403 protein-coding genes, 16 tRNA genes and 3 pseudogenes (1 of these 422 only partly in view) are annotated in these 425457 nt (G+C 59.2%); 255 read left to right on the forward strand and 167 right to left on the reverse strand.

The features are described 5' to 3' along the window. Window positions 1-125, forward strand: the 3' portion of a protein-coding gene (locus C9E91_RS07885) for a DUF2155 domain-containing protein (RefSeq protein ID WP_107107780.1). It extends 316 nt beyond the left edge of the window; the window shows 125 of its 441 coding nt (coding positions 317-441); its start codon lies beyond the left edge, outside the window; its stop codon occupies window positions 123-125. A gap of 82 nt (window positions 126-207) precedes the next feature. On the opposite strand, the gene C9E91_RS07890 is transcribed toward C9E91_RS07885, so the two are convergent. Then, window positions 208-846: a DUF1062 domain-containing protein gene (locus C9E91_RS07890; protein WP_181316034.1), complete on the reverse strand. Its 639-nt coding sequence runs from the start codon at window positions 844-846 to the stop codon at window positions 208-210. Between the two features lie 34 nt (window positions 847-880). Between C9E91_RS07890 and C9E91_RS19765 the strand changes: the two genes are divergently transcribed. Then, a complete protein-coding gene (locus tag C9E91_RS19765; protein WP_181316035.1) occupies window positions 881-1048 on the forward strand; it encodes a hypothetical protein in 168 nt (55 codons plus the stop codon). Between the two features lie 169 nt (window positions 1049-1217). On the opposite strand, the gene C9E91_RS07895 is transcribed toward C9E91_RS19765, so the two are convergent. The 6 genes from C9E91_RS07895 to C9E91_RS07920 all read right to left on the reverse strand — a co-directional run bounded on the left by C9E91_RS07895 (window position 1218) and on the right by C9E91_RS07920 (window position 6158). Then, complete coding sequence (locus C9E91_RS07895; RefSeq protein ID WP_107107781.1) at window positions 1218-2174, reverse strand: DUF2167 domain-containing protein; 957 nt, start codon at window positions 2172-2174, stop codon at window positions 1218-1220. 70 nt (window positions 2175-2244) lie between these two features. Next, window positions 2245-2868, reverse strand: coding sequence for a leucyl/phenylalanyl-tRNA--protein transferase (gene aat / locus C9E91_RS07900; protein ID WP_107107782.1), 624 nt, complete (start codon window positions 2866-2868; stop codon window positions 2245-2247). Window positions 2869-2871: 3 nt separating this feature from the next. Next, complete coding sequence (accC, locus tag C9E91_RS07905) at window positions 2872-4224, reverse strand: acetyl-CoA carboxylase biotin carboxylase subunit (protein WP_181316036.1); 1353 nt, start codon at window positions 4222-4224, stop codon at window positions 2872-2874. 5 nt (window positions 4225-4229) lie between these two features. After that, window positions 4230-4703, reverse strand: a complete 474-nt coding sequence (gene accB, locus C9E91_RS07910; RefSeq protein ID WP_107107783.1) for an acetyl-CoA carboxylase biotin carboxyl carrier protein — start codon at window positions 4701-4703, stop codon at window positions 4230-4232. A gap of 23 nt (window positions 4704-4726) precedes the next feature. Further along, window positions 4727-5164 carry a type II 3-dehydroquinate dehydratase gene (gene aroQ, locus C9E91_RS07915; protein WP_107107784.1) on the reverse strand — a complete coding sequence of 146 codons (438 nt, stop codon included), beginning with the start codon at window positions 5162-5164 and terminating at the stop codon, window positions 4727-4729. 226 nt (window positions 5165-5390) lie between these two features. Continuing rightward, window positions 5391-6158: a DsbA family protein gene (locus tag C9E91_RS07920; protein ID WP_107107785.1), complete on the reverse strand. Its 768-nt coding sequence runs from the start codon at window positions 6156-6158 to the stop codon at window positions 5391-5393. Window positions 6159-6369: 211 nt separating this feature from the next. Between C9E91_RS07920 and C9E91_RS07925 the strand changes: the two genes are divergently transcribed. After that, complete coding sequence (locus C9E91_RS07925; protein ID WP_107108124.1) at window positions 6370-7527, forward strand: pyridoxal phosphate-dependent aminotransferase; 1158 nt, start codon at window positions 6370-6372, stop codon at window positions 7525-7527. Between the two features lie 393 nt (window positions 7528-7920). On the opposite strand, the gene C9E91_RS07930 is transcribed toward C9E91_RS07925, so the two are convergent. Continuing rightward, window positions 7921-10806 (reverse strand): Rne/Rng family ribonuclease, encoded by a 2886-nt coding sequence (locus C9E91_RS07930; RefSeq protein ID WP_107107786.1) that lies wholly within the window; start codon window positions 10804-10806, stop codon window positions 7921-7923. Between the two features lie 731 nt (window positions 10807-11537). On the opposite strand from C9E91_RS07930, the gene C9E91_RS07935 reads away from it, so the two are divergent. The 4 genes from C9E91_RS07935 (at window position 11538) to C9E91_RS07950 (ending at window position 17238) form a co-directional block, all read left to right on the forward strand. Continuing rightward, entirely contained in the window at window positions 11538-12713 is a 1176-nt protein-coding gene (locus C9E91_RS07935) for an N-acetylmuramoyl-L-alanine amidase (protein WP_210318753.1), read from the forward strand. Window positions 12714-12973: 260 nt separating this feature from the next. Continuing rightward, window positions 12974-15439 carry a penicillin-binding protein 1A gene (locus C9E91_RS07940; protein ID WP_107107788.1) on the forward strand — a complete coding sequence of 822 codons (2466 nt, stop codon included), beginning with the start codon at window positions 12974-12976 and terminating at the stop codon, window positions 15437-15439. 126 nt (window positions 15440-15565) lie between these two features. Next, window positions 15566-16697, forward strand: a protein-coding gene (gene prfB, locus C9E91_RS07945; RefSeq protein WP_107107789.1) for a peptide chain release factor 2 whose coding sequence is annotated in 2 segments (ribosomal slippage) — window positions 15566-15634 and window positions 15636-16697 — 1131 coding nt in all. Because the reading frame shifts where the segments join, the coding sequence is not laid out codon by codon here. A gap of 118 nt (window positions 16698-16815) precedes the next feature. After that, window positions 16816-17238: an NUDIX domain-containing protein gene (locus C9E91_RS07950; RefSeq protein ID WP_107107790.1), complete on the forward strand. Its 423-nt coding sequence runs from the start codon at window positions 16816-16818 to the stop codon at window positions 17236-17238. A gap of 69 nt (window positions 17239-17307) precedes the next feature. On the opposite strand, the gene C9E91_RS07955 is transcribed toward C9E91_RS07950, so the two are convergent. Next, the gene (locus tag C9E91_RS07955; protein ID WP_181316037.1) at window positions 17308-17622 is read right to left on the reverse strand and encodes a type II toxin-antitoxin system VapB family antitoxin; all 315 of its coding nucleotides are present in this window, start codon (window positions 17620-17622) and stop codon (window positions 17308-17310) included. Window positions 17623-17672: 50 nt separating this feature from the next. Further along, window positions 17673-18446, reverse strand: coding sequence for an NAD kinase (locus C9E91_RS07960; protein WP_107107791.1), 774 nt, complete (start codon window positions 18444-18446; stop codon window positions 17673-17675). Window positions 18447-18612: 166 nt separating this feature from the next. Here C9E91_RS07960 and C9E91_RS07965 point away from each other — a divergent pair. The 4 genes from C9E91_RS07965 (at window position 18613) to C9E91_RS07980 (ending at window position 20297) form a co-directional block, all read left to right on the forward strand. Further along, a tRNA-Thr gene (locus tag C9E91_RS07965) sits at window positions 18613-18688 on the forward strand. 292 nt (window positions 18689-18980) lie between these two features. Further along, a complete protein-coding gene (locus C9E91_RS07970) occupies window positions 18981-19298 on the forward strand; it encodes a DUF3307 domain-containing protein (protein ID WP_107107792.1) in 318 nt (105 codons plus the stop codon). Window positions 19299-19569: 271 nt separating this feature from the next. After that, a complete protein-coding gene (locus tag C9E91_RS07975) occupies window positions 19570-19839 on the forward strand; it encodes a hypothetical protein (protein ID WP_107107793.1) in 270 nt (89 codons plus the stop codon). Window positions 19840-20012: 173 nt separating this feature from the next. Then, window positions 20013-20297 carry a hypothetical protein gene (locus C9E91_RS07980; protein ID WP_107107794.1) on the forward strand — a complete coding sequence of 95 codons (285 nt, stop codon included), beginning with the start codon at window positions 20013-20015 and terminating at the stop codon, window positions 20295-20297. A 3-nt stretch (window positions 20298-20300) separates the two neighbouring features. Here C9E91_RS07980 and C9E91_RS07985 read toward each other — a convergent pair whose 3' ends face one another. From C9E91_RS07985 to rlmB, 3 genes are all read right to left on the reverse strand, one after another. Continuing rightward, window positions 20301-21095 (reverse strand): class I SAM-dependent methyltransferase, encoded by a 795-nt coding sequence (locus tag C9E91_RS07985; RefSeq protein ID WP_107107795.1) that lies wholly within the window; start codon window positions 21093-21095, stop codon window positions 20301-20303. 123 nt (window positions 21096-21218) lie between these two features. Then, complete coding sequence (locus tag C9E91_RS07990) at window positions 21219-21908, reverse strand: AprI/Inh family metalloprotease inhibitor (RefSeq protein WP_107107796.1); 690 nt, start codon at window positions 21906-21908, stop codon at window positions 21219-21221. A gap of 40 nt (window positions 21909-21948) precedes the next feature. Further along, window positions 21949-22857 (reverse strand): 23S rRNA (guanosine(2251)-2'-O)-methyltransferase RlmB, encoded by a 909-nt coding sequence (gene rlmB / locus C9E91_RS07995; protein WP_107107797.1) that lies wholly within the window; start codon window positions 22855-22857, stop codon window positions 21949-21951. 198 nt (window positions 22858-23055) lie between these two features. Between rlmB and C9E91_RS08000 the strand changes: the two genes are divergently transcribed. From C9E91_RS08000 to C9E91_RS08020, 5 genes are all read left to right on the forward strand, one after another. Next, window positions 23056-23140: transfer RNA gene (locus tag C9E91_RS08000), tRNA-Tyr, on the forward strand. Window positions 23141-23164: 24 nt separating this feature from the next. Further along, window positions 23165-23238, forward strand: a tRNA-Gly gene (locus C9E91_RS08005). Window positions 23239-23694: 456 nt separating this feature from the next. Continuing rightward, window positions 23695-24870, forward strand: a complete 1176-nt coding sequence (gene tuf / locus C9E91_RS08010) for an elongation factor Tu (RefSeq protein WP_107107798.1) — start codon at window positions 23695-23697, stop codon at window positions 24868-24870. A 71-nt stretch (window positions 24871-24941) separates the two neighbouring features. Continuing rightward, entirely contained in the window at window positions 24942-25460 is a 519-nt protein-coding gene (locus C9E91_RS08015; RefSeq protein WP_107107799.1) for a P-loop nucleotide/nucleoside kinase family protein, read from the forward strand. 146 nt (window positions 25461-25606) lie between these two features. Beyond that, complete coding sequence (locus C9E91_RS08020) at window positions 25607-26500, forward strand: NAD-dependent epimerase/dehydratase family protein (RefSeq protein ID WP_107107800.1); 894 nt, start codon at window positions 25607-25609, stop codon at window positions 26498-26500. Here the strand turns inward: C9E91_RS08020 and C9E91_RS19645 are convergent. Then, window positions 26485-26730: a hypothetical protein gene (locus tag C9E91_RS19645; protein WP_146143987.1), complete on the reverse strand. Its 246-nt coding sequence runs from the start codon at window positions 26728-26730 to the stop codon at window positions 26485-26487. The genes C9E91_RS08020 and C9E91_RS19645 overlap by 16 nt on opposite strands. A 106-nt stretch (window positions 26731-26836) precedes the next feature. On the opposite strand from C9E91_RS19645, the gene C9E91_RS08025 reads away from it, so the two are divergent. The 11 genes from C9E91_RS08025 to rpoC all read left to right on the forward strand — a co-directional run bounded on the left by C9E91_RS08025 (window position 26837) and on the right by rpoC (window position 41074). Further along, the gene (locus C9E91_RS08025; protein ID WP_107107801.1) at window positions 26837-27523 is read left to right on the forward strand and encodes a glycosyltransferase family protein; all 687 of its coding nucleotides are present in this window, start codon (window positions 26837-26839) and stop codon (window positions 27521-27523) included. A 44-nt stretch (window positions 27524-27567) separates the two neighbouring features. Continuing rightward, complete coding sequence (locus C9E91_RS08030; protein ID WP_181316055.1) at window positions 27568-28425, forward strand: 3-deoxy-manno-octulosonate cytidylyltransferase; 858 nt, start codon at window positions 27568-27570, stop codon at window positions 28423-28425. 214 nt (window positions 28426-28639) lie between these two features. Beyond that, a tRNA-Trp gene (locus tag C9E91_RS08035) sits at window positions 28640-28715 on the forward strand. Between the two features lie 196 nt (window positions 28716-28911). Then, window positions 28912-29112, forward strand: a complete 201-nt coding sequence (gene secE / locus C9E91_RS08040; protein WP_107107803.1) for a preprotein translocase subunit SecE — start codon at window positions 28912-28914, stop codon at window positions 29110-29112. A gap of 18 nt (window positions 29113-29130) precedes the next feature. Further along, complete coding sequence (nusG, locus tag C9E91_RS08045) at window positions 29131-29661, forward strand: transcription termination/antitermination protein NusG (protein WP_075857230.1); 531 nt, start codon at window positions 29131-29133, stop codon at window positions 29659-29661. 179 nt (window positions 29662-29840) lie between these two features. After that, on the forward strand, window positions 29841-30272 hold the full coding sequence (gene rplK, locus C9E91_RS08050) for a 50S ribosomal protein L11 (RefSeq protein WP_004123453.1): 432 nt from the start codon (window positions 29841-29843) through the stop codon (window positions 30270-30272). 4 nt (window positions 30273-30276) lie between these two features. Beyond that, the gene (gene rplA, locus C9E91_RS08055) at window positions 30277-30975 is read left to right on the forward strand and encodes a 50S ribosomal protein L1 (RefSeq protein WP_028755227.1); all 699 of its coding nucleotides are present in this window, start codon (window positions 30277-30279) and stop codon (window positions 30973-30975) included. A 333-nt stretch (window positions 30976-31308) separates the two neighbouring features. Further along, on the forward strand, window positions 31309-31827 hold the full coding sequence (gene rplJ / locus C9E91_RS08060) for a 50S ribosomal protein L10 (protein WP_104822778.1): 519 nt from the start codon (window positions 31309-31311) through the stop codon (window positions 31825-31827). 58 nt (window positions 31828-31885) lie between these two features. Further along, window positions 31886-32266 carry a 50S ribosomal protein L7/L12 gene (rplL, locus tag C9E91_RS08065; RefSeq protein ID WP_028755229.1) on the forward strand — a complete coding sequence of 127 codons (381 nt, stop codon included), beginning with the start codon at window positions 31886-31888 and terminating at the stop codon, window positions 32264-32266. Window positions 32267-32529: 263 nt separating this feature from the next. Then, window positions 32530-36672, forward strand: coding sequence for a DNA-directed RNA polymerase subunit beta (gene rpoB, locus C9E91_RS08070; RefSeq protein ID WP_107107804.1), 4143 nt, complete (start codon window positions 32530-32532; stop codon window positions 36670-36672). Between the two features lie 190 nt (window positions 36673-36862). Next, window positions 36863-41074 (forward strand): DNA-directed RNA polymerase subunit beta', encoded by a 4212-nt coding sequence (rpoC, locus tag C9E91_RS08075; RefSeq protein ID WP_107107805.1) that lies wholly within the window; start codon window positions 36863-36865, stop codon window positions 41072-41074. Between the two features lie 102 nt (window positions 41075-41176). Here the strand turns inward: rpoC and C9E91_RS08080 are convergent, their stop codons facing one another. Beyond that, window positions 41177-41470 carry a transcriptional regulator gene (locus C9E91_RS08080; protein ID WP_107107806.1) on the reverse strand — a complete coding sequence of 98 codons (294 nt, stop codon included), beginning with the start codon at window positions 41468-41470 and terminating at the stop codon, window positions 41177-41179. Between the two features lie 505 nt (window positions 41471-41975). Here C9E91_RS08080 and rpsL point away from each other — a divergent pair. From rpsL to C9E91_RS08240, 32 genes are all read left to right on the forward strand, one after another. Further along, entirely contained in the window at window positions 41976-42347 is a 372-nt protein-coding gene (rpsL, locus tag C9E91_RS08085) for a 30S ribosomal protein S12 (protein ID WP_003507760.1), read from the forward strand. Window positions 42348-42424: 77 nt separating this feature from the next. After that, window positions 42425-42895 (forward strand): 30S ribosomal protein S7, encoded by a 471-nt coding sequence (rpsG, locus tag C9E91_RS08090; RefSeq protein WP_107107807.1) that lies wholly within the window; start codon window positions 42425-42427, stop codon window positions 42893-42895. A gap of 30 nt (window positions 42896-42925) precedes the next feature. Next, a complete protein-coding gene (fusA, locus tag C9E91_RS08095) occupies window positions 42926-45025 on the forward strand; it encodes an elongation factor G (protein ID WP_107107808.1) in 2100 nt (699 codons plus the stop codon). A 67-nt stretch (window positions 45026-45092) separates the two neighbouring features. Next, complete coding sequence (gene tuf / locus C9E91_RS08100; RefSeq protein WP_107107798.1) at window positions 45093-46268, forward strand: elongation factor Tu; 1176 nt, start codon at window positions 45093-45095, stop codon at window positions 46266-46268. Window positions 46269-46579: 311 nt separating this feature from the next. Beyond that, on the forward strand, window positions 46580-46888 hold the full coding sequence (gene rpsJ / locus C9E91_RS08105; protein WP_003547547.1) for a 30S ribosomal protein S10: 309 nt from the start codon (window positions 46580-46582) through the stop codon (window positions 46886-46888). 39 nt (window positions 46889-46927) lie between these two features. Further along, window positions 46928-47569 (forward strand): 50S ribosomal protein L3, encoded by a 642-nt coding sequence (rplC, locus tag C9E91_RS08110; protein WP_107107809.1) that lies wholly within the window; start codon window positions 46928-46930, stop codon window positions 47567-47569. Between the two features lie 13 nt (window positions 47570-47582). After that, a complete protein-coding gene (gene rplD / locus C9E91_RS08115) occupies window positions 47583-48203 on the forward strand; it encodes a 50S ribosomal protein L4 (RefSeq protein WP_107107810.1) in 621 nt (206 codons plus the stop codon). Next, window positions 48200-48493 carry a 50S ribosomal protein L23 gene (locus C9E91_RS08120; protein ID WP_028753972.1) on the forward strand — a complete coding sequence of 98 codons (294 nt, stop codon included), beginning with the start codon at window positions 48200-48202 and terminating at the stop codon, window positions 48491-48493. The genes rplD and C9E91_RS08120 overlap by 4 nt, the downstream gene beginning before the upstream one ends. 11 nt (window positions 48494-48504) lie before the next feature. Further along, entirely contained in the window at window positions 48505-49341 is an 837-nt protein-coding gene (rplB, locus tag C9E91_RS08125; RefSeq protein ID WP_104822785.1) for a 50S ribosomal protein L2, read from the forward strand. A 15-nt stretch (window positions 49342-49356) separates the two neighbouring features. Then, a complete protein-coding gene (gene rpsS / locus C9E91_RS08130; RefSeq protein ID WP_004118389.1) occupies window positions 49357-49635 on the forward strand; it encodes a 30S ribosomal protein S19 in 279 nt (92 codons plus the stop codon). A 2-nt stretch (window positions 49636-49637) separates the two neighbouring features. Continuing rightward, window positions 49638-50027, forward strand: coding sequence for a 50S ribosomal protein L22 (gene rplV, locus C9E91_RS08135; RefSeq protein WP_004118391.1), 390 nt, complete (start codon window positions 49638-49640; stop codon window positions 50025-50027). Next, window positions 50027-50752 carry a 30S ribosomal protein S3 gene (gene rpsC / locus C9E91_RS08140; protein ID WP_104822786.1) on the forward strand — a complete coding sequence of 242 codons (726 nt, stop codon included), beginning with the start codon at window positions 50027-50029 and terminating at the stop codon, window positions 50750-50752. The genes rplV and rpsC overlap by 1 nt, the downstream gene beginning before the upstream one ends. 36 nt (window positions 50753-50788) lie before the next feature. Then, window positions 50789-51202, forward strand: coding sequence for a 50S ribosomal protein L16 (gene rplP, locus C9E91_RS08145; RefSeq protein ID WP_004118395.1), 414 nt, complete (start codon window positions 50789-50791; stop codon window positions 51200-51202). An 11-nt stretch (window positions 51203-51213) separates the two neighbouring features. After that, window positions 51214-51414, forward strand: coding sequence for a 50S ribosomal protein L29 (rpmC, locus tag C9E91_RS08150; protein WP_007690763.1), 201 nt, complete (start codon window positions 51214-51216; stop codon window positions 51412-51414). A gap of 12 nt (window positions 51415-51426) precedes the next feature. Further along, a complete protein-coding gene (rpsQ, locus tag C9E91_RS08155; RefSeq protein ID WP_028753969.1) occupies window positions 51427-51666 on the forward strand; it encodes a 30S ribosomal protein S17 in 240 nt (79 codons plus the stop codon). A gap of 225 nt (window positions 51667-51891) precedes the next feature. Beyond that, on the forward strand, window positions 51892-52260 hold the full coding sequence (gene rplN / locus C9E91_RS08160; protein WP_003573790.1) for a 50S ribosomal protein L14: 369 nt from the start codon (window positions 51892-51894) through the stop codon (window positions 52258-52260). Window positions 52261-52271: 11 nt separating this feature from the next. Then, the gene (gene rplX / locus C9E91_RS08165; RefSeq protein WP_107107811.1) at window positions 52272-52580 is read left to right on the forward strand and encodes a 50S ribosomal protein L24; all 309 of its coding nucleotides are present in this window, start codon (window positions 52272-52274) and stop codon (window positions 52578-52580) included. Beyond that, a complete protein-coding gene (gene rplE / locus C9E91_RS08170) occupies window positions 52573-53130 on the forward strand; it encodes a 50S ribosomal protein L5 (RefSeq protein WP_004118404.1) in 558 nt (185 codons plus the stop codon). Before rplX ends, rplE begins: the two co-directional genes overlap by 8 nt. 33 nt (window positions 53131-53163) lie before the next feature. Continuing rightward, window positions 53164-53469 carry a 30S ribosomal protein S14 gene (gene rpsN / locus C9E91_RS08175; protein ID WP_028753966.1) on the forward strand — a complete coding sequence of 102 codons (306 nt, stop codon included), beginning with the start codon at window positions 53164-53166 and terminating at the stop codon, window positions 53467-53469. A 12-nt stretch (window positions 53470-53481) separates the two neighbouring features. Next, entirely contained in the window at window positions 53482-53880 is a 399-nt protein-coding gene (rpsH, locus tag C9E91_RS08180) for a 30S ribosomal protein S8 (RefSeq protein WP_028753965.1), read from the forward strand. Window positions 53881-53921: 41 nt separating this feature from the next. Further along, complete coding sequence (gene rplF / locus C9E91_RS08185; RefSeq protein ID WP_028753964.1) at window positions 53922-54455, forward strand: 50S ribosomal protein L6; 534 nt, start codon at window positions 53922-53924, stop codon at window positions 54453-54455. Between the two features lie 12 nt (window positions 54456-54467). Continuing rightward, entirely contained in the window at window positions 54468-54830 is a 363-nt protein-coding gene (gene rplR, locus C9E91_RS08190) for a 50S ribosomal protein L18 (protein WP_028753963.1), read from the forward strand. Window positions 54831-54958: 128 nt separating this feature from the next. Next, window positions 54959-55528 (forward strand): 30S ribosomal protein S5, encoded by a 570-nt coding sequence (gene rpsE, locus C9E91_RS08195; RefSeq protein WP_028753962.1) that lies wholly within the window; start codon window positions 54959-54961, stop codon window positions 55526-55528. A 13-nt stretch (window positions 55529-55541) separates the two neighbouring features. Then, window positions 55542-55754: a 50S ribosomal protein L30 gene (rpmD, locus tag C9E91_RS08200; protein ID WP_007690786.1), complete on the forward strand. Its 213-nt coding sequence runs from the start codon at window positions 55542-55544 to the stop codon at window positions 55752-55754. 16 nt (window positions 55755-55770) lie between these two features. Next, complete coding sequence (gene rplO / locus C9E91_RS08205; RefSeq protein WP_107107812.1) at window positions 55771-56241, forward strand: 50S ribosomal protein L15; 471 nt, start codon at window positions 55771-55773, stop codon at window positions 56239-56241. A gap of 224 nt (window positions 56242-56465) precedes the next feature. Continuing rightward, window positions 56466-57806, forward strand: coding sequence for a preprotein translocase subunit SecY (gene secY / locus C9E91_RS08210; RefSeq protein ID WP_107107813.1), 1341 nt, complete (start codon window positions 56466-56468; stop codon window positions 57804-57806). After that, window positions 57803-58453 carry an adenylate kinase gene (locus tag C9E91_RS08215; RefSeq protein ID WP_107107814.1) on the forward strand — a complete coding sequence of 217 codons (651 nt, stop codon included), beginning with the start codon at window positions 57803-57805 and terminating at the stop codon, window positions 58451-58453. Before secY ends, C9E91_RS08215 begins: the two co-directional genes overlap by 4 nt. Before the next feature lie 218 nt (window positions 58454-58671). Beyond that, window positions 58672-59040: a 30S ribosomal protein S13 gene (rpsM, locus tag C9E91_RS08220; protein WP_004118424.1), complete on the forward strand. Its 369-nt coding sequence runs from the start codon at window positions 58672-58674 to the stop codon at window positions 59038-59040. A 133-nt stretch (window positions 59041-59173) separates the two neighbouring features. Beyond that, window positions 59174-59563 carry a 30S ribosomal protein S11 gene (gene rpsK / locus C9E91_RS08225; RefSeq protein ID WP_004118426.1) on the forward strand — a complete coding sequence of 130 codons (390 nt, stop codon included), beginning with the start codon at window positions 59174-59176 and terminating at the stop codon, window positions 59561-59563. 103 nt (window positions 59564-59666) lie between these two features. Further along, window positions 59667-60677, forward strand: coding sequence for a DNA-directed RNA polymerase subunit alpha (locus tag C9E91_RS08230; protein WP_028753958.1), 1011 nt, complete (start codon window positions 59667-59669; stop codon window positions 60675-60677). A gap of 45 nt (window positions 60678-60722) precedes the next feature. Then, complete coding sequence (rplQ, locus tag C9E91_RS08235) at window positions 60723-61145, forward strand: 50S ribosomal protein L17 (RefSeq protein WP_107107815.1); 423 nt, start codon at window positions 60723-60725, stop codon at window positions 61143-61145. Window positions 61146-61320: 175 nt separating this feature from the next. After that, window positions 61321-61731 carry a ribosomal maturation YjgA family protein gene (locus C9E91_RS08240; protein ID WP_181316038.1) on the forward strand — a complete coding sequence of 137 codons (411 nt, stop codon included), beginning with the start codon at window positions 61321-61323 and terminating at the stop codon, window positions 61729-61731. A 13-nt stretch (window positions 61732-61744) separates the two neighbouring features. Here C9E91_RS08240 and C9E91_RS08245 read toward each other — a convergent pair whose 3' ends face one another. Next, window positions 61745-62263: a DinB family protein gene (locus tag C9E91_RS08245; RefSeq protein WP_107107817.1), complete on the reverse strand. Its 519-nt coding sequence runs from the start codon at window positions 62261-62263 to the stop codon at window positions 61745-61747. Window positions 62264-62334: 71 nt separating this feature from the next. Here C9E91_RS08245 and C9E91_RS08250 point away from each other — a divergent pair, with 71 nt between their 5' ends. From C9E91_RS08250 to C9E91_RS08270, 5 genes are all read left to right on the forward strand, one after another. Next, window positions 62335-62907 carry a TetR/AcrR family transcriptional regulator gene (locus C9E91_RS08250; protein ID WP_245407448.1) on the forward strand — a complete coding sequence of 191 codons (573 nt, stop codon included), beginning with the start codon at window positions 62335-62337 and terminating at the stop codon, window positions 62905-62907. Window positions 62908-63110: 203 nt separating this feature from the next. Further along, a complete protein-coding gene (locus C9E91_RS08255; RefSeq protein ID WP_107107818.1) occupies window positions 63111-63587 on the forward strand; it encodes a MarR family winged helix-turn-helix transcriptional regulator in 477 nt (158 codons plus the stop codon). Continuing rightward, window positions 63584-65653, forward strand: a complete 2070-nt coding sequence (locus C9E91_RS08260) for an FUSC family protein (RefSeq protein ID WP_107107819.1) — start codon at window positions 63584-63586, stop codon at window positions 65651-65653. Before C9E91_RS08255 ends, C9E91_RS08260 begins: the two co-directional genes overlap by 4 nt. Before the next feature lie 4 nt (window positions 65654-65657). Further along, complete coding sequence (locus tag C9E91_RS08265) at window positions 65658-65867, forward strand: DUF1656 domain-containing protein (protein WP_107107820.1); 210 nt, start codon at window positions 65658-65660, stop codon at window positions 65865-65867. Beyond that, window positions 65864-66745, forward strand: coding sequence for an efflux RND transporter periplasmic adaptor subunit (locus C9E91_RS08270; protein WP_107107821.1), 882 nt, complete (start codon window positions 65864-65866; stop codon window positions 66743-66745). Before C9E91_RS08265 ends, C9E91_RS08270 begins: the two co-directional genes overlap by 4 nt. Window positions 66746-66784: 39 nt before the next feature. Here C9E91_RS08270 and msrQ read toward each other — a convergent pair whose 3' ends face one another. Together msrQ and msrP are read right to left on the reverse strand one after the other, a co-directional pair. Further along, window positions 66785-67438 (reverse strand): protein-methionine-sulfoxide reductase heme-binding subunit MsrQ, encoded by a 654-nt coding sequence (gene msrQ, locus C9E91_RS08275; protein WP_414124010.1) that lies wholly within the window; start codon window positions 67436-67438, stop codon window positions 66785-66787. Continuing rightward, window positions 67438-68385, reverse strand: coding sequence for a protein-methionine-sulfoxide reductase catalytic subunit MsrP (gene msrP, locus C9E91_RS08280; protein ID WP_107107822.1), 948 nt, complete (start codon window positions 68383-68385; stop codon window positions 67438-67440). The genes msrQ and msrP overlap by 1 nt, the downstream gene beginning before the upstream one ends. A 344-nt stretch (window positions 68386-68729) precedes the next feature. On the opposite strand from msrP, the gene ilvD reads away from it, so the two are divergent. Further along, the gene (gene ilvD / locus C9E91_RS08285; protein WP_107107823.1) at window positions 68730-70568 is read left to right on the forward strand and encodes a dihydroxy-acid dehydratase; all 1839 of its coding nucleotides are present in this window, start codon (window positions 68730-68732) and stop codon (window positions 70566-70568) included. A 210-nt stretch (window positions 70569-70778) separates the two neighbouring features. On the opposite strand, the gene C9E91_RS08290 is transcribed toward ilvD, so the two are convergent. Beyond that, window positions 70779-71126 carry a lysozyme inhibitor LprI family protein gene (locus tag C9E91_RS08290; protein WP_107108126.1) on the reverse strand — a complete coding sequence of 116 codons (348 nt, stop codon included), beginning with the start codon at window positions 71124-71126 and terminating at the stop codon, window positions 70779-70781. Between the two features lie 175 nt (window positions 71127-71301). Between C9E91_RS08290 and C9E91_RS08295 the strand changes: the two genes are divergently transcribed. Then, complete coding sequence (locus C9E91_RS08295) at window positions 71302-72705, forward strand: DegQ family serine endoprotease (RefSeq protein ID WP_107107824.1); 1404 nt, start codon at window positions 71302-71304, stop codon at window positions 72703-72705. Then, window positions 72702-74018: a replication-associated recombination protein A gene (locus C9E91_RS08300; RefSeq protein WP_107107825.1), complete on the forward strand. Its 1317-nt coding sequence runs from the start codon at window positions 72702-72704 to the stop codon at window positions 74016-74018. Before C9E91_RS08295 ends, C9E91_RS08300 begins: the two co-directional genes overlap by 4 nt. Window positions 74019-74026: 8 nt before the next feature. Here C9E91_RS08300 and C9E91_RS08305 read toward each other — a convergent pair whose 3' ends face one another. From C9E91_RS08305 to C9E91_RS08330, 6 genes are all read right to left on the reverse strand, one after another. Continuing rightward, window positions 74027-74356: a DUF1883 domain-containing protein gene (locus C9E91_RS08305; protein WP_107107826.1), complete on the reverse strand. Its 330-nt coding sequence runs from the start codon at window positions 74354-74356 to the stop codon at window positions 74027-74029. 108 nt (window positions 74357-74464) lie between these two features. Next, window positions 74465-74734: a hypothetical protein gene (locus C9E91_RS08310; RefSeq protein WP_107107827.1), complete on the reverse strand. Its 270-nt coding sequence runs from the start codon at window positions 74732-74734 to the stop codon at window positions 74465-74467. Window positions 74735-74765: 31 nt separating this feature from the next. Continuing rightward, on the reverse strand, window positions 74766-74960 hold the full coding sequence (locus C9E91_RS08315; protein ID WP_107108127.1) for a hypothetical protein: 195 nt from the start codon (window positions 74958-74960) through the stop codon (window positions 74766-74768). A gap of 142 nt (window positions 74961-75102) precedes the next feature. Next, window positions 75103-76038, reverse strand: coding sequence for a 4-hydroxy-tetrahydrodipicolinate synthase (gene dapA, locus C9E91_RS08320; RefSeq protein ID WP_107107828.1), 936 nt, complete (start codon window positions 76036-76038; stop codon window positions 75103-75105). Window positions 76039-76052: 14 nt separating this feature from the next. After that, window positions 76053-76280, reverse strand: coding sequence for a hypothetical protein (locus C9E91_RS19650; RefSeq protein ID WP_146143988.1), 228 nt, complete (start codon window positions 76278-76280; stop codon window positions 76053-76055). 150 nt (window positions 76281-76430) lie between these two features. Further along, a complete protein-coding gene (locus C9E91_RS08330; protein WP_107107830.1) occupies window positions 76431-77447 on the reverse strand; it encodes a ketopantoate reductase family protein in 1017 nt (338 codons plus the stop codon). A 261-nt stretch (window positions 77448-77708) separates the two neighbouring features. Here C9E91_RS08330 and C9E91_RS08335 point away from each other — a divergent pair, with 261 nt between their 5' ends. From C9E91_RS08335 to C9E91_RS08350, 4 genes are read left to right on the forward strand one after another with little or no spacing between them, the layout of a single operon-like run. Beyond that, on the forward strand, window positions 77709-79157 hold the full coding sequence (locus C9E91_RS08335) for a hypothetical protein (RefSeq protein ID WP_107107831.1): 1449 nt from the start codon (window positions 77709-77711) through the stop codon (window positions 79155-79157). Further along, window positions 79135-79953: a hypothetical protein gene (locus tag C9E91_RS08340; RefSeq protein ID WP_107107832.1), complete on the forward strand. Its 819-nt coding sequence runs from the start codon at window positions 79135-79137 to the stop codon at window positions 79951-79953. The genes C9E91_RS08335 and C9E91_RS08340 overlap by 23 nt, the downstream gene beginning before the upstream one ends. Then, window positions 79953-80942, forward strand: a complete 990-nt coding sequence (locus C9E91_RS08345) for a hypothetical protein (RefSeq protein ID WP_245407450.1) — start codon at window positions 79953-79955, stop codon at window positions 80940-80942. Before C9E91_RS08340 ends, C9E91_RS08345 begins: the two co-directional genes overlap by 1 nt. Next, on the forward strand, window positions 80936-81949 hold the full coding sequence (locus tag C9E91_RS08350; protein ID WP_107107833.1) for an OmpA family protein: 1014 nt from the start codon (window positions 80936-80938) through the stop codon (window positions 81947-81949). Before C9E91_RS08345 ends, C9E91_RS08350 begins: the two co-directional genes overlap by 7 nt. Window positions 81950-81952: 3 nt before the next feature. On the opposite strand, the gene C9E91_RS08355 is transcribed toward C9E91_RS08350, so the two are convergent. Then, window positions 81953-83575 (reverse strand): ABC-F family ATP-binding cassette domain-containing protein, encoded by a 1623-nt coding sequence (locus tag C9E91_RS08355; protein WP_107107834.1) that lies wholly within the window; start codon window positions 83573-83575, stop codon window positions 81953-81955. A gap of 198 nt (window positions 83576-83773) precedes the next feature. On the opposite strand from C9E91_RS08355, the gene C9E91_RS08360 reads away from it, so the two are divergent. Continuing rightward, window positions 83774-84370, forward strand: coding sequence for a cation efflux transmembrane domain-containing protein (locus C9E91_RS08360; RefSeq protein WP_245407451.1), 597 nt, complete (start codon window positions 83774-83776; stop codon window positions 84368-84370). 63 nt (window positions 84371-84433) lie between these two features. Here the strand turns inward: C9E91_RS08360 and C9E91_RS08365 are convergent, their stop codons facing one another. Then, window positions 84434-85432: an acyltransferase family protein gene (locus C9E91_RS08365; protein WP_245407452.1), complete on the reverse strand. Its 999-nt coding sequence runs from the start codon at window positions 85430-85432 to the stop codon at window positions 84434-84436. Window positions 85433-85871: 439 nt separating this feature from the next. Here C9E91_RS08365 and C9E91_RS08370 point away from each other — a divergent pair, with 439 nt between their 5' ends. From C9E91_RS08370 to C9E91_RS08400, 6 genes are all read left to right on the forward strand, one after another. Beyond that, on the forward strand, window positions 85872-87635 hold the full coding sequence (locus C9E91_RS08370; protein ID WP_107107835.1) for an adenylate/guanylate cyclase domain-containing protein: 1764 nt from the start codon (window positions 85872-85874) through the stop codon (window positions 87633-87635). 27 nt (window positions 87636-87662) lie between these two features. Next, window positions 87663-88805, forward strand: coding sequence for a phosphatase PAP2 family protein (locus C9E91_RS08375; protein WP_107107836.1), 1143 nt, complete (start codon window positions 87663-87665; stop codon window positions 88803-88805). A gap of 39 nt (window positions 88806-88844) precedes the next feature. Continuing rightward, entirely contained in the window at window positions 88845-91037 is a 2193-nt protein-coding gene (locus C9E91_RS08380) for a S8/S53 family peptidase (RefSeq protein ID WP_146143989.1), read from the forward strand. 109 nt (window positions 91038-91146) lie between these two features. Then, complete coding sequence (locus C9E91_RS19965) at window positions 91147-92652, forward strand: bifunctional AfsR/SARP family transcriptional regulator/alpha/beta hydrolase (protein ID WP_245407453.1); 1506 nt, start codon at window positions 91147-91149, stop codon at window positions 92650-92652. Between the two features lie 121 nt (window positions 92653-92773). Continuing rightward, window positions 92774-93655 (forward strand): alpha/beta fold hydrolase, encoded by an 882-nt coding sequence (locus tag C9E91_RS08395; RefSeq protein ID WP_107107839.1) that lies wholly within the window; start codon window positions 92774-92776, stop codon window positions 93653-93655. A gap of 12 nt (window positions 93656-93667) precedes the next feature. Then, on the forward strand, window positions 93668-93946 hold the full coding sequence (locus tag C9E91_RS08400) for a hypothetical protein (protein WP_107107840.1): 279 nt from the start codon (window positions 93668-93670) through the stop codon (window positions 93944-93946). Window positions 93947-94935: 989 nt separating this feature from the next. Here C9E91_RS08400 and C9E91_RS08405 read toward each other — a convergent pair. The 6 genes from C9E91_RS08405 to C9E91_RS08425 form a co-directional block, all read right to left on the reverse strand. After that, window positions 94936-95193 carry a caspase family protein gene (locus tag C9E91_RS08405; RefSeq protein ID WP_245407465.1) on the reverse strand — a complete coding sequence of 86 codons (258 nt, stop codon included), beginning with the start codon at window positions 95191-95193 and terminating at the stop codon, window positions 94936-94938. 163 nt (window positions 95194-95356) lie between these two features. Continuing rightward, complete coding sequence (locus tag C9E91_RS08410) at window positions 95357-99166, reverse strand: vitamin B12-dependent ribonucleotide reductase (protein WP_107107842.1); 3810 nt, start codon at window positions 99164-99166, stop codon at window positions 95357-95359. A gap of 114 nt (window positions 99167-99280) precedes the next feature. Continuing rightward, on the reverse strand, window positions 99281-99430 hold the full coding sequence (locus C9E91_RS19770; protein ID WP_181316039.1) for a hypothetical protein: 150 nt from the start codon (window positions 99428-99430) through the stop codon (window positions 99281-99283). Window positions 99431-99935: 505 nt separating this feature from the next. Then, entirely contained in the window at window positions 99936-100433 is a 498-nt protein-coding gene (gpt, locus tag C9E91_RS08415; RefSeq protein ID WP_107107843.1) for a xanthine phosphoribosyltransferase, read from the reverse strand. Window positions 100434-100712: 279 nt separating this feature from the next. Continuing rightward, window positions 100713-101555: a universal stress protein gene (locus C9E91_RS08420; protein ID WP_107107844.1), complete on the reverse strand. Its 843-nt coding sequence runs from the start codon at window positions 101553-101555 to the stop codon at window positions 100713-100715. Window positions 101556-101671: 116 nt separating this feature from the next. Further along, window positions 101672-102445: a competence/damage-inducible protein A gene (locus C9E91_RS08425; RefSeq protein WP_107107845.1), complete on the reverse strand. Its 774-nt coding sequence runs from the start codon at window positions 102443-102445 to the stop codon at window positions 101672-101674. A gap of 241 nt (window positions 102446-102686) precedes the next feature. Here C9E91_RS08425 and wrbA point away from each other — a divergent pair, with 241 nt between their 5' ends. Then, entirely contained in the window at window positions 102687-103286 is a 600-nt protein-coding gene (gene wrbA, locus C9E91_RS08430; protein WP_107107846.1) for an NAD(P)H:quinone oxidoreductase type IV, read from the forward strand. Window positions 103287-103366: 80 nt separating this feature from the next. Here the strand turns inward: wrbA and C9E91_RS08435 are convergent. Next, window positions 103367-103452, reverse strand: a tRNA-Leu gene (locus C9E91_RS08435). Window positions 103453-103747: 295 nt separating this feature from the next. On the opposite strand from C9E91_RS08435, the gene C9E91_RS08440 reads away from it, so the two are divergent. The 3 genes from C9E91_RS08440 to C9E91_RS08450 all read left to right on the forward strand — a co-directional run bounded on the left by C9E91_RS08440 (window position 103748) and on the right by C9E91_RS08450 (window position 106317). Further along, entirely contained in the window at window positions 103748-104254 is a 507-nt protein-coding gene (locus tag C9E91_RS08440; RefSeq protein WP_107107847.1) for a hypothetical protein, read from the forward strand. 433 nt (window positions 104255-104687) lie between these two features. After that, window positions 104688-105938 (forward strand): threonine ammonia-lyase, encoded by a 1251-nt coding sequence (gene ilvA, locus C9E91_RS08445; RefSeq protein ID WP_107107848.1) that lies wholly within the window; start codon window positions 104688-104690, stop codon window positions 105936-105938. A gap of 37 nt (window positions 105939-105975) precedes the next feature. Further along, window positions 105976-106317, forward strand: a complete 342-nt coding sequence (locus tag C9E91_RS08450) for an HlyU family transcriptional regulator (protein WP_107107849.1) — start codon at window positions 105976-105978, stop codon at window positions 106315-106317. Window positions 106318-106392: 75 nt separating this feature from the next. Here the strand turns inward: C9E91_RS08450 and C9E91_RS08455 are convergent, their stop codons facing one another. After that, window positions 106393-107169, reverse strand: a complete 777-nt coding sequence (locus tag C9E91_RS08455; protein WP_107107850.1) for an SDR family NAD(P)-dependent oxidoreductase — start codon at window positions 107167-107169, stop codon at window positions 106393-106395. Window positions 107170-107275: 106 nt separating this feature from the next. On the opposite strand from C9E91_RS08455, the gene C9E91_RS08460 reads away from it, so the two are divergent. Next, window positions 107276-107863, forward strand: a complete 588-nt coding sequence (locus C9E91_RS08460) for a TetR/AcrR family transcriptional regulator (RefSeq protein ID WP_107107851.1) — start codon at window positions 107276-107278, stop codon at window positions 107861-107863. Window positions 107864-107916: 53 nt separating this feature from the next. Here C9E91_RS08460 and C9E91_RS08465 read toward each other — a convergent pair whose 3' ends face one another. Continuing rightward, a complete protein-coding gene (locus tag C9E91_RS08465) occupies window positions 107917-108531 on the reverse strand; it encodes an FMN-dependent NADH-azoreductase (protein WP_107107852.1) in 615 nt (204 codons plus the stop codon). A gap of 140 nt (window positions 108532-108671) precedes the next feature. Here C9E91_RS08465 and C9E91_RS08470 point away from each other — a divergent pair, with 140 nt between their 5' ends. Continuing rightward, window positions 108672-109640 carry a LysR family transcriptional regulator gene (locus tag C9E91_RS08470; protein ID WP_107107853.1) on the forward strand — a complete coding sequence of 323 codons (969 nt, stop codon included), beginning with the start codon at window positions 108672-108674 and terminating at the stop codon, window positions 109638-109640. Between the two features lie 57 nt (window positions 109641-109697). On the opposite strand, the gene C9E91_RS08475 is transcribed toward C9E91_RS08470, so the two are convergent. Next, window positions 109698-111686, reverse strand: a complete 1989-nt coding sequence (locus C9E91_RS08475; protein ID WP_107107854.1) for a bifunctional 2',3'-cyclic-nucleotide 2'-phosphodiesterase/3'-nucleotidase — start codon at window positions 111684-111686, stop codon at window positions 109698-109700. 137 nt (window positions 111687-111823) lie between these two features. Further along, window positions 111824-112183, reverse strand: a complete 360-nt coding sequence (locus tag C9E91_RS08480) for a PilZ domain-containing protein (RefSeq protein ID WP_107107855.1) — start codon at window positions 112181-112183, stop codon at window positions 111824-111826. A gap of 172 nt (window positions 112184-112355) precedes the next feature. Between C9E91_RS08480 and C9E91_RS08485 the strand changes: the two genes are divergently transcribed. Continuing rightward, window positions 112356-113165, forward strand: a complete 810-nt coding sequence (locus tag C9E91_RS08485) for an endonuclease/exonuclease/phosphatase family protein (RefSeq protein ID WP_181316040.1) — start codon at window positions 112356-112358, stop codon at window positions 113163-113165. Window positions 113166-113183: 18 nt separating this feature from the next. Here C9E91_RS08485 and C9E91_RS08490 read toward each other — a convergent pair whose 3' ends face one another. Continuing rightward, on the reverse strand, window positions 113184-113645 hold the full coding sequence (locus C9E91_RS08490; RefSeq protein WP_107107856.1) for an Lrp/AsnC family transcriptional regulator: 462 nt from the start codon (window positions 113643-113645) through the stop codon (window positions 113184-113186). Between the two features lie 152 nt (window positions 113646-113797). Here C9E91_RS08490 and ald point away from each other — a divergent pair, with 152 nt between their 5' ends. Next, window positions 113798-114916: an alanine dehydrogenase gene (gene ald / locus C9E91_RS08495; RefSeq protein WP_107107857.1), complete on the forward strand. Its 1119-nt coding sequence runs from the start codon at window positions 113798-113800 to the stop codon at window positions 114914-114916. A 68-nt stretch (window positions 114917-114984) separates the two neighbouring features. Here the strand turns inward: ald and C9E91_RS08500 are convergent, their stop codons facing one another. The 5 genes from C9E91_RS08500 to C9E91_RS08520 form a co-directional block, all read right to left on the reverse strand. Next, window positions 114985-115458, reverse strand: coding sequence for a DUF1203 domain-containing protein (locus tag C9E91_RS08500; RefSeq protein ID WP_107107858.1), 474 nt, complete (start codon window positions 115456-115458; stop codon window positions 114985-114987). Between the two features lie 71 nt (window positions 115459-115529). Beyond that, window positions 115530-116042, reverse strand: coding sequence for a GNAT family N-acetyltransferase (locus C9E91_RS08505; RefSeq protein ID WP_107108132.1), 513 nt, complete (start codon window positions 116040-116042; stop codon window positions 115530-115532). A 59-nt stretch (window positions 116043-116101) separates the two neighbouring features. Further along, entirely contained in the window at window positions 116102-116959 is an 858-nt protein-coding gene (sseA, locus tag C9E91_RS08510) for a 3-mercaptopyruvate sulfurtransferase (RefSeq protein ID WP_107107859.1), read from the reverse strand. Window positions 116960-117011: 52 nt separating this feature from the next. Continuing rightward, window positions 117012-117749: an alanyl-tRNA editing protein gene (locus C9E91_RS08515; protein ID WP_107107860.1), complete on the reverse strand. Its 738-nt coding sequence runs from the start codon at window positions 117747-117749 to the stop codon at window positions 117012-117014. Window positions 117750-117753: 4 nt separating this feature from the next. Further along, entirely contained in the window at window positions 117754-118794 is a 1041-nt protein-coding gene (locus C9E91_RS08520) for a cysteine synthase A (RefSeq protein WP_107107861.1), read from the reverse strand. 295 nt (window positions 118795-119089) lie between these two features. Here C9E91_RS08520 and C9E91_RS08525 point away from each other — a divergent pair, with 295 nt between their 5' ends. Next, window positions 119090-119920: an SDR family NAD(P)-dependent oxidoreductase gene (locus C9E91_RS08525; protein ID WP_107107862.1), complete on the forward strand. Its 831-nt coding sequence runs from the start codon at window positions 119090-119092 to the stop codon at window positions 119918-119920. A 3-nt stretch (window positions 119921-119923) separates the two neighbouring features. Here the strand turns inward: C9E91_RS08525 and C9E91_RS08530 are convergent. Beyond that, window positions 119924-120367 (reverse strand): annotated as a pseudogene (locus C9E91_RS08530) (FAD-binding domain-containing protein); the annotation flags it as partial. A gap of 268 nt (window positions 120368-120635) precedes the next feature. Here C9E91_RS08530 and C9E91_RS08535 point away from each other — a divergent pair. Then, on the forward strand, window positions 120636-121748 hold the full coding sequence (locus C9E91_RS08535) for a sn-glycerol-3-phosphate import ATP-binding protein UgpC (protein WP_107107863.1): 1113 nt from the start codon (window positions 120636-120638) through the stop codon (window positions 121746-121748). Window positions 121749-121974: 226 nt separating this feature from the next. Here C9E91_RS08535 and C9E91_RS08540 read toward each other — a convergent pair whose 3' ends face one another. The 3 genes from C9E91_RS08540 to C9E91_RS08550 all read right to left on the reverse strand — a co-directional run bounded on the left by C9E91_RS08540 (window position 121975) and on the right by C9E91_RS08550 (window position 125330). Next, window positions 121975-122889, reverse strand: coding sequence for an ABC transporter permease subunit (locus C9E91_RS08540; RefSeq protein ID WP_107107864.1), 915 nt, complete (start codon window positions 122887-122889; stop codon window positions 121975-121977). 7 nt (window positions 122890-122896) lie between these two features. Beyond that, on the reverse strand, window positions 122897-123781 hold the full coding sequence (locus C9E91_RS08545) for an ABC transporter permease subunit (protein ID WP_107107865.1): 885 nt from the start codon (window positions 123779-123781) through the stop codon (window positions 122897-122899). A 196-nt stretch (window positions 123782-123977) separates the two neighbouring features. Next, window positions 123978-125330 carry an extracellular solute-binding protein gene (locus C9E91_RS08550; protein WP_107107866.1) on the reverse strand — a complete coding sequence of 451 codons (1353 nt, stop codon included), beginning with the start codon at window positions 125328-125330 and terminating at the stop codon, window positions 123978-123980. A 460-nt stretch (window positions 125331-125790) separates the two neighbouring features. On the opposite strand from C9E91_RS08550, the gene C9E91_RS08555 reads away from it, so the two are divergent. Then, window positions 125791-126348, forward strand: coding sequence for a sugar O-acetyltransferase (locus tag C9E91_RS08555; RefSeq protein WP_107107867.1), 558 nt, complete (start codon window positions 125791-125793; stop codon window positions 126346-126348). Between the two features lie 6 nt (window positions 126349-126354). On the opposite strand, the gene C9E91_RS19970 is transcribed toward C9E91_RS08555, so the two are convergent. Beyond that, on the reverse strand, window positions 126355-126669 hold the full coding sequence (locus tag C9E91_RS19970) for a hypothetical protein (RefSeq protein WP_107107868.1): 315 nt from the start codon (window positions 126667-126669) through the stop codon (window positions 126355-126357). A 117-nt stretch (window positions 126670-126786) separates the two neighbouring features. Between C9E91_RS19970 and C9E91_RS08565 the strand changes: the two genes are divergently transcribed. After that, a tRNA-Asn gene (locus C9E91_RS08565) sits at window positions 126787-126861 on the forward strand. Window positions 126862-127255: 394 nt separating this feature from the next. Continuing rightward, on the forward strand, window positions 127256-127441 hold the full coding sequence (locus tag C9E91_RS08570) for a hypothetical protein (RefSeq protein WP_107107869.1): 186 nt from the start codon (window positions 127256-127258) through the stop codon (window positions 127439-127441). A 125-nt stretch (window positions 127442-127566) separates the two neighbouring features. On the opposite strand, the gene C9E91_RS08575 is transcribed toward C9E91_RS08570, so the two are convergent. Then, a complete protein-coding gene (locus tag C9E91_RS08575; protein WP_245407454.1) occupies window positions 127567-127809 on the reverse strand; it encodes a hypothetical protein in 243 nt (80 codons plus the stop codon). A 373-nt stretch (window positions 127810-128182) separates the two neighbouring features. After that, window positions 128183-129286 (reverse strand): porin, encoded by a 1104-nt coding sequence (locus tag C9E91_RS08580; RefSeq protein ID WP_107107871.1) that lies wholly within the window; start codon window positions 129284-129286, stop codon window positions 128183-128185. A 395-nt stretch (window positions 129287-129681) separates the two neighbouring features. Here C9E91_RS08580 and C9E91_RS08585 point away from each other — a divergent pair. From C9E91_RS08585 to exoR, 6 genes are all read left to right on the forward strand, one after another. Next, window positions 129682-129755: transfer RNA gene (locus tag C9E91_RS08585), tRNA-Cys, on the forward strand. A 228-nt stretch (window positions 129756-129983) separates the two neighbouring features. Continuing rightward, window positions 129984-130655, forward strand: coding sequence for a protein-L-isoaspartate O-methyltransferase family protein (locus C9E91_RS08590; RefSeq protein ID WP_181316042.1), 672 nt, complete (start codon window positions 129984-129986; stop codon window positions 130653-130655). A gap of 243 nt (window positions 130656-130898) precedes the next feature. Next, on the forward strand, window positions 130899-131810 hold the full coding sequence (locus C9E91_RS08595; protein WP_107108133.1) for a DUF2497 domain-containing protein: 912 nt from the start codon (window positions 130899-130901) through the stop codon (window positions 131808-131810). Between the two features lie 121 nt (window positions 131811-131931). Then, window positions 131932-134775: a valine--tRNA ligase gene (locus C9E91_RS08600; RefSeq protein WP_107107873.1), complete on the forward strand. Its 2844-nt coding sequence runs from the start codon at window positions 131932-131934 to the stop codon at window positions 134773-134775. A gap of 412 nt (window positions 134776-135187) precedes the next feature. Continuing rightward, on the forward strand, window positions 135188-136441 hold the full coding sequence (locus tag C9E91_RS08605) for an OmpP1/FadL family transporter (RefSeq protein ID WP_107107874.1): 1254 nt from the start codon (window positions 135188-135190) through the stop codon (window positions 136439-136441). A 706-nt stretch (window positions 136442-137147) separates the two neighbouring features. Continuing rightward, entirely contained in the window at window positions 137148-137951 is an 804-nt protein-coding gene (gene exoR, locus C9E91_RS08610) for an exopolysaccharide production regulator ExoR (RefSeq protein ID WP_107107875.1), read from the forward strand. Between the two features lie 116 nt (window positions 137952-138067). Here exoR and xth read toward each other — a convergent pair whose 3' ends face one another. Both xth and erpA read right to left on the reverse strand, forming a co-directional pair. After that, window positions 138068-138853 (reverse strand): exodeoxyribonuclease III, encoded by a 786-nt coding sequence (gene xth / locus C9E91_RS08615; protein WP_107107876.1) that lies wholly within the window; start codon window positions 138851-138853, stop codon window positions 138068-138070. Window positions 138854-138982: 129 nt separating this feature from the next. Beyond that, window positions 138983-139315: an iron-sulfur cluster insertion protein ErpA gene (erpA, locus tag C9E91_RS08620; RefSeq protein ID WP_107107877.1), complete on the reverse strand. Its 333-nt coding sequence runs from the start codon at window positions 139313-139315 to the stop codon at window positions 138983-138985. A 312-nt stretch (window positions 139316-139627) separates the two neighbouring features. Between erpA and C9E91_RS08625 the strand changes: the two genes are divergently transcribed. The 13 genes from C9E91_RS08625 to C9E91_RS08685 all read left to right on the forward strand — a co-directional run bounded on the left by C9E91_RS08625 (window position 139628) and on the right by C9E91_RS08685 (window position 155173). Then, complete coding sequence (locus C9E91_RS08625) at window positions 139628-140845, forward strand: deoxyguanosinetriphosphate triphosphohydrolase (RefSeq protein WP_107107878.1); 1218 nt, start codon at window positions 139628-139630, stop codon at window positions 140843-140845. A gap of 54 nt (window positions 140846-140899) precedes the next feature. Next, window positions 140900-142660, forward strand: a complete 1761-nt coding sequence (argS, locus tag C9E91_RS08630; RefSeq protein WP_107107879.1) for an arginine--tRNA ligase — start codon at window positions 140900-140902, stop codon at window positions 142658-142660. Window positions 142661-142722: 62 nt separating this feature from the next. Continuing rightward, window positions 142723-145593 carry an SPOR domain-containing protein gene (locus tag C9E91_RS08635; RefSeq protein ID WP_107107880.1) on the forward strand — a complete coding sequence of 957 codons (2871 nt, stop codon included), beginning with the start codon at window positions 142723-142725 and terminating at the stop codon, window positions 145591-145593. Between the two features lie 113 nt (window positions 145594-145706). After that, on the forward strand, window positions 145707-146720 hold the full coding sequence (gene nagZ, locus C9E91_RS08640) for a beta-N-acetylhexosaminidase (protein WP_107107881.1): 1014 nt from the start codon (window positions 145707-145709) through the stop codon (window positions 146718-146720). A 24-nt stretch (window positions 146721-146744) separates the two neighbouring features. Further along, the gene (locus C9E91_RS08645; RefSeq protein WP_107107882.1) at window positions 146745-147590 is read left to right on the forward strand and encodes a segregation and condensation protein A; all 846 of its coding nucleotides are present in this window, start codon (window positions 146745-146747) and stop codon (window positions 147588-147590) included. A 40-nt stretch (window positions 147591-147630) separates the two neighbouring features. Further along, a complete protein-coding gene (scpB, locus tag C9E91_RS08650; RefSeq protein ID WP_107108134.1) occupies window positions 147631-148329 on the forward strand; it encodes an SMC-Scp complex subunit ScpB in 699 nt (232 codons plus the stop codon). A gap of 248 nt (window positions 148330-148577) precedes the next feature. Then, complete coding sequence (locus tag C9E91_RS08655; RefSeq protein ID WP_107107883.1) at window positions 148578-148778, forward strand: twin-arginine translocase TatA/TatE family subunit; 201 nt, start codon at window positions 148578-148580, stop codon at window positions 148776-148778. Window positions 148779-148833: 55 nt separating this feature from the next. Further along, window positions 148834-149520, forward strand: coding sequence for a Sec-independent protein translocase protein TatB (gene tatB, locus C9E91_RS08660; protein WP_107107884.1), 687 nt, complete (start codon window positions 148834-148836; stop codon window positions 149518-149520). Continuing rightward, window positions 149517-150344 carry a twin-arginine translocase subunit TatC gene (tatC, locus tag C9E91_RS08665; protein ID WP_107107885.1) on the forward strand — a complete coding sequence of 276 codons (828 nt, stop codon included), beginning with the start codon at window positions 149517-149519 and terminating at the stop codon, window positions 150342-150344. The genes tatB and tatC overlap by 4 nt, the downstream gene beginning before the upstream one ends. A 100-nt stretch (window positions 150345-150444) precedes the next feature. Continuing rightward, window positions 150445-151728, forward strand: a complete 1284-nt coding sequence (gene serS / locus C9E91_RS08670; RefSeq protein WP_107107886.1) for a serine--tRNA ligase — start codon at window positions 150445-150447, stop codon at window positions 151726-151728. 71 nt (window positions 151729-151799) lie between these two features. Further along, window positions 151800-152573 carry a 5'/3'-nucleotidase SurE gene (gene surE, locus C9E91_RS08675; protein WP_107107887.1) on the forward strand — a complete coding sequence of 258 codons (774 nt, stop codon included), beginning with the start codon at window positions 151800-151802 and terminating at the stop codon, window positions 152571-152573. Then, window positions 152570-153223, forward strand: coding sequence for a protein-L-isoaspartate(D-aspartate) O-methyltransferase (locus tag C9E91_RS08680; protein WP_107107888.1), 654 nt, complete (start codon window positions 152570-152572; stop codon window positions 153221-153223). The genes surE and C9E91_RS08680 overlap by 4 nt, the downstream gene beginning before the upstream one ends. A gap of 171 nt (window positions 153224-153394) precedes the next feature. Next, window positions 153395-155173 carry a LysM peptidoglycan-binding domain-containing M23 family metallopeptidase gene (locus C9E91_RS08685; RefSeq protein WP_107107889.1) on the forward strand — a complete coding sequence of 593 codons (1779 nt, stop codon included), beginning with the start codon at window positions 153395-153397 and terminating at the stop codon, window positions 155171-155173. A gap of 78 nt (window positions 155174-155251) precedes the next feature. Here C9E91_RS08685 and C9E91_RS08690 read toward each other — a convergent pair whose 3' ends face one another. Continuing rightward, the gene (locus C9E91_RS08690; RefSeq protein WP_107107890.1) at window positions 155252-156124 is read right to left on the reverse strand and encodes an ATP-binding protein; all 873 of its coding nucleotides are present in this window, start codon (window positions 156122-156124) and stop codon (window positions 155252-155254) included. A gap of 206 nt (window positions 156125-156330) precedes the next feature. Between C9E91_RS08690 and yajC the strand changes: the two genes are divergently transcribed. The 5 genes from yajC (at window position 156331) to C9E91_RS08715 (ending at window position 161186) form a co-directional block, all read left to right on the forward strand. Continuing rightward, the gene (gene yajC, locus C9E91_RS08695; RefSeq protein ID WP_107107891.1) at window positions 156331-156678 is read left to right on the forward strand and encodes a preprotein translocase subunit YajC; all 348 of its coding nucleotides are present in this window, start codon (window positions 156331-156333) and stop codon (window positions 156676-156678) included. A 164-nt stretch (window positions 156679-156842) separates the two neighbouring features. After that, window positions 156843-159380 carry a protein translocase subunit SecDF gene (gene secDF / locus C9E91_RS08700; protein WP_107107892.1) on the forward strand — a complete coding sequence of 846 codons (2538 nt, stop codon included), beginning with the start codon at window positions 156843-156845 and terminating at the stop codon, window positions 159378-159380. 4 nt (window positions 159381-159384) lie between these two features. After that, window positions 159385-159771, forward strand: a complete 387-nt coding sequence (locus C9E91_RS08705; RefSeq protein WP_107107893.1) for an Mth938-like domain-containing protein — start codon at window positions 159385-159387, stop codon at window positions 159769-159771. Window positions 159772-159788: 17 nt separating this feature from the next. Then, complete coding sequence (locus C9E91_RS08710; RefSeq protein WP_107107894.1) at window positions 159789-160649, forward strand: phytoene/squalene synthase family protein; 861 nt, start codon at window positions 159789-159791, stop codon at window positions 160647-160649. 75 nt (window positions 160650-160724) lie between these two features. Continuing rightward, window positions 160725-161186, forward strand: coding sequence for a hypothetical protein (locus C9E91_RS08715; protein WP_107107895.1), 462 nt, complete (start codon window positions 160725-160727; stop codon window positions 161184-161186). Window positions 161187-161193: 7 nt separating this feature from the next. Here C9E91_RS08715 and trmFO read toward each other — a convergent pair whose 3' ends face one another. The 3 genes from trmFO to C9E91_RS08730 all read right to left on the reverse strand — a co-directional run bounded on the left by trmFO (window position 161194) and on the right by C9E91_RS08730 (window position 163451). After that, the gene (gene trmFO, locus C9E91_RS08720) at window positions 161194-162630 is read right to left on the reverse strand and encodes a methylenetetrahydrofolate--tRNA-(uracil(54)-C(5))-methyltransferase (FADH(2)-oxidizing) TrmFO (RefSeq protein WP_107107896.1); all 1437 of its coding nucleotides are present in this window, start codon (window positions 162628-162630) and stop codon (window positions 161194-161196) included. Window positions 162631-162844: 214 nt separating this feature from the next. After that, a complete protein-coding gene (locus tag C9E91_RS08725) occupies window positions 162845-162988 on the reverse strand; it encodes a DUF1127 domain-containing protein (protein ID WP_065091553.1) in 144 nt (47 codons plus the stop codon). A gap of 316 nt (window positions 162989-163304) precedes the next feature. Further along, entirely contained in the window at window positions 163305-163451 is a 147-nt protein-coding gene (locus C9E91_RS08730) for a DUF1127 domain-containing protein (RefSeq protein ID WP_107107897.1), read from the reverse strand. A 908-nt stretch (window positions 163452-164359) separates the two neighbouring features. Between C9E91_RS08730 and C9E91_RS08735 the strand changes: the two genes are divergently transcribed. The 4 genes from C9E91_RS08735 to tig all read left to right on the forward strand — a co-directional run bounded on the left by C9E91_RS08735 (window position 164360) and on the right by tig (window position 168134). Beyond that, window positions 164360-165514: a DUF2157 domain-containing protein gene (locus tag C9E91_RS08735; protein WP_107107898.1), complete on the forward strand. Its 1155-nt coding sequence runs from the start codon at window positions 164360-164362 to the stop codon at window positions 165512-165514. Then, window positions 165511-166128 carry a GDYXXLXY domain-containing protein gene (locus C9E91_RS08740; protein ID WP_107107899.1) on the forward strand — a complete coding sequence of 206 codons (618 nt, stop codon included), beginning with the start codon at window positions 165511-165513 and terminating at the stop codon, window positions 166126-166128. Before C9E91_RS08735 ends, C9E91_RS08740 begins: the two co-directional genes overlap by 4 nt. 144 nt (window positions 166129-166272) lie before the next feature. Continuing rightward, a tRNA-Leu gene (locus C9E91_RS08745) sits at window positions 166273-166357 on the forward strand. A gap of 277 nt (window positions 166358-166634) precedes the next feature. Then, a complete protein-coding gene (gene tig, locus C9E91_RS08750) occupies window positions 166635-168134 on the forward strand; it encodes a trigger factor (protein ID WP_107108135.1) in 1500 nt (499 codons plus the stop codon). Between the two features lie 142 nt (window positions 168135-168276). Here the strand turns inward: tig and C9E91_RS20150 are convergent, their stop codons facing one another. From C9E91_RS20150 to phaC, 7 genes are all read right to left on the reverse strand, one after another. Continuing rightward, the gene (locus C9E91_RS20150; protein WP_414123940.1) at window positions 168277-168411 is read right to left on the reverse strand and encodes a putative endonuclease domain-containing protein; all 135 of its coding nucleotides are present in this window, start codon (window positions 168409-168411) and stop codon (window positions 168277-168279) included. A 230-nt stretch (window positions 168412-168641) separates the two neighbouring features. Further along, complete coding sequence (sthA, locus tag C9E91_RS08760; RefSeq protein WP_107107900.1) at window positions 168642-170045, reverse strand: Si-specific NAD(P)(+) transhydrogenase; 1404 nt, start codon at window positions 170043-170045, stop codon at window positions 168642-168644. 104 nt (window positions 170046-170149) lie between these two features. Further along, entirely contained in the window at window positions 170150-170746 is a 597-nt protein-coding gene (locus tag C9E91_RS08765; RefSeq protein ID WP_107107901.1) for a dual specificity protein phosphatase family protein, read from the reverse strand. A 258-nt stretch (window positions 170747-171004) separates the two neighbouring features. Continuing rightward, window positions 171005-171817 carry a RadC family protein gene (radC, locus tag C9E91_RS08770; RefSeq protein WP_414124013.1) on the reverse strand — a complete coding sequence of 271 codons (813 nt, stop codon included), beginning with the start codon at window positions 171815-171817 and terminating at the stop codon, window positions 171005-171007. A gap of 42 nt (window positions 171818-171859) precedes the next feature. Further along, window positions 171860-172696 carry a type I methionyl aminopeptidase gene (map, locus tag C9E91_RS08775; RefSeq protein ID WP_107107903.1) on the reverse strand — a complete coding sequence of 279 codons (837 nt, stop codon included), beginning with the start codon at window positions 172694-172696 and terminating at the stop codon, window positions 171860-171862. A gap of 2 nt (window positions 172697-172698) precedes the next feature. Next, window positions 172699-173448, reverse strand: coding sequence for a DNA/RNA nuclease SfsA (gene sfsA, locus C9E91_RS08780; RefSeq protein WP_107107904.1), 750 nt, complete (start codon window positions 173446-173448; stop codon window positions 172699-172701). 13 nt (window positions 173449-173461) lie between these two features. Further along, window positions 173462-175303, reverse strand: coding sequence for a class I poly(R)-hydroxyalkanoic acid synthase (gene phaC, locus C9E91_RS08785; RefSeq protein WP_107107905.1), 1842 nt, complete (start codon window positions 175301-175303; stop codon window positions 173462-173464). A 158-nt stretch (window positions 175304-175461) separates the two neighbouring features. Here phaC and C9E91_RS08790 point away from each other — a divergent pair, with 158 nt between their 5' ends. The 4 genes from C9E91_RS08790 to recJ all read left to right on the forward strand — a co-directional run bounded on the left by C9E91_RS08790 (window position 175462) and on the right by recJ (window position 180611). After that, window positions 175462-175923 (forward strand): hypothetical protein, encoded by a 462-nt coding sequence (locus tag C9E91_RS08790; RefSeq protein ID WP_107107906.1) that lies wholly within the window; start codon window positions 175462-175464, stop codon window positions 175921-175923. A gap of 223 nt (window positions 175924-176146) precedes the next feature. Next, window positions 176147-177367 carry an LL-diaminopimelate aminotransferase gene (locus tag C9E91_RS08795; protein ID WP_107107907.1) on the forward strand — a complete coding sequence of 407 codons (1221 nt, stop codon included), beginning with the start codon at window positions 176147-176149 and terminating at the stop codon, window positions 177365-177367. Between the two features lie 60 nt (window positions 177368-177427). Then, on the forward strand, window positions 177428-178747 hold the full coding sequence (locus C9E91_RS08800; protein WP_107107908.1) for a homoserine dehydrogenase: 1320 nt from the start codon (window positions 177428-177430) through the stop codon (window positions 178745-178747). Window positions 178748-178805: 58 nt separating this feature from the next. After that, entirely contained in the window at window positions 178806-180611 is a 1806-nt protein-coding gene (recJ, locus tag C9E91_RS08805; protein WP_107107909.1) for a single-stranded-DNA-specific exonuclease RecJ, read from the forward strand. 62 nt (window positions 180612-180673) lie between these two features. Here the strand turns inward: recJ and C9E91_RS08810 are convergent. Continuing rightward, a tRNA-Glu gene (locus C9E91_RS08810) sits at window positions 180674-180748 on the reverse strand. A gap of 119 nt (window positions 180749-180867) precedes the next feature. Then, a tRNA-Glu gene (locus tag C9E91_RS08815) sits at window positions 180868-180942 on the reverse strand. A 216-nt stretch (window positions 180943-181158) separates the two neighbouring features. On the opposite strand from C9E91_RS08815, the gene C9E91_RS08820 reads away from it, so the two are divergent. Beyond that, the gene (locus C9E91_RS08820) at window positions 181159-182358 is read left to right on the forward strand and encodes a M14 family metallopeptidase (RefSeq protein WP_107108136.1); all 1200 of its coding nucleotides are present in this window, start codon (window positions 181159-181161) and stop codon (window positions 182356-182358) included. A 137-nt stretch (window positions 182359-182495) separates the two neighbouring features. Here the strand turns inward: C9E91_RS08820 and C9E91_RS08825 are convergent. The 3 genes from C9E91_RS08825 to C9E91_RS08835 all read right to left on the reverse strand — a co-directional run bounded on the left by C9E91_RS08825 (window position 182496) and on the right by C9E91_RS08835 (window position 184179). Beyond that, window positions 182496-182570 (reverse strand) — tRNA-Glu (locus tag C9E91_RS08825). Window positions 182571-182727: 157 nt separating this feature from the next. After that, window positions 182728-183471, reverse strand: coding sequence for a hypothetical protein (locus tag C9E91_RS08830; RefSeq protein WP_245407455.1), 744 nt, complete (start codon window positions 183469-183471; stop codon window positions 182728-182730). A gap of 267 nt (window positions 183472-183738) precedes the next feature. Beyond that, window positions 183739-184179, reverse strand: a complete 441-nt coding sequence (locus C9E91_RS08835; protein ID WP_107107911.1) for a VOC family protein — start codon at window positions 184177-184179, stop codon at window positions 183739-183741. 197 nt (window positions 184180-184376) lie between these two features. Here C9E91_RS08835 and C9E91_RS08840 point away from each other — a divergent pair, with 197 nt between their 5' ends. From C9E91_RS08840 to C9E91_RS08860, 5 genes are all read left to right on the forward strand, one after another. Beyond that, entirely contained in the window at window positions 184377-184955 is a 579-nt protein-coding gene (locus tag C9E91_RS08840; RefSeq protein WP_028753855.1) for a cold-shock protein, read from the forward strand. 1 nt (window position 184956) lies between these two features. Then, window positions 184957-185466, forward strand: a complete 510-nt coding sequence (locus C9E91_RS08845; RefSeq protein WP_107107912.1) for a DUF192 domain-containing protein — start codon at window positions 184957-184959, stop codon at window positions 185464-185466. A 127-nt stretch (window positions 185467-185593) separates the two neighbouring features. Further along, window positions 185594-185670 (forward strand) — tRNA-Pro (locus tag C9E91_RS08850). A 172-nt stretch (window positions 185671-185842) separates the two neighbouring features. Beyond that, window positions 185843-186148: an ETC complex I subunit gene (locus C9E91_RS08855; protein WP_107107913.1), complete on the forward strand. Its 306-nt coding sequence runs from the start codon at window positions 185843-185845 to the stop codon at window positions 186146-186148. Window positions 186149-186242: 94 nt separating this feature from the next. Then, window positions 186243-186319: transfer RNA gene (locus C9E91_RS08860), tRNA-Arg, on the forward strand. A 639-nt stretch (window positions 186320-186958) separates the two neighbouring features. On the opposite strand, the gene C9E91_RS19780 is transcribed toward C9E91_RS08860, so the two are convergent. The 6 genes from C9E91_RS19780 to C9E91_RS08890 form a co-directional block, all read right to left on the reverse strand. Continuing rightward, on the reverse strand, window positions 186959-187120 hold the full coding sequence (locus C9E91_RS19780; RefSeq protein ID WP_181316043.1) for a hypothetical protein: 162 nt from the start codon (window positions 187118-187120) through the stop codon (window positions 186959-186961). Window positions 187121-187275: 155 nt separating this feature from the next. Further along, window positions 187276-187515: a hypothetical protein gene (locus C9E91_RS08870; RefSeq protein ID WP_107107915.1), complete on the reverse strand. Its 240-nt coding sequence runs from the start codon at window positions 187513-187515 to the stop codon at window positions 187276-187278. A gap of 149 nt (window positions 187516-187664) precedes the next feature. Continuing rightward, a complete protein-coding gene (locus C9E91_RS08875; RefSeq protein WP_028754999.1) occupies window positions 187665-188438 on the reverse strand; it encodes an amino acid ABC transporter ATP-binding protein in 774 nt (257 codons plus the stop codon). Between the two features lie 17 nt (window positions 188439-188455). Further along, window positions 188456-189610 carry an amino acid ABC transporter permease gene (locus C9E91_RS08880; RefSeq protein WP_107107916.1) on the reverse strand — a complete coding sequence of 385 codons (1155 nt, stop codon included), beginning with the start codon at window positions 189608-189610 and terminating at the stop codon, window positions 188456-188458. A gap of 1 nt (window position 189611) precedes the next feature. Then, on the reverse strand, window positions 189612-190802 hold the full coding sequence (locus C9E91_RS08885) for an amino acid ABC transporter permease (RefSeq protein ID WP_107107917.1): 1191 nt from the start codon (window positions 190800-190802) through the stop codon (window positions 189612-189614). A gap of 93 nt (window positions 190803-190895) precedes the next feature. Next, window positions 190896-191921, reverse strand: a complete 1026-nt coding sequence (locus C9E91_RS08890) for an amino acid ABC transporter substrate-binding protein (RefSeq protein WP_107107918.1) — start codon at window positions 191919-191921, stop codon at window positions 190896-190898. Between the two features lie 376 nt (window positions 191922-192297). On the opposite strand from C9E91_RS08890, the gene C9E91_RS08895 reads away from it, so the two are divergent. Next, window positions 192298-193488, forward strand: a complete 1191-nt coding sequence (locus tag C9E91_RS08895; RefSeq protein WP_107107919.1) for a cystathionine beta-lyase — start codon at window positions 192298-192300, stop codon at window positions 193486-193488. Here C9E91_RS08895 and C9E91_RS08900 read toward each other — a convergent pair whose 3' ends face one another. Beyond that, entirely contained in the window at window positions 193489-194652 is a 1164-nt protein-coding gene (locus C9E91_RS08900; protein ID WP_107107920.1) for an FAD-dependent monooxygenase, read from the reverse strand. It abuts the gene before it with no gap. 28 nt (window positions 194653-194680) lie between these two features. After that, a complete protein-coding gene (locus C9E91_RS08905) occupies window positions 194681-194926 on the reverse strand; it encodes a zinc-finger domain-containing protein (RefSeq protein WP_028755005.1) in 246 nt (81 codons plus the stop codon). A gap of 189 nt (window positions 194927-195115) precedes the next feature. Here C9E91_RS08905 and C9E91_RS08910 point away from each other — a divergent pair, with 189 nt between their 5' ends. Continuing rightward, window positions 195116-195901 carry an alpha/beta fold hydrolase gene (locus C9E91_RS08910; RefSeq protein WP_107107921.1) on the forward strand — a complete coding sequence of 262 codons (786 nt, stop codon included), beginning with the start codon at window positions 195116-195118 and terminating at the stop codon, window positions 195899-195901. Window positions 195902-195907: 6 nt separating this feature from the next. Here C9E91_RS08910 and C9E91_RS08915 read toward each other — a convergent pair whose 3' ends face one another. Next, entirely contained in the window at window positions 195908-196708 is an 801-nt protein-coding gene (locus C9E91_RS08915; RefSeq protein WP_107108137.1) for an enoyl-CoA hydratase-related protein, read from the reverse strand. 75 nt (window positions 196709-196783) lie between these two features. Between C9E91_RS08915 and cysE the strand changes: the two genes are divergently transcribed. From cysE to clpA, 5 genes are all read left to right on the forward strand, one after another. Next, the gene (cysE, locus tag C9E91_RS08920; protein WP_107107922.1) at window positions 196784-197647 is read left to right on the forward strand and encodes a serine O-acetyltransferase; all 864 of its coding nucleotides are present in this window, start codon (window positions 196784-196786) and stop codon (window positions 197645-197647) included. A gap of 128 nt (window positions 197648-197775) precedes the next feature. After that, the gene (locus tag C9E91_RS08925; RefSeq protein WP_107107923.1) at window positions 197776-197979 is read left to right on the forward strand and encodes a DUF3126 family protein; all 204 of its coding nucleotides are present in this window, start codon (window positions 197776-197778) and stop codon (window positions 197977-197979) included. A gap of 418 nt (window positions 197980-198397) precedes the next feature. Then, window positions 198398-198766: a phasin family protein gene (locus tag C9E91_RS08930; RefSeq protein ID WP_107107924.1), complete on the forward strand. Its 369-nt coding sequence runs from the start codon at window positions 198398-198400 to the stop codon at window positions 198764-198766. A gap of 290 nt (window positions 198767-199056) precedes the next feature. Continuing rightward, a complete protein-coding gene (clpS, locus tag C9E91_RS08935; protein ID WP_028755011.1) occupies window positions 199057-199410 on the forward strand; it encodes an ATP-dependent Clp protease adapter ClpS in 354 nt (117 codons plus the stop codon). Between the two features lie 10 nt (window positions 199411-199420). Then, entirely contained in the window at window positions 199421-201949 is a 2529-nt protein-coding gene (clpA, locus tag C9E91_RS08940) for an ATP-dependent Clp protease ATP-binding subunit ClpA (RefSeq protein ID WP_107107925.1), read from the forward strand. Between the two features lie 123 nt (window positions 201950-202072). Here clpA and C9E91_RS08945 read toward each other — a convergent pair whose 3' ends face one another. The 4 genes from C9E91_RS08945 to C9E91_RS08960 are packed head-to-tail and all read right to left on the reverse strand — an operon-like array spanning window position 202073 to window position 204941. Continuing rightward, a complete protein-coding gene (locus tag C9E91_RS08945) occupies window positions 202073-202501 on the reverse strand; it encodes an HIT family protein (RefSeq protein WP_107107926.1) in 429 nt (142 codons plus the stop codon). Window positions 202502-202542: 41 nt separating this feature from the next. Then, entirely contained in the window at window positions 202543-203730 is a 1188-nt protein-coding gene (locus tag C9E91_RS08950) for a GNAT family N-acetyltransferase (RefSeq protein WP_107107927.1), read from the reverse strand. Between the two features lie 12 nt (window positions 203731-203742). Further along, entirely contained in the window at window positions 203743-204474 is a 732-nt protein-coding gene (locus C9E91_RS08955; RefSeq protein WP_107107928.1) for a glycerophosphodiester phosphodiesterase, read from the reverse strand. Then, window positions 204474-204941 carry a RidA family protein gene (locus tag C9E91_RS08960; RefSeq protein WP_107107929.1) on the reverse strand — a complete coding sequence of 156 codons (468 nt, stop codon included), beginning with the start codon at window positions 204939-204941 and terminating at the stop codon, window positions 204474-204476. Before C9E91_RS08960 ends, C9E91_RS08955 begins: the two co-directional genes overlap by 1 nt. 232 nt (window positions 204942-205173) lie before the next feature. On the opposite strand from C9E91_RS08960, the gene C9E91_RS08965 reads away from it, so the two are divergent. The 18 genes from C9E91_RS08965 to lpxB all read left to right on the forward strand — a co-directional run bounded on the left by C9E91_RS08965 (window position 205174) and on the right by lpxB (window position 224728). After that, complete coding sequence (locus C9E91_RS08965) at window positions 205174-205998, forward strand: cell envelope integrity EipB family protein (RefSeq protein WP_107107930.1); 825 nt, start codon at window positions 205174-205176, stop codon at window positions 205996-205998. 223 nt (window positions 205999-206221) lie between these two features. Continuing rightward, window positions 206222-207301 (forward strand): toxic anion resistance protein, encoded by a 1080-nt coding sequence (locus tag C9E91_RS08970; protein ID WP_107107931.1) that lies wholly within the window; start codon window positions 206222-206224, stop codon window positions 207299-207301. 5 nt (window positions 207302-207306) lie between these two features. After that, complete coding sequence (locus C9E91_RS08975) at window positions 207307-208881, forward strand: substrate-binding domain-containing protein (protein WP_107108138.1); 1575 nt, start codon at window positions 207307-207309, stop codon at window positions 208879-208881. Between the two features lie 7 nt (window positions 208882-208888). Then, window positions 208889-209506, forward strand: a complete 618-nt coding sequence (locus tag C9E91_RS08980) for a 5-bromo-4-chloroindolyl phosphate hydrolysis family protein (RefSeq protein WP_107107932.1) — start codon at window positions 208889-208891, stop codon at window positions 209504-209506. Beyond that, window positions 209506-210612: a substrate-binding domain-containing protein gene (locus C9E91_RS08985; RefSeq protein WP_107107933.1), complete on the forward strand. Its 1107-nt coding sequence runs from the start codon at window positions 209506-209508 to the stop codon at window positions 210610-210612. The genes C9E91_RS08980 and C9E91_RS08985 overlap by 1 nt, the downstream gene beginning before the upstream one ends. Window positions 210613-210802: 190 nt before the next feature. Next, window positions 210803-211570: a 30S ribosomal protein S2 gene (gene rpsB / locus C9E91_RS08990; protein ID WP_028755022.1), complete on the forward strand. Its 768-nt coding sequence runs from the start codon at window positions 210803-210805 to the stop codon at window positions 211568-211570. A gap of 374 nt (window positions 211571-211944) precedes the next feature. Then, complete coding sequence (gene tsf / locus C9E91_RS08995) at window positions 211945-212871, forward strand: translation elongation factor Ts (protein ID WP_107107934.1); 927 nt, start codon at window positions 211945-211947, stop codon at window positions 212869-212871. A 153-nt stretch (window positions 212872-213024) separates the two neighbouring features. Next, window positions 213025-213744, forward strand: coding sequence for a UMP kinase (gene pyrH / locus C9E91_RS09000; protein WP_107107935.1), 720 nt, complete (start codon window positions 213025-213027; stop codon window positions 213742-213744). A 56-nt stretch (window positions 213745-213800) separates the two neighbouring features. Further along, on the forward strand, window positions 213801-214361 hold the full coding sequence (frr, locus tag C9E91_RS09005; protein ID WP_028755025.1) for a ribosome recycling factor: 561 nt from the start codon (window positions 213801-213803) through the stop codon (window positions 214359-214361). A 105-nt stretch (window positions 214362-214466) separates the two neighbouring features. Continuing rightward, a complete protein-coding gene (locus C9E91_RS09010) occupies window positions 214467-215213 on the forward strand; it encodes an isoprenyl transferase (RefSeq protein WP_107107936.1) in 747 nt (248 codons plus the stop codon). Then, window positions 215213-216046 (forward strand): phosphatidate cytidylyltransferase, encoded by an 834-nt coding sequence (locus C9E91_RS09015; protein WP_107107937.1) that lies wholly within the window; start codon window positions 215213-215215, stop codon window positions 216044-216046. The genes C9E91_RS09010 and C9E91_RS09015 overlap by 1 nt, the downstream gene beginning before the upstream one ends. A gap of 23 nt (window positions 216047-216069) precedes the next feature. Next, a complete protein-coding gene (gene rseP / locus C9E91_RS09020; protein WP_107107938.1) occupies window positions 216070-217743 on the forward strand; it encodes an RIP metalloprotease RseP in 1674 nt (557 codons plus the stop codon). A gap of 197 nt (window positions 217744-217940) precedes the next feature. After that, window positions 217941-220274: an outer membrane protein assembly factor BamA gene (gene bamA, locus C9E91_RS09025; RefSeq protein ID WP_107107939.1), complete on the forward strand. Its 2334-nt coding sequence runs from the start codon at window positions 217941-217943 to the stop codon at window positions 220272-220274. A 50-nt stretch (window positions 220275-220324) separates the two neighbouring features. After that, window positions 220325-221389, forward strand: a complete 1065-nt coding sequence (gene lpxD, locus C9E91_RS09030) for a UDP-3-O-(3-hydroxymyristoyl)glucosamine N-acyltransferase (RefSeq protein WP_107107940.1) — start codon at window positions 220325-220327, stop codon at window positions 221387-221389. Continuing rightward, window positions 221382-221855 carry a 3-hydroxyacyl-ACP dehydratase FabZ gene (gene fabZ, locus C9E91_RS09035; protein ID WP_107107941.1) on the forward strand — a complete coding sequence of 158 codons (474 nt, stop codon included), beginning with the start codon at window positions 221382-221384 and terminating at the stop codon, window positions 221853-221855. The genes lpxD and fabZ overlap by 8 nt, the downstream gene beginning before the upstream one ends. Next, window positions 221852-222667, forward strand: a complete 816-nt coding sequence (gene lpxA / locus C9E91_RS09040) for an acyl-ACP--UDP-N-acetylglucosamine O-acyltransferase (protein ID WP_107107942.1) — start codon at window positions 221852-221854, stop codon at window positions 222665-222667. The genes fabZ and lpxA overlap by 4 nt, the downstream gene beginning before the upstream one ends. A gap of 1 nt (window position 222668) precedes the next feature. Continuing rightward, on the forward strand, window positions 222669-223550 hold the full coding sequence (locus C9E91_RS09045; RefSeq protein WP_107107943.1) for an LpxI family protein: 882 nt from the start codon (window positions 222669-222671) through the stop codon (window positions 223548-223550). Continuing rightward, window positions 223547-224728, forward strand: a complete 1182-nt coding sequence (gene lpxB, locus C9E91_RS09050) for a lipid-A-disaccharide synthase (protein WP_107107944.1) — start codon at window positions 223547-223549, stop codon at window positions 224726-224728. Before C9E91_RS09045 ends, lpxB begins: the two co-directional genes overlap by 4 nt. 29 nt (window positions 224729-224757) lie before the next feature. On the opposite strand, the gene gltA is transcribed toward lpxB, so the two are convergent. Then, window positions 224758-226047 carry a citrate synthase gene (gene gltA, locus C9E91_RS09055; protein WP_107107945.1) on the reverse strand — a complete coding sequence of 430 codons (1290 nt, stop codon included), beginning with the start codon at window positions 226045-226047 and terminating at the stop codon, window positions 224758-224760. Window positions 226048-226326: 279 nt separating this feature from the next. Between gltA and C9E91_RS09060 the strand changes: the two genes are divergently transcribed. Next, window positions 226327-228786, forward strand: a complete 2460-nt coding sequence (locus tag C9E91_RS09060) for a ComEC/Rec2 family competence protein (protein WP_107107946.1) — start codon at window positions 226327-226329, stop codon at window positions 228784-228786. On the opposite strand, the gene lexA is transcribed toward C9E91_RS09060, so the two are convergent. The 4 genes from lexA to C9E91_RS09080 all read right to left on the reverse strand — a co-directional run bounded on the left by lexA (window position 228767) and on the right by C9E91_RS09080 (window position 233820). Beyond that, window positions 228767-229489: a transcriptional repressor LexA gene (gene lexA / locus C9E91_RS09065; RefSeq protein ID WP_107108139.1), complete on the reverse strand. Its 723-nt coding sequence runs from the start codon at window positions 229487-229489 to the stop codon at window positions 228767-228769. The two genes, C9E91_RS09060 and lexA, sit on opposite strands and share 20 nt — an antisense overlap. Window positions 229490-229879: 390 nt before the next feature. Next, window positions 229880-230431 carry a DUF2721 domain-containing protein gene (locus C9E91_RS09070; protein ID WP_245407457.1) on the reverse strand — a complete coding sequence of 184 codons (552 nt, stop codon included), beginning with the start codon at window positions 230429-230431 and terminating at the stop codon, window positions 229880-229882. 45 nt (window positions 230432-230476) lie between these two features. Further along, window positions 230477-232396 (reverse strand): mechanosensitive ion channel family protein, encoded by a 1920-nt coding sequence (locus C9E91_RS09075; protein WP_245407458.1) that lies wholly within the window; start codon window positions 232394-232396, stop codon window positions 230477-230479. Window positions 232397-232575: 179 nt separating this feature from the next. Continuing rightward, on the reverse strand, window positions 232576-233820 hold the full coding sequence (locus C9E91_RS09080) for an alpha/beta hydrolase (RefSeq protein ID WP_107107947.1): 1245 nt from the start codon (window positions 233818-233820) through the stop codon (window positions 232576-232578). Between the two features lie 529 nt (window positions 233821-234349). Here C9E91_RS09080 and C9E91_RS09085 point away from each other — a divergent pair. The 14 genes from C9E91_RS09085 (at window position 234350) to C9E91_RS09150 (ending at window position 247022) form a co-directional block, all read left to right on the forward strand. After that, window positions 234350-235237 (forward strand): VOC family protein, encoded by an 888-nt coding sequence (locus C9E91_RS09085; protein ID WP_107107948.1) that lies wholly within the window; start codon window positions 234350-234352, stop codon window positions 235235-235237. Continuing rightward, the gene (gene kdsA / locus C9E91_RS09090) at window positions 235234-236073 is read left to right on the forward strand and encodes a 3-deoxy-8-phosphooctulonate synthase (RefSeq protein ID WP_107107949.1); all 840 of its coding nucleotides are present in this window, start codon (window positions 235234-235236) and stop codon (window positions 236071-236073) included. Before C9E91_RS09085 ends, kdsA begins: the two co-directional genes overlap by 4 nt. A gap of 149 nt (window positions 236074-236222) precedes the next feature. Further along, on the forward strand, window positions 236223-237497 hold the full coding sequence (eno, locus tag C9E91_RS09095) for a phosphopyruvate hydratase (RefSeq protein WP_107107950.1): 1275 nt from the start codon (window positions 236223-236225) through the stop codon (window positions 237495-237497). Window positions 237498-237781: 284 nt separating this feature from the next. After that, the gene (locus C9E91_RS09100; protein ID WP_107107951.1) at window positions 237782-238093 is read left to right on the forward strand and encodes an FtsB family cell division protein; all 312 of its coding nucleotides are present in this window, start codon (window positions 237782-237784) and stop codon (window positions 238091-238093) included. Window positions 238094-238250: 157 nt separating this feature from the next. After that, window positions 238251-239294: a pyruvate dehydrogenase (acetyl-transferring) E1 component subunit alpha gene (pdhA, locus tag C9E91_RS09105; protein WP_107107952.1), complete on the forward strand. Its 1044-nt coding sequence runs from the start codon at window positions 238251-238253 to the stop codon at window positions 239292-239294. A 17-nt stretch (window positions 239295-239311) separates the two neighbouring features. Next, window positions 239312-240685: a pyruvate dehydrogenase complex E1 component subunit beta gene (locus C9E91_RS09110; protein WP_107107953.1), complete on the forward strand. Its 1374-nt coding sequence runs from the start codon at window positions 239312-239314 to the stop codon at window positions 240683-240685. Window positions 240686-240700: 15 nt separating this feature from the next. Next, window positions 240701-242053 carry a pyruvate dehydrogenase complex dihydrolipoamide acetyltransferase gene (locus tag C9E91_RS09115; RefSeq protein ID WP_107107954.1) on the forward strand — a complete coding sequence of 451 codons (1353 nt, stop codon included), beginning with the start codon at window positions 240701-240703 and terminating at the stop codon, window positions 242051-242053. 25 nt (window positions 242054-242078) lie between these two features. Further along, window positions 242079-242720, forward strand: a complete 642-nt coding sequence (locus C9E91_RS09120) for an SGNH/GDSL hydrolase family protein (RefSeq protein ID WP_107107955.1) — start codon at window positions 242079-242081, stop codon at window positions 242718-242720. A 128-nt stretch (window positions 242721-242848) separates the two neighbouring features. After that, the gene (gene lpdA / locus C9E91_RS09125; RefSeq protein WP_107107956.1) at window positions 242849-244294 is read left to right on the forward strand and encodes a dihydrolipoyl dehydrogenase; all 1446 of its coding nucleotides are present in this window, start codon (window positions 242849-242851) and stop codon (window positions 244292-244294) included. Between the two features lie 55 nt (window positions 244295-244349). Beyond that, a complete protein-coding gene (locus C9E91_RS09130) occupies window positions 244350-244604 on the forward strand; it encodes a GlsB/YeaQ/YmgE family stress response membrane protein (protein WP_107107957.1) in 255 nt (84 codons plus the stop codon). A 13-nt stretch (window positions 244605-244617) separates the two neighbouring features. Then, window positions 244618-244866, forward strand: coding sequence for a GlsB/YeaQ/YmgE family stress response membrane protein (locus C9E91_RS09135; protein ID WP_107107958.1), 249 nt, complete (start codon window positions 244618-244620; stop codon window positions 244864-244866). A gap of 35 nt (window positions 244867-244901) precedes the next feature. Then, window positions 244902-245873 carry a lipoyl synthase gene (lipA, locus tag C9E91_RS09140; protein WP_107107959.1) on the forward strand — a complete coding sequence of 324 codons (972 nt, stop codon included), beginning with the start codon at window positions 244902-244904 and terminating at the stop codon, window positions 245871-245873. A gap of 126 nt (window positions 245874-245999) precedes the next feature. Then, window positions 246000-246566 carry a P-loop NTPase family protein gene (locus C9E91_RS09145; RefSeq protein ID WP_107107960.1) on the forward strand — a complete coding sequence of 189 codons (567 nt, stop codon included), beginning with the start codon at window positions 246000-246002 and terminating at the stop codon, window positions 246564-246566. Between the two features lie 9 nt (window positions 246567-246575). Next, the gene (locus C9E91_RS09150) at window positions 246576-247022 is read left to right on the forward strand and encodes a type II toxin-antitoxin system RatA family toxin (RefSeq protein ID WP_028753141.1); all 447 of its coding nucleotides are present in this window, start codon (window positions 246576-246578) and stop codon (window positions 247020-247022) included. A 15-nt stretch (window positions 247023-247037) separates the two neighbouring features. Here the strand turns inward: C9E91_RS09150 and C9E91_RS09155 are convergent, their stop codons facing one another. Both C9E91_RS09155 and C9E91_RS09160 read right to left on the reverse strand, forming a co-directional pair. After that, window positions 247038-247535 (reverse strand): CinA family protein, encoded by a 498-nt coding sequence (locus C9E91_RS09155; RefSeq protein WP_028753142.1) that lies wholly within the window; start codon window positions 247533-247535, stop codon window positions 247038-247040. Continuing rightward, the gene (locus tag C9E91_RS09160; protein WP_107107961.1) at window positions 247532-248752 is read right to left on the reverse strand and encodes a bifunctional 2-C-methyl-D-erythritol 4-phosphate cytidylyltransferase/2-C-methyl-D-erythritol 2,4-cyclodiphosphate synthase; all 1221 of its coding nucleotides are present in this window, start codon (window positions 248750-248752) and stop codon (window positions 247532-247534) included. Before C9E91_RS09160 ends, C9E91_RS09155 begins: the two co-directional genes overlap by 4 nt. A 220-nt stretch (window positions 248753-248972) precedes the next feature. Here C9E91_RS09160 and dusB point away from each other — a divergent pair, with 220 nt between their 5' ends. The 8 genes from dusB (at window position 248973) to hflX (ending at window position 259216) form a co-directional block, all read left to right on the forward strand. Next, window positions 248973-250001 carry a tRNA dihydrouridine synthase DusB gene (gene dusB / locus C9E91_RS09165; RefSeq protein WP_107107962.1) on the forward strand — a complete coding sequence of 343 codons (1029 nt, stop codon included), beginning with the start codon at window positions 248973-248975 and terminating at the stop codon, window positions 249999-250001. After that, complete coding sequence (locus C9E91_RS09170) at window positions 249998-251155, forward strand: two-component system sensor histidine kinase NtrB (RefSeq protein WP_107107963.1); 1158 nt, start codon at window positions 249998-250000, stop codon at window positions 251153-251155. Before dusB ends, C9E91_RS09170 begins: the two co-directional genes overlap by 4 nt. Beyond that, window positions 251152-252603, forward strand: a complete 1452-nt coding sequence (gene ntrC / locus C9E91_RS09175) for a nitrogen regulation protein NR(I) (RefSeq protein ID WP_107107964.1) — start codon at window positions 251152-251154, stop codon at window positions 252601-252603. Before C9E91_RS09170 ends, ntrC begins: the two co-directional genes overlap by 4 nt. Window positions 252604-252889: 286 nt before the next feature. Then, on the forward strand, window positions 252890-255163 hold the full coding sequence (locus tag C9E91_RS09180) for a sensor histidine kinase NtrY-like (protein ID WP_107107965.1): 2274 nt from the start codon (window positions 252890-252892) through the stop codon (window positions 255161-255163). Then, window positions 255153-256517, forward strand: a complete 1365-nt coding sequence (ntrX, locus tag C9E91_RS09185; protein ID WP_107107966.1) for a nitrogen assimilation response regulator NtrX — start codon at window positions 255153-255155, stop codon at window positions 256515-256517. Before C9E91_RS09180 ends, ntrX begins: the two co-directional genes overlap by 11 nt. A 74-nt stretch (window positions 256518-256591) precedes the next feature. Beyond that, a complete protein-coding gene (locus tag C9E91_RS09190) occupies window positions 256592-257455 on the forward strand; it encodes a D-amino-acid transaminase (RefSeq protein WP_107107967.1) in 864 nt (287 codons plus the stop codon). Between the two features lie 108 nt (window positions 257456-257563). Continuing rightward, the gene (gene hfq, locus C9E91_RS09195; RefSeq protein ID WP_007693481.1) at window positions 257564-257806 is read left to right on the forward strand and encodes an RNA chaperone Hfq; all 243 of its coding nucleotides are present in this window, start codon (window positions 257564-257566) and stop codon (window positions 257804-257806) included. Between the two features lie 48 nt (window positions 257807-257854). Then, window positions 257855-259216, forward strand: coding sequence for a GTPase HflX (gene hflX / locus C9E91_RS09200; protein WP_181316057.1), 1362 nt, complete (start codon window positions 257855-257857; stop codon window positions 259214-259216). A 97-nt stretch (window positions 259217-259313) separates the two neighbouring features. On the opposite strand, the gene mazG is transcribed toward hflX, so the two are convergent. Beyond that, window positions 259314-260150, reverse strand: coding sequence for a nucleoside triphosphate pyrophosphohydrolase (mazG, locus tag C9E91_RS09205; RefSeq protein ID WP_107107969.1), 837 nt, complete (start codon window positions 260148-260150; stop codon window positions 259314-259316). 25 nt (window positions 260151-260175) lie between these two features. Next, window positions 260176-260763, reverse strand: a complete 588-nt coding sequence (locus tag C9E91_RS09210; RefSeq protein ID WP_107107970.1) for a deaminase — start codon at window positions 260761-260763, stop codon at window positions 260176-260178. A 294-nt stretch (window positions 260764-261057) separates the two neighbouring features. Between C9E91_RS09210 and cysG the strand changes: the two genes are divergently transcribed. The 5 genes from cysG (at window position 261058) to C9E91_RS09235 (ending at window position 266064) form a co-directional block, all read left to right on the forward strand. Continuing rightward, window positions 261058-262494, forward strand: coding sequence for a siroheme synthase CysG (gene cysG, locus C9E91_RS09215; protein WP_107107971.1), 1437 nt, complete (start codon window positions 261058-261060; stop codon window positions 262492-262494). A gap of 3 nt (window positions 262495-262497) precedes the next feature. Beyond that, complete coding sequence (locus C9E91_RS09220; RefSeq protein ID WP_107107972.1) at window positions 262498-262812, forward strand: DUF2849 domain-containing protein; 315 nt, start codon at window positions 262498-262500, stop codon at window positions 262810-262812. Between the two features lie 7 nt (window positions 262813-262819). After that, window positions 262820-264493 (forward strand): nitrite/sulfite reductase, encoded by a 1674-nt coding sequence (locus C9E91_RS09225; protein WP_107107973.1) that lies wholly within the window; start codon window positions 262820-262822, stop codon window positions 264491-264493. A gap of 10 nt (window positions 264494-264503) precedes the next feature. Further along, window positions 264504-265016, forward strand: coding sequence for a DUF934 domain-containing protein (locus tag C9E91_RS09230; RefSeq protein ID WP_107107974.1), 513 nt, complete (start codon window positions 264504-264506; stop codon window positions 265014-265016). A gap of 235 nt (window positions 265017-265251) precedes the next feature. After that, window positions 265252-266064, forward strand: a complete 813-nt coding sequence (locus C9E91_RS09235) for a ferredoxin--NADP reductase (RefSeq protein WP_107107975.1) — start codon at window positions 265252-265254, stop codon at window positions 266062-266064. Between the two features lie 127 nt (window positions 266065-266191). Here the strand turns inward: C9E91_RS09235 and C9E91_RS09240 are convergent, their stop codons facing one another. The 4 genes from C9E91_RS09240 to C9E91_RS09255 form a co-directional block, all read right to left on the reverse strand. Beyond that, a complete protein-coding gene (locus C9E91_RS09240) occupies window positions 266192-266806 on the reverse strand; it encodes a GntR family transcriptional regulator (protein ID WP_107107976.1) in 615 nt (204 codons plus the stop codon). Window positions 266807-266989: 183 nt separating this feature from the next. Further along, window positions 266990-267196 carry a hypothetical protein gene (locus C9E91_RS09245; RefSeq protein ID WP_028753159.1) on the reverse strand — a complete coding sequence of 69 codons (207 nt, stop codon included), beginning with the start codon at window positions 267194-267196 and terminating at the stop codon, window positions 266990-266992. 174 nt (window positions 267197-267370) lie between these two features. Further along, a complete protein-coding gene (locus tag C9E91_RS09250) occupies window positions 267371-267628 on the reverse strand; it encodes a GlsB/YeaQ/YmgE family stress response membrane protein (protein ID WP_107107977.1) in 258 nt (85 codons plus the stop codon). Window positions 267629-267764: 136 nt separating this feature from the next. Further along, entirely contained in the window at window positions 267765-267971 is a 207-nt protein-coding gene (locus tag C9E91_RS09255) for a hypothetical protein (protein WP_107107978.1), read from the reverse strand. 481 nt (window positions 267972-268452) lie between these two features. Here C9E91_RS09255 and C9E91_RS09260 point away from each other — a divergent pair. Further along, window positions 268453-268528 (forward strand) — tRNA-Lys (locus C9E91_RS09260). A gap of 154 nt (window positions 268529-268682) precedes the next feature. On the opposite strand, the gene C9E91_RS09265 is transcribed toward C9E91_RS09260, so the two are convergent. After that, window positions 268683-268895 carry a helix-turn-helix domain-containing protein gene (locus tag C9E91_RS09265; protein WP_107107979.1) on the reverse strand — a complete coding sequence of 71 codons (213 nt, stop codon included), beginning with the start codon at window positions 268893-268895 and terminating at the stop codon, window positions 268683-268685. A 203-nt stretch (window positions 268896-269098) separates the two neighbouring features. Between C9E91_RS09265 and C9E91_RS09270 the strand changes: the two genes are divergently transcribed. Together C9E91_RS09270 and C9E91_RS09275 are read left to right on the forward strand one after the other, a co-directional pair. Continuing rightward, window positions 269099-269851 (forward strand): cytochrome c biogenesis CcdA family protein, encoded by a 753-nt coding sequence (locus tag C9E91_RS09270; protein WP_107107980.1) that lies wholly within the window; start codon window positions 269099-269101, stop codon window positions 269849-269851. 43 nt (window positions 269852-269894) lie between these two features. Next, entirely contained in the window at window positions 269895-270857 is a 963-nt protein-coding gene (locus C9E91_RS09275; RefSeq protein WP_107107981.1) for an AEC family transporter, read from the forward strand. Here C9E91_RS09275 and C9E91_RS09280 read toward each other — a convergent pair. After that, entirely contained in the window at window positions 270834-272036 is a 1203-nt protein-coding gene (locus tag C9E91_RS09280; protein WP_107107982.1) for a UbiH/UbiF family hydroxylase, read from the reverse strand. The genes C9E91_RS09275 and C9E91_RS09280 overlap by 24 nt on opposite strands. 213 nt (window positions 272037-272249) lie before the next feature. Between C9E91_RS09280 and pcsA the strand changes: the two genes are divergently transcribed. The 15 genes from pcsA (at window position 272250) to C9E91_RS09355 (ending at window position 290407) form a co-directional block, all read left to right on the forward strand. Further along, window positions 272250-272975: a phosphatidylcholine synthase gene (pcsA, locus tag C9E91_RS09285; RefSeq protein ID WP_107107983.1), complete on the forward strand. Its 726-nt coding sequence runs from the start codon at window positions 272250-272252 to the stop codon at window positions 272973-272975. Window positions 272976-272993: 18 nt separating this feature from the next. After that, window positions 272994-273974 carry a quinone oxidoreductase family protein gene (locus tag C9E91_RS09290; RefSeq protein ID WP_107108141.1) on the forward strand — a complete coding sequence of 327 codons (981 nt, stop codon included), beginning with the start codon at window positions 272994-272996 and terminating at the stop codon, window positions 273972-273974. Window positions 273975-274014: 40 nt separating this feature from the next. After that, complete coding sequence (locus C9E91_RS09295) at window positions 274015-275589, forward strand: ABC transporter ATP-binding protein (RefSeq protein WP_107107984.1); 1575 nt, start codon at window positions 274015-274017, stop codon at window positions 275587-275589. Further along, window positions 275579-276664: an ABC transporter permease gene (locus C9E91_RS09300; protein WP_107107985.1), complete on the forward strand. Its 1086-nt coding sequence runs from the start codon at window positions 275579-275581 to the stop codon at window positions 276662-276664. The genes C9E91_RS09295 and C9E91_RS09300 overlap by 11 nt, the downstream gene beginning before the upstream one ends. A 2-nt stretch (window positions 276665-276666) precedes the next feature. Continuing rightward, window positions 276667-277587 carry an ABC transporter permease gene (locus C9E91_RS09305; protein WP_107107986.1) on the forward strand — a complete coding sequence of 307 codons (921 nt, stop codon included), beginning with the start codon at window positions 276667-276669 and terminating at the stop codon, window positions 277585-277587. A gap of 52 nt (window positions 277588-277639) precedes the next feature. Next, window positions 277640-278716, forward strand: coding sequence for a BMP family ABC transporter substrate-binding protein (locus C9E91_RS09310; protein WP_107107987.1), 1077 nt, complete (start codon window positions 277640-277642; stop codon window positions 278714-278716). 142 nt (window positions 278717-278858) lie between these two features. Next, on the forward strand, window positions 278859-279821 hold the full coding sequence (gene ytfQ, locus C9E91_RS09315; protein ID WP_107107988.1) for a galactofuranose ABC transporter, galactofuranose-binding protein YtfQ: 963 nt from the start codon (window positions 278859-278861) through the stop codon (window positions 279819-279821). A 192-nt stretch (window positions 279822-280013) separates the two neighbouring features. Beyond that, window positions 280014-281537: a galactofuranose ABC transporter, ATP-binding protein YtfR gene (gene ytfR / locus C9E91_RS09320; RefSeq protein ID WP_107107989.1), complete on the forward strand. Its 1524-nt coding sequence runs from the start codon at window positions 280014-280016 to the stop codon at window positions 281535-281537. Then, a complete protein-coding gene (locus tag C9E91_RS09325; protein ID WP_107107990.1) occupies window positions 281534-282562 on the forward strand; it encodes an ABC transporter permease in 1029 nt (342 codons plus the stop codon). Before ytfR ends, C9E91_RS09325 begins: the two co-directional genes overlap by 4 nt. Next, on the forward strand, window positions 282559-283527 hold the full coding sequence (gene yjfF, locus C9E91_RS09330; RefSeq protein WP_107107991.1) for a galactofuranose ABC transporter, permease protein YjfF: 969 nt from the start codon (window positions 282559-282561) through the stop codon (window positions 283525-283527). The genes C9E91_RS09325 and yjfF overlap by 4 nt, the downstream gene beginning before the upstream one ends. A 16-nt stretch (window positions 283528-283543) precedes the next feature. After that, window positions 283544-284290, forward strand: coding sequence for a FadR/GntR family transcriptional regulator (locus C9E91_RS09335; protein ID WP_107107992.1), 747 nt, complete (start codon window positions 283544-283546; stop codon window positions 284288-284290). Window positions 284291-284392: 102 nt separating this feature from the next. Beyond that, entirely contained in the window at window positions 284393-285754 is a 1362-nt protein-coding gene (glmU, locus tag C9E91_RS09340) for a bifunctional UDP-N-acetylglucosamine diphosphorylase/glucosamine-1-phosphate N-acetyltransferase GlmU (RefSeq protein WP_107108142.1), read from the forward strand. A 219-nt stretch (window positions 285755-285973) separates the two neighbouring features. After that, the gene (glmS, locus tag C9E91_RS09345) at window positions 285974-287800 is read left to right on the forward strand and encodes a glutamine--fructose-6-phosphate transaminase (isomerizing) (RefSeq protein ID WP_107107993.1); all 1827 of its coding nucleotides are present in this window, start codon (window positions 285974-285976) and stop codon (window positions 287798-287800) included. 175 nt (window positions 287801-287975) lie between these two features. Then, entirely contained in the window at window positions 287976-288680 is a 705-nt protein-coding gene (locus C9E91_RS09350) for a DUF502 domain-containing protein (RefSeq protein WP_107107994.1), read from the forward strand. Between the two features lie 230 nt (window positions 288681-288910). Beyond that, complete coding sequence (locus tag C9E91_RS09355; protein WP_107108143.1) at window positions 288911-290407, forward strand: esterase-like activity of phytase family protein; 1497 nt, start codon at window positions 288911-288913, stop codon at window positions 290405-290407. Between the two features lie 42 nt (window positions 290408-290449). On the opposite strand, the gene recG is transcribed toward C9E91_RS09355, so the two are convergent. Further along, window positions 290450-292555, reverse strand: coding sequence for an ATP-dependent DNA helicase RecG (gene recG / locus C9E91_RS09360; protein WP_107107995.1), 2106 nt, complete (start codon window positions 292553-292555; stop codon window positions 290450-290452). 172 nt (window positions 292556-292727) lie between these two features. Here recG and C9E91_RS09365 point away from each other — a divergent pair, with 172 nt between their 5' ends. Both C9E91_RS09365 and mfd read left to right on the forward strand, forming a co-directional pair. After that, a complete protein-coding gene (locus tag C9E91_RS09365; RefSeq protein WP_107107996.1) occupies window positions 292728-293042 on the forward strand; it encodes an FAD assembly factor SdhE in 315 nt (104 codons plus the stop codon). Further along, on the forward strand, window positions 293039-296539 hold the full coding sequence (gene mfd, locus C9E91_RS09370; RefSeq protein ID WP_107107997.1) for a transcription-repair coupling factor: 3501 nt from the start codon (window positions 293039-293041) through the stop codon (window positions 296537-296539). Before C9E91_RS09365 ends, mfd begins: the two co-directional genes overlap by 4 nt. A 202-nt stretch (window positions 296540-296741) precedes the next feature. Here mfd and C9E91_RS09375 read toward each other — a convergent pair whose 3' ends face one another. From C9E91_RS09375 to C9E91_RS09385, 3 genes are all read right to left on the reverse strand, one after another. Beyond that, window positions 296742-298109: an FRG domain-containing protein gene (locus C9E91_RS09375; protein ID WP_245407459.1), complete on the reverse strand. Its 1368-nt coding sequence runs from the start codon at window positions 298107-298109 to the stop codon at window positions 296742-296744. A gap of 361 nt (window positions 298110-298470) precedes the next feature. Next, window positions 298471-299142: a DsbA family oxidoreductase gene (locus tag C9E91_RS09380; RefSeq protein ID WP_028753186.1), complete on the reverse strand. Its 672-nt coding sequence runs from the start codon at window positions 299140-299142 to the stop codon at window positions 298471-298473. Between the two features lie 110 nt (window positions 299143-299252). Then, window positions 299253-301064 (reverse strand): extracellular solute-binding protein, encoded by a 1812-nt coding sequence (locus C9E91_RS09385; RefSeq protein ID WP_107107998.1) that lies wholly within the window; start codon window positions 301062-301064, stop codon window positions 299253-299255. Window positions 301065-301330: 266 nt separating this feature from the next. Between C9E91_RS09385 and C9E91_RS09390 the strand changes: the two genes are divergently transcribed. Then, window positions 301331-301990 (forward strand): invasion associated locus B family protein, encoded by a 660-nt coding sequence (locus C9E91_RS09390; protein WP_107107999.1) that lies wholly within the window; start codon window positions 301331-301333, stop codon window positions 301988-301990. Window positions 301991-302317: 327 nt separating this feature from the next. Here C9E91_RS09390 and hspQ read toward each other — a convergent pair whose 3' ends face one another. The 3 genes from hspQ to C9E91_RS09405 form a co-directional block, all read right to left on the reverse strand. After that, window positions 302318-302647 (reverse strand): heat shock protein HspQ, encoded by a 330-nt coding sequence (gene hspQ, locus C9E91_RS09395; RefSeq protein WP_107108000.1) that lies wholly within the window; start codon window positions 302645-302647, stop codon window positions 302318-302320. Window positions 302648-302881: 234 nt separating this feature from the next. Beyond that, window positions 302882-304291, reverse strand: a complete 1410-nt coding sequence (gene glnA / locus C9E91_RS09400; RefSeq protein WP_107108001.1) for a type I glutamate--ammonia ligase — start codon at window positions 304289-304291, stop codon at window positions 302882-302884. A gap of 61 nt (window positions 304292-304352) precedes the next feature. Further along, window positions 304353-304691, reverse strand: a complete 339-nt coding sequence (locus C9E91_RS09405; RefSeq protein ID WP_003539626.1) for a P-II family nitrogen regulator — start codon at window positions 304689-304691, stop codon at window positions 304353-304355. Between the two features lie 349 nt (window positions 304692-305040). Between C9E91_RS09405 and C9E91_RS09410 the strand changes: the two genes are divergently transcribed. Next, window positions 305041-306516 carry an NAD(P)H-hydrate dehydratase gene (locus C9E91_RS09410; protein WP_107108145.1) on the forward strand — a complete coding sequence of 492 codons (1476 nt, stop codon included), beginning with the start codon at window positions 305041-305043 and terminating at the stop codon, window positions 306514-306516. 68 nt (window positions 306517-306584) lie between these two features. Here C9E91_RS09410 and C9E91_RS09415 read toward each other — a convergent pair whose 3' ends face one another. Then, window positions 306585-307391 carry a DUF72 domain-containing protein gene (locus tag C9E91_RS09415; RefSeq protein ID WP_107108002.1) on the reverse strand — a complete coding sequence of 269 codons (807 nt, stop codon included), beginning with the start codon at window positions 307389-307391 and terminating at the stop codon, window positions 306585-306587. A gap of 29 nt (window positions 307392-307420) precedes the next feature. Beyond that, entirely contained in the window at window positions 307421-310342 is a 2922-nt protein-coding gene (uvrA, locus tag C9E91_RS09420) for an excinuclease ABC subunit UvrA (RefSeq protein WP_107108003.1), read from the reverse strand. A 303-nt stretch (window positions 310343-310645) separates the two neighbouring features. On the opposite strand from uvrA, the gene C9E91_RS09425 reads away from it, so the two are divergent. Beyond that, window positions 310646-311206, forward strand: a complete 561-nt coding sequence (locus C9E91_RS09425; RefSeq protein ID WP_107108004.1) for a single-stranded DNA-binding protein — start codon at window positions 310646-310648, stop codon at window positions 311204-311206. Between the two features lie 80 nt (window positions 311207-311286). Here the strand turns inward: C9E91_RS09425 and C9E91_RS09430 are convergent, their stop codons facing one another. After that, window positions 311287-311919, reverse strand: coding sequence for a MarC family protein (locus C9E91_RS09430; RefSeq protein ID WP_107108005.1), 633 nt, complete (start codon window positions 311917-311919; stop codon window positions 311287-311289). Window positions 311920-312146: 227 nt separating this feature from the next. Between C9E91_RS09430 and gyrA the strand changes: the two genes are divergently transcribed. Further along, a complete protein-coding gene (gene gyrA, locus C9E91_RS09435; RefSeq protein ID WP_107108006.1) occupies window positions 312147-314951 on the forward strand; it encodes a DNA gyrase subunit A in 2805 nt (934 codons plus the stop codon). A gap of 156 nt (window positions 314952-315107) precedes the next feature. On the opposite strand, the gene C9E91_RS09440 is transcribed toward gyrA, so the two are convergent. The 4 genes from C9E91_RS09440 to C9E91_RS09445 form a co-directional block, all read right to left on the reverse strand. Beyond that, window positions 315108-315998 carry an NAD-dependent epimerase/dehydratase family protein gene (locus tag C9E91_RS09440; RefSeq protein ID WP_107108007.1) on the reverse strand — a complete coding sequence of 297 codons (891 nt, stop codon included), beginning with the start codon at window positions 315996-315998 and terminating at the stop codon, window positions 315108-315110. Between the two features lie 209 nt (window positions 315999-316207). Then, on the reverse strand, window positions 316208-316342 hold the full coding sequence (locus tag C9E91_RS20060) for a hypothetical protein (RefSeq protein WP_280951160.1): 135 nt from the start codon (window positions 316340-316342) through the stop codon (window positions 316208-316210). 40 nt (window positions 316343-316382) lie between these two features. Further along, window positions 316383-316541: a hypothetical protein gene (locus tag C9E91_RS19785; protein WP_181316044.1), complete on the reverse strand. Its 159-nt coding sequence runs from the start codon at window positions 316539-316541 to the stop codon at window positions 316383-316385. A 131-nt stretch (window positions 316542-316672) separates the two neighbouring features. Further along, window positions 316673-316858 (reverse strand): hypothetical protein, encoded by a 186-nt coding sequence (locus tag C9E91_RS09445; RefSeq protein ID WP_245407460.1) that lies wholly within the window; start codon window positions 316856-316858, stop codon window positions 316673-316675. Between the two features lie 201 nt (window positions 316859-317059). Here C9E91_RS09445 and coaD point away from each other — a divergent pair, with 201 nt between their 5' ends. The 6 genes from coaD to C9E91_RS09475 all read left to right on the forward strand — a co-directional run bounded on the left by coaD (window position 317060) and on the right by C9E91_RS09475 (window position 322114). Next, the gene (gene coaD, locus C9E91_RS09450; protein ID WP_107108146.1) at window positions 317060-317563 is read left to right on the forward strand and encodes a pantetheine-phosphate adenylyltransferase; all 504 of its coding nucleotides are present in this window, start codon (window positions 317060-317062) and stop codon (window positions 317561-317563) included. 37 nt (window positions 317564-317600) lie between these two features. Next, window positions 317601-318173, forward strand: a complete 573-nt coding sequence (locus C9E91_RS09455) for a peptidylprolyl isomerase (protein ID WP_107108008.1) — start codon at window positions 317601-317603, stop codon at window positions 318171-318173. 27 nt (window positions 318174-318200) lie between these two features. Further along, window positions 318201-318710 carry a peptidylprolyl isomerase gene (locus tag C9E91_RS09460; protein ID WP_107108009.1) on the forward strand — a complete coding sequence of 170 codons (510 nt, stop codon included), beginning with the start codon at window positions 318201-318203 and terminating at the stop codon, window positions 318708-318710. A 74-nt stretch (window positions 318711-318784) separates the two neighbouring features. Continuing rightward, window positions 318785-319870, forward strand: a complete 1086-nt coding sequence (queA, locus tag C9E91_RS09465) for a tRNA preQ1(34) S-adenosylmethionine ribosyltransferase-isomerase QueA (RefSeq protein ID WP_107108010.1) — start codon at window positions 318785-318787, stop codon at window positions 319868-319870. A 6-nt stretch (window positions 319871-319876) separates the two neighbouring features. Continuing rightward, entirely contained in the window at window positions 319877-321007 is a 1131-nt protein-coding gene (gene tgt / locus C9E91_RS09470) for a tRNA guanosine(34) transglycosylase Tgt (RefSeq protein ID WP_107108011.1), read from the forward strand. Between the two features lie 333 nt (window positions 321008-321340). Next, the gene (locus C9E91_RS09475; protein ID WP_107108012.1) at window positions 321341-322114 is read left to right on the forward strand and encodes a cell wall hydrolase; all 774 of its coding nucleotides are present in this window, start codon (window positions 321341-321343) and stop codon (window positions 322112-322114) included. A gap of 53 nt (window positions 322115-322167) precedes the next feature. On the opposite strand, the gene C9E91_RS09480 is transcribed toward C9E91_RS09475, so the two are convergent. The 6 genes from C9E91_RS09480 to C9E91_RS09505 all read right to left on the reverse strand — a co-directional run bounded on the left by C9E91_RS09480 (window position 322168) and on the right by C9E91_RS09505 (window position 329145). Continuing rightward, window positions 322168-322593: a DUF4864 domain-containing protein gene (locus tag C9E91_RS09480; RefSeq protein WP_107108013.1), complete on the reverse strand. Its 426-nt coding sequence runs from the start codon at window positions 322591-322593 to the stop codon at window positions 322168-322170. A gap of 118 nt (window positions 322594-322711) precedes the next feature. Further along, on the reverse strand, window positions 322712-323977 hold the full coding sequence (gene fabF, locus C9E91_RS09485; RefSeq protein WP_107108014.1) for a beta-ketoacyl-ACP synthase II: 1266 nt from the start codon (window positions 323975-323977) through the stop codon (window positions 322712-322714). Between the two features lie 20 nt (window positions 323978-323997). After that, a complete protein-coding gene (locus tag C9E91_RS09490; protein WP_107108147.1) occupies window positions 323998-324504 on the reverse strand; it encodes a winged helix-turn-helix transcriptional regulator in 507 nt (168 codons plus the stop codon). Between the two features lie 236 nt (window positions 324505-324740). Beyond that, a complete protein-coding gene (locus C9E91_RS09495; protein WP_107108015.1) occupies window positions 324741-325313 on the reverse strand; it encodes a hypothetical protein in 573 nt (190 codons plus the stop codon). A 38-nt stretch (window positions 325314-325351) separates the two neighbouring features. Next, complete coding sequence (locus C9E91_RS09500) at window positions 325352-327253, reverse strand: ABC transporter ATP-binding protein (RefSeq protein ID WP_107108016.1); 1902 nt, start codon at window positions 327251-327253, stop codon at window positions 325352-325354. A 2-nt stretch (window positions 327254-327255) separates the two neighbouring features. Beyond that, window positions 327256-329145, reverse strand: coding sequence for an ABC transporter ATP-binding protein (locus tag C9E91_RS09505; RefSeq protein ID WP_107108017.1), 1890 nt, complete (start codon window positions 329143-329145; stop codon window positions 327256-327258). Window positions 329146-329466: 321 nt separating this feature from the next. Here C9E91_RS09505 and C9E91_RS09510 point away from each other — a divergent pair, with 321 nt between their 5' ends. From C9E91_RS09510 to C9E91_RS09520, 3 genes are all read left to right on the forward strand, one after another. Then, window positions 329467-330126 carry a dihydrofolate reductase family protein gene (locus tag C9E91_RS09510; RefSeq protein WP_107108018.1) on the forward strand — a complete coding sequence of 220 codons (660 nt, stop codon included), beginning with the start codon at window positions 329467-329469 and terminating at the stop codon, window positions 330124-330126. Window positions 330127-330376: 250 nt separating this feature from the next. Further along, complete coding sequence (locus C9E91_RS09515; protein ID WP_107108019.1) at window positions 330377-331453, forward strand: D-alanine--D-alanine ligase family protein; 1077 nt, start codon at window positions 330377-330379, stop codon at window positions 331451-331453. 347 nt (window positions 331454-331800) lie between these two features. Then, complete coding sequence (locus C9E91_RS09520) at window positions 331801-332541, forward strand: class I SAM-dependent methyltransferase (protein WP_107108020.1); 741 nt, start codon at window positions 331801-331803, stop codon at window positions 332539-332541. A gap of 248 nt (window positions 332542-332789) precedes the next feature. Here C9E91_RS09520 and C9E91_RS09525 read toward each other — a convergent pair whose 3' ends face one another. From C9E91_RS09525 to metG, 4 genes are read right to left on the reverse strand one after another with little or no spacing between them, the layout of a single operon-like run. Beyond that, window positions 332790-333281 (reverse strand): YbaK/EbsC family protein, encoded by a 492-nt coding sequence (locus C9E91_RS09525; RefSeq protein WP_107108021.1) that lies wholly within the window; start codon window positions 333279-333281, stop codon window positions 332790-332792. Then, a complete protein-coding gene (locus C9E91_RS09530) occupies window positions 333278-334105 on the reverse strand; it encodes an MBL fold metallo-hydrolase (RefSeq protein ID WP_107108022.1) in 828 nt (275 codons plus the stop codon). Before C9E91_RS09530 ends, C9E91_RS09525 begins: the two co-directional genes overlap by 4 nt. A gap of 4 nt (window positions 334106-334109) precedes the next feature. After that, a complete protein-coding gene (locus tag C9E91_RS09535; protein ID WP_107108023.1) occupies window positions 334110-334892 on the reverse strand; it encodes a TatD family hydrolase in 783 nt (260 codons plus the stop codon). Window positions 334893-334900: 8 nt separating this feature from the next. Next, window positions 334901-336454 carry a methionine--tRNA ligase gene (metG, locus tag C9E91_RS09540; RefSeq protein ID WP_107108024.1) on the reverse strand — a complete coding sequence of 518 codons (1554 nt, stop codon included), beginning with the start codon at window positions 336452-336454 and terminating at the stop codon, window positions 334901-334903. Window positions 336455-336760: 306 nt separating this feature from the next. Between metG and C9E91_RS09545 the strand changes: the two genes are divergently transcribed. Continuing rightward, window positions 336761-337504, forward strand: a complete 744-nt coding sequence (locus tag C9E91_RS09545; protein WP_414124012.1) for a sulfite exporter TauE/SafE family protein — start codon at window positions 336761-336763, stop codon at window positions 337502-337504. Here the strand turns inward: C9E91_RS09545 and C9E91_RS09550 are convergent. From C9E91_RS09550 to C9E91_RS09575, 6 genes and pseudogenes are all read right to left on the reverse strand, one after another. Next, the gene (locus C9E91_RS09550; protein ID WP_107108025.1) at window positions 337501-338538 is read right to left on the reverse strand and encodes a DNA polymerase III subunit delta'; all 1038 of its coding nucleotides are present in this window, start codon (window positions 338536-338538) and stop codon (window positions 337501-337503) included. The genes C9E91_RS09545 and C9E91_RS09550 overlap by 4 nt on opposite strands. Next, window positions 338535-339218, reverse strand: coding sequence for a dTMP kinase (gene tmk, locus C9E91_RS09555; RefSeq protein ID WP_107108026.1), 684 nt, complete (start codon window positions 339216-339218; stop codon window positions 338535-338537). Before tmk ends, C9E91_RS09550 begins: the two co-directional genes overlap by 4 nt. Window positions 339219-339371: 153 nt before the next feature. After that, window positions 339372-340586: a D-alanyl-D-alanine carboxypeptidase family protein gene (locus C9E91_RS09560; RefSeq protein ID WP_107108027.1), complete on the reverse strand. Its 1215-nt coding sequence runs from the start codon at window positions 340584-340586 to the stop codon at window positions 339372-339374. Window positions 340587-340656: 70 nt separating this feature from the next. Then, window positions 340657-341814: a septal ring lytic transglycosylase RlpA family protein gene (locus tag C9E91_RS09565; protein WP_107108028.1), complete on the reverse strand. Its 1158-nt coding sequence runs from the start codon at window positions 341812-341814 to the stop codon at window positions 340657-340659. A 355-nt stretch (window positions 341815-342169) separates the two neighbouring features. Continuing rightward, window positions 342170-343042 (reverse strand): sigma-70 family RNA polymerase sigma factor, encoded by an 873-nt coding sequence (locus C9E91_RS09570; protein ID WP_107108149.1) that lies wholly within the window; start codon window positions 343040-343042, stop codon window positions 342170-342172. Further along, a pseudogene (locus C9E91_RS09575) lies at window positions 343035-343660 on the reverse strand (flavodoxin family protein). Before C9E91_RS09575 ends, C9E91_RS09570 begins: the two are co-directional and overlap by 8 nt. Before the next feature lie 289 nt (window positions 343661-343949). On the opposite strand from C9E91_RS09575, the gene C9E91_RS09580 reads away from it, so the two are divergent. Then, a tRNA-Ser gene (locus tag C9E91_RS09580) sits at window positions 343950-344039 on the forward strand. 104 nt (window positions 344040-344143) lie between these two features. Here C9E91_RS09580 and C9E91_RS09585 read toward each other — a convergent pair. Together C9E91_RS09585 and C9E91_RS09590 are read right to left on the reverse strand one after the other, a co-directional pair. Continuing rightward, window positions 344144-344662, reverse strand: a complete 519-nt coding sequence (locus C9E91_RS09585) for a hypothetical protein (protein WP_107108030.1) — start codon at window positions 344660-344662, stop codon at window positions 344144-344146. 265 nt (window positions 344663-344927) lie between these two features. Beyond that, window positions 344928-345182, reverse strand: a complete 255-nt coding sequence (locus tag C9E91_RS09590) for a hypothetical protein (protein WP_107108031.1) — start codon at window positions 345180-345182, stop codon at window positions 344928-344930. A gap of 193 nt (window positions 345183-345375) precedes the next feature. On the opposite strand from C9E91_RS09590, the gene C9E91_RS09595 reads away from it, so the two are divergent. Continuing rightward, complete coding sequence (locus tag C9E91_RS09595; RefSeq protein WP_107108032.1) at window positions 345376-345972, forward strand: DNA-3-methyladenine glycosylase; 597 nt, start codon at window positions 345376-345378, stop codon at window positions 345970-345972. 74 nt (window positions 345973-346046) lie between these two features. On the opposite strand, the gene C9E91_RS09600 is transcribed toward C9E91_RS09595, so the two are convergent. The 5 genes from C9E91_RS09600 to C9E91_RS09620 all read right to left on the reverse strand — a co-directional run bounded on the left by C9E91_RS09600 (window position 346047) and on the right by C9E91_RS09620 (window position 352455). Beyond that, window positions 346047-347588, reverse strand: a complete 1542-nt coding sequence (locus C9E91_RS09600) for a DHA2 family efflux MFS transporter permease subunit (protein ID WP_107108033.1) — start codon at window positions 347586-347588, stop codon at window positions 346047-346049. Then, the gene (locus tag C9E91_RS09605) at window positions 347581-348819 is read right to left on the reverse strand and encodes an HlyD family secretion protein (RefSeq protein ID WP_107108034.1); all 1239 of its coding nucleotides are present in this window, start codon (window positions 348817-348819) and stop codon (window positions 347581-347583) included. Before C9E91_RS09605 ends, C9E91_RS09600 begins: the two co-directional genes overlap by 8 nt. Next, on the reverse strand, window positions 348812-349276 hold the full coding sequence (locus C9E91_RS09610) for a MarR family winged helix-turn-helix transcriptional regulator (RefSeq protein WP_107108035.1): 465 nt from the start codon (window positions 349274-349276) through the stop codon (window positions 348812-348814). Before C9E91_RS09610 ends, C9E91_RS09605 begins: the two co-directional genes overlap by 8 nt. A gap of 161 nt (window positions 349277-349437) precedes the next feature. Continuing rightward, a complete protein-coding gene (locus C9E91_RS09615; protein WP_245407461.1) occupies window positions 349438-351063 on the reverse strand; it encodes a glycosyltransferase in 1626 nt (541 codons plus the stop codon). A 597-nt stretch (window positions 351064-351660) separates the two neighbouring features. Further along, window positions 351661-352455, reverse strand: coding sequence for a helix-turn-helix transcriptional regulator (locus C9E91_RS09620; protein WP_107108036.1), 795 nt, complete (start codon window positions 352453-352455; stop codon window positions 351661-351663). Window positions 352456-353500: 1045 nt separating this feature from the next. Here C9E91_RS09620 and C9E91_RS09625 point away from each other — a divergent pair. The 5 genes from C9E91_RS09625 to C9E91_RS09645 all read left to right on the forward strand — a co-directional run bounded on the left by C9E91_RS09625 (window position 353501) and on the right by C9E91_RS09645 (window position 360858). Then, the gene (locus tag C9E91_RS09625; RefSeq protein ID WP_107108037.1) at window positions 353501-354433 is read left to right on the forward strand and encodes a fibrinogen-binding protein; all 933 of its coding nucleotides are present in this window, start codon (window positions 353501-353503) and stop codon (window positions 354431-354433) included. Window positions 354434-354589: 156 nt separating this feature from the next. Continuing rightward, entirely contained in the window at window positions 354590-356608 is a 2019-nt protein-coding gene (locus C9E91_RS09630) for a hypothetical protein (RefSeq protein WP_107108038.1), read from the forward strand. A gap of 25 nt (window positions 356609-356633) precedes the next feature. Further along, the gene (locus tag C9E91_RS09635; RefSeq protein WP_107108039.1) at window positions 356634-358958 is read left to right on the forward strand and encodes a type I secretion system permease/ATPase; all 2325 of its coding nucleotides are present in this window, start codon (window positions 356634-356636) and stop codon (window positions 358956-358958) included. A gap of 5 nt (window positions 358959-358963) precedes the next feature. After that, window positions 358964-360325, forward strand: coding sequence for an HlyD family type I secretion periplasmic adaptor subunit (locus C9E91_RS09640; protein WP_107108151.1), 1362 nt, complete (start codon window positions 358964-358966; stop codon window positions 360323-360325). A 41-nt stretch (window positions 360326-360366) separates the two neighbouring features. After that, window positions 360367-360858, forward strand: coding sequence for a hypothetical protein (locus C9E91_RS09645; protein WP_107108040.1), 492 nt, complete (start codon window positions 360367-360369; stop codon window positions 360856-360858). 16 nt (window positions 360859-360874) lie between these two features. Here the strand turns inward: C9E91_RS09645 and C9E91_RS09650 are convergent, their stop codons facing one another. Beyond that, on the reverse strand, window positions 360875-361156 hold the full coding sequence (locus C9E91_RS09650) for a hypothetical protein (RefSeq protein ID WP_107108041.1): 282 nt from the start codon (window positions 361154-361156) through the stop codon (window positions 360875-360877). Between the two features lie 180 nt (window positions 361157-361336). Here C9E91_RS09650 and C9E91_RS09655 point away from each other — a divergent pair, with 180 nt between their 5' ends. Genes C9E91_RS09655 through C9E91_RS09675 form a run of 5 tightly spaced genes read left to right on the forward strand, consistent with a single transcriptional unit; the run spans window position 361337 to window position 366825 of the window. Continuing rightward, window positions 361337-363229: a peptidylprolyl isomerase gene (locus C9E91_RS09655; RefSeq protein ID WP_107108042.1), complete on the forward strand. Its 1893-nt coding sequence runs from the start codon at window positions 361337-361339 to the stop codon at window positions 363227-363229. A 25-nt stretch (window positions 363230-363254) separates the two neighbouring features. Then, window positions 363255-364271, forward strand: coding sequence for an anthranilate phosphoribosyltransferase (trpD, locus tag C9E91_RS09660; protein WP_107108043.1), 1017 nt, complete (start codon window positions 363255-363257; stop codon window positions 364269-364271). Window positions 364272-364283: 12 nt separating this feature from the next. After that, window positions 364284-365099, forward strand: a complete 816-nt coding sequence (gene trpC, locus C9E91_RS09665; protein WP_107108044.1) for an indole-3-glycerol phosphate synthase TrpC — start codon at window positions 364284-364286, stop codon at window positions 365097-365099. 1 nt (window position 365100) lies between these two features. Then, window positions 365101-365595, forward strand: a complete 495-nt coding sequence (moaC, locus tag C9E91_RS09670) for a cyclic pyranopterin monophosphate synthase MoaC (RefSeq protein WP_107108045.1) — start codon at window positions 365101-365103, stop codon at window positions 365593-365595. A 3-nt stretch (window positions 365596-365598) separates the two neighbouring features. Continuing rightward, on the forward strand, window positions 365599-366825 hold the full coding sequence (locus C9E91_RS09675) for a molybdopterin molybdotransferase MoeA (protein ID WP_107108046.1): 1227 nt from the start codon (window positions 365599-365601) through the stop codon (window positions 366823-366825). Window positions 366826-366892: 67 nt separating this feature from the next. On the opposite strand, the gene gnd is transcribed toward C9E91_RS09675, so the two are convergent. Continuing rightward, complete coding sequence (gene gnd / locus C9E91_RS09680) at window positions 366893-367918, reverse strand: phosphogluconate dehydrogenase (NAD(+)-dependent, decarboxylating) (protein WP_107108047.1); 1026 nt, start codon at window positions 367916-367918, stop codon at window positions 366893-366895. Between the two features lie 358 nt (window positions 367919-368276). On the opposite strand from gnd, the gene tehA reads away from it, so the two are divergent. Together tehA and C9E91_RS09690 are read left to right on the forward strand one after the other, a co-directional pair. After that, window positions 368277-369278: a dicarboxylate transporter/tellurite-resistance protein TehA gene (gene tehA / locus C9E91_RS09685; RefSeq protein ID WP_107108048.1), complete on the forward strand. Its 1002-nt coding sequence runs from the start codon at window positions 368277-368279 to the stop codon at window positions 369276-369278. A 35-nt stretch (window positions 369279-369313) separates the two neighbouring features. Then, the gene (locus tag C9E91_RS09690; RefSeq protein WP_107108049.1) at window positions 369314-369685 is read left to right on the forward strand and encodes a VOC family protein; all 372 of its coding nucleotides are present in this window, start codon (window positions 369314-369316) and stop codon (window positions 369683-369685) included. A gap of 55 nt (window positions 369686-369740) precedes the next feature. Here the strand turns inward: C9E91_RS09690 and C9E91_RS09695 are convergent, their stop codons facing one another. Beyond that, window positions 369741-370874: a citrate synthase gene (locus C9E91_RS09695; protein WP_107108050.1), complete on the reverse strand. Its 1134-nt coding sequence runs from the start codon at window positions 370872-370874 to the stop codon at window positions 369741-369743. 84 nt (window positions 370875-370958) lie between these two features. On the opposite strand from C9E91_RS09695, the gene C9E91_RS09700 reads away from it, so the two are divergent. Next, a complete protein-coding gene (locus tag C9E91_RS09700; protein WP_107108051.1) occupies window positions 370959-372047 on the forward strand; it encodes a citrate synthase/methylcitrate synthase in 1089 nt (362 codons plus the stop codon). A gap of 31 nt (window positions 372048-372078) precedes the next feature. On the opposite strand, the gene C9E91_RS09705 is transcribed toward C9E91_RS09700, so the two are convergent. Then, window positions 372079-372954 (reverse strand): LysR family transcriptional regulator, encoded by an 876-nt coding sequence (locus tag C9E91_RS09705; protein WP_181316045.1) that lies wholly within the window; start codon window positions 372952-372954, stop codon window positions 372079-372081. Between the two features lie 446 nt (window positions 372955-373400). On the opposite strand from C9E91_RS09705, the gene C9E91_RS09710 reads away from it, so the two are divergent. Next, window positions 373401-375299 (forward strand): TPR end-of-group domain-containing protein, encoded by a 1899-nt coding sequence (locus tag C9E91_RS09710; protein ID WP_181316046.1) that lies wholly within the window; start codon window positions 373401-373403, stop codon window positions 375297-375299. Between the two features lie 19 nt (window positions 375300-375318). Here C9E91_RS09710 and C9E91_RS09715 read toward each other — a convergent pair whose 3' ends face one another. The 9 genes from C9E91_RS09715 to C9E91_RS09760 all read right to left on the reverse strand — a co-directional run bounded on the left by C9E91_RS09715 (window position 375319) and on the right by C9E91_RS09760 (window position 383940). Continuing rightward, a complete protein-coding gene (locus tag C9E91_RS09715) occupies window positions 375319-377178 on the reverse strand; it encodes a CHASE2 domain-containing protein (RefSeq protein ID WP_107108054.1) in 1860 nt (619 codons plus the stop codon). A gap of 13 nt (window positions 377179-377191) precedes the next feature. Beyond that, window positions 377192-377719, reverse strand: a complete 528-nt coding sequence (locus tag C9E91_RS09720; RefSeq protein ID WP_107108152.1) for a FecR domain-containing protein — start codon at window positions 377717-377719, stop codon at window positions 377192-377194. Window positions 377720-377806: 87 nt separating this feature from the next. Continuing rightward, a complete protein-coding gene (locus C9E91_RS09725; protein WP_107108055.1) occupies window positions 377807-378856 on the reverse strand; it encodes a HoxN/HupN/NixA family nickel/cobalt transporter in 1050 nt (349 codons plus the stop codon). Window positions 378857-378963: 107 nt separating this feature from the next. After that, on the reverse strand, window positions 378964-379314 hold the full coding sequence (locus C9E91_RS09730; RefSeq protein ID WP_107108056.1) for a type II toxin-antitoxin system RelE/ParE family toxin: 351 nt from the start codon (window positions 379312-379314) through the stop codon (window positions 378964-378966). 1 nt (window position 379315) lies between these two features. Further along, window positions 379316-379570: a ribbon-helix-helix domain-containing protein gene (locus C9E91_RS09735; protein ID WP_107108057.1), complete on the reverse strand. Its 255-nt coding sequence runs from the start codon at window positions 379568-379570 to the stop codon at window positions 379316-379318. A 118-nt stretch (window positions 379571-379688) separates the two neighbouring features. Further along, complete coding sequence (pyrG, locus tag C9E91_RS09740; protein ID WP_107108058.1) at window positions 379689-381317, reverse strand: CTP synthase; 1629 nt, start codon at window positions 381315-381317, stop codon at window positions 379689-379691. 144 nt (window positions 381318-381461) lie between these two features. Continuing rightward, window positions 381462-382019: a preprotein translocase subunit SecG gene (secG, locus tag C9E91_RS09750; RefSeq protein ID WP_107108060.1), complete on the reverse strand. Its 558-nt coding sequence runs from the start codon at window positions 382017-382019 to the stop codon at window positions 381462-381464. A 115-nt stretch (window positions 382020-382134) separates the two neighbouring features. Beyond that, window positions 382135-382905: a triose-phosphate isomerase gene (gene tpiA, locus C9E91_RS09755; protein ID WP_107108061.1), complete on the reverse strand. Its 771-nt coding sequence runs from the start codon at window positions 382903-382905 to the stop codon at window positions 382135-382137. A gap of 138 nt (window positions 382906-383043) precedes the next feature. Further along, window positions 383044-383940 (reverse strand): alpha/beta hydrolase family protein, encoded by an 897-nt coding sequence (locus C9E91_RS09760; protein ID WP_107108062.1) that lies wholly within the window; start codon window positions 383938-383940, stop codon window positions 383044-383046. Between the two features lie 200 nt (window positions 383941-384140). On the opposite strand from C9E91_RS09760, the gene parE reads away from it, so the two are divergent. The 3 genes from parE (at window position 384141) to C9E91_RS09775 (ending at window position 388806) form a co-directional block, all read left to right on the forward strand. Further along, window positions 384141-386204, forward strand: coding sequence for a DNA topoisomerase IV subunit B (gene parE / locus C9E91_RS09765; protein WP_107108063.1), 2064 nt, complete (start codon window positions 384141-384143; stop codon window positions 386202-386204). A 147-nt stretch (window positions 386205-386351) separates the two neighbouring features. Continuing rightward, window positions 386352-387488, forward strand: a complete 1137-nt coding sequence (locus C9E91_RS09770) for an esterase-like activity of phytase family protein (protein WP_107108064.1) — start codon at window positions 386352-386354, stop codon at window positions 387486-387488. A 139-nt stretch (window positions 387489-387627) separates the two neighbouring features. Next, window positions 387628-388806 carry an AI-2E family transporter gene (locus tag C9E91_RS09775; RefSeq protein ID WP_107108065.1) on the forward strand — a complete coding sequence of 393 codons (1179 nt, stop codon included), beginning with the start codon at window positions 387628-387630 and terminating at the stop codon, window positions 388804-388806. An 8-nt stretch (window positions 388807-388814) separates the two neighbouring features. Here the strand turns inward: C9E91_RS09775 and C9E91_RS09780 are convergent, their stop codons facing one another. The 4 genes from C9E91_RS09780 to C9E91_RS09795 form a co-directional block, all read right to left on the reverse strand. Continuing rightward, window positions 388815-389279, reverse strand: a complete 465-nt coding sequence (locus tag C9E91_RS09780) for a GNAT family N-acetyltransferase (protein ID WP_181316047.1) — start codon at window positions 389277-389279, stop codon at window positions 388815-388817. Window positions 389280-389313: 34 nt separating this feature from the next. Continuing rightward, on the reverse strand, window positions 389314-390468 hold the full coding sequence (locus C9E91_RS09785) for a DUF2336 domain-containing protein (RefSeq protein ID WP_107108066.1): 1155 nt from the start codon (window positions 390466-390468) through the stop codon (window positions 389314-389316). A 113-nt stretch (window positions 390469-390581) separates the two neighbouring features. Further along, window positions 390582-391187, reverse strand: a complete 606-nt coding sequence (locus C9E91_RS09790) for a flavin reductase family protein (protein WP_107108067.1) — start codon at window positions 391185-391187, stop codon at window positions 390582-390584. Then, window positions 391187-391774, reverse strand: a complete 588-nt coding sequence (locus tag C9E91_RS09795; RefSeq protein WP_107108068.1) for a nitroreductase family protein — start codon at window positions 391772-391774, stop codon at window positions 391187-391189. The genes C9E91_RS09790 and C9E91_RS09795 overlap by 1 nt, the downstream gene beginning before the upstream one ends. 110 nt (window positions 391775-391884) lie before the next feature. On the opposite strand from C9E91_RS09795, the gene C9E91_RS09800 reads away from it, so the two are divergent. Beyond that, complete coding sequence (locus C9E91_RS09800; protein ID WP_107108069.1) at window positions 391885-393012, forward strand: RgsD C-terminal domain-containing protein; 1128 nt, start codon at window positions 391885-391887, stop codon at window positions 393010-393012. Between the two features lie 38 nt (window positions 393013-393050). Here the strand turns inward: C9E91_RS09800 and C9E91_RS09805 are convergent, their stop codons facing one another. From C9E91_RS09805 to C9E91_RS09825, 5 genes are all read right to left on the reverse strand, one after another. Then, window positions 393051-393890 carry a lysophospholipid acyltransferase family protein gene (locus C9E91_RS09805; protein WP_107108070.1) on the reverse strand — a complete coding sequence of 280 codons (840 nt, stop codon included), beginning with the start codon at window positions 393888-393890 and terminating at the stop codon, window positions 393051-393053. Window positions 393891-394035: 145 nt separating this feature from the next. Then, complete coding sequence (gene thrS, locus C9E91_RS09810; protein WP_107108071.1) at window positions 394036-396024, reverse strand: threonine--tRNA ligase; 1989 nt, start codon at window positions 396022-396024, stop codon at window positions 394036-394038. Window positions 396025-396149: 125 nt separating this feature from the next. Further along, window positions 396150-396680 carry a DUF1697 domain-containing protein gene (locus tag C9E91_RS09815; RefSeq protein WP_107108072.1) on the reverse strand — a complete coding sequence of 177 codons (531 nt, stop codon included), beginning with the start codon at window positions 396678-396680 and terminating at the stop codon, window positions 396150-396152. A gap of 4 nt (window positions 396681-396684) precedes the next feature. After that, window positions 396685-397113, reverse strand: coding sequence for a membrane protein insertion efficiency factor YidD (yidD, locus tag C9E91_RS09820; protein ID WP_107108073.1), 429 nt, complete (start codon window positions 397111-397113; stop codon window positions 396685-396687). A 15-nt stretch (window positions 397114-397128) separates the two neighbouring features. After that, complete coding sequence (locus tag C9E91_RS09825; RefSeq protein ID WP_181316048.1) at window positions 397129-397590, reverse strand: iron-sulfur cluster assembly scaffold protein; 462 nt, start codon at window positions 397588-397590, stop codon at window positions 397129-397131. A gap of 292 nt (window positions 397591-397882) precedes the next feature. Here C9E91_RS09825 and folE point away from each other — a divergent pair, with 292 nt between their 5' ends. The 3 genes from folE (at window position 397883) to C9E91_RS09840 (ending at window position 400048) form a co-directional block, all read left to right on the forward strand. Further along, on the forward strand, window positions 397883-398506 hold the full coding sequence (gene folE / locus C9E91_RS09830; protein WP_107108075.1) for a GTP cyclohydrolase I FolE: 624 nt from the start codon (window positions 397883-397885) through the stop codon (window positions 398504-398506). Window positions 398507-398531: 25 nt separating this feature from the next. Beyond that, window positions 398532-398981: a phosphoribosyl-AMP cyclohydrolase gene (hisI, locus tag C9E91_RS09835; RefSeq protein WP_107108076.1), complete on the forward strand. Its 450-nt coding sequence runs from the start codon at window positions 398532-398534 to the stop codon at window positions 398979-398981. A 101-nt stretch (window positions 398982-399082) separates the two neighbouring features. Next, complete coding sequence (locus tag C9E91_RS09840) at window positions 399083-400048, forward strand: patatin-like phospholipase family protein (RefSeq protein WP_107108077.1); 966 nt, start codon at window positions 399083-399085, stop codon at window positions 400046-400048. Between the two features lie 135 nt (window positions 400049-400183). Here the strand turns inward: C9E91_RS09840 and C9E91_RS09845 are convergent, their stop codons facing one another. Both C9E91_RS09845 and C9E91_RS09850 read right to left on the reverse strand, forming a co-directional pair. Further along, a complete protein-coding gene (locus tag C9E91_RS09845; protein ID WP_107108078.1) occupies window positions 400184-400618 on the reverse strand; it encodes a CBS domain-containing protein in 435 nt (144 codons plus the stop codon). A gap of 173 nt (window positions 400619-400791) precedes the next feature. Next, on the reverse strand, window positions 400792-401568 hold the full coding sequence (locus C9E91_RS09850; protein WP_181316049.1) for a rhomboid family intramembrane serine protease: 777 nt from the start codon (window positions 401566-401568) through the stop codon (window positions 400792-400794). A 305-nt stretch (window positions 401569-401873) separates the two neighbouring features. Here C9E91_RS09850 and C9E91_RS09855 point away from each other — a divergent pair, with 305 nt between their 5' ends. The 7 genes from C9E91_RS09855 to C9E91_RS09885 all read left to right on the forward strand — a co-directional run bounded on the left by C9E91_RS09855 (window position 401874) and on the right by C9E91_RS09885 (window position 408938). Next, window positions 401874-402539, forward strand: a complete 666-nt coding sequence (locus C9E91_RS09855; protein ID WP_245407462.1) for a PAS domain-containing protein — start codon at window positions 401874-401876, stop codon at window positions 402537-402539. Window positions 402540-402623: 84 nt separating this feature from the next. Beyond that, complete coding sequence (locus C9E91_RS09860) at window positions 402624-403253, forward strand: PilZ domain-containing protein (RefSeq protein WP_107108081.1); 630 nt, start codon at window positions 402624-402626, stop codon at window positions 403251-403253. Window positions 403254-403771: 518 nt separating this feature from the next. Beyond that, on the forward strand, window positions 403772-404734 hold the full coding sequence (gene pip / locus C9E91_RS09865; protein ID WP_107108082.1) for a prolyl aminopeptidase: 963 nt from the start codon (window positions 403772-403774) through the stop codon (window positions 404732-404734). A gap of 399 nt (window positions 404735-405133) precedes the next feature. Next, entirely contained in the window at window positions 405134-405739 is a 606-nt protein-coding gene (locus tag C9E91_RS09870) for a transglutaminase-like cysteine peptidase (protein WP_107108083.1), read from the forward strand. Between the two features lie 373 nt (window positions 405740-406112). Next, window positions 406113-406871 carry a hypothetical protein gene (locus tag C9E91_RS09875; RefSeq protein ID WP_107108084.1) on the forward strand — a complete coding sequence of 253 codons (759 nt, stop codon included), beginning with the start codon at window positions 406113-406115 and terminating at the stop codon, window positions 406869-406871. A 129-nt stretch (window positions 406872-407000) separates the two neighbouring features. Next, the gene (locus tag C9E91_RS09880) at window positions 407001-408530 is read left to right on the forward strand and encodes a serine hydrolase (protein WP_107108085.1); all 1530 of its coding nucleotides are present in this window, start codon (window positions 407001-407003) and stop codon (window positions 408528-408530) included. Between the two features lie 132 nt (window positions 408531-408662). Next, the gene (locus C9E91_RS09885) at window positions 408663-408938 is read left to right on the forward strand and encodes a hypothetical protein (RefSeq protein ID WP_107108086.1); all 276 of its coding nucleotides are present in this window, start codon (window positions 408663-408665) and stop codon (window positions 408936-408938) included. A 99-nt stretch (window positions 408939-409037) separates the two neighbouring features. Here C9E91_RS09885 and C9E91_RS09890 read toward each other — a convergent pair. Both C9E91_RS09890 and C9E91_RS09895 read right to left on the reverse strand, forming a co-directional pair. Further along, window positions 409038-409509: pseudogene (locus C9E91_RS09890) on the reverse strand (DUF1489 family protein); the annotation flags it as partial. Window positions 409510-409532: 23 nt separating this feature from the next. Further along, window positions 409533-410939, reverse strand: coding sequence for an L-serine ammonia-lyase (locus C9E91_RS09895; RefSeq protein ID WP_107108088.1), 1407 nt, complete (start codon window positions 410937-410939; stop codon window positions 409533-409535). Between the two features lie 199 nt (window positions 410940-411138). Here C9E91_RS09895 and C9E91_RS09900 point away from each other — a divergent pair, with 199 nt between their 5' ends. The 3 genes from C9E91_RS09900 to C9E91_RS09910 all read left to right on the forward strand — a co-directional run bounded on the left by C9E91_RS09900 (window position 411139) and on the right by C9E91_RS09910 (window position 413373). After that, window positions 411139-411831, forward strand: a complete 693-nt coding sequence (locus C9E91_RS09900) for a DUF599 domain-containing protein (protein ID WP_107108089.1) — start codon at window positions 411139-411141, stop codon at window positions 411829-411831. 66 nt (window positions 411832-411897) lie between these two features. Next, window positions 411898-412887 (forward strand): acetyltransferase domain-containing protein, encoded by a 990-nt coding sequence (locus tag C9E91_RS09905; RefSeq protein WP_107108090.1) that lies wholly within the window; start codon window positions 411898-411900, stop codon window positions 412885-412887. Window positions 412888-412899: 12 nt separating this feature from the next. Then, complete coding sequence (locus C9E91_RS09910; RefSeq protein WP_107108091.1) at window positions 412900-413373, forward strand: methyltransferase family protein; 474 nt, start codon at window positions 412900-412902, stop codon at window positions 413371-413373. A gap of 26 nt (window positions 413374-413399) precedes the next feature. Here C9E91_RS09910 and C9E91_RS09915 read toward each other — a convergent pair whose 3' ends face one another. From C9E91_RS09915 to mgtE, 3 genes are all read right to left on the reverse strand, one after another. Then, window positions 413400-413849, reverse strand: a complete 450-nt coding sequence (locus tag C9E91_RS09915) for a hypothetical protein (protein ID WP_146143991.1) — start codon at window positions 413847-413849, stop codon at window positions 413400-413402. A 94-nt stretch (window positions 413850-413943) separates the two neighbouring features. Beyond that, window positions 413944-414330, reverse strand: a complete 387-nt coding sequence (locus C9E91_RS09920) for a MerR family transcriptional regulator (protein WP_104823169.1) — start codon at window positions 414328-414330, stop codon at window positions 413944-413946. A gap of 113 nt (window positions 414331-414443) precedes the next feature. After that, complete coding sequence (mgtE, locus tag C9E91_RS09925) at window positions 414444-415871, reverse strand: magnesium transporter (protein ID WP_107108093.1); 1428 nt, start codon at window positions 415869-415871, stop codon at window positions 414444-414446. 176 nt (window positions 415872-416047) lie between these two features. On the opposite strand from mgtE, the gene C9E91_RS09930 reads away from it, so the two are divergent. After that, a complete protein-coding gene (locus C9E91_RS09930; RefSeq protein ID WP_107108094.1) occupies window positions 416048-416542 on the forward strand; it encodes a peptide deformylase in 495 nt (164 codons plus the stop codon). 100 nt (window positions 416543-416642) lie between these two features. Here C9E91_RS09930 and C9E91_RS09935 read toward each other — a convergent pair whose 3' ends face one another. Both C9E91_RS09935 and C9E91_RS09940 read right to left on the reverse strand, forming a co-directional pair. After that, complete coding sequence (locus C9E91_RS09935; RefSeq protein ID WP_107108095.1) at window positions 416643-417170, reverse strand: hypothetical protein; 528 nt, start codon at window positions 417168-417170, stop codon at window positions 416643-416645. A 1301-nt stretch (window positions 417171-418471) separates the two neighbouring features. Continuing rightward, window positions 418472-418556: transfer RNA gene (locus tag C9E91_RS09940), tRNA-Leu, on the reverse strand. Between the two features lie 243 nt (window positions 418557-418799). Here C9E91_RS09940 and lipB point away from each other — a divergent pair. Then, a complete protein-coding gene (gene lipB, locus C9E91_RS09945; protein WP_107108096.1) occupies window positions 418800-419528 on the forward strand; it encodes a lipoyl(octanoyl) transferase LipB in 729 nt (242 codons plus the stop codon). On the opposite strand, the gene C9E91_RS09950 is transcribed toward lipB, so the two are convergent. Then, window positions 419525-419947: a helix-turn-helix domain-containing protein gene (locus tag C9E91_RS09950; protein ID WP_107108097.1), complete on the reverse strand. Its 423-nt coding sequence runs from the start codon at window positions 419945-419947 to the stop codon at window positions 419525-419527. The genes lipB and C9E91_RS09950 overlap by 4 nt on opposite strands. Window positions 419948-420170: 223 nt before the next feature. Between C9E91_RS09950 and C9E91_RS09955 the strand changes: the two genes are divergently transcribed. The 3 genes from C9E91_RS09955 (at window position 420171) to C9E91_RS09965 (ending at window position 424425) form a co-directional block, all read left to right on the forward strand. Further along, window positions 420171-421106, forward strand: a complete 936-nt coding sequence (locus tag C9E91_RS09955) for a DMT family transporter (protein ID WP_107108098.1) — start codon at window positions 420171-420173, stop codon at window positions 421104-421106. Window positions 421107-421186: 80 nt separating this feature from the next. Then, on the forward strand, window positions 421187-423196 hold the full coding sequence (locus C9E91_RS09960) for an acetyl-CoA carboxylase biotin carboxylase subunit (protein ID WP_107108099.1): 2010 nt from the start codon (window positions 421187-421189) through the stop codon (window positions 423194-423196). Window positions 423197-423297: 101 nt separating this feature from the next. After that, complete coding sequence (locus C9E91_RS09965; RefSeq protein ID WP_107108100.1) at window positions 423298-424425, forward strand: S-(hydroxymethyl)glutathione dehydrogenase/class III alcohol dehydrogenase; 1128 nt, start codon at window positions 423298-423300, stop codon at window positions 424423-424425. 141 nt (window positions 424426-424566) lie between these two features. On the opposite strand, the gene C9E91_RS09970 is transcribed toward C9E91_RS09965, so the two are convergent. Then, a complete protein-coding gene (locus tag C9E91_RS09970) occupies window positions 424567-425061 on the reverse strand; it encodes an Lrp/AsnC family transcriptional regulator (RefSeq protein ID WP_107108101.1) in 495 nt (164 codons plus the stop codon). Between the two features lie 183 nt (window positions 425062-425244). On the opposite strand from C9E91_RS09970, the gene C9E91_RS19790 reads away from it, so the two are divergent. Further along, window positions 425245-425421, forward strand: coding sequence for a hypothetical protein (locus tag C9E91_RS19790; protein ID WP_181316050.1), 177 nt, complete (start codon window positions 425245-425247; stop codon window positions 425419-425421). Window positions 425422-425457 lie beyond the last annotated feature (36 nt).

The raw sequence follows: 425457 nt of genomic DNA on the forward strand, positions 1-425457 counted from the left end.
CCGGCTGGATGTTTGCCGACAGCCCAGGCCTCAACGCCGTCGAACATCCGATCTATGACGTCTGGCTGAAAGAGTGCAAGCAGAAGTCGGATATCCCGCCGCCGGACAGCGCCGGCGCCAAGTAAAACGCTTCTCTCCAAATATCGCAAAGCGGCAAGATTGGCTCACGAAGGCAACACCGTCGCGAGCAATCCTGTGGCAATCCGCTCAGCCGTCCTTCCTGCCCAAAGCAGCTACTTTCCAAATCGAATGCCGGTCGGTGTCGTCGGAGAGATCGATGACGATGCGCGAGCCGTCTTTGATCCTTCGCCGCATGGCATCGGCGCGATCCGGATGGATCAGAAGTTTTGCGCCGTGGTTCAGCGCCTGTAGCCGGGAGCGTGAGATGCTGAGTTCGGACGCAAGCAAGCGGTCGAGGCGGGAGTTGAAAGGAAGCGCAACCGCCAGACCAATTTCCAGCATCGTCCAGCCATCCGGTTCGTTCAACGCCTCTTTCTCGATATCTGCATCGGCAAATTCGTCGACGCGTTGAGCCTTGCGCCGCAGCCCGTTGAGATCGAATTCCCAGGCCCGTATCCAGTCGGGATCGTTGCCCTGCAGTGCTTCCAGAACAAGAGGATTGAGATCACGAATCGCCTGACGCTCAAAGAGCGTTCGGTTCCATGTCTTATCGCAATCCACGCATTTATAGACGAGCCAGGCATCGAGCTTCTTGCCGTTGGCGTTGAGCCGGACCCTGCCGCTCGACTTAAAAGGCTTGAGGCATCCGCATCCGCTGCAGGCGATCCATGGCTGAGGGGCAGTTCGAGGATTGATGGTCCATCGGACCTGGAGAATATTGCACATACCGTCTTGGTCTTCCGTTCGGAAGTTCACCAAGTTGGCGGTAAGACAAGCCCACTACGGGCGCGGCGTGGCGATGTTTCGGACGGCTGAAGAACTGAGACAGCAATGGCTGCGCATGGCGCATTTCAACAATGCCAAACCGGTCTCAGGCCACCACCCGATGAACATGATCATACGTCCGGCAGCGATGACGCTGGCCTGACATACAGGGTGAAACTGGATGAGACCGGTATTTACGACGGCAAAGTGGAACCTCGATGCACCAACGCTCTTCAGGCGAGCATTAGCAGATAAAAACGCGGATTTGAAGCCGTTGGCGCCCCGGAAAGCCTATGGCGCTTTCAGCGCGCGCCAGACGGCCGGAGCCGTTCTCAGGCGTCGGTACTTTTATCCCGGCGAAACGCACCAAGGATCTTTCGCCCTATGGCAGCAATCCCGGCGACAACGACGATCAGCCCTTTTTTCAACGCCAGCAGCGCTACGCCGAAGCTCTTGAAGAAGCCGAGGACGACCGCCAGGAAGCCGAGCTTTGCGGCGATCTTCACGCCGGCGCCGGCGGCGATCATACCCGCCATGCTGTAGGCAGCGATCTTGTCGCCGTTGACAAAGTCGGCATAGCGCTTGCCGCTGTCATATTGCACGGCGTTGATGACATTCGGGATGGCATTGTTGATGTCTTGCAACTGGTTGAGGCCGGCCACGAAATCGAGTTCCATGACGCCTTCGCGACCGAGCACGCGCACCGAATAGTTCAGCGTATGCAGACCATTGGTGTCCTTGCCGAAGACAAGGTCGCGGGCCCAGTGAAGCGCATGGGTCGCCTTGTCGTAGTGCGGCGGCTCGGCCCAGCCGACCAGAGTGATCGGAGCGTAGCCTTGCTGCTCGCGTTCGGGATTTTGTTCCTTGATCCCATCCTGGATTTGCTTCAGCAGGGCGTTATAGTCTGTCGACGCGGCGTCATCGTCGGAGACATGGCCGCTGCCATCATATTCGACGACCGCACCCCAGGTGCGCGGATCAATCGGCGCATATTTCGCTGGGAAGATCATGCCGAGCGTACCTTCGGCCGCGCTGGCCGGATTACCCCAGAGCTGAACCAGCACTTTGCGCGTATCTTCCGGATTGAGATAGTAGAGCTGGTCAGAGACATTCAGCATCGCGTCGGCGCCGGGCAATTTGATCGGTCCCTGCTGAAAATCGATGGTCTTCAGCACGGCTCCTCTGCCGCTCTCCGGAGCGTCGGTGCCGAACATGTCGTGAAAGGATTTGGCGTTGGCCTGCGTTGCGGCCAATGCGGCGAGAAATACGATTGCAAGATATTTTTTCAAGATACTACCCCCGGCTGTTGTGCCGAACGTAGCGGATTCTTGATTTAAATCAATGTATGTATGGGGGTTCTCAACTGCCGGTGAAGCTCAGATTGGGCGATTCCATCGCTTTCTCAAGCATCCTGGCATATTGATCCTTCGGCACGTCGATTGCGCCGAATGTCCTCAAATGCTCGGTGGTGAATTGAGTATCGAGGAGAGTGAAGCCACGCTGCTTGAGGCGCTCGACGAGATAGACGAGACAGATCTTCGAGGCGTCCGTGCGGCGTGAGAACATGCTCTCCCCGAAGAAGGCCGAACCCAGCGATACGCCGTAGAGCCCGCCAACCAGTTTGCTACCCTCCCAGGCCTCGACGGAGTGGGCGTGGCCGATATGGTTCAGGGTCGAATAGAGCGACTTGATGGTCTTGTTGATCCAGGTGCTTGGCCGACCGCTGGTCTGCTCGGCACAGGCGGCAATGACCGCGTCGAAATCCGTGTTGAACCTGATATCGAAGGGCTTGTGGCGGATGGTCTTCGCCAGGCTTTTCGAAACGTGGAAGGTGTTGAGCGGCAGCACGCCGCGCAGTTCCGGTTCGACCCAGAAGATTTCCGGATCGTCAGCCGATTCCGCCATCGGGAAGAGACCGATGGAATAGGCGCGCAGCAGAATCTCAGGAGTAATGCCCGGATTTCTGCCGCGCGGTCCTGCCATAGGTCAAGCCGAGCCTTTCGCCAGATAGTCTTCCAGCCAATGGATATCATAGTCGCCATTGGCGATATCCTGATTGGAAACCAGATCCTGGAACAGAGGCAGAGTGGTTTTGATGCCATCGACCACGAACTCATCGAGCGCGCGGCGCAGGCGCATCATGCATTCGACGCGGGTGCGGCCATGCACGATCAGCTTGCCGATCAGGCTGTCGTAGTAGGGCGGAATTCTGTAGCCCTGATAGGCGCCAGAATCGATGCGCACGCCAAGGCCACCCGGCGCATGGAAATGCGTGATCGTACCGGGGGAGGGCACGAAAGTGCGTGCGTCCTCGGCATTGATGCGGCATTCGATGGCGTGGCCGTGGAAATGCACGTCCTCTTGTGTCACGGAAAGACCGCCGCCCGAGGCGACGCGAATCTGCTCATGCACGAGATCGATGCCGGTGATCGCTTCCGTGACCGGATGCTCGACCTGCAGGCGGGTGTTCATTTCGATGAAATAGAACTCGCCGTTTTCATAGAGGAACTCGATCGTGCCGGCGCCGCGATACTTGAGCTTCCTCATGGCGTCGGCGCAGATCTGGCCGATCTTCATGCGTTGCTCGACGTTGAGCGCCGGTGAATTGGCTTCTTCCCAGACCTTCTGGTGGCGGCGCTGCAGCGAGCAGTCGCGCTCTCCGAGATGCACGGCATTGCCTTCGCCATCGCCGAACACCTGGATTTCGATGTGGCGCGGCTTGCCGAGATATTTTTCCATATAGACGGATTCATTGCCGAAGGCGGCTGCGGCTTCGGTGCGTGCCGTCGACCAGGCTTCGAGGACATCCGCTTCCGTACGTGCCACTTTCATGCCGCGTCCGCCGCCGCCAGCGGTTGCCTTGATCAGCACGGGATAGCCGATTTCCTTGGCGGTCCTCAGCGCGTCCGCCTCGGTCTTCACTTCGCCGTCCGAGCCGGGAACGACGGGAATACCGAGCTGCTGCGCAGTCGTCTTGGCGGTGATCTTGTCGCCCATGATGCGGATATGATCCGCCGTCGGGCCGATGAAGGTGATGCCATGTGCTTCGAGAATGTCGGCGAACTTGGCGTTCTCCGACAGGAACCCATAGCCCGGATGAACGGCGTCGGCACCGGTGATCTCGCAGGCCGCGACGATCTGGTGGATGTTGAGATAGCTTTCGCGCGACGGCGGCGGGCCGATGCACACGCTTTCATCCGCCAGGCGCACATGCATAGCGTCGGCGTCGGCGGTCGAATGCACCGCAACACTCGCAATGCCGAGCTCCTTGCAGGCGCGCAGCACACGAAGGGCGATCTCTCCGCGATTGGCTATGAGAATCTTCGAAATCATGGGCATAGGGTTTACTCGATGACGACCAGGGCTTCGCCGTATTCGACCGGGCGTCCGTCCTGAATGAGGATTTCGGTCACAATACCGGACTTTGGCGCGGGAATCTGGTTCATCGTCTTCATCGCTTCGATGATGAGCAGCGTCTGGCCTTCCTTGACGGAGGCGCCGATCTCGATGAAAGCGGCAGCGCCTGGAGCGGGTGCCATGTAGACCGTACCCACCATCGGTGCGCTGACGACGTTATCCGGATTGCGCGACTTGCCGGCAGGCGCGGCGGCTGCAGCGGGAGCGGCGGCGACAGGAGCTGCTGCGGCATAGGCAGGTGCTGCGATCGGTGCCTGAACATATTGAGTCGTGCCGGCGCGCGATACGCGGATGCGCAGATCTTCCTGCTCGACTTCGATCTCGGTCAGATCGGTCTCATTGAGAATATTGGCGAGGTCGCGGATCAGCGCCTGGTCGATACCCATTTTCTTATCAGCCATGGATGTTTTGCCCTGTATTCTTGTTATTGGGTGATGGATTTCAGCGCGTGCAGCGCCAGGATGTAACTGTAGGGTCCAAAACCGCAGATCATGCCCTTGGCGGCGGGCGCGATCATCGATTTGTGCCGGAATTCTTCGCGTGCGTGGATATTGGAGATGTGAACCTCCACCACCGGAATGGAAATGGCGCGGATCGCGTCATGAAGCGCGATCGACGTATGGCCATAGGCGCCGGGGTTTATCGCGATGCCGGCAGCGACGTCTGCCGCTTCGTGCATCCAATCGACAAGCACGCCTTCATGGTTGCTCTGCCGAAAGTCGATCACAAAGCCAAGGCTTTCGCCCACGGTTTTGCAGTCGGCTTCGATATCCTTGAGCGTCTTGCCGCCATAGATGCCCGGCTCGCGCTTGCCGAGGGCATTCAAATTGGGTCCATTCAGGACAAAAATGGTTTGCGCCATCAGAGGTTCCGTCAAAGTGCAGCGCAACCTATAGACTCCCGAGGGCCTATAGGAAAGCCCCCAGGACGTAGGTTGCGCGTGTCTAGGTGTGGAAACGCCCGGATTTTGGCGATTTTACGCATAACCCCAAAATCGGTTCGGCTTCGAAAAGGCTTGTGCAGCTTCCGAAGCGCCACTGTGTCCCTTACGCGTCCGGAAAGATGCGCGCCTCAGTGATCGCCACTATTTAGCAGGTGGTCTTGCCGCAACTGCGGACATTGGAGATCTTCTGCTGAATGGCCTCGAGGCCGATCGCGCCGGAGATTGTCTCGTTGCCGATGACATAGGCCGGCGTGCCGGTGACGTTGAGATCGGAGGCGAGTTGGTACGTGGCCTTGACCGAATCATTGTTCGGGCTCTTGGCCATTTCGGCGCGGATTGCCGCTTCGGTGACGCCAAGCGAGGTCGCAACTTCCATGGCGCTGTCTTCCGAGGCGCGGCCGTCGCTGCCAAGCAGCGTATGATGGAATTCGGCATATTTTTCCGGCGCCAGCTTGCGGAAAGCGTCGGAGACCCTAGCCGCGGCAACCGAATCCGGTCCGAGGATCGGGAATTCCTTCAGCACGAAACGCACGTTTGAGTCTTGCTTCAGCAGCGCGTCCATGTCGGGGAGTGCATGGCGGCAATAGGTGCAATTATAATCGAAGAACTCGACGACGGTGACATCGCCCTTCGGATTGCCGATCGTGACGTCATCCTTGGAATTGAAGATGGCATCCTTGTTTTGGGCGACAGCCTGGGCGGACTGAGCGATGCGCTGCTCATCCTGCTTCTTCTCAAGTGCCGCCTGTGCGTCCAAGAGAACTTCCGGATGCGCGACGAGATATTCCTTGATGAACTCTCCGAATTCCTTTTTCTGCTGGTCATCCAGCGCGGCGGCGGGCTGGACCATGGCGAGCGACGCGGCAATGGCGATCGCTGAAGCCGCCAGCAGGGTTTTGGAAAAAAGGGTCATCGGGTCCTCGTTTAAGTAGGTGCTGAGACTCATCGTCCGGTTCGGGATATCACCGCGAGGTTAAAATCCACAAATGTGTTTCGGCAATTTACGGTGCATGTGTATTTCCAGAAACAGGAATTTTCACGACAAAGCCGCAATCGCGGGATTGTGAACACGCTAATATTACGGCAATTGTCTGGCTCCAATCCGATCCGAGAAAGAATTGACCTTGTTTTCCTTATCCAAACGCAGTGATGTCGAACCCTTCCACGCCATGGATGTGCTGGCGGAGGCAACGCGTCGGCGTCAGGCGGGACATGCCGTCATCTCGATGGCGGTCGGTCAGCCGTCGCATCCCGCGCCGCAGGCAGCCCTTGAGGCAGCGCGCACGGCACTAGGTCACGGTCGCATCGGTTACACGGAGGCACTTGGCACGCTGGCGCTGAAGCAAGCGCTTGCCGGTCATTACCTTGCTCGTCATGGGCTGACCATCGATCCCATGCGGATCGCGATCACCACCGGTTCGTCCGCCGGCTTCAATCTTGCCTTTCTGACGCTATTCGACCCCGGCGACAGCGTCGCCATCGCAAGGCCCGGCTATCCTGCCTATCGCAATATTCTTGCCGCTCTCGGGCTTGATGTCGTCGAAGTGCCTGTGACCGCCGAGACGCAATTCACGCTGACGCCCGAAAGCCTGGAGGCGGCGCAAGCAGCGAGCGGCAAGCGGCTGAAGGGCGTGTTGCTTGCAAGCCCTGCCAACCCGACCGGCACGGTGACCGGTAGGGCGGCGCTGAAGGCGCTCGCCGACTATTGCGCCGACCGTTCGATCGCCTTCATCTCCGACGAGATCTATCACGGACTGACTTTCGTCGGCGAGGAGACGAGCGCGCTGGAGCTAACCGACGAGGCGATCGTCATCAATTCCTTCTCGAAATATTATTGCATGACTGGCTGGCGCATCGGCTGGATGGTGCTGCCGGGGCGCCTGGTGCGTCCGATCGAGCGCGTCGCCCAGAGCCTTTATATTTCAGCGCCGGAACTCTCGCAGATCGCCGCCACCGCAGCGCTTGGGGCAGGGGCAGAACTGGACGTCTACCGCGAAAGCTATCGCCGCAACCGCGATTTCCTGATGCGCCGTCTGCCCGAAATCGGCTTCTCCATCGCTTCGCCGATGGACGGCGCTTTCTACGCCTATGTCGATGTCAGCCGTTTTACCAACGACAGCATGGCTTTCGCCCGTAAGATGCTGGCCGAAATCAACGTTGCCGCCACACCGGGCCTCGATTTCGATCCGATCGAGGGGCACCGCGTGATGCGTATCTCCTATGCCGGCTCGAACGCAGAGATCGAGGAAGCAGTGGAGCGCATGGCGGCGTGGTTGAAATAGACTCTTAGATCAGAGGTTTGCGGCGGGTTTTGAAAGTATTTTGGAGAGTTGTGGACAAGGTTCGAGGGCGACCGAACCGGGCCGCCCCGTCCTTCGAGGGTCGCTTCGCTCCCGCCTCAGGATGAGGCGGAGCCGGCTTCACGACTTGCTGTAAAGCACCGTAAAGCAAAGGATAACTCGCGGTCGGATGCGAAGGGTTAGCCCTCATCCTGAGGCGGGAGCAAAGCGACCCTCGAAGGACGAGGGCGGGTGTGAGCACCGAAACTCGCGAGAAGGATAAACGACGGAAGAGAAATACCGGTCGTCGACCATACCAGCCTGCGGTCTTCCCAAACAAAAATCCGGCCGCGTTACCACGGCCGGATTTTGTTATTTCGTTCCGAACAGCAGCGTTCAGAAGAAGCCGCGGCGCTGCCACCAACCGGCCTTCTTCGGCTTGGTCGGCTCGCCATCACCATCGCCGCCCTCGCTGGTGCGGGTGGACTTGACCACCGGCTCGGAGGAGGAGACGTTCGACTCGCGGTTGGCGCGAGCCGGCTTGGCTGCTGCCTCGACCGCTTCGGGTTCGGCAGCCGCTACCGGTTCGGCGGCCTTGTCGAGATCGCCGACGACTTCGGCAACTGTTTCGGCTTCGGCTACGGGCGCCTCTTCGGCGATCGGCGCTTCGACAGGCGATGCTTCAGCCTTCGGTTTGCGGCGGCTACGGCTCTTGGCGGGCTTCACGTCTTCGGCGACGACGGCTGCGGTTTCGACAGCCGCCATAGCCGGCTGGCTTTCGACGGCCGCTTCACCTTCGGCGACTGCGATGTCAGCGACGGTCACTGCGACATCGTTTTCGCCGTCATCCTCATCGTCAGCGCCTTCGTCGGAACCGGCTTCACTGCCGGCTGCCAATTCATTGCCTTCGCCGTCGCGATTGCGACGCCCGCCACGCTTGCCGCGGCGACGGCGCTTGCGCTTCTGCTGGCCATCATCGCTGGACGCGGCCGCAGCTTCACTGCTGCCGCTTGCCTCATCCTCTTCGCCCTCATCCGCCTCTTCGTCACCATCTTCGCTGGACGCATCGCCTGACTCGGAAGCAGCCTGGGCGTCACCGCCACGGCCACGACGGCGACGGCGACGCTTGCGCTTGCGGCCACCTTCATTGTTCTCGGAGCGGGCGGTGGGCTGCTGTTCGACAGCAGCGGCCTTTTCCTCGAGCTCTTCATCTTCGTCCTCATCGGCCTCGATGACGATATCATCGTCCTCGTCTTCCGGAATGGCGGCGAAGTTGAACAGGGATTCGATCTTGACCGGATTTTCCACCGGCTCGCCGCGGTCGATCGCGAAATGCTGCGTACCGACGGCGTTGTCCGCACCGATGACGATGGCGACGCCGAAACGGTTTTCGTAGTCGACGATCGTCTGGCGCTTGTGGTTGAGCAGGTAAAGCGCAATGTCCGGCGTCGTCCGCACGGTGATGTCGTGCGTCGTGTTCTTCAGCAGATATTCCTCGATGCCGCGCAGAACATGCAGCGCAACGGAAGACTGCGAGCGCACATGGCCGGTGCCGCCGCAATGCGAGCAGATCTGCGTCGTGCTTTCGAGAACCGAGGCGCGGATGCGCTGGCGCGACATCTCCAGCAGGCCGAAATGCGAGATGCGGCCAACCTGGATGCGAGCCCGGTCGTTCTTCAGGCATTCCTTCAGCTTCTTCTCGACAGCGCGGTTGTTGCGCTTTTCTTCCATGTCGATGAAGTCGATGACGATCAGGCCGGCAAGGTCGCGCAGGCGAAGCTGGCGGGCGATTTCTTCCGCCGCTTCCAGATTGGTCTGCAGCGCGGTGTCTTCGATCGAATGCTCGCGCGTCGAGCGGCCGGAGTTGACATCGATCGAAACCAGAGCTTCCGTCTGGTTCATGATCAGGTAGCCGCCGGAACGCAGCGTCACCTGCGGCTGCAGCATGCGGTCAAGCTGCGCTTCGATGCCGGAGCGCGAGAAGATCGGATGGATGTCGCGATAGGGCTGAACCACCTTGGCATGACTCGGCATCAGCATCTTCATGAAGTCTTTCGCTTCACGATAGCCTTCTTCGCCGGCAACGATGATCTCGCCGATATCCTTATTGTAGAGGTCGCGGATCGAGCGCTTGATCAGGCTGCCTTCTTCGTAGACGAGGCAAGGCGCGGTCGAAGCGAGCGTCAGCGTGCGGACGTTTTCCCACAGGCGCATCAGATATTCGAAGTCGCGCTTGACTTCGACCTTGGTGCGGTTGGCGCCGGCGGTGCGAAGGATGACGCCCATGCCCTGCGGCACTTCGAGCATCTTGGCGATTTCCTTCAGGCGCTTGCGGTCCTGCGGATTGGTGATCTTGCGGGAAATGCCGCCGCCGCGCGCCGTGTTCGGCATCAGAACCGAGTAGCGGCCTGCGAGCGAAAGATAGGTGGTCAGCGCTGCGCCCTTGTTGCCGCGCTCTTCCTTGGCGACCTGCACCAGCAGAATCTGCCGACGCTTGATGACTTCCTGGATGCGATATTGCTTGCGCGGCTTACGCTGCGTGCGGTCCGGAACCTCTTCCATCGCGTCTTCGGCGCCGACGGATTCGATCACTTCTTCTTCCTGGTCGTGATCATCGTCGTCGTCATCGTCATGACGGCGCTTGGAAACATCGACATCCTCGGAGATCGAATCGCTTTCGACCATCGCGGCCATTTCGCCGGACGGTCCTTCTTCATCTTCGCTGGGCGCATCGACCGTTGCGATCGCTTCGGGCGCAGATGCCTCGTCGGCCGGCGCTTCCGCGACAACCTTCTTGCGGCTGCGGCGCGGCTTGGCCTTCTTTGCCGGAGCTTCTTCGGCAGCGGGAGCGGCTACCTCGGAGGCAGCAGCTTCTTCCGCTACAGCGGGTTCTGCTTCAGCCTCGTCCTTGTGGACGATGCCGATGTCGGGCTGTTCCTGCTGGGAAAGATCGAGCGCCGTTTCGACATGTTCGACATCATCGTCGCGGCGATGCTCTTCGGCTTCCGCCTTCAAGAGCGCCTGCCGGTCGGCGAGCGGGATCTGGTAGTAGTCGGGATGGATTTCGGCAAAGGCCAGGAAGCCGTGGCGGTTGCCGCCGTAATCCACAAAAGCCGCCTGCAGCGAGGGCTCAACCCTCGTCACCTTGGCGAGATAGATGTTGCCGCGGATTTGCTTCTTGTGCTGCGACTCGAAGTCAAATTCTTCTATGCGGTTCCCACGAACCACAACGACACGCGTCTCTTCCTCGTGAGACGCATCGATAAGCATTTTGTCTGCCATGTAAGCTGTGCTCCTCGGCGCCGGCATGCGGAAAGGCGCCGACCTGTCGCTAGAACAGGCTGGTTGCACTCCGCCATTGCTGCACCGGATAATGAAAGTCGCGATTGGTTGTTTTGCGATGACAGTGACAGCAGCCAGACAGCAGCCGGGACGTTAGTTCCCCGGGGTCTGTTCACTTCCTGAAAAAGCTGCTGCGGTACCATCCGTAACCAAGCGAGATCGACAATGCCTTAGACCCAACGAACGGGTCCGATGAATGTGCTCTCTAAAGAGCGTTTGGTGGCTCTCCACCGATGAATTTCCCGCGCAAAACCGGAAATTCAGATATCCAGTATAGGGAGCAGAAGTACTGGAGACGGCGGATGACGGCCGCTTATGGCGCCTAGTACTCGAGGCGGCTGCCTTTGCGGCGACTCTATCCCGTCAACACTTCTACCCTAATATGCGTTGTATGTTTTATCTGTCACAATAGCAAGGGGAAAGCCAAGTGTGCCATAATATTGATGGATTCGTCGTATGATGAAGGTGCGGGGACGGCGTTTCCGATTCTTCTCCCGGCACGCCATCACATCAGCACTATCGCGTCATTCGTGGTTTTCCCGTTATTTTTGGACTTCAAAAACAACGTTCAAACCAATATGGGGCGCGATGGACAGTTGTTAAAGGGATTGCGGCATGCGACGGAGAATGGCGTGAGGGCTTTGCGAATTGCAGCGGTGGCCCTCGCAGTGATGGCGCTTCCGATTCTTTCGCCGCTTGCTGCGACTTTGGCCGCAGCCGACCCGTTGCTCGCCTATGGCGCACGCATCGCCGGCGACGATGCCCGCACCCGCATCGTCATCGATATGGATCGTGAGCCGACGTTCTCGGTTCACTATCTCGATAACCCCGTACGTATCATCGTCGATCTTCCGGCAACCGCTTTCGGCTTCCCGGCTGCCGATCTGAAGCCGATCGGCCTCTTCAAGGATATCCGCTACGGCACCATGGAAGAGGATAGCGCCCGCATCGTGCTGACGGCGACCAAGCCGGTGAAGCTGGTCATGGCCAAGGTGCAGCCCGACGAGAACGGCAAGGGGCATCGCCTCGTCCTCGATGCCGAGATGCTGCCTGCCGGGCAATTCGCCGATCTTATCAAGCAGCAAAGCTGGACCAACGATGACACCGCAAAGGATGTCGGTCCGGTGGCGCCGATCGAAAAACCTGATCCAAGCACCTTCCTGGTGGCTGTCGACGCGGGTCACGGCGGTATCGACGCCGGCGCGACCGCCAGCGATGGCGTCACGCAGGAAAAGGATATCACGCTCGCCTTCGCCAAGCTTCTGGCTGACAAGCTGAACGCCCAGCCGGGCATCAAAGCCTTTCTGACGCGCGACAATGATGAATATCTGTCGCTGTCGCAGCGGGTGACCATCGCCCGGCAGAATCATGCGTCATTATTCATCTCGCTGCATGCTGACACGCTGAAGCAGAAGGATATCCGAGGCGCCACGGTCTATACGATCTCGGACAAGGCCTCCGACAAGCTTGCCAGTGAAGTCGCCGACCGAGAAAACAATTCCGACCAGCTCGCCGGCGCCGAGACGCAGGTGCAGCCCGCCGCCGTCGCCGATATTCTGATGGACCTGACACGGCGCGAGACGCAGGCGTTTTCCATCTCGCTGGCGCAGGATGTGCTGAGCTCGTTCAACGGCCAGATCTCCATGATCAACAATCCGCATCGCCATGCCGGCTTCCGCGTGCTGCAGGCGCCGGATGTTCCCTCTATTCTCCTCGAGCTCGGCTTCCTCTCGAACAAGGATGATGAGAAGCTTCTGCTCGATCTCGATTGGCGGCAGAAATTGGCGGATCGGCTGACCGACGCCGTCAAGCAATACCGCGTTTCAACCATTGCGAATGGCGGCTGAAACCATGGATGGCGGGCGCCGTTCGTGTCTTCCATGTAACAGACGCTGCTAATGGGCGGGGATGAAGTGAGGAATACAGGCGGTGGGCCCTATTTTGCTCACATTCCCGTCTTTACACCAAAGTATAGTTTACCGCGGTCGGCATGCACGGCTTTGTGCTGTTGCCGTCTTGCATTAACGCCGTGAGCGTGCAAAACGCCCGTGAATGTGCGATGGTCTCGCACATGCGCCGCAGGAAAAAGAAGCACCGGTAGCATCATATGGTCAGACTGATTGGATATTTCTTTGGGCTGGGCTGCATCCTGTTCCTGGGTGCGGCGGCTGCGGCAGCTATTTATCTGAGCGTCGTTTCCAAGGATCTGCCGGACTACGAGGTCCTTGCCAAATATGCGCCGCCGGTGACGACCCGCATTCATGCGGGCAACGGTGCACTGATGAAGGAATATTCGCGGGAGAACCGGCTGTTCCTGCCGATCCAGGCTATTCCCGATCGCGTCAAGGCCGCTTTCCTCTCGGCTGAAGACAAGAATTTCTACAATCATCCGGGCGTCGATGTCGGCGGCCTGATGCGCGCCGTCGCCGTCAACCTTCAGAATATCGGTTCCGGCCGCCGTTTTGTCGGCGCATCGACCATCACCCAGCAGGTCGCCAAGAATTTCCTGCTTTCGGCTGACCAGACGTTCGATCGCAAGATCAAGGAAGCGATCCTCTCCTTCCGCATCGAACAGGCCTATAGCAAGGACAAGATCCTCGAGCTCTATCTGAACGAGATCTATTTCGGCCTGAATTCCTATGGCATCGCCGGAGCGGCGCTCACCTATTTCGACAAGTCGGTCAACGAACTGACCATTGCCGAATCGGCCTATCTCGCTTCACTGCCCAAGGGCCCGTCCAATTACAATCCGTTCCGTCACCCCGAAGCTGCGATGACCCGCCGCAACTGGGTCATCGACCGTATGGTCGAGAATGGCTATGTCAGCCAGAGCGACGGCGAAGAGGCCAAGAAGCAGCCGCTCGGCGTCGCGCCGCCGAAGAGCGGTCCGTCGCTCTTCGCCTCTGACTATTTTTCCGAAGAAGTCCGCCGCCAGTTGATCGACCAATATGGCGAGAAGACTCTCCTCGAAGGCGGACTTTCGGTCCGCACCTCACTGGATCCGCAGTTGCAGATAGAAGCGCGCAAGGCGCTGCAGGATGGTCTCGTCGACTACGACGAACGCCGCGGCTTCCATGGCCCGATCAAGCAGATCACGACATCGCAGGACTGGGGTTCTGAACTCGCCAAGGTTCCCACCTTGAGTGACGTGCCGGAATGGCAGTTGGCCGTCGTGCTCTCGGTATCCGACCAGACGGTCGATATCGGCCTGCAGCCGAGTGTCGACGCCGCCGGCAAGGTCGCGAATGATCGCAAGCGCGGTACGATCGCTGCCGCCGACATGCGTTGGGCTTACCGCTCGGCCAGCGGCAGCAAGACGGCGAAATCGCCGAGTGGCGTGCTGAGCCCCGGTGACGTGATTTTCGTTCAGAAGACCGGCGATGCCGATTCGAGCGCCTATCGGCTGCGCCAGCCTCCGAAGGTGCAGGGCGGCCTCGTTGTGATGGATCCGCATACTGGCCGTGTGCTGGCCATGGTCGGCGGCTTCTCCTATGCGCAATCGGAATTCAACCGCGCCACTCAGGCTAAACGCCAGCCCGGCTCTTCCTTCAAGCCCTTCGTCTACGCCGCGGCCATGGATAATGGCTATACGCCGGCTTCGGTCATTCTCGACGATCCCCTCGAGATCACGCTCAGCAACGGGCAGGTTTGGAAGCCGGAAAACTACGAAGGCGAGGGCGGTGGCGCCCATACGCTGCGCTTTGCCATCGAACATTCGCGTAACCTGATGACGGTGCGTCTCGCCGCCGATATGGGCATGCCGCTGGTCGCTGAATATGCCGACCGTTTCGGCATCTATGACCGTATGAACCCGGTTCTTGCCATGGCGCTCGGCGCCGGCGAGACGACGGTGCTGCGCATGGTTTCCGCCTATTCGGTCATCGCCAATGGCGGCAAGCAGATCAAGCCGACGTTGATCGACCGCATTCAGGACCGTTACGGAGCGACCATCTTCAAGCATGAGGAACGCGTCTGCGATTCCTGCAATGTGAGCGATTGGCAGAACCAAGATGAGCCTGTCATCGCTGACAATCGCGAACAGGTGCTCGATCCGATGACTGCCTATCAGGTCACGTCGATGATGCAGGGCGTCGTCATCCGCGGTACGGCCGCCGGCAAGATAAAGCTGAATACCGATGTCGCCGGCAAGACCGGCACGACCAATGACGAGAAGGATGCCTGGTTCGTCGGCTTTACGCCGAGCCTCGTCGCCGGTCTTTATGTCGGTTACGACACGCCGAGCACACTCGGCCGCGGCGCGACCGGCGGCTCGATCGCCGCTCCGGTCTTCAACGAGTTCATGCAGGCCGCTACCAAGGATGAGCAGCCGGAGAAATTCCAGGTTCCGGCTGGCATGAATATGATGGCCGTCAACCGTGCAACCGGCATGGCCGCGCAGCCCGGCGATCCCGATGCCATCATGGAAGCCTTCAAGCCCGGTACCGGCCCGGCGACCACCTATACGGTCATTGGCGGCGGCGATGCGTCGGCGCAGGTCGCGCCGGAGGAAATTCTGAAGACCTCGCCGCAGGCCAACCAGGCGGTCACATCAGGCGCGGGCGGTCTCTTCTGATCTGAGCGGATTTGTCCAATGATCATGCCGCGGGGCTTTACAGTCGCGGCATGTATATCTATGTCACCAGCACTCTTTGAATGGAACCGCAGTTCACATCGAACGGCCGAATAAAGAAGCAGGAATATGCGAGCGGAAATCGAGAATGTAGTCGACGAAACCAAGCAGGCCATAAGCCTGCTGAGGAGGCATCTTTGACTGGGATCAGGCGGTAAGACGACTGGACTGGTTGAATAACAAGGCAGAGGACCCGACCCTCTGGAACGATGCCACCGAGGCGCAGAAGCTGATGCGCGAGCGCCAGCAGCTCGATGACGGCATCAACGGCGTGCGCGCGCTTGAGCAGCAGCTTGCCGACAATGTCGAATTGATCGAGCTTGGCGAGGAAGAGGGCGATGCCGATGTCGTGCGCGACGCGGAAGACGCCCTGAAGGCTCTGAAGGCCGAAGCTGCCCGTCGGCAGGTGGAAGCCATGCTTTCCGGCGAGGCCGATTCCAACGATACCTATCTCGAAGTTCATTCGGGCGCCGGCGGCACCGAGAGCCAGGATTGGGCGAACATGCTGCTGCGCATGTATACCCGCTGGGCCGAGCGTCAGCGCTTCAAGGTGGAACTGCTTGAAGTCCATGACGGCGAAGAAGCCGGCATCAAATCGGCGACCCTTTTGATCAAGGGCCACAATGCCTATGGCTGGCTGAAGACCGAATCGGGCGTTCACCGCCTCGTTCGCATCTCGCCCTATGACAGCAACGCCCGCCGTCATACGTCCTTCTCGTCGATCTGGGTCTATCCTGTCGTCGACGACTCGATCCAGATCGAGATCAACGAGAGCGACTGCCGCATCGATACCTATCGTTCGTCCGGTGCTGGCGGCCAGCACGTCAATACGACCGACTCGGCGGTGCGCATCACGCACATCCCGACCGGCATCGTCGTGCAGTGCCAGCAGGAACGCTCGCAGCACAAGAACCGTGCCAAGGCCTGGGACATGCTGCGCGCCCGCATGTACGAAGCGGAATTGATGAAGCGGGAAGAAGCTGCGAACGCCGAAGCCGCCTCGAAGACCGATATCGGCTGGGGCCATCAGATCCGCTCTTACGTGCTGCAGCCTTATCAGCTCGTAAAAGACCTGCGCACCGGCGTTGCCAGCACCGCCCCTGGCGATGTTCTCGACGGCGATCTCAACGAGTTCATGGAAGCCGCCCTCGCGCACCGCATCAGCGGCGCGGCCGATGCGGTGGTGGACGACGTCGATTAAGAAGAGAATCTGATAGAGTGTTGAAAAGCCCCGGAAACGGGGCTTTTTGCTGCGTATAACACGGCAGTCACGAGATGGTTTTAGAGAGCGGGACGGCCAATGCGTCCGGGAGTTCTCGATGTCTGATCCGCATATCCGCGCCATCGCGCTCGCCATTATTCGGCATCCAACCACCGGGTGCCTTTTAGTATTTGAGGGGAGGGATTCCACTCGCGATCTCGTCTATCATCGCCCTCTCGGCGGCGGCATCTTGTTCAACGAGACCGCCGCAGATGCGGCCGGGCGCGAGATTCGCGAAGAGATCGGCATAGTCGTAGAGCCTCTGGCCACGCTGGGAGTTACTGAGTCATTCTTCGTCGTTGGTGGGGTGCTCAGACACGAAATCGCGTTGCTCGTCGAGTGCCGATTCGTCGACGAAACGCTGTACGACCGCACATTCTTTCCGGACCTCGAAGGCAACGATGAACATGGACTTTGGAGAGGCCTCGAAGAAGACACGCTCCTATTTCCGGAGGCATTGAAGGACGTTCTTCGGAATTGATCGGAAGGTCGCGTTCCAGAACCTCTCTACAATAGTGCTCGCGAGTCCGCAGATGCCCAGGTAGGACGGCTATGCTCGAGGTATAGTGTCGGTATCCGTCTCAAGCAAAAATTGGTTAAATGTCAGAAGCGGTGTGTTACCGTTGAGATTGTGATCAAGCTGGTGATAAGCCTCAGGCGGCGCTGGTTTCCGATTTGGCGCAAAAGACAAACCACGTTTAGTGAGAATTTTGCGGGCAGTCTCGCTTGGTGCTTCCCGACGCAGGCGCATATTGATCGCCTCTCTCAACGCAACGATGACAGCATCCGTCACGGTCGTTTGGTCGATCCTTGCCAGTTCTCTGGCAAGCGTATCCGCTTCTTCATTTCGGATGCTGAGCACCATCTGTATAGCTCCCTGCGTCTGGCTTACTAGACAGGCCTGTGTGGCAGTTCTCAATCCGAAAACTGCTCCGCCAATATCCTCTCCGACCATGATCGGTCCGGATCGGAGAGAATGCGTGCCGTCGTGTCCTCGGTCTGGGCGATCTTGACGCTCATGACCGATTTGACTTCGGTATTGTCGGCTACCGCATTGACGGGGCGTTTTTCCGACTCCAGCACAGTGATGTCGATCGTCACCTTGTTGGGCAGCAGTGCTCCGCGCCAGCGGCGGGGGCGGAAAGCGCTGACGGGGGTAATGGCGAGAAGCGGCGCCTCCAGCGGCAGGATAGGGCCGTGAGCGGAGAGATTATAGGCGGTGGAACCAGCCGGTGTCGTCACCATCAACCCATCGCAGATCAGTTCCGGCAGACGGACATGGCCGTCGATCTCGACCTTCAGCTTGGCAGCCTGATAGGACTGGCGAAACAGCGACACCTCATTGATGGCAAGCGCGACGGATGTGCTGCCGTCTGCGTTGCGCGTACTCATCTGCAGCGGGTGAAAAGCATTCTCAACAGCCGCTTCGATGCGTTCGGCCAGGCATTCCGTACGATAATCGTTCATCAGGAAGCCGATCGAGCCGCGGTTCATGCCATAGACGCGCTTACCGGAGTTCATCGTATTGTGCAGCGTCTGCAGCATGAAGCCATCGCCGCCGAGCGCAACGACGATATCCGCATCTTCCTGCGGCGTCTGACCATAAAGGCGAATCAATTCCTCTCGCGCCGATTGGGCCTCCGGCGCGGTCGATGCAAGAAAACAAACGGATTGAAAAGCGCGTGACATGCAATGTCCTTTGAATAATCATACTAGGTAATGATATTCCCCCTATGCGACAAGCCGTTTTGCAAAGACTGGTGAATCCTCAGGGGCTTCGATCTGCGGTATCCAAGCCAAACAGCCGATTTTCCCTTTACAGGAAATCAAAATCTGCTACTTGGCATGCCGATGTGCCCTTGTAGCTCAGTTGGTAGAGCACCTGATTTGTAATCAGGGGGTCGCGGGTTCGAACCCTGCCGGGGGCACCATCACTTTCATCAATATTTTCAATTGCTTGGTGCTGGGTTCTTTGGTTGCTCGGCTCGACATGCTGCATTTCGTGTTGCAACGCGCTTCCCTTGATTGCTCGCGCGTAGCCGTGCCGTCTTAAATATCCTTGCCGCATGCAGAATGGAGAGCCAGCGCGCAAATGGCTGGCAAGATGCGGATATATTTCATTATAATCCCCGATTGAACCAAGTGCAGGCTCTACACCGAAGAGTTTCGCGAACGGTTAGCGCGAGGTAGAGAAATTTAACGATCATTGCGGGTGTCGAGAGAATGGAACAGATTCTGACGATGGCGCTGATGTTGCTGGGCGCGCACTGGGTGTGTGATTATCCGCTACAGGGTGATTTCCTCGCCAAGGCAAAGCAGAATGGACCGCTGCGGATCTATCATCTCTTGGCCCACGCCGGCATCCATGGCGCCGCCGTCGCGTTGGTGACGGGAAATGTGTGGTTGGGCCTGGCAGAATGGTTGGCCCATGCGGTCATCGACGAGCTGAAGGTGAGGGGGAAAACGACGTTCGCTCAAGATCAGGTGCTGCACATTATTTGCAAAGCTATCTGGCTGCTGATTACCGTTGGAAAGCTCTGATCCAACAGGGAGGAAGCCATCCAATTTCTCGCCGAGCGGCGTTGGATTGCCTACGGTCTGAATAGAATTCTGTCGTTCAGACGGGAGACTAGGATCCCATTCACGCTCACGATGACTTCCGCTTGTACAGCGTTGTCATTCGGCGACAGTATCTTTCGGGTTTGGCCGCCAAATCGGCGCCAGCTTCATGCGATTGTAACGCCGCTGCCCTTTGCAATGGTCAGGATGATCACTAACTTACGATTCTCGTCATCGCCGCACGTGGGAAAATATGACCGTTAAGCCCAAGAAGCCCAAACTCGAACATTCCGAGCTCTCCGGTGAATTTACGGAAGATGATGTGACTGTGCTCGTCGATATCTTCCGTCCCGCGGGCACGCAGGGAGATTGGCGGATGGAAGTCATCACGCCGGAGGAAGATCTCATCGAATGGGAAGAACCGTTCGCGACGGACCGCGAAGCCTTCGATGAGTTCCTGGCGACGATCGCGCGCGATGGGATCAGAACATTCTTTGATGATTCGGATCCGGTAATTCACTAAGCCACGCCGACCCGCTTGCTATGGTTATGAAATGCATTGGCGGCGGCGGGCGCGTACCTGACCTATTGGATTCTCAACCAAATTTCGGCTGGGAATCCGTCGGATACGGGCGCATTTACAACGTCTAAAATAGGCATAGACTCTCCCCATCAACGGCGGGCGAGGGCACGTCTATGCGCAGGACATTCAGGCATATTGTCTTGGGATTGTCGCTTGTGGTGATTGCGACCACGCCAGCTTTGGCCGGGCAGGATTGCTACTGCAAAAACACGGACGGAAAGCTGCATGCGGTCGGCGACGTCGCCTGCATGACCGTGGACGGTAAAAGCTATCTCGCGCAGTGCGAGATGAACCTCAACGTCACCTCCTGGTCGAAGCTACAGGATGGATGCCCGGTCACAGAGCGATCTCCGTGGCAGCAATCCGCTTGGCATCCGCAGCCTATTGCAGTTCGCTAGGCGCTAGTGACAGCGGTATGCGCGCTCTGAAATGGCGCTCATACCCGAGCGGGTCATGAGTTCATAGAGTATGCGCCGGCCGAAGGGATTGTGCAGGCGGACGGCATCGGACCCCAGAAAATGCGTTTCCGCCAGCTCGAAGGCTCTGAGATGCGGCGCTCGCAGGATAGCCGCACGGTAGAAATCGTGGAACTCGCGCCGGCAGACATAGGTTTTGTATTTCGTCATGCAGAAGGCCGAGAAGGCCTCGTCGTTGTTGCGCAGGAAATCCGCGACGCCGACGGTGACTTCCGGCCAAGCGGGATTGAAAGTATCGTCGAAGACGATGACGCCATGGTCGGCGATCGTCTCCTTTGCCAGGCGGCTGTCGGCCTCCAGATTCGACAATGTATGTCCGCCATCGACGCTGAAGAAGCGCACCTTGCCGACCTTGCTCGATATGTCTTGCGGCGATAGCTCCGAACTATCGCCGACGACCAGCAAATCCTCGTCGACAGGCAATCCGAGCCGATGGCCATTCTCGAGAAATGCTCGGTATTGCTCGGAAACGCCATTCGACATCTCCCCGATGTCGAAGAGATCGATGCCAAGCACCCGATCTTCCGGCGATGTGATCTTTTTCAGGAGAAAATAAGAACGGCCGAAATAGACGCCGATTTCGGCAATTCCGCCGCCCAATCCATGTGCTCTTTGGCGTTCCAAAATGGAGAGATAAACAAGGGCGTCCGGTGGGTCAATATATCCTTCTACACTTCGCAATTCGTGGAAGATGAATTTGCGGATATTCGATAAAATCATGCGCCCTGGACCTGTTTTTCCAATATGTGACAATAATTGGCCGGGTTCGGACCGGCTCAAGCTAACATAGTCACATTTCTCGGACGTCAGCCCACGAGCGGGATATCGGGGTTCTTGGCTGCCTTACTTGCGGATCAGCACCATCGGTTCTCCCTCTTCTTCCTCGGATTTCTGAAAGCCGCCATCGGGCCGCATGTCGAAGGAGAGCGAAGAGCCGTCAATGCCCATCATCACCAGGCCAAAACCCTCCATGACCCAGAGGGAAAGCTTGAGATCGCGAACGTCGGCAGGGCAGTCACCGCCCGATGACATTTTTGGCGTCCCGTCCGCGTCGGTATCGCTGGACAGCGTGATGTTGCAGATGAGTTTGCCGTCGGGTTGCTGGATCTGCCAGGTGCCTGCTAGAGTCGCGACGGTTGGGACATGGTCGACGTCCCCTAGCGCCGGCAGCAGCCAGGTCGGGTCTCCGTCTTCGCTCTCCCAGGGCGAACCCTCTTCTTCCTGGAAGCGAGCCACCACCTTCTGCGTCGCATCGAAAAGCGTGAGCGTGCCGTCATCGCTGAAATTCCAGGCGGCCGCCTTGGCGTAGGTGGGCAGGGCTGTTGCGCAGGCATCCGCGCCGCTGATGGCGTAGCCGCCGGTCGCCGGGGTGGTTTCGAAGGTGAGGCGGCAGCCCTTGGCGCCGCTTTCGGGCGCCAGCAGCCATGGGCCAGCTTGGGACTTGATAAGTTCGTCGTCGGCGGCAGCAGCCGGTTGCCCGACGGCGAGCATGAAGGCGGCAGAAGCCGCCGCGAGACAAAAACTGCGGATCAAGACAAATTCCCCCAAATCTGCTGCGGCAACCCCAGTGCCGCTAGATTTTCAGATAGGACCGCGCTGCATAGAGGGCGATCGCGGCCGCGTTCGAGACGTTGAGTGATTTGATCGCGCCCGGCATGTCGAGGCGCGCCAGCGCGTTTACCGTTTCCCGCGTCTTCTGGCGCAGGCCCTTGCCCTCGGAGCCGAGGACCAAGGCAACTTTCTCACCTGAAAACGTGCCTTCGAGCGGCGCCGGTCCTTCCGAATCAAGTCCGATGGTGACGAAGCCGAGGCGGTGCAGCTCGCCGAGCGCGTCGGCAAGATTGGTGATCTGTATGTAAGGGATAAGCTCAAGCGCGCCGGAGGCGGATTTCGCCATCACGCCCGATTCGGTCGGGCTATGGCGCTGTGTCGTGATAACGGCGCCCGCGTCGAAGGCGACGGCCGAGCGCATGATCGCGCCGACATTATGCGGATCGGTCACCTGATCGAGAACCAGCAGCAGCGGGCTGTCCTTCAGCGCCTCCAGTCGGCGCACGGGCAGGGGACGCGTCTCCAGCATCACACCCTGGTGGATTGCTTCGGGACCAAGCACCTTGTCGATATCCTGCGGCGAGACGATTTCGACGGGAATGCCGAGTTCGTCGGCAGGTCCGATTTCCAGCCGCACCAGCGCATTCTGCGTCGTCGACAGCTTGATATTCTTGCGTTCGGGATTGGCAAGGGCCGCGCGGACCGTATGCAGACCGTAGAGATAGACCTGGTCGGGAGCCAACGCCGGCGGCTTCCAATCGTCGGCGCCCGCCCGCTTGCGCTTCTGTGGCGTCGGCGTCGGGATTTCGCCGCGCTCGCGTTTGGCGTCGCGATGCGCGCGCCGCAGGGTTGCGTAGTGCGTGTCCTTGGCCGACTTGTCGCCGGCGGTGTTCTCAGGGCCGGAACGGCCGGATGTTTTGTCTTTGCTCATGCGGCTTTATAGCGGGAGCGCCCTTGAGCGCATAGTCCTCTTTCGTCTGTGGGCTTTTGCAGCAAGTTGAAATTTTTTCGTCATTTTTGCCCGAACCTCATGTTGACAGACGGAAACGGTCCGGTCATATACGCGGCGCAGATCGCGGCGGCGACGTCCGGTCTAGCAAGCTTGGTCGCAAGATCCAGTCGGAAAACTGGAGGGATGCCCGAGTGGTTAAAGGGGACGGACTGTAAATCCGTTGGCTCAGCCTACGTTGGTTCAAATCCAACTCCCTCCACCATTCCGCGCAGGATCTTGGCCACCCGCGGGTATAGCTCAATGGTAGAGCAGCAGCCTTCCAAGCTGAATACGCGGGTTCGATTCCCGCTACCCGCTCCAAGATTTCCAATTGCTGAATCACTGCCGCATAGATCTATTGCCGGACATTCTGCAATGGCCGACCTCCCTGATTGACTGCTGCATATCGTTCGGAAAGAAGTCTCCTTCCGAAAGCCTATCCCTTGAAGCCTTTTCTTGATCGGGGAGGGCGTTTTTGTTGTTTCGCGATCCACAGGCGCGTTCAATTCCGCGGAGAAGCGTGGGACACCTGGAACTATTTCCTCAGCGACCCTATCTAAGCATCTGAACCGGCAAATGCTTTTGCGTCTTTCCGGATCGGCCGGCGAAACCTTCGCGGCGAATCAATGTCGACGGCGCGCATTGTCCGCCATCGGCTACACTTCGCCAAGAATAGGGCCTGCAATTAAGTCTTGCGCAAACGCGATGAAAGCCTTAAACGGCGGCACTAAACCGGTTCGCCGGGGTCACCCATTTACGTTCACAGGAAGCATTCAAATGGCAAAGAGTAAGTTTGAGCGCAATAAGCCGCACGTTAACATCGGCACGATCGGCCACGTTGACCACGGCAAGACGTCTCTGACGGCAGCGATCACGAAGTTCTTCGGTGAGTTCAAGGCGTATGACCAGATCGACGCGGCACCGGAAGAAAAGGCACGCGGCATCACGATTTCGACGGCGCACGTTGAATATGAGACGCCTGCTCGTCACTACGCGCACGTCGACTGCCCCGGCCACGCTGACTATGTGAAGAACATGATCACGGGTGCTGCGCAGATGGACGGCGCGATCCTGGTTTGCTCGGCTGCTGACGGCCCGATGCCGCAGACGCGCGAACACATCCTGCTCGCCCGCCAGGTTGGCGTTCCGGCGATCGTTGTGTTCCTGAACAAGGTCGACCAGGTTGACGACGCCGAGCTTCTGGAGCTCGTCGAGCTTGAAGTTCGCGAACTTCTGTCATCCTACGACTTCCCGGGCGACGACATTCCGGTTGTCAAGGGTTCGGCCCTTGCTGCTCTGGAAGACAGCGACAAGAAGATCGGCGAAGACGCGATCCGCGAGCTGATGGCAGCGGTTGACGCCTACATCCCGACGCCTGAGCGTCCGATCGACCAGCCGTTCCTGATGCCGATCGAAGACGTGTTCTCGATCTCCGGCCGTGGTACGGTTGTGACGGGCCGCGTCGAGCGTGGCATTGTCAAGGTTGGTGAAGAAGTCGAAATCGTCGGCATTCGTCCGACGTCGAAGACGACGGTTACCGGCGTTGAAATGTTCCGTAAGCTGCTCGATCAGGGCCAGGCTGGCGACAACATCGGCGCGCTGATCCGCGGTGTGAACCGTGACGGCGTCGAGCGTGGCCAGATCCTTTGCAAGCCGGGCACTGTAAAGCCGCACAAGAAGTTCAAGGCCGAAGCCTACATCCTGACGAAGGAAGAAGGCGGCCGTCATACGCCGTTCTTCACGAACTACCGTCCGCAGTTCTACTTCCGCACGACGGACGTGACGGGTATCGTGACGCTTCCGGAAGGCACGGAAATGGTTATGCCTGGCGACAACATCACGGTTGACGTCGAGCTGATCGTTCCGATCGCGATGGAAGAAAAGCTGCGCTTCGCGATCCGCGAAGGCGGCCGTACCGTCGGCGCCGGCATCGTCGCTAGCATCGTCGAGTAATCTCCGGATTATTCGTGGTTACGAAGGCCCCGCTGGAAACAGCGGGGCCTTTCGCATTTCGGAGGAAACCAATGGGATTGATCGTTCTGACAGGCGCATCCGGCTCCGGAAAGACGGCAATTGCCGATGCGATCGCCGAGAGGTATCCGGATGATTTTGCGATCTATCGGTTCGACAGCATCGGCGTGCCGGCAGTGGATGCGATGATCAGGGATCACGGCTCGCCGGAAGCCTGGCAGCGCGACAAGACCGTGGAATGGATGGTGCGCTTGGCGAGGGTTGCGCGGAGTGGAAAGCCGGTCTTGTTTGAAGGGCAGATGCGGATCGCTTTCGTCCTCGAAGCAGCCGCGGCGGCCAATATCGCCGACTACAAGCTGCTCCTGGTTGATTGCGACGATGCTACAAGAACGGAGCGGCTTGCGGTCGGAAGAGGCCAGCCGGAGCTCGCGAACAAGGACATGATGAACTGGGCTGCCTATCTGTGCGGGGAGGCCGTCCAGCATGGCTGCGAGGTATTCGATACGAGCCGGCTTTCGCTTGATCAATGTGTTGAGCACATGTTGGAACATCTGCACAAGCAGTCGTCGTAAACCAATCCATCGATAGTCTCCGGTTGGTGACTTTGGTGGGTTACTGCTGCTCGGCAAGGAATCGCAGCAGAATGTCCCACGGCCGATGTCTTGCGAAATGCCCGAAAGGGCCTATCTATCGCTCGATTTTACCTGGAGGAGATTTCATGAAGAAACGTATTCTGTTCACCGGCGGTAGCGGCAAGGCCGGGCGTCATACCGTTCCCTGGCTAATTAATGCCGGTTACGAGGTCCACAATGTGGATCTCGTGCCGCTGGACAGCCCCGGCGTTACCAATCTGAATGCCGATATCACCGATGCAGGACAAGTCTACAACGTGCTCACCATGCATCGGGATTTCCCCGATCTCGATCATGGAAAGGGTGTGCAGCCCTACGACGCCGTCGTGCATTTCGCCGCCGTGCCGCGTATTCTGATCAAGCCTGACAACGAGACCTTCCGCATCAATACGATGGGCACTTACAATGTCATCGAAGCGGCGGCAAAGCTCGGCGTCAAGAAGATCATCGTCGCCTCCAGCGAAACGACCTATGGCGTCTGCTTTGCCGAAGGCCATCGCGATTTCCATCAGTTCCCGCTGGAAGAGGACTATGATGTCAATCCGATGGATTCCTATGGCCTCTCGAAGGTCCTGAACGAGAAGACGGCACGCGCCTTCGCTGAGCGTTTCGGCATCGACATCTATGCGCTGCGCATCGGCAACGTCATTGAGCCTCATGAATATGAGCGTTTCCCGGAATATTTTGCCGACACCGACATCCGCAAGCGCATAGCCTGGAGCTATATCGACGCACGCGATCTCGGCCAGATCGTCCATCTCTGTATTGAAAAAAGCGGTCTCGGCTTTCAGGTGTTCAACGCCGCCAACGACACGGTATCGGCCAACACGCCGTCCCGGGATCTTGCCGCCAAATACTTCCCGAACGTGCCGTTTACCCGCGAGATCGGCGAGTATGAAGGCCTGCTCTCCAACCGCAAGATCCGTGAAGTCCTGGGCTTCAAGGAAGAGCATAACTGGCGCCGCTACGTGAAGGTTTGAGGCTGCATTGCCGAATGAAATGAAAGCCGGGCGCCGTTGCGACGCCCGGTCGAAACCCCGTCGAGAGCAATGATGGCTCTCCATTTGTTACGGAAGAAAACCAAAAATGCTTCCGCAAACACTCGACAAATATCCGAGTTGAAGTAAGTAGGTTTGCGTTCGCGGGGCGTATCGTGGAAATTGCAGTTGTTTTCCATGATGCGGTTGGGACTCGTGTTTTGAATAGACATCATGTGGCTTGCGAGCCGGCAGGATGCTTCGCAACGCGATTTGCGCTGCGACTTGAAAGCTATTAACCGGTTGATCCCTTTGGTGGTCAGCCGCTTCGGAGGGACTATGAACGACGGTGTTGCACGTATTTTTGTCGGCTTTGATTCTAAGGAAGTCGTCGCCTATCACGTCCTCGCGCAAAGCATAATCGAGCACTCTTCGATCCCGGTGGCGTTTTCGCCGATCGTTCTCAGCAATCTCGACGGCATTTTCACGCGCGAGCGCAACCCGCTGCAGTCGACCGAATTTTCCTTCTCCCGCTTTCTGGTTCCTTACCTCAGCAATTACGAGGGCTGGAGCATCTTCATGGATTGCGACATGCTGGCTCGCGCCGACATTGCCGAACTCTGGAAGCTGCGCGACGACCGCTATGCCGCAATGTGCGTCAAGCACGACTACCAGCCGAAAATCGAGACCAAGTTCCTCGGCCAGACGCAGACCAAATATGAAAAGAAGAACTGGTCGAGCATGATCCTTTTCAACAATGCCAAATGCCGGGCATTGACGAAGGATTACGTCAACACCGCCACGGGCCTGCAGCTTCACCAGTTCAAATGGTTGGAAAGCGAAGATCAGATCGGTGAGGTTCCCGTGACCTGGAATTACCTCGTCAACGAATATGACTACCGGTCGGATGCCCAACTGGTGCACTTCACCGATGGCGGTCCGTATTTCGACGAGTATCGCAACGACGACTACGCCGAAGAATGGTTCGCCATGCGTGATCGCATGCTGCACGTCCAGCAGAAGTAACCGGGCTGGATCCGGGCGTGGGTGTCGAAGCAGGAAACAACGAAATCGGCTTCCCGGCTGCAGGGGCCGCCACAGGCTTGACGACCGCCGATGAATGGCGGTCCGTGCTGGCGGCCTTCTCCCACATCGTTCTTGTCGCAAACAGCGATGCGGTCGATATCGGCAGCCTCCAGCAGCAGTTTCCGTCGAGCGCGCTCTTCATCTTCTTCAATAAGGTCTACAAGGTCCTGGACCGCCCGTTCCACGGGCATTCGCTGCTGATTTCGCGCGGACAACCGCGCGGCGCGAATATCGTCTATCGGGGCGAGGTGGGTGACGTCGTCAAATTCTTCCCGAAGGAATATTTCCTCGGGATCATGAACATCCGCCTCGGGCGCGAGGAAAAACTGAATCCTGCCGCCGATTTCCAGGGCGCGCCCACAGGCCACCTCGATCTCGTCGGCTTCTGCAGCGATTTCTACACGGAGGGCAAGACGCCGACCAGCGGCTTTGCCATGGCGCTTTGGCTGAGCGATCTGAAACTGCCCGGCGCCATCGTGCTTGCCGGCTTCTCGGCCAAGCGTAGCGAAAAATGGAGGGTCGTGTCTGTTCACGACTGGACCTTCGAGCAGACCTTCCTGCGCCTCTTTGCCCGTCTTGGAAAGATCGTCATCCACGGCGGCGTTTCGCTCAATCCCTACATCCGGCTTGCCGAGCGCTTCTGTGAGGTTCCGCCGGCCGAAATTGCGCTGGCTGCGGCAGAGGTGCTGACCGAGCGGCTCGGCAATACCGACGCGGAAGTCGACAAGCTGATCTCGTTGACCAATGTGATTCGCTCCACAGACAATTTTCTGCGTCACCTCAGGCCGAAATTCCTGAAGCGGAAGCCCAAGGGAACGCCGGGAGAGCCGAAGGAAGGTTGAGAATTGCCCGCGCGACACATTCGGGAGATGCGGCAAAGCCCGCAATTCCTGTGGTCGGCGCCTTCGGGAATTGTCCGCATTGAACGAAGCTGCGCACCCTCTTGGGAAAAAACGAAAAACGCACTTGCCAATCGTTTCGTCCCGTCTTAAAGGAGCGCCATGCCTTCGAAAGGCGCTGGCGGGTCACCGCTCGGTGCCAGTGATCGAAGCATGAAGGGGTATAGCTCAGTTGGTAGAGCGGCGGTCTCCAAAACCGCAGGTCGTAGGTTCGAGCCCTGCTGCCCCTGCCATCTTCCTTGATTTGAATAGCGCGTCGGTTTCGCTGCTTCTTGGGTTGGGGATTATGCCGGTTTGGCGGCAAATTTTCGAAAGCACCGAATTCCCTCTTGTTAAATTGGGAATCGATGTTTATGTAGGGTTCAACAGACACGCGGTGCGTGGGGCTGATATGTTCAGCTTTACGCGCCGTAATTGCGTGGGCAGTCAATGGCATCCAAATCGAATCCACTTGCGTTTCTGCAGCAGGTCCGCTCCGAGACGTCGAAAATCACTTGGCCGTCCCGCCGTGAGACGATGATCTCGACGGTGATGGTACTCGTTATGGTCCTTTTCGCCTCGTTGTTTTTCTTTGCTGCTGACCAGCTCATTGGCTGGATTCTCGGCTACGTGCTGAATACCGGCAATTGATATCGGGTGGAGATGAACATGGCGGCACGTTGGTACATCGTCCACGCATATTCTAACTTCGAAAAGAAGGTGGCTGAATCCATCGAGGAGAAGGCCAAGCAGAAGGGTCTCGAGCATCTGTTCGAGAAGATCCTTGTGCCGACCGAAAAGGTGGTTGAAGTGCGCCGCGGCCGCAAGGTCGACAGCGAGCGCAAGTTCTTCCCGGGTTATGTGCTGGTGCGCGCCAACCTGACGGATGAAGCCTACCACCTGATCAAGAATACGCCGAAGGTCACAGGCTTTCTCGGCTCCGACAATAAGCCCGTTCCGATTCCGGATTATGAAGCCGAGCGTATTCTCGGTCAGGTCCAGGAAGGCGTCGAGCGGCCGAAGGCTTCGGTGTCCTTCGAGATCGGCGAGCAGGTCCGCGTTTCCGACGGTCCGTTCGCGTCGTTCAACGGCACGGTTCAGGATGTGGACGAAGAGCGTTCGCGCCTGAAGGTGGAAGTGTCGATTTTCGGCCGCGCTACGCCGGTCGAGCTGGAATACAGTCAGGTCGAGAAGGTCTGATCGTTTGTTTGAGTTTGGGTGTAAGTGAGTATTTGCTTACACCTCGCGGCGAAGCCGCAATCCGCGTGGAAGGGCAGGGGTCTTAGCCGGACCTTTTGATCCGCACCACGCAACCGCAGCCGCCGGAGCAATCCGGCATAATGGGCCGGGCAACCGGTCAATCAGAAAGGCAGAGAGATATGGCTAAGAAAGTTGCAGGCCAGCTCAAGCTGCAGGTTAAGGCCGGCTCGGCGAATCCGTCGCCGCCGATCGGTCCTGCGCTTGGTCAGCGTGGCATTAACATCATGGAATTCTGTAAGGCGTTCAATGCCGCCACGCAGGAAATGGAAAAGGGTATGCCGATCCCGGTCGTCATCACCTACTACCAGGACAAGTCCTTCACCTTCGTCATGAAGCAGCCGCCGGTCAGCTACTTCCTGAAGAAGGAAGCGAAGATCCAGTCCGGCTCGAAGACGCCGGGCAAGGGTGCCAAGGCTGGCACGCTCACCAAGGCTCAGGTCAAGTCGATTGCCGAAGCCAAGATGAAGGATCTGAACGCCGCCGATATCGAAGGCGCAATGGCCATGATCGAGGGCTCTGCCCGCGCCATGGGCCTGGAAGTGGTAGGTTAAGACCATGGTTGCAAAGCGTATTCAGAAGATCCGCGAAGGCGTCGATCCCACTAAGCTCTATGCTCTGACCCAGGCTATCGGCATGGTCAAGGAACGGGCTGTCGCCAAGTTCGACGAAACCGTCGAAATCGCAATGAACCTCGGCGTTGACCCGCGTCACGCTGACCAGATGGTTCGCGGCGTCGTCAACCTGCCGAACGGCACCGGCCGTACGGTTCGCGTTGCCGTCTTCGCTCGTGGCGCCAAGGCTGATGAAGCCAAGGCTGCCGGCGCTGACATCGTTGGCGCAGAAGACCTCGTTGAAATCGTCCAGGGCGGCAAGATCGACTTCGATCGCTGCATTGCGACCCCGGACATGATGCCGCTCGTCGGCCGTCTCGGTAAGGTTCTCGGCCCGCGCGGCATGATGCCGAACCCGAAGGTCGGCACCGTCACCATGGACGTCAAGGGTGCTGTCGAAGCCTCCAAGGGCGGCGCAGTCGAGTTCCGCGTCGAGAAGGCTGGTATCGTCCATGCCGGTATCGGCAAGGCCTCCTTCGATGCCAAGGCTCTGGAAGAAAACATCCGCGCCTTCGCTGACGCCGTTATCAAGGCGAAGCCGGCCGGTGCAAAGGGCAACTACGTCAAGCGCGTAGCGATCTCTTCGACCATGGGCCCGGGCGTCAAGATCGAGCCGTCGACGGTTACGGCACCGAGCGCCTAATGGTTTTGTCGGGCCTGTTGCCCGGCATTTAAGAATTCCTGGCCCTTCGGGGCCAGGATATCCGGAGAAATCCGGAATTCCTGTCCGAGATTGCAGGTGGTTGAGACCTTAATCACTTTGCCTGCATGAGACGGGTAAGACCCGAATTTTGAAGAAGTTCTGCTTCGATAAACTCGGTTCGAGCCTTGGATGCCTTGTGCCTTGGAGCCTTACGGCTCGAGCGCGAGGGGACAGGATCCTCAAGCGTCGCTTGGGATCTCTTAGCTGATCCCAGGAGGCAAAAGGCAACCCGGCAGGTCCGTTTATCGCGGTCCTGTCAACTGGAGAAAAGCAGTGGAAAGAGCGGAAAAACGCGAATTCGTCACGGAACTGAACGAAGTCTTCAAGGCTTCGGGCTCGGTTGTCGTGGCCCACTATGCTGGTGCTACAGTCGCTCAGATGAACGATTTCCGTTCCAAGATGCGCGCTGCTGGCGGCACCGTCAAAGTCGCGAAGAACCGCCTGGCCAAAATTGCTCTTCAGGGCACGGATGCAGAAGGGATTTCCAATCTCTTCACGGGTCAGACGCTGATCGCATACAGCACCGATCCGATTACCGCTCCGAAGGTCGTCGTGGATTTCGCCAAGACCAACGATAAGATCGTTGTTCTGGGCGGCGCCATGGGAACAACCACGCTCAACCCGGAAGGCGTCAAGTCGCTCGCGACCCTGCCTTCGCTGGACGAGCTGCGTGCAAAGCTGCTGGGCATGATCCAGACCCCGGCTACCCGCATCGCAGGTGTGGTTGCAGCACCGGCAAGCCAGCTTGCTCGTGTGTTCTCGGCCTACGCCAAGAAGGACGAAGCCGCTTAAGGCGGTTTTTCGCTGTTCATAATCAACCAGTTCGAACCGAACAAAAGGAACTACAAAAATGGCTGATCTCGCAAAGATCGTTGAAGACCTTTCCTCGCTGACCGTTCTCGAAGCCGCAGAACTGTCCAAGCTCCTCGAAGAAAAGTGGGGCGTTTCCGCCGCTGCTCCGGTAGCTGTTGCTGCCGTTGCTGGTGGTGCTGGCGCTGCTGCTGTCGTTGAAGAAGAAAAGACCGAGTTCGACGTCATCCTCGCTGATGCCGGCGCGAACAAGATCAACGTCATCAAGGAAGTCCGCGCCATCACCGGTCTCGGCCTCAAGGAAGCCAAGGACCTCGTTGAAGCCGCTCCGAAGGCTGTCAAGGAAGGCGTTTCCAAGGCTGAAGCCGCTGACATCAAGAAGAAGCTCGAAGACGCTGGCGCAAAGGCCGACGTCAAGTAAGCTTGAAACTGCTTTGGGAGGTGGCATTTTGCCGCCTCCCATTTGCCGTTTTTCCGAACAAATTACCCAAAAGCCGCGGCTAAAACGGCTTTTGGGTAATGGGTTCTTCAAGAGGATGGTCTCAGACCGAACCGCGACGCAATCCGTGCCGAGCGGTTTTCGGTTAGTTAGACGAGATTGAACTACTCATTGATTGATGGGATCGCCTGGCCAGCGGTTCCCATCCGTTGCAGGCCCGGGTGCAGGATTTTAAAGGAGCGACGATGGCTCAGACCCTTTCGTTCAACGGTCGCAGGCGCGTACGCAAGTTTTTTGGTAAGATTCCCGAAGTCGCAGAGATGCCGAACCTCATCGAGGTTCAGAAGGCGTCCTACGATCAGTTCCTCATGGTCGAAGAGCCCAAGGGCGGCCGCCCTGACGAGGGTCTCCAGGCCGTATTCAAGTCGGTTTTCCCGATCACCGATTTCTCCGGCGCTTCCATGCTGGAGTTTGTATCCTATGAGTTCGAACCGCCGAAGTTCGACGTCGACGAATGCCGCCAGCGCGACCTGACCTACGCCGCGCCGCTGAAGGTCACTCTCCGTCTGATCGTGTTCGATATCGACGAAGATACCGGCGCGAAGTCTATCAAGGACATCAAGGAACAGAGCGTTTACATGGGCGACATGCCGCTCATGACGAACAACGGTACCTTCATCGTGAACGGCACCGAGCGCGTTATCGTGTCCCAGATGCACCGTTCGCCGGGCGTCTTCTTCGACCACGACAAGGGCAAGAGCCACTCTTCCGGCAAGCTGCTCTTCGCTGCTCGCGTCATTCCGTACCGCGGCTCCTGGCTCGATATCGAATTCGACGCCAAGGACATCGTCTACGCCCGTATCGACCGCCGCCGCAAGATTCCGGTGACGTCGCTGCTGATGGCGCTCGGCATGGACGGCGAAGAAATCCTGTCGACCTTCTACACGAAGTCGCTCTATGAGCGCTCCGGCGAGGGCTGGCGCATTCCCTTCAAGGCGGAAACGCTGAAGGGCGCCAAGACCGTTACCGACATGATCGACGCCGATACCGGCGAAGTCGTAGTCGAAGGCGGCAAGAAGCTGACCCCGCGCCTGCTGCGTCAGTTGCAGGAAAAGGGCCTCAAGGCCTTGAAGGCCACCGACGAGGAGCTTTACGGCCTGTTCCTGGCGGAAGACATCGTCAACTTCCAGACCGGTGAGATCTATCTCGAAGCCGGCGATGAAATCGACGAGAAGACCCTTCCGGTGATCCTCAAGGCTGGTTTCGACGAAATCCCGGTTCTCGGCATCGACCATATCAACGTCGGCGCCTACATCCGTAACACGCTGTCTGCGGACAAGAACGAGAACCGTCAAGACGCTCTGTTCGACATCTACCGCGTCATGCGTCCGGGTGAACCGCCGACCATGGAATCGGCCGAAGCCATGTTCAACTCGCTGTTCTTCGATGCGGAGCGTTACGACCTCTCCGCCGTCGGCCGCGTGAAGATGAACATGCGCCTCGATCTCGACGTCGAAGACACCGTCCGCATCCTGCGCAAGGACGACATCCTGGCCGTGGTCAAGATGCTGGTCGAACTGCGCGACGGCAAGGGCGAAATCGACGACATCGACAACCTCGGCAACCGCCGCGTCCGCTCGGTCGGCGAGCTGATGGAAAACCAGTACCGTCTCGGCCTGCTCCGCATGGAGCGCGCGATCAAGGAACGTATGTCCTCGATCGAAATCGACACGGTTATGCCGCAGGATCTGATCAACGCGAAGCCGGCCGCTGCCGCCGTTCGCGAATTCTTCGGCTCCTCGCAGCTCTCGCAGTTCATGGACCAGGTGAACCCGCTCTCGGAAATCACCCACAAGCGCCGTCTTTCGGCTCTTGGCCCGGGCGGTTTGACCCGCGAACGCGCCGGCTTCGAAGTCCGCGACGTGCATCCGACCCACTATGGTCGCATTTGCCCGATCGAAACGCCGGAAGGCCCGAACATCGGTCTCATCAACTCGCTGGCGACCTTTGCCCGCGTCAACAAGTACGGCTTCATCGAAAGCCCTTATCGCCGCATCATCGACGGTAAGGTGACCAACGACGTGCTCTACCTCTCCGCCATGGAAGAGGCGAAGTACTACGTTGCTCAGGCCAACGCCGAGCTCGACGCCGACGGTTCCTTCATCGAGGAATTCGTCGTTTGCCGTCATGCTGGCGAAGTCATGCTCGCTCCGCGCGACAACATCAACCTGATGGACGTCTCGCCGAAGCAGCTTGTTTCGGTCGCTGCTGCTCTGATCCCATTCCTGGAAAACGACGACGCCAACCGCGCTCTCATGGGCTCGAACATGCAGCGTCAGGCCGTGCCGCTTCTGCGCGCCGAAGCTCCGTTCGTCGGCACCGGCATGGAGCCGGTTGTCGCCCGTGACTCTGGTGCTGCTATCGGCGCCCGCCGCGGCGGGGTGGTCGACCAGGTCGACGCAACGCGTATCGTTATCCGCGCCACCGAAGACCTCGATCCGTCGAAGTCCGGCGTCGATATCTACCGCCTGATGAAGTTCCAGCGTTCGAACCAGAACACCTGCGTCAACCAGCGTCCGCTGGTCACCGTCGGTGACGTGGTCAACAAGGGCGACATCTTGGCCGACGGTCCGTCGACCGATCTTGGCGATCTGGCGCTCGGCCGCAACGTGCTCGTCGCGTTCATGCCGTGGAACGGCTACAACTACGAAGACTCGATCCTGCTCTCCGAGCGTATCGTTGCCGACGACGTGTTCACCTCCATCCACATCGAAGAATTCGAAGTGATGGCGCGCGACACCAAGCTCGGTCCGGAAGAAATCACCCGCGACATTCCGAACGTTTCGGAAGAAGCGCTGAAGAACCTGGACGAAGCCGGCATCGTTTACATCGGCGCTGAAGTTCAGCCGGGCGACATCCTCGTCGGCAAGATCACGCCGAAGGGCGAAAGCCCGATGACGCCGGAAGAAAAGCTCCTGCGTGCCATCTTCGGTGAAAAGGCGTCCGACGTTCGCGACACCTCCATGCGCATGCCGCCCGGCACCTACGGTACGGTCGTCGAAGTTCGCGTCTTCAACCGCCACGGCGTCGAGAAGGACGAACGCGCCATGGCGATCGAGCGCGAAGAGATCGAACGTCTGGCCAAGGACCGCGACGACGAACAGGCGATCCTCGACCGTAACGTCTACGGCCGCCTGATCGAAATGCTCCGCGGCCAGGTTGCACTTGCCGGTCCGAAGAGCTTCAAGAAGGGCACGGAACTGTCCAACGCCGTCGTCTCCGAATATCCGCGCTCGCAGTGGTGGATGTTCGCTGTCGAGGACGAAAAGGTCCAGGGCGAGCTCGAAGCTCTGCGCGGCCAGTACGACGAGTCCAAGTCGCGCCTTGAACAGCGCTTCATGGACAAGGTCGAGAAGGTCCAGCGCGGCGATGAAATGCCTCCGGGCGTCATGAAGATGGTCAAGGTCTTCGTCGCTGTGAAGCGTAAGATCCAGCCGGGCGACAAGATGGCCGGCCGTCACGGCAACAAGGGTGTTGTATCGCGCATCGTGCCGGTCGAAGACATGCCGTTCCTCGAAGACGGTACGCATGTCGACATCGTGCTGAACCCGCTCGGCGTGCCGTCGCGCATGAACGTCGGTCAGATTCTCGAGACGCACCTTGGCTGGGCTTGCGCCGGCATGGGTCGTCAGATCGGCGAGCTGATCGAAGCCTATAAGGCAAGCGGCAACATCGAGCCTTTGCGCCAGACGATCGACATGGTCGTCGGCGACGGTCCGAAGAGCGACGACGTTCACGAGTATGACGACGCGTCGGTTCTGCGTCTGGCCGATCAGTGGAAGCGTGGCGTGTCCATCGCGACCCCGGTCTTCGACGGCGCCGGCGAAGTCGACGTCAACGAGATGCTCGCAATGGCAGGTCTTAAGCAGACCGGTCAGTCGACGCTCTATGACGGTCGTACCGGCGAGCAGTTCGACCGCCAGGTCACGGTTGGCTACATCTACATGCTGAAGCTGAACCACCTGGTCGACGACAAGATCCACGCCCGCTCAATCGGCCCGTACTCGCTCGTCACCCAGCAGCCGCTGGGCGGTAAGGCGCAGTTCGGCGGTCAGCGCTTCGGCGAAATGGAAGTCTGGGCGCTCGAAGCTTACGGCGCAGCCTACACGCTGCAGGAAATGCTCACGGTCAAGTCGGACGACGTGGCCGGCCGCACCAAGGTCTACGAAGCCATCGTTCGTGGCGACGACACCTTCGAAGCGGGCATTCCGGAGAGCTTCAACGTTCTCGTCAAGGAAATGCGGTCGCTGGGTCTCAGCGTCGAATTGGAAAACTCCAAGGTCGACGAGCTGCAGGCAGCGGGCCAGCTTCCGGACGCAGCCGAGTAATAGCCGATAGGGTGCGCGCTGTTCGTCAGCGCGCACCGTTCCCGCCGGCGCCCGAATTCGTGTAGCGCTAGGCAGGGACGATTTCGCCGCATTCTGCGGTTATTGTCGTTTTAAGGCGTCAGTCCGGTTCCCGGGAATTTGCCGGCACTGATTGCAATTCGAGGGCGTTTCGCCCCTAAAGGAGACAGGCATGAACCAAGAGGTCATGAATCTTTTCAATCCGCAGGTGCCTGCACAGAATTTCGATTCCATCCGGATTTCGATCGCATCGCCGGAGAAGATTCTTTCCTGGTCTTATGGTGAGATCAAGAAGCCGGAGACGATCAACTATCGTACGTTCAAGCCGGAACGCGATGGTCTGTTCTGCGCGCGAATCTTCGGGCCGATCAAGGATTACGAATGCCTGTGCGGCAAGTACAAGCGCATGAAGTACAAGGGCATCATCTGCGAAAAGTGCGGCGTCGAAGTCACGCTGTCGCGCGTTCGCCGTGAGCGTATGGGCCATATCGAGCTCGCCGCTCCCGTTGCCCACATCTGGTTCCTGAAGTCGCTGCCGAGCCGCATTTCCACGCTGCTCGACATGACGCTGAAGGATGTCGAGCGCGTTCTCTACTTCGAAAACTACATCGTCACCGAGCCGGGCCTGACCGCGCTCAAGGAGCATCAGCTCCTGACGGAAGAAGAGTACATGCTCGCCGTTGACGAATATGGCGAAGACCAGTTCACCGCCATGATCGGCGCTGAAGCGATCTACGAGATGCTGGCCAGCATGAACCTCGAGAAGATCGCCGGCGACCTGCGCTCCGAGCTTGCCGACACCACGTCGGATCTCAAGCAGAAGAAGCTGATGAAGCGCCTGAAGATCGTCGAGAACTTCATGGAATCCGGCAACCGTCCGGAATGGATGATCATGAAGGTCGTCCCGGTCATCCCGCCGGACCTGCGTCCGCTGGTGCCGCTCGATGGTGGCCGTTTCGCAACGTCGGATCTGAATGATCTGTACCGCCGCGTCATCAACCGTAACAACCGTCTGAAGCGCCTCATCGAACTGCGCGCTCCGGGCATCATCATCCGCAACGAAAAGCGCATGCTGCAGGAATCTGTTGATGCGCTGTTCGACAACGGCCGCCGCGGCCGCGTCATCACCGGCGCCAACAAGCGTCCGCTGAAGTCGCTGTCCGATATGCTCAAGGGCAAGCAGGGCCGCTTCCGTCAGAACCTGCTCGGCAAGCGCGTCGACTATTCCGGCCGTTCGGTCATCGTGACCGGTCCGGAGCTCAAGCTGCATCAGTGCGGCCTGCCGAAGAAGATGGCGCTCGAACTCTTCAAGCCGTTCATCTACGCCCGCCTCGACGCGAAGGGTTATTCCTCGACCGTCAAGCAGGCCAAGAAGCTGGTTGAAAAGGAAAAGCCGGAAGTTTGGGATATCCTCGACGAGGTCATCCGCGAGCATCCGGTTCTGCTGAACCGCGCGCCGACGCTGCACCGCCTGGGCATCCAGGCCTTCGAACCCATGCTGGTCGAAGGCAAGGCCATCCAGTTGCACCCGCTCGTCTGCACGGCTTTCAACGCCGACTTCGACGGTGACCAGATGGCTGTTCACGTGCCGCTGTCGCTCGAAGCCCAGCTCGAAGCCCGCGTGCTGATGATGTCGACCAACAACATCCTGCATCCGGCAAACGGAGCACCGATCATCGTTCCGTCGCAGGACATGGTTCTCGGTCTCTATTACCTCTCGATCCTGAACCAGAACGAGCCGGGCGAAGGCATGGCCTTCTCCGACCTCGGTGAGCTTCATCACGCTCTGGAAAACAAGGTCGTGACGCTGCATTCGAAGATCCGCGGCCGCTTCAAGTCGATCGACGAAGAGGGCAAGCCCTATTCGAAGATCTATGAAACGACCCCTGGCCGCCTGCTGATTGGCGAACTGCTGCCGAAGCATGGCAAGGTGACCTTCGACATCTGCAACCAGGAAATGACCAAGAAGAACATCTCCAAGATGATCGACACGGTCTACCGTCACTGCGGCCAGAAGGACACGGTCATTTTCTGCGACCGCATCATGCAGCTCGGCTTCGCTCATGCCTGCCGCGCCGGCATTTCGTTCGGCAAGGACGACATGGTCATTCCGGATACCAAGGTTAAGATCGTCGGTGACACCGAAGCCCTGGTGAAGGAATACGAGCAGCAGTACAACGACGGTCTGATCACCCAGGGCGAAAAGTACAACAAGGTTGTCGACGCCTGGGGCAAGGCCACGGAAAAGGTCGCCGAAGAAATGATGGCCCGCATTAAGGCCGTCGAATTCGACGAGAAGACCGGTCGTCAGAAGCCGATGAACTCGATCTACATGATGAGCCATTCGGGCGCCCGCGGTTCTCCGAACCAGATGCGTCAGTTGGGCGGCATGCGCGGCCTCATGGCCAAGCCGTCGGGCGAAATCATCGAGACGCCGATCATCTCGAACTTCAAGGAAGGCCTGACCGTTAACGAGTACTTCAACTCGACGCACGGCGCCCGTAAGGGTCTGGCAGACACCGCCTTGAAGACCGCGAACTCCGGTTACCTGACCCGCCGTCTCGTCGACGTCGCGCAGGATTGCATCGTGACGCACATCGATTGCGGCACCGAAAGCGGCCTCACCATGACTGCCATCGTCGATGCCGGTCAGGTTGTCGCCTCGCTCGGCGCCCGCATCCTCGGCCGTACGGCGCTGGACGATATCGACCATCCGATCACGGGTGAGCGCATCGTCGATGCTGGCAAGATGATCCTCGAGCCGGATGTCATCGAGATCGAAAAGGCTGGTATCCAGTCGATCCGCATCCGTTCGGCGCTGACCTGCGAAATCCAGACGGGCGTCTGCTCGGTCTGCTACGGCCGCGACCTTGCTCGCGGTACGCCGGTCAACATCGGTGAAGCTGTCGGCGTCATTGCCGCTCAGTCGATCGGTGAGCCGGGCACGCAGCTCACCATGCGCACCTTCCACTTGGGCGGCACGGCGACCGTGGTCGACCAGTCGTTCCTGGAAGCCTCGTATGAGGGCACGGTTCAGATCAAGAACCGCAACATGCTGCGCAACTCCGAAGGCAGCCTGGTTGCCATGGGCCGTAACATGACGGTGCAGATTTTGGACGAACGTGGCGTCGAACGCTCTTCGCAGCGCGTCGCCTACGGCTCCAAGCTCCATGTCGACGAAGGCGACAAGGTCAAGCGCGGTCAGCGTCTCGCAGAATGGGATCCGTATACCCGTCCGATGATGACGGAAGTCGCCGGTACGGTGCACTTCGAAGACGTTATCGACGGTCTCTCGGTTCTCGAAGCGACCGACGAGTCGACCGGCATCACCAAGCGTCAGGTTATCGACTGGCGTTCGACGCCGCGCGGCTCGGATCTGAAGCCGGCGATCGTCATCAAGGATGCCAGCGGCAATGTCGCCAAGCTGTCGCGCGGCGGTGAAGCCCGCTTCCTGCTCTCGGTTGACGCGATCCTGTCCGTCGAGCCGGGCCAGAAAGTGTCGCAGGGTGACGTTCTTGCCCGTTCGCCACTGGAAAGCGCCAAGACCAAGGACATCACCGGCGGTCTGCCGCGCGTTGCCGAACTGTTCGAAGCCCGTCGTCCGAAGGACCACGCCATCATCGCAGAGATCGATGGTACGATCCGCCTCGGCCGCGACTACAAGAACAAGCGCCGTGTCATCATCGAGCCGGCGGAAGACGGTGTCGAGCCGGTCGAATACCTGATCCCGAAGGGCAAGCCCTTCCACCTTCAGGAAGGCGACTATATCGAAAAGGGTGACTACATCCTCGACGGTAACCCGGCTCCGCACGACATCCTGGCGATCAAGGGCGTGGAGGCTCTGGCTTCCTACCTCGTCAACGAAATCCAGGAAGTCTACCGTCTCCAGGGCGTTGTCATCAACGACAAGCACATCGAAGTGATTGTCCGTCAGATGCTGCAGAAGGTGGAAATCACCGATGCAGGCGACAGCCAGTATATCGTTGGTGACAATGTCGACCGTATCGAGCTGGACGATAACAACGACCGCCTGATCGAAGAGGGCAAGAAGCCCGCTTACGGCGATCCGGTTCTGCTCGGCATCACCAAGGCGTCGCTGCAAACCCCGTCCTTCATCTCCGCCGCGTCCTTCCAGGAAACGACGAAGGTGCTGACGGAAGCTGCGATCGCCGGCAAGACCGACGGCCTGCAGGGTCTGAAGGAAAACGTCATCGTCGGCCGTCTCATCCCGGCCGGTACCGGTGGTACCATGACGCAGATCCGTCGCATCGCGACGGCTCGCGACGAGCTGATCCTGGAAGAGCGTCGCAAGGGCACGGGCGCCGCCGTCGCCACGCCGATGCTGCAGGACATGGCCAACGAAAACGCCCCGGCCGCTGAATAAGCGGCTGGAGTTAAGCTGGAATCAAAAACCGCCCGGAGCGATCCGGGCGGTTTCTTTTTTCATCCATAGTGTGAAGAGCAGGCGAGGGGAGTGCGATCCCGTCTAGCGAAACCGAATGATCGCCACTTCGCCTTCCAGCGCGCCCTGATAGGCCGAGGCATGCGGTTCTTCGTCGGGCACGTCGGTCAGCATGCCGATCTGATCGAGATCGGCCTCGATGAAGCCTTCCTCAGCAAGGGCATTCAGCGCTTCGCGAACAGCGGTGTCGTCATCTGGTGCCTTCAGCATAACATGCAGGTCGACGCCTTCGCCGCCGTCCGTTTCATATCCCTTGCCGATGATGATGAAGACCATGGGGCCGTCGAAATTGTTGTCGTTGTCTGGCTCTGTGATCATAAGTCTTCCTTCGGTGGTATCGATTCGGCCGAGCGATTCTCTGAACTGCCCTTGCCGATCGGTGAAATTGTCTTTCTGTGATTCCTTATAGGGATTTTAACGAAATACCCAAGTCTATCTTGCCGGAGCGACGCCATTTCCTCGTCTGAGGCGCCAAACGGCTGGTTTGGCCCGTCTTTTCGGGGTTTGTGACAAAGATAATTCTTAACCGGCCTTGACGAACCTGCGGGAAACCAGTAGTACCGCCGCCATCAGGACCCATGTGAGGCATGGCTGTTCGGAGCGACGCGCTCTGGAGTTCACCTCAAACAAGGTTCTAAACGCACGTTGAAGACACGAATGCTGCACGCAAGACGCAATTTGCTGCGTCCTCTGCTTTTTTGTGGTCCATCTGCGAAAGCGGATCGGGCCACGTTTTGCGCATTGAGGCGAACGTGTGTCGTGCCGGAGACGGCGAGAGTTAAGCCCGCAAGGGTGTCGAGACAGATTTACAAGGGATGGTTGAATGCCTACCGTAAACCAGCTAATCCGCAAGCCTCGCCAGGCGCAGGTAAAGCGTAATAAGGTTCCCGCTCTTCAGGAGAACCCGCAGAAGCGTGGTGTTTGCACCCGCGTCTACACGACGACGCCGAAGAAGCCGAACTCGGCTCTGCGTAAGGTCGCAAAGATCCGCCTCACCAACGGCTTTGAAGTCATTGGTTACATCCCGGGCGAAGGTCACAACCTTCAGGAGCACTCTGTCGTCATGATCCGTGGCGGCCGCGTCAAGGACCTTCCGGGTGTTCGCTACCACATCATCCGCGGCGTTCTCGATACCCAGGGTGTCAAGAACCGCAAGCAGCGCCGTTCCAAGTACGGTGCAAAGCGTCCGAAGTAATTCGGTTTCAGGTAATCCGGCGCTGCGCGAGGTTCTCCGCGTTGTAAAGCGCCGCTAACAGTTGAGAGACGAGAAGTATGTCCCGACGTCACAGAGCAGAAAAGCGCGAGATCAATCCGGACCCGAAGTTCGGCGATCTGGTTGTCACGAAGTTCATGAATGCCATCATGCTGGACGGCAAGAAGTCCGTAGCTGAAAACATCGTATACGGCGCATTCGACGCCGTGCAGGGCAAGGCAAAGCAGGAGCCGCTCGGCGTGTTCCATCAGGCTTTGGATAACATCGCTCCGCACGTTGAAGTCCGTTCGCGCCGCGTTGGTGGTGCTACATATCAGGTTCCGGTCGACGTTCGTCCCGAGCGCCGTCAGGCTCTTGCTATTCGCTGGCTGATCTCTGCTGCCCGCAAGCGCAACGAAACCACCATGGTCGACCGTCTCTGCGGCGAACTTCTTGATGCCTCCAACAACCGCGGCTCTGCCGTCAAGAAGCGCGAAGACACGCACAAGATGGCTGATGCCAACCGTGCGTTCTCGCATTATCGCTGGTAATCCCGAACGGTTTCCGAAAGGCAGTCCACTATGGCTCGCGAATATAAAATCGAAGACTACCGCAATTTCGGTATCATGGCGCACATCGACGCCGGCAAGACCACGACGACCGAGCGTATCCTTTACTACACCGGCAAGTCGCACAAGATCGGCGAAGTCCACGACGGCGCAGCCACCATGGACTGGATGGAGCAGGAGCAGGAGCGTGGCATCACGATCACCTCTGCTGCTACCACGACCTTCTGGAAGGGCCGTGACGGCAAGATGCGCCGCTTCAACATCATCGACACCCCCGGCCACGTCGACTTCACCATCGAAGTCGAGCGTTCGCTGCGCGTTCTCGACGGCGCTATCGCTCTGCTCGATGCCAACGCTGGTGTTGAGCCGCAGACGGAAACCGTCTGGCGTCAGGCTGAGAAGTATCATGTTCCGCGCATGATCTTCTGCAACAAGATGGACAAGACCGGCGCCGACTTCTATCGCTCGGTCGAGATGATCAAGAGCCGCCTCGGTGCGACCGCCGTCGTCATGCAGCTCCCGATCGGCGCTGAAAGCGATTTCAAGGGCGTTATCGACCTGATCGAGATGAACGCTCTCATCTGGCGCGACGAGTCGCTCGGCGCCCAGTGGGACGTCGTCGAAATCCCGGAAGACATGAAGGCCAAGGCTGAAGAATATCGCGAAAAGCTGATCGAGACGGTTGTCGAGATCGACGAAGCTGCGACCGAAGCCTATCTGGAAGGCAACCTGCCGGACAACGATCAGATCCGTGCGCTCGTCCGTCGCGGCACGATCGACGTCAAGTTTCACCCGATGTTCTGCGGCACCGCTTTCAAGAACAAGGGCGTTCAGCCGCTGCTCGACGCTGTTGTCGATTACCTGCCGTCTCCGATCGACATCCCGGCGATCAAGGGCATTGACGTCAAGACGGAAGCTGAAATCCACCGTCACGCTGACGATGCTGAGCCGCTCTCCATGCTGGCGTTCAAGATCATGAACGACCCCTTCGTCGGTTCGCTGACCTTCGCCCGTATCTACTCCGGCAAGCTCGAAAAGGGCGCGTCGGTCATGAACACGGTCAAGGACAAGCGCGAGCGCGTCGGCCGCATGCTGCAGATGCACTCCAACTCGCGTGAAGACATCGAAGAAGCCTTCGCTGGCGACATCGTTGCTCTGGCCGGTCTCAAGGAAACCACCACTGGCGATACGCTCTGCGATCCACTGAAGCCGGTTATCCTCGAGCGCATGGAATTCCCCGAGCCGGTCATCCAGATCGCGATCGAGCCCAAGACCAAGGGCGACCAGGAAAAGATGGGCCTCGCGCTCAACCGCCTGGCTGCCGAAGATCCGTCCTTCCGCGTCAAGACGGACCAGGAATCGGGTCAGACGATCATTGCCGGCATGGGTGAACTTCACCTCGACATCATCGTCGACCGCATGCGTCGTGAATTCAAGGTCGAAGCAACCGTCGGCGCGCCGCAGGTTGCTTACCGCGAAACCATCACGCGTCAGACCGAGAAGGACTACACCCACAAGAAGCAGTCGGGTGGTACCGGTCAGTTCGCTCGCGTCAAGATCGTGTTCGAACCGAACCCGGAAGGCGACGATTTCAAGTTCGAGTCCAAGATCGTCGGCGGTGCTGTTCCGAAGGAATACGTTCCGGGCGTTCAGAAGGGCATCGAAAGCGTTCTGTCTTCGGGCCCACTGGCTGGCTTCCCGATGCTCGGCGTCAAGGCGACACTGATCGACGGTGCCTTCCACGACGTCGACTCGTCGGTTCTGGCCTTCGAAATCGCTTCGCGCGCTTGCTTCCGTGAAGCAGCCCGTGAAGCTGGTGCCCAGCTCCTCGAGCCGATGATGAAGGTCGAAGTCGTGACGCCGGAAGATTACGTCGGCGACGTCATCGGCGACCTGAACTCGCGTCGTGGCCAGATCCAGGGCCAGGAAAGCCGCGGTATCGCTGTTGTCATCAACGCGAACGTCCCGCTGGCAAACATGTTTAAGTACGTCGACAACCTGCGCTCCATGTCTCAGGGCCGCGCGCAGTACACGATGACCTTCGATCATTATTCGCCGGTCCCGTCGAACGTCGCACAGGAAATCCAGGCAAAGTATTCCGGTCAGAAGTGACCGGAATACCAATTGACCGATAACAAGAATTGATCCCTTCGGGGACAAGAAAAACGGAGAGCCGAAAATGGCAAAGAGTAAGTTTGAGCGCAATAAGCCGCACGTTAACATCGGCACGATCGGCCACGTTGACCACGGCAAGACGTCTCTGACGGCAGCGATCACGAAGTTCTTCGGTGAGTTCAAGGCGTATGACCAGATCGACGCGGCACCGGAAGAAAAGGCACGCGGCATCACGATTTCGACGGCGCACGTTGAATATGAGACGCCTGCTCGTCACTACGCGCACGTCGACTGCCCCGGCCACGCTGACTATGTGAAGAACATGATCACGGGTGCTGCGCAGATGGACGGCGCGATCCTGGTTTGCTCGGCTGCTGACGGCCCGATGCCGCAGACGCGCGAACACATCCTGCTCGCCCGCCAGGTTGGCGTTCCGGCGATCGTTGTGTTCCTGAACAAGGTCGACCAGGTTGACGACGCCGAGCTTCTGGAGCTCGTCGAGCTTGAAGTTCGCGAACTTCTGTCATCCTACGACTTCCCGGGCGACGACATTCCGGTTGTCAAGGGTTCGGCCCTTGCTGCTCTGGAAGACAGCGACAAGAAGATCGGCGAAGACGCGATCCGCGAGCTGATGGCAGCGGTTGACGCCTACATCCCGACGCCTGAGCGTCCGATCGACCAGCCGTTCCTGATGCCGATCGAAGACGTGTTCTCGATCTCCGGCCGTGGTACGGTTGTGACGGGCCGCGTCGAGCGTGGCATTGTCAAGGTTGGTGAAGAAGTCGAAATCGTCGGCATTCGTCCGACGTCGAAGACGACGGTTACCGGCGTTGAAATGTTCCGTAAGCTGCTCGATCAGGGCCAGGCTGGCGACAACATCGGCGCGCTGATCCGCGGTGTGAACCGTGACGGCGTCGAGCGTGGCCAGATCCTTTGCAAGCCGGGCACTGTAAAGCCGCACAAGAAGTTCAAGGCCGAAGCCTACATCCTGACGAAGGAAGAAGGCGGCCGTCATACGCCGTTCTTCACGAACTACCGTCCGCAGTTCTACTTCCGCACGACGGACGTGACGGGTATCGTGACGCTTCCGGAAGGCACGGAAATGGTTATGCCTGGCGACAACATCACGGTTGACGTCGAGCTGATCGTTCCGATCGCGATGGAAGAAAAGCTGCGCTTCGCGATCCGCGAAGGCGGCCGTACCGTCGGCGCCGGCATCGTCGCTAGCATCGTCGAGTAATTCGAAGCCGGCCACTCCATCCGAGTGGCCGATTCGATGACAATAATATGATGCAAGCGGCAGTAGCCGCTTGCTTATGACATCGAAATGTTGCAAATGGCGCGCGAGCGCGATTTGCGCGCTGCTTCGGATAACGAAGCAGCCAATGAGATTAACAATAAGGTGGGCCGAAAGGTCTGAAGAAGTGGATGGGGATGCCGCAGCCGGCGTCCCCCTCGATCTTTGAAACCGGTGGTCCGCCTTAGGAAAAAGAACAATCCGTGCCCTTTTTTAGCGGCACGCGAGATAACAAAACACAAGGATAACGTCGAATGAACGGCCAAAATATCCGCATTCGCCTGAAGGCGTTCGATCACCGAATTCTCGATGCTTCCACGCGCGAGATCGTGTCGACGGCGAAGCGCACCGGTGCTAGCGTCCGGGGCCCCGTTCCGCTTCCGACTCGTATCGAGAAGTTCACGGTAAACCGGTCCCCGCACATCGACAAGAAGAGCCGCGAGCAGTTCGAGATGCGCACGCATAAGCGCCTTCTCGACATCGTTGACCCGACCCCGCAGACGGTAGACGCGCTGATGAAGCTCGATCTCGCCGCCGGTGTCGATGTTGAGATCAAGCTCTGAGACCTCTGGTCCTCGAGCTGAGTGAGAAGGATTGAACCGATGCGTTCAGGTGTGATTGCACAGAAGGTGGGAATGACCCGCGTCTATAACGACGCCGGCGAGCACGTCCCGGTAACCGTATTGCGTTTGGATGGCTGCCAGGTCGTGGCCCAGCGCACAGTAGAAAAGAATGGCTACACCGCAGTTCAGCTCGGTGCCGGCCAGGCAAAAGTTAAGAACACGACGAAGGCCCTGCGCGGTCATTTCGCCGTTGCCAGCGTTGAGCCGAAGGCCAAGCTCGTTGAATTTCGTGTTACGGATGAAAACCTGCTCGAAGTCGGCACCGAGCTCAAGGCCGCTCACTTCACGGCGGGCCAGCTCGTCGACGTGACCGGCACGACGATCGGTAAGGGCTTTGCAGGCGCTATCAAGCGTCACGGCTTCGGCGGTCTGCGCGCCACGCACGGTGTGTCGGTTTCGCACCGCTCGCACGGTTCGACCGGCTCGCGCCAGGATCCGGGCAAGGTGTTCAAGAACAAGAAGATGGCTGGTCACATGGGCCAGACTCGCGTCACGACGCAGAACCTCGAAGTGGTATCGACCGATGAAGATCGCGGTCTGATCCTCGTCAAGGGTGCAGTTCCCGGCTCCAAGGGTGCCTGGATCATCGTGCGCGACGCCGTCAAGTCGGCCGCGAAGTAAGGGAGCCAAACCAATGGAATTGAACGTCAAGACCCTCGAGGGAAAAGACGCTGGGAAGGTTTCCCTTTCTGATGCGATTTTCGGCCTCGAGCCGCGTGAGGACATCCTCGCTCGCGTCGTCCGCTGGCAGCTTGCAAAGAAGCAGCAGGGCACGCATCAGGCAAAGGGCCGCGCAGATGTAGCGCGCACCGGTGCCAAGATGTACAAGCAGAAGGGTACGGGCCGCGCTCGTCACCATTCGGCTCGCGCTCCGCAGTTCCGCGGCGGTGGTAAGGCTCACGGCCCGGTCGCTCGCAGCCACGAGCACGATCTGCCGAAGAAGGTTCGCGCCCTCGGCCTGCGTCACGCTCTGTCGGCCAAGCTGAAGTCCGAAGACGTCATCGTCATCGACAGCCTGGTTGCAGCCGATGCCAAGACCAAGGCTCTGGCCAGCACTTTCGAGACGCTCGGCCTGACCAATGCGCTCTTCATCGGTGGAGCTGAGCTCGATAGCAACTTCAAGCTCGCGGCTCAGAACATCCCGAACATCGATGTTCTGCCGATCCAGGGCATCAACGTTTATGACATCCTGCGCCGCGGCAAGCTTGTGCTGTCCAAGGCTGCAGTTGAAGCTCTAGAGGAGCGATTCAAGTGACGGATCTTCGCCATTACGATGTGATCGTTTCTCCTGCGATCACCGAAAAGTCCACGCTGGTTTCGGATAACAACCAGGTTGTTTTCAACGTTGCCAAGACCGCGACGAAGCCTGAAATCAAGGCTGCCGTCGAAGCGCTGTTCGGCGTCAAGGTTACGGCCGTCAACACTCTGCTCCGCAAGGGCAAGACCAAGCGATTTAAAGGTCTCGTCGGCAAGCAGAAGGACGTGAAGAAGGCTGTTGTGACGCTCGCCGAAGGCCAGTCGATCGACGTCTCCACCGGTCTCTGAGGAATAAGAAAATGGCATTGAAAACATTCAATCCGACGACCCCGAGCCAGCGACAGCTCGTCATTGTCGACCGCTCCTCGCTCTACAAGGGCAAGCCGGTCAAGACGCTGACGGAAGGCCTGACCTCCAAGGGTGGCCGCAACAACACCGGCCGCATCACCGTGCGTTTCCAGGGTGGCGGTCACAAGCGCAGCTATCGTCTGGTCGACTTCAAGCGTCGCAAGTTCGACGTTGAGGCATCGGTCGAGCGCATCGAATACGACCCGAACCGTACCGCTTACATCGCTCTGGTGAAGTACACGGACGGCGAACTGGCCTACATCCTCGCTCCGCAGCGTCTTGCTGCCGGCGACAAGGTCGTCGCTTCGGAAAAGGCAGTGGACGTGAAGCCGGGCAACACCATGCCGCTTCAGTTCATCCCGGTCGGCTCCATCATCCACAACGTGGAGATGAAGCCGGGCAAGGGCGGTCAGATCGCTCGTTCGGCTGGCTCCTACGCTCAGCTCGTTGGTCGTGACCAGGGCATGGCGATCCTTCGCCTGAACTCCGGCGAACAGCGCCTCGTGCATGGCAATTGCCTTGCAACGATCGGTGCGGTTTCGAATCCGGATCATGCCAACATCAACGACGGTAAGGCCGGTCGTTCGCGTTGGCGTGGCAAGAAGCCGCATAACCGCGGCGTTGTCATGAACCCGGTTGACCATCCGCACGGCGGTGGTGAAGGCCGTACCTCTGGTGGTCGCCATCCGGTGACCCCATGGGGCAAGCCGACCAAGGGCAAGCGTACGCGGTCGAACAAGTCGACCGACAAGATGATCATGCGCTCGCGCCATCAGCGCAAGAAGTAAGAGAGGAAGTCTCAAGTGGCTCGTTCAGTATGGAAAGGTCCGTTTGTTGACGGCTATCTTCTCAAGAAGGCTGAGAAGGTGCGCGAAGGCGGACGTAGCGAAGTAATCAAGATGTGGAGCCGTCGCTCCACCATCATGCCGCAGTTCGTTGGTCTCACCTTTGGTGTCTACAACGGCAGCAAGCACATTCCGGTCAGCGTCAATGAAGACATGGTCGGACACAAGTTCGGCGAGTTCGCCCCGACCCGTACCTATTATGGTCACGGTGCGGACAAGAAGGCGAAGAGGAAGTAACAATGGGCAAGGCAAAAACCGAACGCCGGCTGAAGGACAATGAAGCGCAGGCAGTTGCGCGCACGCTCCGCGTCAGCCCGCAGAAGCTCAACCTGGTCGCGGCTTCGATCCGCGGCAAGAAGGTTGATCGCGCGCTCGCAGAGCTGGAATTCTCGCGCAAGCGCATCGCTGGTGCCGTGAAGAAGACGCTCGAATCCGCGATCGCCAACGCAGAAAACAACCACGATCTCGACGTTGACTCGCTGGTCGTCGCCGAAGCTTACGTCGGCAAGTCGATCGTCATGAAGCGTTTCCACGCTCGTGGCCGTGGCCGTGCGTCTCGCATCGAGCGTCCGTTCGCGCACCTGACGATCGTCGTTCGTGAAGTGGAAGCTCAAGGGGAGGCCGCATAATGGGTCAGAAAATCAATCCGATCGGTTTTCGTCTTGGCATCAACCGTACCTGGGATAGCCGCTGGTTTGCGGACAATGCCGAGTATGGTCAGCTTCTTCACGAAGACCTGAAGATGCGTAAGTTCGTCATGAACGAACTGAAGCAGGCCGGTATCTCCAAGGTGGTCATCGAGCGTCCGCACAAGAAGTGCCGCGTCACGATCCACTCGGCTCGTCCGGGCCTGATCATCGGCAAGAAAGGCGCTGACATCGACAAGCTCCGCAAGAAGCTGTCGGACATGACGAATTCCGAAACGCACCTCAACATCGTTGAAGTTCGCAAGCCGGAAATCGACGCGACGCTGGTTGCCCAGTCGATCGCTCAGCAGCTCGAGCGTCGTGTTGCTTTCCGTCGCGCCATGAAGCGCGCCGTTCAGTCCGCGATGCGTCTTGGCGCTGAAGGCATCAAGATCACCTGCGCCGGCCGTCTCGGCGGTGCGGAAATCGCTCGTACGGAATGGTACCGTGAAGGTCGCGTGCCGCTGCATACGCTGCGCGCCGACATCGACTACGGTACGGCTGAAGCAGAAACCGCTTTCGGCATCTGCGGCATCAAGGTCTGGATCTTCAAGGGCGAAATCCTTGAGCACGATCCGATGGCCTCCGAACGCCGCGCGCTCGAGGGCGACGCCCAGGGTCCGGCTAGCCGCGATCGCGATAGAGACCGCCGCCGCGAAAACGCTTGATAGCGTTCGTGGCAGATAAGTTCGGAGAATAAGAAAATGTTGCAGCCAAAGCGTACTAAGTACCGCAAGCAATTTAAGGGCCGCATCAAGGGCGTTGCCAAGGGTGGTTCTGACCTCGCATTCGGCGAATTCGGTCTGAAGTCGCAGGAGCCTAACCGCGTCAACGCTCGTGAGATCGAAGCGGCTCGCCGCGCGATCACGCGCTACATGAAGCGCGCCGGCCGTGTATGGATCCGCGTGTTCCCGGATGTTCCGGTAACCGCAAAGCCAACCGAAGTCCGTATGGGTAAAGGTAAAGGCTCTGTCGAATACTGGGCATGCAAGGTCAAGCCCGGCCGTATGATGTTCGAGATCGATGGTGTGAGCGAAGAAATCGCTCGTGAGGCTCTGCGCCTCGGCGCCGCCAAGCTCTCGGTCAAGACGCGCTTCGTGCAGCGCATTGCAGAGTAAGGAAGAAGCTCATGAAAGCCGCAGATGTTCGCGCCCTGAGCGCCGACCAACTCAAGGATGAGCTTGCCAAGCTGAAGAAGGAGCAGTTCAATCTGCGCTTTCAGAAGGCGACCGGCCAGCTTGAAAAGTCCTCGCGCATCAACGAAGTTCGCAAGGACATCGCTCGCGTGAAAACCATTGCCCGCCAGAAGGCGGCAGAAGCAAAGGCCTAAAGGAAGAATAACATGCCGAAGCGCATTCTGCAGGGCGTCGTGGTCAGCGACAAGAACGAGAAGACGGTAGTTGTCCGCGTTGAGCGTCGTTTCGCTCACCCGCTGCTCCAGAAGACCGTTCGTCGTTCCAAGAAGTACAAGGCTCACGACGAAAACAATCAGTACAAGGTCGGCGACGTCGTTTCCATCGAGGAATGCGCGCCGATCTCCAAGGACAAGACCTGGACGGTCGTTTCCGCCCAGGCCAAGTAATAGAATTTCGCTCAGGCCCTTGCGCTTGGGCGAAATATCTGTATGAAGCACGAGCTTGGAAGCAGGACGCTCGAGAACGGGCGTTCTTTTGCTTTATTGATGACCGGTGAAGGTGACCCAGGTGGTCCCGAATGCCGGAGAAATCAGACAAGACACTAGTCCATAAGCCGGGGTAGGGGGCCGTTTGGCCCAACCATTCCGGTAACAACAAGAAGGCGACCTGACATGATTCAGATGCAAACAAACCTCGACGTGGCGGATAATTCCGGCGCACGTCGTGTCATGTGCATCAAGGTGCTGGGCGGCTCGAAGCGCAAGTATGCCTCGATCGGCGACGTTATCGTCGTTTCGATCAAGGAAGCCATTCCGCGCGGCCGTGTGAAGAAGGGTGACGTGATGAAGGCGGTTGTTGTTCGTACCGCCAAGGACATCCGTCGTCCGGATGGCAGCGTCATCCGCTTCGATACCAACGCAGCAGTCCTCATCGACAACAAGAAAGAGCCGATCGGCACCCGTATCTTCGGACCGGTTCCGCGCGAACTTCGCGCCAAGAACCACATGAAGATCATCTCGCTGGCTCCAGAAGTACTGTAAGGAGCGGAGCGATGCAAAAGATCCGTAAAGGCGACAAGGTCGTCGTATTGACCGGCAAGGACAAGGGCCGTACCGGCGAAGTTATTCAAGTGCTGCCGAAGGAAGACCGCGCGGTCGTCCGTGGCGTCAACGTCGTCAAGCGCCATCAGCGCCAGACGCAGACCCAGGAAGCCGGCATCATCAGCAAGGAAGCCCCGCTTCACCTGTCCAACATTGCGATCGTCGACAAGGACGGCAAGCCGACCCGCGTCGGTTTCAAGGTTGTAGACGGCAAGAAGGTCCGTGTGGCCAAGACCTCGGGAGAAGTGATCGATGGCTGAGGCAAAGTACGAGCCGCGGCTCAAGAAGGAATACGTTGCTCGCATCCGTGCAGCCATGCAGGAGAAGTTCTCCTACGCTAACGAGATGCAGATCCCGAAGCTGGACAAGATCGTGATCAACATGGGCGTTGGCGAAGCGACGGCTGATTCGAAGAAGCCGACCGTTGCTGCTGCCGACCTGGCGGCCATCGCTGGCCAAAAGCCGGTCATCACCCGTGCACGCAACTCCATCGCTGGCTTCAAGGTCCGCGAAAACATGCCGATCGGCGCCAAAGTGACGCTGCGCGGCGCCCGCATGTATGAGTTCCTGGATCGTCTGGTCAACATCGCGCTCCCGCGCGTTCGCGACTTCCGCGGCCTGAACCCGAAAAGCTTTGACGGTCGTGGCAACTTCGCCATGGGCATCAAGGAGCACATTGTGTTCCCTGAGATCAACTACGACAAGGTTGATCAGATGTGGGGCATGGACATCATCGTTTGCACGACGGCGACGACCGACGACGAAGCTCGGGCTCTTCTGAAAGAGTTCAACTTCCCGTTCCGTCAATAACCGTAACGACGAGCGTAGAAAAGGAACCCTGATATGGCGAAGACAAGCGCAGTCGAAAAGAACAAGCGCCGCCGCAATACGGTTGCCAACCAGTCCGCGAAGCGGGCTGCCCTGAAGGCAATCATCATGAACCAGTCTCTTCCGATCGAAGACCGGTTCAAGGCCACTCTGAAGCTGGCATCGCTCCCACGCGATGGATCGAAGACCCGTATTCGCAACCGTTGCGAAGTGTCGGGCCGCCCGCGTGCCTATTACCGCAAACTGCGCATGTCGCGTATCGCGCTGCGTGAACTCGGCAATCTCGGCAAGGTGCCGGGCATCGTCAAGTCGAGCTGGTAAGGAGCAGATTAGATGACTATGACTGATCCTTTGGGCGATATGCTCACCCGTATCCGCAACGGTGCTTCGCGCCGCAAGTCGTCGGTTTCGACGCCTTCGTCCAAGCTCCGTGCGCGTGTTCTCGATGTTCTGCAGGCTGAAGGCTACATCCGTGGCTACTCCGTCGTCGATTTCGGCAACGGCAAGTCTGAGATCAACATCGAACTCAAGTACTACGAAGGCGCATCGGTGATCCGTGAGATCGGCCGTGTGTCCAAGCCGGGCCGCCGAGTTTATGTCTCGGTCAAGTCCATTCCGCAGGTCGCGAACGGTCTCGGCATCATCATCCTTTCGACTCCGAAGGGTGTGATGGCCGATCACCAGGCTCGTGAACAGAATGTTGGTGGCGAGGTTCTCTGCTCGGTCTTCTAAGATCGAACAGAGATCTCCTTCGAAACAGACAGGTTTGAAAAATGTCTCGTATCGGTAAAAAGCCCGTTCAGGTGCCTGCAGGAATCACGGCCTCGATTGATGGCCAGAAGGTGACTGCTAAGGGCCCCAAGGGCGAGCTGGTTTTCGTCGCTAACGACGAAATCGGTCTCAAGCTGGAAGATAATGCAATCGTCGTAACGCCGCTCAGCGACTCCAAGGACGCTCGTGCAAAGTGGGGCATGTCCCGCACGATGATCGAGAACATCCTGAAGGGTGTCAAGGACGGCTACGAGCGCAAGCTCGAAATCAACGGCGTCGGCTACCGTGCCGCCATGCAGGGCAAGAACCTGCAGCTCGCGCTCGGCTTCAGCCACGACGTGATCTATGAGCCGCCGCAGGGCATCACGATCGCTGTGCCGAAGCCGACGGAAATCGTCGTCACCGGCATCAACAAGCAGCAGGTCGGCCAGGTTGCCGCTGAAATCCGCGAATACCGCGGTCCTGAGCCCTACAAGGGCAAGGGCGTTAAGTATGCCGGCGAGCGGATCGTCCGCAAAGAAGGCAAGAAGAAGTAAGGATCACGCGAAATGGCTAGCAGGAAAGAAGCACTTGCACGTCGTGCCAACCGCGTGCGTCGTCAACTCAAGTCGGTGGCCAATGGCCGTCCGCGCCTGTCGGTTCATCGCTCGTCGAAGAACATCTACGCCCAGGTCATCGATGATGTGGCCGGCAAGACGCTCGCGTCTGCCTCCACCCTCGACAAGGATCTGCGCGGTTCTCTGAAGACCGGTGCCGACACCGCAGCCGCTGCCCTCGTTGGCAAGCTCGTTGCTGAGCGCGCCTCCAAGGCCGGCGTCAAGGAAGTCGTGTTCGACCGCGGCGCCTTCATCTACCACGGCCGCATCAAGGCTCTGGCCGATGCAGCCCGCGAAGGCGGCCTGACCTTCTGATCAAGTTTCCGGCCGGTGGCTTTAGAGCGCCGGCCGGATATCACCGGACCGCTGATCTCCTTTGGGAGGTCGATGCGGTCTTCGTTTTGTTTGCCGATTGCACCCGGAAAAGAAAAAGGAAGAGGACAATGGCACAGGAAAAGAGGGCTCCGCGGGAAGACCGCCAGAGCCGTGAAGAGCGCGATAGCGAATTCGTCGACAAGCTGGTCGCGATCAATCGCGTCGCCAAGGTTGTTAAGGGTGGCCGCCGTTTCGGTTTCGCCGCTCTCGTCGTCGTCGGTGACCAGAAGGGCCGCGTAGGCTTCGGTCACGGCAAGGCACGCGAAGTGCCGGAAGCGATCCGTAAGGCCACTGAAAGCGCCAAGCGCGACATGATCTTCGTACCGCTGCGTGACGGCCGTACCCTGCATCACGACGTCCATGGCCGCCATGGCGCCGGTAAGGTTCTGCTGCGCTCGGCCAAGGTCGGTACCGGTATCATCGCCGGCGGCCCGATGCGCGCCGTTTTCGAAACGCTCGGCGTTCATGACGTCGTTGCCAAGTCGACCGGTTCGTCGAACCCGTACAACATGGTTCGCGCCACGTTCGACGCCCTGAAGCACCAGGTTCACCCGAAGGACATCGCAGCTCAGCGCGGCATCAAGTATGCCACCCTGCAGGCTCGCCGTACCTCCTCGGGCAACGCCTCCGAAGAATAAGGGAGTTTGACCTATGGCCAAGACGACCAAGAAGGCTGAAGCCAAGGCGACCGTTACGGTCGAGCAGATTGGCAGCCCGATCCGCCGTCCGGATGTTCAGCAGAAGACGCTGATCGGTCTCGGACTGAACAAGATGCACCGTCGCCGCACGCTGGAAGATACTCCGGCCGTTCGTGGCATGATCCGTGCTGTCCAGCATCTCGTTCGCGTTGTCGACGAGAAGTGAGCCGGAGGTATTCGCTATGAAACTGAATGAGATCAAGGATAACGAAGGCTCGACCCATAGCCGCAAGCGCCTCGGCCGCGGCATCGGCTCCGGCTCCGGCAAGACCGGCGGCCGTGGTGTGAAGGGTCAGAAGTCCCGTTCGGGCGTTGCCATCAACGGCTTCGAAGGCGGTCAGATGCCCATCTACCGTCGTCTGCCGAAGCGCGGCTTCACCAACATCTTCGCTGCCGATTATGTTGTCGTGTCGCTCGCTCGCATCCAGGCTGCCGTCGATGCCGGCAAGCTCGATGCCAAGGCAACCGTCGATGCTGCAGCTCTGAAGGCTGCAGGCGTGATTCGCCGCGTCAAGGACGGCGTTCGCGTTCTCTCGGACGGCGAACTGAAGGCGAAGCTTTCGCTGGAAGTTGCTGGTGCCTCCAAGTCGGCGGTCGAAAAGATCGAAAAGGCTGGCGGTTCCGTCAAGCTGCTCGCTTCTGTCGCAGAATAATCTTATCAATAAATCGCCCGGGGTGCTTCACACCGGGCGATTTTGCTCCCATATGTGAGCCTCACGAACCTGGACGATGCAGCAGTGTCTTTTCAGGAAATAACGGGAACCAAGGGTGAGGCATCCGATTGCAGTGCAATCCGTCCAAAGCCCGGCTTTTGAACAATTAAAGACTGATTCCGGACCCGGCCGATTATGCCGGAATTGGTAATGCGGAGATTTGCATGGCTTCTGCAGCGGAACAATTGGCATCCAATCTCAATTTTTCGACCTTTGCCAAAGCCGAGGATCTCAAGAAGCGACTGTGGTTCACGCTCGGCGCTCTCCTCGTCTACCGTCTGGGTACCCACATCCCGATTCCGGGCCTCAATCCGGGTGCCTATGCCCAAGCCTTTCACAATCAGTCCGGCGGCATCCTCGGCCTTTTCAACATGTTTTCCGGCGGCGCCGTGCAGCGCATGGCGATCTTCGCCCTCGGAATCATGCCCTATATTTCCGCTTCGATCATCGTGCAGCTCATGACCTCGGTCGTGCCGGCGCTCGAAAACCTGAAGAAGGAAGGCGAGCAGGGCCGCAAGATCATCAACCAGTACACCCGCTACGGCACGGTGCTGCTCGGCGCCTTGCAGGCCTACGGCATTGCGATCGGCCTAGAGCACGGGAATGGCGTGGTCCTCGACCCAGGCTGGTTCTTCCGCCTTTCGACGGTCGTTACGCTGCTCGGCGGCACGATGTTCCTGATGTGGCTTGGTGAACAGGTTACGTCGCGCGGCATCGGCAACGGTATTTCGCTGATCATCTTCGCAGGTATTGCAGCCGGTCTCCCGACCGCAGTTGGCGGTACGCTGGAACTTGGCCGCACGGGCGCTTTGTCGACCGGCCTCATTCTGGCCGTACTGGTCGTGGCTGTCCTGGTCATCGGGCTTATCGTCTTCGTGGAGCGCGCTCAGCGCCGCCTGTTGATCCAGTATCCGAAGCGCCAGGTTGGCACGCGGATGTTCCAGGGCGACACCTCGCACCTGCCGCTGAAGCTCAACACCTCTGGTGTTATTCCGGCCATCTTCGCATCGTCGCTGCTGCTGCTGCCGGCGACAGTCGCCGGCCTTGGCAACAACACCGCCCTGCCGACATGGGTCACCTCGATCATCGCGGCCCTTGGTCATGGCCAGCCGATCTACATGGTGCTCTACGCCGCCTTGATCGCCTTCTTCGCCTTCTTCTACACCGCGCTGGTCTTCAATCCGAAGGATACGGCCGACAATCTGAAGAAGCATGGCGGCTTCATTCCGGGCATCCGTCCGGGTGAGCGCACTGCCGAATATATCGATTATGTGCTGACCCGAATCACGGTGATTGGCGCGATCTATCTCGTCTTCGTCTGCATTCTCCCCGAAATTCTTGTGTCCCAGACCGGTATTCCGTTGTCCCTGGGTGGCACTTCGCTTCTGATCGTGGTTAGCGTAACGCTGGATACGGTGGCGCAGATTCAGGGTCACCTGATTGCACAGCAATATGAAGGCCTGATCAAGAAATCGAAGTTGCGTGGAGGAAAGAGGGGGCGATGAGATTGATACTTTTGGGGCCGCCGGGAGCAGGTAAGGGGACCCAGGCCCAGCGTATCGTGGAAAAGTACGGTATTCCCCAGCTTTCCACGGGCGATATGCTGAGAGCTGCGGTGGCGGCCGGGACTGAAGTAGGCAAGCGCGCAAAGGCAGTCATGGACTCCGGCAAGCTTGTTTCAGACGAAATCGTCAACGCCATCGTATCGGAGCGAATCGATCAACCGGATTGCGCCAGGGGTTTCATTCTTGACGGCTATCCGCGCACGCTCGTTCAGGCCGATGCGACCGAGGAGATGTTGAAGGCGAAGGGTATCAACCTTTCCGTCGTCATCGAGATCAAGGTCGATGATGCCGTGCTCGCCGATCGTATTTCGGGCCGTTATACCTGCGCCAACTGCGGCGCCGGCTATCACGACGAAAACCTGAAGCCGAAGGTGGAGGGGGTGTGTGACCGTTGCGGTTCCACGCATTTCAAGCGCCGCGCCGACGATAACAGAGAGACGGTCGTCGAGCGCCTGCAGGTCTACTACAAGGAAACGTCACCGCTCATCGGCTACTACTACGCCAAGGGCAAGCTGCAGTCGGTAGACGGCATGGCCGATATCGAGCATGTGACGGCCAATATCGAGGCCATCCTGTCCAAGCTCTAGGTGGTCTAAAATAAACTTGCCGGAGCGGTTGCTTTTTTGCGCTGATTCCGCTAAACACCGCGCCAACTCGCGACATGCCATGCGATCGGCGCGGATTTCCGTAGGGAAGTCCGGGTACGGTCGTTTTGACGTGTTGCGGACCCAAGTTTGAACAAGCAGCTCCAGGGCTGCATAACAAAGACCTTCGCTCAGGCGGGGGGAATGCAAGGAGAACAGGCGTGGCTCGTATCGCTGGCGTCAACATCCCGACTGCAAAGCGCGTAGTAATTGCGCTTCGTTACATTCACGGGATCGGACCGAAGTTTGCACAGGAAATCTGCGAGAAGGTCGGTATTCCGGCCGAGCGTCGCGTCAATCAGTTGACGGATGCTGAAGTTCTGCAGATCCGCGAAACCATCGACCGTGACTATCAGGTCGAAGGTGACCTTCGTCGCGAAACCGCGATGAACATCAAGCGTCTGATGGACCTCGGCAGCTACCGCGGCCTGCGTCATCGTCGCGGCCTACCGGTTCGCGGTCAGCGCACCCATACCAATGCTCGCACCCGCAAGGGTCCGGCAAAGGCTATTGCTGGTAAGAAGAAGTAATTTCCGGGAAGCCGGATGTGGGAGGCTGGCGGTCTGCGCCGGCCTCTTTTGAGTTTGGAGCGAGGCCGCATAGGCGTCGCTCCGGTGTAGCCGCTGGCATTACGGCGGTGAAGAGATCCAAGAAAGGACTACCATGGCCAAGGAAGCCGTCCGCGTTCGCCGTCGCGAGCGCAAGAATATCACTTCGGGCGTTGCGCACGTCAATTCGACCTTCAACAACACGATGATCACCATCACCGACGCACAGGGCAACGCTATTGCCTGGTCGTCCGCTGGTGCCAAGGGCTTCAAGGGTTCGCGCAAGTCGACCCCGTTCGCTGCTCAGATCGCTGCTGAAGACTGCGCCAAGAAGGCCCAGGAACATGGCATGAAGTCGCTGGAAGTTGAAGTTTGCGGTCCGGGCTCCGGCCGTGAATCTGCTCTGCGCGCGCTCCAGGCTGCCGGTTTCATGATCACGTCCATCCGCGACGTGACCCCGATCCCGCACAATGGTTGCCGCCCGCGCAAGAAGCGCCGCGTCTGATCATCGCCACTCACGACACCAGCCGGCGCGTTTGTGTCCGGCTCGGTGCTTCTCAAGCTCGGTTGCCACGATTGGATGGTGGCAACGAACGGAAGGCAAGAACATGATTCAGAAAAACTGGCAGGAACTGATCAAGCCGAACAAGGTCGAGTTCTCCTCGAGCGGCCGCACCAAGGCAACGCTCGTGGCCGAACCGCTGGAGCGTGGCTTCGGTCTCACCCTCGGCAACGCGCTGCGTCGCGTTCTGCTGTCCTCTCTGCGCGGCGCCGCTGTGACGGCCGTGCAGATCGACGGCGTGCTGCATGAGTTCTCCTCTATCCCGGGTGTGCGGGAAGACGTGACGGACATCGTGCTGAACATCAAGGAAATCGCCATCAAGATGGACGGCGATGACAGCAAGCGCATGGTCGTGCGTAAGCAGGGCCCAGGCGTAGTAACGGCTGGCGACATCCAGACGGTCGGCGATATCGAAATCCTCAACCCCGAGCATGTCATCTGCACGCTCGACGAGGGCGCCGAAATCCGCATGGAATTCACCGTCAACAACGGCAAGGGCTATGTCCCGGCCGAGCGCAATCGTGCGGAAGATGCTCCGATCGGCCTTATCCCGGTCGACAGCCTCTATTCGCCGGTCAAGAAGGTGTCCTACAAGGTTGAAAACACCCGCGAAGGACAGGTTCTCGACTACGACAAGCTGAGCATGTCGATCGAAACCGATGGCTCGATCACCGGCGAAGATGCCGTCGCTTTCGCGGCTCGCATCCTCCAGGATCAGCTTGGCGTCTTCGTCAACTTCGACGAGCCGCAGAAGGAAGCCGAAGAAGAAGCAGTTACCGAACTTGCTTTCAACCCGGCGCTCCTCAAGAAGGTGGACGAACTGGAACTGTCTGTTCGCTCGGCAAACTGCCTGAAGAACGACAACATCGTCTATATCGGCGACCTCATTCAGAAGACCGAAGCAGAAATGCTCCGCACGCCGAATTTTGGTCGCAAGTCGCTGAACGAAATCAAGGAAGTTCTCGCTTCCATGGGCCTGCACCTCGGCATGGAAGTGCCGGCATGGCCGCCCGAGAACATCGAAGATCTCGCCAAGCGTTACGAAGACCAATACTAACCAATCAAACTGCGGGCGAATGTCTGCAAGTGAAGGAGAATAGCCATGCGCCACGGTAAAGCCGGCCGCAAGCTGAATAGAACCGCTAGCCACCGCAAGGCGATGTTCGCCAACATGGCGGCTTCGCTCATCACCCATGAGCAGATCGTCACCACGCTCCCGAAGGCGAAGGAAATTCGTCCGATCGTCGAGAAGCTGGTCACCCTCGGCAAGCGCGGCGACCTGCACGCTCGTCGTCAGGCCATCTCGCAGATCCGCGACGCAGCCGTCGTTTCGAAGCTGTTCGACACGATCGCTTCGCGCTACGCCACCCGCAACGGCGGCTACCTGCGCATCATGAAGGCCGGCTTCCGCCAGGGCGACAATGCCGCTCTCGCTGTTGTTGAGTTCGTCGATCGCGACACCCTCGCCAAGGGCGCAGCCGACAAGGCTCGCGTTGCTGCCGAAGAAGAAGCCGCAGCCGCTTAATCGGCTCGCTTCGAATACAAGATTAAGAGGCCGGATGATCGATCATCCGGCCTCTTTGCGTTTACGATCCGCCGGGGCGGACTTTCATCCGACTGATCGCTATGGAATAGCGACGCTGCATTGCTGAGTCGCACACTGGCCTACGCGCATTTACCTGTGAGGAGCGCCGCTGGACATGCAGCGAAAAATGACACGCAGAAGAGTGTTCCTATTCTCGGCGCTGCTGCTGACCATAGTCGGCGGTCTGGCGCTGCGCCGATATGGCTATGCGATGCATCTGCCCTTTGTGGCCGTCAAATATGGCGGCTCACTATTGTGGGGAGCGATGGTCTATTGGCTCCTCGCGACGATCTTCGTTTCGACAAGGCGTTTCAGGGTCGCTTCGGCGGCGGCGATTGTCGCTGTGTTCGTCGAACTTTTCAGGCTTTGGCATACGCCGGCGCTGGATGCATTTCGATTGACCACCGCCGGGGCTCTGTTGCTGGGCCGGGTGTTTTCCCCTTGGAATATCTTGGCCTACGCCACCGGTATCGCGATGGCGCTGGTCCTTGATCGTGCGCTGTCGGGGCCCAAACCTTCTGTCTGAATGCCGGCACGCCTCATTCGGCGGCGGCAGTCAGCCGGCGCGAGGGTTCGCTGCGGTGAAGATGAACCGCAAGCGTGTCCCAGGGCGGCGTGATGGAGAGTTGTGTCAGGAGGCGGCCAATCTCGCCCCTGTGATAGCCTCCATGCGTGACGACGTGGAGGAGCATTTCCTGGCGCGTCATGCAGCCTCTGTCTCCGTCCGTGAAGACAAATGGCAAAGCTTCGGATAGAAGCTCGGGGCTGATGGTTTCGAGGTATTTCAGGTACCATTGATCCGAGGCGGTCAGCGCCGCATGAAGATCCAGAAGGGAAGGCGTCTCGGGTGTGTTGTCGTCTGCGTAGCCATGCTCCTGCCCGGTCAGATGCGCCGCAAATATCCGGGCGACGACCAGCGAATGATTCATCAGGCGTATCGAGAGATGGCGCTCCTTGCCATGCTGTGTCGGATCGAGGTGGCCGATGCTGTCGAGCAGTTCCTTATTCGCCCAGGCCTGATAGTTGAAAAGAGTCTGCAGCAATGACAATTCGCTCATGATGATATTGCCCTTTCGGCGGCCGGAAAAATGCGAGTAGAGTGTTCACATTTTTACGAAGCGGGGAGCGCATGTCTACTCGCATTAAAAAGCCGCGGTCGCCGATGCGGAAAGAGCCGAGCCAGGCGCGTTCGCGGGCAACGGTGGACGCGATCATCGAGGCCGGTGCTCGCATTTTGGGCGACCACGGATGGGCCTGCTTCACGACGAATACCGTCGCGGCCGTAGCTGGCATAAGTATCGGTTCGCTCTATCAGTATTTTCCAGACAAGCTCTCTCTGGTCGAAGCCATAAGACGCCGCCATTTCGACGAAGTCCTAACCGTCCTGCGTCAGGCGACTGCATCCGACTTGCCGCTGCAACGGAGTGTCGAGGCCCTTGTACAAGGGATGATCGATGCTCACAGTGTGAACCCGGAGCTTCACAGGGTGCTTCTGGACGAGGTGCCTGGGCTTGAAGGTTCGAGATCTGCCATGATGCGTTTTTGGCAGACTATCAAAATCATTACAGGCGTTTTGTGGCTGCGAATCGGAGCGGCAACGCTGGTCCTTCGAACGACATTCTCGCTCAACTCATCTCCGGCGTGGTGGAAGGCGTCATCCATAACGGGGCTCGAAAGGGCACCCTGGATTCGCCAGAGCTGAAGCAGGAACTGGTGAGAATGATCTGCTCCTATCTTGGCAGCGTCGATAGACAAGAGATGATGTGAGCAGCGAGCTCGGCTTTGCGGCCTCAGTCGGCTTGTCGCGCCTCCCACCCCCGAGCGCATAGCTGCATTTCACATTTTCGATAGAGCTTAGGGCTAAAATAATTTGAATACTAACTAATTTAATGCTAATAGATTGCTATGAAATCTTTTGGCGCCCTGCAACGCATATTCACTGCCAATCTCCTTTCGACCGGCCGCCAATGGCGCCGGGCCGTCGATCTTGCGCTTAGCTCCCATGGCATCTTGGAGGCTGCCGCCGCGCCGCTCATATGGATCGGCCGTCTTGGCGGCGGTGTGCGGCAGGTGGCCCTTGCCAATTATGTCGGCATCGAAGGGCCGTCGCTGGTGAGGTTGCTCGACCAGCTTGAAGCTCTGGGGCTTGTCCTGCGCAAGGACGATCCGACGGATCGCCGGGCAAAGGGCCTATGGCTGACGGCCAAGGGCGAGATGCTCGCCGCCCGCATGGAAGAGACGCTTGACGAATTGCGCGGCAGGATCCTTGCCAATGTCGACAAGGCCGATCTCGAAGCCGCGATCCGTGTGTTGCAGGCCTTCGATGATTTCGAGGAGCCGAAGCCTTCCGAATCCAATCCGCAGCGCGAAGCCGTGTCATGAACCTTCCGTCCTGGCGCGACTGGCTGTTTTCGGCCAAGGCCTTTCTCGCATCCATGCTTGCGCTGTTCATCGCGCTGTCGCTGGATCTCCCGCGGCCCTATTGGGCCATGGCGGCCGTTTATGTCGTAGCCAATCCGCTCGCAGGGGCAACGAGTTCGAAAGCGCTTTATCGCGCGCTCGGAACTCTCCTGGGAGCCTCCGCCGCGGTCTTCTTCGTTCCGCTCTTCGTCGATGCTCCCGAACTTCTTTCCATTGTCGTCGCGCTATGGACTGGGACGCTGCTGTTCATTTCGATGCTCGACCGGACGTCGCGCAGCTACGTTTTCATGCTCGCTGGCTATTCGCTGCCATTGATCGCCTTGCCGACCGTCGGCTCGCCTCAAACGATCTTCGACGTCGCACTCGCCCGCTCGGAAGAGATCATCATCGGCATCGTTTGCGCCAGCATTGTCAGCGCCACCGTTTTTCCGACCAGCGTCAGCACCGTTCTCGGTCAACGCATCACGACATGGCTCGATGACGCCGGCAGTTGGGCGGATGAAATTCTGCGCGGGGAGGGCGCGTCACCCGCGACACCGCTGAAACGGCAGAAACTCGCGGCCGATGTCACGGGGCTTGATCTCATCATCAGCCAGCTCGGCTATGATGCCGGCAGCCGGGACATCGTCCGTCATTCGCGTGAACTGCGCGGCCGCCTGTTGATGCTGCTGCCGCTCTTCTCTTCCCTTGCCGATCGTCTACACGCCTTGAAGGCAGGGGAGAACCCCTTGCCTCAGAGCCTCGTCGCGGTCTTGAACGACGTGGCGGATTGGTTGGGGCAAGGCGGCGGCAGCAAGGCCGGCGATACCGTCGACATTCTGTCGCGAAAGATTGAGGACTTGCAGCAAAGCGATCCCGATTTCGGCTGGAATGATCTCGTTCTGTCGAGTGCTCTCGCGCGGCTGAAGGAAATCGTCGATCTCTGGCAGGATTGCCTGACGCTGCGCGATCAGATCATCGCCGGCGGTAAGGGCGGCGTGTGGCGGCCGACTTTCCGGCACCGCAACGTCGTCGGACCTAACCGGCATTATGACTATGCGCTGCTCGCCTTTTCCGCCGGCTCCGTAGTCGTCGGAACGGCGATCGCTTGCTTCTTCTGGATTTTCACCGGTTGGCAGAATGGCGCCGGCTTCGTCACCATGGCGGCGGTCGCCTGTTCCTTCTTTGCCGCGCTCGATCGCCCCGCACCCTTCATCACATCCATGTTCATCTGGTGCGCCGTCAGCCTGGTCATTGCCTTCACCTACATCTTCGCCATCCTGCCCGCCATCAACAGCTATGAGATGCTGGTCGTCGCCTTCGCGCCTCCGTTCCTGTTGCTCGGCCTGCTCATTCCGAGGCCGCAGTCCAATATGCTGGCCATGCTGCTGACGGTGAACAGCGCCTCTTTCATCGCATTGCAGGACCGCTATACGTCGGATTTCACCACCTTCACCAACGAAGCCATCGCCGCCTTGGCGGGCATCGGTTTCGCGCTCCTCTGGACGCTGATTGCTCGCCCCTTCGGTGCCGAAATTGCAGCCCGGCGACTGGTGCATGCCGGCTGGGCGGATCTGGCGGAGACGGCCGCCGGCGCCCGCAGTGCCGACTACGAGCGACTGTCTGGCCGTATTCTCGATCGTTTGGGCCAGCTCGTGCCGCGTCTTGCCGCGGTCGAGGATCGCGAGCTCAAGAAGGTTGACGGGTTTGCAGAGGTTCGCCTCGGCTTCAATGTGCTGATGCTGCAGAAGGAGCGGGCGCGTCTCGGCGCGTCGAGCGCATCCTCTATCGGGGCCGTTCTATCCGGCATTTCGCATTTCTACCGTACAAGGCTGAAGGCCGGCCAGGCGCTCGACGCTCCCGACGATCTTCGTCAGTCGATCGACGAAAGCCTGCGAGTGATCGCCGAGGAGAATGCCGGCAGCGGCCGCGACAGCCTCGATGCTTTGGTTGGCCTGCGCCGCGCACTTTATCCCCAGGCGCCGCCTCCAGAAAGCTGGCGATCAAAGCAATCCGTCTTCTTACCTCTTTCCCTTGCCGCAGAATAAAGCCATGCCCGCAGAATTCGATCTTTACGGCGTCTATGTGCCGCGCCTCCTCGTTCTGATGCTTCTGAGCCTCGGGCTGAGCATCGTCTTCCGCCGTGTCCTGGCCCGGCTCGGTGCCTACTCCCTCGTCTGGCACCGCGGGCTCTTCGACCTTGCCCTCTATGTGCTGTTTCTTGGGGCCGTTTCCTCTTTCACCCGTTGGTACTTCATATGAACGCGTTCAAACTTATCGGCCGGATCGCCGTCACCCTCGTCTTCGTCGCCGCAGCCGTTTTTGTCGGCCGTCAGCTTTGGGGCCACTATATGGACGAGCCGTGGACGCGAGACGCGCGGCTGCGCGCCGATGTCGTCGGCATTGCGCCCGATGTTTCCGGCCTGGTGAGTGAAGTCCTGGTAAAGGACAATCAGATCGTCAAGAAAGGCGATGTCCTCTTCCGTGTCGATCGCGACCGCTTCAGCATTGCGCTGGCTCAAGCCGACGCCGCGCTCGAAGGGGCCAAAGCGACACTCGATCAGGCGCAGCGCGAAAGCGCGCGACAGCAGCGCCTCGGCGATGCCGCCTCGGTCCAGCAGAAGGAGCAGGCGCAAACCGCGGAAGAACAGGCTCAGGCCGCTCTTGGCCAGGCCACGGCCAATCGCGCTCTCGCCCAGCTCAACCTCGACCGCTCCGAGGTCAAGGCGACGGTGAACGGCAGCGTTTCCAATCTTAGTCTCCGTCCGGGCGATTACGTCACCGCGGGCAAGGCGAAGGTTGCGCTGATCGACGCCGACTCCCTACGCGTGGAAGGCTATTTCGAGGAAACCAAGCTGCCGCGTATCCAGATCGGCGATGAGGTATCGATCCATCTGATGGGCCAGACGGAGAAGCTGACGGGCCATGTGGAGAGCATCGCCACCGGCATAGAGGACCGCGAGCGCACCTCGGGCAGCTTGCTCGCCAATATCACGCCAACCTTCAGTTGGGTTCGTCTGGCGCAGCGTGTTCCCGTGCGTATTGCTCTCGACAAGGTGCCTGACGACACCAAGCTGATCGCCGGCCTGACCGCGACCGTGGAGGTTTCGCAGCAGCAAAGCAAAGTCGCTCTCCAATGACGAACTGAAGCCCGAGAACGACGGGCTTCAGTTCCGATCCTAAGCGGCTTTGGAGCGGGAAACCGCAGCCGGTTTCCGCACCGCCCTGCGTTTCTCCATCATGATCGGACGGTACGATCGATAAAGGATCATGGCCATCAGCAGGCCGATATAGATGAATTGCTCCAGCGACAGCACCTTGGTCGACAGCGCGAAATGCAGCGCGCCGCAGGCGGCGATGATGTAGACCAGCCGATGCAGCCAGATCCATTTCTTGCCGAGACGTTTGATCGAAAAATTGTTGGAGGTCACGGCCAGCGCGAGCAGCATCACAAGCCCCGCCATGCCGAACATGATGAAGGGCCGCTTCAGCACATCGCCGATGAGGGCCTGCACGTCCAGCGCCTGGTCGAGGATCATATAGACTGCCAGATGCATCAGCGCGTAGTAGAAGCAGAGCAGGCCAAGCGCCCGGCGGTAGCGCAGGTAGTTCCAGCCAAAGAGATCGCGCGCCGGGGTGACGGCGAGCGTCAAGAGCAGGAAGCGGATCGCCCAGAGCCCGAGGAATAGCTCGAAGGTCTTCACCGCATCGGCGCCGAGCTGGTCCGTGGTGCCGAGATAGAATTCCCATGCGGCCGGTATCAGGCCGACGACGTAAAGCGTCCAGACGGAAGCAGGCTGCCAGCGTTTGGGCAGGGCGAGGGAAAGAGTCATCAGAAATTCGCCCGCAGGTCCATGCCGGCATAAAGACTTGCGACCTGATCGGCATAGCCGTTGAAGGGTAGGGTGGGGTGACGATTGGCGCCGAAGAAGCCGCCTTCGCCGATGCGGCGCTCGGTCGCCTGGCTCCAGCGCGGGTGATCGACCGCGGGATTGACGTTGGCATAGAAGCCGTATTCCTGGCTGTTGGTCGCTTGCCAGGTGTTCACTGGCTGCTTGTCGGTGAGCGTGATGCGGACAATCGACTTGATGCCCTTGAAGCCATATTTCCAAGGCACGACAAGGCGGATCGGCGCGCCGTTCGCATTCGGCAACATCTCGCCATAGAGACCGACGGCCAAAAGTGTCAGCGGATTGCGCGCTTCATCGAGCCGCAGGCCTTCGACATAGGGCCAGTTCAGCGACTGGAAAACGCCTGACTGCCCGGGCATCTCCTCCGGCCGTACGACCGTTTCGAAGGCGACGAATTTGGCGCTGCCAAGCGGCTCGACCTTGTCGAGCAGGGCAGAGAGCGGAAAGCCGTCCCAGGGAATGACCATCGACCATGCCTCGACGCAGCGCATGCGATAGACGCGCTCTTCCGGCGGAAAGTCCTTGATCAGCGCATCGATGTCGAATGTGCCGGGTTTGCCGACCATGCCATCGACCTTGACGGTCCAGGGCCGCGGCTTGAAATTGCCCGAAAGCTTCGCCGGATCGGCCTTGTCGAGACCGAATTCATAGAAATTGTTGTAAGTGGTGACGTCCTTGAGCGGCGTCAGTTTCTCGTCGACCGTATAGTTGCTCTTCGTCGCGTTCAACGTATCGGCAAAAGCGCTTTTCCCGCTAGCAATCGCGAGGCCGGCGCCGGCCGCAGCCGTCAGGAATTCCCGGCGCCTCAGATAGACCGAGCGCGGCGTGATCTCGGAAGAAGCGATCTTCGGCGGGCGATAGGAAGGCATTACAATATTCCTTTCTACGATCGTAGAGATGATACGGCCTCTACGGAGGAGAAGCACGATTTGTTACCGTCTTACGACGTTATTTCTTTTCAACGGAAACCAACTTTTTGTGTGCTTCCGTGAGGGAATAAATCGTCTTCTGCGGTGTCCATGTCATTTGGCCGATGACTGAGCCCGAGACTTGCTTTGCCCTTGCGGCGTACCGGATTCGGTCTAGTTGACAGTGACAGTCCGGTGCGATTGGATTAGGACAATTCCAAAAAGCAGGATTGTCGGCGCTCCCTTCGGCGCAAAGCCTTGGCCGGCCGGCGCCTCACAATTTCCAAGACGACGAGGAAGACACCATGCCAGCTTATCGTTCCAGAACCACGACCCATGGCCGCAACATGGCGGGCGCGCGCGGCCTTTGGCGCGCGACGGGTATGAAGGATAGCGATTTCGGCAAGCCCATCATCGCAGTGGTCAACTCCTTCACCCAGTTCGTGCCGGGCCACGTTCACCTCAAGGATCTCGGCCAGCTCGTAGCGCGCGAAATCGAAGCCGCCGGCGGCGTCGCCAAGGAATTCAACACCATCGCCGTCGATGACGGTATCGCCATGGGCCATGACGGCATGCTCTATTCGCTGCCCTCGCGCGAGCTGATCGCCGACAGCGTTGAATACATGGTCAATGCCCATTGCGCAGACGCCATGGTCTGCATCTCCAACTGCGACAAGATCACCCCCGGCATGCTGATGGCCTCGCTGCGCCTGAACATCCCGACGGTCTTCGTATCCGGCGGCCCGATGGAGGCCGGTAAGGTTGTCCTGCACGGCAAGAAGCATGCACTCGATCTGGTCGACGCCATGGTTGCCGCTGCCGACGACAAGATCAGCGACGAGGACGTTCAGGTCATCGAACGCTCGGCCTGTCCGACCTGCGGCTCCTGCTCGGGCATGTTCACGGCCAATTCGATGAACTGCTTGACCGAAGCTCTCGGCCTGTCGCTGCCGGGCAATGGCTCTACGCTCGCCACCCATGCGGACCGCAAGCGCCTCTTCGTCGAAGCCGGCCATCTGATCGTCGATCTCGCCCGCCGCTATTACGAGCAGGAGGATGGCTCCGTCCTGCCGCGCACCGTTGCTTCAAAGCAGGCTTTCGAGAACGCCATGGCGCTCGATATTGCCATGGGCGGCTCCACCAACACGGTTCTGCATATTCTCGCTGCCGCCCATGAAGGCGAAGTCGATTTCACCATGGCTGATATCGACGCCCTTTCGCGCCGCGTGCCGTGCCTGTCGAAGGTCGCGCCGGCCAAGAGCGATGTGCATATGGAAGACGTGCATCGCGCCGGCGGCATCATGTCGATCCTCGGCGAGCTCGACAAGGGCGGCCTGATCAACCGCGATTGCCCGACCGTTCATGCCGAAACCCTTGGCGATGCCATCGACCGCTGGGACATTACCCGCACCAACAGCGAGACGGTGCGCGAATTCTTCCGTGCGGCTCCCGGCGGCATTCCGACCCAGGTCGCTTTCAGCCAGAACGCCCGTTGGGAAGAACTCGACACCGACCGCCAGAACGGCGTCATCCGCTCCGTCGAGCATCCCTTCTCCAAGGATGGCGGTCTCGCTGTTCTCAAGGGCAATCTGGCGTTGGACGGCTGCATCGTGAAGACGGCCGGCGTCGATGAATCGATCCTGAAATTCTCCGGCCCAGCCAGGGTCTTCGAAAGCCAGGACGCATCCGTCAAGGCTATCCTCAGCAACGAGATCAAGGCCGGCGACGTCGTCGTCATCCGCTATGAAGGCCCGAAGGGCGGCCCGGGCATGCAGGAAATGCTCTATCCGACGAGCTATCTGAAGTCGAAGGGCCTCGGCAAGGCCTGCGCGCTGATCACCGACGGCCGTTTCTCCGGCGGCACCTCGGGCCTCTCGATCGGCCACGTTTCGCCCGAAGCGGCCAATGGCGGCACGATCGGCCTGGTGCGTGAAGGCGACATGATCGACATCGACATCCCGAATCGCACCATCAGCCTGCGCGTTGACGAAAAAGAACTCGCCGTCCGCCGCGAAGCTCAGAACGCCAGCGGTTGGCATCCGGCAGAACAGCGCAAGCGCAACGTCACGACGGCGCTGAAGGCTTATGCGGCCTTTGCGACGAGTGCTGACCGGGGTGCGGTCCGCGATTTGGGTGGTAAATGACTAAATTCCTTCGCCCCGTCCTGAGCTTGTCGAAGGGGCGGGGAGAACGTGGGCTGGCACAATTGAGCACAGCGAAATTGTACCAGGTCGGATGAGGGGCCTTCTGGAAATCAACCGCGACGGCAGAGTTTGCCGGACCCGCGGTAGCCCCTCACCCTAGCCCTCTCCCCGTTTACACGGGGCGAGGGGACGATCGTGCAAGAGGCCTGCTCACAACGGCCGATTGATCCGCTTATACGTCTCATCCAACGCTTTCAGCCGTTCGTCATAAGCCTCTTTGATGCAAGCGGCATCGGCGCCACAGGCCTGTCGCTTCTTCAGCCAGGCCGTCTGTTCGTCTTGCAGCGTCCCGCGTGAGCCCATGGCGAGCAGGCCGGAGAGCAGGTCGAAGGTCGTCACCATTTTCACGTCGGCATCGTTGAGCGCTCTGTTGTCGCAGATCATCTTCTCGTCCGGCTGAAGGGTCTGCGAATCGCAATTGAAGCTCGCAGCCTCCGATGTGTTGGCCGTCGTCAGGAGGGTAACGAGAAAGACTGCTGCAAGGCTGGTTGATCGCATGATTTTGCTCCATCTGCCGGTTTCCGAAACGAAATGCGCGATCACGCGTTTTTGTTCATCACACCTGTTCTTCCCGTGTGTGAACGACCAATTATACTTCATGCTTCCGCCCTCTTTCCTTTCTAGCGTCGGACGCTACAACGTTGTTTCAAGAGCATTAAAGAAGGAAAATTCCATGCAGGTCCTGCTGAAGCGCACCGCCGTTTCGATGATCGCCCTCATCATGACGATGCCGCTTTCCGCCGAGGCACAGACAGCAAAGTCCGTGCCGCAGAGCCAGATGCAAATGCAGCTTTCGTTTGCGCCGCTGGTCAAACAGACGGCCGGCGCCGTGGTCAATGTCTATGCCGAGCGGATGGTACAACGGCAGTCGCCCTTTGCCGGCGATCCCTTCTTCGAACAGTTCTTCGGCCAGCGCATGCCGAATCGCACCGAGAAGCAGTCTTCGCTCGGCTCCGGCGTCATTGTCGAAGCCAACGGCACGGTCATCACCAACAACCATGTCATCGACGGTGCCGACGATATCAAGATCGCACTCTCCGACGGCCGCGAATTTCCCTGCGATGTCGTGCTGAAGGATGATCGGGTCGATCTCGCCGTTCTGAAGATCAAATCCAAGAACCAGAGCTTCCCCATCCTGCCGCTTGGCAATTCTGATGCCGTCGAAGTTGGCGATCTCGTGCTGGCGATCGGCAATCCCTTCGGCGTTGGCCAGACGGTGACGAGCGGCATCGTATCGGCGCTGGCCCGCAACCAGGTGAAGAACCAGGTCGGCTTCTTCATCCAGACCGATGCCTCGATCAATCCCGGCAATTCCGGCGGTGCTTTGGCGAATATGTCGGGCGAACTGATCGGCCTCAACACGGCCATCTTTTCCCAGGGCGGCGGCTCGAACGGCATTGGCTTCGCCATCCCCGCCAATCTGGTCAAGGTGTTTCTCGCGGCGGCCGATCGCGGCGACAAGACCTTCGATCGCCCCTATATCGGCGCTTCCTTTGAACCGGTGACATCTGATGTTGCCGAGGCGCTGGGCCTTGACAAGGTGCGCGGTGCGCTGGTGACCAAGGTGATCGATGGCGGGCCGGCGGCGAAGGCTGGTCTGAAGGCTGGCGAGGTCGTCACGGCCATCAACAATATCCCGGTCGAGCATCCGGACGCGCTTGGTTATCGTCTGACGACGGCTGGCCTCGGTGCTACCGTTGATTTGACCGTTCTGGACAACGGCAAAGAAATGCACGACAGCATGACGCTCGCCGCCGCGCCGGAATCCACGCCGCGGGATGAGAAACTGATCCAGGGCAACAATCCCTTCTCAGGTGCGACCGTTGCCAACCTCTCGCCGCGCGTCGCCGATGAACTGCATCTGCCTCCAGATGCGAACGGCGTCGTCGTCGAGAACCTGAAGGCGGATTCGCAGGCAGAGCGCCTTGGCTTTGCGCCGAAGGATATCGTCGTTTCCGTCAACGGCGTCGCGATCACCTCGACGGACGTGCTGCAGCAGGCCGTTACGGGCAATCCAAGCTTCTGGCGCGTCGAAATCGAGCGCGACGGTCAACGCATCCGGCAGTTCTTCCGATGAGTGACGATCTGTTTGCACCGCGGATACCGGAGGAGGTCGCCAAGAGGCGGCCTCTCGCCGATCGTCTGCGGCCGCAAACCTTGAGCGATGTCACCGGCCAGCCACATCTGGCCGGTGAGGATGGCGCGCTGCGGCGAATGATCGACTCCGGCTCGCTCGGCTCCATGATCTTCTGGGGGCCGCCAGGCACCGGCAAGACGACGGTGGCACGGTTGCTGTCGGGCGAGGCGGGCTTGGCCTTCGAGCAGATCTCGGCAATCTTCTCCGGCGTCGCAGATCTGAAGAAGGTGTTCGAAGCCGCGCGTCTGCGCCGCATGGATGGCCGCCAGACGCTGCTTTTCGTCGACGAGATCCATCGCTTCAACCGCGCCCAGCAGGATAGCTTCCTGCCGGTCATGGAGGATGGCACCGTCATTCTGGTCGGCGCCACCACTGAAAACCCGTCTTTCGAGCTCAACGCCGCTCTCCTATCCCGTGCGCGTGTCCTGACGTTTCGCTCGCATGACGAGGAAAGCCTGGAGGAATTGCTGCGCCGCGCCGAGGCGGCTGAAGGCCGGCCGTTGCCGTTGACCGAGGATGCCCGCGCCAGCCTGATCCGCATGGCCGATGGCGATGGCCGCTCAGTGCTGACTCTGGCCGAAGAAGCCTGGCGCGCCGCGCGCAAGGACGAGCTTTTCGATCCTGATGCGCTGGTCAAGATCGTGCAGCGCCGGGCGCCGGTCTACGACAAGGCTCAGGACGGCCATTACAATCTGATTTCGGCTCTGCATAAGTCGGTGCGCGGCTCCGACCCTGACGCGGCGCTCTACTATCTCGCCCGCATGTTCGATGCCGGCGAAGACCCGCTTTATCTCGGAAGGCGGCTGGTGCGCATGGCGGTGGAGGATATCGGCCTTGCCGATCCGCAGGCGCTGGTCATCTGTAACGCCGCCAAGGATGCTTATGATTATCTGGGGTCACCGGAAGGTGAATTGGCCTTGGCCGAGGCCTGTGTCTATCTCGCTACCGCTCCAAAGTCGAACGCCGTCTATACTGCCTTCAAGGCTGCCACGCAGGCCGCCAAACAGAACGGCTCGCTGCTGCCGCCCAAGCATATCCTCAATGCGCCGACGAAGCTGATGCGCACGGAAGGATATGGCGACGGTTACCGTTATGATCACGACGAGCCCGACGCGTTTTCGGGCCAGAATTATTTTCCGGAAAAGATGGGCCGCCAGACCTTCTACGATCCGCCGGAGCGTGGTTTCGAGCGCGAAATCCGCAAACGGCTGGACTGGTGGGCGAAGCTGCGCAAGGAGCGCGGCGAACCATAGGTTGGACGTCACCTAGCGGTGACGACTTCCGCTGCCTTTTGCATGCGCGGTGCGGGAGCCTTGTCGATCATCTTGACGCTCGATTCCGCCATGCCGTTGTGGCCTTCCATATCCACGACCAGATGCCAATGGCCGGTCTCCGGAATGGACAGCCGGATCGGCGATTTCTTGGCGACGCCGCCGAGGAACTGGTGCTTCAGAGTTTCCGTAAAGCGCTCGAAATTCGAGCTGTTCATCAACCGGACATTGGCGATGGCCGACAGTGTGATCTCGATCACGGTGCCGGCGCGCTGCTCGTTGAGATCATAGTGGCTGTAACGGAAGGCAGGCTTCGACATTGCTCTTTTACTCTGGTGACACCCGGCCGCTATTTTACGCAAGTGCCGGTTAAGGAAGAGTTGGGTCGGGTGCCGTGAGGCGATCGAAGCTGTTTCGAATTGCTACATCTAATGCAGATTTGGAGACGGCATCGCGAAGCCGTCGAGTTCGAGCACCGAGCCCTCTGGGGCGCGGCATATATCGGCCGGATTATAGTTGCACTCTTCCGCTGCAAAATGCAGCGCCGCCTTCTCGGTGGCGAACAGGCCGCCGACAAGACCCTGCCGATCCCAGACGATCCAGGCGCCACGGCGGTCGCGGCCGACCGTGAAGCGGGCGGGTGCCGGCGAGACGGCAATGTGAGCCGAGCGGCGCTGAATATGCTGTGCATCTGCCATGTGTTTTCCCTCGTAAATCGCTTCGCTACACTCAGTTGCCAGCCCAGTGCATCAGCGCCTGGATGATGCCGGCGCCGAGGAAGACGAGCGCCAGGCGTGGCGCTATGGCGCGAAGTCCGTTTAGCAGTGTATGAAACGGGGTCGGCCGCTTGGTCCCCACGAGAGCGGTGGGGCGAGGGCGTTGGAGCGGATCAGCAGCGCCATATTGCATGTAACGTGACATCATAGTTCCTTTCCAAGTGTCACCGGCGCTGCGGTCGATTTTGGGCGACGCAAGCGCCATGCAAATAAATCTATGAGTGATCCGATATGTTTTCCATTTGGCAGAAAACGCTAAAATATAAAAATCTCATAGGGATAGGTTGCTTTCATAATCCTGTTCGGAAAGTCCTCGGCGAGGATGCGTCGCTTTGGTAGGCGAGTTGAAGCGAAGCCATCGCCGTCCTGATCGCCGCATCCGTCTCGGCTTCGACGCCGGTTAGCGGCAGGCGTACATCCGGGCTGATGTCCCTTATCGGAGACAAGGCATGCTTCACCGTTGCCGGTTCGGGTTCACGCGCAAGCGCCTTGAGCAGCGGCCGCAGCCGATCGTCGATCAGCAGCGCCGTCGCCATATGGTCGCACGCCGCCGATAGCTGCATGGAGCGGAAAAGCCGCGGTGCGATGTTGGCCGCACTTGAAAACGAACCCCGTCCGCCAGCCATGGTGAAGGCGAGCGCGGTTGCATCATGGGTCGAATAGAGCCCGATCCTTTCCGGCAGCAGAGGACGCCAGGTGCTGATGCGGCCGATATCGCCGCTGCCATCGGCGATGCCGATGATGGTCGGGATTTCCGCCAGCCGCGCGACCGTCGCGGGCGTCAGGTCGATGGCGGTATGGGCGGGCAGGTTATGGATGATCAGCGGCAGATCGGTGCTGGCGGCCAGCCGCTCGAAATGATGGACAAGACCTTTCTGGCTCGGCTTGGAATAATAGGGAAGCGTAACGAAGGCCGCATCGGCGCCGAGTGCCTGGGCCTGCCGTGTCTCCTCGATCGTCGTTGCCGTGTTATTGGTGCCGGTAGCGACGATAACGGGGACCCGGCCCTCCGCCAATTCGGCGCAGATCTCGATGATCCGCACTCGCTCAGCCGCAGTGAGCACAGGTCCTTCGCCGGTCAAGGAGCAGGCGAGCAAGCCGTCGATGCCGCTCAGCAATTGCCATTCCACATGCGCCATCAGACCGACGGTATCGATCGTATCGTCCCGAAACGGCGTGACGAGCGAGGTGATCGCACCGCCCACACGCAAGGCCGGTTTCATCATGATCTTCTGGCCGCTCAGAGAGCATGCAGCACTATGAAAAGCTCAAGGCCGCCGAGCAGCAGCCCGAAGGCGAACATGGCGTAGAAGGTACGTCTTTCGCGGACACGCCGGTCGCGAAGCCGTCGCTTCGGTGGGGCTTTGGCCGTGGGGGTAGAAGCGACAATGCGTTGGCGTCTTTCGTCGCTGCCCCGCACAAGAAAACGGATGGACTCTGCAAGGTTGGTGGAGTGTGTCTCAAGCATGGCGTCTACCTCTGCATCTGATCCCCACGGTAGCGCCGACCCGCATAGGAAATCCATTCGAGGCAGAGGGCAAAGAAATAGGGGAGATATAAAGATGCAGAGGTTCACCGAACCGGGCGGGGCAGGTGGGGAAGTCGGCGGATGACAGGCTTATCCCGCCACCCGCAAGTTCTCCCGGTCCAACTGCGTCACCAGCGCCAGGATTGTCGCCGAAGTCGGCGTCGCGACACCGGCGAGCTTGCCGAGCGAGACGACCATGCCGACCAGCGGCGTGATTTCCAGCGCCTTGCCGGCTAGCAGATCCTGCAGCATCGAGGTGCGTACCGGACCGATCTGGAGGGAGCGTTCGAGGCGTTCTTCGACGGAAATCGCCAGGCGTGCACCCAAGGCTTCCGCAACGGTCTTCACCTCGTTCATCACCTGGCCGACCATGGCCGACAGGGCCGGGTTGTCCATGATGTCGGACATCAGTGCTCGCGTCAGGGCGCTGATCGGATTGAAGGCGGCATTGCCCATCAGCTTGCTCCAGATTTCGTCGCGAATGCGCGGTGAGATCGAGACGTTGACCCCGCCGCGCTTCAAGAGAGCTGCGATCGCTTCGATGTCGGCGGTCGTTTCGCCGGAGGGTTCTCCGAGGACGAAATGACCGTTGTTGCTGAGCTTGATCTCGCCGGGATTGATGACCTCGGCGCCCTGATAGGCGACGCAGCCGACAACGCGCTGAGGCCCGATCAGCCGCCACAGATTGCCGTTCGGATCGAGCTCCTCCATCTGGCGCTCGGCATGGCCGCTTTGCTCATCCCGATGAAAATACCACCAGGGTATGCCGTTCAGGACCATCATGACACGCGTCCGATCATGCAGGAGCCTGGCGATGCCGGGGGCTGCCGCATCGAGCTGGTGGCCCTTAAGTCCCGTGATTACCAAGTCCTGTGGCGGAAGCTCCGCGGTGTTGTCCGTTGCAGTCACCTGCGCCACGAGCGGGCTGTCCGCTTGAGCCTCCCAGACCCGCAAGCCATCCGCGCGAATGCCTTCCAGATGCCCGCCACGCGCCACGACGGAAACGGTCGCTTGCTCCCTCAGTCCCAAAGCCAGTTTCGCCGCGATGGCGCCGCCGAGCGCGCCCGCGCCGTAGACGCAGATGGTTTTGAGCGAGGGGGATGCCATAGCCTTGATCTCCAGGTCCGTAGCGATCGGAAGAAGTTAGGTCGTCTCCATGATTTGGCGAGACCCGGCGGGCAGAGTTGGCGCGCAATTCCGCCGTTTCATCGAAACTATGGTCGAACTCGAACCGGCATCGTCCGCTCGGGCTATTCTTTACCACAATCACATTTTAACGTCGGCGGCGGTGCTGGACCAGAAACAACCAGTGCGGTATCGGTTTGTCGCTGGTCCTTTTAAAGTTGATCGTGTCGCCGAGGAAGATCTTTGCGTTTCGAAGCCTTAAACCGCCTCTGGGAGACCGTTCGGGAGACTAGCCATGATTTTCAGGCCTCTACCGACGTGTTTCCTGTTGTCGATATTGAGAAGCTGAGTACGACGCTCAGCCTGAAGGAGAAGGGCGCCGCCAACGGCGGGCTCAACCGGCCAGGGCAAAGCGCTCAGTCTTTCGATGAGACCGAGCAGCGTGTCATCGCTTGGGTCGAGGCGGAAAAGAAAAGCTCCTATCAGGTGCTGGAAGACCAGTTCCAGACTTTCGACAGCCGCTTGCGCAATCTCGATTTCGAAGGTCAGTTCGGGCTGATACGGCAGGCGAATGCGTCCAGCGTTTCGGATTTCAAGGCAGAGGTTGCAAGCGGCGTCGACGAGCTGCACGGCCTGCGTCGCAATCTGAAGACTGCCGAGGACGAGATGGTCGACTTCAAGTCCCGGCACAGGCTGCAGCGCGCGGCGAAGGTCTCCAGCAAGGCCGCCTGGGCCTTCAAGGTTGCGCTGATCATCTTTCTCATCCTCATCGAGATGGTGATGAACGGCAGCTTCCTTGCCAAGGGGAGCGCGCAGGGCATGGTCGGCGGTGTTACGGAGGCGGCGGCCTTCGCCTTCCTGAACATCGGCGCGGCGCTGATGTTTTCCTTCTTCTGCGTGCGCTTCCTTGTGCACAGGTCGTTCTTCCTGAAGCTGCTTGGTCTGCTCGGCCTGGTCGCCTATGTCGCCGTGGCGCTCGCGATCAACATCGCGCTGGCGCACTACCGCGAAGTGTCGGCAACCATTCTCTCCGGCGCCGGCACGGAGGTCATGCAGCGGCTGAAGACTGCGCCGCTGGGTCTGCAGGAGCTGAATTCCTGGATGCTTTTTGCCGTCGGCCTGATGTTCTCGCTCATCGCCTTCATCGACGGCTGTTATCTGACCGATCCCTATCCGGGGTTTGCCGGCGTGCAGAAACGCCTCGATGCGGCGCGAAGCAACTACATCGACCGCAAGCTCGATCTGATCGACGATCTCCGGGATATCCGCGACGAACACAATGGCAAGATCGAAGAGATCATCCGCGATCTCAGCATGCGCCGGCAGGAGACCGCCGCCATCATCGCCCATCGCGCCAGAACGGCGGGCCTCTTCCTCGAACATCAAAATCATCTCGAGCGCACGGCCAATACGCTTCTCACCATCTATCGCGAGGCCAACAGAGGTGCGCGGACGGAGCCGGAGCCAGCTTATTTCACATCCCGCTATCAGTTGGAGCGTCTGACGCCGGTTCTGCACACCGATGAGGAATGGGACGACAAGGTGCTCGGCGAGCGCATTCAGAGCGCGCAGGCCGAGTTGACCCAGCAGATCAAGCGGATCGGCGACGAGTTCGAAAGCGCCATCGAGAAATATCACAAGCTCGATAATCTTTTCCCGGAGGGCATCATTGGCACGACGCAAGCGGCGTAGCCGAGCCGGCAGTTCGGCCGGCCTTATCATCGCGACGGTTTGCCTCGCCGTTCTGTCCCTCGGTATTGTCGGCGCCTATGGCTGGCTTCGCTACAAGGCGAGCGGCAATGTCGCGGTCGACCAGGCCTCGCTCTGCCCGGTGGATGGCCCGAAGGCAGAAACGGCGATCCTGCTCGATGTCACCGATCCGATCTCGGACACGACGGCGCTCGACCTGCGCAATCAGTTCCAGAAAATCGTCGCCGATGTGCCCGTCGGCGGCGCGATCGACATCTATGCTTTGACGGAGAAAGAGGGCGAACTGATCCAGACCTTCCATGGCTGCAATCCGGGAAGCGGTGCCAGTGTCGACGAATGGACCAGCAATCCCCGCCTGGCGCAGGCGCGCTGGGAAAAAGGCTTCGCAAAGCCGCTTGCCGATATCGCCGGTAAGCTGAGCGTCGGGGAGGCGGGCAAGCAATCGCCGATCATGGCTGCCATCCAGAAGATCAATCTGGAAGTCTTTGCGAGCACTGCCGGTGGCATACCGAAACATCTCTACATCGCGTCCGACATGATTGAACATACCGACGCCTTCTCGAACTATCGCGACGGTGCCTCCTATCAGAAATTCCAGCAGAGCCCCGCGCGTGATAAATTCCGGACGTCACTGGATGGTGTCATGATCAGGATACTCGCCTTTCAAAGGCCGAACATGAAGTTCACTATGGAGGAGCTCGCAAATTTCTGGGCGCAGTGGATCAAGAGCAATAATGGCTATTTCGACGGCTTCGTCCGATTGGAGGGGATACGCTGATGGCCGATGTTGAGGCGAGGCTGGCCATACGCGACTATGGGCCGATGGTCCTCTTCGGGCTGGTCACCGTCGGCGGCATGATTTTCATCTGGACGTCGAAGCTGCTCGGTTGGCCGCTGCCGATCGTGACCGGCGTGCCGCTGCTGCTGATGGCAGTCTATTTCGTGATCTCGGTGGCTTTCGCCGGATTTCGCCTGCACAACGAGCAGGCGGGCGACAATCTCTACTACATGGGATTTCTGTTCACCCTGTCGAGCCTCGGCGTCTCCCTCTACCTCTTTGCCGGCGAGACCTCGATCGAGACGATCGTCCGCAATTTCGGCATTGCCGTCACCTCCACCATCGCCGGCGTGACGCTCCGCATTCTCTTCAACCAGATGCGCCGTGATCCGATCGATATCGAGCGCAGCGTCCGCCACGAGCTGGCGGAGATGACACGCCGCGTGCGCTCGGAACTCGACTCTTCGTCGCGCGAATTCTCCCACTACCGGCGCGTCAGCAACCAGATGCTGTCGGAGGGTTTCGAGGAGATCGGGCGCCAGGCGGAACGCAGCGGCGAGGAAATTCAGAAGATCCTGGAAGTCCTGGCGAAGCAGGCGGTCACGCCGATCAACGAGGCGGCTGCGCAACTGACGGAAACGACATCGCAGCTTTCCGACATCATCGGCAAATTCGGCACGGCCGTTGAAACTGTCGGCAAGAAGCTCGAGGAAATCCGCTCGCCCGAAGACGTCGTCCGCGCCGAGCTGGCGCCGGCCATTGCCGCCATCAAGGAAATGGCCGAGGCGCAGTTGCAGCCATTGAAGAATATCGAGCAGACATTGAGCCGCATGGCGGATTTGCCGGGACGATCGTTTCCGCCGGAACTCAAGCCGATCGATCCCCATGTTGCACCCATGGGCGATGAGACGCTCTCCGGAGCGATAACGGCGGTCACGGCCAATGAAAACGAACCGCCAAGGCGTAAGCGACGGTGGCATCTATGGTGATGCGCGTCTCGGACACTGCGCCAAAGCTAGAACACAAGGGCTATAATCGCGGGCTCATTCTCGGCCTGACCATGGCCGAATCCATGCTGCTGCTGGTCTTCTGCCTGCTTCTGGTCGCTGCCGCCATGATTTCCGCGGAGAGGAACCATCGTTATGAGGCCGAGCGGAAATTGAAAGATGCCGAGCAACGGCTTGTGCTCCTGGAAAAGAAACAATCCGAGCAGGCGGCGCGCATCGTGCAACTGCAATTGAAGCTGATTTCCGGCGACCTATCGGCGGACGACCGCGCGACGCTAGAAAAGGAATGGCGTGAACTGGTCCAGGCGCGCGAGACGCTGGACAGCATGAGCGCCGATGGTACGAAGCCGGAGGATCTGCAGGAGCTCGCCAAAATCGCTGACGTGCTGAAGCAGCATGGCGTCGATCTCGCCAAGGCGCCCGACGAGGTGAGCAAGCTGCTGGCGGGAGAGGGCGGCGGAAAAGGCGCTCATGATTGGCCGCCGATCATCAATCTTGACGACGCCAAGAAGAATTATTTCCAGTCGGGCAGCGCCGAATTGACCAAGACTTTTGAACGCATGCTCGACACCACAATCTCGAATGAGATTGCCAGCAATCTCAGCCTCTACGATGCCGATATTGTCGAGGTGATCGGCCACACGGACGAGCAGCGCGTATCGCGGCCAAGCTCGAACCTCGACGATACGCTGATCGGGGCAATGGATGGCAAACTGCCGATATCGGCTGTCGAGCCTGCTGATAATGCCGGGCTGGGGTTGGCGCGCGCCGTCGCGGTCGCCAATGTCCTCAAGGCCAATCCGAAGCTGAAGAACGTCACCATCTTGCCGATGTCGGCCGCCCAACTGATCCTGCCGGGCGATACGATCACGGCAGGGCAGGCGGGTGCCGTAGAATCCCGCCGGCGCATCGAAATCCGGGTCCGCGGCAGGACCACGCCCGTTGCCGTGATCAACGATGCAACGGCGTCCCCCGTCAGCGTACGCTGAGGCTCAGCTCCGAAGACCCGGAGCCTCATGGCCGGTGCGTGCCACATATTCGGTGTAGCCGCCGCCATATTGGTGAATACCCTCGGGCGTCAATTCCAGCACGCGGTTGGACAAAGCGGCCAGGAAATGCCGGTCGTGCGAAACGAACAGCATGGTGCCCTCATATTGCGACAGGGCCTTGATCAACATTTCCTTGGTGTCGAGGTCCAAATGGTTCGTCGGCTCGTCCAGCACGAGGAGATTTGGCGGATCGAAAAGCATCATCGCCATGACGAGCCGCGCCTTCTCGCCGCCTGACAGTACCCGGCACTTCTTCTCGACATCATCGCCGGAGAAACCGAAACATCCCGCCAGTGCGCGCAATGAGCCCTGTCCCGCCTGGGGAAACTCGTGTTCCAGCGACTGGAAGACGGTGCGCTCGCCGTCAAGGAGGTCCATGGCGTGCTGAGCGAAATATCCCATCTGCACGCTGGCGCCCAGAGCGACGCTGCCGCCATCCGGCTGCGTCGAGCCCGCCACCAGCTTCAGCAAGGTGGACTTGCCGGCGCCGTTGATGCCCATGATGCACCAGCGCTCCCTTCGCCGCACCATGAAGTCCAGTCCTTCATAAATGATGCGGCTGCCATACTTCTTGTGAACGCTCTTCAGGTTGACCACGTCTTCGCCAGAGCGCGGCGCCGGCTGGAATTCGAAGGCGACGGTCTGGCGCCGTTTCGGCGGCTCCACCCGATCGATCTTCTCCAGCTTCTTCACGCGGCTCTGCACCTGCGAGGCATGCGAGGCACGCGCCTTGAAGCGTTCGATGAATTTGATTTCCTTGGCAAGCATTGCCTGCTGGCGTTCGAACTGGGCCTGCTGTTGCTTTTCGTTCTGCGCCCGCTGCTGTTCGTAGAATGCATAGTCGCCGGAATAACTGCTCAACGAGCCGCCATCGATCTCGATGATCTTGGTGACGATGCGGTTCATGAACTCGCGGTCGTGCGAGGTCATCAGCAAGGCGCCTTCATAACCTTTCAGGAATTCTTCCAGCCAGATGAGGCTTTCCAGATCCAGATGGTTGCTCGGCTCGTCGAGGAGCATGACATCGGGGCGCATGAGGAGAATGCGGGCAAGCGCCACGCGCATTTTCCAGCCGCCCGACAGTGCGCCGACGTCGCCGTCCATCATCTCCTGGCTGAAGCTCAGGCCCGCCAGCACTTCGCGCGCACGCCCTTCGAGGGCGTAACCGTCCAGTTCCTCATAACGAGCCTGCACTTCGCCATAGCGCTCGATAATCTCGTCCATCTTATCGGCCTGATCTGGATCGATCATCGCGGCTTCCAGCTCGCGCAGCTCGGCGGCAACCGCACTGACGGGGCCGGCGCCTTCCATCACTTCGGAGACGGCGCTGCGGCCAGCCATTTCGCCGACATCCTGATTGAAGTAGCCGATGGTCACGCCCTTATCGACGGAAACCTGCCCTTCATCGGGCTGCTCCTGTCCCGTGATCATCCGGAACAGCGTCGTCTTGCCCGCGCCGTTCGGGCCGACGAGCCCGACGCTGTCGCCCCTGTTGAGCGCAGCGGATGCCTCGATGAAGAGGATGCGATGGCTGTTCTGCTTGCTGATATTCTCGATACGAATCATGTCTACGCGAGGCCCGAAGAAAGTTTTGGCGCCTTATGCCACGGGTCGTGCGCTCTGTCGCAGCTTTTCGGGTGGGAGAATGAGCGATTTCTGAGAAGCCTATGTAACATAGAGTGGCTATTCTAGTTGCGCGCTGTTCGAGGTGCATGAGGAGATGCGGAGCAACGCTTCCAGGTCAACAGAGCAGAAGGAGTGACGATGACCGTGTTGATGGGCGAAGGTGTGAAGCGCGTGGTAAGGCAGGTGGCCCTCCTGAACCTCGGTTATTTCGGGATTGAGTTTCTGGTCGCGCTGTCGATCGGTTCGGTGTCCCTGTTTGCCGACAGCGTCGACTTCCTTGAGGACGCTTCCATCAACCTGCTGATCGCCGTTGCGCTCGGCTGGAGTGCACGCAACCGTGCTCGCGTAGGCATGGCGCTGGCCGGCATATTGCTCGTGCCCGGTCTCGCCACGGTGTGGACTGCCTGGCAGAAGTTCATGACCCCTGTCGCACCCGATCCGCTGCCGCTGACGTTGACGGGCCTGGGTGCGCTTGTCGTCAACCTTTCCTGCGCGTTGATGCTCACCCGCTACCGTCACCATAGCGGCAGCCTTACACGCGCGGCGTTTCTGTCCGCCCGCAATGATGCTCTCGCAAACATCGCCATCATCGCAGCCGGTCTTATGACCGCCTTCGTCTGGCATTCGGCTTGGCCCGACCTCATCGTGGGGTTGGCGATCGCCGCGATGAATGCGGACGCTGCACGCGAGGTGTGGAGTGCCGCGCGCAACGAGCACCGCACGGCCCAACCATAAGCGTTCACTCCTATGTTTCGCGCGCTTGATACGCCTCAGACAGCCCCGATCCGGCCCTATGCGTCAGCCGCGATATGCCGGCTGCGGGCGTGACGGTCGCATCTTTCGGAGTATCGGACGCTCTATGAACAGGTAGCAAACGATCGCAAAGGCCAGCGAACCCAATGCAAGGAATACAGGCTGTGCGGCGTGTCGCACCCCGATGCGCAACAGCAGCGCCGTGACCAGGACGCCGGTAAGTACGTGCCAAATGTAGATGGAATAAGAGGCGTCCCCCAGGAAATGCAGGAACGAAAGTTTGGGAACACCGCGCTCCCGTTCGGCGAAAACAGCGCCCGACAACAGCAGCACCGCCGGTATGCCCCAGCGAACCGCGCGGTCGACATGGGGCATCAGGTCACTTGCCAGCAGCAATACGAATCCGACGACCATCAAGCCGATAGAGGCGTGAAAAGACAGGCGAAAGCCCTGCTTCCACAGGCGCCCAATGACGATGCCGGCCGCAAATTCGAGGATGACCGGCTCTGTGAAAACACTGAGATAGCCGAGCGGCAGCAGGTAATGCGCCATGACGACGGTCACCAGAGCCGCCATGAGGAACCATGGCCGCCTGAACTCCGGCAGAAGTAGCGAAATGGAAAAGATGAGATAGAAGAACATCTCGTAGGATAGGGTCCATCCTTGCTCGACGATCGGATGCATTGCTTCGCCCTTCATGACGGGCAGGAAAAGCAGCGAGCCGATCAAATTCCCGACCGTCGTGTCCATGTTGAAGAAGAACTGCGGTTTCAACACGGCCATGACGAATGTCGCCACCGTCGCAATCCAGTAAAGCGGCACTATTCTGAATAGCCGGCGCACCATGAACTCTTGCGGACCGACCGGTTTTCCCTCGGTCGTGACCCACATGATAAAGCCGCTGATGACGAAGAATATATCGACCCCCGCCGCTCCGACCCTGAATTCCAGTCCATATGCGTCGCTGACATGGAAGCAGAGAACGGAGATCGCTGCGATGGCGCGCAGATATTGAATGCTTTTGATGTCGCTGCTGATTTTCAAGACGGTGCCCCCGCGCGACTGGATTGCTATCGCCAAGGCCTGCCGGCCGGTTTGGCGAGAGAATGAGTCGAAAGGCCGGACACTCACGCAGAACAACTTGGAGGGCACGGCGGACCTGATGTCACCGTGGCAACAATTTCAGTGAAAACGGATGATTTCCCGCCGGTTTCGTGACGGAAATCGGGCATTTCGGCGCAGAACGCCTGCCTGTCGCTTCCGCCGCCCCTCGGTAAGTACATACCTCTTCGAAGGTAACGCCGCATCTCAGGTATTACCTAGCCCAAAGATGGTACGTCTTGGGTGATATCAATGCCACGGCATGTTGGGTACACTTTTTTAGGGTACTCAGCGTCCGGCGCTCTTAATCTCATCCGTATCTGGATTCTCGGAAAAGCAAGTATGTGCATTTTGCATATACCCTTCTGAAAAGGCCAGCGACATGAACATAGGCGAGTTGGGGCACGCGTCCCGAGCGATTCTATTCATTGATGTCGTCGATTCCGTTCGTCTCATTGAACATGATGAAGAAGGGACCATCGTGCGTTGGCTCGGCATGGTGGACAGCATCGAGAACTCCATTCTGCCTGGATCGGGGGGGCGCGTCGTCAAGCATCTCGGCGACGGAATGCTTCTTGAATTCGAAAATATGCAGGCGGCAGCGTCGGCAGCATTCGAGATCCAGAACGCAAGTGCTCGCGACAACGCCGAACAGCCGCCCGATTCCCAGATACTGCTGCGCGCCGGCATCGACGTCGGCGATGTGATCATATCGCACCAAGATCTCTACGGGCGCGGCGTGAACCTCGCCGCCAGGCTCATGGGCCTCGCCGGTCCGGGCGAAATCGTCATCTCTGAGCGTGCGCGGGGACAATTGACGCCTCTCCTCGATGCCGACATTGAGGACCTGGGCGAGTGCTATCTCAAGAACATCGAAGCCCCCGTACGCGCCTTTAGAATTGGACAGCCGGGAGCCCATCCCGTGGTCCAGTCCCATTGGTCGTTGGGCGAATTGCGCCCAACCCTCGCTGTCATCCCTTTCGCCGTCCGGGGCGAAGCCGAGGAACACGGGATTCTGGGGGAGGTCTTGGCCGACGAGATCATCCGGGCGTTGTGTCGTATGCAAGAGCTCAACGTTATTTCACGGCTCTCAACGACCGCTTTCGCCGGACGCAAACTGGATCTCGATGAGGTGAGACTGCACCTGCACGCCAACTATGCCGTCTCCGGCGTCTGCCGGGTGACCGGCGACAGCGTATGCCTGGATGCAGAGCTGGCAGACACAAAGACAGGGCAAATCGTTTGGGAGAACCGCCTGACGGAGCGGATCATAGGAATTCTCGAGGGCGATCAGGAAATCGTTGGTCACACGGTTGCCGAGATCAGCAATGCGATCATGGCACGCGAACTGCGGCGTACACGCTCGCAGCCGCTTCCGACGCTTGAGAGCTACGCCCTTCTTATGGGCGCCATTGTGTCAATGCATCGCCTGAGGTTTGGCGACTTCAACGATGCCCGCAAAATGCTGGAAGCGATCTTGGAACGTGGATCGTATCAACCACTCGCGCAAGCATGGTTGGCGAAGTGGCATGTGCTGCGCGTGCAGCAAGGCTGGTCCGACAACGTCATGGATGATGCGCACCGAGCGCTCGAGCTGACAAAACGGGCTCTCGATTCCGATCCCGATTTTTCGCTCGCCCTCGCGGTCGATGGCTTTGTGCACACGAATCTCCTTAGGCGTTTCGATATTGCGCGGGAACGTTACAACCTTGCGATCCAGGCCAATCCGAGTGACTCGCTGGCCCTCTTGCTAAGAGGAATGATGCACGCCTTTTGCGACGAGGGAGACCAAGCCGTGAGGGATACCGAGCTCGCGCTGCTGCTGTCCCCTCTCGATCTGCACCGGTTTTTCTACGATTCGCTGGTCGCGTCAGCGAATCTCACGGCGGGCAATTACGCTCGCGCCTTGAATCTTGCGCAGCGGTCTCTGCGCGCGAACCGGATGCACACCTCGACTTGGCGGGTTCTCATCGTCGCACAGTGGCAGCTCGGCATGCACGAGGACGCGCGCGAATCCGCGCGACAGCTCCTAACTCTGGAGCCCGGTTTTACGGTTGGCGGATACCTGAGGCGTACGCCAAGCGCAGCTTTCTCAATCGGCAAGTTGATCGCCGATGTGCTGCTGAAAGCTGGAGTGCCGCAATAGGGGATGCATCAATAGGGGGATAGGCAAATGAGCAACATATCACCGCAGGCATCGCAGGGGGGGCATGGTGGGCACGGCGGTCATGGTGGCCATGGCGGGCACGGCACAGAGGACGATGTCTTCTTTGGAACGGACGCGCCGCTGGTCGCTGACGCGCTGATAAACAATCGCGACGGAATTGTCGGCAATTTTCGCCGGCCTGAAGCGGTGCCCCAGGAACTGGATCTTGATGACGTTGCCAACATGACCAGATGGGCTCAGGAACGGCGAGAACAGGTCGTCGACTTCGAGCTTCATTCCCGCATTGGCTTCTCTCAAGGGATGGGTGATCCTGCGGGAAGCATGAATGTCTGGCATTTGGAGGTTGCACATGACCCGGACGACGCCGTGCCAAACGTTCGCTATCGCCCGCTCGTCAGAATGGTCCGACCTACTGAGAAAGTTTTCCTTGGCCAACTTCAGCTTGTTGCGAACTATGCCGATTTACGGGCAGATCGGGTTACTGAAATTCTGGCGCAGCGCGATGGGCCGACCGCCTTCCTGGCTTCCGTCGCATATATGGCCCCAAACCGTGCGCGTTGGACGCTTGAACTTCTAGGCGCCGTCTTCCGGCTCGCTCAGTTTGTCGAATTTCGCATGAAGCACGCACTCGCTTGCCGACGGCCAATGGAATACTCGCCACAGATACAGCCAATGATTCTTACGCCGGAACACGGCAGTCTGCCCAGCGGCCACTCAACTGAGTCCTTTGCAATGGCCATTGTACTGGTGCAGCTTCTCCGGGCTTCGCCCAATCCCGTCTACGAGCAGGACATTTATGCCGTTCAACTGCTTCGGCAGGCGGCACGGGTCGCTGTTAATCGGCAGGTAGCCGGCGTGCACTTTCCAGTCGACAGTGCGGCGGGTGCGCTCCTGGGTTTGACCTTAGGCGAATATTTCTGCCGCCGGTTTAGCGGGGAGGCCGACTTCTATGCCTGGTCCTTCGACGGCGAAGCCTATCCGGAAGATGCCGATTTCAATTGGGCGGGATGGTACGACGTTCAGCGGCAGCGGCAAATTGCTCCGGATGCGAGGTCTCCATGCGCCGCGGAGCTGGGCCGTCACAAACTTGGTGCCGTCTCTCCTATCCTCACTTGGCTGTGGGAAAAGGCGCTGGCCGAGTGGTCTTGATTGCCCTTGACCCAACCCAGCAGTGAGGGAGAAGCGATCATGGAATGGCGAAAAACTGACCTTGAACACAGCTATTGCCGAATCGAAGGGATAGATCCCAGCGCCGATTGGGTTCTCGGGCCTGGCTTCCGTGATTTTTCGCGGGGCGACGATAACGTCTTGATCCCCTGTACGATCGGTCCGCTCGACACATCCATGGTCGAAATGATGAAGTCCTTTCATAGGGTCGATGCTCAGCAAGGCGGGTGGGAAAGTGGAGTCTTCGTACCGTCTCTCTATCATGATGCGAAAGAGGACCAACACATGGTCGCGTTCGTGAGAAAAGCTGTGTTCGAAGACCTAGCACGGGGGGAGGGGCCATTCGGCCAAATTCGCAAGACTGCGAAACAGATCGACTTTAGCCTGCCTCTCAATCGGAAATCGCTGCCCAATCATTGGAAGCGCCGCGTTCCGGCATCGAAACCTGTTCGTCTACCGGTCGTCTCCCCTGGCCACTGGCCGGAGGGCACAGTTGTTATTGGTATCATCGATGATGGGATCGCTTTTGCCCATGAGCGGTTTCGCCTCGCTGACGGCAGCTCGCGTGTTCAATATGTCTGGCGTCAGGACGGCATTTTTGACAATGACGGTTCAACCGTCGATTTCGGAAGCGAGATATGTAAACTCGATCGGCCGCCGCACAGGGGTATCGACAAACTCTTGGAGGCTTACGACCAAGCTGGGCTGGTTGACGAGGAGGGGCTCTATCGAGAGGCAGGTCTAATCGACTTTCGCGATCCCGACCACAAGGCTGCCGCCTGGCAATTGTCGCACGGCACCCATGTACTCGATCAGGCGGCCGGCTACGACCCAGTCGACGCGCCCATGAACCGCCCGATCATCGCCGTTCAGCTTCCGGTTTCGGTGACAGCGGATACCTCCGGTTCCAACCTCAAAACATTTGCGACGGCCGCGATCAGATACATCCTCGATCGAGCGGATCGCCTGGCAGGAAAGGGGCTGTTGCCCGACGGCTCATGGCGGCCGTTGCCGGTTGTCATCAATTTCAGCTATGGCATGCTCGCGGGACCGCACGACGGTACTCTCGATCTCGAGCAAGCTCTCGACGACTTTGTTACTAAGCGGGACGCACCGCTGCGCATTGTTTTGCCCGCTGGCAATGCAAATCTTTCGCGATGCCACGTCGCGGTTAAATTCAATGGAACCCGCGAACCGGTGACTCTCAAGTGGCACGTTCAGCCCGATGATAGTACGCCAACGCAGATGGAAATCTGGTTGCCGCATGATCCACGAAAGCAGCGGGACCCGAGCCGGGTGACGATATCCGTCGAAACACCGTCTGGGCTGCGGAGTCCGCCCCTCAAGGAAGAGGTGGGCTCGGGAGTCCAGCTAGTCTCGAACGGCGAGGTCGTCGGGTGCGCGCACTACGCCTTTCGTTCGTCTCCCACGGAACGGGGTGTTTTTATTATCTCGCTGCAACCCACGGCGCGCTTGCGACCCCTCGACAACCCCGCGACAAGCGGCGCAACGGCGCCGGCAGGGGCTTGGAAGGTCATCATCACGAACTCCAGCCTGCGCCCGGGACAGGAGCTGGAAGCATGGATTCAATGGGACGACGTGATCTACGGATATTCGCGCCGTGGTCGGCAATCCTACTTCGAGGCAGACTGCTATCGTCGGTTCAATCCTGTCACTGGCGACGTGGTAGACGTGGATGACGAGCGCAATCCCTGTATCGTCAGGCGAGGCGGCCTCATAAACGCCATCGCTACCGGACAGGAAACAATCGTGGTCGGCGGGGTCCAGCAGAAGGACCTCAGACCGCCAAAATATGCAGCCGGCGGTCCAGTCGCACCAACCCGCCATAAGCACACTCATCGGGTCGGGCCTGATGCGGCGTGCGTCAGCGACGATTCACGGGTTCACAACGGCATTCTCGGGGCCGGCTCGAGAAGCGGGTCTGCGGTCGCCATGAGCGGAACGAGCGTTGCCGTCCCGCAAATCGTCAGATTGGTAGCGGACATGCTGGCAGACGGCGGGCCTGGCAATCGCGAGGCGATTTCCCAATTTGCGGCGGCCGAAGAATACGCCCGAAGGCAATCGTCAGAAGACACTGGCGAGTCGCGGGAGCATGACAACCAGCAAGGCCATTTTAGCAGAGAACGATGCGGCGCCGGCCGGATCGTAAGGCCGCGACCAGGTCGGCCAAAGCGCTACGATGTCGATACCTGACGAAAGACCAGTTTCAGAGCTCTCGAGGCTCACCTAACGGTAAGCCGATTTCATCTTGAGCTGCATTGCTCTAAGCTCTCGGCTGAACACTCCGTCGGGTCAGTGCATCATGGTTGGCCAGCTCACCATCAAGGTATTGGGCGAACTCAATGTCACGCGGCAGGGACAGCTTCTGCCTCTGCCGCAGTCGAAGAAAACCCGCGCTCTTCTTGCCTATTTGGCCGTTGTCGGAAGACCTCAGCGCCGCGAGCATCTTTGCAAGATGTTCTGGGAAGTTCCAGACGACCCTCGTGCTTCGCTGAGGTGGAGCCTCCACAAACTCAGGCCAATCGTGAATACGGAAGGTCATGTGCGTCTGCATGCGGACCACAATTCCGTTCTCCTCAGCCCCCAGACGGTCGAGGTGGACTTCAATGGCCTAGCTTGCCTTCGACCCGCTGACCTCGACGTCTTGGATACGGAGACATTGGAATCGCTTGCCACGACATTTCGCGGTGAATTCCTCGAAGGCCTCTGCCTGCAGCATTGCCCAAACTTTGAAGCGTGGCGGCTGTACCACCGAGATAGGGCGCTTCGGGCACACATGGCAATTCTGCGCGCCCTCATTCGACGCCTTCAAGACAGCCCCGAGCGAGCAAATGCTTATTCCCTGGTGCTCGATCGCCTTACCGAAGAGATTGCCGCCGTCGGTCTTCCTGGGCGGTGGTCAGAGCCTTCGGTCTCTGCGACTTTTGAAACGGCTGTCCCGTCGCCACCGGTGACCCCCAGCAAGAGATCGCAGGAAATTCGCTTCTGCAAAACCACCGACGGGGTAACAATTGCCTACGCGGTGTGTGGGCAGGGATCGCCGATCGTGCGAGCCGCACACTGGATGTCACATCTGCAATATGATTGGGAAAGTCCGGTGTGGAGGCATTGGATCGACGCCCTTTCGGAGAAAACGAAGCTCATACGCTATGACGAACGCGGTAACGGTCTTTCGGACTGGGTTGCCGAGGAAATTTCGTTCAAGGCGATGATTGCGGACTTGGAGAGCGTGGTCGATGCGGCGGGCCTCGACCGGTTCACGCTTCTCGGTGTATCGCAAAGCTGCGCTGTCTCCGTTGCCTACGCCGTCCGCCATCCTGAACGAGTTTCGGGGCTCATCCTATACGGAGGATTTGTAAAAGGCTGGCGCAAACGAAGTGACAGCCATGAGGTCGCCACCCATGAGGCAATGACAGCATTGATCCGGGAAGGATGGGGGCAGAATAATCCGGTTTTCCGGCATCTGTTCACCGCAATGTTCATTCCAGGGGCGGATCAGGTGCAAATGGATTGGTTTGACGAACTGCAGCGCATTTCGGTGTCGCCCATCAACGCAGGTCGCCTGCACGAGGCATTCGGAGAGATCGACGTTTCGGATGTCCTGTCGCAGGTGACGATTCCGACGCTCGTCTTGCACGCAAGAAAAGACGCCGTCGTTCCCTTTCAGTCCGGAAGGGAGTTCGCAACCGGCATCCCTGGAGCTCGATTTGTCGATCTCGACAGCGCCAATCACATTCTCCTCGCCAACGAACCCGCCTTTGAGCAGTTTATTCGTGAGGTAACGCGCTTCGTCGCCGAAACAGCGTAGCTGCTGCTGCGCGCTTTCAACGATTGGCCCCGCATTTTCAACGGTTCCTTCCACATTCTTTCTCACGCGCGCAGAATAGAATGCTTCCGACAGTTTGCGATGCTGACAAGGAGGGACGACGATGAAGGTTCACAATGTAACGGGCGGCGCCGGATTGCGACTGCATGTTCGCGAGTGGGGAAAAGAAGATGCGCCGTCGATCCTCTTCATCCACGGGTGGTCACAAAACCATCTCTGCTGGAAAAACCAGTATGAAAGTACGCTTGCGGAGGATTTTCGCCTGGTAGCCTTGGACCTCCGCGGTCACGGCATGTCGGACGCTCCCCTTGAGGCCGAGCATTATACTGAACCGCAGCTTTGGGCAGACGATATCGCCGCCGTCATAGATCAACTCGACCTTGGCAGTCCGGTTCTTGTGGGCTGGTCCTACGCCGGCTTCATTATTTGCGACTATCTCCGCGCCCACGGTATTGCCCATGTTGCGGGCATCAACTTCGTCGGCGCGGCAACGACGATGAATAAGGCGGCGCTCGGCACCTTGATCGGCCCGGGCTTCCTCGACCACGTCATCGGTGCCACCGGCGAAGACCTGCCCGGCAATATCGAAGCAATCCGCAATTTCGTGCGCGGGTGCACTTATTCGCAACTGCCTTCCGAGGTCTTCGAAACGGCAATTTGCTGGAACATGGCCGTGCCAGCGAAGATTCGGGCTGCCCTGCTGGCCCGGGAGGTCGATTCCGATGATGTACTGACAGCACTTGCCGTGCCTGTCCTTGTAACCCATGGCCAAGAAGACACCGTGATCCTGCCGGCGATGGGGCGGCACCTTCTGGCATTGTACCCTCAAGCGACAGCATCGTGGTATGCCGCGACGGGACATGCACCTTTTCTGGAGTATCCTGGTAGGTTCAACAGCGAGCTATATCGTTTTGCATGTGACGCGGTAGAACTATCAATTAGACGTATGTCTATTGGTCAGGTTACGCACAAATCATTGTTCTGAATGGAAGGTAAAATGGGGACACAAATCGTTCGAGTTCCACCCGGATTTAGGCACCCAGTCGATGAGGATGGCGAGTTGATGGTCGGTGGCCACCTGGAGCCGCTCTATTATGCCGATCCTGCCTCTCTCACCTCGTATCAAGTCTATGAAAACGTTAGTGAGGGCAGCCCCATCAGTCCTGTTTTTGATACCGTAGACGAACTGAATGAGTGGCTGAAGCAAGAAGGCTGGGATCAGGAAACCATAGATTGCCTGTTAAACCTTGGGCATGCTCCGTCCCTAATTGTATAGGTCGATTTGGTGGCGATTTACGGTCGCCGACCCGCCGAGCATCTCGGAGTGGCGGCGCTATTGTTCGTAGCCATAATATCCTCTTATTATTGGCTGCCTATCGCGCGCGTAAATACAGGTGAAATTTTTTCACCGCTTCCCAAAATACAAATATGGATATCGTCAGAAATACAGTGGGAGCGAAGTATCCTATGTACAGTGAGGAAAATATCTTATCATTTCTTCCAAATAAGTACTCAAACGCATAGCATCTTTGGCCGTTACACTTATTACCAGACAGCAAAAAATAAACTATGTTAAACAGAAAAAAAGTAATAGCGCCAACAAGTATAACCTTTATGGACGTCATCCATGATAAATCCTTTCGCGGAAAATCCGCGTCATTGTTGCTGAAATAATTTACAGTATTTGTAATAATACAGCAGAATACTGACGAGAAAAGCTGGCTAAGTATGAATACTATAAACCCACCTTCAGGATATAACCTCTGGAAAATGATTGAAGACAATCCCAAAGATAGTACGAATGAAGAGGCGATATTTCCGCTCCCGATCTTGAGCGCACGCCTAGAGCTTACAGTTCTTCCGAAAACAATGGCGGACCATGCCGTCAGCATAATCGGCACCGGCCCGACGATCCAAGGAAGACTGAGCGAATTCATCCGCAATCCTTGGTGGCGGTGCAAAATTGAAATGCACCCCGATTTTGGGCCATCGGGAGCTGGGACTTTCCGGGGTTTGACGCGAAGGACAACCATCCTTAGCTGCATTTGACCAAATAGCTCCCACCAATACATATCCCACCGCCTGCGCGGATCAGCCGATCTGTTTGCTTGAGAGCGTAGCCAGTACTCACATGAACGAGGATTTGGCGAGCGCCACGCGCCTTCGACCATGCCGCTACTCCACGCAGCAATTTCACAGAAACTTTCGCCGAGCGGAAAGGCCCGCAAAATTCGGTATCGACGCCTATGAGATGCGTGGTCGTCATCACACCGCCTTCTCCGAACCATGACCGGAGAAGGCGATCACCACCGTGTCGTCCGCGTCGCATTGGGAGAGCGTTTCGAGTTCTGTCTCGATCCTGGAGAGGGTGGCCTCCTGATCAGTCACGAGAACGGTCGGGCCGCCGAGGGTATCGGCGAACATCGCTTCGAGCGCGGTCGCGTCGCGGGCCGCGCATGACAAGTCACGGATCTTGGGCGACTGATAACGGTTGACACCAACAAACAAACCCCTGAAAGCCATCGCATTCACTTTTTGTTCCTTAAAGCCTTTCCGGGCACTTTTCAGCGCCCGGAAATAGTCGAATGTGGTGTTGGCCAGTTTTAGGTTCCAAAATGGCCAGTTCTAACGCCTTTTGGCCAATACTTGGTTCGGTTTCTCACGTCACTACAGCTTAGGCGAATGCTTAGCTGCACCCGCTCGTCGCGCCGCAAGTGTCGCACTTCTCGCAAGTTCCATTCCGAACCATCGTGAAGTTCTGGCACTCCGTGCACATGTTGCCGGTGTAGCCCTGCATGATGGAGCGGGCGCGGCGTTCGGATTCCAGTTTCTTGGCTTCCGTCTTTGCCGTTGCCGCTTCATCTGCCGCCTTGTCGGTGAAGAGGGCGGTGGAGGCTTCGGCGGTTTCGTTTGCCAGTTCCTCGGCGATCTCTTCGGCCAGCTCCTTGGCGCGTTCCTCATAGTCGCGCTTGAAGGCAACGACTTCCGAGGTGGAGATGGCGCCGGCGGGTTCGAGCTTGCGCGCGGTATTGCCGGCGATGGAGGTGATCGTCGCACCCGAAGAGGCGCGGGCAGGAGCGGCCGTGGCCGAACCCTTGACTTCGCCTGCCTGGCGCTCGCCCGATGTCGGCACCAGCGTCGGCTTGTAGCCGCGGGTCAGGCCCTTGGAGACGACATCCGCCTTGCCTTCCGATACGCCGCGTCCAAGGGCGGTGTTGCTGAAGTCCGAGGTGTCGACATGAGCAAGATCGTGGCGGCCGAGATAGGAGATGGCAAGCTCACGGAACACGTAGTCGAGGATCGACGTGGCGTTCTTGATCGCGTCGTTGCCAGTGACGATGCCGGCCGGCTCGAACTTGGTGAAGGTGAAGGCATCGACATACTCTTCGAGCGGCACGCCGTATTGCAGGCCGAGCGAGACCGAGATGGCGAAGTTGTTGATGAAGGCGCGCAGCGCCGAACCTTCCTTGTTCATGTCGAGGAAGATTTCGCCGAGACGGCCATCATCATATTCGCCGGTGCGCAGGAAGATGGTGTGTCCGCCGATCTTGGCCTTCTGGGTGTAGCCCTTGCGGCGACCCGGAAGCTTTTCCTGGCTGCGGACAACCTTTTCGATGACGCGTTCGATGATCTTTTCGGTGACGGTGACGGCCTGAGCAGCAGCCGGGGCCTGCAGCAGTTCTTCGATTGCATCCTCGTTATCGTCGTCGTCGATCAGCGAGGCGTTCAGCGGCTGGCTGAGCTTGGAGCCGTCACGATAAAGCGCATTCGCCTTCAGGCCGAGCTTCCAGGAGAGCATGTAGGCGTTCTTGCAATCCTCAACGGTTGCTTCGTTGGCCATGTTGATCGTCTTGGAAATGGCGCCCGAGATGAAGGGCTGGGCGGCGGCCATCATGCGGATGTGGCTTTCGACCGAGAGGTAGCGCTTGCCGATCTTGCCGCAGGGATTGGCGCAATCGAAGACGGCGAGATGCTCGTTCTTGAGGAACGGCGCGCCTTCCAGCGTCATCGCACCGCAGACATGGATGTTGGCTGCTTCGATATCCTTCTTGGAGAAGCCGAGATGGTCGAGCAGGTTGAAGCTGATGTCAGCCAGTTGCTCGTCGGAAACCTTCAGCGTGCCCTTCAGGAAGTCGGCACCGAGCGTCCACTGGTTGAAGACGAACTTGATGTCGAAGGCGCTTTTCAGCGCGGCGTTGACAGCCTCCACCTTCTCATTGGTGAAGCCCTTGGCCTTCAGCGTCGAAGGATTGATGGCCGGCGCCTGGTTCAGGTTACCGTGACCGACGGCATAGGCCTCGATCTCGGCAATCTGGCTTTCGGAGTAGCCGAGTGCACGCAGTGCTTCCGGAACGGCGCGGTTGATGATCTTGAAGTAGCCGCCGCCGGCGAGCTTCTTGAACTTCACCAGGGCGAAGTCCGGTTCGATGCCGGTGGTGTCGCAATCCATGACGAGGCCGATCGTGCCGGTCGGCGCGATAACGGTTGCCTGGGCATTGCGGTAGCCGTGCTGTTCGCCGAGGCTCAGAGCCTGGTCCCAGGCAGCCTTGGCGTGGGCGACGAGGTCCTGGTCCGGATTGTGGCTATGGATCAGCGCCACCGGATTGACCGACAGGCTCTCATAGCCCGAGGTCTCGCCGTAAGCAGCGCGACGATGGTTGCGGATGACGCGCAGCATGTTTTCGCGGTTCGGCTTGAACATCGGGAAGGTCCCGAGTTCGGATGCCATTTCGGCCGAGGTCGCATAGGCGATGCCGGTCATGATCGCGGTCAGCGAGCCGGCGATGGCGCGGGCTTCGTCGCTGTCATAGGGGATGCCGGAGGACATCAGCAGGCCGCCGATATTGGCATAGCCGAGGCCGAGCGTACGGTATTCGTAAGAGAGTTCTGCGATGCGGCGCGACGGGAACTGCGCCATCATGACCGAGATTTCGAGAACGACGGTCCAAAGGCGGACGGCATGCTCGTAGTCGCCGATGTTGATGCGCTTCGTCGCCGCATCCTTGAAGGTCATCAGGTTCAGCGAAGCGAGGTTGCAGGCCGTATCGTCGAGGAACATATATTCCGAGCACGGATTGGACGCGCGGATCGGGCCGGCGGCCGGGCTGGTGTGCCAGTCGTTCATCGTCGTGTTGAAGTGCAGGCCCGGATCGGCCGATGCCCAAGCGGCATAGGAGATGGATTCCCACAGCTCGCGCGCCTTCACGGTCTTGACGACCTTGCCGTCCTTGCGGGCGGTCAGGTTCCAGTCGCCATCGTTTTCGACAGCGCGCAGGAAGTCGTCCTTGATGGAGACGGAATTGTTGGAGTTCTGGCCGGAAACGGTGAGGTAGGCTTCCGAGTCCCAGTCCGTGTCATAGGTCTTGAACTCGAGATCCTTGTAGCCCTGGCGAGCGAACTGGATGACGCGCTGGACGTAGTTTTCCGGAACCTGATCCTTCTTGGCAGCGCGGATTTCGCGCTTCAGGGCAGGGTTCTTAGCCGGGTCAAAGCAATCGTCATTGTCGCCGTCGCAATTGACGGCGGCCTTCATGATTGCCTTCAGATGCTTGGCAACGATCTTCGAACCGGTGACGAGGGCAGCAACCTTCTGCTCTTCCTTGACCTTCCAGTTGATATATTCCTCGATATCCGGATGGTCGATGTCGACGACAACCATCTTGGCGGCGCGGCGCGTCGTGCCGCCCGACTTGATGGCGCCGGCAGCGCGGTCGCCGATCTTCAGGAAGCTCATCAGGCCGGAAGAACGGCCGCCGCCGGACAGCTTTTCGCCTTCGCCGCGCAGCAGCGAGAAGTTGGAGCCCGTACCGGAGCCATATTTGAAGAGACGCGCTTCACGTACCCAGAGGTCCATGATGCCGCCTTCGTTGACGAGATCGTCTTCGACGGACTGGATGAAGCAGGCATGCGGCTGCGGATGTTCGTAGGCCGACTTGGACTTGGTGATCTTGCCCGTGAAGGGATCGACATAGAAATGGCCCTGGCCGGGGCCGTCGATGCCATAGGCCCAATGCATGCCGGTGTTGAACCACTGCGGCGAATTCGGAGCAACGCGCTGGGTGGCGAGCATGTAGGCAAGCTCATCGCGGAAGGCGGAAGCGTCTTCTTCGGAGGAGAAATAGCCACCCTTCCAGCCCCAATAGGTCCAGGTACCGGCGAGACGATCGAAGACCTGGCGCGCATCGGTTTCGGAGCCGGTCTGGCTTTCCTTCGGCAGATCCTTCAGGGCCGCATCATCGGGCACGGAGCGCCACAGGAAGGAAGGAACGTCGTTTTCCTCGACCTTCTTCAGCTTGGCAGGCACGCCGGCCTTGCGGAAATACTTCTGCGCCAGAATGTCGGCGGCAACCTGCGAGAACTGCGCCGGCACGTCGATGTTTTCGAGGCGGAAAACGATCGAACCGTCAGGGTTCTTGATCTCGCTCGTCGCCTTGCGGAATTCGATCTCCGCATAGGGTGACTGGCCGGCCTTCGTAAATCGACGTTCGATGCGCATGATCCCATACCTCAATTCGTTGGCGCCCGTCCTCGTAACGAGGCGCAAAAATCCTGATCTGGCTTCGCGGTTTCAGCGCGCAGCCAGTGTTCAATCCGCTTCTGACAGGAGGTGTCATCCGGAGATGTCTTGCCTGTATCTTGTGGTGATGGTGGCTGCAAACACTAAATATAGTATTAACAGCTTATTGCCGCCAGTCCCCGCATGTCTTTTTTTGGCAGCATCGACATCGGCACAAAAAGCCTCCATGGCGCCATCGATCATGATGCATCGCCCTGAATCCAAATCCGATTTCGAGTTAAGGACCAGCCCCCGTAATTCTGCCCGGTCCAGTTGCCGCCGCAACGTCAGTCATTAACTTTGAAAGACCCGATTCCGTCAAGGGGTGGTTTGCGACGGATTTTTAACCACAATATCTTGTGGGCTTGCCTGTGGAAATTGGGGAAACGCCAGGAGTCTCTAAGATTCAAGCGCTTGGCCGAAATTGTTCGCTCTTCGCGCGACCGCTTATGAGGCGAACGCTACCCGCAACGGAAATAAACACGACAATATTGTGACCGTGACTTCCAAGCCATTGGCAGAGGGGCAAAAGCATGCAGCAACCCCTCATGATTCGCGCGGAAGGCCTTGAATCCCACGAAATCTTGGTATCTCGCCAACTACTAAATATAGTGGGCGCCGGAGCGCCCACCTCTATTGCTGATGCCTGTGTCCAGTTTTGGCACACCCAGCAGAATCACAACTGATTCGCGTGAAGCCCTATGACGGGTCAGCCGCGATGACCCTTGGCGATCGGCTCCTGATAGGTGAAGCCCATGTCCCAGGGGAAATAGATCCAGGTGTCCTGGCTAACCTCAGTGATGAAGGTGTCGATGGTCGGCACGCCCTTCGGCTTGGCGTAGAGACAGGCGAAATGCGCCTTCGGCAGCAAGGTGCGCACTTCAGCGGCAGTCTTGCCGGTATCCGTCAGGTCGTCGACGACAAGCACACCTTCGCCGCCATCGACCGTCAATTCCGGCGTGATGCCTTTGAGCAGGTTCATTTCGCCCTGGTTGGCATAGTCGTGGTAGGAGGCGACGCAGACGGTATCGATCAGGCGAATATTGAGTTCGCGCGAGATAATGGCAGCGGGGACGAGGCCGCCGCGCGTGATGCAGACGATTGCCTTGAACTCGCTGTCGAGTCCGGCAAGTCGCCAGGCAAGGGCGCGGGCATCGCGATGGAACTGATCCCAGGATACGGGAAAGGCTTTATCGGGGAGGGACATGGCTCAAAGGCTCCGGGACGCAGAAGATAACAACGCACCGGCGCAGCCGGCGACCCTGAGCAGACCCCGCGACGGGCGCGGACCATGGACCAAATCCTGAAACGCGATTCGCCGGCTCTCCGATCGAACATGCCCCGCCAAAAAAAGCTTTGGACTTTAGGGACAATGCTTCACGAACCACGCGAATGGGTTCCCTGGCGGGAATTCTCTCATCGGTCGCTGCTTTCTGCTGGATTTGCGGCCAAAAGGCAAGAGCCGCCTATCCCGCAAGGCTGCGTGTCAGCGCGCCAGCAGCGTCAGCGCCGTCATCGATTGCAACAGCGTCCGCGTCGTGCCGCCGAAGATCAACTGCCAGAGCCAGGAATGTGTATAGGCACCCATGACGAGCAAATCGATGCTGTCGTCGGCGAGGCGGTTTTCGATGACCTGCGATGGCGTCTTGCCGCCGCACATCGCCGTTTCCAGTCTGGCGCGAATGCCATGCCGGACGAGCGTGGCCGTGATCTCGACGCCGGTCTCCTTGGGCGAATGCGTGGAACTGTCAGACGTGTCGACTGAAAAAACCTCGACGGAATCGGCAGTCCTCAGAAACGGCAGAGCATCGAAGGTTGCGCGGGCCGCTTCTTTCGATCCATTCCACGCAATCAACACGCGATGGATCGGTTTCGGCTCGGTAAAGATGTAGGGAATGAGCAGCACGGGACGACCGCTTTCGAACAGGAAGCTTTCGACATCGACATGCGAGTCCGAAGATCTGGCTGGATCGGGTTGCACGGCAACCAGCAGATCCGCGCTGCGCGCAGTTTCCATCAGCGGCTCCGAACCATAGCCGACAGTGCTTGCGAAGTTGCGCCATTCATAGGCGAGGCCTTCGCGCTCCATTTTGGCACGGAACAGCCGCTCGACTTCGACGGCCTGGCTGTGCGCCATGTCCTGCAGAGCCTGCACGGCGACCGGATCGGGGATTTCCATCGGCGCAACCAGCGGCACGGCCGAGACGATTTCCGCATGCAGACCCACAATATGAGCGCCATGTTCTTGAGCGAACGCGGCGGCGAAATCGACCGCCACACGCGTATTGTCGGGGGTATCGAGTATGACCAGAATAGTCTTATAGGGCATGACGTGATCTCCCATGAGGAAAGGTCCTTATCGCTCCATTATATCAGTGTTCCGCCTGATAATAATGCGCCGATATGACCACGGTTCCCTCACGGGCTAAAAGCACTTGCTGAACGTCATGCCTCAGCGGACTGATTTTCCTTTGCTTTCGCCTGCCTTATCGTTTCGATCATGGCGCGCACCTCCGCCGCGACACTTTCAACCAGTTCGACGGTGCGAGCCCGCACGACGATTTCGGTCGAGAAGAATTGGCCGACATAGCGGGGGTAGGATCCGATGCTGGTATCCGGATGAGCTTTCTGGATGGCGCCGAGCGGCGTGCCGATCTCGCCTTCGCCGTAAGGGCAGGAAATCGCCGCCGAAAGCATGCGGGTGCCGGTGCGCAGGGTCGGGACGACATTGTCAAGCATCGCCTGAAAAACCTGCGGCACACCGGCCATGACATAGACGTTGCCGATGTTGAAGCCCGGCGCGGTCGAAACAGGATTGGCAATATGCTTGGAGCCGACCGGCATGCGCGCCATCCGCTGGCGGGCCTCGGTGAACTCCATCTCGCGCCGCGCATACATCTCCGCCATCAGCCGCATCGCTTCTGCATCGTGTTCGCAGGGCACGCCGAAGGCCTTGGCGATCGCATCGGCGGTGATGTCGTCATGCGTCGGGCCGATGCCGCCGGAGGTGAAGACGTAATCATATTGGCCGCGCAGGGCGTTCAGCGCGGTGACGATGGCGTCTTCGTCGTCGGCGACGATACGGACTTCCTTCAGATCGATGCCGGCCAGCAGCATGACATCGGCGAGATGGCCGATATTCTTGTCTTTCGTCCGGCCGGAGAGCAGTTCGTCGCCGATGGCCAGCATGGCGGCGGTGACAATGGTTTCATTGGTCATCGAAATTATCCGTGGAATTGCGCAGTGGCGCGTTCGAAAAAGCGTTTCAAATAGGTAGCGCCGTTTGCGGCGAATGCAAACTGACGTTTTCGTTGCTTGGCCGCCATGGAAAAAGCAACCGCAAGTGAATTTTCGTCTTCATCGCGTGAACAGTGCGTTCCAGTTGCAGGGGCTGCGCCTTCGTGTGCCTGCTGGTACAAATCACCCCGAAAATCAACGCGTCCAACAATTGGAGATATTCATGACTAAGGTTCTGGTTCTCTATTATTCATCCTATGGTCACATTGAGAAGATGGCCTATGCAGTCGCTGAAGGCGCGAAATCCACCGGCGCCGAGGTGACCGTCAAGCGCGTAGCGGAACTGGTACCGGAAGAAGTGGCCAAGGCTTCTTACTTCAAGCTCAATCAGGAAGCGCCGATCGCATCGCCGGAAGAACTGGCAGAATATGACGCCATCATCGTCGGCTCGGGCACGCGGTTCGGCACGGTTACGTCGCAGATGCGCAATTTCTGGGATCAGACCGGCGGCCTGTGGTTTGCCGGCAAACTGGTTGGCAAAGTCGGCTCGGTATTCACCTCTTCGGCGACCCAGCACGGCGGCCAGGAATCAACCATCCTCGGCTTCATCCCGACCCTTCTGCACCACGGCATGGCCGTCGTCGGCCTTCCCTATGCTTTCCAGGGCCAGATGGGCACGGAAGAAGTCAAGGGCGGCTCGCCCTACGGCGCATCCACGATCACCAACGGCGACGGCTCCCGCCAGCCCTCGGAAATCGAACTGGAAGCCGCAAAGTACCAGGGCGCCCACGTCGCCAAGATCGCGGCCAAGCTAGTCGCCTAATTCGATCTTCGTCTATCGTTGGGGAGAGGCGCGGTGAAAGCTGCGCCTTTTTTCGTCGGAGCGTATTGGAATTTTGTCTTTGGTGCGGACGACGGGGGTCGAACCCGTATAGCCTAAGGCCGAGGGATTTTAAGTCCCTTGCGTCTACCAGTTTCGCCACGTCCGCGTGCCTTTCCCCTTCAAGCACTTGAACGATTCAGTCAAGGGAATGTTTTAAAACGAACTGGCACAACCGGCTTGGCAAAGGGCGGCGAAGGCTGATGGGGAATGGCGTGAGGCCATAAGGAAAGAAGCTCTGCGCAAGCTCCCGGAGCAATCCAGCAGTCGTCTGGCTGGATTAACATTTGATAAATCTAAGGCTGGAGCAGAAGGGCAAATCTTCTTCTCCGGCCGCAACGGATTTTGACCGTACGCCGGCATGTTGGTAAGAATATGCGAAAACTACCTCAATGGGGAAAGTGATGGCCGTTGTACACATTAGTATGGACACCAAGAAATCAGCGGCAGGGGCGTTACTCCCTCAAGATATTGAGCTGAATATATTGGCTTTGGAGCTTTTTTATTATGCCTGCGAGGCAACCCATAATCTTCAAATACCATATATGAAAGATATCGGCACGTCAGTCGTCGTTGATCAGATAACGTTCTCCAATCCATTCGACATTTGGGCTGTCTTGAAGAGCATTCCCGTAGGGATCGGAAGGGCAGTACTTGACCGTACTTTGTATTTTCGGCCAGAATTTGCGAAACGCACAGCAGAGGCTGGTAAAGCTAGGCAAAGTGAGATTTCAGCGAAGCTCGACAACATCCGGAAGGCAAACAAGCTTCGGGATGAGCTTCTTAACTCTGGCGGCGATGCCGACGAAATCACGAAGCTGCTTGCAAAAATACTCTTCGATCAAGACGCGAAGCTTGAAGTGCATGACGCGAACCAAAGAAAAGAGCCGTCTAGCCTTCCATATCTCTAGGTGGTGTGCCAAGTCCGGCTTTGCCCATGACGACCGGCTGGACGCTCTTGCGATGGCCGCTGCCTACTGGGTCGAGAGCATGGCTATCCTGCAACGTTCGGATGGTTCTGGCTCGATCGACTCGTCGCCCTCTGAGAAGGTTCACAAGTGCATGTGGATTATACGGGGTCCGTATAATCAGGCGAAGCCCGCTGGCACCGGGTGAACGGGGCTAGAGCGGGCCTCTAACCATCATCATGATGGCTGTCTCCATTGGAGGCAGGCAAGGCGGCGCTGTCAATTCGCAGAATTGGGGGATGTGCGATCAGGTGCCGCAATCCCGCGATTGCTGGAATATCGTTCAGACAGGTCAGAAACCGCGCTAAACAGGCTTTCTTTACTCATCTTTCCTGTGTCATAGCGAAGACGGATTGAACAAGAACGGACCAAGACCGTGGACAAGCAGGATGTTCTCGATGCCACCGAGGCCATGCGTGGCCTTTTTTTCGCAACGCCTCTGCAACTGAACGAGCATCTTTCCGCTCGCTACGGTGCGGATATTTGGCTGAAGCGCGAGGACCTGACGCCGGTGCGCTCCTACAAGATCCGCGGCGCCTTCAATTTCTTCCGCAAGGTGATTGCCGCGGGCGGTACCGGCAAGACATTCGTCTGCGCTTCGGCCGGCAATCATGCGCAGGGCTTCGCTTTCGTCTGCCGTCATTTCGGGGTGCCGGGCGTGGTCTACATGCCGGTCACGACGCCACAGCAGAAGATCGACAAAACCCGCATGTTCGGCGGGGAGTTCATCACCATTAAGCTGTTCGGCGATTTCTTCGACCAGTGCTACCAGGCGGCGCGCGAACATGTGCAGCATATTGACGGCGTCATGGTGCCGCCTTTCGATCACGCCGATATCATCGAGGGGCAGGCGACGGTCGCGGCCGAAATCGCCGAGCAACTGCCGGATGGAGTCATGCCCGATCGTATCATCCTGCCCGTCGGCGGCGGTGGATTGGCGGCCGGCATCACCGGTTATTTTGCCGATCGCCTCGCCAAGGAGGCATTCCTCTTTGCCGAGCCGGCGGGAGCGCCCAGCCTCAGGCGCAGCATGGAAGCGGGGCAGGTGGTGACACTGGCGAAGGTCGACAATTTCGTCGACGGCGCAGCGGTCGGCCGCATCGGTGACCTGAATTTCGCCGCCCTGAAAGATTTTGCGGCCGAGCAGGTCATGCTGATCGCGGAAAATGCGATCTGCGTGACGATCACCGATATGCTGAATGTCGAAGGCGTCGTGCTCGAACCCGCCGGCGCGCTCGCGATCACCGCGCTGGAGGCGATGGATCGTGAGAGCATTCGCGGCAAGACGATCGTTGCCGTCGTCTCCGGCGGCAATTTTGATTTCGAGCGTCTGCCCGACGTTAAGGAGCGTGCCATGCGCTATGCCGGCCTGAAGAAATACTTCATCCTGCGGCTGGCTCAGCGCCCCGGCGCGCTGCGCGATTTCCTCAACTTGCTGGGTCCGGATGACGATATCGCCCGCTTCGAATATCTGAAGAAGAGCGCCCGCAATTTCGGCTCCATCCTGATCGGCATCGAGACCAAGAATCCCGACAACTTCAAGAAACTGGTTGAGAATTTCGAACGTGCTGGAATGGGCTACGAGGACATCACCGAGAACGACATTCTGGCTAGCCTGATCATTTAACTTTGCCACCTCACGCCCTTCATGCTAAAGGCGATTCATGGCTTCGATCTTGTCAAATATTCTCTCGATCTTCACCGGCGGCAGCGCATCGACAGCGAGCGCCGAAAAGACCGGCGGCCCCTCTGTCACCGCTGAGCCGCAGGTGCATAACGGCTGCACGATCTACGCGACGCCGCAGCGCGAAGGCAATCAGTTCCGCCTGATGGGCCGGATCGAGAAGGAAGTGAACGGCGAGGTGCTGGTGCGCAATTTCATCCGCGCCGATGTCTTTACCTCATCGGACGATGCTGTGGAATCGGCCTTCCGCAAGGCGCAGCAGATCATCGATCAGAACGGCCCGTCTCTGTTCGGAGATGGCGAAAAGGTGCGCCAGGTCTGAGCTGAACGGCCAGTAACCCGGAACGATAACGGCCGCCGAATGGCGGCCTTCTCTTTTTCTGTTCACCAAGAGCGGTTACGCCGCACGGAAAAGCTTGGCACCTGACGGAGCGCTGGTCGCGCCGCCGTCGACGGTGATTTCGATCGCCGTGACGTTCCGGGAGTCGTCCGATGCGAAGTAGAGGGCGGCCCTGGCGATCTCTTCGGCTTCGCTCATGCGGCCAAGGGGGCTCAGGCTGCCGAAGCGTGCTTCCAGGGCGTCCTTAGCCTCTTCCGTCATTGCTCTCGTATTCCAGATCGGCGTCTTGGTGGCGCCGGGCGTGACCTGGTTGACGCGGATGCCGCGCGGAGCGAGTTCGGATGCCAGGTTGCGGGTCATGGCACGGACGGCGCCCTTGGTGCCGGCATAGGCGGAATAGCCGGGGATACCGAGAACAGCGTGCACGGAGCCGTTCAGGATCACCGATCCACCGTCGTTCAGATACGGCAACGCAGCCTGCACCGTGAAGAAGACGGCGGTGAAGTTTGTGCGCACCACCGTCTCGAACTGCTCCAGCGTGGTCTTTCCGACGGCGGTTTCGCCGGCAATCCCGGCATTGGCGAAGACGATGTCGAAATTACCAAGCTTTTCAGCCGCTTCGGCGAAAGCTTTCTCAGTTGCTGCAACGTCGGTGACGTCGACCTGCAATGCCAGGACATCGCCGCCAAGCTCTTCAACGGCAGCGGCAAGGGTCTTTGGATTGCGGCCGGTGATGGCGACCTTGGCGCCCTCGGCGAGGAAGAGGCGGGCGGTGGCGAGGCCAATGCCGCTGTTTCCGCCGGTGATGATGGCAACCTTGTTCTTGAGACGCATGTTCGTAGCTCCTATTGGCTTTGATGGCGATCTGGATTACGATCGTTCGCTATAAGGATTATGATCATAATCCAAATTCGTCAAGACGGATTGAGGAGATTTTTCGATGGGCCATTCTCAGTTGGAGAAGCAGAAGACGCATGAGCGGATCGTGACGCTTGCCGCCAAGCGCCTGCGGGAGGAGGGGCTGGAGGGTATCGGCGTTGCCGATCTGATGAAGGAAGCGGGCCTGACGGTCGGCGGCTTCTATAAACATTTTGCCTCCCGAGACGAGCTCGTGGCCGAAGCCGTTCAGGTGGCGGTGGAGTCATGGCGGCGGCAATTGGAAGAGAAGGGGATCGATCCGGCGGATATTTCTCTGGAGAGCTATGCCGACGATTATCTCAGCACGCGGCATCGCGACCAACGCGGTGAAGGCTGTGCCTATGCCGCGCTGACGGCCGATATCGCGCGCAGCGGCGAAGCCGTTCGCACAATCGCGACGGAAGGAATACGGAGAAACATCGCATCGATGACGGCGCGCATGCCGCAGCCGGATACAGCGGAAGCGCGGCGCAACGCCATCATCGCCTCATGCCTGATGACCGGCGCTGTCGGCCTCGCGCGTATTGCAAACGACGACGAATTTTCCCGCGAAATTCTGGAGGCTGCGCGGAGCTTCGTGAAAGAGCTGGCAGCAGGCAACGAGACATAAAAAAGCGGCCGGTGGGGACCGGCCGCTCACAAAGAATTGATCGTGCTGGAGGCTTAGGCGGCCAGCGCCAGCTCGGTTGCGCGGGCCTGGGCAGCGCCGATTGCCTTTTCAGCGGCTTCCGGACCGAAGGCGACGCCTTCGATATAGACGGTTTCCACGTCGGTGATGCCGATGAAGCCGAGAACCGACTTCAGGTAGGGAACGGCGTGGTTGAGCGGAGCGGCCGGGCCTTCGGAATAGACGCCGCCGGAAGCGAGCACGATATAAGCCTTCTTGCCGGTCACCAGACCCTTCGGGCCGGTTTCCGTGTAGGTGAAGGTGCGGCCGGCGCGGGCGATATTGTCGATCCAGGTCTTCAGCGAGGAATAGATGTTGAAGTTGATGAGGCCGGTGCCGATGACCAGCGTGTCGGCTGCGAGCAGCTCGTCGACGAGCGCGTCGGAAACCTTGATCAGTTCCTGCTGCTCGGGCGTGCGGGCGTCGGCCGGCGTGCGGATGGCGGCAGTGAAGGGCTCGTCGATATGCGGCAGGGCAGTGGCGGCGAGGTCGCGATGGACGATCGTCTTGCCCGGGTTCTGGGCCTTGATCTTGTCGGCAAGCTCGCTGGCGATCTTGGTGGAAAGCGAGTCGGAGCGCGGGCTGGACGTCAGAAGCAGAATGGAGGACATGATTCTATTCCTTTTCAAAGGGTTGTGAGAGCCAGGCTGGGAGACTGACCATCGTTCGAGAAGAGAAATAAGACTGCAGTGCCATCGAAAAAACTGTGATAATATGGATTGGAATTATCGATAGAATGGATGGCCACCCAATGCTTCCCAATCCGACCCTCGACCAGTTGCAGGTCTTTTTGACCGTTGCCGAATCCGGCAGCTTTTCCGCTGCATCGCGCACGCTCAATCGCGCGCAATCGGTCATCAGCTACACGATCGCCAATCTTGAGGCCCAGCTTGAGATGCCGCTGTTCGAGCGCTCCGGCTCCCGCCAGCCGACGCTGACGGATGCGGGCAGAGCCATGCTGGAGGATGCGCGCCGTATTCTCTCCGATCTCGGAGTGATGCGTGCTCGTGTCAAAGGTTTGAAGGCGGGACTTGAAGCGGAAGTGGCGGTGGCCATCAGCGTGATGGTGCCGACGAATGCGACGGTCGACGTGCTGAGCGAGTTTCGCGATCGCTTCCCGCTCGTCTCGCTACGGCTCGACACCGGCGAACTCGGCACGATGATGGAACTCGTCGCCAGCGGTAAGTCGACGATCGGCATTGGTGGTGCGGTGCCGAATCAGGACGATTCGCTGGTGATCGAGCGTATCGGTCACTCCTTCATGCTTCCGGTAGCATCGCCCAATCATCCGCTCGCCCAGATCGAAAGGCCGTTGACGCTTGCCGATGTGCGAGACGAGGTGCAATTGGTCGTGACCGATGCCTCAGGTCTCACGAATGGGAAGGATTTCAACGTCCTGTCGTACAAGATCTGGCATGTCAGCGACATCGCGACCAAGCATCAATTGATGCGTGGTGGCCTCGGCTGGGGTGGGCTGCCGGCTTCGCTCATCGTGGAAGACCTGCAGAAGGGACGATTGGTGCGTCTGGCCCTCGATGCCTACGATCAGAGCGAATATCCGATCTACGCGGTCCACAAGCTCGACAATCCTCCCGGTCCCGCCGCTGCCTGGATGATCGAAGCCTTCAGCGAGCGCCTTTCAAAATGCCCGAACCAGGCGGATTTCAAGGCTGCCGTCGACATGTTTCATCTGGACGAAAAGCAGTTGGCGGCGGAGTGAAAACCCTCTCCCCGCTCCTGAGCTTGCCGAAGGGGCGGGGAGAGGGAACGACCGGGACTAAAGAACCAGCCGGAAGTTATGGAAGCCGTCGGTACCTTCGCCAGCGTCTTCGATCTTCACGCTCTTCACCTGGGCCAGGAAATCCTTGGCCTTGGGTGAGCTTTGGAACAGGACCGTCGTGCCCGGCAGCGGCTTGAACGTCCAGTTGCCGTCGGCGGTCGGATTGATTGTGCCCTGATCGTGGACATAGCGGACGATGACGTCGCGGTTAGTATCCGGAGCCTGGTAGACGACCTTATCCGAGGCGATTTCCGGGAAGTTGCCGCCGCCGCCGGCGCGGTAGTTGTTGCTGACGACCACGAACTTCTGAGTCGCATCGATCGGCTTGCCGTTGAACTGCAGGTTCTGGATGCGGTTGGCATCGGCATTCAGAACCTTGCCGTCATCGCCGAAGCGGCGCGGCTGCGAGAGGTCGATCTGATAGGTGACGCCGTCGATAACGTCGAAGTTATAGGACGGGAAGCTGTTGTTAATCAGATCCGCATCCTTCGCGCCCGGCTGGACCTGATTGAACATCGCCGCCGACATTTCCAGCCAGTTCTTGACCTGCGCGCCGTTGATGACGACCGCCTGCACCGTGTTCGGATAGAGATAGAGGTCGGCAACATTCTTGATGGCGATGTCGCCCGCAGGAACGTCGGTATAATAGTCGGCGCCGTTGCGGCCACCGCATTTGAAGGGAGCTGCTGCCGAAAGCACCGACAGATCCTTATACTGCGTCTCCTTCAGCATATTCTTGATGTACCAGAGCTGCGCCTGGCTCACGACCTGCACCGACGGATCGTCGGCGACCAGTGCGAAATAGGAGTAGAGCGGCGCGGAGGTCTTGCCGACGGGCGTGCGGACATAGGTCAGCGTCGCCTCATGCTCGGCCTTGGCCGCTTCCACGACTTCCTTCTTGTCGGCAACATCCGCGATGACCTTCTTCTTGTCGTCGCGGTGATAGATCGGCCGAGCCTCGGAGGTGAAGTCTACGATCTTCCAGCTCTTGCCGTCTTTTTCCAGTAGCAGGTCGATCAGGCCGAGATGCGAACCCCAGAAGCCGGCCATGACGGCGGGCTTGCCATGCAGTGTGCCCTTGACCGGATCGGCATCCTTGATGCCGTCCCAGGTCTTCGGACCAGGGAAGACGAGATGCTGGTGACCGGTGAAGATCGCGTCGATGCCGGGAACGGCGGCGACGTAGAGCGAGGCGTTTTCCATCTTGTCGGACGGGCCGCTGCCGTCGATGCCGGAGTGGGAAAGCGCAATCACGATGTCGGCGCCTTCTTCCTTCATCACCGGAACCCAGGCCTTGGCAGCCTCGACGATGTCGCGGGTCTGTGCCTTGCCTTCGAGATTCTTGATGTCCCAGAGCATGATCTGCGGCGGCACGAAGCCGATGAAGCCGATCTTGATCGTATTCTCATTGCCGGCGCCGTCCTTGATCTTCTTTTCGAGGATCAGATACGGCTTGAAGAACAGATCGTCCTTCTTCGGGTCGGAAGCGAGCTGACCCTTGGTCAGGTTGGCGCAGACGAAGGGGAAGTTCGCCCCGCCGAGCACCTTGAACATGAAGTCGAGGCCATAGTTGAACTCATGATTTCCGAGCGTGCCGACCTCATAGCCGAGCGTATTCATCGCCTTGATCACCGGATGGACGTCGCCGTCCTTCATGCCGTGCTGATAGGCCATGTAGTCGCCCATCGGATTGCCCTGCAGCACGTCGCCGTTGTCGATCAGCAGCGAGTTGGTGGCCTCGGCACGGATGTTGTCTATGATCGTTGCCGTGCGCGACAGGCCCATCGTGTCGTTCGGCTTGTCGGCATAGTAGTCGTAAGGGAAGACGTTGACGTGAATGTCTGTCGTTTCCATGAGGCGCAGGTGCGCCTGATTGCTGGCGGCGCGGGCCGCAAAAGGATGCAGCACAATGAGCGCGGCCGTGGCGCTAAGGCCCTGCAGCAACGAACGGCGCGACATGCTGGGCAATTCCAGAATGGAAGACATGAAACACTCCTTCAACAATGAATCTATCAGCCCTCGATCACCTCTCGGGGTGAGGGAGATTAAGACGAATTTTGAAGGTGTGCACCACGAATATGACAGGCTTATTGTGGTGCCGGCGCCAAAGAGCGAAGAAGCCCTCAGCGTTTGAGAACCGGCTGTATCTCCTTGTGGAAAAAGCGGAAATAGGAAGCAACCTGAGCCGACGCGTTGGAGGAGGGATCGAACTCGATGCCGATCCGGCCTCCATGGATCCAGCGCACGATGCCGTCCAGGATGCCGATCTCATCGCATTCGACACGGACCTTGCTGCCGGCGGCGGCATGGATCGGTGATTGCAGGTCGAGCGCAATGCCGCCGGTGGAAATATTGACGACGCGGCCGGTCACCGCCTTGGCGAAATATCGGACCCGACCCATCAGGCGGGCATGCTTGCGCGGCGAACGCCTCGCTTTGATTTTCAGATTGTTCTCCGTGAGCGGTTTTGAAATCGGCTGCATAACTGACCTCGATGCCTGTATCTGATGACACCGATAGCAGGCAGGCGTTGAAAGGTGTTTAGAACGATCGCTAAAATTGACGCGATCCGTTCCGAATCGGGACCGGCAGCTTTTAATGTTGCAATTCCGGGCATTCTCATGCTGGACGAGCGGGAGTTTGGGGAAAGAGGAAATGACGTTGCGCATCGTTTCGCTGAATGTTTGGGGCGGACTGCTGCATGAGCCGCTGATGCGATATCTCGTCGATATCGACGCGGATGTCCTGTGCCTGCAGGAAGTCGGGCGCACTGCAGATGCACAATCCGAATGGCTGGTTTACCGTGATCATGGCGTCGAGCTTCCGCAGCGGGCTAATCTCTTCGATGAGATCAGCGCAGCCCTTCCAGCATATGATGCCTTCTTCAGCCCGACGGCGCGGGGCGATCTCTTCGATGGCGATCGGCTGATCCCGTCCGAATTCGGCCTCGCAACCTTCGTGCGCAAATCCTATCCGGTCATCGGCCAAGCCTCGGGTTTCGTACATGGGGAATTCTCGGCCGACGGCTGGGGTTCGCATCCGCGGTCGCGCAATGCCCATTGCATTCGCATCTTCGATTACGAAGGTGGTTTCCCCGTCACCATCGCGCAGATGCATGGTCTGCGCGATATAGAAGGCAAAGGCGACACACCGGCCCGTCACACCCAGGCGAAGGCATTGGTGGAACTTATCCGGCAGGTTCACCAGGGCGATGAGAGGCTCGTCGTCTGTGGCGACTTCAATGTCCTGCCGGGGAGCGTCACCTTCGATGCCCTAAGCACATTCGGGCTTTTCGACCTCGTCACCTCGCGCGGTCACCGCGACACACGGACCTCCTACTATCGCAAGGAGCCGCGTTATGCCGACTATATGCTGGTGACATCGGCGGTGGAGGTGATTGCATTCGACGCCGTCGCCGAGCCGGAAGTCTCCGATCACCGCGCCTTGCTGCTGGACCTGCGATAGCTCTGCCGGCCGTGAGGCTCAGAGCCCGACATTCGGCCGGTCGATGATTTCGCGCAGCGCGAAGCTGGAATTGATCTTCACCACATGCGGCAGTGCGGAGAGCCAGTCACGGTGGATGCGTTCGTAATCTTCAAGATCGCGCGCGGCGACGCGCAGGATATAGTCGTATTCGCCGGACATGAGATAGCAGACGAGCACGTTCGGACAACGTTTCACCGCCGTTTCGAATTCCGACAGCGTCTTGGCAAACTGGCCGGACAGCGAGATGTGCACGATGGCGATCATCTTGTAGTCCAGCGCCTTGTGCGACAGCCTTGCATGATAGCCGCCGATCACGCCGTCCTTCTCCAGAATGTCGAGCCGGCGTGAGCAGGCGGAAGGCGACAGGCCGACCTTTTCGGCAAGTTCGGCATTGGTGATCCTGGCGTTCTGTTGCAGCACGCGCAAAATCGAACGATCGATGGTGTCTATGTCAGGCATTCGAAGATCCTTCGAAAAATCTCGCTTTGGCGCAATAATCCACGAAAAAAGCTGGTTCGGCAAATTGTCTTTGCAAGGACATTTCAGCGCGAAGGTGGTCTCATTCTCAGCGGAACAGTTGCAAACCGAATAAGCATTCAGGGAGAAGCAAAATGCGTGTTGGTTGTCCGAAAGAAATCAAGAATCATGAATATCGCGTCGGTTTGACGCCCGCATCCGTTCGCGAATATGTCGCCCATGGTCATGAGGTCTGGGTCGAGACCAAAGCGGGTGCAGGGATCGGGGCCGATGATCATGCCTATATCGCCGCCGGCGCCAAGATCGCCGCCACCGCGAAGGACATTTTCGAAAAGTGCGACATGATCGTGAAGGTCAAGGAGCCGCAGCCTTCCGAATGGGTGCAACTGCGCGACGGCCAGCTTCTCTATACCTATCTGCACCTCGCGCCCGATCCGGAGCAGACCAAGGGCCTGATCGCCTCCGGCGTCACCGCCATCGCCTATGAAACCGTCACCGATGAGCGCGGCGGCCTGCCGCTGCTTGCGCCGATGTCGGAAGTTGCCGGCCGTTTGTCGATCCAGGCGGGTGCCACCGCGCTGCAGAAGGCCAATGGCGGCCTCGGTATCCTGCTTGGTGGCGTGCCCGGCGTCTTGCCGGCCAAGGTCGCCATCATCGGCGGCGGTGTCGTCGGCCTTCACGCCGCCAAGATGGCGGCAGGGCTCGGCGCCGATGTCAGCATTCTCGATCGTTCGCTGCCGCGCCTCCGCCAGCTCGACGATATCTTCAACGGCCGTGTCCACACGCGCTATTCCAGCATTCAGGCGCTGGAAGAAGAGGTCTTTGCCGCCGATCTCGTCATCGGTGCCGTGTTGATCCCGGGTGCTGCAGCGCCGAAGCTCGTGACGCGCGAAATGCTCTCCGGCATGAAGAAGGGTGCCGTCATTGTCGACGTCGCCATCGACCAGGGCGGCTGCTTCGAAACCTCACATGCCACGACCCATTCCGAACCGACCTATGAGGTCGAAGGCATCGTCCACTACTGCGTCGCCAACATGCCGGGTGCGGTTCCGGTCACCTCGGCGCATGCGCTGAACAATTCCACCATCTATTACGGCCTCGCCCTCGCAGACCGCGGCCTGCGCGCCATTGCCGAGGACAAGCACTTGCGCAATGGCCTCAATATCCACAAGGGCCGTGTCACCAACAGGCCCGTCGCCGAAGCGCTCGGCTACGAAGCCTACGCTCCGGAAAGCGTCTTGAACGTAGCGTAAATCCCATCGCGCTGCGTTGAATGGAAGCGCCGGCATTTTACATGCCGGCGCTTCTTTCCATTGAGCTACTACGCCCGATCGATCCGGCACTGATAGCAATTGTTGCGCGCCGAGCGGACATGCACATAAGCGATGCCTTCGCGGCTCAGGAGGTCGGCAGCATAGGCTTTGATGTCATCGGTCGGTGTCACGGCGCCGGTGCCGTAGACGATGCGGTTGTTTTCGCCATAGCCCCGCACAATGAAATCCGGGCTGGTGGTCAGTACGGGCGGCAGGATTTCCTCGGCCTCATAACGCCGGCAAGGCGCTTTATGCAGGAAAACCGGCCCGGTCTCGGCATAGGGCTGCAACTCTGGAAACGGCCGATAGGCGAAAACAAAAAGCTCTTCGCCGGCATCGATATTCCGCAGGCAATGGCGGCAGGGATGGCCCGGGCCGTCCGAGATCGTTGTCTCTGGTAGGTGACCATAGGAATCCGTGCCACCATTCCAGAGGGTTTCGGCATCCGACGTGGGCATGGCGGCAAAGGCAATGGAGGGCATGACAAATCTCCTTTTTACGATTTGTCATGTGATGCGCCGCGACGGCAGGAGAAGCCACCCGATTCCTGCGGCTAGCTTTTCCTTGCCAGCTCCAGCAATTCCTTGTCGCTCAGCGGCCTTACGATGCCTTCGCCGGTCGAGACGGGGGAAAAGCCGAACATCTGATAGAGCTGAAGCGCCCGCGGATGGTCGAGATTGTTGGTGGTCGCGGTGATGCGTTGCGGGCTCAGCGTCCACATGGCGTAGAGCGCCTGCAACAGGAACCATTTGCCGATGCCGAGACCGAGAGCGTGCTCGATCAGGCCGAAATGGCTGAGCTCGATCGTCTCCTCATCCTCACGGAAATATTCGAAGAAGCCGGCCGGAGCGCCGTTAACATAGAGTACGCTGATGTCGTTGCGCTGGTCGTGCAAAACTGCCGTCAGCTCCTCGTCGTGCATGCGAAGCCGGTCGACCCAATGCCAGCGCGCGCCGACCTGGCGATAGAGATAGCGGTAGAAGGGCAGGGGAATGCCGGGCGAGCGCATGATTGCCGTCTGGATGTTGACGGGCACAGGCAGGCTCGCCTTGGGCGGCGCGGTCATTTCCAGCCGGGTGATATGGACTTTGAGCGACGATGGGGTTTTCACGGGGACGGTGCCGCTCAGTCTTTGCCAGTGACGATACGCGTGTCCGGCCGGCTGCCCCATTCCGACCAGGAGCCGTCATAGAGCCGGTTGGCGCCATGGCCGAGCGATTCCAGCGCCAGCGTTATGATGGCGGCGGTGATTCCGGAGCCGCAGGTGGTCACGACAGGCTTTTCAAGATCGATACCGGCCTTCTCGATCGTTTCGCGCAGTTCCGGCAGGGATTTGAACTTGCCGTTCACCGCGAAGCTGCCGGACGGCAGGCTTTTTGCGCCCGGCATGTGACCGGAGCGCATGCCTTCGCGCGGTTCCGGCTCGGTGGCCGCGAAACGGCCGGCGCTGCGGGCATCGGCGATCTGCAGCGAGCCGCTGTCGACGACCTCGCGCATCTCATCGAAGGGGACAATGCGGGCCGCATTGAAATTCGGCTTGAAGGTGGCCGGTGCATATGCGGGCAGGGCGATTTCCAGCGGTCGCCCTTCGGCCTTCCAGCCATCCAGGCCGCCGTCGAGCACGAAGACATTCGCAGCGCCCATGACGACATGAAATAGCCACCAGACACGCGGTGATGCGAAGATGCCGGGGCCATCATAGACCACGATGCGATCGGTCTCGCTGATGCCGAGCTTGCCGACCTCGGCTGCGAAGACTTCCGGCGAAGGCACCATATGCGGCAGGCCGGTAGAGTGATCGGCGATCTTGTCCTGATCGAAGCGGATGGTGCCGGGAATATGACCGCTGGCATATTCGGCATTGGCATCGCGCTTCTGCGCCGGCAGATAGAAGGATGCGTCGAGGATACGCAGATCCTTGGCGCCCAGTTCGCTCTGCAGCCAATCGGCGGATACGACGAAACGGCTCTTCTCCGCTGTCATGATGATCTCTCCCTGATTTATATCGGGCCTTATTGTTCCAGAAACCGCCGGCTTAGGCGTCGTCGGTGGGCGTGCCGAAACGGATGCGGAAGCGGCGGTTCTCCCTGCCCTTCTTCTCGATCTTGGCGATATAGATTGCCCCGACTTCCTGCGTCTCCGACACATGTGTGCCGCCGCAGGGCTGGCTGTCAATGGCGGAGTTCTCGCCGATGCAGACAAGGCTGACGCGGCCGAGTCCGATCGGCGGGCGCACATTCTTCGACTTGACGATACCCGGATTGGCTGCAAGCTCCTCATCCGTGATCCACTGGACGAAAACGGGATGGTTCTCGCTGACGAGCGCCATCATCTTCGCCGTCACCTCGTCCTTGTCGATCGTCTCGCTCATGTCGAAATCGACGCGGCTTTCATCCTCGCCGACCGCCGCACCCGTGATCGGATATTGGCAGACAACCGAGAGCAGATGGCAAGCGGTGTGCATACGCATCAGCCGGTAGCGGCGCGGCCAGTCGACATGCAGCACCAGCTTCTCGCCGAGGGCAGGCGGCGCTGCGCCCTCCTGCGGCACATGGATGATGATATCCTTCGTCGCCCCGTGCTTGGTCTGGCCAAGCACGATTTTGGAACCGTCGGCGCGCTCGAAGAAACCGGTGTCCCCCGGCTGTCCGCCGGAGGTCGCGTAGAAGCAGGTTTGATCGAGCTCTATGCCCCCATCCTCGTGAATTGCGGTTACGACAGCCTCAGCAGTCGAGAGATAGAAATCGTCACGATAAAGGGCATTCACCGACATAAAATCACGCCAGGTTTTCGTAAGGAATAGGAATATTGGAAGTCGTCGTCAGATATGCCGGCAGCGGCAGACCCTTCGATCTCAGGAAGTCCGGATTGAAAAGCTTGGACTGATAGCGATTGCCATAGTCGCAGAGGATAGTCACGATCGTATGGCCGGGGCCGAGATCCCTGGCAAGGCGCACGGCGCCGGCAATGTTGATGGCCGTCGAGCCGCCGAGGCAGAGACCTTCGTGTTCGACCAGATCGAAGACATAGGGCAGGGCTTCGGCATCGGTGATCTGATAGGCGAAATCAGGCGTAAAACCTTCCAGGTTTGCAGTTACGCGGCCCTGGCCGATACCCTCGGTGATCGAAGAGCCGGAGGATTTCAGCTCGCCGTTCTTGTAGAATTCGTAAAGTGCCGCCCCTTCCGGATCGGCGATGCCGATCTTGATGTCCTTGTTGAAACCATGCAGACCCATGGCGACGCCCGCCAACGTGCCGCCGGAGCCGACCGAGCAGATGAAGCCGTCGACCTTGCCGTTGGTGTCAGCCCAGATTTCCTTGGCGGTCGTTTCAATATGCGCCTGGCGATTGGCGACGTTGTCGAACTGGTTCGCCCAGATCGCGCCGTTCGGCTCAGTCTTCGCCAATTCCGCCGCAAGCCGGCCGGAAACCTTCACGTAGTTGTTGGGGTTTTTGTAGGGAACGGCCGGCACTTCCACCAGCTCGGCGCCGAGCAGCTTCAGCGCGTCCTTCTTTTCCTGGCTCTGTGTTTCCGGAATGACGATGACGGTGCGGTAGCCCAACGCCTTGGCGACCACCGTCAAGCCGATGCCGGTATTGCCCGCAGTCCCCTCGACGATGACGCCGCCGGGCTTCAGCAGGCCTTTCTTTTCGGCATCGCGGATGATGTAGAGCGCGGCGCGATCCTTGACCGACTGGCCGGGGTTCAGGAACTCCGCCTTGCCGAGGATGGTCGAGCCCGTCGCCTCGGAGGCACCCTTGAGTTTGATCAGTGGCGTGTTGCCGATCGCTTCTAGGACGGAGGGATGGACGGTCATGGAATCTCTGCCTTCTGTTCGGGACTACTGTAAGAACGGTCTTTTCCCTTCACAAGGCGGCATAGGCAAGAAATTCTGTTCCTCGCTATTTGTTCGTGCCGCAAAATTCGACTTGGCGACCTCATTGGCCGCAATCTTCGATCCGGTCCGCGTGTCTCCAATTGGTGACATTGTTTTCCATATCGGGCCCTTAATCCGGCCGAAAGCGGCCACAATGATGCGCTATCTCTAAAATGCCACGGACGGCCGCGAATAAGTGTCTGATGTAAGCGACCGCCAGCCAAGGAGAAGAGCCATGAGCCCGTTCATCGCACGCCCCGAACACGGAGTCGTCTGGATTACCGGCGCCAGTTCCGGTATGGGCCGCGCGCTCGCGCTGAAACTGGCCGAAGAAGGATATAAAGTCGCCGTTACGGCTCGCAGTCATGAAAAGCTTCTTGAGTTGCAGGCCGAGGCAAGCGCGCTTGCCGGCAGCATCGTCGTGCTCGACGGCGATGTTACCAGCGCTGAAGATATGGAGCACACCGTTGCCGCCATCGAATATCAGCACGGCCCCGTCGCCCTGGCGGTTCTGAATGCTGGCATCTATCTGCCGGCGCGGGGCGAGGACCTCAATCACGAGGTGTTCGAACGAAGCTTTGCCGTCAATCTCCACGGTGTCGTCAACTGCCTCGTTCCTGCGGTCCGGCATATGCGCTCCAGGGGATACGGGCAGGTTGCCCTTGTGTCTTCGGTGGCTGGTTATGGCGGCCTGCCCGGTGGCGCTGCTTACGGCGCCAGCAAGGCTGCGCTGATCAACATGGCCGAAAGCCTGAAGTTCGAGCTGGAACGGATGGGCATTCACATCCAGCTCGTCACCCCCGGTTATGTCGATACGCCATTGACCGCACAGAACAAGTTCGAGATGCCGGACGTGGTATCGGCGCAGCAGGCTGCGGACACGATCGCAGCCGGATTGAAATCGCCGGCCTTCGACATCAGCTTCCCGAAGGGCTTGGTCTATCGGGCAAAGCTTTTGAAGTTTCTGCCCTACAGCCTCTATTTCCGGGTGCTGCGATATTTTCTCGGCAGCGGCCATAAGCACCAGTCGGTCGGGCCGCGCGTAACGCCGCATCCGGCCGAATAGCGCTTAATCATCCTTCTTCAGTGATGCGTGTGCATCGAGCGCACGCTGCCGCGCCGCGGTGTGATCGACGATCGGCCGGGGAAAGTCCCTGCCGAGTTCTATGCCCGCACGCTTCAGCACCGTATCCGGCGCCTCGAATGGCCGATGGATGTATTTGCTGTCGAGAGCTGCCAGCTCCGGCACGAAGGTCCTGATATAGCCACCATCCGGATCGAATTTCTCGCCCTGCAGCACCGGATTGAAGATGCGGAAGAAGGGCGAGGCATCGGCGCCTGAGCCCGCCACCCATTGCCAGTTTGCAGTATTGGCCGCCGGATCGGCATCGACGAGCGTATCGCGAAACCAGGACTCCCCCTCGCGCCAGTCGATCAGCAGATCCTTGATCAGGAACGAGGCCGTGATCATGCGGACGCGATTATGCATCCAGCCGTGCCGCCAAAGCTGCCGGCTCTTTCTTCGATGTCGTCATGGCCTGGCCAGCCGACCGCCCGTTGTTTCTTCGCAGGATTTGTCGCTGCCGGAACCAGTATATGATGTCGGTCGCAAAATAGTTCCACCCATGCGCGTTTCATCGGGAAATAGTACCCGCAACTCTCGTGAGGAAATCTGGATGCGGCTTGTGATATAGAGGATGCTTGTCACTGTTCTGTAATGCAAATTCGCTAGCAGTCCACGCGATTGACGACCCAGAATTAAATAGGCGGGGAAGAATAACATGGCGGAAATCCGGATCGAGCAAGTTCGCAAGGCCTATGGACGCAATCAGGTCGTGCACGGCGTCGATCTGACCTTCCGCTCCGGGGAGTTCGTCGTCATTCTCGGCCCTTCCGGCTGCGGCAAGTCCACCCTGATGCGCATGATCGCCGGCCTTGAGGATATTACCTCGGGCGAAATTATTATTGACGGCAAGGTCGTCAATCAACTCGAGCCGCGCGAGCGCGGTTGCGCCATGGTCTTCCAGAACTACGCGCTTTATCCGCACATGGATGTCGCCGCCAACATGGGCTACGCGCTCAAGGTGGCCGGCGTGCCGCGCGCCGAACGTGAGCGTCGCATCAAGGAAACGGCCCGCATTGTCGGCCTGGAAGATTTCCTGGCCCGCAAGCCATCCGAGCTTTCGGGCGGTCAGCGCCAGCGCGTCGCCATGGGCCGCGCCATCATCCGCGAACCGAAGGTTTTCCTCTTCGACGAACCGCTCTCCAACCTCGACGCCAAGCTGCGCGTGCAGATGCGTGTCGAAATCCGCCGCCTGCACAAGCGCCTGTCGGCCACCTCGGTTTTCGTCACCCACGATCAGGTCGAGGCGATGACGCTCGCTGACAAGCTGGTGGTCATGTACAAGGGCAATGTCGAGCAGGTCGGCACGCCGCTTGAGGTCTACAACACGCCGCGCACCCGTTTCGTCGGTTCCTTCATCGGTTCGCCGGCAATGAATTTCCTCGAAGGCTCCTTCTCGGCGAACGGCGAGCAATTTATCTTTGATGGCCTGCCGATCGCCATCGACGCCAACATCGGCAAGCGCCACGCCGGCCTGCCGGTCACGCTCGGCATCCGCCCGGAACATGCGCGTCTCGTGCCGGCCGGCACGCCGGGCGCCGTTCCCGCCACGGTGGATTTCGTCGAAGAACTCGGCGCTGGCCGCGTCATTCACTGCGATATCAACGGCTCCAGCTTCGCCGTTGCCGTCGCCGATCATACCACCGGGCAAACGGGTGACGCCGTCGGCCTGGAGCTTGCCCAGCAGCATACGCATCTCTTCGCCCAGGACACCGGCCTGCGGCTCGACACCATTGCCTCGGTCACACCTCTCAAGGTTGCCGCAAACTAATTTTCAGACATCAATTTTCAGCAAGAGCGCCCGGAAATCCCTACCGATTTCCGGGCTTTTTGCTGCCCGGAACATCCCGCTTTCAGATTAAATCATCCAATCGGACAATATCTCTGGATTCTAAAACGAAAGCACCGTGCGTTCAAATGAACACACGGTGCTCTCAGCAATAGGCGGGGTACTGGAAGCCGCCGCATTCCCTCAGGAAACGCGGCAGGCAATCCGATCACTTTTCGGTGGCGATGAGACCGCGAACGAACCAGCGCTGCATCAGAACGACGACGAGGAGCGGCGGGATCATGACGATCAGCGTGCCAGCCATGGCGATGTGCCATTCGGGAAGGCCGCCGACGTTCGGGATGAGCTGCTTGAGCTCGGTCACCGCGGTCCCATGCGCCGGATCGGTGGTGATGAGCAGCGGCCACAGATATTGATTCCAGGCCCAGAGGAACATGATGGTGCCGAGCGCAGCCATATTGGTGCGCGACAGCGGCAACAGGATATCGAAGAAGAAGCGCAGCGATCCGGCGCCGTCCATGCGCGCGGCTTCCGTCAGTTCGTCCGGTATCGTCAGGAAGAATTGACGATAGAGGAAAGTACCGGTCGCCGTGGCGACCAGCGGCAGGATCAAGCCGAGAGAGGAGTTAAGCAGCCCCAGATCCAGAGAGACCTGAATGTCTGTAACCTTCTCGATGAGCCAGGTAAGGCCAGTGATGTCGAGAAGCCCCTGGTAGGGCGACAGAACGTTCGCTATGACCGCATAGGTCGGCACGATACGCACTTCGAGCGGCAGCATCAGCGTTATGAAGACCAGCCAGAAGATGAAATGGCGGCCGGGATACCGGAAATAGACAAGCGAAAATGCGGTGAGCGCCGAAACGATCACTTTGCCTGCGGCCACGCCGGTGGCGAAGATCAAGCTGTTCAGCAGCTTGGGGCCGAGATTGGCCGTGGTCCATGCCGTCGTTATGTTAGCCCAGAATTCTGTGCCAGGAATCAGCGACATTGGTACCTGATTGACGTCGGTCATATTGTGGGATGCGGCGATCGCCACGATGGCTATCGGTCCCGCAGCCGCCACGAAACCGATGAACAGGATCAGATGGGTGAAGAAATTGAGAATAGGTGTGCGCTCGACCATGTCAGCCTCAACGGTAATGCACGCGCCGCTCGATGAAGCGGAACTGGAAGACGGTGAGCACGATGATCAGCAGCATCAGAATGATACTTTGTGCCGCCGCGCCGGAAAAATCGAGGCCTTTGAAGCCGTCGGAATAGATCTTGTAGACCATGAGATTGGTTGAGTTGTGCGGGCCGCCTGCGGTCATGATGTCGACGATGCCGAAGGAATCCTGGAAGCTCTCGGTGATGTTGATCACCAGCAGGAAGAAGATCGTCGGCGTGATCAGCGGGAACTGAATGTCCCAGAAGCGCCGGAGCACGCCGGAGCCATCCATCGCCGCTGCTTCGATCAACGAGCGCGGAATGGCCTGGAAGGCGGCGAGGAAGAAGATGAAGCTGTAGCCGATATATTTCCACGAGAAGGCGATAATGATGGTGGCCATGGCGTCCGCACCGTTGAGGCCCGGGTCCCAGAGGCCCGGCCAATAGTGGTTGACGATGGACATGAAACCGGCTTCCGGTGCCAGGATGAAACGGAAGGCCATTGCCGAAGCAGGCGCCGCGATGCCGTAAGGCCAGATGAGCACGACGCTGTAGAACTTCGAGCCACGGAGCTGCCGATCTGTGAGAGCGGCCAGTATCAGCGCGACGCCCATGGAAATGCTGGTGCTGATTGCCGCGAAGATGATGCTGATCGTCACCGAGTTCCAGTAATCGGCACTGGCGAGAATCGATTTGAAGTTGTCGAGCCCGACCCAGATATTGCCGCCGCCCCAAGGTTGCTGCAGCGTCAGCGACCAGAAGATCGCCTGGCCAGCCGGCCAATAGAAGAAGGTGAAGATGAGGAGGAGCTGCGGCACTGCGAACAGGATGCCAACGCTCCACTTGCTGAAAGTCGTACGCTTTTCCATTGCTTCTTCCGGCTTGGACCCCTGAGCGCCGCGCGGTCATCTGAACGCATAAAGGACGCTCTACCGTTTGAATCGAGAACATCTCGTCCGTTTCAGATGAAACCAACCGAAAGCGGATACTCTAGTGCCAATTGCGGTCATAACGAACGTCCGCCGGGATTTCCCGACGGACGTCGTCTATTTCTGCGCTAACTGCTTACGGCAGTTGCTTGCCCTTGTAGGTAGCTTCGAAGCGATCGAGAACAGCATTGCCGTTCTTGACGAGGTTGTCGATACCTTCCTGGACGCTGACCTTGTTGGCAAAGATGGCCTGCATCTGGTTGCCGAATTCGGCGCGGATCTGCGTGAAGTTGCCGAGGCGGACGCCACGGGTGATCGGGGTCGGCTCAGAAGCGGTCAGGCTGGCGATCGCGACTTCGCGGCCCTTATACGGAGCCTTGTCGTAGAAGCCGTTGGACTTCATGAAATCGAAGCCCGACTTTCTGACCGGGATGTAGCCGGTGTTGGTCGACCAGAAGAGTGCGGTTTCAGGCTTGCCGATGAAGTCGAGGAACGCTGCTGCGCCCTTGTATTCGTCAGCCGACTTGCCGGAGAGAACCCAAAGCGAAGCGCCACCGACGAGCGAATTCTTGCGCTCGGTGCCAGCGTAGACCGGAAGTTCGGCAACATCCCAGTTCATGCCGGCCTTCTGCGTCTTGCCGACGGTGCCATGGTCGCCGACCGAGGTCATGATCATCTGGCAATCGCCCGCTGCAAAGGCCTGAACCATATCCTGGCCGAGATCCTTGGACTTGATCTTGATGAGGCCGGCATCGTACCAGCTCTTGAGGTCGGTGACGTACTTGACGAACTTGGTCTTGTTGACGGTCAGGCGGGCATCGAGGCCATCATAGCCGTTGTTCTGGGTAGCGACCGGCTCGCTGTGGATGGCCGAGAACTGTTCCATCAACTGCCAGCTTTCGTTGCCGGAGATGTTGATAGCCATCGGGCAATCATAGCCAGCGCCCTTCAGCGCCTTCATATCGTCGGCGGCTTCTTCCCAGGTCTTCGGAGCGGCGGTCTTGCCGATCTTGGCGAAGGCGTCCTTGTTCCAGTAGAGCAGGGCGGTCGAGGAGTTGAACGGGAAGGAAAGCAGTTCGCCCTTCGAGGTGGCGTAGTAGCGGGCGATGCCCGGGAAATAGTCGTCCCAGTTAACCTTGTAGCCGTTTTCCGACATCAGCTTGCCGACCGGATAATAGGCGCCGGAGAGCATCATGGTTGCCGTGCCGACGTCATAAACCTGCACGATTGCCGGCTGCTTGCCAGCGCGGAAGGCGGCAATGGTGTTCTGCAGAGCGGCGTCGTAATTGCCCTGGCCGACGCAGGAAACTTCATAGTCCTTCTGCGAATTGTTGAAGTTCGTGCACAGGGTCTGAACGACACGCTCCAGATCGCCGGACAGGCCGAACCAGAAATCGAACTTGATCGGAGCAGCAGCAGCCGGCAGGGCCAGCGCTAAGCTCATGACACCGGCGGCAGCCGCCGAAATGCAGTTATAAAATTTGGACATATCCCTATTTCCTTTTGAAAGCCCGGATCCGGTGGCCTTGCGCAAGTCCGCGGCAGCGGCGTTATAGACAAGCTGTGTGACAGTTTGTTGTGGGTGAAAATCTCGCAGCCACAGGCAGTTTTGCGCCTTTGCTAACGCTTTTAAAGGGCTATCGCGGATTAATTCTTTTGGAGTAGGAGACGGCGCTTTAAGCATAGAATAAGGTGCGCCTAATATTTTGGCATGGGGAGGAGTCGTGCATGGGTCGTCGATCCCCGCGCCTCATCAGGATGGAACGATATATAATGAGGGAACTGCTGCTGATCATGGCGGCGCTTACCTTGATGGCGCTTGGCCCCTTGGCGCTCCTGATTGCAGGATATTGAAGGGCTTGAACTGGCCCATGAGCTCTTCTTGTCGCCCGCACGGATCGTGTGCATGATCTCCCCACATCGTGACGAAGGCGTCGGGGAGGGAATCAATGGGCCTAAGCGAGCGGCAAAAAATGGCGGCGGGGGAATGGTATTGCTGCTTCGATGCGGAACTCGATGCCCTGCGCGTGCTTGCTCGGGAGGCTGTGCATCAGCATAACACCATGCCGCCCGGCCAGCGCGGCGGTATCGGCCCGGCGCTGTCCATGCTTTTTGCCGGTGTGGCCGACCGCGTGTTCATCGAAGCGCCCTTTCATTGCGCCTATGGCATGAACATCTCGCTCGGCCCGCGCGTCTATTTGAATGCCGGCTGCACCATTCTCGATACCGCTCCGGTGCGCATCGGCGAGGGCAGTATGCTGGGGCCGGGCGTTCATATATATTGTGCCGAACACCACAAGGATCCGACGCAGCGACGCACAGGACTGGAAATCGCGCGGCCGGTTGAGATCGGCAGGGATGTCTGGATCGGTGGCGGCGCCATCATCCTAGGCGGCGTGACGATCGGCGATGGCGCGATCGTCGGGGCAGGCGCGGTCGTCACCAGGAATGTCGATGCGGGCACGACCGTGATCGGCAATCCCGCAAGGGCTTTGGCCGCCAGATAGGTGACATCAATCCGCGGGGCGCCGCCGTCTTGTCCACCATACCGCAAGGCGCCGTCGCCAGCGCCGCACGAGCGGCAGATCATGGGACAACACCACGAAGCCCAGCGGCAACATCCAGAAGCCGAGGACCGGCAGGAAGCCAAGACATCCGCCGAAGATCAACGCCAGGCCGACGCCAAGACGGGCAAGTCTCGATCGCGGAAGCGGAATACGAAGGGAGCCAATGACAAGCTCATATGTGGTATGATCTATCCCGAAACGCCGCGTCTTTCCGTTGCCGTTGCGATCGGTCTTTTCTCTGGTTCTGCCTTGATCGGTCATCCACAGGAAATGGTAAGGCGACGAAATAATACAAGGGAAATGGATTTTTTTGAAAAAACCGCTTGGCAAATCGGGAAAGCATTTGTATTACCCCGCTCACACCGCGCCAAGCGGTATTCCCTGGTAGCTCAGCGGTAGAGCATTCGACTGTTAATCGACAGGTCGCCGGTTCGAATCCGGCCCGGGGAGCCAGTTTCTAAGAGCCACATTCACCTAGCGGGGAATGTGGCTTTTTCATTTCCGGCCATTTCACTCACACCGACTGGCATTCGCGCGGCGAGGAGCGCGCTTCGCAAGATCCTCCAACGCCGCCATGGGTCGATCCATCTGGCTGGATTCGGCTCTCACAGGATTTGGATGACTGCGACCTCTAGCCTTGTTGGCGACGCGTCGGAAAACCGCTCGATCGCGAGCGTATCGAAGGCATGACGCGGGCGCTATACACGGCGTTCTGACACACTCACCCGTCACATCCGGCTGCTCTCGAAAATGTGAGGATGCATTCATGTATCGTTAATCTGGGTGGGCGCATGAACGTTGTGCGCTATCGCGCAGCATATTCCCCCAAATGCTTTAGAGGTTCGAAATGAAAAACCTGATTCTTGCTTCCGCCGTTGCCCTGGCTTCCTTCGTTGGCATCAGCACGCAGTCTGAAGCGGCCACAGTTGTGCATGTCGATGACCATCATCATCACCATCATTGCGTCGTGAAGACCGTACGGCATCACGTTCATGGCCATTGGGTTGTCCGCAAGGAACGCGTCTGCCATTGATCCGGTAGCAGCTTCGAGCCGCTGACCTTTGTCGCGGCCAAAATAGGCCCGGCCGTTGCCGAATATTTCGTCGGCAACGGCCGGAATGTTTTTAGGGTATGAGCAGAAGAATCCGCCGCTAGGGATTAGCGGATTTCGAAATAGATGCCTCCGTGGCGATGGTGGTAACGACGGTAGCGCCAGTCATCATCATCATCCCAATAGTGGCGGCGATCCCAGCGGCTGTCGCGCCAGTAGCGGTGATCATAATGATGATCACGCCAATAATATCGACGTCCCCCATACCAATCCTGGTTTCGTCGGGATCCGTGCTCCTGAACCAGAATGACGCCGGAAACGCTGGGCGAGGGCGAATTTGTCAACGGCATTGCCGTTGCTGGAAGCGCGGCCGCCAATACTGTTCCCATGGCAAGTGAGGCGGCCAAGGCCATCGAAGCAAAATGTATCAAATCACCGACTCCTGTGTTGGACCAATTGTCCCTTTGACGGCTTAACGCCGCGATGAGGGCAAATGTTCCCCTTTAAGGTTGATGTGAGTGGCGATTGCAACGTGTGATACGAGGACAACTGCGAGATTTGAGGCAATTGCCGTCTGCCGATAGCGGCATGGTCCGCTGTGCCGGTGAGGGGCAGGGTGAGACCGAGGCGATATAAAGTCGGGAGGCGGTCGACATAGAAAAGGGGCCCAGCAGGGAAAGCTGGGCCCCTCTCTTCTCTGATCGGAGGTCAATTCAGATCAGGTCAGAAGTTGCGCTCGAAGCGGAGAATGCCGGAGACGGTATCGTCCTTGGCATAATCATAGTGAACGTAGGTCACTTCCGGCTCGATCAGCAGATCCTTGACCGGATTGAACTTGAGGTTCGAGGTTGCTTCGAAGATCTTCGAGTCGGTGTAGGCGAGCTGTACGTTCCACTTCAGCTTTTCGTTGATCGGAACGCCTACGCCACCCCAAACAGCCCAGTCACCCCAACCGCACTTGGATTCGTTCACGGTGCCGTTCGGCGCCGTGCAAGCAGAGATATCCTGGTTGGTGCCGGCATACTTGTTGAGCTTGTCGCCATCGGTGTTCCAGCCGCCCATCAAGAAGGCCGAGAAGGCACCGAAGTCTGCATCGACACGAGCCTTGATAGCGCCTTCTTCGACGATCGAATCATAACCGCCGACAACCTTGAAGGACCATGCACCAGCCTTGTAGCCAGCGCCGGCCACAACGTCCGGAGCGTAGTGGTTGGCCTTGTCATCCGTCCACCAGCTTGCGCCGTAGGAAGCGCCCGAGCCGCTGGAGTTGGAGTCTTCGACCGAGACGACAGCCGTGAAGCCGTTGCCGGCATCGTAGTTGTAGGTAATCTGGTTGAGTTCGTACGGACCATCATAGATCACGTCGTCGTTGATGACGTCGCCGGCGTAACCGATGTAGAGGTTGTAGGCCGAGTCTTTCTTACCAACGGTGAAGCCACCGAGGCTGATGTAGGACCACAGCAGGTTGGTGCTGGTGGAGTTGCCGTCGTTCCAGTCCCAACGAACGATGGTTTCGGTCTTCAACGGGCCGTATTCGGTGTCCGTCGCGGTGTCGACGTTCAGCTCTGCACGGGTGTGCCACAGCGTGCCCTGCTTGCTGTCACGGTTGTAAGCATTGTACCACTCACCTTCGGTACGAACCTTGCCGCCGATCTTGAGGCAGGTTTCGGTACCAGGGATGAAGAAGTAGCCTGCACCATAGGCGTCGCAGATGCGAACGTATTCGAGCGGCTCCGGCTCAGCGGCGACGATGGCGTCGGCTGCGTGAGCGCCGGATGCTGCTGCAAGCGCGGCAGCGGAGCCGAGAAGAAGGCTCTTGATGTTCATAATAACTCCAATCTGTTCGTGATTGGGCATGAGATATCGCGCCGAAAAGTCGACGTGCCCAACCCCATCCCGTTCATGTTCCCTATCAGTAGGTGCGAAGTAATAAGCCTCGCGAACTATTTCCTGAACCCGTCTCGCTGATTTGACAAGATACTAAGAGAGGCGAACTATTCGTGCCCTACTCGAAAAAAAATCTTGTTGCAAAAATGACGCAATCCGCCAAATGGTCGCCCTCAAAGGCTTAGTTGGCGCTAATAAATCGTTAAGGTTTGGCGGCGCCTTGCCGGCCGGCGAGGGCTGGAAATCAAGTTATTTGATCATCAGCCTCGATAGGTCTTGCGCTCCAATAAGATTCGTTCTAAACGCCCGCCATCACTCGCCTTTATAAATCGGATGGCCTCGTGGCGGAGTGGTTACGCAGAGGACTGCAAATCCTTGAATCCCGGTTCGATTCCGGGCGAGGCCTCCAAATTCCCTTCTATTGAGCTTGATGCACCGGCGACAATCGATCGATTGGCGCCGTCCAAAGAAAGCGGTTTGACCTTACGCGATAAGGGGAGCGGCTGTTGTCGCGCCGCGACGTATTATCATGAATCTCTGCGCCCGTTGCTACGATGCCTTGAAAGCGCAGCCGCACGCGATTAAGACACGCTGAGCATAGCAGCAACCCCGGCTTTGCCTTTGGGCGCGAGAGGATATGATGGATTTCGAAGCAGCACGCGTGAAAATGGTCGAGAACCAGATCCGCACGACGGATGTCACCTCCCATTCCGTGTTGAATGCGTTTCTGACGGTAGCGCGCGAGAATTTCGTGCCGGAGAAGTCGAAGCTTCTCGCCTATATCGATAATGACATTGAGGTGAGCCCCGCAGCTTCGGGCAAGCCGGCGCGCTTCCTGATGGAAGCCTCGCCGCTGGCAAAGCTTCTGCAGCTCGGTGAAATCACCAAGGAAGATAAGGTTCTCGACGTCGGCTGCGGCACGGGTTACGTCGCGGCACTCCTGTCGATCCTCGCCGGTACGGTCGTCGCGCTCGAATCCGATGAGGCGCTGGCCGCTGAGGCCAAGGCCAATCTCGCCGCGCTCGGCCAGGCAAATGTGACGGTTGTCACCGGCGAGCTGGAAAAGGGCTATGCGGGCAGCGGTTCGTATGACGTGATTTTCGTCAATGGCTCGGTCCAAGAGGTGCGGCAGGTGCTTCTTGATCAGCTTGGCGAAGGCGGCCGGTTGATTGTCGTCCTCGGTTATGGCCATGCTGCGCGCGCCACGGTCTTCAGGCGCGAGCGTGGCGCTCTTTCCGAAAACGTCTTCTTCAACGCCTCGGTCAAGCCGCTGCCGGGCTTTGCCAAGGCCAAGGAATTCGTGTTCTGACCGGTTACGCCGCTGAACTGTTCCATTGAGACGGGCGCTTCGGGCGCCCGTTTTTCGTTGGGCATTGTCGGTGGATAAGTCCACAATATCAGGTGATTCGCAGCCACCGTAACAAAACTGTGCATCAGATGGCTTAGTGCTGTCGCGGTGATTTTTTTCCCAAGGCTAGTATTCTACGCTGGCCCTGATTCGGGCGCTGCTTTGGCAGGATTCGGGTCGTTGTTTGGGAAAACGGGGATGAATATGGCTCAGCCAAGTGTAGTGCGTGAACCGTCCATGGAAGAGATTCTGGCGTCGATCCGCCGGATCATCGAAAGCAACGAGCCCGGCGCCGGTAAGTCCATTTCGCCGTCCCTGCCTGCTGTTTACACCGTTGCCGACGATGAGCAGGATGACGATATCCACCTCACGGTCGACGACCAATTTGCTGCTGTTGATATAGATGATGTACCACCGGCCGCCGCTGCTGCCCCCGATCCGCGTTTCGTCGCCGCCAACTCACAGGCTCCGGCGCGCGAGCCGGAATCATCTGCCCGCACCCTGTCACTCGCCGATGTCGCCGCCCGCGTTCGCGCCGCTTCCGAGCGCAATGCCGCACAACTGAATTCGGCACGCGAAGCGCCGCAACTGCGCGAATTGCCGCCGGCCATGGCCGCGCGTCTTGCTGAGGCGCGTGTCGAACCGGTCGCCGAGGTTCCTTTGCGCAGCGCGATCGCCGAAGCGCCGGTGCCGGTCGTAACCCCGCCTGCAGCCGCTCTTCTCGCCGAAGTGATGGTATCCCCAGCCAAGGTTGAACCACAGCCTGAACCGATGGAAGAGCCGAAGGCTGCGGTCGCTCCCGCTCCCGTCGAGATGCCGGTTTTCACTCAGCCGCAGCAGGCGCCGTCTACCGCAGCCGCTGATCGGTACCTCCCGCAAGTGCAGGCTGAGCTTACATCCTCGCTGATGTCGGAAGCAGCCGGTGCGCAGGTTGCCCGTTCCTTTGGCGAGCTGACAGCCGCCATCGATGGCAGCGAGCGCCGTTCGCTTGACGAGATCGCCCAGGAAATGCTGCGGCCGATGCTGCAGGAATGGCTCGACGACAATCTGCCGACTCTCGTCGAGCGTCTCGTGCGCGAAGAAATCGAACGAGTGGCCCGCGGCCCGCGCCGTTGACAGTCTGAGCTCGGGTTAGACGATCCGCCGCTCCGGCTTCCGGGGCGGCTTTTTTATTGACTTGCCCGCGACCATCCTATTTACAACCCGCATCACCGAACCCTCCAGATCCGGTCCCCAAATGCTCGACAAAACTTATGATTCCGCCGCCGTCGAACCGAAAATCGCCCAGAAATGGGATGATGCCGACGCCTTTCGCGCCGGTGCGAACGCGAAGCCAGGTGCGGAAACCTTCGCGATTGTCATTCCGCCTCCGAACGTCACCGGTTCGCTGCATATGGGCCATGCGCTGAACAACACGCTGCAGGACATCATGGTGCGGTTCGAGCGCATGCGGGGCAAGGATGTGCTCTGGCAGCCGGGCATGGACCATGCCGGCATCGCTACGCAGATGGTCGTCGAGCGCCAGTTGATGGAGAGGCAGCAGCCGGGCCGCCGCGACATGGGTCGTGACGCCTTCATCGAAAAGGTCTGGGAATGGAAGGCGGAATCGGGCGGTTTGATCTTCAACCAGTTGAAGCGCCTCGGGGCCTCCTGTGACTGGTCGCGCGAACGCTTCACCATGGACGAGGGCCTGTCAAAGGCAGTTCTTGAAGTCTTCGTCACGCTTTACAAGGAAGGCCTGATCTATCGCGACAAGCGGCTGGTCAACTGGGATCCGAAAATGCTGACGGCGATTTCGGATATCGAAGTCGAGCAGCATGAGGTCAACGGCTATCTCTGGCATCTGCGCTATCCGCTCGAAGAAGGCGTTACCTATCAGCATCCCATCGCTTTCAATGAAGAAGGCAAGCCGACGGAATGGGAGACGCGCGACTATCTCGTCGTCGCCACCACCCGCCCGGAGACCATGCTCGGCGATACCGGCATAGCCGTTCATCCGAGTGACGAGCGTTACAAGGCAATCGTCGGCAAGCACGTTATCCTGCCGATCGTCGGCCGGAGCATCCCGATCGTTGCCGACGAATATCCGGATCCGACCGCAGGCACGGGCGCCGTCAAGATGACGCCCGCGCATGATTTCAACGACTTCGACGTCGGCAAGCGTCGCGGCCTTCGCGTCGTCAACATCTTGACGCCGGATGCCCGCGTCACCATCAAGGACAACGAGGATTTCCTCGAAGGTCTCGACAATCCGGCAGCACTACATGGTGCCTGGGATGAGCTTGAAGGCAAGGATCGTTTCGAAGCCCGCAAGATCATTGTCCGCATCTTCGAAGAGGCCGGCCTGCTCGACAAGATCGAGCCGCACAAGCACACCATTCCGCATGGCGACCGTGGTGGCGTTCCGATCGAACCGCGCTTGACCGAACAATGGTATGTCGATGCCAAGACGCTTGCCGAACCGGCGATCGCCTCCGTTCGCGAAGGGCGTACCAAGCTCGTCCCGAAGAGCTGGGACAAGACCTATTACGATTGGATGGAGAACATTCAGCCCTGGTGCATTTCCCGCCAGCTCTGGTGGGGGCATCAGATCCCGGCATGGTATGGCCCGGATGGTCAGGTGTTCGTCGAAAAGACAGAGGAAGAGGCGCTGCAGGCTGCTATCCAGCACTATCTGTCGCATGAAGGGCCGATGAAGGCCTATGTCGAGGACCTGCTGGAGAACTTCAAGCCGGGCGAAATCCTGACGCGCGACGAAGACGTGCTCGATACATGGTTCTCCTCGGCACTCTGGCCGTTCTCGACGCTCGGCTGGCCGGACAAGACGCCGGAGCTTGCGCGCTACTATCCGACGAATGTTCTCGTCACCGGCTTCGATATCATCTTCTTCTGGGTCGCCCGCATGATGATGATGGGCCTGCATTTCATGGAAGACGAAAACGGCGACCCCGTCGAGCCGTTCAGCACGGTCTATGTTCACGCCCTGGTGCGCGACAAGAACGGGCAGAAGATGTCGAAATCCAAGGGCAACGTCATCGATCCGCTCGAACTCATCGACCAGTATGGCGCCGATTCGCTGCGCTTTACGCTGGCGATCATGGCGGCGCAGGGCCGCGACGTGAAGCTCGATCCGGCCCGTATCGCCGGTTACCGCAATTTCGGCACCAAGCTGTGGAACGCCACGCGCTTCGCCGAGATGAACGGTGCCAAGAGCGATCCGCATTTCGTGCCGGAAGCCGCCGAGCTCACCATCAATCGCTGGATCCTGACGGAACTGGCCCGCACCGAGCGGGACGTTACCGAAGCGTTGGAAGCCTATCGCTTCAACGATGCCGCCGGTTCGCTTTATCGCTTCATCTGGAATCAGTTCTGCGACTGGTATCTTGAACTGCTGAAACCTGTGTTCAATGGTGACGATGAGAACGCCAAGTCGGAAGCACAATCCTGCGCCGCCTACGTTCTCGAAGAAACCTACAAGCTGCTGCATCCCTTCATGCCCTTCATGACGGAAGAGCTGTGGGCGCATACGGCAGGCGAAGGCAGGGAACGCGATGGCCTGATCTGCCATGCCGATTGGCCGGCACCGTCCTATGCCGACGATGTCGCCGCCGATGAGATCAACTGGCTGATCGATCTCGTTTCAGGTTTGCGCTCCGTACGCTCGGAAATGAACGTGCCGCCCGCCGCCACCGCGCCGCTGGTGCTCGTTGGCGCCAATAGCCTGACGCGGGAGCGGCTGTTCCGCCACGACGCGGCGATCAAGCGGCTGGCGCGTGTCGAGGCGATTTCGCTTTCCGACACAGCACCGAAGGGCGCAGCCCAGATCGTCGTCGGCGAAGCCACCGCCTGCCTGCCGCTCGGCAGTCTCATCGACCTCGCTGCCGAAAAGGCACGTCTCGAAAAGGGGATCGCCAAGAACGAACAGGAGATTGCCCGCATCGTCGGCAAGCTCTCGAACGAGAAGTTCGTCGCCAATGCCAATCCGGATATCGTCTCCGCCGAACGCGAGCGCCTGAGCGAACTCGAAGGCCAGCTTTCGAGCCTCAAAGTGGCGCTTGAAAGGGTCAGCGAAGCCGGCTGAAGAACCTGTAACAATCTTGATTTAAGGGTACGCTGCCAAGGGCAGCGTGCCCTTTTTTGTTGCGCTGCTGATTCGGCGGCAAGCGTCAAAAAAATTGCGTCGCTTTTTGGGGCGCTCCAGCTTCGCACAGGTAAGAATGGTTACCCCTAAATTGGTAGGGTTTCTTGAAAAGCAAGACTGTTGTCAGATTGTAACAGAACTGTTGCTATGAGGAATAATAATCTACTTGGGGCCCCTAATAAACATTAGAGAAGCAAAAATGCCTAAACTTGGCTGTGATTGGGCGTGCAGATCACTTTCTTACGTAAGTCAGTCAATATGTCGCAACATTGTGGATAGCCGGCGCCGCATTGCCAATTCGGGTGATCGTCGCAACAATCGGATCAACGAATACGCAAGTGGGGGAGACACAATGGCATTTCGTATTGCGCTGAGGGGCGCATTTGCATTCATTATCAGCTCGTCATTCGCCAGCGCCGCTTTTGCGGGCGGGCTCGATCGTGCTGGCTACGATATCGACTTGCTCTTCGATAAGGGGCGTTACGTTTTCGAGTCCGGCGTGACCTATGTAATGCCCGATCGCAAGCTGAAGAATGCAAAGGACATCAATGCGGCGGACGGCAACCTCAATGGCCGCCCGAATTCGGCCGATGCCACCGAAAATTACGCCGTGCCCTATATCGGCTTCAAGATCGGCATCACCGACGACATCGATTGCATGGCCGATTATTCCGAGCCGTTCGGCGCCCATACAAATCCGGGCTTGAACTGGGCCGGCGCCAACAATGAAATCGAAACCAAGGTGCGTACGCACAATTACGCGGCGACGTGCTCCTACAAGTTCGATGCCGGTCCGGGTCAATTGCGCCTGATCGGCGGCGGCTTCTATCAGGAAGTCAGCGGCTTCAAGTCCCGTCTGGTTTCCGTCGTTCCTGCTCCGTTTTCCGCTGTCTATGATGGTGTCGGCTCGCTGGATGTCGATGGCCATGGCTGGGGCTGGCGCGCCGGTCTCGCTTATGAGATCCCGGAATACGCCCTCCGTACCAGCCTCGTTTATAACAGCCGGGTCAAATACGATAACCTCAAGGGCACCGTCGATCTGACGGAACTGCCGCCCGTCCGTGCGTTCTTCGGCAAATCCACCTCTGTCTTCGGTTCAGCCGATGCGCCGGACTCGCTGGAATGGAAGGTGCAGACCGGCATCGCGCCGGACTGGCTGGCATTCGGTTCGGTCAAATGGACCAACTGGAGCGTTCTGCAGAGCATCGCGCTTTGCCCGACCTCGACGCGGGGCATATCCTGCCATACGGGTGGTGCGACTGAGCTCACCTCACTCGATCTGCTCTATCAGGACGGCTGGACGATCACCGGCGGTATCGGCCACAAGTTCAATGACCAATGGAGCGGCGCGCTCAGCTTGAGCTGGGATCGTGGCACCAGCCAGGGTTACGGCCTGAGCTCGGACACCTGGACGCTCGGCGCCGGCGTTTCCTACAAACCCACCGAGCATGTCGAGTTCACCTTCGCCGGCGCGCTGGGCCTGCTGACCAGCGGCAAATCCGGCGAAATCACCTCCAACGGCATCACCTATGGCGATGATGCGACCTATAGCTTCGGCAACGATTTGGTCGCTGCGCTGTCGACGTCGATGAAGGTCAGATTCTGAGCCTAAACCATTGAGCTGAAGCAAGTTCCGAGGGTTGATCCTCGCCGCTTCCAGCGATTCCCGCGCCGCGAGCCCTTTTCGGTCTCGCGGCGTTTTAATACCAGCTTCAGCGCTCAGCCATTCTCAAAGACGACCCGCAAAATCGTCCCGCCTACCGTTTCGTGGTTAACGAAACCTCAAGATCGGCAAACTCTTTGTGACGAATCGGCAACACTTTATTTCAACAGATTACGGGCGTGTATCCGGCGCCCAATTTGTCCATTTCCCGCCACAAATGGGGAGCACCGATTATGCGGGCAAAGGGGCAAGCCTTAGTGGAAAGTGCGTAAACGGTTGATGGGTCAGTTTACACCTCAGGAAAAAGAGCAATCCGGGATCGGAACGACGGCGTTCACGATGCCGCCGGAAACGCATTATTTCCCGAAGGAATCAAGAACTCGTTCGATCGCAAGTCTCTCTTTTTCGACAGTAAAGCGGCGGGCTGCTTCAAGAGCGAAATGTGATCGTGCCAGCGTGGATGCTCGTTTGGACATAATTTCAGACTACGCTCGGAAATGTGGCGAACGGTGTTGGGCTGGTACCCTGCAGACTTCCTTAAATGGGGATCTCGCTGGTTTACGTGCCGGTAGGGAATACATTCGCAGGCCTTACGGTGCAGGTGGGATCACCGTTGCGGATGCGAATGGAGCGAAAGAAATCGACTGTTATGTTTAAGTCCGAGTTCATATCAGCGAGAATGATGATGCTCAGCCTGTCGCTTGCCACTTCGGTGGCGCTCGCAGGCCAGGCCCTGGCATTCGACATCAATGCGGGTGTCACCAAGGAATCGGGGCCTTTCGATCTCTTCAAGTTCGGCTTCCGGGCCTACAAGAACGGCCAGAAGGAAGAGGCGGTCGAAGCCTATCGTTACGCCGCCGAGAAGGGCCACACTGGCTCGCGTTGGGCGCTCGCCAATATGTATGCCGACGGGGATGGCGTGACCCAGGACAATTTCGAGGCCTTCAAGATCTATAGCGAGATCGCCCAGCAGGGTGTGGAGCCCGGCTCCGAAGATACCGGCTTCTTCATCAACGCGCTGCTCGCACTCGCCAACTATTACAAGACCGGCATTGCCAACAGCCCGGTCAAGATCGATCTCAATCAGGCACGCCAGCTCTATTTCCAGGTCGCATCGACCTTTGGCGTTCCGGAGGCGCAGTTCCAGCTTGCGCAGATGATGCTGGCGGGTGAGGGCGGCGCAGCCAATGTGCAGCAGGCCAAGAAGTGGCTGAACCAGGCCCGTAAGAGCGGCCATCCCGGCGCAATGGCCGTCTTCGGCAATATTCTCTTCCAGGAGGGCCAGTCCGTGCGTGGCCTCGCCTTCATGACGGCGGCGCTCGACAAGTGCAAGCCGAAGGATTGTACGTGGATGCAGGACCTGCAGGAGCAGGCCTTCTCGATCGCCAACGAGGATGACCGTCGCGTCGCCGTGTCCATGGCGCATCAACTGGATGTCGCCGGCGCCGAATAATCTCCGATTTCAGGCCTAGAGCGGTTCAGCGTTTAACGGAATCGCTTTCCCGCTCTATCTCTTTGTTTTTACGCATTCCAGGCGGAAAACCGCTTCGCACTTTTCCTGGAATTGCTCTAGAAATCGAAGTGCGCGATGACGGGAACGTGGTCCGACGGCTTTTCCCAGGCGCGCACATGCTTTTCGATTGCAGCCGAGGTCAGGCGATCGGCCGCTTCCGGCGATAGCATCAGGTGATCGATGCGAATGCCGTTGTTCTTCGGCCAGGCGCCGGCCTGGTAATCCCAAAAGGAATAGAGCTTGATCTCATCCGTTGTGGCGCGCACCGCATCGGTGAAGCCGAGATGTTCGAGCTGTCGAAAAGCCTGCCGGGTTTGCGGCAGGAACAGCGCATCGTTTTCCCAGACCTTGGGATCGAAACAATCATGCGGTTCCGGAATGACGTTATAGTCGCCGGCGAGGATTGTTGGCTCCTCCAGTGCCAGGCGGCTGACTGCGAATTTCCGCAGGCGCTCCATCCAGGCGAGCTTATAGGGATATTTTTCCGTATCGATGGGATTGCCGTTCGGCAGATACAGGCAGCAGACGCGAAACGCGCCATGTTCCGGCACGGAAAACACCGCTTCGATGAAGCGGGACTGTTCGTCGGCCTCGTCGCCGGGCAAGCCACGGGTCACTTCGTCGGGCTTCATCTTGGACAGGATCGCGACGCCGTTGAAGCCCTTCTGGCCATGCGTTTCGACGTGATAGCCGAGCGCCTCGATCTCGAAGCGCGGAAATCCTTCGTCGACTGTCTTGATCTCCTGCAGGCAAACGATGTCCGGATCGGAGTCCTTCAGCCACTGGCATAGGTTCTCGATACGCGCCTTGACGCCGTTGATGTTCCAGGTGGCGATCTTCATGAAGGGAAGGCTCCTCTGCTTTGATTTTTCTTTTATCCGCAGCAGACGGCCTTGGCCACCCGTTCAAACGAAAACCGGCCGTAAGCAACAGCTTCCGGCCGGTGATTCATCGTTGGAAAAACAGGAGCCTTAGATCGAAAAACTCGTGCCGCAGCCGCAGCTTGCGACCGCATTCGGATTCTTGATCTGAAAGGACTGGCCAAGCAGATTGTCGACGAAGTCGATCTCGGAGCCCGCCATGTAAACCAGCGACAATTGGTCGATCAGGACCGTAGCGTTGTCTTTTTTGACAACGATATCATCGTCTTGTGGTCCGTCGACAAGATCGAATTTATAGGAGAATCCGGAGCAGCCGCCACCTTCGACGGCGACGCGGAGCGCTCGCTTGCCGGCCTCGGCGCTGACGATCGCGGCGATTCGCTTTGCCGCTGCGTCCGATAGAGTTACACTTGTCTCAGTCATGCCTTCCTCCTGCCGGGGTCAAGATCCGGAGAGAACCAATGGGCCGTCCGACTTTCAAACGGCTGATATCCATAGCCTTTATCATGAAAGTGCGCTCGGTGACAGCTATGGTTATAGGGTTGAGCCATGCGCCATTTTGCTGTTTCTCTCCGGTATAGGTATGAAGGCCGTAAAGCGGCGTCAATGGGCCAGAGCATCCCGTATTGGAATGGCATCATCAAAATGCGGAGACGATGCTTTGGATTAGAGGGAATGGAGCGGCCTTTGCGCGTTCAATCGAATGCGGCGTTCTGAAGCCGGAATGGATGGATAATGACGATCGACAGGCATGCATTGGGTTTCGGTTATGGTGAGCGGGCTATCTATGCGACCGATCCCAGGGAATCGCGTGGACGGCTTTACGAAGAGGGGTCGAGCCCGACGCGTTCCGATTTCCAACGCGACCGCGACCGCATCGTCCATACGACCGCTTTCCGGCGGCTGAAGCACAAGACGCAGGTCTTCATCGCGCAGGATGGCGATCACTACCGTACGCGTCTGACGCATACTATCGAGGTGGCGCAGATTGCCCGCGCCTTGGCGCGCGCACTGAAGCTCGATGAGGATCTCGCCGAAGGCGTGGCGCTCGTCCACGATTTTGGCCACACCCCCTTCGGCCATACCGGCGAAGACGCGCTGCACGAGGTGCTGCTGCCCTATGGCGGCTTCGACCACAATGCGCAATCGCTGCGGATCGTGACTAAGCTCGAGCGGCGTTACGCCGAATTCGATGGCTTGAACCTCACCTGGGAGACATTGGAAGGACTGGTCAAGCACAACGGTCCGCTGCTGACATCAGATGGCCAGGGAACGCGCGGCCCGGTGCCGCAACCGATTCTCGATTATTGCGAAATCCACGATCTGGAAATCGCGACTTTTGCCAGCCTCGAGGCCCAGGTCGCGGCGATCGCCGACGACATCGCTTACAATACGCATGACATCGATGACGGCCTGCGCTCCGGCTATCTGAACTTCGATATGCTGGAGGAAATTCCATTTCTTTCGGCGCTGATGGCCGAGGTGAGGGCGCTCTATCCGCATCTGGAGCCGAGCCGCTTCACCCATGAGATCATGCGCCGGCAAATCACCCGCATGGTGGAGGACGTGATCTCCGTTTCGCAACAAGCGCTCAGCGAGATCAGACCGGGCAGCGTTGCCGATATCCGCGCCGCCGGCCGCATCATCGCCACCTTCTCTGCGGAAATGGCCGAGACGGACAAGCAGATCAAGCAGATGCTCTTCAAGCGCATCTACCGCCATCCGGATATCATGCGCATCCGCGCCGGTGCCGCGCAGATCGTCACTGATCTGTTCCAAGCCTATATGGGCAATCCGCAGGAGATGCAGAGCCACTATTGGGTAGACCATATTGCCGGCCTCGCCGTTGCCGCCAAGGCCCGTCATGTCGGCGACTACCTGGCCGGCATGACCGATACCTATGCCATCAGTGCCCACAGGCGTTTGTTTGACCAGACTCCCGATTTGCGGTAGGCAGCGGCGGCGTCGGGCCGACAGGGCCCGCCCAAGCTATGCGTGGACAATATGATGAACCTTTTCACCGATTTCGAAGTCAGAATTAAGAACGCTCTGGAACAAATTGATATTGTGAAAGAAAAGCGATCCGAACTCGACTTCGGACGTGTCGGCGTGGAGCCGCCGCGAGACGCTAGCCATGGCGATGTCGCCACCAATGCGGCCATGGTGCTGTCGAAGCCGCTCGGCACGAATCCGCGCGCGCTCGCTGAGATCATCATCACCAAGCTGAAAGAAGATGCCGATGTTGCCGAGGTTTCGGTAGCCGGCCCAGGCTTCATCAATATTCGCCTTTCGGTCGGTTATTGGCAGCGCCTGCTGGCGACGATGATCTCCGAAGGCCAGAATTTCGGGCGCTCGACCCTTGGTGCCGGCCAGAAGGTCAATGTCGAATATGTCTCCGCCAATCCGACGGGGCCGATGCATGTCGGCCATTGCCGCGGCGCCGTCGTCGGCGATGCGCTGGCGAATCTGCTCGGTTTTGCCGGCTATGATGTCACCAAGGAATATTACATCAACGACGCCGGTTCGCAGATCGACGTGCTGGCGCGCTCGGTCTTCCTCCGTTACCGCGAGGCACTCGGCGAGCAGGTCGGCGACATCCCGGCGGGCCTTTATCCCGGCGACTATCTTGTTCCGGTCGGTGAAGCGCTGGCGAAGGAATTCGGCACCAAGCTTCGGGGCATGCCGGAAGACCAGTGGCTGCCGATCATCAAGGAGCGTGCCATCGATGCGATGATGGCGATGATCCGTTCTGACCTGGAAGCGTTGAACGTCCATCATGACGTCTTCTTCTCCGAGAGGACGTTGCACGCCAATGGCGCGGCCCTGATCCGCACTGCGATCAACGACCTGACCTTTAAGGGATATGTCTACAAGGGTGCGCTGCCGCCGCCGAAGGGACAGTTGCCGGAAGATTGGGAAGACCGCGAGCAGACCCTGTTCCGTTCGACGGAAGTGGGTGACGATATCGACCGGCCGCTGATCAAGTCGGATGGTTCCTATACCTATTTCGCCGCCGATGTCGCTTACTTCAAGAATAAGTTCGACCGCGGCTTCAACGAGATGATCTATATTCTCGGCGCCGACCATGGCGGCTACGTCAAGCGGCTGGAAGCCGTGGCGCGCGGGGTCTCGGATGGTCAGGCGAAGCTGACGGTGCTGCTGTGCCAGCTCGTCAAGCTGTTCCGCAACGGCGAGCCAGTGAAGATGTCGAAGCGCTCCGGCGATTTCGTCACGCTGCGTGATGTCGTCGAAGAGGTCGGCCGTGATTCCGTGCGGTTCATGATGCTGTACCGGAAAAATTCAGAGCCCTTGGACTTCGACTTCGCCAAGGTGACGGAACAGTCCAGGGACAATCCGGTCTTCTACGTGCAATATGCCCATGCGCGCTGCATGTCGGTCTTCCGGCAGGCTAAGGAAGCCTTCCCGGATCTCGATATTGCCTCGCTCGATCTGGCAAAAGCGGTCAGCGGCACGATCTCCGATCCGGCCGAATTACAGTTGATTGCGAAGATTGCGGAATTCCCGCGAATCGTCGAGGCTGCAGCTCAGTCGCAGGAGCCTCACCGCATCGCTTTTTATCTTTACGATCTGGCAAGTTCCTTCCACGGACATTGGAATAAAGGTAAAGATTTACCTGAATTACGATTTGTTAACGATAAGAACCGAGAATTAAGCATTGCCAGACTTGGGCTGGTGCACGCTGTCGCGTCGGTTTTGAAGTCAGGTCTTGGTATAACCGGGACCGCAGCACCGGATGAAATGCGATAAACGTCACCATTTACCCACATTGCGCTGGCATTTATCTGTAGCGTTTGCGAGTGGATTGGGTGATGGCAGAAAAACAGTTGGCGTATCGCGCAAGCGGAAACGACGAGTTCTTTGCGGATGATGATCCGCTTGCCGAACTCGCCCGCATCGTCGGTTTCGAGCCGCGGCCTGCCGCGCAGGCGGCGCCCGCAACTCAGCGACAAGAGCCGGCCTTCGATCTCGAAGATGAACTCTTGCGAGAATTCGAACGCTATGATGCGCCTCGTTTGAGTCCTGCTGATGACATTCCGGTTTCGCCGGAAGATCAGCCTTTTGCCGGCGAAGCTCAGCTCTCGCATCCGGTAGAGCCGGCGCGCACGGAACCCCAGTTTGTCGAGTTGCCACAGGCCGTGGCTCCAGCCAAGCCAGTGGTCGGTGCACGCGATCTGATCGACGAACTCGAAATGTCGATCGCGCCGGCCTTGCAGCCCGCACCGGCTCCGCAGCCTGTTCCGGCCCCGCAGGCGGTAGCTCCGGCTCCAAAGCCTGCGCCGACGCCGCAGTCCGCTGCCGCCACCGTGCGGCTGCCGATTGCCAATTTCACCGTCGCGGCTCCGGCGCAAGCAAAGCCTGTGGCGCAAGCTCCGGTCGCGCCGCCTCTTGTCCAGGCGCAATCACCCATCGAAACGGCGCTCGATTTCGATCTGCCGATGATGCTGGACGCCCCTCAGTCCCAGCCAGTCGCGGCTCAACCGGACGTACCGTTCGCCAAGGCGCCGGAGCCCGTCGCGCCGGTCCCGATGGATGCTGCGGCTCTTTCTGCTGAAATCGACGATCTGCTGGCCGATGTCGACCGCTATCCGGTTCCTGCCAGAGGCGTCGCACCGGAAGCGAAGGTTGAACCGAGCTTCGATATTTTCGACCTGCAGCCCAAGGCGCCGGCAGCACCTGTGCACGTCCCCGCTGCAGTAGTGACTGCTCCCGTTGTTTCGGCTCCGCAGCGCGAAGAGCCGAAACCGATCGCTCTGGAAGCCGACGATCCCTTCGCCGGCCAGGACTTCGAGTTCGACCTCGCGGATATCGAGATGGAGCTCGCCGAGCTCGATTTCGCCGAAACGAGCAAGTCTGCTCCGATCCCGCAGCCGGCGCCTGCTCCCATGGCCGCGCCGCAGCCTGCTCCAGTTGTCTCTCGGGCGACGCCGATGGCTGCGCCTCTAGCGGCTCCCGTCGCCACGGCCGCCGCAATGACTGCCGCAGCGGCTGCGCCCAGCCTCATGCAATCCCCGCGCCCAGAGCCGGCTCCGCAGCATACGGCTCCGCCGGCTGCCGTTGCCGCAGCGCCGGTGACGCGCAAGGCCGTGCCTGTTCTCGATGCCGATCAGGCCCTGCCGTTCGATCCGTCCGAAATCTCCGATACCGAAGAGCGCGTCGAGAATTTCGAAGGCTCCCATGTTCCGAACCTGCCGCCGGTCGAGCCGGAAGAGCCGATCGTGGTGCCGCCGGAATATGATTTCGACATCGATTCGGAGATGGCAAGCCTATTTGGCTCGCCCGCCAAGGAAGTTGCTCCCGAGCCGATCAAGCCGGCTGTAGCCGCGGCCCTGGGCAGCACGACGACTCCATCCTGGTCCAAGAATGCGGCTGCAAAACCCGCTCCGACGGCCAAACAGCCTGCCGAAGAGTTCGACGAGTTCGAACGGGCGTTGGAAGAGGACTTCCGCCGCAGCTACCGTGAAGCCTCCAATCCGGTCGACAACGTCGCCCGCATGACGCTGAACCCGGCGGCTGTAGCCGGCCGTCGTCCGGCGCGTTCGTTCCGTGGCATGGCGACCGCCGCTGCGGTCATCGCTGTTCTGGGTCTCGGCGCCTACGGCGTCTACGGCTGGGTTCGTCACGGTTCGCCGATTTCGAGCTTCTCCGGCGAGCCGCGCGTCATCACGGCCGATGCCGATCCGGTCAAGGTCGCTCCGGAAAATCCAGGCGGCACGGTTGTTCCCAATCAGGACAAGGCTGTTTACGACCGCGTAGCCGGCGACAGCACTGCTGCGCCGAAGCAGAAGGAACTGGTTTCCTCCAACGAACAGCCGGTAGATGTCGTCCAGAAGACCTTGATCCCCGAATCCGTGTCGCCTGACGATGGCAGCGAAGATCAGGTCACTCCGACGCCGGTCGGCGAAACCGAGGATCCGAGGCTGCTGCCGAACCAGAACGGCAACAATGCCAACACTGCCGCCAACGACGACGCCCAGGTCCCCTCGGTGTCGCCGCGCAAGGTGCGCACGATGATCGTCAAGCCGGATGGCTCGCTGGTTGCTCGTGAGGAGCCGGCTGTCGACAATACGACGACGGCAGCGTCTCCGGCTTCGACACCGAAGACGCCCGCCGTAAAACCGCCGGTCGGTAGTCAGGTCGCTTCCGCCGATCTTCGCCCGTCGACGGCAGACACGCAGGCCTCGCAACCGGCCGCTGCTCAGTCGGACGATGGCGATGCGGCCAGTGCCGAAAGCACGCCGATCCGTGTTGTGAAGACCACTCCGGTTCCCACATCGCGTCCGGCACAGCAGCCCGCCAAGGCTCCCGCGGCTGCCCCTGCCGTTGCCACGAATAATGCCGCCGCTCGCCCGGCTCCGGCTCAACCGAAGCCTCAGCAGGTCGCATCGGCGACCCCGGCTGCGGCCCAGCCGGCTCCGGCTGCATCGGCAAGTGCCGGTGGTGCTTACGGCGTGCAGATCGCTTCGCTGCCTTCCGAGGCGGAAGCGCAGAAGTCGCAGGCCAACCTGAAGACCAAGTTCGCCAGCGTTATCGGTGGCCACCCGCTCGAAATTCGTAAAGCCGATATCGCCGGGAAAGGCACCTACTATCGCGTCCGCGTCGTCGCCGGCTCCAAGGATGAAGCTGCCGACATCTGCCAGCGTTACCGCGCCGCAGGCGGCACCTGCCTGATCTCGAAGTAAGAGATCAAGGCCGAACGATTGTGGAAAACGGCGGGCTAAGGCTCGCCGTTTTCTTTTGTGTATCTCGGTTTGAGGTTATTCGCATTTCGCGGGGCGGCCTTTATGATTCGAACATGACCGAATCAAAATCCATGATCCTCGGCTGTAGCGGCCATTCCATCACGCCCGAAGAGCGTTCCTTCTATCAGTCGGAACAGCCATGGGGCTTTATTCTCTTTGGACGCAACATTTCCGAGCCTGCGCAGATCGCCGATCTCGTCGCTTCGTTGCGCGACAGCGTCGGCCGCGATGCGCCGGTGTTGATCGACCAGGAAGGGGGCAGGGTGCAGCGCATCCGCCCGCCGATCCTACCGCACTATCCGTCCGGTCAGGCGCTGGGCGATATCTATAGCCAGAACCGCGAACAGGGCCTGCGCGCCGCCTGGCTGATGTCGCGGCTGCATGCTTTCGATCTCCTGAAGTTCGGCATCAACGTTGATTGCCTGCCGGTGCTTGATGTCCCGGTCGAAGGATCGAGCAACGTCATCGGCAATCGCGCCTATGGCGGCGATCCCGTGACGGTGACGGAGATGGGACGCGCTGCCGCCGAAGGGCTCAAGGCCGGCGGCGTGCTGCCGGTGATGAAGCACATGCCGGGCCATGGCCGTGGTTTTGCCGATTCGCATCATGAATTGCCGGTCGTCACGGTCTCGCGCGCGGAGCTGGAGGCGCATGATTTTCCGCCTTTTGTGGCGCTTAAGGACGAACTGATGGCAATGACCTGCCATGTCGTCTTTACCGATATCGACCCCACTAATCCGGCGACCACGTCGCGCAAGGTCATCGACGAGATCATCCGCGGCCATATCGGCTTCCAGGGGCTGCTGCTCTCCGACGATACCTCGATGAACGCTCTTGCCGGCACAATCGGCGAGCGTGCGGCGAATATTGTTGCGGGCGGATGCGATATCGTGCTGCATTGCAACGGCGTCATGGATGAGATGCGGCAGGTGGTGCGCAATGTTCCGGCATTGACCGGCACCTCGCTTTCGCGCGCGAAAGCGGTCGAGGCGGCTTTTGGCCGCAATGACGGCGCCGACGAGGCTTCGATCCGCGCCGAATTCGACGCGATGTTTGCAGTGGCATAGGACCGAACTCCAGGGATCTGACGGGTGAACAAGGTGGACGGCACGGAAAAGAGCCTGCATGCGCAAGCGCCGATGGACAAGCTGTGGCAGGACAATGGCACCGAGCGCGGCATGCATGAGCCGGCGCTGGTGGTCGATATTGCCGGCTTCGAAGGCCCGCTCGACCTTCTGCTGCATCTTGCCCGCAATCAAAAGGTCGATCTGTCGCGCATCTCCGTGCTGGCGCTTGCCGAGCAATATCTGTTGTTCATTGAACGTGCCCGCCGGATCCGGATTGAGCTTGCGGCCGATTATCTCGTCATGGCTGCCTGGCTCGCCTATCTCAAGTCGAAGCTGCTCATTCCGCAGCAGAGCAAGGAAGACGGTCCGACCGGCGAAGAAATGGCCGCGACGCTCGCTTTCCGGCTGAAGCGTCTCGAAGCCATGCGGGATGCGGCGACTGGCCTCGTCAACCGCAATCGTCTCGGCCGCGACGTCTTCGCCCGCGGAGCGCCCGAACATATCCCCGACCGTCGCCAATCGGCCTATGACGCCAGCCTCTACGATCTGCTGACCGCCTATGCTGGCCTGCGCCAGCGTCAGGCGATCACGCAGGTGACGATCGAGCGCCGCCGCGTCTGGTCGCTGGTCGATGCCCGCACGATTCTCAGCCGCATGATCGGTGAGATCACCGATTGGACGGCCTTGGAACACTATCTGCTGCGCTATATGACCAGCGCGAGCGAGCGGGTTACCGCCATCGCGAGCGCCTTTGCGGCCTCTCTGGAGCTCGTGCGCGAGGGTAAGCTGGAAATTCGCCAGGACGGCGCGTTTCAGCCGCTTTATATGCGGCGCGGACCGAACCATGCTGAACTCGAGGCGGCGGAATAAAACAGGAGCGAATGTGAGCGGCCCGGACGACGATCACCGCATGGACGATGAACCGGCTGCACCGGCAGTGCGGGACGATGACACCGGCCTTTTCCGTGAGGCCGAACGCATCGCAGAGGCCCTTGTCTTCGCGTCCGCCCAGCCGGTGTCCGAAGGCTTCATCGCTGATCGCGTCCCGCGCGGCGTCGATGTCCACTCCATCATGCAGCGTCTGAAGGCTGATTACGCGAGCCGTGGCGTCAATCTGATACAGATCGACGGCGCCTGGGCGTTTCGCACCGCCGCCGATCTTTCCTTCGTCATCCGCCGCGATGACAATGAGGTGCGGAAGCTCTCGCGTGCCGCGCTCGAAGTCCTGGCCATCATTGCCTATCACCAGCCGGTGACGCGCGCCGAGATCGAAGATATCAGAGGCGTCCAGACGTCAAAGGGGACGCTGGACGTGCTGATGGAATCCGGCTGGGTGCGCTTTCGCGGCCGGCGGCGCACGCCGGGCCGGCCGGTGACGCTGGGTACGACACGAGATTTTCTCGATCATTTCGGTCTGGAAGAGCTGCGCGACCTGCCGGGTCTCGAGGAATTGAAGGGGGCAGGGCTGCTTTCGGGCCGTATTCCCGCCAATTTCAATATTCCGTCGCCATTGATGAGCGACGAATTGACCGAGGACGAAGATCCGATCACGCAACTGGATCTGGAGGAACTCGGTCTCCTGGCGCCAGGCGGCGCTTCGGACGACTGAAGCGGGCATTGCCAGCACATCCACGGGCCGATCGGCTGCGGTAAAGCTTTTTTCCAGGCAGTAATGTCAAGTCTCGGTTTTGCCATTAGAAGAGACTAATATGAAAGTCGTTCTCTTCAGTTGGGGATGCTCGGCCGTGGCTTTGGCGTTCGCTATCCCCATATGCGCCGATGCAGTACATTTTGGTGTTTGAAAAACATCTGTAAACGTCTTACATCGGGAAGACGTTGAAATTGGGAGTTATCGCAATGGGTTCTCTAAGCATATGGCACTGGCTGATTGTCCTGGCCATCGCGCTGTTGTTGTTCGGCCGTGGAAAGATCCCGGAGCTGATGGGTGACGTAGCCAAGGGCATCAAGAGCTTCAAAAAAGGCATGAGCGACGAGGATGAGACGCCAACTCAGACGACGTCCCGCACGGTTGAACACAAGGCCGACGAATCGAAATAATCATGTCGGGCACGCAGGGAGCTGAAATGCTCGCTGTCGGCCCAGGAGCCTTTTCATGTTCGACGTAGGCTGGTCTGAGCTGCTGGTTATCGCTGTCGTGGCGCTTGTGGTCATTGGCCCTAAGGAACTGCCGACAACGCTGCGGACAATCGGCAAGATGACGTCGCGGGCGCGAAAAGTGGCGGGCGAGTTCCGTGCACAATTCGATGAGGCCATGCGCGAGGCGGAGCTGGACGATGTGCGCCAGACGATCTCCGATGCTCAAAAGCTCAATCCGGTCAATTCATTGCGGGAAGCAATGAACCCGCTGCGGCAGATGGGCAACGAGATCAAGGCCGACCTGCAGCGTTCGACGCCTGCTGCGGCAACATCGACGCCGGGGGAGCCCGTTTCCGAGCCATCAATGGGGCTGCCGGAAATGCCTCCGATCATTCCCGCAGCCAGTGAGGCAGCGCCGGTTGCTTCGCCAGCTTCGGTGACGCCGCCGCAACCGGTCGTCGTTGCTGAACAAGCACCTGCCAAGCCGAAAACCGTTCGCAAGCCTCGGGCAAAAGCGCCGGGCAAGACCGACGAGGTCGCCGCTGCGGTGGTGGACACCTCGGTTGTCGCGGAAAAGCCGAAGCGTGCGCCCCGCAAGGTGGTCGCGGCGGCCACTGTCGATGCTCCTGCTGCCGCCGCTGTAGCTCCCAGGAAGCGCCCGACGGCGAGCAAAACAACGCCTAAGAAGAAGGACCAGGCATGACGGGTGATATCGACGATAAGCCGCAGCCGCTTATCGAACACCTCATGGAATTGCGCACGCGGCTGATCTGGTCGCTGGTGGCGTTTTTCATTGCCTTCATCGGATGTTTTGCCTTTGCCAAGCATCTCTTCAACTATCTGGTCTACCCCTATAAATGGGCTGTCGTCTGGGCGCATCTCGATGTCACCAAGGCCGAGCTGATCTATACCGCGCCGCAGGAGTTTTTCTTCACGCAGGTGAAGGTCGCCATGTTCGGTGCGCTAGTGATCTCTTTCCCGATCATCGCCGCACAGATCTATAAGTTCGTTGCGCCCGGGCTCTACAAGAATGAGCGTTCTGCCTTCCTGCCGTTCCTGATCGCATCGCCGATTCTGTTTCTGATGGGCGCAGCGCTCGTCTACTTCTTCTTCACCCCGATGGTGATGTGGTTCTTCCTGAAGATGCAGCAGGCGCCGGCCGAGGGTCAGGTGGGCATTGCGCTGTTGCCGAAGGTCTCGGAATACCTCAGCCTCATTATGACGCTGGTTTTCTCCTTCGGTCTCGTCTTCCAGCTTCCGGTCATCACCACGCTGCTGGCGCGCGTTGGCCTGCTGACCTCGCAGTGGCTGGCGCAAAAGCGCAAGTTCGCGATCGTCTTCGCCTTCATCGTTGCCGCGGTGCTGACGCCGCCGGATCCGATGTCCCAGATCGGCCTTGCACTGCCGACAATCCTTCTCTACGAGATTTCCATCTACGCGGCGCGACTCGTGGAACGCCAGCGTGCCCGGCAAGCTCTCGAGGAGAGTGGCGAAAGGTCCGATGTCGCCAAGACGGATAGTGTCTGAGCGGCAGGTCTGCATCGTCTTTTCATAGGGTTTTGCCGGTTCGATCTCCGACCGAAATCTCGGTCGGAGCTATGCTCATGTGCAACGACCTGGAACGACGATGCTTGATATCAAATGGATTCGTGAGAATGCCGAGGCTTTGGATGCAGCGCTTGCCAAGCGCGGGGCCGAGCCTTTGTCGCAAAGCCTCATTGCGCTCGACGAGAAGCGCCGCTCCGTCATTCAATCCGTCCAGGATATGCAGTCTCGCCGCAACGCCGCTTCGAAGGAAATCGGCGCGGCCATGGCGCAGAAGAACACCGAGCTTGCCGAAAAGCTGAAGGCCGAAGTCGCCGAGATCAAGACGTTGCTGCCGGCAGCGGAAGAAGAAGAGCGCGTTCTGACGGCCGAACTCAACGACGCCCTGTCGCGCATTCCCAATATTCCGCTCGATGACGTGCCGGTCGGCAAGGACGAACATGACAATGTCGTCAAGCATGCCTGGGGCGCCAAGCCGACCTGGAATCACAAGCCGAAGGAACACTTCGAGATCGGCGAAGAGCTCGGCTACATGGATTTCGAGCGCGCTGCCAAGCTCTCCGGCTCACGTTTCACTGTGCTGACCTCGCAGCTTGCGCGCCTGGAACGGGCGCTCGGCCAATTCATGCTGGATCTTCATACGGGTGAACACGGCTACACCGAAGTCAGCTCTCCACTGATGGTGCGCGACGAGGCCATGTTCGGCACCGGCCAATTGCCGAAATTCGCCGAAGACCTGTTCAAGACCACGGATGGCCGCTGGTTGATTCCGACCGCCGAAGTGACGCTGACCAATCTCGTCTCCGGCGAAATCCTCGATCAGGAGAAGCTGCCATTGCGCTTCACCGCGCTGACCCCGTCCTTCCGGTCAGAAGCGGGTTCGGCCGGCCGCGATACACGCGGCATGCTGCGTCAGCACCAGTTCTGGAAATGCGAACTCGTCTCCATCACCGATGCCGAAAGCTCGATTGCCGAACACGAGCGCATGACCGCCTGCGCCGAGGAAGTGCTGAAGCGCCTTGGCCTGCATTACCGTGTCATGACGCTCTCGACCGGCGATATGGGTTTCGGCGCCCGCAAGACCTACGACCTGGAAGTCTGGCTGCCGGGGCAGGACACCTATCGCGAGATTTCCTCCTGCTCGGTCTGCGGCGATTTCCAGGCGCGACGTATGAACGCCCGCTATCGCGGTAAGGACGACAAGGGCACGAAATTCGTGCACACGCTGAACGGTTCCGGCACCGCCGTCGGCCGCTGCCTGATCGCAGTCGTCGAGAATTATCTCAACGAGGATGGTTCGGTCACTGTTCCGGACGCACTGCTGCCATATATGGGTGGTCTGAAGAGAATCGAGCGCGCAGCCTGATTTGACGTGACATGATCTTGTCCGAAAACCGCTTCGCACTTTTCGAGGTCATGTTTTGAGCGGTGGGGGCAATGCGGATACTTCTGACCAATGACGACGGCATTCATGCCGAAGGATTGGCCGTGTTGGAGCGCATCGCCCGCACCATGTCCGATGACGTCTGGATCGTTGCGCCGGAGACGGATCAAAGCGGCCTTGCCCATTCGCTGAGCCTTTCCGAACCGTTGCGCTTGCGCAAAGTCTCCGACAAGCAATATGCTTTGCGCGGTACGCCGACGGATTGCGTCATCATGGGCATCCGTCAGGTTATGGATATCAAGCCGGACCTGGTGCTCTCGGGCGTCAATTCCGGCTCCAATGTTGCCGACGACGTCACCTATTCGGGCACTATTGCCGGCGCCATCGAAGGCACGTTGCAGGGCGTGCGCTCCTTCGCGCTAAGCCAGGCCTATGTGTACGAGAATGGGACACGCGTCGTTCCCTGGGAAGTGGTCGAGGCGTATGCGCCGGCGCTTCTCGGCAAGCTCATCGATATTGATTTGCCCGATAGTACCTTTCTCAATCTGAACTTCCCGAACTGCCGGCCGGACGAAGTTTCGGGCACCGAGGTCACTGCGCAGGGCAATCTTGCCTTCAACCTCCAGGTCGAGGAACGGGCAGACGGCCGTGGTTTCCCCTATTACTGGTTGCGCTTCGGCGAACGCAGCGGCATCTTTCGGCCGGGCACCGATATCCATGCCTTGAAACAAAATCGTATTTCGGTAACTCCTTTGAAACTCGATTTGACGGATTATTCAGCGCAAGACCGCGTGGCGCGGGCGCTCGGGTACGGAGTAGCGGATTGACAGCTCGTTTGCTCGAGAAGGAAGGCTTTGCAGCCGTTGTGCTGCGGCTGCGAGCCGAAGGCATTTTGGACATCGATCTGATGACGGCCGTCGAACAGACGCCGCGCCTTCCTTTTGTGCCGCCGCAATTTTCCGATGATGCCTATTCCAGCCGAACGATTCCGATCGAATGCGGTGCCTTCATGGAAGGCATCGATCTCGTCGTCCGCATTCTGCATAGTCTGAAGGTCAAGCCCGGCCATCGCGTTCTCGAGGTCGGCACCGGCAGCGGCTTCACTGCCGCCGTCATGGGCCGCATCGTCGAGCGGGTACTGACGGTCGATCGCTACAAGACCCTGACGACGGCAGCGCAGCAGCGCATGGATACGCTCGGCCTGCGCAACGTCATCATCCGCCAGGCTGACGGCAGCGTCGGCATGCCGGGTGAGGGTACCTTCGATCGTATCCTGGTGACCTCGGCCTTCACCACCATGCCACGCTTCTTTGCGGAGCAACTGGTTTCCGGCGGGTCGATGATTGCGCCGTTGATACTTTCAGACAATGTTTGCCGTATGGTGCGTCTCACCAAGACCGGCAGCCGCTTTGAGCGCGAGGAACTGTTCGACGTTCCCTATCAGCCGATCGTGCCGATGCTCGCCTCTTATCTTTGAGGCCTAATTTAGATTGAAATCCTTCGAAGGATCCCTGCGAATGCGGGATTCATCTTCTATGGTTAGCAATTCCTCAAAAAAACACATGCGGCACCAGTGCTTTAACCGCATGGTAAGATTAACGCGCTTTAATTGACCCACAAATCGGTTGCGTCTCAAGTGGGTCGAGTCATGGGTTTCAGTCTTTCGTCAAACTTCGGTAAATCGGCAGGGAAAGTCCTGGTGGCCATTCTCCTGGCGAGCACCGCGACAGCTTGTAGTTCGGACACGACGCGCTTCAGCGGGCTCTTTGCGGGCTCTCCTGATCAGGTGACGACCGGTTCGATCAACCGTCGCGGCTTGAATGGGCCGGACGGCGATCCCGTGCCGCGTGTCGATCTCGCTCAGGGCAGCGGCTATCAGCAGCAGGATTACTCGCAGCAGAACGCACCGGTTACGCGGCCTTATCCGAATTCTCCGGCCCGGTACAATCCATCCTATTCGAGTGCTCGCGTATCGACCGCTCCCGTTGCGATCCAGCGTACCGAGCTTGCAGCCCCGACTGCCTCCGCAGCGCCGGTGCGCACGCATGTCGCCTCCAAGGGGGAAGCCGAAGCGCTGGCGCAGCCGTTCCCCGCATCGCGTGGCAAGGCAGCAGTTTCCCGCGCTGAGCCGGCTCTGCCTCCTGATGCGATGCCGACCGGCACGATCAAGGCTGCGCCCGCCGCGGCATCTTCATCCGGCTGGACAGCGGTCAATGCGCCGAGCGTCACGCTGCGTCCGGGCGAAAACATAAACCTGCTGTCGCGCCGCTATGGCGTTCCGGAAAAGGAAATCCTGCGCGCCAATGGCCTGAAGAACAGCGCCAGCGCCCAGCCGGGTCAGCAGATCATCATCCCGACCATGAACGGCGCAGGCGCCCCGAGCCCGGCCAAAATGGCCTCGGAAGCGACCGACCTTTCTAAGGGCGGCAAGATGCCGGCGCCGGTCAAGACTCCGGAGCAGGACGCCGTCGTGCTACCTTCCAACGGCCAGATGCGCGGCAAGTCACAGGCTGGCCTCGCCGATCCCAGCAAGCTCGCTGCCGGCAACGGCAAGGGTCCGCTGCCGAAGGGCGACGGTACCTATATCGTCAAGCCGGGTGACTCGCTCGCCAGGATCGCCAAGAGCGCTGGCGTCAGCGTCGATGAGCTCAAGCAAGCAAATCACATGCAGCAGGGCGGCGGCATTCGTATCGGCCAGACGCTGAAGCTGCCGCATGGTGGCGCGATCGCCGAAGCCGCGCCGGTCAAGCCCGATCCGGTGAAAACCGCCTCGATCGAGCCGCAGAAGTCCGCTGTCAAGTCGGTTGCCGTTCCGGCTATGGAGCCGAAGCAGGCCGCTGCTGAGCCGACCGCAAAGCCGGGTGCGAAAACCGCCGCTGCGAAGACCGCAGCCGCAGAACCGGCAGCAAAGGCAGCGCCCAAGGCCATGGCCGCAGCGCCGGCATCCGATGCCGCCAAGCCGCAGGCGATTGCATCCGCAGCGCCGACCCAGTCCGTCGGCGACGCCGCCGCCAAGGCCGACGTGCAGGCTGATGCACCGGAAGCGACCGGCATCGGCAAATATCGCTGGCCGGTCCGTGGCGCGGTCATCGCCGGCTATGGCTCCAACGTCAACGGCAGCCGCAACGATGGTATCGACATCTCGGTTCCGGAAGGTACGCCGATCAAGGCCGCCGAAAACGGCGTCGTCATCTATGCCGGCAACGGCCTGAAGGAACTTGGAAACACCGTCCTCGTCCGTCACGACGACGGTACGGTCACGGTCTACGGCCATGCCGATGCGCTCAGCGTCGCCCGTGGCCAGAAGGTTCAGCGTGGCCAGACGCTCGCCACCTCCGGCATGAGCGGTGATGTCAAGCAGCCGCAGCTTCACTTCGAAGTCCGCAAGAATTCGGCCCCGGTCAACCCAATGACGTTCCTTGAATAGGTAGTGCGTCTCAAGGAGTCTGCAAAAAGCCCGGCTACCACCGGGCTTTTTGTCGTTCTGAGCCTTGGAAGGCGGAGGTCAATCCCGCTCCAGCATGATCCGCTGCCGGCCGGCGAGATCCTGGATATACTGCCACGCCACGCGCCCGGAGCGGGCGCCGCGTGTCGTTGCCCATTCCAGCGCCTCGTGGTGCATCTGGGCGCGGTCGAGGGTGAGCTTGAAGTAGTCGGCATAGCCGTCGATCATCTGTAGATAATCTTCCTGGCTGCATTTGTGGAAACCGAGCCAGAGGCCAAAGCGATCGGAGAGCGATACCTTTTCCTCGACGGCCTCCGAAGGGTTGATAGCCGTCGATTGCTCGTTTTCCATCATATGCCGAGGCAGCAGGTGACGGCGGTTCGATGTGGCGTAGAACAGCACATTGTCCGGCCGGCCTTCGACACCGCCGTCCAGCGCCGCCTTCAGCGACTTGTAGGCGGTATCATCGTGATCGAAGGAAAGGTCGTCGCAGAAGACGATGACGCGATGTGGCGCGGCTTTTAGGATATCGAGCAGCACCGGCAATGAGGAGATGTCCTCGCGATGCACTTCGACCAGCTTCAGCGAGACGCCGGTGGCGCGGCGTACATCCTCATGCACGGCCTTGACGAGCGACGACTTGCCCATTCCGCGCGCGCCCCAAAGCAACACGTTGTTGGCGGCGAAGCCTTCGGTGAAGCGCAGCGTGTTCTCGTGTAGAATATCGCGCACATGGTCGACGCCTCGGATAAGGGTCAGTGCCACGCGGTTCGGCCGGGCAACGGGCTGCAGATAGAGCCGGGCAGGTACCCAGACGAAGCAATCGGCGGCGTTCCAATCGTTGACAGCCGGCGCCGGGCCGGCGAGGCGTTCAAGCGCGTCGGCGAGACGGCGGACTTCTGCAAGGATCAGCGTGTTTTGATCTTCGGTCACCGTTTTTCCTCCAGAACGTTAGTCGGGAAAAGAGTAAAATGCTCCCTGTGCTGCCGGGTACCATGCTCCTTCTGGCCCCGAAAGGCTAAGAGGCCTGGAAAACAGTACGGTTCGCGGCTGTTTTTGTTGCATTCGCAATGATCACAACTATATTCCGGCCACCTGACGCGGGGCCTGTTCCCGCAAGGAGTTCAAGGGAGTTCTCGATGTTTATCACCAACGCATATGCGCAGAGCGCGACAGATTCAGCCGCAGGCGTCTTCGGCGGTTCCGGCTTTGAAATGATCATCCTGTTTGTGCCGCTGATGGTGGTTTGGTATTTCCTTCTTATCCGCCCGCAACGCGCGCAGCAGAAGAAGCGTGAGGAAGTCCTGAAGAATATCCGCCGCGGCGACCAGATCGTCACGAGCGGCATCGTCGGCAAGGTCACCAAGGTCGTCGACGACAAGGAACTGGAAGTCGAAATCGCCGAAGGCGTCCGCATCCGCGTTGTCCGCAGCGCTATCTCGGAAGTCCGCGTCAAGGGCGAGCCTGTCAAGGCTGACGCTGCGTAAGCTTGGCGGGTAGGCGGGCCGAAGCGGCTTGCCACGTTAGCGCGCAGTTTCGAAAATCGGATTCGACTTTCGTAGAGAACTGTGCGCAAATTCAAAGTGTTACTGCGCCTTTATGTGCCCCGGTGGTTGTGGGGCGCAGTAAGAAGCCAAAACTCGAGAGAGCGATGCTGCACGTCTCCTGGTGGAAGACCGTCCTGATCTGGTTCGCCGTTCTCTTGAGCGTTCTCCTTGCCGTGCCCAATCTGCTCGGTGATCAGCAGCTTTCTTCTTTTCCGGCATGGTTCGCGCAACGGAAAGTCGGGCTCGGACTCGATCTTCAGGGCGGCTCGCATATCATGCTGAAGATCGAGCGTGGCGATGTCGTCCGGAATCGACTGGAGACTGTGGTCGGCGATATCAGCGCCAGGCTGCGCACGGTCAATATCAGCTATTCCGGTCTGACCGGTACCGGCCAGAAGATCCAGCTCCGCATCAATGATCCCGCTCAGGTTCAGGCGGCGGTTAACGCCCTGAAGCCAATCACCAGCGGCAAGGCGGAAGCGACCTTGTCGCAAGGCGACAATGGTGCCCTTACCATCGATATCACCGATGCCGGCATCAATGAGCGTGTCTCCGCATCCATGACGCGCTCGCTCAACGTCATCCGCAATCGCATCGCTCAGTTGGGCGTCGGCGAGCCGATGATCCGCCGGCAGGGCGCGGATCGCGTCATCATTCAGGTGCCTGGCCTTGCCGATCCGCAGCGCCTGAAGAACCTTCTAAACCAGCCTGCCCAGCTCAGTTTCCGTCTGGTCGATCAATCCATGCAGGTGCAGGATGCCATCAATGGCCGACCGCCTGCCGGTTCGGAAGTGCTGTTTTCCGATGATGATCCGCCGGTCGGCTATCTCGTCCAGAAGCAGCCCCTCCTTTCGAATATCGACTTTGCCGATGCCGTTGCGGTATCCAATACCCAGAACAATGACGGCAATATCTCCGTCAAATTGACGGCGGAAGCGACCAGCCGTTTTGCGCAGGCGACGGCTGCCAATCTCGGCAAGAATGTCGTTGTCGTGCTTGACGATCAAGTCATTTCGGCGGCCGCATTGAAGACGGCAATCACCACGGGCGATATCGATATACCCGGCGATTTCACGGCGCAGGGCGCTCAGGATCTCGCCGTCATGCTGAAGTCCGGGCCTTTGCCCGCGACGCTCACCACGGTCGAAGAGCGGACCATCAAGCCCGGCCTCGGCAATGAAACGATGCGCTCTGGCATCACCGCCTGCATTGCCGCCGGTATTTTCGTTGCCGCGCTGATGATCGGCTTCTATGGCTTGCTCGGTGTTGCCGCGACGATTGCGCTTGTCATCAACATCATCATGGTTCTGGCGATCATGGGGCTTTTCGGCATCACGCTGACCCTGCCTGGAATTGCCGCCATCGTTCTCGTCATCGGCATTGCGCTTGACGCCAATGTGTTGATCTACGAGCGCGTCCGGGAAGAAGAAAAGAAGACCCATCTTCTCGTCGATGCGTTGCGCCATGGCTTCAACCGGGCGGCCGCCACCGTAGCCGACGCCAATCTCACGGTGCTCATCGTCGCCGCCATCCTCTTTTATGTCAGCAGCGGCGCGGTTCGCGGCTTTGCCGCAACGTTGATAACCGGCGTTTTCACCACCTTCTTCACCGCCTGTTTCGTCACGCGCTCCCTCGTCGACGCCTGGATTTCGCATCGCAAGCCGCGCGTGTTGCTGGCGGGTGTGCGAAGCGGCATCTTCGATGGCGCGAACATTCGCTTCATGGGTATCCGCCGCTATTCATTCACGGTGTCGGCGGCGCTGTCGGTCGCAACCCTGCTTGCCTTCGCAACGATCGGCATGCATCTCGGCATCGATTTTACCGGCGGGTCGATCATCGAAGTTCGCGCCAAGCAGGGTGTTGTCGATCCGGCCAATATTCAATCGCGCCTGCAGAACGTGGTTCCGGGCGATGTGCAGGTCGAACGGCTGGACGATCGGCTGAGTGCAGTGATCCGGGTGCATGCGCAGCAGGGCGGCGAGAATGCCGAACAATCGGCCGTAACCCTCGTGCGCGACGAACTGGGCAAGGATTACGATTTCTCCCGTGTCGAGGTCGTCGGCCCCGCCGTCTCCGGCGAAATCAGCACGAAGGCTTCGCTTGCGGTTTTAGCGGCACTGGCTGCGATCCTCGTCTATATATGGCTGCGTTTCGAATGGCAGTTTGCGGTTGGCGCGATCGTCGCCACACTGCATGACGTCATCCTGACGCTCGGCCTTTTCGTGCTGACCGGCATGGAATTCAACATGACGGGCATTGCCGCGCTTTTGACCATCGTCGGCTATTCGTTGAACGATACGGTCGTGGTCTATGACCGGATGCGTGAGAATCTGAGGCGCTATTCGCAGATGCCATTACCGATTCTCATCGACGCCTCGATCAATCAGACGCTGTCACGCACGGTTCTGACCTCGGCGACGACTTTGCTGGCGCTGCTTGCACTCTCTATGTTCGGCGGCGAGGTGATCCGCTCCTTCACCTTCGTCTTACTCTTCGGCGTCGCGGTCGGCACCTTCTCGTCGATCTATATTGCGGCCCCGGTCCTGATCGTCTTCAAGCTGCGCCCGGACAAATTCCAGGCTGGCGGTGAAAACAAGGGACAGGCAGGAAACGACGTGCAATCAGGCAAACCAGCGGTGTGACAGAGTGGCAAAAGGCATAGAAATACGGAACGCGCATTTTCCCGGCCGCGCACCGATCGACGCTTATGGCAATGGCGGCTTCCGGTTTGCCGATATGTCACATCGCGGATCGCTGCTCTGCCTGCCCTCGGGCATCTATGGCTGGGACATGACGTCGGAGGATGCACTGACGCCGGCGCATTTCCAGAAAGTGCTCGATGAAGCTGCCGAGATCGAAGTGCTGCTGGTCGGCACCGGCATGGAATTGCGGCCCTTGCCTTCAGAACTGAGGGCGGTGTTGCGCGCCAAGCAGATTTCTTCCGACTCGATGAATACGGGAGCGGCGGTGCGCACATTCAACATCATGCTGTCCGAGTCGCGCGCCGTGGCCGCGGCGCTGATCGCCGTTTGACGAGGATCAGACTGGGCATGACGACATTAGCTGCGCCCCGTAGCAACCAGGATCTTTGCCTGGCGACGCTTCGCGACACCGATCGTGATCGTTATCTCGCTTGCCTGCTGGCACCGGAGGATAAGCGTGGCGCACTCGCCGCACTCTACGCCTTCAATGCCGAGCTGGCGCGCATCCGCGATCTCGTGCACGAGCCATTGCCGGGCGAAGTGCGCATGCAATATTGGCGCGATTTGCTCGAGGGGCAGGCGCATGGGTCGAGCGCGGCCAATCCCGTGGCAGCCGAGCTGCTTGCCGCGATCGAACTGCATCGCCTGCCGCGTCAAACGTTGATCGATATGATCGATGCGCGCATCTTCGATCTCTACGACGACCCGATGGAAACGCGCGGCATATTGGAAGGCTATGCCGGCGAGACGGCGTCGGCGCTGATTCAGCTCGCGAGCCTGGTGCTGTCGCCGGAGGATGCCCGTCGCTCGGCGGAAGCCGCCGGTCATGCCGGCGTGGCACAGGCGATTGCCGGGCTGCTGTTGCTGATGCCGCTGCACCGCCGCCGCGGGCAGCTCTATCTGCCGTTGGAAATCTTGACGGCAACGGGCCTTGATCGTAATGCCTTCCTCGCTGGCGAGGACAAGGCACGCATTTCCGCCGCCATTGAGGCTTTCGCCGGCCTCGGCCGCGAACATCTGGCGAAGGTGAGAGCTGCCGGTGGTATTTCGCCGGCGGTGTTTCCGGCTTTCCTGCCGGTCGTTTTGGCGGAGCCGGTGCTGAAGCGCGCGCAGGCGCTGGGCGCCAAGGTGTTCGAGCAATCTTTCCTACAGCCGCAATGGCGCCGGCAGATGCGCATGGCGCTCGCCTCCATGACCCGGAAAATCTGAAATCGACCACGCTCGCGCAAGTCTCGGGGTCTATAGAGACCGCTGAACATCTGCCCGCATCCCAGGAGAGCCGCTATGGGCATCATCGTCTGGTGTATACTCTTTGCGATCGTCGTTTTCTTTGCCTTCTTCGCAACGCGCATGGCGTCGCAGAACAAGGAGGACGGTTTGCACGATACCGGTCTTGCCATTCTTGAATTCGGCCGCGCTTTTCCGACGGAGGCGATCCGGCAATTGCAGACCACGGCCAACGGCCAGGCGGTTTTCGTGCGTCTGCATGATGACAAGGCCGGCTTCATGCGGAGCCTGCGCAATCATTTTGCCGTTCATCTGATCGAGCCGGGCAGGGCGCGTGCCAAGGATTCGGGGACTGGCCGCGGCTTGACCGTCGATTTCCTAGACGCTCCACACCATAACGGCACATTCGAATTCGCCACGCCCGCGGACGCCGCCGAGGTCTCGCTCTGGCTGCTCGGCAATTATGTTGCGAGCGATGATCCCAAGTCCTCGGCAACCAAGCCGGCTGCAAAGGCCTGAGAAAGGCTCAGGCGCTTTTGGTGATCGCCGGCGCCTGAACGCCCAGCCACCCGGCGCAATCCGCCAGCGCCCGCTTGGCGATCAGTTGCCGTTTCATGATCGTCTTGTCCTTGCCACGAAAGCGTTTGACGCCCTCCGGCTTGACGATCGAACCCGGCTCCAATTCCGGAAACAGCCCGAAATTGATATTCATCGGCTGGAAGGAGCGCTTGCCCGGCTCTTCATCGGAAACGATATGGCCGCCGGTAATGTGATTGAGCAGCGAACCCAGCGCCGTCGTGTGCGGCGGCAGGGACGGTGACTCGCCCTTGCGCTCGGCAGCGGCGAAGCGACCGGCGAGCAGGCCGATGCTAGCGCTTTCGACATAACCCTCACAGCCGGTGATCTGGCCGGCAAAGCGCAGGCCCGGCCGCGATTTCAGCGTCAGCGAGCGGTCGAGCAGGGTCGGCGAATTGATGTAGGTGTTGCGGTGCAGACCGCCAAGCCGCGCGAATTCGGCATTCTCCAGGCCTGGGATCAGCCGGAAAATCTCGGCCTGCGCACCATATTTCAGCTTCGTCTGGAAACCGACTATGTTGTAGAGCGTGCCGAGCGCATTGTCCTGGCGTAGCTGGACGACTGCATAGGCTTTGACGCCGGGGTTGTGAGCATTGGTCAGGCCCATCGGCTTCATCGGTCCGTGGCGCAGCGTCTCGCGCCCGCGCTCGGCCATGACTTCGATCGGCAGGCAGCCGTCGAAATAGGGCGTGCCTTCCCATTCCTTGAAGCCAACGGCATCGCCGGCGATCAGGGCGTCGACGAAGGCGTTATATTGGGCTTCGTCCATGGGGCAGTTGATATAGTCCTTGCCCGTGCCGCCCGGCCCGACTTTGTCGTAGCGAGACTGATACCAGCAAATATCCATATTGATGCTGTCGCGATAGACGATCGGCGCGATGGCGTCGAAAAAGGCAAGCGCGTCCGCGCCGGTCTCGGCCTGAATGGCGCCGGCAAGCGACGGTGCGGTCAACGGCCCGGTGGCGATGATCGCCTGATCCCACTCTTTCGGCGGCAGGCCTTGAATTTCTTCGCGCACGATCGTGATGAGCGGGTGGCTTTCGATCGCCTGTGTGACTGCCGCCGAAAATCCATCACGATCCACCGCCAGCGCGCCGCCGGCAGGAACCTGATGCTTATCCGCCGAAGCCATGATCAGCGAGCCGGCCAAGCGCATTTCCGCATGGATGACGCCGACCGCATTGCTGGTCGCATCATCGGAGCGGAAGGAGTTGGAACAGACGAGTTCCGCCAGTTCGTCGGTCTTGTGTGCCTCGGTGCCGCGCACGCCGCGCATTTCGTGCAGGATGACGGGCACGCCGGCGCTGGCGATCTGCCATGCGGCTTCCGAGCCGGCAAGACCGCCGCCGATGACATGGATGGGAGAAAAAGAGCTGCTATTTGTCATGCGCGCGTCATTACCACGGGCACGCCGGTGATCCAATTGCTTTGCTAGAGCATCTCGCGCAAAAGTGTGCTGCGGTTTTGCGATACGACATGCGCAAGATCAAAAACTTAAAGCGCAAAGAGCGAATCTGAAAGATCGCAGTGCGCTTTAGTCGCCGGAATCAAAAACGGCGCCGAAGGGCGCCGTCTTGAGGCAGTCCACTTGGTCCGTTGTATTAACGGAAAGAGCGGGAAGCGATATTGCGGATTTCGTAGCGGCTAACGCCGATATCCGACAGGGTCTGGCTGGAAAGGTTGCCGAGCTCGTTCAGGGTGCGGCGGTAGCTGATCCAGTTCTTGGCGATACGAAGCGGGTTCATTGTTTTGTCCTTAGTCATTCTAGTTGCGAGCGGCACGATTGCCGCCTCAGCGCTTGGCACTTATATAGGCGCGCGCACGAATATTTTGCAGTGCAAATAAAATGCGTCTGCTATGCATTTGTGCAATATGACGCCCAAAAAGCCATCAGTGCCCAAAATTTATGTGACCTGTGCGAGGCGCATGGCTTGAAGCAGCTTGAGGGTTACTGCAGGCGCGAATGACGGCAAAAAAACAACGCAAAAAAGAACGCCCGCCGCGGTTGTCCGCAACGGGCGTTGTGTAGGCTGTCGCTATTTAGCGAAGCCAATCCGGTAGTTAGAGGCCGGTGGCTTCGCGAGCTACGCGACGGATGTCCGAACGATCGATACCGAGGTCGTGCAGTTCGCGGGTGCTCATGCGGCCGAGTTCGTTAACGGTCTGACGATACTTGCGCCAGTTATTGAAAGAGCGGGTCAGGTTCATTTTAAATCCCTTTCGAGGGTCTGGAGATCTCGCCGGTTCCGCGATTGGTTCCGTCCTTGATCTGATGATTGTGAATATATGCTGCGCTGCAAGAACTAAAAGAGCGAATGCATCATGCCACCTATGCGTATGATGCAATTCACTATGGTGATTTGGTTAAATGGGTGACTGCTTTATGTGCACATCGCAATAGTATGAAAGCAAGCATTCGACGGGATATCGGTCGAGATTGTGATCTTGTGCGTAGATCGTGAGCAATTGCTCAATATTGTCAGCCGTCGGGGGCAATTCGTGCCATCCCGTAAGCCTTGCTGGTTTGGAGCATTTGCCGGGGCATTCAGTGAGCGAAAAAATCCCGTCGCCGCACTCTCTACGCTCTTCCAATGTCCTAGACGGCAGAAAAGGAGCGTGCCGACTGTGTCGGGCGATTCTCCGGGAGTTAAGCGATTTAACTGGATAAAAAAATAACGCCCACCGCGGGAGGAGGATGCGGTGGGCGTCATTTGTGGTGATTGACGACTGGGAGGAGGAGTGTCGTCAATCCATCGGAGCGCACTGGGAGGAGGAGTGTGCGGCTCCGAATTCTGTATGAGGAATACATCCTCAGGCTCTTTCCGGCTTTCGCCGAAGCGGCGCGGCACCGCCGTCCTTCAATGCTTATAAAATAGTATGACTTTTGATTTTTGTGCAGCGCAATAATTTCATGGGAGATATGTCAATTGCGCATAGCTTGAGACGGTATCTTTGGGCAATCCGTGAGTCTAGGGCATGAAGCCTTAATCCCGCATTAACGGGGTGCGGCTTTGCTGAAAACTCGCCCTGATCTGAGACACGAAAGAGCGACCTCGAAGGTCCTCAATATGTGATAAGACACTCTGGGATGAGGGAATCGCTGTCAGGGGCGCGCGATGTACCGGGCTAGGCTGGAACGCGATATAAAGATCTGGGTGGACAAGGGGCTGGTTGACGCACCGACAGCGGCAGCGATTCTCAGCGAATATGACAGCCGTCCTGCAAGCTTCAGCCTCGGCCGCGTGCTGGCCGTCATGGCGGCGCTGCTGGTCGGCGTCGCGATCCTGCTTTTCGTCGCGTCGAATTGGGAGGCGATTCCAAGGATCATCAGGCTCTTCGGGCTTATAGCAATGATCTGGGCCTTTTATCTCGGCGGCGCCTATTCATTCGTGCGCGGGCACTCGATTCTGGCCTCGGCGGTGCTGATTCTCGGTACGATGAGTTTCGGCGGCGCCATGTCGCTGGTCGGCCAGATGTATAATATGTCCGGCGATGAACTGATGATGATGATCGTCTGGTTCGCCATCGCCAGCATCGCCGCCGCGTTGTTCCGCTCAAGCGCGCAGGTCGCTCTTGCCGGGTTCCTGGCTTGGGGCTTTTGCGGCTTCTATCTTTGGGATCATTATGACCAGTGGTACGGCCTCATGCCCTGGGCGCCGCCGGTTATGGCGGCCGTGCTGATCGCTCTCGTCAGATACGTCGATGCGCCGAGGTCCCGGCATCTTGCCTATCTGATGCTTGTCGGCTGGCTGACATGGATTTTCGCGCAGTATGAGAGCCTGCACGCGGCTATCGTGCTCGCCGCCGCCGGCATGATTGCCTTCCTGGCTGTCAGCCTGCCGGTTTCGCCCCTGATGCGGATCGCCCGGACCGCCGGTGCTGCGCCGGCCTTTTATTCCTTCCTCATCGCCGCCATCGGCCTCTTCGCAATCCACGGGGAGATCGGTAGTGGTATTTTTGAGAATAATATATGGGTTGAAAACAAGCTGCCTCTCATCGCGATCGCCTTCGCGACGCTGGCAAGTGCCGTCGTTGCGATCATTCTGAGCGGCCGCGACAACGGTGCGGTACGCTATCTCGCCTACGCTGTTTTTGCCTGGGAGATCCTCTATCTCGCGAGCGAAACTGTCGGTTCGATCATCGGCACGTCTGGCTTCTTCCTGATCTGCGGCGTGTTGGTCGCCATCGCCGCCTGGCTGGTCATTCGCCTTGAGCGGCGATTTTCCCATCATGATGGCCCGCGGAGTGAGAGTCAGGAGGTGCAGGCATGACGATGACAGCCGAGACGGGCACCGTTGCACGCGATCTCAGCCGACGCATGTGGATCGCCGCCATTATTGTCGCAGCGCTGCAGACGGCCATCCTCGGCTATATGGTTGGCGAACGGGCTTGGGGCCTGAGGAGCGGCGTCGAAGTCCTGTTGAAAACCGCACCGATCGATCCCCGCGATTTGCTGCGCGGCGACTATGTGACGCTGAATTACGATATTTCACGGGTGCCGGTATCGACCCTGATCGGCGGGGCGCCGCCGGAGAGCCGACAAAACCAGGTTCTGTCCGTCCGCCTGAAAAAGCAGGATGACGGCTATTGGGGCATTGTCGAATCGTCCTTTGGACCATTGGAACCGAAACCGGACACCGTCGTTCTCAAAACCCTGCCTTTCGACTATTTTTCCTATGGCGATAGCGCGCCCCCGCCGGCGACGATCCCAGTCACATACGGCATCGAGCGCTATTATGTGCCGGAAGGCGAGGGCCGCACCATCGAGGATGCGCGCAATCAGGACCGCGTCGCCATTGCCGCCCGCGTCTCGGCGGATGGCGAAGCGCATATCAGAAGCCTGCTCCTGGACGGTAAATCCGTCTACGAAGAGCCGCTTTACTGACCGGGTTTCCGCAGAAAACCAAACAAGGTCCATGGACGGTCGTGGAACCGTCATTTTTCCTTTGCGTGGTTTAAAACGGGTGATATAGAGACGCCGCGCTCCGGAAGGCCTCATGGGCAGGCATTGCCGTATGCTTTTGGGAACGCGGGTATGGTGAAATTGGTAGACACGCCAGATTTAGGTTCTGGTGCCGCAAGGCGTGGGAGTTCAAGTCTCTCTACCCGCACCAAGGCTGCCTTGTGGACGGGAGAGGCTTAACGGCCTGTCTCCTGACCCGCTGTTGGAGGCGCCATTTTGCCTAGAGCATCCCGCTTTCTAGTGGAAAGTGGACAAGATGCCCTAGATTCCGAGAGGGGAGAGCGACCTTTTGCGCGTTCGTTCGAACGCGCGGCGCTCTAGCAGAATGATGAGGAATTGCATGCAAGCCACGCTCGGGATTTTCCGGCGTCGTGCTCATCGAAACGAACGGCTGTCTGGGCACGGCCGCCATGAATGAAGGTAGGACAATGCAGGTTATCGAAACGCTCGCTGAAGGGCTGAAGCGCGAAATCAAGGTGGTCATCCCGGCCAAGGACATGGAAGTTCGCATGAACGAGCGCCTGGCCGAGGTCAAGGACAAGGTCCGTATCAACGGTTTCCGTCCGGGCAAGGTGCCGGTTGCGCATCTGAAGAAGGTCTATGGCAAGTCGATCATGGCCGACCTCGTCAACGAGATCGTTCGTGACCAGCCGCCGGCAATCCTGACTGAGCGCGGCGAAAAGTCGGCAACCCAGCCGGAAATCGCAATGACCGAGGACAAGGACGAGGCTGAAAAGATCCTCGCCGCTCAGGCCGATTTCGAATTCACGCTCTCCTATGAAGTCATCCCGGCGATCGAACTGAAGTCCGTCAAGGGCATCAAGGTTACCCGCGAAGTCGCTGAAATCGCTGAGGACGAAGTCACCGAACAGATCCTCAAGATCGCCGAAAGCGCGCGTAGCTACGAGACGAAGAAGGGCAAGGCCGCCAATGGCGACCGCGTTACCATCGACTATCTCGGCAAGGTTGACGGCGTTGCCTTCGACGGCGGCAAGGACGAAGACGCTCAGCTCGTCCTCGGCTCCAACCGCTTCATCCCGGGCTTCGAAGAGCAGCTCGTTGGCTTCAAGGCTGGCGACGAGAAGACCATCACCGTAACGTTCCCGGCCGAATACCCGGCCAAGAACCTTGCCGGCAAGGAAGCCACCTTCGACATCAAGGTGAAGGAAGTTGCTGCTCCCGGCGATATCGAAATCAACGACGAACTCGCCTCCAAGCTCGGCCTCGAATCCGCCGACCGCCTGAAGGAAATCGTCCGCGGCCAGATCGAAAGCCAGTACGGCTCTGTTACCCGCCAGAAGGTCAAGCGCCAGATCCTCGACCAGCTCGACGAGATGTACCAGTTCGACACCCCGCAGAAGCTGGTTGACGCCGAATTCGCCAGCATCTGGCGCCAGATCCAGACCGATCTGGATGAATCGGGCAAGACCTTCGAAGACGAAGACACGACGGAAGAAAAGGCACGCGAAGAATATCGCAAGCTCGCTGAACGCCGCGTTCGCCTGGGCCTCGTTCTTTCCGAAATCGGCGAAAAGGCCGGCGTTGAAGTGAGCGAAGACGAAATGCAGCGCGCGCTCTATTCGCAGCTTCAGCAGTTCCCGGGCCAGGAAAAGGAAATCCTGGAATTCTTCCGCAACACGCCCGGCGCTTCCGCCAACCTGCGCGCGCCGATCTTCGAAGAAAAGGTCATCGACCACCTGCTGACCGAAGTCGACGTCACCGACAAGACCGTTTCCAAGGAAGCGCTGCTGGCTGACGACGAAGCCGAAACCGAAGACAAGCCGGCAGCAAAGAAAGCTGCTCCGAAGAAGAAGGCTGCTGCCAAGGCTGAAGCAACCGAAGCTGCCGCCGAAGGCGAAGAAGTTGCCGCTGCTCCAAAGAAGAAGGCCGCTCCGAAGAAGAAGGCTGCTGAAGACAGCGCCGAATAACTCGGTTCTCTTCCGTAACGAAATCAGGCCCTGCCGTTCGCGGCGGGGCCTTTTTTGTTGGTTGGAGAAAAGAAAAGCTCCCTCTCCCCGCCTGCGGGGAGAGGGCTGGGGTGAGGGGCAGAGCTATAGGCTTGCTGGAGACCTATGGTCTGTTTCGATATCGCGATAAGGACATCGACATTCCAAAAGCTAACGACGACCAGTCTTCCTCATTCATAAAGGCATCGCGCCGTAGATCCCGAGAACTATCGAGATGCTGGCTTCCATCGAGTTCCACAGCGAGACGTTTCTCCCTGGGGCGAAATCGGCAAAGTATGGTCCAGTGGGATATTGCCGAACGAACATAAAGCCGTTGACGGTCGCGCGGTTCGGACCAAAGCTTTGGGCTATCTGTGTCGTTTCCGATTTAGGGCCACGCAAACTGAGTGTCCCCGAGAAATGCCCCTCACCCTAACCCTCTCCCCGCAGGCGGGGAGAGGGGACTGTCTCGACAACTGCGGAGACCCCTCAAAGCTCCGACTTGATATCGCCCATCCGGTTCCACGCATCGAGGCCTGCGATTTTGTAGGCTTCGGCGAGCGTCGGGTAGTTGAAGGTGTTTTCGACGAAATATTCGACCGTGCCTTTGAGGTTCAACACCGCCTGGCCGATGTGGACGAGTTCGGTCGCGCCTTCGCCGACGATGTGAACGCCGAGCAGGCGGCGGGTCTTTAGCGAGAAGATCATCTTCAAGAGGCCGGTATCGAGGCCCATGATATGGCCGCGGGACGTTTCGCGAAAACGGGCGATGCCGCATTCATAGGGAATATGGCGTTCCTTGACCTCTTCCTCGGTAAGGCCGCAGGTGGAGATTTCCGGCACGGCGTAGATGCCGTAGGGAAAGTATTTCGGCGGCTCCTTGGCGATGGCGCCGACGGCGACGCGCGCAGCGATACGGCCCTGTTCCATCGACGTCGAGGCAAGGCTCGGAAAACCGACGACATCGCCGGCCGCGAAGATGTGGGGGACGTTGGTGGCAAAGGTCTCGGGATTGACGCTGAGGCGGCCGCGATTGTCCGCCTCCAGACCGGCCGCCGCCAGATTGAGCGTATCGGTAGCACCCATGCGGCCGGCCGCAAACAACACCATGTCGGTGACGATGTGGCGGCCATTGTCCAGCAACAGCTCCACTTTGCCGTCCTGCCGGGTGACCTTTTCGGCCTTTTGCCCCAGCAGCAGTTTCATGTTGCGGTCGCGTAGCTGATAGATGAAGTCCTCGACGATTTCCTTGTCGATGAAGTCGAGCATCGTCGATTTCGGATCGATCAGCGTCACCTGCGTGTCGAGCGCACTGAAGATCGTCGCATATTCGATGCCGATGACGCCGGCGCCGATGACGACCATCGAACGTGGCAGCTCCTCGATCTCCAGCAGCTCGTCGCTGTCGAGAACGGTCCTGCCGTCGAAGGGCATGTAATCCGGACGGAAGGGCTTGGTGCCGACCGCGAGCAGGATGCTGGCGCCGGTGACATGGATCACTTCGCCGTCGTCCTTGACGACCTGCATGGTCTGCGGATCGACGAAGCTTGCCTTGCCGCGAATGTGATGCACGCGATTGCGGGCGAATTGATGCTCCAGCACTTCGACTTCATGGTCGAGAGTGATCAACAGGCGGCGCCGCAAGTCCGAGGCGCTGATTTCCTGCTTTACGCGATAGGCGCGGCCGTAGAAGCCGCGCTCGCGCCAGCCGGAGAGATTGAGCGCGGTTTCACGCAGCGTCTTCGATGGAATAGTGCCGGTATGGACGGAAACACCACCGACCCGCTTCCCTTGTTCGATGACCAGCACCCTCTTGCCGAGCTTGGCGGCCTGAATGGCGCCTCTGCGGCCTGCGGGGCCACTGCCCACGACTATGAGATCGAATCGGTCCATCGGAAGCCTCGGGTGCTGAAATTTATAGAATCAATGTCGCAACGCAACATGCTGCCCGTCAACCGGTAGCCGCTCAATGTTACAGATTATCTAACAGGAAATGATCAGGAGCTGGAAAGGCCAAGCCAAGGCTCGAGCTTTTCGAAAGTCCGGTCCATGGCATAGGCATCGGTAAAGGAAAGTGGCAGATGTCCGTAGATGATCGACATCTGACGTTCCGAAACCGCTTCGCCGGCTTTGGCGATAGCAGCGAGATAGAGGGCCGAGGCAAGCCCCGTGCGGTCTGCGCCGGCTTGGCAATGAATTAACAACGGCTTCGGTGCATCGCGCATGATCTGGACGAGTTGAGCTGCTTGCTCCCGGGTCAGTTCGCGACTGGCAGACATCTTGAAGTCGATGTGGTTGATATTGAGTTCCTTCGCCTGGGCGATTTCGTTGTCATACCAGGTGCGACCGTTGTTTTCGCCGCGCAAGTTTATGATGGTCTTGATGCCATACTGCTTCTGAAATTCGGCGATCGTCGCCGGCGACGGCTGAGACGAGCGGTAGACCTCTCCTGCGATGACGGGATGAAAATTCGTCGTCCAGAGCATATGGGCGTAGAAACCGCAGGCGATCAGCGCGAAGGGAGACAATGCAAAAAGAACACCGCGGCCGATACGGCGCAGACGTTGAGAAAGCGTCGAGGACGTCTTTTGCATGCAGTCTCCGGATACGCCGAACCTCGGGCGGATAAGGCGCAAATAAAACAACCGCTTCCCCCGACAAACGCGCCGATCTGGAGGCATTATCGTTTTGTCAGAACATCCTGACAATTACCTTAAAAGTGGAGGAGATATCGGGAGGCTGGAAACGATCGACGCTTCAGCGCCTCCAGAGCGCTACTCGCATCTTAAGGTAGAATAAAAACAATATAGTGCAATAATATTCTAATGTCTGAATGTATCTGGGAGGCCGATTCAGACCAATCGCAGCGCTCTGAAGCTGACATGGCCGTTCTTGCCGATGATAATATGATCGTGAACGGTGATACCCAAAGGACCGGCCGTGTCGATGATCGTCTTCGTCATCTCGATATCGGCGCGCGAAGGGGTGGAGTCCCCGGAGGGATGGTTGTGGACGAGAATCACGGCGGTGGCCGAGAGTTCGAGCGCCCGCCTGACCACCTCGCGCGGATAGACCGGCGTATGGTCGACCGTACCCAAACCCTGCACCTCGTCGGCGATCAGGGCATTGCGCTTGTCGAGAAACAGGATGCGAAACTGTTCGCGCGCCTCGTGCGCCATTGCTGCGTGGCAATAGTCGATCAGAGCCTTCCAGGAGGAGAGCACCGGCTTGCCCGTCAGCTCGCTTTTCAGCATGCGCTGCGCAACGCTCGCCACCAGCTTCAGGTCAAGGGCCACGGCTTCGCCGACGCCGCTGATTTCCTGCAGCAGATTGGTCGGCGCGCCGAAGACACCGCCAAGCGTGCCGAAACGGGCAAGCAGCGCCTTGGCAATTGGCTTGGTGTCGCGGCGCGGAATCAGCCGAAACAGCAGGAGTTCTAGGATTTCGTAATCGGCAAGCGCCGCATCGCCGCCATCGCGATAGCGATTGCGCAGCCTTTCGCGATGGCCGTGATAGTGAGCCTCGGCATTGGCCGGCGTGCTCGGCGGTTTTGCCGGTTTATCGCGCAGCGCGGCTTTGGCGGGTTGATGGGCGAAAAACAGCCGCTCGTCGAAAAGCGATGCGTCTTCAAGATCATCCGCCGCCCCGCCGCTATCGACGGTCATGTCGCCATGTCCGGAAGAGGAAGCGGGGCGCTTCGCCATCTATTACCCCTGCAGCGGCGGCAGGCCGGGACGGTCGAGGCCGCCGGGCGACAGGGTGAAGATCTCGCAGCCCGTGGCGGTGACGCCGACAGTGTGCTCATACTGCGCCGACAGCGAGCGGTCGCGCGTGACCGCCGTCCAGCCGTCGCCAAGCACTTTCACATGCGGTCGTCCGAGATTGATCATCGGCTCTATGGTGAAGATCATGCCTTCGCGCAGTTCCGGGCCTTCGCTGGCGCGGCCGTAATGCAGGATGTTCGGTGAATCATGGAAGAGGCTGCCGACGCCATGGCCGCAGAAGTCCCGGACGACGGAGCAGCGCTCCGCTTCGGCATAGGTCTGGATCGCCTCGCCAATGGCTCCGGTCCGGGCACCGGGGCGAACGGCGGCAATGCCGCGCATCAGCGATTCATAGGTCACTTCCAGCAGCCGTTCCGCCGAGCGCTTGATCTCGCCGACAGGATACATGCGGCTGGAATCTCCATGCCAGCCGTCGAGCACATAGGTCACATCGATATTGACGACATCGCCGTCGCGCAGCGGCTTGTCATTGGGTATGCCGTGGCAGACGACGTGATTGATCGACGTGCAGGAGGATTTCATATAGCCGCGATAGTTCAGCGTCGCCGGATAGGCGCCGTGATCCATGCCGAACTCGAAGACGAAGCGGTCGATGACGTCGGTCGGTACGCCGGGCCCGACAACGGCAGCCAGTTCGTCTAGGCAGCGTGCAGTCAACTGGCATGCCTTGCGCATTCCTGCGAAAGCATCCGGGCCGTAGAGGCGGATGGCACCTGTATTCTTCGACGGCGCCGTTGCCGCTTCGATGTAATTCACCATGATCAGCCTTCAGCAGAAATCTTTATACTGGTATTTAATGCAGCTATGCCGGGTTCGTCTATCGGGATCAACCCAGCCGGCGTTATTTCCGTCGACGAAACCCTGCATTTCAACGCGTAGACTTCGACGCCGCGTTTCAAAGCTCGCTCGAAGGCTGCCGCGTAAACCGTGTCGAGATCGCAGCAAACACGAAAGCGCTGGCAGTCGTGCCGTTGGATCACGAACAGCATGACGGCGCGGTATCCCGCTTCCGCCATATCGCCGAGTTCTTCGAGATGCTTGGCGCCGCGGGCTGTCACCGTATCGGGAAATTCGGCAAGGCCCGGCTGGCGCATGAAATGTACATTCTTGACTTCGACATAGGTGGTCGTCCGCAAAGGGTCGGTCAAGAGCAGGTCGATGCGGGAATTGCGACCATAATTTTGCTCGCGCCGCAGGGTCGTGTAATCGCCGAGGTCGGAAATCTGGCGGAGAGCGATCGCTTCCGCAGCCAGCCGGTTCGGCATGGCGGTATTGACCCCGACCGTGGTGCCATCGGCCTCGATCAGTTCGAAGACGTGACGATATTTGCGCTTCGGACTTTCGTGTTCTGAAAGCCAGATGCGCGAACCCGGTGTCGTCAGGCCTTGCATCGAGCCTGTGTTCGGGCAAGAGCCGGTGATGATCTCGCCGCTCTCCAGTTCGGCATCGAAAAGGAAGCGTTTATAGCGGGCGATCAGCCGCGCGGGGACGAGGGGCGGGTTGAACAGCATGGATAACAGCCGCTTAGGCGCGCTCCATGACGAAGCTGCCGGGTGCTTCTTCGATGGCGTTCAATGCTGCGCCACCGGGCTTGCGAGCGGGCACCATACGGCTGTCGTTGCTCTTGATCCATTCGAGCCAATGCGGCCACCAGGAGCCTGGCGTCTCCTTGGCTTCGCCCAGCCATTGATCATAGTCACCCTTGACCGCGCCGCCCGTCCAGAACTGGTATTTGTGCTTGTCCGGCGGGTTAACGACGCCGGCGATATGACCGGAGCCAGTCACCACGAATTCCACCGGCCCACCGAAGAACTGGCTGCCGATGAAGACGGATTTGGCCGGCGCGATGTGGTCCTCGCGTGTCGCCAGATTGTAGACGGGTATCTTGACGTCCTTCAGAGACAGCTTTTTGCCGTCGAGCACCATCTTGCCTTGGCTCAGAGCGTTGTCGAGATAGCAATTGCGCAGATAAAACGAATGGTTGGCTGTGGCCATTCGTGTGGAATCGGCGTTCCAGAAGAGGAGATCGAAGGGCAGGGGTTCCTGGCCCTTCAAATAGCTGTTGACGAAATAAGGCCAGATCAGCTCGGAGGCGCGCAGCATGTTGAAGGCCGTCGCCATTTTCGAACCTTCGAGATAGCCGACCGCCTTCATCTGCTCTTCCAGCGACGAGATTTGCTCCTCATCGACGAAGACCTTGAGATCGCCGGCAAAGGTGAAGTCGACCTGCGTGGTCAGAAAGGTCACGGTGCGGATACGCTTGTTCTTTTCCTTGGCATGCAGGGCGAGCGTTGCCGCCAGCAGCGTACCGCCGACGCAATAGCCGACGGCGTTGACCTCTTTCTCTCCAGTTGCCTTCTCGATCGTATCCAGCGCGAAATCGATGCCTTCGCGCGCATAGGACGTCCAATCCTTGGCCGCGTGGCGCTCATCCGGGTTCACCCAGGAGATGACGAAGACGGTGTGCCCCTGTTCGACACACCATTTGATGAAGGATTTCTGCGGATTGAGATCGAGAATGTAGAATTTGTTAATCCAGGGCGGGCAGATCAGCAGCGGCCGCTTCAACACCTTGTCCGTTGCCGCCTCATATTGAATGACCTGGCAGACGTCGCTCTGCGCGATCACCTTGCCCGGCGTCAGTGCCATGTCCCGTCCGACAGCGAATTTCGTCATATCGGTCTGGCGCAACCGCAATTCGCCGCGGCCGGCGCTGATATCCTCGGCAAACATCTTCATGCCGCGCACCAGGTTTTCCGCATTGGACGCGACGGTCTCGCGGTAGAGCTGCGGATTGGTGGCGACGAAATTGGTCGGCGACAGCGCCGCGGTGATCTGCTTGGTGTAGAAGGAGGCCTTGTGGCGCGTGTGCTCGTCCAGCCCTTCGGCATCGGTGACCAGCTTGTCCGCCCAGCCGGCGGTCAGGAGATAGGTCTGACGCAGGAAATCGAAGAAAGGATTTTTCTGCCAATCCTCGTCGGCGAAGCGTCTGTCCTTCACCGGTTCAGCCTCGGCAGCCGAATCGCCGCTGAGCCGCTGCATGGTTTTCGTCCACAGGCCGAAATAGCCGGATAGCAGATAGGTCTGCGCCTCCAATGTCCGGCGTGGATCGGAAAGCCAGTATTCGCTGACCTTGGAGAGCGTCTTGACGATATCGGTCATCGGATCGGCGACGGTGTCGATCTTCTCGCCGCGCTCGCGTGGCGCAAGCCATGCGGAAGCGGCCTTGCCGAGATTTTCCAACGCACGGGCAAAGTTGACGGCCATCGCCTCGGGGTCTTTGACAATGTAAGGCTCGACCGACTTCGGGTCGAAGCCGGGAAAGGTGCCGTGGCTATCACTGTTGTCCCGCTTGCTGTCGGTCACGCATCATCCTCCCGGCGGCAGCTCACTTTTGTTTTCCATTTGTACATCTTGCTGGAAAAGGAATACAAGTCGAATGAAACGCAACCCTGCTCTTGCTTTGCCGCTGCGACAAATTTAACAGTCGCAACCCACGGCAAGGAATAGAGCAGGACGACAATATGGGCGGCGGCATGGTGGCAAGACTCAACCGGTATTCCGTACTCTGCGGTGCTTTGTGCGGCATTCTCGCGCTGGCGCTTGCCGGCTGCACGACGCCTGAGGAAAAGGCGGCCTTTGCCAAGAGCAAGCAGGCCCCACAGGCTGTGGTCGTCAAGTCCGCCGAGGGCAAGCCGGTCGACGAGGGCAACACGCAGCAGCACTACAAGGACGGTTACCCCTCCTTCAACGCTCCCCCGACGGCGGCGAATGTCCAGATCAACGACCAGCAGGCGGCCGATATCGGCAAGCAATTGACGGCGCTCGGTGCACAGCACAAGGCCGGCACGATTACCGACGCCGAATATCAGAAACGCGTGGCCGAGATGCGCAAGCTCGCCGCCGAACACGGCCAGGATACGTTGTCGGAAATTCAGCAGCAGAGCGCCGAGCCCAGCCAGACGCCCGCGCCGACGCAGAATTAGCCTTGCGTTTGAGGCGATTTGGACGCAAAGCGTTCAGCTAGGCTGAATTTCGATGTTTCTTCCTGGGTTGATAGTAGATTGCGTCTATAACCGCCAAAGATTCACCGTATCCTTCGCGTCAGTATAGTTGCGGCGCCGCGATTCCGGAGTTCGTATCGCGGCTCACCGAGAGATTGACGAACTTCATTGCGGTTGTAAGGGCCGCTGTCCCATGGGGAAAGAAATGGAAGAGTTTCATAAAGTCCGGCGCTTGCCGCCCTACGTCTTCGAACAGGTCAACCGTTTGAAGGCCAGCGCGCGAGCGGGCGGGGCCGACATCATCGACCTCGGCATGGGCAATCCGGACCTTCCGACCCCCAAGGCCATCGTCGACAAGCTCTGCGAAGTGGTCCAGGACCCGCGCACGCATCGCTATTCCTCATCCAAGGGCATTCCCGGTCTGCGCCGCGCGCAGGCCGCCTATTATGCCCGCCGCTTCGGCGTCAAGCTCAATCCGGATACGCAGGTGGTCGCCACCCTCGGCTCCAAGGAAGGCTTCGCCAACATGGCGCAGGCGATCACGGCGCCGGGCGACGTTATCCTGTGCCCGAACCCGACCTATCCGATCCATGCCTTCGGCTTCCTGATGGCTGGTGGCGTTATCCGCTCGATGCAGGTCGAACCGGACGACAGCTTCTTCCCGCCGCTGGAACGGGCCGTGCGCCATTCGATCCCGAAGCCGCTGGCACTGATTCTCAACTATCCGTCCAACCCGACGGCCTATGTTGCGACGCTGGATTTCTACAAGGAAGTCGTCGCCTTCGCCAAGAAGCACGACATCATCGTGCTGTCGGATCTTGCCTATTCGGAAATCTACTTCAACGACGATCCGCCGCCGTCCGTCCTGGAAGTTCCGGGCGCGATGGACGTCACGGTCGAGTTCACCTCGATGTCGAAGACCTTCTCCATGCCCGGTTGGCGCATGGGCTTCGCCGTCGGCAACGAGCGTCTGATCGCGGCTTTGACGCGCGTCAAATCCTACCTCGATTACGGTGCCTTCACGCCGATCCAGGTGGCGGCGACGCATGCGCTGAACGGTGACGGCTCCGATATCGCGGAAGTTCGCAACATCTATAAGCGCCGCCGCGACGTGCTGGTCGACAGCTTCGGCAAGGCCGGCTTCGATGTGCCGCCGCCGGCAGCGACGATGTTTGCCTGGGCGAAGATCCCGGAAAAATTCCGTCATCTCGGTTCGTTGGAATTCTCGAAGCTTCTGGTCGAGAAGGCCGATATCGCAGTGGCGCCCGGCATCGGCTTCGGCGAGCAGGGCGACGATTACGTCCGCATCGCGTTGGTCGAGAACGAGCATCGCATCCGTCAGGCGGCGCGCAATTTGAAGCGCTTCCTCTCCACCGCGGATGAGACCATGCATAATGTGATTTCACTGAACGCCCATCGCTCCTAATTTTTCACGGCAGCCGTTTTCGCGGCTGCCGTGCCCCAAGACATTGATCAGGAATTCCTCATGGCAGATGCCCTCAAAATCGGCATTGCGGGCTTGGGCACCGTTGGTGCCTCGCTTGTCCGTATCATTCAGAGCCGCGCCAACGAGCTTGCCGTTACCTGCGGCCGTCCCGTCAAGATCGTCGCCGTCACGGCCCGCGATCGCAGCAAGGATCGTGGTATCGACCTTACCGGCATCGAATGGTTCGGTGGTCCGGTCGATCTGGCGCAGAAGGCCGACATCGACGTCTTCGTCGAATTGATCGGCGGTGCCGAAGGGGCGGCCAATGCCGCCGTGCGCGCAGCCCTTGCCCGCGGCCTGCATGTCGTCACCGCCAACAAGGCGCTCCTTGCCTATCATGGCGTCGAACTGGCCGAGATTGCCGAAGAGAAGGGCGCGCTGCTTAACTTCGAAGCGGCGGTCGCCGGCGGCATTCCCATCATCAAGGCGCTGCGTGAATCCCTGACCGGCAACACGATCTCGCGCGTCTACGGCATCATGAACGGCACCTGCAACTACATCCTGACCCGGATGGAGAAAGAGGGCCTGTCCTTCGCCGATTGCCTGAAGGAAGCCCAGCGTCTCGGTTATGCCGAAGCTGATCCGGCCTTCGACATCGAGGGCAACGACACGGCGCATAAGCTCGCCATCCTGACGACGCTTGCCTTCGGCAACCGCATCGCGGCCGACGATATCTATCTCGAGGGGATCACCAATATCTCCATCGAGGATATCCGCGCCGCTGCCGACCTCGGTTATCGCATCAAGTTGCTCGGCGTCGCCCAGCGCACTGAGACCGGCATTGAACAGCGCGTTCACCCGACCATGGTGCCGCTCGAATCGGTCATCGCCCAGGTCGACGGCGTCACCAATGCCGTCGCGGTCGAATCGGATATTCTCGGCGAACTGCTGATGGTCGGCCCTGGCGCCGGCGGCAATGCGACGGCTTCCTCCGTGCTCGGCGATATCGCCGACATCGCCAAGAGCCAGCCGGGTGCGCAGCGCGTGCCGGTGCTCGGTCATCCGGCGAAGGCGTTGGAACCCTATCGCAAGGCGCAGATGCAGAGCCACGAAGGCGGCTACTTCATCCGCCTGACCGTTCTCGACCGCACCGGCGTTTTCGCCAGCGTCGCGACCCGCATGGCGGAAAACCACATCTCGCTGGAATCGATCGTGCAGCGTGCAACGCAGCACCTGGCCCCGGCTCATCATCAGACGATCATCCTCGTTACCCATGCGACGACGGAGGATTCGGTGCGCAAGGCCGTCGCCGCAATCAAGACCGAGGGCTACCTCGTCGGCGAGCCGCAGGTCATCCGCATCGAGCGGCCGAAGGAATAATTCTGACGACCAAGGCCCGTTCCGACAAATCGGAATGGGCCTTCCAATTCTGGGAGAGATGGTGGAACAGCCGGCAGATCCTGTGCAGCGGGCATTTCTGGGCGTCGAACGCTCCGTCTCCGGCAACCGCTGGATTTCCCGGCTCGACCAGGCCGGCCAGAACCGGGCGCTGGCCATCGCTCAAACTCATGGACTGCCGGATCTGATCGCCCGCGTTCTAGCCGGCCGCGGCGTCGGCCTCGAAGAGGCCATGGCCTTCCTCGATCCCACGATCCGCAGCCTGATGCCCGACCCCCATCTGCTGACAGACTGCGAGAAGGCGGCGCAACGCCTGCTGCGCGCCATCAAAACGGGCGAGACGGTCGCGATCTTCGGTGATTACGATGTCGACGGCGCAGCATCCTCGGCGCTGCTCTATCGTTTTCTCACTCATTTCGGCGTGACGGCCAGCATCTATATTCCAGACCGCATCTTTGAAGGCTATGGCCCGAATCCGGTTGCCATCAACCAACTCATCGATAACGGCGCAACGTTGATCGTTACCGTCGATTGTGGTTCCACCAGCTTCGAATCGCTGGAAGCGGCGAAGGCTCGCAATATCGACGTCGTCGTCATCGATCATCATCAGGTTGCGCATGAGCTGCCGCATTGCCACGCGCTGGTCAATCCGAATCGGGAGGATGATCTGTCGGGGCAGGGACATCTCTGCGCCGCCGGCGTTGTCTTCCTGGTTTTGGTTGCGGCCCTGCGGCAGTTGCGCGAGGCAGGCGATGCCCGGGTCCGCTCCATGGACCTGCTTGCCTGGCTCGATATCGTCGCCCTGGCGACGGTTTGCGATGTCGTACCCCTGAAGGGGCTGAACCGCGCCTACGTCGTCAAAGGCCTGATCGCAGCGCGCCATCAGGGCAATCCCGGCCTTGCCGCTCTGTTTCGAAAAGCTGGGCTCGGCGGCCCCGTAAGCCCTTATCACTTTGGTTTCATGATCGGCCCGCGCATCAATGCCGGCGGGCGTATCGGCGATGCGGCGCTTGGCGCCCGGCTGCTGACGCTCGACGTTGCCTCCGAGGCCGAGACGATCGCCGAGAAGCTGGACGAGCTCAATCGCGAGCGCCAGGCGATGGAAGCCGCCATGCTGCAGGAGGCGGAAGCCGAAGCGCTGGCCGAATATGGCAATGGCGACGGAGCCTCCGTCATCGTCACGGCGCGGGAAAGCTGGCATCCCGGCATCGTCGGTCTGATTGCCTCGCGGCTAAAGGACAAGTTCCGTCGCCCGGCTTTTGCCATTGCTTTTGATAGGATGGGGCGGGGCACGGGCTCCGGGCGCTCGATCAACGGTTTCGACATGGGCCGCATGGTGCGCGCCGCCGTCGACGCCGGCCTGCTCGTCAAGGGCGGCGGTCATGCCATGGCGGCGGGCCTGACGGTCGAGCGCGCCAATCTCGGCAAACTCCGCGCCTTCTTCACCGAGAAGGCAGAAAGACAAGTCGCCGGCCTCGTCGCCAATGAAACACTGAAGATCGATGGCGCGCTCGGTGCCGGCGGTGCGACGGTGGAGCTGGTCGACCAGCTCGAAACCGCCGGCCCCTACGGCTCCGGTCACCCACAGCCGATTTTCGCCCTTCCAAGCCACCGCCTGCGTGATTCACGCCTCGTCGGCCAATCTCACATCAAGATCACCCTGGAAGCCCAGGATGGCGGCCGCCTCGACGGCATCGCTTTCCGCGCCGTTGAAACGCCCCTCGGGGAGCTTCTGCTCTCCTCCCGCGGATCACAGATCCACATCGCCGGCACGCTCGGTGCCGATCATTGGCAGGGCGCAAGGCGCGTGCAGTTGCGCGTAATGGATGCCGCCAAGGCGCCGTGAACTGCGAACGGAAAATCGCCGCTTTAGCACAGAGAAATCAGAGTTTTAGGGAAGGGAAGCAGTGGCACGCCCTAGGGGAGTCGAACCCCTCTTTACAGAATGAAAATCTGTCGTCCTAACCGATAGACGAAGGGCGCGTGCTGTGGCGCCCTTATAGTCAGCACCTTTTGTTCTCGCAAGCGGAAAATCGAGAAAAATCTACGGGTAGAGGCGGATTTTTCGAGGCAATTGTGGAAAAGCTCGGAATGGGTCCTGTTGGTACGCCCTAGGGGAGTCGAACCCCTCTTTACAGAATGAGAATCTGTCGTCCTAACCGATAGACGAAGGGCGCAGGCTGCGCTTGCGATCATATAGGAATAGCGCAAAGCCGCCGCAAGCGGAAGCTGGATCATTGATCGCAACCCTCGACATAGGTCTTGCAGCAATCATGCAACCTTGCGAATTCGCCGGCATACCGGTATTTTAAGTTGAGCGGGATTTTGCGACCGATATGCATGCCGTGCTGCCGCACGAACGTTGCCTTTCACAATCACAAAAGGATCCCATCATGCCGGACAAGTCTGCAAGCGGTATCGATCGCCGCGATCTGATAATGGCATCCATCGCGACGGTCGGCGCCGTTGCCACAGCCGCCATCACCGTCAACGCTGGTCCAGCGAATGCTGAGGACGCAGCGATACCTCCTGCCAATCCGTCATCGGGAACGGTCTATACCGGCGATGTTATCGAAGGCAAAAAGGTCGTCAGCGCGCTCGATGTCAACGACCTGGAGCCCGGCAAGAAGCACCTCTTGTATTTCCGGGGTGTTGAGATGCCGACCGGACAGCACTGGCATGTGTCTGTGATGGTCGCCAAGGGAGTAAAGCCGGGCAAGCGCGGTGTCCTGACCAGTGGCGTACATGGCGACGAGATGAGTTCCATGCATACGGTCCAGCTCGTGATGAACCAGCTCGACCCGGCGCAGATGTCGGGCACGGTGATGGCGGTCACAGACGTATCCCCCGCGGCCCTGGGAAGCATGCAGCGCAGATGGCCCAACCAGGGCAGGGGCATCGATCTGATCGATATGAATCGGGAGTGGCCCGGGAACGAGAACGGCGCCACCGCGCCCAGCCGACACGCCGGGCTTCTGTTCAATCGGCTGCTGCGACCGAACGCCGACTTCGCGATCGACTTCCACACCGGGACAACCGGATTTGAAGTCACGGCATTCAATATTGGCGGTATGGATGTGCCCGAGGTCAAGGCGATGGTGGAGTTGTACCCCGTCGGCCAGATCTTCGACAATCACGTCTATCCCGGTGTCCTGCACAACGCGTTCATGGATGTGGGCATCCCGGCATTCACGCCGGAAATCGGCGCTCCGCGCGTCTTAGACCTAGAAATGATCTCGCTCTTCGTGGAAGGCACAATGAACGTCCTCAAGCATCACGGCATCGTTGCCGGGCCGATGGGGCGTACAGGCAAGGACGTGACGGTTTTTGTCGGTAACAGCGCGTTCCCGATCCTGGCCACCGCGGGCGGGCTCGTTGAGCATCTGGTCAAACTCAATGATAAGGTCGGAGCCGGACAGAAGGTTGCCATCCAGCGCAATAGCTTCGGCGAGGTGGTTGCGGAATATACAAGCGGCGTGGCCGGAGAGATAACGGGCCAGCGCAGCGATGCAATGTCCGAGCCGGGCAATCCCTTGGTGTTCATCCTTTTCAACAAGCCGGCGCCGGAGGATGTTCAGGTCTATCCCGAGTAGTCACATCGAGCACCACACATCAGACTTTTTCAACATTCTCGGTCATTGCCGTAAGTTCGGCTGATGACGAACGCGTTTCCGCTTGGGGTCGATCGCGGACCCAAGTACTCGGTTTTGTTCTGAAGTGATGGAAACAGTGGCACGCCCTAGGGGAGTCGAACCCCTCTTTACAGAATGAAAATCTGTCGTCCTAACCGATAGACGAAGGGCGCGTGCTGTTGTGTGGCGCGCTTATAGCGGGGTGATTTCATTCCCGCAAGCGCCTATTTCGCTTTTTCTTGGAAAAAATGACAGAAGCATAACGCTTCGGCGAAGTTTGAATAAGCATGCCTTAACAGCATGTTGCGCCAATTTGCAGAAGGGGCGGGCTTAGAGCCCCCCGCCACTCTGCGGCTGCGTTATCAGCGGCTTGCCATCCTGGCCCTGGCCCTTCGAGGCAACGATATGCGCCAGCATCAGGGCCTCCTTGCTGTCTATCCTACGAGCGTTGGAACCGCGAGCGGGCAGGATTTTCGAGGGCGTTGCGTCCGCAGTCGGCTTCATCGGGCTCCCCGATGCATAGGCGGCGTTGCGGACGACGGGTGGCGGAATCACCGCCTGCGACGTTTGGTCGACGGGCATTCCGCCGTTACCCTGTTGTGGCGTGACATTCTGCGTCGCGCTTGGCGGCATGCTATAGACGCTGCGCATGATCGGCGTGATTCCCTGCGATTGTCCCGGCTGGGTATTGGCCAGCGTTCCGTCCGGATTGACGGCAATCGGCGGGGGTGCCGAATAGATGCTGCTTCTGTTGGCGTTGACACCCGTCGGCTGCGTCACCAGGCCGGCAATGCCGGCCGGCGCATCGGTGGCCACAGGCGTTGCCCCGGCTGGTGCCGGCGGGAAGAAGGATTGGCTGTTCGTCTCTTCGGCGACCATCTGTTGCCGGGTGCCATGCACGCTGTGCACCATTGGATCGCGATAGGCGAGATCGCCCTTTTGCCGTTTCGCGTCGGCTTTGGTGTTGAGGGCATCGGCAAGCTGTTCGGCAGCACTGGGCTGCGGTTCGGCCGCGGCCGCCTGTTTCTGTTTGTCACCTGCCGTCGCGCAGCCAGCGAGCATCAGAAATGACATGGCGACGGCAATAGAGCTTGCGAGCTTTTTATTGCCGGATAAAATCTGCTGATCGCACAAAGGACGTTCCCCGCTTAAAAGTTGGCACCGGAACGGCCTCTTGCGAGGGACGATGATCTCGCGCGGTTCTAAACTGGGAACGATGACCGCGCGAAATCCGATGCATGATGCTTCGAGTCGTTCCAAGCATGCCGGAGAGCGGGTATGGCCGGCAAGCGCGAAACCGATGGCTCCGCGCGCGCCGCAAGCCTCACGAAAGCTAGCGCTTTACCAAGCGCCAGTATTGGGCATCGAAGCCCAGGGCTCGGCGGAAGCCAGGTTGGCGCCCTTCTGCAGGATCTCGATGGAAATGCCGTCCGGAGAACGCACGAAAGCCATGTGACCATCGCGGGGCGGCCGGTTGATTGTAATGCCATTGTCCATAAGCTTCTGGCAGATTGCGTAGATGTCATCGACCTCATAGGCGAGGTGACCGAAGTTGCGTCCTCCGGTATACTCCTCAGGGTCCCAGTTGTAGGTGAGCTCCAGACTGGGGGCACCGCTGCTTCGGGAAGCCTCTGCATCTTCGCTGGCAGCAAGGAAAACGAGTGTGAAACGGCCTTTCTCGTTTTCATAGCGACGGGTTTCGGTGAGGCCGAAGAGAGTGCTATAAAAGTGCAGTGAAGCGTCGAGATCGGTAACGCGGACCATGGTGTGGAGATAACGCATACTGTTTCCTCTCTAATGTTTGTGCTGAGACGATCATGAAACGAGACACCAGCTTCAGGCAAGACTCGGCGCGCTAATCTACGGATGGGAATAAACGAAAACTAGGACTTGCGCTTTTCCGTTACCAAGATGTTAATCTTGATTTCAAGGAATCAGTTAACTGTAACAGTGTGACGCGTAATCGAGGGCTGGCTAAGATGGGTGACAGAATTTCATCGAAGGGAATCGTCGACTTCGGAGAGATGTCGGGCGAGGCCGTCGAGCTCATCGAAATCTCCGGCGTCGTCAAATGGTTCGACGTCGCCAAGGGTTTTGGCTTCATCGTTCCGGATAACGGCATGCAGGACGTTTTGTTGCATGTGACGTGCCTGCGCCGCGACGGTTATCAGACCATTCTCGAGGGAACGCGCATCGTTGCGCTGATCCAGCGTCGCGAACGTGGGTATCAGGCTTTCAAGATCCTCTCCATGGATCAGTCGACCGCCGTGCATCCGTCGCAGATGCCGCCGGTGCGCACCCATGTGCAGGTCACGGCGACAAGCGGCCTAGAGCGCGCCTTGGTCAAGTGGTTCAACCGCACCAAGGGCTTCGGTTTCCTGACGCGCGGTGAGGGCACGGAAGACATCTTCGTGCATATGGAAACGCTGCGTCGTTTCGGTCTGGCGGAGTTGCGGCCGGGGCAGGTGGTTCTCGTCCGCTTCGGGCCGGGTGAGAAGGGACTGATGGCGGCGGAAATCCATCCGGATGCGCCAAGCCCGGTGACGCGGCCGCATTGACATGATCAGAGCTACGTTTTCTGCTGTTTTGAAGAGCGCCGTCGTGGCGCTTTTTCTTGTCGGGGCATCCGTTCCAGCCTTCGCGGCGCAAGCGGCCAGCGAGAAAGCGGTAACGTTCGATTCGGAACCTCTGTCGATCAAAACGGCAAAGGGCGTGACACACAAATTCACCGTGGAATTGGCTTTGACCGAGCCGCAGCTCGAGTACGGCCTGATGTATCGCAAGAGCATGCCGGCTGATCACGGCATGCTTTTCGATTTCGGTGCGCCGCGCCCCGTCATGATGTGGATGAAGAATACCGTATTGCCGCTCGATATGCTCTTCCTGGACAAGAGCGGCGTCGTAACGCACATTCAGGAAAACGCCTCACCCTATTCGGAAGCGATCATCAATTCCGGCGGGCCGGTGCTTTACGTTATTGAGCTAAACGGCGGTACCGCCAGAAAACTCGGCCTTGCCGTCGGCGACAAGGCGACCAGCGCCACGATTTCCGCCAAGCTCGGCAAATAGATTTTCCCCGGGGATCAGCGCTTCAACGCCATTTTAGCTGTTGCAGCACGGAGATGAACCGTGTATCTCCCCACTCGTTCCGCTGAGCGGAACAACGCGATCTCCTGAAGGGATTACGCGACAGGTACGGAGTGTAGCGCAGTCTGGTAGCGCATCTGGTTTGGGACCAGAGGGTCGGGAGTTCGAATCTCTCCACTCCGACCATTTAAATCCCCCTAATATCTATGAATCAGAATGCCGCCTGGCAGCCTTTTTGCTTGAAAACAAAGGGATTCGCGGCTAAGCAAATCCCACAATGCTCTGCCATTATAGGCTGGGCGAAGACGAGAGAAGCAAAAAGGCGGGACTGTCCCGCTTATCCGGAGGCGCTGCAGCGATGCCTGCCAAGATTTACCGTCCCGCAAAAACCGCCATGCAATCCGGCAAGGCCAAGACCCATTTGTGGGTTCTGGAATTCGACCAGGAAATTCCGCGCAGGATCGATCCGATCATGGGCTATACCTCCTCGGCCGATACGCGCCAGCAGCTCAAGCTGACTTTCGAGACGCAGGAACAGGCCGAAGCCTATGCACAGCGCAACGGCATCGAATACCGCGTCCTTGCCCCTAAGGACGCCAACCGCCAGGTTGTCTCCTATACCGATAACTTCCGTTTCAATCGCATTCAGCCCTGGACCCATTGATCCAGCATTCGTTGAATTCGATGGCCATTGAGTTTGACGGAAGTTTCAGGCATGTGTTGTCAGCCGCGAACGGTTCGCGGCGGCTTGGTTTTCAGGCCCCTTAGCTCAGCTGGATAGAGCACCTGCCTTCTAAGCAGGTGGTCGCAGGTTCGAATCCTGCAGGGGTCGCCATCTCCTTTTTAACTAATTGATTTTGAATGATTATTTTCCTGCTCCTCCTCGCTGGATCGGAGTGAGGGGTTAGGATGTTCTCGTTTCACTGAGTTTGTCCGCATTCAGCCCGAGGCTGCGATATAGCTTGTGACACGCGGCGAACGATAGGGCGGCGAGGAAAAGGTGGGGCTGGAGTACCGGTTACTGTCCATCGCACGGGAATCCCAATAGCCTCTAGTTTCCACTCGTTGCAAAATCGAATAACATCTCTCTTTATGACAGGTGGTCAAAGAGAGCATTAGGGGTGTCTATGCAGCCGATCTACTACAGGCTCGCGAGAGCAGTCGCCTTCGGCATTCTGATTATTTTTCCCGCTGTTTTCGTGGCTTCCTGCTCGACGGTCGGCGGACAATCTGGTTCCGCAACCGCAAGAAAATCGACAGATCCCGCCACCGCCAAAGACAAAGCGGCTGACCGTCGGCGATGGTCAGAGAGAGTCCAACGAGATAATCAGTTAGCTCCAAGCGGGTCGCAACCGGGTTCCTATGGCTCTGTCCGTCCTCTCTTGACTTGGTGAGCGATAGACTTGTGGACTGCCCTGTTGCATCCATTATTTGTCAGTCTGTTGCAGCACACAACGCCACAACAGAGCCAGACTCAATGCGTCTCCATTGGCCAACCGCCAGCATCTGCCGGTCTGGTTGCATTCACTGCCATGTCGATGAGGTCATAACCGGCCACTGCACCGATCACTCTTACAACGATGATTGCTGCGCTGAGAAGCGCCAGCGCAGCGATTATCCTGTCGCTTTTCTTCACGTGCCGTCTCGTCCCCCCGATGCCTATAAACTGCATCCCCAAGCAGCGGTCGGCAATATATCGAGTTTAGGGCGGGGCGCTACGACTATGTTCTTGCCGCCGGCCTTTACGTTACGGCGCCTCAGAAAGGGACGCCTTTGAGCGGCGACAATCGGTCAGGCGACGTTGAGGTCGGCGATCTCCCCGTGCCGGGCTAGGAGGCGAGGGGAGGTCATGTCGCCGGTCTCTTCGTCGACCATGACCGCATAGGCGGCGACGCCGACGAAACGCGCGGACATGGAAGAGGCGATCTTTTCGGCGCTGGCGGCGCTCGACGCCTGCCGCATCTCTCCTGGGACCAGATTTCCACGGTTCTTCTTATAGGGAAGGATAATAAATTTTTCGCCGGATGCCATTGTGCTCGCCCTGATTTGTTCACACAATGTTCTGGTTTGCACCAAGTGTCAATATGGTTAACTGCAGTAGCCGTCGCAAATCCGAATGCATATAGAAAAACCCGCCGGCTGGGTCGCAGCCGACGGGTTTTGATTGTCGTGTCGTCCGTTCAGTGCAAGATCTGGCTCAAGAACAGCTTGGTGCGTTCGTGCTGCGGATGTTCGAAGAATTCCTTCGGCGAGTTTTGCTCGACGATCTGGCCCTGGTCCATGAAGATCACGCGGTTGGCGACCTGGCGGGCGAAGCCCATTTCGTGGGTGACGCAGAGCATGGTCATGCCTTCTTCGGCGAGACCCACCATCGTATCCAGCACTTCCTTGATCATTTCCGGGTCGAGTGCCGAGGTCGGCTCATCGAACAGCATGATCTTCGGGTTCATGCAGAGCGAACGGGCGATCGCCACACGCTGCTGTTGACCGCCGGAAAGCTGGCCAGGATATTTCTTCGCCTGCTCCGGAATCTTGACGCGGGTGAGGAAGTGCATCGCAATTTCCTCCGCCTGCTTCTTCGGCATCTTGCGCACCCAGATCGGCGCCAGCGTGCAGTTTTCCAGGATCGTCAGATGGGGGAAGAGGTTGAAGTGCTGGAACACCATGCCGACTTCGCGGCGGACTTCGTCGATCTTCTTCAGGTCGTTCGTCAGTTCCGTGCCATCGACGATGATCTGGCCCTTCTGATGCTCTTCAAGGCGGTTGATACAGCGGATCATCGTCGATTTGCCCGAGCCGGAAGGCCCGGCAATAACGATTCGCTCGCCGCGCATGACCTTAAGGTTGATGTCGCGCAGCACGTGGAAATCGCCGTACCACTTGTTCATGTTGATCATTTCGACTGCAACTTCCGTGTCGGAAATGGTCAGTTTTTTGGGTTGGGCGTCAGCCATATTTTTTCCCTCAGTTTTTATCGTTTGTGGCCAGTGTCGAGATGGCGTTCCATGAAGCCTGAATAGCGCGACATGCCGAAGCAGAACAGCCAGAATATGAAGCCCGCGAAGACCAGACCCGTAAGCGGTGTCACGGCGCTTGCCCAATTTGCGTCGGAAAAGTTTTGTCGAACGATGCCGAGCAGGTCGAACATGCTGATGATCGACACCAGCGACGTGTCCTTGAACATGCCGATGAAGGTGTTGACGATGCCGGGTATGACGAGCTTGATCGCCTGCGGCAGAACAATCAGGCGCATCTTTTGCCAGTAGCCGAGGCCGAGCGAATCGGCACCTTCGAACTGCCCCTTCGGAACCGCCTGCAGACCGCCGCGGATGACTTCGGCCATGTAGGCCGAGGTGAAGATCGAAACGCCGACGACGGCGCGCAGCAGCTTGTCCACCGTCCAGCCCTGCGGCAGGAAGAGCGGCAGCATGACGCTGGCCATGAACAGTACCGTAATCAGCGGAATGCCGCGGATGACCTCGATGAAGAGGACGCACAGCATGCGGATGACGGGCATTTTCGAGCGTCGTCCGAGCGCAAGCAGGATGCCCAAAGGAAATGATACGATGATTGCGACGAAGGAAAGGACCAGCGTTACCATCAGGCCGCCCCACTTCTGCGTTTCCACGACCGGGAGGCCGAAGCCGCCGTAAAGCAGGAAAAACGAGACGATAGGGAGGACGATAAACGCCAAAATGGCATTCAACCCCTTTTTAGGCACCGACGGTATCATCATCGGCGCAAACAGGATGATGGTGAGAATGGCGACCAGTGCCGGACGCCAGCGCTCATCCGGCGTGTAAAGGCCGACCATGAAGATGGTGAACTTCGCCCGGACGAAGGCCCAGCAAGCGCCGCTCCAGCCGTCAGGTTGCGTCCCGCCTTGCACGGTCGTGGCGCAGAATGTGCGATCGGTACCGTTCCACACCGCCTGGACGAACAGCCAGTTGACGACATGCGGAATGGCCCAGGCGAGAAAGGCTATGGCAAGGATGGTTAGAACGACATCCTGCGGCGTCGCCAGTAGATTTTTCCTGACCCAGTGAATGACGCCTTTTTCGCTTGAGGGCGGCGGCAATTGGGGGAGGATGGTTTTGCTCACAAAGCTTTGGCTTCCGTTGGACATCTTATCTCTCCACCAAAGCCATCTTGGCGTTGAACCAGTTCATGAACAGCGACGTCGCGATGCTGAGCGTAAGATAGACAAGCATCCAGATGACGAAGACTTCGATGGCTCGACCAGACTGATTGAGAATAACGCCGCCGACGGCGACCAGATCGGCATAGCCGATGGCGATCGCGAGCGAGGAGTTCTTCGTTAGATTGAGATACTGGCTCGTCAACGGCGGAATGATGATGCGCATTGCCTGTGGAATGACGATGAGCCGCGTGATGGCGCCGGAGCGAAGCCCGAGCGCGCCGGCAGCTTCCGACTGCCCCTTGGCAACGGCGCGAATGCCGCCGCGAACGATTTCGGCGATATAGGAAGCCGTATAGAAGGAAAGCGCCAGGAATAGCGAGATGAATTCCGGTCCAATGACAGAGCCGCCTGTCAGATTGAACTTGCCTGCGACAGGATAGTCAAAGGAAAGCGGCATGCCAGCTGCGAAGAAGGTCAGGAGCGGTAAACCGATGAATATCGCCACGGCCACCCAAATCGTGTGAAATTGCTTGCCGGTCGCCGCCTGGCGCTTGTGCGCCCAACGGGCCACGAAGAATATGGCGATGATGGCGACCACGACGGCGATGCCGACAGCCCACATCCCGGCACCGAAAATCGGGCTTGGAAAGGCAAGGCCGCGATTGCTCAGATAGCTGGAGAACGGCAGGTGCAGGGCCTCACGAGCCTGCGGCAGCAGCACCAGCACGCCGCTATACCAGAAGAAGATAACGAGCAGCGGCGGGATATTTCGGAACAACTCGACATAGGCCTGGCAGAGCTTAGCGATCAGCCAGTTATGTGAAAGCCGGCCGATACCGACGATGAAGCCGATGATCGTCGCTGCGATGATGCCGGATATTGCGATGAGAATGGTATTGAGCAGGCCGACGACGAGCGCGTTGATGTTTGTGGAATCGCTCGAAAATGGAATCAGCGCTTGGCCGAGATTGAAGCCGGCGCGTCCGCCCAGAAACGAAAATCCAAAAGGCTGGTTTGACGCACGCAGATTCTCGGCGGTGTTGTGGATAACGAAGCCGATGAGCGCCAGCAGAATTGCGATGGTAAAGACTTGGTAAACCAAGCCTCGGACTTTGGGATTATTGATCGCTGATCCGGACGATCGTTCGCCCTCGGGCGAATTTATTGTAATTGCCATGCAGACTTTTTCCCCTCTGTGCCCGTTTCGGGCTTGTTTTCTTAAGGGAGGAAAGGCGGAAAACCGCCTTTCCCAATGTCATGCGGTCGCGGCTTAGCGGACCGGGGGTGCGTACTGAATGCCACCCTTGTTCCACAGAGCGTTCAGGCCACGCTGGATCTTCAGCGGGCTGCCGGCGCCGATGTTGCGGTCGAAGACTTCGCCGTAATTGCCGACGCCCTTGATGATATTATACGCCCAATCGTTGGTCAGGCCGAGGTCCGTGCCGATGGTCGAGCCCTGCTCGGCGCCGAGGAAGCGCTTGATGTCCGGGTTGGCCGAATTCTTCATCTCGTCGACGTTCTTCTGCGTAATGCCGAATTCTTCGGCATTGATCAGAGCATAAGCCGTCCAGCTCACGATATCGAACCACTGGTCGTCGCCCTGGCGAACGGCCGGTCCGAGCGGCTCCTTGGAGATGATTTCCGGCAGAACGACGTTGTCGTCAGGGTTCTTCAGCGTCAGGCGCAGCGCATAGAGGCCGGACTGGTCGGTAGTATAAACGTCGCAACGGCCGGAGTCGTAAGCGGCGTTGACTTCTTCGAGCTTGTCGAAGACCACCGGATTGTACTGAAGGTTGTTGGTCTTGAAGTAGTCGGCGAGGTTGAGCTCGGTCGTCGTACCGGATTGAACGCAAACGGCGGCGCCGGAGAGTTCCAGAGCCGACTTTACGTTCAGCTCCTTACGAACCATGAAGCCCTGGCCGTCATAATAGGTGACCGGGCGGAAGTTGAGGCCGAGCGCGGTATCGCGGTTGATCGTCCAGGTGGTGTTGCGCGAAAGCAGGTCAATTTCACCGGACTGCAGCGCAGTGAAGCGGTCTTTCGCGCTGAGAGGGGTGTACTTCACCTTGGTTACGTCGCCGAAGACAGCAGCAGCGACAGCCTTGCACAGGTCAACGTCGAAGCCGGCATAGTTCCCGGAGGCGTCGGGCTGTGAAAAGCCAAGAAGGGCACTATTTACGCCGCATTGAACAAAGCCCTTGGCCTTCACATCGCTCAACGTCGAAGCCGACGCGCCAGAAGCGGTGTATGCCAAAGCTGCCGCTCCGAGGAATACGGACAGAGCAATCTTTTTCATCTTTCCCAACCTTTGTCTATTGTTTTATAGTTAAAGCTTATCGCTCCCGAAGCAGGCTCTCGGAGAACCGTGTTCCTCACTCTCCCGGTGCGAGTGATCCTATCACAGTCGTAAATGCATTTGCGGTCAAGACACAGCCCAACTTATTGAGGAATAATTCGGCGTTTTCGCTGGTTTAGGTTCGAAATCGGGCGTTTGGCTTCTATTTGAGCAGCATTTTGCCAAAAAACTGCGCGAAAATGACGGATTATTCCGTCATTCCCGTATTTTAGCTTGTGCATAAATATTAGAATTTTCTGGATCGTTCGGGGGTTGACCCCGCCGCGCTTGGCAGCCACTAATCGAAGTCTCCACAGCGCCAAAGGCATACCCAGACATGAAAGACAAAGACACATTGCTGCAGAACGCCGGCATCAACACGCGTTTGTCCCACATCGGTAATTCGCCCTCCGATTTCCACGGCTTCGTCAATCCGCCGGTCGTGCATGCCTCGACGGTGCTGTTCCCGAATGCGCGAACCATGGAGCTGCGTGACCAGAAATATACCTATGGCACGCGCGGCACACCGACGACCGATGCGCTTTGCGAGGCTATCGACGCACTGGAAGGATCGGCCGGAACAATCCTGGTGCCGTCCGGCCTTGCAGCGATCACCGTGCCGTTCCTTGCCTTTCTGTCGTCAGGCGACCACGCACTGATCGTCGATTCAGTCTACGGGCCGACGCGCATCTTCTGCGATACCATGCTGAAGCGTCTGGGTGTCGAGGTCGAATATTACGATCCTTTGGTCGGCGCCGGCATCGAGCTGCTGATCAAGCCGAACACCAGGCTGGTGCACACAGAAGCGCCGGGCTCCAATACCTTTGAAATGCAGGATATTTCCGCGATTTCGACCGTCGCTCATCGTCATGGCTGCGTCGTCACCATGGACAATACCTGGGCGACGCCTGTCTATTTCAAACCATTGGATCATGGCGTCGACATCTCCATTCACGCGTCGACGAAATATCCGGCCGGTCACTCCGATATTCTGATGGGGACGGTATCCGCCAATGCCGCTCATTGGGAGCAGTTGAAGGAAGCCAATATCCAGCTCGGCATCTGCGGCGCGCCGGATGATGCCTATCAGGTGCTGCGGGGCCTGCGCACCATGGGCGTGCGCCTCGAGCGCCATCAGGAAAGCGCGCTCGCCATCGCGCAATGGCTGGAGAGCCGCGACGACGTCGCACGCGTGCTGCATCCGGCCTTGCCGAGTTTCCCGAGCCATGAACTTTGGAAACGCGACTTCAAGGGATCGAGCGGCATTTTCTCCTTTGTGTTGGCCACCGACCGTCCAGAGAAATTCAAGGCCAAGGCGCACGCCTTCCTCGATGCGCTGCGGATTTTCGGTCTGGGCTATTCCTGGGGCGGTTTCGAAAGCCTCGCGTTGCACGTCAATCTCAACGACCGACGCATCAGCAAAGCGCCGTCGGAAGGGCCAGTGCTGCGCCTGCAGATCGGTCTTGAGGACGTCGCCGATATCAAGGCCGATATCGAAAAAGGCCTTGCTGCCGCGAAAGAGGCCTGATCAGCCCATGGCGCGATAGCCGTAGACCCAATCCAGATCCGCCGCGAGCTTTTGCGGCGGACGCATGGAAAGAACGAAATTGCGGGCCAGCCGCACGGGTCCGCGGGCATGATAGGCGAATTGGTTGAGGGCAGCGCGTTGGCGCAGGCGCGCGATGCGCGGCGTGCGATGCTTTTCGAAAAGATCGAGTGCTTCGGTGAGGGGATGAGACGCCACCATACCGGCGAGTTCGAAGGCATCCTCGATCGCCATGGCAGCCCCTTGCGCCGCAAAGGGCATCATCGCATGCGCTGCGTCGCCAATTAATACGACATCCTTGCCATTGTGCCAGCGACCGACGCTTGCTTCGTAGAGCGGCCAGAAGGTGGCTTGTTCCTGGCGCTCGAGCATTGTCGTGATGGCATCGTTCCAGCCTGAGAAGTGCCGCAGAAGATGCTCGCGTTGCGCCTTGGTGCCGGTGGCGCTCCAATCATGGCTCGCACTGCTTCCGGACATAATCGCAACGATGTTGAAGGCGGCATGTTCCTTGATCGGATAGCTGACGAGATGTGCCGAAGAACCAAGAAACGCCGTGACGCTCGTTCTGTCCAGGACGCTCGAGGCGGATACCTCGGGGATGGTGAAACGCCAGGCAATATTGCCGGAGAAATGCGGCGAGGGGGCGCCAGGCACCAATGCGCGCGTCCTCGACCAGACGCCATCGGCGCCGACGATCAGATCCACGTCCATGCCGCCGATCTCGTTCAATCCGTTCGCGTCTGTCCTATTGATATCGTGGCCGAGATGCAGCGTGCACAACGGGTTGGCCGTCACCGCGGCGAGAAGCGCCTTTTGCAGCGTCGCACGATGAACAGCGCCATAGGGGGCGCCCCAGCGCTCCCTGGCGAAACTGCCGCAGGGCACGGATGCGAGCAGCCGCAAGGACGAACCGGAGACCAGCCGCACCTCTTTCGGTTCCAGCCAGACAGGCCGAAGGGTGTCGAGCACGCCGAGCGTGTCGAGAATGCGGGATGCGTTGGGAGAGATTTGCAGGCCGGCGCCGACTTCGGTCAGCGCTTCGGCCCGTTCGAAAATGTCCGAGCGAATGCCATGCCTGGCAAGCGCTAGCGCCGCGGTGAGGCCGGCTATTCCGGCACCGATGATCGCGGCAGTCTTGATCGGCATTTGAGCTATGTCCGATCCGCTCTCAGGATCAGGCGGCCTTGAAATGGAAGACGCAGCCTGCCGGATTGGTCTCGTCGGCCTTCAACGACGGATTGTAGCGATAGAGTGTCGAGCAGTAGGAGCAGACCTTCTCGCTTTCATCGCCCATGTCGATGAAGATATGCGGATGGTCGTAGGGGACCGAGGCGCCGGTGCACATGAATTCCTTCACGCCGATCTCGATAACGCGGTGTCCGCCGTCGTTCTGGAAATGGGGAATGTTGTGGCCGGCCATGGTGATCTCCGAATGCGTCTTGCCTTAGATGGCGCCAGACTTGATTGCCCTTCTTTATAATTCTTCTCGCCGATTGTGTAGTGCGAAAGTCCGGCTCGGCGCACAGATTTTCGCAAGCGCGGGGTTCACCTGATATTGCTGATAAAATAAGGTCCGCAACAAAGAGACGATGTTCACGAAGATCTTGCCATGAATTTGAATAGCCCTGCCTTTTCCTATTTCGTCCATGACGGTCTCAAGCTGGCCTATTTCGACGAAGGCGATCCGAATGGCGCGCCGGTCCTGTTGATTCATGGTTTTGCCTCGACCGCGATTGCCAATTGGGTCAATCCGGGCTGGCTGAAGTCGCTGGGCGAGGCGGGTTATCGCGTCGTCGCCATCGACAATAGAGGCCACGGCTTGAGCGACAAAGCCTATGATGCCGATGCCTATCGTCCCTGGGTCATGGCAGAGGATGCGATCGCGCTGCTCGATCATCTCGGCATCCCCCAAGCCCATGTCATGGGATATTCCATGGGTGCGCGCATCTCGGCGTTCCTCGCGATGGCCCATCCCGATCGTGTCCGCTCGCTCGTCTTCGGCGGGCTCGGTATCGGCATGGTCGATGGTGTCGGTGATTGGGATCCGATCGCCGATGCGCTATTGGCGCCGTCGGTTGACGATGTCGCGCATCTGCGCGGCCGCATGTTCCGCGCCTTCGCCGATCAGAACAAGAGCGACCGTGAGGCGCTCGCCGCCTGCATCAGGGGCTCGCGCGATCTGGTCGCCAAGGAAGACGTGGCAAAGATCCAGGCGCCGACCTTGATCGGCGTCGGTACCAAGGATGATATCGCCGGTTCGCCGCAACAGCTCGCGGCGCTGATGCCGCATGCTGAAGCGCTGGATATTCCGAACAGGGACCATATGCTCGCCGTCGGCGACAAGGTGTTCAAACAGGCCGTCCTGGAGTTCTACGAACGCCTCGCCAACCAATAGATCAAGTCACTTGCCGGTGAAATGCGGTTTGCGCCGCGCGGCAAAGGCTGCACGGCCTTCGGCATAGTCGGCGCTGTCGAAGGTCTCGGCGCCGATCACCTCGGCCTCGCGCAGGAGGTCGCTATCCTGTTCGATCACGGCACGAACCGCGAGCTTGGAGGCATGCAGTGCGATCGGCGCATTGGCGGCAATAGCGCGGGCGAGGGCCGAAACCTCGTCGTCGAATGCGTCTGTTGTAATCTCTTCCAGCAGAAAGCCGGCCGCGACCATCTTGTCGGTCGACATCTGCGCGCCGGTGAAAAGCGTGACCCTGGCCATCTGAGGCCCGAGCGCGTTGACGATGTCTTGCACCGCATCGGCTGGATAGGCGATGCCGAGGCGGACGGCGGGCACCGAGAAACGAGCTCCCTCTGCGGCGACACGCAGGTCGCAGGCGGCGGCAATGCCGAAACCGCCGCCGTAACAAATGCCCCGGATTGCTGCGATCGTCGGCACACGGCAATGGCGGATCGCTGTAAAGGCGGCGCTGTTCAACGCCTCATAGGCGACAGCGGTTTCGGCATCCTTGCGCAGGCTGTCAAATTCGCTGATATCGGCGCCGGTCGAAAAATCCTGGCCAGCACCGCGGATGATGATCACATGCGCCTGTGCCTTGTCGGTCAAAAGGCGAATGGCCTGCGGTATGGCGCGCCACATTGCCGCGGTGATGGCGTTCTTGCGGCCGGGATTGTCGATGGTGAGTGTACCGATGGCGTCGCTACAGGTAGCGCGCAGGAGACCACTAGCAAAATCATGCTCAAAACTCATGCGCGCCCGCCCCATTTATGTTGTCGCAGTTTTACTCTATATAATGTTTCACCGACAGGAAATCAGGAGACCGCAATGGTCGCAGCAACGGACATTCGCCAGGTCGAAGGCGTAGGCTCTGTAAAGGTCGTCGATCCCATCTGGGGCAGCGTGCGGGAAGAAGCGCGTGCAGCCGCCGAACGGGATCCGCTTCTGGCCGCCTTCCTCTATTCCACGATCATCAATCACAAGTCGCTGGAAGAATGCGTCATCTATCGCATCTGCGAACGTCTCGACCATCCGGATATGCAGGGCATCCTGCTGCGCCAGACTTTTGAGGAAATGCTGGCCGATTGGCCGGAATGGGGCTCGATCCTGCGCGTCGACATTCAGGCCGTCTATGACCGCGATCCGGCTTGCCTGCGCTTCATGGAACCGGTCCTCTATTTTAAGGGATTCCACGCCCTGCAGACGCATCGCCTGGCTCATTGGCTGTACAATCGCGGCCGCCGGGATTTTGCGCTCTATCTGCAGAGCCGTTCCTCCAGCGTTTTCCAGACGGATATCAACCCGGCCGCGCGCATCGGCAAGGGCATTTTCCTCGATCACGCGACCGGCCTGGTGGTCGGCGAAACGGCCGTCATCGGCGACAACGTCTCGATCCTGCACGGCGTCACGCTCGGCGGTACGGGCAAGGAAGGCAGCGACCGTCATCCGAAGATCGCCCATGGCGTGCTCATCGGTGCCGGCGCAAAGATTCTTGGCAATATCCAGATCGGCCATTGCTCGCGCATCGCCGCCGGCTCGGTGGTGCTGAAGGAAGTTCCCCCGAAGACGACAGTGGCCGGCGTGCCGGCCAAGGTGGTCGGGGAAGCCGGCTGTTCGGAACCGTCCCGCTCCATGGATCAGCTCCTTGCAGAGCAGATCGTCGCCGACCAAATCATGGGTGCCGGTATCTAACGGAAATCCCACCTGATTGTCAGGATTTTGCTCCGGCGGCACAAGCAGAAGGCGCGCTTCTGGTCTTTACACCGCCGCTTTTCCTATGCAAGAAGCGGCCAACCCGAGAATCCCGACGGAGATGAATTGTGAAGCCTGACGAAATCAAGAAGCTCGACGCCTACTTCAAACGCACGTTCAACCCGCAGATCGTGGTCAAGGCCCGCCCGCGCAAGAACGATTCCGCGGAAGTCTATCTTGGCGAAGAGTTCCTGGGCGTTGTCTATATCGACGACGAAGACGGCGACCGTTCCTACAACTTTTCCATGGCGATCCTGGACGTCGATCTCTGATCGACAGCTCCTGCTGTCAGGTCGACGCTCGACCCCTGGTCGATCTCTCGATTTCCATAGAGATGATATCAAGAGCCGCATTCCACTGAAATGCGGCTCTTTTTTTAGATGATTACCAGGAAATAAGCCGGATACGCGTTATTTGCGATCGAGTTTGGCCGATTTGGTGCCGAAATTCGGATTTTTCCATCGAAATCGAATATTTTTCTCAAAGCCGGAAGTTGCATACCGGTTGATATATATTAGCAAAAACAGGAACATGCCCGGGGCCCTCTCCGGCAGTCGCTTGCCTGTCATTAAGAATGCAATCCTGGGGTGATACTGCGTTGCACAAGACTACTTGACTATTTGTGCGCCGCATTTAGTTTTCGTCCAGGTAACCCGGCCGTCGGCCAAACCAACAAAGGGACGGAGAAGCATGTTCAATTTCGATGAAGCGAACAAGAAGGGCAAGGAAGCCATGGACACGGCTCTGAAGAGCTATTCCGATGTGACCAAGGGTTTCCAGGCGATTGCTGCTGAAGCCGCCGAATATTCCAAGAAGTCGTTCCAGGACGGCGTTACGCATTTCGAAACGCTGGCCGGCGTGAAGAGCTTCGAAGCTGCTTTCGAGCTGCAGACCGGCTTCGTAAAGTCCTCCTATGAAAACTTCGTAGCCGAGGCGACCAAGCTGGGCGAAATGTACGCCGATCTCGCCAAGACCGTCTACAAGCCCTACGAAGCTCCGGTTGCCGCCGCCACCAAGGCTGCCAGCAAGACCGCCGCTTCGATTGCACCTGCTGCATAAGCGTTTCGCTTAAGAACAGCGATATTCACGAGAGACCGGCTGCGCGACCCGCGGCCGGTCTTTTGCGTTCTTTATTGTCGATCTCGGCTCGATCGTGGCCGCGACTTTTTTGATCATGGCCCGCTTTGGCAACGAATTCTGATTGCAGTGTCCGGTAGGGGGCTTAAAATCGCACCAATATGAACTAAGTTAGGGGTTCGGATATCCGGCCCGACGGAGTCAGTTACCCAATCCAGTTTGCCAAGTCGGAATGCGATAGCTTCTGCCGGATGATTTGAGGAATGAATGAAATGATCGCTGAGCCGATCCGGATGCAAAACGACAGCGAAAGGAACGGGGACAACGGAAATCGCGGGACCTCGGTGATCACGCGCACCAAGCCCAAAACCAAGAAACCCAACCTATACCGCGTGCTGCTTCTAAACGACGACTACACGCCCATGGAATTTGTGATCCACATCCTGGAGCGTTTCTTCCAAAAGGATCGAGAGAGTGCCACCCGCATCATGCTTCATGTCCACAACCACGGCGTCGGCGAATGCGGGATATATACATATGAGGTAGCTGAAACGAAGGTGAGTCAGGTGATGGATTTTGCCCGGCAACACCAGCATCCGCTGCAATGTGTTATGGAAAAGAAGTGAGGATCTGAACGTGCCAACATTTTCGCCTAGTCTTGAGAAGGCGCTGCATCAGGCACTGACCTACGCGAACGAGCGGCATCACGAATATGCCACGCTGGAACATCTGCTATTGGCTTTGGTGGACGACGCCGACGCCGCGGCTGTCATGGGCGCGTGCAATGTTGATCTCGACGCGCTCCGTAAGACGCTGACTGAATACGTCGATAATGAACTGTCAAATTTGATCACTGGTTATGACGAGGACTCGAAGCCCACTTCCGGCTTCCAGCGCGTCATCCAGCGCGCCGTCATCCATGTCCAATCCTCGGGCCGCGAGGAAGTGACGGGCGCCAACGTTCTCGTCGCAATCTTTGCGGAACGGGAAAGCCATGCGGCCTTCTTCCTGCAGGAGCAGGAAATGACCCGCTACGATGCGGTCAACTACATCTCTCACGGCATCGGCAAGCGGCCGGGTTCCTCCCAGACCCGCACGCCGCGCGGCGCCGAGGATACCGAATCGGAAAGCAAGCCGACCTCGCGCGGCGAGCAGGAGGAAGGTAACAACAAGAAGCAGCAGGATGCGCTGAAGGCCTATTGCGTCAATCTCAACGAGAAGGCGAAGAACGGCAAGATCGATCCGCTGATCGGTCGCAACTCCGAAGTCAGCCGCACCATCCAGGTGCTGTGCCGCCGTTCGAAGAACAACCCGCTCTATGTCGGTGACCCCGGCGTCGGCAAGACCGCGATCGCCGAAGGCCTCGCCAAGCGCATCGTTGAAGGCAAGGTGCCGGAAGCCTTGGCTGATGCGACCATCTTCTCGCTCGACATGGGCACGCTGCTGGCCGGTACCCGCTATCGCGGCGATTTCGAAGAGCGTCTGAAGCAGGTCGTCAAGGAGCTGGAAGAATATCCGGGCGCCGTGCTGTTCATCGATGAGATCCATACCGTCATCGGCGCCGGTGCCACCTCCGGCGGTGCGATGGATGCGTCTAACCTGTTGAAGCCGGCTCTTTCCTCGGGTGCGATCCGTTGCATCGGTTCGACCACCTACAAGGAATACCGTCAGTTCTTCGAGAAGGACCGGGCTCTTGTCCGCCGCTTCCAGAAGATCGACGTCAACGAGCCGACCATCGAGGATGCCATCGAAATCATGAAGGGCCTGAAGCCCTATTTCGAAGAGTATCATCACCTGCGCTATTCGAACGACGCCATCAAGTCGGCGGTCGAATTGTCGGCTCGTTACATCTCCGACCGCAAGCTGCCGGATAAGGCGATCGACGTGATCGACGAAACCGGTGCTGCGCAAATGCTGCTGCCGCCGTCCAAGCGCCGCAAGCTGATCACGGAGCGGGAGATCGAGGTAACGATCGCCACGATGGCTCGCATCCCGCCGAAGACGGTGTCCAAGGATGACGAGATGGTTCTTGCCAATCTCGAACAGGAACTGCGTTCGGTTGTCTACGGCCAGGATACGGCGATCGAAGCTCTGTCGACCTCGATCAAGCTCGCTCGTGCCGGTCTGCGCGAACCGAACAAGCCTATTGGCTGCTACGTCTTCTCCGGCCCGACCGGCGTCGGTAAGACGGAAGTCGCCAAGCAGCTTGCCTCCTCGCTTGGCGTCGAGTTGCTGCGCTTCGACATGTCGGAATATATGGAGCGTCACACGGTTTCCCGTCTGCTTGGCGCACCTCCCGGCTATGTCGGCTTCGACCAGGGTGGCCTGCTGACCGACGGCGTCGACCAGCATCCGCACAGCGTCGTTCTGCTCGACGAAATCGAGAAGGCGCATCCGGATATTTTCAATATCCTGCTGCAGGTCATGGACCATGGCGCACTGACCGACCACAACGGCAAGAAGATCGACTTCCGCAACGTCATCCTGATCATGACGACCAATGCGGGCGCATCGGAAATGGCCAAGTCCGCTATCGGCTTCGGTTCGTCCAAGCGGACGGGCGAGGATGAAGAGGCTCTCAACCGGCTCTTCACCCCGGAATTCCGCAACCGTCTGGATGCGACCATTCCGTTCGCAGCGCTGCCGACCACGGTCATTCACAAGGTCGTGCAGAAGTTCATCATGCAGCTTGAGGCTCAGCTTTCCGAACGGAACGTGACCTTCGATCTGCACGAGGACGCGATCGCCTGGCTGTCCGAGAAGGGTTACGATGACAAGATGGGTGCCCGCCCGTTGGCACGCGTCATCCAGGAACACATCAAGAAGCCGCTGGCGAACGAAATCCTCTTCGGCAAGCTGAAGAAGGGTGGCGTCGTCAAGGTCACCGTCGGCAAGAAGGAAGACGGTACGACCGGCATCTTACTCGACTCCATCGCGGATACCGCACCGATCCGGCCGAAGCCGGAAGCCGAAGTGGTCGACTCCGTGGTCGATGTGGAAGAGGATGATGGCGACACCGTCAAGACCAGAAGCCGCGTCGGCAAGGCGGATGCTGCTTCCGATACCCGCCGCTCGCCGAAGACGCCGTCCTCTGCCAGCGATGGTGAACCGGACGGCAAGTCGCCGCGCAAGGGCAGCACGGTGCCGAAGGTACCGCGCAAGTAATCGGCGATTGATCGTCTGAGAAAGCGAAAACGGCTGCATTGGAGACAATGCAGCCGTTTCCATATGTTTACGCGCTATATCTCACAAAGAGATTTAGAGGGATCGATGCTTGCTCGGCTTTGATCAGCTCAGCGCCTCGATGATCTTCTTGGCATTCTCCGCCAAAACGGCGCCATCTTCCATTTTGCCCGAATGCGGCTTCAGGGCGATACCCTCATGGCGCGGGATGATGTGGAAGTGCAGGTGAAACACGGTCTGGCCGGCGGCCGGCTCGTTGAATTGGGCGATGTAGACGCCATCCGCCTCGAAAGCCTCCTGAATCGCGACGGCGACTTTCTGGACCGTGGTAATCAGATGCGGCAGGACGGTCGGATCGGCATCGAGAAGGTTGCGCGAAGCGGACTTCGGTAGCACCAGCGTATGGCCGGGCGCCTGTGGCATGACATCCATGAAAGCGACCGTGTGTTCATCCTCGTAGATACGATAGGACGGGATCTCGCCTTTCAGGATCTTTGCGAAAATATTGTTGGGGTCATAGGCGGGGCTGGTCATCCAGGGTCTCCTCGTCTTCCGATTATAATTGTCCAGAGCAGCTAGATATCTTGCCGCTCGCCTTTGCGGAAGGGGCTGTGCTCGGCCAGGATCTCACTCATCTCCTCAACTTGCTCGCGCTCGTGTCTGAGATAGTCGGCAACGGCGCGGCGCAAGCCTTGATGGCCGATATAATGCGCCGAATGCGTGATGACCGGCAGATAGCCGCGGGCGAGCTTGTGTTCGCCCTGCGCGCCGGCTTCGACGCGCTTCAGCCCCTTGGCCAGCGCGAAATCGATCGCCTGATGATAGCAGACTTCGAAGTGCAGGTAGGGATGATCTTCGACGCATCCCCAGTGCCGCCCATAGAGCGTTTCGCCGCCGATGAAGTTGATGGCGCCGGCGATATAGCGGCCCTCGCGCTTGGCCATCACCAGCAGGATATCGTCGGCCATCCGCTCGCCGATCAGCGAGTAGAACTTGCGGGTGAGATAGGGCCGGCCCCATTTGCGGCTGCCGGTATCCATATAGAAAGCGAAGAACTGGTCCCAGATACGCTCGGTGAGATCGCTACCCGTTAGCCAGTCGATGCTGATGCCGCCTTCAAGGGCGGCGCGACGCTCCTTTTTCAGCGCCTTGCGCTTGCGCGACGCCAGTGTTTCAAGGAAGGCGTCATGGTTGGGATAACCATCATTGATGAAATGGAACTGCTGGTCGGTACGATGCAGGTAGCCATCGCCTTCGAAGACGGAAATCTCGTCTTCCGGAAGGAAGGTGATGTGGGCGGAGGAGACGCCGAGCTGCCGGGTCACCTCCTTCAGGCTTTCGGCCAGCGCCGGCTGAATCACATCGCGATCCTGTCCCTCGGCTACAAGCAGGCGCGGGCCGGTTGCCGGCGTGAAGGGAATGGAGCACTGCAGCTTCGGATAATAACGGCCGCCCGCGCGCTCGAAGGCATCGGCCCAGCCGTGATCGAAGACATATTCACCCTGGCTATGATTCTTGAGATAACCGGGGACGGCGCCGATCAATTCGCCGCTGTCGGTTTCGAGCAACAGGTGATTGCCGAGCCAGCCGGTCTTGTCGGTGGCGGAGCCCGACTCCTCCAGGGATGACAAAAAGGCATGCGAGACAAACGGATTATACGGCCGCACCGTACCCGTCCTCGACGCCCCGGCGAGCTTGGACCAGCCCTCCGGAGCAATGTTTTTGAAAGAACGCTCGACTCGAATGGATAATTCGTCTGTCATCAAATTCGTCTGTTAGGAAGGAAAGGCAGGGCTCTCCCTTGGGTCGAACCCTTCGAAGGTCATTTGATCTGCGTTGGCAAATGTGTGTTTGCGGGCCGCTTCGTCGCGCACGGTCCAGGTGATGACCGGGATGCCGCGCTGGCGCTGCGCCGTGATGAAGGGGTTCGGCAGGTGGCCATAGAAATACGAGATGAAGTCTAGCCCAAGCTGCATGGCTTCGTCATGCTTAAAAAATGTCTCGGGCTCATTTCCATCCGCCGTCAGGCCGACAGGGTAGGGCGCGTTGAGCGCCTTCAGGTCCTTGAGCAGCCAATGGTCGAAGCTCATCAGCGCGACATGACCGTTATAGCCCTCCAGGACTTCCAGCACGGATTCCGCAAAGCCCTCATCGTCACCTTCGCGGCCCTTCAGCTCCAGCACCAACGGCACCTTGCCGTCGCAGAGCTTGAGGAGCTGTTTCAGCGTCGGGACCTTGTCGTTGGTGCCGCCGACCGAGAGCAGGCCGAGTTCGGCCGAGGTCCGGTCACGAAGCTGGCCGGGAAGATTGCAGACGCGCTGCAGATCGTCATCGTGAAAGACGACCGGAACGCCGTCGGCGGCGTAATGGAGATCGCATTCGATGGAAAAACCCGCCTCGATCGCGCGGCCAAAAGCCGACAAGGTGTTTTCCCAAACCTGCTTGTTCATGTCGTGAAAGCCGCGATGGGCGACAGGACGTTCGGTAAGCCAGGCAATCTTGCTCATTATGCAATTTCCATGATGGCATCGATTTCGACGGCGGCATTCAGCGGCAGTGCTGCCATGCCGACCGCAGCGCGCGCATGCTTGCCAGCGTCGCCAAGTACATTTGCCAGAAGATTGGAGGCACCGTTGATCACAAGATGTTGTTCGACGAATTCGGGTGCCGAGGCGACGAAGCCGTTCAGCTTGATGATGCGCTTGATGCGGCCGAGATCGCCGTCCAGGGCTGCCTTTGCCTGGGCGAGAATATTGATGGCGCAAAGCTCGGCAGCGCGTTGGCCGCCGGCAACGTCGACATCCCTACCGAGGAGGCCGGTGACACCAAGCTTGCCGTTTTCCATCGGCAACTGCCCGGACAGATAAAGAAGATTGCCGCTGATGACATAGGGCACATAGTTGGCGGCTGGCGCGGCAGCCTGCGGCAGGACGATGCCAAGCTCCTTCAGACGGCTCTCGATGGCGTCGGACATTTTCATCTCCCGTTTTGTTGTAAAATCTTCAAAAATCCGGCATCAAGCTTAGATTCCCTTTGCCGGGAAAGGCAGCCTCGATTTAAGCACGATCCCGAAATACCAGAAGCGATCTTGGACGAGATCACGCCAAATCAAAAGGCAGAGTGAGATGACGAATTGATGACGGTCCGCCTCACTCTAGCCGAAGCGTTCTTATAGCATCGCGTGCGAGTCCAACAGGAGATAATGAATGTTCCGCTCGAGTCTTGCCGCCGTTGTTGTTTCGAGTTTAGGCGTCGCGTCTCTGGGCGCATCCGCCATGGCGGCAGGTCCAAGCGGGTTGATCGCGCATCGCGCCGTCTATGATCTCGAACTGAAGGACGCTTCCGACCGGTCTGGTATCGCCGGCATGTTCGGCCGTATGGTCTATGAGTTCGACGGCTCCGATTGCACCGGTTTCACCACCAATTTCCGCTTCGTCACGCAGATCGACACGGGTGACACGACACGCGTCAGCGATCAGCAGACGACCACATTCGAGGATCTCACCAAGCGCGTTTTCCGCTTCGAGACCAAATCCTATACGGACGACCAGCTCGATAAGGACGTGCGTGGTGCGGCGGCGGACGACCAGAAGGGCATCAAGGTCGATTTGACCCAGCCGCAGGCCAAGCAGGTCGAGCTCATTCAGAGCCGCTTTCCGACAGAACATATGCTCGACATCATTCATAATGCGAAGCTCGGCAGGAATTTCTTCGAAGCCGAGGTTTTCGACGGCTCCGACGATGGCGACAAGTCGTTGATCGCAACAACCGTCGTCGGCAAGCAGTCGACGCCCGCCACCGACGATCCCGATGCCGACAAGGCCGGTATGTTCGCGAAAACACCGTTCTGGCCGGTGACCGTTGCCTATTTCAACGACAAATCCAAGGGCGACGCCATCCCGGTCTATCGCATGTCGTTCAAGCTCTATGAAAACGGCATCACCCGCGACCTCACCATGGACTATGGTGACTTCGTGCTGACCGGCAAGCTTTCCAAGCTTGAAGTGCTCGACACCAAGGCCTGCCAATAGGCTTGGCCACGGCGCCAAGCCACAGGGCAAAATCTTCGTCATAAAATTGTATTCGAAGCTTCACTATTCTGGGGTGCATCCGGCACGCCCGTGAGTGAGTCTCATGTCCCGCTGTGCCGATCTGGAATTGTAGCGGGCCATGCGGGCCGCGTCGCTTATTGTGGGAATAATCGGCAGGCTTCCGCAGACAGGTCCCGTGTTGATAGACGAGAAAGCACGACCTATGGCCAATACCGATCTCGCCCCTGCCTCTAACGCTGCTTTGCCGGTTGTCACGGCCGATCCGGCGGAAATTGCCCGCATCGGCGATACCATCGATTTGAACGACCGCGCCGGTATTTCGGTCTATGGGGACCGTGCCCAGCAGTCCGTCTCCGACTATTCCGACCGGATTCTCCGCGAGGTCCGCAATCGCGATCTTGGTGAGGTCGGCAAGCTGCTGACCGATATCATCATCAAGTCGAAGAAGCTCGACCCGGCATCGCTGAAGGATGAGGGCTTTCTTTCCAAGATTTTCTCGTCCTTCAAGGCGAGGTTGGAACGCTTCAAGGAGGAGTTCGAGGATGTGGCCGGCCAGATCGATCGCATCGGTCTCGAGCTCGACCGGCACAAGGATACGCTGCGCCGCGACATCGCACTTCTCGATGATCTCCATGAGGAGACAAAGCGGTCGATCCTGCAGCTCGACGCCTACGTGCAGGCGGGCAAGACGTTTGCAGAGCATTTCCGCAGTGTCGAACTGCCGAAGCTGAAAAGCGCTGCTGATGCCGCGGCTGCCAATCCCGGCGGCGGCATGCTGGAGGCGCAGACCTATCAGGACAGCCTGCAGGCCCTCGACAGGCTGGAGAAGCGGGTATTCTACCTGCAGCAGGCCCGCCAGCTCGGCATTCAGCAATTGCCGCAGATCCGCATCGTGCAGGCCGGCGACGAAACGCTGATCGAGAATCTGCAGGCGACATCGGCGCTGACGGTGCCGGCCTGGAAGCAGAAGATGGTGATCCTGCTCGGGCTGTCGCGGCAGAAATCGGCGCTCGAATTGCAGAAGACGGTGACTGACGCCACCAACGAGATGATCCGCCAGGCATCCGAGATGATGAAGGACCAGGCGATTGCCATCGAACAGCAATCGCAGCGCGGTATCGTCGATATCGATACGCTCGCCGCCGCCAACCGCGACCTGATCGATACGATCGGCGGTGTCCTGAAGGTGCAGGAAGAAGGCCGCAGGAAGCGGGCCGAGGCCGAGCAGCAAATGGAGAGAATGACCGTCGAACTCAAAAAGGCGATGATCGAGGCACGATGAGCGGCATGATGATCCGCACACTTCTCACCGGCCTGGCGCTGACGGCGGCGCTCGCCTTGGCGGGCTGCGATGCCGGCGGCAAAGGTCCGAAGTTCTCGATCGTCTCCGGCTCGGAAAACACGGTTATCCAGCCGATCGTCGAAGAATTCTGCAAACAGAAGAACGCCACCTGCAGCTTCACCTACGAAGGCACGCTGGATATCGGGCTGGCGCTGCAGAGCGAAACTGGCGTCGAGCAGGACGCCGTCTGGCCGGCATCGAGCGTCTGGGTCGATATGTTCGACACCAAACGCCGCGTGAAGACGCTGACCTCGGTGGCGCAGACGCCCGTTATCCTCGGCGTGCGCAAATCGAAGGCGCAGGCGCTCGGCTGGATCGGCAAGCCTGTGTTCATGAAGGACATCTTGGCGGCGGTGAAAAACGGCTCGCTGAAATTTCTCATGACCTCGGCAACCCAGTCCAATTCGGGCGCCAGCGCCTATCTCGCCATGCTCTCCAGCGCGCTCGGCAACAAGCCTGTCATCGAGCCGGGCGATCTCGACAAGCCGGAGGTTCAGGGTACCGTCAGGGCGCTGCTTGCCGGGGTCGAACGCTCGTCGGGTTCCTCCGGCTGGCTCGCGGACCTCTATACGGATTCTGCTGGCCAGGGCACGCTCTACGATGCCATGTGGAACTACGAGGCGGTGCTGAAGGAGACCAACGACAAGCTTATCGGCATGGGCAAGGAGCCGCTTTATGCGATCTATCCGGCCGATGGCGTGGCGATCGCGGACTCACCGATCGGCTTCATCGATCACGGACGAGGACCCGAGGTCGAAACTTTCTTCAACGAACTGGTCGCCTATTTGCGGTCCGCACCCGTGCAGAAGCGCATTGCCGACACCGGCCGACGCATTCCATTGGGAGATGCTGTGACGAAAGGGGACCCGAGTTGGAATTTCGACCCGAGCCGGTTGGTGACCGCGATCCGCATGCCGGAGCCGACCGTGATTCGCCAGGCGCTCGATCTCTACCAGGGCGCATTGCGTAAGCCGTCGCTCACGGCCCTTTGCCTGGATTTCTCCGGCTCCATGGGAGGCACGGGCGAAAATCAATTGCAGGCTGCCATGCGGTTCCTGTTCAATCCGGATGAAACCGGAAAGGTGCTGGCGCAATGGACGCCGGCGGACCGCATCATGGTCATTCCGTTCGACAGCCGCGTACGGACGACGCTTTTGGCCACGGGCGACCCCGCACAACAGAAGAACCTTGTCGATAAAGTGTCGCTGCAGCATGCCGATGGCGGCACCGATATGTATGCTTGCGCAAGCAGGGCGCTTGAGCGCATGAAGGATACCCAAAATCTTTCGTCCTATCTGCCGGCGATCGTCATCATGACCGACGGAAAGTCCGATGATGCGAGCCGCGATTTTCTGAGTGAGTGGATGGCAACCAACCCGCATGTGCCGGTCTTCGGCATCACCTTTGGCGACGCCGACAAGTCGCAGCTCGATGCCTTGACCAAGGCGACATCGGGGCGTGTGTTCGATGGTCGTGGCGATCTCGTCAGCGCCTTCCGCGCGGTGCGTGGCTACAACTAGGACACCGATGCGCAATTGGTTCGGCAATGACTGGAATTGGATCGTGGCGGGGCTTACCGCCGCGATCGTCGTTCCCGTCTTGAGCTTCTTTGCGAAGATGCCGTTGTGGATCGCGGCCGTCATCGGTCTGCTCGTCTTTACAGGCCTCATCTTTACATTGTCGCCGCGTCGGCTTTTCGAAGGTCTGGATGCGAAAGCCATCGGCAAGGGACGTCTCGATTTCGCGCGCGATCTTTTGAGTGCGGCCGCACCGGCAGCGCAAAGGCTGGAAGTCTCGGCGGATCACATCGCCAACAAAGAGACGGCAAAGCGCGTGCGGCATCTGGCCGAAATCGCCGCCGATGTCTTTGCCAAGGTGGAGGCGAGCCCGGAAAGCGCCGGCACCGTGCGGCGCTTCCTCAGCTATTACCTGCCGCGAGCGGCCGAAGTCGCCGAGGGTTTCGCCACGCTCGAGGCCAAGCGCGTGCCGGACCAGAAACGATTGCAGGACGTTGAGCTGGTGCTCACCAAACTCGAGGATGCCTTCGTGCACTATTCGGACAGTCTCGTCGACGACAGGCTCGATACGCTGGACACCGAGCTGCGCCTCATACAGGCCTCGCTCAAAGAGGATATCGGACGCTGATGGCTATCTCTCGCCGCGCCTTTGGAGTGGGACTTCTTGCTACCGGCGTTGCCGGCACCGGTGGCTATTTCGCCGTGAAGGACCGGCCGGAGTTCCAGGGACTGCTCGGCAACCGCACGAAGCTCTTCGGCTTCATCGGCGGTGAGAAGGTGGCGTTTCTGGCGGACGAGGATGTTGTCGGCGCTCTGCATGGATACGGACTGGATATAGACAGCCGTGTGGCCGGCTCCGTCGAGATGGTGCGCGAGCAGGCACTTCTGTCGCAGAATCCTGCTTTCCTTTGGCCGTCGTCCTCGATCATGGTCGATATCGCCCGGCAGCGCGGCGTCAAGATCCGCGACGACCGCGTCGTGCTGAACACGCCGGTCGTCGTCTACACCTGGCAGCCGGTGGTCGACGGGTTGATGAAAGCCGGGCTGGTCACCGTGACGCCCACCGGACAGCATCAGCTTGATCTGAAGGCATTGCTCGATGCCGTCCTTGCTGGAACGAATTGGTCCAAGCTCGGGGTCGACGCGCTCTACGGGCAGGCGCGCATCGTCTCGACCGATCCGAATCGCTCCAATTCCGGCTTCATGTTTGCCGGATTGGTACTGAGCCTGTTTGCCGGCAACGTCGCGACGGTCGCCGATCTCGCGCGGTCGGGCGACAAGGCGCAGATGATCTTCCGCAATATGGGCTTCAAGTCGCCGTCATCAGGCAAGCTTTTCGATCAATATCTCGCCGGCGGGCTCGGCGGCGAACCGATGATCGTCGGCTACGAGAATCAGTTGGTCGAATGGATCATCGCCGATCCCGGACGGTGGAAGCGCGTTCAATCGAGCTCCACGGCAAAGCCGGTTGTGCTTTATCCGCATCCGACCGTCTATTCGTCGCATCCTCTGATCGTCGTGGATGAAACCGCCAACCGGATGATGGATGCGCTGACAAGGCCGAAGCTGCAGGAACTCGCCTGGACCAAGCACGGCTTCCGCGGGCCATTGGGCACGGCGACCGGTAATGCACATGATGCGATTGCAGGCCTGCTGCCGGCCGAGATCGACGCGGTCTTGCCAATGCCGGACGCCAACGTCATGCTGGCGTTGCTCGACAAGGTGGCGAGCTAAAGGGCAGGGGTCTGCCGTATTTTTTCCACCTAAGCCTTGCATTCCCGGCAAATCGAATGTATGGGCAGCCGCATTCCACACGTAAGGCATGGGATTGTCCGGGAGAAATCCGGATCGTTCCGCCCGGTGGCATCTTCGAAGAGGATGCTGTTCGCCTTGCGGAGGTTCAACCGGAAAAGGAGTCAAAGGCATGGCATTGCCTGATTTTTCTATGCGTCAGCTTCTGGAAGCTGGTGTTCACTTCGGCCACCAGACGCATCGCTGGAACCCGAAGATGAAGCCGTACATCTTCGGCGATCGTAACAACATCCACATCATCGACCTCGCCCAGACGGTTCCGCTGCTGAGCCGCGCCCTGCAGGTTGTCAGCGACACCGTTGCCCGTGGCGGCCGCGTTCTGTTCGTCGGCACCAAGCGTCAGGCGTCCGAACTGATCGCCGACAGCGCCAAGCGCTCGGCCCAGTACTACGTCAACGCCCGCTGGCTCGGCGGCATGATGACCAACTGGAAGACGATTTCGAATTCCATTCAGCGTCTGCGCAAGCTCGACGAAATCCTCAACGGCGAAGCCCAGGGCTTCACCAAGAAGGAACGTCTGAACCTTGAGCGCGAGCGCGAAAAGCTGGACAAGGCTCTCGGCGGTATCCGCGATATGGGCGGCACCCCGGACCTGATGTTCATCATCGACACCAACAAGGAAAAGATCGCGATCGACGAAGCCAAGCGCCTCGGCATTCCGGTCGTCGCCATCATCGACTCGAACTGCGATCCGGACCTGATCGACTATCCGATCCCGGGTAACGACGACGCTTCGCGCGCCATCGCTCTCTACTGCGACCTGATCTCGCGCGCTGCCATCGACGGCATCGCCCGCCAGCAGAGCGCATCCGGCCGCGACCTCGGCGCTTCCGTTGAAGCTCCGGTCGAGCCGACACTGGCGGACGGCACCGAAGCCTGATCGCGTCTTGTGGCGGGCAGAAGCTTGTCCGCCCGAGCGTATTGATATCCGGGATAAGGCCGTTTGCGACTTCAAGGAGTTCGAGCGGCCTTATCGCGTTTTTGGTAACTGCTGGCCTACTGCATAATTCCTTAAATCGGAATCGATTTAAGGGTAAATTATGCAGCAGATTTAAAGTGCTACAGCGACCTTTACGCGTCACCATGACGCGTGGCGCTGTAGGCGGAAAATCCAGGCATGTTCCAAACAGAATTCCACAGTATGACGCTGCTTCATAACGCTGTCATACTTACGGGTACATTTCGTCCCTCAAATCGGTGCCGCTTCGGCTTAACGCCGTTTGCCGCACCGTATGAACCGACAAGAGGAAGCTTATGACCGAGATTACGGCTGCACTGGTGAAAGAACTGCGCGAAAAGTCTGGCGCAGGCATGATGGACTGCAAGAAGGCGCTGACCGAGACGAACGGGGATATCGAAGCCGCGATCGACTGGCTGCGCGCCAAGGGCATCTCCAAGGCCGACAAGAAGTCCGGCCGCACCGCCGCTGAAGGCCTGGTCGCCATTGCCGGCGCCGGTCACAAGGCCGTCGTCGTCGAGCTCAACTCTGAAACCGACTTCGTTGCCCGTAACGATGCCTTCCAGGATCTTGCTCGCGGCATCGCCGAAGTTGCGCTGTCCACCAACGGCACTGTCGAAGCCATTTCGGCTGCGACCTATCCCGCATCCGGCAAGCCGGTTGTCGACACCATCAAGGACGCGATTGCAACCATCGGCGAAAACATGGCGCTTCGTCGCGCGGTCAAGCTGGAAGTTGAGCACGGCGTCGTGGCGACCTACATCCACAACGCTGCTGGCGACGGTATCGGCAAGCTCGGCGTTCTGGTTGCCCTGAAGTCCGTCGGTGACAAGGCCGTTCTGACGTCGATCGGCCGCCAGGTTGCCATGCACATTGCTGCTACGAACCCGCTCGCCATCCGTCCGGAAGAAGTTGACGCTGCCGTCGCCGAGCGCGAACGCAACGTCTTCATCGAGCAGTCCCGCGCCTCCGGCAAGCCGGACAACATCATCGAAAAGATGGTCGAAGGCCGCATGCGCAAGTTCTTCGAAGAAGTCGCTCTTCTGTCGCAAGCTTTCGTCATCAACCCGGACCTGACCGTCGCCGCTGCCATCAAGGAAGCTGAAAAGACCGCCGGTGCGCCGATCGAAATCACCGGCATGGCCCGTCTTCTTCTCGGCGAAGGCGTCGAGAAGGAAGAGACCGACTTCGCTGCCGAAGTCGCCGCTGCCGCCAAGGGCTGATCAACGAATTCATTTCGTCTGTTGACGAAACGAAACCATATCCCAGATAGGTGAAACCATATCAGGGGAAACCCGTGGGCATCGCGTGACAACGCGGTGCCCTTCGTGTATCCGGCTTTCACTATTACCCCGCGATCACTTCAAGGAGCGACAATGTCCCAGCCGATCTACAAGCGCGTATTGCTCAAGGCCTCCGGCGAAGCTCTGATGGGCAGCCAGGGGTTCGGTATCGACGTTACCGTCGCTGACCGCATTGCATCCGATATTGCCGCAGCGCGCGAAATGGGTGTCGAGGTCGGCGTCGTCGTCGGCGGCGGCAATATCTTCCGCGGCGTTGCCGTGGCCTCCAAGGGCGGAGACCGCGTAACCGGCGACCACATGGGCATGCTCGGCACCATCATCAACGCGCTGGCGCTGGCCACCTCGCTGCGCAAGCTGGATATCGACACGGTGGTGCTGTCAGCCATTTCCATGCCGGAGATCTGCGAAAGCTTCTCGCAGCGTGCGACGCTCTATCATCTCTCGCTGGGCCGCGTGGTGATCTTTGCCGGCGGCACCGGCAATCCCTTTTTCACCACCGATTCCGCCGCTGCGCTGCGCGCCGCCGAAATGGGCGCCGAAGCAATCTTCAAGGGCACGCAGGTCGATGGCATCTATTCCGCCGATCCGAAGAAGTTCCCGGATGCCGAGCGTTTCGAACATCTGACCCACAGCCAGGTGCTGGAAAAGGGGCTCGCCGTCATGGATGTGGCCGCCGTGGCGCTTGCACGGGAAAATTCAATTCCGATCGTCGTCTTTTCCATTCACGAAAAGGGCGGTTTCGCAGAAATCTTGACCGGCGGCGGTCGTAAGACCATCGTATCCGACAATTGACGTTCCTGTGGCACCGGGCCTTCCCGGCGCCGCCTATTACACGGGAGTATAAAAACATGAGTGAAGGCACCGACCTCAAGGAACTGAAGCGCCGCATGGACGGCGCCATCGCGGCATTCAAGAGCGATATCGCCTCGCTGCGCACCGGCCGCGCGTCCGCCAACATTCTCGATCCGGTCACGGTTGAAGCCTATGGTTCGCGCATGCCGCTGAACCAAGTTGCCAACATCACCGTACCCGAGCCGCGCATGCTGACCGTTTCCGTTTGGGATAAGTCGATGGTCGGCGCCGTCGAGCGGTCGATCCGCGAATCCAATCTCGGCCTCAACCCGATCGTCGATGGCCAAAATCTGCGTATTCCGCTGCCGGAACTCAACGAGGAGCGCCGTCGCTCGCTGGTCAAGGTTGCCCATGAATATGCCGAGAAGGCGAAGGTGGCGATTCGCCATGTCCGCCGGGATGGCATGGACGGTCTCAAAAAGGCCGAAAAGGACGGTGTAATCGGTCAGGATGAAAGCCGCGCTCAGTCTGAGCGTGTGCAGAAGATGACGGACGATACGATTTCGGATATCGACCGCTTGCTAGCCGACAAAGAAAAGGAAATCATGCAGGTCTGATTGCCACTAGAGCATCCCGCTTTCGATCAAGAAACATTGAAAGCGGTGAGGGTGCGCTAGATTTGAAGTCCTGGAGCATTTCCTGCCGAACGAAACCGGATCCATATGTCAGTTCCCACGTTCTCTGCCATACCCGATCACCTCGCCATCATCATGGATGGCAACGGGCGTTGGGCCAACGCGCGCGGCCTGCCGCGCACCATGGGCCACCGTAAGGGCGTGGAGGCGGTGCGCGAAACGGTACGGGCGGCAGGGGATGTCGGTATAAAATATCTGACGCTCTTTGCCTTTTCCTCGGAGAATTGGCGCCGCCCGGAGACTGAAGTGAGCGACCTTCTCGGCCTGCTCAAGGCGTTCATTCGGCGGGACCTTGCGGAACTGCATCGCCAGAATGTCCGCATCCGCGTGATCGGCGACCGCTACAATCTGCGCAGCGATATCTTGCCGCTGTTGATCGAAGCGGAAGAGACCACCAAGGACAATACCGCGCTGACGCTGATCATCGCCTTCAACTATGGCTCGCGCGACGAGATCACCCGCGCTTTCGTCAGCCTGGCCAAGGACGTCGAAGCCGGGCGCCTGCGCCCGCAGGATATTCGTCCCGAATTGATCGATGCACGACTGGATACGGCCGGAATCCCTGATCCTGATCTCATCATCCGCACCAGCGGCGAAGAGCGGCTGTCGAACTTCCTTCTTTGGCAGGCGGCCTATTCGGAATTCATGTTCATGCCGGAGTACTGGCCGGATTTCAGCCGGGACCTCTTCTTCTCCGCGCTGGAAAAATACGCCGCGCGTGATCGGCGCTTTGGCGGGCTTTCCGCCAAACAGGCGGCGGCCGTGGGGTCCTGATGAGCCGTGAACTCAGGCTGCGCATCATTTCCGGCATCGTTCTTGCCGCGGTCGTTCTGGCTGCGACTTGGTATGGCGGTCTGAGCTTTCGTATCCTGGCGGCGGCGATCGGCTTGCTCGTCTACTATGAATGGTCTACGATAACGGACCTGCATGGTCGCGATCCGCAGGGCAATGCGCTTGGCTGGCTCGGCCTCCTGCTGATAGCCAGCGCGACACTAGCGGCGGAATCCGTCTATTCCCTCGAATTGCTGATCATCTTTGTTGCGGTCACGGCGATCATGGTCGCCATGCGTAGCAAAAGCTGGTGGCTGCCCGGCGGAATATTCTATGCGGGATTGACGGCAATCGCCCTTGCCGAGATCCGGGATGACGATCTGCGCGGCTTCGTGCTGATGCTGTTCATCTTCGCCACCGTTTGGGCGACGGATATTTTTGCCTATTTCGTTGGCCGCGCCATCGGCGGGCCGAAGCTTGCGCCGCGCATATCGCCGGGCAAGACCTGGTCGGGCGCGATCGGCGGGGCCATTGCCGCGGTGATTGCCGGAACAGCGGTCGTCTGGAGCTTTTTCTCGGCAGATGGTTTATGGATTCCTGCGCTCACTCTGGTGCTGTCAATCTGCAGCCAGATCGGCGATCTTTTCGAGTCTTTCATCAAGCGCCGCTTCGGAGTCAAAGACTCCAGCCACCTGATTCCCGGCCATGGCGGCGTCATGGACCGGGTCGACGGACTAATTTTTGCTTGTTTTGCAGCGTTTTTCTTGGCTATCGTAATATCGCTGACAATAAGCGGCGAGACTATGTCATTGGGCGGCGTTCTGCTCGGTGTCTGAAATCAACGCGAACAGGATCGTGCATGGGTAGCGTGGCAGGCATTATCGGCTTCTTGACGAACAACGTCATAACGTTTGTTTTCGTACTGTCTTTGCTCGTTTTCGTGCACGAAATGGGTCACTATCTGGTTGGCCGTTGGTCCGGTATCCGCATCATGGCCTTTTCGATCGGCTTCGGTCCGGAAGTCGCTGGTTTTACCGACCGCCATGGTACGCGCTGGAAGCTGTCAATCATTCCGCTCGGCGGCTATGTCCGCTTCTTCGGCGACGAGGATGCCTCGAGCAAGACCGATGTCGATCAGCTCGCGGCCATGACCGAGGAGGAGCGCGCCCGGTCCTTCGCCGGCGCCAAGCTCTGGAAGCGGGCGGCCACCGTTGCGGCCGGCCCGATCGCCAATTTCATTCTCGCCATCGCAATCTTCGCCGTACTCTTTGGCGTCTATGGCCGCACCGTCGCTGATCCGGTCGTCGCCGTGGTCATGCGCGGCGGTGCCGCCGCTGAAGCGGGAATCGAGCCAGGCGACCGTCTTGTTGCCATCGATGGCAACAAGGTGACGACGTTCGATGAGGTGCAGCGCTATGTCGGCCTGCGTCCCGGTCGCAATATCGTGCTGTCCGTCGAGCGCGACGGCCAGAAGCGCGATTTCAGCATCCTGCCGAAGCTCGTGGAAGACACAGATCAGTTCGGCAACAAGATGGAAATGGGACGCATCGGCATCGCGCTCGTCGATCCGCTGGTGACGGCGGTTGAGCCGGGTGGACCGGCAGCGCAGGCGGGCGTGCAGGCGGGTGACCGCCTGGTCGCCGTCGACGGCAACAATGTCGCGACCTACTATGATATCGCCCGCTACGTCGGCGATCGCCCCGGCAAGAGCCTCGTCTTGACGGTCGAACGCAACGGTCAGATCCGTGATTTTCCGATGGTGCCGGAAACGTTGAGCGCGACCGACGCCTCTGGAAAGAAGAAGGACGTCGGTAGCATCGGTATTTCGCCGATCGACCCGCTCGTCGCTTCGATCGCACCGGACAGCCCGGCGCAACAGGCCGGTCTCGCGCTTGGCGACCGTATCCTCTCCGTGGATGGGCATGTGGTCGATTCCATCGGCGACGTGCAGCGTTATTTGGCATCCGGTGCGGACAAGCCGGTGGTGTTGTCCGTCGAGCGCAGCGGTGGCACACGCGACGTTCAAATACTTCCGAAGAAAACCGAAGAGCCCGATGCCTTCGGCAACCAGACGCAGATCAGCAGCATCGGGATTACTGACGGCCAGAAGCCCATCAAGCTCCGTTATGAGGCATATGGTCCGTTCCAGGCGCTGGGCGAAGGCGTCAGACAGACCGGCAATATCGTGTCCGGCACCTTCGAATATCTCGGCAATGTCATCGGCGGCTACATGAAGGCGGATCAGCTCGGCGGCCCCATTCGGGTGGCTCAGCTTTCCGGGCAGATGGCAACCCTGGGCTTTTCGGCGGTGCTCCAATTCGCCGCCATACTTTCTGTTTCCATTGGGTTATTAAATTTGATGCCGGTGCCGGTACTTGATGGCGGGCACTTGATGTTCTATGCGATTGAAGCCGTAAGGGGAAAACCGCTGGGTGCTCGGGCACAAGACATCGCTTTTCGAATTGGTTTTGCGATGGTCCTGTCACTCATGGTGTTTGCGACATGGAACGACATCAGCTCCAGGATAGGCTGATGGGGCAGTAGAGGAAATTACGATTTATTTACGATGTTTCAAAGCTGTAGTGGCGAATGAGCCACGGTTTGAAATGAAGTAAACAGAAATTAACTTGCTCCCTTGCTTGTATGTCAAAAGCGGGTAAAACGACACACGTGGCCGGAATCGGGTTCGCTCGGGGCTGGGGACGACTGATAAAAAGGTAAGAAGTGAAAATGAAGGCTGGTTCAAGATTTTTGAACGCAGTGTCGGCGGTAGCGCTGTCTGCTGGTGTTGTTGCGTCGGGCGCTGGTGTTATCACCCTTGCTTCTGCCTCAGTCGCAGAAGCCGCTGTTATTCAGCGGGTTGATGTCAGGGGAGCTGAACGCGTTGGTCCCGAGGCTGTTCGCGACAATATCACGATCAAGCCTGGCAAGAGCTTCTCGCCAGCCGACATCGACAATTCGGTAAAGCAGCTTTATGCGACCGGATACTTCTCCGATGTACACGTAACCGTCTCTGGCAGCACGCTGGTCATTTCCGTCAAGGAAAACCTGCTGATCAATGCCGTGGTCTTCAACGGCAACCACAAGATCAAGGACGACAAGCTTCAGGGCATCGTTCAGACCCACGCGGCCGGCCCTTACAACGAGAGCCAGGTTCAGGCTGACATCAAGACCATCAAGGACGCTTACGCCGCAATCGGCCGTAATGAAGTCCAGGTGACGACGCAGACCGTGCCGGTCGCGCAGGGCCGCATCAATGTGGCCTTCGTCATCAACGAAGGTGACCGCACCAAGATCGACAAGGTCAATTTCTCGGGCAACCAGGCTTACAGCAGTGGCCGTCTTGCTTCGGTGATCAGCACCAAGAAGAGCAACTTCCTGTCGTTCCTGACCCGCAAGGACGTCTACAGCCCGGAACGCCAGCAGGCCGACCAGGATGCGCTGCGTCAGTTCTACTACAATCACGGTTATGCCGATTTCCGCGTCGTTAGTGCCGATGCGACGCTGAACGAGCAGACCAACGAATACACGCTGAACTTCAACGTCGATGAAGGTCCGCGCTACACCTATGGCGACATCAACGTCGTCTCGACGGTCGAAGGCGTCAACGCCGATGACCTGAAGAGCCTGGTCATTACGCATAAGGGTGATGTCTACAGCGCCAAGGACATCCAGACCTCGATCGAAAATATTTCCAAGCGCGTCGCTGCTGCCGGCTATCCCTTTGCCCGCATCACGCCACGCGGCAATCGTGACCTGACTGGCCACACGATCGGTATCGAATATCTCGTCGACCAGGGCGAGCGCGCCTATGTCGAGCGCATCGAAATCCGCGGCAACACCCGCACGCGCGATTACGTCATTCGCCGCGAGTTCGACCTCAATGAAGGCGACGCTTTCAACCAGGAAATGATCACCCGCGCCAAGCGCCGTCTCGACGCGCTCGGCTATTTCACCAAGGTTGATATCACCACCGCCCAGGGCAGCGCTCCGGACCGTGTCGTCGTGATCGTCAACGTCGAAGACCAGCCGACCGGTTCGTTCGGTATCGGTGCTGGTTACGCTGTCGGCAACAATGGCGGCCTGCTGCTGGAGGCTTCGGTCGAAGAAAAGAACTTCCTGGGTCGTGGCCAGTACATCCGTATTGCTGCTGGTGCCGGCACGGAAGGCAACCGTACCTATAACATCTCGTTCACCGAGCCCTATTTCCTCGGCTATCGTCTGGCTGCCGGCTTCGACATCTTCCGGAACCAGACCTCGAGCGATGATTTCTACGATTATTCGGAAGAAGGCTTCTCGCTGCGCGTCACCGCGCCGATCACCGAGAACTTCGCGACGACGCTGCGCTACAACTACAAGCGCCTGCAGTACGACGGTACCAACGACTGGGAAAACAATCTGTCTGCTCCCTACCTGAACCTCGTGAACAACAGCCCGTGGGTTCAGTCGACGATTTCGCAGACCTTCACCTACAACACGCTGGACGACCAGAACCTGCCGCGCGAAGGTATCATCGCCAAGTTCACGCATGAATATGCGGGTCTGGGTGGCGACTCCGACTTCTACAAGCTGAGCGGCAAGGCGCGTTACTATAAGATGATCAGCGACGAAGCCGACATCATCGGCTCGCTGACGGTCGGCGCCGGTTATGTCATGCCGACGGGCGATCACCTGAACGTCTTCGATCAGTTCACGCTTGGTGGTCGTGAAATCCGCGGCTTCGAAAATGCTGGTATTGGTCCGCGTTCGTCGCATGGCGATGCGCTGGGCGGCACGACCTACTTCACGGCTTCGGCTGAAGCAAGCATGCCGATGCCGGGCGTTCCGCAGGATATCGGTCTGCGCGTCGCAGCCTTTGCCGATGCGGGCACGCTCTATGGCAACAAGGCTGATCTCTTCGGTGACGTCCTGCACAACGACAGCTCGATCCGTGCTTCGCTGGGTGCAGGTCTGATCTGGTCGTCGCCCTTCGGTGTCATCCGTGTTGACTATGCTGTGCCGGTTCTCAAGGAAGATTACGACAAGACCGAGAATTTCCGGTTTGGCATCGCCAACCAGTTCTGATATCGGCAGCCCAGAACTGCGGGCTTAACACCGTTCTGGAGCTGGTGCTTATGGAACATATCGGTTTTTTTCCGCCCCATGATGGCGTCAGCCTAAGCGCGCTGGCCGAGTATCTTGGGGCGGAGCTTGTTGACGAGGCCTTTGCCGGCGTCGTCATCAAGTCCATCGCTCCCGTCTATCGGGCGGGCGAAGGCGACGTTTGCTACATTCTCTCCCGGAAGAATCGTGCGGAATTGGAGACCTGTCGGGCTTCGGCGATCATTTGTTTGCCGGCGCTGAAGTCTTTCGTTCCCGCGCATATCCCGGTTCTCCTTTCCAAAAAGCCGCATACGGATTTCGCGCTGGCGGGTGCTCTTCTGCATCCGCAAGCCATGCGTCCGGTTGCGCTGACGTCTGCGCCAACGCTGATTTCGCCGGCGGCTTTCATCGATCCAACCGCCAAGCTTGAGGCGAATGTCGGCGTTGAGCCGTGCGCGGTTATCGGGCCTGGTGCCGAGATCGGCGAGGGCACACGCATCGGATCTGGCGCGATGATCGGGCCGGGCGTCAAGATCGGGCGCAATTGCACGATCGGTGGCGGCGCGAGTGTGCTTTGCTCCTATCTCGGCAATGGCGTCATCATTCACAATGGTGCGCGCATCGGCCAGGATGGGTTTGGCTATGCGCCGGGGCCGCGCGGCATGGTGAAAATCGTGCAGATCGGCCGCGTCATCATTCAGGATAATGTCGAGATCGGCGCCAACACCACGATCGATCGCGGCACCATGGATGATACGGTCATCGGCGAAGGCACGAAGATCGACAACCAGGTACAGATCGGACATAACGTCCGCATCGGCCGCCACTGCGCCATCGTCAGCCAGGTCGGCATAGCCGGCAGCACGGTGCTCGGCGATGGTGTGCAGATCGGCGGTCAGGCAGGCTTGAACGGCCACATTCATATCGGCGACGGCGTTCAGATCGGCGCCAAGAGCGGCGTAATGAATAATATTCCAGCGGGTGAGCGTTATGCTGGTCTTCCGGCGCGGCCATTGTGGGATTTTCTGAGAGAGTCGGCGGAGATCGCAAAGCGATCAGGAGCCAGAGAAAAGAAGGACGGTGCGGAGCATGACTGAAGAAGCCAAGACGTCGATGTCGTCGGCAGACGTCATCGAAATCATGAAGCTCTTGCCGCATCGCTACCCCTTCCTCATGGTCGACAAGATCATTGAGATCGATAGCGATAACTCCGCCATCGGTATCAAGAACGTCACGGCCAACGAGCCGCAATTCACCGGCCACTTTCCGGAATCTCCGATCATGCCGGGCGTGCTGCTGATTGAAGGCATGGCGCAGACGGCTGGCGCGATCTGCGCCCGCAAGGATGGAATCGGCGGCAATCTCGTCTACTTCATGACGATCGATAATGCCCGTTTCCGCAAGCCGGTCGTGCCGGGCGACCGTGTTGAGTTCCATGTCGTCAAGCTGAAGCAGCGCGGTACGATCTGGAAGTTCCATTGCGACGCCAAGGTCGATGGTTCGCTGGTTGCCGAGGCCGATATCGGCGCGATGATCGTACGGAAGGACCAAGAGCAGGCATGAGCAGCATTGCAAAAAGCGCGCGCATTCATAAGCTCGCGGTTGTTGAGGATGGAGCGGTCATTGGCGAGAACGTCGTCGTCGGTCCGTTCTGCCATGTCGGCCCCAAGGTCGTGCTGCATGATGCCGTCCAGCTCCTGACGCATGCTGTCGTGACCGGCCGGACGACGATCGGCAAGGGCACGAAGATATTCCCCATGGCTGTCGTAGGCGGCGATCCGCAGAGCGTGCATCATGGTGGTGAAGAGACGACGCTGGATGTCGGCGAGAATTGCACGATCCGCGAAGGCGTGACGATCAATACCGGGACGGCCGACTACGGCGGCAAGACCATCGTCGGCAACGACAATCTGTTCCTTGCCAATTCGCACGTCGCCCATGATTGCCGCGTCGGCAACAATGTCATCATGTCGAACAATGTGATGCTGGCGGGGCATGTCACCGTGGAAGACCGAGTCATCCTCGGCGGCGGCTGCGCGGTGCATCAGTTTACCCGTATCGGTCGGCAAGCTTTCGTCGGTGGTCTCTCCGCCGCGAGCTACGACGTCATTCCCTATGGCATGCTGAACGGAAATCCGGGCGTGCTCTCGGGCCTCAACATTGTCGGCATGACCCGGGCCGGAATTGAGCGTTCGGTCATCCATTCGGTTCGCCGCGCCTATAAGAGCATTTTCGAAGGCGAAGGTTCGATCCGCGACAATGCGGCGGCGATCCGCGCTGAATATGCCGATTGCAAGGAAGTGATCGAGATCCTCGATTTCATCGCCGCCGACAGCGATCGCGCATTGTCGTCGCCCAATCGCGGTAAGGGCTGAGGTGGCCGCGAGCGGTCAAAGCCATACGGGCAGGCTGGCGATCATCGCAGGCAGCGGCTTTTTGCCGGCCTATGTCGCCGACGCCGCCCGCCAGGCAGGTGAAAATCCTGTTATCATAGCACTGACGGACGAGGCGGATCGCGATTGGTCCGCTTTCGATCATGCCAATCTCGGCGTCGGCAATTTTGCCGGCCTGGAGGCGATGTTTCGCCGCTATGGGGTCGACCGGGTCGTGATGTCCGGCGGTGTTGCGCGCCGTCCGCCTTGGCGCGACGTGCGCCCGACCTGGCGCGTCATCAAGGAATTGCCGTTGACCATCCGCACCCTTCTTTCCGGCGGCGATAATGCCGTGTTGCAGATGGTGATCCGCTTGATCGAGGCTGGCGGCGTCCGCGTCGTCGGCGCGCATGAGATCGCACCGGATTTGTTGGCGACCACCGGGCCGCTTGGCCGTTTCTCGCCATCGGAAGAGGACCTGCGCGATATTGCGCAAGGTGCGAAGGCAGCCGTTGCGCTGGGGCTGCTGGATGTCGGGCAGGGTGCCGTCAGCGTCGGCGGCCGCGTCGTGGCACTCGAAGGCGCCGAGGGCACGGACAAGATGATCGAGCGTGTGGCAGGTTTGCGGGCCGACGGGCGCATATCAAAACGTCGTCGCGGCGTATTGGTGAAGCTCTGCAAGCCTCAGCAGGATGTACGCGCAGACCTGCCGTCGATCGGGGTCTCGACGGTACTCAACGCCAAGAGAGCCGGCCTTGCCGGCATCGCCGTCGAGGCTGGCAGGGCGCTGGTCCTGGAACGTGAAGCGGTCATCGCGGCTGCCGACGAAGCCGGGCTTTTCGTCTGCGGCATCGACCGTGGCCTCAGCGCGGAGGGCTTCATGTGAGCGGTGCGCCGTTGAAACTCGCTGTCATCGCCGGCGAGGTCTCCGGCGATCTGCTTGGCGGCGATCTCGTCGCGGCATTGAAGCAACGCTACGATGGCCCCATCGAGCTAATCGGCGTTGGTGGCGACGCGCTGGAAGCGCAGGGCTTGCGTTCGCTTTTCGATTATTCCGAACTGTCGATCATGGGTTTTGCGCAGGTTATCAAGCGCTTGCCGAAACTGCTTGCCCGTATCCGCCAGACGGCGGACGCCATCATCGCGGCCAAGCCTGACGTGCTGCTCATCATAGACAGCCCGGATTTCACCCATCGCGTCGCCAAGAAGGTCCGCGCTGCGCTGCCTGACCTGCCGGTCGTCGACTATGTCTGCCCGAGCGTGTGGGCGTGGAAAGAATATCGCGCGCAGAAGATGCTCGCCTATGTCGATCACGTCCTCGCCATTCTACCCTTCGAGCCGGCGGCGATGCAGCGGCTGGCGGGGCCGGCTACCACCTATGTCGGCCATCGCCTGACGGTGGATCCGAACCTGCTGGAGACCCGTCGCCTGCGTGCGCTTCGGGTGCCTAGCGCGCCTGATGGCGAGAAGACGATCCTGCTGCTTCCCGGATCGCGTTCCTCGGAAATTCGCCAGCTTCTGCCGGTTTTCGAGCAGGCGGTGCTGGAGCTTAGCCGGCGAAGCGATCGCGTTCGTTATGTCTTGCCGACCGTTCCGCGGCAGGAGGCATTGGTGCGCTCGCTGCTTGAAAACTGGAGCGTCAAGCCGGATGTCTTCGTCGGCCAGGATGCCAAGTGGAATGCTTTTGCGGAAGCGGATGCTGCAATGGCAGCCTCCGGCACCGTGGTTCTGGAATTGGGGCTTGCGGGCGTTCCCGTCATTTCGGCCTATAAGACCGAGTGGCTCGCCCGGTTCGTGCTTTCGCGCATCAAAACCTGGACGGCGGCTCTGCCGAATTTGATTGCGGATTATGCCGTGGTGCCCGAGCTGATCAACGACGTGCTGCGTCCCGGTCTGTTGGCCCGCTATATGGAGCGCTTGTCGAATGATACGCCGGAGCTTGCGGCTATGCTTCACGGCTACGATCTGGTCTGGCAGCGAATGCAGACCGAGGAACCGCCTGGCGAAAAGGCGGCGGCGATCGTTCTCGATGTCTTGTCCAAGAAAAAACCCGGCCATTTCTGACCGGGTTTTTTGTTGTCTCGTTTTTCGGCTTAACGCTTGGAAACCGGAACGTATTCGCGCAGCGGTTCGCCGGTGTAGAGCTGGCGCGGACGGCCGATACGCTGTTCCGGATCTTCGATCATCTCGTTCCACTGAGCGATCCAGCCGACGGTGCGGGCAAGCGCAAACAGCACTGTGAACATGGTCGTGGGGAAGCCCAGGGCCTTCAGCGTGATGCCGGAATAGAAGTCGACGTTCGGGTAAAGCTTCTTCTCGATGAAATAGTCATCGGTCAGCGCGATACGTTCCAGTTCGATCGCGATGTCGAGCAACGGATCGTCCTTGATGCCGAGTTCGCCGAGCACTTCGTGCGCCGTCTTCTGCATGATCTTGGCGCGCGGATCGTAGTTCTTGTAGACGCGATGGCCGAAGCCCATCAGACGGAACGGATCGTTCTTGTCCTTGGCGCGGGCGATATATTCCGGAATACGGTCAACCGTGCCGATTTCCGTCAGCATGTTGAGCGCTGCTTCATTGGCGCCGCCATGAGCCGGGCCCCAGAGGCATGCGATGCCAGCGGCAACGCAAGCGAACGGGTTGGCGCCGGAAGAGCCAGCGAGACGAACCGTCGAGGTCGACGCGTTCTGCTCATGATCCGCGTGCAGGATGAAGATGCGGTCCATGGCGCGTGCAAGCACCGGATTGACTACATATTCCTCGCAGGGCACGGCAAAGCACATGCGCAGGAAATTCGAGGCATAGTCGAGATCGTTCTTCGGGTAAACGAAGGGCTGGCCGATATGGTACTTGTAAGCCATGGCGGCAAGCGTCGGCATCTTGGCGATCATGCGCAGGCTTGCGACCATGCGCTGGTGCGGATCGGTGATGTCGGTGGAGTCGTGATAGAAGGCCGACAGAGCGCCGACGCAGCCGCACATGACGGCCATCGGATGCGCATCGCGGCGGAAACCGGTGAAGAAGCGGGACATTTGCTCATGCACCATGGTGTGGTGCACGACCCTGTAATCGAAGTCTTTCTTCTGGGCTGCGGTCGGCAATTCGCCGTAGAGCAGCAGGTAACAGACTTCGAGGAAATCGCCGTGTTCAGCAAGCTGTTCGATCGGATAACCGCGATGCAGCAGAACGCCTTCGTCGCCATCAATAAAGGTGATTCTGGACTCGCACGACGCAGTCGAGGTGAAGCCAGGATCGTAGGTGAAAGTGGAGGTGTTCTTATAAAGGGCACCAATATCAATGACACTTGGGCCGATGGTTCCGGTCTTAACCGGCAAATCCACCGTCTTTTCACCCCAAGTTAGTTTCGCGCTTTGTTCCGTCATGCTGATCCTCCAAGATTTGGCGGGATGGCGCCTTAAAAAGCGCCAAAGGGTTAAGCGACTAACGATTAGCTATATGATCCAGAGCCTAATGCCAAGTTATCGTTACGCCTATTTGTGCATTGCGGTATCAACTTTTGGGCACTGCGGTAGGCGGACTCGTCGTGCGCTAACATGAATTGGCGTCATTTGTTGGAGATTAGGCCGATTTCAGTTGAAATCACCTAGCGGTGACGGCAAAACTCTCGCTCTAGCTGTAGTTTTGCGTGGGCGCTGGGGTATATGCCTAATTTAGAGGCACCGGATCCGCAGGTGGAAAGTAGGGAGTTTGCTGCGGTTGCCGAGCGCGAGCACGGCATCGGCACGACTATTTCTGCTACCAAAGCGATGCGGCCGGAGCGAACACAGGATCACGCCGCGCTTATTGCCCGTCTTCGCCTTGCGGCAGGCAGCATCCGACTCGGCATTTACCATTTGGTCGAAGAAGAGGCGGCGTACGGTCGCGCGATGCTGTTTGCGCCGGTCTATATCGGCGCCGGCGCGATCTTCTGGTTTGCCGCCGGAGCCGATCCGCCGCCGCAGGCCGTTTTTGCCGCCCTCCTTATCTTCGCAGCCGCTTTCTTCATCCAACAGGAGGCGGGGCGGGTGTTGCGGCACTTGCTGTATGCGGCCATGCTTGCCTGCTCCGGCATGGCTTTGGCGCAATGCGAAACCTGGCGCGCGTCGACGGTGATGCTCGACTCTGCGGTGACGACTACGATCACCGGGCGGATCGAACGGCGCGAGGCCGACGATAAGGGGCGTTGGCGCTATGTCGTAGCTCTCGAGGCAACGGAAAAGCCGGCTGTTCGCCGGCCTCCGGCGCAGATCACCATTTTCGTGCGCAAACAGCTCCAGCCCTTTGAACTCGGGGATCGCATTCAAGGCAGGGCGCGGCTGACGCCACCGGCCGGACCCGCCTTGCCCGGTCTCAACGATTTCGCCTTCAGCGCCTATTTCGATGGCACCGGCGCGAACGGCTTTGCCTACGGAACGCCGACGCTACTATCACCGACCAGTGATGTTGCTCAGGGATCGTTTTTCGATAAGGCGGATATCTGGCTCGCGCGTTTGCGCAGCAGCATCGGCGACAGGATTAGGATGCTTTTGCCCGGTGACACCGGCGCCTTTGCGGCCTCGCTTGTCACCGATGAGAGACGAGCGATCTCGGATGAGACGACGGAAGCGCTGCGGACCTCAGGTCTTGCGCATATCATTGCCATCTCCGGCCTGAACATGGCGCTCTCCGCGGGCATCTTTTATGTCGGCCTGCGTTATGCCCTCAGCCTGTTTTTCGGCGTGGCCCAGGCCTGGCCAACGAAGAAGATCGCAGCCTTCGGCGCGCTGGTCACGGTGACAGCCTATTATTTCATTTCCGGCTTCGGCGTATCGGCAGAGCGCGCTTTCATCATGATGGCGATCATGCTGGTTGCCGTGCTCTTCGACCGGCCATCCCTCAGCCTCCGAAACGTAGCACTGTCGGCGATCGTCATCCTCATTCTGTCACCGTCACAGGCGCTCGGACCAAGTTTCCAGATGTCCTACGCGGCGACCTTGGCATTGGTGTCCGGTTATTCGCTCTGGACGAGGCGACCGCATCGGGAAAGCGTTCTCTCCCGGTTCCGGCTCCTGCGTCCGCTGCTCTTCGTCTCGCGCTTCTTCGGAGGCATATTGTCGACCTCCTTTATCGGCGGCGCGTCGACCGCGATCTTCTCGATAGAGCATTTTCACCGCTTGGCGACATATGGTCTTGTCGCCAATCTGGCGGCCATGCCGGTCGTCTCCTTTGTCGTCATGCCTTTTGGTATGGCGGCTACAATGCTGATGCCGTTTGGCGTCGATGCTCCTTTCTGGCAGATCACCGGCGCGGGACTCGATGCCGTCATCGTCGTTGCCAAAACGGTCGCCGCCTGGGGCGGCAATATTCCCTTTGGCCGACTACCGGTCTGGCTATTTCCCACGGTCATAGTCGGCTTCTTGCTGATGACCCTGCTCAAAACATGGCTGCGGCATGCGGGTGCGCTTTTGATCATTGGCTCGGTCGCAGTCGTGGCCCTCAGCCCCGGTGTTCCGAAACCCGATCTGATGATCTCCGAGGACGGTACGCTGGTCGCTTTGCTGCGAAACGGTGCGTTGACGACCAACCGTGAGAAACCGCCCGATTTCATCTTCGAGCAGTGGCAAAGAGCCCTGGCGATCACCGAGCAGCAACCGCCTGCGATGCTTCCGCCCGACAGCCAGCTCCCTAAAATCAGCAAATCGGACAAGCATCGCCGCTTGAGTTCCGACGAACAGACCGCCGTTCGAAAGGCGATGGATGCGGCACTGGACAATGCCGGGCAGGGCGGTTTCGCCTGCCAGAAAGGGGCTTGGTGCGTGGCAATGCTGGAGAATGGCGACATGCTTGTCACCATTGAAGACGCTGCTTATCTCGCTCCGGCCTGCGATACCGCCAATATCGTCGTCACACCCATACGGCTGCGGCTTGATCGCTGCCGCTCCGGCGCTATGCTTTTTACGGGCGTAACACTTCGCCGGACTGGGTCCATCGAAATGAACCTCGGCGCCGAGAAACCGGTAATAACGGCGGCGTTTGAAAATCTAACGCGGCCATGGAGCCTTCATCGCGCCTATGACTGGCGAACCGGTACTTTCGGAGCGCCGATCGCACCGGTGTCACCCGTCAGTGATAGCGGCGAATGAGGCCGACGAGCTTGCCTTGCACTTTCACACGATCCGGCCCGAAAATACGGGTCTCGTAAGCCGGGTTAGCGGCCTCAAGCGCGATCGAAGCTCCCTTGCGGCGGAAGCGCTTCAATGTCGCCTCTTCATCATCGACGAGAGCGACGACGATGTCGCCGGGATTGGCGGTCGTGGCGTTGCGGATAATGACGGTATCGCCATCAAAGATGCCGGCATCGATCATCGAGTCGCCCTTGACCTCCAGCGCATAGTGCTCGCCGGAGCCGAGCATGTCGGCGGGAACGGTGATGTCATGGGTATTGTTCTGGATGGCCGAGATCGGAACGCCGGCGGCGATGCGGCCCATGACGGGGACCGAGACCGAACTGTTGTTTTCCTCACTTACCGGCTTGGCGGGAGCGGGTGGCGGCACAAGTTGCGGTTTGCCAAGGCTACCCTCGATGACGCTTGGCGAAAAGCCGCGGCGTGGCTGCAGGCTCGGGCTATAGGCCTCCGGCAGCTTGATGACTTCCAGCGCCCGGGCCCGGTTCGGCAGACGGCGGATGAAACCGCGCTCTTCCAAAGCCGTGATGAGACGGTGAATGCCAGATTTTGACGCGAGGTCCAGCGCATCTTTCATCTCGTCGAAAGATGGCGGAACGCCGGACTCCTTCATGCGTTCGTGAATGAAGAGAAGCAGTTCCTGCTGCTTGCGCGTCAACATCGTTTTGAACCTCGGGACTGAGAAGGTGTCGTGAAACAAATCCAGAACGGACACTATATGTTCCATATGTGTTCCGCAAGTCCTTAAATTTTGGTGAATATTTTGTAAGTGTCTCAAATAAATGGGAACAGAACGGGTCCTGGGCTGACGGATTTTCTCGACGCATACAGACTAAGGTACTGATATGTATATGGAATACGATTAAATGTGATTTCTGCGATCAGGAGCGGTCCATCTCAAAAGCGATAAAAAGCCACGTTGTTTGCTCAATAGTCTCTTTGGAGAGCGATGCTCTCCGAACGAAGGAGAACAAACTGTAGATCGAACAGGAAGGATCGAATTTTCGCGGGGCTGGGATCGGCGACGATTCTAGTAATATTGGATGGAAATTCAATAGGTTGGGCTCTTACTCGAACTCCTGTGCGTATGCTCGAGCAGGGTGCGGTCGTTGGCGATCTGCTTTAGCATACTGCGACCGGCCAGAATCATCTCGAAGAGAAAGGCCACGAAAGCGCCCATGAGCGCGATGACGGCAAGGCCGAAGAACCACAGCAGTAGCTGCTCGCGAAATTGCTGGCGAATCGCTCCGCCCATGAGGCCGAGCGTTGCAAGGCATGTGCACATGCCCGATGCCGTGCCGAGCAGGACGGCAACCTCAAGCGCCAATGTCCGCCGCCGCAGATAGTAGAGCTGCAGCAGCCGCGTTTCATCCGGGTCCTCCGAAGTCACCCGTTCGAAAAGGCTGTTGACCCGGTCCGAGACGCGGGCGAGCCTAGCCGAGAAAACATTGAGGCACCCGGCGGTGCCGGCCAGGCCAGCAGAAAGACCGGCGTCAGCGCTATTTGAATAACGTGCGCGGCAGCAGACGTTAGCTGGTCGTTCAGCACGCTCGATCTCCTTTCCGACGTCATCCGCATCAGGTTCGGGGTGTTGCTTCGGCAAGGAAGGACGTCAGCGTGAGGCCGTGGCTGATCTCACGCGAATGTTTTACGTCGGTGGCGCCGGCGATTGTGCCAACTGTTCAGCGGTTCTCTTTTTGTGCATTGTCAGAGCGGCGGCTGCGGTGTCGGATTTCTCCTCGCCGCCCACCTGGACGGTTGGCTGAGCGAATTCGATACCGTTTTCCATGAAGGCGTCGCGGATCATGGTGTAGGCGCGCCGCCGGATATAGGTTTGCCGACCGGGAAGGACGGTGAAGGCAAAGCTCAGTTCGATACCGAAGTCGCCGATCTGCTCGACGCCCTTCATTTTCAGGGTCTCGAGGATTTGCGGGCCGATTTCCGGATCTTCCTTCAATTGCTCTCCGATTTGCTTGGCGATCTTCTTCGCCTTGGCGACATCGGTGTTGAACGGAACCCGCAGCATGAATTTATCGATCGCCCAGTCACGGCTCATGTTCTGAACGGCGCCAAGTTCGCCGAAGGGAACCGTGAACACCGGACCGCGATGATGTCGAAGCCTGACGGAACGCAGGCTGAAGGATTCCACAGTTCCCTTGTAGCTGCCGCTCTGAATGTATTCGCCAACGCGGAAGGCATCGTCCATGAGGTAGAAAATGCCGCTGACGATATCCTTGACGAGCGTTTGCGAGCCGAAGCCTATCGCCACGCCGAATATGCCGGCTCCCGCAATCAGCGGCCCGATCTGCACGCCCATTTCCGACAATACCGTGAGGACGGCGGCCGCGATGACGATGGCTGCAAGCGCGTTGCGGAAGATCGGCAGCAGGGTGCGAAGGCGGCCCGCGCGCGCGGCTTCCGCCGACGGCGAGGATGCGTCGCTATCGGCAACGCTCAATCTCTCGTCAATGAATGCTTTCGACAACTGCCAGCAGAGATCGGCCAAAATCAGGATGACGACGCTCTTCAGTGCGCCGCGAACGGCTGCGTCGATTGCCGGATTTTCTCGTGCGAGGATGTTGGGATCATAGTGCCAGATGACTGTGATCCAGCCGACCGCGGCTGCGATGACGAGTGCCCGCGCACCACGGACTGCCAACACCATGCGCGCACTGTTCTTGTTGTCGCTCGGCCACCGTCCTTTTGCGAATGCCTCTGCCGTTCGTCCGACGGCGGACAGCAATCCCGGAAGAATAACGGCATAGACCCCAAGCCAGAAAAGACCGAGGAAGTTTGTCACCCAAAGAAGCCAGAGGCCGATCGCGTAGACTGAATAGAGGGTATTCACAAGCGCTAGCTGCCTGGAGGCTGTCGCATCGCCCGGCCGTCGCCACACGGCTTCAAATACGATTAGCAACAGGAGAATGGAGAAGCCGTGGGAAATGACGGTGCCGACGTCTCCGTCGATGGAGAGCGGTTTGGTCAGCGACGTCGTGGCGCCGGCGAAGGCCAGAACGGCGATGAAGAGACAGGCTCTATGGTAGCCGAAGGGCGACAAGGCGCCTGCGTCCCTCGATAGCTTGCAGCAGGCAAACACGAGGCGAGCGGCGATGAATGCCAGCAGATAAAACAGGATCACCACATGCAGAAGTGGCGGCCAGTCGATGGCCAGGAAAATGCCGGAGCTGACGAGGGTGAAAGCGATCCATGGCCCGAATTCTCCGATCGTGTGTGCGACAAGAGGATTTTGAAACCGGGCTTTGAGGACAGTTTTTTTGAAAAACCATTCCCCCGCGAGACCGATGCAGACCAGTATGGTGAGCATGACGAATGCTGGCGCAAAGCCGCTGTTCCTTGCCTGCTCACGCACCCTGCGCGCTGCATCGGCGAGCTGCACCGGGACATTCGGAATCGCCGCTCGCAGCGCCTGATATCGCGCCCGAGCGCGGGCTTCGCCGCTCTCGATCAATGTCGCTGTCGCCGCGGTAGGCTGCTGCTCCGCCGCCTGCCGCTTTTCCAGCCACTGGCGTAGCTCCGGATCATTCATCAAGCGAAGCAATTCGGACACTTTTGCAGGCGGTGCCGCAGGGGGTGTTTCGGCAACCTGCGCCCGGCACAGTTGCGGCACGATCATCATAAAAAGAAGAACCAAAACACCAGGGATCAGGCGCCGAAACATCTGAACAACCTCGAAACCAGTTCATTCGCAAGGGAAGTCATCAATTGGCACCTGCCGATCTCGGCCGTTCAATTCGTGAGTTCACGCTGCTGGGGGTCGCTTTTCAATGTATCTTCGATATCGGTAGCTTTAGGGCCGGTTGTTTTGGCGTTTTCGATCGCGGTGACGGGCGCTGTTACTGTCTTGGCAGCCACCGTACCGACGCCTTTGACTGTTCCGGCAATCACAGCGGTGATGTCGTCGCTCAGCCGTACGTCGGAATCGGTGAGCGGCTGCCCGGCAACGAGTCGGGTGCCGATCAACTTGACGATTTCCGGGCTCTCCGCGAATTTTCCGTGGTTGAGGCTGTCTCCGGTTTTCACCTTGGTAAGATCGATCGCGGTGATCCCAGCGCGTTCGAGCTTGGTGCGGTAGGGTTCTTCGGCCGGATTGATGGCGCCGAGGCGATAGACATCGCCCGATATCAGTCGGGAGACTGCCAGCGCCCGGTCGTCCTGGGAAACAAAGATCGTGAACTTCGGCCGCGGCGCGCCCATCTCAACGAACTGTTTCGCGAAAACATCGATGTCGATATCCGGTGATGCCAGGATGACGTTGTGGATTTTCGGGTTCACGCGGCCATCCCGGATGCCCATCTGGCGCAACGCCTCCATGGCGAGCCAGGTGCCCATGGAGTGCGCCATGATGGTGATGTCTTTCACCTCTGGATCGCTTGATAAGGTTCTGAGGGCCGTCTCGAGCGCCGTTCGCGAATAATTCGTGCTCTCCTTATCGTAGTTGTAGTCGAGAAGCCGTGCGCGTGAAGGCCAGGTAAAGAGCATCGGCGTCACCTGGGCGCCGGAATCGTGCACGATCTGCGCAAGCCTGAAGACGGAATCCTCGTATTTGTTGTTAAAGCCGTGAACGAAGACCAGCACCTTTCCGTCGACGGTATGCTGGCTGAACCAAGCACGACCTTCAGCGATGGAGTGCAGCTCGTGAACCCGGGTTACCGCAAACTCCGTCTTTGGATCTGGCGGCAATTTCTTGGGCCATTGCAGGGTTCCGGGTTTGCGGTTCGGTGGGATGGAGATGGCGACGTCGGTTAGATACGGACGCGGGCTCCGCTCGCCGGAGAAAAGTGTATTCGGATCACCCGACGGCGCCCGGCTGGTTGCGACCAGCATGTCAACCGTGGAACTGTGCGGAATGGCGGTCGACAGTGCGACCGGCTTCATAACCCCCTCGGCATGCCCAGCGCATCCCGCCACGGCAAGGCAGAGACATGCAACCAGACACAAGACCGCGCGTGTAAGCGCCCTCTCGACGAGCATCAAACCTATGCCTCCCCCTCGGCATTCGACAGGTCGGACAAAGTACTGCCGCGAAAATAGAAGTAACGACAGACCGTCCTTCCTTTTCCGAGATCGGATTGTGCGTTGCGTTAGCCCTGGACAATCCGAAATGGAAGAATGCGCATTTTTGTGTGCCGCCAATAAAGGGACGTCGTCGAGGCCACCATCACCGCGATCATTCGCCTAAGGCTGCGTTCCCAGTTGTGTTATTATATTATGATGATCGAATTATTTCGTTTCCGCAAGCCAGAGTTCTGCGCCGCTGTATACGCCATTCCGCTAAGTGGATGGAAGATATAGCGCATCTGGAGCGCAGTCTGCGGCAGGATGCTTGACCCTTCTTCCCGCCGCCTGATTTTCGACGATTTCATTCCTGTCCCTCACAATAGTTTTTGACGCGCTTGTTGAAGATGTCCTGGGAGCGCTCTACCTGGTTTTGCCGTAACGCTTTGATCTTGAATTGAGCGGCAGATGGGCGCAAACCTGCCGACGAATGAAGGGGGAGACCATGATCTCGTCGCCGCATCCGCTCGATCATTTCGTTCTGCCGACGGCCAATATCGCAGGGGCGCGGGAACGGCTGGGTAAGCTCGGCTTTACCGTCGCCGCCGATGCCCGCCATCCCTTCGGCACGGAAAACGCCTGCGTTTTCTTTCCCGACAATATCTATCTGGAGCCCCTGGGCGTTGCATCCCAGGAGCAGTGCCAGGCGAGCGTGGCGGAAGGCAATGTTTTCGTCGCCCGCGACCAGGCCTACCGTTTTCGCATCGATGATGAAGGTTTTTCGGCCATCGTTTTCGGTACGGACGATGCGGTCGCCGATGACGAGCGCTTCCGGGCCAATGCCATGTCTGCCGGAAACATGCTCGATTTTGCGCGGCCGATGCGCATGCCGGATGGCTCGGAGGTGACGGCAGGTTTCCGTCTCGCTTTCGCAGCCGATCTGCGTTCGCCGGATTTCTTCACCTTTTGCTGCCAGCGCATCAATCCGTTGCCGGCTGATCGCGGCGCCTTGGAGCGGCATGCCAATGGCGTGACCGGCATCGCTAGAATTGCCGTATCGACGCCGAAGCCGGCTGCGTTCCGTGGCTTTTTCGAGCAGGTCGCGGGTGGACCAAAGATAGTCGATCATTCCTTCGGCCTAACTGTCCACGCGGCCAATGCGGGGATCGAGGTCCTGACCCCGCAAGGCATGGAAGCCTTCTACGATTTGCCGGTGCCGGCCGAGGATCCCGGCCTTCGCGCGCGGGCAATCCTTTTCAAGACCCGCGATCTTTCCGTGACATCGGCGCATTTGACTGCTAACGGCGTCACATACACGCGTAAGAACAATCGTATTCTGGCAAAGCCCGCCCCCGGACAGGGCGCGCTGTTCGCCTTCGAGGAGATAGCATGAGCACGAATTCCGAAGTGACCGTTGGCGAGGGAGCCTCCAAGGTCCTGTTCTCCAACTCGTCAAAGCTTTCGCTGATTGCTGGCCCCTGCCAGATGGAAAGCCGCGACCACGCTTTCATGGTTGCCGGTGTCCTGAAAGAACTCTGCGGCAAGCTCGGCATCGGCCTTGTCTACAAATCGTCCTTTGACAAGGCGAACCGCACCTCGCTGTCAGGCAAGCGCGGCATCGGTCTGGAAATGGCACTGGAAGTCTTTGCCGACCTCAAGAAGGAATATGGCTTTCCGGTTTTGACCGACATCCACACGGAAGAGCAGTGCGCCATTGTCGCCGAGACGGTCGATATTCTGCAGATCCCGGCCTTCCTGTCGCGCCAGACCGACCTGCTGGTTGCAGCTGCCAAGACCGGCCGCGTCGTCAACGTCAAGAAGGGACAGTTTCTCGCGCCCTGGGACATGAAGAATGTGCTCGCCAAGCTGAACGACAGCGGCAATCCGAATATCCTACTCTGCGAGCGCGGCGCCTCCTTCGGCTATAACACGTTGGTTTCCGATATGCGCTCGCTGCCGATCATGGCGGCAATGGGTGCGCCGGTGGTCTTCGACGCGACCCATTCCGTGCAGCAGCCGGGCGGGCAGGGCGGTTCGACCGGCGGCGATCGCCGATTCGTCGAAACCTTGGCGCGCGCAGCGGTCGCTGTCGGCGTTGCCGGCGTCTTCGTCGAGACGCATGAAGACCCGGACAATGCGCCGTCTGATGGTCCGAACATGGTGTATCTGAAGGACATGCCGCAGCTTCTGGAAAAGCTGCTTGCCTTCGACGCGATCGCCAAGGCCTGAGAAATGGGAGGCGTTCAACAGGCTGACATGAACTTGCGCTACGCGGCCTGTAGGAGCTTCAATCGAGGATGCGGGGCGGCATTGTAATTTCCGCATCTTCGACTAAGACAGATTTCAATCGATTTACAACCAGCGAGCAGGAAGCTATCATGACCGCAATCACCGACATTATCGCCCGCGAGATTCTCGACAGCCGTGGCAACCCCACCGTCGAAGTCGATGTGTACCTCGAAGACGGCAGCATGGGCCGCGCCGCGGTTCCGTCGGGCGCGTCGACCGGCGCGCATGAAGCCGTCGAAGTTCGCGACGGCGGCAAGCGTTATCATGGCAAGGGTGTCGAGAAGGCTGTCGAAGCCGTCAACACCGAGATCTTCGATGCGATCGGCGGCATTGACGCGGAAAACCAGATTCAGATCGACAACATCATGATCGAGCTGGACGGCACGCCGAACAAGTCGCGCCTCGGTGCCAACGCCATCCTCGGCGTATCCCTCGCAACCGCCAAGGCCGCTGCCCAGAGCGCCAACCTGCCGCTCTACCGCTATGTCGGCGGCGCTCACGCCCGTCTGCTGCCGGTTCCGATGATGAACATCATCAACGGCGGCGCCCATGCCGACAATCCGATTGACTTCCAGGAATTCATGATCCTTCCGGTCGGCGCAGATACGCTCCGTGACGCCGTGCGCATGGGTTCGGAAATCTTCCACGTTCTCAAGAAGGAACTGGCTTCGCAGGGCCACAACACCAATGTCGGTGACGAAGGCGGTTTTGCACCGGGCCTCTCCAGCGCCCCGGCTGCGCTCGACTTCATCATGAAGTCCATCGAAAAGGCCGGCTACAAGCCGGGCGAGGAAGTCGCGCTTGGTCTCGACTGCGCCTCCACGGAATTCTTCAAGGACGGCAAGTACGTTCTCGAAGGTGAAGGCCGCACGCTGGAATCCGGCGCTATGGCCGAATACCTTGCCGAGCTCGCTGCCAAATATCCGATCATCTCGATCGAAGACGGCATGGCCGAAGACGATTGGGAAGGCTGGAAGATCCTGACCGACCTGACCGGCAAGAAGACGCAGCTTGTCGGTGACGACCTATTCGTCACGAACTCGGCTCGTCTGCGTGACGGCATCCGCATGGGTGTCGCCAACTCGATCCTCGTCAAGGTCAACCAGATCGGCTCGTTGACGGAAACCCTCGACGCCGTCGAAACCGCGCACAAGGCCAATTACACGGCCGTCATGTCGCATCGTTCCGGCGAAACCGAGGATTCGACCATTGCCGATCTCGCTGTTGCGACCAACTGCGGTCAGATCAAGACCGGCTCGCTGTCGCGTTCCGATCGTCTTGCCAAGTACAATCAGCTCATCCGCATCGAAGAAGCGCTCGGCCCTCAGGCACAATATGCCGGCCGTTCCATCCTTCGCGGCTGATAGTCGATACCCCTGAAAATCCGCGGGATTTTCGCAAAGGCTTATTCTGCGTCGAATAACAATCCGAGTCGGCTTATAAGCCAATAATTTCCAGCTCTTGAACCGCGCTTTCGGGCGCGGTTTTTTGTTGGAAAAATGGCAGAGTCAACGGATGGTTAATCTCTGGCGGCTAGTGTTGTCAGAGATGTTTGATTTAGCGTGATCTTATCGGAAGCCACTTCGCATTTCCGTCGCGGACTTGGGGTTCAAGATCATTCTCGACAGAGCGTTTTGAGCAAGCGAGTATGTGGACAAAATATCATAAGAAGAGAAAGTTCGGCCGTTTCGTTCTCCCCGCCATCACGGTCGCCTTCGTGAGCTATTTCGGCTATCACTGCATTCACGGCGATTACGGTCTGAAGGCGACCGAGGTCTTCGAGAAGCAGCGCATCGATCGCAGCAAGGAACTCGCCGATCTCGTCGCCAAGCGCGAACGCCTTGAAAAAGAAGTGGCATTGCTCAGCGATGGCTCGCTGGACAAGGATATGCTTGACCAATATGCGCGCTATCAATTGACCTACTCGAAGGACGATGAGATCGTTATCTTCAACAAATAGTCACAATTAACCGAATTCTGGTTAATTGCTTTTTTTATAAGCATATCAATCGCTTGCGAAGAATATGAGCCATGCAATTATAGCATTGCTGTGGCGAGCAATCTTCCCTATGTTACGCGGCACTACATAACGAGGCCACTCACATAGGGAGAGTTGAATGGCGCCGCGAAAATCCGCGTCCGTTTCCAGCCGCAAGACGACATCCAAGCCTGCCAAAGACACCAATGGTGGTGCGATCGCGGAATTCGACCGCGATGCGGAACTCAAGGCCTATCGTGAGATGCTCCTGATCCGCCGCTTCGAAGAGAAGGCCGGCCAGCTCTACGGCATGGGCTTCATCGGCGGCTTCTGTCACCTCTACATCGGTCAGGAAGCTGTCGTCGTCGGCATGCAATTGGCGCTGAAGGAAGGCGACCAGGTCATAACCGGCTACCGCGATCACGGCCATATGCTGGCGACTGGCATGAGCGCCCGCGGCGTCATGGCCGAGCTTACCGGACGCCGGGGCGGCTATTCCCGAGGGAAGGGCGGCTCCATGCACATGTTCTCCAAGGAGAAGAACTTCTACGGCGGCCACGGCATCGTCGGCGCGCAGGTCTCGCTTGGCACCGGCCTCGGCTTCGCCAACTGGTATCGCGGCAATGACAATGTCAGCGTCGCCTATTTCGGCGATGGCGCGGCCAACCAGGGCCAGGTTTCTGAAAGCTTCAACATGGCGCAGCTCTGGAAGCTGCCGGTGATCTACGTGATCGAGAACAACCGTTACGCCATGGGCACGTCGACGGCGCGCGCAACCGCGCAGTCCGACTTCTCCAAGCGTGGTACCTCCTTCGGCATTCCCGGCATCCAGGTCGACGGCATGGATGTCCGCGCCGTCAAGGCTGCTGCCGACGAAGCAGTCGAATATTGCCGTTCCGGCAAAGGCCCGATCATTCTGGAAATGCTGACCTATCGCTACCGCGGCCATTCCATGTCGGACCCGGCCAAGTATCGTTCCAAGGACGAAGTGCAGAAGATGCGCTCCGAGCATGACCCGATCGAGCAGGTTCGCGCTCGCCTTCTGGAAAAGGGTTGGGCGTCGGAAGACGAGCTGAAGGCGATTGATAAGGACGTCCGCGACATTGTCGCCGACAGCGCCGATTTCGCCCAGAACGATCCGGAGCCGGATGCATCCGAGCTCTACACCGACATTCTGCTCTAATCGGGGAGGGACGATCCATGCCCATCGATATTCTTATGCCCGCCCTGTCTCCGACGATGGAAGAGGGCACCCTTTCCAAATGGCTCAAGCAGGAAGGCGACAAGGTCACTTCCGGTGACGTCATTGCCGAAATCGAAACCGACAAGGCGACCATGGAAGTGGAAGCCGTCGACGAAGGCACGATCGGCAAACTGCTGATCCAGGCCGGCACCGAAGGCGTCAAGGTCAACACCAAGATCGCGATCCTGTTGCAGGACGGCGAGTCCGCCTCGGATATCTCGACGGCCAAGGCTGCTCCGGCTGCCGAACCGGTCAAGACCGAAGCTCCGGCCGCTGCCGCTGCTCCGGCACCCGTTCCGGCGCAGCCGAAGACCGCGCCTGCTGATCCGGAAATCCCGGCCGGCACGGAAATGGTATCGATGACGGTGCGTGAAGCACTGCGCGACGCCATGGCCGAAGAAATGCGCGCCGATCCGGACGTCTTCGTCATGGGTGAAGAAGTTGCCGAATACCAGGGCGCATACAAGGTTACCCAGGGCCTGCTGCAGGAATTCGGCCCTCGCCGCGTTGTCGATACCCCGATTACCGAGCATGGTTTTGCCGGTGTCGGCGTCGGTGCCGCCATGGCCGGCCTTCGTCCGATCGTCGAGTTCATGACCTTCAACTTCGCCATGCAGGCGATCGACCACATCATCAACTCCGCCGCCAAGACCCTTTATATGTCCGGCGGCCAGATGGGCGCTCCGATCGTCTTCCGCGGCCCGAACGGCGCGGCTGCTCGCGTTGCCGCCCAGCACAGCCAGGACTATGCCGCTTGGTACAGCCAGATTCCGGGCCTCAAGGTCGTGATGCCCTATACGGCAGCCGACGCCAAGGGCCTGCTGAAGGCCGCGATCCGCGATCCGAACCCGGTCATCTTCCTTGAAAACGAAATTCTCTACGGCCAGCACTTCGACGTGCCGAAGCTTGACAATTTCGTTCTGCCGATCGGCAAGGCCCGCATCCATCGCTCGGGCAAGGACGCAACGGTCGTCTCCTTCGGCATCGGCATGACCTATGCCACCAAGGCAGTTGCCGAGCTGGAAGCCCAGGGTATTGACGTCGAGCTGATCGACCTTCGCACCATCCGCCCGATGGACCTGCCGACAATCATCGAATCCGTCAAGAAGACGGGCCGCTTGGTGACCGTCGAGGAAGGCTATCCGCAGTCTTCCGTCGGCACGGAAATCGCCACCCGCGTCATGCAGCAGGCCTTCGATTATCTCGATGCGCCGATCTTGACGATTGCTGGCAAGGATGTGCCCATGCCCTACGCCGCCAACCTCGAGAAGCTCGCGCTTCCGAATGTCGGTGAAGTGGTCGATGCGGTGAAAGCCGTTTGCTACAAATAAGGGGAGGGCTCTTCGATGCCTATCAACATCACCATGCCTGCCCTCTCGCCGACCATGGAAGAGGGCAACCTCGCCAAGTGGCTGGTCAAGGAAGGCGATAAGATCAAGTCCGGTGACGTCATCGCCGAGATCGAGACCGACAAGGCGACGATGGAAGTCGAAGCCGTCGACGAAGGCACAGTTGCCAAGATCGTCGTTCCCGCCGGTACCGAAGGCGTCAAGGTCAATGCGCTGATCGCGGTTCTGGCCGGCGAAGGCGAGGACGTCTCCGCTGCTGCTTCAGGCGCTGCCGCTCCGGCTGCAGCACCTGCCGCCGCGGCACCAGCGCCGAAGGCGGAAACGGCTCCGGCTCAATCCGCACCGGCCGCACAGCCGGCGCCGGTCGTGCCCGCCGCTCTTTCGACGGACGGCCAGCGCACCTTCGCATCGCCGCTCGCTCGCCGGCTTGCCAAGGAATCCGGCATTGATCTGGCCGCGCTCGTCGGCTCCGGCCCGCATGGCCGCGTGGTCAAGAAGGACATCGAAGCTGCCGTCTCCGGCGGTGTCGCCAAGGCCGCTCCGGCTGCTGCTCCCGCAGCTCTGCCGGCCGCTGCTGCACAGGCTCCGGCCGCAGCCGCTCCGAAGGGCATGTCTGATGATGCCGTTCTCAAGCTGTTCGAGCCCGGTTCCTACGAGCTTGTGCCGCATGACGGCATGCGCAAGACGATTGCCAAGCGCCTGCAGGAATCCAAGCAGACGATCCCGCACTTCTACGTCTCGGTCGATTGCGAACTCGATGCACTGCTGGCGCTCCGCACGCAGCTCAACGATTCCGCTCCGAAGTCGAAGGACGGTGCTCCGGCCTACAAGCTCTCCGTCAACGACATGGTCATCAAGGCCCTGGCGCTGGCGCTGCGCGACGTTCCGGATGCCAACGTGTCCTGGACCGACAGCAGCATGGTCAAGCACAAGCATGCCGATGTCGGCGTTGCCGTCTCCATTCCGGGCGGCCTGATCACGCCGATCATCCGCAGCGCCGAGCTGAAGACGCTGTCTGCCATCTCCAACGAGATGAAGGACTATGGCAAGCGCGCCAAGGAACGCAAGCTGAAGCCCGAGGAGTACCAGGGCGGTACAACGGCCGTGTCCAATATGGGCATGATGGGCGTCAAGAACTTCGCCGCCGTCGTCAACCCGCCGCATGCGACCATTCTGGCCGTCGGCGCGGGCGAACAGCGTGTGATCGTCAAGAAGGGTGAAATGGCCATCGCCACTATGATGACCGTCACGCTGTCGACCGACCATCGCGCCGTCGACGGTGCGCTTGGTGCCGAGCTCCTGGCTGCCTTCAAGGGCTACATCGAAAATCCGATGGGGATGCTCGTCTGAGCCTTGTCACGACACGGAGGCATGAATGACCAAGACCGTTCTGTGTTATGGCGACTCGCTGACATGGGGCTATAGCGCCGAAACGATCGGTCGTCATGCCTTCGAAGATCGGTGGCCGAGCGTGCTGCAAAAGGCGCTCGGCAATCAGGTCCGGTTGATCCCGGAAGGGCTGAACGGCCGCACCACGGCTTTCGACGATCATCTCGCCGATTGCGACCGTAACGGTGCAAAGGTATTGCCGACGATCCTGCAGACGCACGCGCCGCTCGATCTCATCATCATCATGCTGGGCACCAACGACATGAAGCCGGTGATCGCCGGTTCGGCCTTTGCTGCCTTGCAGGGCATCAGCCGGTTGATTCAGCTTATACGCAATCATACATGGGCGTTCGATTATGAAGTCCCCGACATTCTGATCGTGGCGCCCCCTGTTATTACTGAGACCGCCAATCCGGCCTTCGCCGCCCATTACCTCGGCGCGATCAAGGAGTCGGCGAAGCTTGCGACGCTCTACCGCGATCTGGCTGACGAGCTTGGCTGCGGCTTTTTCGATGCAGGCACGGTTGCCGTCACCACACCGCTTGATGGCGTGCATCTCGACGCAGAAAACACCCGGGCGCTTGGCCGCGGCCTTGAGCCGATCGTGCGAGTGATGCTCGGACTTTAACTATTTGATTGAGCATGATCTTACCTGAAAACTGCTTCACAGTTTTCGCTTTGCGGTTCGGCATCGTGCTTCGGAAAAATCAAGGCGAGCTGAGCTTCGACCGGCCGCCAACCAAAGGCAGGAAACATATGGCTGAGAATTACGACGTCATCATCATCGGCTCTGGCCCTGGCGGCTATGTCGCCGCCGTGCGCGCCGGCCAGCTTGGCCTGAAGACGGCGATCGTCGAACGCGAACACCTCGGTGGCATCTGCCTGAATTGGGGCTGCATTCCGACCAAGGCGCTGCTCCGTTCGGCCGAAATCCTCGATCATTCCAATCATCTGAAGGATTATGGCCTTGTCCTCGAAGGCAAGGTGACGCCCGATGTGAAGGCGGTCGTCGGCCGTTCGCGCGGCGTTTCCGCGCGCCTTAACGCAGGCGTGGGCTTCCTGATGAAGAAGAACAAGGTCGACGTGATCTGGGGTGAGGCCAAGATTACCAAGCCAGGCGAAATCGTCGTCGGCAAATCGACGAAGCCGGTCGTCGAGCCGCAGCATCCGCTGCCGAAGAACGTCAAGGGCGAGGGCACCTACACCGCCAAGCACATTATCGTCGCCACAGGCGCTCGCCCGCGCGCGCTGCCCGGCATCGAGCCGGACGGCAAGCTGATCTGGACCTATTTCGAGGCCCTGAAGCCGGATTTCCTGCCGAAATCGCTCGTGGTCATGGGTTCCGGCGCGATCGGCATCGAATTTGCGAGCTTCTATCGCTCGATGGGTGTCGACGTCACCGTGGTCGAAATCATGCCGACCATCATGCCGGTGGAAGACGCCGAAGTTTCCGGTATCGCCCGCAAGCAGTTGGAAAAGCGCGGCTTGAAGATATTCACCAAGACGAAGGTCACCAAGGTCGACAAGGGTGCGAACAGCATCACCGCGCATATCGAGACCGAAGATGGCAAGGTACAGCAGATCACTGCCGACCGGATGATCTCCGCCGTCGGCGTACAGGGCAACATTGAAAATCTGGGTCTGGAAGCGCTCGGCGTGAAGACCGATCGCGGTTGCGTCGTCATCGATGGCTACGGCAAGACCAACGTGCCGGGCATCTATGCGATCGGCGACGTCGCCGGCCCGCCGATGCTGGCACACAAGGCCGAACATGAAGGCGTGGTCTGCATCGAGAAGATCGCCGGTCTGCCGAACGTGCATCCGACCGACAAGAGCAAGGTACCGGGCTGCACCTACTGCCAGCCGCAGGTTGCCTCCGTCGGTCTGACGGAAGCAAGGGCAAAGGAACTCGGCCGCGACATCCGCGTCGGCCGCTTCCCGTTCACGGCCAACGGCAAGGCGATCGCTCTTGGCGAAGACCAGGGCCTGTGCAAGGTCATCTTCGACAAGAAGACCGGCGAGCTGCTCGGCGCGCATATGGTCGGCGCTGAAGTCACCGAACTGATCCAGGGTTTCGTTGTCGCCATGAACCTGGAGACGACAGAAGAGGAACTGATGCACACGATCTTCCCGCATCCGACCGTTTCGGAAACGATGAAGGAAGCCGTGCTGGACGCCTACGGCCGCGTACTCAACGCTTGATAATCTCCTGGCTCGCCCTCTATCCGGAGGGTGGAAAATTGCAAAGGAAATCATCATGTCTATCAGTACTGAGGCTTGGATCGTCTTTCTGTTGATCGGTTTGGTGGCGGGGTTTCTCGCCAGCCTGGTTGTCGGCGGCGGGGGCCTGATCAGTTGTTTGTTGAGCGGCGTGATCGGCGCTTTCGTGGGCGGGTTCCTGTTCAATCGGCTGGGAATCTCGCTGGGCATACAAAATGCGCTCGTGGTTGAAATCATTCACGCAACGGTGGGCGCAATCATCGTAGTCCTGTTTGCAAGGGCGATAGCGTAGGGGTAAAGGCGCGATGGAAGGCATAGGCTGGCTGGGTCTGATCATCATCGGCGGTCTCGCGGGCTGGCTCGCGGGTAAGCTGATGGAGGTGCGATACGGCATCATCCTCAACATCGTTCTCGGCATTGCCGGCTCGGTCGTTGCAGCGGGCATTCTGGTGCAACTGCATGTCGGCGTGCCCGGCGGTCGGCTCGGTTATTTCGTCACCGGTTTCATTGGTGCATGCATTCTGATATTTCTCGCCAAACTCGTACGGCGATGAATAGGCCGCGAGCAAGCGGCGGAAAGTAGACGTTCATGGTCACGATTCTCGACACGATCAATCCCGATGCCAAGCGTGTGCGTCATCCGGAGAAGGCGCATCGGCCGGATACGGAAGTCCTGCGCAAGCCGGATTGGATCCGCGTCAAGGCGCCGACATCGAAGGGCTATGCCGAAACCCGCTCGATCGTGAAGGAGCACAAGCTCGTCACTGTCTGCGAGGAGGCCGGCTGCCCGAACATCGGCGAGTGCTGGGACAAGAAGCACGCCACCTTCATGATCATGGGTGAGATCTGTACCCGCGCCTGTGCCTTCTGCAACGTCTCGACTGGTAAGCCGAATGCGCTCGATATGGCCGAGCCGGAAAACGTCGCCAAGGCCGTCAAGGAGATGGGCCTCAGCCACGTCGTCATCACGTCCGTCGATCGCGACGATCTCGAAGACGGCGGCGCCGAGCATTTCGAAAAGGTGATCTGGGCGATCCGCGCCGCCTCGCCGACAACGACGATCGAAATCCTGACGCCGGACTTCCTGAAGAAGCCGGGCGCCCTGGAGCGCGTCGTCGCCGCCAAGCCGGACGTCTTCAATCACAATCTGGAAACCGTCGCCGGCAACTATCTGACCGTGCGTCCCGGTGCCCGCTACTTCCACTCGATCCGTCTGCTGCAGCGGGTCAAGGAGCTCGATCCGACCATGTTCACCAAGTCCGGCATCATGGTCGGCCTCGGCGAAGCGCGCAATGAAGTGCTGCAGCTCATGGACGACCTCAGGACAGCCGACGTCGACTTCCTGACCATCGGCCAGTACCTGCAGCCGACCCGCAAGCATCATCAGGTTATGAGCTTCGTCACCCCGGACGAATTCAAGTCCTATGAGACGGTTGCCTACACCAAGGGCTTCCTGATGGTCGCCTCCAGCCCGCTCACTCGCTCTTCGCATCACGCCGGCGATGATTTTGCCCGGCTGCGGGCCGCCCGCGAGAAGAAGGTTCTGCTGGCCGCAGAGTAAAATTCCAATCTCTTGCCTTTTGAACGAACCGCGGCGATTGTGCCGCGGTTTTTGTTTCTACCGTCATCAGATCATCATCGCGCGAAACTTCATAAAGCTGCATCTTACTCGTTGTGAGGTTGAAATATGAGGGAATTGAGCAGCATAGCCGAAGGAGTTGCCCATCTTAGGGGCGTCGATCGCATCCTCATCATGGGGTGCTCCGGCGGAGGCAAATCAACGCTGGCCCAGAAAATTGTCGCTCGCCTGGACCTGCCTTACATCTCGATGGATCGCGAGTTTTTCTGGCTGCCGGGCTGGGTAAAGAGAGACAAGGCCGAGGAACGTGCTCTAATCGCGGCCAAAGTAGCCGAGGATCGGTGGCTGATCGATGGAACAGGGCCATCAAGCTTTGATCTGAGGTTACCACGCACAGAGCTTGTCCTTTGGGTACGCATGCCGCGCTGGGTATGCGTATGGGGAGCTCTATCGAGAGCGCTGCGATGGCAGGGGCGGTCGCGCCCCGATATGGCGCCGGGTTGTCCCGAGCGCATCGATTGGGAATTCCTGCGTTACATCTGGGATTGGGAGCGCAAGTTTGCTCCTAAAGTGCTTGCCGGCCTCGCTCAACACGGCCCGGATGTGCCTGTTCTGCAGCTAAAATCCCGCGGCGAAATGCGCAGGCTTCTTGATCTTCTGAGCCGTCCTGCTTAATTGCCGCTCATGCCTCAGTTTGAAACCCACCGCCCTGTTCCGCATTCGCCTGATCAGATGTTCGATCTCGTTGCCGATGTCGAGCGCTATCCGGAATTCCTGCCGCTTTGCGAGGCGCTGGTTGTCCGCAACCGCAAGGAGCGCGACGGCAAGATATTGTTGGTCGCCGACATGACTGTCGGCTACAAAGCGATCCGCGAGACCTTTACGACACAGGTACTGCTCAACAAGGCGGAACGGGCGATCGATGTGAAGTATATCGACGGGCCGTTCAAATATCTCGACAACCGCTGGCGCTTCACGCCGTCGGAAAACGGCGGATGCAGCATTGATTTCTTCATCGACTACGAATTCAAGAGTCGCATCCTTGGCGCCCTGATGGGATCGATGTTCGATCGCGCTTTCCGTATGTTCACGGATGCCTTCGAGACACGCGCGAAGAAGATCTACGCCTGAAGCGGGGGCGCGGTGCTACTTGCCAAGAGTGATGAGCATTTCCAATGCGGTCTTTAAGGTGGCGAGCCGAACCTTGTCGCGGCCGATATCGCCATAGCGCATTTCATGATGGATGAGGCCGCCCGTGCGTGCCTTGGCGGCGAGGTGAACGAGGCCGACCGGTTTGTCCGCAGAGCCGCCGCTCGGTCCGGCGACGCCGGTCACGGCAACGGCAAGATCGGCGCGCGAGCGGAAAAGGGCGCCATGAACCATCTGCAGTGCCGTCTCTTTGGAAACGGCACCGAACTGCGCCAGGGTCTGCTCTTGCACGCCAAGCATGTCCATCTTCGCCGTATTCGTATAGGTGACGAAGCCGCGGTCAACGACTGCCGATGAGCCGGGAATTTCCGTCAAGGCACCCGCGATCAGCCCGCCGGTGCAGGATTCCGCCGTGGCGACCATCCAGCCCTTGGCCGCGAAATCTGTGATGATGCCCTGGGCGAGCGCCAGAATATCGTCGGGAAAATGGGTCATGCCTTTCCTCCCCGATAAACCACCGTCGCCGTAGCAATGGCCGCAATGCCCTCGCGGCGCCCGACGAAGCCGATCTTCTCGTTCGTGGTCGCCTTCACCGAGCAGCGTTCAAGGCTGATTCCCAGGAATTCCGAGAGTTTGGCGCGCATCGCTTCGCGGTGCGGCCCGACCTTCGGCGCCTCGGCGATCAGCGAGACATCGGCATTCATGATCGTACCGCCGTGCTCGCGGACGATCTTTGCCGCATGTTCGATGAAGATGCGGGAAGGGGCGCCTTTCCATTGCGGATCGGAGGGCGGAAAGTGATCGCCTATATCGCCGGCGCCGCAGGTGGCGAGCAAGGCGTCGGTCAGCGCATGCAGCGCGACATCGGCGTCGGAATGACCCTTCAGTTTTTGATCATGCGGGATGAAGACGCCGCAGAGCATGACGCCGTCGCCCGGCTCGAGTTGGTGGACATCGTAGCCGTTGCCAGTGCGCACATCCGGCAGCAGATCGGCGGAGAGCTTTTCATCGGCCATGGCGATATCCCTTTTGATTGTCAGTTTGACATTGTCGGCGCTGCCGGCAACGAGCGTTACCGGCAGATCGCTCCATTCGGCGATCGCCGCATCGTCGGTGAAATCCGTCCTGTTTTCGGCTGCAGCCTTTTGATGCGCCGCCAGAATATCGGCGAAACGGAAGGATTGCGGCGTCTGCGCGGCGTAAAGGCCCGAGCGCGGCACGGTTTCGGTCACCAACCCAGCCGCATCGCCTCGTTTCAACGTATCCGTCACCGGCATGGCGGGTAGCACGGCGGGTGCGCCTTTGGCCAGCGCCGCGGCAACGCGATCGAGCAGATCATGGTCAAAGAAAGGACGCACGGCGTCGTGGATCATAACATGCGTAACGCCGGCATTTTCCAACTGCCTAAGCCCGGCAAGCACCGATTGCTGACGGGAGGCGCCACCGAAAGCAATCTCGACCTCTGGCGAATCGGCAACCTGTTGCAGCGCGGTTTGCAGCAATGTCTCGTCGTCGCGATGGATGACGATCACAATCTTCTGCGCCTGTGACCATGTCACGAATTTTTCAAGCGTATGCGCAATAACCGACCGGCCGCCGATCAGGCGGTACTGCTTCGGGCCTTCCTCGGGCGATCCCGCCCGCTCGCCGCGTCCGGCAGCAACGATCACGATTCCGATCGACATCGGTTGCATTGAGTGCATTTGCGTCATAAACCCCCAGGGATGAAAGGCTTTCGCTCCAACATGAGCTCCAAAAGTGTAAAGCGGTTTTTGGACAGCATCATGCCAAGCAGATCGCCAAAGCGGGATCTCGCTCCAGCAGGGTCTATCGCCTCGAATGGGTATTTTCCAGCATTCGCCCGAAAAATATCGGCATTCTCCGAAACCCCTTGGCAAGCTTCATAAGACTGTCTAAAAATAGTGCAGATATATGGTGTGCCTGAAAGATAATCATTTGTTTCCGTCCGAGCTTGCAGCCCCATTTTCCATCGGCCCCGTGCCCATCCGCAATCGCGTGATCCTCGCGCCGATGTCGGGTGTGACCGATTTGCCTTTTCGTCAGCTCGCTTTGCGCTATGGGGCTGGCCTCGTCGTGACCGAAATGGTCGCCAGCCGCGAGCTGGTGCAGGATACGGCTGAATCCTGGGCTCGCCTGAGAAGCGCCGGGCTGAAGCCACATATGGTGCAACTGGCAGGTCGCGAGGCGCATTGGATGGCCGAGGCGGCGAAGATCGCCGCTGACAATGGCGCCGACATCATCGACATCAATATGGGTTGCCCGGCCAAGAAGGTCATCGGCGGCTATTCCGGTTCGGCGCTGATGCGCGATCCGGATCATGCGCTGAGCCTGATCGAGGCGACGGTCAAGGCTGTCGATGTCCCGGTAACGCTAAAGATGCGGCTCGGCTGGGACGAAAATTCCATGAACGCGCCGCACATCGCCCGCCGCGCCGAGGAAGCCGGGATTCGGCTCGTCACCATTCATGGCCGCACGCGCATGCAGTTTTATGAGGGCAGGGCAGATTGGGATGCCATCCGCGCCGTGCGCGATGTCGTCTCCATTCCGCTGGTCGCCAATGGCGATGTTGACACACCGGAGGATGCTCGCGAGATCCTTCGCCGCTCCGGCGCCGATGCCGTCATGGTCGGTCGCGGCTGCCAGGGGCGGCCTTGGCACGCGGGCGTGCTTGCGGGACACCGCCATCCGGACCGCAGCGAGATCGCCGATATCGCCCTTGAGCACTATCAGATGATGCTCGCGTTCTATGGCGAAGCCGTTGGCATTCGTCATGCCCGCAAACATCTCGGCTGGTATCTGGACCGTTACGCTCCCACCATAACGGGCGCTGAAAAGGCAGGAATCATGACTTCGAAAGACAGCCGGGAGGTGGCGGCATTGTTCTATGCGGCGCTGCAGGACGGCTCCGATCTCGCCCAATGCGCCCAGGAGGCTGCATGAGTTCCAAATCCAATTCCGGAGCCTCGGATCACACGGGCAGCGCCGTGGCCATGGCCGTTCTCAACGCGATCCAAAACCCGGTCGTCATGGTCAATGAGGCCGGCCTGATCGCCTTTGCCAATTGGGAGGCCGAAGCCTTCTTCGGCGCCAGCGCCTCGCATCTGTCGCGCTATGAGATTTCCACCTTCATTCCTTTCGGCAGCCCGCTGCTGGCGCTGATCGACCAGGTGCGCGAACGCCGCGGCCCGGTCAATGAATACCGTGTCGATCTCAGCTCGCCGCGCCTCGGCCAGGACAAGCTGGTGGACATCTATGTCGCGCCTGTTTCGAGCGAACCCGGCTCCGTGGTGATCGTGTTCCAGGAACGGTCCATGGCCGACAAGATCGACCGGCAATTGACGCATCGTGCTGCCGCCCGTTCGGTGACCGGTCTTGCCTCGATGCTAGCGCATGAGATCAAGAACCCGCTCTCCGGCATCCGCGGTGCCGCCCAATTGCTCGAACAATCGGTAGGGGATGACGACCGCGGGCTAACTCGCCTCATTTGCGAGGAGACCGATCGGATCGTTTCGCTGGTCGATCGCATGGAGGTCTTTTCCGACGAACGTCCGATCGACCGCGTGCCGGTCAACATCCATTCCGTTCTCGATCATGTGAAGGCGGTGGCAAAAGCCGGTTTTGCGCGCAACATCAAGGTCACCGAGAACTATGACCCATCCTTGCCGGCGGTCTATGCCAATAGAGACCAGCTCGTGCAGGTCTTCCTCAATCTGGTGAAGAATGCTGCCGAAGCCGTTGGCGACCGGGCGGATGGCGAGATCGTACTGACGACGGCCTATCGTCCGGGTATCCGCCTTTCGGTCGCCGGCACGCGTGAGAAGATCTCGCTGCCGCTGGAATTCTGCGTGATCGACAATGGCCCTGGCGTGCCCGCCGATCTCCTGCCGCATCTCTTCGATCCGTTCATCACGACGAAGACCAATGGCACCGGCCTTGGTCTCGCGCTGGTCGCCAAGCTCATCGGCGATCATGGTGGGATCGTCGAATGTGACAGCCAGAATCACCGCACCACTTTCCGCGTTCTGATGCCGGCCTCCAAAGGCATCACGCTTGAAGACGCTCCTCTTCCGAACTCCACAGGGACTACTCGATGACAGCCACGATCCTTGTCGCCGACGATGATGCGGCCATCCGCACCGTGCTCAATCAGGCTTTGAGCCGCGCGGGCTACGATGTACGCATCACATCCAACGCCGCCACGCTTTGGCGTTGGGTTTCCGCCGGCGAAGGCGACCTCGTTGTAACCGACGTCGTCATGCCCGACGAAAATGCCTTCGACCTGCTGCCGCGCATCAAGAAGGCACGGCCGGAGCTGCCCGTTCTGGTCATGAGTGCGCAAAATACCTTCATGACGGCGATCAAGGCTTCCGAAAAGGGTGCCTACGATTATCTGCCGAAGCCCTTCGACCTGACGGAGCTGATCGCCATTATCGGCCGCGCTTTGTCCGAACCGAAGCGCAAGCCTGCCAAGCTCGATGACGACATGCAGGACGGCATGCCGCTGGTCGGCCGCTCTGCGGCCATGCAGGAAATCTACCGCGTTCTGGCGCGTCTGATGCAGACCGACCTGACGCTGATGATCACCGGCGAGTCCGGCACCGGCAAGGAGCTCGTCGCCCGCGCGCTCCATGATTATGGCAAGCGCCGCAATGGCCCCTTCGTCGCCATCAACATGGCGGCAATCCCGCGTGACCTGATCGAATCCGAATTGTTCGGCCATGAGAAGGGCGCCTTCACCGGTGCGCAGACGCGCTCGACCGGTCGCTTCGAGCAGGCCGAGGGCGGCACGCTGTTTCTCGACGAAATCGGCGACATGCCGATGGACGCCCAGACCCGTCTGCTACGCGTCCTGCAGCAGGGCGAATATACGACCGTCGGCGGCCGCACGCCGATCCGCACTGACGTCCGCATCGTTGCCGCCACCAACAAGGATTTGAAGCAGGCGATCAATCAAGGCCTCTTCCGCGAAGATCTCTATTATCGCCTCAACGTCGTGCCGCTGCGCCTGCCGCCGCTGCGTGACCGCGCCGAGGATATTCCCGATCTCGTCCGTCATTTCGTGCAGCAGGCGGAAAAGGAAGGACTGGGCTCGAAGCGCTTCGACCAGGAAGCCCTGGAACTCATGAAATCCTATCCCTGGCCGGGCAACGTGCGCGAGCTGGAAAACCTCATCCGCCGCCTGATGGCGCTCTATCCGCAGGATGTCATCACCCGCGAGATCATCGATTCGGAATTGCGCGCCGACGTGCCCGATAGCCCGATCGAAAAAGGCCCGGTCCGCACCGGCAACATGACCATCGCTCAGGCGGTCGAAGAGAACATGCGTACTTATTTCTCGAGCTTCGGCGACAATCTGCCACCGCCGGGGCTCTATGATCGCGTTCTCACCGAAATGGAATATCCGCTGATCCTTGCCGCACTGACCGCGACCCGCGGCAATCAGATCAAAGCCGCCGATCTGCTTGGCCTTAACCGCAATACATTGCGCAAAAAGATCAGAGAGCTGGGTGTTTCCGTCTATCGGAGCTCCCGCACGGCTTGACAATGTGATTGGATGCGTTGCATTTTCGCCACAATGCGTTGCTTAAAGGTCACGCAGCCGGTTCACAGTTTTTGCGGTGGCGATTCGTCGAGTGTGTTCCTGTGCAAGGGGAAATTGTTTATTAGTTTCAGCTCATTATTCGAATGATTTGAAACGGAGGTTTCGCATCAGATACGAAGCCGAATGACGGTTCCTCCTTTGCCTGTCGCTCTTGCCGCCGCCAAAGCAGTGCGATTGCAATTTTGGCCAGGGCGCCGACCGCCGCCCGCGCCCGGAGACGATGGGAATGAAGCAGGACGCGGGGTCGCCGACAACGAGCGACGAGGCGGTCGTCAAGGTGACGGACCGTCGTGCATCCTTCGCCCTTCCTGGCCTGATCTTGGCCGGCGGCGCGCTTTTGTGCGCGATCGCCACGCTTCTGATGCTCCTGGGGCTGACACCGGTCGCCCCCACATCATCCGTCGTCTTCACTTCCGTCGTCATCAACGGCCTGTTCGTTCTAGGTCTGATCGCCCTGATCGCGCGTGAAGTCGCACGCCTTGTGAAAGCCCGCAGCCGCGGCCGCGCGGCGGCGCGCCTGCATATCCGCATCGTCGTTCTCTTTTCTATCGTCGCCATCACCCCGGCGATCCTCGTGGCCATCGTCGCCAGTTTGACGCTGAATGTCGGCCTCGATCGCTGGTTTGCGCTGCGCACGCAGCAGATCATCAGCTCCTCGCAGAATGTCGCTCAGGCCTATCTGATGGAGAATGCCAGCTACCTGCAGGGCCAGACCGTTTCCATGGCGAACGATCTGGAGCGCAATCGCACGCTCTACAGTCTCGATCGCACCGGTTTTGCCGATCTGATGACCAGGCAGGCCAAGGGCCGCGGCTTGCTCGGCGCTTTCCTGGTGCGTCGTGACGGCAGCGCGATTGTTCAGGCCGACATCAAGACCGAGCGTCCGCTGCCGGCAATTCCGAAGGATGCGCTCGAAGCCTCCGCCGACGGCCAGCCGACCCTCATCCCGCCTGGGGTGACCAATCTCGTCGGTGCCATCATCAAACTGGACGAGATTCCCGGTTCCTTCCTCTACACTGTCCGGGCCGTCGATCCGCGCGTCATGAACGCCATGCGCATGGTCGAAGACAACACGGCCGAATACAAGGCGATGGAAGAGGGGCGCATGTCCCTGCAGATCGCCTTTGCGGTGCTCTACATCGGCTTTGCGTTGATCGTGCTTCTGGCGGCGATCTGGACCGCAATCGCGGTTGCGGACCGCATCGTTCGGCCGATCCGGCTTTTGATCAGCGCCGCCGACAATGTCGCGTCCGGCAACATGAACGTGCTGGTGCCGGTGCGCGCGGCCGATGGCGACGTCGGCAGCCTGTCGCGCACCTTCAACAAGATGATCTCGGAGATACGCACGCAGCGTGACGAGATCCTCGAAGCCAAGGACGAGGTGGATGACCGCCGTCGCTTCATCGAAGCGGTGCTCTCCGGTGTGACCGCGGCCGTGATCGGCGTCGAGCACGACCGGCGCATCACCATTGCCAACACATCCGCCGAAGAGCTGCTGACCCTGAAGAGCGATGAACTTGTCGGCAAGAACCTGGCCGATATAGCCCCAGAGGTCGAGCAGGTCGTGACGGAAGCGACGACCCGGCATCGCAACGACTTCCGCAAGCAGATCAGCCTGGTGCGTGGCGGCACGGTGCGGACGCTGAGCGTTCAGGTGACGCGCGAGGAGTCGCGCGATTCGAATGAATCCTACGTTATCACGCTCGACGACATCACCGATCTGGTCATTGCCCAGCGCTCGACCGCTTGGGCCGACGTTGCACGTCGCATCGCCCATGAGATCAAGAACCCGCTGACGCCGATCCAGCTTTCCGCCGAGCGAATCCGCCGCCGCTTCGGCAAGAACATCGCCGAGGCCGATCGTCCGGTCTTCGATCAATGCACCGACACGATCATCCGCCAGGTGGGCGATATCGGCCGCATGGTCGATGAATTCTCCTCCTTCGCCCGCATGCCGAAGCCGACGATGGAACCGAGCGACCTGCGCGACATCCTGCGTGACGCCGTGTTCCTGCGCGAAATGGGCAATAACCACGTCAAGTTCGAACGCGAACTCGGCGAGGAGCGCCTGGAAGGCATGTTTGACACGCGCATGCTGGGCCAAGCGTTCGGAAATCTTATCAAGAACGCCGTGGAGGCGATCGAAGGCGTGCCGAGCGGCGAGACCCGCGAGGAGCCTAAAGTCCTCGTACGTTCATTCCTGGATGCCGAGCGCGACCGCTTTACGGTCGACGTCATCGACAATGGCCGCGGCCTGCCGGTCGAGAACCGGCACAGCATTCTCGAACCTTACATGACGATGCGCGAGAAGGGGACGGGCCTTGGGCTCGCGATCGTCAAGAAGATCATTGAAGACCATGGCGGGCAGCTAGAACTGCACGATGCTCCCGCCGATTTCGACCAGGGCAGGGGTGCCATGATCCGCGTGCATTTGCCACGCCGTGAGCAGGCCTCCGTCGCCCCGACAGCAAGTGACAAGGAAAGCGTATATGGCATCTGATATTCTCGTGGTGGATGATGAGGAAGATATTCGCGAAATCGTTTCGGGAATTCTTTCGGATGAAGGACATGAGACTCGCACCGCGTTCGACAGCGACAGCGCTTTGGCGGCGATCTCCGATCGAGCACCGCGGCTGATCTTCCTCGATATCTGGATGCAGGGCAGCAAGCTCGACGGCCTGTCGTTGCTGGATGAGATCAAGACGCGCCATCCGGAACTGCCGGTGGTGATGATCTCTGGCCACGGTAACATCGAAACTGCCGTCTCCGCCATCAAGCGCGGCGCATTCGATTTCATCGAGAAGCCGTTCAAGGCCGACCGGCTGATCTTGATCGCCGAACGGGCGCTGGAAAACTCCAAGCTGAAGCGCGAGGTCTCCGAGCTGAAGCGCCGCACCGGCGACGCCGTCGAGCTGATCGGCACATCGGTTGCCGTTTCGCAGCTTCGCCAGACCATCGACAAGGTCTCCCCGACCAACAGTCGCGTGATGATCTTCGGCCCCTCTGGTTCCGGCAAGGAACTTGTGGCCCGCATGATCCACAAGAAGTCGACGCGCGCCAACGGTCCTTTCGTCGCGCTGAACGCCGCAACAATCACCCCCGAACGGATGGAAATCGCCCTCTTCGGCACCGAAGGGTCGCCGGGCCAGCCGCGCAAGATCGGCGCTCTGGAAGAGGCGCATCGCGGCATTCTCTATCTCGATGAAGTCGGCGAGATGCCGCGCGAGACGCAGAACAAGATCCTGCGCGTGCTGGTCGATCAGCAGTTCGAGCGCGTTGGTGGCTCGAAGCGCGTGAAAGTCGATGTGCGCATCATATCGTCGACCGCCTACAATCTGGAAAGCCGGATCGCCGAAAGCCTGTTCCGCGAAGATCTCTATCACCGCCTCGCTGTGGTGCCTGTGCGTGTGCCGGCGCTCGCCGAGCGGCGCGAGGATATTCCATTCCTCGTCGACCAATTGATGCGCCAGATTTCCGAGCAGGCTGGCATCCGCTCGCGCCGCATCGGCGACGACGCCATGGCGGTGCTGCAGGCGCATGATTGGCCGGGCAATATCCGCCAGCTTCGCAACAATATCGAGCGCCTGATGATTCTCGCGCGCACCGATGGCCCGGAGACGCCGATCACCGCGGAGATGCTGCCGACCGATCTCGGCGACATGTTGCCGAAGGTATCCGCTAAGAACGACTATCACATCATGACGTTGCCGCTGCGCGAAGCCCGCGAAATGTTCGAGCGCGACTATCTGATCGCGCAGATCAACCGCTTCGGCGGCAATATTTCGCGCACCGCCGAGTTCGTCGGCATGGAACGCTCCGCGCTGCACCGCAAGCTGAAGTCGCTCGGCGTCTGAAATCCTTTGCGCGGCAGTTCCGATCTGCCCCGCAACCCTCTCATATTCTTATGAAATTCTGATCAGGGTCCGCCATGCCGAGAATAGCTTATGTGAACGGCCGTTACGTCAACCACAGCGATGCAATGGTCCATGTCGAGGATCGCGGTTATCAATTTGCCGATGGTGTCTACGAGGTCTGCGAGGTCCGTCACGGCTTGATCGTCGATCTGAGCCGCCATCTCGACCGTCTCAACCGCTCACTCGGCGAACTGCGCATCGCCTGGCCGATGAGCCGCGCGGCGCTGATCCATGTGATTCGCGAGACGCTGCGCCGCAATCACGTCCGCAACGGCCTGTTCTATCTGCAGGTGACGCGCGGCGTCGCCCGCCGTGATCATGTCTTCCCGGCCGAAGGCACGCCGTCCTCGATCGTGGTCACCGCCAAGAGCACCGATCCGTCCGTCATCGCCAAGAAAAATGCCAATGGCATCAAGGCGATCACCGTGCGCGACAATCGATGGGATCGGGTCGACATCAAGTCTGTCGGGCTTCTGCCGAATGCGCTGGCTCGCCAGCAGGCCAAGGAAGCCGGCGCACAGGAAGCGATCTATATCGATCATAATAGTATGGTGAAGGAGGGGGCTGCGACCAACGTCTGGATCGTCGATACGGATGGCAACCTGGTCACACGCCCGGCGGAGCACGGCATCCTGCGCGGCATCACGCGCACGACGCTGATGGATGTCGCCGCGAAACTGGAGGTCACCGTTGTCGAGCGTTTCTTCTCCGTCGAGGAGATGATGGCGGCGCGCGAAGTGTTCATTACGGCCGCCACCAGCATTTGTTTTCCGGTGGTTGCCATCGACGGCCAGACGATCGCCAACGGTCATCCCGGGAGCGTTTCGCAGAAAATTCGCGAAGCCTTTTTCGACGTTGCGGAAAAGACTGCGATTTGATACCAACATTCGCTGGAGAGGAGAAAGTGAGGGTATCTCCTTTCCGGGGTCTCAGTATATCTTGATATTTCACCGGCTTAGGCTGGCAAAAAAGAAAGAAGCGGCGCGATGGCGGAACGTTCTCAAAACTTGCAGGACCTATTTCTCAATACTGTTCGCAAGCAAAAGATTTCACTCACAATCTTTTTGATCAATGGCGTAAAGCTCACGGGCGTTGTTACGTCCTTCGATAATTTCTGCGTCCTGCTGCGCCGAGACGGCCATTCACAGCTCGTCTATAAGCATGCGATCTCGACGATCATGCCTGGCCAACCGATGCAGATGTTCGAAAGCGAAGAAGTCGCATCCTAACTAGGATTTGCCGTTATCACGACACGCGATACGAAAAACGATTCCATCATCCCGGAAACTGCGAAGCATCGGGATGACACGCATGCTGTCGTCATTGTGCCCGTCCTGAAGCAGGCGCGCGCGTCGCGCTCCGCGCAGGCGGATGGGGCGACGACCATCCGTTCCCCCGAAAGCCGGCTCGAAGAAGCCAAGGGTCTGGCACTCGCCATCGACTTGAACGTCGTCAATGGCTCGATCGTGCCGATCAGCGATCCGCGTCCGGCGACACTTCTCGGCACCGGCAAGATCGAGGAAATCCGCGCGCTACTCGACGAATTCGATGCCGGCTTGGTGATCGTCGATCATCCGCTGACGCCGGTGCAGCAGCGCAATCTCGAGAAGGAATGGAACGCCAAGGTCATCGACCGCACGGGTCTGATTCTTGAAATCTTCGGCCGCCGCGCCTCCACCAAGGAAGGCACGCTGCAGGTCGATCTTGCGCATTTGAACTACCAGAAGGGCCGGCTGGTTCGAAGCTGGACCCACCTTGAGCGCCAGCGCGGCGGTGCGGGCTTCATGGGCGGCCCCGGTGAAACACAGATCGAAGCCGACCGGCGCATGCTGCAGGAGCGGATCATCCGGCTCGAGCGCGAGCTGGAGCAGGTGGTGCGCACCCGCCAGCTTCACCGTGCCAAGCGCAAGAAGGTGCCGCATCCGATCGTGGCATTGGTGGGCTACACCAATGCCGGCAAGTCGACGCTGTTCAACCGGATTACCGGTGCTGGTGTCCTGGCCGAGGACATGCTGTTTGCGACGCTCGATCCGACGCTGCGGCGCATGAAGCTGCCGCATGGCCGCACCGTGATCCTTTCCGATACCGTCGGCTTCATTTCCGACCTGCCGACCCATCTGGTGGCCGCTTTCCGCGCCACGTTGGAAGAAGTCCTGGAAGCCGACCTGATCCTGCATGTGCGCGATCTCTCCGATGATGACAATCCGGCGCAGAGCGCCGATGTCATGCGAATCCTCGGCGATCTCGGCATCGGCGAGGCGGAAGGGGCGGAGCGCATCCTCGAAGTCTGGAACAAGATCGACCGACTGGAGCCGGAGGCGCATGATGCCATCGTCCAGAAGGCATCGACCGCTGAAAACGTCATCGCGGTCTCGGCAAGGAGCGGCGAGGGCGTCGATCGCCTGATGAACGAAATCAGCCGCCGGCTCTCCGGTGTCCTGACCGAGACGACGATCACGCTGCCCCTCGACAAGCTGGCATTGTTGCCGTGGCTCTACAATTACGCCATCGTCGATGGCCGCGAAGACAACGAGGACGGCACCGTCACCTTGGATTTGCGCTTGACCGAGACGGAAGCGGCGGAGTTGGAGCGGCGCATGGGCAATGGTCCGAAGCCGCAGCGCGAGGATTGGGAATAGACGTCCTAGAGTGGTTCAACTTTTCACAGAAGAACCGCTCTATCCCTTTGTTTTTTCCGCAATTCCGGACGGAAAACCGCTTCGCGCTGGATTTGCTCTATTCAGCGAGCTGACGCTCGATCGCCTTCGCCGCCTGCCAGATATCTTCCATCCGCTCCAGAGAAGCGCCGTCGAGAGTTTCCCCTTCGGCGGCGAGTGTCGTTTCGATGTGATTGAAACGGCGGCGGAATTTCGTGTTCGTGCCCCGCAATGCCTGCTCGGGCTCCGCGTTCACATGCCGGCCGATGTTGACGACGGCGAAGATCAGGTCGCCCAGTTCGTCGCTGACCTTGGCCTTGTCGCCGCTTGCAAGTGCCACCCGCAATTCGTCGATTTCCTCCTCGATCTTGTCGAGGATCGGCTCGGGCGCTGACCAGTCGAAGCCGACCTTGGCGGCGCGTTCTTGCAATTTCAGCGCCTCGGTCAAAGCGGGGAATGTGCGTTGCACCGAACCGAGAAAACCGGTTTTGAAATCCTCGGAGATTCCCCGGCGTGCCCGGCGCTCGGCGCGCTCGCGCTTCTCTTGCGCCTTGATCTCTTCCCACTGCACTTTCACCGCGTCGGGCGTATCGGCGCCGGAGACAGCGAAGACATGCGGATGCCTGCGGATCATCTTGCGGGTAATGGCTTCCACTACATCGCCGAAGGAGAATTCGCCCGCTTCCTCAGCCATGCGAGCATGGAAAACGACCTGCAGCAGGAGATCGCCGAGCTCTTCGCAAAGATCGTCCATATCCCTGCGTTCGATCGCATCGGAAACCTCGTAGGCTTCCTCGATCGTATAGGGCTTGATGGTCTCGAAGGTCTGGACGATGTCCCACGGGCAACCGGTCTCGGGGTTGCGCAGTGCCGCCATGATTTCGATCAGGCGGGATATGTCTCGCGATGCTTCCATCGTGGCCTCTATGGTCTTGTCTATTTCAGTTTAGTGGAATGTCGTTGTCGCTCTTGGTCGCCTGGTAGCGATTGGAGAGCGCGGCATAGGCGGCCTTGATGCGCGCCGTCTGTTCCTTGAGCGCCGCCTTCAGCGGGTCCGCTTCCGTTTCGACGAGATCGGCGACCGCAAAGCTGTTCCAGAAGGCGTTCTGCCGGCGATAGCCGCCCGGTTCCAGCCCGAAGACCTCTTTCAGGATTTTCAGGTCATGCGGGATCGCGAAAGCGTCGCGGGAATCCTCATGGCTGAAGAAATAGTAGAAATTATCGAAGCCGGCCCAGGTGATGGCCGACATGCACATGGTGCAGGGCTCGTGCGTGGAGAGGAAGATCAGCTCCTTGGTCGCAGGCTTCTCGCCGAGTTCGTAGAAGCGCTTCAACGCATGTACTTCGCCATGCCAAAGCGGATTTTCGAGCTCGTTGTTCGTTTCGGCAATGACCAGCGACAAGTCGGATTTACGCAGGATCGCCGCGCCGAAAACCTTGTTTCCGGCGGCAACGCCCCTTTGCGTCAGCGGCAGGATATCGTGTTCCATGACATCGAGGAGGCGGGCGGCGATGGTGTTGGCGGACAAACGGAACACTCCGAGATATTTTCTTCATCTTAACGGCATTGCCGGCACGGCGGAATGCGCAAATGACGTATGGACTCCATTTGCCACAGGCAATAGGAATGTCCTTGATAGCAAGAAGTCCTAAAAGTCTATGGATTTCCTGTATTTATGCTATTCTGACTGACTGGTGAGTTTTGCTCAAATCGGAGAGATGTCGAGCAAAAGAATACGGACTCGGCGGAGCATTAGAATTTCTGTTTCTTCAATCTCCTGGCCGGTAAGGTGATATTCGGGCAATCTCGAAGTGGAATAATGATGCCTCCCAGGACTCAACAGCTTTCGGTGTTTCCCGCCTTCTTTCGCGTGGAAGGAAGGATCGCGGCTGTGTTCGGCAATGGTGATGAAGCCTTTGCCAAGACGCGGTTGCTGATGAATACGCAGGCGAAGATCGTCGCCTACGCGCAAACGCCGGAAGCCGATTATCATTCCTTCCTGATCGCCAATCGCATCGAGACCGTGCGAACGGCTTTTTCGCCCGATCAGGTGGAGGGCGCTGCCCTGGTGTTCGCCGCCACCGGTGATGCCGAAGCCGACCGCGCCATCGTTGACGCTGCCCGCGCCGCAAGAATTCCGGCAAACGCCGTCGATCAGCCTGACTATTGCGATTTCTACACGCCGGCGCTGGTCAATCGCGCCCCGGTCGCTGTCGCTATCGGCACCGAAGGCGCCGGCCCCGTGCTGGCGCAGATGATCCGCGCGCAGATCGATCAATTGCTGTCGCCTTCGCTTGGCAAGCTCGCAGAACTGGCGACGAGCTATCGCAAATCCGTCGAACGCCTGGTGCCGCGTGGCGTCGCCCGCCGCGTCTTCTGGCGCCGCTTCTTTTCCGGCCCTGTTGCTGACGCCGTCAGCGCCGGTCATCTGCTGCAAGCCGAACGTGCCGCCGACAGCTTGCTGCACTCTATGCACAAGGTCGAGGGTCATGTGTGGCTGGTAGGTGCCGGTCCTGGCGCGGAAGATTTGCTGACGCTGCGCGCTCAACGCGTGATGATGGAAGCCGATGTCATCGTCTATGACGCGCTCGTCCCACAGGCGATCGTCGATATGGGCCGCCGTGACGCCGAGCGTCTTTCCGTCGGCAAACGCAAGGGCTGCCACACGAAATCCCAGGAAGAGATCAATGATCTGCTGGTGCAGCTTGGTCAGGACGGCAAGCGCGTCGTGCGGCTGAAGTCCGGCGATCCGCTGGTCTACGGCAGGGCGGCTGAGGAAATGGCTGCCCTCCGCGCTGCTGGCGTTACCTATGAGATCGTTCCCGGTATCACCTCGGCTTTTGCTGCGGCTGCCGATTTCGAGCTGCCGTTGACGCTGCGCGGCGTCGCCTCGTCGCTGGTCTTCACCACCGGTCACGACCTGACCGGCAACGTCCTGCCGGATTGGGCGAGCCTCGCCGTATCCGGCGCGACCATCGCTGTCTATATGGGCCGCACGGTCGCCGCTTCCGTGGCCGGTCGTCTGATGGAAGCCGGGCTTCCGCCGGAGACCACCGTCGCCGTCATCGAGAACGCCAGCCGCCGCGACCGTCGCCTGATGCACGGCACCTTGAAAGATCTGCCGGACCTGGAGCATCGCGATGAACTCGGCGGTCCGGTCATGGTCATCATCGGCGACGCTGTCGCCGGCGCCAATTTCGAACAGTCCGAGCCGCTGGTCCGCCAGGAGACCGCCGCTCAAGAATTTGCAAGGAGCTGATCCATGGTCGACAAGGTTTTGACCGCAAACCGGCTGACCGATGGCATTGCCGTCTGGTTGGATGCCAATGGTGAGTGGGCAACCTCGCTGCAGGAGGCGCTCGTCGCTCGTCATGCCGAGGCGGATGCCGCGCTCGAGGCGATCGGCAAGCAGGCTTATGCCGATAACAAGGTCGTCGACGTCAACCTGATTGAAGTTCAGGAAACCGCCGGCAAGCTCTGGCCGCTGCGCCTGCGTGAGCGCATCCGCGCCGAAGGTCCCACGATGGAATACGCGCCGGGTTATGCCGCGGCCGATCCGGAATTCATTGCAGTCTGAGGAAATCATGTATCGCTACGACGAATTTGACCACGCCTTTGTTGCGGAACGGGTTTCGCAGTTCCGCGATCAGGTGCAGCGGCGCCTTTCGGGTGAGCTGTCGGAAGATGCGTTCAAGCCGCTGCGTTTGATGAATGGTGTCTATCTGCAGCTCCATGCTTACATGCTGCGCATTGCCATTCCCTATGGCACGCTGAGCTCGCGCCAGGTGCGGATGCTCGCGCATATCGGGCGCACCTATGACCGCGGTTACGGCCATTTCACCACCCGCCAGAACCTGCAGTTCAACTGGCCGAAGCTGTCCGATATACCCGATGTGCTTGCTGAGCTTGCTTCCGTCGAGATGCACGCCATCCAGACGTCAGGCAATTGCATTCGTAACGTCACGGCCGACCATTTTGCCGGTGCCGCCGCCGATGAAGTCGCCGACCCGCGTCCCTATGCGGAAATCCTGCGGCAGTGGTCCTCCGTTCACCCGGAATTCTCCTTCCTGCCGCGCAAGTTCAAGATTGCTGTCACCGGCGCCGAGCGCGACCGTGCCGCCATCCAGGTGCATGATATCGGCCTGCATCTGAAGAAAAACGACAAGGGCGAGATCGGCTTTGCCGTCTATGTCGGTGGCGGGCAGGGCCGCACGCCGATGGTCGCCAAGCTGATCCGCGAGTTCTTGCCGGAAGAAGACTTGCTGTCCTACACGACCGCCATCGTGCGCGTGTACAATCTGCACGGCCGCCGCGACAACAAATACAAGGCCCGCATCAAGATCCTCGTGCACGAAACCGGTGCTGCGGAATTGGCACGTCAGGTCGAGGCCGAGTTTGCAAACCTGAAAGACACGGAACTGAAGCTTCCTGAGGCCGACGTTCAGGCGATCGCGACCTATTTCGCACCTCCGGCTCTGCCGGAACGCGCCGAAGGCTGGGAAAACCTCGCCCACTGGAAGAAGGCCGATCCGGCCTTTGCCCGCTGGGTTCAGCAGAATGTGCAGCCGCACAAGAATCCCGATTACGGCATGGTGACGATCTCGCTGAAGCCGATCGGCGGTATTCCGGGCGATGCTTCGGACGCGCAGATGGATGTGGTGGCCGATATCGCCGAAGAATATGCCTTCGACGAAATCCGCGTCAGCCACGAGCAGAATCTGATCCTGCCGCATGTGGCGCTGGCCGATCTCGAAGCCGTCTATCGCGGCCTGGTCGCCGCCGGTCTCGAAACCGCCAATGCCGGCCTGATCACCGACATTATCGCCTGTCCCGGCCTCGACTATTGCGCTCTCGCCAATGCTCGTTCGATCCCGGTTGCGCAGGAAATCTCCAGGCGCTTCGGTTCGGCCGAGCGTCAGGCCGAAATCGGTGAGCTGAAGATCAAGATTTCGGGCTGCATCAATGCCTGCGGCCACCACCATGTCGGCCATATCGGCCTGCTTGGCGTCGAGAAGAAGGGTGCGGAACTCTATCAGATCACGCTCGGCGGCTCCGGCGATGAGCATACCTCGATCGGTGAGATCATCGGCCGCGGTTTCGAGCCGGAAAAGGTGACCGATGCGATCGAGACGATCGTCGATACCTATCTCGGCCTGCGTCTGGAGCCTTCCGAAACCTTCCTCGCCGCCTATCGTCGCGTCGGACCGCAGCCTTTCAAGGATGCGCTCTACGGCTCGGCAGCGGCCGAAGCGGCGTAAGGAGATGGCCATGACGAAGATTTGGCGGGAAACCGGTTTTGTCGCAAACGATCCCTGGATCATCGAAACCGATGAGCTGAAGGCGACGGAAGAGCAGAAGCCGCTGCTCGGCCTCGATGCCCTGATTGCCAAGGCCGAGGAAAGCAACGATATCGGCCTCGGCGTCTTGATCAAGCCGGCTGACGATGTGACCCGGCTGGAGCCCTATCTCGATCGCCTGGAGATCGTCGCCGTGGCGTTTCCGGCTTTCAACGATGGCCGCGCCTTCAGCCACGCCTCGCTGCTGCGCCAGCGCCTCGGCTACACCAGCGAGCTGCGTGCGGTTGGCGATGTGCTGATTGACCAGGTTCCATTGATGTTGCGGGTCGGTATTGATAGTTTCGCAGTCACCAACGAGACGGCGCTGAATCGGCTTTCGGAACAGCGCCTGCCGGGCATTCCGCATCACTATCAGCCGACCGCCCGGCATTCCGAAGGCGGCCAAGCCTATAGCTGGCGCCGCCAGGCCGCCAAAACGGCCTGATGCGGCTTTCAGCCCCAGGAGTGGCGGCAATGCGAGATACATCGGATTGCCGCATTCTAGTGACTATATATGGCTGACATGATGGCGTGAATCTTGACCGGAACACGCATATTTTATGCCGGCGCCGTGTGATGGAATAGAATGCCTTTAAATCGGGGCTATATTATAATATCAGCCTCGCGAAACGCAGCTTGCCAAGAATGACGTGTACGACGAATACGGGATCCGAGACCGAATGAACGCCCCCGCCAAGACCGAAGACTTTGTTTCCGCAGTGCCCGCCGGCGTCTTTGCCGAGAAGGTACTGAGCGTGACGCATTATACCGACCGGCTCTTTCGCTTTACGATGACCCGGCCGCAGGGCTTCCGCTTCCGCTCGGGCGAGTTCGCGATGATTGGCCTTATGGTCGACGGCAAGCCGCTTTACCGCGCCTATTCGATCGCGAGCCCTGCCTGGGCCGATGAGCTTGAATTCTTCTCGATCAAGGTGCCGGATGGTCCGCTGACCTCGCATCTACAGAACATCAAGCCGGGCGACGAAGTGCTGATGCGCAAGAAGCCGACGGGCACGCTGGTGCTCGACGCGCTGACGCCGGGCAAGCGGCTCTATATGTTCTCGACCGGCACCGGCATTGCGCCTTTCGCCAGCCTGATCCGCGATCCAGAGACCTATGAGAAGTTCGAGGAAGTGATCCTCACGCATACAACCCGTGATGTGGCAGAGCTGAAATACGGCTTCGACCTCGTCGAGGAAATCAGCAACGATGAAATCCTGAGTGAAGTCGTCGGCGACAAGCTGCGCCACTATGCGACCGTCACCCGCGAAGAGTTTCCCTTCAAGGGCCGCATTACCGATCTCATCGAAAACGGCAAGCTCTTCACCGATCTCGGCATTCCCACGTTGGATCCCGCGGTCGACCGCGGCATGATCTGCGGTTCCTCGGCCATGCTGAAGGACACTAAGGACCTGCTTGAGAAGGCAGGCCTCAACGAAGGCGCCAACAGCAAGCCGGCCGAATTCGTCATCGAACGCGCCTTCGTCGGCTAAACGAAAAATACGAAGCAGTTTTCCATCCGGGATTGCAAAATAGGCTAATTCCGCGTTTTCGTGAAAAGCGAAACTGCTCTCGGATATCGGAATAGGTAAGGCGGTCTCGATAGCGAGGCCGCTTTTTTCATCTGTCGCTGAGATAATCGATCAGTGTTGCCATCACTTTGCGGGCATCATCGCTGTCGCCCCGATGGATTGCCGTGATGACGCTGACATGCAACGCAATCGACCGGTCCATGCCATCGGGCGTAGCGGTCGAATACCAGAGCCGGCGCGAATGCGTCTGCACGGGTCCGAGTGCGGCCGTGATGAAGCCGTTCGGACAGGCCTCCTCAAGGATTTCATCGAACGCCTTGTCGGCAGCGAAGAAGCCAGGCAGATCGCGCGTTGCGGCGCAATCACTCATGAGCCGGGCGCACTCAAGCAACTGTTCCCGTTGTTCCTCAGTGGCATGGCTGGCGACCAGCGATGCGGCGATCGGTTCGAGTTCGCGCCTGACCTGCATCACATGCATATGGTCTCCCGGCCGAATCTCCGCGATCTGCAATCCGACGCGCGGCCTTACATGAATCAACCCTTGCCACGCCAGCTTCTGAATCGCCTCGCGCACCGGCGTGCGCCCATGGCCTGCCAATTCGATCAGTTGCTTTTCCGTGACCAGTGCACCCGGTTTCAGCGCCAACGTCACGATCCGATGCTCAAGGGCGAGATAAGCAAGATGGCTTTGCGAATTCAGCATTCTCGGGCGATTCCATTGATATATCACAAGTTGCCATGGCGTCGTCGCGATGGCAAGCGACGGTGATATATCAGGTGAGATCGGCCGGCTGCGAGCCCGCCTGCCGGACCTGTCAAAGTTCTGATTTGGTGGAATCGGACGGTCAAGGGCCGGGCGAGGGGAGCCCGTGACCGTGAGATAGGGTCAATAGCCGATTGCGGAGGATAGGCTCGGCGGCTTCCGCTTGGCAGCCATCAGCAAATCCAGTTCCGTCGAAGACGGTCCGAACTTGTCGAACAGCCGCTTGGCTTCCTTGTCGTCGAGGCGATATTTTCGTGCGAATTCGGCGATGCTGTAGGGGCGACCGCGTATTACTTTCCGGCCCGGCGTCTGATTGGCGCTTTGGGTCATGCTTCCAACCTCCTCTTCCGTCTACCCAACAAAAGTTAGGGCTGCGGATGCGGTTGAAAAGGGTTGTGAAAGGCAAAATGTCACATAAATACAATAAAAAAGGGAAGACGAGATATCCCCATCTTCCCTTTGAGCATCTCTGTCCGGACGGCTTTCTGCTCGCGCAGCGCGCGCCTATCGCCTGATCAACCGACCGACGAAGATCAGGATGCAGGCACCAATGAAGCCGGTGATCAGATAGTTGAGCCATGCGTTGAACGGCAATGCGATGTGCAGGGCCCCAAGGAGCCAGCTAGCAACAATTGCCCCGACGATGCCGAGGATGATGTTCATGATAACGCCCATGTTGCTTTCCATGAGCTTTTCGGCGAGCCAGCCGGCGAAGCCGCCAATAATGATCGCTGCGATCCAACCGACGTGTGCGTCTTCCATAAATATCCTCCTCAAGGAATCGGCAAGTTACTGATAAAAGTTGATATACACCAAAAGCGATTCGGCCCGCAAACAATTGCGTTTGGGTTGCGAACAGAGCCGCTGGCTGGCAAAGCGCGATTATTGGGGAAAAATGTTACCGTTGTTCCGGGGCGCCGAGACAGGCTTTGAGATCGGCTAACTGTTTTCTCAAATCCTCGGCGACTTCATCGGTCGTGTCGATGAACCGGTTGTTTTCCACGACATGTACGCGGATGCGGCCCTGTTTCAGACAATGCAGGTGGAAACGCAGAAATTGCTCCTGTGCCTTGCACCATTTATCGAGCTCGGATTTCTGCTTCATTGGCGCCCTCGACCCCCAGTGCCGGCCCAAACCTGATACCGGGCAGATATCTTAAGAATTCAGGCAACTAGCATTCAATAATGCCGTGTTCGCTCAAAAACATCCTATCAAAACCGTGGTAACATTCCGACGTGGCGCTCGCCGAGTCATTCGTTCGAATAAGAAAGGCGTAGTCGCCCCTCAAAAAGTCTGCGGCAATCTCCCGAAAAGGCAAGAATAATCTATAAGATAATCCTTAAATTGAGGAATCATGCCCTTCCGTATCATCAAAACGACCAATCCTTGCTTTTTTCCAGCTTGAAACCACTGCTTGATGCGCTGATCTTTCCAAGTCGCGCATCGAGACAGGCAGGTTTCACCACGTCGACATGCGGAAAAGCATTGTCCGTCGCCGCAACTGCGATTTTATGGGTTGACCGCAATAGGGCGTCTGCATATGTTCCGCGCACTTCCAGCCGGGGTGTGACCATCCGCGGACAGGGAGAGCGTAGCTCAGCCGGTAGAGCAACTGACTTTTAATCAGTAGGTCATGGGTTCGAATCCCATCGCTCTCACCAAAAAATCCAGGAAAGTCAGACAGTTTATAGGGCAGGGCCTTTTATCTCCGGCCTGTTCAGCCGTTTTCGTGTCTACCCTATGTCCGAATGAGAACGACCTGTGTCCGCCTCGACCGGGCAAGCGATTTGCTGCGCCGTCGCACCTGTCGGTCTGCTAGCCGGCGGATGCTCGTTCGACATAGCGGAAGATTCTGGTCACGGTCGATCGGCTGACGCCTGCCTCTTGGGCGATGCAATCCATCGACTTTCCCTCGGCCTTTAAGCGAAAAACGCTTTCCTCTTTATGCCTCATGGCCGTGGCCGACGAATCGTGCACCGGCGTCATGCCGACGGAGGTTTCGGAATGCTCTGTAACAACAGCCGCCATGATACGCTCCCTTGCAATCATTGGAGAGCTAGAAGAAATGACGTCAATGTTGCTGTGAGTAAATTCGGATATTAGCAGTATATGAAGCAATCTTTATTCGGTAGGGGTGCGGCCTTGTGCCCGCTTCGCCCGCGAAAAGGTGATTGGCGTTCCGGCCCCGGCAACGCTAGTAAGACGGCTGAATGACATAGCCGGAGTCTATCGTGTCGCTTGCCGATATCTCGCTTCTGAGCGCCTTGCTTGCCGGAGCGCTTTCGTTTCTCTCGCCCTGCGTCCTGCCGCTGGTGCCACCGTATCTCTGCTATATGGCCGGCATTTCTGTCGAGCAATTCCGCGGTGGTGGAGCGGCTATTGCGACGGGGCCGAGCGTTCGTGGCAATGTCCTGTTTTCGGCGCTGTTCTTCACGCTCGGCTTTGCGACCGTGTTCATTGCGCTTGGCGCCGGTGCGTCCTCGATCGGCATATTGCTACGCCAGCATCTCGATATCCTGGCGAAAATAGGCGGCCTGATCATCGTCGTCATGGGCTTGAATTTCCTCGGCGTTTTTCGGCTTGGCATTCTTGCTCGCGAGGCCCGTTTCCAAGGGGGCGGCAAACCGGCGACGCTGACGGGTGCTTATATCATGGGCCTCGCCTTTGCCTTCGGCTGGACGCCCTGCATCGGCCCGGTGCTCGGGGCAATCCTCGGCGTTGCGGCTTCGCGGGAGACGATCGGCGCCGGCGCCGGGCTGCTCGCCATCTATTCGCTCGGCCTTGCCATCCCCTTCTGGATCGCCGCCGGTTTTTCGGGCGCCTTCATGAGCTTTCTTGTCCGCTTCCGCCGCCATCTTGGCACGGTTGAGAAGGTTATGGGCGGGCTGCTCGTGCTGACCGGCCTGGCGTTCATATTTGGCTATGTCAGCGACATGGCGATCTGGTTTCAGCAAACCTTTCCAATCCTGATGCAAATCGGCTAAGCAACTCCCGTCCTGTCTCCAATCGCCAAAATGGATGTGCCCGATGGCTGACATTGTCGGTCTGTTGCTGCCGTTCTTCGGCTTGATCTTGGTCGGTTATATTGCCGCGCGCATCACCAAACAGTCGGCTGAGGCGCTTGGCTGGCTCAACACCTTCATCATCTACGCCGCGTTGCCGGCCCTCTTCTTCAAGCTCGTCTCGCAAACGCCGATCGAACAATTGACGCGAGTCGATTTCATCGCCACCGACATTGCCGCGACCTATCTGATCTTTCTGCTGGTGTTCCTGGTCGGATGCTTCCTGCGTCGCAATTCGCTGGCCGATAGCACGATCCAGGCCTTTGCCGGTGCCTACGGCAATATCGGCTACATGGGGCCGGGCTTAGCGTTGCTGGCGCTTGGCGAGAAGGCCGCCGTACCGGTGGCGCTGATCGTCTGCTTTGAAAATGCGCTGCATTTCATCGTCGCGCCGGCGCTGATGGCAATCGAGGGCGGCGATAAACGTTCGCCATGGCGGCTTGCCGCCGACATCGCGAGAAGGGTGCTGCTGCATCCCTTCATCCTGTCGACGGCCCTCGGCTTTGCCGCCGCGGCCTTTTCGGTCGGCCAGCCAGCTCCCTTCCAGCACTTCGTCGATTATCTCGCTCAGGCGGCCGCACCCTGCGCCTTGTTCGCCATGGGCGTGACATTGGCGCTGCGGCCGCTGAAACGCATACCGGCCGAGATCGGCTATATCGTGCCGGTCAAGCTCATTCTGCATCCGTTGGTCGTCTATGTCGTGCTGCAGGCGGTCGGCGGCTTCGATCCGATCTGGATCGAATCGGCGGTGCTGCTCGCGGCTCTGCCAACGGCGACGAATGTCTTCGTCATCGGCCAGCAATATGGCGTCTGGCAGGAGCGCGCCTCCGCGACGATCCTGATCACCACCGCTTGTTCGGTGGTGACGGTCTCGCTGGTGCTTTATTTGATCAAGTCCGGTGCCTTACCGGCGCAACTTTTCCCGTAGCATCGACGGAAAACCGCGCAAGCCGCCGCCTGGCTCGATGCCTTCGCGCATGACGATGTTGCGCAATGGCGGAATGGCTGAAAGGACATGCAGCCCTGCTGCTCGCAACATCTGGACGGGCAGGAAATCCGAAAGCAGGGAACGGTTCAGCAGATCGACGCTCGCCGTCCGGCTGATGATATCGACACGGCGGCGGCGGTCGAAACTGTCGCCGGCGGATGCTGAAATCGGCTGCCCTGTGGGGCTCGCCAGAATTTCGACGAGCGTCAGGATATCGCGCAGGCTGAGGTTCAGCCCTTGCGCGCCGATCGGCGGGAAAACATGCGCGGCTTCGCCGATCAGCGCGGCGCGGCCTTTGCCGAAGCGATAGGCCGTCATGCCGGAGAGCGGCCAGACCTGGACGTTGTCCTCGACAGTAACCTTGCCGAGCATCGATTGCATACGGTCCTCGATGAGGCGCCCGAGGTCTTCCAGCGATCTCTCAGCATTGGCGGCGGCTTCCGCCGGCTTTTGCACCCAGACGAGGCTCGAGCGATTGCCGGGCAGGGGGACCTGGGTGAACGGCCCGCTTTCCGTATGGAATTCGGTAGAGATGTTTTGATGCGGCAGCGAATGCGCAAAGTTCAGCACCATGGCCGATTGCGGATAAGACCACGTCTTGACCTTGATCCCCACCGTTTCCCGCACCATCGAATTGCGCCCGTCCGCACCGACGACCAAAGCCGTTTCAACGATATCGCCGTCTTCGAGAGTGATGGTGACGCCATCGTCGCGCACAGTCACCTCAGAAGCCGCCGTCTCGATAAGCGTGATATTGCCTTCCGCCTTTGCGGCTTCGCTAAGAGCGCTGAGCAGTGCGGCGTTCGGTATATTGTAGCCGAAGGCGTCGAGGCCGATTTCGGAGGCGCGGAAGGCGACGGTCGGCGCACGCAGCAGCCGTGTGGTGCCGTCAATGATCTGCATCGTGGTCAGCGGTGCGGTGGACGGCGCAATCCTGTCCCAGAGCGTCAACCGCTCCAGGAAGCGAATCGATTGGTCCATCAGCGCCGTCGTCCGCCGGTCGGCCTTGTTATGCGGCTGGGCTATGAGCGCAACGGCTCGTCCGCCGCGCGCCAAGGCGATCGCCGCGATCATGCCCGCCAGACCGCCGCCGATGACGGCCACTTCAACCTGCTTCATATCGATGCCTCAATTATCTTTCTTTCTGAAAATAGACGCTTAGCCTGTTGAAATCCATGGGATGAAACATCGCAGCGGGTGAAAATGACAAGAACTCGCGCTAGCCTATGGTACATGGACGCTTTTGCGCTGGCAGCGCCGGGCAAAGGGTGCATATTAGCAAGAAAAATCGCCTGCCGGGGCAGGTAGATAAGCAGGCGAGTAACGGGGCGGATGAAAATCTTCAATTACAAGCGGGTGCCTTACGCGGAAATCCGCGCCTTTTCCGTACATATCTTGACGGCATCCGGCTCATTCCTTGCCTTTCTCGGCGTTGTTGCAGCGGCGGAACATCGCTTTGTCGATATGTTCTGGTGGCTCGGCCTGGCGTTGCTTGTCGATGGCATCGATGGTCCGATCGCCCGTAAGGTCAGCGTCAAGGAAGTTTTACCGAATTGGTCCGGCGACACGCTGGATAACATCATCGACTACGTGACCTATGTGCTTCTGCCCGCCTTCGCGCTCTACGAAAAGGGCATGATCGGTGAGCCCTGGTCCTTCGTCGCCGCAGGCATGATCGTCGTATCCAGTGCCATTTATTATGCCGACACGGGCATGAAGACGGGGGAGTATTTCTTCTCCGGATTCCCTGTCGTTTGGAACATGATCGTCTTTACGCTCTTCGTCATCGACGCCAGCGCGGTGACTGCCATGGTGCTGGTCGGCGTTTCGGTTGTTTTGACATTCCTGCCGATCAATTTCCTGCATCCGGTGCGGGTCAAGCGGCTGCGGCCGCTCAATCTCGGCATATTCCTGCTTTGGTCCGCGCTCGGAGTGTATTCATTGCTCATGCATTTCGTCATGCCGGAATGGGCCGTTATCTTGTTTATCGTTACCGGCATCTATCTCTATTGCATCGGCGCCGTGCTGCAGTTTTTCCCGTCCCTCGGACGCCAGTAGGATTTGCGAGACATGAGCATGAAGAAGACCCACGCCATTCGCATTCACGAAAACGGCGGTCCGGAGGTCATGAAGCTGGAAGAGGTCGACCTGCCGCCGCCAGGCGCCGGCGAGGTGCAGATCCGCCATGCTGCGATCGGATTGAATTTCATCGATGTCTATTTCCGTTCGGGTCTTTACAAGGCGCCCTATTTTCCGCTGCCGCTTGGCAAGGAAGCGGCCGGCACGGTAACGGCCGTAGGCCCGGGTGTCAGCGATTTCGCGGTCGGCGATCGCGTTGCCTATGTCGGCAGCGATGGCGCCTACAGCGTCGAGCGCAATATCGAGACGCGTTTTATCGTCAAGGTACCCGATGATATCGAGCTCGAGACCGCGGCGTCGATGATGCTGAAGGGTATGACGGCCGAATATCTTCTCAACCGCACCTTCAAGGTCGGTCCGGAAACGGTGCTGCTATTTCATGCTGCGGCCGGTGGCGTCGGATTGATTGCCGGACAATGGGCAAAGGCGCTCGGCGCCACGGTGATCGGAACCGCCGGCTCGCCTGAAAAGGTGAAACTGGCGCTGGAACATGGCTATGACCATGTGATCGATTACAGCAGCGAGAGCTTCGTCGACCGCGTCCGCGAGATTACCGGCGGCAAGGGTGTCGATGTCGTCTATGACTCGGTTGGCCGTGATACGTTTCCGCACTCCCTCGATTGTCTGAAGCCGCGCGGCATGTGGGTGACTTTCGGCCAATCCTCTGGTCCGATTGAAAATTTTAACCTTGCCATCCTTAATCAGAAGGGCTCGCTTTTTGCTACGCGGCCAAGCCTTTTCGCCTATATCGCCACCCCTGAGGAAATGAGAGCCAGCGCAAAAGCATTATTTGCTGTTGTGCAAGGCAGCAAAGTGCGTATCAATATCAACCAGACCTATCCGTTGAGCGATGCGGGGCGCGCGCACACGGATCTGGAAACAAGAAAAACGAGTGGAACTACGCTGCTGATCCCATAGATCCGAAAGGGTAGGACAGTGGGAAGGAAATGAGGGGAACGTGTCGTCATTCGATGTGCCGGCAACCGGCGCGTTATTGTCGGTTCGCAAGCTGACGAAGCTGTTCGGTAGCTTTGCTGCCTGTAATGGAATTGATCTGGAAATTCGACCGGGCGAGATTCACGCTTTGCTCGGTGAGAACGGCGCAGGCAAATCCACTCTGGTGAAGATGCTGTTCGGCGTTTTGGAGCCAACCGAGGGCGAGATCGCCTGGCAAGGCCAACCCGTTTCCATTGGTTCGCCTGGCGAAGCGCGTAAGCTCGGCATCGGCATGGTGTTTCAGCATTTCTCGTTGTTCGAAGCGCTGACGGTCGCTGAAAATATTGCCCTTTCCCTTGATGACAGCATCCCGATCGGCAAGATCGCCGAGGAGGCTGCCAGCCTATCGCGAGCCTATGGCCTGCCGCTCGATCCCCATGCGCATGTGGCCGATCTTTCCGTCGGCGAGCGCCAGCGTATCGAAATCGTCCGCGCGCTACTGCAGAATCCGAAGCTGATCATCCTCGACGAGCCGACCTCCGTGCTGACCCCGCAGGAAGCCGATCGTATGTTCGAAACGCTCTTCCGGCTCCGGGACGAAGGCCGTTCGGTGCTCTATATCAGCCACCGCCTGGAGGAGGTGCAACGCATCTGCTCCCGCGCCACGGTGCTGCGCCATGGCAAGGTAACCGGTGCCTGCGACCCACGGCAGGAAACGCCCGGCTCGTTGGCTCGTATGATGGTCGGCAGCGATGTTGCCAGCGTGCAGCATGAAGGGCTTGGTAAAAAGGGCGACATCCAGCTCGAGATTGCCGGTCTTTCGGTGCCTGCCCGCACGCCCTTTGCCATGTCGTTGAAGAACGTTTCGCTGCGGGTACGCGCCGGCGAGATTCTGGCGATCGCCGGCGTTGCCGGAAACGGGCAGGGCGAACTGTTCGACATCGTTTCCGGTGAACACACCGTGCCATCGGACAATTTGATCTTCGTGCGTGGCCAAGCGGTCGGGACCAAGGGTATCAACGCGCGCCGCCTGTTAGGTGCCGGCTTTGTGCCGGAGGAACGTCATGGCCATGCGGCGGTTTCGGGGCTGAAGCTATCGGACAATCTGGTGCTCGCCCGCAGCAAATCGGACCGCCGTGCTTTTCTTGGCGGCGGCTTCCTGAAAGTGATTCGGCGTGGTGCGGTCAAACAGGCGACCAAGCGCATTTCCGAAGCCATGGACGTGCGCAAGAGCGGCGAGGACCCGACTGCCGGCTCGCTCTCCGGCGGCAATCTCCAGAAGTTCATCGTTGGCCGAGAGCTTGACCGACAGCCGACCGTGCTGGTCGTCAATCAGCCGACCTGGGGTGTCGATGCGGGTGCCGCGAGCCATATTCGTCAGGCACTGGTCGATCTTGCCCGCAACGGCTCGGCCGTGCTGGTCATCAGCCAGGATCTCGACGAAATATTCGAGGTTGCCACCGACATCGCCGTCATTTCCGAAGGGCGGCTGTCGCAGGCCTATCCAGCGGGCGAGCTGACGCGGGAAAAGATTGGCCTCCTGATGGGCGGCCTGCATGAATCAAAGACGCATTCGGAGCCTATGCATGCGCATTGAACTGGAAAGGCGCCCGCAGGCTTCGAAACTGTTCGGCTTCCTGTCGCCGCTGCTTGCCCTCGCGTTGGCGCTGATCGCCGGCACCATCATGTTCGCCGTCCTCGGCAAGGACCCCGTGGAGGCGCTGGACGCCTTCTTCGTCGAGCCACTGCTGGAAGTCTGGTCGCTGCACGAACTGGCCATCAAGGCCGGGCCACTAATCATGATCGCCGTCGGCCTTTGTGTCTGCTATCGTTCCAACAACTGGAACATCGGCGCCGAAGGCCAGTTCACCATCGGCGCGGTCGTCGGCTCGTATATCCCGATCGTCTACACCGATTGGCATTCACCGATGGTCCTGCCGCTGATGCTGATCGCAGGTGCCATTGGCGGCGCGCTCTATGCCGCGATTCCGGCGTTGTTGAAGGCGCATTTCAATACCAACGAGATCCTGACGAGCCTGATGCTCGTTTATATCGCGCAGCTCTTCCTGGATTGGCTGTCACGCGGGCCATGGCGCGATCCACAGGGCCATAATTTCCCGCAGAGCATCGATTTTCCGCCGGAGGGGGTGCTGCCGGCGATCTGGGCGGACTCCGGCCGGGCGCATTGGGGTATCGTCTTTGCCATCGTCGCGGCGATCCTTGCCTGGTTCATGATGAAATATACGCTGAAGGGCTTCGAGATAACCGTTCTCGGCCAATCGGAACGGGCAGGGCGTTTCGCCGGATTCTCTTCGCGAAAAATGGTCTGGTTCGGCTTCCTCTTCTCCGGTGCATTAGCAGGTCTTGCCGGCATTTCCGAGGTTTCGGGCTCGATCGGCCATCTGCAGCCGGCGATATCGCCTGGCTACGGCTTTACCGCCATCATCGTTGCTTTCCTGGCGCGTCTCAATCCGCTTGGCGCGATCCTCTCCGGCTTTGTACTGGCGCTTACCTATCTTGGCGGCGAGGCGGCGCAATTGTCACCCGGCATCTCCGCCAAGGCGGCGAGCGTCTTCCAGGGGCTGTTGCTTTTCTTCGTGCTCTCCTGCGATACGCTGATCAATTATAAGATCCGGCTGGTCTGGTCGCGGGTTCGGGGAGGTGCGGCATGACTATGAGTGTTTTTGAAGCGATTCTCCTGACCATCATCACCGCCTCGACGCCGCTCGTTATCGCCGGCCTCGGCGAACTGGTGGTGGAACGCTCCGGCGTGCTCAATCTCGGCGTCGAAGGCATGATGATCATGGGTGCTGTCGCCGCTTTCGTCGGCGCGCAGATGAGCGGATCACCCTATGTGGGCCTCATCACCGGCATTGTCGGCGGTGCGCTGTTTTCGCTGCTGTTCGGGTTCCTGACGTTGACGCTGGTGACCAATCAGGTGGCGACGGGTCTGGCGCTCACTATCCTCGGCCTCGGTCTCTCCGGCATGATCGGTGAAGGTTATGTCAGCGTGCCCGGCGTGCAGTTGCGGGAAATCGTCTTTCCGTTCCTGTCCGATATTCCGCTCATCGGGCCGGTGCTCTTCAAGCAGGACCTGACTTTCTATCTCTCGATCGCGCTGCTGATCGGCGTCAATTGGTTCCTCTTCCGCAGCCGGACCGGCCTGAAGCTACGCGCCATCGGCGACAGTCATGGCTCGGCGCATGCCCTCGGCATCAATGTCATCCGCACGCGCTATCTGGCCGTCATGTTCGGCGGCGCCTGCGCAGGCCTCGCCGGCGCGCAATTGTCGCTGGTCTACACGCCGCAATGGGTTGAGAACATGTCGGCCGGCCGGGGCTGGGTGACGCTGGCTCTCGTTGTCTTCGCGTCGTGGCGGCCAATGCGCGTCATGGCCGGCGGCTATCTCTTCGGGGCGGTGACGATCCTGCAATTTCATGCGCAGGGCTTCGGGGTTGGCATTCCCGCACAATTCCTGTCGATGCTGCCCTATGCGTCGACTATAGTGGTTCTCGTCATCATCTCTCAAAATCGCCGCGCGACCTTGATCAATACGCCAGCGTCGCTCGGCAAGGCCTTCGTTCCGGAGCGCTAAGAACAACAACCGGACGGATTTCGTAAGTTATGTCAAACCAGCAGGGGTAACCATGAAGAAACTAGCACTCACACTCGCCACCACGGCCGCCGCCATTATCGGCTTCGCTGCCGCGGCCGAAGCGGCACCGACCAAGGTCTGCTTTGTCTATGTCGGCTCGCACACGGATGGCGGTTATTCGCAGGCGCACGATCTCGGCCGTCAGCAGGTCCAGAAGGAGTTCGGCAACAAGATCGATACGCCCTATCTCGAAAATGTTCCGGAAGGCCCGGACGCCGAACGCGCCATCGAGCGCCTCGCTCGTTCCGGCTGCTCGCTGATCTTTTCCACGTCGTTCGGCTTCATGGATGCCACCGTCAAGGTCGCCGCGAAGTTCCCTAAGGTGAAGTTCGAGCATGCGACCGGCTTCAAGAGCGGCCCGAATCTCGCCACCTACAACTCGCGCTTCTATGAAGGCCGCTACATCCTGGGGCAGATCGCCGCCAAGATGTCGAAGAATCACGGTGCCGCCTACATTGCTTCCTTCCCGATTCCGGAAGTGGTGATGGGCATCAACTCCTTCGAGCAGGGCGCGCGTTCGGTCGATCCGAGCTTCAAGCTCAAGGTCATCTGGGTCAACACCTGGTTCGACCCAGGCAAGGAAGCCGATGCTGCCAAGGCGATGGTCGACCAGGGCGTCGATATCCTGACCCAGCATACCGACACCACCGCGCCGATGCAGGTGGCCGAGGAACGCGGCATCCATGCCTTCGGTCAGGCCTCCGACATGATCGCCTCCGGCCCGCACGCGCAGTTGACCGCTGTCGTCGACACCTGGGGTAACTACTACTCCAAGCGCGTCCATGCGCTGCTCGACGGCACCTGGAAGGCCGAACAGAACTGGGACGGCCTGAAGGACGGCATCTTGAAGATGTCGGACTACACCAACATGCCTGACGACGTGAAGAAGATGGCTCAGGAAACTGAAGCCAAGATCAAGTCCGGCGAACTCGCTCCCTTCACGGGCCCGATCAACAAGCAGGACGGAACGCCTTGGCTGAAGGCTGGCGAAAAGGCCGATGACGCTACGCTGCTCGGCATGAATTTCTACATCGAAGGCGTCGACGATAAGCTTCCTGCCGCAAAGTAAGCCTCTAAATTTGAGACGGTTGAAAAAGGGCGCCCCGAGCGCCCTTTTTTGTTGCAGTGCATCACACAATGTCGATTTACAAAAGTATTACTATATGATTTTTTGCCACTGGCCGTAAGAGACGGCCAATTGGGAGGACATCATGAAATTGAAGACTGCACTGGTGAGTGCCACGATTCTTGCTGCTTGCATGTTTACGTCTGCGTCGGCAAAGAATTTGGTTGTCGGCTTTTCGCAAATCGGCTCGGAATCTGGCTGGCGTGCGGCGGAAACGACCGTTACCAAGCAGCAAGCTGAGAAGCGCGGGATCGATCTCAAATTCGCCGATGCGCAACAGAAGCAGGAAAACCAGATCAAGGCAATTCGCTCTTTCATCGCACAGGGTGTCGATGCGATTCTGCTGGCTCCCGTTGTTGAAACGGGCTGGGACGCCGTTCTGAAGGAAGCAAAGGAAGCCAAGATCCCGGTCATCCTGCTTGACCGCACGATCAACGCACCGAAGGATCTCTATCTGACCGCCGTTACCTCGGACCAGATCCACGAAGGCAAGGTTGCCGGCGACTGGCTTGTGAAGACCGTCGGCGATAAGAAGTGCAACATCGTCGAGCTCCAGGGCACCACCGGTTCTTCGCCGGCGATTGCCCGCAAGAAGGGCTTCGAAGAAGCCATCAAGGGCCATGACAACCTGAAGATCGTTCGTAGCCAGACGGGCGACTTCACCCGCGCCAAGGGCAAGGAAGTCATGGAAAGCTTCCTGAAGGCTGAGAACGGCGGTAAGGATATCTGCGCGCTCTACGCTCATAACGACGACATGGCCGTCGGCGCCATCCAGGCGATCAAGGAAGCCGGCCTGAAGCCGGGCAAGGATATCCTGACCGTATCCATCGATTCGGTTCCGGACCTCTTCAAGGCCATGGCTGCCGGCGAAGCAAACGCGACGGTCGAACTGACGCCGAACATGGCCGGCCCCGCCTTCGATGCTCTCGACGCCTACCTGAAGACCAAGAAGGAGCCGCCGAAGTGGATCCAGACCGAGTCCAAGCTGTACACGCAGTCTGACGACCCGCAGAAGGTCTACGAGGAAAAGAAGGGCCAGGGTTACTGATGTAAGAAAGCAAACCGCATCGGCCGGCAAACGGCCGGTGCGGGCTTTTCGACGCGGAACTGCGGGCGCGCTGAAACTTCACGAATTCGGGTGAAATCACCTGAATGGGAGTAAGATGAACGCACGGCGCTCTAGCGAGCGGCGTATTTCGCGCTTTTGCATAGCGGCTCAATTCAAGGAAATTCTTGGCCCATGGCTCACGATGTCGAGCGTCTTCTGACAGCTACCGGCTTCTGCAAATATTTTCCCGGTTCCACCGCCCTGGATCATGTCGATTTCACATTGCGGCGGGGTGAGGTTCATGCGCTTCTCGGCGAAAATGGTGCTGGGAAATCGACGCTGATCAAGTGCATGACTGGCGCATATCGCCGCGACGCAGGCAGCCTCGTTCTCGATGGCGCCGAAATCGATCCGCATGATACGCTCGCAGCGCAGAAGCTCGGCATCGGGACGGTTTATCAGGAGGTGAACCTCCTTGCGAATTTGAGTGTCGCGGAAAATCTGTTTCTCGGCCGTCAGCCGAAACGCCTCGGCATGGTCAGCAGCCGCGTGATGAACAGCATGGCGAAAGACCTGTTGTCGCAATACGGCATAGACATCGATGTCAGCCGTCAGCTCGACCGTTTCTCCGTGGCAATCCAGCAGGTGATCGCGATCGCGCGTGCCGTCGATCTCTCCGGCAAGGTTTTGATCCTCGACGAGCCGACGGCCAGCCTCGACACCCATGAGGTCGAGATGCTTTTCGGTATTATCCGAAATCTGAAGCAGCGCGGTTTAGGCATTGTTTTTATTACGCACTTTTTGGAACAGGTCTATCAGATCTGCGACCGCATAACCGTGCTGCGCAACGGCCGCCTTGTGGGGACGCGCGATGCTGAGGGCCTTTCGCGGCAAACCCTGATCGCCATGATGCTTGGCCGCGAACTTGCGCACGCCGAAGCGACTGCGAAGCAGGCGGTCAGCGAAAGCGGGCCGGTGAGGTACCGCTTCACCAATTTCGGCAAGCGCGGCAAGATCAAACCCTTCGACCTCGAGGTTCGTGCCGGCGAAGTGGTTGGGATTGCCGGTCTGTTGGGCTCCGGACGCACGGAAACCGCAGAGGTGCTCTTTGGTGTCGAGCGCGCCGACAGCGGCGAGGCAAAGATCGAGGACCGGACGGTGGCTCTTTCGAGCCCGCGTGCCGCGATCAAGAGCGGCTTCGGCTTTTGCCCGGAGGACCGCAAGACGGACGGCATCATCGGCGATCTGTCCATCCGCGAAAATATAGTCATGGCGCTTCAGGCCCGCCGCGGCTGGGCACGCCCATTGCCGCGCAGCGAGCAGAATGCGCTCGCTGATCGCTATATCAAGGCGTTGGATATTCGTACCACCGACCGCGAAAAGCCGATAAGGCTGCTGTCCGGCGGCAATCAGCAAAAGGCCATTCTGGCCCGCTGGCTGGCGACCAATCCCAACTTCCTGATACTGGACGAGCCGACGCGCGGCATCGATGTCGGTGCGCACGCCGAGATCATCCGCTTGATCGAAGACCTTTGCCAGCAGGGAATGTCGCTGGTGGTGATTTCGTCCGAGCTGGAGGAGCTCGTAGCCTATAGTTCCCGTGTCATCGTGCTGCGCGACCGCGAGCATATTGCCGAACTGACGGGCGACAAGATTACTGCCAGCCATATCGTCGACTCCATAGCGACGGGCGAGAGCAAGCGAGAAGAAGCATGAGTTCCCAGATCAAGGCCCTGTTATTTCGATTGGCTCCGCAACTCATTGCGTTGGCAGCCATTCTTCTTTTGAATTTCATTATGTTCCCGCAGTTCTTTCATCTGGAAATGCAGAATGGCAGATTGTACGGCAGCATCATCGATGTTCTCAATCGCGGTGCGCCGGTAGCACTTCTGTCGATTGGCATGACGCTCGTCATCGCCACCAAGGGCATCGATCTCTCGGTCGGCGCGGTGATCGCAATTTGCGGTGCCGTCGCGGCATCCGCCATCGTCTCCGGGAATTCTCTCGCCTACACGCTGCTGCTGACCATCGGCGTCGGGCTTGCATGCGGGCTCTGGAACGGGTTCCTCGTCGCGGTTCTCGACATTCAGCCGATCATCGCTACGCTGGTGCTGATGGTCGCAGGCCGCGGGATAGCCCAATTGATCACCGAAGGCGTCATCATGACCTTCAATGACGATGGGTTGATCTTCCTGGGGAGCGGGTCTTTCGCCTCTCTGCCGATGCCTGTCGTCATCTGGCTGCTGGTGGCATTGGCGGTCATTCTTCTGGTGAGGCGCACGGCGCTCGGCATGCTTGTTGAGGCGATCGGCATCAACCGTCGCGCCAGCACGCTGTCGGGCATCCAGACGCCGGTGCTGCTGATCGCCGTCTATGCCCTGAGCGGCCTTTGCGCCTCAATCGCCGGCATCATCGTTTCCGCCGATATCAAGGGCGCCGATGCGAACAACGCCGGTCTCTGGCTTGAGCTGGACGCGATCCTCGCCGTTGTCGTCGGCGGCAATTCCCTTCTTGGCGGTCGTTTCAGCATTGTCGGCTCGCTGGTTGGAGCGATGATCATCCAGTCGGTCAATACGGGCATTCTGTTGTCCGGCTTCCCGCCGGAATTCAATCTGGTGATCAAGGCCGTCATCGTCATCATCATTCTGGTCATCCAGTCTCCAGCTCTCCAATCCGTCTCGGCGTTTTTCTGGCGTCGGCGGGGTGCGGCGCAGATGATCCATGAGGAGCAGGCAAAGTGAATTCGAAATATCTTCCCCTGCTCGTGACGATCGTCATTTTCCTGCTGGCCTATACCGGCTGCGTGCTGCAGTTTCCGACCATGCTGTCGACGCGCGTTATCGGCAATCTGCTGACGGACAACGCTTTTCTCGGAATTGCCGCAGTCGGCATGACCTTCGTCATCCTTTCCGGCGGCATCGATCTGTCGATCGGTTCGGTTATCGCCTTTACCGGCGTCTTCCTGGCGATCGTTCTGCGGGATACCTCGATCCATCCTTTGATCGCCTTCGCGCTTGTTCTGGCGATCACGACGATCTTCGGCGCGGGCATGGGTGCCATCATCCACTATCTCAGTATGCCGCCCTTCATCGTCACGCTGGCGGGCATGTTTCTCGCGCGCGGCATCGCATTCGTCCTGTCGATCGACAGCATCCCGATCGAGCATGATTTCTATACGCAACTCAGCGATCTCTATCTGCTGCTGCCGGGCGGCGGTCGTCTGACGCTGATCGGCGGTATCATGCTGATCGTCTTTGCCGGCGGCATCCTGCTGGCGCATCGCACCCGCTTCGGAGCCAACGTCTATGCGCTGGGCGGCGGGGTGCAGACGGCTCAGTTGATGGGTGTTCCGGTCGGCCGGACGACCATCCAGATCTATGCGCTGTCCGGCTTTCTCGCCGGTCTATCCGGAATCGTTTTTTCTCTCTATACGTCGGCTGGATATTCGCTGGCTACCGTTGGTGTCGAACTCGATGCCATTGCTGCGGTGGTCATCGGCGGAACGTTGCTGACGGGGGGAGCAGGGTTCGTTGGGGGAACGCTTATCGGAATTCTCATACAGGGCTTGATTCAGACTTACATCACCTTTGATGGAACACTTTCCAGTTGGTGGACTAAGATACTGATCGGGCTGCTGCTGTTTGCATTTATTCTGATGCAGAAGGGTCTTCTGCTGCTTTCCCGCTTCAATCGTCGTTACGCCTGAGGGAAGGACAGAGTGCTTGCGCAGCAGATTGCTTGAATCAAGAAAAACCGAAAGAAAGTCACGAACCAGCCATGCGCAGGTCGTGGATGATCTCGGAAAAGCGATCGTGTCGGGAGCCTTTCCCATAGGCAGCATTCTCCCCGGTGACAGCGAGCTTCTGCAGCGGTTCAAGGTGTCGCGTACGGTTCTGCGCGAGAGCATGAAGACCCTGGCCGCAAAAGGCTTGGTCGTTCCGCGCGCCCGCGTCGGAACCCGCGTCACCGAGAAGATCCATTGGAACATGTTCGACACCGCAGTGCTGACCTGGCACTTCGAAAGCGGTGTCAACGAAGAGTTCCTCCTTCATCTCTATGACATTCGCTTGGCATTCGAGCCGTTTGCCGCCAGCCTCGTCGCGGAGCGCGCCAGCGCTGAGGAAATCGAGGCGCTTCGGCGGCTCGCGATGGCCATGGCTGCGCCGGAGCACACGCCAGACAGCCTTGCCGTCGCCGACCTTCATTTTCATCTGGCAATCACGGAAGCGTCCCACAATCCCTTCATGCGCACGCTCGGCGGCCTGATCGAAGCAGCCCTCGTTGGCATGTTCCGGATGAGCGCGCCGCCCGCCAGCAACGGCTTCGGCAACATAGCCGATTCGCATATGGCCATCGTGGAGGCCATCGCCGCCCATGACGGACCGGCGGCGCACAAGGCGATGGAATTCGTTATTTTCGACGGCCGCCGGCATGTTCAGCAAACCTTCGCGGCACTCGTAGACGCTTGACGCCTACCTCTAAATTCGCCGTAGTTCACCGCTCAACTAGTTGCTATGAGGAGACGAAGCCTGTTCTTGGGCCGTGTCGGACCGCATCTTTCGGAGCTTGAAATGGAACGCACCTGCCTCGCCATCATCCTCGCCGCTGGCGACAGCACCCGTATGAAGTCGTCGATGTCCAAGGTGCTGCACCCGATTGCCGGTCGTCCGATGATCGCGCATGTGATGGAAGCGATCGCAAAGACAGATATTTCCGCTGCAGCGCTCGTCGTCGGCCGTAATGCGGAAGAGGTCACCGCCGCAGCCTCCGTCGGCGGCGTCAAGGTGGAAGCCTATCTGCAGAAGGAGCGTCTCGGCACCGGGCATGCTGTGCTCGCCGCTCGTGAGGCGATTGCTGAGGGCTATGACGATATTCTGGTGGCCTATGGCGACGTGCCGCTGCTCACCGACGCGCCGCTTCGCGCAGCGCGCCGTGGGCTTGCCGAAGGCAATGACATCGTCGTCATCGGCTTTCATACGGAAAATCCGAATGCTTATGGCCGGCTGCTCGTCAAGGATGGTGAGTTGATCGCCATCCGCGAAGCGAAGGATGCGACCGATGCCGAGCTCGCGGTCACCTGGTGCAACAGCGGCCTGATGGCGATCAACGGCCGCAAGGCGCTCGACCTTCTCGACCGCATCGGTAACGACAATGCCAAGCACGAATATTATCTGACCGATCTTGTCGAGATCGCCCGCTCCCTCGGCGGCCGTGCAGTCGCCGTCGACGCGCCCGAAGTGGAGATGACCGGCTGTAACAACCGTGCGGAGCTCGCCTTTATCGAACGCCTCTGGCAGGAGCGGCGGCGTCACGAGCTGATGCTTTCGGGCGTCACCATGATCGCGCCGGAAACAGTGTTTCTTGCCTATGACACGGTGATCGGCCAGGACGCGCTGATCGAGCCGAATGTCGTCTTCGGTCCCGGCGCCGTCATCGATGGCGGTGCGGTCATCCACGCTTTCTCGCATATCGAAGGCGCCCACGTCAGCGCAGGCGCCACGGTTGGCCCCTTCGCGCGGCTGCGTCCGGGTGCGGATCTTGCCGACGGTGCAAAGGTCGGCAATTTCTGTGAGGTGAAGAACGGCAAGATAGCTGAGGGCGCGAAGGTCAACCATCTGACCTATATCGGCGACGCGACCGTCGGGGCCGGCAGCAATATCGGCGCTGGCACGATTACCTGCAACTATGATGGCGTCAACAAACACGAGACCCATATCGGCGCAAACAGCTTCATCGGTTCGAACTCGTCGCTGGTGGCGCCCGTGCGCATTGGCGACAGCGCCTATGTCGCCTCGGGCAGTGTCATCACCGAGGATGTCCCGGCGGAAGCGCTGGCCTTCGGACGCGCTCGCCAGGAGGTAAAACCTGGCCGTGCCAAGGTCATCCGCGATCGGGCCTTAGCCATCAAGGCGGCGAAGAAGGGCAGCCACTAAGCCTAAAGTCCAGCGCAGGAGCCCTTAAATCGGAATCGATTTAAGGAAAGGATTGTGCGCTACTCTAAAGTCCTGCTGTGTCCGCAACGCATCCTTTGGATGCCTCGGCGCGGTAGGGTCGCGTAACGGTCAGAAATCGAAAGTGACCATCGCGGCGATTGAGAAAACGATTAGAATCATTAGGACTTGCTCCAATATTTTGGGCAGACGGAGAATTGCATGTGCGGCATTGTCGGGATCGTCGGAACGAAGCCTGTGGCGGAGCGATTGGTGGATGCCTTGCGGCGTCTCGAATATCGCGGCTATGATTCGGCTGGCGTTGCCACCATTCATAACGGCGTCATGGATCGTCGCCGCGCCGAAGGAAAACTCTTCAATCTCGAAAAGCGGCTGGACGTCGAGCCGCTGCCCGGCGCAACTGGCATTGCTCACACCCGTTGGGCGACGCATGGCGTTCCCAACGAAACCAACGCCCATCCGCATTTTGTCGAAGGCGTCGCCGTCGTCCACAATGGCATCATCGAGAACTTCTCCGAGCTGCGCGAAGAATTGAAGGCCGAGGGCAGGATTTTCGCCACCCAGACCGATACGGAAGTCGTTGCGCATCTCCTGGCGAAATATCTCCGCCAGGGCCTCGATCCGCGCGCAGCCATGCTGAAGATGCTGAACCGCGTCACTGGTGCATATGCACTGGTCGTCATGTTCCAGAACGATCCCGACACGCTGATGGCGGCCCGTTCCGGCCCGCCGCTCGCCATCGGTTTCGGCAATGGCGAGATGTTCCTTGGCTCCGACGCCATCGCGCTGGCGCCCTTTACCAACGAGATCACCTATCTGGTCGATGGCGACTGCGCGATCATCACCCGCGCTGGCGCCACGGTCGTCGACTTCAGCGGCCGGGAGGTCAACCGCGTTCGGCAGATATCGCAGGCGACCGCCTATGTTGTCGACAAGGGCAATCATCGCCACTTCATGGAAAAGGAAATTTACGAGCAGCCGGAGGTGATCTCTCACGCGCTCAGCCATTATGTCGATTTTGGCAGCCATCGGGTGCACCCGAATGCGTCGTCGATCGATTTCAACGCCGTATCCAGCCTCGCGATCTCAGCCTGCGGCACGGCCTATCTCGCCGGCCTGATCGGCAAATATTGGTTCGAGCGCTATGCCCGTCTGCCGGTCGAGATCGATGTCGCCTCCGAATTCCGCTATCGCGAGATGCCGCTCTTGCCATCGCAAGCCGCGCTGTTCATCTCGCAGTCCGGCGAAACGGCCGATACGCTGGCGTCGCTGCGCTACTGCAGGGACAATGGCCTGAAGATTGGTGCCGTCGTCAATGTCAAGGAATCGACCATCGCGCGCGAATCCGATGCCGTCTTCCCGATCATGGCCGGCCCCGAAATCGGCGTTGCCTCGACCAAGGCCTTCACCTGCCAACTTGCAGTCCTGGCGTCTCTGGCAATCGGCGCCGGCAAAGCGCGTGGTACGGTCAGCGCCGAGGATGAACAGGCGATGGTGGGCCATCTCGTCGAGATGCCGCGCATCATGGCCCGGGTGCTGAATATCATCCAGCCGCAGATGGAAAGCCTTGCCCGCGAGATCTCCAAATTCAAGGATGTGCTTTATCTCGGCCGTGGCACCAGCTTCCCGCTGGCCATGGAAGGTGCGCTGAAGCTCAAGGAAATCTCCTACATCCACGCCGAAGGCTATGCCGCCGGTGAGTTGAAGCACGGTCCGATCGCGCTGATCGACGAGAACATGCCTGTTATCGTCATCGCTCCCTACGACCGCTTCTTCGATAAGACCGTCTCCAATATGCAGGAAGTAGCGGCGCGCGGCGGCCGCATCATCTTCATCACCGACGAGGCGGGGGCAGCGGCTTCTACCCTGCCGACCATGGCGACGATTACCCTGCCTATTGTCGATGAAATCATCGCGCCGATGATCTTCTCGCTGCCGATCCAATTGCTCGCCTATCACACCGCTGTCTTCATGGGCACGGACGTCGATCAGCCGCGTAATCTGGCCAAGTCGGTGACGGTGGAATAGGCTGCATTCCCCGCTGTTTTCCTAAAATAACGTCGTCGTGAACGGGGCTCTGATCCCGCCGATGACGTGACTGGCGGGTTGTGCTACGTGCCGATTTCTGGCACGTTTCACATAGGAGATGGTGGGGGAATTTGCCGGTTAGCGGTGGCGACGGAACGGAGTTTTCGAACGGCGAATGACGGATAGACCCATCAAAGTGTCTGTGGCAACGCGGATCAGAAACAATTTCCTGGCGGGCCTGATTATCTGCGCGCCAATCGCCATTACGCTCTGGCTCACCTGGTCGGTGGTCCACTGGGCAGATAGCTGGGTCAGGCCCTATATTCCGGCGCGCTACGATCCCGAGAGCTATCTGAATTTCGCCGTTCCCGGCACTGGCCTAGTGATCGCTATGATCTTCATCACGATCGTCGGTTTCCTCGCCAAAAACCTGATCGGTCAGAGCATCGTCCGCTTCGGCGAATCGATCGTGCAGCGCGTGCCGCTGGTGCGAACCATCTACAAGAGCGTGAAGCAGATTTTCGAAAGCGTGCTGAAGGAGCAGGGCACGTCTTTCAAGAAGGTCGGCCTCATCGAATATCCGAGCCCCGGCCTCTGGTCGATGGTGTTCATCTCGACCGACGCCAAAGGTGAGATCGCTTCGAGGTTCAACGCCATGGGGCATGACATGGTGGCCGTTTTCCTGCCGCCGACGCCCGTCCCGACAGCCGGCTTCCTGGTTTTCGTGCCGCGTGAAAAAATCACGATCCTCGACATGAGCCCGGAAGATGGCGCCAAACTGCTGATCTCCGGCGGCCTGGTTTCGCCGGAATATCGGGAAAAGCTGATCGGCAAGGAACTGCCGCCGCCGGCGCCTGTCCCCGTAAAAACGCTGTCTTAGAACTACGCTTTTTCTGATCTCTTCCTCTCTCGCCCACGCGTTTGGGGCGAGTTGTCATGTCCTTATCATGTTGCCGTCTTAGACCGTCTGCCGGAAAGGCAATCGGGGCGCACCTCATTGTCGAAGTCCGGATCACTAGAACCGGATGCATCGTTCGACACGGCTTTGGCCGTGTCTGAAGGTGAATGCCGTTCCAGCAAAAAGGGCTTTTTCATCAGGAGGATATTGCCTTGAAAAACGTGCGTTCAATGACATTGCCGCTGCTCTCCGCAGCGCTCGCCACTTTTGTTTTCTCCGCGCCGATCGCTGCCCTCGCCGATAGCTCCGTCGCCGTCGGCGGCGTCATGTTGGTCAACAAGGGCCGCGTCGCCGTTGGCCGTATCCCGGCCAATCTGCGCGACAAGTTCGGCGAGACCTTCGGCTCCGGTTCGGGTATGTCCATCGACACCAAGAGCTGGGTGCGCAATGCCGATGGTTCCTACAAAGGTTCGCTGTGGCTATTGCCCGACCGCGGCTACAATGCTGTCGGCACGACCGACTATCGCCCGCGTCTCAACACCATCGATGTCCAGTTGACGCCGGTTGCTCCGGGCGCAACACCGCCGGTCGGCAAGGAACAGTCTGGCGTCGATGCCAAGCTCGCCGACACCGTGCTGCTGACCGACAACAAGGGCGCCGACACGACCGGTCTCGATCCGGCTAACGGCACCCGTCAGCCGGCTGATGGCATGCCGCTGCTGCCTCAAGCGCCGAACGGCAAGATTTCGCTCGATACCGAAGCCGTCGCCCGACTGCCCGATGGCACCATGTTCATCAGCGATGAGTATGGCCCCTATATCTATCGCTTCGCCGCCGATGGCCGCATGATGGCCGCAACCCCGCCGCCGACTGCGCTGCTGCCGATGCGCAATGGTGCCGTCAACTTCGCCTCCAACAATCCCGGTCCTGGCGAATCCGCTCCGGACCCGAAGGATCCGACCAGCGGCCGCCAGAACAATCAGGGCCTAGAAGGCATGTCCCTGACGCCGGACGGCAAGTTCCTGATTGCCGTGCTGCAGTCCGCAACCCGCCAGGATGGCGGCGATTCCAGCTCGACGCGCCAGAACACCCGCACTTTGGTCTACGATGCCACCGATCTGGCCCATTTGAAGCTGGTGCATGAATATGTCGTGCCGCTGCCGGTCTTCACCGACGCCAAGGGCAAGACGGCCGTCGCCGCCCAGAGCGAAATCGTGGCTCTCTCGCCGCAGACCTTCCTCATGCTGGCCCGCGACAGCAACAACGGCTACGGCGTGAAGGGCGATAAGTCGCTCTATCGCAGCATCGACATTGTCGATGTCTCAGCCGCAACCGATATTCACGGCACGGCATTCGATGCCGATAAGCCGGTCGCTCCCAAGGGTGTCGTCGATCCCTCGGTGAAGCCGGCGGCTGTGAGCCAGTTCATCGACATCAACGACAGCGCCGATCTCGCTCGCTTCGGCCTCCACAATGGTGCGCCGAACGATCGCAACAATCTCTCCGAAAAGTGGGAAGCCATGTCGCTCCTGAGCGTCATGGATCCGAAACTGCCGGACGATTACTTCCTGTTCGTCGCCAACGACAACGACTTCCTGACCCAGGACGGTTTCCAGGTTGGCGCGGCCTATAAGGGCGATGGTGGAGCTGATGTCGACACCATGTTCCAGGTGTTCCAGGTCACGATCCCCGGCCTTTCGGCCAAGTAACGGCCTATGATTTGGATGGACGCGATTGCCGCGTCCATCCACCTATCCCGCTCTCAGAAAACGGATCGCCTCGTCGCGGCGGAAGAGATAGAGCAGGGTACGCACAGCCATGCCACGCTCACCCGTCAGCTCCGGATCGCGCTCGATCAGATAGGCGGCGTCCTTGCGGGCGATTTCCAGGAGATCGGCATGGGCCTCGAGGCTGGCGATGCGGAAGCCGGGCGTTCCGGACTGGCGCGTGCCGAGCAACTCGCCCTCACCACGCAGCTTCAGATCCTCCTCGGCAATGCGGAAACCGTCCTCGGTGTCGCGCATGATCGACAGCCGGGCATGACCAGTTTCACCCAACGGGCCCTTATAGAGCAGGATGCAGGTGGACGCCTCGTCGCCACGTCCGACGCGCCCGCGCAACTGGTGCAACTGCGCCAGACCGAAACGCTCGGCATGCTCGATCACCATGATCGTCGCGTCCGGCACATCGACGCCGACCTCGACCACCGTTGTGGCGACCAGCAGGCGGATATCTCCATTCTTGAACGCCATCATCACGGCATCTTTTTCCGGTCCGCTCATGCGGCCGTGAATGAGCCCGATCCCAGGCCCCAGCGCCTTGGTCAAGCTCGCATGCCGTTCTTCGACCGACATTAAATCAGATTCTTCGGTTTCCTCGACAAGTGGGCATATCCAATAGGCTTTTTTGCCTTCGGACAAAGCGCTCTTCAACCGTGCAACGATATCGCCGGTTCGCTCGGTCGGAATGGTGATCGTCTGGATCGGCTTGCGGCCGGCGGGCTTCTCGGTGAGCTTGGAAACGTCCATATCGCCGAAGGCGGCAAGTACCAGTGTGCGTGGGATCGGCGTGGCGGTCATGACCAGCATATGCGGCGAGATGCCCTTCGCCGTCAGCCGCAAGCGCTGGTGCACGCCGAAACGGTGCTGCTCGTCGACGACGGCCAGCATGAGATTGGCGTAGCTCACGCTATCCTGAAACAGCGCGTGCGTGCCGATGACGATCTGCGCTTCGCCGGACGCGATGCGTTCCAGGATGGCGTCGCGCTCGCGGCCTTTGGTACGGCCCGTCAGCACTTCGACGGTAAGATTGGCACTGGCGGCAAATTTCGAGATCGTCGCATGATGTTGTCGCGCCAGGATTTCGGTCGGCGCCATCAACACCGCCTGGCCGCCGCTTTCGATGACCGCGGCAATCGCCATCAATGCCACCAGCGTCTTGCCGGCGCCGACATCGCCCTGCAGCAGCCGGAGCATGCGCTCCGTGCCCGCCATGTCCTTGAGAATATCGGCCACGGCTTCCTTCTGACTGTTCGTCATGGAGAAGGGAAGGGATTCCAATATGTTCCGGCTGATTGTTCCCGTAGGACGCACGGGCTGGCCGGCAACCTTGCGCAGACGCTGGCGCACAAGCGACAGCGACAACTGCCCAGCCAGGAATTCGTCATAGGCAAGCCTGCGGCGGGCTGGCGCCTGCGGATCGATATCGGCAGCATCCCGCGGCGCATGCAGCATGTGGAAGCCGTCTGAAATCGAGGGAAAGCCTTGCTTCTGTGTGAGCGCCGCATCGTCCCATTCCGGCAGTTCCGGTATGCGCGTTGTGGCCGCTTCGATGGTCTTGCGCAGGAATTTCGGCGAGAGCCCGGCGGTAAGGGGATAGACCGGCTCGACCAACGGCAGGTTCTCCGCCTCGCTTTCGCGCATGATGTAGTCCGGATGCACCATCGACGGCCGGCCGTTGAACCAGTCGACCTTGCCGCTGACGGTCACTACTTCATCGATCGGCAGTTGCTTTTCCAGCCATTGCGCCTTGCCGCGGAAGAATACCAGACCGAGTTCGCCGGTTTCGTCATGCAGGAAGACGCGGTAGGGCACGTTGCTGCGCGCATTCGGCGGCGGCTGGTGGCGGTCGACGCGGCCGGTGATGGTGACGATCGCGCCCTGCGGCGCCCGCGCAATGCCCGGCTGCTCACGCCGGTCGATGATGGAATGCGGCGCATGAAAGAGCAGGTCGATGACCCGGCAGTCGTCGATGCTTTCCCGATCGAGCAGCTTCACCAGCAGTTCGGCAATCTTCGGCCCGACGCCGGGCAGCGAAGAGACGGAGGTAAACAGCGGATCGAGGATGGCGGGTCGCATGGCCGGCAAAATGCGACGGGGAGGGTGGCTTGGCAAGGCCTGAGGGTCATGCGAGCTTCTAGGAGGCACATACTCCCCGGAAAATTGCGCTCGGCATGCTTTTTTCCGAAAAACCGGTTCCCACCTTTCAAGGCTGGTTTTATAGAGACCCATCAACATAAAGGTGTTTTTGATGACTGGGCTGACTCTCAGCAGTGCCGATCTCGATCCCCGCCGCCGGCGCATTCTCTTTCGCTGTTGGCACCGCGGTATCCGCGAGATGGATCTTGTTTTCGGTCAGTTCGCCGACAACGAATTGCCCCGGCTTGCCGAGGCCGAACTCGATGAACTCGAGCGCATCATGGCCGAGGAAGACAACGATCTCGTCAAATGGATACTCGGAACGCAGCCGGTGCCGGAGCATCTGCGGACGCCGTTATTCATACGCCTTGCCGCCTACCAGCCCGATTTCGAGCAGGTCGCCGAAAAGCTTGGGATAACCAGATGATCCCTGGTTTCGACGCGAAGAAACTGATCGCGGCAAGCGAGCCGCTGACGATTGGCCATGTTCCCGCCGGCCTGGAGCCTTTTCTGCTGGCCGAGCTGGCGAAAACAGGCCAACCGGTTGCCTATGTCATGTCCGATGGCCAGCACATGGCCGACGTCGAACAGATGCTCGGTTTCATCGCGCCCGATATTCCGGTCCTGACGCTGCCCGCCTGGGACTGCCTTCCCTATGACCGCGTTTCGCCGAGTTCCGACACCTCGGCCCGCCGCCTGGCAGCGCTCTCCGGTCTGATCGCCCACCATCACAAGCCGCATGCCGCGATCGTCCTGGTGACGGTCAATGCCATGCTGCAGAAGGTGGCGCCGCAGGATGTGATCGAGAGCCTGGCCTTCTCTGCCCGGCCGGGCAATCAGGTGCATATGGATGACATCGCCGGCCGTCTGGAGCGCAACGGCTTCGATCGTGTCGCGACGGTGCGCGAAGTCGGCGAATATGCCGTGCGCGGCGGCATTCTCGATGTTTTCGTGCCGGGTACGGAAGAGCCGGTGCGCCTCGATTTCTTCGGCGACACGCTGGAAAGCATCCGCAGTTTCGATCCCGCCAGCCAGCGCACCACCGGCCAGATCCGCTCCCTCGACCTCAACCCGATGAGCGAAGTGACGCTGACGCCGGATACGATCAGCCGTTTCCGCAAGAACTATCTTTCAGCTTTCGGCGCGGCGACGCGCGACGACGCCCTCTATGTCGCTGTCTCGGAGGGACGTCGCTATGCCGGCATGGAACACTGGCTGCCGCTGTTCTATGAGAAGCTGGAGACGGTTTTCGACTATCTCCGCGGCTTCCGGCTGGTCACCGATCACACGGTGCGCGAAGCGGCCGAAGAGCGTTCCAAGCTCGTCTTCGACTATTACGATGCCCGTCTGAATTCCGGGCAGGCGGCCAAGGGGCAGATGGCGCAGGGCACGCCCTACAAGCCGGTAACGCCCGGCCAGCTCTATCTTGACGGCAATACCTTCGCCAAGGCACTCGATGCCTTCAATGCTATGCGCATCTCGCCCTTCAATGAACATGAGGGCGAGGCGCGCCGCGTCGTCAGTGTCGACGCCCGTCAGGGGCCGCGCTGGGCACGATCCTCCACCGAGAGTGCCGATAGCGAGCGCGTCAACGTCTTCGATGCCGTGGTCAAGCACATCGCCGACCGCCGCGCCGCCGGCGGCAAGGTCTTGATATCGGCCTGGACGGAAGGTTCGCTCGATCGCCTTTTACAGGTGCTGGCCGAACACGGGCTTGCCCGCGTCAAGACGATCGAAGCCTTCAAGGATATTGGATCGCTGGAGAAGGGCGAGGCGGCCGCCGCCGTGCTGAGCCTGGAAGCAGGCTTCGAGGCCGGCGATCTCGTCGTCATCGGCGAGCAGGACATTCTTGGCGACCGCATGGTGCGCCGCTCCAAACGCCGCAAACGCGCCGCCGATTTTATCTCCGAAGTGGCTGGTCTGGACGAGGGTTCCATCGTCGTCCATGCCGAACACGGTATCGGCCGTTTCGTCGGCCTCCGGACCATCGAGGCGGCCGGCGCGCCGCATGCCTGCCTCGAGCTGCAATATGCCGACGATGCCAAACTGTTCCTGCCGGTCGAAAATATCGATCTCCTGTCGCGCTACGGCGGCGAGGGCACGGAGGCGCAGCTCGACAAGCTGGGCGGCGGCGCCTGGCAGATGCGCAAGGCCAAGCTTAAGAAGCGCCTGCTGGACATGGCCGGCGCGTTGATCCGCGTCGCGGCCGAGCGCCTGACGCGGCATGCGCCGGTGCTGACCTCGCCGGAAGGGCTTTACGACGAGTTTGCTGCCCGCTTCCCCTATGACGAGACCGAAGATCAGATGAACGCCATCGACGCGGTGCGCGACGATCTCGGCGCTGGCCGGCCGATGGACCGCCTCGTCTGCGGCGACGTCGGCTTCGGCAAGACTGAAGTGGCGCTGCGCGCCGCCTTCGTGGCCGCCATGAATGGCGTACAGGTCGCCGTCGTCGTGCCGACGACGCTGCTTGCCCGCCAGCATTTCAAGACCTTCTCGGAGCGCTTCCGTGGCTTGCCGATCCGCGTCCAGCAGGCCTCGCGCCTTGTCGGCGCCAAGGATCTGGCGCTGACCAAGAAGGAAGTGGCCGATGGCAAGACCGATATCGTCGTTGGCACGCATGCGCTGCTTGGCTCCGGCATCCAGTTCGCCAATCTCGGCCTACTGGTGATCGACGAGGAGCAGCACTTCGGCGTCAAGCACAAGGAGCGGCTGAAGGAGCTGAAGAGCGACGTGCATGTGCTGACGCTGTCTGCAACGCCGATTCCGCGCACGCTGCAGCTCGCCATGACCGGCGTGCGTGAACTGTCGCTGATCACCACCCCGCCGGTCGACCGCATGGCGGTGCGCACCTTCATCTCGCCCTTCGATTCGCTCGTCATCCGCGAGACGCTGATGCGCGAGCATTATCGCGGCGGCCAGAGCTTCTATGTCTGCCCGCGCCTGGCCGATCTCGCCGACATCCACGCCTTCCTGCAGTCGGATGTGCCGGAGCTGAAAGTGGCTGTCGCGCATGGTCAGATGCCGGCCGGTGAGCTCGAAGACATCATGAACGCCTTCTATGAAGGCCGTTATGACGTGCTGCTGTCGACTACCATCGTCGAATCCGGTCTCGACGTGCCGACGGCCAATACGCTGATCGTCCACCGCGCCGACATGTTCGGCCTGGCGCAGCTCTATCAGTTGCGCGGCCGCGTCGGTCGGTCGAAAGTGCGCGCCTTCGCCCTCTTCACCTTGCCGGTCAACAAGGTTCTGACGACGACCGCGGAGCGCCGCCTGAAGGTGCTGCAGTCGCTCGACACGCTCGGCGCCGGCTTCCAGCTCGCAAGCCACGATCTCGATATCCGCGGCGCCGGCAATCTGCTTGGTGAAGAACAGTCCGGTCACATCAAGGAAGTGGGCTTCGAGCTTTACCAGCAAATGCTTGAAGAGGCTGTCGCCGAGGTCAAGGGCGTCGACGAGATCCAGGATACCGGCTGGTCGCCGCAGATTTCCGTTGGCACGCCTGTCATGATCCCCGACGATTACGTGCCGGACCTGCATCTGCGCATGGCGCTCTATCGCCGCCTCGGCGAGATCACCGAGATCAAGGAGATCGACGGCTTCGGTGCCGAAATGATCGATCGATTCGGCCCGATGCCGCTGGAGGTGCAGCATCTCCTGAAGATCGTCTACATCAAGTCGCTTTGCCGCATCGCCAATGTCGAAAAGCTGGACGCCGGCCCGAAGGGCGTCGTCGTGCAGTTCCGCAACAAGGAATTCCCGAACCCGGCCAACCTCGTCGGCTATATCGCCAAGCAAGGCACCATGGCAAAGATACGCCCCGACCAGAGCGTCTTCCTGACCCGCGACCTGCCATCACCGGAAAAACGGCTCCAGGGCGCGGCTGTGGTGATGACGCAGTTGGCGGAATTGGCGAAGTAGTGGGTGCGATGGTATGTAGCAAATACCATCAGCAGCAACTCGCGATTCGATACGGATACTGGCGTGTTGGGCCGAGGACAAAAGTCAATAATATTCCCCGTCAAGGGTCTGGCTATGGGAGCTCATGCTATAGGCAACCTTGTCACTCCACGTGTATTTTAAACCTCCAAGAGTGAGCTAGCTCTCGCAATACAGACTGCACTCAAGTCGATTGCGGCTGCAAATATCGGTCGCGGAGATGAACTGTAGTTTGATCTATGCTCGGGTAAACCGTTGTTGCATTAATATTGATGCTGTCGAGTTGGGCGAGGATATGCTTCTTGTTCGTGATCCCTATTCGAGCGATTTCAATCCCGTCGGTGCCAACTTCCGGCAATATCGCCTCATGTCCAAATAGGAGGAATGCACCGGACTGAGATTTTATTCTACTGTTCGTCCTCTTAGCTTTGACACAGAGGATGGAGCCGAGATCATCGGGCTGGATGCGACCTTCAAAGTAGCTTTTTTCCGATTTGATATGGTGAAGTAGCTTGTGAGCGACATCTTCATTGTTAAACTGGATCAACTCCATACCGAGATTAATTTCGCTCTTTTGGCTGTTAGTGAGATTGGACAAATTGGATAAGCAACTCACAGTATCAGAGTCGTAGTATTTGATCTTCTCACGCTCGATACGGAATATGATGACTTCTCCGTCACTGTTCATAAGATCTTCCCTGCAATAACAGGCAAAAAATAGCGCCATTAGTGGATTGCCGGAGATATCCAACAGGCGGGTGGGTAGCCCGTAGTGCTGCATACGAACCAGGCGGTCAAAGCAATATTGATCGCCTTGGAATTCGTCATAATGCGCTATGAGTAATTCCTTACAGAGCCGATCCTCGTTCGGCATGTATTTCCATGCTCCATCCGGCCATTTCCTGAGAAGCGAAGGCGTCAACTCAAAGCTCGCATCCTCATGTCCACGATAGAAGTTTTCCATCGAGGTATTAACGGGCAATCCATGGAGTAAGCCAAGGAAAATCTCAACGCTATCTGCTACACCGATGATATTCTTCTCGCGCACCGGAGGCTCGGCAACGACGGTTGTCTCATCGGGAGTTAGCTGTTGTTCGATAGCGCCATGAAACTCTGGATAAGCTTGCGCAATCTTCCTAAGAATGTCTCGAAAATCACCCGATCGAACGGCCCAGTGCGTCCGGTAGAGCTGAAATCCGTCAGCCCCGAAGAGCTCTTTAGCCTCTTCTACGCTATCAAACTTTACCTCTCCAAAATCGATCACCACCTTAAAACGGGTCGAAACCTCTTTTCTGTCTGCTTGCGTCTGTCCTATGTGACCGTACTTGATCAGCATCGACACGAAGCCCAAATCTTTTGAAATCTCGCTACATAAGAATGTCGGCAACTTCTCAAGAAAGTCTATGGCGGTCGATCCAACCCCCTCGAGCCGCTTCTCGATATCTGTAGGGGTATATTCGAACATGCGACCTCTGCTCATGGTGAGGTCAATTTCATCCCCGTCTAGATAGTCCCGGTTGCCAAAGGAGATATAATTGAAGTTCTCCGACACGCCAGCGCTCCTCTGCGGCATATGCAGCCCTGCAATAGTCTGGGCTAGTATTCACATCTATCACCCCTACAATAAGATCTGGCTAACGGCCATAATATTGGAGCGGTGAAATTGGCGACGCGATACCTAACAAGATGAAGATCTTTTTCCGGGAGGCTGCGCTTACCTTAAGCCGAATTTTCGTGCCTCCGAGGAAAACTACGCACTGATTGCAATCTATCTGACCACGAGAGAAAACTGGAATGCGACGGGAAAGCCTCGAATCTAGAAATTAAGGCTCCACAATTGGCACAAAGCGGTCTCCCACCTCTCTAAAATGGTCGTCAACCTTTGCTCCCTAACGATGGAAATAGGAATACGCTCAATTCATCCCAGCCCGCGCTTCCGCCTTTAGCTTGGCGATATCCCGCAGCGCCCCAACCAGAACGTCAGGCGTTTGAGCACCGCTCACCGCATATTGCTGGTCGAAGATGAAGAAGGGCACGCCGTTGACGCCGATCTTTTGGGCGGCGTCGATTTCGCCGACGATGAGATCGCGGTCGGCGTTGGAGGAGAGCAGGGTGGCGATGACGGAGCGGTCGAGGCCGGCCTTTTCGGCGATGTCCAGCAGCACGGCATGATCGCCGACATTGCGGCCTTCTTCGAAATTGGCCTTGAACAGGGCGGTGACCACCTTTTCCTGCTTCTCGCGGTCCTCGGTGCCTGCCCATTGGATGAGGCGATGGGCGTCAAGCGTGTTCGGGCCGATCTTGATCGCTTCGAAATCGAACTTGATGCCCACTTCGCGGCCGAGATCGGTCAGCATCTTGTGCGCCTGCGCGACGCGCTCGGCGCCGCCGAGCTTCTGCTCAAGCGCCGTCTTCTGGTCGACGCCTTCGGGCGGATAGTCGGGATTGAGGCGATAGGGCCGCCAGTTGATGTCGACGCCCACTTCGTCCTGCACCTCGGCGATTGCCAGCTCCAGCCGAGCCTTGCCGAGATAGCACCACGGACAAACGACGTCCGAGACGATATCGATCGTGATGCGTTCCATGGCTCAATCCTTCCGATCTATGGGGCTTTAAGGTGCCATCTAGGCCTTTAGGGCGGAGGCTTCAACCAGTTACCGAAAAGGAACCGGGTAACAATTGGCGGCGGAAGCCTTTATTGCACCGATGCATCCCACCAAACGGGCAACTGATAGCCATAGAGCGGCAGGACATCGGGATGGGCGATACGGCTGCGCCGCGCCACCCATTGCTGACCAATATGGTAGAGCGGCACGACATAGTAGCCGGAAATCAAGATACGATCGAAGGAGCGCACCGCATCCCGGAAATCTTCGGCGGAGCGGGCGGCAAGGAAATGATCCATCAACATGTCGACGTCAGGATCGGCGACACCCGCAAAATTGAGGCTGCCCTCGGTTTTGGCGGCAACAGACCCCCAACGCCCTACCTGCTCGATGCCAGGCGACAGCGATGACGGGTAGGCTTTCAAGATCATATCGTAATCGTAGCTTATCGTCCGGCGCTGATATTGCGAATCATCGACGGTGCGGATGGTCACCGCGATGCCGAGCAGCGCTAAAGATCGGCGATAGGCGATTGCGATACGTTCCTGGTCGGGATTCTGCGTCATGATCTCGAAGCTGAGTTGACGCCCGGTGCTATCGACCATCTTTTCGCCTTTGATCGTGTAGCCGCCCTGCTTGAGCAGATCGACGGCCTTGCGCAAAATGGCGCGGTCGCGACCAGAACCGTCGCTGACGGGCAGCCTGTAGGTGCCATCAAGTACATCTGGATCGATGCGATCCTTGATCGGGCCTAGCATGGCAAGCTCGCGTGCATCCGCGGGCACGCCGAGCGAGGAGAGGTCGGAGTTCTGCCAATAGCTCTGCGTGCGCGTATAGGCGTTCGAAGAGAGGCTCCGGTTCACCCATTCGAAATCAAAGGCAAGTGCTAGGCCCTGGCGAACCTTCTTGTTGGCAAAGATCGGCCGGCGCGTATTGAAGACGAAACCGAACATGCCACTCGGCAATTCCGGCTTAAAAACGTCTTTGACGACAGCGCCGGAGGTCACTGCCGGGAAATCATAGGCCACCTGCCAATGGCCGGGGCTGCCGTCGGGATAAATGTCGATGTCGCCTTTCTTGAAGGCTTCAAACAGCGTGGTTTCCTGCAGGAAATAATTGACTGAAATCTCGTCGTAATTGTCGACGCCGACTTTCACGGGAATGTCCTTGCCCCAATAATCGGGATTGCGCTCAAACACGATGCGCTGGCCGGGATCGATGCTCTTGACCCTATAGGGGCCAGAGCCGATCGGAATGCTGAGCGTCGTCCGGTCGAAATTATCGGGGTCGATCGCATGTTTCGGCAGGATCGGCAGCGACGAGGCGATGATCAGTGGCGTTTCGCGATTGGCCTTTTCGTTGAAATGGATCAGGACGCTATGCTCGCCGACCTTCTCCATCTTGCCGATCGTTTCCAGCCAGGACGAAAGCGGCACGCGACCCTTATCGTGCAGCAGTTGGAGGGTGAAGATCACATCCTCGGGCGTTACCGGCTGCCCATCCGACCACTTGGCATTCGGATTGAGGTTGAACTGAATATAGCTGCGGCTGTCGTCCCATTCGACCGTCTTCGCCAGCAATCCGTAAAGCGTGAAGGGCTCGTCACGCGAGCGCTGCATCAGCGATTCGTAGATGAGATTGCCGTAATCCGGATCCCACATGCCGCGCGCCGTCGTGCGCATGCTTTTCAGGATGAAGGGATTGAGATTGTCGAATGTGCCGACGACACCATAGTTGATATGGCCGCCCTTTTTTACGTTCGGATTGACGTAGGGAAAATGCGTATAATCCGCCGGTAGGGCGGGATCTCCATGCATAGCGATACCATAGAGCGGCTGAGCGAGCGCGGCACCGCAGAATGCTGAGAAGAACAGGAAAATAGCGATCCGGAGCGCTTGCATGGCATCCTTTCCGGTAAGGGGCATGATTCTGCGGAACCTTATCATGAGAGTGCCGAATCCAACACGCGCCTACGGGAATTCTTAGGTCTCGACAGAAAAGACCAAAGAAAAGCTGGATATCCGCGCCGGTGCGATGTAACAGGGGTGCCGGGTTTCTCGGGTCATGCATTTGCCTTAATCTTTCGACAGGTGGACGGCGGTTTGACCCGATTGGCATGGGGCGGCAGGCTGTCGTCCCGCATCGGATTTCAGGAGGCGGTTTCGCTATGACGTTCAAGACTGACAACAAAATGCGGGCAGGACTTTCTGCTCTGGCTCTCATGATCGGTGCAGCGCTTCCGGCTGCTGCTTTCGCTCAAGATGCCTCGGATGCAGCTCCTGCTGATGGTGGCGGTAACGCCGCTCAGCCGCGCCTCGGCTGGTACAAGACCTGCACCAAGCAGGACGACGCCGACATCTGCATCGTTCAGAACCTGATCATGGCCAACAACGGCCAGTTGGTGACTGCAGTCGGCCTCATCTCGGTCGACGGCAAGGTCAACCGCAAGATCCTTCAGATTTCCGTTCCGACCGCACGTCTGATCGCTCCCGGCATCACCATGCAGGTCGACGGTGGCAAGGGCCAGAAGATCGATTACGCCGTATGTCTGCCGGACAAGTGCACGGCCGAAGTGCCGCTGACCGACGCCATGATCGCAGCCTTGAAGAAGGGCACCGACGTGACCTTCACCTCGATCAACTTCCGTCGCGCTCCGAACCCGATCAAGATCTCGCTCGAAGGCTTCGGCGCTGCCTATGACGGCGCGGCAATCTCCGACTCGAAGCTGGCCGAAAGCCAGAAGAGCCTGCAGGACAGCATGCAGAAGAAGGCCGAAGAAGCTCGCAAGAAGCTGGAAGACGCCCAGAAGGCTGCAAAGCAGCAGTAAGCCGCAGGGCTTGCAGGGGTTGGCGATTGGCTGATCCCGCCTGGCCAGATCCGGGAAGTGATTCCCGACTAAAATCAAAAACCGCTTGCAACCGATTGTTGCGAGCGGTTTTTTCATTTGCCGGATGAAGGTATTCAAGCTTGACGCATCATACTGCCGCTTGCGGAGCTACAGGTGAGTCGAATGCAAGCCCCTGAGGAATTTCTGACGTCGATCGTCATCGCCGCGAACTGTTACTGGATGCCGGCAATTGGCCGGTGTCCGCTCAAAACGAAAGGGAAGACGTTGGGAGCGTCTTCCCTTCGAAAACTTGCATGAAATTGACGCTTAGTGGGCGAAGCTCATCTTGGGCTTGAACTCGCCTGTGGGCGCTTTATCGAAGATCTGAGCAATCTGCGGGTTACGGAGCGGGACACCGCTTTCGTCGCTGATCAGGTTCTGCTCGGACACGTATGCGACATATTCCGTCTCGTCGTTTTCGGCGAGAAGGTGGTAGAAGGGCTGGTCCTTGCTGGGCCGCACTTCTGCCGGGATGGAATTCCACCACTCTTCAGTGTTGGAGAATTCCGGATCGACGTCGAAGATGACACCGCGGAAGGGAAACATCCGGTGCCGAACCACGTCGCCTATGTTGAATTTTGCGTAGCGTTCTTTCATGGCGCGACTTCCTTTCAAGCAATCATGTGGTGAATTCCACCGCCGATATCAAGGATTTTGCCCCGTTTCCTTCATGCAATCGTCACATTCGATCAACGCTGTTCGCCCTACATTGTTCGATTGCGCGATACACGAATTGTAATGTCCAGTAAGGCAGCCGCGACCGAAAATACGTCTGCCTTACGCTTGCCAGCAAGCAAAAGCCCCGGCTGACCGGGGCTTTCACCTCGGTTCTTATGCCGAGTAGTACATATCGTATTCAACCGGATGCGGGGTCATTTCAAAGCGCATGACTTCCTGCATCTTTAGCTCGATGAAGGCATCGATCTGATCGTCGTCGAAGACGCCGCCGGCGGTCAGGAACTTGCGGTCCTTGTCCAGGCTTTCGAGCGCTTCGCGCAACGAGCCGCAGACCGTCGGGATCTTCTTCAGCTCCTTCGGCGGCAGATCGTACAGGTCCTTGTCCATGGCCTTGCCCGGATGGATCTTGTTCTTGATGCCGTCGAGGCCGGCCATCAGCATGGCGGCAAAGGCGAGATAAGGGTTGGCGGTCGGGTCGGGGAAGCGAACTTCGACGCGCTTTGCCTTCGGGTTGGAGCCGAACGGGATACGGCAGGAAGCCGAGCGGTTGCGAGCCGAGTAGGCGAGCAGAACCGGAGCCTCATAGCCCGGGACGAGACGCTTGTAGGAGTTCGTCGACGGGTTGGTGAAGGCGTTGATCGCCTTGGCATGCTTGATGATGCCGCCGATGTAGAAGAGGCAGCTCTCGGAGAGACCAGCATATTCGTCGCCGGCGAAAGTCGGCTTGCCGCTCTTCCAGATCGACTGGTGAACGTGCATGCCCGAGCCGTTGTCGCCGAAGATCGGCTTCGGCATGAAGGTTGCCGTCTTGCCATAGGCGTTGGCGACCTGATGAACGACGTACTTGTAGATCTGCATCTTGTCGGCGTTGCGCACGAGCGTGTCGAACTTGATGCCGAGCTCATGCTGGGCAGCCGCGACCTCGTGGTGATGCTTTTCGACGACGACGCCCATCTCGGCGAGAACCGTCAGCATCTCCGAACGCATGTCCTGGGCGCTGTCGACCGGCGGAACCGGGAAGTAGCCGCCCTTGACGCGCGGACGGTGGCCGAGGTTGCCGGTTTCATAGTCGGTATCGTCGTTGGACGGCAATTCGCTGGAGTCGAGCTTGAAGCCGGTGTTGTACGGATCGGCCTTGTACTTGACGTCGTCGAAGACGAAGAATTCGGCTTCCGGGCCGAAGAAAGCGGTGTCGCCGATGCCGGATGCCTTGAGGTAGGCTTCGGCCTTCTTGGCGGTGCCGCGCGGATCGCGGTTGTAGGCTTCGCCCGAGACCGGATCGAGAATGTCGCAGAGGATGACCATGGTGGACTGCGCGAAGAACGGATCCATGTGAACCGTGTCGGTATCGGGCATCAGCACCATGTCGGACTCGTTGATGGCCTTCCAACCCCCAATCGAGGAGCCGTCGAACATGACGCCATCGGCGAACATGTCTTCGTCGACGCAGACGACGTCCATCGTGACGTGCTGCAGCTTGCCCTTGGGATCCGTGAACCGCAGGTCAACGAACTTGACGTCGTTATCCTTGATTTGTTTGAGAATTTCGCTTGCGGTCGTCATTAAAACTACTTCCCTTGACTTAGATGACGATTACGAGCCTCGGCGTTGACGGCCGGGCCGGTTAGATGGCGTCTATACCTGTTTCTCCGGTGCGGATTCGAATGACCTCTTCCACATTGGAGACGAAAATCTTTCCGTCGCCGATCCGGCCGGTTTGCGCAGCCTTGCGGATGGCGTCGATCACCGCTTCCGCATTTTCGTCCGCCAATACGACTTCGACCTTCACCTTAGGCAGGAAGTCGACGACGTATTCGGCGCCACGGTAAAGCTCCGTGTGGCCTTTCTGACGACCGAAGCCCTTCGCTTCCGTGACAGTGATGCCCTGCAGACCGACTTCCTGAAGGGCTTCCTTCACTTCGTCCAGCTTGAAAGGCTTAATGATCGCTTCGATCTTTTTCATGAGAAAATGTCTCTCCGCTTCTCCCGTTACAGCAGGACCATTCCCCGCTTGGCCAACCTGATGCATGTATCATGCCAGTTTACGGAGGCCTGCCGTAAAAAATCCCGGCGAATTGATGCCGAGACCCCGGATTGATGAGGATTTTTCGGAAAAATGGAAGCGATTTCGCACCGAAATGCACGAGATAAGCAAAATTTTGCAAAAAAGTGCTGTATTTCTCACAATTGTACTTCGGGAGGATTTTGGATGTGTTTGCGTAATTATTATGCAAATGCGCGATATGTGGGCAAATGATGCCTCGGAATGGCGATTGTTTTTCAGGCAGGTTTCGCATTCAATGGCGTCCATCATGATGTCACCGCTCGCCGATCTGCTTCTTTCGCCCGAGGATATGGCCGCTGTCGATCAGGCGGCTGCCGCCTCTGGCATCGACTCCTACGGACTTATGGAAAGGGCAGGCCAGGCGGTGGCTGCGAGCGCCCTTCGGCATTTCCCGGAGGCCCTGCGATTTATCGTGCTCTGCGGCCCCGGCAATAATGGCGGCGACGGCTATGTCGCGGCGCGCGCCCTACGGCAAACCGGTGCGGAGGTTCGGGTCTTTCACCTTGGCGATCCCAAAATATTGAAAGGAGATGCCGCCCGCGCCTTTAAGGATTGTCCTGATGATGGAGAGGCGCTCGGGCGGTATGCGCCGCGCCCGGGAGACATCGTCATCGACGCCATTTTCGGCGCTGGCCTGTCCCGTCCCGTCTCCGATGAGGTGGCGGCGATCATCGCAGAAATTGCCGAGGCCCGCATTCCCGTCATCGCCGTCGACTTGCCCTCGGGTCTCGACGGCCGCAGTGGGCAGGTGCTGGGTGCTGCCTTTCGCGCCGTTCGCACGGTCACCTTCATGACCCGCAAACCCGGTCACCTGCTGATGCCAGGTCGCGACCTTTGTGGCGCGCTGGAAGTTTTCGACATCGGCATTCCCGCGCGCATTGTCCGCGCCCATGCGAACGGCCTGATCGCAGAAAACATGCCGGTGCAATGGCAGGCGGACCTGCCCCCGGCTGACACGGACACCCATAAATACAAGCGCGGTCATCTGGTGGTCTTTTCCGGCGGTGCGACCGCCACGGGTGCTGCCCGCATGTCGGCCATGGCGGGGCTGAGGGCGGGGGCAGGGCTCGTCACCATCGCCTCGCCGGAACAGGCGCTGTCCGTCAATGCCGGGCTGCTGACGGCGATCATGCTGCGCGCAGTCGACGACGAGGCCGCCTTGCGCGCCTGGCTCACCGACCAGCGCCTCTCGACTTTCGTCCTCGGTCCCGGTTTCGGCGCCGGCGAGAAGGCCCGGCAATTCGCGCTGGCTGTGAGTGACCGCCATCTGGTCCTCGACGCCGATGGCATCACTTCGTTTCGCGATGAACCGCAGCACTTGTTCGATGCTTTCTCGGAGGGCCCGACACGCCTGGTCTTGACGCCGCATGAGGGCGAATTCGCCCGCTTATTTCCCGATCTTGCTGCCGATGACGCATTAAGCAAGGTCGAGAAGGCGAGGGCGGCAGCAGCGCGCGCCCATGCCGCCATCATCTATAAAGGTGCCGACAGCGTTATCGCCGCACCCGACGGCCGGGCTTTGATCAATGCCAACGCGCCGCCATGGCTTGCCACCGCCGGCTCCGGCGACGTGCTCGCCGGCATCATCGGCGGGCTCCTGGCGCAGGGCACATCTGCGTTTGAAGCGGCGGCGGCCGGTGTCTGGCTGCATGGCCTTGCCGGGCAGCGCGCAGGCAAAGGGCTGACGGCCGAAGATCTCGTCGCCCATGTTGCTCCCTTCTAAGAGCAATTCCAGGAAAAGTGCGAAGCGGTTTTCCGTCCGGAATGCGTAAAAGCAAAGGGATAGAGCGATTACTTAGCCACTTCCTCCTGCAGCGCGATCGCGCCATGCGGAGCATTGACCTTGCCTTCATGGATCATGAAGGCAAAGACGTCGCGCGGCTCAGCCTTGACCTTGCGATCCCCATCGATCAGCGCCAGGTCATCGGGTATCTTGCCCTCCGCCCAGGTTTCCAACCGCTTCGCCCAGGCCTTCAATTCTTTCGGCGGATAACAGGTCTTGATGTCGTCGGATCCCTTCTGTAGGCGGGCATAGACGAAATCGGCGGTCACATCGGCGATCATCGGATATTCGAAATGCTCGGCGCAAACCGGCGCGACATTGTATTTGGCGAGCAAAGCGATGAATTCCGGCACTTTGAACGAGTCATGCCGGACCTCGACAACATGCTTCAGCGCCAAGCCGTCCTGCTTGTCCGGCAGCAATTTAAGGAACGCCTCGAAATCATCCGGATCGAACTTCTTGGTCGGCGCGAATTGCCAGAGAAGCGGCCCGAGATGATCGCCCAGTTCGCTGATGCCGGATTCAAGAAAGCGCTGCATCGATTCACCGGCCTCGGAAAGCACCCGCCGGTTGGTGACGAAACGTGTCGCCTTGAGTGAGAAGATGAAACCACCAGGAACATCGGCAGCCCATTTGGCAAAAACCTCCGGCTTCTGCGTGCTGTAATAGGTGCCGTTGACCTCGATCACCTTCAGCTTGCGGCTGGCAAAATTGAGTTCGTCCTTCTGCTTGAGCGTGTCGGGATAGAATGTCCCGCGCCAGGGCTCAAAGGTCCAGCCGCCGATACCGGTTCGGATCGTGCCTGCAGTGGTCATTCTCTCCTCCATTGATCGGCGAGGCTAACTTACTCCGCCGCCGCTACCTTCTTCATTGGCCGCCGCTCCAGCAGTTCCTTCAGAAACTGGCCGGTATAGGATCGCTTCTCCTTGACGATCGTCTCCGGCGTGCCCGCGGCGACGATTTCGCCGCCGCCGTCGCCGCCTTCGGGACCGAAGTCGAGGATCCAGTCGGCCGTCTTGATGACCTCGAGATTATGCTCGATGACAACAACCGAATTGCCCTGGTTGACCAGTTCGTGCAGCATTTCCAGCAGCTTGGCGACGTCGTGGAAGTGCAGGCCGGTGGTCGGTTCGTCGAGGATATAGAGCGTGCGCCCGGTCGATCGCTTCGACAGCTCCTTGGCCAGCTTGACGCGCTGTGCTTCGCCGCCCGAAAGCGTATTGGCCTGCTGACCGACCTTGATGTAGCCGAGACCGACATCCTTCAGAGATTGCAGTTTGTCGCGCACGGCAGGAACAGCCGCAAAGAAATCGACGCCTTCTTCGACCGTCATGTCGAGCACATCGGCGATCGACTTGGTCTTGAAGGTGACGTCCAGGGTCTCCCTGTTATAGCGCTTGCCGTGGCAGACGTCGCAGGTAACGTAGACGTCGGGCAGGAAGTGCATTTCGATCTTGATGACGCCATCGCCCTGGCAGGCTTCGCAACGGCCGCCCTTGACGTTGAAGGAGAAGCGGCCCGGCTGATAGCCGCGCGCTTTGGCCTCCGGCAGGCCGGCAAACCAATCGCGGATCGGCGTGAAGGCGCCGGTATAGGTCGCCGGGTTCGATCGCGGCGTGCGGCCGATCGGCGACTGGTCGATATCGATCACCTTGTCGATATGTTCGAAGCCATCGATGCGATCGTGGTCGGCCGGGATTTCGCGTGCGCCCATGACGCGGCGTGCGGCTGACTTATAGAGCGTCTCGACCAGGAAGGTGGACTTGCCGCCGCCTGAAACGCCGGTGACCGCGGTGAAGACGCCAAGCGGGATCGAGGCAGTGACGTTCTTGAGGTTGTTGCCTCTCGCGCCGATAACCTTGATCTCCTTGCCCTTCTTGGCCTTGCGGCGCTCGTCGGGAACGGGCACGCCGAGTTCGCCGGAGAGATATTTGCCGGTCAGCGATTTCGGATTGGCCATGATGTCCTGCGGCGTGCCATGCGCCACCACCTGGCCGCCATGTACGCCAGCGGCGGGACCGATATCGACGACATCATCCGCCGTCAGGATCGCATCCTCGTCGTGTTCGACGACGATCACCGTATTGCCGATGTCACGCAGATGTTTCAGCGTTTCCAGCAACCGGGCATTGTCGCGCTGATGCAGGCCGATCGACGGTTCGTCGAGGACATAGAGCACGCCCGTCAGGCCCGAGCCGATCTGCGAGGCCAGGCGAATACGCTGGCTTTCGCCGCCGGACAGCGTGCCGGAATTGCGCGATAGGCTCAGATATTCGAGACCGACATCGTTGAGGAAACGCAGTCGATCGCGGATCTCCTTGAGGATACGCACGGCGATCTCGTTCTGCTTGTCGGTGAACGTTTCCGGCAGCACATTGAACCAGTCGCGAGCGACCCGGATCGACATTTCCGCGACCTGGCTGATATGCAGCTTGTTGATCTTCACCGCCAGCGCTTCCGGCTTCAGGCGATAGCCGTTGCAAGCCGGGCAGGGCGCGGCCGACATGAAACGCTCGATCTCCTCGCGCGCCCAGGCGGAATCCGTTTCCTTCCAGCGCCGCTCGAGGTTCGGCACGATGCCTTCGAAATTCTTGTGCGTCGTATAGGAACGGGCACCGTCGGCGTAGTGGAACTCGATCTTATCCTCGGTGCCATTCAGAATAACGTCCTGCGCCGTGTCGGACAGGTCGCTCCAGCGGCTGCCGAGCTTGAAGCCGTAATGCTTGCCGAGCGCTTCCAGCGTCTGATTGTAATAGGGCGAGGTCGATTTGGCCCAGGGCGCGATCGCGCCGTCGCGCAGCGTGCGCTCCGGTTCCGGTACGATCAGGGCCGAGTCGATCTTTTGCAGTGAGCCAAGCCCGTCGCAGGAAGGGCAGGCGCCGAAGGGATTGTTGAACGAGAAGAGCCGCGGCTCGATTTCCGGAATGGTGAAGCCGGAAACCGGGCAGGCGAATTTTTCCGAAAACAGCACGCGTTCATGCGTCTCGTTCAGCGACTTGTTGGCGGAGCCGCCGGCCGCGGTTTCTTCCGGCGGCAACGGCTTATCAGCGAATTCTGCAACGGCAAGGCCGTCGGCGAGACGTAGCGAGGTTTCGAAGCTGTCCGCCAGGCGAGCCGAGACATCGGGTCTGACGACGATACGGTCGACCACAACGTCGATGTCGTGCTTGTATTTCTTGTCGAGCGCCGGGACATCGGCAATCTCGTAAAACTGCCCGTCGACCTTGACGCGCTGGAAGCCCTTTTTCATGAGCTCCGCCAGTTCCTTCTTGTATTCGCCCTTACGGCCGCGCACGAGCGGCGCCAGGATATAAAGCCTGGTACCTTCGCCGAAGGCGAGCACGCGGTCGACCATTTGGCTCACCGTCTGGCTCTCGATCGGCAGGCCGGTTGCCGGTGAATAGGGCACGCCGACGCGGGCAAACAGAAGACGCATATAGTCGTAGATTTCGGTAACGGTGCCGACCGTCGAGCGCGGGTTGCGCGACGTGGTCTTCTGCTCGATCGAAATCGCCGGCGACAGGCCGTCGATCTGGTCGACATCCGGCTTCTGCATCATCTCCAGGAACTGCCGCGCATAGGCCGACAGGCTCTCGACATAGCGGCGTTGTCCTTCGGCATAGATCGTGTCGAAGGCGAGCGAGGATTTGCCCGAGCCGGAAAGGCCGGTCATGACGATCAGCTTGTTGCGCGGAAGATCGAGATCGATCCCCTTGAGATTGTGCTCGCGTGCGCCACGTATGGAAATAGTCTTCAGTTCACTCATCGTCGTCTGCGGTCCCTTGGTGTCTGCCCTTATTTAGTGATGCTCGCCCGTGAGTCGAGGCTGAAATGAAGGACAGCGCCGGGTTTTCGATTCGGTTGACAGGATCATAGAGGTGAATTAGAACAAAGAAAGAACAAATTTGCCTTTGGGTCAAGGCCACATGTGATTTCGCATGTCATATAATGTCTGTGGATGAGCGCGGCAGATGGTGCCGCATAAATAGCGCCTGATGGCGGCAATGGTCTAAGGTGCTTGGATAGAATTTGGGAAGCCGTCGATGGGCGGCAAGCAGGGTAGGTAATCATGGCCGGTAGTGTGAACAAGGTAATTCTGGTTGGAAATCTCGGGGCGGACCCGGAAATCCGCCGTACGCAGGACGGCCGTCCGATCGCCAACCTCAATATCGCGACGTCGGAAACCTGGCGCGACCGCAATTCCGGCGAGCGCCGGGAAAAGACGGAATGGCACCGCGTCGTGATCTTCAATGAAGGTCTCTGCAAGGTTGCTGAGCAGTATCTGAAGAAGGGTGCCAAGGTCTATATCGAGGGCGCGCTTCAGACGCGTAAGTGGCAGGATCAGAACGGCCAGGATCGTTATTCGACCGAAATCGTGTTGCAGGGCTTCAATTCGACACTGACCATGCTGGATGGCCGTGGCGAAGGCGGCGGCGCTGTCGAAGGCGGTCGCGGTGGACGAGGCGGCGGTGACTTTGGCGCTGGTTACGGTGGCGACTATGGCGGTGACGACTATGGCCAGCCTTCGTCGCAGTCCTCCGGTCGTGGCGCTAGCGGTGGCCGTAGCGGCGCCGCAAGCAGCGGCGGCAGCAATTTCTCGCGCGATCTGGACGACGATATCCCGTTTTGATCGCCGCCTTGTTCGGTGGTCATGCCAATTGAGTTGAACAGGCCCGCTTTTCCGGCGGGTCTTTGCTTGTATGCTTCAGTCTATGTGAGCTTCAGTGCCGCTTTCGCGCCGTCCACCACGAATTGGGCGGCGAGCGCGGCGAGGATGACGCCGAGCAGGCGCGTCAGGATGGCGCGGCCGGTTGATCCCAGCATGCGGTCGAGCCGGTCCGAGATCGCCAAAGCCCCGTAGACCAGCCCGAGATTGACGGCGATAACGACGATCAACTGGGCTCGGTCGAACATTGTCTGAAGCGAACCGGCCAGCAGGATGGTTGCCGAAATGGCGCCGGGACCGGCGATCAGCGGCAGAGCCAGGGGAAATACCGCGATATTCTGGATATGATCCTTGGTGATTGCGACCTCCGTCGCTTTTTCCTTTCTGTCCTGCCGTCTCTCGAACACCATCTCGAAAGCGATCCAGAAGAGCAGCAGGCCGCCGGCAATGCGGAACGCGCCGATGGAAATGCCGAGAATGCCGAGCACGCTCGCGCCGAACAAGGCAAAGGCCGCCATGATGAAGAAAGCAATCAGCGAGCCGCGCAGCGCCACCTGATGGCGCTGGGCCCGGTTCATACCGGCTGTAAGGCCGATAAAGAGTGGAGCAAGACCTGGGGGGTCGACCGTGACGAGCAGCGTTGTGAAGGCATTGATCAGCGTATCCGCGCTCGCCATATAACCCCCGGGACATTTGTTTCTATTCGTTATTAGCCCATTGATATGCGAGGAATGACGTTTCGCAAAGCGCAATGCGGTGTAACCAAAACCTTCTGCCACGGAAATGTGCGATTTAGCGGGTTAAGAGGGCAAAAGCCTGTTTAAAAGCACCCGTCAAAATTGGCGCTTGCAGGGCCTTTCGGCTATAAATTTCGCAGTGATTCTAAAAGAGATCGTGATCTGTTTTGACTGAGCAAACACCACCCGGTGGCGGGAAGCTCCCGCCAGGCATCGAGCCAATTTCCATTATGGAGGAAATGCAGCGGTCGTATCTCGATTACGCGATGAGCGTGATCGTCAGCCGCGCGCTTCCCGATGTTCGCGATGGTCTCAAGCCCGTCCATCGGCGCATTCTGTACGGCATGTCGGAACTCGGGATCGACTGGAACAAGAAATATGTGAAATGCGCCCGCGTCACCGGTGACGTGATGGGTAAATACCATCCGCACGGCAACCTGGCGATTTACGACGCGCTTGCCCGCATGGCGCAGCCTTGGTCGCTTCGCCTGCCGCTGATCGATGGTCAGGGCAATTTCGGCTCCGTTGATGGCGACCCGCCGGCGGCTGAACGTTATACGGAATGCCGCCTGCAAAAGGTGGCTCATTCGCTGCTCGACGACCTCGATAAGGAAACCGTCGATTTCCGCGAGAACTATGACGGCACGTTGAGCGAGCCTGTCGTGGTGCCGGCAAAGTTCCCGAACTTGCTGGTCAACGGCTCCGGCGGCATCGCCGTCGGCATGGCGACCAATATCCCGCCGCATAACCTCTCCGAAGTGATCGACGGCTGCATTGCGCTGATCGACAATCCGGCGATCGAGCTGCCGGACATCATGCAGATCATCCCGGGTCCGGATTTTCCGACCGGTGCCAAGATTCTCGGCCGTGCCGGGATCCGTTCGGCCTACGAAACCGGACGCGGCTCCATCGTCATGCGCGGCGTCGCGACGATCGAGCCGATGCGCGGTGACCGCGAACAGATCATCATCACCGAAATTCCCTATCAGGTGAACAAGGCGACGATGATCGAGAAGATGGCCGAACTCGTGCGCGAAAAGCGCATTGAAGGCATCTCCGACCTGCGCGACGAATCCGACCGTCAGGGCTATCGCGTGGTGATCGAGCTGAAGCGCGATGCCAATGCCGACGTCATCCTCAATCAGCTTTATCGCTACACGCCGCTGCAGACCTCCTTCGGCGCCAACGTGGTCGCGTTGAACGGCGGCAAGCCGGAGCAGTTGACCCTGCTCGACATGCTGCGGGCTTTCGTCTCCTTCCGCGAGGACGTGGTCAGCCGCCGCACCAAGTATCTGCTGCGTAAGGCGCGCGAACGCGCGCACGTCTTGGTCGGTCTCGCCATCGCCGTCGCCAATATCGACGAAGTCATCCGCGTTATCCGCCACGCGCCCGATCCGCAATCGGCCCGCGAAGAACTGATGACGCGTCGCTGGCCGGCCGCAGACGTCGAATCCCTTATCCGGCTAATCGATGACCCACGTCACCGCATCAATGACGACGGCACCTACAATCTTTCCGAAGAGCAGGCGCGCGCAATTCTCGAACTGCGTCTTGCCCGCTTGACGGCACTCGGCCGCGACGAAATCGGCGATGAATTGAATAAGATCGGTGCCGAGATCAAGGACTATCTCGAGATACTGTCGTCGCGCGTCCGCATCCAAGCCATTGTAAAAGAAGAGCTTATTGCCGTTCGCGACGAATTCGGCACGCCGCGCCGCACCGAGATCGTCGACGGCGGCCTGGAGATGGACGATGAAGACCTGATTGCTCGCGAGGATATGGTCGTCACGGTTTCGCATCTCGGCTACATCAAGCGCGTGCCTCTGACCACCTATCGCGCCCAGCGCCGCGGCGGCAAAGGCCGCTCCGGAATGACCACGCGCGACGAGGATTTTGTTACCCGGCTATTTGTTTTGAATACGCATACGCCGGTTCTATTCTTCTCGTCGCACGGCATCGTCTACAAGGAGAAGGTCTGGCGTCTGCCGATCGGTACGCCGCAGTCGCGCGGCAAGGCGCTGATCAACATGCTGCCGCTGGAGCCCGGCGAGCGCATCACAACGATCATGCCGCTGCCGGAAGACGAGAGCACCTGGGACAATCTCGACGTCATGTTCTCGACGACGCGCGGCACAGTGCGCCGCAACAAGCTGTCGGATTTCGTTCAGGTCAACCGCAATGGCAAGATCGCCATGAAGCTGGAGGAGGAGGGCGACGAAATCCTCTCCGTCGAGACCTGCACCGAACATGATGACGTGCTTCTGACGACGGCGCTCGGCCAGTGTATCCGCTTCCCGGTTTCGGATGTTCGCGTCTTTGCTGGCCGCAATTCCATCGGCGTTCGCGGCATTACGCTGGCGTCGGGCGACAGCATCATCTCGATGACCATCGTCAATCACGTCGACGCCGAGCCGTGGGAGCGTGCCGCCTATCTCAAGCGCGCTGCCAGCGATCGCCGCTCGACCACGGGCGAGGATGAGGAAATCGCGCTGGTCGGTGAAGAAGTCACCGAAGAGGGACAGCTTAGCGATGAACGCTATGAAGAGCTGAAGGCGCTGGAACAATTCGTGCTGACGGTCTCGGAAAAAGGCTTCGGCAAGCGCTCGTCTTCGTACGATTTCCGCATTTCCGGCCGCGGCGGCAAGGGTATCCGCGCCACTGATACGTCGAAGACCGGCGAGATCGGCGAGCTTGTGGCCGCCTTCCCCGTTGCGGAAGGCGATCAGCTCATGCTCGTCTCGGATGGCGGCCAATTGATCCGTGTTCCTGTCAACGGCATCCGCATTGCCAGCCGTGCGACCAAGGGTGTCACCATCTTCTCGACCGCCAAGGATGAGAAGGTCGTTTCGGTCGAGCGCATCAGCGAGCCGGATGGCGAGGACGATACGGGTGACAATGGTGCCGAGGACGAGGTTCCGAACGGTGATGCGGAAGTCTCGAACGGTGATGCCGAGGGCGGCAGCGAGGAGTAAATCCTTCGCTGAGTTCCAACGAGGGAAGCTTGCAGCCTAACAGGCGCTCGTAAGTACCAATGGAATGTTTTCAATCGCATGAGCCTCACCACAGGCTCATGCGATTGTTTTTGGGGCATAGCCCAAGCAGAGCTTGCCGAATGATCGCGGTAGTTCCTATTCCGATTGCTTGTTGCTTTGGGAAAAGGGAGGAAGAACCTCCAGGCTTCCTCGCTCCAACTGTGCGAAAATCTCATCGTAGCCGAAGCGCGAGTGCCATCTGAGGGCGGTGCCTGCAGATTTCGATGCGTAAACACGATCGATGCTTTGCGGCAAAGGCCAGCTTCGTCGCGTGAATTCGGCGGCAAGCCTTGGCGCGCGCAATTTGATGATGGAGGCCGCATCGACGGCGAGCGCCTCGCAATCCTCTGGTATAAATGGCGTGCCGGCGGAGATGATATGCCGTTGAAAATGATCACCGTTGTTCGTCAGTGCCGCAGCATGAGCATCCGCGACATCTCGGATATCGACGCCGCGATGCAGCCGATAGGCAGCCATTACATTTGCCGGTTCTGGAAAGCTGCGAGACATGCGCAAAATCCGCACTTGCAGATCCGGGCCGGCCATATCCTCCAATATCCGCTCGGCTTCCAGCTTCGTGCGATGATAGATGCTTCTGGGTTGTGGCACGGTGTCTTCGTCGATCCACGTGCAGCGGCCCGGAAGAACCGTGTGGCCGTAAAGCGCCGTCGTGCTGGTAAAGACCAGTCGCTTCACGCCGGCTGCCAAGGATGCCTCAGCCAGCAGACGTGTTCCTTCGACATTGACGCGATGGAACTCGTCATCGGAGATCGTTCCGACATGAGGCGCGTGCAGGGCTGCGCAATGGACGATCGCATCCGCGCCCGTCAGCGCTTCGCGCAACAGCACCGCATCCGCAAAATCTCCGACGAGATGCGTTGTCGAAAACGGTGAGCGATCGACCGCTACAACCGCGTGATTTGGCGCCAAAGCGTTGAAGATCGCACGGCCGAGCCGCCCTGAGCTGCCGGTAAGAACAATGCGCACGTCGATCCCCTATGAAAACTGAATAGCCATAGCACGTTTGACGCGATTGCCGCGTGTCTTCGCGCAAACCAGCATCTTGCGGCAGCGGTAAGAGGCTCGCGGTGTAATGGGCACAAAAAACCGGACGCTGGGGGAGCGTCCGGTTCAAATTACCCCGAGCGATTGGAGGGCCGCACTCGGGATGGGGAGATATCGGAATACTTTGTCGTTCAAAGCGCCTTATGGTGCTTGTTCAGCTTCTTGCTCTCTTCGCTTTCGCGATGGAGCGCTGAGATTGTGGACGCGACGGACACAACGAACATGCTGCTGATGAAGAGCGTAAGCACCGTTAATATCGTGAACATGATCGCTCCCTTCCTCTCGTGGAACTAGCGTTCAGATCCCTTAATACTGGCTGGTGGTAACGAAGGGACGAGCCGAAGCAAAGGGACCGTAGATCTTCGACTGGTCAGGCTTTTGATCATAGAGAGCGATTGTCGCTGCAAGCATTCCCGAAATTACGGTCATCCAAACAACATTAATAAGGGTGATCTTATCGGGCATACTCTGTTTCCTTCTTACCGCAATGAGCAAATCTAAGGTTCGGGCTTTAACGCAGCGGCTGGTGATTGGTTCCGCCTGATGTTGAGCCTCTGTTTACCAACGTCCGTCTGAAGCGACCTTGAATGCCTTGTTCATCTGGCGTTCAGATTCGCGATTTCGCGATGCGTTTTACGCATGGCAATGACGATTTCTTGTGCAGAATTGGTGGTGTCGGCCTGGGGCGCCCATTCTATTTCGTAGTTGTCCGCGAAAAGATGAACGAGGTATTCGACGACGAAAGAGCCGATAATGGCAACTGCAACAATGAGGACCAACATGGCCTGATCTTCCCTAAGCCGGAGGCGGTGGGCCGATGAAAGCGGCCCGTTTCGATGTTGATGCGAATAAAGCATTGTTGATCTGAAACGGGCTTGAACGCCGCATTCATCTGCTGTTCAGAGGCAGCCAAGGGGTTGTAAATGACTTGCGATACCGGCCCATCCGTGACAAAAGGCGTCGAAACAATGGGCCGGTTTGGTATGACGACAGCCTTTTATCCTGGATCCTTCGATCCGATGACCAATGGACATCTGGATGTCCTCGTGCAGGCGCTGAACGTCGCCTCCAAGGTTATCGTCGCGATCGGCATTCATCCTGGCAAGAAACCGCTTTTTTCCTTCGAGGAGCGGGCGGAACTGATCACCCGATCGCTCGCCGAGGCGCTGCCGCAGAAGGTCGGCGATATTTCCGTCGTCGCCTTCGACAATCTGGTGGTCGATGCGGCTCGCAAGCATGGCGCGAGTCTCTTGGTGCGTGGCCTGCGCGACGGCACCGATCTCGACTATGAAATGCAGATGGCGGGCATGAACCGCCAGATGGCGCCCGATATTCAGACCCTGTTTCTGCCGGCCGGCACGGCATCGCGGCCTATAACCGCCACATTGGTGCGGCAGATCGCATCCATGGGCGGCGATGTCAGCGCTTTCGTGCCAGCAGCGGTTCTTGAAGCCCTGATGGGCAAGTTAAAAGATACGGTCCAATAAAAGACTGGCCGAAATTCATCTTCCGAACGGAGCACCCATGAAACTCTTTCATCTCGCATTGGCAGGTTTTCTCAGCCTCGCCGCCTTCGCAGGCAGCGCCTTCTCGGCAGCGGCCGACGATTTTCTGACGATCCAGCTCAAGGATGGTCCCGTCGTCATTCAGTTGATGCCGGATGTTGCTCCGAAGCATGTCGCGCAGATCGAAGCGCTGGCGAAGAAGGGTGCATACGACAACGTCGCCTTCCATCGTGTCATCGACGGCTTCATGGCCCAGACCGGCGACGTGCAGTACGGCAACATGTCGAAGGGCTACAATCCCCAGAAGGCCGGTACCGGCGGCTCCGATATGCCCAACCTTCCGGCTGAGTTCTCCAAGGTTCCGTTCAAGCGCGGCACGGTCGGCATGGCCCGCGCCCAGGATCCGAATTCCGCCAACTCGCAGTTCTTCATCATGTTCGGTGACGGCGACTTCCTGAATGGCCAGTACACGGTCGTCGGCAAGGTCGTTTCCGGCATGGAGCTGGTCGACAAGATCAAGCGCGGCGAAGGCCAGAACGGCGAAGTGAGCAACCCCGACCGCATGGTCAAGGTTACGGTCGGCAAGAAGTAAGATTCGAGAAGAGAAGAGGAAACGAAAATGGCTGAGATCAAGGATCCCGAAAACACCCTCATCCTGGAAACCACCAAGGGTCAGGTCGTCATTCAGTTGCTGCCGCAGGTAGCGCCCGAGCATGTCGCCCGCATCAAGGAACTTGCCCGCGAGAAGGCTTATGACGGCGTCGTTTTCCACCGCGTCATCGACGGCTTCATGGCCCAGACCGGCGACGTTCAGTATGGCAAGCAGGGCAGCGAAAGCTTCAATCCCGGTCGCGCCGGCATGGGCGGCTCCTCCAAGCCGGACCTGAAGGCTGAATTTTCCGCCACGTCGCACATTCGCGGCACCTGCTCGATGGCCCGTTCGCAGAACCCGAACTCGGCCAACTCGCAGTTCTTCATCTGCTTTGCCGATGCTCCGTGGCTGAACAAGCAGTACTCCGTTTGGGGTCAGGTTATCTCCGGCATGGAATTCGTCGACCAGATCAAGCGCGGCGAGCCGGTGCGTGATCCGGATTCGATCGTATCCGCACGGGTTGCCGCCGACGTCTGATCGTGATTATTCCTGAAGCCCGCCTCTCGCGCTTCGGCGTTGGGGGCGGGTTTCGCTTTGCTGAGATTGCCTGAATGCGCGTTGACCTTTTCGATTTCGACCTGCCGGATGAGCGCATTGCGCTGAGGCCCGCCGAGCCGCGCGACAGCGCGCGCCTGCTCGTCGTCGATCCGAATGGTGGTGAAGCGACTCTGCGCGACTATCAGATCCGCGATCTGCCGTCGTTCCTACGACCGGGCGACGCTGTCGTCTTCAATGACACAAAGGTCATCCCGGCTCAGTTGGAAGGCATTCGTCATCGCGATGGCGCGCCCGGCCAGCAGGTGTCGGCGACGCTGCATATGCGCGCGGCACCCGACCGTTGGAAAGCCTTTGCCAAGCCGGGCAAGCGTATCAAGATCGGCGATCGCATCCAGTTCGGCCATGGCGAAAATGTCTGCATCCTTGGTGCACTTGATGCTGTGGTGGAGGAGAAGGGCGAGGGTGGAGAGATCACGCTGCGCTTCGACCTTTCCGGTCCGGCGCTGGATGAGGCGATCGCCACTGTCGGCCATATTCCGCTGCCGCCCTATATCGCTGCCAAGCGCCCCGAGGATGAGCGCGACCGCGCCGACTACCAGACGATCTACGCTCGCGAGGAGGGCGCCGTCGCTGCCCCGACCGCGGGGCTGCATTTCACCCGGTCGCTGTTTGTCGCGCTGGATGCCATGGGCGTCGAGCGGCATTTCGTGACGCTGCATGTCGGCGCCGGCACCTTCCTGCCGGTCAAGGCCGACGACACCGAAGATCACAAGATGCATTTCGAGATCGGCTATGTCGACGCGACGACGGCGACGAAGCTGAATGCCGTGAAGGCGCGGGGAGGGCGCATCGTCTGCGTCGGCACGACCTCGCTCCGCTTGATCGAAAGTGCGGCTGGCGACGATGGAACGATCAAGCCCTGGCATGGCGCGACCGGGATCTTCATCACGCCCGGCTATCGATTCAAGGCGGTCGATCTTTTGATGACCAATTTCCATCTGCCGCGTTCGACGCTGTTCATGCTGGTATCGGCCTTTGCCGGCCTTGATACCATGCGCGCGGCCTACACCCATGCTATTGAGACAGGCTATCGCTTCTATTCCTATGGCGATGGCAGCCTGCTCTACCGGAAAGACTAAGACGAAATGAGCGAGAGCTTTCAGTTCCAGTTGAAGAAGACCGATGGCGGCGCCCGTCTCGGCGAAGTTTCCATGCCGCGCGGCGCGATCCGCACGCCGGCCTTCATGCCGGTCGGTACGGTCGGTACCGTCAAGGCCATGTATCTCGATCAGGTACGCGAGACCGGTGCCGACATCATCCTCGGCAATACCTATCACCTGATGCTCCGCCCGACCGCAGAGCGCGTCGCCCGTCTCGGCGGCCTCCACGAACTGATCCGCTGGCAGCACCCGATCCTAACCGACTCCGGCGGCTTCCAGGTGATGTCGCTCTCCGGCCTGCGCAAGCTTGATGAGAAGGGCGTTACCTTCAAATCGCATGTCGACGGCAGCACGCATCATATGTCGCCGGAGCGTTCGATCGAGATCCAGGGCCTGCTTGGCTCCGACATCCAGATGCAGCTCGACGAATGCGTGGCGCTGCCGGCGACGCCCAAGGAAATCGAGCGCGCGATGGAAATGTCGCTGCGCTGGGCGGAACGCTGCAAGGTGGCTTTCGGCAATCAGCCCGGCAAAGCCATGTTCGGTATCGTGCAGGGCGGTGACGTTCCGGAGCTTCGCGTCCGTTCCGCGCAGGCGCTGAGCGGCATGGACCTCAAGGGTTATGCGGTCGGCGGCCTTGCCGTCGGTGAGCCGCAGGAAGTCATGCTGCGCATGCTCGAGATCACCCTTCCCGAACTGCCGAAGGAGAAGCCGCGTTATCTCATGGGCGTCGGCACCCCGGACGATATTCTGAAATCCGTCGCACGCGGCATCGATATGTTCGATTGCGTGATGCCGACCCGCTCCGGTCGCCACGGCCTGGCCTTCACCCGTCGCGGCAAGGTGAATATCCGCAATGCCCGGCACGCCGAGGACATGCGCCCGCTCGATGATCAATCGAACTGCCCGGCCTCGCGCGACTATTCCCGCGCCTACCTGCACCATCTCGTCCGCGCCAATGAGGCGCTGGGCGGCATGTTGCTTTCCTGGCACAATCTCTCCTACTACCAGGAGCTGATGCAGGGCATCCGCCAGGCGATCGCCGAAGGCCGCTTTGCCGATTTCATGGCCGAGACCCAGGAGAATTGGGCGAGAGGCGATCTGGAGCCGGTGTAAAAATTTTTCGCCGTTGAACGTAAATGCGGCTAATGTCTTCCGTTCGCAGGTTTAAAAAAATAGTAAATTATACCAATAGGGTACGGTGTAATTCTCGATTTTTAAATGAGGAAGTGCGGCGGAAATGTGCCGACCTTTCCCAAGCGGGCCATGATGATGCCGCAATATAAAAGCATTTGGAAAAACAGTGAATCGAAATAAACATCGTTCGCCGATGATAAGATTCGCTGGCCATTTTTTGATGCTTTACGTTTGAAATTCCTTAGAACTTCGGCTACAAAGCATCCCACTTAATCGATAAGGGCTCACTAATAAAATAGGAGGCACCTGCCGTTGAGGGCGCAACGCGCATTGGGGACCTGTCTTTCCGGACTAATTTTTGTCGGATTGGCGGCCACGGGCTGTACGACGGTGGCGAAAGCACCCTCGGCCAGCAACAACTCTTCCAAGTCCATTCGACCGACGAAGGTAACTTACAACTACACCGCAAAAGATCGCGACTGTTTGAAACGGGCCATGTATTTCGAGTCGGAGCACTCGGACCATGCCGGATACCTGGCAGTAGGAACGGTCGTGATGAACAGGTTGACCTCGGGCGCTTATCCGCCGTCAATCTGCGGCGTAGTCTCGCAACAAAGGCAATTTGCGCCGGGAGTCATGACGAGGGTGGTCAGCGATCTGGCCGAACCCGAGCTCGACCAAGCGGCATCGGCGGTTCTCGGCGGACAACGGCATCCGGACGTAAAGGATGCTATGTTCTTCCATACCGAGGGCCTGAAGTTCCCTTACAATAACATGCACTATGTTGCCGTGGCCGGCGGAAACGCTTTCTATGAGAAACGCGGGCAGGACGGGGCACTTGAAACGCCGGCGCCGCTGCCGGCCTATGAAGTTGCGATGAACTACGTGCCTGTGAAAACGGTCGCGACAACGCAATTTCCGATTTTGTTGCCAACTGCAGACCAGATCCCGATCCCAAAGCCGGATCCGATGACGACTGCAAGTATCAGCGCAACGCCAACGTCTAGCGTAGCCGTTCCCTTACCCCGGCCTGCGTTTGATGGGGCGACGGTTCAGCCCGTCAGTTTCATCAAGGCGGGCGGCTAAAGCTCATCTAAGCGTGATGGGGATTTGATCGATGTTAGCAGACGCAACTCCGGTCAAATTCCCTCGCTCGTCGTGTTCGGCAGGATCTGCACGCCGTTTATCTTGTAACTGCCATCGGGCTGATGGGTGATCTGATAGATCGCCGTCCAGTCCTTGCCGTCCGTGCCGGTGATCAGCACTTCCTGATAGACGACAGCGCCGTTGTCGAGGGCGCGGCTCTTGCCGAAGGCGTAGTTGCCGGGATGGTAGACCGGCTGATAGCTTCTCTTCACCATTGCGAAGAAGGTGTCCTTATCCGGAAAGAGCGCCTGGATGTCGGGTGCAGCGAAGGAATAGGCCGAAGCCGCATCATCGCGCAGGAAAGCTTCGATCTGTTGCTGAATCAGCGTCTGGGCCGACTGCACCGGATCTTCCGCTCGTGCGGCCGGCGCGAAGGCGAGGGTGATGCAGAAGGCGGCTGCGAGAGATAAGGCGCGCATGGACGATCTCCGGCAATATCCGGGAGAGCATAGCGCGCTTTGAGCCTTCGCAGAAGGGACGACTGAGGGGCGCCGGCATCAGCGCCTATGGTCCGATGGTCGCCGAAGCCAAGCCCGACTAATGCCAGCGGCGGAACAGAGCGCTGGCATTCACGCCACCGAACCCGAAACCGTTGGAAATGGCATATTCCATTGCCATCGGTCGCGCGGTCGCGCCGACAATATCGATGCCCTGAGCCGCCGCGTCCGCCTCCTGCAGATTGCGAGTTGGAGGCGCAATCTGATCGCGCAATGCCATGATGGTGAAGACCGCTTCCAGGCCGCCGGCCGCACCCAGAAGATGGCCCGTCGCCGCCTTCGTGCCGCTGACGGCGATGCCGCCATCGCGGCCGAACACCGTCTTGATCGCCTCCATCTCGCCGCGGTCGCCAACCGGTGTGGAGGTGGCATGCGCGTTGAGATGCTGGACCTCACCGGGCGAAATGCGGGCTTGAGAAAGAGCCGCCAGCATCGCCCGGCGCGCACCGTCGCCATCTTCCGGGCCGGCTGTCATATGATAGGCATCGGCGGCGGTACCGTAGCCGACGAGTTCGGCAAGCGGGACAGCGCCGCGCGCCAGAGCATGGTCCAGCGTCTCGATCACCAGCATGCCGGCGCCTTCGCCCATGACGAAACCGTCGCGGCCGACGTCGAAGGGACGGGAGGCTTCTTCGGGTCGGTTGCTGAAGCCGGTGGAGAGTGCGCGCGCCGCCGCAAAGCCGCCGAGGCTGACCTTGTCGATGCAGGCCTCCGCACCGCCGCAGATCGCCACATCGGCTTCGCCGGCACGGATGAGCCGCGCCGCATCGCCGATCGCCTGGACGCTTGCCGCACAGGCCGTCACCGGCGCGCCGAGCGGCCCCTTGTAGCCATAGCGGATGCTGACCTGGCCGGCCGCCAGATTGACGAGGAAGGAGGGGACGGTGAAGGGCGAGAGCCGCCGCACGCCGCGCGTCTCGGCAGTGCGTACAGCATCGGCGATCGCCGGAAAGCCGCCGATGCCGGAGGCGATGACCGTGGCAGTGCGTTCTAGCTCTTCGGGATTGGTCGGCTGCCAACCGGCTTGTTTGATCGCTTCTTCGGCGGCCGCCATGGCGAAGAGGATGAAGCGATCCATCTTCTTCTGGTCTTTCACCGGCACGTAGCGATCGACATCGAAGCCGGCTTCGCTATCCTCTTCCAGGGTCGGTACGACACCACCGACCTTGGCGGCAAGATCGCCGACCATTGTCTCCGGCAGAAGCCTAAGACCCGAGCGTCCTTCGATCAGCCGCTTCCAGGCGGCGTCGACACCGACGCCCAGTGGCGAAACCAGGCCCATGCCCGTTACGACGATTCGATCCATAGTCGGGTACTCCTATTTTATCAGGCGTCGAAGCCCAGGAACCAAGCCTTCATCTGCGCTATCCGTTCGTGGACAGCCTCATCGGCCGCCGGTCCGGGCACCAGAATCGTGTCTTCGGGATGAAAGGCGCGTCCGGTCACGCGGTCGATCAGAAGGGGATCGCGATCCTCGCCCGTCGCCGGGTCGGCCAGACGCATTGCCACTTCCCCGGGCGGCAAATGCCGGTTGCCCCAGGTAAACAGCGCCATGAGAACAGGAAAGAAGTCGCGCCCCTTTTCTGTCAGCACATATTCGTAGCGCGGCGGCCGCTCGCTGTAGAGGCGGCGCTCGAACAAACCTTCATCCGTCAGATGTTTTAGCCGGCGCGTGAGGATATTCGGCGCAACGCCAAGATTCTTCTGGAATTCATCAAACCGCGTCAGCCCCTGCAGCGCATCGCGCAGGATCAAAATGCTCCACCAATCGCCGACGCTTTCAAGCGCACGGGCGGCGGGACATTTGAAGGCACTGAAGCTTGTTCTCTGCATGGCCGAGGCGAATAGCATGAGTGACTATCATCATGCAAGTCACTAGGCTCGAGTGGCGCGGTGTCCCGCTGCACAGCGTAAATACCGAAAATAGCCTAGCCGGCCCAAAGCCGAGATTCCGGCCACGTAAAAGAACATATTATGGACCTCGCATTTGCGAGGATGGCAGACGGAAATGCACCTAAAAAAGCTCTATTCTGGCAATCCACCTAACCGCGTCCGCCACTTTCCATTCCTCAGCCATCTCCTGAATCATGCAAGTCGGCTCCGCTTTTTGCCGAAGGCGCAATGCCACCAATGCCCATGGGTGAACCGTATGTTGCCAATTCCGCGTCTTGCGGAGATGCGTGAACGTCTGCAATGGGCTTGAGTTTTCCTTGGTATCTGAAGGAAATGAGAAAAATATAGATCAATAATAAGAGAAACGGTGTTGAGCGGACAATGCCGAGCCAAATCTCGGTTGGCGCATACAGAGCTAAGAATGCGTCTAGCGTTGCTAACACCAATGCCCAGGCAAAAAGCATCAAGTAGATTTCGCGCCACACCTCATCCGCAAATAATGAGCTTTTCTCGAACAATATTGTTCTGGCAAGGGATCTCCAGAAGGCAAGCATGAGGAAGATCAGTGCGAAATATGTGGCTCGCAAGACCGGTTCGAGCTTTATGCCGAATTCCGTAAGTCCGAAGAAGTGTTGAAATATCTGATCTGGAGCGCCGTTAAATATTACTCCTCCAATGAGTACGATCTGAAAAACTCTCCACAGTATCGACAGCGACGCTTTTGCATAGCGTCTGAAAAATGTGATCAACTCTTAAATCTCCATGTGTTCGGTTTTAAAAGGAATTGCTAGGTACGCGATTCCACTGGCACAGATGCCACGACTTCCTCTTCGGGAATATCGTCGAACGAGGCGTAGTTGAGATTATAGAGCTTCGAATAGAGCTTGCCGTTGGCCATGAGCTGATTGTGATTGCCGCTCTCGATCAACTGGCCGTTCTGCAGCACGATGATCCGATCAGCCTCGCGGATGGTGGCGAGGCGATGGGCAATGACGAGGCCGGTGCGTCCCTCGAGCAGCTTCACCAGCGCCTTCTGGATCAGCATTTCGGTGTAACTGTCGATATTCGCTGTGGCTTCGTCGAGCACGAGTATTTTCGCGTCGGCGATGAGGGCGCGCGCAAAGCTGACGAGCTGGCGCTGGCCGAGCGACAGGCCACCGCCACGCTCGCCGAGAACGGTGTCGTAGCCGTCGGCAAGCCGCATGATGAACTCATGCGCGCCCACTGCCTTTGCAGCCTCGATGATCTCCTCACGCGTCGCCTCGGCTTTGTTGTAGCGAATGTTCTCCAGCACGGTGCCCGTGAATAGGAATGGCTCTTGCAGCACCATGGCGATCTGTCGGCCAAGCGAATCCTGGGTGAGGGAGCGCACGTCATGGCCGCCAACGAGCACCTGTCCCTGCTGCACGTCGTAGAAACGATGGATCAGGGCCATGGAGCTTGACTTGCCTGAGCCGGTCGGCCCGATCAGCGCCACGGTCTCACCGGGATTGACCTTGAAGCTGACATTCTTCAGCACCGGATGCTTCGAATTATAGCCGAAGACGACATCGCGGAATTCGACCGAGCCGTCCATATCAGACGACAGCACCTTGGCATCAGGCGCATCCTGGATGTCGATCGGCACGTCAAGCACATCCGTCAGCCGCTGGCCGGAGGCCATGGCGCGCTGCATGACGGAATATTGCATGGTGAGCGAGCGGATAGGGTCGAAGAAGCGCTGAATGTAGAACAGGAAGGCGACCATGACGCCGACATCGAGCCGATGGTTCAGTACCATCGACCCGCCAACGATGATGACGATGGCCATGGCCATGCCCGTCAGCGTATCGACGATCGGCACCATGATCTGTGCGTATCTCGCCGCAGTCAGATGCGCCTTGAGATTGGTATAGGCCTTATCGTCGAAGAGGCCGAAATTGACGCTCTGCCGGTGCATGCCTTGAACGGCGCGTACGCCGTGGATCGCCTCGGCCAATGCGCCGCTGGTGACGGAATTTGTCTCGTGCGCGTTCATGAAAGCGACACGCGCCTTCGGCAGCCAGAAAAGACGGACAACGAAGAGGATAGGCATGACCGACAGCGTCAGCAGACCAAGCCGGAAATCGAGCAACAGCATGACGACGATGATGCCGAAGAGCAGGGCAATATCGCCGACGGAAAGCACTGATGTTTCAAGGAATTCCTGCATGGAGTTGACGTCGCCCTGCAGGCGTGACATCAGCCGCCCGACCTCGGTCTTGTCCATGAAGGAGAGCGATATCCGCTGAATATGCGCGAACATCGCCCGGCGGATATCGAAGAGCACTTCTTCCGCTACCTCGCCGACAAAGGTCTCCTGCACGTAGCTTGCAGCGTAGTTGACGAGAATAGCTGCGGCGAAGATCGCCAAGGCCAGCCAAAGTGCCGAATAATTGACAGCGCCAGCCGCCATCCCATGGTCGATCGCATAGCGGATAACGAGCGGGATGATGATCTGCGACCCGGTGAAGAGAAGCACGGCGCCGACCGAGATGTAGATCTGGCGGCGATAGGGGCCGACGAAGCTCCAAATGCGGCGGATGATCTTGCCATCGAAGACCTTGCCGAAAATCTCTTCCTCGACGCGATGGGAGCCGACCACGGCGCGGGGAGGGCGCCGCCCGTCCTCGCGCACGTCGTTGCGCTCGGTTTCCATGGTTTCCGACATTGTCAGGCCTTCCTTTTCGCCTCGGCGACCCTGTCGCTAGACACTTTCGCGTCGTCGTCGTCCGGGCGAACCTGCAGGTCGTACAGCGCCTTGTACCGTCCCCCGGCGGCCAAAAGCTGCTCATGGGTTCCGCGCTCGACAATCTCACCGTCTTCGATAAACAGGATCTGGTCGGCATGCATCAGCGAGCTCAGCCGATGGGCGACAATGAGGGTCACCCGGTCGCGGGCAAAACGCTTCATGGCGCTGCGGATGCGTTGCTCGGTTGCCGCGTCGATCGCCGCGGTGGAATCGTCGAACACCATCACTGCCGGCTTCAGCATCAGCGTACGCGCGATCGTCAAACGCTGGCGTTGGCCACCGGAAAGCGACACGCCGCGTTCGCCGACGACGGTGGTATAGCCGGCCGGCAGGCCGAGAATATAGTTGTGCAGTTGTGCGGATTCGGCGGCGCGCTCGATGCGCTGTTCCTTCGCCCAGGGATCGCCATAGGCGATATTGTTTTCGATGCTGGTGGTGAACAGGAAGGAGTCCTGCTGCACGACGGCAACCGACTGGCGCAGCGATTGCAGCGTCGCCTTGCGGATGTCCTGGCCATCGATAGTGATGCGGCCGGATGTGACGTCATAGAAGCGCGGAATCAGGTGGGCAATGGTGGATTTGCCGCTGCCGGGTGGGCCGACGATGCCGATCGTCTCGCCGCGCCGCGCCTCGAAGCTGATATTCCTGAGGACGGGGCGCTTTTCCGGGCCGGGATAGGTGAAGCCGACATTTTCGAAGCGCAGAACGCCGTCCTTGACGACAAGCGGCTTGGCGTCCGGAGCATCCTTGATGGCGATGTCGAGGTCGAGCAGAGCGAACAGCCGCGACCCGCAGGTCGAAGCGCGGGCAAATGCGTTGACCATCAGGCCGAGCTGGCGCACCGGCATCTGCAGAATGGTCATGAAGGTCAGGAATGAGGCGAGGGTACCGACGCTAATCTCGCCCGCAATCACCTTGCTGCCGCCGACCCACAATATGAGGCCCATGGCTGCGAAAAAGGAAAAGTTCATGGCGCTGGTATTGGCGACGCGGATGCCGACGCGTTTGTGGGCGAGGGTAAGCGCATTGTGCGACGCCCTGTCGAACTTCATCAGTTCATGGGCCTGTGCGGCGAACGCGCGCACGACGCGAATGCCGCCAAGGTTCTCTTCCATCACGCGGGTCAGCACCGAAAGCCGTTCCTGGAGGTCGAGCCAGGTCGCACGCAATCTTAGCTGCGTCACGGAGGAGCGCCAGGCAACGAAGGGCACGAAGCTCAGTGCCAGAAGCCCAAGCAGGACATCCGTCGACAGCAGCATATAGGCGCCAACGCCGATCAGCATGGTGAGCAGTATCATGCGTACCAGCGCCGTCGAAAAATACATGCGCACGCCTTCGAGATCCAAAAGGCCGACGGTGATGAGATCGCCCGAATGCACCTTGTCGTGGAAGCTGAAGGAGAGCTGCTGGATCTTTTCGTAGCAAGCGAGCCGCAACTCATAGCCCATATGGTGCCCGACAGATTCGCTGTAATAGTTCTGCACCATCGTGAAAAGGCCACGCATGATGCTGACGACCAGCAGAAGCAAAGCGGTGGTCACCAGCGCGTTTTCCGCGAGCTGGCCGGCCGCGCCGCCGGCAATCACCGTTTGCGTCTGGTCTACTGCACGGCCGAGCAGGCGTGGGATCAGGAGCTGAAGCGTCGCCGCAACGAACGTCGAGCCGATCGCCAGACCGGTTTGCCAGGGATGGCGTAGCGTCATATGCGTGATCCGCACGATGGTGGAGAGACCTCGACCCCAACCAGCCGCATTGACATGCGCCAACGAAGCCAATGGCTTCGCCGCGCTTCTTGATGAATCGCTGCTCACGCTCTTATCCAGGCATTTTTGAACGAGGCGGGCCCGAAATCGGGTTCGGATCGCAAAGGGAACATTGGTAGGACGAATGTCGCCGATTCCAGCCCGTCATTCAAGAGTCAATTGGTCACAAGTGCCACCTGGGCGTTAGATTGCGTGTTCGGTGATGAGGGTGTTCGGCTATGCCGCGGCGCCGCGAATTTGCGCTCGGACATGGGGCTAGCGCGGCAGGGATTGCCGACGAAGAGTTTCAGACAAAATTCCAAGCTCCTGTCGGTTTCACCCGAGGAGAAACGTCCTCGGATCGACAAACCCAAATCCAAGGAGAACATCATGCGCAGGATCATCGCAGCCACATTCGTCAGCCTCGACGGCGTCATGCAGGCGCCGGGCGCTCCGGAAGAAGATCCAACCGGCGGCGGATTCCAGTTCGGCGGCTGGACGTTCCACTATTTCGACGAAGCAACAGGTGCGGCCTTGGATCAGATATTCGACAAGCCGTTCGATCTGCTGCTTGGCCGCAAGACCTACGACATTTTTGCCGCACATTGGCCCTATGCCGGCGAAGACGATCCCATCGCCGTGTTGTTCAACAAGGTCACAAAATATGTTGCGACCCGCGGCGACACCGCACTTGACTGGAATAACAGTCGATCACTCGGCACTGACGTTCCGGCAGCGCTGACCGAGCTTAAGAAAGGCGAGGGGCCGGATCTTCTGATCCAGGGGAGCAGCGATCTCATTCAGACCTTGCTTCGCCACGGATTGATCGATGAATACACCGTGCTGATCTTCCCTCTGCTGCTCGGCAAGGGCAAAAAGCTTTTCGGCGAAGGAACGGTTCCGGCCGCGCTGAAACTCATCCGCTCCCAATCCTTTCCGAGCGGCGTCATCATGGCAACTTATCAGCCGGCCGGCGATATCAAGACCGGTTCCTTTGCCCTTAAGGACCCGTCCGAGGCCGAGCTTCGGCGCCGAGAAAGCTTGAAGTAGCCGGCCAATGACTCGGGATCCCGCCAGCCCTACGTCCGTCGGGCATGGCGGGGTGACCGGAATATTCGGCAACGACTGGAATGGCGTTTGATCCGGCACGCGACGGACGGCAAGGGGCGGATTTTGCCGTACTTCAGCCGGAAACATCGGTGATGACGATGCGGCCTGCCACTTCCACCGCATTTTCGCCAGCCACGGCATTGCGGTCGTCTTTCGCCTCTCGCAACCCGAACCATTCCGGAGAACATTTATGACAGACGCCGCAGCATCCTCGAAACTGCGCATCGCCTTGCTTTTCGGCGGGCGCTCCGCCGAGCACGCAGTCTCGGTGCTGTCTGGGACGAATGTCATGCGTGCTCTGCAGCCCGCCAAATATGATGCCGTGCCTATCTTCGTCACCCGCGAGGGCAAGTGGCTCTTGAGCTCCTTCGAAGACGGCAAACTATCGACGCCGGAGAGCGGGACGGAGGTTTGCCTTGTGCCCGGTGGACGCGGACGAATGATTGCGCTTCCGGCCGCCGACAGCGCCTACGAAATGCCGAAGATCGATATCCTGTTTCCTGTCCTGCATGGACCGCATGGCGAGGATGGTTCGGCCCAGGGACTTGCGGAAGTCGCCCGTGTGCCGCTGGTGGGCTGCGGCATTCTCGGCTCTGCCGCAGCTCTGGACAAGGACATCGCCAAGCGGCTCCTGAAGGAGGTGGGGCTGGCGACAGCGCATTCCGTCACCATTCTAGAAGACAGCCGGCCCTCCTTCGCTGATCTGGAACGCAGCCTCGGGCTACCCGTCTTCATCAAACCGGCGCGGCAGGGGTCCTCTGTTGGCGTCAGCAAGGTTACGACGGCCGGCGAGTATGAAGCGGCGCTGGTTGAAGGCTTCAAGCATGACCGCAAGCTGCTTGCGGAGGAGTTCATCCGCGGCCGCGAGATCGAGTGCAGTGTGCTCGAGGATACGGCAGGCAATCTCTTCGTTTCGCGTCCCGGCGAAATCGTGCCGGCGGAAAGCCACGGTTTCTACAGCTACGACGCAAAGTATATCGACGAGAAAGGTGCGGCTTTGAAAGTGCCGGCCGAGCTGCCGGAGGAGCTCGAGCGCCGGATCCGTGAGATGGCTGGCAGGGCTTTTCGGGCCGTTGGCTGCGATGGCATGGCGCGCGTTGATTTCTTCCTGACCGCGGACATGCAGTTTCTCATCAACGAGCTGAACACGATCCCTGGATTTACCGATATCAGCATGTATTCCAAAGCCATGGCAGCGAGCGGCGTCAGCTACGCTGAAACCATCGACCGGCTTGTGGCGCACGGGCTCGCACGCGCCGCTCGATAAGCATGGCGCCGTGCCGCCGCAAATCCTCTGAATTTCTTGCGGCGGTTGACAATCAATGGGCGAAAAAAGGCTCGAAATGCCTATCTTGGAGGGTAGGGGATCGGGTTCCCTCGTACAAATGTGCGGTCTTATATTGACTGTGGAACCCCTTCATTTCACTGCGCTTATGGCGCCCCGATAGGATCAACGCCGTACAATGAATGCACAACGGGCTGGGATATCTGGTTCTAGTTGTGTTATCCTCCAAATACCAAGGATCCATCTACCGTTGGCTGCAACTGGTCTGATGCCCCTTAAGGACCTTGGAAATACCTGGACGCATTAGGTCAAGCTGGGAGGAAACCGGGATGACCCATGATGCGCGTTTGACGCGTGAGCGCGACTTTCACAATGAACGCTTTGGTGCTGTTGAAGAACGCAAGCAGGACTCGTTCTATTTCGCCGCCCAGCCCGCTATGGACGCCTATTGGCGGCTGGCCAGGGCCGCTTGCCCGGGAAGAGAAGTACTGGAATACGGATGCTCAAACGGTATGAGCAGCATCGGTCTCGCTCGTTTCGCCAAGCGGATCACCGGTATCGACATTTCGGATGTCGCTGTTCAGCAGGCCACGAATGCGGCGGTTCGCCGTGGAATCAGCAACGTGACGTTCCAGGTCGACAATGCGGAGAACATGAATCTGCCATCAGCGGGTTTCGACGTCGTCTTCGGTAGCGGTATCCTGCACCATCTCGTCCTGGAAAAAGCGCTTGGCGAAGTCCGACGCGTGCTGCGCCCGGGCGGCAAGGCCTTCTTCTTTGAGCCACTCGGCCATAACCCTGTGATCAATCTCTATCGCAATTGGACGCCCACGGCGCGCACCGTCGACGAACACCCATTGTTGAAATCCGACTTCGAGATCGTGCGCAAACATTTCTCGAATTGCGATTTGGAATTCTTTGCGCTTGCTACGCTTGCCTCCATTCCGTTTCGCAGAAGCCCGCTCGGCGCCGCGATCCGGGCGGTCGGCAAGCAGATCGACATGCCGCTGCTGAAAATCCCCGGCGCCAAATGGCAGGCCTGGATTGTCGTTATGGCCTTGGAAGCATAAGCGGTCTGCCAAGCGACTGAAGTTCCGACCTGCCGTTACCGTAGCTGCTCAATCAATCTACGAACGTCCGGCGATCGGCGAGGGTTGGCTGCGAATAACATCAAGACATGCCAAAATCGCTAAAGTGAAGCCATTGAAATCATTGGCATGTCGCACTTGGAAATAGAATGTACCCCGCCACATCTGAAAGTCACATAAGATAGATTATGGAACTAAAATCCATGTGAAGGAGGCAAGCTAAGCTCGCCTCAAACCGCCTTTACGCGGATAATCTGGGCTCCAGTCTTCTCCGCCAAGGTTTTTGGATCGCAAGCAAAGATGCTGTCCGGCCGTCCTGCTGCGCACCACACTTGGTCGTAGCTCAACAGGCTTTCGTCGATAAAAACCGGTAGTTTCACACGATGGCCGATCGGTCCGACGCCGCCGATGGCGAAGCCGGTTTCGTCGCGAACCCGGTCGATGTCAGCGCGCTTCAGGCGCAGTCCGTAAGTGGTCGCGATATATGCTGTATCGGCATTGTGGGCGCCGGAAACAAGAAGCAGCGTCAGGCCGTGAGTCTCTGCATTGACGAAGACCAGCGATTTGACGATCTGGCCAACAGCGCAGCCGGCCGCATTGGCAGCTTCTTCCGCCGTGCGGGTCGATTGCTCCATGCGTTTGATGACGATGTCGAGGCCGAGATCGCGAGCTGCCAGTTCGACGCGCTCCAGGCTTGAAAGCTTCTTGCTGTCCTCGCTCATAGATCATCATCCTCCACATCGAGTTCGATCCGCATTTGATCGTAGGCCGGCTCGACATTGTCGGGTGTTTCAGCAAGCACGGTCGCATAGTCGAGCGGTGTGTGCATATGCGTCAGGATCGCGTGCCGTGGCTGCAGCCGTTCGATCCAGGCAAGCGATTGCTCCAGCGAGAGATGGCTCGGGTGTGGCCGGTATTGAAGCGCATCGATGATCAGGACGTCGAGGTTTTGAACTCTCTCGACAGATTCCGCCGGGAAGTCACTGATATCGCTACAATAAGCAAGGTTGCCGATGCGAAAGCCAAGCGAGTGGATGTCGCCGTGCTGCTGCTTGTGCGGCCAGAAGGTGATCGGGCCGCCCGGCCCTTCGACCGTGAAGCTTTTGTCCAGGCTTTCAATGATGATCGGCCGCACGATCGGCGGATAGTTGCTGCCTGGCGGCGTCTCCAGGCAATAGCCAAAACCCTCACTGATGCGGTCCATGGTCGGCTGATCGGCATAGATCGGAATGCGCTCATGAGAATTGTGGAAGAAGCCGCGCAGGTCGTCCAGGCCGTGGATATGGTCAGCGTGGGCGTGCGTATAGAGCACTGCGTCGATGGAGCCGACGCCGGCACGGATCATCTGCTCGCGAAAATCCGGCCCGGTATCGATGACGACAGTGGTAACGCCGCCATCCGGCGCGATCTGCTCAATCATGAAAGCAGCACGCGTACGCCGGTTTTTCGGATTCTTCGGATCGCAAGCGCCCCAATCGCCGGTGATGCGCGGCACGCCCGGCGACGACGAGCAGCCCAATATGGTGAAGCGCCGCCGATGGGTCACGCCGTCAGACCCTCGTCATCCGGGAGAAGCAGCGGAACGCATTCTCGGTGGTGACCGCAGCGATCTCGTCCATGCTGACGCCGATCGTATCCGCCAGCACCTCGGCTGTATTGACGACATAGGACGGCTCATTGCGCTTGCCGCGCCAGCGTTTGGGCGCGAGATACGGCGCATCGGTCTCGACCAGCAGCCGGTCATGCGGGATCGTCTTGGCGATCTCGCGCAACTCCTCGGATTTCGGGAAGGTGAGAATGCCGGAGAAGGAAATATAGCCGCCAAGCTCGACGCCGGTGCGGGCGAGGGCCGGGCCGGAGGAGAAACAATGCAGGATGAAGGGGAAGGCCCCCTTCCCTGTTTCGTCGGTCAGGATCGCGGCCATGTCCTCGTCGGCGCTGCGGCTGTGAATGACCAGCGGCAATTGCGTTTCGCGCGCAGCCGCGATGTGACGCAGGAAGCCGGTCTTCTGATCTTCCGGTTTCACGGTGTCGTAGAAATAGTCCAGCCCCGCCTCGCCAATCGCGATGATCTTCTCGTGCTGCTTGGCCAGCCGCACGAGATCTTCCGTCTGGATATCCAGCTCCTGATCGGCGCTGTTCGGATGCGTGCCGACCGAGCAGAAAACCGACGGATAGCGCTCGGTGAGTGCCAGCAATCCATCGAGCTTCCTGACCTTGGTCGAGATGGTGACCATCTGCTTGACGCCAACCTCATGGGCGCGCGCAACGATCGCGTCGCGTTCCTCCTCGAAGTCGGCAAAATCCAGATGGCAATGCGTATCGATCAGCATGGAAAACCTTATTCGGCAGTCGGCGCGACGTAGCGCGGGAAGACCGGTTTCGGGGCTTCTAGCGGCGTTCCGGCAACAAGACGTCCGGCCTCGCCGAGTGCGGCGAAATCGCGCTTATCGGCAGGAATGGCGATCAGATCCAGCAGCTTGGCCGAAGACTCTGGCATGAAGGACTGCAGGAGAATGCCGATCTGGCGCACGACATCGGCGGTGACGTAGAGCACGGTCGCCATGCGGGCCGGATCGGTCTTCTTCAGCGCCCACGGCTCCTGGCCAGCGAAATAGCGGTCGCTTTCGGAGACGACGGCGATGATCGAAGCCAGAGCGCGATGGATGAGCTGCTTGCCCATGTCTTCGCGGGTCGACGCCAGCAGTGCATCGGCCTGCGCCAGCAATGCCTTGTCCTCGTCGGTCAGCTCTCCGCATTCCGGGATCTTGCCGTCGCAATTCTTGACGATCATCGACAGCGAGCGGCTGGCGAGATTGCCGATACCGTTGGCGAGATCGGAGTTGATGCGCGTGCCGATCGCCTCTTCGCTGTAGCTGCCGTCCTGGCCGAAGGAAACTTCGCGCAGGAAGAAATAGCGCACCTGGTCGAGGCCGAAATGGTTCACCAGATTGACCGGATCGACGACATTGCCGAGCGACTTCGACATCTTCTCGCCCTTGTTGAGCAGGAAGCCATGGGCATAGACGCGCTTCGGTAGCGGCAGCTTCGCTGACATCAGGAAAGCCGGCCAGTAGACGGCGTGGAATCTGATGATGTCCTTGCCGATGATGTGAACATCGGCCGGCCAGTATTTCGCCCGCGGATTGTTCCGGTCCTCGATATAGCCGGTCGCCGTGATGTAGTTCGTCAGCGCATCGACCCAGACATACATGACGTGAGCCGGGTCGTTCGGGACCTTGATGCCCCAGTCGAACGTCGTACGCGAGATCGACAGGTCTTTGAGGCCTGATTTGACGAAAGAGATCACCTCATTGCGGCGTTCGGCCGGCCCGATGAAATCCGGGTTCTCCTCGTAGTGCTTCAGCAAGCGGTCCTGGTATTCCGAGAGCTTGAAGAAATAGCTTTCCTCCTGCACCCATTCGACCGGCGTGCCTTGAGGCCCATAGCGCACGCCGTCGGCGCGCAGCTCGGTTTCGTTTTCCTGGTAATAGGCTTCGTCCCGCACCGAATACCAGCCCGCATAGGAATCCTTGTAGATGTCGCCGGCGTCGGCCATCAGGTTCCAGATGTTCTGCGAGGTCTCGTGGTGGCGGGCCTGTGTGGTGCGGATGAAGTCGTCGTTGGACGCGTTCAGCAGCTTGCCCATCGCCTGGAATTCATCGGAATTGCGATCGGCTAGCTGCTGCGGCGTCAGGCCTTCGGCGCGCGCCGTCTGCTGCATCTTCTGGCCGTGTTCGTCCGTGCCGGTCAGGAAAAACACATCACGCCCGTCCAGCCGCTGGAAACGCGCCATGGCGTCGGTGGCAATCAGCTCGTAGGCATGGCCGATATGCGGCTTGCCGTTGGGGTAAGCGATCGCGGTGGTGATGTAGAACGGGGTCTTTTCGGTCATATCAGGCAATGGTCCGGTTTACGGTTTCGTCATTGTTATTCTTGCTCTCGCTCGCTTTAGCGCATGTTTGCCGGGAGCGAAACATCAAGTTTCGCGCACGCAGCATTCCTTGCTTTGTGGGCGTCTCTCGCTTGACTCGATCTCACCTCGGCTTTACCCCTTCAGAAAACCAAAGAGCAGGACAGGGGCCGTCGTGAATTCCATTTTCATTTTTAGCAGCCCGTCCAACGGCTTGAAAGGGCCGTGGCTTTGAGTTTTCCTGCGTCGTTCCAACCCCTCTATTCTTTTTCCGGCTTCTTCGTCGGCATGCTGGTGGGCATCACCGGTGTCGGCGGCGGGTCGTTGATGACGCCGTTGCTGGTCCTGTTGTTCGGCGTGCATCCGGCTACTGCCGTTGGAACCGATCTTCTTTATGCCGCGATCACCAAGACCGCCGGCACTGCGGTTCACGGCATTCACGGGCGGGTGAACTGGAAAGTAGTGGGCTTGCTCGCCTCGGGAAGCGTGCCCGCTGCGCTCGCGATGCTGTGGATCATGGCTGGCGTCAATCGCGAGAGCCCAGCGGTTGCCCATGCGATCACCGTGTCCCTGGGCTGTCTCCTGTTTCTGACGTCATTGATGCTGATCTTTCGCGGCCAGGTGCTGAGCGCTATCCGGAAATGGCGGGGCGAGCGCGGGACGCTGACGCCCCGCACCGTCGCGCTGCTGACGCTCGTCCTTGGTCTTATGCTCGGCACGCTCGTCACCATGACATCCGTCGGCGCCGGCGCGCTCGGCGTCACCGTGCTGCTGGTGCTCTATCCGCACCTCGATGTGCGCGAGATCGTCGGCTCGGACATCGTCCACGCCGTGCCGCTGACCTTGATCGGCGGCATGGGCTACTGGTTCATCGGCGAGATCAACTGGACGATGTTGTTCGCACTGCTGCTTGGCTCGATTCCCGGCATCGTCGCAGGCAGCCTGCTGGCGCCGCGCCTGCACGAGCGGCTGATCCGGATGGTTCTAGCCGTCACCTTGATGATCGTTGCCTGGAAACTACTCTTTCCTTAAGCGGAAAGCTGCTGCTTCAGATCGCCGAGAATAGTGATGATCGTTTGCTTGCGGTCGAGGTTATAAGCCTGTGATACGGTAAGCCGCTCGGTGACATCGGCATAGAGCCGGGCAAGTCTTTCGGCCACGGTGAGGTGTCCCTCCAGAGCAGCCGCCCTCGCCCGGGCCATGATGTCGTCGCCGATATGGGACACGAAGAAGCCGAAGATCGTGTCGCTTTCCTTCGCCGAAAGGGCGTCGGCGAGGCGATGCATTGCCCGGCGTGCCGCAGGACCATCCGTCGAGATGACCTGCTCATAGGCCGCGACGATCTCGCCGCCGCCATAGTTCAGCAATTTCAGGGCTTCGCTGACGCTCCCCTTGGCCGCAGCAAGCAAATCCGCGCCCTGCCCCGGTGACAAGCCAATACCGAGATGTGCCAGCGCCTTCCCCAAAGCATCGTCGCTCAGCGGCGCCAGTTTTAGCGGTAGGCAGCGCGAGCGGATGGTCGGCAGCAGCTTGCCCGGCGCATGCGACAGTACCAGGAACAGCGCCCGCTTCGGCGGCTCCTCGAGGATCTTCAAGATGGCATTGGCAGCGCTGCGATTGAGATCGTCGGCCGGATCGATGATGACGATGCGCCAATTGCCGGTGCCGGAGGTCTGTGAAAAGAACTTGCCGGCACGGCGCACCTCATCAACGGTGATCGCGGACTTTACCTTGCCGGTCTTGTCGTCGACCGGACGGGCAAGATGCAGCAGGTTGTGCGAGGCTCCGCCGGAAATCTGCCGGCTGATAGCGGAAGCCGGGTCTGGGTCGCCGATCGTCTCGGGCGCCGTGGCAGGATCGGGGTAAGACAGGACATGATTGGCAAAGCGAAAGGCGAGCGTTGCCTTGCCGATGCCTTCCGATCCCTCGATCAGAACGGCATGGTGACCCTTGCCCGAGCGATAGGATTGCGCCAGGAAGGCTTCGGCCTCCTCATGGCCGAAGAGACGCGTGTTATCCTGCGGCGCAATCGCACCGTCGAGAACGCCTGGCCGCTCTTCGCTCATTGCGCCACTTCCGGTCTGACGGCTGGCATACCGTCTGCTGATGTCAGCCGCTCTTCGACGATGCTGGCAATTTCATCGGCAATGTCATTTTCGGAGCGCTGCGCATCGATGACGTGACAGCGGCCGGGGTCGCGCGCTGCTATGTCGAGAAAGGCCTCGCGGCGCTTCTCATGCGTCTGCATTTCCTCTTTCTCGAAACGATCCGGTGCAGCGCTTGCCGAAGCACGCTTGCGGGCACGCTCCAGGCCGATCTTGGCGGGAATATCAAGGATCAGCGTGCAGTCCGGCACCACGCCGTTGACCGCGACGCGTTGCAGAGCCTCGATGAAATCAGGTTCGAGATTGCCGGTAACGCCTTGATAGACGCGCGAGGAATCCATGAAGCGATCGCAAAGTACGATCGTACCGCGCGCGAGCGCAGGGCGGATGACCTCTTCGACGTGATCGTTGCGCGCGGCGGCAAACAGGATCGCCTCCATGCGCGTGCCGAACATTTCCGCTGCACCCGAAAGCAGGACATGCCGCACCGCCTCCGCACCCGGCGAGCCGCCCGGTTCCCGCGTCACCAGCACGTCATGACCGAGCCCGCGCAACCGTTCCGCCAGGCGGCGAATCTGGGTCGATTTGCCTGCCCCTTCCCCGCCTTCAAAGCTCACGAACAATCCGGTTGCATCAGCCAATGATCATGTCCTGCACTTGTTTTCCGCATTTTTGCCGTAGCGTGACCTGTGCCCTGTTTAACCCAAGATGTTCGCCGGCGAAACCACGCAAACTATCCGAGCCTGACATTCTATATAGGCTGTAAACAAGGGATTTCACAGGACGGGAAACAATCAAGTCGGCGTCGGCGTGTCCCAAAGCCAGGAGAACAGCAGCGATTCCGTCAGCTCCATGAAGGCATCGAAGGCGCGGCTGCTGAGCGTCCCCTGGGCGACTGCATCTTTTGTATAGAGCGGCAATTCGCGCAACAGCCGCGCGCCGGAAAAGACGCGAAGCGTGCCCGCTTCGTAGCCGGCTGCGACGGGCGCCGTCAGCGGCCAGCGATAGACGATGCGGGCCGACAGGCGGTCGGGATTGTTGAGCGGCACATAGACATCGACCGGGACCTTGGCGAGCAGGCCGACCGTCGACTGCGCGCCACCATAGACGCTGGCATCGCCGATCACCTCGCCATCGGCAAAGATGCGCTGGCTCTTGAAGTTGCTGAGGCCCCATTCCAGCACGCGGCGGGTTTCCTCGGTGCGTTCCTTGTCCGATTTCAGGCCGCCAAGCGCCAGGAACAGCCGCCGGCCGTCGCGCTGGATGGAAGCGACGATCGAATAGCCCTCGCCCTCCGTAAAGCCGGTGCCGAGGCCGTCGACGCCGATATTCAGCAAGAGCAGCGGATTGCGGTTGCGCTGGTAGATCCTGTTCCAGGTAAAATCCGCCTGGCCGAGGTATTTGTAGAGATCGGCGTGTTTCTGCTGCAGGTCCTGCGCCAGCGTCACCAGTTCGTGTACGGAGACCTTGCTGCCGCCATTGGGATCGTCAGGATCCGGAAGACCGGTGGAATTGGTGAAGACCGCTTTCGGCATGCCGATCTCGCGCGCATGCGCCGTCATGCGCCGGGCGAATTCCGTTTCATTCACGGAAATGCCTTCGGCAAGGATCATGCAGCCGTCATTGGCCTGCTGCACGGCGACACCCTGGATCAGGTCGCCGACACGCACGCGCGATTTCAGCGCTGCGAACATGGTCGATGCGCGCGACGGTGCGCCACCCTTGCGCCAGGCATTTTCGGAAACGGGATATTCCGTATCGAGCGAAATCTCCCCTCGCCCGACAGCATCGAAGATAACATCGAGGGTCATCAGCTTGGCAAGCGAGGCCGGGGAAATCGGTTGATTCTCATCCTTGGCGAGCAGGATCGTGCCGGTGGAGGCTTCGATCATGAAGGCCTGTGCGGCCTTGGTGTCGAAAGCGGGCGCCGGTGCCTGTTGCGCGACGGCTGGCAGGCACTCAATTCCGATAAGGAAGAAGGAAAACGCGAAAAAGAGGCGTCTTAGCATGCCGGCTCCCCAATCCGATCGACCCCAAAATCATATTAGCCAGGGGTGAAGATTCAGGCAATGACGCCGATCATTCGACTTGCGTTTGAGCTTGATGCTGACGGTGATAGGCGGAGAGGATCGATTCCTGCGTCAGCCCGTCATTGCGCACCATGACAGCATCGAAAGCGAGATCGACATAGACTGTCTTGACCGGTGCGTCCTGATAGGCAGCGAGTGACGACGGCGCATCGAGGCTCGCCATGCCCGGTGCGAAATCCGGACGCTCATAGGGAACGGGGCCGATCTGCGGCAGAACGACCATCGTCGGCTCGACGGGATCAACCGACGGCATGGCGCCGCCGTTCCAGGTCATCGGCGGCGGATTGTTGCGCTTGTTACCGTTGTAGGAGGTCGGCGTCGAGCCGGCAAAGGCGGTCGCGGAATAAGGCGACTGCCGCAGGATCGGCGCGAGCGATGGCGCGGTGTTGAAGCTGCGCTGCTGGCGGTTCGGTCGGCGGACACTATCGGAATCAGGCAGTTGATCGGCGGTAATGCCGCCATTCGAAGCGACCATCACGCCCGTTGCGATCTGGCCGCCGGGATTGATGCTCGGCAGGCGCGAGCCCTTCGGAATGTAGGAGGCCATCAGATAGGGGTCGTCATGGCCGTCCATGCGGGCGCGGCCGACATATTGCACGCGCACGTCGCCGGTGCCGCTGTGTTGAAGGTCGAGCATCTGCGCCGTCTTATTGGAAAGATCGATGATGCGGCCAGGATGATAAGGCCCGCGATCGTTCACACGCACGATGATGGAGGAACCGGTTTCGACGTTGGTGACGCGCGCATAGCTCGGCAGCGGAAAGGTCGGATGCGCGGCGGTGAGCGCCTGCTGGTCGTAGACCTCGCCGTTTGCGGTCAGGCGTCCGTGAAAGGCCGAGCCATACCAGGAAGCGATACCGACCTTGTTATAGGCATAGTCTTCCTTGGGATAATACCACTGGCCCTTGACCTGGTAGGGATTGCCGACCATGAACCGGCCGCCGCCCTTCGGGATCGGTCCGTTGAAGGCAACCCGCGGGCTCGCCTTAACGCCGTATTCTTTTTCAGAGAAATATTCTTTGCCGTGCTGACGCTTCGTCGCAACCTGCTGGGAGGTTCCGCAGGCGGAAACGGTGGCGCACATCAGAGAGAGAGCAAACCAACGCATACCCGTTGCGTATGTCACCGCACGATTCTCGAATTTCATCTGTCCCACGCCGTTAATCAAATTACTATGGCAAGGCATGCACCGGCATATCCCTCAACCGGTTTCCTGCTACGCCTCAATCACCTAACGGTACTTTAATCATGATTGCATGTTGTCGAATTTGCGATCGGATTTAAGCGGAAACGGATATTTCTGAAGATTATGGTTAATGAATGACTAAAATTGGCTAAGCTGAAGTAGTGGCGCTGAGTGTATTTCCAGTCCACTGATGGCTTCCCCGGATCGCGACAGACGCGATCGGATTGCTATTGCACTCGGCATATTTGGGGGCAGTTCTTTCAGGCGCCTGTCTCAAGACGCATCAGTATTTTGTCGTGATAGATATCGCCAACTATCAGTGTGGCATCGCGCCGATAGCATGCCGCAGCTTGTCCGGATTGCGCGTGCAGTAGATGGCAACGACCTTTTTCTGCTCTATGTGCAGCGCGGTCGTCTGCACGACATTGCCGCCTTCCACCGTTACGAAACCTGGTAAGCCATCGATGACGGTATAGTGGATCAGTTGTGAGGGTTGCGCCCGGAAAATTCGTGCCAACTGCTCATGAAGCAGCATGACGGCTGTGAGCCCGATGTGTGGCCGCCGCGACGTCGCCACCTTGCCGCCACCGTCGGCATAGACAACGACATCCTCGGAAAGCAAGGCTTGAAGGGCTGCCATGTCTCCCGTTCTCGACGCAGTGAAGAAGGCGGTGGCAAGCTTGAGCCCCTGCTCCTTGTCGACGGCAAAACGAGGCCGGGCCTCAGCGACATGCGCCCTCGCCCGGCTTGCAAGCTTGCGGCAAGTGGCAGCTTCGCGACCGATTGCTGAGGAGACGTCGTCGAAATCCATGCCGAACACGTCATGCAGGAGAAAGGCGGCACGCTCCAGAGGTGAAAGACGCTCCAGCGCTAGCATCAGGGGCAAGGTTATGTCATCGGCCGCATCGCCGTCCTCCGGATCGAAGATCGGTTCGGGCAGCCAGGACCCCACATAGGACTCCCGGCGACGGCGAGCGGATTTCAACTCGTTCAGACAAAGCCTGGTGACGATGGTCCGAAGGAATGCCGCCGGTTCGCGAACGGAGGCATGATCGGTCCCAAGCCAGCGCAGCCAAGCATTCTGCACGATATCCTCCGCGTCCGCGACGGATCCGAGCATCCTATAGGCAAGCCGGACGAGGCGCGGGCGCTGTTCGGAAAAGATCGGATCGGAAGGCGCCTCAGTCATGGGCGGCAAGAGCGTATTGGAGCGGGGCGGCTTGGCGGCCACGAACGAACTGCAGCGTCGTCACAACGCCACACGCCGCCCAAGATAGCGCGCAGTCGCGAGATCGGATGCTGGCGGCGCGGTCTCCGGGCCTTCATCCGTGTTCGCCTGTGCCGCCGCACCGAGCCAGAAACCGAGACGGTTCATGTCCTCTTCGGAGCCGGTTGAGGAGCAGTTCGCCGGCGGAAGATCGAGGCCGACCCAATGCATTCCGTGCTGCGCCGCAAAGATCATCATCTGAATCAACGTCGAAAGCTTGTCACCGGATCGTGACCCGGAGGTGGTGAAGCCAGCCGCGATCTTGTCCTTCCACAGATAGCCGCTGGCGAGAACGGCATGCGATGTTGCCTCCTGGAAAGCTTTGAACGACGCGGAGACTGAGCCCATATAGGTCGGCGACCCAAAGATGATCGCCTGCGCCGCATTGAGATCATCCCAGTGGCGCTCCACCTTGTCCACACTCAGCAGAAGGGCCTCCATCCCCTCGACCTGCTCAACACCCGCCGTCACGGCTTCGGCCTGACGGCCCGTATGCCCGTAGCCGCTATGATAGACGATTGCGATACGCTGGCGGATCATTGTTTTCTCCTTCGAAAATGGTGTTGCGAAGGACATGACAAGGTAGGGGGCTGATTGTGACATGGTCAGGTGTTTTTTGACGGTCGTCGGCTGTCCTCATCATGACACCTTGGATTCTCTGTTCGCATGTTTTGCCGGGAATGCAGGCTGATGCAGCCGAACAAGTTGACGCGGCGTTGCAAGTCGCTATAAGCGCAAATCGGAAACTGAAGTAGCTGCGACGCGCGTAATCAATCACGGCGGCAGCACTTGATATTAGAAGAATAAAATCCTTTAATATCAAACTGATGGAAGAGTGTCCGAGTGGTTTAAGGAACCGGTCTTGAAAACCGGCGTGCGGGAAACCGTACCGTGGGTTCGAATCCCACCTCTTCCGCCAAAAGCCCAATCTATCAATCGTGGATCACGAGGCATCTTACTTATCCGGTTGGGCCGGTTTCAGATGCCTAGTTTGGCTGGGGCTTTGACAGCCATACACATTTATTATTTTGCATTGAACTGCTTTTGGAACGTCGTGAGCGCATCGCGATTTTGGTTGCTCAACTGAACGCTCTGATCACTTTTCTTAAGGAGATCTTCAAAAAATGTAGGTTGGCTGTATTTTCCCCAGTCGAATTTTACTGGTGGCTTAGCTCCCCCGTCTTGGGGGGCTGGATTTTGCGACGTCTGACCACCCGCTTCCAGCCTATTAAGTCGCTCATTTGCAACTTTTAAGGCTTCCGTGGTCTGCTTTATCGTTTCATTAGCTTGTATGTTGTCCTCAGCCAATTTTTTAACTTGACTAGCAAGATCAGCAGTCTCATCGCGCCGGGTATATTTGAGGCCACCATTAGACCATTCAAAATTGGAGACTGATGGAAGAAGCATCAGCGCAGCGCCCGCAGCCAGCACCATAGCGTGGCCGGAAGAAACTTCTCTACCTTGAAAGATCAAAATAAGCGTGATCGCTACGATGACTATGCCTGACAATGAGGCAATATTATCAGATGTGAAGATGCCCATCACGACTACTCCCCCAAAGTTGTGAACATAGATAATGCCTCAACGATAGGAAAAGTAAATTGGTGGAGTACCAGCTCAAATTCCGCACATTTTCCATATGGCGTAACGGAAACCGGCAGGCTTGATGAAGTGAGTTTCTTTCCACTACTGAGCAATTTTTGGCCCGTCGCCAGCATTTTCCCTGCACGCGTTGGCGCGTCTAAGGTGTTGACGCTCAAGCAGAAGAACTCTGCGTCCAACGAATTCGCTCACGCAGATGGTGCCGCTATCTCCTTGGTTCGCCGCCGGGCGCATAGTGAGATTTCTGCTTGAACGGGAAGACGCTGCCACAGCGGCAGCGGATCATGTATTTCGCCGGATCGTTCGATTTGCGTTCGTCGGAAAAGCCCGACGGCATTTCGTCCACGAGAAAACCGGGGTTCTCGCGGCGGGGATTGTCATCCTCCGAGACCTCGGCAAAGCCGTTATTGCCACAACGAGAGCATTCGAGCTTTCTTGAATATCGATCCCGCGCAGCCATTTTCTTCCAGTCCGAGTCTCACACGCCCCTTCCCTATCAGAGAACATTTCGTTTCTGAACCCGCATAAAGAAATGATACAGATCGATGCGATGAAACCCATCCGGCCATGATCTCCGCGACAAAATTCCCGAGATGTGAGAGCCTTGCACACAAGACTCGGCATCGAATAACCAACGGACGCCGCCCTCGCCTATGACGCCCAGCGATCAGCCCCTATCAATCGGCCCCAAGCCTCTGACTGGCCCTGCCCTCACAGCCTTCTTTTCCCGCGACGCAACTATCATTGCGTCCGAGCTGATCGGCACTCGTCTCACCGTTGCCGGCGCCGGCGGTCGCATCGTCGAGACAGAGGCCTATCGGCCTGATGACGAGGCATCCCATAGCTTTCGCGGGCCGACGGCGCGCACGGCGGCGATGTTCGGTCCGGCGGGGCGTGTCTATATCTACCGGTCATACGGCATTCACTGGTGCCTGAATTTCGTCTGCGCAGGTGCCAGCGCCGTACTCATCCGTGCGTTGGAGCCGGAGAGCGGCATTGAGGACATGGTCCGGCGGCGCGGTGTTGCCGACTTCGTCGATCTCTGCAACGGGCCGGGAAAGCTGACGCAGGCCTTGGGCGTGGATATCAGCCTGAACGGGCTGGCGCTGGATGCGGCACCCTTCGAATTCGCCTTGGCCGAACCGATACCGGTGGTGGCCGGCAAGCGGATCGGGATTACGAAAAACATCGAGCCGCTATGGCGCTTCGGCGCCGCCGGCTCGCGCTTCGTTAGCCGCCGCTTTCCTTAAAAAAGAAAAAGGACCGCCGGGGTGGTGCCCGGCGGCCCATGCTGCCGCGCAGTGAAACTGGAAAGACTGCGCGGTTACTCCATCGCGATGCTGTGGTCGACGGCCGGCGGCGCCTTGGGCTTGCGCAGCAGCACAAGCAGCGGCATGGCGCAGATCGACATCAGCATCAGCAATTTGAAATCGTCCATATAGGCTATGATCGTCGCCTGCGTGGTGATCACGCCGTCGAGCGCGGCGCGACCTGCCAACGTGACCGGGCTGACGGCCTGAGCGACCGTCGCATCGAAAGCATGGTTGAACGGCGTTACATAGGCGGCGATCGATTCGTGATTGACCTGGGTATTCTCGGTGATCAGCGCCGAGACGACGGAGATGCCCACGCTCGAGCCGATATTACGCGAAAGATTGTAGAGGCCGGTCCCCTCGCCGCGCATATGAGCCGGCAGCGTCGCAAAGGCGATCGTCGTGAGCGGCACGAAGAGGAAGCCGAGGCCCGCGCCCTGGACGAAGCCGACCGAAATCAGCGTCCATTGCGAGACATCGGGCGTCCAGCCGGTCATGTCGTACATCGCCCATGCGGTCAGGGCGAGGCCGAAGAACAGCAGCCAGCGCGTATCCACCTTGCCGATCAGCCGCCCGACGACGAACATGCACAGCATCGTGCCGAGGCCGCGCGGCCCCATGACGATGCCGGCTGTCACGACTGGGTAGCCCATCAATGTCTGCAGATAGGGCGTCATCAGCGCCAGCGATGCCAGATAGGTGACGCCGACGATGAAGATGAACAGCATGCTGACGGCGAAATTCTGGTCCAGGAACAATCGCGGGTTCACGAAGGACCGCTCCGCCGTGAACGTGTGCACCAGGAAGAGATAGAAGGCCGCGGCGCAAACCAGAGCCTCGACGATGATTTCGCCTGAATAGAACCAATCGAGCTGCTCGCCGCGATCCAGGAAAAGCTGCAGGGCGCCGATGGCGACCGACAGCATGCTGAAGCCGAATATATCGAGCTTGGCGAGCGCGTCGAACTTGGTTTCCGTCACATAGATGACGATGCCGGCAAAGGCGAGCGCGCCGATCGGCACGTTGATGTAGAACACCCATCGCCAGCTCATATTGTCCGTCAGCCAGCCGCCGATAACAGGCCCGAGCACCGGGCCGACCATGACCGAGACGCCGAACAATGCCATGGCCTTGCCGCGCTCCTCGACATTGTAGATGTCGAGGAGAATACCCTGCGACAGCGGCACGAGTGCCGCACCGAACAGGCCCTGCAGCAGGCGGAAGCCGACGATCTGGTTCAGCGATTGCGCCAGGCCGCAGAGAACGGAGGCGACGACGAAGCCAGCGATCGCAACCAGCAGCACGCGCTTGCGCCCGAACTTTGCCGACAAGAAGCCGGATGGCGGCGTCATGATGGCGGCGGCAACGATATAGGAGGTCAGAACCCAGTTGATCTGATCGGCGCTTGCCGAAACGTCACCCTGTATATGGGGCAGAGCAACGTTGGCGATAGTGGTGTCCAGCGCCTGCATGATGACCGCCAGGATGACGCAGGCGGTGATCGCGCCGCGATTGGCGATCGGGCCGGAGGGTGAAGCCGCGGCGTTACTCATGGTCCTGACCGCGGGATTGACCCAACAGGTTTGCAACGAAGTCCGGCAGGCCGCGGGCATGACCGGTATCCACATCGGCGACGACGCTCATGCCGACGCGCAACGGCGGCTTGCCCTGCATATCGTCAATGCTGACGATCATCGGAATGCGCTGCACGACCTTGACCCAGTTGCCGGTAGTGTTCTGCGCCGGCAGCAGCGAGAAGCTCGAGCCCGAGGCCGGCGAGATGCTGGCGACGGTGCCCTTCCAAGTTACGCCCGGATAGGCATCGACCGAGATCGAGACCTTCTGGCCGGGCCGGACATGCGTGAGCTCGGTTTCTTTCGGGCTGGCGTTGATCCACATATGGGTGGTGGAAACCAGCGAGAAGCCCTGCTGCGCAGCCGTCAAATAGGCGCCGACCTGAAGCGACGGAACATTGGCGGTGATGCCGTCGAATGGCGCGCGCACGACCGTGTCGTCGAGCTCGCGCTGCGCATTGTCGACGGCCGCCTTGGCCTGCAGGTAGACCGGATTTTGTTCCACCGGCTGGTCGGCATTGCCGCCGAGCTGCGCGAGTGTGGTTGCCGCCTGTGCCTGGGCGACGGAGACCTTTTGCTGGGCCGCATCGAGATTGTGCTTGGCCTGGTCATAGGCCGCCTTGGAGGCGACCGAGCTGTTGATCAGGTTCTGCTGGCGGTCATATTCGGTCTGGTAATAGGGAATGTCGGCCTGCGCCTGGGCGATTTCCGCCAGCGACTGCTTGTAGCTCGCCTGCAGGTTCAGGATCTGGTTGCGGGCAGTGCCGAGCTGCGCCTCAGCGCCGTCCAAGGCAATACGGAAGGAATCGGGCTTCAGGCGGAAGAGCACCTGCCCCTTCTTCACCGTCTCGTTTTCATGCACGTCGACCGAAATCACCGTGCCGGAAACATCGGTCGAAACACCGACCATATCGGCCTGAATATAGGCATTGTCGGTGGACATGATCTGCCCGCCGGTGACGTAGTAATAGCCGCCGATGACAAGGGCGACCGGCAGCATCGCGAAGAGGATCGGCCGTGTCGGGCTGCGGCGCTTGCGCGGCTTCTCAGGGGGAGCAACTGGAACGGCGGCACCGGCAGCAGCGGGCGCCGGCGCCGGATTGGAAGACGGCGCCTCGGCGACGGCGGCTTGGTTCTGCCCGATTGCGGTCTGTTCGTTAGCGGAATTTGCGTTCGCGGGTACGCGAAGCGAAGAGGATGCATCAGCCATGATTTGTCTCTTTGTCGCCCACCGTCATGCGGCAGGCCTGGACGAGGTTCGATTTCATAACGGTGAGCAACTGATAAAGGCGCTCATGATCTTCGGCAGAGACCCCATCCAGGGCCTCCTTGCGGGTTTGGTCGCCCATGCTGCGCATGGTGTCGAGCAGCGGCCGCGCTTCCTCGCGCAGGTAAAGCAGCCAGCTTCGGCGATCGTTCGGATGCTGACGGCGCTCGACCAGGCCGCGCTCGCCCAACTTGTCGAGAATTCGCACCAAGGTGATCGGCTCGATTTCCAACATCTCGGCAAGACCCGCCTGATGGATCCCCTCATTGTTCGAGAGATAGGCGAGCGTTTGCCACTGCGAACGCGTCAATCCCATATCCTTCGCGCGCTGCTCGAACCGCTTGCGAAGAAGCCGGGCAACGTCATGCAGGAGAAAGCCGAGAGTGGGTGTCGCATTCATGATATAAGAAGCCTGCTATTCATAAGCAACCTTATAATGCTTGCTACGTATAGTAAGTGACCATGCGATACAAGGGGCCAAGGCCCGATGTTGCGCAGATCGTCAAAAATGTCGCAGGGAGTGTCGCAAAGAAGTCGCAGGGGCGCGGGTGTTAGGTGCGCCTAACGGGAAAGCGTGTTTTCCGTTACATGTCGGGCGACAATCAGCCCGATTAGCGCCGCATAGACCAGGGCGTTGATCGCGGCAAAGATAAAGAAGCCTTGGGCAGTCTCCCGGTCGAAAGCAAAGGCCATCGCCTGCGCGGAACCGAGGCTGAGCACGATATAGGGCGCCAACACGCGAAGCAGCAGCGCTTGCCCTGCTGCCACCCTCTTCGGCGCAACGTGGAAATCGCCTCGGGAATGTGTAAGACGGTCGCGAATAGCGGCTGCGCAGCCAATGAGCGACCAAGGCCAGCGCAGGAGAAGAAATGCCACGCTCTCCCAGCTTGCGATCTTGGCATTGGCGGGTCGGAACGTGCCCGTCGCACGCCAGATGAAGACCAGCGCGATCAATGCGGCAACGATCGGCAGGAAATGCAGCAGGAAAGCGGGATAGGTAACGTCGACAAAGCTATGGCCCGTCAGAAGCGCCACGATCGGCAGGATGAAGAGGACAGCCAAGCCCAGGGAAAACAGCGGATAGCAAAGCTCGGAGAACAGGAACTGGAACTTCAACCATCCGGACAGTTTCGGCATGTAATCCGGCGCATGCCGCAGCAGGGTCGTCATCCGGCTGCGTGACCGGTCAAATTCCTGCATCATCAGATCGGTGAAAGTCGCCGGACCGTTGCCGTGGGCGATCGCATCCAGCGCATGTATCCCGCGCCAGCCGCCGGCGTTCATCGCCAGCGTCGTCGAAAGACCTTCTGCCGGTTCCTGTCTCGGCCCACCGATTTCTTTCAACGCCGCTGTGCGTACAGCGTAATGCGTGCCGACGCAGAGTGGCGCCCAGCCGTTGTTGTAGCCGGACTGCACCAAACCCTGAACGCCGGCTTCGGCAAAGAGCATGCCCCTCGCCGCCCAGCTCGATGCCGCATCAGCGTCACAGATGCTCGGCGCCGACACATAGCCGATGCCGGGGTCGCGGAACGGCCGAACCATCTCACGGAGATACGTCCTCTCGGGCACGTCGCCGGCGTCGAATTGCACAACGAAATCATATCTTTCATAGCCGAAGTGGTCGTAGAAGGACGTGAGATTGCCTTGCTTGCAATGCAGCGAAGTATCGCGAGCGTCAGCCCCGGCACTCTCGCGCGTCGTGGAGGTGAAAACGCCGTGTTCCATGCACCATTTCATCATGTCCAGGCTGGGTTTTTCCTCCGCCAACCAGACATCGAAATCGCAGCCCGTTTGATCGAGCATCGCCCGCAACGTCGTCTGCACGAGGGAAAGAGATTCGGATGATGCTCTGGTCACGACCATGGCGATGCGCCCCGCAGGCAATGGCCCGGCCTGCGGCATACGCCGCGCATCATGGACGATGACGATGAAATAGGCCGGCAGCCCGGTGATCAAGGCAAGAGCCAGCGTCACCAGCAGATAGGACGGCCAGCCGATCACATGATCGCTGCGCAACCACCACAGCCAGAAGAAGGTCATGGTCGCCGTCCAGACGGTAATGCCGATCAGGTTGGCAAAGCGCATCCTGCCTTCGAATACCTGCTCAGTCGCTGGACCGATATCGCCTGGATTGACGGACGGCCGACGCATGGCGTGGACACCGATAGCAGCGGGGATCTTGCCCATGACATCACCTTCGGAGCGAAAGAGAGGGTGGCGGCGTTCCGCCGCTGACAAGAACCGTTTCAGCTTGATGGAGGGGGGTGGATGGCGATCTTTTTGAGGAGAAAAAATCGCCATCCGTCGGAACAAATCTACGCACTACACCTCCATCCCCTTGTCAACTAACGGCGCCTGTAGGCCGCATGCTGTACTTAAAAGACTTTGAATGAGAATAGTAACGCAAATTTATTTGCAGTAATAATTCGTGTGAATCGCCAATTTTTACCAGTATCGAATCGGATATTAACTTGGTGAATAAGCAGATGATAAAACGACTTTACGCTACGTCAACGGAAATCTGATGAATGATTAGGCAAACTATACTAAATAGCTATTTCACAGGTGAGTTATTGGCCGCGTCGCGCATAAGCGTAGTCCACTTTCAGGAGGGACCTAAGCGGCTGGATTAACGCTACGGCAGGGAGGTGGGGCGCCAGTTGATTGGCCTCGATCAGAGCCTTGTTCGGCGCGATGGGATTTCCGGCTTGGGGCCTGCAAACAAAGAAAACGACCGCCCACGATGTCGCGAACGGTCGTCCCCTCTCAATTCCTATCTGTGGATCAGTTTCGCCACCGACGCGACGGATCCCGATCCAGCCCGTTGTCCGAATTGAAGAAGCGTGAGGCCGCCTCCGTTCGATTGCGGACATTCATTTTCTTGTAGATGTTGCGGACGTGAACTTTGACCGTATTTTCGGACAGGCTGAGCTGGTCCGCTATGATCTTGTTCTGTGTCCCCTTGCAAATGAGATCCAATATTTGGACCTCGCGTGTGGTCAGCGCCTGTAGACTGCCGCTGCGCATGGCGATAGCATCCTCGTAGGGTCTATGGCCGTTGGTAAAGCGCGTCTGTGCCTGATAGAGCGGCTGATTGAGATGCGGCGTGTCCCCAGAGAGCCGGCGCAGGAGCGCCGAGGGGAAGTGTTCGCCACCTTTCATCAACAGATCGATCGCTGCCATGAACACATCGAGGCGGAGATTGAGCGGCAGAACGCCGTGTATATTCCGTCCTTCGACAAGTCTGGCCACGTATGGATCGTGCAGATCGATCGTTTCGACGACCAGCCCGATTGATATTCCAGGCGAATTCGCCCTTATTGTATGTAAAGTATCCTGCATGTCCTCGGATTGAAGATGGTATAGCAGGATCAGTTTAACGCCCTCCAGAGCTTTGCCCTGAAGCGCCTTCGGGTCAGTAATGCTGATGATGTCGTATGCTGCAAATCTGGTGCCCAAAGTTTGCACCAGGCATTCAGAAAAGAGATCGGCATCCGCCAGTACGACGATAGTCTCTTTTAAGTTTATGATATTGTGGTTGTCTTCAGCATCCCCTGTTCTTACGCTTGCGATGTACATTTGTGCATCCCCCAAAGCTCGCAGCCATGTCTAGTTAACCCGCTTTTTGCCGGAATGTTTTTTATGAGCACGGTGCCCTGATAGGACTGTTTATGCAGTCTTCTTAATTAATATAAAACTATATTAATCCATGCGATCGTAGTTGGAAATTGCCCAAAGGGGTTAGTTTTGCCGCGAAAGCTCTAAAAATTATCACAAATGTGGGAATTTGGCCAAATTGGGTGCCGTACTTGTGCTTAGTTCTGCACATTTTCGGGCGTTTCTGTTTAATCAGCTAACCTAAGGTGGAGGTCACCCGTCGACTGATAATGGCCTAAATCGACCGAAATCGGTAGAACGACTCGGTGAACTGAAGACTGGCTCAAAGCATAGTAAGCGTCGATATACTTTTTATTACAATTTGAAATTTCATAGGCATGATCCATTTTTGCAACGGCTGCCGACTTAGTTAGATTTTTGAAATATATTACTTGGATGTGGCGCGACAATTTCTAGTCGTTTAAGCCGGTCGGATTAAGACTATACCAACGGCGATAACGCATTCGTGATGCCGACGAGACGACGGGTAGCCGAGAAAATCTTGAAAAACCGAATGACAACAGCGCTTTAAATCCTTGGCGCTCCTCGGGCGAAATCCGATTTATGAAACCGAAACAGGGCGCTAGCCCGAATTGGTATCTATGAGCTTGCCTTGTTTTGGGTCAAAGTCCCACCGTTCCGCACCAACCGCGGAGCTTGGGGAAAAAACGGCATTCCGGTCCTTTGTCTCGCGTCCCGGACAACCTCCTCCTCCCCTGATTTCTTAGAGACAACAGAAAGCAGAAGGCGTTGACGCTCTAACCAAGCGCCAGGGCGGATTTGCGCATTTTGTTTGGCGTAGCTGCAAATCCCAATAGGCCAGGTCTGAACCAACAGGCCGGTTTTGTCGGTAGACATGTAGTGCGTACACCTGCCGCAACGTTAACAGTTGGGGCCGCCGCGAGAAAGTCCCGTTTAGATGAGAGGGATTTCCCGAGACGGCCTCCTCATTTGGAGGAAATGTATGATGTCTCCTGATTTTGATATTGCCAATGTCAGCGCGGATGACGACCTGAAAGTCGGCGCGCTGGCGGATGGCCTCGCGACCAGCGCCGTTAATTCCACGGAAGTGGATGACGGTTCGACTGGTCTTGTTGGCGTTGCCAACAACAACAACAGCAACAATACCACCGATACGGATCTCGACGTCAAGAACAACGGCGACAATCGCGACAACACCAACAATGGCGACAATCGCGATAACAGCTATGATGAAAACCACGACAACAAGGTAATCACCAAGACTGACACCGACATCCATACGGAGGCCAACAACAACGGTGATAATCGCGACAACAGTTACGATTATGACTACAAGGCCATTACCAAGACCGATACCGACGTCCACACCGAAGCCAACAACAACGGTGACAACCGCGACAACTACTCCTACAGCGACTCCAGCACTCATTCCACTTCGGACTACGATTTTGGAACGATCAAGGATGTCCATGATGTTGGCAATCTCGGCGTAGCCGGCCATGATCTGACCTTCAATCTCGGAGACGATTACTCCTTCAATCTTAATATCGATGGCGTGCTCAACAATGCGCTGGGCGGCGGCGGCAATGATACCGGCTTCAGTCTGGTTCAGGCCAACAATCTCGCCGATCAGGATCAGGCCTATGATGTGCAGATGCAAAACCAGGGTGCCAGCATCGACCTAACGGCCGAGGGTGGCCATTCCCATGCCGACGGTCTCGATCTGGACCCGACGTTCAATTGGAACGGGGTGCCGAGCGTGGGCCACGACATGACCGGTACGGCGACAGCGGATTCTACCGCCATCATCTCCAATTCGGGCTTCCATCAGGAAGTGGTCCAGGGCGCCAATCTGCTCACCAATACTGCCGATATCACCGTAGGCGGCGATCATCACGTGACCTCCGGCGACTCCTGATTTCGAAGCGAGAGCCACGCGTTATGTGCACCGGCCGGAGGACAGGCCGGTGCACATGTCGTGGCTTGAACCTGGATTTCCTTGAAATGACAGCCGTCGGCAGCGGCGGCATCGACCCGGATAGGCCAGGCGTTTCGGAAAATTGGGGGACCATTCATGCACGCGGAAAAAATTTCGGAGATCATCGCCCATTTTATTGGGCTCTTCGACACGCAGATCGAGGATCTGCGTCTGCGGCTGAACTACACCGATGCGACATTGCCGGAGGACAAACCGGAGGAACAGCCGGACCCGACCTTGGCAAAGGATGATTTTAGTTCCGGGTTGACGGTGGTCGACTACGCGCCCGAGGTGAAATACATCGACTCGCCCTATTACTTCCGTGCTGGCTACATACATCCGCACGACAATCCCTATCACGAGCGCATGCACGATCATGAAGGCCTGGCCCCGGTGGAGGTCTCCGTCGTTCACCGCCCCTCCGAGATCGAATTCCAGCCTGCGACTCTGCCTGGAAAACTTGACGTCTACGTGGGTCCTGGTTCGGAGGTCACCCATGTGGTGCAGGCCAATGTCTTGCGCGACGACGACGTGCTCGACATGACGAATTCTTCCCACCACATCATCCGCGATGTCTCCGACGTCTACGACTGGCTGGGCCAGGCGACCGTGAAAGCCGAGGAACTTTCACCCTTTGCTTCTCTCCAGCGGCCAGAGAGCAACGAGGGCATGATAAAGCTCAACGATGATCTGCACGCATTTGCCAAAACCATCGAAGAAAGCGGCGGCACCTACATCCAAGACCCCGACGGCAGCCACTATCTGGCGATTGCCGGCAATGAGCTTGACGGCGTCTTCGTCAACGGCGTGCAGGTCACGAGCGCGCCATATCTCGAAGACTCCATGCCGGATCGCGGTCTGGCAAAAACGGACACCGAAGGAACGGACGGGGTTGTTCATCAGACAGGACCGGGTCCGAATTCCCTCAACATCGAGGCCGGCGGCAATATCGTCGCAAACCTCGTCAACATCGTCGACACGAATATCATTTCGCACGTCATGGCCGTCATGGGCGACTATCATTCCATCGACGCGATTTCACAGAGCTATATCTACAGCGACAATGATAAAGTTGATTGCCTTTCAGGCAATGACGACCAGTCTTCGCAAAGCGCCTTGACGATCGGCAGGAACATCGCCGTTTTCCAGCACAGCGAATTTCAGGCGGCCGCGACACCAGAACATTCCGACGACGGCAATCCGGCTTTCCCGAGCTTCTGGCGTGTCAGCGTCATCGAGGGCGACGTCTCGTTCCTGCATTGGACGGAACAATATAATTTCCTCTCGGACAACGACACGATGCGGGTGACGACCACCGGTGCCGAGACGACGCTGCTGACCGGCGGCAATACATTGCTCGACCTCGCCTCCTATTTTGGTCTCGGCATGCAGTACGATCTGATGATTGTCGGCGGACACGCGTTCGACATCAATTCGATCAGCCAGATCTCGGTGCTCTACGACAATGACGTGGTGACCACCACTCAAAGCGGCGAGCATGTTCAGACCGGCGGCAATCTGCTCTGGAACCTCGCCTCCATCAGCAATGTCGGCCTGTCGGATCGCTTCACTGCGATGCCCGATTTCGTCAACGACACGGTCAAGAATATCCAGAACCACACCAACGAAATACCGGACGGCCTCGCCCATGACTCGAATTTCGCCGGTCAGGAAGCGCTGAACGTTCTCTACATCACCGGCAACTTCTTCGACGTCAACGTTATCAAGCAGATCAACGTCGTTGGCGATTCCGACATCGTGCATCAGGTGGCGAGCGATGTGGTGGCGAACAACCAGAACGCCACCGTATCGATCGACACCGGCAGCAATGCCTTGGTCAACATCGCCAGTATCACCGATTACGACAGCGTCGGTCATACGACCTACGTCGCCGGCAATCTCTATTCCGATACCGTCCTTATCCAGGGCGGGCTGGTCGATCATGAGCAGACCACCAATGCGAACCAGCAGCAGAGCCAACCGTTGGCCAATGAAGCGATCGCTTTCCTTGGCGATCACGATTCACAGCCCACGCAGAATGAAACCATCGATCTCGGCCACGACATATCCTGGCACAACGGCACTGTCGGCGACGTCATGCAAACCGTCACGTAGCCGGAGACAGTAGGGGGCGCATCTGATGAACCAGTTTTCCAAGCTCAGCATGATGGAAAGCCGAACATTGCACCTGACGTCGCTGCCATCCAGCGAGGATGAGCGCGCTGCTGAGCGCAACACCGCTTCCTATATGGCGGCCATAGAGGATGCCGTGGATAGCCTGAAGCGGTTGCGGCGCGAGCCCAAGGCTGCTGTTGCATCTCCCTCACCTTCCCAACCGCAAATACTGGATGCAACGCCTGCGCCCGCCACGGAGACTGAGACTGTCCCCGCGCCGCCTGCGGCGTTTTCCGTTGTGACGAAGGTTGAGGATGGGTCCGCCACATCGACGACCGAGATCGAAATGAGAGTAGTATCGCCCACTCCGGAGGTCGATCCGGTGCCCGTGATCGAACCGGCACTCCGGGCGCCGGAAGCGGAAATGCCAAAACCCGAGATGCCAAAATCCGAGATGAAGGTGAGCCAAGCTCGGCCTTTAGCTCGCACGATCGACAGCGATACCGGCCCCGTGCGTGAGAACGAGCGCCGGTCGCTTGGCGGCGGCGGTCAAGGTGGCAATGGCGAAAGCGGCAAAGGTGGTGGTGGAGGAGGCAATGACGGCAGCATCTTTCACAAACGCAGCGCCCAGCCTATCAACTTCGCCGCCAGCCTGCGCCAAGGCATTTCCGTCGTTCAGCGCAACATGCTGATCGTGATGATCTTCACCTTGGCGATCAACATTCTGGTGCTGGCAATCCCGATCTATCTGTTCCAGATTTCCGACCGTGTTCTGACCAGCCGCTCGATCGATACGCTGGTCATGCTGACCATCGCCGTCGTCGGCGCCATTCTCCTGCAGGTCATCATGGATTCCGTGCGCCGCTTCATCCTGATGCGCACGGCGGTCGAGTTGGAAGTGCAGCTCGGCGCGCCGATCTTGAGCGCGGCCGCCCGCGCATCCCTGAACGGCAACGGCCGTGACTATCAAACGCTTGCCGATCTCCAGCTACTCCGGTCCTTTTTGACTTCGGGTACGCTGCTTGCCTTCCTCGACGCACCATTGATGCCGCTCTTTGTCGTCGTCGTCTATCTCGTGCATCCGCACCTTGGCGTGATCGTCATGACGTGCTGTGCCGTGCTGTTCATCATTGCCTATCTCAATCAAAAGATGACGGCGAAACAGTTTGCCGAAGCCAATGCCTTCGTCAGCCGCGCCAATTTCCATCTCGATTCCATGGCGCGCAATTCGCAGATCATCAATGCCCTGGCGATGATCCCCGAAGCGGTGAAAATGTGGGGGCGTGAGACCGCAGGATCGTTGAAATCGCAGGTGGCCGCCCAGGACCGCAACATCGTCTTTTCCGGCCTCACCAAGGCTTGCCGCCTGATCACGCAGGTCACCCTACTTGGCTGGGGCGCGCACCTCTCGCTTTCCGGTCAGTTGACGGGCGGCATGGTGATTGCAGCCTCGATCATCTCCGGCCGAGCCCTGGCGCCGGTCGAAGGGGCGATCGAGGGTTGGAACCAGTTCAACCATTCCCGCGCCGCCTACGGCCGCATCAAGCAGTTATTGTTGAACTCGCCGCTGAATTTCCCGCGGCTGCGCCTGCCCAATCCAGAAGGACGGCTCGATGTGGAGCGCATCCTCTTCGTTCCGCCGCCACAGAAGCGGGTCGTTTTGAACGGCATCTCCTTTTCGTTGAAAAAGGGAGAATCGCTTGCCGTCATCGGCAATTCCGGTTCCGGCAAGACGACGCTCGGCAAGATGCTGGTGGGTTCGATCCTGCCGACCTCGGGCAATGTGCGGCTCGATCTGATGGACCTGCGCAACTGGGACCAGCGCCAGTTCGGCGAGAGCATCGGCTACCTGCCCCAGGACGTGCAACTCTTTCCGGGCACCATCAAGGCCAATATCTGCCGCATGCGTGACGATGTCGACGACCGGCTGATCTACGAGGCGGCCGTCCTTGCAGATGTGCACGAGCTGATCGCCACTTTTCCGCAGGGCTATGAAACGGTGGTTGCCGCCGATGGCGCGCCGCTTTCCGGCGGGCAGAAGCAGCGCATTGCGCTTGCCCGCGCCTTCTTCGGCAATCCGAAATTCGTGGTCCTCGACGAGCCGAATTCCAATCTCGACACCGCCGGCGAGGCTGCCCTCGCCCGCGCGCTCATTCACGCCAAGAAGCAGGGCATCACCACGGTGACGATCACCCAGCGCCCTGCCCTGCTGCAATGCGTCGACAAGATCCTGGTTCTGAAGGACGGATCGGTGGCGCTGTTCGGTGAGCGCACCGAGGTGCTGAGAACGCTGAGCAATAAGCCTAATAACGAGATCGGCAATCGGCCGGCGGCAAGGATCGAAGGGTGAACGCCATGTTCGGGAGAACCAAGGGCAAAAAGAAAGAGGACAACGAAACCGGGCAAATCGAGTGGTACAGCGAAGTGCCGCGGTCCATCAGGCTCTACAGCGTCTCGGGTCTGGCGATCCTGTTCGCCTCTTTCGGCGGTTTCGGCTATTGGGCCGCGACCGCGCCGATCGCCTCGGCCGTCATTGCTCAAGGCAGCTTCGTCGCGACCGGCAATAACAAGATCATTCAGCATCTCGAGGGTGGCATCATCAAGGAGCTGATGGTGAGCGAAGGACAGGTCGTGCAGGAGGGGGATATCCTGCTCACCCTTGATCCGACGGCGGCGCTCGCCAATGATCGGGCGCTGAAGCTGAGGCGGCTACGGCTGGAAACGGTGGTCGCCCGCTTGAGAGCCGAAGCCCAGGGCAATGAAGAATTCAAGGTTCCCGATATCGTCACGGCGGAGGCCGACGATCCCGATGTGACCGCACTCATCCAGAGCCAGGTTGTCGTCTTCCACAGCAAGCAATCCAAGCTGCAGGAACAGCTCAACCTTATCGAAAAGAACATCCGCTCGCTCGAATATCGCACCCAGGGATATCAGGGTCAGCGGGATGCCTTCGTGACGCAGCTCAAGCTTCTGACCGATGAACAGGCATCGAAAGAAAAGCTTGCCAATATCGGCGTCGTCAGACGTTCCGACCTTCTGGCCGTGCAGCGCGCAGTCGCCGACGCCATGGGCGACCTTGCACGCATCGACGCTGAGCTGAACGAGAACGAAGCCCAGGTGGCCAAGTACCGCCAGGAGGCGATCATTGCCATCAACGCCAACAAGCAGGCAGCGCTCGACGCATTGGAAACGGCCGAATCCGATCTCGACAGCGTACGCGAGCAGGTGCGCGAGGCCGCGGGCGTGCTCGACCGCACCGTCATCCGTTCGCCGGTCAGCGGCACGGTCATCCGCTCCTACTATCATACCGCCGGCGGCGTCATCACGACGGGCAAGCCGATCATGGAGATATTGCCGAACAACGTGCCGCTGATCATCGAGGCACAGGTGTTGCGCACCTCGATCGACCAATTGCGCGAAGGCGAATCCGCCTCTATCCGCCTGTCGTCGCTCAACCGGCGTACGACGCCGGTTCTGAACGGCAAGGTGTTCTACGTCTCCGCCGACTCGATCGAGGACAATTCCGGTTCGACGCAGCGCGATGTCTATGTTGTTCGCGTCCAGATCCCGAGCGAGGAGATCAAACGCATTCCGGGCTTCAAGCCTGTACCCGGTATGCCTGCGGATATTTTGATCCAGACGTCCGAACGCACCTTTTTCGAATATCTCTCCAAGCCGGTGGTCGACAGCATGTCGCGCGCCTTCAGAGAGCGGTGAATGAGTTTGTCCTTTCGATGAGTTGAGCATAGGACCGCGCCATGCCTGCAATGTCCGATATTCTGCTTCGCGTCGGCCGCCTGAACTATGTCTGGACCAATACCGAAAGCCTGCTGATCTACATCATCGCGCATCTGCTGAGGGTGGAGAAGGACGCGGCCATCATCGTCTTCCTGACGCTTAACACGACGCGCGCGCGCATCGATCTGGTCGAGCGTCTGGCGAAGCTATCCTCGACACCTGCGGAAGACAGCCACGCAGTCCTGGCGTTGATGGGTCGCTTGAAGCGGGAATCGAAGATGCGCAACAAATACAATCACTGCATCTATTCCTTCGATGAAAACGGCGAAATCTCGAGCACGCAGCTCATGCGTCTTGTAGAAGACGACCGGCACGTCAAATACGGCAAGGTCGAGCAACTGGATCTGCGCGAAATCGAAAGGCTGGAAAGCTCGATCAAGGAGATCGTCGAGATCAGCAAGGCGCTTTGGGCCTTCATCCGCGCCAGCCCAACTTTTCACGACGAGCTTTAGAATACGGGCTAGCCACCTAGCGGCGGCTAAGAAGGCCAATCAGATAACCGATGCCTGCGGCTGCCGCGACCATGAAGATCGGCTCCTGGCGAACTCTTTCGCGCAGTTGATCGGTTATTTCCTGAGCCTCTTCGGTGACGACCGACTTTGCGCCCTGCCCGACCGCGGCCATGCTGCGCGAGAGCTTCGCCAGATCCTCCCGAAGCGCGGCGATCTGCAGGTTAAGGTCTTCGACAGCGGTTTCAGCCTGGGCCTGTGCTGCAGCAGATTGGGCGGAAGCGGTTTTCGTCTCGGCCATCGTCGGCTCCTCTGTTTCCCTCAGCTTTCAACGTCGATCCCTGGCAAAGGTTCCGGGTTCGCAGCACCCAGCCGGGTGATTTCCTTGGTGGCTCTTCAATTCCGGTTCGGATTGTTCTAAGGAACTCCGATTGCTTCGCCCGCGGGCGAAGACGGTATTCATGACGAGGTTTGCCTTCCGATGTTCGATGTGTTGAGAAAAATCGCCCAGACCTGGGTTGCCAAGGGCTTGATGCTTATTCTGGCGGCGGCCTTCGGCATATGGGGGGTCGAGCGTTCGCTCATCAGCGGAGGCGGCAGCAACACCGTCGTAACGGTCGGCGATCAGCAGATCGGTACCAATGAATTCCGCCTCGCCTATCGTCGCCAGATCCAGGCGATCAGCCAGCAATTGCGCATGCAGATCACGCCGGAGCAGGCGCGTGCATTTGGCATCGGACAGCAGACGGTCGCGCAGCTTGTTGCCGGCGCTTCGCTCGATCAGCTTGCCAGCGATATGAATCTCGGTCTGTCGCAGGATCGCCTCGCCCAGCTTATCGGCGACGATCCGGCATTCAAGGCGCCGAATGGCGCCTTTGACCGACAGAAATTCGAGAGCCTGCTGCGCAACAGCAGCATCAATCCCGACGACTACATCAAGGAGCGCAGCAAGGTTGCGATCCGCAGTCAGATCGTCGAGGCGGTCTCCAACGGCTTTACCGCGCCGAAGGTTCTGGTCGAGGCCGTCAAGCAATATCATGATGAAAACCGCAGCATCGATTATCTGCTTTTGACCAACGCCAATATCGACCCGATCAAGGCTCCGGCAGAGGATGTGCTGTCGAAATGGTTTGACGGCGTCAAGTCGAAGTACCGCGCGCCCGAATACCGCAAGTTCGCCTACGTAAAGCTGCAGGCCGATGATGTCGCCGATCCCGCAAGCGTGACCGACGATGCGGTTCGTGCCGAGTTCGAGAAGCGCAAGGACAGCTACACGACGCCGGCAACGCGCACTATCGAGCAGCTCACCTTCGCCAACAAGGACCTCGCCAACGCTGCAGCCGACGCGCTGAAGACGGGCTCGACATTTGATCAGTTGGTCACCGATCAGGGCAAAAAGCCCGCCGACGTGCTGCTCGGCACCTTCACCAAGGATCAGGTTCCGGATCAAACGATCGCCCAGGCCGCCTTTGCCGTTGCCAAGGAAGGCGGCACCACGCCCGTCGTCGATGGTTCGTTCGGCCCGGTGATCTTGCGCGTGACCAATGTCAAGGCGGAGACGGCGAAGAGCTTCGACGAAGTCAAGGAAGACATTCGCAAGCAGATTGCGCTCAACAATGCCGCCGATGAAATCACCAGCGCTCACGACAAGTTCGAAGACTTGCGCGGTTCGGGTGCGTCGCTGCAGGAAGCCGCACAGCAACTGAAGCTGAAGATGGTGACCGTCGATTCGATCGACGCCACCGGCCTCGACCAAGCCGGCAACGAGGTCAAGGACCTGCCGGCCAAGCAGCAATTGCTGGGTGAAGTCTTCAAGGCGGACCAGGGCGGCAATGCTGCACCTGTGGCCGTCGGCAACGATGGCTATGTCTGGTACGACGTGCTGAGCATCACGCCTGACCACGACCGCCCGCTTTCCGAGGTGCATGACAAAGCCGTTGCCGACTGGACTGCCGAGCAGCAGAAGATCGCGCTCGCCGCCAAGGCGGTCGAGCTGAAGCAGGAGGCGCAGAAGGGCAAGTCGCTTGCCGACATCGCCGCGCCGCTCGGTATTGCGGTCGAAAACAAGTCTAACATGACCCGCACCACGGACGATCCCGTTCTCGGTCGCGGTGGCGTCGCTGCCGCTTTCTCTGGCCCGGTCGACACGGCTGCCAATGCTGTCGGCGCCGACGACACGACGCAGATCCTCCTGAAGGTCACCGAGGTCAACGACAATCCGACGACGGATGCATTGGACAATGCCGATCAGCAGGCGACCCAGATTGCCAACGCCGCCGGCGACGACATTCTCGACCAGATCGTCAGCGACCTGCAGTCCAAGTACAGCGTCACGGTCAACCAGAGCCTCGCCGAACAGGCGATGTCTCACTAGGCCCGGTCGGGAGGATCGATAGCCGATGGCTGATTTGAAACCTTTCCTCGCCAAGGTCGCCAACCGCGAGGCGCTGACACGGGACGAGGCCCGTCAGGCATTCGATATCCTGATGTCGGGCGAAGCCACGCCCTCGCAGATTGGCGCTTTCCTGATGGCGCTGCGCGTGCGCGGCGAGACGGTCGACGAAATCGTCGGCGCGGTCACGACGATGCGCGCCAAGATGCTGCCGGTGGAAGCACCGGCGGATGCGATCGATATCGTCGGCACCGGCGGTGATGGCGTCGGCACCTACAATATCTCGACGCTCGCTTCCTTCATCGTGGCGGGCGCCGGTGTACCGGTCGCCAAGCACGGCAACCGCGCCCAAAGTTCCAAGGCCGGGACGGCCGATACGCAATCCGTGCTGGGCATTAAGCTCGACATTGGTCCCGAGGTGATTGCCCGTTGCATTCGCGAGGCCGGCATCGGCTTCATGTTCGCGCAACTGCATCATTCCTCGATGCGCCATGTCGGCCCTTCGCGCGTCGAGCTTGGCACGCGCACGATCTTCAATCTGCTGGGGCCGCTGTCGAATCCGGCCGGCGCGCGTCGGCAACTGCTTGGCGTCTTCGCGCCGCAATGGGTCGTGCCGCTCGCCGAGGTGCTGAGGGATCTGAATGCGGAAAGCGTCTGGGTCGTGCACGGCAACGGTCTGGACGAAATCACCACGACCGGTACGACCTCGGTGGCAGCACTTGAAAACGGCAAGATCCGGACCTTCGAGCTGACCCCTGCGGACTTTGGCCTGCCGCATGCCTCTCTCGAAGACCTCAAGGGTGGCGATGGTACCGTCAATGCGGCAGCGCTCCGCGACGTGCTCAGCGGTGCCAAGAACGCCTATCGCGATATTTCGCTCGCTAATGCCGCGGCGTCCCTAGTGATTGCGGGCAAGGCGGAAACGCTTCATGATGGCATGAAGCTCGCAGCTCAGTCGCTCGATAGCGGCGCGACCGCGGCTGCATTGGAAAAGCTGATCGCCGTCTCCAACGCCGAAGAATAGGATTAGGACATCATGACCGATATCCTCCAGAAGATCGAAGCCTACAAGCGCGAGGAGATCGCCGCCGCCAAGGCCAAGGTCTCGCTTGCCGACCTCAAGGCGATGCAGGCCGGCCAGTCCGCGCCGCGCGGCTTCCATAAGGCACTCGTCGCCAAAAGGGACGCCGGCGCTTTCGGTCTGATCGCCGAGATCAAGAAGGCGAGCCCGTCCAAAGGGCTGATTCGTCCCGATTTCGATCCGCCTGCCTTGGCCAAGGCCTACGAGATGGGCGGGGCAGCCTGTCTCTCCGTGCTGACGGACAGCCCAAGCTTCCAGGGCGCACCGGAATGCCTGACCGCCGCCCGCGCCGCCTGCTCCCTGCCGGCCTTGCGCAAGGATTTCATGTTCGAAACCTATCAGGTGCACGAGGCTCGTGCCTGGGGCGCCGACTGTATTCTCCTGATCATGGCCTCTCTTTCCGACAGCGACGCCGAGCGCCTCCAGGATGAGGCCTTCGGCCTTGGCATGGATGTGCTGGTTGAAGTGCATGACGCCGAGGAGATGGAGCGGGCATTGAAGCTGTCCTCGCCACTCGTCGGCATCAACAATCGCAATCTGCGTACCTTCGAGGTCAGCCTGACGGTCAGCGAAACCCTGTCCACCATGGTTCCCGAAGGCCGGCTGCTGGTCGGCGAAAGCGGTATTTTCACCCATGCCGACTGCAAGCGTCTCGAGACCGTAGGCATCACCACCTTCCTCGTCGGCGAGAGCCTGATGCGCAAGGACGACGTGGCGGCAGCAACACATGCGCTGCTCACAGGTGAAACCGGCGTTCTGGCGGCCGAGTGAAATGAGCGCAGACAAAGCCGTTCTTACCCATATCGGCGCCTCCGGCGAAGCTCATATGGTCGATGTCGGCGACAAGGCCGAAACGACCCGCATCGCGACCGCCGAAGGCCATGTGAAAATGAAGCCCGAGACGCTGTCGCTGATCCGTGAAGGCAATGCCAAGAAAGGTGATGTCATCGGCACGGCGAGGCTCGCCGGCATCATGGCCGCCAAGCAGACCGCCAATCTCATCCCGCTCTGCCATCCGCTGATGCTGACCAAGGTCACGGTCGACATCGCCGAAGATGCTACCCTGCCCGGCCTGCGCGTGACTGCCACCGCAAAGCTCACCGGCCGCACGGGCGTTGAGATGGAGGCGCTGACGGCGGTTTCCGTTGCCTGCCTGACGATCTACGATATGGCCAAGGCCGCTGATCGGACGATGGAAATCGGCGGTATCAGGCTATTGGAAAAGTCCGGCGGCAAATCCGGCGATTTCCGTCATCCGGAGGCCTGATACATGAGCCTTTTACCCGTCGCCGATGCCCAAGAGCGCCTGCTGAATAGCGCAACGCCGCTCCATCGCATCGAAAGCGTATCGCTCGACATGGCCGAAGGCCGGGTTCTGTCCAAGGACCTCATGGCACGCCTCACGCAGCCGCCTTTCGATGCCTCGGCCATGGATGGCTATGCGCTTCGTTTCGAGGATGCTGCTGAACCGGGAGCGGAGTTGACCGTGACTGGTGTTTCTGCCGCGGGCCATGCATTCGAGGGTACGCTTGGCAAGGGCGAAGCGGTGCGCATCTTCACCGGTGCACCGGTTCCGGCCGGAGCCGATACCGTGTTGCTGCAGGAAGACGCTGAACGGCTGGAGGACGATCGCATTCGCACGACCTATCCTCTGCGCAAGGGGCAGCACATCCGCCCGCGCGGCCAGGATTTTGTCGAAGGCGAAGCGGTGCTTCCGGCGGGCACGGTGATGGATTTCTCACGGCTGACGGTTGCCGCCGCCATGAATCACCCCGCACTCGATGTCTACCGCCGCCCGCTGGTGGCGATCCTCGCGACCGGCGATGAGCTGGTGACGCCCGGCAGTGAGCCCGGTCCCTCGCAGATCATTGCATCCAACACATTCGGCATTGCGGCTCTTGCCCGCAGCGCCGGCGCCCATGTGCTCGATCTCGGCATCGTCCCGGACGATCAGGCGGAAATCACCGCGGCGATCGGCCGGGCGCAGGTGGCGAAGGCCGATGTCATCGTCACGCTCGGGGGCGCCTCGGTTGGCGATCATGACCTAGTGCAGGCAACTATGCTCGCCGCCGGCATGCAGCTTGATTTCTGGCGTATCGCCATGCGTCCCGGTAAGCCGCTGATGGTCGGCAGTCTCGGCGAAACCCATATCCTCGGATTGCCCGGCAATCCGGTTTCCAGTCTCGTCTGCGGTTTGTTGTTCCTCGAGCCGCTGATCCGCAAGCTCGCCTCCTTGCCGCCGGTGAAGCGTGAAGCCATGGCGCGGACTGCGGTGAAGCTCGCCGCCAACGATCAGCGCCAGGATTATATTCGCGCAACGCTGACGAAATCAGCAGATGGCGGCTGGCTCGCCGAGCCTTTTTCCAAGCAGGATTCTTCGATGATGAAGGTCTTTTCCCGCTCGGATTGCCTCATCATCCGCCCGGCGCGCACGCCCGAGCTTGCTCCCGGGTCGCCCTGCCCGGTTCTGTTGCTGCGCCCGGATCTGATAAGCTAAGCCGGATATGAAAATGCCGGGCAGTTTGGGCCGCCCGGCATGAATTTTATCAAATCGAAAGAGCGAATTACTTCGCCGGCTTCTCGTGGTGGCCGCCGAAGCCTGCGCGCATGGCCGACAGCACCTTGTTGGCATAGTCGTCATTGCCGCGCGAGGCGAAACGGCCATAAAGCGCGGCGCTGAGAACCGGCGTCGGAACACCTTCATCGATTGCAGCCGAAATCGTCCAGCGACCTTCGCCCGAATCCGATACGCGGCCGGCATATTGCGACAGCGCGGCGTCGCCATGCAGCGCGTCGGCCGTGAGGTCAAGCAGCCAGGAGGTGATGACGCTGCCGCGGCGCCAGACTTCGCTGATCTCGGCGATGTCGAGGTTGTATTGATAATATTGCGGATGCGACAGCGGCGCGGTTTCGGCGTCGGCTTCGGTGGTCTGCAGGCCGACATTGGCATGGCGCAGCACGTTGAAGCCTTCGGCGTAAGCGGCCATCAGGCCGTATTCGATGCCGTTATGAACCATCTTGACAAAGTGGCCGGCGCCGGACGGGCCGCAATGCAGGTAGCCCTGCTCGGCAGTGCTGACGCTCGAGGCAGCTTCGGAGCGCATCTTCGACGGGGCGACGTCGCCGATGCCCGGTGCGAGCGTTGCGAAGATCGGCGACAGGTGCTGAACAGTCGCCTTTTCGCCGCCGATCATCAGGCAATAGCCGCGCTGCAGGCCGAAAACGCCGCCGCTGGTGCCGACGTCGACATAGTGAATGCCCTTCGGCTTCAGCTCTTCGGAACGGCGGATGTCGTCATGATAATAGGAGTTGCCGCCGTCGATGACGATATCGCCGTCTTCGAGCAGCGGAACGATCTTGGCCAGCTCCTTGTCGACGATCGCAGCCGGCAGCATCAGCCAGACGGCGCGCGGGCGGGAGAGCTTTGATACGAAATCTTCGAGCGACGTGCTGCCGGTGGCGCCGAGCTGCTCAAGCGCCGAAATGCTTTCCGGACGCGCATCGAAAACGACGGCGCTGTGGCCGCCATTCATCAGACGCTGCACCATGTTGCTGCCCATACGGCCAAGGCCAATCATTCCGATTTGCATGTGTAGTCTCCTAGGAGGGGTTTAATCGGTTTGAAAACTCCATAAAGACATTTCGCCATATTTGCCAATGAACAAATGACGAGCAAGCCATGCGGGCGCGCTGGATCGGGCTGAAAGCGCCGCGCTCACGCATCTGTGATATGCCATCGCTGCCCCTGCCTTCTTGTTAGCGCGATCGTGCCTCTCTGGCTTGAACAGAAACGGCTATTTCGACGAAATTATCAAAATTCGACACCCCATTTTCGTCAGACGCACAGGCGCAATTCGATGCGAAATGGGGTAAGTTCCCGATCGATCCGGTTTTCCTCACGCAGCTCGTCTACCAAGGCGTTTAACGTCCGTCGTCAAAGGAGACACCATGGCCACTCCCCTGAAACTGCCGCTCGTTCCGGCTGCATTCTTTGGCATAGTGCTTGGCCTCTCCGGTCTCGGCAATGCCTGGCGGGCCGCAACGCGTGTCTGGCAATTGCCGGCGGCAATTGGTGAGACGATCGTCTTCGTCTCGGTCGCTGTCTGGGCAATACTGATCGTGCTTTACGTGCTGAAATGGGCGGTGGCGCGTGAAGAGGCATTGAAGGAAGTGGTCCATCCTGTGCAATGCTGTTTCATTGGCCTCGTAGGGGTCGCCACCATGCTGGTGGCGGGTAGCTTGTTGCCCTATTCCCGCGTCGGTGCTGAAACCCTGTTCATCCTCGGCGCCATCTATACGCTTGCCTTTTCGGTCTGGCGAACCGGCGGTCTCTGGCAGGGCGAGCGTGACGTCGCCGCCACGACCGCCGTGCTTTATCTGCCAAGCGTGGCCGGAAGTTTCGTGACTGCCATCGTCGCATCAGCCCTCGGCTTTCCCGAATGGGGTCAGCTCTTCTTCGGCGCCGGATTTTTCGCATGGTTGGCGATCGAATCCGCGCTGCTGCATCGGCTTTTGACGGCGCCGGCATTGTCGCCGCCGCTGCGCCCGACACTCGGCATTCAGCTTGCGCCTCCGGCTGTCGGCGCGGTCGCCTATATCAGCGTCACGCAAGGGCCGCCCGACCTGCTGGTGCACGCCATGATCGGCTATGGCGTCCTGCAGGCTCTGATCATGCTGCGCCTCTTGCCGTGGATCAGCAAGGAGGCTTTCAGCCCTGCCTATTGGGCCTTCACCTTCGGCGCGACAGCACTTGCGACCGCACCCTTGCGCCTGATCGAGCGCGGTGATGCTGGTCCCGTCGCACAGCTTGCGCCGATCCTCTTTATCGCTGCCAACATCGCCGTGGGACTGATCGCGCTCGCGACGATCTGGCTGATCACCAATCGCAAACTGACCATCGGCTGGGCTGAGCTGTCGCGTCAAAATACCGGCGCCATTGGGCAGCGTTGACCCGATTGGAGCGTACCGGAGAGTCAGGAGTGGATATGCTGGATCATGTTACAATCGGAGTTCGCGATGTGGAACGGTCGAAGGCCTTCTACGACGCGGCCTTGCTTCCTCTTGGTATCGAACGTTTATATGGCGACGGCGTAATTTTTGCGGGATATGGGATCAGGCCGAGGGCCTTTTTCTGGATAGGACATCGGGACGCATCCCAAACTGGCGTGCACGTTGCCTTCACGGCTCAAAGCAGAGCCATCGTCGATCAGTTCTATGAAGCGGCATTGGCGGCAGGCGGGTTGGACAATGGAAGGCCAAGCATCCGATCTCACTATCATCCCGACTACTACGGCGCTTTTGTCTTTGATCCCGATGGACACAACATAGAGGCCGTTTGTCGCTTGCCGGTGACTTGAGCCTATCCGTGGAGTACCTGCCCGGATCGACTTTCCTGGCGCAGGCGCTCGCCGATCACTCCACCGGCGGACCGACGTAACGCGCGCGTGGCCGGATGAGGTGACCGCTTACGGATTGCTCCATGGCGTGTGCCAACCACCCGACGGTGCGGGAGAGCGCGAAGATGATCAGCGGTGCGTCCTGGGGCAGATGATAGGCCGATGCCATCGCCGTCAGCGCAAAATCAACGTTGACGCGTTCTCCAACCAGCTCTTCGGCCACGTTGCGAACCTCTGCGAACAAAGGCGGCAGCGTAAAGCAGGCAAGCAGTGCCTGAGCGCGTGCATCGCCATCGGGGTAGAGCCGGTGACCGATCGCCGTTAGCGGCCGCCCTTCTGCGAGATAGCTTCGGACCGCCTCTTCTGCGCCGATCGCAGCGGCCCGGTCCATCAGTGAACGCACACTTTGCCAGGCGCCGCCATGCAGCGGCCCTGTCAGTGTCGCCAGGCCCGAAAGTACCGCGGCCGACAGTGTCGCACCCGCGGACGCGGTGATCCGCGCCGTGAAAGTCGAAGCGTTGAGTTCGTGGTCGGCGAGAAGCACGAGAGAACAGCGGATGAGTTCGCCGGCATCTGACCGGTTCCACACTTCAGCAAGGCGCTGGTGCAGCGGCAAATGAGATGGGCCGGGTGCCAGAGCATCGGCGACCGTACCGAATACGCTTTCCGCTTCGGTTTGCAGCGCTGGCAACGATCGTCCAAGCGATGGCAGGTCCGTTGGGGCGCGTTCGGCCAAAGCAGCAAAGGCGGTCGTGAGCGTCGGTAGCCGGTTATGGGCGCCCTTCCCTCCCAAACGCAAAGGCCGCTTCATGTCCCATAGGAGCAGCGCGACTTCTTCCAGCGTCGCATGCTCAGCGAGCTTCGCCGCATCCTGCCCACGGTAAAACAGCCGGCCATGCGAGATCGTCGACAATGCTGAAGGCAATACGGGATCACCCCACTGAATGGCGTCGGCTGCCACGAGCTCGGTTTTTCGTCGCCCCGCGTGGCGTGCCGCCAGCCGCTTGACGTCATCGGCGAAATAAAGGCTTCGCCGCGTATCGGCCGGATCGGGTTTCGCACGGATGCGGCCGCGGCTGACATTGGCGTAAAGCGTCTGCGATTTGGTGCCCAGCAGGGTCAGAGCCTGCTCTGTCGTCAGCCAGCTCATGGTTCCTCATATTGATCAATTGCATCAAGATTGACGTCAATGAAAATAGGACTGATCTAAGCGGATAGTCAAAGGAGAATAGTGATGAAAAGTGGTCTCGAAGATATCATTGCTGCCGAAACCAAGCTGTCCGACGTCGATGGCGCCGCCGGCCGGCTGATCATCCGCGGTGTGTCGCTGGACGATCTGGTCGCGACCAGCCGCTTTGAGGATGTCGCTGCGCTGCTGCTGGACGGCTTGTTCGAGCAACATGCCGATGCCGTAAGCATCCGAACGCAACTAGGCGCCGCGCGTGCAGAACTGTTCGCACATGTCAAAGCGGCAGACACGGTATTGCTTTCTCTGCCGCCGGTGGAAGCCATGCGCGCGCTACTGGCTCGTATCGGAGACGGCGATGATTTTGCCACCGCCATCCGTTTGATGGCTGCGCCGGCGGTATTCCTGCCTGCCGTGCTGCGTCTTCAGAATGGTGAAAAGCCGATCAAGCCAGATGCCTCCCTATCTCAATCCGCTGATATTCTGCGCATGCTCACTGGCAAACGTCCCACACCGCAGCAGACTGCCGGCCTCGACGCCTATCTGGTGACGATCTCGGATCATGGGTTGAATGCTTCCACCTTCGCCTCTCGCGTCATCGCCTCGACCCATGCCGGCCTGACCTCGTCGGTGTTGGCTGCGATCAGCGCTCTCAAGGGACCGCTGCATGGCGGCGCGCCCGGCCCGGTACTCGATATGCTGGATGCGGTCGGCGAGCCGGAGAATGCGCGTGCGTGGCTGTCGCAGGCGCTTGACCATGGAGAGCGGCTGATGGGCTTCGGCCACCGCATCTACCGCGTCCGTGATCCCCGTGCCGATGCTCTGAAGACGGCGCTGCGGCCAATCTTTGCGAGCGGTCAGGCCGATGCCGGCCGCATCGCGCTCGCCGAGGCGATCGAAGCCGCGGCTCTGGCGCTGTTGAAGGAGCGCAAGCCCGACCGCCCGCTGGAAACCAATGTCGAATATTATACCGCCCTGCTGCTCGATGCCCTCGGCTTCCCGCGCAATGCCTTCACCGGCGTCTTTGCGATCGGCCGCACAGTAGGCTGGATTGCCCATGCGCGTGAACAGATGCTCGATGGTCGCCTGATCCGCCCGCAGTCACGTTACGTCGGGCCTTTGCCAAAAGCGGCCTGATACAGAAGCGGCCAACCGGCCGAATCGCTCCTCAAGCGGCTGCCACCTGTCGCGGCCGCATCAGTCCCTCGCGGATATGGCGGGCAAGTTCCGTTGCGGGCGGCGTCGCTTCGCTTTTGGACAAATAAAGGCTGACGGAAAAGATAGGCAGATCCGGCAGGCCGTCGCCCGCGCCGAGAATATCGAGATCGGCAGGGACAGTAGAGGCAAGCCAGGCGGTGATCGCAAGGTCGGTGCGCACTGTCGCCGTCGTCGCCTCGATATTGCCGTTCTCAAACACGGTGCGCCAGCGCCGCCCGTCGTCCCGCAGCGCCGCGAAAACCGATGGCCGGAAAGCGCAGGTATCGGCCACCATCGAAATCGGCAGCGGATCCTTTCGGTAAGCGGCACCCGCTTTCGCGCCGACCCAGACCAGCCGGTCGATGCTGAGGCATTCGCCTTTGGAGGTGCCGAGCGGCTCCTCGATGACACCGAGATCGATTGCACCGTTATTGAGTGCCTGCATCAGCTCCGGCGATGAGCCGCAGACCAGCGAAATCTCGACTTGCGGATGACGTTCGGCATAGGATCTGAGCACGGGCGCCAAAACCGTCCCGACGAGATCATGGGGGACGCCGAGCCGCACGCTGCCTTCGACGGTGGTTTCCGTCATATCGGCCCAGATATCGTCGTTGAGGATCAGCAGCCGGCGGGCGTTGCCAAGCAGTCGTTCGCCCGCATCCGTCAGCCGCAATCTGCGATTTTCCCGTTCGAAGAGGGCACAGCCTAGCATGTCCTCCAGCCGCTTGATCTGCTGACTTACGGCGCTCTGCGTCATGTGCAGCATATTGGCGGCAACCGTCATGCTGCCGTGATCGGCAACTGCGGCAAAAGTTCTGATGAGGGCGATATCGAAGTTTCTAGCCATATCCGCATTATAAACGCTAATACATCGGCCATTCAATATTCGTTTTTCTGATGGCAGCTATTCGCCTATCTCTTCACTGCAAAATGAAGATCGGCCCTTCATGGCTATCGAAGCCTGTCGCAGTGGTCCGCGCTCAGTCTTTTCCTGCCTGCCTGCTTGTGATTTTCATCATTCACTTGTGGCGCGGATAAAACGAAAAATGACGCATATGCCGCCAAATATGTGGGTTTTTGCGTAGTTTGAGTTAGCGAAAATGGTGGAATTATAGCCCTTACCACAAAGGGACTAGCCACAAAGACCGCTCGCTTCTTGGCCTGATTCGGTGCTATCTGCGCCCCCTAAATGTTTTCCAACTGCCATGGTGCAATATGGAACGCTACGCACGACATTGTGACAATATCGGCGTAAACTGCAGCCTTAGACCACAGGATGAATTCGGGGGGCACTTGGAGCGCCGACTGACTGCCATTCTGGCTGTCGACATCGTGGGCTACAGCCGCTTGATGGGAATGGACGAGGCCGGCACGCTGGCAGCGGTCAGGAAGCATCGCGCCGAAGTTCTGGACCCAAGGATCGCCGAACATAAGGGGCGCATCGTCAAGCACACCGGCGACGGCATGCTGGTCGAATTTTCGAGCGTCGTGAATGCGGTGGCCTGCGCTGCCGAAATCCAGCGCGATATGCTGACGCGGAACGAAAGCGCGCAGCAGGACCGCCGCATCGAGCTGCGTATCGGCATCAATCTCGGTGACGTCATCGTCGAGGATGGCGACATTTTTGGTGAAGGCGTCAATCTGGCGGCTCGTCTCGAAGCCATTGCCGAGCCGGGCGGCATCGCCGTCTCCGGCTCGGTGCGCGATCATGTCGGTTCGCGTCTCGGCGTTTCCTTCGAGGATCGCGGCGAGCATTCCCTGAAGAACATTGCCCACAGCGTCCGCGTCTATACCGTTTCTCTCAGTGCACCGACGACCTCAACGGTCGTCGCCTTGCCGGCCCGGGATGGCCGCAAGCGGCTGGTGGCGGTCCTGCCCTTCGTCAACATGAGCGACGACCAGGAACAGGAATATTTTTCCGACGGAATTACCGAGGATCTGATCACCGATCTCTCGCAGATTTCGGGCCTCAACGTCGTCGCCCGCAACACCGTCTTCACCTACAAGGGCAAGTCGGTGAAGGTGAAGCAGATCGCGCAGGAACTCGGCGCGGACTTTGTTTTGCAGGGCAGCGTCCGTAAGGCGGCTCAGCGCGTCCGCATCACCGGTCAGCTTATCGACGCCCGCAACGGCGCGCATCTCTGGGCCGGTCGTTTCGATCGCGATCTGACCGATATTTTCACGATCCAGGACGAGATTACCCATGCGATCGTCGATCAACTGAAGATCAAGCTGCAGCCGGAGGAGAAGAAGGCGATCGAGAGCGAGCCGACCGCCAATATCGAAGCCTATACCTACTATCTCCGGGGCCGGCAGTTTTCGCATGCCTGGACCCGGTCTTACCTGCTTCTGGCGCGGCGCATGTTCCTGAAGGCCGTCGAGCTGGACCCGGATTACGCCCGCGCCTATGCCGGCATCGCGGATTGCGACTCGGCGTTGCGGGACTGGAGCCCGCGCGAATATCCGCTGGAAAGCATCATGGCGATGAGCGCCAAGGCACTGGAACTCGATCCGGATTTGGCTGAGGCCTACGCTTCGCATGGCCTGGCCTTGCATCAGAGCGGCCTGAACGAGGAGGCGACGGCGGCCTTCGCACGGGCGATGGCGCTGCAGCCGAACCTGTACGAGGCGAATTTCCATTATGGCCGCTTCCTGTTCATGCATGGCCGGTTCGAGGAAGCCGTGCGCTATTTCGAGCGCGCGGCGACCATCCGTACCGACGACTACCTGTCCCCCGTGCATCTCATCAGCGCCTTTCGCTCGCTCGGAAAGACGAAAGAGCTGGAATACTGGGCAAGGATAGGCATCGAGCGTGCGGAACGGGCGCTGGACCTCAACCCGGAAAACTCAGGCCCCGCCCACCGCGGCGCCATCGCCCTTGCCCACCTTGGCGAGGCCGGGCGCGCCAGGGAATGGGCGGTGCGTGCCCTCACGATTGATCCGGACGACATCTGCGCTCAATACAATGTTGCCTGCGCCTATGCCGTGCTCGGTGATCGCGATGCGGCGCTGGACCTGCTAGAGAGATTGCTGCCCATGAGTTCTGCCTATCAGGTGCTCTGGTTCAGCAATGATTCCGATCTGGATTCGCTGCGTGACTCGCCGCGATTCCAGAAAATGTTCGAGAGGTTCAACGTTGGGCATGCCTCGGCAGAGGAAAGAGTATCCAGCGAAGACGAAGCTCTGTGTTAGAGCGCCGCACTTTTCGGGATCATGTTCGGCTGCGCCATAGCCAGACGGTCAGGGAGCCGGCACGGCCGCGCAGGCTTGCGTCGATCGGACCATCGAGCTTGCCTTCCGTATAGGGCGCGCTATCGCGTCCGGCCGACTGCAGCAGATCGTTGCTGAATGCGATCTCGACATGGTTGCGGGCAGCTACCTCCATCAGGCGGCTGGCGACATTGACGGTGTCGCCGGTCGCCGTGATCTGCTGGCGGCCGTGAGCGCCGAGCCTGGAAGCAACGATCGTGCCGAAATGTGCGCCGATCTTGAAGCCGATGCGAGATGTCATGGCCTCCGGCAGCGTTCCAAACCAGCCTCTCATTCTGTCAGCCAGGCGAATGCAGCAGCTTGCCGCATTGGCAGGATCGTCCCCCTTCGGCTGCGGCAAGCCGAACAAGATCATGGCGCCATCGCCCATGAAGCTGGTGATGGCACCGCCGCAGGCCGTCACTTCCTCGTCAACGAGATCGTAGAAACCGTTCAGCAGTTCGCGCACCGCCGTTGGGCCGATCGCCTCGCTGAGACCCGTGAAGCCGTTGAGATCGATGAAGACCACGGCCGCCTCCTGGCGCACCGGCTCCGCCAGGAAGCCGGGATCGCGGGCAAGATGTTCGGCAAGGCCAGGCGCTTGAATACGCTGCAGAAGCTCGCTCTGCTGCGCGAAATGCCGGGCCTGTTTGCGGCCGAGCCAGAGCTGCGCAGCGCCGAACAGCAGCGCCGGCGGCATCGCGGCTGCGATCGGCACGGCGGCACTCAGCCAGATGCCGTGTTTGAAGGCGCTGATGTTGACCGCCAGCCAGGCAAGGACGACGCAGAGCGCCATGATCAGGCCGATGGTGTTGCGCCGCCAGGCCAGCAGTCCGACAAGAACGACGGGCAGGCCTATGGCGAAGCCGAGATCAATGAGGCGCGCATTGTGGTCACGGACCAATCCGTCCCCGGCGATCAGATGCGTGATCGATGTGGAAATGACCTCGACGCCCGGCAGGACCGGATCGAAGGGCGTCGGGAAGACGTCGCCGCCGCCGGTGACGGTCGCGCCGATGACGACGATGTGGTCCCTAATCGCATCCTCCGGCAATTGCCCGGTCAGGGCCGCGCTGGCGCCGATGGTGCGGATCGTACCACGAGGACCGTAGAAGGAGAGCGGCATCAGATAGCCGGTGTCGGTATGCACCTGACGGTCGCCGAGCTTGATGCGATCGGAAATGACGGTCGCAGGCTCCCCGGTCGCGGCGGAAACGACGCGCAACGAGAAGGACGGTTCGATCCGCTCGCCGCTGCGAAACAGCATGGGCACGAAACGCGGCGTCCCGGTCTTGTCGGTCTGGACGTTGACGACGCCATAGGTCGCCGCCTGCGCAAACCGCGGCTGCGGCTCCAGGAATTGCAGGGCGCTGGGCACGCGCGCAAGCGGCTCCTTGCTTTCGTCGGCAACGCGCTGGCGACTTTCGGGAAAGATACCAGCGACGGCGAGCACGGCGTTGGTCTGTCTCAGTGATTGCGCCAGCGCTGCATCGTCAGCCTCCGCGCCGGGATCGACCAAAAGCATGTCGAGCCCGATCGCTTTCGGCTTCAGCACGGCGATGGCATCGATGACTTTCGCAAGCGTGGCACGGGGCAGCGGGTAGTGGCCGGCTTGCCGCGACGCCTCATCATCGATGGCGACGATCGTAACGACATCGGGCGGCTGCCGGCTGCCACCGAGCACATTCCTGAGATTGGTCAGCGTCGCCTCGGCACCATCGATAAAAGGAATGTCGCCCCGCAGATGGGCGATGCCGAGACCCGCACCCCAGACGGCGGTCAAGACGAGCGCAATCAACGTCTGCAGCGGTGGTCTGCGCATGGGAATCAGGATCTCACTGGCCGAGGCGGCCCATCAGCGCGTTTATGCGTGGTTGCCCCCAACTCGTAACATGCAAGGGGCCGCGGCTGTGATCGACATCGACCCCCTGCCCGCGCCCTAGCGTAACGCCTTGTCCGGTTGAAACCTTATTCACGGCGACGCGGCCGCGCAGCACCAGCACGGATGTCTTGCCACGCGCCGCGTCGACTGCCCATCGTGTGCCGCGCACCGCAGCGATCGCCTGCGGCGTCACCACTTCGAACCCGCCCTTGATGCGGCTGCTGTCGACATCGACCAGCGCCGCCTTGCTGTTGAGCACGATAGCATCCACCTGGCCGTCGCGATTGCGGTCGGCAAACCGGTAGCTCGCCCCGCGCTCGATGGTGATGCTGAGGCCCGGCTCGCAATTCAGCGTCTGGCGTTCAGCACTGACCGCCGGTCGCAGCGAACAACTGGCGGTTTGTGCGGTGGCCGAACCGGTCCCGATCACGCACAGAACGACGACTCCGGCTGCGCCGAGAAAACGGTTTGTCTGGGTCATGATTGTGCCCCCCATGAAATATACGTGTGGCGGCTGGCCCCTAAATTCCAGCCGCAGCAATATAAATCCGTAGGAAGTGATGATGCGTCAGGAGCGGTTAATCTGCAAGTTGTCGTAGCCCTTGGCTTTGTAGAGGATGGTCGAAATCAGCCAGCTCAACAGGAAGATGCCGACGACAGCGAAGCCGAAGTTGGCGAGATTGTCGTTGAGGTCGCTGATGAAGCTCCAGACGCCGCCTTCGAGGCCGAGCTTGTCGGAGATCAACCCCAGCGCCTCTATGCTGCCGATGAAGACGGCAACGACAACCGAAGCCGCGGTGATTGTCAGATTGTACCAGAGCTTGCGCATCGGCTTGACGAAAGCCCAGCCATAGGCGCCGGTCATCAATATGCTGTCGCTCGTGTCCATCAGCGACATGCCGGCGGTGAAGAGTGCCGGGAAGACGAGAATCGTCCAGAAGGACATGCCCTGTGCCGCCTGCGCTGCGGAAATGCCGAGCAGGCCGATCTCGGTCGCCGTATCGAAGCCGAGACCGAAGAGAAAGCCGATGGGATACATGTGCCAGGACCGCCTCACCACCTTGAACATCGGGCGGAACACGCGCGCCAGCAAACCGCCGCCGGTCAGCAACGCATCGAGGTCTTCCTCAACAATCCTCTCACCCCTTCGTGCGCGATCGAAGGCCGACCACACGCCCTTCAACACGAACAGGTTGGCGATGCCGATGAGAAGCAGGAACGCGGCCGAGACTGCCGTGCCGATAACGCTACCGATATCATGGAAGGAATCGAGCTTGCTCTGCATCGCAGCCGCCGTCGCGGCAATGACAACAGACGCAAGCACCACAATCGTCGAATGCCCCAACGAGAAGAAAAAGCCGACGGCATAGGGCTGTTTTCCCTCCTGCATCAGCTTGCGCACCACATTGTCGATCGCCGCAATGTGGTCTGCGTCAAAGGCGTGTCTCAAGCCGAACATATAGGCGAGAAATGCGGTACCCAACAGCGACGGCCTATCGGCAAAGGCGGCCCATGCCCAAGCCCAGCTAGCGACATTGAACGCAACCAGAACAATATAGGTGACGGCAATTTTGGTTTTCGACCGTTCCATCCGATCGTCAAATGGATTGAGCATCATACGTTTGTTCCCACTATGCTGACCGGCAAAGTGCCACGGAAATGGGGACCACGCGACAGTCAAATGACGTAGCGGCGGGGCTTTTTGCAGTGCGGAAAACCAGCGGGCTAGCGAGGCCTGGCGATAATGCTGGTCAGATCTTCCTTCAGCCTGACCGGCAAATCCATTCTTTCGTGCAGGATGCTCATCACGCCGATCTTGCCGCTCGGCAGCTCTCGGAAAAATATGTAATGCCGCTCGTACCGGCTTAAAAATATCGATGTCTCGGAATCGGCAGGCGCGACCAAATTTTTTGGTAGCCTGCGCCAAAGAGCTTTTGCTTTGGAAAGCTGCTCCAAGTGGGCATGAAGCCCTAGGATATATTTATTTGCTTGAGGCTCGCCCCATCGCTCAGCGGTATCGATCCAGATGCGGTTTTGAGCTGCATCCGCCCGAGAATAGAACAAATATCCGTTCATGCTAACGCGATTGGTTGCGGCGGATTACGTCTTCGGCGGAGACAGCGACAAATTCGCTTTCATCGGCCCGCAGGGCGGGCTCCAGCTCGTCCCGCAGCCATTCCCAGGCTTCGGCGCGTGTTTCCAGATCGCGGCGAATAAGTGCCCGAATATATTCGCTGGCATTTTCATAGAGACCGTTCTCGCCGATTTGCCGTTGAATGTGGGCCTGCAACTGGCCGCTTACCCGCACGTGAATGCTATTTTCCGATGCCATATCGCACTCCGTCGGTCTCTAACTGAAGGGAGCGTGTAGCACATAATGCCAATAATTGACACAAAATTTGGGAAAGGGGGCCGATCCGCAAAAGACATGGATCGGCCTTCCATCATTATCAAACCAGTCGGCTTTGCTCCGTCGCCGCCTCGATGAAGCTCGAAAACAGCGGGTGCGGTTCGAGCGGTCGGGACTTCAGTTCCGGGTGATACTGAACGCCGATGAACCAGGGGTGATCGGGGTATTCGATCGTTTCCGGCAGCACGCCGTCCGGCGACATGCCGGAGAAGACGAGACCGCAATCTTCCAGCCGCTCCTTGTAGTCGATGTTGACTTCGTAGCGGTGGCGATGGCGCTCGGAAATGTCGGTCGAGCCGTAGATTTCGGAAATCTTCGTGCCCTTCTTCAGTGCCGCCTTATAGGCACCGAGACGCATCGTGCCGCCGAGATCGCCGGATGCCGTGCGCTTCTGCAGTTCGTTGCCCTTCAGCCACTCCGTCATCAAGCCGACGACCGGTTCCTGGGTCGGACCGAATTCGGTGGAGGACGCATGATCGACGCCGGCTAGATTGCGGGCCGCCTCGATGACAGCCATCTGCATGCCGAAGCAGATGCCGAAATACGGCACCTTGCGCTCGCGGGCGAAGCGGGCCGCATGGATCTTGCCCTCGGAGCCACGTTCGCCAAAGCCGCCGGGCACGAGAATGCCGTGGACCTTTTCGAGATACGGCGCCGGATCTTCCTTTTCGAAGACTTCCGACTCGATCCATTCAAGCTTGACCTTGACGCGATTGGCGATGCCGCCGTGATGCAGCGCTTCGATCAGCGACTTATAGGCATCCTTGAGGCCGGTATATTTGCCGACGATGGCGATCGTTACCTCGCCTTCCGGCGTGCGGATGCGGTTGCAGACCTCTTCCCACTGTTCGAGCCGCGGCTTCGGCGCCGGCTCGATGCCGAAAGCGGCCAGCACTTCGTTGTCGAGGCCTTCCTTATGGTAGGCCATCGGCACATCGTAGATGTTGGCGACGTCGAGCGCCTGGATGACGGCCGAAGGACGGACGTTGCAGAACAGCGAAAGCTTGCGACGCTCGGCCTCGGGGATTTCCCGGTCGGCGCGCACCAGCAGGATATCGGGATGAATGCCGAGCGCCTGCAGTTCCTTCACGGAATGCTGCGTCGGCTTGGTCTTCAGCTCGCCGGCAGCCGGGATGTAAGGCATCAGCGTCAGGTGAACATAGATCGCCGTGCCGCGCGGCAGGTCGTTGCCGAGCTGGCGGATCGCTTCCATGAAGGGCATGGCTTCGATGTCGCCGACTGTGCCACCGATCTCGCAGATGACGAAATCATAGTCGTCATTGCCTTCGGTCACGAAATCCTTGATCTCGTTGGTGACATGCGGAATGACCTGAACGGTGGCGCCGAGATAGTCGCCGCGACGTTCCTTGTCGATGATGTTCTTGTAGATGCGACCGGTGGTGATGTTGTCGGTCTTGGTGGCCGAACGACCGGTAAAGCGTTCGTAGTGGCCGAGATCGAGGTCGGTCTCCGCACCGTCGTCGGTCACGAAGACCTCGCCGTGCTGGGTCGGGCTCATCGTGCCCGGGTCCACGTTCAGATAAGGGTCGAGTTTGCGCAGGCGGACCCGATAACCACGGGCCTGCAACAACGCTCCGAGAGCCGCGGCCGCAATTCCTTTTCCGAGGGAAGAAACCACGCCGCCAGTGATGAATACATATCGCGCCATGGGAGTCACCGGATACCTTTTAACAAATGATTCCGCCAGCCCTAAAATTCGTTTCCGGAATTTTGGACACAGAACGCGGAATGTTGACAAAACAAAACCGGCAGATCCGAAGATCTGCCGGAGGATGATAGTCGATGACCGGGCTTACTGGCCGGTCGGAACGCCGTTGCCACTCTGGGCTGGCGTTGTGGTCGTCGCGGGCGCCGTCTGCTGACCGGTGGTCGGAGCAGGCTGCGTCGTGGTCGTGGTTGCGGGCTGGGTCGCCGTAGCGGCCGGGGCCTGCTCAGTTGTCGTCGCAGCCGGTTGAGTCGTCGTCTGAGACTGCGGAGCAACCGCGCCGCTGTTCGGAACGCCGTTATTGTTGGCCGGCTGGGATTGGCCGGCTGCCGGTGCTGCGCCCTTCTGGCCGCCGAGCGAATCGAGAATGCCGTTACCCTGGCCCGCGGTGCTCGGAATACGGTTGAGAATGTCGGTCGGACGTCCCTCGAACCGCGAGTAAATATTCATCCCCAGCGCCAGTACAAAGAACAGTGCCGCGAGGATCGCCGTGGTGCGGGTCAGCGCATTGGCCGTGCCGCGCGCGGACATGAAGCCCGATCCGCCGCCAATGCCCAGGCCACCGCCCTCCGAGCGCTGAATCAGCACCACGCCGATGAGGGCGATGACAACCATGAGATAGATGACAAGCAGTACGGTTTGCATAGGTCCAGTCCTGCCCACGGGCGCGGGCATCAAAAAGAAAAGCTCGCGGCTCTTTACATGAGGCTCTCGCCTATTCCAAGTCCTTTTAAGACTGGAATTCCGGCAAGTGAAACCTTCAGGCGAACTGCCGTTCGAATGCGCCATAGATGGCGAGGAAGTCGACGGCTTTCAAGCTTTGCCCGCCGACCAGCACACCGTTGACATTGGCGACCGCCAGCAGATCTGCCGCATTCGCGCCACTGACCGAGCCGCCGTAGAGGAGACGGAATTTCTCGCCGTCGCCGCCGAAGCGCGCTACCAGCTCCTTGCGGATGAAAGCATGCGCTTCCTCGACATCGGCGGAAGTGGGAACCTTGCCCGTGCCGATCGCCCAGACGGGTTCATAGGCGATGACGGTCGTTTCCGAGACTGCGCCGTCGGGTGTCGAAGCGGCAAGCTGGCGCTTGAGCACATCCAGCGTCTGGCCTTGATCGCGCTCGTCGGCAGTCTCGCCGATGCAGATGATGGTGGTAAGTTCAGCCGCAAGTCCTGCTTCCGCCTTGGCGCGCACCAGCGCGTCGCCTTCGGCGTGATTCCTGCGACGCTCGGAATGGCCGACGATCACATGGGTGCCGAAGCAATCGGCGATCATCGCAGCGGAGATGTCACCGGTATGCGCGCCGCTGACCAGTTGATGGCAGTCCTGCGCACCGATCGCCAGCGGACTGTCGTCGCAGAGTGCCGTTGCGACATAAAGCAAGGTTGCCGGCGGGCAGATGAGCGTGTCGATCTTCTCGGATAACGGCGCCTTCACACCCTCGGCGATTGCCTTGATCTGGTCCAGGCTGGCCCGGGTGCCATTCATCTTCCAGTTTCCCGCCAGGAGCGGTCGAATTTTATCTGTCATTCCGCGTTTCCTCTCACCTCTCTGCCGCACTAACAAAACTGGGACGGAAAGAAAAGTTATTGAAAGCAGTCGGAACGAATTCAAACCATTTAAAAAGATCACTCTTTTGAAAATAAGCCGAAATTTTTCCGAAAAGAATTATGACGGCTGTGGATCGATGATCCAATTCAGCACCTTTCGCCAATCGGTCATCCGCACCGGCGTGCCATGGTTGCCGGTGGCAAACAGCGTGAATCGCGTCGGGTAATGCGTCTTGTAGAGTTTTTCAAACAGGGCTTCCTGGTCAGTGGCGGCGTAGACCGGGTCCTTGCTGCCATGGGTGAACCAGATCGGCAATTTCGCCTTGTAGAAGGCGCTCTTGACGAAATCCTGATCGGTGACCCCGCTCAAAATCGCCATCCCCTTCAGGCGCTGGACGCTTTCGGCGTCGCGCGTGATGCCCCAGCAGATGAAGCTGCCCATCGAAGCGCAGGTGAGGATGACGGGCCGGCCGCCGGATTGCTCGTAGGAATAGCGGATCAGGGCCGCGATGTCGGCGACGCCGTCGCTATCGAAGCTCTTCACGCTCGGCGCGTAGTACGTGCCGCCATTGTTGTAGGCGAGGTTCTTCAGCCGGTTGAAATTACCGCCGAACGTAAAGTCGTTGGACCCCAGCCTGCGGTCGCCGCCACGGCCGTGGATGAAGATCACCGTGAAGGCCTGCTTGGATGCCGGGCCGATGCGGGTGACATCGAGCTTGCGGTTGCCGAGCGGCAAGGTCTCGTCTTGCTGCGCTTTCCAGCGCACGCCGGTTGCGACGTAAGCCGGCTTGACACGCCGTTCCGGCACCTCGTCGCGGCCGTTGATGTCGCGCATTTCCTGATAGTCGATCGTCTGAAAAGCACCGTTGTCATGGCTTTCGAGGACCGTCTGATTGGAAAACAGGTCATCCTTGAAGGGCTTCAGCGCTTCCGCAGCGGCACCCGACGCGGTTGCCAACGGCAAAAACGCCGCAATTGCGGCTAAAATCGACAAATGAGCTGTGGACATTCGCATGCGGACACTTCCCTCGATAGGCCCACGGGCTTGCCATTCGCCGCCCGGCAACGCAAATCTTTTTTCCGAATTTGCCCCGTTATCGGGGTGCCATCGCGCTCGGGCATCGTTTCTGGCAGAATCACGGTGATTCGCGAAACTGACGGCAATTGCGGTGATTTTGGGGTATGACCCCTTCAAGGACAAATCTGAACAGCCCCATGGATAACAGCAACGATCTCTTCTCCGCACTGCCCCTTTCGCCGAAACCGGAAGCGGAGGACAAGCCGGTCGTCAAGGCTGAAAAGCCTGTGGCCGTCCCTGCCCCACGCGCAGCACCGACAACCTCGAATGCTGATGAATATGGGGCGAATTCGATCCGCGTTCTCGAAGGACTGGAGCCGGTGCGCATGCGCCCCGGCATGTATATCGGTGGCACCGACGAGAAGGCGTTGCATCATCTCTTCGCCGAAGTCATCGACAATTCCATGGACGAGGCCGTCGCCGGTCATGCCGATTTCATCGAAGTGCATCTCGACCAGCGGGGCTATCTGACCGTCACCGATAACGGCCGCGGCATTCCGGTCGAAAATCATCCGCAGGTACCGGGTAAGTCGACGCTCGAAGTCATCATGACCAAGCTGCATGCTGGCGGTAAGTTCGACGGCAAGGCCTATGAAACCTCGGGCGGCCTGCATGGCGTCGGCGTCTCGGTCGTCAATGCCCTGTCCGATGATCTCGAAGTCGAGGTGGCGCGCAATCGCAAGCTCTATCGCCAGCGCTTTTCGCGCGGCCTGCCGCAAGGCGGCCTGGAAGAGCTCGGCGATGTCCATAACCGTCGCGGTACCCGCGTCCGTTTCCATCCCGATCCGCAGATCTTCGGCGAGCATGCCAAATTCGATCCTGCTCGTGTCTTCCGCATGGCACGCTCCAAGGCCTATCTCTTCGGCGGCGTCGAAATCCGCTGGAGCTGCGATCCGGAATTGGTGCACGGAGCCTCCGATGTTCCGGAAAAAGCGGTTTTCCATTTCCCCGGCGGCCTGAAGGATTACCTCAAGGCGACGATGGGCAACGAGTTCACCGTCACTCGCGAGATTTTCGCCGGCAAGTCGGAGAAGGCAAGCGGCCATGGTTCGCTGGAATGGGCGATCACCTGGTATGGCGGGGACCCGCAGATCCACTCCTATTGCAATACCATCCCCACCCCCGAAGGCGGCACGCACGAGGCCGGCCTGCGCATCGCGCTGACCAAGGGGCTGAAAAACTATGCCGAGATGACGCAGAACAAGCGCGCCGCCGGCATCACCACCGACGACGTGATGATCTCCGGCGTCGGCATGCTTTCCATCTTCATCCGCGAACCGGAATTCGTCGGCCAGACCAAGGACAGGCTCGCAACCGTCGAGGCGCAGCGTATCGTTGAAAATGCGTTGCGCGACCCCTTCGATCACTACCTGACCGACAATCCGGCCGAGGCCGAGAAGCTGCTTGAATGGGTGATCGAGCGTTCCGAAGAGCGCCTGCGCCGCCGTAAGGAGAAGGAAGTCAACCGCAAGACGGCGGTGCGCAAGCTGCGCCTGCCGGGCAAGCTCGCCGATTGTTCGCAGAACACCGCCGAAGGCGCCGAACTCTTCCTCGTCGAAGGTGATTCGGCAGGTGGCTCCGCCAAGCAGGCGCGCAATCGTACCAACCAAGCGATCCTGCCCCTGCGTGGTAAGATTCTCAACGTCGCCAGCGCCGGTCGCGAAAAGCTATCCGCCAACCAGCAGATCACCGATCTCGTCCAGGCGCTCGGCTGTGGCACGCGTTCGAAATATCGCGAAGAAGACCTGCGCTATCAGCGCGTCGTCGTCATGACCGATGCCGACGTCGATGGCGCCCATATCGCCTCGCTGCTGATCACGTTCTTCTATCAAGAAATGCCTGAGCTGATCCGTGGCGGCCACCTTTTCCTGGCGGTGCCGCCGCTCTACAAGATCACGCAGGGGTCGAAATCCATCTATGCCCGCGATGACGCCCATCGGCTGGAGCTGATGGAGAGCGAGTTCAAGGGCAAAGGCAAGATCGAGATCAGCCGTTTCAAAGGTCTTGGCGAAATGCTTCCCGCCCAGCTCAAGGAAACGACGATGGATCCGGCGAAGCGCACCCTGTTGCGCGTCGAGATCGACGAGGTGGATTTCGAGGGCACCCGTGAGGCCGTCGACAATCTCATGGGCACCAAGGCAGATGCCCGTTTCCGCTTTATCCAGGAACGCGCAGCGTTTGCGGAGAATTTGGATATTTAGCAGCCGCGTCCCCGCCGCGGCAAAAACGACCTCGCGATATTTTTATCGAACTGACCGATATCCGTAACGAAAGCGTCACGGGCGGATGCATAGATGCGGCATCTCTGCGAACCCGCCAACTCGTAAACCGGATGTGACGATATCGCCATGTTGAAGCCCTTTTTGACGACTGCCGCTGCTGCCTTTCTTCTCGGTTCCGCTGGTGCCCGCGCTGCCGATATCGGCACGGTCATCGACGTTCCTTGCCCCTTCGGCGACTGCAAGGCGGGTATCAGCCTCTCCTATCTCGGCGAATACGATATTCCGACGGGCTTCATGGAAAGCGGCGTCGAAGTCGGTGGTCTCTCCGGCATCGATTTCGATCCTTCGACCGGCCACTATATCTCCATCAGCGATGACCGCTCCGAAAAGGCGCCTGCCCGCTTCTACGATCTTGACATCGATGTCAGTGCCGTTGGCCTGAAGGGCGTGACCGTTCTCGATCATGTGACACTGAAGGACAAGAACGGCCAACCTTTCGCTTTTCGCACGGTTGATTCCGAGTCGATCCGCGTCGGCAAGGACGGCATCTATTGGAGCAGCGAAGGCGACGGCAAGGCACTGCTGCCGCCTTTCGTGCGGGTTGCCAATCGCGATGGCAGCTTCGTGCGCGAACTGCCGCTGCCGGCAGGTTTCGCACCGACCGCGGACAAGAGCACCGGCATCCGCGACAACCTTGCTTTCGAGGGTCTGAGCTTCCTCGCCGGTAGCGATCTTCTGGTCGGCATGGAATCCGCGCTCTATCAAGACGGACCGATGACGACGCTGACCAATGGCGCGCTTGCCCGTTTCATCCGCTACGATGCGGTCACGGGCGAACAGAAGGCGCAGTATGTCTATCCGGTCGCGCCGATCCCGCAGGCCGCCTCCAAACCCGGCGGCTGGAATGATTTCGGCATGTCGGAAATCGTGGCGCTGGACGACCGGCATGCGCTGTCGATCGAGCGCGGCTATGCGCAGGATGTCGGCAATTCCGTCGTCATCAACATGTTCGATCTCGAAGGCGCGACCGATGTCTCGAACATCCCATCTTTGGCCAAGACCGACCAGCGCATCGTGCCTGTGCGCAAGGTCCAGGTGATGGACCTGCGGGCGCTCGGCCTTGCCCCTGACAACATCGAAGGTGTCAGCCTCGGCAAGGCGAAAGACGGTACGGATGTGCTGATCTTCGTTGCCGACAACAATTTCAATCCGACGCAGAAGACGCAATTCTTTGCCTTCAAGGTCATCCGTCGGCCGCAATAGTCGGCCGTCTACTCTCGCATCGGTAGTCGTTCGGCTGTCACGGCAACGGATTATATAGGCTTTCAAGTGGTGGCCCTTGAAACAGCCTAGATCATACCCCATAACCGGTTGATCTAATAAAAAGAGTGAAGCAAGTCCGGTGGGTGTATTCGAACGTCATAAGCCGAGGGAGCCGCGTTGGCTGGGCCCAAGCGCGCCCGCGCGCATGGCTCTTATTCCGTCGATTTCTGCGGCGCGTTGGCTGCTGATCCTGATTGCGGCGGCCGGCATCTATTTCTTCTACGGTTTTCTCGTTCCGGTGTTGGCCGCGGCTGTGATCGGCTTTGCCACCTGGCCGCTTTATAGCGATCTCGTGCGCCGAACCAACGGCAATACGACGCTTGCGGCAACCATCGCCATCGCCTTTATCGTCACCTTCCTCGTGCTGCCGATCGTGCTTTCGGCCATCTATATGGTCGGTGAAGTCCGCGAATGGTTTACCTGGGCGGTGCATGTCAATCGCGATGGTGCCCCGCCGCCGCAATGGATACTCGCGCTGCCGATCGTCGGCTCCTGGCTCGGCGATCAGTGGACGCAATATATCGGCAGCCCCGGTTCCATCGGCGAATTGGCGCAACTCGTCAGCGGCGCACATATCGGCAATATCTACCGGGCGGTGCTTGCTGCCGGCGGCGGCGCGTTCCATGTCGTGCTGACTTTGCTGTTCATGCTGATCGCCCTGTTCTTCATCTACCGCGACGGGGCCAGTTTCGTCCGCCAGGTCGATCTTTTGGGCGAACGTATCTTGCCGAACCGCTGGGAGCGCATCTCCCGCGTCGTGCCGGCGACGATCAGCTCCACCGTCATGGGCATGACGTTGATCGCCATTGGCGAAGGTGTGGTGTTGGGCGTCGCCTATTGGATCGCGGGCGCGCCATCGGCAGTCACCCTTGGCGTTCTGACCGGTGTCATGGCGCTCGTGCCTGGTGGTGCGCCGCTCTCCATGTCGCTCGTATCCATTTATCTGCTCGCCAGCGGCTCCCCTTGGGCCGGCGCCGGGCTGTTTATCTGGGGGACGGTCGAACTCTTCATCGTCGACAAGACGCTTCGGCCGAAGCTCGTCGGTGGTCCGATCAAGCTGCCCTTCCTGCCGACCTTTTTCGGCCTTCTCGGCGGCGTCAAGACCATGGGATTCCTTGGCCTGTTCATCGGTCCGGTACTCATGGCCATTATCGTGGCCATCTGGCGTGAATGGATCCGCGAGGCGGAACTGACCGAGGAACAACACGCTCAGGAGCCGGAACTGCAATTGCGTGTCAGGGACGGTTCCGACGGCTGACAGGCCTCTTAAGCCTGCGGAAGCGTCTTCTCCATGAACAGGCTAAGTGGATCGGGCTCGTAGCTGCCGAATGGTCCGATCTCGATGTAGCCGAACTTGCGGTAGAGGCCGATTGCCTCCGGCTGGTATATGCCGGTTTCGAGCCGTAGCGCCGTCAGCTTTCTTTCTGTCGCTTTCTCTTCCGCTGCTTTCATCAGCATCTGTGCGACCCTGCGTCCCCTGGCAAGCGGATCGACAAACATGCGCTTGATCTCTGCGGTGCCATCCCCCGCCTCCACCAGAGCGCAGCAGCCGACCATATCGCCATCGAGCCGTGCGACCCAGAAGGTCACGTCGGGGCTCTCCAGAGCGTCCAGATCGAGCATATGATTGCTCTCTGGCGGATAAAGCGATTGTGCGTAGGCACTGGACATGTCGAGGAGACGGATAACGCCATCCTGGCGCGGTGATTCAACAGTAATCGTCAGTGACAAGACACATTCCCAAAGCTGCAATAGCCGATGACTATCACGCTGCGGCAAGAGCCGCCAGCGCCGCGAATGTCCGCGCCGTCTGCCGCCGTTCGGCGTTGGCGAGCTTCTCCACCATATCGAGCAATTGCACCGCCGCGACAGGGGACTGGTCTGCAAGTCGGAATTTATGCATCAGCCGCGCCGAAACATTTTCTAGCATGGTGCCGCCATTGGCGCGCGACGCCTCGCGCCAGATCAATGTCGCCTCGACAAAGACGATGCTGATATCGCGCGACAGGCCGGCAGATTCATAAAGCGCACGGACGGCATAGACGCGGCCGGTGGAAAGGATGGAGCGCACGCGGCGCTCGTCACAGGCCGAAAGGTTGGTGATCGCGCCGGCGAAGAAGTCCACCTTGCCCGAGCAAAGCGCATGCATCAGGAAAGCCGGTGTCAACCAGCCGGACTGCCGCAGGTGCTCGACCAGATCGGGAATGTCCTCATGCTGTACCGTGCCGGCGATGGAGACCGTCGCTGCCTCGCTGGCCTCGCGGGTAATATGCTGAAGCCTGCCAGCGCCGATCGTAGCCTGAATGAGGCTTGAGCCGGTCAGTGCCTCGCTCACATGCCGCATCAGCAGGTGGCGGACGTCGGATGGCAGCGCGTCACGATCAAGAAGCAGACCGCGTATGTCGGCCTGATCGCCAAGGCGTTCGGCGATCCGCTTCAGCGAGGCGCGCGACAGCGAGGCGCCGTCGTTTTCCAGCAGGCAAAGGACTTCGGTCTCGCCGCCGATTTCGGCGAGTGCTGCCGAAACCGACCGCGACACCCGGCCGCGCGAGGCGATCAGGACGCGCGTCACATTGCTGCAGCGCAGCGCAAGGTCGACAAGATCGGCATCGGTAAACACCGGTGAGAAAAGAATGACCTGCCCTGCGATCTCCGGCTGATCCTCCGCCAGCGACAGGATGATGTTGCGCGGCGCGTTCGGGGAGCGTGCCACGGCCTCTGCAAGCGACAGACGCACGCGCGGCGACGGATCATCGAGTAGATAGGTCATCGCCATCTCGGCGGCGGCGCGCTCTTCTCGCGGCATCTCCGATTGCAGATAGGCTCGCCCAAGTGCATTGGCCGCCCTCGCCCTACTCTCTGCCTTGGCGGTCTCAGCCCAGCGAAGAAATGCTTCTATGATCACATAACGCCCCGATATCGGCGGGACGATTCCCGACCCGCGAACTCATATCGGACACGTTAGCGATGAAAGGTTTACGGGCCGTTTACCTTGTTTATTAACCACTAATACGAGACCGAAAGGCGCTGATGTTACGGCGCTTTTGGCCGCAGCAGCACGAAGACATCGCTGCCTTCGCTGTAGTCCATGTAGCCCATGCGGGCGACAGGCCGCGCGAGCGCCATGTCGAGCCGACCGTTGCGAATGATCGCCTCATCGATATGGATGCCGATGACCTGGCCAAAGACCATGATATTTTCGGATGGCTCGCCATCGAGGCCCTTGGGCTGCATGATCTCGGTCACCCGGCATTCGAGGACAGCAAAGGCCTCGCCGACGTAAGGCGCATCGACCAACTCGCCAGGTTTTGCAGTCAGTCCAGCCAGTTCGAATTCATTGACGCCGTAGGCGACGGCGATCGACGAATGATTCATCTTCTCCACGATATGACGGCTGACGAGGTTGGCGGTGAAAACGCCCGTTTCCTCGACATTGCGCACGCTGTCCTTTCTGCCGGCAGAAGAGAACATCACCAGCTTCGGCCGGTCGCTGACCGCATTGAAAAAGGAATAGGGGGACAGGTTCAGCGAACCGTCCCTGCCCTTGCTGCCAATCCAGCCGATCGGCCGTGGCGCGACGATGGCCTTGAAGGGGTCATGCGCCAGACCATGCCGATTGGTGTCCGTCGTGTAGAACATCACGCTCCCTCGCCGCCGACCCAGGTTACGGTCTCCGTCAGTTCCGGGCGCGGGCGTTCGGTGGATGGGAAGGTGGACGAACCGATATGAATGAAGCCAGCTACCTTTTCGCCTGGCTGCACGCCGAGCAGCGGATAGGCGCGCTCGTCATAGGCGAACCACTCGGTCAGCCAGTTCGAAACCCAGCCGTGCGCGTTGGCGGAAATCAGCAGATTGAGGCAAAGCGCGCCCGCTGACATCAATTGTTCCCATTCCGGAATTTTGAAATGCGGTCCCGCCTTGCTGACAACGGCGATGACGACGGGCGCACGGGTGAAGCGCGTGCGCTCGACCTGGATCATCTCTTCGGAAAGGTCCGGCTTGGCTTCCAGCGCGAGCTTCAACAGCTCCTCGCCGATCCGCGCGCGCTCCTCGCCGCGATAGACGATGAAGCGCCAGGGGGCGAGCTTGCCGTGATCCGGCACGCGCGAAGCGAGCCGCAGAATATCTTCGATTTCGGCTTTGTCCGGGCCGGGTTCCATCATCTGAAAAGCGGGAATGGATCGGCGGACCGCCAGATAATCGACCAGCTTGATATCGGTTTTCATCGAATGATTGCTTTCATTTTCACGCGCGGGAGGAAGTGGGTCTTGAATTTGCCACTCCGTTGGTCTTGAAGTGGCCTGTGTTTTACCGGAAGTCAATCGGTTGGGAATTCATGTCAGGCATTTCATCCGCTCGCCGATTGGGCACGGCGTTCGCAATGCTCGCGAGCCTGAGCACCGCTGCTTCGGCGGAAAATGCCTTCCAGGAATTCAAGCAGCTCGACGGCAGCGTGAAGATGCCGAAGCTCAATGCCTTTGTCGCGCCAGGCGGCGAAAACTCGTCCGGTCAATCGCTGCACGATGTTTCGCTCGAGGCCAAGCTTGCCTCTGACAGCGGCCCGCAATTGCAGGGTCTCTCCTGGTATGTCTTCAGCCCCTTTGCCGGCGCCGACGGCAAGCTGCCGCTGGTCGCAAGCTCGAAAGGCGGCTCGGCATCCTTCCATCTCCTTCCCGGCGATTATTTCGTCAACGTCTCCTTTGGCCGCGCCGGTGTCACCAAGAAGTTGACCGTGCCGGAAAGCGGCGTGCTGCAAAAGCAGATCATGGTGCTCGACGCCGGCGGTATGGTGCTGAACGCTGTCTCCGGCTCTGACGTGCGCATCCCGCCGGATGAGCTGAGTTTTTCGATCTATTCCAACGATGCGAAGGAAGACGGCGAGCGCGGTCTCGTCATGTCCAACGTCAAGCCGAACACGCTGGTTGGCCTCAGCGCCGGCACCTATCACATCGTCTCCGAATATGGTGCCGTCAACGCCGTCATCCGCGCCGATATCCAGGTGGAAGCCGGCAAGGTCACCGAAGCGACGATCCAGCACAAGGCGGCGAAGATTACTTTCAAACTGGTATCGGACAAGGGCGGCGAGGCGATTGCCGATACGGCTTGGTCGATCCTCACCTCTGCCGGCGATATCGTCGGCGAAAGCCTTAGTGCTTTCCCCACCATGGTGCTCGCGGAAGGCCAATATACGGCCATTGCCCGCAATAAGGACAAGATCTATCAGCGCGACTTCACCGTCGGAGCCGGCAAGAATACCGATGTCGAAGTGCTGATGAAGGAACAGCAGCCGCAGGACGCCAACGATCAGCAGCCTGCACAGCAGATCCCCATTCCGCCGGCACAGGTGCAGCAAAACCAGGCCCCGCAGACCCAGCCGGCCGCCTCAGGCCAGCAGCGCCCCTTGCCGACCTACGAGCAATTGGCGCCGTCGTCTGGCGGCGACGATGGCGAGAGTATGGACTGAGGCCGAGACAGGCTGCGAATTTGGATCGGCGGCCTCCGTTATACGGCCCTTTTTCGCAGCGCTCGCTTAGGAGGCGCCATGGAAAACACCGCGCTGTAGAGCTTCGACAACAGATCCTTGCGATCGTTGCCTTCGCTGAGCGCCTCCCACGTCATCAGCCTACCGACATGGGCGGTGATGGTGCTGCCGGAAAGACGGCGGAATTCGCGGATCAGCAGGGAAAGACGCAGCGTCAGCGACACACGGCTGGCGAGATGAAACAGCCGGCCGTTCTGCCCCTCGAAATAAACGGGAATGACGCTGGCGCGCGCCGCTTGAATGAGCTTCGCCGGGAAAATTTTCCACGGCAGGTCCTCGGCACGGCCGAAGCCCTTCTTCGCCGTTGCAACCCCGCCGGCCGGAAAAACGATGATCGTCGTGCCTTCCTTGAGCAGGCGAACCGCCTCGTGGCGCGTCTTCATGTTGATCGCCATCGCCTCCTTGGTTTCCTCGAAGGAAACCGGCAGCGAATAATCGGCCATCTCAGGCACTTTCAGCAATTCGTTATGGATCAGCACCTTGAAGGGTCTGCCGAGCTGCTCGGCAAGCGCCAGGATCGCGATGCCGTCGCCGATACCGAAGGGGTGGTTGGCGACGATGACGATCGGCGCATCGGGAATTTCCTGTGGCGGCCATTCGCCCTTGGCAACCAGGCTCACATCGATGAGATCGAGCATCTTGCCGAAGACGCGTTCGCTCTTGCCGACGATATCGCTGCGCCAGATGTCGTAAAGCCGGGCATAGCGATCGCGCCCCGACAGGCCTTCGATGGAGCGGATGAACCAGCGCTTAATGCGCGTATCCCGTTCATTGGCGTAGGATAATTCTTTGAAATCCAAATCCGCGACGGGCTGCCCCGCTCCTTAAATTCTACAGGGCTGCATGTCCGGCAGGGCGCGCAGCCCTCTGAATCATTGTCTATATTAAAGTTTCATGTCAGTTGTCTGACGGCTCTGTGAAGATGCCGCCAGACGACATTTGATATCAAGCGGCTTTGGACCGCTTGGCTTCACGCTTGCGCAGGATATCCGGCGGCGTGGCTTCGAGTGAAAGCGAAGCGATGGCCTCGTCGAGCGATATTGCCGTCTGCGCCTGGCTGCCGAGGCGGCGGATGTTGACCGAGCGCTCCTCGGCTTCCTTCTTGCCGCAGACGATAATGACCGGGACCTTGGTCACCGAATGCTCGCGGATCTTGTAGTTGATCTTCTCATTGCGGAAATCGGTCTCGACATCGAGCCCGGCTTCGCGCAGCGCTTCCGCAACCTCGTTGCCATATTCGTCGGCTTCCGAGGTGATGGTTGCCACCACCACCTGCAGCGGCGACACCCAGAGGGGCATATGGCCGGCGAAATTCTCGATCAAGATACCGAGGAAGCGTTCCATCGAGCCGCAGATGGCGCGATGGATCATCACCGGCTGCGTCTTTTCGGAATGCTGGTCGATATAGAACGCGCCGAAGCGTTCCGGCAGGTTGAAGTCGACCTGGGTCGTGCCGCACTGCCATTCACGGCCGATGGCGTCCTTGAGCGTATATTCGAACTTCGGCCCGTAGAACGCGCCCTCGCCCGGCAGAATGCCGGTTTTGATGCGTCCTTCGGACTGAGCCTCGATGGTCTTCAGCACGTCCATCATCACGCTTTCGGCACGGTCCCAGAGGTCGTCGGAACCGACGCGCTTGTCCGGGCGTGTCGAGAGCTTCACGACGATCTCCTTGAAGCCGAAGTCCTCATAGACCGAAAGGATCAAATCGTTGATCTTCAGGCATTCGGCGGCCATCTGCTCGTCGGTGCAGAAGATATGCGCGTCGTCCTGCGTGAAGCCGCGCACGCGCATCAGCCCGTGCAACGCACCCGAAGGCTCGTAGCGATGCACTGCGCCGAATTCCGCAAGCCGGATCGGCAGTTCGCGGTAGGACTTCAAGCCATGCTTGAAGATCTGGATGTGGCCGGGGCAGTTCATCGGCTTCAGCGCGAAGACGCGATCGTCATCGGTCTCGTCGCCGGCGACGGTGACCTTGAACATGTTGTCGCGATACCAGCCCCAGTGACCGGAGGTTTCCCAAAGCGACTTGTCGAGCACCTGCGGCGCGTTGACTTCCTGATAGTCGCCCTGCAATCGCCGGCGCATATAGGACACCAGCGTCTGGAACATCCGCCAGCCCTTGCCGTGCCAGAAGACGACGCCGGGGCCTTCTTCCTGGAAGTGGAACAGGTCCATTTCGCGGCCGAGACGGCGGTGATCGCGTTTTTCGGCTTCGGCGAGGATGTGCAGGTAGTTGTCGAGATCGGCCTGTTCGGAGAATGCCGTGCCATAGATGCGGGTCAGCATCGGATTGTTGCTGTCACCGCGCCAATAGGCGCCCGCCACCTTCATCAGCTTGAAAGCCGAACCGATCTGGCCGGTGGAAGCCATGTGCGGCCCACGGCAAAGGTCGAACCAATCGCCCTGATAATAGATCTTCAGGTCCTGCCCTTCCGGAATGGCATCGACGAGCTCGACCTTGTAGCGCTCACCCTTGGCGGCAAAGACTTCCTTTGCCTTCTCGCGCGACCAGATCTGCTTTGTGAACGACGCATTGCGCTGGATGATCTCGCGCATCTTCTTTTCGATGACCGGCAGGTCGTCGGGCGTGAAGGGTTCGTTCTTGGCAAAGTCGTAGTAGAAGCCGTTTTCGATGACCGGGCCGATCGTCACCTGCGTGCCGGGCCACAGTTCCTGCACCGCTTCTGCCATGACGTGCGCCGCGTCATGCCGGATCAGTTCCAGCGCGCGGTCGTCATTGCGGGTGATGATCTCGATCTTGCCTTCGGTCACCGGATCGGAAAGGTCGCGCACGGTGCCGTCGATCGCAACGGCGACGGCCTTCTTGGCAAGCGACTTGGAAATGGATTCGGCGACATCTCTGCCGGTTGCGCCAGCATCGTAGCTGCGCACGGAACCATCGGGAAATGTCAGGGAAACGGATTGGGACATCGAAATTCTCCTTGTCCAGTCCCGCCAACGAATGCGGGTGGTTTTGAAAGATGCGGTCAATCGATCTTGATTGAACGCGGTCGCCTGATAGCGATATTCGGCGATTTAGTAAAGGAGAAGCGGCTTTACTCGCCGATCATCTCGACCAATCCGCGCACCGTGTTCCAGTTTCGCAACGTGCCGACGCCAAGGCGTTTGGTGGTCAGCGCCGAGAGGAGACGGGTCTCGCTCGCCTTGCCGCCGAAATCGATCCATAGGTCGCCATCAACCACCGCCAGGCGTTCCGGGTCGTTCCTGTGTTTGCCGAGGGCTGCTATCACCGACGGCTCCAGCGGTTTTCGCATGACGCGGACGACGACCTCACTACCCTTGCCGTCGCTGAACGGATTGCCGGCGGCAAGCCTGCGCCAAGTCTCGGCATCGCGAGCAATGATATCGACAGCCTTGCCAAAACTCTTCGCGAAGCCTGCTTCGAGCCGTGCCTCGATCTCCGCAATTGGTTGCGCGTCAGCCTCGAAAACGAGATTGCCGGTCGCGACCAGCGTCTTGACGTCTGAAAATCCAATGCTCTCCGCCATGGCCCGCAAATCGCTCATGACGACGCGCCGACCGCCGCCAAGGACGATACTGTGCAGAAGCGCGATGTAGACCGCCATGCCGTCAGGCGGCCTTTTGGCCAAGGCGGAAATAGCGCCACGGGGTCCACCAATGATAGCGGTTTTCCAGCGTTTCCGGCACGGGATCGAGCCCGCTTGTGCCTCCGGGACCGCAGCGCGCCACGCGGAACAGCGTCATCCAGCCGCCGGCCCACAGGCCATGCCGGGCAATCGATTCATAACCGTATTCCGAGCAGGTCGGGATATGGCGGCAGGAATTGCCAATGAAGCCGGAAAGCGTCAGTTGATAGAAACGGATGAGACCCATGCCAAGGAGCCGATCGGGTGTCTTGCGGAAGGGGCCGGAATAATTGCGGGATTGGCGTGGCTTGCTATTGCCGTGGGGCGGTGCTTTGTCGCGCCTTATCCTTTTGGAGCCCGCGGCCGCTCCTCCCTCATCTTCCTCATCTTGCATGGAGCAGAGATGGCACATCGCCGGCAGCCTTGATCAAACGGCTTCGCTCGCTATGGCCCTGGCGGGTTCGCGCGCCGCCTCGATCTGACCGACCGCATCCACCACGGCATCGAATGTCAGCATCGTCGACGCATGCCGGGCCTTGTAGTCCCTGACCGGTCGCAGATAGCGCATGTCTTCGAAGCGCCCTGTCGGCCCCTCGCCGTCCGCCTTCAGCATCGCCAGCATGTCTTCGCGCGCCTGGCGCAACTCGCTGGCGGTGGCGCCGACGACATGGCGGGCCATGATCGAGGAAGAGGCCTGTCCGAGTGCGCAGGCCTTGACGTCGTGGGCAAAATCGGTCACGACGTCGCCGTCCATTTTCAGCCAGATTTTGACGCGAGAGCCGCATAGTCTGGAATGGGCCTGAGCGCTTGCATCGGCGTCGGAAAGGCTGCCGATGCGTTCGATATTGCCGGCAAATTCCAGAATCTTGCTGTTGTAGATGTCGTCCATTATCGCTTTGCTCCGACGCGCCCGTTCTTTGTTTCATAACAAAAAACACAGCGTGTCTCGTTAGGACACTTTCACAGGGACAATGCCATACTATATGTATGTCGTTCGAAGACCATCAAAATGCAATGGTCTTCTGTAAGTTTGATGGGAAACCGTGCAGGACGGCAGGCTTGTCCGCCAGCCAGAACGCCCCGGAGCCCGCCAAAGGTGCATAATTCTCCAGGTTCGGGAGGATACCAGTGGCGAGTCCGACAAAATAAGATCCGCGATGCGGATCAGGAGACCACAGGTAATGGACGCCATTGTAAAGAACTTTCCGCAAGCAGTTGAATCCAATCCGGTATTGGACCGTCCGTCCCAAAAGGAAGCCGAGGACGCAGTCCGCGTTCTGCTTCGCTGGGCAGGTGACGATCCGCAGCGCGAAGGGCTGCTCGATACGCCGACCCGTGTCGCCAAGGCGTATCGCGAACTCTTCTCCGGCTACGATTTGAACCCCGAGGACGTGCTCGGCCGCACCTTCGAGGAGGTTTCCGGCTATGATGACATGGTTCTCGTGCGCGACATTCCGTTTTTCTCTCATTGCGAACACCACGTCGTGCCGATCATCGGCAAGGCGCATGTCGCCTACCTGCCGAACGGCCGCGTCCTTGGTCTGTCCAAGATCGCCCGCGTCGTTGAAATTTTCGGCCGCCGCCTGCAGACGCAGGAGGCCATGACCGCCCAGATCGCAAACGCAATCGACGACTCCCTGCGTCCGCGCGGCGTCGCCGTCATGCTCGATGCGGAGCATATGTGCATGGCGATGCGTGGCGTGCAGAAGCACGGCTCGTCGACGTTGACGACGACCTTCACCGGTGCCTTCAAGGCCGATCCGGCCGAGCAGGTCCGCTTCATGACGATGGTCCGGAGCCGCTGATTAGGCTTCAAAGAAAGAGCCGGAAATGAACTTGGTATTCAACGAGCCTTCCGCAGACAAATCCGAACTTGAGGATGCAGGCGATTTCACCCCCCGTTTCGATGATCGCGGCCTGATCACCGCGATCGTCACCGATGCCCATGACGGTGAACTGCTAATGGTCGCGCATATGAATGCCGAGGCATTGGCACTGACCATAAAGACAAAAACGGCGCACTACTTCAGCCGTTCGCGCGGAAAAATCTGGAAAAAGGGTGAAACTTCCGGAAATCTGCAGACGGTGAAGGAGATGCGTACCGATTGTGATCAGGATGCTATCTGGCTGAAAGTTGAGGTCGCCGGTCACGATGCAACGTGCCATACTGGACGGCGTTCCTGCTTCTATCGCACTGTCGAGCTGGAGGATGGAAAGCCGGTGCTGAACGTCGTCGACGATCACCTGCATTTCGATCCCGGCGAGGTCTATGGGCAGTAAGCACCGCCCGCCGGCTAATAAGCAACAGCCAAATATACGATTTGGAAACAAAAAAGGGACAGTATTTTAGCAAGAGGCAGGTTTATGCCTCGGAGGATTCCATGTTGAACTGGGGGTTGATTCGTCAGAGCGCCGGGCAGGTTCCTGCCGGTACAGGTCCGACCACCTCACAGAACATACCTGCACCGCCCGCTGTCCCCGCTCCCCCAAAAAAAGTGAAGATCGCGCTGGCGCTCGGCGGTGGCGCTGCTCGTGGCTGGGCGCATATCGGCGTGCTGCGCGCCCTGACAGAGGCTGGAATCGAAGTCGGCATGATCGCCGGCACCTCCATCGGAGCTCTGGTCGGCGGCTGTTATCTCGCTGGCAAACTTGACGAGCTGGAGGCTTTTGCCCGCTCGCTGACCATGCGTCGCATCGCCAGCCTTCTCGATCTCACTATTGGCGGCAGCGGTCTTTTCGGCGGCATGCGGCTCACCAAGCGCATGCAGGAACACCTTGAAGGCTTCACCATCGAGGATCTGGACCGCCCCTTCGTCGCGGTCGCTTCTGAACTGAATACCGGCCACGAGGTCTGGATCACCAATGGCTCACTGATCACGGCGCTGCGGGCATCCTATGCCCTGCCCGGCATTTTCGAGCCGGTGCGCACCAATAGCCGCACGCTGGTCGACGGCGCGCTGGTCAATCCGGTGCCTGTTTCCGTCTGCCGTGCCTACGAACAGCCACTCGTGGTCGCCGTCAACCTGCATTACGACCTTTTCGGTCGTTCGGCCGTCGTCAAGCACAATGCCGGTCCATTGAATGGCGAGCAGCAGCGTCGTGATGAAGCGCCCTATACAAAGCTCGGCATGACCGGTGTCATGGTACAGGCTTTCAACATCATCCAGGATCGGATTTCCCGCGCACGTCTCGCCGGCGATCCGCCAGACCTGGCGCTGCACCCGCGCCTCAGCGACATAGGTCTCTCAGAGTTTCATCGTGCCGGCGAAGCGATCGAGCGCGGCTATGAAGAGACCTCCGTCCGGCTTGTCGAAATCAGGCGCATGCAGGAAGCCTTCGCCCGATAGGACGTTAATCATTCGGATTTGGAGCTGATTTCGTCTTTGGCGAGCACCGGCTTGGCGCCTTTGGCTCAAGGCGTTCGTGGCGGCAATCGCCCTCTTCAGACGATTGCTCTGGTTGCTACGAACCGTTCTTCACCCTTACCCTGCGATATAAGCCTTGATTTGCTCTGTCTCGAGTTCGATTTCGCGGATGCGCCATTTGACGACGTCGCCGATCGAGATGATGCCTGTAAGCTTGCCTTTTTCTTCGACCGGAACATGGCGGAAGCGGCGGTGCGTCATCAGTTCCATCAGTTCATCGGTGGTGGTGTCTTCCTTGCAGCGGTGCACCTTTGCCGTCATCAGCGAAGCGATCGGCTGGTTGAGGCTCTCCGGGCCGTGCTTGGCGACTGCGTTGACGACATCACGCTCGGTGAAAATGCCGGAAATCTTGCCCGCCATCCCGACCACGACAATTGCGCCGATGCGGTTTTCACTCAGAATTTTGGCGGCTTCCGCAAGGGTCGTATTCCCTCCGGCGGTGGTAACATTGCGACCTTTGGCATCAAGTATGGCTTTAACGGAGACTGACATTCGATCCTCCCATCTCGAAAGCAAAGTGAACAATTGAGCCTCGGATTTGTTCCGAATCGCCTCAGGACTCGGGCCGATGCTGCTTTCATCGACCGCGCCGGTCTCCTCCCTTCGCGGCCGATGAGCATGAATGGTGCGCTAGTGGGGGTCAGAAAGCAACAGCTTCATTTCGCCTATGCAGCCGAGTCTTCGAGCTCGACAGGCGCGCGCCGGTCGAACAGGGCAAACAGCAGGAAGCCGAAAAGGAAGCCACCGATATGCGCATCCCAGGCGACCGGCTGGGCACTGTCGCCGACGATGGTTATGCCGAAAGCGACGAGCGCATTGCCGGCGATCCACATCACGATATAGGCGACGACCGTGCGGCTGCGCATCGAGGCTGCAATCGATAGACGCGGATTGAGATGTGCCTGCCGAATGCCGACACGGCGGCCGTCCATGGCGGGAAAGGCAAAACGGCAGGCCGCTCCCATCAACCCTGAAACGACGCCCGATGCACCGATCAGCAAGCTTTGGTCGCCCCAATAGATGACGGCATGCAGGAATGCGGATGCGGCGGCCGAAAGAATCCAGAAGATCACATAGCGTGCAACGCCGATGCGGCGCGCAACGGGCGCGGCAAAGACCATCAGCCACAGTCCGTTGAAGACGATATGTTCGATGCTGCCGTGCAGGAGCGAATAGGTAACCGGCGTCCACAGCCATTCCAGCCCCTGTTGCGACAGCGGAAAGGCGTAACGCGCGGGAATGAAGCTGAAGGTGAAATACAGCCAATTCAGCGTATCGTCCGACCACCAGGGCAGATTTTGAATAGCGAAGACAACGAGGAGCAAGCCGAGGCTTGCAACGATGACGGGCGGCAGATTGAAGGCAGGAACTCGCCCCGGCGGCCGATTTTCCTCGGGCTCGTGGCGCGGCGGCTCTGCATCATCCATGACTTGCTCTGACATCTTGAGAAGGGACTCGAGACATACAGCAGCGAATATCAAAAAAAAAGCCGCCCAACCCTGTTGGACGGCTTGCTCGGGCGCTCCTCGCTGGGATGTGCCGCAATGGTATGTCCCACGCCCGAGATAGTTTGTGCTGAAGGTCACCCTCGTGAAGTGATGGTCTATTTCTCCCACTCATGGCCGTTCAAGGCAAACGAAACCCTCTGTTAACCTTAATGGCCCGACCTTGGCATGGAATAAGCATGGCATCCTGCAAGGGCAATGAATGCTCCGGCTTTTGAACTGAAATGGGACACGGACTCGTCATGCGGCAGAAAACCAGCACAGAGATATTTACCTACTGGGAACAACTTCGCTGCAATGCGGATGCACCCCTGCGCAATTTGATACAGCCTTCGGCAGTCCGCCACATCCTGCCTCAGCTCTTCATTCTGGAGTCGGTGCCGAATGAGGCGCCACGCTTTCGGCTGGCCGGAACGGCGATCTGCAGCTTCATGGGGCGTGAGCTTCGCGGCGAGAGCTTTGCTACATTGTGGGCCGGCAGTCAGCCTGATGATCCCGTGCGCATTGCCGCCGGCGTGATGGCACATGTGGTTCCCGCCTTGATCAATGCGACCGGTTATAGCATCAGCGGTCGCAACATCGCCTTTGAAATGGTGCTGATGCCGGTGCGTTCGGCCGGCGATGTCTGCGACCGGCTGCTCGGCTGCCTGACGCCCGTCGCGCCAGCGTCTTGGCTCGGCAGCGAGCGTCTGGAATTCCTAGCGCTCGACCGCAGCAGCCTGCTGTATGAGCGCCCTGCCCGCCGCGTCGAATTGCCAATGTATTATCCGGAGCCTGCCGATTTGGTCTCCCGCCATGACGGCGTAGGGCTCGGTGAATTGATGCGCCGCGCGCTGAATCCGAAGGCGGCTGGCCACGATCACGGAAAGGTTGACCCATCGCGATACAGATTCAATCGTCTTCTCTGAGCTATCCCTCAGAGAAGACAACATTACCTTAAGAAGTTTCGGCTAGTGATTGCACGAAACATAATTGGTTGAAGAAGCCCTTTCATGCATTCATTCCAGCCAGCCCAGACGACACGGCCAAACCAATTGGCAGGAAATTCGTCTCGCATGGATCAGCGGACCTTTCAGCGGGTTCCGATCAACATGCAGGGCCGGTTGATGCTGGCCAACTACGAAGAATTCGAATGCCTGGTCACGGATATGTCGCCCGGCGACATGTACGTCACCTGCCTGGGCCGTCCGCGCACCAATGAGCGTGTCGTGGCCTATATCGACCATCTCGGCCGGGTCGAGGGTAATGTCGTTGCCGTCGACGCCCGCGGCTTTAGCATGTCGATCAACGCAACCGACCGCAAGCGCGAGAAACTCGCCGCTCAGCTCACTTGGCTGGCCAACAAGCATGAGCTCGGTCTGCCGGAAGATCGCCGCCACGACCGTCTTACACCGCGCAACACGCTCAGCGAATTGACGCTGGAAGACGACACCCGCTATGTCTGCCGCATCATGGACCTGTCGCTTTCGGGCGCTGCCGTCGACATCGAGGCACGCCCGCCGATCGGAACGCCAGTCCGCCTCGGCAACATGCGCGGCCGCATCGTGCGCCACTTCATGGAAGGCGTCGCGATCGAATTCCTCTCGCTGCAATCTCGCGAGACCTTGCGCGAATTCCTCTAGGCCGTCGTCTTAAGCTCTGGCATCAGATCCCCATCGTAATGACAGCAGCGCGAAAAGAGTTCGTGAAGTTGGTCTGACATTGCGCTCGGTCTCCTTGGCGTTATAGAGGCAGACACGCGATGGCGATTGATGTCATACCGTTACGAGAACGAGAGTTCTTGATCCAACTCTTCGCTGTTCCAAATATTTCGGAGCAAGTCGACTTCGGTCGATACTATGAAGCTTTCTGCGAAATCGCCTTGGAACGCGGCGAAATAATCCATCATAAATGTGTTATTCACAGGCCAAATAACAGACGGAATGTTGTTGGCTTCAGGTAAGCGACTGGCTGGTACTTCTCATCGAAACTGACCTCACCTCAACGGAGCTTTCCCGAGCAACTATCAGTATCAGCCAATGCCTGGTCGAGATAACAGAAGCTGATATGTTGGCTCGCCGGAGCCAAGTTTGACAGCGAGGGTCAATTAGGCCGTCGCAACCCTATTATGATTTTCACCCCTCAGCCTGTGTGACGGCCGATGAAGACGCTTTATCCTGAAATTGAGCCGTACGATCAGGGCATACTCAACGTCGGCGATGCGCAACGCATTTGCTGGACGCAATCAGGCAATCCGAACGGTGTTCCCGTCGTTGTCCTGCATGGCGGTCCGGGCTCCGGCAGTTCCGCCAGCGCCCGCCTTTTTTTCGATCCAGAACATTATCGCATAATCCAGTTCGACCAGCGCGGTTGCGGCGGAAGCCTGCCGCATGCGTCCGAGCCGGAGGCCGATCTTTCCGCCAACACCACATGGCACACGGTTGGCGACATCGAGCAGCTTCGGTGCTTTTTCGGCATCGAGCGCTGGTTGGTCTACGGCAATTCCTGGGGCTGCACCTTGGCGCTGGTCTATGCCGAGACGCATCCGCAATGCGTCGCAGCCCTCGTTGTTGTTGGCGTCACCATGACACGGCAATCCGAGGTCGATTGGCTCTATAGCGGACTTGCCCGTTTCTTTCCGGAGGAATGGGCACGCTTCCGTGCTGGCGTGCCGGAGAGCGAGCGTGATGGCGATCTGGTTGCCGCATACTATCATTTGCTTCGTAATCCGGATCCAGCCATCCATGCCAAAGCCGCCAAAGACTGGCACGACTGGGAATCTGCTTCGATCCTCGTCGATATCAGGGCGACTTTACCCGGTCGCTGGTCCGATCCCCGATATTTCACCGCAAGAGCGCGCATCATTACGCATTACTTCCATCATCGCGGTTGGTTGGAAGACCAACAGATATTAAGGGATATCCACCGGCTCAGCCGTATTCCCTGTGTGATGATCCAGGGCCGGCTCGATCTCGAGGCGCCTATCGTCACCGCTTGGGAACTATCGCGGGCATGGCCCGCGGCGAGACTGGTCGTGGTTCCCAATTCCGCCCATTCTCCGTCGACGTCGGAGATGGCGGCAGCCATTGTCGAAGCAACGGACGAATTTCGCGTCATCGGCTGACGGCAGAAAAAAATTCAAATATTTTTTGGCTGACATTTTCCCAAAATGGCACAGTTCGAGGAAAATTCCGGCACTAGCGAGGTTTCGGCGATGTGCTGAGATGAAGCGACTGCTCCGTTTTCACGCCACTGCCGGCAAATGGTGTGCTTCGCGGATTTCTGCCGCAGGCAAGAAAATCATTTGAAAACAAATAAATATGGGGAATCCCAACGCGGCAGCTCGCTCGGAAAAACATTCGAATTTTAATCGAATTCTCCGAAAGTTCGATTCAAGTTTTGCTCTCATTTTATGACAATTTGATCCGCATTTGAATCAACTAAGTCCTTAATTTGACTACGCAATTTTGCGTCGGATAAAAGCCTGCATGTCATTCTGTTCCCAATAAACAGGGACACGGACATGAGCTTTCAATTCCTTTTTCGCGGCTATGCCGCCATGGCTCTTTTCACCTTCGGCTGTCTCGGCTTCGCCCATGCGACGCCGGCCAATATGACGATCACTGGCGATGCTGCACCCCCGATTGGTCATTATGAGTTCTGCAAGGAAAACCCGAAGGAATGCGCTTATGCCGGTGGCGATGCCGGTCCCGCTATTCTGACCGAAGATCGCTGGAAGGCCATCCTGAAGATCAACTACACGGTCAACACGACGATCAAGCCGATGACCGATATGGATCTCTATGGCGTCGAGGAAAAGTGGGCGATCCCGACCACCGCCGGCGACTGCGAGGATTTCGCGCTGCTGAAGCGAAAGGAACTGATCGATGCCGGCTTCTCTGTCTCCGATCTGCTGATGACGGTCGTGCTGCAGCCGAACGGCGAAGGCCATGCCGTGCTGACGGTGCGCACCGATCGCGGCGACTTCGTTCTCGATAACATGCGCAACAAGGTAAAGCTTTGGTCGGACACCGAATACACCTTCCTGAAACGTCAGTCCGCTGACGATCCTGCCCGCTGGGTCAAGATACAGGATGGCCGCGCCGTCGCAGTCGGCAGCTTGAAGTAATTCGTGTCCACCACGCGATCGCCGGTGGCCTAGCACCGGCGGTCCCAGTCAAGGCCCGGTCCGTCCCCGCATTTCTGTCCCGACCGGCGCCTTAGAGCCGTTCCCGCTGTCCCGGGGACGGCTCTTTTCGTTTCTAAGGTGTGCGCAAGGTCATAGCAGTGGAAAACGCGCACGCTGCCCACCGGCCCCGAATTCCGCCCCGATTTTCGGAGAGGTATTTGTGCCGATAAATATGTGAGCCGACGCATTTTTAATGGCTCGTTAACCACCATGGCGGCAATCATTCCACAGCGAGACTCATCAGGGGTCTTGAGCCGCGGCGGACGCGTCATCGACGATCGTTTCCAAGGCGGATGGAACCGAAGGCAAGAGCATGACCCCTCCTCTGTCGTCCGCCTACACGATCGACGAACAGCCGCTGATATCGAGCGGCCTCATTTACCGTCTGACCGCGGGCGTTGCCGTACTTGCCGCTCTCACCGTTGCCATCACCATTGGCGGTCGCTGGCTCGGCGAAAAGATCTCACTGGCCGGCCACACTGCCGATACCAAGCCGATCACGGCGACGATCGGCGAGGATACGCTGCGTCTTGGCGCCAATACCATCCGCTTTCCGAGCGAACGTGTGAGCGGTGTCGCGGAGCGCGTTGATCTCTATCTCACCTGGCCGCAGATGCAGGGCTATAGCGATGCCGACCGCCTGCGCTTTGACGATATTTCCCAGGCCTCGTCGCTGGTTTTCCTCCAACTCAGCCAGAGCACGATGTCGCGCGACATGTCCGGCCGGCTGGAGCCGATCTATTCGCATCTGATGGAAGGCGACGCCTTTGCCGGTCCGCATGGGCTGACGGCGCATCGCCTGCGCGCTGACGCCGGCTACAATGGCGAAGTGCTTCTGACCGCGCCGCGCGCCGGCGAACCGGATTATGTCGTGCGCTGCATCTTGCCCTCCTCGCCCGATCAGGCGACCAGCGGTGACTGCCAGCGGGATATCAAGGTGGGCAAGGATCTCAGCGTGCTCTATCGCTTTTCCAGTCATCAGCTTGGCGACTGGCAGGCGATGGATGCCGCTGTCCAGAATTTCGTGAAGACGCGCCTTGTCGATACAACCGGCGCAACAGAATCTCCGTAAGTGATGACTAAAATTATGCGGAAACCTGAAACCAACTGTTCATCATAAACCGATTGGTAACGCTAAGCCTCTACTCTCGAACCCCAACGGGCGTTCATGGAGGCGGCGGCCGGATAATCGAGAACGTAAATGCAAGCAGAGAGTGAAGTAGTGTCCAGATCAATTTTTTCCGCATCCTCTTCAAACGCCGGCAAGTTTTTGGCGAGGGCGCTGTTCGGTTTTGTGATCACGACTGCGACGGTAACGGTTACCGTTGATGTGTCTGACGCAGCCGGAGGCCCGAAATACGCGGGCATCGTCATTGATGCGAACACAGGCAATGTCCTCTACAGCGAAAATGCGGATACGCTTCACTATCCCGCCTCGCTGACCAAGATGATGACGGTCTATCTGACTTTCGAGGCGCTTGAGGCCGGTCGGATCACGCTCGATACTCCTGTCGTCTTCTCGAAAAACGCTGCCTCGCAGGCCCCGACCAAGCTTGGTATCGGTACTGGCCGGTCCGTGACCGTTCGGGAGGCGATTCTCGGCATCGTCACCAAGTCCGCCAACGATGCGGCGATGGCGCTCGGCGAAATGCTTGGCGGTTCGGAAGACAATTTCGCCCGCATGATGAACAACAAGGCTCGTGCGCTCGGAATGACGCGCACGACCTATCGCAACCCGAACGGCCTGCCGAATACCGCGCAGATGACGACGGCGCGCGATCAGGCCCGTCTTGGCGTCGCCCTGCGTGAGCACTTCCCGCAATATTACGGCTTCTTCTCCGAGACGAGCTTTCGTCTCGGCAGCAGAGTGATCCCGGGGCATAACCATCTGCTCGGCTCGGTCCGCGGCGTCGACGGCATCAAGACGGGTTACACCCGTGCTGCTGGATACAATCTCGCCACTTCGGTGAAGGTTGACGGCCGCTCGATCGTCGGTGTCGTGCTTGGCGGCGCTTCGACGCCCGCGCGCGACAACCAGATGCGCAAGCTGATCGCCACCTATCTGCCGCAGGCATCCGCGAAGCATATCGCCTCGAACGTCGTAGCCCAGACGGCAGCGGATGCGCCGAACGTCCAGGCTGCGAGCGCCCGCATGGCGGCTGCCGGCAGCGCCAAGATGAGCAAAGACGAGACCGCCGAGGCTGACGACGACCAGCAGCCGTCGAGCGCTGCGGCTTTCGCGGCGATAACGCCGAAGTCGAGCAATCCGCTGCTTGCGACTAAGCAGAAGCAACGCGCCGCATCCGATGAAGTTGCTTCCATCCAGCCGGCATCGACGGTTCCGGATCAGGACGATGCGGATGAAGTCGACACCGTCACGACAGCATCCACGTCCAAATCGGATACCAAGATCATCAAGACCCAAAAGGTTGAGAAGACGGAGAAGGCTGAAAAGCCTGAGAAGGTTGCCAAGGCGAGCAAGGCTGAGACCGGCCCGACCGGCTGGGTCGTCCAGATCGGCGTTTCCTCCAGCAAGGACGGAGCCAACGATCTGCTCGATACCGCCAAGAGCAAGGGCGGCAAGGCTTTGCACTCGGCCAAGCCCTATGCGCTTGCCTTTGATGGCGGCTACCGCGCCCGTTTCGGCGGCTTCGAGGACCAGAATGCGGCGGTTAACGCCTGCAAGGCTCTCAAGAAGGCCGGCGTGAAGTGCTGGGCGAGCTTGGAATAAGGATGTGACACGGTTTTTCGTGCCCCATCGTTCAGAAATCTACCGGATGGCCCGTTGGGACATCCGGTTCTTCCGGCCACGGATGACTATGGGGCCGGCCCTGAGTTTGTAATGTGTTGCGGGGATATGAAAATGGCGATGAACGAGAACTTTCCGGGTTTCTCGCTCGATGGCGGGGGAAAGATAAAATCGAAGAGCTTTGCTCTTCATCCGCTGCATGAGGCAGCCATGCGGTTGGCCGATCTCGGCCTCAACCGCTCGCGTTCGCGCAACAAAACGAAAGACCTCATCGGCATCCTGCTCTGCCACGGAGCTCGCGCTTGGCGCTATTCTCAGCCGGAAGCCCACATCCACCTGCATATTACTGCGCCGAACGGCCAAGCCCCGGTGTTGATGCGGTTGCGCTGAGCAATACCGGAAAGCCTGCGAAGCGGCTTTCCATCCGGCATCGCAGAAGAGACAGAGCGGTTCTGCATTCCTTGATTTGAACCGCTCTACGCAGTCGCCCTACAATAATCCCAGTTCCGAGAGTTCACGCCTGAGATCGGCAGGCAGTTCGGCGACGCCGCCAAGGCTGTCGAGATCGCGCGGCACATCCTCTTGCGGCAGGTATCGCCAGCCTTGGAAGGCACGGCGCGGCTGGCCGGCAGTCTCGACAACACTTGGATCGAGAATGAGCCGGCAACGCTGGATGCCGTCAGCATCGGTGAAGGTTTCAATGCCAAGCAGTTTCTGTCGCGCCTGCACCTGCCCCTTGATCACCCAATAAAACGAGCCGCCATCCAGCAGCTCTTCCATCCGCTTGGGCACCATCCGGGTCGTATGGGTGGTATGCGGCTCCAGACCGGCGGCGATGGCGCTCATCGCCCGTTCCGATACCCATTCGCGCAGATCCTCAAGCGAGTCTGCGCCCACGCATAATTTGATGAGATGCAAAGCCATGCCGCCCGTTGAAATCCTTTTGGCGGGCAGCGTCAAGCTTTTAGCATCAAGCGTCCACACTCAACACTCGACGACATTCACCGCGAGGCCGCCCGTGGAGGTTTCCTTGTATTTCTCGCTCATGTCGTGGCCGGTCTGGCGCATGGTTTCGATGCAAGCGTCAAGCGGCACGAAATGCTGGCCGTCGCCTTTGATGGCGAGCGATGCGGCCGTCACCGCCTTGACGGCGCCGAGCGCGTTACGCTCGATGCAGGGCACCTGCACGAGGCCGGCGACGGGGTCGCAGGTCATGCCGAGATGGTGTTCCAGCGCAATCTCTGCAGCGTTTTCGATCTGCTCGGGCGTTGCGCCCATGACGGCGGCAAGCCCCGCAGCCGCCATCGCGGCCGCCGAGCCCACCTCGCCCTGACAGCCCACTTCGGCGCCGGAAATCGAGGCATTGTGCTTGATGATGCCGCCGACGGCGGCAGCGGTCAGTAGGTAATTGCGGATGCCGTCCTGATCCCAATCCTCATGGAAATGCTGGTAGTAGCGGATCGTCGCGGGAATGACCCCGGCAGCACCATTGGTCGGCGCTGTGACCACGCGCCCGCCCGCGGCATTCTCCTCGTTGACGGCCATGGCGTAGACGCTCAGCCAATCATTGGCGAGCAGCGGATTGATGCGGTTGCTGCGCCATTCTTCCTGCAGCTTGTCATGGATGGCGCGCGCCCGGCGGCGCACCTTCAGGCCGCCCGGCATGATGCCCTCGACCTTCAAGCCCCGATCGATACAGCTATTCATCGCCGCCCAGATGCGGTCGAGCCCGGCGTCGAGCTCTTCGCTGCTCATGCGCGTCTCTTCATTGGCGCGCTTCATCTGCGCGATCGAGAGACCGGAGCGCTCGGCCATTTCGAGCATCTGCTTGGCGGTGGAAAAGGGGAACGGAATTCGCTCGCCGGAGGAAGCCTTCTTCTTGTCGGCGCGCATCTGTTCGAGTTCGGTGTCGGTGACGACGAAGCCGCCGCCGACGGAATAATAGATGCGCTTGACGAGCAGGCGTTCATCCTTGTCGAAGGCGGAAAAGCTCATGCCGTTGGCATGGCCCGGCAGCGGCACCTTCTTGTCGAAGATCAGGTCGGTTTTCGGTTGGAATTGATAGGCCGGATGGCCCGGCGGCGTGATGCGCCCGCTGCGTTCCACCTCGTCGATGATGGCATCCATCCGGTCGGGGTCCACCGAATCGGGCCGCTCACCCATCAAACCGAGAATCACCGCCCTGCCCGTACCGTGCCCTATGCCGGTATGGGCGAGCGAGCCGTGCAGGCTGACCTTGATCGAAGCGACATGCACGTTCGAGGACGGACGCGGCCATTCGCTTGACAGCACGAGGTCGAGGAAACGATTGGCGGCCGACATCGGACCCATCGTGTGCGAACTGGAAGGCCCCACGCCGATCTTGAAAACATCGAAAACTGAAAGAAACATGGACCTGTGGTGCCTCCTCGGCAAATCAGCAAACGGCGAAGCTACGCCATCGGAACAACCCCGCATAGCGATCGACCGACATCGGATTTCATGCCTGCGACATTACATGTAGGCACGATGCTGCGCAAACATAAGGCCATTGCGCCCGAATGGCCGTACGCTACAGTCGCCGGCAAATAGACTTGGAGAATCTGCTTTCATGACGACCGCCGACTATGTCGCTCTCGCCCTCTTCGTTCTTCTCTGGGCCGCGCACAACTGGATCATCAGTAGCGCCCGCTTCTTCAACCGCACCAGCCTGACGCTGGCAATGAATGAGCGCCGGCGCGAATGGATCTACAACTCGCTGCGCCGCGACCTTAAGATGATCGACACGCAGATTCTCTCCGGCCTGCAGAACGGCACCGGTTTCTTCGCCTCCACGTCGATCTTCGCCATTGGTAGCTGCTTCGCCTTGCTCGGCGCCACGGACAAGGTCAACGCCTTCTTCTCCGACCTTCCTTTTATCATCAACGGCGGCCGCACGGCATTCGAAATCAAGGTGGCGGGACTTGCCTGTCTGTTCGGCTATGCCTTCTTCAAATTCGGCTGGGCCTATCGCCTGTTCAACTATTGCACCATCCTCTTCGGCTCCTTGCCGATGCTGGCAGATGCCGAACTCGATCCGGTGCGGGCCGAACGCGCCGCCGAGCGGGTGATCCGCATGAATGTCATCGCCGCGCGCAACTTCAATGCGGGTCTGAGAGCGATCTTCCTGTCGATCGGCTACCTCGGCTGGTTCCTCAGTCCCTATGTCTTCATCGTCACGACAGTCTTCATCATCATCGTCCTGATCCGCCGGCAGTTTTTTTCCGATGCGCGTCTGGCCATCATGGATATCGATGTGCCATGACATCGCCACGCCGGCGCTATCAAGTCGGCGGTCAAGATTTAAATTCATGCCTGGAAGGACCTGCCAATGGCCGTTATCGCCGAGAGCATCGATGCGCCGCAGAAGATGCCCCGCATCGGCATTCTGGATACGGCCCGCGGCATCGCGCTTCTGGCGATGGCGAGCTATCATTGCACCTGGGATTTCGAGTTTTTCGGCTATCTCGAACCGGGCACGGCGGAGACCGGCTGGCTGAAAATTTACGCCCGCGCCATTGCGAGCACTTTCTTGTTTCTGGCCGGCTTCAGCCTTGTGCTTGCCAACACGCCTGAAATTCGCTGGCGCCCCTATTTCAAGCGCCTCGGCATGATCGTCGCCGCTGCGGTAGCGATCTCCGTCGTCACCTTCATCGGCATGCGCGACGAATGGATATTCTTCGGCATCCTTCACAGCATCGCCGCCGCCAGCATTATCGGCCTGCTCTTCCTGCGCCTGCCGGCTTTCGCAACGCTGCTGATAGCAGTGCTGCTTGGCGCCGGCATTATCGTCGACAATGTCATTGCTCCGCTTTCGCTGCATTCCGCTGTGTTCGACCAGCCCTGGCTCTACTGGCTCGGCTTGTCGGATAACCTGCCGCGCTCGAACGACTACGTACCGGTCTTCCCCTGGCTGACGCCATTCCTCTTTGGGCTCGGTATCGCCCAACTGGCCCTATCCTTGGGATGGCTGCGGTCATTGGCGAAGCTCGGCCCTGGCCGCAACCTGATCGCCCGCATCGGCCGCCACAGCCTGGCTTTCTACCTTGTCCACCAGCCGGTGCTCTTCGGTCTCGTTTACCTTCTGTCGCTGGTCGCGCCCGCGCCGGCCCCTGATCCCACGCTTACCTATCTCAGGCAATGCCAGGCCTCTTGCGTGCGATCCGGCAGCGAAACCATGTGCCGCAGCTTCTGCCAATGCACGCTTGATAAATTACAGGCGCAAAACCTCTTTTCGCCCCTGGAATCCGGGGCAATCAAAGCAGATAGCGATGAACGAATAAACCGAATCGCGTTACAGTGCTCGGAGCAAGCGCAATGACAGGGTTATTCTATGAATGCCTATCGTTCCAAGTCGCTGAGTTTTCCATGGCCGCCTTTAATTTATAGTCTTACAGTTATAGCAGCGCTTTACTTGAATGAAGATTATCCCGTGCGGCTGCCCTATCTTGGGGCTGTCATCGCTTGGGGCATGGGCGCCCTTTTGACGATTGCTGCGGTCACCTTGAATGTTTGGGCAGTGAAGACGCTGTTCGAAAGCCGCACGACCGTGTTGACGCAGCGCTGCACGGCGCATCTGGTGACCAAGGGCCCGTTCCGCTTCACCCGCAACCCCACCTATCTTGGCTACAGCCTGCTGACGGCAGGCCTCGGCCTGATGATCGGCAATCTCTGGTTCGTCGCCATGGCCGCCGTAGCGGCGGCGCTGACCACACCGCTGGTCATCCGCTGCGAGGAAATGCACCTGCTCTCCCGCTTCGGCTGCGAATTTGAGTTCTATTGCAAGCGTACGCGGCGCTGGATCTGAAAGCGGGAGGTGCCCGCAGTCGCTGCTTATCGGTATTCAGCGAGGAGTAAAATCCGACCGATCTTTGTTCTCGTACGTTGCACGAGATCCATCGCGACTGAATCATTTTCACCGGCATAAAGATCGAATTCACGACCTTTTTTCCCATCAGAAACCCCTTCCAGCCGGGTCGATGTTTTCCAAGCCCGAAAAGAGCAGCCGAGGTCACCGCACCGGACGCTGATGTCGCCCGCCAAATATCGATTCGAATCGATGGTAACGCTTAGCTGAACGTGAGTGTCCTGATTGTCGATAAGCAGGCAGCGAACATGAATTTGGCAATCGAGTTGGCCATAGATCGCATCCTTGCCGTCCAGCAAAAGGGCGTAGGCAACCGGGATATCGGCATTGTCGTTATCGGCCGCTTGAGTATTCCCGACATTGAACGGAACGAGCGCGATGCCCATCGCGAAGACGAAGCTAAACCTTGCCGCCATACGCCATAACCTTCTGTGAATGCTCGGTTATCTACAAAGCATTCTCGTTAGAATTGTGGCGGCGATGATGTGCCTTATGCTTTGACGGTAGTAATCAGGTCCCCACACCAATCTCAGCCAGGCGGCCGAGGCAGGCTTCTTCGACATTGTCGAGTTCGGTCAGCGTGTCTTCGATATCCTTGCGCTTCTGGCGCAGTTCCTCGCGCTTTTCGTCGACGCGCTTCATCAGGAGCTTCAACTGGCCGATCTCGCCTGGCGGCTCCTTATAGACCTGAATGATCTCGCGGATTTCGGCGATGGTGAAGCCGATGCGGCGGCCGCGCAGGATTTCCTGGATCAGACGGCGGTCGGCTGGCCGGAAAAGGCGCGTGCGGCCCCTGCGCTCGGGATGGATAAGACCTTCATCCTCGTAGAAACGCAATGTGCGGGTGGAAACGCCGAATTCCCGCGTCAGCTCCGTTATGCTATAAAACCTGTCCAACAATAGTCCGCCTCTCTGGTCCAGGGCCTATAATATTGACTTTTACGTAATAGTCAATTTCAGCCCGGCGGCGACGGACTTTCGATCTTCAAAGATGCCTTGAATTCAAAGGCCTAGCGGCCTAAGTGAATGGAAAACCACCAGGTTGCCAGACCCAGGAACGAAAAATATCCCGTACAATCCGTGACCGTAGTGACGAATGCCGACGAGGCAATGGCTGGGTCAGCGCCGAATCGGTGCAGCACCAAGGGCAGCAGGATACCGCCAAGGGCGGCCGCGACGAGATTGATGATCATTGCCGCGCCGATGACGATGCCGAGCTGGAAATCATGGAACCAGAAGGTAGCGATCGCACCCATGATGATCGCGAAGAGGATGCCGTTGAGAAAGCCGACGCCCGCCTCTCTCCGGATGACGCGGAAGGCATTGTAGATGTCGAGGTCGCCGGTTGCGAGCGCGCGCACGGTAACCGTCATCGTCTGTGTGCCGGCATTGCCGCCCATCGAGGCGACGATCGGCATCAGCACGGCAAGCGCAACCATTTTCTCGATAGCACCGTCGAAGACATCGATAATGCTGGATGCAAGTATCGCCGTGATCAGATTGACCGCCAGCCAGACAAAGCGTGAGCGCACCGTAGAGGTGATATTGTCGGACAGCTCTTCGTCGCCGACGCCGCCCAGGCGCTTGATGTCTTCGTCCGCCTCTTCATGGATGACGTCGACCACGTCGTCGATGGTCAATACACCGACGAGGCGGTCGTTTTCGTCGACGACAGCGGCAGACAGCAGGTCATATTGTTCGAAGACCTGCGCGGCCTCTTCCTGGTCCATCACGGCCGGAATCGGATGCGAGGTCTCGCGCATGATGCTCTCGACCTTCGTCTGCCGCTTGGCCCGCAAGATGCGGTCGAGATCGACGCTGCCGAGCAGCTTGAAAGTCGGATCGATGACGAAGATCTGGGTGAAGGCTTCCGGAAGCCCCTCCTCTTCGCGCATGTAGTCGATCGTCTGGCCGACCGTCCAGAACGGCGGCACGGCGACGAATTCCGTCTGCATGCGGCGGCCGGCTGAACTCTCGGGATAATCGAGGGCGCGCCGCAGCCGCACGCGCTCGGTGAACGGCAGTTGCGAGAGGATCTCGTCACGGTCTTCCTGGTCCAGGTCTTCGAGAATGTAGACGGCATCGTCCGAATCGAGCTCGCCGATGCCGGCGGCGATCTGGTCGTTCGGCAACTGGTCGACGATCTCCATACGGATCGCGTCGTCCACTTGCGTCAGCGCCGTCATATCGAAGTCGTCGCCGAGCAATTGCACCAGGGCCAAACGTTGATCGGCAGGCAGCGATTCCAAGAGGTCGCCGAGCTCCGATTCGTGCAGCCGGACGACATTTTGTTGCAGGAACGGAGTGTCGCCTCGCTCGATGGCGTCGTTGACCTCGGTCAGGAAATCGGAGCGGACAACACCGTCCTCGTCGTAGATGTCTGGATTGGTTTTCGTGGAGGCGTTGCGAGTGCGTTCGTCTTCGTCGGTCGTCGTCATTTGCCGCCTCCCTTCTTGCTTCTGTTCAAGGAGAATGACGGCAAAAAGCTGATTGTCAACAATTGGATAGGCGGGAAAGCTAACAATTTGTATCGCGTCTGTAAGACGGTGGCGCCCGCGGCGTCTTGCCCCTATCCTTAGGCCGCGAACATGTCGTCCCGTTAACAGAGAGTGCCGTGTCAGTCCGTCCCATTATCCGCTTCCCCGACCCCTTGTTGAAAACAGCCTGCGCTCCTGTCACCGTCTTCGACGACGGCTTGCACGGGCTCGCCGCCGATCTCCTGGATACCATGCGCGCCGCCCCCGGCGTCGGAATCACCGCCGCCCATATCGGCGTGCTTCAGCGCGTCACCGTGATCGAACTCAGCCGCGAGGACGGGGCTTGCACCTATATCAATCCGGAGATTATCTGGTTTTCCGAGGAGACGATGCGGCACATGGAGGGCAGCGTCTCCATGCCCGGCCTTACGGACGAGATCGTCAGGCCGAAAGCGATCCGCTTTCGCTATCAGGATATCGACGGTCACACTCACGAGGCCGAAGCCGAAGGCTTTCTTGCCATCTGCATCCAGCATGAAGTCGACCAGCTCGACGGTCTGTTCTGGCTGCAGCGGCTTTCGAAATTGAAGCGCGACCGGCTGGTGAAGAAATGGGAAAAAGCGAAGGCCTGATCCCCCGTCCCCATGCAAATGTGTCTGCGTATCAATGTCCGCACATAAAAATGCGGGCGCCCTTGAGGCGCCCGCCGGATTGTCTGCATGAAGCGGCAGATTAGCCCTTGAGCTTGGTGTTGCAGAGGCTGTAATAGCCGCCGCCCTTCTGGATCCACTTCAGGCCGTTAAGCGTGTTCTTGGCCTTGTTGTCGTTGTAGGCGTCGACGCAGGTGTGGAAGCGGCCCTTGCCGGGCGTTTCGCTTGCATACTTCGGATCGACAGCCTTCGGGAAGGTTACGCCAGCCGGCGCTGCAGTCGTTGCCTTCGGCGGCTCCTTGGCCGGCGGGTTGGCGGCATCCGGCTCATCGGTAGCAGGCTTGGCAGCCGCCGTCGTCTTGGCGGTGGTGGTGGTCTTTGCCGGCGCAGTGGTCGTCGGTGCCGTGGTGGCAGCACTTGCGTCAGCAGCGCACTGCGAAGCACGGAAATCATTCCACGTCTGGCCGTTCAGGGTGCCGGCTTGCTTGGCGGCCTGATACTTGGTGCTGCACTCTTTCATGGTCAGCGCAGAAGCCGGTGATGAGAGGGCCATCGAGCCCACAACTGCAAGAGACGCAAAAGACATCAACAGGATGGCACGACTGGTCATTGGCAAATCCTCCGCTCTATGACGAATGTCGAAACTATTAATCATCCCGCCCTTTCGATTGTCAATTGACGCACGAGTCGTGGGCGAGCAACGACACCATATGGGGAAGAACATGAACGGTAACTGTACGGAAATATCTATCGAAGATGGTATCATCCTCTGATGTGCAACTCTCAAAGGACGCGGCGGCGCCGATCGCCGGCAGGAGATGCCCAAATGATCGGCGAGACGAAACACCATCTGCCGCACCGCCGTTAACCTCGTCCATCAACCAATTTCGGAGGTTTCGATTGCGGCTACATTAACCGAATAGTAACCATCTTTCTTATTGCAAGCTTAGAGATGGAATACGAATGCCGCCTATTGAAATTCCTTTTGAATACAAAATCGAAACAAAAGAAGTGCGATTTGGCCGTTGGATCTATGTCATTCATTTGAACGAGGACAGAAGCCGGCCCAGCAGAAAATTTCGAACGCAGGAAGCTGCACTCGACGACGCTTACGAGATGCTCTCTTATATGCTCTGATCCATTATCGCGTCCGTACTCTGTGAGGATTCGAGAGAATGTTTTTGTCAAAAGGTTCCAATTGGTCTGGGCAGTAACACCGGTGCGAAAAAACCTGTCTCTTTTGTTTTTTATGGTGCTCTTGGCATTCAGCGCAACGTCCCAGGCCGCCACGGGAGATGACACGTCCTATAGACAGGATTCATCTGCCCGTGCGAGTGCCGCGCATCGCTTCCGGGCCACCCTACCGACAAGAGAGGGGCAAGTTTTTGCGGTCGATTCCGGCAAAGTCTGGTGCACCGGGAAATCTTCAAGGTTTCAGCACGACCAAGCGGTCTTCCCCGTCTTCTGCTCCGGCAATGAAATCGGCTCGGCAAAAGCGACCGTTAAGTGGGTACGCACTGGCACGTATCCCGAAGCCGAAATGAAGGTTGATTTTGCTGACGGCAAATCGCTTGGCTACAGTATTAGACGCGGCGCAAGCCCAAGGACCGCTTCCCAAGGCGTGCGCTGCACCGCCTGCTATAGGTGGCACAGGGGTTGCCTTGGCACTTTTGTGACTCGTCCGCATTTGTTGTGCGGATAGAATCAGGCCCGCCCTGGAGCCGAACGTGCTCCACAGGGAATGTAGGACACTGAAGCAGCGGCAGAAGACGAATTCGGCACGTCGAATCAAATCCGGAACGCTGAAAACTTGCACTTGGAGCAATCGAGAGGGTCAATGTGTCCCAAGCATTGTTCTAACGCGGGACACCGAACGCCAGAAAGCAAAAAACCCGCCGAAGCGGGTTTTCTTGGTGCGGTCGAGAAGACTCGAACTTCCACGGGTTGCCCCACAGCGACCTCAACGCTGCGCGTCTACCAATTCCGCCACGACCGCATCGTGGTAGGGCCGGATTGCTCCGGCGCGGCTGCATGTAGCAAAAGCATTCGGGGGGCACAAGAGCGATATGTCAGATTTTTTAACATTCCCACACAGCGCCCATGAGCGCGCCTTTGGATTCACGGCATCGGTCTCGTAGATGTTTGAATTCTTATCCAAATGGCTCCATATGTGGATAACCTATCGGCGCGCCAAATTTCCAAGAGAGCTGTCTGCCGAACAGGCGCAAAGGACTGGCTGATGCTACGCACCGATCTCCAACACCAAATGCTTCCGCTCGCCGGCTCGCCGCCCGTGCGCTGGCGTATCGCCGATGGACTCGTGCCCTATGACGAAGCGGTGGCGACCATGGAGAAGGAAGTGGCAGCGATCGGCGAAGGTCTGGCGCCGGAGCTTGTCTGGCTGGTCGAGCATCCGTCTCTATATACTGCGGGCACCAGCGCCAATGCGGCCGATCTCATCGAGCCCGATCGTTTTCCGGTCTTCGCGACCGGGCGCGGCGGCGAATATACCTATCACGGCCCCGGCCAGCGCGTCGCCTATGTCATGCTGGATCTGAAGCGCCGGCGCCAGGATATCCGCGCCTTCGTCGCAGCGTTGGAAGAAGTCATCATCAGGACCCTTGATTCGATGAATGTCCGCGGCGAGCGGCGTGAGGATCGTGTCGGCGTCTGGGTGCGCCGTCCGGAGAAACCGCTGCTGCCGGATGGCACCATGTCTGAAGACAAGATCGCCGCCCTGGGCATCCGTGTACGCAAATGGGTGACGTTTCACGGCCTATCGCTGAACGTCGATCCCGATCTCAGCCATTTCTCGGGCATCGTGCCCTGCGGAATTTCTGCTTATGGGGTCACCAGCCTCGTCGACCTCGGCTTGCCGGTGATGATGGCGGATGTCGATATCCGCCTGCGCGAAGCTTTCGAGCAGATATTCGGCGACACCGCCAATGAGAGCCTTAATGAGGCTTAGTGCGCGACGTCCTTGCTGACATTGCGTAGCCGGATTTGATGGTCGAGCCTTTCGATCTGCCGGGTCGTCGTCTCGATGAGCAGGCCGATTTCCTGATGTGCGGAGCGCAGGCGCGAAAGTTCGATTTTTACGGCTTCCAGGGCGCGTTGGTCGCTATCCTCTCCCGGTCCATCGCCGGTTCCGGTCATCAGCCAGCTCGGCGAAACGCCGAACATGGCGGCCATTTTGACCAGAACGGATGGTTGCGGTTCCGAGCGGTCCGATTCCCAGGCGATCATCGTCTCCTGCCTCACGCCCAATTGGCTTGCCAGCGATTCGAGGCTGATGCCAGCGGCGTCGCGGGCCATGGAAAGGCGCCCGCCCAGAGTATCGTCGCCTTCATCCGAAAAAACGGTCGTCTCTTGTTCCGTCTTCAACATCGGTGCGATCCTTGTTTTGGTCACGCCGGTAAGTTTTTGACGGCGCGCCCGCTTTTTCTAGCGGATTTACTTACCAGACATAGGTCTAGGGGCGTCATGCCGCCACCGCGATATGGCCGAATTGGGAAAGTCCGGCGTTTTGCGCCCAATGGTGTGATGAAATGGCAACGGAGCTTGATACCACATCTTGATCGGACGAGGTTCCTGTGTTTGATGGCCCGTCATGTCCCAAATATCAGCCGTCCCCGCCCAACAGAATCCGCTGCAAGGTATGGCCATCATGGCCAGTGCCATGATCGTGCTGCCGGTGATGGACGCAATCGCCAAATACATGGCAACCTTCGAGGCGATGTCGCCGGGACAGGTGACCTTCTATCGTTTCTTCTTCCAGCTCGTCTGCACCCTGCCGCCGCTCTTCGCCGTCTTCGGATGGGCCGCGCTTTCGGCCAAGCGACCCTGGATGAACCTGTTGCGCGGCGCGCTGCACGGCGCGGCAAGCCTGCTGTTCTTCGTGGCGGTGAAATACATGCCGCTTGCCGATGTCTTCGCGATCTATTTCGTCGAACCCTTCATCCTCACAGCCCTTTCGGCACTGTTTCTTGGCGATAAGGTCGGCTGGCGGCGCTGGCTGGCAATCGTGGTCGGCTTCGGCGGTGCGATGATCGTCATTCAGCCAAGCTTCGAGATTTTCGGCTGGAAGGCCCTGCTGCCGGTCGCCTGCGCCTTTCTCTACGCGCTTTATCTCTTCATGAACCGTGCCGTTGGCGAGGCGGATTCGCCGTTGACCATGCAGACGATGGCCGGAATCGGCGGCACGATCTTCATGGCAGGCGCGCTTTGGATAGGGGCATCGGCTGGCGTTGCCGATTTCACGCCGTCCCTGCCCGCTTCCTGGCTCGGCCTCGCATTGCTGCTGATTCTCGGCACGATCTCCGGCTATGCGCACATGCTGATCGTCCGCGCCTTTCGGCTGGCACCGCTATCGCTGCTGGCGCCCTTTCAATATTTCGAGATCATCTCGGCAACCATTTTGGGCTATGCGTTATTCGGGGACTTTCCGAATATTTCCAAATGGATCGGCATCCTGATCATCGTTGGATCGGGCCTCTTCATCATCTGGCGCGAGCGTGTTCAGTCGCGATCGATGAAATCGGCCTGAATACGCCCATCTTCCGCATGGACCGCCGGCGCGATTTATGGCTAAAACGCTGATAGGGCTATGCATTGGGCGGAGTTTCCATGTTCAAGAAAATCCTGATCGCCAACCGGGGCGAGATCGCCTGTCGCGTCATCAAGACGGCGCGTCGGATGGGGATCCTGACGGTGGCAGTCTATTCCGACGGCGATCGTGACGCCCTGCATGTCGAAATGGCCGACGAGGCCGTGCATATCGGTGCCGCCCCCGCGGCCGAAAGCTATCTCGTTGCCGAAAAGATCATCGCCGCCTGCGAGGAGACCGGCGCCGAAGCTGTGCACCCAGGCTATGGGTTCCTCTCCGAGCGCGCCTCCTTTTGCGAGGCGCTGGAGAAACAGGGCATCATCTTCATCGGTCCGAAGCCGAAGGCGATCAGAGCCATGGGCGATAAGATCGAATCGAAGAAATTCGCCAATGCCGCCAAGGTTTCCACCGTGCCCGGCTATCTCGGCGTTATCGACGATGCCGACCATGCCGAAAAGATCGCCGCCGAGATCGGTTATCCCGTGATGATCAAGGCTTCGGCCGGCGGTGGCGGCAAAGGCATGCGCATCGCCTGGAGTGACGACGAAGTGCGCGACGGTTTCGCGCGCGCACGCTCGGAGGCGAAAAGCTCCTTCGGCGACGATCGCGTCTTCATCGAGAAATTCGTGGTCGATCCGCGGCACATCGAAATCCAGGTGCTGGCGGATGGCCACGGCAATGTCGTCTATCTCGGCGAGCGTGAATGCTCGATCCAGCGCCGGAATCAGAAGGTTGCCGAAGAGGCGCCCTCGCCTTTCCTCGACGAGGCCACACGCAGAGCCATGGGCGAACAGTCCGTCGCACTCGCCAAGGCGGTCGATTACCAGAGCGCCGGGACGGTCGAGTTCATCGTCGACCGCGACCGCAATTTCTATTTCCTTGAGATGAATACCCGCTTGCAGGTCGAGCATCCGGTTACGGAGCTTGTCACCGGCATCGATCTTGTCGAACAGATGATCCGCGTCGCCGCCTGCGAAGAACTGCCTTTTGCCCAGGACGATATCAAGCTGAACGGCTGGGCGATCGAAAGCCGCCTCTATGCCGAAGACCCCTATCGAAATTTCCTGCCCTCGATCGGCCGGCTGACGCGCTATCGTCCGCCGCGCGAGGGCAAGAGCGGCAATACCATCATCCGCAACGATACCGGCGTCTTCGAAGGCGCTGAAATCTCCATGTATTATGACCCGATGATCGCCAAACTCTGCACCTGGGCGCCGACGCGGCTTGAAGCTGTCGAGGCTATGGGCGAAGCACTGGACGGTTTCGTCGTTGATGGCATCGAACATAACGTGCCGTTCCTGTCTGCACTGATGAAACATCCGCGCTGGCGCGAGGGCCGCCTTTCCACGGGCTTTATCGCCGAGGAATATCCGGACGGTTTCGCGCCGATGATGCCGGAGAAAAGCGAATCCGCAATACTTGCCGCCGTCGCACTCTCTTGTGGCCTTATCGATGCCAACCGCCGCGAACGTTATGCCGACAGGCTGCGGCCGGCGGCGGGGCCGCTGCGCGAACAGTGGGTGGTCAAGCTCGGCGCGGATTATGTTCCGGTGACGCTGCAGGATGGGCTCGTGACCATCCCATTCGAGATGGATATGCAGATCAACGGCGGGACTTTGGCGGTCGCGACCGATTGGCGTCCGGGCGATGCCGTCTGGGCCGGAACGGTCGGTGGTCGGAAAGTGACGGCGCAAATCCGTCCTTTCCTCAACGGGCTGCGCATCGACTGGCAGGGACTTTCGATCCGCGCCAAGGTCTTTACGCCGCGCCAGGCGGAACTCGACAAACTGATGCCGGTCAAACTGCCGCCGGATACGTCGAAGCTCCTGCTTTGCCCCATGCCTGGCCTCGTCGTCGCTATTGCCGTTGCGCAAGGCCAGGAGGTCAAGGCCGGCGAAACGCTGGCGATTGTCGAGGCGATGAAGATGGAGAACGTCCTGCGCGCCGAGCGCGACTTGGTCGTCGGCAAGATCAATGCGAAGCCGGGCGAGAGCCTTGCGGTCGACGCCGTGATCATGGAATTCGCCTAATCCGTATTCGCTACGAAACACCTGATTTTTCGCTTGAGCCATCCGGCGCGACCATGCCAATGTCGCGCTAATCAAATCATTAATTTAGGAGGGAGGAAACAATGGACGTACGCGCCGCCGTAGCCGTTGCCGCCGGTAAACCGCTGGAAGTCATGACCGTTCAGCTCGAAGGCCCAAGGGCCGGCGAAGTGCTGGTCGAGGTCAAGGCGACCGGCATCTGCCATACCGACGATTTCACGCTCTCAGGCGCCGATCCGGAAGGCCTGTTTCCGGCGATCCTCGGCCATGAAGGTGCCGGCATCGTCGTCGATGTCGGCCCCGGTGTCACCTCGGTGAAGAAGGGCGATCACGTCATTCCGCTTTATACGCCCGAATGCCGCGAATGCCCGTCGTGCCTGTCGCGCAAGACCAATCTCTGCACCGCGATCCGCTCCACCCAGGGCCAGGGGCTGATGCCGGACGGCACCTCGCGTTTTTCGATCGGCAAGGACAAGATCCATCACTATATGGGCTGCTCGACCTTCGCCAATTATACGGTGCTGCCGGAGATTGCCGTTGCCAAGGTCAACCCGGACGCCCCCTTCGACAAGATCTGCTACATCGGCTGCGGGGTGACGACCGGCATCGGTGCGGTCATCAACACCGCCAAGGTGGAGATCGGCGCAACCGCCATCGTCTTCGGTCTCGGCGGTATTGGCCTCAACGTCATCCAGGGTCTGAAGCTCGCCGGTGCCGACATGATCATTGGCGTCGATCTCAACAATGACAAGAAGGCCTGGGGCGAGCGCTTCGGCATGACGCATTTCGTCAATCCGAAGGAGGTTGGCGACGACATCGTGCCTTATCTCGTCAACATGACGAAGCGTGGCGCCGATCAGATCGGCGGCGCCGATTACACCTTCGACTGCACCGGCAACACCAAGGTGATGCGCCAGGCGCTGGAGGCAAGCCATCGCGGCTGGGGCAAGTCGGTGGTCATCGGCGTTGCCGGTGCCGGCCAGGAGATTTCGACGCGTCCGTTCCAGCTCGTCACTGGCCGTAGCTGGATGGGCACGGCCTTCGGCGGCGCCCGTGGCCGCACCGATGTGCCGAAGATCGTCGACTGGTACATGGACGGCAAGATCCAGATCGATCCGATGATCACCCACACCATGCCGCTCGAAGACATCAACAAGGGCTTCGAGCTCATGCATTCCGGCGAGAGCATTCGCAGCGTGGTGCTTTACTGAAGCCTGTGTCTCCGACATGACTTTGTCTTGAACGTCCCGCCACAAGCGGGGCGTTCAATGCAGCACAGATGACTTCGGTATAAGAGCTGCAATGCCCGCCCGGCCTGGTATCCGATCGGCCGTGTCGACACGACCAGAAGGTCAGGTCAGGCTCGAAGCAAATTTGTCCCAGCCTTCCTTGACCGTTTCCATCGCGACATTGGTGGATGTGCTGGCAACGTGAGGCAGCGTCGAAATCCGCTCTCCCAAGACCCGACGATATCGTCCGATATCGCGCGTCCTGATCTTGAGCAGGTAATCGAACCTGCCGGCGATCATGTGGCATTCCTCGACTTCCCTGATCTTCTTCACGGCGTCGTTGAAGCTCTTCAGGGCATCCTCCCGCGTATTCGAAAGCTTCACCTCCACGAACGCGATGTGGTCGAGCTGCATCTTCGCCGGATTGAGGACCGCCTTGAACCCTTCGATATATCCGTCGTTGATGAGCCTCTTGAAGCGAAGCTGGCACGGCGTCTTGGATAGGCCGACACGGGCGGCCAGCTCGGTGATCGACAGCCTGCCATCCTGGGCCAGCGCTTCGAGGATCTTTCTGTCGAATTGGTCTAAATCACTAAAAACGTCGGCTTCAATAGGCATATCGTCAGATCCATGCGCCAATAATAAGTTCATATAGCCTGAAAATCCTCATTTTCAAGTGAGAATGCCGCCGCTCGATCATGTTAGATCTCTCAGCAGGATTGAGGAGCCGCCATGGGCAAGGCCTGCACGGCATTCGGCATCTGAGTTGGCTTCGAACAACACTATGATTTGAGGTTTCCGATGACACATGAGACAATTCGCCAGCGTCAGGACATCGACCTGTCGGCAAACTATCGGCCTATCTCTTTCTCCGCCGTAAAGGCCGCCGTCAGCGTGATGCCGACGAAGACGCGGGATGAGCCGAGGAAGGATTCCCTGAAGCATCTTCTTCTGCCGGAAAGCCTGCCTGAATCATAAGCGCTGAAAACCTTCGATCCAGATCACCATCGCCAA

Origin of the sequence: Rhizobium sp. SEMIA4064, assembly GCF_003025035.1 — a bacterium.
In the GTDB taxonomy this organism is placed as follows: domain Bacteria; phylum Pseudomonadota; class Alphaproteobacteria; order Rhizobiales; family Rhizobiaceae; genus Rhizobium; species Rhizobium paranaense.

What these genes read in the sequence shown, in the direction of transcription:
- radC (WP_414124013.1), bottom strand. Translation starts at nt 171,817, where the DNA reads ATGACCGTCGATAGCGGCGGGGCGGCGGATGATCTTGAAGACGCATCG.
- ntrC (WP_107107964.1), top strand. Translation starts at nt 251,152, where the DNA reads ATGACAGCCACGATCCTTGTCGCCGACGATGATGCGGCCATCCGCACC.
- gpt (WP_107107843.1), bottom strand. Translation starts at nt 100,433, where the DNA reads ATGTCCCTCCCCGATAAAGCCTTTCCCGTATCCTGGGATCAGTTCCAT.
- C9E91_RS08305 (WP_107107826.1), bottom strand. Translation starts at nt 74,356, where the DNA reads ATGTCGAAGCCTGCCTTCCGTTACAGCCACTATGATCTCAACGAGCAG.
- C9E91_RS08460 (WP_107107851.1), top strand. Translation starts at nt 107,276, where the DNA reads ATGGGCCATTCTCAGTTGGAGAAGCAGAAGACGCATGAGCGGATCGTG.
- mazG (WP_107107969.1), bottom strand. Translation starts at nt 260,150, where the DNA reads ATGGAAGCATCGCGAGACATATCCCGCCTGATCGAAATCATGGCGGCA.
- C9E91_RS09250 (WP_107107977.1), bottom strand. Translation starts at nt 267,628, where the DNA reads ATGGAAGACGCACACGTCGGTTGGATCGCAGCGATCATTATTGGCGGC.
- C9E91_RS09690 (WP_107108049.1), top strand. Translation starts at nt 369,314, where the DNA reads ATGCTGGATCATGTTACAATCGGAGTTCGCGATGTGGAACGGTCGAAG.
- C9E91_RS09240 (WP_107107976.1), bottom strand. Translation starts at nt 266,806, where the DNA reads ATGCTGAATTCGCAAAGCCATCTTGCTTATCTCGCCCTTGAGCATCGG.
- C9E91_RS09570 (WP_107108149.1), bottom strand. Translation starts at nt 343,042, where the DNA reads ATGACTGAGGCGCCTTCCGATCCGATCTTTTCCGAACAGCGCCCGCGC.
- lipA (WP_107107959.1), top strand. Translation starts at nt 244,902, where the DNA reads ATGGTCACGATTCTCGACACGATCAATCCCGATGCCAAGCGTGTGCGT.
- C9E91_RS09380 (WP_028753186.1), bottom strand. Translation starts at nt 299,142, where the DNA reads ATGGAACGCATCACGATCGATATCGTCTCGGACGTCGTTTGTCCGTGG.
- C9E91_RS08800 (WP_107107908.1), top strand. Translation starts at nt 177,428, where the DNA reads ATGGCAGATGCCCTCAAAATCGGCATTGCGGGCTTGGGCACCGTTGGT.
- C9E91_RS09960 (WP_107108099.1), top strand. Translation starts at nt 421,187, where the DNA reads ATGTTCAAGAAAATCCTGATCGCCAACCGGGGCGAGATCGCCTGTCGC.
- C9E91_RS09015 (WP_107107937.1), top strand. Translation starts at nt 215,213, where the DNA reads ATGAGCCGTGAACTCAGGCTGCGCATCATTTCCGGCATCGTTCTTGCC.
- secG (WP_107108060.1), bottom strand. Translation starts at nt 382,019, where the DNA reads ATGCAAACCGTACTGCTTGTCATCTATCTCATGGTTGTCATCGCCCTC.
- C9E91_RS09275 (WP_107107981.1), top strand. Translation starts at nt 269,895, where the DNA reads ATGGCTGACATTGTCGGTCTGTTGCTGCCGTTCTTCGGCTTGATCTTG.
- C9E91_RS09180 (WP_107107965.1), top strand. Translation starts at nt 252,890, where the DNA reads ATGAAGCAGGACGCGGGGTCGCCGACAACGAGCGACGAGGCGGTCGTC.
- C9E91_RS08595 (WP_107108133.1), top strand. Translation starts at nt 130,899, where the DNA reads ATGGCTCAGCCAAGTGTAGTGCGTGAACCGTCCATGGAAGAGATTCTG.
- C9E91_RS08300 (WP_107107825.1), top strand. Translation starts at nt 72,702, where the DNA reads ATGAGTGACGATCTGTTTGCACCGCGGATACCGGAGGAGGTCGCCAAG.
- C9E91_RS09220 (WP_107107972.1), top strand. Translation starts at nt 262,498, where the DNA reads ATGGTCGACAAGGTTTTGACCGCAAACCGGCTGACCGATGGCATTGCC.
- dapA (WP_107107828.1), bottom strand. Translation starts at nt 76,038, where the DNA reads ATGATGAAACCGGCCTTGCGTGTGGGCGGTGCGATCACCTCGCTCGTC.
- C9E91_RS08475 (WP_107107854.1), bottom strand. Translation starts at nt 111,686, where the DNA reads ATGTCTTCCATTCTGGAATTGCCCAGCATGTCGCGCCGTTCGTTGCTG.
- C9E91_RS19790 (WP_181316050.1), top strand. Translation starts at nt 425,245, where the DNA reads ATGACACATGAGACAATTCGCCAGCGTCAGGACATCGACCTGTCGGCA.
- recG (WP_107107995.1), bottom strand. Translation starts at nt 292,555, where the DNA reads ATGCGACCCGCCATCCTCGATCCGCTGTTTACCTCCGTCTCTTCGCTG.
- C9E91_RS08500 (WP_107107858.1), bottom strand. Translation starts at nt 115,458, where the DNA reads ATGCCCTCCATTGCCTTTGCCGCCATGCCCACGTCGGATGCCGAAACC.
- C9E91_RS09790 (WP_107108067.1), bottom strand. Translation starts at nt 391,187, where the DNA reads ATGTTCTACACGACGGACACCAATCGGCATGGTCTGGCGCATGACCCC.
- cysE (WP_107107922.1), top strand. Translation starts at nt 196,784, where the DNA reads ATGGTCGCAGCAACGGACATTCGCCAGGTCGAAGGCGTAGGCTCTGTA.
- C9E91_RS09550 (WP_107108025.1), bottom strand. Translation starts at nt 338,538, where the DNA reads ATGAGCGAAGAGCGGCCAGGCGTTCTCGACGGTGCGATTGCGCCGCAG.
- C9E91_RS08740 (WP_107107899.1), top strand. Translation starts at nt 165,511, where the DNA reads ATGACGATGACAGCCGAGACGGGCACCGTTGCACGCGATCTCAGCCGA.
- C9E91_RS09560 (WP_107108027.1), bottom strand. Translation starts at nt 340,586, where the DNA reads ATGCTAAGACGCCTCTTTTTCGCGTTTTCCTTCTTCCTTATCGGAATT.
- rplV (WP_004118391.1), top strand. Translation starts at nt 49,638, where the DNA reads ATGGGCAAGGCAAAAACCGAACGCCGGCTGAAGGACAATGAAGCGCAG.
- C9E91_RS08455 (WP_107107850.1), bottom strand. Translation starts at nt 107,169, where the DNA reads ATGCGTCTCAAGAACAAGGTTGCCATCATCACCGGCGGAAACAGCGGC.
- C9E91_RS07960 (WP_107107791.1), bottom strand. Translation starts at nt 18,446, where the DNA reads ATGTCACGCGCTTTTCAATCCGTTTGTTTTCTTGCATCGACCGCGCCG.
- ytfR (WP_107107989.1), top strand. Translation starts at nt 280,014, where the DNA reads ATGGCTCACGATGTCGAGCGTCTTCTGACAGCTACCGGCTTCTGCAAA.
- C9E91_RS09410 (WP_107108145.1), top strand. Translation starts at nt 305,041, where the DNA reads ATGATGTCACCGCTCGCCGATCTGCTTCTTTCGCCCGAGGATATGGCC.
- mgtE (WP_107108093.1), bottom strand. Translation starts at nt 415,871, where the DNA reads ATGACGACGACCGACGAAGACGAACGCACTCGCAACGCCTCCACGAAA.
- C9E91_RS08600 (WP_107107873.1), top strand. Translation starts at nt 131,932, where the DNA reads ATGCTCGACAAAACTTATGATTCCGCCGCCGTCGAACCGAAAATCGCC.
- argS (WP_107107879.1), top strand. Translation starts at nt 140,900, where the DNA reads ATGAACCTTTTCACCGATTTCGAAGTCAGAATTAAGAACGCTCTGGAA.
- recJ (WP_107107909.1), top strand. Translation starts at nt 178,806, where the DNA reads ATGGTGGAACAGCCGGCAGATCCTGTGCAGCGGGCATTTCTGGGCGTC.
- map (WP_107107903.1), bottom strand. Translation starts at nt 172,696, where the DNA reads ATGGTGAATTACATCGAAGCGGCAACGGCGCCGTCGAAGAATACAGGT.
- C9E91_RS08910 (WP_107107921.1), top strand. Translation starts at nt 195,116, where the DNA reads ATGAATTTGAATAGCCCTGCCTTTTCCTATTTCGTCCATGACGGTCTC.
- C9E91_RS09700 (WP_107108051.1), top strand. Translation starts at nt 370,959, where the DNA reads ATGAAAAGTGGTCTCGAAGATATCATTGCTGCCGAAACCAAGCTGTCC.
- C9E91_RS09885 (WP_107108086.1), top strand. Translation starts at nt 408,663, where the DNA reads ATGGCGATGAACGAGAACTTTCCGGGTTTCTCGCTCGATGGCGGGGGA.
- C9E91_RS09230 (WP_107107974.1), top strand. Translation starts at nt 264,504, where the DNA reads ATGACGAAGATTTGGCGGGAAACCGGTTTTGTCGCAAACGATCCCTGG.
- C9E91_RS09895 (WP_107108088.1), bottom strand. Translation starts at nt 410,939, where the DNA reads ATGTTTCTTTCAGTTTTCGATGTTTTCAAGATCGGCGTGGGGCCTTCC.
- mfd (WP_107107997.1), top strand. Translation starts at nt 293,039, where the DNA reads ATGATCCCTGGTTTCGACGCGAAGAAACTGATCGCGGCAAGCGAGCCG.
- C9E91_RS08375 (WP_107107836.1), top strand. Translation starts at nt 87,663, where the DNA reads ATGAGCAACATATCACCGCAGGCATCGCAGGGGGGGCATGGTGGGCAC.
- C9E91_RS19645 (WP_146143987.1), bottom strand. Translation starts at nt 26,730, where the DNA reads ATGTCTATTCAAAACACGAGTCCCAACCGCATCATGGAAAACAACTGC.
- C9E91_RS08905 (WP_028755005.1), bottom strand. Translation starts at nt 194,926, where the DNA reads ATGGCCGGCCACAACATTCCCCATTTCCAGAACGACGGCGGACACCGC.
- C9E91_RS19770 (WP_181316039.1), bottom strand. Translation starts at nt 99,430, where the DNA reads ATGATCGATGGCGCCATGGAGGCTTTTTGTGCCGATGTCGATGCTGCC.
- C9E91_RS09590 (WP_107108031.1), bottom strand. Translation starts at nt 345,182, where the DNA reads ATGGCTGCGCGGGATCGATATTCAAGAAAGCTCGAATGCTCTCGTTGT.
- C9E91_RS09955 (WP_107108098.1), top strand. Translation starts at nt 420,171, where the DNA reads ATGTCCCAAATATCAGCCGTCCCCGCCCAACAGAATCCGCTGCAAGGT.
- C9E91_RS09225 (WP_107107973.1), top strand. Translation starts at nt 262,820, where the DNA reads ATGTATCGCTACGACGAATTTGACCACGCCTTTGTTGCGGAACGGGTT.
- C9E91_RS08270 (WP_107107821.1), top strand. Translation starts at nt 65,864, where the DNA reads ATGAACGCGTTCAAACTTATCGGCCGGATCGCCGTCACCCTCGTCTTC.
- C9E91_RS08855 (WP_107107913.1), top strand. Translation starts at nt 185,843, where the DNA reads ATGCCTGCCAAGATTTACCGTCCCGCAAAAACCGCCATGCAATCCGGC.
- C9E91_RS08295 (WP_107107824.1), top strand. Translation starts at nt 71,302, where the DNA reads ATGCAGGTCCTGCTGAAGCGCACCGCCGTTTCGATGATCGCCCTCATC.
- rplP (WP_004118395.1), top strand. Translation starts at nt 50,789, where the DNA reads ATGTTGCAGCCAAAGCGTACTAAGTACCGCAAGCAATTTAAGGGCCGC.
- C9E91_RS09625 (WP_107108037.1), top strand. Translation starts at nt 353,501, where the DNA reads ATGTCTCCTGATTTTGATATTGCCAATGTCAGCGCGGATGACGACCTG.
- C9E91_RS08965 (WP_107107930.1), top strand. Translation starts at nt 205,174, where the DNA reads ATGTTCCGCTCGAGTCTTGCCGCCGTTGTTGTTTCGAGTTTAGGCGTC.
- C9E91_RS09855 (WP_245407462.1), top strand. Translation starts at nt 401,874, where the DNA reads ATGCGGCAGAAAACCAGCACAGAGATATTTACCTACTGGGAACAACTT.
- C9E91_RS08820 (WP_107108136.1), top strand. Translation starts at nt 181,159, where the DNA reads ATGCCGGACAAGTCTGCAAGCGGTATCGATCGCCGCGATCTGATAATG.
- rpsB (WP_028755022.1), top strand. Translation starts at nt 210,803, where the DNA reads ATGGCATTGCCTGATTTTTCTATGCGTCAGCTTCTGGAAGCTGGTGTT.
- C9E91_RS09085 (WP_107107948.1), top strand. Translation starts at nt 234,350, where the DNA reads ATGATCTCGTCGCCGCATCCGCTCGATCATTTCGTTCTGCCGACGGCC.
- C9E91_RS08540 (WP_107107864.1), bottom strand. Translation starts at nt 122,889, where the DNA reads ATGGTCGAGCGCACACCTATTCTCAATTTCTTCACCCATCTGATCCTG.
- C9E91_RS09190 (WP_107107967.1), top strand. Translation starts at nt 256,592, where the DNA reads ATGCCGAGAATAGCTTATGTGAACGGCCGTTACGTCAACCACAGCGAT.
- C9E91_RS09845 (WP_107108078.1), bottom strand. Translation starts at nt 400,618, where the DNA reads ATGTCAGTCTCCGTTAAAGCCATACTTGATGCCAAAGGTCGCAATGTT.
- C9E91_RS08880 (WP_107107916.1), bottom strand. Translation starts at nt 189,610, where the DNA reads ATGTCCAACGGAAGCCAAAGCTTTGTGAGCAAAACCATCCTCCCCCAA.
- C9E91_RS08355 (WP_107107834.1), bottom strand. Translation starts at nt 83,575, where the DNA reads ATGATTCGTATCGAGAATATCAGCAAGCAGAACAGCCATCGCATCCTC.
- C9E91_RS09715 (WP_107108054.1), bottom strand. Translation starts at nt 377,178, where the DNA reads ATGCGCAGACCACCGCTGCAGACGTTGATTGCGCTCGTCTTGACCGCC.
- C9E91_RS08915 (WP_107108137.1), bottom strand. Translation starts at nt 196,708, where the DNA reads ATGAGTTTTGAGCATGATTTTGCTAGTGGTCTCCTGCGCGCTACCTGT.
- C9E91_RS08725 (WP_065091553.1), bottom strand. Translation starts at nt 162,988, where the DNA reads ATGAACCCGCTTCGTATCGCCAAGAACTGGATCAGCTACCGCCGCACC.
- eno (WP_107107950.1), top strand. Translation starts at nt 236,223, where the DNA reads ATGACCGCAATCACCGACATTATCGCCCGCGAGATTCTCGACAGCCGT.
- C9E91_RS08575 (WP_245407454.1), bottom strand. Translation starts at nt 127,809, where the DNA reads ATGCCGTTGACAAATTCGCCCTCGCCCAGCGTTTCCGGCGTCATTCTG.
- C9E91_RS09870 (WP_107108083.1), top strand. Translation starts at nt 405,134, where the DNA reads ATGAGCTTTCAATTCCTTTTTCGCGGCTATGCCGCCATGGCTCTTTTC.
- C9E91_RS09610 (WP_107108035.1), bottom strand. Translation starts at nt 349,276, where the DNA reads ATGAATGCGACACCCACTCTCGGCTTTCTCCTGCATGACGTTGCCCGG.
- rpoB (WP_107107804.1), top strand. Translation starts at nt 32,530, where the DNA reads ATGGCTCAGACCCTTTCGTTCAACGGTCGCAGGCGCGTACGCAAGTTT.
- C9E91_RS09455 (WP_107108008.1), top strand. Translation starts at nt 317,601, where the DNA reads ATGAAACTCTTTCATCTCGCATTGGCAGGTTTTCTCAGCCTCGCCGCC.
- C9E91_RS08975 (WP_107108138.1), top strand. Translation starts at nt 207,307, where the DNA reads ATGATGATCCGCACACTTCTCACCGGCCTGGCGCTGACGGCGGCGCTC.
- C9E91_RS08440 (WP_107107847.1), top strand. Translation starts at nt 103,748, where the DNA reads ATGGCCGTTGTACACATTAGTATGGACACCAAGAAATCAGCGGCAGGG.
- C9E91_RS09430 (WP_107108005.1), bottom strand. Translation starts at nt 311,919, where the DNA reads ATGGCGAGCGCGGATACGCTGATCAATGCCTTCACAACGCTGCTCGTC.
- C9E91_RS08985 (WP_107107933.1), top strand. Translation starts at nt 209,506, where the DNA reads ATGGCTATCTCTCGCCGCGCCTTTGGAGTGGGACTTCTTGCTACCGGC.
- glmU (WP_107108142.1), top strand. Translation starts at nt 284,393, where the DNA reads ATGGAACGCACCTGCCTCGCCATCATCCTCGCCGCTGGCGACAGCACC.
- C9E91_RS08520 (WP_107107861.1), bottom strand. Translation starts at nt 118,794, where the DNA reads ATGACCGTCCATCCCTCCGTCCTAGAAGCGATCGGCAACACGCCACTG.
- C9E91_RS08310 (WP_107107827.1), bottom strand. Translation starts at nt 74,734, where the DNA reads ATGGCAGATGCACAGCATATTCAGCGCCGCTCGGCTCACATTGCCGTC.
- C9E91_RS07950 (WP_107107790.1), top strand. Translation starts at nt 16,816, where the DNA reads ATGTCTGATCCGCATATCCGCGCCATCGCGCTCGCCATTATTCGGCAT.
- fabZ (WP_107107941.1), top strand. Translation starts at nt 221,382, where the DNA reads ATGACTGAAGAAGCCAAGACGTCGATGTCGTCGGCAGACGTCATCGAA.
- C9E91_RS09325 (WP_107107990.1), top strand. Translation starts at nt 281,534, where the DNA reads ATGAGTTCCCAGATCAAGGCCCTGTTATTTCGATTGGCTCCGCAACTC.
- rpsE (WP_028753962.1), top strand. Translation starts at nt 54,959, where the DNA reads ATGGCACAGGAAAAGAGGGCTCCGCGGGAAGACCGCCAGAGCCGTGAA.
- C9E91_RS08555 (WP_107107867.1), top strand. Translation starts at nt 125,791, where the DNA reads ATGGGCCTAAGCGAGCGGCAAAAAATGGCGGCGGGGGAATGGTATTGC.
- queA (WP_107108010.1), top strand. Translation starts at nt 318,785, where the DNA reads ATGCGCGTTGACCTTTTCGATTTCGACCTGCCGGATGAGCGCATTGCG.
- C9E91_RS07980 (WP_107107794.1), top strand. Translation starts at nt 20,013, where the DNA reads ATGCGCAGGACATTCAGGCATATTGTCTTGGGATTGTCGCTTGTGGTG.
- xth (WP_107107876.1), bottom strand. Translation starts at nt 138,853, where the DNA reads ATGAAGATCGCCACCTGGAACATCAACGGCGTCAAGGCGCGTATCGAG.
- C9E91_RS08570 (WP_107107869.1), top strand. Translation starts at nt 127,256, where the DNA reads ATGAAAAACCTGATTCTTGCTTCCGCCGTTGCCCTGGCTTCCTTCGTT.
- frr (WP_028755025.1), top strand. Translation starts at nt 213,801, where the DNA reads ATGAGTGAAGGCACCGACCTCAAGGAACTGAAGCGCCGCATGGACGGC.
- C9E91_RS08535 (WP_107107863.1), top strand. Translation starts at nt 120,636, where the DNA reads ATGGCGGAAATCCGGATCGAGCAAGTTCGCAAGGCCTATGGACGCAAT.
- C9E91_RS08470 (WP_107107853.1), top strand. Translation starts at nt 108,672, where the DNA reads ATGCTTCCCAATCCGACCCTCGACCAGTTGCAGGTCTTTTTGACCGTT.
- C9E91_RS09650 (WP_107108041.1), bottom strand. Translation starts at nt 361,156, where the DNA reads ATGGCCGAGACGAAAACCGCTTCCGCCCAATCTGCTGCAGCACAGGCC.
- C9E91_RS08350 (WP_107107833.1), top strand. Translation starts at nt 80,936, where the DNA reads ATGGTGATGCGCGTCTCGGACACTGCGCCAAAGCTAGAACACAAGGGC.
- C9E91_RS09390 (WP_107107999.1), top strand. Translation starts at nt 301,331, where the DNA reads ATGACGTTCAAGACTGACAACAAAATGCGGGCAGGACTTTCTGCTCTG.
- C9E91_RS09800 (WP_107108069.1), top strand. Translation starts at nt 391,885, where the DNA reads ATGTCAGGCATTTCATCCGCTCGCCGATTGGGCACGGCGTTCGCAATG.
- C9E91_RS09735 (WP_107108057.1), bottom strand. Translation starts at nt 379,570, where the DNA reads ATGGCATCGGAAAATAGCATTCACGTGCGGGTAAGCGGCCAGTTGCAG.
- C9E91_RS09385 (WP_107107998.1), bottom strand. Translation starts at nt 301,064, where the DNA reads ATGCAAGCGCTCCGGATCGCTATTTTCCTGTTCTTCTCAGCATTCTGC.
- C9E91_RS09825 (WP_181316048.1), bottom strand. Translation starts at nt 397,590, where the DNA reads ATGGACGACATCTACAACAGCAAGATTCTGGAATTTGCCGGCAATATC.
- secY (WP_107107813.1), top strand. Translation starts at nt 56,466, where the DNA reads ATGGCTTCTGCAGCGGAACAATTGGCATCCAATCTCAATTTTTCGACC.
- pyrH (WP_107107935.1), top strand. Translation starts at nt 213,025, where the DNA reads ATGTCCCAGCCGATCTACAAGCGCGTATTGCTCAAGGCCTCCGGCGAA.
- C9E91_RS09730 (WP_107108056.1), bottom strand. Translation starts at nt 379,314, where the DNA reads ATGAACGGATATTTGTTCTATTCTCGGGCGGATGCAGCTCAAAACCGC.
- ntrX (WP_107107966.1), top strand. Translation starts at nt 255,153, where the DNA reads ATGGCATCTGATATTCTCGTGGTGGATGATGAGGAAGATATTCGCGAA.
- trpD (WP_107108043.1), top strand. Translation starts at nt 363,255, where the DNA reads ATGGCTGATTTGAAACCTTTCCTCGCCAAGGTCGCCAACCGCGAGGCG.
- accB (WP_107107783.1), bottom strand. Translation starts at nt 4,703, where the DNA reads ATGGCTGATAAGAAAATGGGTATCGACCAGGCGCTGATCCGCGACCTC.
- tig (WP_107108135.1), top strand. Translation starts at nt 166,635, where the DNA reads ATGCAGGTTATCGAAACGCTCGCTGAAGGGCTGAAGCGCGAAATCAAG.
- rplK (WP_004123453.1), top strand. Translation starts at nt 29,841, where the DNA reads ATGGCTAAGAAAGTTGCAGGCCAGCTCAAGCTGCAGGTTAAGGCCGGC.
- folE (WP_107108075.1), top strand. Translation starts at nt 397,883, where the DNA reads ATGGACGCCATTGTAAAGAACTTTCCGCAAGCAGTTGAATCCAATCCG.
- C9E91_RS08230 (WP_028753958.1), top strand. Translation starts at nt 59,667, where the DNA reads ATGATTCAGAAAAACTGGCAGGAACTGATCAAGCCGAACAAGGTCGAG.
- C9E91_RS08735 (WP_107107898.1), top strand. Translation starts at nt 164,360, where the DNA reads ATGTACCGGGCTAGGCTGGAACGCGATATAAAGATCTGGGTGGACAAG.
- C9E91_RS08490 (WP_107107856.1), bottom strand. Translation starts at nt 113,645, where the DNA reads ATGCCTGACATAGACACCATCGATCGTTCGATTTTGCGCGTGCTGCAA.
- pdhA (WP_107107952.1), top strand. Translation starts at nt 238,251, where the DNA reads ATGGCGCCGCGAAAATCCGCGTCCGTTTCCAGCCGCAAGACGACATCC.
- C9E91_RS08710 (WP_107107894.1), top strand. Translation starts at nt 159,789, where the DNA reads ATGACGACATTAGCTGCGCCCCGTAGCAACCAGGATCTTTGCCTGGCG.
- C9E91_RS08840 (WP_028753855.1), top strand. Translation starts at nt 184,377, where the DNA reads ATGGGTGACAGAATTTCATCGAAGGGAATCGTCGACTTCGGAGAGATG.
- pyrG (WP_107108058.1), bottom strand. Translation starts at nt 381,317, where the DNA reads ATGGCGCGATATGTATTCATCACTGGCGGCGTGGTTTCTTCCCTCGGA.
- hisI (WP_107108076.1), top strand. Translation starts at nt 398,532, where the DNA reads ATGAACTTGGTATTCAACGAGCCTTCCGCAGACAAATCCGAACTTGAG.
- C9E91_RS09515 (WP_107108019.1), top strand. Translation starts at nt 330,377, where the DNA reads ATGACAGACGCCGCAGCATCCTCGAAACTGCGCATCGCCTTGCTTTTC.
- pip (WP_107108082.1), top strand. Translation starts at nt 403,772, where the DNA reads ATGAAGACGCTTTATCCTGAAATTGAGCCGTACGATCAGGGCATACTC.
- C9E91_RS08480 (WP_107107855.1), bottom strand. Translation starts at nt 112,183, where the DNA reads ATGCAGCCGATTTCAAAACCGCTCACGGAGAACAATCTGAAAATCAAA.
- C9E91_RS08945 (WP_107107926.1), bottom strand. Translation starts at nt 202,501, where the DNA reads ATGACCAGCCCCGCCTATGACCCCAACAATATTTTCGCAAAGATCCTG.
- rplN (WP_003573790.1), top strand. Translation starts at nt 51,892, where the DNA reads ATGATTCAGATGCAAACAAACCTCGACGTGGCGGATAATTCCGGCGCA.
- C9E91_RS08240 (WP_181316038.1), top strand. Translation starts at nt 61,321, where the DNA reads ATGCAGCGAAAAATGACACGCAGAAGAGTGTTCCTATTCTCGGCGCTG.
- C9E91_RS07890 (WP_181316034.1), bottom strand. Translation starts at nt 846, where the DNA reads ATGTGCAATATTCTCCAGGTCCGATGGACCATCAATCCTCGAACTGCC.
- C9E91_RS08465 (WP_107107852.1), bottom strand. Translation starts at nt 108,531, where the DNA reads ATGTCCTCCATTCTGCTTCTGACGTCCAGCCCGCGCTCCGACTCGCTT.
- C9E91_RS08795 (WP_107107907.1), top strand. Translation starts at nt 176,147, where the DNA reads ATGGAAGAGTTTCATAAAGTCCGGCGCTTGCCGCCCTACGTCTTCGAA.
- C9E91_RS07930 (WP_107107786.1), bottom strand. Translation starts at nt 10,806, where the DNA reads ATGGCAGACAAAATGCTTATCGATGCGTCTCACGAGGAAGAGACGCGT.
- C9E91_RS09365 (WP_107107996.1), top strand. Translation starts at nt 292,728, where the DNA reads ATGACTGGGCTGACTCTCAGCAGTGCCGATCTCGATCCCCGCCGCCGG.
- C9E91_RS09170 (WP_107107963.1), top strand. Translation starts at nt 249,998, where the DNA reads ATGAGTTCCAAATCCAATTCCGGAGCCTCGGATCACACGGGCAGCGCC.
- cysG (WP_107107971.1), top strand. Translation starts at nt 261,058, where the DNA reads ATGCCTCCCAGGACTCAACAGCTTTCGGTGTTTCCCGCCTTCTTTCGC.
- pcsA (WP_107107983.1), top strand. Translation starts at nt 272,250, where the DNA reads ATGAAAATCTTCAATTACAAGCGGGTGCCTTACGCGGAAATCCGCGCC.
- rpsH (WP_028753965.1), top strand. Translation starts at nt 53,482, where the DNA reads ATGACTATGACTGATCCTTTGGGCGATATGCTCACCCGTATCCGCAAC.
- C9E91_RS07975 (WP_107107793.1), top strand. Translation starts at nt 19,570, where the DNA reads ATGACCGTTAAGCCCAAGAAGCCCAAACTCGAACATTCCGAGCTCTCC.
- rplC (WP_107107809.1), top strand. Translation starts at nt 46,928, where the DNA reads ATGCGTTCAGGTGTGATTGCACAGAAGGTGGGAATGACCCGCGTCTAT.
- C9E91_RS09935 (WP_107108095.1), bottom strand. Translation starts at nt 417,170, where the DNA reads ATGACCAGTCGTGCCATCCTGTTGATGTCTTTTGCGTCTCTTGCAGTT.
- C9E91_RS09060 (WP_107107946.1), top strand. Translation starts at nt 226,327, where the DNA reads ATGCCTAATTTAGAGGCACCGGATCCGCAGGTGGAAAGTAGGGAGTTT.
- C9E91_RS07955 (WP_181316037.1), bottom strand. Translation starts at nt 17,622, where the DNA reads ATGGTGCTCAGCATCCGAAATGAAGAAGCGGATACGCTTGCCAGAGAA.
- rpsG (WP_107107807.1), top strand. Translation starts at nt 42,425, where the DNA reads ATGTCCCGACGTCACAGAGCAGAAAAGCGCGAGATCAATCCGGACCCG.
- C9E91_RS09915 (WP_146143991.1), bottom strand. Translation starts at nt 413,849, where the DNA reads ATGGCGGCAAGGTTTAGCTTCGTCTTCGCGATGGGCATCGCGCTCGTT.
- C9E91_RS09520 (WP_107108020.1), top strand. Translation starts at nt 331,801, where the DNA reads ATGACCCATGATGCGCGTTTGACGCGTGAGCGCGACTTTCACAATGAA.
- fabF (WP_107108014.1), bottom strand. Translation starts at nt 323,977, where the DNA reads ATGGATCGAATCGTCGTAACGGGCATGGGCCTGGTTTCGCCACTGGGC.
- C9E91_RS08260 (WP_107107819.1), top strand. Translation starts at nt 63,584, where the DNA reads ATGAACCTTCCGTCCTGGCGCGACTGGCTGTTTTCGGCCAAGGCCTTT.
- C9E91_RS08315 (WP_107108127.1), bottom strand. Translation starts at nt 74,960, where the DNA reads ATGATGTCACGTTACATGCAATATGGCGCTGCTGATCCGCTCCAACGC.
- rplR (WP_028753963.1), top strand. Translation starts at nt 54,468, where the DNA reads ATGGCTAGCAGGAAAGAAGCACTTGCACGTCGTGCCAACCGCGTGCGT.
- C9E91_RS08960 (WP_107107929.1), bottom strand. Translation starts at nt 204,941, where the DNA reads ATGTCCGACGCCATCGAGAGCCGTCTGAAGGAGCTTGGCATCGTCCTG.
- C9E91_RS08405 (WP_245407465.1), bottom strand. Translation starts at nt 95,193, where the DNA reads ATGGCTTTCAGGGGTTTGTTTGTTGGTGTCAACCGTTATCAGTCGCCC.
- sfsA (WP_107107904.1), bottom strand. Translation starts at nt 173,448, where the DNA reads ATGCTGTTCAACCCGCCCCTCGTCCCCGCGCGGCTGATCGCCCGCTAT.
- C9E91_RS08345 (WP_245407450.1), top strand. Translation starts at nt 79,953, where the DNA reads ATGGCCGATGTTGAGGCGAGGCTGGCCATACGCGACTATGGGCCGATG.
- C9E91_RS09150 (WP_028753141.1), top strand. Translation starts at nt 246,576, where the DNA reads ATGCCTCAGTTTGAAACCCACCGCCCTGTTCCGCATTCGCCTGATCAG.
- C9E91_RS09145 (WP_107107960.1), top strand. Translation starts at nt 246,000, where the DNA reads ATGAGGGAATTGAGCAGCATAGCCGAAGGAGTTGCCCATCTTAGGGGC.
- lexA (WP_107108139.1), bottom strand. Translation starts at nt 229,489, where the DNA reads ATGTTGACGCGCAAGCAGCAGGAACTGCTTCTCTTCATTCACGAACGC.
- C9E91_RS09415 (WP_107108002.1), bottom strand. Translation starts at nt 307,391, where the DNA reads ATGACCACTGCAGGCACGATCCGAACCGGTATCGGCGGCTGGACCTTT.
- rplB (WP_104822785.1), top strand. Translation starts at nt 48,505, where the DNA reads ATGGCATTGAAAACATTCAATCCGACGACCCCGAGCCAGCGACAGCTC.
- C9E91_RS19785 (WP_181316044.1), bottom strand. Translation starts at nt 316,541, where the DNA reads ATGCCCGATAAGATCACCCTTATTAATGTTGTTTGGATGACCGTAATT.
- C9E91_RS08715 (WP_107107895.1), top strand. Translation starts at nt 160,725, where the DNA reads ATGGGCATCATCGTCTGGTGTATACTCTTTGCGATCGTCGTTTTCTTT.
- C9E91_RS07920 (WP_107107785.1), bottom strand. Translation starts at nt 6,158, where the DNA reads ATGACCCTTTTTTCCAAAACCCTGCTGGCGGCTTCAGCGATCGCCATT.
- C9E91_RS07940 (WP_107107788.1), top strand. Translation starts at nt 12,974, where the DNA reads ATGGTCAGACTGATTGGATATTTCTTTGGGCTGGGCTGCATCCTGTTC.
- ilvD (WP_107107823.1), top strand. Translation starts at nt 68,730, where the DNA reads ATGCCAGCTTATCGTTCCAGAACCACGACCCATGGCCGCAACATGGCG.
- sseA (WP_107107859.1), bottom strand. Translation starts at nt 116,959, where the DNA reads ATGACAGCGGAGAAGAGCCGTTTCGTCGTATCCGCCGATTGGCTGCAG.
- C9E91_RS09080 (WP_107107947.1), bottom strand. Translation starts at nt 233,820, where the DNA reads ATGCTCGTCGAGAGGGCGCTTACACGCGCGGTCTTGTGTCTGGTTGCA.
- rpsL (WP_003507760.1), top strand. Translation starts at nt 41,976, where the DNA reads ATGCCTACCGTAAACCAGCTAATCCGCAAGCCTCGCCAGGCGCAGGTA.
- rplE (WP_004118404.1), top strand. Translation starts at nt 52,573, where the DNA reads ATGGCTGAGGCAAAGTACGAGCCGCGGCTCAAGAAGGAATACGTTGCT.
- C9E91_RS09255 (WP_107107978.1), bottom strand. Translation starts at nt 267,971, where the DNA reads ATGAAGCAGAAATCCGAGCTCGATAAATGGTGCAAGGCACAGGAGCAA.
- rpoC (WP_107107805.1), top strand. Translation starts at nt 36,863, where the DNA reads ATGAACCAAGAGGTCATGAATCTTTTCAATCCGCAGGTGCCTGCACAG.
- accC (WP_181316036.1), bottom strand. Translation starts at nt 4,224, where the DNA reads ATGCCCATGATTTCGAAGATTCTCATAGCCAATCGCGGAGAGATCGCC.
- C9E91_RS08450 (WP_107107849.1), top strand. Translation starts at nt 105,976, where the DNA reads ATGGCTTCGATCTTGTCAAATATTCTCTCGATCTTCACCGGCGGCAGC.
- C9E91_RS08360 (WP_245407451.1), top strand. Translation starts at nt 83,774, where the DNA reads ATGACCGTGTTGATGGGCGAAGGTGTGAAGCGCGTGGTAAGGCAGGTG.
- C9E91_RS09160 (WP_107107961.1), bottom strand. Translation starts at nt 248,752, where the DNA reads ATGACGCAAATGCACTCAATGCAACCGATGTCGATCGGAATCGTGATC.
- tsf (WP_107107934.1), top strand. Translation starts at nt 211,945, where the DNA reads ATGACCGAGATTACGGCTGCACTGGTGAAAGAACTGCGCGAAAAGTCT.
- fusA (WP_107107808.1), top strand. Translation starts at nt 42,926, where the DNA reads ATGGCTCGCGAATATAAAATCGAAGACTACCGCAATTTCGGTATCATG.
- C9E91_RS08265 (WP_107107820.1), top strand. Translation starts at nt 65,658, where the DNA reads ATGCCCGCAGAATTCGATCTTTACGGCGTCTATGTGCCGCGCCTCCTC.
- C9E91_RS09630 (WP_107108038.1), top strand. Translation starts at nt 354,590, where the DNA reads ATGCACGCGGAAAAAATTTCGGAGATCATCGCCCATTTTATTGGGCTC.
- C9E91_RS08605 (WP_107107874.1), top strand. Translation starts at nt 135,188, where the DNA reads ATGGCATTTCGTATTGCGCTGAGGGGCGCATTTGCATTCATTATCAGC.
- C9E91_RS07970 (WP_107107792.1), top strand. Translation starts at nt 18,981, where the DNA reads ATGGAACAGATTCTGACGATGGCGCTGATGTTGCTGGGCGCGCACTGG.
- C9E91_RS08590 (WP_181316042.1), top strand. Translation starts at nt 129,984, where the DNA reads ATGATGGATTTCGAAGCAGCACGCGTGAAAATGGTCGAGAACCAGATC.
- rplO (WP_107107812.1), top strand. Translation starts at nt 55,771, where the DNA reads ATGAAACTGAATGAGATCAAGGATAACGAAGGCTCGACCCATAGCCGC.
- lpxA (WP_107107942.1), top strand. Translation starts at nt 221,852, where the DNA reads ATGAGCAGCATTGCAAAAAGCGCGCGCATTCATAAGCTCGCGGTTGTT.
- gltA (WP_107107945.1), bottom strand. Translation starts at nt 226,047, where the DNA reads ATGACGGAACAAAGCGCGAAACTAACTTGGGGTGAAAAGACGGTGGAT.
- C9E91_RS08255 (WP_107107818.1), top strand. Translation starts at nt 63,111, where the DNA reads ATGAAATCTTTTGGCGCCCTGCAACGCATATTCACTGCCAATCTCCTT.
- C9E91_RS07985 (WP_107107795.1), bottom strand. Translation starts at nt 21,095, where the DNA reads ATGATTTTATCGAATATCCGCAAATTCATCTTCCACGAATTGCGAAGT.
- C9E91_RS08245 (WP_107107817.1), bottom strand. Translation starts at nt 62,263, where the DNA reads ATGAGCGAATTGTCATTGCTGCAGACTCTTTTCAACTATCAGGCCTGG.
- hspQ (WP_107108000.1), bottom strand. Translation starts at nt 302,647, where the DNA reads ATGAAAGAACGCTACGCAAAATTCAACATAGGCGACGTGGTTCGGCAC.
- C9E91_RS08545 (WP_107107865.1), bottom strand. Translation starts at nt 123,781, where the DNA reads ATGGAAAAGCGTACGACTTTCAGCAAGTGGAGCGTTGGCATCCTGTTC.
- parE (WP_107108063.1), top strand. Translation starts at nt 384,141, where the DNA reads ATGGATAACAGCAACGATCTCTTCTCCGCACTGCCCCTTTCGCCGAAA.
- C9E91_RS08980 (WP_107107932.1), top strand. Translation starts at nt 208,889, where the DNA reads ATGCGCAATTGGTTCGGCAATGACTGGAATTGGATCGTGGCGGGGCTT.
- C9E91_RS09760 (WP_107108062.1), bottom strand. Translation starts at nt 383,940, where the DNA reads ATGCGAATGTCCACAGCTCATTTGTCGATTTTAGCCGCAATTGCGGCG.
- sthA (WP_107107900.1), bottom strand. Translation starts at nt 170,045, where the DNA reads ATGGACCGATTCGATCTCATAGTCGTGGGCAGTGGCCCCGCAGGCCGC.
- C9E91_RS09445 (WP_245407460.1), bottom strand. Translation starts at nt 316,858, where the DNA reads ATGTTGGTCCTCATTGTTGCAGTTGCCATTATCGGCTCTTTCGTCGTC.
- C9E91_RS08330 (WP_107107830.1), bottom strand. Translation starts at nt 77,447, where the DNA reads ATGGCATCCCCCTCGCTCAAAACCATCTGCGTCTACGGCGCGGGCGCG.
- C9E91_RS08955 (WP_107107928.1), bottom strand. Translation starts at nt 204,474, where the DNA reads ATGAGCAAGATTGCCTGGCTTACCGAACGTCCTGTCGCCCATCGCGGC.
- C9E91_RS08790 (WP_107107906.1), top strand. Translation starts at nt 175,462, where the DNA reads ATGGGCGGCGGCATGGTGGCAAGACTCAACCGGTATTCCGTACTCTGC.
- msrP (WP_107107822.1), bottom strand. Translation starts at nt 68,385, where the DNA reads ATGCCTTCCTATCGCCCGCCGAAGATCGCTTCTTCCGAGATCACGCCG.
- C9E91_RS09405 (WP_003539626.1), bottom strand. Translation starts at nt 304,691, where the DNA reads ATGAAAAAGATCGAAGCGATCATTAAGCCTTTCAAGCTGGACGAAGTG.
- C9E91_RS09725 (WP_107108055.1), bottom strand. Translation starts at nt 378,856, where the DNA reads ATGATGCTCAATCCATTTGACGATCGGATGGAACGGTCGAAAACCAAA.
- lpxD (WP_107107940.1), top strand. Translation starts at nt 220,325, where the DNA reads ATGGAACATATCGGTTTTTTTCCGCCCCATGATGGCGTCAGCCTAAGC.
- C9E91_RS08015 (WP_107107799.1), top strand. Translation starts at nt 24,942, where the DNA reads ATGGGATTGATCGTTCTGACAGGCGCATCCGGCTCCGGAAAGACGGCA.
- C9E91_RS09120 (WP_107107955.1), top strand. Translation starts at nt 242,079, where the DNA reads ATGACCAAGACCGTTCTGTGTTATGGCGACTCGCTGACATGGGGCTAT.
- surE (WP_107107887.1), top strand. Translation starts at nt 151,800, where the DNA reads ATGCGGATACTTCTGACCAATGACGACGGCATTCATGCCGAAGGATTG.
- C9E91_RS20060 (WP_280951160.1), bottom strand. Translation starts at nt 316,342, where the DNA reads ATGTTCACGATATTAACGGTGCTTACGCTCTTCATCAGCAGCATGTTC.
- C9E91_RS08420 (WP_107107844.1), bottom strand. Translation starts at nt 101,555, where the DNA reads ATGCCCTATAAGACTATTCTGGTCATACTCGATACCCCCGACAATACG.
- C9E91_RS09300 (WP_107107985.1), top strand. Translation starts at nt 275,579, where the DNA reads ATGCGCATTGAACTGGAAAGGCGCCCGCAGGCTTCGAAACTGTTCGGC.
- C9E91_RS09310 (WP_107107987.1), top strand. Translation starts at nt 277,640, where the DNA reads ATGAAGAAACTAGCACTCACACTCGCCACCACGGCCGCCGCCATTATC.
- C9E91_RS09535 (WP_107108023.1), bottom strand. Translation starts at nt 334,892, where the DNA reads ATGCTGATCGATACGCATTGCCATCTGGATTTTGCCGACTTCGAGGAG.
- C9E91_RS09155 (WP_028753142.1), bottom strand. Translation starts at nt 247,535, where the DNA reads ATGACCCATTTTCCCGACGATATTCTGGCGCTCGCCCAGGGCATCATC.
- aat (WP_107107782.1), bottom strand. Translation starts at nt 2,868, where the DNA reads ATGGCAGGACCGCGCGGCAGAAATCCGGGCATTACTCCTGAGATTCTG.
- C9E91_RS08580 (WP_107107871.1), bottom strand. Translation starts at nt 129,286, where the DNA reads ATGAACATCAAGAGCCTTCTTCTCGGCTCCGCTGCCGCGCTTGCAGCA.
- C9E91_RS08950 (WP_107107927.1), bottom strand. Translation starts at nt 203,730, where the DNA reads ATGACAGACGAATTATCCATTCGAGTCGAGCGTTCTTTCAAAAACATT.
- C9E91_RS09840 (WP_107108077.1), top strand. Translation starts at nt 399,083, where the DNA reads ATGTTGAACTGGGGGTTGATTCGTCAGAGCGCCGGGCAGGTTCCTGCC.
- C9E91_RS19650 (WP_146143988.1), bottom strand. Translation starts at nt 76,280, where the DNA reads ATGCTTGAGACACACTCCACCAACCTTGCAGAGTCCATCCGTTTTCTT.
- C9E91_RS09880 (WP_107108085.1), top strand. Translation starts at nt 407,001, where the DNA reads ATGCAAGCAGAGAGTGAAGTAGTGTCCAGATCAATTTTTTCCGCATCC.
- C9E91_RS09615 (WP_245407461.1), bottom strand. Translation starts at nt 351,063, where the DNA reads ATGGGCAAGATCCCCGCTGCTATCGGTGTCCACGCCATGCGTCGGCCG.
- tehA (WP_107108048.1), top strand. Translation starts at nt 368,277, where the DNA reads ATGGCCACTCCCCTGAAACTGCCGCTCGTTCCGGCTGCATTCTTTGGC.
- C9E91_RS09635 (WP_107108039.1), top strand. Translation starts at nt 356,634, where the DNA reads ATGAACCAGTTTTCCAAGCTCAGCATGATGGAAAGCCGAACATTGCAC.
- C9E91_RS08635 (WP_107107880.1), top strand. Translation starts at nt 142,723, where the DNA reads ATGGCAGAAAAACAGTTGGCGTATCGCGCAAGCGGAAACGACGAGTTC.
- C9E91_RS09010 (WP_107107936.1), top strand. Translation starts at nt 214,467, where the DNA reads ATGTCAGTTCCCACGTTCTCTGCCATACCCGATCACCTCGCCATCATC.
- tuf (WP_107107798.1), top strand. Translation starts at nt 23,695, where the DNA reads ATGGCAAAGAGTAAGTTTGAGCGCAATAAGCCGCACGTTAACATCGGC.
- C9E91_RS09950 (WP_107108097.1), bottom strand. Translation starts at nt 419,947, where the DNA reads ATGTTGAAGACGGAACAAGAGACGACCGTTTTTTCGGATGAAGGCGAC.
- rpmC (WP_007690763.1), top strand. Translation starts at nt 51,214, where the DNA reads ATGAAAGCCGCAGATGTTCGCGCCCTGAGCGCCGACCAACTCAAGGAT.
- rpsC (WP_104822786.1), top strand. Translation starts at nt 50,027, where the DNA reads ATGGGTCAGAAAATCAATCCGATCGGTTTTCGTCTTGGCATCAACCGT.
- gnd (WP_107108047.1), bottom strand. Translation starts at nt 367,918, where the DNA reads ATGCAAATCGGAATGATTGGCCTTGGCCGTATGGGCAGCAACATGGTG.
- C9E91_RS09965 (WP_107108100.1), top strand. Translation starts at nt 423,298, where the DNA reads ATGGACGTACGCGCCGCCGTAGCCGTTGCCGCCGGTAAACCGCTGGAA.
- C9E91_RS08370 (WP_107107835.1), top strand. Translation starts at nt 85,872, where the DNA reads ATGAACATAGGCGAGTTGGGGCACGCGTCCCGAGCGATTCTATTCATT.
- nagZ (WP_107107881.1), top strand. Translation starts at nt 145,707, where the DNA reads ATGACCGAATCAAAATCCATGATCCTCGGCTGTAGCGGCCATTCCATC.
- C9E91_RS09600 (WP_107108033.1), bottom strand. Translation starts at nt 347,588, where the DNA reads ATGAGTAACGCCGCGGCTTCACCCTCCGGCCCGATCGCCAATCGCGGC.
- C9E91_RS09875 (WP_107108084.1), top strand. Translation starts at nt 406,113, where the DNA reads ATGACCCCTCCTCTGTCGTCCGCCTACACGATCGACGAACAGCCGCTG.
- scpB (WP_107108134.1), top strand. Translation starts at nt 147,631, where the DNA reads ATGGACGATGAACCGGCTGCACCGGCAGTGCGGGACGATGACACCGGC.
- tgt (WP_107108011.1), top strand. Translation starts at nt 319,877, where the DNA reads ATGAGCGAGAGCTTTCAGTTCCAGTTGAAGAAGACCGATGGCGGCGCC.
- C9E91_RS09720 (WP_107108152.1), bottom strand. Translation starts at nt 377,719, where the DNA reads ATGACCCAGACAAACCGTTTTCTCGGCGCAGCCGGAGTCGTCGTTCTG.
- C9E91_RS09645 (WP_107108040.1), top strand. Translation starts at nt 360,367, where the DNA reads ATGCCTGCAATGTCCGATATTCTGCTTCGCGTCGGCCGCCTGAACTAT.
- C9E91_RS09235 (WP_107107975.1), top strand. Translation starts at nt 265,252, where the DNA reads ATGAACGCCCCCGCCAAGACCGAAGACTTTGTTTCCGCAGTGCCCGCC.
- C9E91_RS09490 (WP_107108147.1), bottom strand. Translation starts at nt 324,504, where the DNA reads ATGCAGAGAACAAGCTTCAGTGCCTTCAAATGTCCCGCCGCCCGTGCG.
- C9E91_RS08885 (WP_107107917.1), bottom strand. Translation starts at nt 190,802, where the DNA reads ATGGCAATTACAATAAATTCGCCCGAGGGCGAACGATCGTCCGGATCA.
- C9E91_RS08550 (WP_107107866.1), bottom strand. Translation starts at nt 125,330, where the DNA reads ATGTCCAAATTTTATAACTGCATTTCGGCGGCTGCCGCCGGTGTCATG.
- C9E91_RS09675 (WP_107108046.1), top strand. Translation starts at nt 365,599, where the DNA reads ATGAGCCTTTTACCCGTCGCCGATGCCCAAGAGCGCCTGCTGAATAGC.
- C9E91_RS09130 (WP_107107957.1), top strand. Translation starts at nt 244,350, where the DNA reads ATGTCTATCAGTACTGAGGCTTGGATCGTCTTTCTGTTGATCGGTTTG.
- rpsK (WP_004118426.1), top strand. Translation starts at nt 59,174, where the DNA reads ATGGCCAAGGAAGCCGTCCGCGTTCGCCGTCGCGAGCGCAAGAATATC.
- C9E91_RS19965 (WP_245407453.1), top strand. Translation starts at nt 91,147, where the DNA reads ATGGTTGGCCAGCTCACCATCAAGGTATTGGGCGAACTCAATGTCACG.
- C9E91_RS09480 (WP_107108013.1), bottom strand. Translation starts at nt 322,593, where the DNA reads ATGCGCGCCTTATCTCTCGCAGCCGCCTTCTGCATCACCCTCGCCTTC.
- C9E91_RS09850 (WP_181316049.1), bottom strand. Translation starts at nt 401,568, where the DNA reads ATGTCAGAGCAAGTCATGGATGATGCAGAGCCGCCGCGCCACGAGCCC.
- tuf (WP_107107798.1), top strand. Translation starts at nt 45,093, where the DNA reads ATGGCAAAGAGTAAGTTTGAGCGCAATAAGCCGCACGTTAACATCGGC.
- C9E91_RS08215 (WP_107107814.1), top strand. Translation starts at nt 57,803, where the DNA reads ATGAGATTGATACTTTTGGGGCCGCCGGGAGCAGGTAAGGGGACCCAG.
- C9E91_RS09245 (WP_028753159.1), bottom strand. Translation starts at nt 267,196, where the DNA reads ATGACCCAAAGCGCCAATCAGACGCCGGGCCGGAAAGTAATACGCGGT.
- C9E91_RS09135 (WP_107107958.1), top strand. Translation starts at nt 244,618, where the DNA reads ATGGAAGGCATAGGCTGGCTGGGTCTGATCATCATCGGCGGTCTCGCG.
- rseP (WP_107107938.1), top strand. Translation starts at nt 216,070, where the DNA reads ATGGGTAGCGTGGCAGGCATTATCGGCTTCTTGACGAACAACGTCATA.
- rplL (WP_028755229.1), top strand. Translation starts at nt 31,886, where the DNA reads ATGGCTGATCTCGCAAAGATCGTTGAAGACCTTTCCTCGCTGACCGTT.
- C9E91_RS09910 (WP_107108091.1), top strand. Translation starts at nt 412,900, where the DNA reads ATGAATGCCTATCGTTCCAAGTCGCTGAGTTTTCCATGGCCGCCTTTA.
- yidD (WP_107108073.1), bottom strand. Translation starts at nt 397,113, where the DNA reads ATGTGCCATCTCTGCTCCATGCAAGATGAGGAAGATGAGGGAGGAGCG.
- tatC (WP_107107885.1), top strand. Translation starts at nt 149,517, where the DNA reads ATGACGGGTGATATCGACGATAAGCCGCAGCCGCTTATCGAACACCTC.
- rplF (WP_028753964.1), top strand. Translation starts at nt 53,922, where the DNA reads ATGTCTCGTATCGGTAAAAAGCCCGTTCAGGTGCCTGCAGGAATCACG.
- C9E91_RS07935 (WP_210318753.1), top strand. Translation starts at nt 11,538, where the DNA reads ATGGCGCTTCCGATTCTTTCGCCGCTTGCTGCGACTTTGGCCGCAGCC.
- nusG (WP_075857230.1), top strand. Translation starts at nt 29,131, where the DNA reads ATGGCGGCACGTTGGTACATCGTCCACGCATATTCTAACTTCGAAAAG.
- C9E91_RS09770 (WP_107108064.1), top strand. Translation starts at nt 386,352, where the DNA reads ATGTTGAAGCCCTTTTTGACGACTGCCGCTGCTGCCTTTCTTCTCGGT.
- C9E91_RS09595 (WP_107108032.1), top strand. Translation starts at nt 345,376, where the DNA reads ATGACGCCCAGCGATCAGCCCCTATCAATCGGCCCCAAGCCTCTGACT.
- clpS (WP_028755011.1), top strand. Translation starts at nt 199,057, where the DNA reads ATGATCGCTGAGCCGATCCGGATGCAAAACGACAGCGAAAGGAACGGG.
- rpsN (WP_028753966.1), top strand. Translation starts at nt 53,164, where the DNA reads ATGGCGAAGACAAGCGCAGTCGAAAAGAACAAGCGCCGCCGCAATACG.
- C9E91_RS08890 (WP_107107918.1), bottom strand. Translation starts at nt 191,921, where the DNA reads ATGAAAAAGATTGCTCTGTCCGTATTCCTCGGAGCGGCAGCTTTGGCA.
- C9E91_RS08875 (WP_028754999.1), bottom strand. Translation starts at nt 188,438, where the DNA reads ATGGCTGACGCCCAACCCAAAAAACTGACCATTTCCGACACGGAAGTT.
- C9E91_RS08400 (WP_107107840.1), top strand. Translation starts at nt 93,668, where the DNA reads ATGGGGACACAAATCGTTCGAGTTCCACCCGGATTTAGGCACCCAGTC.
- C9E91_RS08410 (WP_107107842.1), bottom strand. Translation starts at nt 99,166, where the DNA reads ATGCGCATCGAACGTCGATTTACGAAGGCCGGCCAGTCACCCTATGCG.
- C9E91_RS09545 (WP_414124012.1), top strand. Translation starts at nt 336,761, where the DNA reads ATGCTGGTGGGCATCACCGGTGTCGGCGGCGGGTCGTTGATGACGCCG.
- C9E91_RS09115 (WP_107107954.1), top strand. Translation starts at nt 240,701, where the DNA reads ATGCCTATCAACATCACCATGCCTGCCCTCTCGCCGACCATGGAAGAG.
- C9E91_RS09350 (WP_107107994.1), top strand. Translation starts at nt 287,976, where the DNA reads ATGACGGATAGACCCATCAAAGTGTCTGTGGCAACGCGGATCAGAAAC.
- rplQ (WP_107107815.1), top strand. Translation starts at nt 60,723, where the DNA reads ATGCGCCACGGTAAAGCCGGCCGCAAGCTGAATAGAACCGCTAGCCAC.
- C9E91_RS08900 (WP_107107920.1), bottom strand. Translation starts at nt 194,652, where the DNA reads ATGCCGATCAAGACTGCCGCGATCATCGGTGCCGGAATAGCCGGCCTC.
- thrS (WP_107108071.1), bottom strand. Translation starts at nt 396,024, where the DNA reads ATGTCCCAATCCGTTTCCCTGACATTTCCCGATGGTTCCGTGCGCAGC.
- rlmB (WP_107107797.1), bottom strand. Translation starts at nt 22,857, where the DNA reads ATGAGCAAAGACAAAACATCCGGCCGTTCCGGCCCTGAGAACACCGCC.
- hfq (WP_007693481.1), top strand. Translation starts at nt 257,564, where the DNA reads ATGGCGGAACGTTCTCAAAACTTGCAGGACCTATTTCTCAATACTGTT.
- lpdA (WP_107107956.1), top strand. Translation starts at nt 242,849, where the DNA reads ATGGCTGAGAATTACGACGTCATCATCATCGGCTCTGGCCCTGGCGGC.
- trpC (WP_107108044.1), top strand. Translation starts at nt 364,284, where the DNA reads ATGACCGATATCCTCCAGAAGATCGAAGCCTACAAGCGCGAGGAGATC.
- C9E91_RS09655 (WP_107108042.1), top strand. Translation starts at nt 361,337, where the DNA reads ATGTTCGATGTGTTGAGAAAAATCGCCCAGACCTGGGTTGCCAAGGGC.
- C9E91_RS08250 (WP_245407448.1), top strand. Translation starts at nt 62,335, where the DNA reads ATGTCTACTCGCATTAAAAAGCCGCGGTCGCCGATGCGGAAAGAGCCG.
- moaC (WP_107108045.1), top strand. Translation starts at nt 365,101, where the DNA reads ATGAGCGCAGACAAAGCCGTTCTTACCCATATCGGCGCCTCCGGCGAA.
- C9E91_RS08655 (WP_107107883.1), top strand. Translation starts at nt 148,578, where the DNA reads ATGGGTTCTCTAAGCATATGGCACTGGCTGATTGTCCTGGCCATCGCG.
- C9E91_RS08845 (WP_107107912.1), top strand. Translation starts at nt 184,957, where the DNA reads ATGATCAGAGCTACGTTTTCTGCTGTTTTGAAGAGCGCCGTCGTGGCG.
- C9E91_RS08970 (WP_107107931.1), top strand. Translation starts at nt 206,222, where the DNA reads ATGGCCAATACCGATCTCGCCCCTGCCTCTAACGCTGCTTTGCCGGTT.
- C9E91_RS09460 (WP_107108009.1), top strand. Translation starts at nt 318,201, where the DNA reads ATGGCTGAGATCAAGGATCCCGAAAACACCCTCATCCTGGAAACCACC.
- rplX (WP_107107811.1), top strand. Translation starts at nt 52,272, where the DNA reads ATGCAAAAGATCCGTAAAGGCGACAAGGTCGTCGTATTGACCGGCAAG.
- C9E91_RS08930 (WP_107107924.1), top strand. Translation starts at nt 198,398, where the DNA reads ATGTTCAATTTCGATGAAGCGAACAAGAAGGGCAAGGAAGCCATGGAC.
- C9E91_RS09620 (WP_107108036.1), bottom strand. Translation starts at nt 352,455, where the DNA reads ATGTACATCGCAAGCGTAAGAACAGGGGATGCTGAAGACAACCACAAT.
- C9E91_RS08395 (WP_107107839.1), top strand. Translation starts at nt 92,774, where the DNA reads ATGAAGGTTCACAATGTAACGGGCGGCGCCGGATTGCGACTGCATGTT.
- tpiA (WP_107108061.1), bottom strand. Translation starts at nt 382,905, where the DNA reads ATGACAGATAAAATTCGACCGCTCCTGGCGGGAAACTGGAAGATGAAT.
- kdsA (WP_107107949.1), top strand. Translation starts at nt 235,234, where the DNA reads ATGAGCACGAATTCCGAAGTGACCGTTGGCGAGGGAGCCTCCAAGGTC.
- msrQ (WP_414124010.1), bottom strand. Translation starts at nt 67,438, where the DNA reads ATGACTCTTTCCCTCGCCCTGCCCAAACGCTGGCAGCCTGCTTCCGTC.
- uvrA (WP_107108003.1), bottom strand. Translation starts at nt 310,342, where the DNA reads ATGAGTGAACTGAAGACTATTTCCATACGTGGCGCACGCGAGCACAAT.
- ytfQ (WP_107107988.1), top strand. Translation starts at nt 278,859, where the DNA reads ATGAAATTGAAGACTGCACTGGTGAGTGCCACGATTCTTGCTGCTTGC.
- C9E91_RS09905 (WP_107108090.1), top strand. Translation starts at nt 411,898, where the DNA reads ATGGCCGTTATCGCCGAGAGCATCGATGCGCCGCAGAAGATGCCCCGC.
- C9E91_RS08505 (WP_107108132.1), bottom strand. Translation starts at nt 116,042, where the DNA reads ATGACCGCGCCGCCCAAGGCGAGCCTGCCTGTGCCCGTCAACATCCAG.
- C9E91_RS09900 (WP_107108089.1), top strand. Translation starts at nt 411,139, where the DNA reads ATGACGACCGCCGACTATGTCGCTCTCGCCCTCTTCGTTCTTCTCTGG.
- tatB (WP_107107884.1), top strand. Translation starts at nt 148,834, where the DNA reads ATGTTCGACGTAGGCTGGTCTGAGCTGCTGGTTATCGCTGTCGTGGCG.
- C9E91_RS08685 (WP_107107889.1), top strand. Translation starts at nt 153,395, where the DNA reads ATGGGTTTCAGTCTTTCGTCAAACTTCGGTAAATCGGCAGGGAAAGTC.
- C9E91_RS08425 (WP_107107845.1), bottom strand. Translation starts at nt 102,445, where the DNA reads ATGACCAATGAAACCATTGTCACCGCCGCCATGCTGGCCATCGGCGAC.
- C9E91_RS09815 (WP_107108072.1), bottom strand. Translation starts at nt 396,680, where the DNA reads ATGGCGGTCTACATCGCGCTTCTGCACAGTATCGTCCTTGGCGGCGGT.
- glnA (WP_107108001.1), bottom strand. Translation starts at nt 304,291, where the DNA reads ATGACGACCGCAAGCGAAATTCTCAAACAAATCAAGGATAACGACGTC.
- C9E91_RS08730 (WP_107107897.1), bottom strand. Translation starts at nt 163,451, where the DNA reads ATGAACCTGACCCGCTCTTTCAATAACTGGCGCAAGTATCGTCAGACC.
- bamA (WP_107107939.1), top strand. Translation starts at nt 217,941, where the DNA reads ATGAAGGCTGGTTCAAGATTTTTGAACGCAGTGTCGGCGGTAGCGCTG.
- C9E91_RS09970 (WP_107108101.1), bottom strand. Translation starts at nt 425,061, where the DNA reads ATGCCTATTGAAGCCGACGTTTTTAGTGATTTAGACCAATTCGACAGA.
- C9E91_RS09860 (WP_107108081.1), top strand. Translation starts at nt 402,624, where the DNA reads ATGCATTCATTCCAGCCAGCCCAGACGACACGGCCAAACCAATTGGCA.
- C9E91_RS09265 (WP_107107979.1), bottom strand. Translation starts at nt 268,895, where the DNA reads ATGGCGGCTGTTGTTACAGAGCATTCCGAAACCTCCGTCGGCATGACG.
- secDF (WP_107107892.1), top strand. Translation starts at nt 156,843, where the DNA reads ATGCTGCACGTCTCCTGGTGGAAGACCGTCCTGATCTGGTTCGCCGTT.
- rpsQ (WP_028753969.1), top strand. Translation starts at nt 51,427, where the DNA reads ATGCCGAAGCGCATTCTGCAGGGCGTCGTGGTCAGCGACAAGAACGAG.
- C9E91_RS09305 (WP_107107986.1), top strand. Translation starts at nt 276,667, where the DNA reads ATGAGTGTTTTTGAAGCGATTCTCCTGACCATCATCACCGCCTCGACG.
- C9E91_RS09110 (WP_107107953.1), top strand. Translation starts at nt 239,312, where the DNA reads ATGCCCATCGATATTCTTATGCCCGCCCTGTCTCCGACGATGGAAGAG.
- C9E91_RS08835 (WP_107107911.1), bottom strand. Translation starts at nt 184,179, where the DNA reads ATGCGTTATCTCCACACCATGGTCCGCGTTACCGATCTCGACGCTTCA.
- C9E91_RS09280 (WP_107107982.1), bottom strand. Translation starts at nt 272,036, where the DNA reads ATGAAGCAGGTTGAAGTGGCCGTCATCGGCGGCGGTCTGGCGGGCATG.
- C9E91_RS09500 (WP_107108016.1), bottom strand. Translation starts at nt 327,253, where the DNA reads ATGTCGGAAACCATGGAAACCGAGCGCAACGACGTGCGCGAGGACGGG.
- rplA (WP_028755227.1), top strand. Translation starts at nt 30,277, where the DNA reads ATGGTTGCAAAGCGTATTCAGAAGATCCGCGAAGGCGTCGATCCCACT.
- yajC (WP_107107891.1), top strand. Translation starts at nt 156,331, where the DNA reads ATGTTTATCACCAACGCATATGCGCAGAGCGCGACAGATTCAGCCGCA.
- C9E91_RS09640 (WP_107108151.1), top strand. Translation starts at nt 358,964, where the DNA reads ATGTTCGGGAGAACCAAGGGCAAAAAGAAAGAGGACAACGAAACCGGG.
- C9E91_RS09695 (WP_107108050.1), bottom strand. Translation starts at nt 370,874, where the DNA reads ATGAGCTGGCTGACGACAGAGCAGGCTCTGACCCTGCTGGGCACCAAA.
- C9E91_RS19970 (WP_107107868.1), bottom strand. Translation starts at nt 126,669, where the DNA reads ATGACCGATCAAGGCAGAACCAGAGAAAAGACCGATCGCAACGGCAAC.
- C9E91_RS08830 (WP_245407455.1), bottom strand. Translation starts at nt 183,471, where the DNA reads ATGTCATTTCTGATGCTCGCTGGCTGCGCGACGGCAGGTGACAAACAG.
- lipB (WP_107108096.1), top strand. Translation starts at nt 418,800, where the DNA reads ATGCTACGCACCGATCTCCAACACCAAATGCTTCCGCTCGCCGGCTCG.
- rpmD (WP_007690786.1), top strand. Translation starts at nt 55,542, where the DNA reads ATGGCCAAGACGACCAAGAAGGCTGAAGCCAAGGCGACCGTTACGGTC.
- C9E91_RS08525 (WP_107107862.1), top strand. Translation starts at nt 119,090, where the DNA reads ATGAGCCCGTTCATCGCACGCCCCGAACACGGAGTCGTCTGGATTACC.
- glmS (WP_107107993.1), top strand. Translation starts at nt 285,974, where the DNA reads ATGTGCGGCATTGTCGGGATCGTCGGAACGAAGCCTGTGGCGGAGCGA.
- aroQ (WP_107107784.1), bottom strand. Translation starts at nt 5,164, where the DNA reads ATGGCGCAAACCATTTTTGTCCTGAATGGACCCAATTTGAATGCCCTC.
- coaD (WP_107108146.1), top strand. Translation starts at nt 317,060, where the DNA reads ATGACGACAGCCTTTTATCCTGGATCCTTCGATCCGATGACCAATGGA.
- C9E91_RS08025 (WP_107107801.1), top strand. Translation starts at nt 26,837, where the DNA reads ATGAACGACGGTGTTGCACGTATTTTTGTCGGCTTTGATTCTAAGGAA.
- C9E91_RS09705 (WP_181316045.1), bottom strand. Translation starts at nt 372,954, where the DNA reads ATGGCTAGAAACTTCGATATCGCCCTCATCAGAACTTTTGCCGCAGTT.
- C9E91_RS09525 (WP_107108021.1), bottom strand. Translation starts at nt 333,281, where the DNA reads ATGAGCGAGGACAGCAAGAAGCTTTCAAGCCTGGAGCGCGTCGAACTG.
- C9E91_RS09605 (WP_107108034.1), bottom strand. Translation starts at nt 348,819, where the DNA reads ATGGCTGATGCATCCTCTTCGCTTCGCGTACCCGCGAACGCAAATTCC.
- C9E91_RS08515 (WP_107107860.1), bottom strand. Translation starts at nt 117,749, where the DNA reads ATGTCGGTGAATGCCCTTTATCGTGACGATTTCTATCTCTCGACTGCT.
- C9E91_RS08485 (WP_181316040.1), top strand. Translation starts at nt 112,356, where the DNA reads ATGACGTTGCGCATCGTTTCGCTGAATGTTTGGGGCGGACTGCTGCAT.
- serS (WP_107107886.1), top strand. Translation starts at nt 150,445, where the DNA reads ATGCTTGATATCAAATGGATTCGTGAGAATGCCGAGGCTTTGGATGCA.
- trmFO (WP_107107896.1), bottom strand. Translation starts at nt 162,630, where the DNA reads ATGACAAATAGCAGCTCTTTTTCTCCCATCCATGTCATCGGCGGCGGT.
- C9E91_RS09425 (WP_107108004.1), top strand. Translation starts at nt 310,646, where the DNA reads ATGGCCGGTAGTGTGAACAAGGTAATTCTGGTTGGAAATCTCGGGGCG.
- dusB (WP_107107962.1), top strand. Translation starts at nt 248,973, where the DNA reads ATGGTGTGCCTGAAAGATAATCATTTGTTTCCGTCCGAGCTTGCAGCC.
- rpsJ (WP_003547547.1), top strand. Translation starts at nt 46,580, where the DNA reads ATGAACGGCCAAAATATCCGCATTCGCCTGAAGGCGTTCGATCACCGA.
- C9E91_RS08380 (WP_146143989.1), top strand. Translation starts at nt 88,845, where the DNA reads ATGGAATGGCGAAAAACTGACCTTGAACACAGCTATTGCCGAATCGAA.
- C9E91_RS08870 (WP_107107915.1), bottom strand. Translation starts at nt 187,515, where the DNA reads ATGGCATCCGGCGAAAAATTTATTATCCTTCCCTATAAGAAGAACCGT.
- C9E91_RS08020 (WP_107107800.1), top strand. Translation starts at nt 25,607, where the DNA reads ATGAAGAAACGTATTCTGTTCACCGGCGGTAGCGGCAAGGCCGGGCGT.
- C9E91_RS08290 (WP_107108126.1), bottom strand. Translation starts at nt 71,126, where the DNA reads ATGCGATCAACCAGCCTTGCAGCAGTCTTTCTCGTTACCCTCCTGACG.
- C9E91_RS08625 (WP_107107878.1), top strand. Translation starts at nt 139,628, where the DNA reads ATGACGATCGACAGGCATGCATTGGGTTTCGGTTATGGTGAGCGGGCT.
- C9E91_RS09795 (WP_107108068.1), bottom strand. Translation starts at nt 391,774, where the DNA reads ATGAAAACCGATATCAAGCTGGTCGATTATCTGGCGGTCCGCCGATCC.
- exoR (WP_107107875.1), top strand. Translation starts at nt 137,148, where the DNA reads ATGTTTAAGTCCGAGTTCATATCAGCGAGAATGATGATGCTCAGCCTG.
- ald (WP_107107857.1), top strand. Translation starts at nt 113,798, where the DNA reads ATGCGTGTTGGTTGTCCGAAAGAAATCAAGAATCATGAATATCGCGTC.
- rplD (WP_107107810.1), top strand. Translation starts at nt 47,583, where the DNA reads ATGGAATTGAACGTCAAGACCCTCGAGGGAAAAGACGCTGGGAAGGTT.
- secE (WP_107107803.1), top strand. Translation starts at nt 28,912, where the DNA reads ATGGCATCCAAATCGAATCCACTTGCGTTTCTGCAGCAGGTCCGCTCC.
- C9E91_RS08895 (WP_107107919.1), top strand. Translation starts at nt 192,298, where the DNA reads ATGAAAGACAAAGACACATTGCTGCAGAACGCCGGCATCAACACGCGT.
- C9E91_RS09100 (WP_107107951.1), top strand. Translation starts at nt 237,782, where the DNA reads ATGTGGACAAAATATCATAAGAAGAGAAAGTTCGGCCGTTTCGTTCTC.
- C9E91_RS09510 (WP_107108018.1), top strand. Translation starts at nt 329,467, where the DNA reads ATGCGCAGGATCATCGCAGCCACATTCGTCAGCCTCGACGGCGTCATG.
- C9E91_RS09585 (WP_107108030.1), bottom strand. Translation starts at nt 344,662, where the DNA reads ATGGGCATCTTCACATCTGATAATATTGCCTCATTGTCAGGCATAGTC.
- C9E91_RS09565 (WP_107108028.1), bottom strand. Translation starts at nt 341,814, where the DNA reads ATGAAATTCGAGAATCGTGCGGTGACATACGCAACGGGTATGCGTTGG.
- C9E91_RS09290 (WP_107108141.1), top strand. Translation starts at nt 272,994, where the DNA reads ATGAAGAAGACCCACGCCATTCGCATTCACGAAAACGGCGGTCCGGAG.
- metG (WP_107108024.1), bottom strand. Translation starts at nt 336,454, where the DNA reads ATGACCGAAAAGACCCCGTTCTACATCACCACCGCGATCGCTTACCCC.
- wrbA (WP_107107846.1), top strand. Translation starts at nt 102,687, where the DNA reads ATGACTAAGGTTCTGGTTCTCTATTATTCATCCTATGGTCACATTGAG.
- C9E91_RS08080 (WP_107107806.1), bottom strand. Translation starts at nt 41,470, where the DNA reads ATGATCACAGAGCCAGACAACGACAACAATTTCGACGGCCCCATGGTC.
- C9E91_RS08765 (WP_107107901.1), bottom strand. Translation starts at nt 170,746, where the DNA reads ATGCAAAAGACGTCCTCGACGCTTTCTCAACGTCTGCGCCGTATCGGC.
- erpA (WP_107107877.1), bottom strand. Translation starts at nt 139,315, where the DNA reads ATGACTGAGACAAGTGTAACTCTATCGGACGCAGCGGCAAAGCGAATC.